Source organism: Kocuria tytonicola (assembly GCF_003687175.1).
Taxonomy (GTDB): domain Bacteria; phylum Actinomycetota; class Actinomycetes; order Actinomycetales; family Micrococcaceae; genus Kocuria; species Kocuria tytonicola.
Genome location: NZ_RDEX01000001.1, coordinates 1 through 455,267, shown reverse-complemented (window position 1 = coordinate 455,267; position 455,267 = coordinate 1). Strand labels below are relative to the sequence as shown.

Sequence of the window (455,267 nt, the reverse complement as noted above, 5' to 3'; positions counted from 1 at the left end):
GCGCGCGGCAGAACAACCTCAAGGACGTGGCGCTGGACCTGCCGCGGGACGCCATCGTGGTGTTCACGGGGGTCTCGGGGTCCGGGAAGTCGTCCCTGGCGTTCGGCACGCTGTTCGCGGAGTCGCAGCGGCGCTACCTGGAGTCCGTGGCACCGTACGCGCGGCGGCTGATCGACCAGGCGGGCGTCCCGGACGTGGACGCGGTGGAGGGGCTGCCGCCCGCCGTGGCCCTGCAGCAGCAGCGCGGCGGGGGTGGGGCGCGCTCGGACGTGGCCACCATGACCACGCTGTCCAGCCTGGTGCGCATGCTGTACTCCCGTGCGGGCTGGTACCCGCAGGGCCAGCCCATGCTCTACGCCGAGGACTTCTCCGCGAACACCGTGCAGGGTGCGTGCCCCGAGTGCCACGGCATCGGGCGGGTGTACGAGGTCACCGAGCGCAGCATGGTCCCGGACCCGTCCCTGACCATCCGTGAGCGCGCCGTCGCCTCCTGGCCCGTGGCCTGGGCGGGACAGAACCAGCGGGACATCCTGGTCTCCCTGGGCTACGACGTGGACACCCCCTGGAAGGACCTGCCGCGGCAGGACCGGGACTGGATCCTCTACACCGAGGACCGCCCCACGGTGGGCGTGTACCGGGGGCTGAGCCCGAACGAGACGCGCCGGGCGCAGAAGGACGGCGTGCCGGCCACGTACCAGGGAACGTTCGTCGGAGCCCGCCGCTACGTGCTGGACACGTTCGCCAACGCCAAGAGCCCGAGCACCAAGAAGCGCGTGTCCCAGTACCTCACGAGCGAGCCGTGCCCCGCGTGCCACGGCAGGAAGATCAAGGCGGAGGCGCTGTCGGTCACGTTCGAGGGCCTGGACATCGCCGAGTTCTCGCACCTGCCGCTGGCCCGGCTCGCGGAGATCGCGCGTTCCGTGACCGCCGAGGACTGGCGGCCCAGCGAGGCGGAGCACCTCCCGGACCACGTGCTGGACGCCGAGTCGCGCGCCGCCTCCACCGCGGCACGGGTCGCGGAGGGCGGTGCCTCGCACGACGCCGCCCCGGACGTCCGCCGCACCCCGAACCTCTCCATGGAGAAGCGTGCCGCCGCCCAGCGCCTCGCGGCGGACCTCGCGGCGCGACTGCAGCCCATGAGCGACCTGGGGCTCGGCTACCTCTCCCTGGACCGCACCACCCCCACGCTCTCCGGCGGGGAGCGGCAGCGGCTGCGCCTGGCCACGCAGCTGTCCTCGCAGCTCTTCGGGGTGGTCTACGTGCTGGACGAGCCCTCCGCCGGGCTGCACCCCCGTGACCTGGACGCCCTCATCCGCATCCTGCACGGGCTCAAGGAGCGCGGCAACAGCGTGTTCGTGGTGGAGCACTCCCTCGCGGTGATCCACGAGGCGGACTGGCTCGTGGACATCGGACCCGAGGCCGGCGAGCGCGGCGGGCGGGTGCTCTACAGCGGCTCGCCGGACGGGTTGGCGGAGGTCTCCGAGTCCGCCACACGCCGCTACCTCTTCGCGGAGCACGCCGTGGCCCGTGCGCCCCGGGAGCGCCGCACACCGCAGGGGTGGCTCACGCTGGAGGGGGTCACGCGCAACAACCTCCGGGGGCTGGACGTGAGCTTCCCCGCCGGATGCCTCACCGCCGTCACGGGCATCTCGGGGTCCGGCAAGTCCAGTCTGGTCAGTCAGGCCCTGCCGGTGCTCGTGCGCGACCGGCTGGGTCAGCGCACTGGTGAAAGCACCGAGCTCACGGGGGACCCGGAGTCGGACCTGCTGGCCGCCGACGACGCCGCGGACGACGTGCGCGGCGAGGTGACCTCCGTGCCGGACGGGGTGCGCCGCGTCGTCGTGATCGACCAGAAGCCGATCGGCCGCACGCCGCGCTCGAACGTGGCCACCTACACGGGGCTGTTCGACCACGTGCGCCGGCTCTACGCCGCCACGGACGAGGCGCAGCGGCGCGGGTACCGGGCCGGGCGGTTCTCGTTCAACGTGGTGGGCGGGCGCTGCCCCACGTGCGAGGGGGAGGGTAGCGTGATGGTGGAGCTGCTGTTCCTGCCCAGCGTGTACGCGCCGTGCCCGGACTGCCAGGGCACCCGGTACAAGGACAGCACCCTGGAGGTGCTGTGGCGGGACCGCTCCGTGGCGGACGTGCTGGCCATGAGCGTGGACGAGGCGCATGCGTTCTTCGAGGGCGAGGACTCCGTGCACCACAGCCTCGCCGTGCTGCGGGACGTGGGGCTGGGCTACCTCCGCCTGGGTCAGCCCGCCACGGAGCTCTCCGGCGGTGAGGCGCAGCGCGTCAAGCTCGCGTCCGAGCTGCAGCGCGCCTCCCGCGGGGACACCCTCTACGTGCTGGACGAGCCCACCGCCGGGCTGCACCCCGCGGACAGCGACCGGCTGCTGAGCCACCTGCAGGGCCTGGCGGACGCCGGGAACACGGTCATCATGGCGGAGCTGGACATGCGCGTGGTCGCCCAGGCGGACCACGTGGTGGACCTGGGCCCGGGCGCCGGGGTGGACGGCGGGCAGGTGGTGGCGGCGGGCACCCCGCACGACGTCGCCGCACACCCGGACAGCGCCACCGCACCGTACCTGCGGGGCGAGGTGGGCTGACACCGGCAGACTCGGCCCGCCACTGGGGTTGCCGGTCCTGGTCCGACCGCGTCGCTGCTGGGCCACGCTCCACCGTGTGAGGCGCCCCACACCGTAGGGTGGTTCCCACCAGGGACGTCGGGGCGTGGCAGCACCTCGGCACGGGGGTCCTGACACGGCTGCCGCGTGCGGGGGCGCGCCGGGAGTGACCGTTCGAGGTCGTCCACCCGGGTGGCTCGCGCGGGACGGGGGAACTCCGAGATGACCGAACCAGGCAAGCACCGCGCCACCCACCGAGCCGAGCGCGGGGGACGGAGCAGGGTGCCCCTGTGGATCGCCCTCGCCGCGGCAGCGCTGGTGCTGGCCCTGTCCACGGTCTTCACGCTCTCCCGCCTGAGCCCGGACGACGACGCCGCCGACAGCTCCGGGGCGAGCGGCGCCTCCGGTGCGGCGAGCGCGGGAGGGGACGAGCCCGTCGTCGTCGGAGCGGCCAAGACCGGGGCCGGAACGTGGGCCGCCGTGCTGCAGGACCCGGCGGTGGAACTGGGGCGGCCGGGCGAGGACACCGGGACCCGCGAGCTGATCTCCCGCGCACTGGGCGAGGCGCAGGCCGGGCGGGCGGACCGCGCGGCCACCGAGCAGGCCATGAAACGGCGCGCCCGCACGGAGGGGGATGCCGCACCCATCCGCAGTGCGTCGCAGCGCCTGGATCAGGTGGCCGCGGATCCCGCCCCGAGCACCGCACCCGCCGCGGACCCGAGCGCTCCCGCCTACGCCGCGGGCGCCGAGCACGCCACGGCCACCGTGGTCACGCGCGCCGAGTGGGAGGACTACCGCGGGAAGCACGCGAACACGGCGCTGGTGGCGAGCACCCCGGGCGACCGCCCGGCGTCGGAGGCCCCCACCGCGGACGACGCCGCCCTGACCCAGGCCCTGGGCGAGTGGCAGCACCTCGCGGAGCCGTTCCACGCGCTCGTGGCCATCGACACCTCCGGTTCCATGGGCGAGCAGGCCTCCCCGGACGGCGCCACGCGGATGGACCTCACGAAGGCCGCGGCCGCCACCGCCGTGGGGCTGTTCCCCGAGCACGACGCACTCGGGCTGTGGACGTTCGAGCGGCACCTGGACGGGGCCAAGGACTACCGGTCCCTGACCCCGGTGCGCGAGCTCTCCGCCCCGGTGGACGGCGGCACCCAGCGGGGCCGGCTCACGCAGGAGGCACAGTCTCTGACCTTCTCCCCGGACGGCTACACGGGCCTGTACGACACTACGCTGGCCGCCTACCGCCAGATGCTCCACGACGACGCCCCCGGTCACCTGCGCACGGTGATCGTCCTGACCGACGGCATGAACCACGACCCCGGCTCCGTGGGGCTGGAGGAGCTGCTCGCCACCCTCAAGGAGGAGCAGGACCCGGAGGACCCCGTGCGCATCATCACCGTGGGCATCTCCCAAGACGCGGACGCGAAGGTCCTGAAGCAGATCGCGGAGACCACGGGCGGCACCTCGCACATCGCCCGCGCCCCGGAGGACATCCAGAAGGTGTTCGTGGACGCGCTGACGGGGGCGTGAGGGGCAGGGGCGGAGCCCGCTGTGGATCACGGTGGTGCTGGCCAGGGTTCCTGCTGAAGTGACCGCACCCGTCACATCATTCCGTCAGAGGGCCTCGGCAAGGACATCACCTACATTAGGTGGATGAGAAAGACTGAGGAGCAGCTGGTTGCATCTTGGCGCGCTGAGGAGCGTCCGCAACCAGAGGGGTGGGATTTCTCCGATTTAGCCGATCGGATGACGGAGTCGCAGGTGCCCTGGAACCTTACGGCGATTTACCGGGCATCACTGGCCGACGCGACGAGCGTTCTCGACATGGGAACCGGCGGAGGCGAGTTCTTGAGGTCTTTTGGGGACGCCCTGCCACCCGACACGACGGCAACGGAGGGGTGGTCCCCCAACCTGGCAGCCGCCCGAGAAGCTCTTGGGCCTCTGGCCATAGAAGTCTTGGAGTACACAGCGCCAGACGAAGACGTCGACTCAGTCGACATGCCGTTTTCGAGCAATCGCTTTGACCTTGTTCTCAACCGACACGAGTCGTTCTCCCCTCGTGAACTCGCACGGGTGCTGGCCGAAAGAGGGCAATTCATCACACAGCAAGTCGGTGGCGACGAGGCGCATGAGCTGGAGGCGTGGCTCGGACACCACCGTGAATTGCCGCATGTCAACCTCGCGACCATGCGGCGGGAACTTGAGACTGCTGGATTCCAGGTGGTCGAGGGAGCTGAGCACGAAGGGGCCTACGAGTTCCGGGACGTTGCCGCGCTCGTGGCGTACCTGCAACTGGTGCCGTGGGAGACACCGGATGACTTCACCGTGGACCGCTACGCAGACCAACTTCTGGCGCTCCACCGAGAGACCGCTGGCGGACCGGTGCGGCTCACGCGCAAGAGGTTTTGGTTACGAGCGGTCCGTCAGTAACCTTTTTCCACCCCCTGGCCTCCTGAAACGCCCTCCCGTCTATCCGACGTGCAGAGTCGCGAGGGTCTCAGATGCCGAGTTCTCGCCGCAGGTCCTCGTGGGAGACCCGTAGCTCCTGCTCGGCACGCGCTTCTGCCGCCGCCAGAGCATCGGCCAGATCCTCAAGAGCCGCCACCGCGCGGTCGTAGAACTCGGGCGAGACCACCACGGCGCGCCGTCCCGCGCCCCTCGAGGTGATCTCAACAGGCTCGCGCTGAGCAGCCGCGATATAGGTGCGTTGCTGATCGCGGAACTGGGAGGGCGTTACCGAGGTCATACTCGAAACGTACAATTTGTACGTTCGCACGGCCACGACCTGGGGCAACAGTTTATGGAATCGCACCTGATGAGCACTTCGGTCCTGTCTCCACGGACTAGCATGCGGGCATGATAGAGACCCTTCGTCTCCTACTTCGCCGACCCCGTCCCGCTGATGTTGATGCCGTCCATGCATACCGGTCCCGAGCAGATGTCGCCCGTTACCTGAGCGCAGGAACATGGAGCCAGCAAAAAACTGACGAGGAACTCCGCGCCTATGCCACTGCACAGCTGAATGGACCCGGCGACGAGTTGGTGCTCCTGGCCGAGCTCCGTACCACACGGGAAATCGTGGGTGAGGTCGGACTGACATGGGCCGATTCGCACGACGCCGCCGAAATCGGGTACGTGTTCAACCCTGCATTCGGGGGGCGAGGCCTGGCCACCGAAGCTGTCTCCGGCGTCATCTCTACCGCCCTTGGCGCGTGGGGGTTTACTCAGGTGAGTGCGCGAACCGATGCTGACAACCGGACCTCCCGCCTGTTGTGCGAGCGGGTGGGAATGACGCTCACCGCCCACTCCCTGAGCACGGATGGGCGAAATGTGGAGGAAGTCACCTACACCACGTCCGACGTGCGGTGATCGGTGTGTGGGGGCAGGACCCAATTACGCCTGCACGGCCACAAGTTCGGCTTTGAATCCTGCGGAGTTCTCCAGCCATCCGGCATAGTGCCCAGAACCACCTGCGTGGGGATAGCGTTCCTGGTACAGCGGTCTCCAGCCGTTCTGGGGAGCAACCCTCATGATCTCATCCACGCGTTCGGGTTGGCCCGCCACGAACGCGAGATGGTTCACTCCCGGAGCGCGCCGGTCGTGAACAGTACCGGAGAGGTTTGGCGAGGTGGTCAGCGTGAGGTAAGCGCCTCCTGCTGACCAGGACTCACCCTCAACCCACTCACCCGACTTGCTGAACCCCAGTTCGTCGAGGAGCCAACCCCATTCAGACCGCGCCTGCACAAGATCCGCGACCCACACCTCGACATGATGAAATCCCGTCATGGATCCATAGTGCCAGTCGTCAAATTCTGGCCGTTCGACCATGGTGCCGCCCCTCCGGGCACTTCTACCGTGGTGGGATGGCTACCACCACTTCACCCCGGACTCCCTGGCTGTACTTCACCGGCTCCATCCTCATGGTGCTCGCGGCGTGCCTCATCACGTTCACGGACCTGGCGTGGCGCGGCCTCCTCGGGTGGGCCCTGCTGCTGGTGGCCCTGGGGCTGACTCTCACCGGCGGCGCCCAGTGGCGGCGACAGAGGGTGAGTTCCGAGAGCCAGTAGGCCGCAACGGGCTCCGGCACCCGTAACCGGTTCATCCTGGGGTGCAGTTCTGACAGCACAACCCGCGCTCCGGGTGTCGGAACTGCACCTCAGAGTGCTTTGGGCAGCCCGCTCCGCCGGGGCCGGACCTCTGGGGGATGACGTGCAACGGGCCGCGGCCCCGGTCTCCCGGGGGCGCGGCCCGCTGCACGTGCGCGGTCCGTGGATCAGCGCACCAGCTCGTCCACCACCCGCTGCATGGACTGGCTGTGGTTGCCGAAGCGGTGCATGGTGATGGACACGGCCTGCTCGGCCAGCATGTACATCATCTCCACGCGCCCGGTGCCCACCACGTCCTCGGTGATCAGGGCGATGTCCGGGTGCTCGGCGCGCACCGCGTAGAGGTCCTTGAGGTCCTCCTCGGAACCGTCCCAGGGGGTGATCACGCGGACGCGCGCTCCGTGGCGGACGTCCAGGGCGGCGTCGTCCAGGGAGCGCAGGTCCGAGAGCTGACCCAGCGGGCCCAGCGAGCCCGTGCCCAGGGCGTGCGCGAACTCCTCGTCCGTGGCCGGGTTCAGCACGGTGGCGAACAGGCCGTTCACGGCGGCCGGCACCTCCGAGGCGGCGCTGAGCACCACCTGCGAGCCCGAGCGCACGGCCGCGAGGCCCACGCGCAGGACGTCCGTGAGGGAGGCGCCCTCCTGGGCGCGGACCACCACGGTGCGGGGGCGGTAGCGGAACAGGTTGGCCTCGCTGCGCAGGGCCGTGGGGTCCTTGACCTGGCCGAACTCGCGCTGCCACTCGGACTGGTCCGACTGCGCGGCGCGGCGCAGCCACACGAGGTCCTCGTCCGAGACCAGCGGGGTCACGGCGTCCAGGGCGCGGTGCACGCGCGGGTCCAGGACCCACGCGCCGGACGCACCGCGGTCCGTGCTGGAGGACGAGAAGCCCGAGCGCTTCCAGCGACCCAGGGAAGCCAGGTAGTTGGGGCCACCGGCCTTGGCGCCGAGGCCCACGGAGGAGCGCTTCCAGCCGCCGAACGGCTGACGCTGCACGATCGCACCCGTGATGCCACGGTTCACGTAGAGGTTCCCGGCCTGGACGGAGTCCACCCAGCGCAGGATTTCGTCCGCGTCCAGCGAGTGGATGCCCGCGGTGAGCCCGTAGTCCGTGGCGTTCTGCAGCTCCACGGCCTGCTCCAGGCTGTCCGCGGCCATGAGGCCGAGCACGGGGCCGAAGCACTCCGTGAGGTGGAAGAACGAGCCGGGCTTCACGCCGGTGCGGATGCCGGGACGCCACAGCCGCCCGGAGTCGTCCAGCTGCTTCGGCTCGATCAGCCACTGCTCACCCGGCTCCAGCTGGGTGAGGGCGCGGCGGAGCTTGTCGGAGGGCTGCTCCACGGTGGGGCCCACGGTGGCCTGCAGGTTCACGGGCCAGTCCACCACCATGGAGGAGGCGGCGTCCACGAGCTGACGGCGGAACCGCTCGGACGTGGCCACGGAACCCACCAGGATGCCCAGCGACGCCGCGGAGCACTTCTGCCCTGCGTGCCCGAAGGCGCTGGAGACGAGGTCCCACACGGCCTGGTCGCGGTCCGCGCTGGGGGTGATCACCAGGGAGTTCTTGCCGGAGGTCTCCGCGGTGAGCGGGCGCTGCGGATCCCAGGACGCGAACAGCTGCGCGGTCTCGTACGCACCGGTGAGCACCACGCGCTCCACGTCCGGGTGGGAGATCAGCGTCCTGCCGGCCTCACCCTCCACGGCGTCCACGAGCTGCAGCACGTCGCGCGGCACACCGGCCTCCCACAGTGCCTCGCACACCGCGGTGGAGCAGCGGCGGGACTCGGGGGACGGCTTGTGGATCACGGCGGAACCGGTGGCCAGGGGCGCCACGGTGGTGCCCGTGGGGATGGCCAGCGGGAAGTTCCACGGCGGGGTCACCACGGTCACGGCGTGCGGCACGAACTCGCCGCCGTCCACGAACTCCAGCTCGAGGGCCCGGCGGGCGTAGTAGCGGCAGAAGTCCACGGCCTCGGAGACCTCGGGATCGCTCTGCTCCAGCACCTTGCCGGTCTCCGCACCCGCCACGGCCATGAGGTGGCCGCGGCGCGCGGCGAGGATGTCCGCGGCGCGGTTGAGGATCTCCGCGCGCTCACGGGCGGGGGTGTCCGCCCAGCGCTTCCCGGCGGTCTTGGCGGTGGCCACGACGTCGTTCACGGCCTGCACGGCCTCGTCCGAGTCCTGGTCCATGCCCTTGAGCAGCTCCGGGACGGCCACGGACTCGTACCACTCGGCGCTGGCGATCTTCTCCGCGAGCGTCTCCGCCCAGCGCTGGTTCGCGGGCACGGAGACGTCCGTGTCCGCCTCGTTGCGGAACGGCTCGTCCAGCGGGAGGGTGGGGTTCTCCCCCACGGTCTCCGCGCTGCGGTCCTGGTTGCGCCGCGGGGCGAGTGCCTCCGGCTCCGCCTCCAGCGCCGCGAGCGCGGCCCGGAAGCGGCCCTCCTCGCGCTGGAACACCCAGTTGTCCGGGCCCAGGTCGAAGATCCCGGCCATGAAGTTCTCACTCGCGGAGTTCTCCTCGAGCCGGCGCACCAGGTAGGACACGGCGACGTCGAACTCCGCGGGCTTCACGGCCGGCACGTAGAGCAGCAGCTGGCCCACGTCCGTGGACACGGCCTCGCTCTGGTTGGTGGCCATGCCCTGGAGCATTTCGAACTCGATGCGGTCCGTGACCCCGCGCTCCCCCGCGAGCAGGTGGGCGAAGGCGATGTCGAACAGGTTGTGCCCGGCCACACCCAGGCGCATGCCTGTCATGCGCTCGGGGTGGAACAGCCAGGACAGCACGCGCTTGTAGTTGGTGTCCGTGGCCTGCTTGGACTCCATGGTGGCCAGCGGCCAGCCGTGCATCTCCGCGTCCACGTTCTCCATGGCGAGGTTCGCGCCCTTGACCAGGCGGACCTTGATCTGGGCACCGCCGTCCGTCACGCGCTGCGCGGACCACTCGGAGAGCCGTTCGATGGCGCTCAGGGCGTCCGGGAGGTAGGCCTGCACCACGATGCCGGCCTCGAGGTTCTTCAGCTGCGGCTTGTCGAGTAGCCGCTTGAAGACCTCGATGGTCAGCTCCAGGTCCGAGTAGACCTCCATGTCCAGGTTGATGAACATGGTGCCCGTGCCCTTGGTGGCGGCGGTCTCGTACAGCGGCAGCAGCCGCTCCACCACGCGCTCGGCGGTGCGCTCGAAGCCCCAGTGGGACAGCTGCGGCACCACGGAGGAGACCTTCAGCGAGACGTAGTCCACGTCCTCGCGGCGCAGCAGGCCCTCGGCGTCCGCGAGGTGCTTCTTGGCCTCGTCCTCGCCCAGCACCTCCTCGCCCAGCAGGTTGATGTTCAGGCGGTGGCCGTGCAGCTTGAGGTTCTTCACGGACTTGCCGAACGGGCCGGGCCGGGCGTCCACCACCATGTGGCCCACCATCTGGCGCAGCCGCGTGCGGGCCGCGGGGACCACCACGGAGGGCAGCGCGCCGGAGAGCACGGTACCCGCCTGGATCTGCGCACGGTCCGCCACCGGCATGGACTGGGGGGCCAGTTTCGCGATGTCCTGCAGCGCCTTCGCCGCAGCTTTCGTGTCCTCGGTGCGGATCACGCGGTCCACGAAGCCCACCGTGAACTCCAGCCCGTTGGGGTCCTGGAGCACGGCGGCCAGACGGTCCTCCGCGGGGTTCTTCTGCTTGCCCTTCAGCTGGTTCTGCTGCGCCCGCTGCAGCCAGGTGCGCACGAGGTCCACGGCGGGATCGGCGAGGGCGTGGGGATCAGTTCCGGCATTGACGGTGCGTGCCATTGCAGCGCCTCCAAAAGTCTCGGCCCGGGGAAGGTGCCGAGGCACTCCCTCGGCCACCAGCCGAGTCTCACCGGGCCCGGCATGGCTGGTGGCATCACGCTACCGTGCGCCTGCGGGGTGCCCGTAATCGCGGTCACGTTCCGCGCCCAACATGACGCGCCGCGGTGCTCCCCGCTCCTGGGAGGGACCACGACGACGCCGCACGGCCACCTCCCGCGCGGCCCGCGCCCGGGTGGGGGGCCGCCACCGGAGCAGCCGCCCCTGCACTGTCCGGGGCCGCCGAACGGGCCCTGGCGGAGTGCTCCGGATCCGAACGCGGCACACGGGGGGTCCGGGCACAGCGGCGTCGTGCTCCGGTGGGTCAGGAGGCGTCCGGGGCGGTCTCCGCCTGCAGGATGTCCAGCACGCGGATGAGGTGCAGGTGCGCCTCCACCTGGGGGAAGTTGCCGGTGGCCCGCTGCTGGGCGGGCGAGTAGGTGGAGGGCAGCAGGCCCAGCTCGTTGGCGGTGCCGAGCGCCACGTCCGTGACCCGCACGGCGTCCTCCACCTGCCCGCACAGCGCGAGCTGCTCCGCGAGCTGGAGGGTCGCGGAGACCGAGGGCGCGGACTGGCCCGCGAACCCGTCCTGGCCGATCGAGGAGGCGAACGCCTCGACGTCGTCCAGGTCGGTGAGCTGCGGCAGGTTGCGGTAGCGGTGCAGCAGCCCGGAGCTGTCCGTGAGCTCCTGGCGGATGCGGGCCACGGTGCCGAGCATGCGCTCGTCGTCGTAGGCCACGAAGCCCACCGTGGGCAGCTGCAGCAGGGAGGCGTCCACGTCCGTGGAGCCGTAGTACTGCACGAACGAGCCCACCTGGGGGTCGTAGCCGCTGGTCCAGATCTCGTGCGCGAGCTGGTCCCGGTGCTCCTCCCAGGTCTCCACGTCCCCGGGCAGGCCGTGGATGCGCACCGCGTCCACACCCGCCTGCATGGCGGCCCACATCATCACGCGGGAGTGCGTGTAGTACTGGGGTTCGCCGCGCATCTCCCAGATGCCCTGGTCCTTCTCCTCGTAGTTGGCCACCACGGCGCGCAGCAGCGCCTGCTGCAGCGGCCACGAGAGGTGGTCCTCCTGCACGCCGCGCCGGCGCAGCATCTCGAAGACCCGCAGCACGTGACCGGCCACGTCCGACTGGTAGTGGCTGCCGGAGGAGTTCCCGTCACGCACCGGCCGCGAGCGCTCGTAGCCCGGCATGTCCACGAGGCGCTCACGGATCTGGGGGGAGCCGTCCAGCGTGTAGATGTTGGAGGGGTGGTCCACGTCCCCGGCCACCGCCCTCAGCAGCCAGTTGCGCAGCTGCGCGGCCTCACGGTCGTGGCCGTGGTCCAGCATGACCTCCAGGGCCGACGCCGCGTCCCGGGGCCACGCGAGGCGGTGGTCCCAGTTGCGCTCCGCCCCCACGACCTCCGGCAGGGACGTGGTGGGAGCACCCACCAGCCCACCCGTGGCCTGGTGCATGAGCCCACGCACCACCAGCAGACTGCGGCGCACGAGGTCCGCGGGGTCGTCGTCCGTGGCGGTGAGGGTGAAGCCGCCCGCAGCGGTGCCCTCCTGGTGGGGGCGGTCGCCGTGGCGTCCCACGTCCCGGGCCGACGGGCGCGCGGCCGTCTCCCCCGCGCCGTGCCCGTCCACGACGGGAAGGGTGCCCGTCTGCGCCGGGGGCTGCTCCGCGGGGTCCGTGTGGTTCAGGGCCGTGGGATCGGTGAGCGGGTCGTAGGGCTCGTAGCGCTCCGTCCACTCCTGCCACAGGTTCACCGTGGTGGTCAGGGTCTCGTTCACGTCCACGGCCTCCGGGGGCACGCCGTGGGACGGGAACCACGTGAGCGTGAAGTCACGGGTCTGGCCAGCGGCCACCGTGAAGGACCCGGCGTGGCGGCGCTTGGACCGGTCCGGGTCCGCCTCCGGCAGCGGGTCGCCGTGGAAGACCACGGAGTCCGGCCCGGCCATGCCCACCAGCACGTTCTCCGTGGCGGCCTCCTCCGACTCGTCCTCCAGCACCTCGAAGCGGCTCAGCCACGGCACCGAGGACCCGTAGTTGAAGCGCAGCCGGATGTCCTGGAACATTTCCACCTCGCCCGTGAGGCCCTCCACCCGGCGGATCAGCTCGGAGCGGGAGTTCAGCGGCATGAAGTCCGTGACGCGCACCGTGCCGGTGTCCGTGGACCACACCGTGTGCAGCACGAAGGTGTTCTCGGCGTAGAAGCGTTCCACCGCGATGACGCCGGGCAGGGACATGTCCACCGCGGCGTCGTCGTCCACCGCGCAGTACGGGGCGAGCAGCCAGCGGCCGTGGTCCGGGGTGCCCAACAGGGCCCCGAACAGCGCGGGCGAGTCGAAGCGCGGGACGCACCACCAGTCCACCGAACCGTGCCGGGAGACCAGCGGGCCGCTGCGCATGTTGGACAACAGGGCGTAGTCCTCGATTCTGGAAGCCATGCCCCCCAGAATCTCACGAACGCCCGAGCGGCTCACGCCGCACGGAACTCTGGCCGTTCGGCCGATGACCCGTGGGCGCCGCCTCGGTACGGTGGATGGTTCACCCGCTTCCGGCCGCGCGGTGCCCGGACCTCCGGGGCTGCACGCGGACGGGGCCACGACCGACCCAGGAGGACACCCCCTATGCCCACGCTCTACCACCCCGCCCTCGTGGCCACGCAGCCCGGTGAGCCCGTGGGACCGCTCAGGGCCATCGGCAACTTCGTCCGGAAGGGGACCACGTTCTCCGGGCGGGCCTCCCGGTCCGAGTACTGGTGGGTCGCGCTGGTCACGACCCTCATCGCGGGGCCTCTCTACTACGCGAGCGAGAACGATCTGCTGGAGTGGCCGAACGCCACCGGCGCCGCCGGGATCGTGGTGCTCGTGCTCGTGCTGCTCTCGCTGCTCCTGACCGCGCTGGTGGTGGTCTTCTCCATCGCCCTGTCCGTCCGGCGCCTGCACGACAGCAACCTCTCGGGCTGGTGGTACCTGCTGATCATGCTCCCCGTCTTCGGCCAGTTCGCGCTCCTGATCCTCGCCGCGCTCCCTCCGGACCCGCACGGGGTGCGCTTCGACCCGCAGCCGCGGCCCGTTCGCACCCCGGCCGCCCGCGCCTGACCGGGCTCGGCCCCGCCCACGACGCCGCCCTGACTTCCCCCGGCGCGCCCACTTCTGTCCCGTCTCTCGCCGCCTCGACCGCAGCGCCGGACGACGCGCCCCCACCCGGATGCTTGCCCCGCACTCCCCCTCGGCCTAAAGTTCGGTACACCGAACTATTGGATTCATCGAGGCGTAGGAGTGGTCGTGGCGGGACGTGCACGGGGATGGCGGGCAGCGGCTGTGGCGGCGGTGGGGGTGCTCGCCCTGACGGGGTGCGGGCCCAACCCCCTCCAGAACGCGGACTCGGGCAAGCCCACCGTCCTGACCACGTTCACGGTGCTGCAGGACATAGCCTCCGTGGTGGCCGGGGACCACGTGAACGTGGAGTCCATCACCAAACCGGGCGCGGAGATCCACGACTACGAGCCCACCCCGCAGGACGTCACCAAGGCCTCCCAGGCGCAGCTGGTCCTGGACAACGGCCTGCACCTGGAGCAGTGGCTCGAGCAGTTCACCTCCTCCGCGAACATCCCCCACAAGGTGGTCTCGGAGGGGGTGGAGGTCATGGACATCTCGGGCGCCCCCGGCAAGCCCAACCCGCACGCGTGGATGAGCCCCGCCAACGCCCAGCGCTACGTGGACAACATCGTCACGGCGCTGAGCGAGCTGGACCCTGAGCACACCCAGCAGTTCCGGGACAACGGGGAGAAGTACAAGGCGCAGCTGCGTGAGATCGGGGACGGGCTCAGGAAGGAGCTGGATGCACTGCCCCGCAACCACCGCTCGCTCGTCACGTGCGAGGGCGCCTTCTCCTACCTGGCCCGGGACGCCGGCCTGACGGAGAAGTACATCTGGCCCGTGAACGCCGAGCAGGAGGCGACCCCGCAGCAGGTCAGCTCGGCCATCGAGTTCGTGGACCAGCACCACGTGCCCGCCGTGTTCTGCGAGTCCACCGTCTCGGACAAGCCCATGCGCCAGGTCGCGGAGGCCACCGGCGCCCGCTACGGCGGCACGCTCTACGTGGACTCCCTCTCCGAGAAGGACGGCCCGGTGCCCACCTACCTGGACCTGCTGCGCCACGACGCGGACACCATCTCCCGGGGCCTGTCCGGGAAGGCGCGGTGACGGCGGCGATCCGGGCGCGCGGCGTCGTCGTCGACTACGGCAGCGTGTGCGCGCTGGACGGGGTGGACCTGGAGATCGAGCCCGGGCACGTGACCGGGCTGGTGGGGATGAACGGCTCCGGGAAGTCCACGCTGCTCAAAGCGCTCACGGGCACGGTGGCGCTCACCGCGGGCGAGGTGCGGCTGCAGGGCATGGAGCCGCGCGCGGCCCGGGCGCGCGGGCTGGTGGGGTACGTGCCGCAGAGCGAGGACGTGGACTGGACGTTCCCGCTGTCCGTGCGGGACGTGGTCACCACGGGACGCTACGGGCGCATGGGCCCCACCCGGCGGGCCCGCGCCGCGGACCGGGCCGCCGTGGCCGAGGCGCTCGAGCGCGTGGACCTCACGGGGCTCGCGGGGCGGCAGATCGGGCAGCTCTCCGGCGGGCAGCGCAAGCGCGTGTTCGTGGCGCGTGCCATTGCCCAGGGCGCGCGGATCATGCTCCTGGACGAGCCCTTCGCCGGGGTGGACAAGCGCAGCGAGGCGACGATCGTGCGGCTGCTGCACGAGCTCGCCGACCAGGGCTGCGCGGTGGTGGTCGCCACGCACGACCTCCAGGCCCTCCCGGACCTCGCCCGGCACGTGGTGCTGCTGCGGCGCGCGGTGCTGTTCCACGGACCCGTGGCCCAGGGGCTGGCGCCCGAGCACCTGGTGCGCACCTTCGGCCTGGACGTGATGGCACGGACCCGGGCGGACGACGTCGCTCCCCCGGGCGCCGGACCCGACCCCGGGGCGTCGTCGACCACCCCCGAGAACGGAGCTCCCGCATGAGCCTGCTGGACCTGCTCACCCAGCCGCTGCAGTACGACTTCATGGCGCGCGCGCTCGTGACCACCGTGGCGGCCGCGGCGGTGTGCTCGGTGCTCTCGTGCTGGCTGGTGCTCGTGGGGTGGTCGCTCATGGGGGACGCGGTGTCCCACGCGGTGCTGCCCGGCGTGGTGCTCGCCTACATCCTGGGGATCCCGTTCACCGTGGGGGCGCTGGTGGCGGGTGTGCTCGCGGTGGTGCTCATCGGCGGGCTGCGCGGGACCAGCAGGATCAAGGAGGACGCGTCCATCGGGATCGTGTTCACCGCGCTGTTCGCCCTGGGGCTCGTGCTGATCTCCGTGACGCCCAGCCAGACGAACCTCACGCACATCATCTTCGGCAACGTGCTGGGCATCTCCGGGGCGGAGCAGGTGCAGATCGTCGCGCTGTCCCTGGTGGCGCTGAGCATCATGGTGCTCAAGCGGCGGGACCTGACCCTCTACGCATTCGACCCCCTGCACGCCCACGCGATCGGACTCTCCCCCAAGCTGCTGGGCGCGCTGCTGCTGGGCCTGCTCGCGGTGACCTCGGTGGCCGCCCTGCAGGTGGTGGGGGTGGTGCTGGTGGTCGCCATGCTCATCATTCCGGGCGCCACCGCGCACCTGCTCACGGACCGCTTCGGGGCCATGCTCGTGATCGCGCCCGCCGCCTCCACCGCCTCCTCCGTGGTGGGCATCTACCTCAGCTACTGGCTCAACGCCTCCCCCGGCGGGCTGGTGGTGCTGGTGCACGCGGCGGTTTTCGCGCTGGCGTACCTGCTCAGCCCCACACACGGGGTACTGGGTGGCAGGCTCGCGGCACGACGACGCCGGCGGGCGCTGGTGGGGTAGGGCGCCTTGGCGGTCAGCGGCGTCAGGATCGCGGTGTAACCCTTTGCTGTGCTGTCGGTGCAACGAAACGGGCATCAAGTGTGTCCGGGGGAGGCCCTCACTCTTGGCGCCACTGCCGCGCAGAAGGGTCCCACGTGCCGCTCGTCTGTGCCCCTGACAGGATGGGGTTCAGACAGCGTCCTGCGCAGTGGAGGGAAGCCTCCAGGGGACGAAGCTGTTCCGGGAATCCGGAGAAGGCACGGGCGGCGCGAGGGTACTCCTTGACCCACAATTCATGGGGCGGGACGAGTTCCCGGGGGAGTTCAGCCATCCGACGGCGATGCGCTTCATGGCGCAGCATGGCGGCAAGCCGCTCCTCGTCAATGCTGAGATCACTCACCATCCGCACGAGATCTGCAAGATCTCGGTAGCGCGTAGAAAATGGGTGGGGCCCGGCATGTCGTTCGTACATGGCGCAGACCTTGTCCGCCATGTGGTTCTCGACCGGGACCACCGGAATGGGTGGCAGCTCATTCAAGACCTTGTGCTCGATCACGGGCTGAGGAGTGACGTACTGGACCGGCCACTGAACGTGACGACGCTGAGTGATGTCGATCGTGAAACGGTCGAACTCCAGCCCTCCCACGTGCACCGCGAGGTACGCCTTTGCAGTTTTCGTGCCGTATCCGTGGACGTCCCTGCGGTCGTGGTCCTGAACCCGGATCACGGTGATCCTGTAGGGATCTGTGACATTCCGAGTGACAGTCTCCGAGAGCTCAGCCTGCAACGCTTCCGGGCTTTCCCATTCCTGATCGCGAGCGAGATCGACGTCTTGAGTGAAACGCCCTCCTCCCGTCCGGAGGAGCAGGGCATTGCCTCCGAGCACCATCCACCGGCCCGTGTCCTCCTCGAACAAGTGACGGAAGAGCAGTGCGAAGGAGAACTGCTTCCGGAGATCAGCCGCGGAGACCCCTCGCCTCTGTGCCTCGGTACGCAGTTTGGATGACACCGAAGCGCGTTCAGCTTGAGGCGTCGCTGGGCGTCCTCGTGGTTTCATGCCCCGCTCCCCTGATCCTCGAGACGACAATCCCCGTCAGATTTGTCCGCCGACGAGCAGCCGTGCTCAGAACTTTTCTCGACGAGGTTCCGAGTCTGCGGGCTCGTTGACGGTACGAGTGCTCGGAAACCAGCGCCCTCCGCGATCAGTCGTCCCATCTCCCGGCCGAGGTCGGCCATGAACTCGGAAGTCTGGGCGCCCTGGGGCATGGAGTCCAGGACGCCGTGGTTGAACGCAGTCACCCACTGGCGGCTCAGCATCCTGAACGAGCTGGACGACTCCGCAAGGTTCGCGAACACCTCGGGCAGCCCCGCCTGCTCCACACTGCTGTCGACCAGTTCGGAACCCTGGTCGTATCCATAACGCCCAGCCACCTGGTCGAGCTGTGTCGCCAGATCACGCCATCGAACGCCAGGGGAGCTCAGCGCATCTCGGATGATGTCGGCCAGATGGTCGAAATCCACGCTGGCGGCCGCCAGGTCTCCCACCGTCCTGGGGATCGACGTCACCGGCAACCCCTCGACGATCTTGACGTCCCCGGCCAGCTCGCCGCGGTGGAAGAACACGTCGTCATGCGTCGTCTGACGGCGTTTTTCCACCGTGAACTCATGACGGGAGGGAATCAGGTCCCCGAGGGAGTGCGCCGCGGCGGCAGAAACGTGTGAAACCGCCACCTCCACATCCGCTCCACGCCGGTCTGCCGCAAGACGTTTCGAGTCGGTTGCCAACCATGCGGCACGCAGCTCCTGCAGTGGGCCGTGGTCAGCCGAGGGCAGGGCCCACACGCCGCGGCGCAGTGGGTGGATGACCCCGGCGTCCCGGAGGCGGCCAAGAGCAACCCGTGAGATCTCGTATGCACCAGCCTGAGCCGTGGTGATCAGGCCCCACTGGGAAGCGCCCAGTTCCTCCATGGTGGTGATCGCGTCCACTGTCCTCACGGGTCACCTCCAGATTGCTTGGTTTGTAACATCTAGATGTTACAAACCAAGCTTATAGGACCCACAGCCGGGGGAATTTGTTACATCCCCGTTCAGGACCCCGCACCCGCCAGCGACACCCACACGGCGTCGGTGGCGGTCTGTCCGAGGGCGACGCTGCGGGCGCCGTCGTCCAGCACGGCCTGGACCGAACCGGAGTAGGGCCCGCCAGAGTAGATCGCCAGGGGCACGCCCACCCCGATGCCGTGCTCGGCGAAGAAGCGCAGCAGCTCCGAGTCCCGGTCGGAGATGCGCTCCACACGCACGCGGGCGCCGTCGGCAACGGTGGAGAGCGAGACCGCGTCCGGGGAGGCGATGGAGCCGTCCCGGGCGGGGATCGGATCGCCGTGGGGGTCGCGGTCGGGGTGGCCCAGAAGGTCGTCCAGCCGGTCGACCATGAAGTCCGAGACAGCGTGCTCCAGGTGCTCGGCCTCTTCGTGCACCTGGTCCCAGCGGTACCCGAGCATCTCCACCAAGAAGGTCTCGATCAGCCGGTGCCGCCGCGCCATCTCCACGGCGAGCGCCCGGCCCTGCTCGGTGAGCTCGATGGCGCCGTACGGGCTGTGCGCCACCAGACCCTGCTCCGTGAGCTTCTTGAGCGCGTCCGAGACGGTGGACAGGCGCAGACCCACTTTCTGGGCCACGGCGGAGGTGGTGACGGGCTCCGCAGACCACTCCCCCAGGATCCAGATGGCCCTCAGGTAGTTCTGGTGGCTCACCGACAGTTTCGCGACGGACATGATGGGGAGACTAACAAAGCGGGCGGGAGTGCCGGTCCGCGCGTCAGGGCCCGGGAGTCGGCTCGGCGGGCTGGGTCACCCCGTCGATCATCCGCCGCAGGAAGGTGGCCACCACGTCCCTCTCCGAGGTGGACATGTCGTTGACCACCGCCACCATCCGCCCGTGCATGTCCCGCAGGGTGGTGCGCACCTCGTGCTTGCCGTGCTCGGCGGGGACCACGACCACGAAGCGCCGGTCCTCGGGATGGGTCACGCGTTAGGCGTAGCCGTCCCGCACGAGCCGACCCACCAGGATGCTCGTGGAGGCGTTGGTGATGCCCAGCAACGAGACGATGTCTTTCTGACGCATCACCGCACCCCTGCCCTCCGCGGAGATCAGGTGCCGCAGCGCCAGGATGTCCTTCTCCCCCATGTCCATGTCCGCCCGCACGCCGGTGCGCATGGTGGTCTCGGCGTCGCGGTACTGCCGCAGGAGCTTCAGCACGTCGACGCCGCTCGCGGACTCCTGGGAGTCGTCGTACCAGCAGTGCCGGGGGCGTTCGACATCCGTCGTCATAATCCCGATCCCTCGTCGCGCCGCGGGGTGGTGCCTCGAGGGGTTCTCACAGGTTCAGGTAGATTGACCAACTGTTAGTCGACCCATCAATCCGCGGCAGTTCACTATCCGAGCTCACGCAGAGCGGAGCCCCCCATGCTGCTCGCCCCTGATCCGGCACCGGAAACCACGGCGGTGCCCGTCAAGGACGTGGACCTCCCAGGGGCGACGTACGCCCCGGATGTCTCCCTGGCCTCCGTGGCCCGCGCGGCCACGCTGGGTGTTCAGGTGTACCCGTCGGTGGCGTCCGCTGACTTCGCCATCACGGGCGATCTGGACGACATGCATCTCACGGTCTCCCTCGCCTTCACCCCCAGCCCCGAGAACCAGCGCATCAAGGACGAGATCAGCACCGAGCTCATCCCCGGCCTGGAGATCATCCTGGGCACCTCCTTCGCCCGCACCACCCTGGACTACGCGGTCGCGGCGCCGACCCTCACCACCGCCCCGGTCGACGCAGCGTGAGCACCCCGGCGGACGACGCCGCCCGCGCCCTCGTCCGCTGACGCGCACCTCGATCACGTCACCGTTCACGTTCCCGTCTGGAGGACACTAGTGCGCAGAGGTGAGGGAAAGTCCATCCTGCTGGATCTTGTGAGCAAGGCGTGCTTCGTCGGCGCGGTTGCCCTGTTCGTCAACCACCACCTGCTGCTGGCAGGTGCTGCAGTCGTGGGATCCTTCGCGCTGAGCAGCTGGTCCGGGCGCGCCTCCGAGAACGGCCGGATCGATGAGGCCCTCACCGCGAAGGCGGAATGGGACCGGCTCCACCCGCCCGAGGAGGAATCCGAGAACCTCCCGAGTTGGAAGCGGCCCTGCGCCCCGGATACGGATACGGAGACGTCGCCGAGGCCGGAGGACGAGGACCGGCCGCCCAGCGCGCCGCGTAGAAACCGCTGAGAAGCTGCCCCTGCCGGATCGTGGGCCCTGCACACCGGACGTCCCCTCACCCGCCTCGCCCACCGGAACGCAGGCGCCCGCCCGCGGCTGACGTGCCACCGGGCCCGGGGGGAACTCACACCGACGCCGCCGCTGCCGCCGCCGCGGTGCTCGCCTCTTCCCGTTCGCTCAGGATGGCGAAGAGGTGGCGGCGCTTCTGCCGCAGGGTGCCCAGCACGGCCAGGGCGATGCCCCCGGCGATCCACGCACTCATGATCCACACCGGGGCCGCGAGGGAGACGTCCTGGAAGTAGATGGCGTCCCGGATGGCGGCCACGCCCTGGGGCGCGTAGAGCCACTCGTGGACCCAGCCGTAGAACCCGCCCACCATGTCCAGCGGCGCGGTCAGCCCGGAGGCGCTGAGCCCCAGCAGCGGCATGAGGAAGATGCACAACGGCATGGCCACCGGACCCAGCACCAGCATGAGTCCCGTGGTCACGGTGACGCAGGACAGGCACAGCAGGTAGAGCATGCACCACGGCACGAATGCGCTGCCGCTGAACATCCCGAACACGGCCCACCCGTAGACCACCATGCCGGTGGCCACCACGGCGGGCATGAGGAACCACAGCAGCACGCGCAGCTTGGTGCCGGTGGGCATGAGGCTGCTGACCACTCCGGTCATGAACCCGCCCAGGATGGCACCGAGGGCCAGGTAGGTGATCGTGGTCCCGTTGGGATCCCCGTCCACCACCGCCGCGACGTCCTCCGTGTGCAGCTGCTTCTGCCCCTTCTGCGCCACAGGTGTAAACAGCTGGGTCACCGCGGCGTTCACCTGACGGCCGTTGGCACCCGCCGTGTAGAGGGTCCCGGTGGCGGGGTCGAAGGCCGCGCGGGCGTCGTGGGTCCGCACCTCGTTCCTGCCGTCGTCCACGGTGTCCACCCGGTGGGCGTCGAAGTCCCCGGCGGAGCTGTCCGTGAGCTGCCGGGCCAGGTCCGAGGCCTGCGCCCCGGTGCCGATCACAGCCACCTTCATGTCCCGGGGCGTGACGTCCACGGTGGTGCCCACCATGAGCATGGGCATCACGAGCATCATGAACAGCGGCAGCAGCATGCCCACCGTGATCATGCGCTTCTGCGTGAGCTTGGCGTCCACGGTGCGCCGGGGCGGAGCCGCGGGGTTCTGCATCGCGCCGATGGCCGAGGCCGGGGGCATCTGGGCCATGCGGTTGATGAAACCGTCCTCCAGCGGGCGCTCGGAGTCCGGCACGGCCGTGGAGCCCTCGGCACCCGCGTCCCGCGCGGCTGAAACCGTGTCCGCCGGATCGACGGACCGGGTGGGGTTCTGGTCGCTCATGCGTGCTTCACTTCCTGGGCCCGGTGACGCCCGCGAGCAGGCCGTGCGGCGTCGTCGTCGTCCGAATCGTGGGAGTCGTAGGCGGTGAGGAGGGGCTCGTCCGGGTGCTTGCGGGCGTGGTCCACCTGGTCCGCGATCACACCGCGGTCCTCCCCGGGGTGCGGCGAGCGCAGCGACCCGAGCCACAGCAGGCCCGCACCGAGCATGAGCCAGGTGGCCAGCAGGAGGATCCAGGGCCCCACGCCGTGGCCGTCGAAGTAGATGACGCGCTGCAGCAGCTCGCCGATGGCCCCGGTGGGCATCATGCGGTGGGTGACCTGGAAGAACCCGGGCATCATGTCCGGGCTGGTGGCGATCCCCGAGGCGGGGATGCCCAGGATCACGAACACGGTGATGCCCACGATCGTGGCGGCCTGGCCCAGGAGCCCGCCCACCCCCAGCTGGAAGACGGCGGCCGTGAAGTAGGCGGCCATGGCCACGAGACCCGCGGTGACCAGGTGCGCGTCGTAGACACCGTAGAAGCCCCACGTGACGCCCACCGTGAGCACCGCGGCGACCACCGAGAGCATTCCGATCAGCCCCAGCCGGGAGCGCAGGCGCATCCCCTTGCCCAGGTTGCCGAGCATCGTGGAGGTCACGTACCCGGCGGTCACGCACGCCGTCATGACGTACATGTACGCGATCCCCAGGGTGTCCTTGGGAGCGGGCTTCTTCAGGTCCTGCACGGCCAGCGGCACACCGACCTGCTGCGCCACCTGCTGGAACACGGACTGCGCCGCGGCCTTGGCCTGGCGACCGCCGGCGGTGGCCACGTAGAGCTTGCCGTCCGAGGGGTCGAAGGCCGCGCGGGTCTCGCGGTCCATCACGTCCTCGCGGGCGGTGGGCGCGTCCGCCACGGTGCTGACGTCCAGTGCGTCACCGCCCTGGGCGGCCACCTGGCAGGCCAGCTGCTGCGTGGAGTCGGAGGTGCCGATGACCTCCACCTCCATGTGGTGCGGCACGGGCTGGTGCATGGCCGAGACGTAGGAGGCGGGATAGGCGAACGCCATGAACACGGGGAAGAGCATGGCCACGAGGATCATCCCGGTGGAGATCCTGGCGCCGGCTCCGGGTGGTTGAGGTGAAGACACGAGCGCTTACATTACACCTGTAAACATCCCTGTCAAATGTAAGATAACCGTTCGCAACTGCTATCCTGGGTTCATGGACGTCACGGCCGCCGACCCCCCGCAGCACTCCCCCCGGTGCGCCCCCCTGGACGTGCGCGTGGCCCACACCCTCTCCGCCGTTCGCACCGCCGCACTCGAGCTGCTGGAGGCCCAGGACGCCCGGAGCATCACCATCTCCCAGCTGTGCAAGAAGGCCTCGATCTCCCGCCCCACCTTCTACCAGCACTACTCGGGGCTCGACGACGTCTACGCGGACATCGTGCGCCAGGAGCTCTCCCGCACGGCGCGCGAGTTCGAGGGCTTCGAGGGCTCCGGGATCGAGAAGCCCCTGGAACGGCTGATCGCCTTCGTGCACACCCACGGCATGGGGAACCTGGCCACGGTGGGCAACCGTCAGCTCGCCTCGCGCGTGCGTCCCATCGTGGAGCTGTGGCTCGCCGAGCGCGTGGCGCGTGCCGCCTACGACGCCGAGCTGGACGCCCTCGACCCCGACCAGTGGATGCGCACCTACTTCGTGGCCGGCGGGCTCATGACAGTGCTGCGGCAGCAGGCCGCGGACTCCCCCGCCTCCGGGGTGGGCGCCGAGGAGATGGCCCACGCCCTGCAGCGCACCATGAGCACCGTGCTGCGCACCACCTCCTGACCTTCCCCACCTCCGCAGGCCGCTCGCACGACGCCGCCCGGCCGCACCACCCTCTCTGCGCACCTGGTGTCCGGCATCACGTTGAACAGATACCCCCTAGGGGTATAGAATGAATGCCATGAGCACCCAGGACACCCCCTCCCGCGGCTACGCGCAGGACAAGGCCGCCTACGCCCGGCGCCTCAAGCGCATCGAGGGCCAGGTGCGCGGCATCCAGCGCATGATCGACGAGGACACCTACTGCATCGACGTCCTCACGCAGATCTCCGCCATCCAGTCCGCCCTGAAGTCCGTGAGCCTGGGGCTCATGGAGGAGCACCTGGGCCACTGCGTCAAGCACGCCGTGGAGCACGCCCACGACACCGGGGACACCTCCGAGATGGACGCCAAGCTCGCGGAGGCCAACGCCACCATCGCCCGCCTGGTCAAGAGCTGACCCCGATCTGCAGCTCGTTCTGCCCCCTGCTTTCCCGCCCCGCGCCGAGAGGCCTGCGCCTCCGGGCCCTGCGGGCCACCCACGACCGAAGGAGAAATCCATGAACACCACCGTGAACGTTTCCGGCATGACCTGCGGCCACTGCGTGTCCTCCGTGCAGGAGGAGCTGTCCGAGATCCCCGGCGTGACCGCCGTGGACGTGGAGCTCAACGCGGGCGGCACGTCCCCCGTGACCATCACCAGCTCCCGCGAGCTGTCCCCCGAGGAGATCTCCGCGGCCGTGGCGGAAGCGGGGTACACCGTTGAGTGAGCCCTCCGCACCCACCACCACCCTCGACCCGGAGGTCCACGGCCCCCTGCGCGAGCTGGAGCTGGAGATCACCGGCATGACGTGCGCCTCGTGCGTGGGTCGGATCGAGCGCAAGCTCCGCAAGCTGGACGACGTGGAGCCCGCCGTGAACCTGGCCCTGGAGTCCGCCTCCGTGCAGGTTCCGGCGGACGTCTCCGACCAGGACATCGTGGACACCGTCCAGCGCGCCGGGTACGGGGCCCGCATCACGGGCGGCGCGCAGCAGGCGGCGTCCGAGCCCCAGGACGGGGCAGACTCCGACCCCGGGGCAGGAACAGCGGGTACGACGTCGTCGGGCGCCTCCCCTGCCGTGCCCTCAGCAGGTGCCGTGCCCGGCGATGCGCGGGACCGCGCCGCAACGCCCGCCACGGACGGTGCCCGCCACGAGGACGGCGCGGAGCAGAACGAGCACCGGGACCCGGCGCTCGAGACCACCCCGGCCCAGCGGCGCATGGCGGACCTGAAGAAGCGCTTCTGGGTGGCGGCCGCGTTCTCCGCACCCGTGTTCGTGGTGTCCATGGTGCCCGGGGCGCAGTTCCCGCACTGGGGCTGGGTGGCCGCCCTGCTGGCGCTGCCCGTGGTCACGTGGGCGGCGTGGCCGTTCCACCGCGCCACCGCGGTGAACGCCCGGCACCTGTCCACGACCATGGACACCCTGGTGTCCCTCGGCGTGGCCGCGGCGTACCTGTTCTCCCTGTGGCACCTGGTCGCGGACCCGAGCATGACCGCCCACGCCCATCCCGGCGCGGGCATGGACATGTCCGGGCACCAGCTCTACTTCGAGTCCGCGGCCCTCGTGACCACGTTCCTGCTGCTGGGCCGCTGGCTCGAGGCTCGCGCGAAGTCCCGCTCCGGCGAGGCGCTCAAGGCACTGCTGGACCTGGGCGCGCAGCAGGCCACCGTGGTGGCGGAGGACGGCACCGAGCACACCGTGCCGGTCTCGGAGCTCGCCGTGGGGGACACCTTCGTGGTGCGCCCGGGCGAGAAGGTCGCCACGGACGCCGTGGTCCTGGAGGGTGGCTCCGCCGTGGACGCCTCCATGCTCACCGGCGAGTCCGTGCCGGTGGAGGTGGGCCCGGGGGACGAGCTGACCGGCGCCACCGTGAACACCACGGGGCGGCTGCTCGCCCGCGCCACCCACGTGGGGGCGGACACCGTACTCGCCTCGATGGGCCGCACCGTGGCCCGCGCCCAGGCCACCAAGGCACCCGTGGCGCGGCTCGCGGACCGCATCTCCTCGGTGTTCGTGCCCGTGGTCATGGGCATCGCGCTGGTGACCCTCGCGGTGTGGCTGCTGGTGACCGGCGACCTCAACCGCGCCTTCGTGGCGGCCGTCTCCGTGCTGGTCATCGCGTGCCCGTGCGCCCTGGGGCTTGCCACCTCCACGGCCATGCTGACCGGCACCGGGCGCGGCGCCCAGCTGGGCATCCTCATCACCTCCGCGGAGGTCCTGGAGGACACCCGCTCCGTGGACACCGTGGTGCTGGACAAGACCGGCACCGTGACCCACGGGAACATGGCCGTGAGCACCGTGACCCCGCTCAACGCGTGGTCCCGGGACCAGGTGCTGGACCTGGCCGCGGCCGTGGAGCGCTACTCGGAGCACCCCATTGCCCAGGCCATTGCGGCGGCCACACCCCACCGGTACCAGGTGACCCGCTTCGAGTCCGCCCCGGGCGGCGGCGTGCGGGGCTATGTGCCGGACGGAATGAACGCCCGTTTCGTGGTGGTGGGCCGCTCTTCCTGGCTGCACGAGAACGGGGTTCGGCTGAACGCCGAGGAGACCGAGGCCCTGGAGCACGCCCGCGCCGGGGGTTCCACCACCATCCTCGTGGCCGTGGACGGCCGCCTGGCCGGGTTCATCGACCTGCGGGACACCGTGAAGGACGAGGCCCCTGCCGCCATCGCCGAGCTGAAGGAGCTGGGGCTGCGCCCCGTCCTGCTCACCGGCGACAACGCCGCCGTGGCCCGCTCCGTGGCCGCGCAGGTGGGGATCGCCCCCGAGGACGTGGTTGCGGACGTGACCCCGGACGGCAAGGTGCAGGCCGTCGAGTCGCTGCGCTCGGGGGGTCATGTGGTGGCCATGGCGGGGGACGGCGTCAACGACGCCCCCGCGCTGACCACGGCGGACCTCGGGATCGCCATGGGTTCCGGGACGGACGCGGCCATGCAGGCCGCGGACATCACGGTGGTCCGCAGCGAACTCACCGCCATCCCCTTGGCCATCCGGCTCTCCCGGGCGACGCTCTCGACCATCAAGTCCAACCTGTTCTGGGCGTTCGCGTACAACACGGTGGCCATTCCGGTGGCCGCCCTGGGACTGCTGAACCCGATGGTGGCCGGTGCGGCCATGGCGTTCAGCTCCGTGTTCGTGGTGCTGAACTCGTTGCGGCTGCGGCGCTTCGCGCGCTGAGCCCGCCTGCTGGGCGGGCGGCTGGGCGAGTCGGCGGCGGCCACCGTCACATGCCCCGCAGGCACCACACGCCCAGGACGACGTGCCGCGCAGGACGAGGCCCCGGGGACCACATGGTCCCCGGGGCCTCGTTGCACGCCGGGACCGCTGCCCCGCGCGAAGATCAGCGAGCGCTCGAGCCCGGCTTCTCGCCGGTGGTGTCCGGGTGGACGCGCTGGCCGAACTCGGGCTCGTCCGCGGCGCGGGAAGCGGTGCCGCCCTGCTCCGTGCTGCGTGCCCGCTCGGCCTCGCGGCGCGCCTTGTTCTCCGCGAAGATCTTGGCGGAGGAACGGTTCACGCCGGTGCCCTGGCCGAGCTCCTCGGCGTTGGGCTTCTCCAGCAGCATGAGGGTGGCGCACACCACCACGGAGGCGATGAACGTGATGCCGGCGGCAATCAGTCCCAGCCCCACACGGGCCGCGTTGTCGGAACCGCCGGCGGCCACCACGGAGACGATCACGAACGCCACGACGGCCAGGACGGCCGAGATGACCAGGGGCCCCTTGATGTCCGTTGTGCGCCGGCCGTTGTGCTCAGTGCGCTGGGCCACGTGATTCCTCCTGGCAGTGTTCGGGGTGCGAGGCGGCGGAGTCCCGTCCGCCGGTTCAACCTGTGAGTCTACGCCGTCAGCCCTCACGGGAAGGGTGGGCGGCAGTGCCGTCCGCGGCCCGGGCGTCGTGGCGCAGGCTCAGCGCGGCAATGAGCTGGGTGACGCCGATCAGGATGGCCGCACCACCCACCACGCCGAGCTCCGCCTTGGTCCCGAGCGTCTCCACGAGCACCATGCCCATGGCCGCGAACACGGTGATCGCGCCGCACAGCGTCCAGTCCCTCCCCAGAGGGAACTCCCCCCGGAACCGCATGCCGAGCACCAGCTCCGTGATCCCGCACAGTCCCAGGACCACGGCGGAGAGCAGCACGAACACCCAGTTGCTCGTGGCCACCACAGCCGTGAGCGCGCCGCCCAGGACGTAGAGCACCCCGTAGGACTGGGGGATGCCGCGGCTCGCCCCGAGGTCCACGGACTCGTTCCGGTTCAGGCGCACCTGCAGGAAGAGCGCGGAGAGGCCCGTGCCCACGAGGAACAGGGCCATGACCCAGCGCCCCGCGGCGGGGGACGGTTCCTGCCAGAACACGGTGATCGCGGCGAAGACCAGCGCCACCACGGCACGCACCAGCGTGGGCGCCCACAGGTCGTGGCGCACGTCGGCGCGGCGGGGGCCCGGGCGGCTCTCGTCGCCGTGCGGTGCGGGAATGGACTGGGGCACGCGGGAACTCCTGGGATCGCGGCGGGTGTTTCGCCCAGTCTATCGAGCCCCCCTGACGGGATCCCCGGCACCTGCCCCCTCCGGCCCGCCACCGCCCAAAGGGTCTGCGCCGGGGCCCGGCGTCGAGTCACCGCGCCGACGTTCTGCACCACCGCTGCACGGCACCCGCCCCGCAGCACCCCCACACCGCTCCGCTCCTCAGCCCCCAGCCTTGCGGCCCCGCAGCCCCTCAGCCTCCCAGCACGTCCCGCAGCACGCGGGTGCCGCGCACGAGGTCCTCGTCCCGCGCCGTGAGCCCCAGCACCAGTCCCTCCCCGGGTGACGACGCCGCACCCCGCCGCTCCGGGGCACCCGCAGCGGCCCCGCCGGCCCAGTAGTCCCGCAGCCCGCTCACGAGCACCCCGCGCTCCCGCGCTCCCGCCACCGCGGCGGCCTCGTCCGGCACCTCGACCACGGCGTGCGCGCCCCCGGCCATCGGGGCCACGACCACCCCGGGGAGGGGGTCCAGCGCGTCCGAGACGAGCGAGCGGCGTCGGCGGAAGGAGCGGCGCATGCGGGCGGTGTGGCGCTGGAACTCGCCCGCGTCCATGAACCGGGCGATGGCGTCCTGGGCCACGCGGGACACGGGCGATCCCAGGTCCGCCCGGGCCCGCAGGAGCTCCGGGAGCAGGGGCGCGGGGGCCACGAGGTGCCCCACTCCCACCGCGCTGCCCAGCACCTTGGCGAAGCTGCCGAGCGTCACCACGGTGTCGCGGGCGGTGTCCAGTGCCCCGAGGGCGGGCAGGGGCTGGCCGGTGTGGCGCAGCTCGGAGTCGTAGTCGTCCTCGATGACCACCGCACCGTGCTCGCGCGCCCAGGACAGCAGCTCCGCGCGGCGGCTCACCGGCATGGTGCCGCCCAGCGGGTACTGGTGGCCGGGGGTGAGCACCAGGACGTCCGGCGGCGCGGCCACGTCCCAGCGGCCCGCCCCGGACCAGCTCCCGGCGGGCAGCACCGCGGGGTCCAGCCCGTGCGCGTCCACGGGGATGGGCAGCGCGGTGTGCCCGGTGGCCGCCACCACCCGGCGCAGCGCGGGGTAGCCCGGGTTCTCCACCGCCACCCGCAGGGTCCGACGCCGCGCCAGGCCCAGGACCCGCAGCACCAGCTGCAGCCCGTCCCGGACCCCGGCGGTGACGAGGATCTCCTCCGGAGCGCGCACGATCCCGCGACTGAGCCGCAGGTAGGCGGAAAGATGCCCCTGGAGGGATGTATCCGCGGTCTCCCCGGTGGCCGCGGCGCCCGCGGCGTTCCGCCACGCCCCGCGCCACGCGGGGGTGTCCAGCGAGGTGACGGGACCCGCACCCGGGCGCAGGTCGAAGAGGCCCTCCTCGTGGGGGGTGGCCGCGCCTCGCGCGTCCGGCGGGGTCCGGTGCGGTACCACCGGGGCCGCGAGGGACGGCGCGGCACCCGGGCGACCGGGCGACGTCGTGCAGGGCGTGGTCGTGCGGGCAGGCCTTGGGCGGGCCGGGGGCGGGGCAAGCGGCGCAGCGGACGGTGGCGTGGGACGCGCGGGCTCCCGGTCCAGGTGCAGGGACGGTGTGATCCGTGTGGCACCGCGGTCCGCCACGAGGTATCCCTCCCCCGCGAGGACGTCCCACGCCGCGGTCACGGTGCCGCGGGAGATGCCCAGGCGGGCGGCGAGCGCCCGGGAGGACGGCAGCGGGTCACCGGGGCGCAGGACGCCGCGCGCCACGAGGTCGCGGACCCGGCGCACGAGCTGCTCACCCAGGGCCACCCCGGAGGTGCGGTCCACGGTGAGGGGCAGGTCGATGTCCCGGGGGTGGCGCACCAGATCCTCCTGACGTGGGGCCGCTCCTGCGTGGACCAGCCATTTCCCCCAATTATGGCTCTGTTCCTGGGCCACTCAGGGCGTCAGGATGAACCGCATGACTGACACCACGCAGACCTCCGTCCAGAACCCCGCTCCCGTGACCGGTTCGCGCCTCGTGAAGCGCGGGCTCGCGGACATGCTCAAGGGCGGCGTGATCATGGACGTGGTCACCGCCGAGCAGGCACGGATCGCCGAGGATGCCGGCGCGGTGGCCGTGATGGCCCTGGAGCGCGTGCCCGCAGACATCCGCTCGCAGGGCGGCGTGGCCCGCATGAGCGATCCGGACCTCATCGAGTCCATCATCGACACCGTCTCCATCCCGGTGATGGCCAAGGCGCGGATCGGGCACTTCGTGGAGGCGCAGGTGCTGCAGCACCTCAAGGTGGACTACATCGACGAGTCCGAGGTGCTCTCCCCCGCGGACTACGCCAACCACATCGACAAGCACCGCTTCGACGTCCCCTTCGTGTGCGGCGCCACCAACCTCGGTGAGGCGCTGCGCCGGATCACCGAGGGCGCGGCCATGATCCGCTCCAAGGGCGAGGCGGGCACGGGTGACGTCTCCGAGGCCACCAAGCACATCCGCACCATCCGCGCGCAGATCGCGGAGCTGCAGGCCCTCCACACCGCCGCCCCGGACGCCCTGTACGTCAAGGCCAAGGAGCTGCAGGCGCCCTACGAACTCGTGGCCGAGGTGGCGCGCACGGGCTCGCTGCCGGTCGTGATGTTCACCGCCGGTGGCGTGGCCACCCCCGCGGACGCCGCCATGATGATGCAGCTGGGCGCGGACGGCGTGTTCGTGGGCTCGGGCATCTTCAAGTCCGGCAACCCGGCCGAGCGTGCCCGCGCCATCGTGGCCGCCACCGCGTACTACGACGACCCCGCCCGCATCGCGGACGCCTCCCGCGGGCTGGGCGAGGCCATGGTGGGCATCAACGTGGCGGACCTCCCCGCCCCGCACCGCCTCGCGGAGCGCGGTTGGTGAGCGAGCCCCCCTCGCAGCACCGCACGCCCGACGAAGCCGCCCGCCCGGACACCGCCGCCCGCCCCACCGCGGGCGGGCAGGGCGGGGGTGCGGCGTCGCCGCCGTCCGCCCCCGGCCGGGACGCCGGTGAGCGGTCCGCGCAGGATGCCCCCCTGGACCGTGGCCCGTCCTCGCAGGCCCCGACATCGCACGAAGCGAGCGAGCCGACAACCCCGGTGGTCGGCGTGCTCGCGCTGCAGGGCGGCGTGGTGGAGCACGTGCGCGCCGTGGAGTCCCTGGGCGCCCGCGCCGTGAAGGTGCGCGCTCCGGAGGACCTGGCGGGCCTCGACGCCCTGATCCTGCCCGGCGGAGAGTCCTCCACGGTGGACCGGCTGTGCCGCACGTTCGGGCTGTTCGAGCCGCTGCGGGGCGCGATCCGCGGCGGTCTCCCCACGCTCGGGACCTGCGCGGGGCTCATCATGCTGGCCACGCAGATCGAGGACCCGGCACCCGGCCAGCAGTCACTGGGTGTGCTGGACGTGAGCGTGAACCGCAACGCGTTCGGCTCGCAGGTGGCGTCCGCGGAGGTGGACCTGGCGTGGCTGGGCCCGGCGAGCGGCGTCGTGGGCCCCGGCGACCACCTGAAGGCCGCGTTCATCCGCGCGCCCGAGGTCACCCGGGCGGGGGACGGCGTGGAGGTCCTGGCCCGCCACCGCGGGGCCGTGGTGGCCGTGCGGCAGGACAACGTGCTGGGCATCAGCTTCCACCCCGAGCTCATGGGGGACACCACACTGCACCGGCTGCTGCTGGACAGCGCGAGGTGACCGGGCGGCGGCGTCGAGAACGTCCCGAGGCGCCGCCTCCGCCCGCGGAGACTTCGACACACCGCCCCTGCGGAGACACGGCGCGCCCACCTCTCACCTGGCCCTCGCCCACGCTGGCTCGAATACCGCAGCGCCGGCGGTGCGGGCGGCACCCGAGCACGACGCCGCACCACGTCTTCTGACGCAACACATCTCGCCTTCCGGTGCTGAAACGGTGTAGACCTGACTCCCTTGACCACTTCGACGGAGGACCTCTTGGCCGGCTTCACCACTCGCACCATCCACGCACTGCACGACGTCGCCCTGGGCGCCGTGGTGCCCCCGATCCACACGGCCTCCACCTTCCTGCAGCCCACCGAGGGCGGGGAGGGTCCGTTCGAGTACCAGCGCGGGTCCAACCCCACCCGCACCGACGCCGAGACCACCCTCGCGGCCCTGGAGGGCGCCCGGCACTCGTTCGCGTTCTCCACCGGCATGGCCGCCACCGGTGCCGTGCTGGGCACCCTGCACTCCGGGGACTCCGTGATCATGGGCCTGCCCGTGTACGGCGGCAACTACCGCTGGGCCACCATCGAGCTGCCCAAGCGCGGTGTGACCACGCACTTCCACGACGACCTCAACCAGCTCACGGACGAGGACTTCGACGAGAGCACCCGCATCGTGTTCCTGGAGACCCCGAGCAACCCCACCCTGCGCGTGACCGACATCCGCCGCGTGGTGGAGCTGGCGCACCGCCACGGCGCCCTGGTGGTCGTGGACAACACGTTCCTCACCCCCTACCTGCAGCGGCCGCTGGAGCTGGGCGCGGACGTCACCGTCCAGTCCGCCACCAAGTACCTGGGCGGGCACGGGGACCTGCTGGGCGGCGTCGTGAGCACGAACGACGACGAGCTGGCCGAGCAGGTGCACCTGGCCCAGATGGTCTCCGGCGGGGTGCTCTCCCCCATCGACTCCTACCGCCTGATCCAGTCCGTGAAGACCCTCGGCATCCGGCTGGACCGGCAGCAGGAGAACGCCCGGAAGATCGTGGAGTTCCTGCGCGGGCGCGAGGAGGTCGCTCGCGTCCTGGTCCCCGGCTCGTACGACGAGACGGAGGCCCGGATCCAGGAGTCCCAGGCGGACGGCCCCGGGGGCCTGTTCTCCTTCGAGCTCGTGCCGGGCAAGGATGTCCGCGCGTTCCTGGGTGCCCTGAGGATCTTCGGCTTCGCCGTGAGCCTGGGCGGGATCGAGTCCCTGATCTGCCTCCCCACCTCCATGACCCACGGGGCGTACTCCCCCGAGGACCGGGAGACCGCCCACCTGACCGAGAACCTGCTGCGCGTGGCCGTGGGCATCGAGGACGTCGAGGACCTGCTCGCGGACCTCGCCCAGGCCCTCGACGCCGCGTGAGCCCCGGATTCCCCATGACACCGCAGCTGCCGAGCCGACGAGCTCTCCTGAGCGCCACAGGGCTGGTGGGGTTCAGCGCCGTCCTGGCGGCCTGCTCCCCGGACGACGGCGCACCGGAGGGTTCCGCAGCCATGCCCGCCGGGGACGCCCTGCAGCGGATCCAGGACGCGGGCGAGGTGCGCATCGGCATGGAGGGCACGTTCCGCCCCTACGGCTACCACGACGGCTCCGGCGCGCTGGTGGGCTTCGAGAAGGAGATCGGGGACCTCGTGGCCCGTGACCTCGGGGTGCGCGCCACCTTCGTGGAGACCCAGTGGGACTCGCTGATCGCGGGGGTGGACGCGGGCCGCTACGACCTGGTCATGAACAACATCGCCCCCACCGCCAAGCGCAAGGAGGCGTTCGACTTCTCCGTCCCCTACGCCGTCTCCCAGGGGCGGGTGGGGGTGGCGAAGGACTCGCCGTTGACCTCCGTGGACCAGGTCTCCGGTCACTCGGCGGCCCAGACCGAGACCTCGAACTTCGGCCAGAGCATGGCCAGGGCCGGCGCCCAGCTGGTTCCCGTCACGGGCTTCGACGAGGCGGTCATGCTCGTGGCCTTCGGGCGCGTGGACATGACCGGCAACGACTTCGTGACCTTCCAGTCCTTCTTCGAGCAGCGCCCCGACGCCGGCATCCGTCTCCTGGACGGGCCGCTCGGCGAGGCCTCGGAGTCCGCGGTCCTCATGGCCCGCAACCAGCCGCGGTTGCGCGCGGCCGTGGACCAGTCCCTGAACCACCGCATGGACACCGGAGATCTGAGGAAGATCTACGAGAAGTACGTGTCCACCGACCTCACCCCGGAGCCATGACCGATTTCCTGAGCCTGTGGGCCGACTCCCTTCCCCAGCTGCTGGCGGCCACCGTGAAGGTGACCGTTCCGCTGAGCATCATCGCCTTCGTCCTGGCCCTGGCGGTCGCGGTGCTCGCCACCGCCATGCGGCTCAGCCGCATCCGCCCCCTGCAGTGGCTGTCCCGGTTCTACGTGTGGCTGTTCCGTGGCACGCCCATCCTGGTGCAGCTGTTCATCATCTTCTACGGCCTGCCCGCCGCGGGCATCACGCTCTCCGCGTGGACCTCGGCCATCATCGCGTTCACACTGAACACCGGCGCGTACGCCGCGGAGACGCTGCGGGCCTCCGTGCAGTCCATTCCCCGGGGCCAGCTGGAGGCCGCCCGGACCCTGAACTACACCGGGTGGCAGACGGTCCGCCACGTGATCGCACCCCAGGCGCTGCGGATCGCGCTGCCCCCGCTGGGCAACGACCTGATCGACCTCGTCAAGGGCACCTCACTGGTCATGGTGATCACCCTGGCGGACGTGTTCCAGGTGGGCCGCCAGATCGCCGCGACCACCTTCCAGCCCCTGGCGCTCTACGCGGAGGTGGCCGTGGTCTACCTGGCGATCTTCACCGTCCTGTCCTTCCTGCAGTCCCGCCTGGAGCGGGTGTCGAACCGCTACATCAGGAGCTCCCGTGCTTGAGCTGAACGACGTCTCCAAGAGCTTCGGCGGGACCCCTGTCCTGAAGCAGGTCTCCCTGCAGCTGCGGGGCGGGGAGACCACCGTGGTGCTGGGGCCCTCCGGCTCCGGCAAGTCCACGCTGCTGCGCACCATGAACCTGCTGGAGGTCCCGGAGTCCGGGTGCTTGAGCATCAACGGGGACTCGGTGACCTTCGGCGCCACGCTCACCCGCAAGCAGGTGGCGGCCATCCGGCGGCGCTCGGCCATGGTGTTCCAGGGGTACAACCTGTTCCCCCACGAGACGGTGCTGGAGAACGTGGCCATGCCCCCGGTGCTCAACGGCAAGGCGGACCGCGCCACCGCCCGGGCCCGCGCCACGGAGCTGCTGGGCAAGGTGGGCATGGACCACCGGCTGCAGGAGTACCCGGACAACCTCTCGGGCGGTCAGCAGCAGCGCGTGGCGATCGCCCGGGCACTGGCGGTGGAACCCGACTACCTGCTCTTCGACGAACCCACCTCCGCCCTGGACCCCGAGCTGGAGGCCGAGGTCATCAAGGTCATGGTGGACCTGGCCCGGGAACGCCGCTCCCTGGTGGTGGTGACCCACAACATCGGGTTCGCCCGCCGGGTCGCGGACCGCATCGTCTTCCTCGCGGACGGCGGCATCGGCTTCGACGGCACGCCGGAGGGCTTCTTCGCGTCCGACAACGAGCGGATCCGCCGCTACCTCAACGTCTTCGACGCCGTGTGAGCGGACGCCGTCCCGGGGTCAGAAGCTCCCGGACGCCCCGCCGCCGCTGAACCCGCCGCCACCGCCGAACGAGCTGGACGCGCCACCGCCGTAGTTCGACCCGCCCGAGGTCGAGGAGTGGGACGCCCCGCTGTACACGGCCGGGTACATCACGTACAGCGGCAGCCAGCTCTGGAACGTGGGCGCGTACTGGATCTCGCGCTCCACGCCGTCCTTGTCCTTGGCCTTTCCGGGGGTCGCGTTGAGGCCCGGGGCCTTGGGGTTCTGCTGCCGGTAGCGGTAGTAGGCGCGGCGCATGCCCTCGGTGATGTTCTCCTCCGGGTGTTCGCGCTGGAACTGCTCGATCTCCCGGTCCGCCTGCTCCCGGATCTTCTTGGTGCGGCGGCTGCGGCGCCAGGCCAGGAGTCCGGCCACCACACCGCCCAGGCCCAGCAGTCCGAAGATCACACCCATGATGGTGTTGCTGCGGACCTCCCGCTCGTGCGCGGCCTGCGGGTTCGCCTGGTCGTAGACCTCGGTGAGGGTGTTCGTGAACGCCTCGGCATACTTCTCGTCCTTGAAGCCGGGCTGCAGCTCGTCCTTCATGATGGACTCGGCGTCCCCGTCCGAGAGCACCTCCCGGGCGCCGTCCGCCACCTCGATGCGCAGCTCCCGCTCGCCCATGTCCGCGACCACGAGCACGCCGTTGTTCCGGCCGTCGTCCCCCACGCCCCAGTCCGTGGCGACCTTCCGGGAGTAGTCCTCGATGCTCTCGCCCTGGGTGCCGTCCACGGTGAGCACCGCGGCGCGGATGTACTCGTTGTCCTTGTTCTTCTGCCCGATCAGGCGGTTGAGGTCCGCCTCCTCCTGCGTGCTCAGCAGGTCCGCCTGATCCTGCACCGCACCCTCGCTGGGCCGGGGTGGGATGTCCAGTGCCCGGGCGGGCAAGGCCGTGCCCGCCACCAGAGCCGATCCCAGCGCTGCCGTCAGCAGCACTCTGCGCGCAGCGGGCAGGGTTGCGTTCGAGGTGGTCACAGGGTCCTCCCGGGGCTCGACGACCGGCGCAGCGCGCCGTTTCCTGCGGTCCAGGCTACGTGGCGCACGTGGCGCGGCACACACCCCCGCCGCCCTCGGCGCGGCGTCCCCCGGTGCGGGCACGACGCCGCCCGGGTCGCCTCCGCAGCCCCACTCGCCGCCCCTGGGACGCGCTACTGCGCCTCCCGCGCCCCACGGCGACGCATGTATGTCCCCGGGGACGCAGCGCCCTCCCCCGCAGGCCCCGGACATGGCGCGGGCCGGCTCCCCCGGAGAGGGAACCGGCCCGCGGGGCGGCGCCGTGCGGCGTCGTCGAGTGGTGGACTCAGTGCTGGGCGGTGGGGACCACCATCACGGGGGACTCCGTGTCCGCGAGGACGGCCTGGGAGACCGAGCCCATGAGCAGACCGCGGAAGCCGCCGTAGCCGCGCGTGCCCATCACCAGGAGGTCCGCGGTGCGGGAGGCGTCCACCAGGGCGTCCGCGGGACGACCGTCGAGCACGCGAGTGATGATCTCGAGGTCCGGGAAGTCCCCGCGCAGCTCCTGGGCCACGGACTCGGTGAGCTCCTTTGCCGGGGCCTTCAGCTGCTCCTGGACCGCGCGCTCCAGCTCGTAGGAGTTCATGGGCAGGTAGCTGGTGGTGGGAACCACGCTCACCACGGCGAGGCGAAGACCGTGCTCGGTGGCGTAGCGGGCGGCCAGCGGGACGGCCCTGTTCTGGGCGCCGAGCTTGTCCACGCCCACCACCACGCACCCGGCGAAGCTCTCACCCTCGGCGCGGGACTCCCGCTCCTGCGGGTTCCAGCTCTCGGGGAGGATCACCACGGGGGCGCTCGAGTGCGAGGCGACGGCCGCGGAGACCGAGCCCACCCGACCGCGCACCCCGTGGTGGCCGCGCTTGCCCATGACCACCACGGCGGCGTCCTTGGCCTCGTACACGATCACACCGGCGGCGTCCCCGCGCTCGATGATGCCCTGCGCACTGACCCCGGCCGCCTTGGCCTTCTCCACGGCGGTCCTGGCGAGCCGTTCGGACTCCTCCTGGAGGGCCTCCGCGAACGCGCCGTAGAGGGACTGGTCCAGGCCGGTCTGCCGGCCCGTGGAGAGCACGATCTTCAGCGGCAGCTGACGCTGCTGCGCCTCGGCGACCGCCCAGTCCAGCGCTCGCTCGCTGTGGTCGGAGCCGTCGTACGCAACCACGATGTTCTGTGTCATCTTCTGCACCTGCCTGTCGGTAGTTGTGGGTGTTCTCGGGAGGGCGCTGGATCTCAGCGGGCGTTGGGGACCACCATCACGGGACCGGCCGCACCGGCCAGCACCGCCTGGGACACGGACCCCAGCAGCAGCCCCGTGAAGCCGCCGACGCCGCGCGAGCCCACCACCACGAGCTCCGCGGTGCGCGTGGCCTGCACCAGCACCCGCCCGGGGCGGCCCAGGAAGGCGTGGTCGCTCACCTGCACCTCCGGAGCCCGCTGGGCAATGCTGCGCGTGAGCCCGGAGAGCTTCTTGAGGGACTCCTCGAAGTAATAGGTCTGGTTGTACTGGTCCTGGAACCACTCGGGCGTTCCGGACAGGGCACCGTTCACGGACACCAGGCTCAGCCCCAGGCCGTGGGCGGCGGCGTACTCGATGGCCTGTGCCACGGCGGGGTTCTCGTCCCCGGAGGCGTCCACGCCCACCACCACGGTCCCGGAGAAGTCCGTCTCCGAGGCCGGGACGCGGTGCGGCTGCCCGATCCCGTCCTGGTTCCCGGCGAGCTGCACGTCCTGGGCCTCCCGGACAACGGTGCGGGCTTGGTCCTGGTCCGCGCCGTCCTGCTGCTCACCGGGCGGAACCACCACCACGGGAACCGGGCTGTGGGCCGCCACCGCGGCGGAGACCGAACCCAGGCGGCCGCGCAGTGCGCCGCCCCGGCCGCGCTTGCCCATGACCACCAGGCAGCAGTCCTTCGCGGCGCGCAGCACGGACCGGGCGGCGTCCCCCTCGGCGGTGACCGTGTCGATCTCCACCTCCGGGGCCTGCGCGCGGGCGTGCTCCACGGCGGCCATGAGGTTGGACTCGCACTCCTGGGTGACGGCCTCGCGGAAACGCATCTCCAGACCGGGATCACCCACCACGGCCACGGGGTACGCGCCGATCAGCCGCACGGGAACGTGGCGTGCGCGGGCCTCCGTGAGTGCGCGGTCCAGTGCCCGGAGGGCGATCTCGGAACCGTCGATGCCCACCAGCACGGGAGCGTTGGACGAGGTGTTCAGAACGTCTTTGTTCATGCCTTAAGAATAGTCCCGCAGGGCTCTTTCGGCGCGGTTCACCACACGCGCGGGAGGGCCTTCCACCCCGGGCCGCGGGACTCCGGGGCAGGTGCCGGTGCGGGTGGCGCCGGCGGGCCGTCACGCCATGGCGAGCATCCACCGCGACCCGCGGATGCGCCACCCCAGCGTCGCGGCGCGGGCACCCGTGTAGCCACCGGCGTACGCGAGCCACAGCCACACGGCCCCGGCCGCACCGGAGCCGCCCCACTGCCCCACCGCCCACAGCAGCGGGAGGTAGACCGCCAGGTTCACCACCCCGGCCAGGGCGAGGTAGCGCGCGTCCCCCGCGCCGATCAGCACGCCGTCGAGCACGAACACGAACGCCGCGAGCGGCTGGCCCACCGCCACCACCAGCAGGGAGACGCCGAACAGCGCCTGCACGTCCTGGGAGTCCGTGAACAGGAAGCCCAGCCGAGGCCCCAGGACACCCACCAGCAGGCCGGTCACCACGCCGAATCCGAGCCCCCAGCGCAGCAGCCGGCGCATGAGCAGCCGCACGGCCTCCCGGTCCTCGTCCCGCCGCAGGTCCCGCGCGCCCAGCTCCTTGCCGAGCAGCGCCTGCGCGGCGATCGCGAGCGCGTCCAGGGCGAAGGCGAGGAAGTTGAAGATGGTCATGGTCAGCTGGTACGCGGCGAGGTTCTCGGCCCCCTGCGCGGTGGCCACCACCACGGTCAGCAGGATGGCCACGCGCAGGGACAGGGTGCGCAGCATGAGCCAGGAGCCCACGGTGAGGTGCGCGCGGATCCCCGCCCAGGAGGTCCGCGCGGCCACGCCCTCGGCGCGGAGCCGGCGTCCCAGCATCACCAGGTAGGTCAGGGCCATGCCCCACTGGGTGAGGCTCGTGCCGATTGCCGCACCGGCCACCCCGAGGTCCGCGCCGTAGACCAGCGCGAGGTTCAGTCCGGCGTTCACGGCCGCGCCCACGCCCGCCACGACCAGCGGAGTGGTGGTGTCCTGCAGTCCGCGCAGCACCCCCACGGCGGCCAGCACCACGAGCATGGCCACCAGCCCGGGCAGGGACCACAGGGCGTACGACGTCGCGTGGTCCAGCACCTCGCCCTGCGCCCCCATCGCCCGCAGCAGGGGCCGCATCACCACCGCACCCACCGCGGCCAGGACCACGCCCAGACCCGCGGCAGTCCAGAGGCCGTCGCGGCCCACGCGCAGGGCCTCGCCCATCCGCCCCGCCCCCAGGTGGCGGGCCACGGCGGGGGTGGTGCTGTATGCCAGGAACACCATGAGCCCCACCACGGTCTGCACCACCGTGGAGGCAATCCCCACGCCCGCGAGCTGCGCGGTCCCCAGGTGCCCGATGATCGCCGAGTCCGCGAGCAGGAACAGCGGCTCCGCGATCAGCGCCCCGAACGCGGGCACGGCGAGCGCCAGGATCTGACGGTTCAGGCCCGGCCCGGAGGAGGGGGACGACGCCGCTGGGCCACCCGGGGTGCCTGGGTGGCCGTCGGGGACGGGCACGTCAGCGGCGTCGCCGTGTGAGGTGTTCGCAGATGAGGAGGGCACCGCACCAGACTAGGCGGGCGGGGGTCGGTGCTCACGGTTTCCCGGCGTCCCGGGCGCGGGGTGGGCCGGGGCAGCGTCGTCCGGCTCCGCTTCTCACGGCTGCGGGTCCCGCGCGTCGTAGCGCAGGAAGCCGGGGAACGCGCGCACCAGGACGAGCACGAGCACCAGGCAGACGGCCGCGCCGGCGAGGGCGGCCCAGCCGGGACCGAGCAACTGGCCGCCGGCACCCAGGACGGCGTCGCCCAGGCGGGGTCCTCCGGCCACCACCACGATGAAAATGCCCTGCAGGCGGCTGCGCAGCGAGTCCGGGGTGGCGGCCTGCAGGATGGTGGTGCGGAACAGCATGGACACCGAGTCCATGACCCCGGCGGCCACGAGGGTCGCGCAGGAGAGCACCAGTGGCCAGGCGGTGTCCGCTCCCAGGCCCCGGGACGCGAGCAGGACCACCGCGCCGAACACCATGATGCACACGGCCCAGCCCGCCACTGCGGCGGCGCAGGCCCTGCCGTGATGGTTGATGCGTATGAATGTGCCTGAGAACACCCCCGAGATCACCGAGCCCGCCGCGAGGGACGCGGTGAGCAGACCCACCGTGAGCTGGTCCCCGCCCAGGACGGAGGCCCCGAGCACGGGGAACAGCACGCGCGGCATGGCGAAGACCATGGCGGCGATGTCCAGCAGGAACGTCATGCGCAGGTTGGGGCGGGTGGCCAGGAAGCGGAAGCCCTCCACCACCGAGCGGAACCCGGCCCGGGTGGCACCGCCCTCGCCCGGTTCGGGAGGCAGGGGCGGGAGCTTGTACATGGCCCACAGGCTCACCGCGAAGCTCAGGGCGTCCAGCGTGTACGCCCACGCGAAGCCGAGCCCGGCCACCGTGAACGCCCCGAGCAGCGGCCCCACCATGAGGCACGAGCCCATGGTCAGCTGAAACAGGGCGTTGGCCGCGGGCAGCTGACGAGCGGGGACCAGCCGGGGGACGATCGCGCCGCGCACGGGCTGGCCCAGTCCCTGCGCGAACGAGTGCAGGGCCACGATCCCGTAGAGCACCCCCACGCTGCGCACGTCCAGCCACGCGTGCGCGGCGAGCGCCACGGTCATGGCGAACAGCCCCACCGTGGTCCACAGCCCGGCCAGCCGCCGGTCCGAGGCGTCCCCGATGGACCCGCCGTACAGTCCCGCCACGATCAGCGGCACGAGCGCGAACACCCCCACCATTCCCACGGCGAACGTGGAGCGGGTGAGCTCGAAGACCTCCAGACTGATGGCGATCACCGTGAACTGGCTGCCGAGCATGGACAGCGTGGAGCCCATCCAGAGCCGACGGAAGTCGGGGATCTCGCGCACGGGGGAGATGTCCAGGAGGAAGCGGGCCACGGGTTGATCCTAGGATGCGCCCGGGGCCTGGCCTGCTGTGCGTGTCCGCGGCAGCGCTTACCCTGAGACCACCCCCCGTCCCCGGGATCCCAGGAGCAGCCATGCGCACACGCGAACAGCGCTGGGCCGCGCGCTCTGCCCGCGGCTGGCCGCGGCTGCGCGTGCACGCGGTGCTCAACGGCCTCGGGGCGCTGCTCGCCGGGGCGGGTCTGCTGTGGTTCACGCGCGGCCCCCTGCACTTCCAGAACTTCCCCGCGGGGGACGTCGCCTGGTTCTGGCGGGCGGTCACCCTCGCCCTGGCGGTCCTGGTGCCGTACGTGCTGCTCTCCATGGGCCTCCACCTGCTCCTCGCGGGTGCCACCGCCACCCAGCGGGCCGCCCTGGCCGCGGGCCGCTCCCGCACGGTGGTGCTCAACCCCGATGACCCGGACGAGCCGCCCGTCACCGTCCAGAAGCTCACGGAGCACACTCCGCCGGGCGTGAAGATACGCGCCCACGCCCTGCACGGCCGGCGCCACGACAGCCGCTACACCCGGGACCTGCTGGGCCTGCTGCCCGTCCAGTCCCCCGCCGCGCTCGTGCCCCTGGGGGCGGGCATCCTGGCGCTGGTCGTGGCCACCGTGTACTACGCCACGGGATATGCCGAACCGGCCATGGTTCTGCTGCTGGGCACCCTCTACCTGGGGTGGAAGCTCTTCCGCGGCTGGCGCAGCCACCGCATCTTCGCGGACACCCGCTGGGAGACCCCCGCGGAGGTCGTGGTGGACACCGGGCCCGTCCCGCGCGTCACCCCCCTGCGGGACGAGGACACGGAGACCGGGCCCACCGCCCGGGTCACCCGCTCCCCGGACGACGCCGCCGCGCCGGTCCCGCGCGAACGGGCGCGGGCGACGTCGTCCCACCGCGCGGACGTGGAGTACGAGGACGAGCCGTACGAGATCACGGACGAGCTGCCCGTGATCGAGCAGATCCGCGACCGCTACGCCGCGCCCAGGAAGCAGAGCGCCTCCCAGCGGCGGCTGGCCGAACGCGCCGAGCGGGAGGCGATCCGCCGCCGCCTCCCGCGGGTCGTCTCCGCCGAGCGCACACAGGACCCGCCCACCGCTCCCATCACCCGCGTGACTCCGCAGGGACGCGGGGCGGCGTTCGCGGAGGACCCGCAGACGGAGGCCGCCGAGCAGCAGGAGCAGCGCCTCCAGCAGAAGCGCTACGAAGACCACATGCAGCGCCACCGCGAGAAGCGCGAGGACCGGTTGCGCAGCGCAGAGGCCCGGGAGCCGGAAGAGGCCCCCTCGCTGCTGGGGTACGCCGTGAACCGGCTGAAGCGCCGGGGCGACGGTTCCTGACGGGCCCTCCGCCGCGCCCGTTCCCTCTCGCGGGCACGAGGGCGGGATTCGTTCCACGGTGCCGGGACGTTCCCGTGCCGTCTCGCGCAGCACGGCGACGCCGCTCGCGCCCCTCGGTGCCGCGCGGCGTCATCACGTCGGTGGCAGACTGCCGGGAGGGCGCGCGTCCGGAACCTGCTCTCCGCCGCGCGCCCCAGTGGGCGTGCGCTCAGGAGGCGGGAACGGCGTCGTCGCCCTCGCACCCCGGAAGCTCCGCGAGCACCCGGGCCTCGTGATCGGCACCCGCGCTCAGCTCGAAGGCCGCCACCGTGATCCACGGGACGAGCGTGCACAGCGCGAGCACCACGGTCAGGGGCACGTTCAGCACCGCGAGGACCACCGCCACCGCGAGCACCACCAGGCTGCTCGTGAGGATCGCGGTGTGCAGCCCGGCCCAGAAGCGCGTGGTGAGGTAGTGCGCGGTGAACAGTCCGACGGTGAAGACCCCCACCGGGATGGCGAGCGCGCACGCCGCCACCACGTGGTCGACGTGCAGGTCCTCACTGTGCTCGAAGGACAGTGCCATGAGGTGCAGACCCCCGCCCACGGCGGCGAGCGCGGGCCAGATCAGGAAGTGGCTGTAGCCGAAACCGAACGAGCGGCGCCGGTGGTGGTGCAGCACCTCCGCGAACCGGGGGATGAAGTAGGCCCACCAGAACCCGAAGGCGATCGCCGTCCCGCACACCGCCACAAGGATCGTGTCGCCCCAGTCGATGTGCTGCTCGTCGGAGCCGAGGATGTTCTGCAGGGTGATGACGGTGCCGGTCACCACCTCGCCGATGGTGATGATGGTGAGCAGACCGTGACGCTCCGTGATGTGACCTGCGTGCCACGGTGTGCCGGTGCCCGAGCCCCGTTCGGCGAGGAACGGCCCGGTCAGCTCCACGAGGGCGATCAGGGCGGTGACCCCGAGGAGCACCGGCAGCGGCAGCCCGGTCGTCTGCAGGAAGATCGTGGCGACCCACAGGGCCTGGGCGATGACCAGCGTGCTCAGGTAGAAGCGGATGGCCGGCCGGTGCTCGCCGTCGGTGCGGTGGGCACGCCCCCACTGCACCAGCATGGCCACGCGCATGATCACGTACCCGGTGACGCTCACCGTGTTGTCCAGCTCGCCGTGCGCCGCGGCGTGGAAGATGTCCGGGATGCCCAGCGTCAGCACCACCACGCCGATCATCTGCAGCAGCGTGAGCAGCCGGTACAGCCAGTCGTCCGTGTCGTAGGCGCTCGCGAACCACGAGTAGTTGATCCAGGCCCAGATGATCCCGAAGCTCGTGAGGCAGAAGGCCGCGATCCCCGAGCCCACGTGACCCTCCGCCAGCGCCTCGGCGAGCTGCGAGGCGCTCTGTGCGACCGCCACCACGAAGGTCAGGTCGAACAGCAGCTCCAGCGTGCTCGCGGCCCGCTCGCGCTCGCGGGGATCCCGCCCGGTCATGGACCGCAATCGGGAACGCAGATCGTTCGGGTCGACATCCCCACGGGGTGAAGTACTCATGCCGCACATTTTCACCCATGAGGGCGTGAGGACCTACCAGGGCGGAAACCGTTCCGGGCCGGGCGCGGCCGCCGCGCCCCGGACGCCCCGGGGGGGGAAGGGCTGTCCGCTCCTCCCCGAGGCGGTCCCGGGACACGGAAGACGGAGGGGGACGAGCGTCTACACCAGGCGCGGCAGCGGACGCCCGAGGGCCACGGCCCCGGAGGGGATCGCGTCCACCATGAGCTTCGCGCCGAAGCCGATCAGCACCGTCCCGGTGATCCGGTCGATGATCCGCAGGGCCCGCGGGTCCGCGAGCCAGCGCCGGGCGTAGCCGCCGCCCAGGATGATGAGCGCGAACCACGCCATGGTGAGCGCGCCGTGCACCCCTGCGAGCAGCGCGCCCATGAGCAACGGGGAGACCCCCTCGGGGAGGAACTGCGGGATCGTGGCGATGTAGAACACCCCCACCTTGGGGTTGAGCAGGTTGGTGCCGGCACCGGTGGCCACGCCCCCGGCGGTCGCCCACGCGTAAGGGCGCGTGCGGGTCAGGGAGGAGCGCAGCACGAGGGCGGTGTCCAGACCGGGGACGAGGGTCAGCAGCCCGGCCACCACGGCGAAGGCCAGGACGGCGTCGAGTACGGTCATGCCTCCAGGGTAGGGCCCGGGGCACGACGCTGCCCGCTCGTGTGGGCGTCCACCGGGGCCCGGCTGCCGAGCTGCCAGATCCGCCGGGCCGTCCACAGCAGCAGGGCCACGAGCAGCACGTTGCGCACGGTGAGCACCGCGGCCATGACCGGGTTCGCGTGGATCAGCGGCGTGTAGAACAGCGGGTAGATCACGAACGTGGTGGCCGCGATCCCCAGCACCAGCAGCGCGGGGGTGCGCCAGCGCACGCGGTCGTGCAGCAGCCCCACCATGATCACCGGCGCGAGCCACACCATGAACTGGGGCGAGCCCACCTTGTTGAACACGATCAGCACGGTGGTCAGCAGCAGGGTGCCCGCGTAGACCAGCCGTCCGCGGTCCGCGCCGCGCCGCAGGGCGCGGAGGAGCAGGGCCGCGGCACCGGCCACGGCGAGCAGCAGCAGGGGCTGCATGAGGGAGGCCATCACGTCCACGCCGGGCCCGTAGACCTCGGTGGAGTTGATCGCGGTGTTGTCCGCGATCTTGGAGCCACCGATGCCCAGCACCGCCGCCCACACCCACGGCGTGGAGAACGTGGCCTCGAGCTGCATCCCGCGGGAGCCCTGGTTGAGGGCGAAGTCCGCAATGTGCTCGATCCCGCCGAGGGCCAGCACACCGGCGACCACCAGAGCGGTCACCACCACTCCGGTGAGCACAATCCGCACGCGCTGGCGCAGCGCGATCACCATTGCCAGGACGGTTGCGGCCGGCCACACCTTGATCCAGGTGGCCACGCTCAGCAGCGCCGCACCCACCACGGGCTGGCGCACTGCGTAGAGCAGGCCGAGGAACACGATGGGCGCGGCCACGCCCTCCACGCGCGCAAAGCTCAGGTAGCCCAGGAACACGGTGAACACCACCCACCACCACCCGGCCACCGCGGCCGAGCGCTGCCGGCTCAGCACCGCCGAGCTCCCGCGCGGAGCCTGCGGGGACGACGCCGCCGCGCGGCCCTGTCCCGCGGCTCCCGGCGCCTGCACGCCGTCGCCCGAGCCGGGCTGCTCGTGCCGCGCGACGGACGGGGCGTCTGCCGCCGCTGGGCGCCCGTTGCGCGCCCCGGCGCCGTCGGCCGCCGAAAGGTCCCCGACCGGCCCGGGCAGCTCCCCCACCGCCGGGCGGTGCGCCCGGTGCAGCAGGAACCACATGGCCGCCGCGTTGAGCACGGTGATCATCAGGGTCCAGGCGAGCAGGTAGAGGTCGTGCCCGGCGATCCGCGGGAGCATGATCGGGAGCTGTGCGAGCACGGGGTACACCCAGGGGCTCACGGCATCCGTCACGGGCGCGTTGTACCCGGCCATGGCCCACTCGCGGTACTGCTCGGTGTCGCTGAACGCCCAGCCGTGCAGGAAGAAGGAGGCCATCCACCCCAGGAAGTAGAGGTGCACCACGGCGAAGCCGCACCACACGGCGGTGGGGCGCAGCAACCGCTCGCGCAGGCCACGGTGCACCGCGCCGGGAGTCCCCGGCACCGGGGCCCCGGACGCAGAGGTCCCAGCAGCCCCGGTCCCAGCAGCCCCGGACCCGTGGGCCCCGAACCCGGACGCCGAAGCTCCGGGTGCGGACGCCGGGGAGGCAGCGGCAGCGGCGTCGTCGTCAGGCCCGGGGCGCTGCAACCGCGGCCTCCTTCGGGGCGGAGCCCAGGCGGTGGAGCCCGCGGGCGGACCACCACATGAGGACCACGAGCAGGGCGTTGCGCACCGTGAGCACGAGCGCCATGGCCGGGTTGTTGTGGCTGAGCGCGGTGTAGAAGAGCGGGTAGATGAAGAACGTGGCGATCCCGATCAGCACGGCGAGCAGCGCGGGCGTGCGCCAGGCGCGGCGGTCGTGCACGAGCCCCACGGCGATCACGGGGCCGAGCCACACCATGAACTGGGGCGAGCCCACCTTGTTGAACACGATGAACGCGGTGACCATGGTGAGCGACCCGGCGAGGAACAGTGCGGTGCGGTCCAGACCGCCGGCGCGCAGGCCGTGGCGCAGACCCCGCACGATGAGCACCACCACCACCACGGCGGCCACGGCGAACAGCGGCTGCATCAGCTTGGACATCACGTCCGAGCCGGGGCCGTCCACCTGCATGGAGTTGATGTCCGTGTTCATGTACATGTGCGAGTCGCCGATGTGCAGCACGGACAGCCACAGCCACGGCGTGGTGAACGTGGCCTCGAGCTGCATCCCGCGGTCTCCCTGCTGGGTCGCGAAGTCCGCGATCTTGTGCAGCGAGCCGGTGGACGCCGCCACGAGCACCGCGATCAGCGTGGCCAGGACGCCCGCGAGCAGGACGGCCCCGCGGCGTCGTGCGGCGCTCAGCAGGGCGAGGACCACGGCGGCGGGCCACACCTTGGTCCAGGTGGCGATGCTCAGCAGCAGGGATGCGACGAACGGGTGCGCCACCCCGTAGACCATGGCGATCAGCACCACCGGTGCCGTGACGCCGTCCATGCGGGCGAAGCCCAGCCATCCCATCAGGAGGATGAAGCCGAGCCACCACCAGCCGGCGGACAGCGCGGCGCGGTTGCGACCCCAGTCGGTGAGCTTGCCCATGGCCAGGGCGTTGAGCACGCAGATGATGAGGACCCAGAGGACGAAGAACGGGCCGGGACCGAACAGGCCCGCGATCGCCATGGGTACCTGCGCGAGCACGGGGTACACCCACGGACTCGGACCGGAGGAGAGGTTGGCCTCGTCGAAGCCCGCCTCCGCCCACGCGCGGTAGATGTTGGTGTCACTGAACGCGTTGCCCTGCAGGGACACGATCAGCGCGAAGACCAGGAACCCCAGGTGCACCACCAGGAATCCCGTGAGCAGCCCGCGCGGGGTCATCAGGCGCTCCTGCCAGCGCCGGGGGATCACGGCATCGCGCGCCCGGGTGAGGGTGGCGAAGTAACGGTCGGTGGGCACGGGGCGGTCCTTGTCCGAATGCGCGGGATTCTGGTCTGGCTCGGGTGCTCCGTGGCGGGGAGCACCGGCGCGTGGCTTGCAGTGGCACGGAAGACCGCTCGGCGGCCCGGGAACGTCGGCGTGACGCGCACCCCGGGTCCGCGGGCGCCGTTCCACTCGTCCGATTCTATGGGGCGGGGCCGGAGCAGGGGCCCAAGCACCGCACGAGCCCCGCGCCACCCGGGGCGTCGGCCCGCCCCCGGGTGGCAGACCACCCCGGTGCTGGACGACGCCGCCGGGGAGCCGGCCCTGCCGCGCGGAACCGCCACGCCGCGGCGTCGCGGTCCCCTGCAGGCCCGGCGGTGCGGGAGGGGCGGTCCTGTAAAGTCGGGGGGCGGAGCCGCGAACACCTCGGCTCGCCCACCACTGGTTGGCTGAGGGGGCTGGAGACCATGACCGCACCGGGTCCTGCCGTCCCCACCGCGGAGCTGCACACCGGGTCCACCGCCACCGTGGAGCTGAGGGCGCGTGTGGCCGTGGTCCAGGGCGTCATCGGCTCGCTGATGATGTTCCTGGGGTCCCTGGGAACCGGGTGGATCGCCAACGGCTCCCCCATGGTGCGCCACCCCCTCGTCATCGAGCTGCGGGTCAACGCGTGGGGCGTGTACACGTGCACCGTGCTGCTGACCCTGGGAGCCATGCTGCTCATCCGCTCGTGGCTCAGGCTCGGGCAGCGGCTACGCGGCTGGCCACCGGGATCGCTCAAGACGGTGACGATGGCCGTGATCGCATGGTCCGTGCCGATGCTCTTCTGCGTGCCCATCTACTCGCGGGACGTCTACGCGTACATCGGCCAGGGCCGGCTCATGCTGGCAGGCAAGGACCCGTACGTGGAGGGCATCTCCTCCCTGGACAACTGGTTCATGCTGGGCGCGGACCCCGAGTGGGCGCAGGCCCGCACACCCTACGGGCCGTACTTCCTGTGGATCGCGGCCGCCGTGGTCCGCCTGACGGATGCGCAGCCGGACCTGTCCGTGATGCTGTTCCGCGCGGCGGCGTACGTGGGCGTGGTGCTGTGCCTGGTCTACGTGCCCAAGCTCGCCGGACTGCACAACCTCAACGGGGCACGGGCCCTGTGGATCTCCGTGGCCAACCCCCTGTTCCTCATCAGCTTCGTGGCCAGCGCACACAACGACGCCCTCATGGTGGGGCTGGCCGTGGCGGGCGTGTACTTCGCGGCCACGAAACATCCACTGCTGGGAATACTCCTGGTCACGGGGTCCATCGGGATCAAACCCATCACCATCCTGCTGCTGCCGTTCATCGGCCTGCTGTGGGCGGGCAGGAACGCCTCCTGGCTGCGGCGCTTCGTGATCTGGGCGGCCACCGCCTCACTCAGCTTCGGCATCCTCGCCCTGAGCGGCATGGTGGACGGGCTGGGGCTCGGCTGGGCGTGGGCGCTGCTGGACCCCACCCCCGGTTACACCGGCTACTCGCCCTCCGGGTTCCTGGGTCAGCAGGTGGAGCGCATCGGCAACCACTTCGACCTGCACGGCGACCAGATGGCCGCCACCTTCAGGCGCGCGCTGCAGGGCGGGGCCATCCTGCTGGTCCTCGTGCTCATGTTCGTGGGAGGGGACCGGAAGATCGTGCGCCGCATGGCCGTGGCGTTCGCCGCCGTGGTGCTGCTCTCCCCCATCATCCAGCCCTGGTACATCCTGTGGTTCCTGCCGCTACTGGCCGCCACCGGCATCAAGGACAACTGGCAGATCCGCAGCATCTACATCGTGATCACGTTCTTCGTGGTCTTCGGCGCCCAGGACCAGCTGTCCGTGTGGCCGTTCATCAACCTCAGCGTGAGCGTGTCCCAGGTGGCCTTCGTGATCGCCGTGGCGTTCACGCTCTACCTCGCGCTCATCGACCCCCGTACCCGCACCCTGCTCACGCACGGCGGGTGGCGGGGCTGGTTCGGTCACGGGCCCGCGTGGCCGTCCACCGAGCTGCGCCCCTCGCGGTGACGCTGCAACTCCGACCGCTCAGCGAGCATGTACCGCCCGGGTTCCCGGGCGGTACATGCTCCCTCTCGGCACCCCTGTCAGAGCGGGGTGACGTACGCCCCCGAGATGCCGCCGTCCACCAGAAACGTGGAGGCCGTCATAAAGGAAGAGTCGTCACTTGCCAGGAATGCGACCGCCGCCGCCAGCTCCTCAGCCTCAGCGAATCGCCCCAGGGGAACGTGCACCAGGCGGCGGGCCGCCTTCTCCGGGTCCTTGGCGAACAGCTCCTTCAGGAGAGGGGTATTGACCGGACCGGGGCACAGTGCGTTTACCCGAATTCCTTGACGGGCGAACTCAACCCCCAGTTCACGGCTCATCGCCAGCACGCCCCCCTTCGACGCACTGTAGGAGATCTGTGAAGTGGCCGCGCCCATCACCGCCACGAACGATGCCGTATTGATGATCGAGCCCTTACCCTGTTCTTTCATGTAGGGAATCGCATACTTGCAGCAGTAGTACACGGAGGTGAGGTTCACCTCTTGAACCCTCCGCCAGGCGTCGATCTCGGTGTCGAGGATGGAGGCGTCATCCGCCGGAGAGATCCCCGCGTTGTTGAAAGCGATGTCGACGGAGCCGAACTCCTCGTGAGTCCGCGCATACAGGGCCTCCACCTCTTCCTTGTTCGTCACATCGACCCGGACGAACAGGCCGTCGACCTCGGCCGCAGCCTTTTCACCGGTGGCCGGATCGATGTCCGCGATCACCACGCGGGCCCCCTCGGCGGAGAGCCTGCGGGCCGTGGCGAGACCGATGCCGCTGGCACCTCCCGTGATGACGGCGCTTCGGTCGACCAGACGACGGGCATTGACATCCATGAAATCTCCTTGTTTCGACTTGTGAACTGGTACGGCGAAGGGGGTTCCCGCTCCGTTTATTGGTGAGAAATGAAGACGTTCTTCGTCTCCGTGAAAGCATCGGGCGCGTCGGGCCCGAGCTCCCGCCCGAACCCGGACTGCTTGAAGCCGCCGAAGGGGGTCCAGTAGCGCACCGAGGCATGGGTGTTGACGGACAGGTTCCCCGCGTCCACCCCGCGGGACACCCGCAGGGCCCGACCGACGTCGCGGGTCCAGATCGACCCCGACAGGCCGTACTCGGTGTCATTGGCCACCCTGACCGCGTCCACCTCGTCCTCGAACGGCACCACCGAGATGATCGGCCCGAAGATCTCCTCCTGGAACACCCGCGAGGTCGTCGACGGCAGCAGCACTGTGGGAGGGAACCAGAACCCGGCACCGGACGGGGCAGACCCCTGGAAGGCGACCGGGGCGTCGGAGTCCAGGAAGGATGCCACGGAATCCCTGTGGTGCGCCGAGACCAGCGGCCCCATCTCAGTGCCCTCATCCCAGGGGTCCCCGCACGTGAAGTCCTTGACGGCCGGTTCGAGCAGTTCCAGGAACCGGTCCAGTACCGAGCGCTGCACCAGGACCCTCGAGCGGGAACAGCAGTCCTGCCCTGCGTTGTCGAAGGCACCACCCGGCGTGGCGGCCGCGGCCGCTTCCAGATCCGCGTCCGCAAAGACGATGTTGGAGTTCTTGCCCCCGAGTTCCAGGGTCACGCGCTTCACCTGCTCGGAGCAGCCCGCCATGATCTTCTTCCCCACACCGGTGGAGCCGGTGAACACCACCTTCCGGACCGCCGGATGGGTGACGAACAGCTCCCCCACCACGGAACCCTTGCCGGGGAGCACGGTGAAAACGCCCTCGGGGACACCCGCTTCGAGTGCCAGTTCTCCCAATCGGATGGCCGTCAGAGGTGTGATCTCGGCCGGCTTGAGAACCACGGTGTTCCCGGCGGCGAGCGCCGGCGCGAACCCCCACCCGGCGATCGGCATCGGGAAGTTCCACGGCACGATGATCCCGACGACCCCCAGCGGTTCGTGGAAGGTGATGTTGACGCCCCCCGGCGCGGGGATCTGACGCCCAGAGAGGCGTTCCGGTGACCCCGCGTAGTAGGTAAGCACGTCCCGCACATTGCCAGCTTCCCACCGCGCATTGCCAATGGTGTGCCCGGCGTTGCGCACCTCCAGCGCCGCGAGGTTCTCGATGTCCGCGTCCACGGCATCCGCGAAACGGCGCAACAGACGAGCACGGTCCGCAGGATGCACAGCCCGCCAGGTGGCGAAGGCCCGTTGCGCGCGCTCGATGGCGGCGTCCGTCTCCTCCAGCGAGGCCATCTCGACGGACTCCACGACCTCTTCCGTGGCGGGGTTGATGATGTTCGTTGCGCTCATGAGATCGGAGCGTCCTTTCGGTCTGGGGAAATCCGGTTGCTGGTCTGGCGCTGGTGTGCGTACTCGCGGGCCGAGGCGAGGAACCCGTCAAAGAGCCGTACGTCCTGACGGTTCTCCTCGGGATGGAACTGCACGCCCAGGGTCCAGCCACCGGTTGCGGTCTCCACGGCTTCCACTGTTCCGTCCTCCGCGCGGGCTGTGACGACGAGGCTGTCGGCCACCCGGTCCAGCGCCTGGTGGTGGTAACAGGGTGAGTCGGCCGACTCCCCCAGAAGTTCCGCACACCGGCTGCCGGGAACCGTGGCGAAGTGCACGCGTCCGTACACACCGGGTTCGGGCTGGTACTGGGTGGCACGAGGATTGACGTCCGGCAGGTGCTGTTCGAGCGTGCCCCCCAGGGCGACGTTCAGGACCTGTGCGCCGCGGCAGATCGCGAACAGCGGCAACTCCATCTCGAGAGCCCTTCGGGTCAGGGCGATGTCGTGCTCGTCCCGAGAAGGTTGCGACTTCGTTGTCGGGTGAAGCTCCGCACCGTAGAACGAGGGGTCCACGTCAACGCCGCCGATCACCACCAGGCCGTCGACGAGATCCAGGACGTCAGGGTCCGTGCCCAGGGGCGGAAGCAGCAGTGGCACACCCCCGGCGCGGACGATCCCCTCCACGTAGGCCCCGGGGACGATCGCCGCCGTGGCATTCCACACCCCCCAGGAGCCCTCCTGGTAGTACGTGGTCACGGCGATCCGCGGGCGCCTGGCACCCTCCTGCTCCGCCACCTCAGAGCCTCTCGAAGCCACGGCGCAGCTCCCAGTCGGTGATCGCCGCCTCGAAGGCGGCCAGCTCCACGTCCGCGTAGTGGACGTAGTGCTCCACAACCTCCTCGCCGAACAGCTCCCGGGCAAGCTCCGAACCGGCCAGCAGGTCCCGGGCCTCTCGCATGGTGGAGGGCACCACGGGCGCGTCCGACTCGTACGCGTTGCCCTCCATCATGGGCTCCAGCTCGAGCTCGTGCTCGATGCCGTAGAGACCCGAGGCCAGCATGGCCGACAGAGCCAGGTACGGGTTGACGTCGCCCCCGGGCAGGCGGTTCTCCATGCGAGCCGACTGGCCGCTGCCCACCAGACGCACCGAGCAGGAGCGGTTGTCCATGCCCCAGGCAACCGCGGTGGGAGCGAAGCTGCCCTTGACGAAGCGCTTATAGGAGTTGATGTTCGGTGCGTAAAAGATAGTCAGCTCCCGCATGCCCTTGAGAACACCGGCGATGAAGTGGTCGTAGACCGCGGTCCGTTCATCCTTCTCCTTGTCCCAGAACACCAGTTCACCGTCGAGTCCCCGCAGTGACATGTGGATGTGGCACGAGCTGCCTTCGCGTTCATTCGGCTTGGCCATGAACGTCACCGATTTGCCCTGCTCGTGCGCTATCTGCTTGGAGGACAGCTTGTACACCACATGGTTGTCCGCCGTGACCATTCCGTCGTCGTACCTGAACGCGATCTCGTGCTGGCCGAAGTTGCACTCGCCCTTGGCGTTCTCCACGGTCAGCCCGGCCGTGTACATGGCGTTCCGCACCTCGCGCAGCAGCGGTTCGACGCGCTGCGATCCGAGCAGGTTGTAGTCCACGTTGTACTTGTTTGCCGGTTCCAGGTTCCGGTAGTCGGAGTCCCAGGCATCCTCGTAGCTGGTGTTGTAGATGCAGAACTCCAGCTCGGTACCGGTCAGCATTGTGAATCCCATGTCCTTGGCACGGTCGAGCTGACGGCGGAGCATGGCCCGGGGCGACATGGGGATCGGCTGCCCGTCGTGTCCCACGAGATCGCACTGGATCATCACCTGACCCGGGTTGTGGGGCATCAGACGGATGGTGTCCAGGTCCATGTCGAAGCTCATGTCTCCGTACCCCGCCTCCCAGCTGCTGATGGCGTACCCGGCCGGGGTGTTCATTTCTGTGTCCACCGCCAGGAGGTAGTTGCAGCCCTCCGCGCCCTCATCGAGGATCGCGTCCAGGAAGAACTGGGCGTGATTGAGCTTTCCCTGCAACCGGCCCTGCATGTCCGTGAAGGCCAGCACCACGGTGTCGATTTCCTTGTCCAGGATCTTCTCCCGCAGTTGGCCCACGGTGAGCATTCGATCGTTTCGGGGGTGCTTTGCTGCTGCGCTCATGTCATTCATTCCTCAGTGGATGTCAGTGATGCGTCGGTCGGTGCGAATTCATTGGAGAGACGTTTCGGCGCTCTGGACGAGGGCGAACTCCTCCTCCGGGGCGTTCGCCACCAGGTGGTGGCGGCTGTAGAACCAGAAGTAGGCCACGAACACCACAAACACGCCTGCTGTGATGGACGCAGCGGTGACGTCCACCAGGAACGTGGCGACCACCGCGACAAGAGCGAGAACCATGGCAACGCCCGTCGTCACCACCCCACCGGGCGTCCGGTAGCCGCGCGGGAGATCGGGCTCGCGGAGCCGCAGGACGATGTGGGAGAGGTTCAGCAGAACATAGGAGACCGTGGCACCGAAAACAGCGATGTTGATGAGGAGGCCGCCGTTCTTGGTGGCGGCCGCCAGGATGAAGCCAATCGTGCCCGGCACCAGCAGGGCGACCCAGGGGGTCCGCCGCTTCCCGGTCAGCGAGAGGAACCGCGGTAGGTAGCCCGCGCGTGACAGGGCGAACAGCTGCCGGGAGTAGGCGTACATAATGGAGAAGAAGCTCGCAACCAGGCCGGCCAATCCTGCGTAGTTGACCACGCTCGCCATGATGCTGCCCGGCCCGGCGACGGCGCGGATGGCTTCCGGCAGAGGGTTGTCAGAGGTGCTCATGGCCTGAGCGCCACCGGCCCCCGGCACCAGGACCAGCATGGCTGCCCCGCTCACTAGGAGGAAGAGCATAGCCACGATGATGCCCCTGGGCATGTCCCGCTTGGGGTCGGTCGTCTCCTCCGCCGCCAGCGGGACGCCCTCCACCGCAAGGAAGAACCAGATCCCGTACACCAGCGACGCCAGGACCCCCGTGTACCCCATGGGCAGAAAAGCGCTCGACCCCGCTGAACCGTTCGGGATGATGTCGAAGAGGTTGGACACTTCGAAGTGCGGGACAAGGGCAGCGACCGCGACGACGAGGGCGAGCACGGCGACTACCGTGATCCCGAACATCAGCTTGAGCGCCTCACCCACGCCACGCATGTGGATGCCCATGAAGACCAGGTACGTCACCAGGTAGACGGGCCACGAATTGGTCAGTCCGAACAGTCCGAGCGCTTCGATGTACCCGCCGATGAACGTGGCGATGGCAGCGGGTGCCACCGCGTATTCGATGAGCACCGCGGTGCCCGTCGCAAAACCACCGAGAGGCCCCAACGCCCGGCGGGCGAACCCGTAGCCTGCGCCGGCTGTGGGCAGCGTGGAGGACATCTCCGCGAGGCCGAAGACCATGCACGTGTACATCAGTCCCATCAGCACGAACGCGATTAGCAGCCCGCCCCAACCGCCCTGGCCCAGACCGATGTTCCATCCGGCGAAGTCACCGGAGATCACGTAGGAGACTCCGAGTCCGGCGAGCAGCACCCATCCGGCTGCCCCGGCCTTCAACGTCCGGTGCTCCAAGTAACTGGAGTCCGCGACATACCCTGTGGTCTGCTCTTGCGGCATAGGATTCCACCTCTGGATTTCGGAGCTCGCAAACTCGTAAGTAAAGGACTATTTTCAGTCCATACGATTCCTTGAAGTGTTGCAGGACACACAGGGAGCGTCAAGGGGCAGAACCAGTTCTCCACCTGGGCGTGTGATTATCCAGAGATCAGCAGGCGCTCGTAGGGTGGGACTGTTTGCCACAGTCGAGGAGAAGGAGTCCGGTGGTGGAGTTCGGGCACCCCTACGCGATTCTGCGCCCCGTTCGGTCGGGCAACACTTTTGAGGAGACCATCGAGCACCTTCTCCAGGCCATCAAGCTCGGTCTCTTCCCCCGAGGAGAGAAGCTCCCCCCGGAGCGAGATCTGGCGCTGCACTTGGGGGTTTCCCGAGCCACCCTGCGCGATGCGCTCGCGGAACTGCAGAGAGCCGGGTATCTCGAGATACGCCGCGGTCGATACGGGGGCACCTACATCCTGGGTAGTCCCCGCCTCGCCGAGGACGGAGAAACCCCCCTGGATCCGGAGGCATGCCAGGACGTACTGGTGTTCCGCTCCGTGGTTGAACCTGCAGCCGCAGCGCTGGCGGCCACGGCCGACCTGTCAGCCCCCGCCCGACAGCACCTGCAGTCATGTCTCACAGATGTGCAGCAAGCCGACGAAAGCACCTACCGCACTCGGGACGCCAGGTTTCATATCGCTGTAGCCGAACTTGCCGGGAGCCCGTCTCTGGTGGCAGCCGTCGCCGATGTGCGAGCACGAGCAAGCGCTTTGCTGGACCAGATCCCGTTGCTCTCCACCAATCTGGAGCACTCCAACGCTCAGCACGGCGCCCTCGCCGAGGCGATACTTCACGGGGACCCAGTCCGGGCCGAGTCCCTCATGAGAAACCATCTCGAAGGGACCGCGTCCCTGCTACGAGGCTTCCTGCCCTGACTGCGCACGTTGACACCGGCACAGGCCCGCTATCAGTGCTCCCCGCGCAGCTTTTCCAGCTCCCGCCGGTCCTTCTTGGTGGGGCGCCCCGCGCCGCGGTCCCGGCGTGCCACGGGGACGCTGAGCTCAGCGGGGCGCGGCGGGGAGTGGTCGATGTAGCACTCGGCGGCCACCGGTGCCCCCACGCGCTTGACGATTAGACGCCGGACCTCGAACTCCTGCTGCCACCCCGGACGCTTCACGCTCACCCGGTCACCCACCCGCACCGACTGCGCCGCCTTCACAGGAGCGCCGTTCAGCCGGACGTGCCCCGCCCGGCACCCCTGGGTGGCCGCGGAACGCGTCTTGAAGAGCCGGACGGACCAGAGCCACACATCCAGCCGGGCACTCGCGGGGGCGTTGGTGTCGGAAGGCATGGGGCCACGGTACCCGGGCAAGCAAGCACCCTTCCCACTGCTGGGACTGCCGAGCCTCCTCGGATACTCTGGGTGATGGGGATCACAGCGTCGTGGTCCTCCCGTCTGTCAGATCCGCAGACGTCGTTGAGACCGGAGGGTGAGCCACCATGCTCAAGAACTTCATCAACAACACCTACGTGGAATCCACGTCATCCGAGTCATTCGACCTCGTAAATCCAGCCACGGGTGAGGTGACCGGAAAGTCGCCTGTTTCGAGTGCCGAGGACGTGGAAGCCGCCTACCGCGCAGCAAAGGCTGCCACGAAGACTTGGGGGCGGATGACTCCCAGTGCCCGTCAACTGGCCATGTTGAAAATCGCCGACGCTGTGCAGGCCCGCGGTGACGAGCTCGTTGAGGCGCAGTCCCGCAACACGGGACAGCCCAAGTACCTGATCCAGAGTGAGGAAGTGGACGTCTCCGCAGACCAGATCCGCTTCTTCGCGGGCGCCGCGAGGCTCATGGAGGGCTTGGCCAGTGGCGAGTACATGGAGGGCCTGAACTCCGTGATCCGTCGGGAGCCCATTGGCGTGGTAGGCCAGGTGACCCCGTGGAACTATCCCCTCATGATGGCGGTGTGGAAGGTCGGGCCTGCCCTGGCTGCGGGCAACACGATCGTCCTCAAGCCCTCGGACACCACGCCCGAGTCCACTCTTCTGTTCGCAGAAATCGCCTCCGAGTACCTCCCGGAAGGAACGTTCAACGTTGTGCTCGGGGCTGCGAAGACGGGTGAGCTAGTGGTCTCGAACCCGGAGGCTGGCCTGGTGTCCATCACGGGATCCGTTCGTGCAGGACTGGCTGTGGCCGCTTCTGCCGCCAAGAACCTCACCCGCGCCCACCTTGAGCTCGGCGGCAAGGCGCCGTGTGTGGTCTTCGAGGATGCAGATCTCGACGCCGCTGCAAGCACCCTTGCCGAAGCAGGCCTGTTCAATGCCGGGCAGGACTGCACAGCCTCCACCCGCATTCTGGTGGCCGAATCCGTGAAGGAAGAGTTCCTCGCCAAGCTCACGGACGCCGCAAAGGAGACCGCCTTCGGCACACCTGAGAAGGAAGACATCCTCTACGGCCCGCTCAACAACGAGCGACAGCTGGCGCAGGTCAGCGGCTTCATCGAGCGTCTCCCCGAGCACGCCCGCGTGACCACCGGGGGCAAGAGAGCAGAGGGCCCCGGGTTCTTCTTCGAGCCCACGGTGATTACTGACCTGCATCAGGACGACGAAGCGATCCAGAGCGAGATCTTCGGTCCCGTTCTCACCGTCCAGACCTTTGCGGACGAAGATCAGGCTGTGGAGATGGCCAACGGTGTGGAGTACGGGCTCGCTTCCTCCGTGTGGACCAAGGACCACGGTCGCGCCCTGCGAATGTCCCGCGACCTGGACTACGGCTGCGTGTGGATCAACACCCACATCCCGCTCGTGGCGGAAATGCCGCATGGTGGCTTCAAGCACTCCGGCTACGGCAAGGACCTCTCCAAGTACGCGGTGGAGGAGTACACCCGCGTAAAGCACGTGATGAGCTCCATGGACTGAACGGCGCAGGGCACCTGGACATTACCGAACACGGACATGAACGGAGCACATCATGAGTGACATTCGAGAGCTGGTCCTCACCGCGGACCGAGCACTGTTCACCGATCACGACCTCAGCAGCCTGGACCGGTACTTCTCGGAGGACTACGTAGAGCACTCCCCACTGGTCGAGAATGGCAAGGACGGATTGCTTGAGATGGTCTCGGGAGCGGGAGACGGGCTGCGTCACGAGGTCGTACGCGTCTTGGTTGACGATGCCAGAGGCCTGGTGGCCCTGCACGGTTCCTATCCGGGTCTGGACCCTGAAAAGCTGTACGTGGGCTTCGACATCTACCGCGTAGCGGACGGAAAGATTGTGGAGCACTGGAACGGGCTGGTCACTGAGACTCAGCCCAACGAGTCCGGCCACACGCAGCTGGACGGCTGCACGGAGGTGGACCGCTCGGCGGACACGGAGCGGAATCGCGAGTTCGTGACCGGCGCGTGGAGGACGTTCCTCCAGGGGCAGGACTACGACGCCGCAGGCCGGTTCACGCGCGAGGACGATCAGTTCACCCAGCACTCCGCTGACATCCCGGACGGGGTGCAGAAGATGGTCGACTTCCTCAAGCAGCTGAAAGAAGATGGCTCTCCGCTGACGTACGACACCCTGCACCGCACTGTGGCTGATGGAAACTTCGTGCTGACGTTCTCAGAAGGCTCCATCAGCGGTGAGCGCCACTTCTTCTGCGAGCTGTGGCGGATCGAGGATGGGCGATGGGTGGAACTGTGGGATGCCATTGGCCCGGTGCCCCCGGATGACCAGCTGGCCCATCCGCACGGGGCGTTCAAGAGCGCCCAGAGCGACTAATCTCCCGCAGCAGAGACGACGACAGCGGCGATGACCTGGTTTCATCGCCGCTGTCGTTTTCTCACCCCGAGGTCTCGAATGGCATCCGGGGAAAATTGACCACTACTGGCGCACGGGACATCTGCACTTGCAAGCACATCAGATTTACTGACCGGAAACCATGAGGGGTGTTCATTTTGTGGTCGTGTGCCGCGTTCCGGCACATCTACTGTGGAGTCCGTGGGAGGCAGACGGCAGCGAGGAGGAGGTCCGGTGGAGCAGGAACGCCCCGTGCGCCGTCGTGGAAGGCCGCGCAGCCCGGTGCTGACGCAGCGCAAGATCGCGAACGCCGCCCTGTCCCTGATCCAGGACCGCGGCTACCGCGGCCTGACGATGTCCGCGCTGGCGCAGCGCCTGGGCGTCTCCGCCTCTGCTCTCTACAACCACGTGGGCTCCAAACGGGACATCATGATCCTGGTCCAGGACCGGGTGAACAGGGAGATCGACTGCTCCGCCTTCGGGACGGAGGACTGGGACGTGGCCCTGGCACGCTGGGCCCGCTCCTACCGGGACGTCTACGCCCGCAACATCCCCCTGATCCCCGTGATGGCGGTGCTGCCGGTGGCAAATTCCCCGCACACGCTGAGGATGTACGAGAGGGTCACCGCGGGTCTGGTGGAGGCCGGGTGGCCGGAGTCCAGGGTGGTCAGTGCGGTGACGGCCGTGGAGTCTCTGGTCTTCGGATCGGCCTACGATGCCACGGCTCCCGATGACATCTTCGACCCCGGGGACCTCGACGACGTCGCACCAGTGTTTTCGTCGGCCGTGGCACGGCGGAACCTGTCGCTCGCGGTCGACGACGACGCCGCGGAGGGAAGCCGCGCAGCGGACGCGGCCTTCGACCTCGGCCTGCGCTGCCTCCTCGCCGGGTTCCGTCAGGAGCTGGCGGTCCTGCGCCAGGCCTGACGCAGGACCCGCACCTCAGACCTCGAGGGAGTGCATCACGTGCTTCACCCGGGTGTACTCCTCCACGGAGTACAGGGAGAGGTCCTTGCCGTAGCCGGAGTGCTTGAAACCGCCGTGGGGCATCTCCGAGACGAGCAGCATGTGGGTGTTGACCCACACGCAGCCGAAGTCCAGGTCCCGGCTGACCCTCATGGCCGTGCCGTGGTCGGACGTCCACACGCTGGAGGCCAGCGCGTAGAGGACGTCGTTCGCGAGCTCCACCGCCTCCTCCTCCGAGCTGAACGTCTGGACCGTGAGCACGGGTCCGAAGGTCTCCTCCTGCACGAGGGCGTCGTCCTGGTGCATGCCCGTGATCACGGTGGGCTCCACGAAGAAGCCGTCCGTGCCCTCCACCGGCTTGCCCCCGGCCACCACGGTCGCGTGTGCCGGGATGTTCTCGAGCTTCGTGCGGACGTCCTCGAAGTGACGGACGTTGTTCAGCGGGCCGAAGTCGTTCTTGGACTCGTCCTCGTTGCCCGTGACCGTCTTCTCGGCCTGCTCCGCGAGCAGCTTCACGAACTTCTCCTCGACGCTCTTCTCCACGAGGATGCGCGTGACCGCGGTGCAGTCCTGGCCGGCGTTGAACGTGCCGTACTGGACGAGCTGCTCGGCGGCGCGTTCGAGGTCCGCGTCGGCGAAGACGATGGCGGGCGCCTTGCCACCGAGCTCCAGGTGGGTGCGCTTGAGTCCCTGGGCGGCGCTGCGGGCGACGGCCTGTCCCGCCCGCACCGAGCCGGTGATGGAGACCATCCCGGGCACGTGGTGCGTGGTGAGCAGCTCACCGGTCGCGGCGTTGCCGAGCACCACGTTGAGGACGCCCGGGGGCAGGATCTCACCGGCGATGCGGGCCAGCACGAGCGTGGACTCGGGCGTGGTGTCACTCGGCTTGAGCACGATGGTGTTGCCGGCCGCGAGTGCGGGGCCGATCTTCCAGATGCCCATCAGCAGGGGGTAGTTCCAGGGTGCGACCTGCGCGACGACACCTACCGGCTCGCGGCGGACGTACGAGGTGTGCTCGGACATGTACTCCGTGGCGGCGCGGCCCTCGAGCGTGCGGGCGGCACCGGCGAAGAAGCGGAGGTTGTCCACACCGGCGTCGACCTCTTCCGAGCCGATCTGCGCCTTGGGCTGGCCCGTGTTGCGGTGCTGCGCCTCGACGATCTCGCCCTTGTGCTCCTGCAGGGCGTCCGCAAGCTTAAGCAGGGCTTCCTGGCGCTCCCCCGGCGTGGCCCTGTTCCAGGTCTTGGCGGCCGCGGCGGCGGCCTCGAAGGCGGCGTCGACGTCCTGCTCGTCCGAGACGGGCGAGGTGGCGACGACCTTCCCGTCAGACGGGTTGACGATCTCGATGGTCTCCTGACCGTGGGCGGCCACGAACCGCCCGTTGATGTAGTTCTGCAGCGTCTCGGCCATGGGTGTCTCCTTACCCGAACGAGGGATCGACGGAACGCTCGGCCCGTGGTGATCCCGGGCCGCGCCAGTCGCCTGTAGTCTAGATCACCCTAAATGATCGTCATTCATTTATGAACCCCTCGGAGAACTGTTGCGCACGGGGTCACCGGTGCCGGTGGCTGCGCCGGTTCCGTGGTCATGGCGGACAAGACCCCCAAGGTCGTGGCCCACGACCACACGACCTCCGCCCACGCGAGCTGCGTGCACAAGAACATCGCCGCGTACCTGGGCGGCGCCCACGCCACTGGCACGCGCTCCGTGCTGGGCGGCCCCATCCTCGACGCCGCCCGCCGCCTCGTGGACGACGGCCCGGGCGAGCGCGACTCCGCCGTCTTCCCGCAGTGGGTGGCCGATCAGGACCAGCGCCCGAGGATCTGACATCATGCCGGGTATGAGCGCCGACACCCCCCAGGATCCACTGCACTTCTACCTGGACAAGTCCAACCCCGCGGCGTGGAAGGCCATCGGGGCGCTCTCCGACGCCGCCACGGAGCAGGCGCAGCAGGCTGGACTGGACCCGCAGCTCGTGGAGCTCGTGATGCTGCGCGTGTCCCAGATCAACGGCTGCTCGTACTGCCTGGACGTGCACACCAGGCGCGCCGTCAAGGCCGGTGTGAGCGACCAGCGCCGCGGGCTGCTCCCCACGTGGGAGGACGCCGCCGTGTACTCGGAGCAGGAGAAGGCAGCTCTCGCCCTGGCGGAGACCGTCACCCGGCTGCCCGACCCCGAGGACCGCGACGCGTGCCAGGTGGTGAGCCACGGGGTGCTGACGGACGAGCAGTACTCCGCGGTGCAGTGGCTCGCCATCACCATCAACACGACCAACCGCATCTCCATCATGTCGCACCACCCGGTCCGCCGTGAGAAGGACAGGTCATGACCAACCCCGAGAAGAACCCGCAGCCCACGGTGTGCACCAACCACCCGGACCGCTCCGCGTCCGGAACCGGACTGAGCAACGGGGTCACGGTGGTGGCCGGGGAGAACGGGCCCGTGGAGCTGCTGCACCCGCGCGCCGTCCCCCTGGGCGGCCCGCGCGGCATGACGGTCCAGCGCACCCTGCCCCAGAAGGCCCGTTCGCTGATCGGCGCGTGGTGCTTCCTGGACGCCTACGGCCCGGACGACGTCGCCGCGACCGGCGGCATGAAGGTCGCCCGCCACCCGCACACGGGCCTGGCCACGGTGTCGTGGCTGTTCGAGGGGCACATCGACCACATCGACTCCGCCGGCAACTGGGCCACGGTCCGCCCGGGCGAGGTGGACCTCATGAACGCCGGGCGCGGGATCACCCACTCCGAGTTCTCCACGCAGGACACCACCGTGCTGCACGGCGTGCAGCTCTGGTACGCGTTCCCTGAAGCGGACCGTTTCGGTGAGCCGAGCCTCGACAGCCACCGGCCGGAGCTCGTCACCGGGAAGGGTTTCTCCGCCCGGGTCTTCCTGGGATCGCTGCTCGGGGTGACCTCCCCGGTGGCCACCCGCCTGCCGCTGACCGGCGTGGAGCTGCACCTGGAGCCGGGAGCCTCCCTGGAGGTCGACGTCCCCGCGGACCACGAGCACGGGCTGCTGCGCGTCACCGGCCCCCTCGCGCTCGACGGCGTGGAGATCCCCCGGCACGCGATCGCCTACACCGCCCCCGGGCGCACCACTCTGCGGATCACCGCCGGTGACGAGCCCGCCCTGGCCGTGCTGATCGGAGGGCAGCCGCTCAACGAGCAGATCGTGATGTGGTGGAACTTCGTGGGCCGCTCGCACGAGGAGATCGAGACCTGGCGGCGCACCTACATGGAAGAGATGGGCTTCACGGAACCCTCGGCGGACTCACCGCTGCCCGCGGGACGCGCGGGCACGGCCACGGGCGGCTTCGAGGTCGACGAGCTGCTCGGCAGCTCCTACGGGGACGGCCGCCCCTTCCCACAGTTCGGCACGTTCCCGCCGGGTCAGCCGGCTCCCCTGCCAGCCCCCGAACTCCCGAACACCACCTTGCGCGCGCGGGGGTGAGCGGGCGGCGTCGTCGGGCGAACCGCGCGGACGACGACGCCGCACGCCCCCTCCTGCGCCGGCCGGGGCCGTGCGGCGTCGTCGCCCCACGTCCCTCCGGAATCCACGCACGGCGCGAGCACCCGGCCCAGTGCCCCTGGCCCCACCAGAACCAAGCACCACACCGACCGTCCGAGGAGGACGCCATGAGCGAGAACCCCACCCTCGAGAACCCCCAGGTCTCCCTGGGCACCGACGAGCAGGGCACCCAGCGCTTCGAGATCCGCGTGGGTGACCCCGCAGACCCCGTGGGCTTCACCGTGGCGATCGACCACCAGGTCGGGGAGAAGAAGCAGCGGATCTTCCCGCACACGGAGGTGGACGACGCCTTCGGCGGGCACGGGCTGGCCTCCACCCTGGTGCGCGAGGCGCTGGATGCCACCATCGCGGACGGCTACGAGCTCGTGGTCTTCTGCCCGTACATCAAGGCCTGGATCACCAAGCATCCCGAGTACGAGCAGCACACGGTCAAGCCGACCACGGACCACCTCGCGGCGCTGCGCGGCTGATTCGGGCCCGCTGCCACCTCAGCGGTCCGAGAGGCTCCCGCCCGTGCCGTGGACCGCACGGCTGCGTTCGAAGTGGTCGTTGATGACCGCGCGGAACTTGTCCGCGTCCTCACGCGCCCAGTTGCGCATGAGCTCGGAGCCCACGGCCACGGACGTGGTGGGCTGCGCCCCGGCCTGCACCATGCGCGTGATCGCGGACTCGTGGGAGACGGTGGAGACACCTCCCACGGCGTCGACCACGGGGTAGATCTCGTATCCCTCCCGCAGCATGTCCAGCGTGGGGAACGCCAGGCAGACCTCGGTCCACAGCCCGGCCATGATGATCTTGCGGCGCCCGGTGGCGCGGACCGCGGCGCGGAAGTCCGCGTCCTCCCACGAGTTCACGCCCGTGCGGTCGATCTCCTCGACGCCCTGCAGCTCGGCCATGAGCTCGGGAATGGTGCCCTCGTTGACACCCAGGTCCACGCCCACGGTGGAGACGATCGTGGGGACCTCGTACGCCCGGGCCAGCTTGGCCAGGGTGATCGCGCCCAGGTTGATCTCCTCCTTGGTGGTGGAGCCGATGGTCGCGTACTGGCCGGGCTGGAAGTCGATGAAGACGATCGCGCTGTTCTGCGGTGTGAGCAGGTGGTCGCCCTGCGGATCGCGGACGGGTTCGGGCTGGGTCTTCGACACGGGGTCCTCCTTGACGCCGCCGAGTGCTGGCACCTCCAACGTAGTCGCCGACCGTGCCCCCGGCCAGGGTGCACCAGCGGAGCAAAGGCATCCAAGAGACTCTCACGCGTGCACTGGCGGAGCAGCTGCACGCGCCTGCACGGGCCGCAGGGGCCGCAGGGGCCGCAGGGACCGCAGGGGCCGCAGGGACCGGTGTACTCCGGAAGCATGTACGTTGTGGTGAAACGGATCTACGACGAGCCCGCCCAGAGCGCCGGCACCCGTGTGCTGGTGGACCGCGTCCGGCCCCGGGGCATCCGCAAGGCGGCGGACATCAGCCAGGCGGCCGTGCTGCAGAAGATCCTCTCGGGCTGAGTCCACCCGCGCCTCTCCGCATCGCCACAACCGCCCGCCGTCCTCCTCCTGCGCCGACGACGCCCCGCCGCCGGCACGCGACATCACCCCCGCCCCTCGACACCGCGTCGGTTCCTGCAGCCCTCTCCCGCGGCACGCCGCTCCACCGCTCCACCGACCCGACCGCGTACCGTGGTTCCCGGTAGTGAATCCCTGTCACACCGGACCTTTCCCCCACCACGATCGAGGTCACGTTCCATGCGTTCCCGTTCCGCCACTCTCGCCTCCGCACTCTGCTCCCTCCTGCTGCTGACCGGCTGCGGCGCGGGCTCCACGGAGGGCGACGACGCCGCGGACGGCGGGGCGGCGGCGTCGTCCCAGAGCACCCAGCCGGAATCCGCTCCTTCTCCCACCCAGCCCGCGGAGCTGATCGGCGGGGGCACCACCCTGTTCCCGGACCGCCGGTTCGTGGCGCTCTACGGCCACCCGGGCACACCCGGCCTGGGGGCGCTGGGTGAGCAGGGGCCGCAGGAATCCGTGGGGCGGGTCAAGGAGCTGGCGAAGAGCTACGAGCCCCACAGCAAGGAGAAGGTGGTCCCGGCGTTCGAGATCATCGCCACCACCGCGTCCGCCGATCCCGGCCCGGACGGCAACTACTCCACCGAGTCCACCGTGGAGCAGCTCAAGCCGTACGTGGAGGCCGCGGAGAAGAACGACGTGTACGTGGTGCTGGACCTGCAGCCCGGCCAGGCGGACTTCCTCAGCCAGGCCAAGCAGTACGAGGAGCTGCTCAAGCGCCCGAACGTGGGCCTCGCCCTGGACCCGGAGTGGCGCCTGGCACCGGGCCAGCTGCCCCTGCAGCAGATCGGCTCCGTGGGGGCCGGGGAGATCAACGAGACCACGGAGTGGCTGGCGCAGCTCACCCGGGACAACCAGCTGCCCCAGAAGGCACTGATCCTGCACCAGTTCTCCATGCCCATGATCGAGAACCGGGAGGCGGTCAACACCCAGCACCCCGAACTGGCGCTCGTGCTGCACGCGGACGGCCACGGCACCCCGGACCTGAAGACCGGCACCTGGAAGACCCTGCAGGAAGGCCTGCCCCAGGGCATCCGCATGGCGTGGAAGAACTTCTACGACGAGGACACTCCCATGTACACCCCCCAGCAGACCTACGCGCTGGACCCGAAGCCGTGGTTCGTCTCCTACCAGTGACCGCGGTTCGCCCCCGGAGGAATTTCCCGTCCCGTGTCTTCCCATCGAATCGGTGCGGGACTACATTGTGAGCACCTGTTCGCTCCACGGAAGGAAATGCTTATGGGACTCGGTGACAAGATCAGCAATGCTGCGGAGAAGGCAACCGGTGCCGCCAAGGAGAAGGTCGGCGACGCCACGGACAACAAGGATCTGCAGGCTGAAGGCGCTGCGGACAAGATGTCCGGTGGCGCCAAGCAGTCCGTGGAGAACGTCAAGGACGCCGGCAAGAACCTGAAGGACGGGCTGGGCTGAGCTCCGCACCCGCAACCCTTTGACCGGAAGGCCCCCGTCGAGACACGACGGGGGCTTTCCGCATGCCCGGGGAGGGGCGGCTCGCGTGCTCAGCGCACCGCGTACCGCTTTCGCGCGACCACCAGGCTCACCAGCGACAGCAGGGCCACCGCGGCGTAGTAGATGCTCGGTGCGGTGAGGGAGCCCGTGGCGGAGACGAGCCACGCCAGCGCCAGGGGCGCGAAGCCCCCGAACACCGTGACGCCCAGGTTGTAGGCCACGGACATGCCCGTGGTGCGGATCTCGGTGGGGAACATCTCGGTGAGCAGAGCGGGCAGCGGCCCGAAGTACAGAGCCATGACCACGCCCAGCACGGCCTGCACCGCGGTCAGGGTGGCGACCGTGGGGACGGCCACGAGCCACAGGAACAGCGGGTACACGGCCACCACGCCCAGGACGGCGGCCGCCAGCATCACCTTCCCGGGGCCCACCCGGTCCGCGAGGTGCCCCACGAACGGGGAGCCCACCAGGGTCACCAGTCCGGCCACCACACCGCCCAGGTACGCGGCCCACGAGGGCAGGTCCAGGTTCTGGATGGAGAAGGTGGGCATGAACAGGATCGTGTAGACGGACATCGAGGCCAGCCCCACCACCCCGGAGGCCGTGAGCCACCGTCCGGCGGAGTGCACGATGGTCTGGGCCAGGGGGCCGCGCCAGGGGGAGGCGCGCGGCGTCGCCGTCCCCGGGGCCGCAGCCCGCTCCGAGGCGGTGGGAGACGACGCCGCCCGCTCGCGCTCGTCCTGCAGCGCCTCGAAGTCCGGGGTCTCGTCCATGCGAAGCCGGATGAACAGGCCCACCGGGCCGATGAGCAGACCGAAGACGTAGGGCACGCGCCAGCCCCACGAGTAGAGGGCGTCGTGGCTCAGCAGGGTGGTGAGCACGAAGCCGAATCCCGAGGCCAGGAGGATCGCGAGCCCCTGGGTGGCCACCTGCCACGAGCCGTAGAAAGCGCGCCGGTCCGGGGCGTTCTCGATCAGGAACGCGGTGGCAGTGCCGAACTCCCCGCCCGCGGAGAAGCCCTGGACGAGCCGTGCCAGCAGGATGAGCAGCGCGGCGGCGGGCCCGATCACCGCGGACGTGGGCGCCACGACCATGATGAGCGTGCCCAGCATCATGAGCGCAATGGTGATGGTCAGCGCAGGGCGGCGGCCGTGGCGGTCCGCGTAGGAGCCCAGGACCAGGGCGCCGAGCGGGCGGATCAGGTAGGAGACGGCGAACGTGCCGAAGGTCAGCAGGGTGCCGGTCACGCGGTCCACGCCGTCGTGCTCGAAGAACAGGGTGGAGATCACCACGGCCAGGGACGAGTAGACGATGATGTCGAACCACTCGAGCGCGTTGCCGATCGAGGACGCCACCACCGCGCGGCGTGCGGTGACGCGCTGCTCGTGGGAGACCTCGGGGGAGGCGGGGGTGCTGGCGGTCGCGGTGCTCATCCTTGCACCGTAAACCATCCCCTCCGGCAGCACCCGGGCCCGTGACGCCGCGTGACACGCAGGCCGCGGTCCTATGCTGGACCGCGGAAAACCGTTCCGACGAGGCAGCAGGAGGACCCTTCATGATCTTCATCGTGGTCAAGTTCGAGGCGAAGGACGAGTACGTGGAGCGCTGGCCGGAGCTCGTGGCCGAGTTCACCGAGGCCACCCGCCAGGAGCCCGGCAACAAGTGGTTCGAGTGGTCCCGCAGCCTGGAGAACCCCCGTGAGTTCGTGCTCGTGGAGGCCTTCGAGGAGGACGCCGCGGAGGCCCACGTGAACTCCCCGCACTTCCAGAAGATGACCGAGCAGTTCCCGCAGTACCTCGTGAAGACCCCGCGCATCATCTCCCGCCAGATCGAGGGCGACGGCTGGGAGGAGATGGGCGAGATCCAGGTCTCCGAGTAGTCCGTGACCACGGAGCTGGTGGGCCTGGACATCGGCGGGTCCCACACGCGCGGCGTCCTGTTCCGGGACGGCACCCCCGTGCTCAAGGCCCGGTCCGGGTCCGCGAACGTGCAGAACGTCCCCGCGGAGCAGGCTCGCGCGTGCCTGGTCTCCGTCCTGTCCGAGCTGAGGGCTTCCCCCGCCACACCGGTGGTCGCGGGCTCCGGGGGTGTGGACACCGCCCACGACGCCGCCCGGCTGGCCGGTCTCATCCGTTCCGCCGGTTCCCTGGACCCGGGCACTCCCGTGACGGCGGTGCACGACACCCGGCTGATCCTCGCCGCGGGTGGCCACACCACCGGGATCGCGCTGATCGCCGGCACCGGGTCGGTGGCCTGGGGTGTGGACGCCTCCGGGCGCGAAGTGCGCGCCGGCGGGTGGGGCTACCTGCTGGGCGACGAGGGCAGCGGGTACTGGATCGGACGGGAAGCCGTGCGCCGGGTGCTGCGGCTGTCCCAGCAGGCCGGTGCCGCTGAGCGCACCGCCCCGGAGGGGCCCGGGCGCTCCGCGCGATCCGGCGGATTCGTCGAGGCAGGTGGATCCTCCCGCGCAGAGGGGCCCACCACAGTGGCCGCGGCCGGAGGACCGGACCGTGCGGCGTCGTCCGCCGGGTGTGAGGGAGAGGCGCTCACCCGGGCCGTGCTGGAGCACGCCGGGGTGGCCGAGCCCACCGACCTGATCGGGGCCTTTCACGAGCACCCGGACCGGACCCACTGGGCCGGGCTGGCGCGGCCCGTGTGCGAGCTCGCCGCCTCCGGGGATGCCGCGGCGTCCGAACTGGTGGCGGTGGCCGCGGGGCACCTGGCGGAGCTCGTGCTCACGGTGGCGCACGCCATGGACGAGCCCCTGCCCGTGGTCGTGGGCGGTGGGCTCACCGGGTCCGAGGTGGGAGACCGGGTGGCGCAACTGCTGCGGCAGCACGGACTGTCGGTGACTCTCCTGGACCGTGAGCCGGTGCTGGGAGCGCCGCTGCTCGCGCGTTCGGACCCGACCTGATCCTTCCCGCGAGGTGCCCGCTCCCAGGAACGGGTGGCCCGGCGTCGTCGTCCCGAGATAATCATGCGTACGCATGAAAGAGCCGGGTGCCTCCCCGCGCGGGGAGGCACCCGGTTCAGGACGCGAGGACTCAGCGGAAGGCGCCCACGCCCGTGAGCTGCTGCCCCAGGATCAGGGAGTGCACCTCGTCCGTGCCCTCGTAGGTGCGTACCGACTCCAGGTTGTTGGCGTGACGCAGCGGCGAGTAGTCCAGGGTGACGCCGTTGCCGCCCAGGATGGTGCGGGCCTCGCGGGCGATCTTGATGGCCTCGCGGCAGTTGTTCAGCTTGCCCACCGAGATCTGGTGGTTCTGCAGCTTCCCGGCATCCTTGAGGCGGCCGAGCTGCAGGGCGAGCAGGAAGCCCTTGTCGATCTCCAGGGCCATGTTCACGAGCTTCTGCTGCGTGAGCTGGTACCCGGACAGGGGGCGGTCGAACTGCATGCGCTGCTGGGAGTAGGCGAGCGCCGCCTCGAAGGAGTCCCGGGCGGCGCCCATGGCACCCCAGATGATGCCGTAGCGGGCCTCGTTGAGGCACGAGAACGGGCCGCGCAGACCCTGGGCCGCGGGCAGCATGGCGGAGGCGGGCAGGCGAACGTCCGTGAGCTCGATGTCGCACTGGATGGACGCACGCATGGACAGCTTGCTCGTGATGGGCGTGGCCTGGAAGCCCGTGGTGTCCGTGGGGACCACGAAGCCGCGGATGCCGTCCTCGGTCTGCGCCCAGATCACGGCCACCCTGGCCACGCTGGCGAGGCCGATCCAGCGCTTGGCGCCGTTGAGCACCCAGTCGTCCCCGTCCCTGCGGGCGAAGGTCTGCATGGACGAGGGGTCGGAGCCCGCGGTGGGCTCGGTGAGGCCGAAGCAGCCAATGGCCTCACCCGCGGCCATCTGCGGCAGCCACTCCTGCTTCTGCTCCTCGGAGCCCCACTTGTAGATGGCGCTCATGGCCAGCGAGCCCTGCACGGACACGAACGTCCGCAGGCCCGAGTCACCGGCCTCGAGCTCCGCACCGGCCAGACCGTATTCCACGGCGGAGCGGCCCGCGCAGCCGTAGCCCTTGAGGTGCATGCCCAGCAGGCCCAGCTTGGCCATTTCCGGGACGATCTCCAGGGGGAACACGGCGTTGTCGTACCATTCGGCGATGTTCGGCTTGATGGCGGTGTCCACGAACTCGCGCACGGTGGCGCGCAGTGCGATTTCTTCTTCGGACAGCAGGGAGTCGAAGCTCACCAGGTCCATGACGTCCACGGGATTCAGTTCACTCATGGGACCACTGTATGACTGCGGACACACTGCGCGAAGCCAGGGGCGGAGCCTGATTTCTCACACCGCGCGGCCCCGCGGCTCCCGCAGCCACTGCACCACGGTGTCCGTGTCCTCCCCCAGCTGCGGCGGTGCCTGCGTAGGAGAGGCCAGGGGCGGGGTCCACTGCGCCGGGTGGCGGAACTGGCGGCCCACGGTCTCCCCGGTGCGGTCCTGCACGTCCACGGTGGGTTCCAGGCCGAGCTCCTCGGCCAGGGCCACCCCCTCGTCGATCCCGGCCACCTTGCCCGCGGGGACGCCCGCCTCGGTCAGCGCCTGCTGCCACTCGGACGCGGTCCTCGCGGCGAGCGCCTGTTCCAGCACGGCCGCGAGCTCCGTGCGGTGGGCCACGCGCGCGGAGTTCGTGGCGTAGTCCTCGTCCTCGGCCACCTCGGGGATCCCCAGCACCTCCGTGAAGCGGCGGAACTGGCCGTCGTTGCCCACCGTGACCGTGAGCGGCGCGTCCGCGCACTGCAGCATCTGGTACGGCACGATCGAGGGGTGGTCGTTGCCCATCCGCTGCGGCACCTTCCCGGCGCCCAGGTACGCCTGGCCCTGGTTGACCAGCGCGCCCTGCAGGCTGGACAGCAGGCTGACGTCGATGTGCGCGCCGCGGCCCGTGCGGCGTCGTTGCTCCAGCGCGGCGAGCGCACCGATGGTCGCGTCCTTGGCGGTGAGGACGTCCACGAGCGCGACCCCCGCCTTGGTGGGCTCACCGTCCGCGGGGCCTGTGATGCTCATGAGTCCGCCCACGGCCTGCACCAGGAAGTCGTAGCCGGGCATGTGCGCGCCGCCTGCGGTGCCGAAGCCGGACACGGACACGTAGACCACCCCGGGGTTCTCGGCGGAGATCTCGTCGTAGCCCAGACCCAGCTTGGCCATGCCGCCGGGCTTGAAGTTCTCCACCACCACGTCCGCGCGCAGGGCCAGCTCACGGGCCAGCTCGCGGCCCTCGTCCTCCCGCAGGTCCAGGCACACGGACTCCTTGTTTCGGTTCACGGACTCGTAGTACGTGGGCCCGGTCTCGGAGAACGGCGGGCCCCACTGCCGGGTGTCGTCCCCGGTGCCGGGGCGCTCCACCTTGACCACGCGCGCCCCCAGGTCCGCCAGGGTCATGGTGCACAGCGGACCCGCGAGCACGCGGGAGAAGTCGGCGACGAGCACGCCGTCCAGGGGCAGGGGGTCGGTCACGGGGTCCTCCTCGGGTCGGGGGTTTCTCCCCACTCTATGACCGGGGGCACACCCGTCGGGCGCGCGTCTGGAATGGCGGGAACGACGACGCCGTGTGGCACCTAATCTCCCAGGCTGTCCGGGAGCGTGGCGTCGAGCGGAAAGGAGAAGGCTTCGAGCCCCCGGGGTATGAAGTGCCGGATGTAGTCATCCGCGGCCACCGTCATGACGCCCCAGTCCGGATACAGGGGTGCACCCCACCCGAACTGGCAAGTCGAAGACCACATGAAGTCCGGCATCCCCAGCTCACCGATGCTGGTCATCGTGTCGTCGAGGTTCAGGACCTGCTGCACACAGTTCAGATCTCCGACGGTCACAAGGGCGGCGCCCACCAGTTCGTGCCGATAACCCCGCCACCGCGTCACGGTCCAGGTGGCATCAGCGGGCACGAACCCACCCAGCGCCTCTCGGAGGGTCCACACGAAATCTTCGGAAACCCTGCCCCGTGATGAATCCCAGCCGGTCATGTCCGCGCCCGCGTCCGCCGCACGGTGCCGCAGGTCATAGAGGTCGATGGTCCGCAGCTGCTCCCCTTCAGTCACGCCGCCGGGGAGGAACGCAGACCACGGGCTGTAAGCGCCGTCTTCCTCATGGCGCAGCGGCAGAAGGAGCCGGTAGTGAGCCATGCCCCTTCCTGCCAGCGCCGGAGGGACCAGATCGGCTGTGACCGGGTTGCCGTTCTGCATCGCGTACCGCCTATTTGAGCACTTTGCCAGGGTCATCGGGATTCGAGTGGAGGGGCTCCATCGTCGAGCAGAACAGCGGGCTCCACAGCCCCTAGCCGCGTGACCGCACGTCTTCCTGCATCTTGCGCTCCAGCCGACGATCGGAGGCCCTCATGACGAGCCGGAGCGGCCACGCCAGAACAAGGCTGATGACCACCATCGCCAACAGGCGCCACCAGAAGTTCTCCATGCCAGCGGTCAGCGTCTGGCCAATGGCGACGATGACCGCAATACCGATCAAGAAAATTGGGCTTGTTGCCGGGTTCAGAGGTCGTTCCATCACTTCACCGTACGACTCGCCCGGAACAGGTTCCAGTGTTCCAAGGTCATTTTCGGAAACTCTGGCCGGCTGGCCAGTCTGGGGCCGCACTCCAGCACATTCTTAACATTTCAATTGACGGGGACGCAGTACCCCCGGAATCCCGCGCCTGTAGTGTCGCCACATGAGACGAACCACCTGGCTCCGCGCCTTGGCCGCATTACTCCTGGCGGTGGCGCTCGTGTGGTTTTGGGGACGCTACGCCCTGTTTCCAGCGGAGATGACCACCGGGAACGCGCGCTTCATCGGCTGGGGCCTCGCGCTGCTGGCAGGGTTCGGCAGCTACCGGCTCTGGCTGAAGGCCGCGGAACTGAGCGAGGACGGCGAGGGCACTGCACCCACACACAAGCGATGACATGACAGGAACCTCGGACAGACCCGGGATCCTTGTTTCGCCCACGTCGCTGCGGACACGCACGAACACCCCTCTGTGCAAAGTTGTCATACCACCAGTCGCCAGAAGGCTGTCCCCTAATGGCCGCGCGCGCCCTGATACCGGCGCGCCTCTCGCCTCACCCCAGCTCCCCCTGCGCCACCCGCCGCAGGGTGGCGGTGAGCATCTCCAGCCCGGCGAGCATGTCCTCGTCCGAGGTGAACTCGTACTCGTTGTGGGTGATGCCCTGGTGGGAGGGGACGAACAGCATCACGGTGGGCAGCACGTCCTTCACGTTGGTGGAGTCGTGCCCGGCGAGCGTCATGATCCGGGTGTGGGGCAGGTCCAGCTCCGCCACGACCTCCTGGGCGAGCGCCAGTCCTTCAGGGGCGTACTCCAGCACGTCCCATGCGTGGCGGTTCACGGTCTGGATCTCCACGTTCGCGGCCCGCGCAGCCTCCTCCACCTCCTGGGCGAAGTGCTTGTCCGCGGCATTCAGCCGCTCGGTGTCCGGGCTGCGGAGATCGATCACCAGTCGGGCCTCGCGCGCCACCGCCACGGGCGAGTTGGGCTCGATCAGCAGCTCCCCGCACGAGGTGATGACGTCGTGCTCCAGTGCAACCTTCCGGGCCGACGCGATCAGCAGGGAGGCCCCGAGCAGCGCATCCTTGCGGTCCTCGATCAGCGTGGACCCGGTGTGCGCCTGCTCCCCGAGCACCAGGAACTCGTACTTGCGCACGCCCCATGTGGCCTCCACCAGTCCGATCGTGAAGCCGTCCTGCTCCATGGACTTGCCCTGCTGGATGTGCAGCTCCACGTACGCGGTGGCCTCCGGGATGCTGTCCTCGCCGCGCTGGCCCAGGGCATCGAGCGCCTCGCGGACGCTCACGCCGGCGGTGTCCCGGACCTCGAGCGTCTCCTCCAGGTCCCGCTTGCCGGTGTACACCGAGCTGCCCATCATGGAGGGCTTGAACCGGCAGCCCTCCTCGTTGAACCAGTTCACGACGCACAGGTTCCGGCTCAGCTCCACCTCCCCCGACGACGCCGCACGGAACAGTTCCGCGCACGCGTGCGCCCCGGCAAGGACGCCGTACGCGCCGTCGAACCGCCCCGCCCGCGGCTGCGAGTCCAGGTGCGATCCCACCAGCACGTACGGCGCGCCGGGGGTGTGCTCGAAGAGACCGAACTGGTTGCCGATCGCGTCGTAGTGCACGGTGGCCCCGCGTGCCGTGAGCCACCCGGCGAACCACTGCCGGTTCAGTCCGTCCGCCTCGGTGGCGGCCTGGCGCTCCACGCCGCCGGACTCGAGCCCGCCGTTGCGGGACATCTGCGCGAACGCGTCCAGGAAGTCGGAGCTGCTGTGCTGGGTCATGGGCGTGCCTCCCGGGGCGTGTGCGGAGCCGGGACCGACCCGGCGGATGCTCGTGGGGCCATGCTACGGCGCGGGTGTGACGCGCATCTCGCCAGCCGCGCGCCCCAGGGTCGGCACACGCGGTCGCACCACCCCGGCCGCCCTCTGGTGCTTCGACGCACCCCCTGCACGGACGGGCAGTTCCCCGCCCGCGCATTCCGGACGACGACGCCGCACTACGCCTTGCGCGGGCCCCGCACCGCCTTCTCCACACCGCTGGCGAGCAGCAGCGCGCACGTGAGCCAGATGGCTCCGCCCGGACCGAACGGCGCGGCCACCGCACCGGCGGCGACCGGGAGGATCACCTGGCCCAGCCGGTTGCCCATGAGCCGCACGGCGAGCGCGGAGCCGCGCCACGTGCCGGGCACGGACGTGGAGATCAGGGTCATGGTCAGTGGCTGGCCCAGGCCCAGGAAGAACCCACCCACGGCCAGGAAGAGGGAGGCCCACCAGAAGCTGTCCAGGAACAGCGGAGGAACGATCAGCGCCAGTCCGGAGGCCAGCAGGCTCGCGATCAGCAGCGCCCGGCGCGAGTACCTTCCGGACAGCCACGGCAGCAGCAGGCGGGAGGCGATGGATGCCAGCCCCCGAACCCCCAGGAGCACGCCCACCACGGACGGAGCCACTCCCGCGTCCTCCCCCACCAGCGGCAGGAACGCGGTGAGGATGTCGATCATGGCCAGCAGGGACAGCGAGGCCACCATGTTGGACATGATCCCGGGGGTGCGCAGGATGCGCAAGACGTCCGGGCGCTCGTCGGCTCGCGGTGCGTTATGGGCGGGGTCCGACGTCGCGGGTGGTGAGGTGTCCGGCGCGATGGTGCCCTGGGGCGCGGTGGGTGCCGCGGCGTCGTCGTCCGGGGTGCTGGCGGCATCTGCGCTCCGGGGGCTGCCCGCCGCGACCGGACCACAACGGAAGACCAGCAGCGGAGCGGCGAGGACCGTCACGAGCACGCCGATCCACAGGCTCTCGTTCACGGCCGCGAGGCGTTCGGGGGAGGCGATGTCCGAGCCGTGGCCCACGATCCACCCGCCGAGCGCCGGGCCGATCATCTGGCCCGCGGAGAAAGCTGCGGTGAACCACCCGAAGCCCTTGTCCAGGTCCCGGTCCGCGGCGTAGCGCGCGATCGCGGTCTGCCCGCCGATCGTGAAACAGAGGTGGCCCATGCCCAGGACGGCACTCGCGGCGAAGACCAGCCCCACGGAGTTCGCCAGCGCCAGGCCCACCCCGGCGAGGGCGAGCAGCCCCACCCCGGAGAGGATCAGCAGGCGCAGCTGGGGAATCCGGTCCGACATGCGGCCCAGCCACACCGCGCTGACCAGGGGCAGCAGGGCGTAGGCGGCGGTGGTGAGGCCGATGACCACGGGATCCGCGCCGAGCCCCAGCAGCTTGTACGAGGTGATGGGACGGAACAGGTTCAGCCCGGACTGGGTGAGCACCGCGCACGCCACCAGGATCCACAGCCACGTGCTGGACCGGGGCGCGCGGGTGGTCTGGGACATGGGGTCCACACTAGATGGACTGACCGGAGACGTTGATCGCCATCCCCGGGACGGGTCAGGAGAAAGACCTGGTAGACGCCCTCCGTCCACTCCCTGCTCCGCGAAGCCCGGATCACCGAGGCAATCCTTCGGTCCTCCCTGTCTCCTGCAGACAGCTCCACCGCGTGCTCCACGTGTACAGCTCGAGGGCGGCCCTCTCGTCACCTCCCGCCTCTCGCAGGTACGGCGCGAAGCGGGGATCGGAGATGGCCTGCCGGATGGCCGGAAGAGTGTAGCCACTGGTCACGAGGCAATGCCAGCCAGGACGAGAACGCCCCGGTGCCGCCTCTGTCCTGCATGCGCCCGGGGCTTTTTCTGTGTCCACGCTCCGCGAATCCTCCGAACAGGTGCGTGCCGACTCCGCACTGGACATGTCCGCTCGGCACAACTGGACGTTCGGCAGGTGCACCGGTCAGGCACCCGTGAGAACGTACCGGTCCATGTCGGTGTGCAGCGCCCCTCCCGAACGCCCCTCCCCCAGCACGGAGGACACCAGGCGGATCTCCCCCAGGGTCCACTCGGGGCCCTCATAGACGGACAGTGCGTGCACCACGTGGGCGAGCTCGGGGCCGCTGTGCGCGCGGACGCGTGAGCCGCGGCGTCGTTCCTTGGCCTGGCGGGTGCGCTCGGTGCGTGAGGTACGGGCGACGGTGAGGTGGGCGCGCTGGCGGGAGCGCTCCTCGGGGTTCAGGGAGCACCCGTGCATGAGGTCCGCGAGCGCCGCGGTGTCCCCGCCGAGTCCGATCCACAGCGTGGTGCCGGAGAACGATCCCGCCCCGTGCAGGCCCACCCGCAGCGGCGGGAACCCGCGGGCCACCTCCTGCAGGTGCTCCGCGAGATCGGGGACCGCGCCCTCCGGCTGCTCGCCGTAGAACCCCAGGGTCACGTGCCACTGCTCGGGATCGCCCCAGCGCAGGGTGGTGCCGGTCAGGGCGCGCACCTCGGCCAGCGCGTGCACCAGGTGCTCACGGGCGGCGCGGGGAGGGTATGCGGCGGCGAAAAGCCTCATGCGCCCACTCTAGGAGCGGGGGCACCGGAGGACTACCCTGAACCACACCCCACTGTGAGGAGCCGCCGTGCAACCCGCCATGAAGATCTCCCTGTCGCTCACCGCCGTGGGCCTGATCGGTTTCGCGGTGTTCCTCACGTGGCTCCAGGTGGAAGCCATCGACCCCTCCGGCGGTGTTCCCATCGGGCTGGCCATGCTGTGCATGGTCACCGCCCTGCTGGCGATCGGCGGGGTGCTGTGCGTGCTGGCCACCTGGTTGTCGCGCTTCATCGTGGGCAGGGACGACTGACTCCCCGGTGACGGACCCGCCGACGGCGCGCAACCCCGCGCCGTCGGCGTCTCACCGTAGCCGTGACCGCGACCGCAGCCTCACCCGACGAACAGCGTGTCCACCACCCGTTGCAGGTCCGTGCGGTGGGACATCTCCTCCTCGGTGTCCTTGACCTGCGTGACGTGGTCCGTGATCAGCCCGTCCGCCTCCGATCCCAGGAACTTCTCCATGGACTCCTTGGTGTTCACCGTCCACACGATGGCCTTCTTGCCGCCGGCGTGGATCCGGGCGATCCGGTCCGGGGTGGCGGCGTCCTCCTCCAGAATGAGGTAGTCGCCCACGAGCATGTCCGCCTCACCCACGCTGAAGTAGAACAGGTAGCCGGTCTGGATCTCCGGGTGCTTCTCCTCGATGTACGTGATGAGGTCGTAGTCCAGGGACAGCAGCACGGACTGGTCCTCCATGCCCTTCTCCCGGATGGTGCGGATCACGTCCTCCACCATCTGGTGGTCCGCCGTGGGGCCCTTGAGCTCCACGAACATCCCGATCTCGTCCTTCTTCCCGGCGTCCAGGATCTGGTCCAGGGTGGGCACCGGCGCCTCGGAGGGCTGGCTGCCGAACTGGTTGTGGATCTTCAGCCCGGCAATCTGCTCGGACGTCATCTCCTCCATGGTCCGGGAGTCCCCGGTCACGCGCTTGAGGTTGGGGTCGTGGTTGATCATGTACGCGCCGTCCGCGGTGCGCCGCACGTCGAACTCGGAGAACGCCGCCCCCGCCTTGGCTGCGGCGTCCACACCCGCCACGGAGTTCTCCGGGGCCAGGTCCCCGCCGGTGCGGTGGGCCACGACCGCCATGTCGCGGCGCTGCGCGAAGACGTCGTCGAAGTTCGCCGCGAGCAGCGCGGCCAGGCCCACGCACAGCGTCAGCACCAGCGCAACGACTCCCGTGACCAGCCGACGACGACGCCGCGGGGCCTGGTCCCCGGCGTGCCGCACGTCCTCGGCGGTGGGGGCCGGGGTGAACGGCGAGGAACCGCCGGCCTTCTGCACATCCCTCGCCGTCTGCTCCACGTGCGGCGCGGCCACCACGAAGAACGCCGTCTGCACGTAGATGGCGAAGGGCGCCAGGACGAAACCGGCCACCGCCAGCACCACGGCCGCCAGCAGCAGTCCGGTCAGCAGCGCGAAGCGCGCGCCGAAGCTCTGGGGCTCCAGCAGCTCTCCCGGCAGCGCGGCGAGGACCAGGAACACCGCGGCGACCGCACCGGCGATGAGGAACAGCACGAGCAGACGGGGCAGCAGCCCCACGAAGAACAGCCGCGCCTGCTGGCGCACGAGCCGCCACGAGAAGCGGAAGCCGCCCCACACGGTGCTTCCCCGCAGCAGCACCGAGTGGAAGACGAAGATGCTGAGCACCCCGACCACTGCTAGGAGAATGATCAGCACCGTGTACCCGGTCAGGTAGAGCGGGTTCGCGTAGATCACGCTCGTGATGAAGTTCGGGATGCGCAGACCGCTCAGCGCGGAGAGACCGAACCCCATGCCCGTCAGCGGCACCACCAGCCCCACGTACGCCAGGATGAGCAGGCCAGCCGGCTGCACGAAGCGGGGGAACGAGGCCAGAGCGGCCTTGAGGTCCCCCCACAGAGTGCCCTTCCGGTGGCCCTTGAGGCTGTCCGCTGCGATCAGCATGAGGCCGTTGATGTTGATGACGACCAGCAGGCTCAGGACCAGCAGTCCCACGAGCACCAGCACAATGCCCTGCACGGAGAGCAGGAAGGAGAGGTAGTCTCCGCTGGAGATCGCCCTGCGCCCGGACCAGCGGATCAGCCCGGTCAGTGCCAGCCGGAACAGCGGCAGGATCACCAGTCCCACCAGGAGCGCGGCCAGGACCTGGTACTGCAGGAATCGGCCGATCGTGGAGCGGAATCCACCTACCAGACCGCCCAGCGTGAGCTGCCGGGGGAGGTTGCTGCGCGGTCGGCGCGGTGCCGCGGTGGAGGGTGCGGTCGAGGAGGCGACGTCGGTGGACGCACCCGGGGTTTCGGCGGGCATGTGGTGCTCCTGGGGTGTGGGCTCAGTGGGCATCGGCAGGGACCGCCGTGAGGCGTGCGCCCAGCCTACCCACCCGAGGAATGATCTGCGTCACACCCGCGGGGTGGCACCGCTGTCGCCTCAGCGCCGGGGCAGCTCCACGAGCTGCACGTCCGTCAGCCGCCCGGCGTCCGCCGTGACCCGCATGTACGTGCAGTGCGGCTGCCGTCTGCGGTCCGTGGGTGAGCCGGGGTTGAGCAGCCGCATCCCGGAGGGGGCCACGGTGTCCCACGGGATGTGGCTGTGGCCGAACACCAGCACGTCCGTGTCCGGGAACGCGGCGTCCATGCGCTTCTCCCGGCCCTGCTTCGCGCCGGTCTCGTGGGTCATGGCCCAGCGCAGGCCCTCCAGCTCCCACCGGGCGGTCTCCGGCATCTGCGCGCGCAGCTCGGGGCCGTCGTTGTTGCCCCACACGCACACCAGGCGGCGGGAGCGCTCCCGCAGCGCCTCGAACGTGGCCAGGTCCACCCAGTCACCGGCGTGCACGACGACGTCCGCGGCCTCCACCTCGTCCCACACCTGCGTGGGCAGGTCCTTGGCGCGCTTGGGCAGGTGGGTGTCCGCGAGCAGCAGCAGAGAAGTGGTCATGGCTCCATTCTCGCGCGCTCGTGGACGGCCCCGGTTCCCGCAGCGCAGAGCCCCGCGGCCCAGGGGGACGAGCCGGAGGGTGGAACCCCGGGGGCGGCGGCGTCGTCGTGCTCGGCAAGGGCCGGGCGGCCCGAGGGCCCGGCTGCCGGCACCTCAGCGGGAGGGGACGGTGGGGTCGCCCGGGAAGAGACGGGGACCCAGCCAGACCGAGACGTAGACCAGTGCCACGAGCACCGGGACCTCGATCAGCGGACCCACCACTCCGGCCAGCGCCTGGCCGGAGGTGACCCCGAACGTCCCGATGGCCACCGCGATGGCGAGCTCGAAGTTGTTGCCCGCGGCGGTGAACGCCACGGTGGTGGACCTGGCGTAGCCCAGCCCGGCGGCGCGGGAGCCGAACATCCCCAGCGCGAACATGATGGCGAAGTAGCACAGCAGGGGAAGGGCGATCCGGGCCACGTCCCACGGCTGCGAGATGACGGCTTCCCCCTGGAGCGCGAAGAGCACCACGATGGTGAACAGCAGCCCGTACAGTGCCCAGGGTCCGATCCGAGGCAGGAAGCGCTCCTCGTACCACTGCCGTCCCTTGGCCCGCTCGCCCAGCACGCGGGTGAGGAACCCGGCGAGCAGCGGGATGCCCAGGAACACGAGCACGGAGACCACGATGGCCCCCACCGAGAACTCGGCGGACGTGGTGGGCAGGCCCAGCCAGGCGGGCAGCACCTGCAGGTAGAACCACCCCAGCAGGCCGAACGCGAGCACCTGGAACACGGAGTTGACGGCCACCAGCACCGCGGCGGCCTCCCGGTCACCGCACGCCAGGTCGTTCCAGATCAGCACCATGGCAATGCACCGGGCCAGACCCACGATCACCAGTCCCGTGCGGTACTCGGGCAGCTCCGGCAGCAGCAGCCACGCGAGCGCGAACATCACCGCCGGGCCCACCACCCAATTGAGCAGCAGGGAGAGGACCAGCAGGCGCCGGTCCCCGGTGACCCGGGAGGTCTCGTCGTAGCGGACCTTGGCCAGGACCGGGTACATCATCACCAGCAGACCCAGGGCGATGGGCAGGGAGACCTGACCCACCCTCACGGACTCCAGGGCCGTTCCCAGGGCGGGGACGAAGCGCCCGAGCAGCAGCCCTGCCGCCATGGCCACCAGGATCCACACGGGAAGCCAGCGGTCCAGGAAGGACATCTCCCGCAGCACCGAGGGGCTCTCGCCGGGCCGGGTGGACGGGGAGGCGGTCATGGGTGGGAGGTCCTTCGCGTGGCGGGTGTGCGGGAGCCGAGGGCGCTCAGCACTCGATGACGTTCACGGCCAGACCGCCGCGGGAGGTCTCCTTGTACTTGATCTTCATGTCCGCGCCGGTCTCGCGCATGGTCTTGACCACTTGGTCCAGGGAGACCTTGTGGATGCCGTCGCCCTGCATGGACAGCCGCGCGGAGTTGATGGCCTTGACGCTGGCGATCGCGTTGCGCTCGATGCACGGGATCTGCACGAGCCCACCCACGGGGTCGCACGTGAGGCCCAGGTTGTGCTCGATGCCCATCTCCGCGGCGCACTCCACCTGGCGGGCGCTGCCGCCGAGCACGGCACACAGTCCGGCCGCCGCCATGGAGCACGCGGAGCCCACCTCACCCTGGCAGCCCACCTCGGCGCCGGAGATGGACGCATTCTCCTTGATCACGATCCCGATCGCGGCGGCGGTGAGCAGGAAGTCCACGATCTTGTCGTCGCACGCGTCCTCCATGAACCGCGTGTAGAAGTGCAGCACCGCCGGGATGATCCCGGCCGCGCCATTGGTGGGGGCCGTGACGATCCGCCCGCCGGACGCGTTCTCCTCGTTCACCGCGAGCGCATACAGGTTCACCCAGTCCATGCCGTACAGGGGATCGTTGCCGGGCTCCTTGGTCAGCAGGCGCTTGCGCATCTCCGGCGCACGACGCCGCACCTTCAGTCCCCCGGGCAGGGTCTTCTCCTCGCGGGTGCAGCCGTTCTCCACGCACTCCTGCATGACGGACCAGATGTGCAGCAGCTGGTCCCGGGTCTCCTGGGCGGGCCGCCACGAGAGCTCGTTGGCGGCCATGACCTGTGCGATGGACAGGTTCTCGGTCTCGCAGATGGCCAGCAGCTCGTCACCCGTGCTGAACGGGTACTTCACCGGGGTGGTGTCCTCCACGATCTTGTCCGCGCTGCTCTTGGAGTCGTCCACCACGAAGCCGCCGCCCACCGAGTAGTAGACGCTGTCGCGGACGACGTCCCCGGCGTCGTCGTACGCCGTGAAGCTCATGCCATTGGGGTGGGTGGGCAGGGATTTGCGGCGGTGCATGACCACGTCCTGCGCGCGGTCGAACGCGATGGGGTGCTGGCCGTCCAGCAACAACTCCCCCTTCTCGCTCGCGAGCGCGACCATCTCGTCCGCGCGGTCGGTGTCCACGGTCTCAGGGTCCTCACCCATGAGTCCCAGGACCACGGCCTTGTCCGAGCCGTGGCCCCACCCGGTGGCACCCAGGGAGCCGAAGAGCTGGGAGTGCACACGGGTCACGGAGCCCAGCAGGGCGTCGTCGGCGAGGCCCGCCACGAAGAGCCGGGCGGCCCGCATGGGGCCCACCGTGTGGGAGGACGACGGTCCGATACCCACCGAGAACAAATCAAGAGCACTGAGCGCCATGGCCACATCTCCCCACTGTCGAACGTCACCGGCGGCACGGATGAGCGGCCGGGAGTCGTGCGATCCTGCGGGGCGCGTGAGCCCGCACGGAACGGACCCACGGTACGTGGGAGGCAGGGGGTGGGCAACCTCCGAAAGGAGGGGGGCCCACCCCCTCGGCGGGGCGAGCAGGCGTACGCTGCGGGGTCGGCGGACGACGCCGCAGAGCCAAGGCGCGCGACGTCGGGGCCCGGGCTTCCGGCGGTCCGGTCAGAACTCCCAGTCCGCGTCGGTGGTGTCCTCCCCCTTGCCCATCACGTAGCTGGAGCCCGAGCCGCTGAAGAAGTCGTGGTTCTCGTCGCTGCCCGGGGACAGGGCGGCCAGGATCTCGGGGTTCACGCGGGTCTCCTCCGCAGAGAAGCGTTCGGGGTAGCCCAGGTTCATGAGCGCCTTGTTGGCGTTGTACCGCACGAACACGGCCACGTCGTCCATCAGCCCCAGCGGTTCATAGAGCGCACCCGAGTAGCGCAGCTCCAGGTCGTAGAGCGTCTCCAGCAGCCCGAACGTGAACTCCTGCATCTCCGCCCGCTCGGCGGCGGTGTGCTCCTCGAGCCCCCGCTGGTACTTGTAGCCGGAGTAGTAGCCGTGCACGGCCTTGTCCCGCAGGATCAGCCGGATCATGTCCGCGGTGTTCGTGAGCGTGGCGTGCACGGAGAAGTGCAGCGGCAGGTAGAAGCCCGCGTACAGCAGCAGGGAGGACAGCAGGGTGGAGGAGACCTTGCGCTTGAGCGGGTCCTCCCCCGCGTAGTGCCGCAGCACCTGCTTGCAGCGCTGCTGCAGCAGGTCGTTGCCAACGGCCCACTCGTACGCGGCCTCGATCTCCGGGGTGGTGGCGAGCGTGGAGAACACGGAGGAGTAGGAGCGGGCGTGCACCGACTGCATGAACGCGATGTTCGTGTACACCGCCTCCTCGTGCTCGGTGCGGGCGTCCTGGATCTGGCAGATCTCCCCCACCGTGGCCTGCACGGTGTCCAGCATGGTCAGCCCGGTGAACACCTGCATGGTCAGGGTCCGCTCCTCCTCCCGCATCCGCTGCCACGCGGGGATGTCGTTGGACAGCGGAACCTTCTCCGGGAGCCAGAAGTTCGCGGTCAGCCGGTTCCACACCTCCAGGTCCTTGCCGTCCGGCACACGGTTCCAGTTCACCGGGCGCAGGCGCGCGGACGGGTTCTTCCGGTAGGCGGGCGGGGTGATCGAGTGCTGCGGGTACAGGGGTTCGGTGCTCATGCGGGGTCCGTTCTGTCGTGTGCGGGGGGTTCGACGGGTGCGGGGGACGACGTCGCCCGCGCACCCGGGGGGCCGCGTCACCCGCCCGGGGTGGGCGGCGCAGCCGGCCCAGGAGGGCGACGTCGCCCCATGAGCCGAGCGGGCGGCGTCGTCAGCGGGGCGGCGGCGCCACCGGCGAGGCGCGGGGTTTCAGAGGGCGCAGGACACGCAGCCCTCCACGGCGGTGCCCTCCAGGGCAAGCTGGCGCAGCCGGATGTAGTAGAGGGTCTTGATGCCCCGGCGCCACGCGTGGATCTGGGCGCGGTTGATGTCCCGGGTGGTCGCGGTGTCCTCGAAGAACAGGGTCAGGGAGAGCCCCTGGTCCACGTGCCGGGTGGCGGCGGCGTAGGTGTCGATGATCTTCTCGGGGCCGATCTCGTAGGCATCCCGGAAGTACTCCGCGTTCTCGTTGCTCAGGTGCGGCGCCGGGTAGTAGACCCGCCCGAGCCTGCCCTCCTTGCGGATCTCGATCTTCGCCGCCACCGGGTGGATGGAGGCGGTGGCGTGGTTGATGTAGCTGATGGACCCGGTGGGCGGCACCGCTTGCAGGTAGGCGTTGTAGATGCCGTGCTCCCGTACCGAGTCCCGCAGCTGCTCCCACTGGGCCACCGTGGGCAGGGAGATCCCGGCGTCCCGGAACAGCCCCCGCACCCGCTGCGTGGCGGGCTCCCACGGCTCGGCCACGTACGGCTCGAAGTAGCTGCCGTCCGCGTAGGAGCTGCGCTCGAAGCCCTCGAACCGCTCGCCCCGCTCGATGGCGAGCCGGTTGGAGGCGCTCAGGGCATGGAACGCGACGGTGCGGAAGTAGGCGTCCGTGAAGTCGACCCCCTCCTCGCTGCCGTAGTGGATCCGCTGCGAGGCCAGGTAGCCGTGCAGGTTCATCTGCCCCAGCCCGATCGCGTGCGACGCCGCGTTGCCGGCCGCGACCGAGGGCACCGCGGCCACGTCCGTCTGCTCGGACACGCTGGTCAGCGCCCGCACGGCCGTCTCCACCGATCCCCCGAAGTCCGGGGCGGCCATCATCCGGGCGATATTGAGCGAGCCCAGGTTGCAGGAGATGTCGTGGCCCACGGTCTCGTAGCCCAGCGCGGCGTCGTACTCGGAGGCCGTGTTCACCTGCAGGATCTCCGAGCACAGGTTGGACATGTTCACGTGGCCGTCCAGGGGGTTCGCGCGGTTCACGGTGTCCTCGAACAGCACGTAGGGGTATCCGGACTCGAACTGCAGCTCCGCCAGGGTCTTGAAGAACTCGCGGGCGCTGATGGTCGTGGAGCGGATGCGGGGGTTGGCCACGAACTCGTCGTAGTGCTCGGTCACGGACTGGTCGGACAGCGGCACGCCCGTCTCCCGCAGCACGTCGTAGGGGCTGAACAGGTGCATCTCCCGGTTCTGCTTCGCGAGCTCGAACGTGATGTCCGGGATGACCACGCCCAGGGACAGGGTCTTGATGCGGACCTTCTCGTCCGCGTTCTCCCGCTTGGTGTCCAGGAAGGCCATGATGTCCGGGTGGTGGGCGTGCAGGTACACCGCGCCCGCCCCCTGCCGCGCGCCCAGCTGGTTCGCGTAGCTGAACGAGTCCTCCAGGATCTTCATCACCGGCACCACCCCGGACGCCTGGTGCTGCACCTTCTTGATGGGCGCCCCGGCCTCGCGCAGGTTGCTCAGCAGCAGGGCCACTCCGCCCCCGCGCTTGGACAGCTGCAGCGCCGAGTTCACGCTGCACCCGATGGACTCCAGGTTGTCCTCCAGCCGCAGCAGGAAGCAGGAGACGAGCTCGCCCCGCTGGGCCTTGCCCGCGTTCAGGAACGTGGGCGTGGCTGGCTGGAACCTCCCGGACAGCATCTCGGCCACGAGCTGCTCCGCCATCTCCTCGTCCCCCCGCCCCAGGTACAGGGCGGTGGCGACGACGCGCTGGCCGAAGTCCTCCAGGTACGCCGCGCCGTCGAACGTGGTCAGGGCGTAGGACGTGAAGAACTTGAACGCCCCCAGGAACGTCTGGAACCGGTGGTCCGCGTCCCGCGCAGTGTGGTGCAGCCGCTCCACGAACTCGCGGGGGTAGGCGCGCAGGAACTGCTCCTCGTAGTACTCGTGGGCCACGAGCCACTCGAGCCGGTCCCACACGGAGTCGAAGTGGCGGGTGCGCGGGGCCACGTGCTGCGCGAGGTAGGCCGCCACGGCCTCCCGGTCCTTCTCGAACTGGATGGAGCCGTCCGGGGCGAAGAGGTTCAGCTGCGCGTTCAGGGCGTGGTAGTCCCGGCGGGTGCCGATCCCCTCCTGCGCCGGCAACCGGTCGGTGCCGTCCTGCCGGTGGGCGCCGTCCTGCGGGTCGGAGAGTTGCTCTGCGCTGGGGGTGCCGTGCGGGACGGGGGCCTCCTGCGTCGTGGTGGCGGGGCGGGTCATACGGGGTCCTTCCTGGGGGTGGGCACGGGGATGGTGTGGAGCGCGTCCACGGGGCTCTGCTGCCGGGACCAGAACTCGTCCAGCCCCTCGCCGACCCGGGCGACGTCCTGCGACGTCCCCAGCAGCTCGAAGCGGTACAGCTCCGGCACGCGGCACTTGGCGGAGACGATGGGCCCGGCGAGGCAGTAGTACGGCCCGAAGTTCGTGTTGCCGGAAGTGATCACGCCGCGGATCAGTGCGCGGTTGACGGGGTCGTTCAGGAACTGGACCACCTGCTTGGGCACTGCCCCGGAGCGCTCTCCGCCGCCGTAGGTGGGCAGCACCAGGACGTAGGGGCGGGCCACGCGGATCATGCCCTCCACCCCCGGGCGCAGGGGGATCCGCACGGCGGCCCGGTCCAGGCGCTCCACGAAGCGGCGCGTGTTCTCGGAGACGCTCGAGAAGTAGACCAGGTCCGGTGACTCGTCCTCGCCGAGGTCGCGGAACCGCAGCACTCTCCGCCCGGTCCGCACGATTCCTGCGCTCATGCGGTGCCACCCTTCCGTTCTCAGGTGCGCCTCGGGCAGTGAGCCCGAGACACAAGATGTAGTTACTGACGTGCCGACCAGCACTACATCTAGTGGTACCACGGGAAAGTCCTCAGCGCTACGTTATGGCGTAGTCAATTGTTCGTGTTGACGAACTGGGCCCCTCGCACCCCTGTCCCGGACCGCCACGAAGGTGTCGCCCCCTTCACGAGGACCGGGGGCGTACCCACCCACCGGAGAGGATGCGAACTTTCCCCACCCGCTTCTTAGTCCCCCTATCATTTTCCCCGCACAGAATGGTCAACCGGCCAGGAAAAGACTGGCCATTTGGCCATTGTCCTGCTGATAACGATCGGATTACGGTGAGAAGGCACTCGTTGACCCGCCTCTGACCTGCGGCGATGGGCCACCACGTGTCGACAGGTGCACGAGTGGTATCCGCTGGACCGGCGCTGCACGGCGCGGGAACCGGCGTGTCCTTGTCATTGGTGAAATCCCCCCGGATTTCCACAGGAGCAGATCGAAGGTTCCCCTCATGAAGAAGCAGAACGCGTTTTTCGCAACAGCAGCGGCAGCGGCGGTCGTCCTGGGCACCGTCTCCCCCGGCATGGCCACCCCGGCCCCCGCCCCCGCGCCGGCGAGCAGCACCATCAACCAGCAGGCCAAGGTTCTGGACGTCACCGGCGGCGAGTACGTGGTCATGCTGGAGCTGCCGGCCTCGGCCTCCGGTGCCACCACCAGCGCTGCCGCCAAGTCCGCCGTGGCCAGCACCACCCAGAAGCAGACCGCCAAGTGGCAGTCCAAGGGCGTGAAGGTCAAGCAGCAGTTCAAGAACATCGGCGGCTTCACCGCTGACCTCACCCCCGCCCAGGTCAAGGCCCTGGACGCCGATCCCGGCGTGGCCGTGGTGGAGAAGAACAAGACGGTCCGCGCGAGCGCCACGCAGTCCGGCGCCACCTGGGGCCTGGACCGTTCGGACCAGAAGGACCTGCCGCTCAACGGCTCCTACTCCTACAGCGCCACGGGCCAGGGAGTCACCGCGTTCATCATCGACACCGGCGTGCGGGCCTCCCACTCGGAGTTCCGGGGTCGCATTGATCCCGGTGTCACGGCCGTCGATGATGGCCGAGGCAGCAGCGACTGCAACGGCCACGGCACGCACGTGGCCGGCACCACGGCGGGCACCAAGTACGGCGTGGCCAAGTCCGCGAAAGTGGTCCCCGTGCGTGTGCTGGGCTGCGACGGCGTAGGCTCCACCGCGGGCATCGTGGCCGGCATGGACTGGGTCTCCTCCAACGCGAAGGGCCCCTCCGTGGCGAACATGAGCCTGGGCGGCGACACCTCCGCGGCCCTCGACAACGCCATCGGGCGGATGTCCCGCGCCGGCGTGGTGCCCCTGGTCGCGGCGGGCAACGACTACGAGAACGCGTGCAACTTCTCCCCGGCGCGCGCGAGCGCCGGCATCACCGTGGGCTCCACGGACCGCCGGGACCAGCTCTCCGAGTTCTCCAACTGGGGCTCGTGCGTGGACATCCTGGCCCCCGGCACGGACATCACCTCCGCGTGGCCGTCCAGCGACTCGGGGACCAACACGATCTCCGGCACCTCCATGGCCACTCCCCACGTGGCGGGCGCGGCAGCCCTGTACTTGCAGCAGCACCCCAACGCGAGTGTCGGTGAGGTGGAGCGCGCCCTCAAGAACAGCGCCACGCCCAACACCATCGACTACGTCAACGGGTCCCCGAACCTCATGCTGAACACCACGGTGCTCACCGGCGGCCGCTGACCGGTTCTCCCACGGCCCCCGGTCTCAGACCGCCGGGTGGTCCGTGAGAGCGTGCGGCGCGGCACGGCGGAGCTCACCGAACGCCGCACCGCCGCGCTGACGGGAGAGGCCCACCCCGCTCGGGGTGGGCCTCTCCTGCGTCTGGTGCCCAGCGCTCACGGCCGCCATCCCCGGTGCCCTCGGCCCGGTGCACCCGCGTTCGGGGACGACGACGCCGCTGCGCCCAGCTCCGGCCTCTCCGCACCGCACAGGGTCACCGGGCCACACCGCCCCAGGTCCCCTCGCAGCACCGTGCCACCGGGTCGCACCGGGTTCACCTGTCCCCGCGGCGTGCCTCCTCCAGGGCGTCCGCGGCGCGGATGAGCCCCAGGTGGCTGAACGCCTGGGGGAAGTTGCCCGCGAGCCGCCCCCGTGCGACGTCGTACTCCTCGGAGAGCAGACCGAGGTCCGAGGCGAAACCCACCGTGGTGCGCATGAGCTGCGCGGCGTCCTGGACCCGGCCGCAGCGCGCGTACTGCTCCACGAGCCAGAAGGTGCAGATCACGAACGGCGCCTCCTCGCCGGAGAGCCCGTCCGCGGACTGCCCGCCCGCGGCGGTGCGGTACCGGCGCAGCTGCCCGTGCTCCACCTGCAGATCGCGTTCGATCCGCTCCACGGTGCGCAGCATCGCCGGGTGGTCCGGGGCGATGAAGCCCGTGTGGGGCAGCTGCAGCAGGGACGCGTCCACCTCGGTGCCGCCGTAGGTCTGGGTGAAGATGCCCAACTCCTGGTTGTAGCCCTTCTCCCAGATCTCGGTGTGCAGCCGGTCCCGCAGCCGGGTCCAGCGCTCCACGTCCCCCGCGAGGCCGTGCTCGCGCACCGCCCGCAGGCCCTCGTTGAACGCGGTCCACATCATCACGCGCCCGTGGGTGAAGAACTGCGGCTCCCCGCGCATCTCCCAGATCCCGTTGTCCGGGGTGTCCATGTGGAGCTCGCAGAAGGACATGAGGTTGCACTGCAGCCCCCACGAGTAGTCGTTCTCCTCCTGGCCCGCGTCCCGCAGGGTGGCCAGGGCCATCATGACCTCACCGGCCACATCCGCCTGGTACTGGTCCTCCGCGCCGTTGCCGATCCGCACCGGACGGGAGCCCTCGTAGCCGCTCAGGTGGTCCAGCTCGGACTCGGTGATGTTGCGGCGCCCGTCCACGCCGTAGAGGATCTTCAGCTGGTCCGGGTTCCCGGCGACCGCCCGCAGCAGCCAGTCCCGCCACAGCAGCGCGCCGTGCTGGTGGCCGCGCTTCACGAGCGCCCCGATGGTCAGCGCGGCGTCCCGCAGCCACGTGTGGCGGTAGTCCCAGTTGCGCTCGCCCCCGAAGTCCTCCGGCAGAGCGGCCGTGGGCGCCGCCACGATCCCCCCGGTCTCGGAGTGGGTCAGGGCGCGCAGCACCAGCAGGGAGCGCTTGATGATCTCGTGGTACTCGCCGTCGCAGTCCACCGCGGAGGCCCAGTCGGTCCAGAAGGTGTGGGTGGCCTGCTGCGCGCGGTCGGGATCCGCGGGCACCAGCAGCTCGCGGTAGGACTCGCTCCACGTGAGCACCCAGTCCAGCTGCTCGCCGGCCTGCATGCGGAACGTGCCACGGTGGCCCCGGCGCAGGCCCTCCAGCACGCGGATGTCCGCGCCCGGTCCGTGGGCGGCGTCGTGGTCCACCGCCACGTCCTCACCGTCCCGGCCCAGCTGGTAGGGCTGCAGCTGCGGGCCCGTGAGCAGCAGCGCGTCCGGGCCGGCGACGGCGAGCAGGCCCTTCCCGTCCGTCTCCCCGGAGCGCGCCTCGCGCGCGGCGCGGTGCACGCGCTCCCGGAAGTGGCGGTACCAGTGCGCGGCGCGGGGCTCTCCCGCCGCGTCCTCGGCGGGCGTGTCCCCTGTGGCGTCCCCCGCATCCCGGGTGCCGGTCTCCGGGTCGTGCGCGGACGACGTCGCTCCCCGCGTGCCGTCCGCCGCGTGCGGGGCGTGGCTGGTGCCCACCGGGTGCGGCTCGGAGGGTGAGTCCTGCATGTGCGCGCAGTCGTCCCCGTTGGAGTGGCTGTCCAGGTCCACGCGGCGCACCCACGGGGTGATGCGCCCGTAGTCGAAGCGGATCCGCAGGTCGTGCTCCACCTCCACGGTGCCCTCCAGGCACTTCACCCGGCGCACGAGGTCCGCGTGGTCGTCACTGGGCGGCAGGAAGTCCGTGACGAGCACCCGGCCCGTGGGGGTCTGCCACTCGGTCTCCAGGATGAACGTCTCCGGGACGTACCGGCGAGAGACCACCTCTCCGTCCACCGCGCTGAGCTTCCAGCGGCCGTTGTCCTCGTCCCCCAGCAGCGCGCAGAACACGGCGGGAGAGTCGAAGCGCGGGAAGCACAGCCAGTCGATGCTGCCCTCCCGGGAGACCAGCGGTCCCGTGTGCAGATCGGCCAGCAGGGCGTAGTCCTCCAAGGGGGTGCTCATGCGGGCCATTCAAGCACCACGGCGGCTGGCTTCCGCACCCACTGCACGCGGTGGACCTCGCCCGTCCTCGCATCGCGCCACTGGTGAGACCGGGGGCAACCCATCCGAGGGTGCCGTGACCCGGACTCACGCTGGAGGAGAGCCCCTGCGGCCGTCGCGGGGTCCCGGAGGAGAGCTCCGTCCGTCCCGGACGGGACGCGGCTGGCCGGATGCGCGCCGAACGGTCCACATGACCAGGCGGGCCGTCTCGTCCGGCACGTCGATCATGGGGAAGTGCCCGCAGTTCTCGAGCTCGACCCATGCGATGCCCGGTGTCCTTGCCGCCGCTCGGCGCAGACCGCCCGAGTCGAGAATGAGGTCGCGATCACCCCATGCCACGGTGGCCGGGACCGTCAGCTCATCGTGGAAGCGCGCGACGAAGGCTTGAGGGAGGAATCCTGCGAAACCTGCCCAGCTGTGCAGCGAGCGCAGGCGCCGGACGAAACTGGTGCGGTCCCCGGGTGAACTGGTGGACAGGGGGCGGTCGGCGTCGTCGGCTGCCGAGGTGGCGAAAGGGCTGCGGGCGAAGTTGATCCGGTTTGCCAGCAGAGCCGCGCCTGCTTTGAGCAGGTGGAGCGGGGGAGAGAAGCCGGCCGGAGCGAGCGCGGTGACGCTGCGCCCGTACCCGCGCGCGGCAAGCTCCAGAACAATGAGGCCCCCCAGCGAGTTGCCCACCAGGTGGGGCCGCTCCACACCGAGAGAGTCCATCGTCTCCACGATCCGGGAGACGGTCGCGTCGATCGAGTACGACCACGGCAGCCACGACCTGCTGGACAGCCCGTGTCCTGGCAGGTCGATCGAGATGACCCGCATGCCCTCGGGAACAAGACGTTCTGTCAGCTCCCGCCACACCTGGTGCCGGTGGCCCAGCCCGTGAATCAGCACGACGGGCTCGCCCCGGCCAGCGGTCGTCGAATGCAGGACACTCATGCCCCAGTATGAGCACGCCTCCCCCGCTGCGGAAGCAGCCAGAGGCTTGGACCCGCAGCACACCGGAGGTGTTCTGCACCCGGGTCGATCACCGCGGAGAGTAGGGGAGTGCCAGTGTGCTCGGACTCCCCCTCTGCCGGGTGCCCCATCCCGCCCTCGGGTGCGCAGGCCGGGGCTCGTCATCACGGTTGCCCCCGCGGAGCACGCGGGGGCGTGATGGGGCGTTACCTGCGCAGCCCGCACCCCCTTTCCACCCCCTACCCTGATCCCATGGACAACATCAGGACCCTTGTGATTCTCGGCGCCTCCGGTGACCTCACCGCGCGCCTCCTGCTCCCGGGGCTGGGCTCCCTGCTCGCCATGCAGCCCGAGCGGGAGATCACGGTCATCGGCTCCGCCCGGGACGACTTCCCGGGTCCGCTCGGCCCGGACGACGACGTGCGCGCGGAGACCTGGGAGGAGACCGTCGCCAAGGCGTTCGCGTCCGTGGCCGCCACCGGTCCCGCCGTGGACCACACACGGGAAAACACTCACTGGGTCTCGTGCGACGTGACCGAGGCCGCGGACCTCGAGAAGCTGCTGGGCGACGTCGTGGGCCCGGTCTGTCTGTACTTCGCCCTGGCCCCGGCCATCACCAAGAAGGCGTGCGCGGCCCTGGCCGAGCTGGACTCCCTGCCCGAGGACCTCTACCTGGCCCTGGAGAAGCCCGTGGGCACGGACCTGGGCTCCGCGCGGGCACTCAACGCGCAGGTGTCGCAGCTGGTGGACGAGGAGCACACGTTCCGCGTGGACCACTTCCTGGGGATGCCCGGTGTGCTGGACATCGTGGGGCTGCGCTTCGCCAACCGGCTGTTCGAACCCGTGTGGGACCGGCGGCACATCGAGTCCATCGAGATCGTCTTCGACGAGACCCTCGCGCTGGAGGGCCGCGGCGAGTTCTACGACTCCACGGGTGCCGCTCGGGACATGCTGCAGTCCCACCTGCTGCAGGTCATGGCGCTGACCATGATGGACCCGCCTTCGCGCTTCGACGCCGTGGAGGTGCCCGCGAACACCGCGCACATCCTGCGGGCCACACGGCTGTGGGACGAGGAATCCGCGACGCACGCCGCCGAGCACCCGGGCATCACCCCGGTGGTCCGCGGCCGCTACACCGCCGGGACCGTGGGCGGGCACGAGGTGCCCGACTACGCGCGGGAGCAGGACGTGGACCCGAACCGGGAGACCGAGACGTTCGTGCAGGTCACCCTGGAGGTGGACACGTGGCGCTGGAACGGCGTGCCCGTGACACTGCGGTCGGGCAAGGCGATCGGCAATCCCGCCCAGCACATCCGCGTGACCTTCCGCCGCCCGCCGCACGAGTACGCCGGCTGGCCGCACCCCACCGCCCCCAACGCGCTCACCGTGGGTTTCGAGGAGGAGCACGTGCAGCTGGAGACCAACGTGGGCAGCCCCTTCGACTCGCGCGGGATGAACCGGCTCACCCTCTCCAGCGGCGTGCCGGAGCCCGGGCTCACCGCGTACGGCTCCGTGATGCGCTGGATCCTGGACGGGGACCCCACCTTCACGGTGCGCGCGGACGCCACCGAGGAGGGCTGGCGGATCATCAACCTCATCCAGCACGCCTACGACACGTGCGCCCCTCTGCAGGAGTACCCCGCCGGTTCGGAGGGACCGCGCCCGGCCTGAGCGGGTAACCTCGAACGTCCCTTCTCGACCGCCACACGGCGACGGCGCCGGAATGGCGGCTGGTCAGGACTCCGTCCCTCCGTTCGATCCCCAGGAGCACCGTGTCCACCACTGTCGCCACGCCGCCCGTCAGCCCTGTCCAACGCCAGTCCGTGCTGCGCACGCTCCGCACACCGGCGTGGCTCAGGGTGGAAGTGCTGGGTGCCCTCGTGGTGGGCCTGGCCCTGATTCCCGAGGCCATTGCGTTCTCCGTGATCGCCGGTGTGGATCCGCAGGTGGGACTGTTCGCGGCCGCGATCATGGCCATGTCGCTCGCGCTCACCGGCGGCCGCCCCGCCATGATCTCCGCGGCCACCGGCGCAACCGCGCTGGTCATGGCCCCGCTGGTCGCCTCCCACGGAGTGGACCACCTGGTGGCCGCCGTGCTGCTGGCCGGGGTTTTCCAGGTGGTGCTCGGCGCTCTGGGGTTCGCCCGCGTCATGCGCTTCGTTCCCCGGGCGGTCATGGTCGGATTCGTCAACGCCCTCGGCATCCTGCTCTTCGTGCCGCAGCTGCAGGAGCTGATCGGTGTGCCGTGGGCTGTCTACCCCGTGGCGGCCGTGGCCCTGCTGATCGTCTTCGGACTGCCCCGGTTCACCACCGCCGTGCCCGCTCCGCTCGTGGCCATCCTGGTACTCACTCCCGCGGTGCTGCTGCTGGGCTGGCACGTTCCCTCCGTGACGGACAAGGGGCAGCTCCCCAGTGCATGGCCTCACCTGGTCCTCCCCTCCGTTCCTCTCACCTGGGACACCCTGCGGATCCTGACCCCCTATGCCCTCACCATGGCGGTGGTGGGCATCATGGAGTCTCTGATGACGGCCAAGCTGGTGGACGACATCACGGACACCCCCTCCTCCAAGACCCGCGAGACATGGGGCCAGGGCGTGGGCAACATGGTGAGCGCCCTCTTCGGCACCATGGGCGGCTGCGGAATGATCGGGCAGACCATGATCAACGTGCGCTCCTCCGGGGCGCGCACACGGATCTCCACGTTCCTCTCCGGCGTCTTCCTGCTGGTGTTCGTGGTGCTCCTGGGGGACGTGGTGGGAACCATCCCCATGGCCGCGCTGGCGGCCATCATGATCTTCGTGGCATGGGCCACCTTCGACTGGCAGTCCGTCCGCCCCTCCACCCTGCGGCGGATGCCACTGTCCGAAACGACGGTCATGCTCGTGACCGTGGCCGTCACGGTCGGCACCCACAACCTGGCACTGGGGGTCGCCGCGGGCGTCCTCGCCGCGGTCATCGCCTTCGCGCGGCGCGTGGCCCACGTGGTCTCCGTGGAGCGCTCCCTGGACGACGACGCCGCAGTGGCCACCTACCGCGTGCACGGCGCACTGTTCTTCGCCTCCTCCAACGACCTCTACGCCCAGTTCCGGTACGCGGAGGATCCGCAGCGGGTGGTGATCGACTTCGCGGACTCGCACATCTGGGATGCCTCCACCGTGGCGGCACTGGACTCCGTGGTGCAGAAGTACCAGCGGCACGGCACGCGGGTGGAGGTGGTGAATCTCAACCCCGAGAGTCGCCGGCTGCGAGTCCGGCTCTCGGGGTCCCTGTCCTGAGGAGTTGCCTCAGCCAGCGTCGTAGTGCAGACATATTCAAAGAATTGTCCCCCTGGATGTGGTGTCCTCCCAGGTTCAGCGAGATGCCTCTGATATTCAGGGTTTACCCAGGTTCCACCCTGGGCATTGGCTGACCACCCCAGGGGAGAGACCACCATGCCTTCATCGGCGCACGATCCGGCGGGCGAGGCCCGAGAACCGGACCCGCACACCACCGGGGGTGTTCCCGCCGCAGACGGCGCGGCGCACCACCCCGAGCAGAGCACCCGCACCACCGGCGGCGCGGAGGAGACCTGCGCCATGCCGCCCGTCACGAACACCGACCCCTCCGGTGCTCCCACCCGGGCCACCGAGACACCGGGCGCCGCAGCCGCCGGGCAGGGCGGCGCTCCGGCCTACACACCGCCCGCCGCGCTGGCGAGCATGACCGGGCGCCACTGGTGGGTCCCCGTGGTCGCCGGGCTGGGCGGCTACGCGGGCATGCTGGTGGGCACGGCCATTGCCCTGCTGCTGAGCGTGCTGGGCCTGGCGATCGCGGACGACTCCTCCGGAAGTGTGACCGACCAGTTCAACGAACAGATCAAGGACACCACCGGGGTGGACGCGGACACCTCCGGAATCGGGATGATCCTCTCCATCCCGTTCCAGCTCGCCGCCATGGCCGCGCTCGTGCCGCTGCGCGTGGTCATGAGCTTCGGGGAGGACGGTGGCTCTGCGGGCATCACCGTGCCCCAGTACTTCGCCCTCGCGTGCGGCATCCTCACGGCCTGGTTCCTGGCCCGCAAGCTCTCCACCCGCATGCGCGTGGAGACCCGCGCGGTGCAGTGGGTCATGGCCGCGGTGGCGGGCCTCACCTGGGGTGCCGTGGCGCTGATCCTCACCGCTCTCACGGTGCTGCGCATGGACATCCCCGTGTTCTACTCGAACGTCCAGCTGCGCGTGACCGCGGTGGGTGGGCTGCTGTTCCCGGTGCTGTTCGTGGTGGGCCTGCTCACCACAGCCGCCGCGTTCAACGCCCGCTCCACCCAGACCTCCCCCGGCCGTGTGGTGACCGGTGCGGAGCGCACCGCTCCCGGCCTGCTGCAGGTGCTGCGCCCCGTGGCGGTGCAGGTCGCGGTGTTCGGCGCGGTGGCCGGGCTCGGGCTGCTGATCACCGCGTTCGTCCAGGGCGGCGCCGCGGCCGGCTTCTCCGCACTGCTGTGGCTGCCCCTGGCCGTGGGGTGGCTGCTCGTGCTGTCCCTGCTGTCGGCGATGTACACGGGCGGCGCGGCTGCCTCCTGGGCCGACCTCACGGGCCGCTCCCACGCGGCGTACCTGTGGACGGACGGCGCCGTGCCCCCGTGGGCCGTGGTCCTGTGCATCCTGCTCGCCGTCCTCTCCGTGGTGTGCGCGGCCCTCGCATGGGCCCACGTGCGTCCCCTGGACCAGCGGGTGGCCCGCAACCCGTTCGCGTGGGCGGTGCTGCCCGTGACCTACTTCCTGCTGGGCCTGCTGCTCATGTGGCTGCTGAACGTGGGCGGCTACATGGCGGAGGACGGCGGCCGCGCGAGCGCTGCGGCCTTCAGCGTCCGCCCGGCCGGCTGGACCTGCCTGGTGTTCCTGCTGTGGGGCGTGGTCATCGAGCTCCTGGCCCGTTTCGTGGCCCCCGCGTTCATGCACTCCCTGCCCGCTCCCCTGACCCGCGCACTGCGCGGATCGGACCGGGCCCGCAACCGCGCCGCCGTGGTGGCCTCCGCCGCCGCGATGGGCGGCGCCGGGGTGGCCGCGGCCACCGCGCACCGTGCCCCGGCCCAGGAACCGCAGCGGGCGACGTCGCCCGGGCAGTACCCGGCCGATGAGACCGTGAGCGCGCAGCAGGAGGTCCCCGCGGCACCTGCCGCGGGCGAGCAGACCCGGACGCTGCCGAGCTACGACGACCCCACGTCCACCGCGAGCCTGCCCGTGCAGCGCACGCCCATGGATCCGGCGAAGAAGAAGCGGATCCGGCTGATCGCGATCATCGTGGGCGCACTGGTCCTGCTGGGTGTGGTGGCCGCGGTGGTGTTCTCCATCCTGAGCCGCACCGTGTTCGGCCCGGACAACCAGGCCGAGGAGCTGCTGCAGTCCGTGCAGAACGGCAAGGCCTCCGCGGTGACGGACGCGGCGAACCCCAACGTGAACACCGGCCAGCGCGCGCTGCTCACGGACGGGGTCTACGGCGCGGCCCAGAACCGGATCTCTTCCTACGAGGTCAAGGACACGGAGATCAACGGAGACCACGCCACGGTCCACGCGAACGTCACCCAGGACGGTGTGACCACCCCCGTGGACGTGCCCATGGTCAGCGACTCCCGCAACGGGCTGTTCAAGTCCTGGCGCGTGGACGACGCCGCCGGGGTGCCGCTGTACCAGACGTTCAGCGTGGAGATCCCCGCGGGAGTGGGCGAGCTGACCGTGAACGACCAGAAGATCACGGTGGACACGCAGAACGGCACCCACACCCAGCAGTTCACCGTGCTCCCGGGCGACTACGCCGTGGGCGTGGCCTCCCCGGGCAAGTACGTGACCTACGGCGGCAAGCAGGTGGCGGAGATCCGCGCCGGGGCGCAGTCGATGGAGTCGAGCATGGCCTTCAGCCGGTCCTTCACCCCCGCGCTGGAGCAGGACCTGACCAAGCAGCTCAACGCCAAGCTGGACACGTGCGCCAAGAGCGCGGACTTCGAGCCGCAGGGCTGCCCGTTCGAGTACTCGATCTTCGGGGACAAGAAGGACTACCAGAACCCCTCGTGGACCATCGAGCGCTATCCCACGTACTCGGTGTCCTCCCCCTCGGAGACGAGCGACGAGATCTCCTACTCCACCTCCAAGTCCGGCAAGGTGCGGCTGGACTACCAGTACAACGAGCAGTGGGACGAGGAGAAGTCTCCCAAGTGGAAGGACAAGGACACCACCTCGAGCATCTACGGCTCGGGCACGGTGACCGTCTCCGGGGACAAGCTCACCGTGAAGTCTTCGGACTGAGCCCCCTGCCCCGGCCCGGTTCCCACCGGTGACCGACGGACGGCGCCCCTCCCCTGTGCGGGGAGGGGCGCCGTTCTGCGTGGTGCGAGGCGTCAGAGGTCCTGCGGCCCCAGCGGCAGGCCCAGCAGGTACCAGACCACGAAGAGCAGGAACCAGCCCACCAGCATGGCGATCGAGACCGGGAGCACCAGCGAGATGAGCGTCCCCACGCCGGCCTCCTTCTGGTAGCGGCGCAGGTAGCCGAGCACGAGCGCGAAGTACGGGCTCACGGGGCTGATCACGTTGGTGGGGGAGTCGCCGATGCGGAACAGCGCCTGGGTCATCTCCGGGGAGACGTTGAGCAGCATGAGCATGGGGACCATCACCGGCGCCAGCAGGGTCCACTGGGCGGAGCCGGAAGTGATGAGCAGGTTCATCACGGCCACGATCACCACGATGCCCGCGAACGTGAGCACGGGGCTCAGCCCCAGAGAGCCGATGAAGTCCGCGCCGTACACGGCGAGCACCGGGCCGATGCCGGACCACTGGAAGTAGGCGGTGAACTGCGCGGCCGCGAAGAACAGCACGAGCACGGGCGTGACCCCGGCGAGCCCCTTGGCCATGGCCTCGGGCACCTCGCGCGCGGTGGTCATGGTCCCGGCGGCGCGGCCGTAGACCCAGCCCACCACGGCGAACACGATGGCGATCACGATGCCCACGTTGAGCAGCAGCGGGGACATCAGGATGGAGCCGTCCTCCGCGCGCAGGGGCGAGCCGGGGATGAGCAGCAGGGCCAGGTAGATGGCCAGCATGATCAGGAACGCGATCCCGGAGTTGCGCAGGCCGCGCTTCTCGCGGGGCTTCAGGCGCATGTCGTTGAAGTCGCCCATGTCCTGCTGCTTGGTGTCCGTGTCCTCGGCGAGCGCCTCCCCGCGCTTGGAGAGCACGGCCTCGGTCACCAGGGTGATGATCGCGGCGAGCACCAGGGAGGAGACGAACGTGAAGAAGTAGTTGGACACCGGGGTGACCAGCACGCTCTTGTCGATCAGCCCGGCCGCCGCGGTGGTGATGCCACCCAGCAGGGCGTCGGACGCCGTGGGCAGCAGGGACGCGTTGAAGCCCGCCGCCACGGAGGTGAACGCGACGATCAGGCCCACCACCGGCGAGCGCCCGGCGGCCTTGAACGCGAGCGCGCCCAGGGGGATGAGCACCACGTACATGGCGTCCGAGGCGATGGATCCGGTGATCCCGGTCAGCGCGAGCACGAACGTGAGCCACTTGGGCCCCACCCGTGCCACGGAACCGCGCAGGGCGGCGGAGAGCATGCCGGACTGCTCGGCCACAGCCACGCCCAGCAGCACCACGATCACCAGGCCCAGCGGCGGGAACTCCACGAAGTTGGTGACGGACTCGGACACCATCTTGCGCAGACCGTCCGGGGCCAGCAGGTTGGTGACCGCCACGGTCTCGCCGGTGGCGGGGTTCACGGCGCTGAGCCCCACTGCGGAGAGGATCCAGCTCAGCAGCAGCACGATGGCCGCGAGCATCAGGAACAGCCAGAACGGGTCCGGGAGCTTGTTGCCCAGCCACTCGATCCAGTTCAGGACACGGAGCAGGACACCTGTTCCCCTGGTCCCGGAGCCTTTCGGGCGGGCGCTGGGCGCGGATGACGACATGGCGGTTTCCGTTCTGACGGCTGCGGCGGACGTGTGATCTGCCCAACGTACGCAACCGCGGGGCCGCGAAGGGTGAGGACACGGGGACGCCGGGAATGTGGCGCCGGGAACCCAGCCGCAACGGCGCCGCTCGATGGCCTCTGAGCGGCTCCCTCTCGCCCTGTGGGCCTCACCTCAGACGGGGTGGCCCTTGAATGCCCTCACCACAGCGGCCATGGCGGCCTCCACGGGCGCACGTCCCCGTTGACCTGCTGGGCAAAGACCTCTTCGGGGTTCATCGGCGGGCTGGGATCCGGGCGCCACACCAGGTACACCTGCCCGTACTGCGTGCTCAACCGCCCGTCCCACAGGGTTTCGCCGTTCTGAGGATCGTTCACCGGGTCCCGCGATCGTGTGTTCCCGAGATCATGATCGTGGAATCACGCCCTCCTGCAGCTAGGCACCCACCGGGTACGGCGGACGCTCCCCGCGGGCCATGGCGACGGCGTTCTCCGCGGCCATCCGGGCCATGCCCGCCCGGGTGCCGGCCTCCGCGGAGCCCACGTGCGGGAGCAGGAACGCGTTGGGCAGCTCCAGCAGACCGGGCTCCACGGCGGGCTCGTGCTCGAACACGTCCAGGCCCGCGGCGAAGATCTCGCCCTCGCGCAGGGCCTGCACCAGGGCCTTCTCGTCCACCACGGGCCCGCGCGCGGTGTTCACGAGCACCGCGGTGGGCTTCATGGCGCGCAGCACCTCGGCGTCCACCAGGTGCGTGGTGCTCTCCGTGAGCGGCACGTGCAGCGAGAGGTAGTCGCTCTCGCGCACCAGCTCGTCCCACGGCACCTGGGTCACGCGTCCGGCGAGGTCCCCGAGTTCGTCGTCGGAGACCGTGCGGTCCTGCGGGGGACGCTGGGTGAACACAACCTTCATGCCGAACCCGAGCGCGCGCCGGGCCACCGCCTTGCCGATCCGGCCCATCCCGGCGATCCCGAGGGTGGCACCCGTGATGTCCTGACCCACAAGGAGGTCTGGCCGCAGCCCCGTGAAGTGCCCGCCGCGCAGGTACCCGGACGCCTCGTGGGCCCGTCGGGCGGCGCCCAGGAGCAGCAGCACGGCGACGTTCGCCGTGGCGTCGTCGAGCACGTCCGGGGTGTTGCCCACCGCGATCCCGTGCTCCGCGGCGGCCGGGACGTCCACGTTGTTGTAACCCACCGCGTAGTTCGCGATCCCCCTGATCCTGGCCCGCGCCAGCAGGGAGGCGTCGAAACGGTCCGAGACCTGGGCGAGCACCACGTCGTAGTCCCCGCTCGTGACCGCCTCCTCCAGCTGCGCGGCACTCATACCGTGGCGCACGTCCACCTCTCCGGCCTCACGCAGGATGCTCGGTCCGGGCTCGGGAATCTCCTGGGTCACCAGGAAGCGCGGGGTGCTCATGGGTGGTTCTCCTCTGGGTCGTGAGGGGGACGGCAGTCCGGGGACGGCACGGGACGACGACGCCGGCCGCCTCCGGCACGAAGCTGCGGCCCCGGGCGGCGCGGCGACGCCGGGCACCCCAGCCGGCCGCGCAGCGTCGTCGTCCCCGCCGGGGAGCACGAGACCCCGCCCGGCAGGGGCCGGAGCGGGGTCTCTGGGAGCGTGGCACCGCGCCGAGCGGGGCGTCACGCGGTGATCACACGGGTGATCAGATGAGGGACTTGGCCCCGGCACGCGCCTTCTCGAAGCGCTCGGTGACGTCCGCCCAGTTGACGATGTTCCAGAAGGCCTTGACGTAGTCCGCCTTGACGTTCTGGTAGTCCAGGTAGAAGGCGTGCTCCCACATGTCCAGCTGCAGCAGCGGGATGGTGGCCACGGGCACACCGTTCTGCTGGTCGTACATCTGCTCGATCACCAGGTTGCCGGCAATGGGCTCGTACGCGAGGATCGCCCAGCCGGAACCCTGGATGGTGGTGGCCACGGCCGTGAACTGGTCACGGAACGCGTCGAAGGAGCCGAAGAACTCGTCGATCGCGGCGGCCAGCTCACCGGTGGGCTTGTCGCCGCCCTCGGGGGAGAGGTTCTTCCAGAAGATCGAGTGGTTGATGTGACCGCCCAGGTTGAACTGGAGGTCCTTGGAGAGCTTCGCGGCGCCGGCGGCGTCACCGTTGGCGCGGGCCTCCTCCATCTTCTCGAGCGCGGTGTTCGCACCGGTCACGTAGGTGTTGTGGTGCTTGTCGTGGTGCAGCTGCATGATCTGCGCCGAGATGTGGGGCTCGAGGGCGGCGTAGTCGTACGGGAGGTCGGGGAGAGTGAACTTCTCAGCCATGGTGGAGCATCCTTCCAGTTGCGGGCGTGATGGCTCCACTGTCCAACGCTCCCGTTCCGCGGGTCAAGGACGTTCAGCCACCGGCGTACGGTGCCGGGCGTCCCGTCACGTTCCGTCACACCGCGTCTCCCCGGGGACGCGTCTGCCCTAGTCTCGGGGCATGCCAGCCGACGACGCCGCCCGCCCCGTCCCGCACCTCGCCCCCGGCGTCACCGTGGACCCGAGCACGCTGGAGATCCTGCCCGCGGAGCCCCACCACGCACGGGGCGTCGTGGAGCTGCGAGACGCCCTGGCGCGCTGGATGCAGGCTCGCGGCATCGACCAGTGGCGCGAGGGGGAGTTCGCCCAGCAGCATGTGGAGCAGGAGATCGCCCGGGGCGAGTGGTGGGTCATGACGGACCCCCGGGAACCCGAGCGCGTCCTCGCGAGCGTCCGCGTGATCTGGGAGGACCTGCCCATCTGGGGCGAGCAGCCCGAGCCCGCCGGGTACATCCACGGCGTGGCCGTGGACCGTGCCCTGCGCGGCACCGGAACCGGAACGCGGCTGATCCGCGTGGCGGAACGCGCCATCGCGGCTTCGGGGCGCTCGATCTCCCGGCTGGACTGTGACGAGTCCAACCCCGTGCTCGAACCGTTCTACGCGGGCCTCGGCTACACACCCCGCGGGGCCGTGGACTTCGACGTGCCCGGCATGGACTACCGCGTACGGGTGCTGCGCATGGAGCGCACGCTGCGCCCGGGTGGCGGCCCCGTCACGAAGCACGGCGCCTCGGCGCCCAGGTGATGCGGGCGCCGAGGAGCCTCGCGCTGCCGACGGATCGAATGGTCCCCTCAGGCGCTCTGGGGGCGGCGCAACCGGGGCACCCCGGTGCACGAGGCGACCGGCTGCGTTCGGGGCGACCCTCCCGGCCGGTGCGTCACCTCGTGGCGCGCCCCGAGCCGAGTCTCCCGGGCGGCGGCCGTACCCGCGCGGCCGAGCACGTCCTCGCGCATGCATTCCAGCCCCCTGGTGACGGCACGTCGGACCAGTGCCCGGGTCAGGGGACACCGCCACCACAGCGCGCCCCGCATCCGCACCTCGTTGCGCAACCGCACCAGTACGCCACCGTCCACGCTGCGCCACGTGAACTCCGCCGTGACGTCCACGGTCCCCTTGGTGGTTCGCAGCAGGAGCGATTCACCGGGGACACGGTCCGCCACGATCATGATGAATTCGCACGGCAACACCCCTCCGGAGGGCGTGAACTCCAGTGCTGCCCCCACCTCCAGCGGCGTTTCCAGGCACGTGGGCCAGTGGAACGTGACCCCGAACCAGCGCCCCATGGCGTCTGGCCGGCTGACCAACTCGTCGAACTGCTCCCGGCTCACCGGAACCTCCTGCTCCGCGAGCAGGCTGAAACCGTGGCCGGTGTTCTTCATCTGGGCTATCCGAACTGACATTTTTCCCCCTAGGCGCGTGCTTCTCCCCATGCCGCTCGTCCCACCGAGCGGCCCTTGCACGCAAGTAACCAGTGCTTTCAGTCTTATGCAAAGGGGAAGAATCTTCACCCCGCTCGGGGGACGTGACTCGTGCACAGCCGGTGGACAAGAGTTATCCACAGGCGTGGAGAAACCTGTGCATGATTCGAACACGTCTTCGACGGTGACCGGCCATCATGGCGCTGCGAGCCTTGGAATGCTGCGTGACGTGCAGGAATACCGAACAATCGTCCGGTCGGCACCTGGGACGACAGCCGTGTAACTTATCCACGCCTGTGGACAAAAGCTGTGGAAAAGACCGAATGCCCACCCTTTCGGATGTACGCACCCCCACTTAGGGGGACAGTTATGTGACAGCGTTATTCCTGGCTCTCGGGGGCACCCGGCGCCCACCCTGTATCCGGGTGCCTCCCCCAGCGCGAAAGTGGCGTGCACATGACCGCGGGGGCACCTGCCGTTCACTGCACAGCTTGTGCACAGAGTTATCCACGGGTGTGGAAAGGGGGTGGGCGGCCGCGGCGCCACATGGGGCGATACCCCCGTTTCCGCAGGTCAGCGCCGTGCTGCGGATATCCCCACGGTCTGTGGAGAACCCTGTGCACACCGCTGCGCACGGGCCTCCGCACGCCGTCAGGTGAACGGGTCGTGAAGAACGCCCGGCGGTTCCCCGGTTCGGGGAGCCGCCGGGCGTTCCGGGCGCGGGCGGACTCAGGAGGCCTTGCCGTACCCGTGGTCCGTGAGCCACTGCTTCGCGGCGTCCGCGGGGTTCTGCTGTTCGTTCCCGCTGACCTTGCGGTTGAGGTCGATCAGGTCCTGCGTGGTGAGCTTGCCGGAGAGCTCGTCGAGCGCGTCCACGGCATTCCGGGGCAGCCGGTCCGGAGCCGTGAGCGGCAGCACCTGCTGGGCGATGAAGTTGTTCTTCGGGTCGTCCAGCACCACGAGCTTCTCGTCCTGGATGGCCGGGGTGGTGGTGAAGATGTCCGCCACCTGCGCGTCCCCCTTGGTGAGGGCCTGCACGGTGAGGGGGCCGCCGCCGTCGTTGATGGGCTGGAAGGACTTGAAGGAGCAGTCGTACTTCTGCTTCAGCCCGCTCGTGCCGTAGGCGCGCTCCTGGAACTCGGGCGGACCCGCCATGACCAGGTCCTTGCACACGGAGGAGAGGTCCGCCACGGACTTCAGCCCGTACTTGTCCGCGGTGGCCTGGGTGACCACCAGCGCGTCCTTGTCCTCGGCTTGGGAGGCCTTCAGCACCGAGAGGTCCTGGCTCTTGAGCTTCTCGGGCAGCGCCTTCATGATGTCCTGCGCAGAAGCGGCCGTGGCGTTCTTGTCCGCGAACAGCAGCAGGTTGCCGGAGTAGTCCGGAACCACGTCCACGGAACCGTCCTTGACCGCCCCCACGTACGCCTCGCGCGCTCCGATCCCCGGCTTGGTCTCCACCTGGACCCCGGCGTCCCGCAGCACCCCGGCGTAGAGCTCCGCCACCACCTGCGACTCGGGGAAGTCCGCCGAGCCCACGGTGACCGTGTCCGAGGAGCCGCCCGAGGCGGCGTCGTTCTTGTCCGCGAGGGGATCCGAGCCACCACCGCACGCGGTGAGGGCGAACACGGCCGTAGTGGCCGCGGCCACCCGGGCCGCGGGGCGCCAGGAGGCGCGCAGGGAGGAGTGCTGCGATGTCATGGTCGATCTCCTGTCAGTGTGAGACCCGGCGAGGTCACCAGGCGTTGGAAGAGCGCGAGAACGGCGTCCGCGGCGAGCGCGAGAACGGCCACGAGCACCACGGACGCGAGCATGCGCGAGTAGTCCCGCACCGCGAGCCCGTCGATCAGGTAGCGGCCCAGGCCGCCCAGGTTGATGTAGGCCACGATGGTCACGGTCGCGAGCACCTGCAGTGCGGCGTTGCGGATCCCGCCCAGGATCACGGGCAGCGCCACGGGGATCTCCACGCGCAAGAGGGTCTGGGACTCCGTCATGCCCATCGAGCGCGCGGAGTCCACCAGCGCCGGGGACACCGCCGCGATCCCGGAGTACGTCCCGGAGAGGATGGGAGGAATGGCCAGCAGCACGAGCGCCAGGATGGGTGGCATGAGGCCCAGCCCCATGAGCAGGGTGAACAGCGTGAGCAGACCCAGGGTGGGCAGGGAGCGCAGCGCCCCCGCCAGACCCACGACCACGCCCCCGCCGCGGCCGGTGTGGCCCACCCAGAGCCCCAGCGGGACGGCGACCACCAGGGCGATCGCCATGGTCAGCGCGCTGTAGCCCACGTGCTCGAGCAGGCGCACGGGAATCCCCGTGGGGCCGGCCCAGTTGGCCGGGTCGGTCAGGAACTGGGCGGCCTGTGCGAAGAGGTTCATGCGGGGGCACCTCTCGATTCCACGGTGGCCAGGGCACCGGCACCACCGCGCGCACCGCCGGTCCCGTTCTTGTCACGACGCCGCTCGGCCGGACGCCGGGCGCCGGCCCCCGTGCGCTGCCAGCGGGTCAGCGCGTGACCGAGCAGACGCAGCAGCTGGTCCAGCACCACGGCGATCACCACGGTGGCCACGATGCCCACCACGATCTCGGAGATGATCGAGCGGCGCAGCCCGTCCGTGAACAGAGTGCCCAGGGACTGGATGCCGATCACGGCACCCACCGAGACCATGGAGATGTTGGAGACCGTGGCCACGCGCAGCCCCGCGACCATCACGGGCACCGCGAGCGGCAGCTCCACGCCGAAGAAGCGGCGGACCGGCTTGTACCCCATGGCCGTGGCGGCCTGCAGGACGTCCCGGTCCAGCGACTCGAAGGCGTCCACGCACGAGCGCACCAGGATGGCGACCACGTACAGGGTCAGCGCCACGACCACGTTGCCCACGGACGTGATCTGCGTGCCCAGGATCAGGGGCAGCACCACGAACAGGGTGAGGGAGGGGATGGTGTAGAGCAGCGAGGAGCCGGTGACGAGCACGGGGCGCAGCCACCTGCTCCCGGCGGCCGCGCGGGCGAGCGGCACACTGACGAGCAGACCGATGACCACCGGGACCACCGACTGCACCAGGTGCGAGCCCGCGAGCTCCAGCACCGAGGACCAGTTGTTCGCCAGCCAGTTCACGCGCTCTCCACCCAGTCGTGGCGTGCCGCGCGCTGCGCCTCGATCGCGCGCATCACGTCCTCGCCGGGGACCACACCGGCCACTGCGCCGTCCTCCGAGACCGCCACGGCCTGCCCGGAGGGGGAGGACAGCGCGGCGTCGAGCGCGGTGCGCAACGAGTCCCCGCGGTGCCACAGGGTGCCGCCCACCCGCAGCTCCTCGCGTCCGGCGGCCTCGCCGCGCTCGTCCACGGGCAACCAGCCCACGGGGTGGTGGCGCGCGTCCACGGCAAGCACCCAGCCCGACGACGCCGCGGCGCCCGCTCCCTGCCACGGGGCCGGGTTCGCGCTGCCCGGGCCCACGACGGTGCGCTCACCGGTGTCCGCGTTCAGCACCGTGACGGGCTGCAGGTCCACGGGGGCATTCTCGAAGCTCAGGGAGCGGAAACCGCGGTCCCGGCCGATGAAGTCCGCCACGAAGTCGTCCGCGGGAGCACGCAGCAGCTCCTCGGGGGTCGCGTACTGGGCCAGGCGGCCACCGCGGGCGAAGACCGCCACGCGGTTACCCAGCAGGATGGCCTCGTCGATGTCGTGGGTCACGAACACGATGGTGCGGTGCAGCCGCTGCTGCAGATCCAGCAGCTCACGCTGCAGGTCCTGGCGCACCACCGGGTCCACCGCGGAGAACGGCTCGTCCATGAGGAGCACGGGCGGGTCCGCGGCAAGCGCGCGGGCAACTCCCACGCGCTGCTGCTGCCCGCCGGAGAGCTGGGCCGGATACCGGGTGGCCAGGGACTCGTCCAGGCCCACCGAGCCGAGCAGCTCGCGGGCGTTCGCGCGGGCCTCCCGCTTGGACACCCCGTTCAGCCGGGGCACGGTGGCGATGTTGTCCTCCACCGTCCTGTGGGGCATCAGACCGGACTGCTGCATCACGTAGCCCATGGAGCGGCGCAGCTGGGCGGCGGGGATGCTCGAGACGTCCCGGCCGTTGACCTCCACCACGCCCGAGGTGGGCTCCACCATGCGGTTCAGCATGCGCAGGGACGTGGTCTTGCCGCAGCCGGAGGGGCCCACGAACACCGTGAGGGATCCGGCGGGAACGTCCAGGTCCAGGTTGTCCACCGCTGCGGTGCCGTCCGGATAGACCTTGCTCACTCCGCGGTAGCGGATGGCCATGTCGGTCATGGGGTCCGTGTCCCTTCGTAGGCGTGGCACCATCCTAGTCACGCGCAACAATCAGTGAGCGAACTAATCAGTGCCCTCCGGAGCCAGGAACTCGTCCGGGATCCGCTCCGCGCCGGCCACGTCCGAGAGCAGGTGGCGGTCGATGGGTACGCCCCGGCGCAGCACGCTGATGCCGCCCCCGGGCTCGTGCAGCACGCACGCCACCTCCGCGTAGGAGCGCACACCTGCGCGGCGCAGCGCCCCGTGCAGCTCCGAGCGGGTGATGTGCGAACGCCGCAGGGCCTGCTCGTCCACCTCGTCCCCGGTCATCAGGATCCGCGCCGGGGCGTTGAAGAGCCGCTGCAGCCGCGGGCGCGTGCCCAGCTGTCCGAACACCACCTCCAGCAGGAACAGGGTGGCCAGGCCCAGCACACCGCTCGCGAGGGTGGGCGGGTGTCCCAGGATCACGCGCCCGGCCACGGCCCCGAGCATCACGGTGACCACCACGTCGAACGTGGACATGGCGGTGAGCACCCGCTGGCCGAGGAGGCGCACGAACACCAGGAACACCACGTAGATGCCCACTGCGGAGAGCACCACCCCCACCGCGTACGGCAGGGTGATGCCGAGCTCCGCCCACAGGCCGTTCCATCCGGTCACGCAGCACTCCTGGGGCTCGGGGAAAACGACTGGTCCGCCGGGAACGCTACCGGGCGGCGTCGTGGTCCTGGCCGCCGGCGGCGAACTGGGTGGCGTGCAGCTCGGCGTAGCGCCCGCCGCGCGCCAGCAGCTCCGCGTGGGAGCCGCGCTCCACGATCCGCCCCGCCTCCACCACCAGGATCTGGTCCGCCTTGCGGATGGTGGAGAGCCGGTGGGCGATCACCACGGCGGTGCGCCCGGACATCGCCTCGTCCAGGGCCGCCTGCACGTGCGCCTCGTTGGTGGAGTCCAGGGCGGAGGTGGCCTCGTCCAGGATGACCACGCGCGGCCGGGCCAGGAGCAGACGCGCAATGGTGAGGCGCTGGCGCTCGCCCCCGGAGAGGCGGTAGCCGCGCTCTCCCACCACGGTGTCCAGCCCGTCCGGCAGGGACTCGATCACGTGGCGCAGCCGCGAGCGCTCCAGGGCATCCCACAGCTCGGCGTCCGTGACACCCTCCCGCGCCACGCCCAGGTTGGCCCGGATGGTGTCGTGGAAGAGGTGGCCGTCCTGCATGACCATGCCCACGGTGTGGCGCAGGGACTCGAAAGTGGTCTCGCGGACGTCCTGGCCGCCGATGCGCACGGCACCGGAGTCCACGTCGTAGAGCCGCGCCACCAGCTGCGCGATCGTGGACTTGCCCGCACCGGAGGAGCCCACGAGCGCCACGGTGTGTCCTGCGGCGGCGCGGAAGCCGACGTCGTGCAGCACCTCCTCCCCGCCGCGCGAGTCCAGCACCGGGACATCCTCCAGGGAGGCCAGCGAGACCTTGTCCGCGGAGGGGTAGGAGAAGGTGACGTGGTCGAACTCCACGTCCACCGGGCCCTCGGGCAGCGCACGGGCCGTGGGGCTCTGCGTGATCAGGGGCTTGATGTCCAGGACCTCGAAGACCCGTTCGAAGCTCACCACCGCGCTCATGATGTCCATGTGCGCGTTCGCGAGCATGGTCAGCGGAGTGTAGAGCCGGGTCAGCAGCATGCCCAGGGCCACCACGGAGCCGGCGTCGAGGTGCCCCAGCAGGGCCTGCGTGCCGCCCACCCCGTAGACCAGGGCGAGCGCGAGGGCGGAGACCAGCGTGAGGGCCGTGACGAACGTGGTCTGCAGCATGGTGGCGCGGATGCCGATGCCCCGCACGTCGTCCGCGCGCGCCGCGAACTCACGGGACTCCTCCGCGGGGTCGCTGTAGAGCTTCACCAGGGTGGCCCCACCGGCGGAGAAGCGCTCGGTCATCCGTGTGGACATCTGCGCGTTGTACTGGGCGGACTGGCGCTGCAGGGCGGCCAGCTTGCCGCCCATGGCGCGCGCGGGAACCAGGAAGATGGGCAGCAGCAGCAGGGACAGCACGGTCACCTGCCACGAAATGGTGACCATGACGCCCACCGTGAGCAGCAGGGAGACCAGGTTGGAGACCACCCCGGACAGCGTGCCTGCAAAGGCACGCTGCGCGCCGATCACGTCCGTGTTCAGCCGGGACACCAGGGCGCCCGTGCGCGTGCGGGTGAAGAACGCGAGCGGCATGGTCTGCACGTGGTCGTAGACCGCGGTGCGCAGGTCGTAGATCAGGCCCTCGCCGATCCGCGAGGACTGCAGGCGGCTGAGCAGGGACAGTCCGGCGTCCGCCACGGCCACCACTGCGATGGCAACGGCCAGCCACACCACCACGGAGATGTCGTGGCCGCCCGTGATGGCGTTGACCACGCGCCCGGCGAGCACGGGGGTGACGACCCCCAGGACGGCGAGCACCACGGAGACCAGGACGAACGCGATGATCGCGCCGCGGTGGGGCCTGGCGAAAGTGGCGATCCGCCGCACCGTCTCCCCGCTGATCCGGCGGCCCTTGTTCTCCTGGCCCTTCATGGTCTGCCACATGGCCATGTGCGCGCTCTGCATACTCACGCGCCACACTGTAGACCCGTGCTCAGACTCCCACAGCGGGCACAGCGGGGCTGCGGACGCCGGGGCCGCGGTGCCCCGGTTCCGCGCGGTCAGTCGGTCATTCGCCCGGTCGGACGTTCAGGACTTCCAGCGTTCAGGCCGAGCAGTCCAGTCCCAGAACGCTGCGGGCGGAGGCGCCGCAGTTCAGCGCACGGCCGATCTCCCTCAGCTGGCCCACCTGCTCGTCGCTCAGCCGGTCGAAGACGATCTCCCGCACGTGGCGCACGTGCGCCGGGGCGGCCTCCTTGACCCGTTCCAGGCCGGCGGGCGTGATCTCGGCGATCACCACGCGACGGTCGTCCTGCCGACCCTCCCGCGTGACCAGCCCGTCCTTCTCCATGCGCGCGACGATGCGCGAGAGCCGGGACTGCGAAGTGTTCGTGGCGGTGGCCAGAGCTGACATCCGGTGCCGGTGGTCGGGCGCCTCGGACAGCATGGCGAGCACCAGGTACTCCGCCAGGGACATGCCCTCCTCGCTGCGCAGCTGACCCTCCACCGTTCCCGGCAGCCTGAACATGATCGACACGAGCGCAAGCCACGCCTCGCGCTCGTCCTCCGACAGCCACTTCGTCTCACTCATGGGAGAGATTCTAGTGAGCATATATTGACGCAGCAAATGTTTCCGGGCCGTCATGTCAGGCCGTACCTGGTACTCGGCCACGTGGAAGGCGCCCTTGGCTGATTCATAATGGACCCATGGACTCCCTCGCCACCTGGCCCTCGCCCCTGTCTCTCGACGACCGCGGTTTCGACGCCGCCGCGATGCGCCAGCTGGGGCGGGCGTCGTCGTCCTCCGAACGCAGCACGCGGGCCGAGGCCGCGGAGGGTGTCCAGGTCGAGACCGCGGAGGAGTCCGCAGCACAGGGCGCCGTCCCCTCGAAAGCGTCGCTCGGGGAGAAGCTGACCGCGTCCCTGCTGCTGGTGATCCCGCTGGTCTCCGCCACCGTGGTGGTGCTCAGCGCGCTGCGCTGGGCGGACAGCCACAACGGCTGGTGGCTCGGGGTCGTCGCGGCGGTGCTGGTGCTCGCCGCGGTCTCCTGGGTCGCGGTGCTGCGGCGCTCGTTCGCCAGGGCGCAGGGCCACCTGGCGGCGCGGCTACCGGGAGTGGTGGGGCACGGTGTGGGCATCATCCGCGAGCTGGACGTGGAGTCCCCGTTCGACGAGAACGGCGTCTCGGACACCGTGACCGCGCACCTCACCCTGCGGGTCAACCCCACTCAGGGCCCCGCGTTCACCGGTTCCGTGGACGCGGTGTACCGGGCGGCGGACGCGGAGAAGCTCGAGGTGGGGGCGCACGGACCCGTCCGCTACCTGCGCTCGGACCCGGAGGCCTCCGTCACCATCGACACCCGGCTGGACGCCGGGAAGGTGCAGCAGATCTACCGCGCGGCGGCCATGAACTGACACCCGCGCGGGGCGACGCCCCCGGGGGCTCAGGACGCGGAGTTCTCCCGCTCCTTGCGAGCCCCCTCCGCGGCGCCACGCGCGGGGGCACGCAGGGCGGCGGACCCGCCGCGCGCCACCGCAGCGGGCGGGACGACCTCGTGCTGGTCCGTCTCCGCCTCGGGCTCGGTGACCACTCGGGTCCCGGTGCCCCGGGCACGAGCGGGGGACCCGGTGATCTGGGTGATGCTCACGGCCATCACGTTGAGCACGATGCCCAGGATGGTGACGATCCATGCCAGAACGGACATGGACCCCACGGCGAAGAGCAGACCGATCACCACGAGTGCGAGCGAGGTGAGGTATGCGGGGGTCTTGGCGCGCCGGAAGTTGAACTGCATTCCCCTATTTCACCATGTTTCCGCACGGGGTCGCCCCCGCCCACGGGCGCCCTCCCGACACTTCACCCAGAACTTAACCGCTTGTCAGACCCACCCGCGGCGCAGTTGACTGTGAGGTAGTTGTCAACGAAAGGACTGACGGAACATGACTAGGAACCAGACCCTGCAGCTCAACGACGGCCACTCGATCCCCCAGCTGGGCTTCGGCGTGTGGCAGGTGGACGCGGACGTGGCCGAGGACGTGGTGAGCCAGGCACTGAAGATCGGCTACCGCCACATCGACACCGCCAAGATCTACGGCAACGAGGAAGGTGTGGGGCGCGCGATCGCCAGCAGCGGCATCCCGCGCGAGGAGCTGTTCGTCACCACCAAGCTGTGGAACGACGACCAGGGCTACGAGTCCGCCCTGGAGGCCGTGGACAAGTCCCTGGAACGCCTGGGCCTGGACTACGTGGACCTGTACCTCATCCACTGGTCCCAGCCGGAGAAGGGCAAGTACCTGGACACCTGGAAGGCGTTCCAGGAGATCAAGGCGTCCGGCAAGGCACGCTCCATCGGCGTCTCGAACTTCACCGAGAAGGCCCTGCAGGACGTCCTGGACACCGGCGTGGTCCCCGCCGCGCACCAGATCGAGCTGCACCCGTACTTCACCCAGCAGGCCATGCGGGAGCTGGACTCCCGGCACGGGATCGTCACCGAGGCGTGGTCCCCGCTGGGCCAGGGCAAGGCGGAACTGCAGGACGAGATGATCGGGAAGATCGCCGAGGCGCACGGCGCCACCCCGGCGCAGGTGATCATCGCGTGGCACCTGGCCATCGGCAACGTGGTGTTCCCCAAGTCCGTCACCCCGCAGCGCATCCAGGAGAACTGGGACGCCCAGGACGTCACCCTCAGCCAGGACGAGGTACAGCAGATCAGCGCGCTGACCCGCGTCGACGGGCGCATCGGCCCGGACCCCGCGGACTTCAACGACTGATCCCGGCCGCCGTGCACACCGCGCCGGGGTGACCCGCAGCGGATCCCCGGCCAACGCCCCCGAGCCCCTCTCCGCAGGGACTCGGGGGCGTTCCTGCGGTGCGTCGAAGATCAGTTCACTGGACGTCCGGGTGCATCATGGTGAGTTATGAGTCAGCACACCCCGGCAGACGGCCCCCTCAGCGGCACGCCTGACCGCACCGCAGCACCCGTGGACCCGCACAACCCCGCGGGCAGGAAAACCTTCTTCGGCCAGCCCGGCATGCTGGCCAACCTCTTCTCCGTGGAGATGTGGGAGCGCTTCTCCTTCTACGGAATGCAGGCCCTGGTCCTGTACTACATGTACTACCCCGCAGCTCAGGGTGGTCTGGGCATCGACGAGGGCGTGGCCGCCGGCATCGTGGGTGCCTACGGGGGCACGGTGTACCTGTGCTCCATCCTGGGCGGCTGGGTTGCGGACCGCCTGCTCGGCTCCGAGCGCACCATGCTCTCCTCGGCCGTGCTGATCATGCTCGGCCACATCGCCCTGGCCTTCATCCCGGGAGTGGCGGGGCTGACCATCGGCCTGCTGAGCATTGCGATCGGCTCCGGCGGCCTCAAGACCACGTGCGTGAACCTCGTGGGCACCCTCTACGAGCGTGACGACCCCCGCCGCGACGCAGGCTTCTCCCTCTACTACATGGGCGTGAACATCGGCGCCCTCTTCGGCCCGCTGCTCACGAGCTTCGCGTGGGGCACGTGGGGCTTCCACGCCGGGTTCGGCATCGCGGCGGTCTTCATGGCCCTCGGCCTCCTGCAGTACATCCTCACCCGCAAGGGCCTGCCCGAGACCGTCCACACCGTGGCCAACCGCCTGCCCCGCTCGCAGTACGGCAAGTGGGTCGGGATCGCCCTGGCGTTCGTCGCCGTGGTCCTGGTCCTGCTGTTCACGGGGATCCTCAACCCCGGCAACCTCTCGAACGCGGTGATCCTGGTGGTCGTGGTGGCCGCCATCCTGCTGTTCGCCACCATGCTCCGGGACAAGGGCCTCTCCTCGGACGAGCACTCCCGAGTCCTGGCGTTCATTCCCCTGTTCATTGCCACTGCGGCATTCTTCGCCCTCTTCCAGCAGCAGTTCACGGTGCTGGCCATCTACGCGGACACGCGCCTGAACCTGTCCCTCTTCGGCATGGACTTCAAGCCGTCGGCCGTGCAGTCCATCAACCCGGTGTTCATCATCGTGATGGGCATGGTCTTCGCCGCCGCGTGGACCAAGCTGGGCACCCGCCAGCCCAGCACCCCGGTCAAGTTCGGCATCGCGCTGCTGCTGATCGGTGTGGCGTTCCTGCTGTTCATCACCCAGGCCCAGACGGCCTCCGTGTTCGTCGGCTGGATCGTCCTCGTGCTGTTCTTCGCCACCCTCGGTGAGCTCTTCCTCTCCCCCGTGGGCCTGTCCCTGGCCACCAAGCTCGCGCCGCGGAAGTTCCCGGTGCAGATGGTGGCCCTGTACAACCTCTCGGTGGCGCTGGGCACCGCTCTCTCCGGCTCTCTCGCGGAGTTCTACTCCCGCGAGAACGAGGTGGGCTACTTCGGCACCATGGGCGCGATCACCATCGTGCTCGGCATCGTCATGCTGCTCGTGGCCAAGCCCGTCCTGAAGCTGATGCGCGGCATCCGCTGAGCGGACTGCCCACCTCCGGCACGCCGAGCGCCCCGTCATCCCCCGTGGATGCGGGGCGCTCGGCGCATCCGGGCCTGCGCGGCGTCGTCGTGGGTGCCGGCCGGCACCACTGGCCCCGGGACTCCCCGCCCGGTTCCCCAGCCCCGCGCTCCGAGCGGGCAGGACGACGACGCCGCGCGCGCCCCGGGTGCCGATGACCCCCACGGGCGCCCGGCATACCTTAGGGTTGCCTGTACGCATGAGCCGCGAGTCACAGTTCACGCCCTGGAGGGTCCGACGGTGCGCGGCACGAGAAGGGCCAACCCCGGAGGAACACATGAGCGATTCCACGACACCGCGCGGTGCCACCTCGGCATCCAGCACGCCGAGCCGCGGCGTGGCCACGGCCGACCCCGCGACCGGAGGCACCGACCCCTCGGGGGAGAACCACGAGCTGAAGCGGGTCATGGGCCCGGGACTGCTCCTGCTGTTCATCGTGGGGGACATCCTGGGCACGGGCGTGTACGCCCTCACGGGCAACATCGCCGGTGAGATCGGCGGCGCGGCCTGGGCCCCCATCCTGGTGGCGTTCGTGGTGGCCACCATCACCGCGTTCTCCTACCTGGAGCTCGTGACCAAGTACCCCGGCGCCTCGGGTGCCGCGCTCTACACGCACAAGGCCTTCGGGATCCACTTCCTCACGTTCCTGGTGACGTTCGCGGTGCTGTGCTCGGGGCTCACCTCCGCGGCCACCGCCTCCAGCACCGTGGCCGCGAACTTCGCCAAGGGCTTCCACCTGCAGATCAGCCCCCTCGGGATCACCCTCGTGGCGGTGGGCTTCATGGCGCTGCTCGCGATCATCAACCTGCGCGGTGTGTCCGAGTCCGTGAAGCTGAACGTGGTGCTCACCTGCATCGAGCTCACGGGCCTGCTCATCGTGATCCTCGTGGGCTTCTGGGCCGCCGCCCAGGGCAACGCGGACTTCAGCCGCACGGTCATCTTCGAGACCTCGGACGACAAGGGCATGTTCCTGGCCCTGACCTCCGTGACCTCCCTGGCGTTCTTCTCCTTCGTGGGCTTCGAGGACTCGGTCAACATGGTCGAGGAGACCAAGGACCCCACCCGGAACTTCCCCCGCGTGATGCTGTTCGGTCTGTGCATCACGGGCGTGATCTACGTGCTGGTCTCCCTGTTCACCGTGGCGATCGTGCCCATCGGCCAGCTCGGCGAGTCCACCACCCCGCTGCTGGACGTGGTCAAGATCGGTGCGCCGAACATCCCCATCGACACCATCTACCCGTTCCTCACCATCTTCGCGGTGGCCAACACCGCCCTGATCAACATGCTCATGGCGTCCCGTCTGCTCTACGGCATGGCCAAGCAGGGCGTGATCCCGGGCGTGCTCGCCAAGGTGCTGCCCGGTCGCCGCACCCCCTGGACGGCCATCCTCTTCACCACCGTCCTGGGCATGGTGCTGATCGTGATCGTGAACAATGCGATGGGCAAGAGCACCGCCTCCGCCCTGGGCGGCACCACCGCTCTGCTGCTGCTCGGCGTGTTCACCGTGGTCAACGTGGCCGCGATCATCCTGCGGCGGGACCGTTCCCAGGAGGGCCACAAGTACTTCCACGCCCCGAAGGTGCTCCCCTACCTCGGCGCCGTCACGTGCGCGTTCCTGCTGGGGCCGTGGGCCCAGGACACCATCGAGTACCAGATCGCCCTGGTGCTGATCGCGCTCGGCGTGGTGCTGTGGCTCGTGAACTTCCTGTACGCGCGCCTGTTCACCGGTCGCCGCACACGCTTCCAGCACCCCGAGGACATCGCCCACCTGGAGGACGTGGACCAGTGAGTCCGCTCCCCCAGATCCACCCCCACCCCGCCACGGACCCGGAGAAGCCATGAACATCGTCGTCGGTTACCTGCCCACACCCGCCGGACGCGCCGCCCTGCGCGCCGCCATGGACGAGGCCACGCTGCGTTCGGCGGACCTCGTGGTGGTGCAGGGCCACCACACCAGGCGCTGGGGCCGCCACACCGGTCCCGAGGAGACGGAGACCGCCGTCCGTGAGGACCGCGCCGCCCTGGAGGCCAGTGGTCTGTCCTTCGAGCTGGTGCCCATGGCGGACGACGCCGATCCCGCGGACGTCATCCTGGACGTCACCGACCGCACCCACACCCAGCTGCTGGTCATCGGCACCCGGCGTCGCACGCCGGTGGGCAAGCTCATCATGGCCCCCACCACGCAGCGTCTGCTACTCGAGGCCGGCTGCCCCGTGCTGTGCGTCAAGGCGGACTACGGCACGGACTGAGCGCGGCAGTCCCCGTGAACGACGGCGGGCCGGACCTTGCGAGGTCCGGCCCGCCGTCGTTCGTGGTGGGAGGGGTATCGGGTCAGGCGGCGCGGTCCGTCCGTTCCTCGTGGTGGGCGGTTGCCGCACGGGAGCCGGCCCGTGCGGCCGGTGCCGTCCTGGCGGGTGCCGTGGCCGCGGGGCGCGAGCGGGCGGCGTCGGCGTGGGCTGCCTGTGCGGGGGCGCGACGGGTGGCTGGGGCGTCAACGGTGACGCCCTCCTGCTGCCACGAGAAGCCGAAGGCCAGTGCCGGGACCACCTTGTTGGCGAGGGACGCTCCTGCCATGACCCCCACGAACGCCACCGGCACCGCAGCCACGACGTCCAGGGGGTAGTGGGCCCCGGAGTACATGCGGGCCAGGCCCACCAGCGCCACGCCCAGGGAACCCCAGAGCAGGATGGTGCGCCGGCTGCGGGCGCGCGAGGCCACGAGGCTCAGGGCCAGGACGATGGCCACCACGGCGCCCGTGTGCGAGGAGGGGAAGGACAGGGAGCCGGTGACCGCGCCCAGGGGGTCGCCGGAGAGCTCGGGACGCGGTCGCTCCACCGCGACCTTGACGAGCCCGACGGCCGCCCACCCTGCCAGGGCGGTGATGCCGAAGCCCACGGCATCCAGGGGCCGACGCCGGATCACGGCCAACCACCCGATGACGGCCGCGATGATCAGGACCACGGCCCCGTTGGACAGGGCCATCTGCACCACGGTGGCCACGGTGTCCAGAAGAACGTTGCGATGCTGGGAGATCCCCTCGAGCAACGCGGTCTCCCCGGCGGTGATCTGCGGTGACAGCACCAGCAGACGACCGATTGTCGCTGTCAGCAGCACCACGACCAGGGGAACGGCCACGCGGTGACGCAACTGCGGCAACTGCCACGGGGACCCGCCCGGCGAGGGGGAAGAATACTGCGCCGGATTGGTCATGCACCAATGGTGACACGAGACACCGAGTGATTCCTGAACCGGGCGTGTCGTGAGCTGTGTGGCGGACACGGCGGACAGTTTCACGTGAAACGTTTGTGGTAAAACAACCCATATTCTTTTGATACCTAGATATTCATATGTAATGGGATACAAGACAGGGGTTGCGGCCGCGTGAGCCCGGCCTTTCCTGGGAACTCCGTGTGTCGAATGCACCGCCCGAACGATGACTACACTCAGGCGTCACGAAGTGTTCGGGAACGGAAGGGACGCCGATGTCCTCCATGTCGTCTCACCCCACCACCGCGCCGGGGGGTCCCGCAGCCCCCGGCTCACAGGCGGCCCTGCGCGTGGCGAACCGTCGTCGCGTGGTGGACGCGGTGCGGTCCCTGGGGGACGTCACCCAGGCGGGCATCGCACGCGAGACGGCACTGGCGCCGTCGACGGTCTCCTCGATCGTCAAGGAGCTCACCGCGTGCGACCTCCTCGCCGTCGAGGGTGAGCACGGGGGCAGGCGGGGACAGCGCGTGCGGTTCAGCGCGAGCGCCGGCTTCCTGCTGGGGGTGGACGTGGGCCACCGTCACGTGGAGGTGGCGGTGGCGGACCTGAACCTCACCATCCGCGCCCGACGCCGCACGGACCTGCCCGCGGGGCACCGCGCCACCGAGGTGCTCGCCACCGCACGCGAGATCCTCTCCGAGCTGCGCACCGGGCTGGGGATCACCGCGGACAGGGTGCTGCGGGCGGGCCTCACCCTGCCCGCCCCCGTGGACGCGGACGGAAAGGGCCTCGACTCGCGGGCGATCCTGCCGCACTGGGCGGGGCTCGACGTGCAGGCCACCGCCTCACGTGTCCTGGACTGCCCGGTGGTCGTGGAGAACGACGCGAACGCCGGTGCCGTGGGCGAGCACACCCTGGGTGCGGGGCGAGGCGTGCAGGACATGGCCTACCTCAAGGTCTCGCACGGCGTGGGCGCCGGTCTCGTGCTGGGAGGGCGGCTCTACCGCGGAGCCAGCGGAGCCGCCGGGGAGATCGGGCACGTCACCCTGGACGAGCGGGCCGGGCTGTGCCGCTGCGGCAACCGGGGGTGCCTGGAGACCTTCGTCTCCAGCTCGGCGGTGCTGGAGCTCGTCCGCCCCTCGGGTCGGCAGCCCCGCAGCGTGCGGGACGTGGTGGACGCCGCCCTGGCGGGGGACCCCGGGTGCAGCCGGGTGGTCGCGGACACCGGGAGGCTGCTCGGCGGCGCAGTGGCGCAGCTGTGCAACCTTCTGAACCCGGAGCTCGTGGTGCTGGGAGGGGACCTCTCCCGGGCGGGCGAGCTCGTGCTGGCCCCCCTGGACGAGTCCGTCCGGCGCTACGCCCTGCACGGCGGCACGCAGCCGCGGACGATGGCGTCCGAACTGGGGCCGCAGGCGCACCTCCTGGGGGCCCTGGTCCTCGCCCGCAGCAAGACCCCGCTGCCCGTCTGATCCTCCCGGCCCACGGTCCGCGCTCTCTGCGGGGCAACCCCTTTCCCTCCCTGACCCTGACCCTGACCCTGACGAACGATGGCACGACATGGCTCCCATTTGTGTTCGACTCATGGACATTCTGTGATGCGAGTCCTACTCTTGGGGCACTGTCCTTCCCCGACAGCCGCCACCCCTCCCGGCAGGTCCCGCTCGCAGCTCTCTCGGAGCACCCCGCGGTCACAGTTCCCGGCAGCCACGGTGTCATCGGGCGGGGGACTCTCGAGCGTTGAAATTCAGGACAGCAAGGGAGCTGCGGGATGAGCCATCCAGCGCAAGCACACTCACCGGAGCATCATCAGACGAACACCGGTGCCGTCGTACGAATCACCACCGTGGCCGCGTTCGGCGGCCTCCTCTTCGGGTACGACTCCGCCGTGATCAACGGCGCGGTCTCCTCCATCCAGTCCTCGTTCGACGTGGGGCCCGGTCCGCTCGGCTTCGCCGTCGCGGCGGCCCTGCTGGGTGCCGCGGTGGGCGCGTTCTTCGGGTCGCGGATCGCGGACCGCACGGGGCGCATCCCCATCATGAAGATCGCGGCGGTGCTGTTCCTGCTCTCCGCCATCGGCTGCGCCCTCACGCAGAGCATCGAGTGGCTCATCTTCTGGCGCGTGGTGGGCGGCGTCGGCGTGGGCGTGGCCTCCGTGATCGCCCCCGCCTACATCGCCGAGGTCTCTCCGGCGCACCTACGCGGCCGTCTGGGCTCGCTGCAGCAGATGGGCATCGTGCTCGGCATCTTCCTGTCCCTGCTCGTGGACGCCCTGCTGGCCAACTGGGCCGGAGGCGCCTCCCAGGAGCTGTGGCTCGGGCTGGCGGCCTGGCGCTGGATGTTCCTCATCATGGCCGTGCCCGCAGTGCTCTACGGCATCGGCTCCTTCCTGATCCCCGAGTCCCCGCGCTTCCTGGTCTCCGCCGGCCGCGAGGACGAGGCCACGGCGGTGCTCTCCCGCATCCACGGCGACGACGCCGTCGCGAGCCGCGTGGAGAAGATCCGCACCACCGTCAACAACGAGCGCAAGCCCCGCTTCTCGGACCTGCGCGGCTCCATGGCCGGACTCAAGCCCGTGGTGTGGGTGGGCATCGGCCTGGCCGCGCTGCAGCAGTTCGTGGGCATCAACGTGATCTTCTACTACTCCAACGTGCTGTGGGAGTCGGTGGGCTTCAAGGAGTCCGACTCCTTCACGATCTCCGTGGCCACGTCCGTGGTCAACGTGCTGGTGACCATCGTGGCCATCTTCCTGGTGGACCGCATCGGCCGCCGCCCGCTGCTGCTCGTGGGCTCCGCCGGAATGGCGCTCTCCCTGGGTGTGATGGCCGTGGTGTTCGCCACCGCCAGCAAGGTCATGGTGGACGGCCAGCTCACCCCGGACCTCGGCCCCGTGGCCGGGCCGGTGGCACTGATCGCCGCCAACCTCTTCGTGGTGTTCTTCGGCGTCTCGTGGGGCCCGCTCATGTGGGTGCTGCTGGGGGAGATGTTCCCCAACCACATCCGCGGCGCCGCCCTGGCCGTGGCCGGTGCAGTGCAGTGGATCGCCAACTGGGCGGTGACCGTCACGTTCCCCTCCTTGTCCAACTACTCGCTGGGCCTCACCTACGGCATCTACGCGTTCTTCGCCCTGGTCTCGCTGATCTTCACCATCAAGATGGTGCGGGAGACCACCAACGTGGAGCTCGAGGACATGCACGAGTAGCCCTCACACGCTCCACCCACGACGACGCCCCGGCCCGCGGCCCGCACCGCACCGGGGCGTCGTCGTCCCCCGTGACGCGTGCATCCCGGATGCTGGACGCATTGCGGGACGGAGACCGACGGTCGGGTATTTTCGAGACACCTGTGCAGGCGCCCGGGTGTCGGGACCCGGTGCGCCCCCTGTTTTCGACGGCGAAAAGAGACTCCCATGATCCAGCAGACCGCCACCGCAGCTCCGGGACGCAAGTCCGCGGGCCACGTGATCGTCGACTCCCTTGCGGCCCACGGCGTGGAGCGTGCCTACGTGGTTCCCGGTGAGAGCTACCTGGACGTGCTGGACGGGCTCCACGACTCCCCCATCCAGACCGTGGTGTGCCGGCAGGAGGGCGGCGCCGCGTACATGGCGGAGGCGGAGGGGAAGATGAACGAGGTCCCCGGCGTGGCCATGGTGACCCGCGGCCCCGGCGCCGCCAACGCGCACGTGGGTCTGCACACCGCGTGGCAGGACTCCACCCCTATGGTGCTGTTCGTGGGGCTCATCCCCTTCGAGCACCGCGAGAAGGAGGCGTTCCAGGAGTTCGACCCGCACCAGTGGTTCGCGTCCGGCGCCAAGCGCGTGATGGTCCTGGACCACGCGGAGCGGGCTTCCGAGTACGTGGCGGAGGCCATGTTCGCGGCGCGTTCCGGGCGCCCGGGCCCCGTGGTGGTGGGGCTGCCCGAGGACGTCATCACCCGCGAGATCGAGCCCACCCTCCACCCGGTGATCCCTGTGGCGGGCGGCGGCATGACCGTGGACGACTGGAAGGCCCTGGAGGCCGCACTGAAGCAGTCCCTGAAACCGCTGTTCGTCTTCGGCGGCAACGACTGGACCGTGGAGGGCGCGGAACGCTTCACCCAGTGGCTGGAGGAGCACCACATCCCCGCGGCCGCGGAGTGGCGCTGCGAGGGCACCGTGCCGTTCGGCTCGCCGTCCTACGTGGGGCCCATCGGCTACGGCCGGCCCAAGCCCACCGTGGACCTGCTGGAGGAGACGGACCTGCTCGTCTTCGTGGGCACCGTCCCCGGGGACGTGATCACCAACGGGTTCCTGGTGCGCCAGGACTGGTCCAAGAAGAACTTCATCGTCACCATGGACCCCTCCATGCGGGGCCGCTCCGGCGCGGTGACGTACCAGATCGTGGCCAAGCCGGACGTGTTCGTGCGGGACCTGGTGCGGATGACCCTGCCCGTCAAGGACACGTGGCGGGACTGGTGCCGCCGCATGCGCCGGCAGCAGGAGGAGTTCTGCGCACCGCAGCCCGCTCCGGAGCAGGACGGTCCGGCCACGATGGACACCATGATGAGCGAGCTGGTGAAGACCCTGCCCGAGGACGCCATGGTCACGTTCGGCGCGGGCGAGCACACCAACTGGGCGCACCGGTACTTCCCCACGAACGGCTACGCTTCCATGATCTCGGCGCGCAACGGCTCCATGGGCTACTCGGTGCCCTCCGCCGTGGCCGCCTCGCTGAACTTCCCGGGCCGTCGCGTCATCTCGATCGCCGGGGACGGCGAGTTCCTCATGAACGGCCAGGAGCTGGCCACTGCCGCGCAGTACGGCGCCACGCCCCTGGTGATCGTGATGGACAACCAGGAGTACGGCACCATCCGCACCCACCAGGAGCGCCAGTACCCGGGCCACGTGTCCGGAACCCAGCTGAAGAACCCGGACTTCGCAGCCATGGCGGACGCCTTCCACGGGTTCGGGGCGCGCGTGGAGCGGGAGTCGGAGATCCCCGGCGCCCTGGAGCAGGCCTTCCGTGCCATCGACGAGGACCACACGTTCGCTCTCATCCACCTGGTGGTGGAGCAGCGCAACAAGGCATACTGATCCAGGCATAGGCACGGGTCAGAAGCCCGATCGTCAGCACTTCCCGTCCTGCCGCCCGGGGCGCCGCGAGGGCGCGGACGCGATCTCGTCGACCTCGGCGCTCCGGACCGGGACGACGCCGCGCGCGCTCAGTGCAGCGGGTGCGCCTGCTGGTCCGCGCGCATCCGGCCCGCCACCACCGCGAGCACACCCAGTGCGGGGGTCAGCACGGCCACACCCCAGAAGATGGTGACCGGGGGCAGGACCTCCGCGACAGGACCTGCCACCGCCATGGAGATGGGCATGAGCAGGAGTGAGACGAAGAAGTCCAGGGACGAGATCCGGCCCAGCATGTGCCCCGGGACGCGCCGCTGCAGCAGCGTTCCCCAGATGACCTGACCCGCTCCCCCGGTGGCGCCGAAGACGCACAGGGCCAGCGCCATGACCCACCATGAGCCGGTCATTCCCACGAGTCCGAACGGCAGCGTGCCGAAACCCCACAGCCACACCATGGTGGTCAGGTAGTTCCGGGGCAGCCGGAAGGACGCCATGAGGCTGGATCCCACGGCCGTGGCGATCCCGTACAGCCCCAGCATGGCGCCGTAGCCGGCCACCGTGCCGCCCAGCCGGTCCACCACGAGGAACGGCACCAGCACCTCCAGGGGACCGGTGAAGAGGAAGATCGCGCTCATGGCCCACAGCAGGGTCCACAGCAGCCACGGCGTGCGGAGGCAGTAGCGGAAGCCGTCCAGCATGTCCCGGAGGATGGTCGCCCGGGGTGCGGCCGCGGCGTCGTCGTGCCCCGGAGCGTCCTGCGGGTCGTCCCGCTCGGGCAGTCGCAGCCGCAGCATGAGGACCAGGGCGCCGGCGTGGCACACCGCGATGGCCAGGACGGAGGCGCCGGGCAGTGCGAGCGACGTGAGCGCGCCCCCCACGGCGGGGCCCGCGGCGAGCTGGAGCAGCGGCCGGGCAGTGCCCTCCACCCCGTTGGCCGCGAGCAGCTGGGCCGGTGGCAGGATGCGCGGCAGTGCCGCCGAGTACGCGGGGTAGAAGAATCCCACGGCGCCCGAGAACACGAAGGCCGCTGCACCCAGGTGCCACAGGGCAAGCGCGTCCGTCCAGGTGAGGACCACGACGGTCAGGGCCGTGGCCAGATTGGTCAGCTCCACGCAGCGCAGGATCACCGGTAGCCGGAACCGGTCCGCGGCCACGCCCCCGAGCAGCACGAAGATCACCATGCCCACAGCGCCCGCGGCGGTGACGAGCGAGAGGTCCACGGCGGAACCACCCAGGGCCATCACGCGGGCCACCATGGCCACGGCCCACAGTCCGGAGCCGAACACGCTCACGCCCATGGCCAGCGCGAGCACCCTGTAGGCGGGGGAGGAGAAGGGCCTGAGGGCGCGGGGAAGCTGCACCGCCCCAGGCTACCGGGCGCCGGCCCCGGTCCGGTGGCGGTGGTCCCGTGGTCGGCCCCCGGGAAGAGGGACCCCGTGGCAGGAGACCCGCGCCCGCGTTCCGCGCCCCGGCAGCCCTGGTTCGGGTCTTGTCGTGGCGTACCGTGGAACGTCAGGAACTCTCGACCTCCCGGGCCCGTTCGAAGGAGAACCGCATGCGAGCCACCCACGTCCCCGCCACCGGAACCGTCCTGGTGAAGGAGTGGCCGGATCCGCACCCCACACGGGACGGTGAGTTCGTGGTGCGGCTCGTCGCGGCCTCCGTGTGCGGCTCGGACCTGCACTCCGTCCTGCACGGCACCATGCACCCCACCGCCCCTGAGCGCGCGGGGTATCCCGGGCACGAAGGCGTGGGCGTGGTCACGGAGTCCCGCTCCGAGACGTTCCCGGTGGGAACCGCGGTGCTGTGCGTGCCGCCCGGGGAGCTCGGCGGGACGTTCGCCGAGTTCATGCTCCTGGACGACCTCCACGCGGTGGCCCTGCCCGAGCACGTGGATCCGGACGACCTCACCGAGATGCGCCGCTACATGATGGCCCAGCAGATGGGCACGTGCCTCTACGCGATGAACCTGTACTGGCCCACCGAGGTCCCGGCCCGCCGGGCGGGGACCTGCGTGATCATGGGGGCGGGCTCTGCGGGGCTGTTCTTCCTGCAGGATGCCCTGCTGCGGGGCTTCGAGCAGGTGATCGTCTCCGACAAGGAGGAGTCACGCCTGCAGATCGCACGGGAGCTGGGCGCCCACACGGTGAGGGTGCCGCAGGAGAACCTCCCGGACGTGGTCTCCGAGCTCACCCGCGGCGAGGGCGCGGACCTCGTGATCGAGGCCGTGGGCTCCGACGCCCTGCGGGCCGAGGCCGTGGAGATCGTGGCCAACCGCGGCATCGTGGGGTGGTTCGGGCTGTACGAGAGCTTCGACCCTGCCCCCGTGCCGGTCTACGAGGTCTTCCGGAAGTCCGTGCGGCTCCAGGGATCGGTGGCAGCCCAGTCCGAACCAGGGCTGGTGTCCTTCCACGAGGCCGTGCGTCGCATCCGCGACGGTGAGGTCTCCGTGGACTACTGCCTCGGCAGCGTGCACACACTCGAGGAGACCGAGGACGTGCTGCGGCTCGCCGAGCGCGGCGGTGAGGGGACCGTCAAGTTCACCATCGTCCCCTGAGACGCCGTTGCTCCAGAGTCACCACCGCTTTCGGGGATGCTGCGGTTCCAGGGACGCCGCGCCCCGACGGTGCCGCGTCCCGGCCGTGCTCCCGGCTGGCGCGACCGCCTCAGCGGCCTGCACCGTCCTCCGGCTCCCTGTTCCGCAGGCTCGTGATGATCTGGATGCCCACCGGGATCAGGGACAGGAGCACGATGAGGATGGCGATCAGGTCCACGTTGTCGCGGATGAACGGGATGCCGCCCAGGAGGGATCCCGCAACCACCATGATGGTGACCCACAGGAAGCCGCCCAGCACGTTCCAGCCCACGAACGCGCGGTAGGGGTGCTTCGCGGTGCCCGCCACGAGCGGCACGTAGGTGCGCACGATGGGGACGAAGCGCGCCAGCACGATCGAACGGCCTCCGTACTTGCGGAAGAAGTCCTCGGTCTGGGTGAGGTACTTGGTCTTCAGGAACCGTGCGTCGTCGGAGAAGAAGCGCCGCCCGAACCGGTGCCCCAGGTAGTACCCCACCTGGTCGCCCGCGACTGCCGCGATGAACGGCACCACGATCATGAGCCACAGCGGGATGTGCAGCGCCTGGTGCAGCAGACCTCCCGTGAACAGCAGCGAGTCGCCGGGCAGGAACGGGAACAGCAGACCCGATTCGATGAACACGATGAGCGTCATGCCCGCGAGCGCCCAGGGCCCCAGTTGCTCGAGCAGTTGGGCGGGGTCCCCCAGGGGGAGCAGCTGCGGGGCGAGGAGCCCGGCCGTGTGGATCACTTCTGGCGTCATGGTGTCCAAGTATGCCCTCCACCCGCGGCCCCCGCGGCATCGGTCCGGGTGACGACGGCGCCCGGCCCGGTTCCCCCGCCGGGCATGTTCCACAGGCGTCCGGGGCCGCCCTGTGTTCCCTCTCCCACCGCCCCGTTGACCTGTCCCGCGCCGAAGCGCGGCGCAGCTGCCCGCCGGCCGGATGCCGGCTGGGGACCTCCCCGCAACTCGCCGGGACACCGGGCAGTGGGTCCCTGCAGCCGCGCGCGGTCCCTATGCTGTCCCCGTGCGGACTCCGCGCGGCGGCCTCACGGCCCGGTCGCGGCGGGGGACGCGCGGTCGTCCGACACTCCATGGGAAACGAGCAGTCTGCAATGGCGTTCTTCGAACTCACAGGGTGGCCACTCCTCATCCTGGTCACCGTGCTGGCGGTCTTCCTCCTGGCCGTCACCGTGGTGGTGCTGCCCAGGAACCGCCGCCCGGGCCTGCGCAAGTACGTGGTCCAGCTCGTGTGCGTGCTGCTCGTGGTCACGCTCGCGCTGGCCGGGATCTTCCTGAAGATGAACATGGACAACCAGTGGTACTCGAGCTGGGGTGACCTCTTCTCCGACGGCGGGGGTCCCGTGGCCACAGCCACCGTGGGCACGGTTCCCGTGGCCGCGAAGGCCCTTCAGGACCTGCCCCATGAGAAGTTCACCACCGTGCAGTCGGACCCGGTGAAGAACCCCGCGTTCGGCGCCCAGCTGGATCCCGCCAACACCTCGGGGCAGTGGGTGAACGTCAAGATTCCGGGACCGCAGTCCGGTCTCACACAGGAGGCCACGGCGTGGCTTCCGCCCTCCTACATGTCGCAGCCGCAGCGGAGCTACCCCGTGATCACGGCCTTCACGGGCTTCCCCGGGGACGTCCGGACCTACACCAAGGCCATGAACATCGCGCAGCACATCCGCACGGCGGTGTCCGAGGGCGCCATGCGCGAGGCCGTCGTGGTGATCCCGGACGTCTACCCCGGCAACAACGACACCGAGTGCGTGGACAGCACGCACGGCCGCTGGGACACGTACGTGAGCCGGGATGTGGTCTCCTGGATCCGCACGAACCTGCGGGTCTCCACGGACCGGCGGGCGTGGTCCACACTCGGCTACAGCGCCGGGGGCTGGTGCTCCTCCATGCACACCGTGCGCCACCCGGAGATCTGGGCCACGAGCATCAACCTCGCCGGCTACTTCGTCCCCATGTACAGTCCTGGGCAGCAGTGGAAGACCGCTGACCCCGAGTCCTACGACCTTGCACGGGTGGTCCGGCGGGAGAAGCCGGACGTGGACATCTGGTTCTTCACGGGTGGGGAGGACACCATCTCCCTGCGGGCGGTCAAGGCCTTCGCGCCGGCCGTCACGGGGCCCACCGGTCTGGTGTCCAACATCTCCGAGAGCGGCGGGCACCGGGTGGCACTGTGGGAGGCCCAGCTGAACCCTGCCCTGACGTGGCTGGGCCGGACGTCGCCCGGTTTCGCCCCCCTGCCCGCCTGAGATTGGACACCTGCTGATGAATGTCGCGGAATATGCCGCCACTGTCCTGGCCACAGCCGCGGGCGGCTTCGATCCCGCCCCGATGGTCATCATGGCGGCCGCGCTGGGGGCGGGGTTGCGGCGTCGTCACGTCGTGGGGGCTTCGGCGCTGCTCCTGGGTGGCACCGTCCTCCTGGGGCTCGGGCTCACGCTCCTGGTGGGCCCGGTCCTGCAGAGCGTGGACTGGTGGGGGCTGGTCCGCCACGGTGCCGTGGCGGCATGGGTGGAGCTTGCCCTGGGCGTTGCCATCGGGGTGTTCGCGGCGATGCGCGCCGTCTCCCGGCGCAGGGGCACCGCCCCCGAGGAGGAGAAGCCGCCGGCCAGGAACGCGTGGGCCCTCTACGTCACGGCGCTGGTGTTCGTGGGCATCGTGGTGTTCGACCCGCCCTTCGACATCCACGTGGCGGTGGCCGCCGCCCAGCCCCTTCCGGTCATGGTGCTCGGCTGGGTGGCGTGGGCGCTCATCAGCCAGATCGCGCTCACGCTGCTGCTTCTGCTCACCGTGCTGGGCAGGCAGGAGCGGTTCTCCGCCGTCATGCAGCGCGCGTGGGCCAGGATCTCACCGTGGGTCGGCGTGGCGGTCACCGTGCTGCTGGGTCTCGCGGCGCTGTTCCTGGTCCTGGACGCCGGCCGGTTCCTGCTCCTGGGGCACTTCCTCGTCGGCTGACGCGCCGCACGGCGGCCTGTTCCCTCGCCCACGACGCCGCTCCCACCCGTCCGGAGGACGACGCCGCTCCCACGTCCTCCGGAGGATGCTGCCGCCGGACCCCGCCACCGTCCGCACCGCCCGCGTCCCCTCGACCTGCAACGCACACGTCCGTCACCGCCGCACCGGCGCGACCCCGGGACGGCCGCGAGGACTCAGACGGCCGTCTGCGATGCGGTGACCGGGTGGCCGGAGGCGAGGCGGCGCCGTCGGTCCAGCTTCTGCCGGTGGACCCCCGCGAGCGCGAGGAGAGCTCCCGCCACCGCCAGGACACAGGCCACGAGGGCCGGCGAGCGGTAGCCGAAGCCGGCCGAGATGACGGTCCCTCCCAGGAGCGCACCGATGGAGTTGGCCACGTTGAAGGCGGCGTGGTTCAGGGAGGCACCCATGAGCTCCGCCGGGCCCGCCGCCGTGATGAGCCAGCTCTGGATGCTGGGCATGATGTAGGAGTTGACGAGCGACATCACGAAACCGGCGACGAAGATCCCCACGGGGGAACCCGCCAGGGCACCCATGAGGAGCAGAGCCGCGGCGAGGGCGGGGAAACCCACGGCCATGGTGCGACGCGCACTGCGGTCCGCGCTGATCCCCCCGATCACGTTGCCGATGGTCATCCCCACGCCCACCACGGCGAGCAGCCACGGGATGGCACCAGCGGGAAGCCTGGCGAGCTCGCGGCCCATCTGGGAGAGGTACGTGTAGATCGCGAAGAACCCACCGAAGCCCACGGCGGCCACGCCCATGACGATCCACACCTGCGGCCGCGCGAAGGCGAGGAGCTCACCGCGGTGGCTGGCAGCGGGATGGGGCGGCTGGTGCGGGACCGTGAGCCACAGCCCGAGCACCGTGAGCGCGAAGACCACGGCCACCGCGGCGTACGCCATGCGCCACCCGTACGCCTGCCCGATGGCCGTCATGACCGGCACTCCCACCACGTTGGCCACCGTGAGACCGGACAGCGCGAGCGCCACGCCCTTGGCCTGGTTCCCCGGTCCCATCACCGTGGCGGCCACGAGGGACGCGAGGCCGAAGTACGCACCGTGGGGCAGACCGGCCAGGAAGCGCATCGCCAGGAGGGTCTCGAAGCTCGGCACGAGGGCCGAAGCAAGGTTGCCCAGCATCAGCGCGGCCGCCATCACCAGCAGCATCACGGTGCGGGAGGACCTCGCCGCCAGGAACGAGATCAGCGGGGCCCCCACCACCACGCCCACCGCATACGCACTCACGAGCCAGCCCGCGCGTGCGATGCCCGTCTCGGGGGACCCGCCGAAGAGCTCCGGCAGCAGGCCCTGGGCGATCTGGGGAAGCAGCCCCATGGACGCGAACTCGGTGCAGCCGATCCCGAAACCGCCCAGGGCCAGGGCGAAGAGGGCAAGTCGACGGCGGGCGGGCGTCAGGTGGGTCATGACGACGCGGCCTTTCCAGGAACGGGGGTGGACAGCCCCTGCCGTGGCGCGGCGGGACGGTGGACGGAACGCTCGTGCGGGCGGAAGCGGGGTGCAACCCTGGCGGCACCGACCGGCCCGGGAGCCGACTGACCAGGACGGCGGGGAGGGCGGTGCCCACCCGTCGCGGACGCGGTGGTCCTCGAGCACAAAAGATGGCAACGCCGTGCTGCACCGATTTATTCGCCGACCGGAACCCGTGTGGGTGACATCACCGGGGGTGGGTTCTCCCCACCCGGTGCAGGAAAGTTATCCACAGGTGTGGAGAAATGTGTGAATATCGTCCGGAACATGTGTCCTCCCGGGGCTGGGTGAGCCTGATCCGCCTGTCCACAGGGATGTTCACAGCTGTGGAATTACAACTCTGTAAGTTGTTAACAGGTGTGGAGAACTGCTGTGGACAACTCGTGGCCGGGGTGCCTCACCGGTGTCCGCGCAGACCCGGAAGCATGAGCAGGCCCGTGAGCGCCCCCATGACCAGACCTCCCACGTGGGCCTGCCAGGCAATGCCACCCACCAGGAAACCGAACACCAGGTTGATGCCGATCAGCACCAGGATGGACGTGACGCTGTTCCGGAAGTGGCGCATGAACACGAACATGGCACCGAACAGCCCGAAGATGCCGCCGGAGGCACCGATCACCAGGACCCACGGGTCACCGAGCAGCAGCACTCCCACCGAGCCGCCCAGGACGGAGAGCAGGAACAGCACCGCGAACCGCCACCCTCCGAGCAGGGGCTCGAGCATGCGGCCGAAGAGGTACAGCGTGTACATGTTCAGCAGCAGGTGCACGGGCGAGGGCATGGCGTGCACGAACCCGCTCGTGAGCATCCGCCACGGCTGGGTGTCCGTGAGGGCGGGAGCGTAGCCCAGGATCGTGGACAGGTCGTAGGGGGTGACCAGGCGGGTGACCCACTGGGCCGCCCACACCAGCACGCAGATGCCGATCACGGTCCACGTGACGGGCCATCCGGTGCGTCGGCGGACTCCCTGCATCCCGCGGCCCGGAAGCGGGGGCGCGGGGCTGTGCGCGGCGGCGTCGGACGCCCAGGAACCGGGGAACCCGGTACCGCCACCACGCGACGGGCCGTCGGCGGACGGGCCGCCGCCCGGCAGGAACTGGCCGTAGCGCGGGGCCGGGAGCGGTTCGCCACCTCCTGCCCCGCCGGGGCCGCGGTGGGGACCGCCCCTGGCTCGAGAATCCTGGGACGGGAACTCGCCGCTCGGGTCGTGGGGCTGGTTGCTCATGTCTGCTCCGGCATGTGGTCTGGTCAGCGGGGATTTCTCCACCGAATACGAGCGAAGCCCACCCGGACATCGGGTGGGCTTCGCCTCAGGACGGGAGGTGGTGGATCAGAGCGCTTCCACGTCGATGGAGGAGATCACGCAGTCCTCCACGGGGCGGTCCTGGCCCCCGGTGCGGACGTCGTTGAGCTCGTCCACCACCTTCTTGGAGGCGTCATCGGCAACCTCCCCGAAGATGGTGTGCTTGCCCTGCAGCCACGTGGTGGGCGCGGTGGTGATGAAGAACTGCGAGCCGTTGGTGCCGCGGCCGTTGCGGGTGCCGGCGTTGGCCATGGCCAGCATGTAGGGAGCGTTGAAGTTGAGCTCCGGGTGGATCTCGTCGTCGAAGTTGTAGCCGGGGCCGCCGATGCCCTGGCCCAGCGGGTCGCCGCCCTGGATCATGAAGTCCTTGATGATGCGGTGGAAGACGACGTCCTTGTACAGCGGGCCGTCCTGCTTCTCACCGGTGCGAGGATCCGCCCACTCCTGGGTCCCGTCCGAGAGGCCCACGAAGTTCTTGACGGTCTTGGGCGCGTGGTTGCCGAAGAGCTCCACCACGATGTCCCCGTGGTTGGTGTGGATGGTGGCCTTGTGCGTTGCATTGGCGGAAGTCATGGCTGTCATTCTGGCACGGGGCTCCGCAGCGCGTCAGGACGGTGGGAAGTTGTTCAGCGCACAGTGAAAAGGACCGTGACCGCTGCAACTCCCGGGGCCCGTCCAGGACGCAGAACGTATGCTGGGGGTGGAGATGTACATGATCACCACCGTAGGAGGGAGACATCATGAGCCTGTTCAAGAGCAAGGCCCAGAAGCAGGTCGAGGCCGCCAACAAGGCCGCCGAGTCCAAGGTCGTCAACGCCGGGGAGTGGCTCTCCACCGAGATCGGTGAGCTCGGGGAGAAGCTGCAGCACGGTGTGCAGGCGGGTGCCTCGGCGCTGGCCAGCGGCGTGGAGGCCACGGGCCCCTACGTCCAGGACGGCCTCGGCCGGGCGCAGGGCCTCGGCGAGGACGTCAAGAAGCGCAGCGAGAAGGCCAAGGCTGCCAGCGCCGCAGCTGCCGCACCCCTGGCCGCCAAGGCGGCGAAGAAGACGGCCGAGGGCCGTGCCGCCGCCCAGGAGAAGTACTCCGGCGCCGTCGCCGCGCTGGCCGGCAAGGTCGCGAACGCGGACACCTCGGACCAGTTCGACGCCCTCGTGGCCAAGCTGACCGGTGACAAGAAGACCGTGAAGCGCATCCAGAAGGCCGCGAAGAACTCCGCCAAGGAGTACGCCAAGCAGCAGAAGAAGGCCCAGGGCGGCCACAAGGGTCTGCTGGTCCTCGGTCTGCTCGTGGCCGGCGGTGTGGCAGGCGTTGCCGCGTGGCGCGCCTCCCGCCCCGTCCAGGACCCCTGGAAGACCCCCGCCACGGCGTCGCCGCGCGTCTCGGCCTCGCCCGTCAACAACAACTCCACCGTGGCCGCAGGCGCCGGTGTGAAGGTGGACGACGTCAAGGACCCCGCCTCCTCCGTGCACAAGGAGGGCACCGCCACTCAGGCCGCCCACCGCGCCACGGACAGCGTGAAGTCGGTGGCGGAGGACGCCAAGCAGACCGTCAACGAGGTCAAGGAGCAGATCAAGGGCTCCAAGACGGATGACACCAAGCTGGGCTCCGCGGACAACGGCTCCAAGCACAACCCGGGCAACGGCCCGAAGCACTGAGGTCACGCCGCTCACCCTCACGGGTGACGGACCCCGACCACGACGCCGCCGCGCCCCTCCGAGCGAGGGGCGCGGCGGCGTCGTCGTGCGGGGCGGCAGAACGGCGCGGACCGGCCGCACGGCTCCCGCGTCAGGCGAAGAGGCCCGCGATCGTGTCGTAGGTCTGGTAGATCCCGAGGATGACGAACAGCACCGCACACACCACGAGCACGGCGTTGGTGAACATGCCGTTGCGCCACTTCCTGGGCGTGCGGGACGTGTTCAGCAGACCCAGCAGCGTGACGGCGAGGAACGGCATGAACAGCGCCCCGAGCACCCCGTAGAGCAGGATCAGGAAGACGGGCTTGTCCAGCATCAGGAGCAGCATGGGCGGGAACGTGAGCCACAGCAGGTAGAACTTGAAGTACTTCCCGCCGTTCACCGTGTCCGGGTGGCCGCTGGGCTTGTGCCGCACGTTGCCCCAGTAGTCCGCGAACATGAGGGACACCCCGGACCACACACCCACGACCGACGAGAACGAGGCCGCCCAGAAGCCCACGAGGAACGTGGTGCCGATGACGTCCCCGAAGCGCTCGCGCAGCACCGTGTCCAGATCCAGCAGGCCCTTGTCCCCGGCGCTGATCGCGTACCCCGCGGAGTAGAGCACCTCTGCCCCCACCACGAGCATGGCGAGCACGAAGATGCCGGTCACCGCGTAGGCCACGGTGTTGTCCAGCTGCATCACCCGCATCCACCGGGGCTGGTGCCAGCCCTTCTCGCGCAGCCAGTAGCCGTAGGCCGCCAGGGTGATGGTGCCGCCCACGCCCCCCGCCAGCGCCAGCGTGTAGACCACTCCGCCCTGCGGGATCACGGGGATCAGCCCGGTGAGCATCCGCGGGATGTCCGGCAGGGTGATGATCGCAAGCCCCACCATCACCAGGAACATGAGACCCACCATGGCGGCGGTGATCTTCTCGATGACCGCGTACCGCCCGGCCCACACGATCCCGAAGCCCAGCAGACCCATGATGATGGCCCACGCCCACAGCGGCAGGAACGGGAAGAGCGCGGCCAGCGGCAGCGCGGAGGAGGACATGGCCGTGGCTCCGTACACGAAACCCCAGATCAGGATGTACGGGCCGAAGTACCAGGAGGTCCAGCGGCCCAGGGAGCGCCAGCCCTCGAAGATCGTGCGCCCGCTCGCGAGCGAGTACCGCCCGGCGCCCTCCACGAGCACGATCTTCATGATGGTGCCCGCAACCACGGCCCAGAGCAGCGTGTAGCCGTAGCGCGAGCCCGCGGTCAGGGTAGCCACCATGTCTGCGGCGCCCACACCGGTGGCGGCCACCACGAGCCCCGGCCCGATCAGCCTCCACCGCTCGATGCGCTCCAGGGGCTCGTGGGGATTGACCGAGGCCAGCGGCTGCAGGGGAGTCTTCTCGCGCATTCAGGTGCTCCGCACTTCCGGTATGGGGGACGTCACACCAAGTCTGACATGCTCCGGCGCCCTCGGATCCCGTGTCACGAAGTGTGCCGGACGCACCGGGGGCGCGGGCGCACCACCGGCACGGAAAAACCTCCGGGTCCCTGCTCTCGCAGAGACCCGGAGGTCGGGGTGTGGAGCCTAGGAGATTCGAACTCCTGACATCTGCCTTGCAAAGGCAGCGCTCTACCAACTGAGCTAAGGCCCCGTATTCAGTTGCGGCGTTCTCTCCCGGGGGAGGAACGCCGTACCCGTGGATCTCAGTCCACGGAGTCCACTGCCGAATTCCAGGCTTCTCGCTTGGCCTCGGCCTCGCGCCAGGACTTGAGGGCCGCGACGGACAGGCCGGCCACGGCGATCAGGGCTGCGATGCGGGACTTCACGGGGGCCTCCGGACGAGTGGTGACTCGCGGTGGTGGGAATTCGAGGGGTGGGCGTACCAGGAATTGAACCTGGGACCTCTTCGTTATCAGCGAAGCGCTCTAACCGTCTGAGCTATACGCCCTCAGCGTGCGCCAACGAGAGCATCCTCTGGCTGGCCACGCCAAGACTTTACCGGAGTTCCGGCTCCCGCACCAAATTCGGCACCGGTGGGAGCCGCCTCCTGGCTCAGTCGTCGGTGAGGGTCACCCCGATGCCGCCGATCAGCGACGCCGCGATGTTGTAGAGGATCGCTGCCAGCACCGACAGCACGGACAGCAGGATCACGTTCACCACGGAGATCAGCGTGGAGATCAGCGCCACGTTGCCGAGCGAGAGGATCTTGCGGATGTCCGCCCCCTGGGCGGTGCCACCGAGCATGGACAGCAGCTCGTTGATGCCCTCGAACATGCCGGTCAGGCTCAGGACGATCCACAGCACCATGGAGGCGACCACCGTGATGATGCCCAGGGCCACGGAGAGCAGGAACGCCAGTTTGAGCACGGACCAGGTGTCCACCTTGGAGACCACCAGGCGGGCGCGGCGCACCTTCGCCCGGGGCGCGGGACGCACGAGGCCCTTGGAGGACTTCGTGCTGGCCTGCGCCGGCGACTTCTTGGACGGCGACTTCCTGGGGGAAGAAGTCTTGGCGGGTTGACCCGCCTTCGAGGCCGAGCTCGCGCTCATGCGTTACCTCCGTTGTCGTTGTGGTCCAACGCTACTGCATCGCCGTCCTCGGAGGACGCAGCGTCGGGGCTCCCGGTGTCCTGCGCGCGGCCTTCCCCGGCCACTACTTCTGCGCCGTCGACGACGCCGCCCGCCGCCTCGTCCGCGGCGGCGTCCTCCTCCGCCACTTCCTTCTCGATCTCGCGCTCCGCGTTGCGGGCCACGCCCACGATGGTGTCGTTGGCACCGGGCTTGGCGAAGATCACTCCCATGGTGTCGCGCCCGCGGGCCGGGACCTCGCTCACGGTGGAGCGCACCACCTTGCCGCTCTCCATGACCACGAGCACCTCGTCGTTCTCACCCACGATCAGGCCGCCCACGAGGCCACCGCGCACCTCGGCGAGCTTGGCCACCTTGATGCCCAGGCCACCGCGGCCCTGCACGCGGTACTCCTGGACCGAGGTGCGCTTGGCGTAACCGCCCTCGGTCACCACGAACACGTGCGAGTCGTCGCTGACCACGTTCGCGGACAGCAGCTCGTCGCCGGAACGGAACTTCATGCCCGTGACACCCGAGGTCGCGCGGCCCATGGGGCGCAGGGCGTCGTCGTCCGCGGTGAAGCGCAGGGACTGGCCGTGGCGGGAGATCAGCATGACGTCATCGTCCGTGTCCACCAGCATGGCGGAGACGAGCTCGTCGTCCTCGCGCAGGTTGATGGCGATCACGCCGGCGGAGCGGTTGGTGTCGTAGTCCGTGAGCCGGGACTTCTTGACCAGGCCGTTGCGCGTGGCGAGCACCAGGTATGGCGCGTCCTGGTAGGAGTGCAGCTCCATGACCTTCGCAATGCGCTCCTCGGGCTGGAACTCCATGAGGTTCGCCACGTGCTGGCCCTTGGCGTCCCGCCCGGCCTCCGCGAACTCGTAGGCCTTGACCCGGTAGACCCGGCCCAGCGTGGTGAAGAACAGGATCCAGTTGTGGGTGTTCGTCACGAAGAAGTGCTCCACGACGTCGTCCCCGCGCAGCTGCGCGCCCTTGATGCCCCGGCCGCCGCGGTGCTGCGCACGGTACTCGTCCGCGCGCGTGCGCTTGACGTAGCCGTCGCGGGTGATGGTCACCACCACCTGCTGCTGCGGGATGAGGTCCTCCATGGAGACATCCCCGTCGAAGCCGTAGAGCACCTCAGTGCGGCGGTCGTCCCCGTAGCGCTCCACGATCTCCCCGAGCTCGTCGGAGATGATCTCGCGCTGGCGGTCCTCGGACGCGATGATCGCCTCGTACTCGGCGATCAGCCGCTGCAGCTCGGCGTGGCGGTCCTGGATCTTCTGGCGCTCCAGGGCGGCCAGCCGGCGCAGCTGCATGTTGAGGATCGCCTGGGCCTGGGCCTCGTCGATCTCCAGCAGCTCCATGAGACCGGAGCGCGCCTCCTCCACCGTGGGCGAGCGCCGGATCAGGGCGATGACCTCGTCCAGGGCGTCCAGCGCCTTGAGCAGGCCCAGCAGGATGTGCGCCTCCTCCTGCGCCTGCTTGAGGCGGAACCGGGTGCGCCGCACGATGACGTCCATCTGGTGCGCGACCCAGTGGTGCACGAACGCGTCCAGGGACAGCGTGCGGGGCACCCCGTCCACGAGCGCGAGCATGTTCGCGGAGAAATTCTCCTGCAGCTGCGTGTGCTTGTAGAGGTTGTTGAGCACCACCTTGGGCACGGCGTCCCGCTTGAGCACGATCACCAGGCGCTGGCCCGTGCGGCCCGAGGTCTCGTCCCGCATGTCGGCAATGCCCTGGACCTTGCCGTCCTTGACCAGGTCCGCGATCTTGATGGCCAGGTTGTCCGGGTTGACCTGGTACGGCAGCTCCGTGACCACCAGGCACGTGCGGTTGTGGATCTCCTCCACGCTGACCACCGCGCGCTGCGTGATGGAGCCGCGGCCCGTGCGGTACGCCTGCTCGATGCCCTTGTGGCCCAGGATCTGCGCACCGGACGGGAAGTCCGGGCCCTTGATCCGCTTGATGAGCTCTTCCAGCAGGGTCTCGCGGTCCGCGCCCGGGTGCTGCAGGTACCACTGCACGCCGTCCGCGACCTCGCGCAGGTTGTGCGGCGGGATGTTCGTGGCCATGCCCACGGCGATGCCGGCGGAGCCGTTGACCAGCAGGTTCGGGAACCGCGCCGGCAGCACGGTGGGCTCCTGCTGCTTGCCGTCGTAGTTGTCCTGGAAGTCCACCGTGTCCTCGTGGATGTCCCGGACCATCTCCATGGCCAGCGGCGCCATCTTGGTCTCGGTGTACCGGGGCGCGGCCGCGCCGTCGTTGCCCGGGGAGCCGAAGTTGCCCTGTCCCAGCGCCAGCGGGTAGCGCATGGTCCAGTTCTGGATCAGGCGCACCAGGGCGTCGTAGATCGCGGAGTCGCCGTGGGGATGGTAGTTGCCCATCACGTCGCCGACGACGCGCGCGCACTTGTTGAACGAGCGGTCCGGCCGGTAGCCGCCGTCGTACATCGTGTAGAGCACGCGGCGGTGCACGGGCTTGAGACCGTCCCGCACGTCCGGCAGGGCGCGGCCCACGATCACGGCCATGGCGTAGTCCAGGTAGGACCGCTGCATCTCCGTCTGCAGGTCGATCTGCTCCACGCGGTCCCCGACGGTCTCCACGTCCTGCACCACCACGCCCTCGACGGCCTCGGGGGTGTTCTCCGGGTCCACGGGAGCGTTGCCGTCCTGCGTCTCGTCACTCATGCGTTGCTGTCCGTTCCTTCTGAGCTCTCACGGTCCACTGTTCATGCCGGGGAGGGAATGTCCGGCGGGTGACATGCCTAGATGTCGAGGAACCGAATGTCCTTGGCGTTCTGCTGGATGAACTCGCGGCGGGATTCCACGTCCTCGCCCATGAGGACCGAGAAGACCTGGTCCGCCGCGGCGGCGTCGTCCATGGTGACCTGCAGCAGCGTGCGGTGTTCCGGGTCCATGGTGGTGTCCCACAGCTCGGTGTAGTCCATCTCGCCCAGGCCCTTGTAGCGCTGGATGCCGTTGTCCTTGGGCAGCCGCCGGTTCTCGGCGAGACCCTTGGCCAGGGCGGCGTCCCGCTCCGCGTCCGAGAACACGTAGTCGTGCGGGGCGTTGGACCACTTGATGCGGTACAGCGGCGGCTGCGCGAGGTACACGTAGCCGTGCTCGATGAGCGGACGCATGAACCGGAACAGCAGGGTGAGCAGCAGCGTGGTGATGTGCTGGCCGTCCACGTCCGCATCCGCCATGAGCACGATCTTGTGGTACCGGGCCTTCTCGATGTCGAAGTCGTCCCCGATCCCGGCGCCGAAGGCCGTGATCATCGACTGCACCTCGGCGTTGGACAGGGCCCGGTCCAGGCGGGCACGCTCCACGTTCAGGATCTTGCCGCGCAGCGGGAGGATCGCCTGGTGGGCGGGGTCCCGCCCCTGCACCGCCGAGCCGCCGGCGGAGTCACCCTCCACGATGTAGATCTCCGAGAGCGTGGGGTCCTTGGAGGAGCAGTCCTTGAGCTTGCCGGGCATCCCGCCGGACTCCAGCAGGCCCTTGCGCCGCGTGGTCTCCCGGGCCTTGCGCGCCGCGAGCCGCGCCTGGGACGCGTAGATCGCCTTGCGGATGATGTCCTTGGCCGGGTTCGGGTTGCGCTCGAGCCACGCGCCGAACAGCTCGAACATCTCGCGCTGCACGAAGGTCTTGGCCTCGGAGTTGCCCAGCTTGGTCTTGGTCTGGCCCTCGAACTGCGGCTCGGAGAGCTTGATGGAGATCACCGCGGTGAGCCCCTCGCGGACATCCTCGCCCGTGAGGTTGTCGTCCTTGTCCCGCAGCAGCTTGTTCTCCCGCGCGTAGCGGTTGATGAGGGTGGTCAGCGCGGTGCGGAAGCCCTCCTCGTGGGTGCCGCCCTCGTGCGTGTTGATGGTGTTGGCGTACGTGTGCACGGACTCGTTGAACGCCGTGGTCCACTGCATGGCCAGCTCCAGGGACATCTTCTTGTCCGGGTCGTCCACCTCCAGGGAGATCACGTCCTGGTGGATCAGGTCCGCCTTCTTGGAGGCGTTCAGGAACGTGACGTAGTCCAGCAAGCCGTCCTCGTAGCAGTAGACCACCTGCCGCGCCCCGGAGACCACTGCGGCGTCGTCGGCCCCGACCGTGCCGCCGTCCTGGCCCTCGAGCGGGCCCGAGGCGTCCGCGGGGGTGTCTCCGGCGATCTCCTCGCCCGTCTCGTCCGAGGCGCGCTCGTCCGTGAGGGTGATCCGCAACCCCTTGTTCAGGAAGGCCATCTGCTGGAAACGGGCCCGCAGGGTCTCGAAGTCGAAGTCCACGGTCTCGAAGATCTCGGCGTCCGGGTAGAAGACCTGCGTGGTCCCGGTCTCCTCCGTCTCCTCGCCGCGCACCAGCTCGCCCTGGGGGCGCCCGCCGTTCGCGAAGCTCATGCGCCACGCGTACCCCTGCCGGCGCACCTCGGTGTCCACGCGCGAGGACAGCGCGTTGACCACGGAGATGCCCACGCCGTGCAGACCGCCGGAGACCGCGTACCCGCCGCCGCCGAACTTGCCACCGGCGTGCAGGATGGTCATCACGACCTCCACGGTGGGCTTGCCCTCGGTGGGGTGCATGTCCACGGGGATGCCGCGCCCGTTGTCGGACACACGGACCCCGCCGTCCGCCTGCAGGGTCACCTCGATGTGGTCGCAGTAGCCGGCGAGCGCCTCGTCCACGGAGTTGTCGACAACCTCGTAGACCAGGTGGTGCAGGCCCCGGGGACCCGTGGAGCCGATGTACATTCCCGGGCGTTTCCTGACGGCCTCGAGGCCTTCCAGGACGGTGATGTCGCTCGCGCCGTACTCGTGCGGTAGGGGATCCTCTGTAGCCACGGGGTCTCCGGTCCTCCTGCGTCGTCTCTGGCGATCATCGCCCGGCCCACATGAGTACAGCCGATGAGACGGCTCGCGGCTCATCGGCTGGCGGGACGAAAAGATCTGTGAGTTTCCATTCTAGCGGATGTTCCGGCAGATCAAGCGCTCAACGGCCTCCAGACGCCCCGGGACCCCGTGGCGCTGGGTGGAGCCATTTTCGGGGTGCGGACCGGCTCGCGGGATTCTGGCGGGTTTTGGAGGATCTGGGAGGGTGGCTCACCCGTAGGTGTCGCGCGGGCCCCTGCCCTGCACCGCCCACCGGCCGCGCTTCCAGCTGGGCCCCACAGGACCGTGGATCTCGAGCTTCGTGACGATCCCCTCCCCCAGCTTCGCCGCGAAGTTCCGCAGGATCTCGGACTGGATGAGCCGCAGCTGGGTGGCGTACGCCGTGGAGTCGCAGCGCACCCGCACCACCGTGTCCTCGAAGTGCTCCGGCCAGGTGTGCTCCGCATTGCGCTCGCCCACCAGCGAAGCCCAGTCCGCGAGCACGCTGCTCACGTTCACGGGGGTCTTCCACCCCCGGTGGGTCATCAGCTTGTCCACCACGGCGGACAGCGGGCGGGGATCGCGGGCGGAGCGCCCCGGTCCCGAGAAGCCGCCCATCTGACGGGGATCCGTGCCGAGGCGATCGGGGCGGCGCAGCGCCGGAGAACCGGTGCCCTCCTCCATGGCGGTGCCGAAGGCCCGCATGTTCTTGGCTGCTGCCGCCGAGGACAGGGGTTTGTCCCCCCGGTCCTGCGCGGCCTTGCGCGCACGTTGCAGGGCCACGGCTGCGGCGTCCACCACGTCGCGGTGGACAGGGCGGCTCGTCACGGCCGGGTCCCCGGGGGCGGCTCGTCACGGCCGGAGTCCCCGTCACACCGGCGATCCTCGTCCGGTCCCGGCCCGGGCACCGCCGGGGCACGGCCACTCGTGACCCGGTGGTCGTCGTGCGGCGCTTCGGCGACCACGGCAGATTCCGTCGCCGCGGAATCTGCGGTGTCGGACTCTGCGGCCGCCCCCGCCGCGGATGACGACGCCGTCTCCCGAACGTGCGCGGCGCCGGGGACCACGTCGATCACGGTGTGGTTGCCCTCGAGCAGCACGGCGGGGAGGTCCTCGTCCACGGCGGCCGTGACGAGCACCTGTTCCGCCTGCCGCACGAGTTCCGCGAGCCGACGACGGCGCCGGGCGTCGAGCTCCGCGAAGACGTCGTCGAGGATCAGCACCGGTGCGGCGCCGCGTCCTGGATCGTCCGCGAGGTGGACGTACCAGGAGCCCAGGCGCAGGGCGAGGGCGGTGGACCAGGTCTCACCGTGGGACGCATACCCCTTGGCGGGGGTGTCCCCGAGACGGATCACGAGGTCGTCGCGGTGCGGGCCCACCAGTGTGAGCCCGCGCTCCCGCTCCTGGCGTTCCATGCGCTCGAAGGCCTGCATCATGAGGTCGTAGAGGTCCGCCACGCCGAAGTGCTCGAGGGCCTGCTGCTCCGCCCCCGGGGCCACCGAGGAGCTCTCGTAGCCGAGCGAGACGTGCTTCGGGCCGTTGGTGAGCTGCTGGTACGCGCGGTCCACCTCGGGCTCGAGGGCCTTGAGCAGCTGCAGCCGCGCTCCCATGACGGCGGCGCCGGCGCGGGCCAGCTGCTCGTTCCACACCGCGAGGGTGGCCCTGTCCGAGTCCGAGAAACCGCGTGAGCGGCGCGCGGACTTCAGCAGGGCGTTGCGCTGCTTGAGCGCACGTTCGTAGTCGGAACGCGCCGCCGAGAGGACCGGCCGCATGGCCGTGGCGAGCTCGTCCAGGAAACGGCGGCGGTGGGACGGATCTCCCTTGACCAGCGCGAGGTCCTCCGGGGAGAAGAGCACGGTGTGCAGGGTCCCCACCGCTTCACGGGCACGGACCGGCGCTGCACGGTTGATCTGCACGCGGTTCGCCCGCGCGGCATTGAGTTCGTACTCGAGCACCGTGGGCTGACCCCCGCGGTCCACGCGGACACGAATGATGGCGCGCTCGGATCCGGTGGCGATCAGCGGACCGTTGCCCGAGACGCGGTGCGAGCCGAGCGTCGCCGCCCAGTCCACGGCCTCGACGATGTTCGTCTTCCCCACGCCGTTGGGGCCCACGAAGATCGTGAGCCCCGGGGTGAGCGGGAGGTCCAGACCGTGGTAGGTCCGGAAGTCCAGCAGCGACAGGTGGTCTACGAACACACGATCACTGGTTGGGCAGGCGCACCGGCATCAGCAGGTACTTGTAGTTCACGTCGTCGTCGCCCTCGGGCTCGGCCTGGGCCGAGAGCACGGCGGGCTTCGGCGGCGCGGTGAAGGAGAACCGCACGTACGCGGAGTCGAAGGCGTGGAGCCCCTCGGAGAGGTACGTGGGGTTGAACGCCACGGTGATGTCCTCCCCGTTGAGCTGCGCATCCAGGACCTCGGAGGCCTGTGCGTCCTCTCCTGTCCCCGCGTCCAGGACTACCTGGCCCTCGCTGAAAGCGAGGCGGACCGGGGTGTTGCGCTCGGCCACCAGGGACACACGCCGCACGGCCTCCACCAGTTCGGAGGTGCGCACCACCGCGGTGATGGGGGTGTTCTCCGGGAACAGCGAGCGGATCTTGGGGTACTCACCGTCGATCAGCAGGCTCGTGGTGCGGCGGCCGCCGGACTCGAATCCCACGAGTTCGGTGTTCTCCGCGAGGGCCATGTTCACGTCCCCGGAGGATCCCAGGGTCTTGGCGATGTCGTTCAGCGTCTTGGCCTTGATGAGCGCGGCCGTGGAGATGGTGGGATCCGTGGGGCGCCACGTGAGTTCGCGCATGGCCAGGCGGTACCGGTCCGTGGCCAGCAGGGTCATCTTCTCGCCCTCGATCTCCATCCGGATGCCGGTGAGGATGGGCAGGGTGTCGTCCTTGGAGGCCGCGATGTTCACCTGGGCCACGGCGTGGGCGAACTCGTCCCCGGCCACCACTCCGGAGAGCTCGGGGAGGCCTGGCAACTGGGGGTAATCCTCCACCGGCATGGCGGCGAGGTTGAACTTGGAGGACCGGCACATGAGCGTGACCTTCCCGCCCTCGGCCTCCAGCTGCACCGGTGCGGAGGGCAGCGAACGGCAGATGTCAGCGAGAAGCCGGCCGGAGACGAGCGTGGTGCCCTCCTCCATGACGTCTGCGCTGATGGTGAGGCGTGCGGAGATCTCGTAGTCGAAGCTCGCGATGGAGAGGGACCCGCCCTCGGCCTTGATGAGCAGACCCGAGAGCACGGGAACGGGGGGCCGCGGGGACAGCGAACGGGCAGTCCAGGTGACTGCTTCAGCCAGTACGTCGCGCTCGACCGAGAACTTCACGAAGGTGCCCCTCTGTAGGAGTTGGACGGAGGTGTCTTCCTGCATCGTATCCGGCGGAACGGACGGGATCCGAACAGTGGGAGTGGTCTGTGCAGGGCGGGCAGCCCCGGCACTGCCCGGATTTGTGTAATTACAGAGATCCAGCGCGTGGGGCGAGGGCGAGCGGGGCAGGATTTTTGTTGTTCGGTGGATCTTCTCTTTAAGGGTGGAAGTGTTAACAACCCCTGTGGAACTTGTGGATAACCGCCCGCTTCCCAGCGGCTGCAGGCATCGTGGGTGTTGACCGGGTGTGGATGGCGGAACACTGTCCTGTGAGCGCGGAGTGCACATCTTCCGCGTGATTCCGGGGCTTCCACAGCCCTGCCCACCGTTTGTGGGGAGTTCTCCACCGGCGGCCGTCGGTTGTCCACAGATTTTTCCACATGACGTGTTTTCCACCCGTGCACAGTCCATCCACAAGCGCCCTCCCGCCTGGGGAGGAGTCGGGTCGAGTCCCGTGTTCCCGCGGTGGCAGCTGTGGACGGCCCGTTCGGGTGAATGACAAGAACGGGCCCCGGACGGCGTGTCCGGGGCCCCGCGGGGTGTTGACGCGTGCGGAGGGTCTGTCAGCCCTCGCGCGACTGCTGCTTGATCCGGTTGGTCAGCTCCGTGACCTGGTCGAAGATCTGACGTCGCTCGGCCATGAGGGTGCGGATCTTGCGGTCCGCGTGCATCACCGTGGTGTGGTCGCGGCCTCCCAGTTCCTGCCCGATCTTGGGAAGCGACATGTCCGTGAGCTCGCGCAGCAGGTACATGGCGATCTGCCGCGCGGTGACCAGCGTGCGGGTGCGGGACTTGGACTTCAGCTCGTCCAGGGTGATGTTGAAGAACGCCGCGGTCTGTCCCAGGATCGAGGCCGCCGTGATCTCCTGGCCGCCGTCGTCCGTGATCAGGTCCTTGAGCACGAGCTCCGCGAGCGGCAGGTCCACGGCCTGCTTGTTCAGGGAGGCGAACGCCGTGACGCGGATCAGCGCACCCTCCAGCTCGCGGATGTTGGTGGAGATGTGCGAGGCGATGTACTCCATGACGTCGTCCGGCGCGTCCATGCCCTCGCTGATCGCCTTCTTGCGGAGGATTGCGATGCGCGTCTCCAGCTCGGGCGGCTGCACGTCCGTGATCAGACCCCACTCGAAGCGGGACCGCATGCGCTCGGCGAACCCGGTGAGCTGCTTGGGCGGCATGTCGGAGGTGATCACGATCTGTTTCTCGTGGTTGTGCAGCGCGTTGAACGTGTGGAAGAACTCCTCCTGCGTGTGCTCCTTGCCGGCGAGGAACTGGATGTCGTCGATCAGCAGCAGGTCCACGTTGCGGTAGATGCCCTTGAAGGAAGACCCCTCGTCGTCCCGGATGGAGTTGATGAAGTCGTTGGTGAACTCCTCGGAGTTCACGTACCGCACCCGCAGCTTGGGGTAGAGCCGTTTGGCGTAGTGACCGATCGCGTGCAGCAGGTGGGTCTTGCCGAGCCCGGAGTCCCCGTAGATGAACAGCGGGTTATATGCCTTGGCGGGGGTCTCCGCCACGGCGAACGCTGCCGCGTGGGCAAAACGGTTGGACTGGCCGATCACGAAGGAGTCGAAGACGTACTTGGGGTTCAGCCGTGCGGAGCTGTCCCACTCCGAGTCGGCGGGGCTCGTGTCGGAGCCGCTTCCCGTGGTCAGCACTTCGCGAGGTTGCTGCACGGGGGACGCGGCGGGCGTGCGCCGCGGGGGGAGGCCACCGAGATCGGAGGCGGACCCGGAGCCGCCCGGGGCTCGGCCCTCCGAGTCGGTGTGCAGCACCTGCGCACGATCCGCTTCGTGAGCCTCCGCGGCAGGCGCGTGGGTCGGGGGGGTCGGGAACGAGCCGGGACCGCGCTCGGCCTCGATCTCGTCGATCGACGGGACGGCGGAGTCCGCACGGTGGGGGTCGGAGGCGGGTGCCACCGACCGCGGCTGCAGCTCGAGCTCGGGATCCACGACGAAGGCCACCAGGGTGTCCGGGCCGAAGACCGTGCTCACGGTCTGGTCCAGCACCTCGGACATGGGCTTCTGCTGGAGGAAGCCCCGGGTGGCTTCGCTGGGCACGGCCACCAGGAGTGTGGTTCCCATCAGGCCCCGGGGGTCGCACACGGCGATGTTGCCCCGTGACCGCCCGGAGACGCGGGGGTCGGCGCGCATGATGCGGAGGCACTCTGCCCACTGTTCGAGCAAAGCCTGGTTCTCCTGCTGCATGGGCAACTCCTGACGTGATGGACCGGGACGGCCCAGTTTTCCACAGAGTTGTGCACAGCGGTGGATAAACCTCGTGGGGGCGGCCGCGGGATCCAGCCTAGAACACGTGTCGCGGCCCTTCATAGCCCGGTTTCGCGCCCGATCAGAACTACACAAGTGTAGTTCCGGGCTGGGGATAACCCGCTCCTGCGGCGGTCTCGGCGGCCGTTTTCCACACCCCGGGGGCGGCGTGTGTGCACAGCTGTGGAGGGCGGCGGAAGGGCAGAGTGATTTGACCGGGGAGAGCGCATTGACTACTGTGAATCAGTCTTGTGCGTGTAGGATCGCGATTTTGCGTGCCCGCACGCCCCCAGAAACCTACCGCGTGCGCCCCCTGCGTCCCATCGCAGTTGGCACACCGTAGTCCAACCTCATGGAGTGACTAATGCCCAAGCGGACTTTCCAGCCGAACAACCGCCGCCGCGCCCGCAAGCACGGCTTCCGCGCTCGCATGCGCACCCGCGCCGGCCGCGCCATCATCGGTGCCCGCCGCAGCAAGGGTCGCGCCAGCCTGTCGGCCTGAGCGCTTCCCACCCCGCGAGGTTCGCATCGTGCTGCCCACCAGGCATCGGATGCGGACCTCTGCGCAATTCTCGACCACCGTACGTTCCGGGGCCCGCAGCGGCCGCCGGAACGTCGTCGTATCCGTGCGGGGCGGCACCGGGGAGCCGTCACGCGTGGGATTCGTGGTCTCCAAGGCCGTGGGGAACGCGGTGACCCGCAACAAGGTCAAGCGGAGGCTGCGCGAGCTCAGTGCGCAGACCGTCCGCGAGCGTCCCCACGGGGTCGACCTGGTGGTGCGCGCGCTGCCCCCGGCCGCGGCGGCGTCGTGGGAGGAGCTGGGCCGCGACTACCGCTCCGCCCTGGACACCGCGCTCCGCCGGGTTCGATGATGCTCCCAGGGACGCGCAGGGCGCATGCCGTAACGTTCCCCGCAGGAAGTCCGGAAGGAGGCGCTGGCGTGACAGCACGGGTGACTCCTGAACAGCTGCTGGCCCAGGCGCCGCACGAGTACTGCCTTCCGGGCGGGGTCCTGCGAACGCTCACCCGGGTCCCGCAGAACGTGTGCATTGCGCTGCTCAAGCTCTACCGGGCGATCGTCTCACCGCTCTACGGGGACGTGTGCCGCTACTTCCCCTCCTGCTCCGCCTACGCGCTGGAGGCGTTCACCGTCCACGGAGCCGTGCGGGGGCTGGGTCTGACCGTGAGTCGGCTGCTGCGCTGCCATCCCTGGGCCGCCGGCGGGATCGACAGGGTTCCGGCGGGGGGCCGGGAGTTTCCCTCGCCGGCCGCGACCCCCAAAATCGTTCTGCTCAACCACCCGAACCTCGCGCGTGAGTCCACGCACGACTGCCCGGCCCGCCACGGCGCGGCTCAAGGAGCCAACGCTCGATGAATTTCTTCGACCTCATCCTCTTGCCCTTCAAATGGATCGTCTCCGCGGTCCTGTGGGTGTTCCACGAGCTGTTCACCCTGATCGGTGCCGACCCCACGTCCGGTCTCACCTGGGTGCTGTGCATCGTGGGCCTCACCCTCGTGATGCGCACGCTGACCATCCCGCTGTTCCTCAAGCAGATCAAGTCCATGCGCGGCATGCAGGAGCTGCAGCCGGAGATGGCCAAGCTGCAGGCCAAGTACAAGGGCAAGAAGGACCAGCTCTCCCGCCAGGCCATGGCGGAGGAGCAGATGGCCCTGTACAAGGAGCACGGCTCCAACCCGTTCGCGGCGTGCCTGCCGATCATCGTGCAGATGCCCATCTTCTTCGCCCTGTTCCAGGTGCTGCGCTCCGTGCCCCAGGCCGCGCAGAACAACGAGGCCATCCACCTCCTCACCCCGGAGATGGTGCACCAGTTCAACGAGTCCACGATCTTCGGCGCTCCCCTGTTCTCCACCCTGATGCAGCCGGGCAACGGCAACCACGCGGCCACCATCATCCTGGCCCTCGTGATGATCGTGGCCATGAGCGCCACCCAGTTCATCACGCAGCGCCAGCTGACCGCGCGCAACATGAGCGACTCCGCCAAGGAGTCCCCCATGTACCGCCAGCAGCAGATGATGCTCTACCTGTTCCCTATCATCTTCGCGATCGGCGGCATCAACTTCCCGCTCGGTGTGCTCGTCTACTGGACGGTCTCCAACCTGTGGTCCATGGGCCAGCAGTGGTGGGTCATCCGCAACAACCCCACCAAGGGATCGCAGGCGGAGCGTGAGCTCAACGAGCGCCGTGCCGCCAAGGGCCTGCCCCCCGTGGGAATGACCAAGAAGGAGCACGAGGAGAAGCTCGTGGAGCAGCGCGAGCGTGCGGCTGCGGGTCAGCGCACGCAGCCGGTGTCCAAGAAGCGCCAGAAGCAGCAGTCCAAGAAGAACAACGGCTGAGAGGTCTCATCCCATGAACGAGACGGACAACGCCCAGGATCCCACGGCCCAGGACGCGGCGGAGCCCTCTGACGCGGCGCAGCTTTCCCCGCTCGAGGAAGAGGGCGAGATCGCGGCCGACTACATCGAGGAGCTCCTCGACACCGCGGACATCGACGGGGACATCGAGATCGAGGTTCGGGACGGGCGCACCTACGTCTCCGTGGTGGCCGAGGACGACGACGCTGATCTGGCGGCACTCGTGGGCGAGCACGGTGAGACCGTGGAAGCCCTGCAGGAACTCGCACGGCTGTCCGTTCTCGGCGCCACGCAGCGCCGCAGCAGGCTCATCCTGGACGTGGCCGGGCACCGCGATGAACGCGCGGCCCAGCTGCGCACCATGGCCGACGACGCCGTGGCCCGGGTGGCGCAGGACGGTGGCCGCGTGCACCTGCCGCCGCTGTCCCCCTACGAGCGCAAGCTCGTCCACGACGCCGTGGCAGAGGCCGGTCTGGTCTCCGTCTCGGAGGGCGACGGCGCGGAGCGCCACATCGTGGTCTCGGCCGGCGAATGAGCGGGAACCGTTCCACACCTCGTCACCGTGACGCCGCTCGGGAGGAGACGGGGCCCCGGTCCGAGGAACGTCGCGCTCCTCGAGCGGCCCCTGAACCGCAGCCTGCTCCCCCGCTGGGGGATCTCGAGGAGGCGGCCCAGCAGATCTTCGGTGAGCGGTTGGACGTCGCGCGCAGATACACCGAGCACCTGGCGTCCTCGGGCATCGTGCGTGGTCTCATCGGACCGCGGGAGGCACCTCGGCTGTGGGAGCGGCACGTCCTGAACTGCGCCGTGGTCGAGGCGCTGATTCCGCCGCAGGCCCGTGTGGTGGACGTCGGGTCCGGAGCGGGTCTGCCGGGGCTGTGCCTGGCAATTGCCCGCCCGGACCTCACGATCACCCTGGTGGAACCCCTGGAGCGCCGGGTGACGTGGCTCGAGGAGGTCATTGCGGACCTCTCGTTGGACGGCGTGCGAGTGGTGCGCGCCCGTGCGGAGCAGGCCAAGAAGGACGTGGGCCCCGTGGACGTGGTGACCGCCCGAGCGGTGTCCGCGCTGGTGGGACTCATGGACATCACGCTGCCGCTGCTCAAGGGTTCCGGCGAGCTCCTCGCTCTCAAGGGCCGTTCCGCCGAGGAGGAGCTCGAGAAGGCGTCGAAGAAGTTCTCGCGCTTCGGGGTCCGTTCCGCCGAGGTCCTCACCGTGGGTGGGGAGCTGCTGAGCGAGCCGACCACCGTGGCGCGGCTGGTGCTGTGAGCGCCGCCCCGCGTCGGCTGCGGGGTGCGGGGATGTCGATAGGCTATGGAGTGCACCGCATCAGACACGGAAGGGACCGTCGATGACCACCCCTGAGCAGACAGGCACGTCCGCACCCCGCGGACACGACTTTGGTCTCCCGCCGGATCCCGTTTCCCAAGCTCAAAAGGTTGTTCCTGATCGCGGAAAACATGTTTCACGTGAAACAGACGGCCATGCAGGTGCCGCAGCACAAGACGCGGTGGCGGATACCGCCCTGGGGAGGAAACTCGTGGAAGAGAACAAGCGCCGCGCCAAGCTCAAGAACGTGCAGCTGGACCACCCGGCGGACACCCGCTTCATCACCATCAGCAATCAGAAGGGTGGTGTGGGCAAGACCAGCACGTCGGTGAATCTGGCCGTGGCACTGGCCCAGCAGGGCCAGCACGTGCTCGTGGTGGACAACGACCCCCAGGGCAATGCCTCCACCGCTCTGGGCATACCCCACGGTGCGGAGGCCGACTCCGTGTACGACATCCTCATCGACGAGGTGCCGGTGGCGGACGTCGTCACCAAGTCCCCCGAGATGGAGAATCTGTGGGTGCTGCCGGCGACCATCGACCTCGCCGGGGCCGAGATCGAGCTCGTGTCCGTAGTGGCCCGCGAGCAGCGGCTTCAGCGAGCTCTGCGCGAATACGCCACAGCCCGCGAAGAGCAGAACCTGCCTCGACTCGACTACGTGTTCATCGACTGCCCTCCAAGCCTGGGCCTCCTGACCATCAACGCGTTCGTGGCGGCCACCGAGGTGCTCATCCCCATTCAGTGCGAGTACTACGCACTGGAGGGTCTCAGCCAGCTGCTGAACAACATCAAGATGATTCAGAAGCACCTCAATCCGGACCTCAAGGTCTCCTCCATCCTCCTGACCATGTACGACGGACGCACCAACCTCGCCTCCCAGGTGGCGGATGAGGTGCGCGCGCACTTCCCGGCCGAGGTCATGGAGACCATGATTCCGCGGTCTGTGCGCATTTCCGAGGCCCCCAGCTACCAGCAGAGCGTGATCACCTACGATCCCAGCTCCACGGGCGCCCTGTCCTACCTCGAAGCGGCCGCGGAGCTGGCAAGCCGGGATCCTCGAGCCTGAGCACAGCAGACATGTGACGCCCCGTCATCGCCCCGCGTCCCGAAGGCCCCGATGTTTCACGTGAAACATCGGGGCCTTTTCGCTGAGCCGGGGACGGAAGCCGCGGAGCACCGGGCCTCACTGTCTTGGAGACGGGCCCGCCCGCCCCGACGCCTTCTGTCCTTCGTTCATGGGCGCGCAGGTGGACGATCACAGGTAACACGTTCCAACAGGTCGAGGGCGCCATGGCCCGAGACAGCCGCGAGGTCAGGCGTGCAACACGCTCGATGATCCGCGCACGTCGTGGACTCAGTGGCAGGGGGAAATGACTTTACGCGGTGGCCGTGACTGCTGATCCATGGGACTCTGAGCGGTGTTCTCACGACTACGATGGGGTGAAACATCAGCGTGTGAAAGGACTGTCCAGTGGCTGAACGACGTCGGGGATTGGGTCGGGGGCTCGGGGCTCTCATCCCGAGCGAGGCACCGCAAGACGCTGCCCACTCAGAGGGCGCTGATCCTGCGGCCCAGAAGGAGCCGGGAGGGACGCCCACCGCACGGTCAGCTGGAGGGGCCGGCGGCACCGACTCGAAGGGCACATCATCGAGCACGCGCCGCGTGGCCTCGAGTGATGCGAAAGCCAACACAGGCGAGGGGGCGACTCACGACGTCGGCACGGGCCCCAAGGAGGCCCCGCCGTCTACCGGGTCGGACGGGCTCGAACAGCGGCGTGCGTCGAAGGCACAGAAGGCGCCCACGTCTCCCACTTCGTCATCTCAGCACGCTACGAATGCTGAGAAGAAGAGCGCTCGTCAGAACGCGGGGAGCGCAGACGCCGAGGCTCCACGCCGCCAAACACGCGCTTCCGCCGATGGCTCAGTGCGGTCTGCCACGTCGCGTGGTGCGAAGGATCAGGCGGTGCCCGTCGAGGAAGGGGCCGTTGCAGGAGCCGATACCTCGTCCGCAAGTCCCACTCGGCGCGATGTTTCACGTGAAACATCGAAGAAGGACGCCGCAGCCCCCGTCAGCGGTGGGCGATCTGGGCGTACGACCGGCCGTGGGCGACGTGACATGGTGCAGGCCTTGAGAAGCACCACGTCAGTGAGTCGCCCGGTGGATATGTTCTTCCTGCCCTCGGATTCGGCGGCTGCCACGGAGGTCGAGTCCGGTCGACCGGGTCCCAACGGGGGGAGAAACCACGCGCAGTCGCTCACAGGGGCAGCTCCTACGAAGTCCCCCACACGGTCCGAGGCCGTGCCGGGGGGTGCCCGGGAGATGGTAGCGGACTCCACGCCCTCCAACGGCGGAGACGAGGCGACAGCGGGGTCGTCGTCGGAGGAAAAGAGGTCCGGCAAGACCGCCCAGGATGCAGAGGTGCCCCGCTCGACGACTCGCCGCTCCATGGCCCCGCGCGAGCACTCGGGGGAGGCAGGCGCCCGCGATGTTTCACGTGAAACATCGCGAGCATCGCTGAAGGCCGAAGATAGCCCCGCCTCTTCTGCCACACATGATGGAGGCGCAGGGGGCAATGCTGACGGCAACAACGGGGAGTCGGGTCGGACACGCAGGTCATCTGCGGTCGAGCGTCAGGATCCTGCGGGCACTTTGACGCCGAAGGGAGGGAAAAACATTCCTGAACACGGCGCCGGAGACCCGGGGTCGTCCTCTGCAACGGAGCCGACAGAGCTTCAAGCCGTGCCGGGTGCCGTGTTCGCGGAACTCAGTGTCACGGACATCCACCCCAACCGCAAGCAGCCCCGCCAGGTTTTCGACGAGGACGAGCTCGCCGAGCTGGCCTTTTCGGTCAAGGAGCTGGGGGTCCTGCAGCCCATCGTCGTGCGCCCGAGCCAGGACGGGGGTGCGGAGTCGTACGAACTGGTCATGGGTGAACGCCGGTGGCGGGCGGTCCAGGAGGCGGGCCTGACCACGATCCCGGCCATCATCCGCGACACTGCGGACAACGACCTGCTGCGCGACGCGCTCCTGGAGAACCTGCACCGCGCCCAGCTGAACCCGTTGGAGGAGGCTGCGGCCTACCAGCAGCTGATGGAGGAGTTCGGCGCCACCCAGGAGCAGCTGTCGGAACGAATTGGTCGCTCACGGCCTCAGATCTCGAACACGCTGCGCCTGCTGCGGCTGCCCGCTCTCGTGCAGCGCCGAGTGGCTGCTGGTGTTCTCAGCTCCGGCCACGCTCGGGCCCTTCTCGCTCTGACGGATCCTGCGGAGATGGAAAGGCTGGCGCAGCGAATCGTGGCGGAGGGGCTCTCGGTGCGCGCCACGGAGGAGGCCGTGGCGCTGTCGGACGGGGCCAAGCGTCACGCGGGGAGCCGCAAGGCGCCTACCACGCGGCACGATGACAGGCTGGGGTACATTGCGGACGCCTTCTCGGACAAGCTGGACACGAGCGTCAAGATCCAGCTGGGTGCTCGCAAGGGCAAGATGACCATTGAGTTCGCCTCGGTGGAGGATCTCAATCGCATCATTGATGTCCTGGACCCCAAACTGGAGTCGGACAAGTGAAGCCCAGAGGCACGGTGCCGCCGATGGTTGAGTGACGGAGCCGATTTCCGAACGCAGAACGGCCGCGATGTTTCACGTGAAACATCGCGGCCGTTCACTGCGCGGTAAAGCTTTCTGCCCCGTGCACGAACGCCGGCGGCGGTTCCGACCCGCCCCCGACTCAGGGGTTCTGGTGGTAGTAGCTCTGGATGTCGGCAAGGCTCATGGTGCCCGTGGCCGTCGAGGCGGCGTCGGTGGAGGGCGCGAGGACACGCTGGAGGCCGCACAGCAGGGACTCCGCCAGGCGAGCTCGGTACGTGTCATCCTGCAGCTTTGCCCGCTCTCCACCGTTGGACAGGTAGCCCAGGGCCACCCAGGCGGCCGCGGTCCCTGCGGCACGGAGTTCGCTCCACTGACGAGCGTGTGCACCGAGATCCTGCGCCCCGGTCCTGGCCACGAGTTCCCGGAGGATCATGGTGGACGCCATCTGCCCAATGGGTGCATGGGGCTGACCGGTGCTGGGGTCACCCCAGAAGAACGTGGCCACACCCTCCGCGTGCGGCGAGGAGTTCCAGTCGCACTGCAGACAGAGCACAAGGGCCGAGGGATGCGACGTCAAGGCCTCACGGGGGTCGGTCACCACGGTGCGCTCGTTCTCCACCGTGCGTGCCTCCCCGTAGGGCGCAGGGCAAGGATCCACGAGCACCGGGGCGGCCCCCACGTTGCGGAGCAGATCGTGCACTTTCACGGCCACGTCCAGGGAGATCCGGTCCTGATCCTCGGCGAAATCCTCGGGGGCACCCTGGGGAGTTTCCTGCGCAATGGCGCCTGAGGGGATCAGGATGACGTCCCGCTCCCGCAGGGCCTCGTGGAGCATCCCCAGCCGACGGTGGTCGCGCAGGGAGAACGCCTTGGCGGAGGTGATCTTCTTGCTCACCCGTGCCAGACCCGCGAGTGTTTCCAACGCGACTTCCCCGTCCACACGAACACCCAGGCTGCTCTGCAGCTCTCGCACGGCGAACTCGGTCTGACGGTTGAAGGTGCCGTCCAGGTGACCGTAGTAGAAACCCAACAGAGAGAGGTTGTTCTGGAGCTCCTCGACGTCGTCACCGTGCAACGGCTGCGACTCGTCGAAGGCAAGGGGACGGTCACCCAGGGTGTATTGGGCGTCGTTGAGCGCGGCCTCGGTCTCGGGTCCCACGACGCCGTCCACGATGAGCCCCTTGTGCTGCTGGAACGCCCTGACGGCGTGGTCCACGCCGCGGTCGAACACGGAGGGGTCCGGCACGGCGTCGGGCGCGATGCCCGGGTCCGTGACACCTGCTCGGACCAGGCGATCCCTGAGCCCGGTGACCCGTCGATCGGTCGCGCCGTGTCGGAGAGCAGCTCCGGGAGGGGGTTGCAGCACGTGGTTCTCCCTTGGGTAGTGGCCCGTCCCTGGAGGACGGGACGTCAGGATGGCATCGTCTCAGAAAAAACCCGGGTCCAGCGCACTCCGTGTGCGCCGGACCCGGGCTGTGCACCTCAGGCGGAGGGGGTGAGGTACTCCGCGAATTCCTTCTCCAGGGCGGACTTGGGCTTGGCGCCGATGGAGGTCTTGGCCACCTCGCCGTCGGCGAAGAGGTAGACGGCCGGGATGGAGGTGATGCCGTACTGGGACGCGATCGCGGGGTTGTCGTCCACGTTGACCTTCACCACGTCCACCTGGTCCGCGTGCTCCGCGGCCAGTGCGTCGAGGACCGGGCCGAGCTGGCGGCACGGGCCGCACCACTCAGCCCAGAAGTCCACGATGGTGGGCTTAGAGTTCTCCAGGACCTCCGCCTGGAAGGTGGCGTCCGTGACGTCCTTGGCTGCGCTCATGGTGATTCCTTTCAACGGGGCCGTCCGGAGGGCTCCGAGCGGCCGTGGGGAGCGGGGATGAGGGTGATCAGCTGTCCAGCGCCGCGAGGTAGTGCTCCACGTCCACGGCGGCCACGCAGCCGGAGCCGGCGGCGGTGATGGCCTGGCGATAGGTGGGGTCCACCACGTCGCCGGCGGCGAACACCCCGGGCAGGGACGTGGTGGAGGAGCGTCCGTCCACGGCGATCGTGCTGTCCACCGTGAGCTCCAGCTGGTCCTTGACCAGATCCACGCGGGGATCGGAGCCGATGGCCACGAACACGCCGGTCACGGGCAGCTCGGAGGCCTCCCCCGTGACGGTGTCCTCCAGTTCGAGGGCCTCCACCTTGTTCTCCCCGCGGATGCCGGAGACCCGGGTGTTCCAGAGGATCTCGATCTTGGGGTCGTCGAGGGCGCGCTGCTTCATGATGTCCGAGGCCCGGAACTGGTCACGGCGGTGGATCAGGGTGACCTTGTCCGCGAACTTGGTGAGGAAGGTGGCCTCCTCGATCGCGGAGTCCCCGCCGCCCACCACGGCCACGTTCTGGCCCTTGAAGAAGAAGCCGTCGCACGTGGCGCACCAGGACACGCCGTGCCCGGACAGCCGCTCCTCGTCCGGGAGTCCCAGCTTGCGGTACGCGGAGCCGGTGGAGATCACCACGGCGCGTGCCCGCAGGACGGTTCCGTCCTCGGTGGTCACGGTCTTGACCTCACCGTCCAGCTCCACGGAGACCACGTCCTCGTAGCGGATGTCCGCCCCGAAGCGCTCGGCCTGCTGCTGCATGTTGTCCATGAGCTCGGGGCCCATGATGCCGTCGATGAAACCGGGGTAGTTCTCCACCTCGGTGGTGTTCATGAGCTCGCCGCCGGCGGTCACGGACCCGGCCAGGACCACGGGCTTGAGGTTCGCCCGAGCGGTGTAGATCGCGGCCGTGTAGCCCGCGGGACCGGAACCCACGATGACGACGTCGTGGACGGCGTCGTCGCCCGCGTCCGCCGCAGGGTGCGAGACGTCCGCCGGGGCGGACCGGGCCGCGCCGGTGACGCCGAGGTTCACAGCACTCGAGAAGATGCCGGACTGATTGCTCACTGGTGGAACGCCTTTCCCTGGATCGCCGCGTGCCGCGGAGGTGGACTACACCCCAGAACGTGGGGAGGTCGTGCAGATATTCCGTGCCCGTTCCGCGGGGCCGCGCGGCACGGGAGGCGGTGACGAGCTGTGCGCGGCAGGCACGTCCGACCTGACCGGGCCGACCGTCGGAGCGGTGGGTCACCGGAGGGAGATTTCCCCGATGCGCAGGCCGTAGGGGTAGCCGCCGATGGGGCTCGTGAGCTGCGGCAGCTCCGTCCACACCACGAGCACGAAGCGGTGCGGGGTGCTGCGCGCGGCGTCCGAGAGCGGGACGCGGATCTCGGGGCCCGTGAACGAGCCCTTGCCCACCTCCTGTGCGCCCTCCAGGCCGGGCTGGTCCGAGACGTACACGGTGAACCGGCCACCGGTGCCGTTCGCCTGCTGGACGGTGAGCTCCTGGGCCGTGGCGGGCTCCTTCAGCTGGGCCGCGAGTCCCACGGAGTCAGCGAGGCTGCCGAACGTGGCGTTCGAGAACCCGTAGCTGAGCCAGTACGTGGCGGGGTTGCCGTCCGTGGCCTGGTTCAGCGTGGCGTCCGTGTCCGCCATGAACTCCGGGTCCGAGGTCACGCGGGTCACGGACCCAATCGCCGGTGCGGCCGTGGCGCTCGGGGACACCGACGCCGCCGGGGTTCCCTCCTGAGGTCCGGTGGCCGCACTCTGCTGCGGCGGTCCCTGCTGGGCGAAGTGCGAGGTGAGCGAACCGAGACCGCGGAAACCGAGCACGATGGCCCCGATCAGCACCAGGGCCAGGAGCATCAGCAGCAGCCAGCGCAGCGGTCCCCTGCGGTTCTCCCCCTCCGCAGCCGCGGTGGCGCCGCCGGAACCGCCCTCCTCCGGCTCCGATTCCGGCGTGGGCCCGGTCGGCTCCTCCGCAGCTCCCGCTGCGGCACCCGTGCTCTGCTCGGCCACTGCGGCGTCCGGGCCGCCGCCTGTTGCAGGGGCCGACGCCGCGGGGTCCGCCGCCCCGTGCCCGGCACCTCCGGAGGGGGCCGGCTGCAGGTCCACGGGGGCGGTGTCCTCGTGGTCGAGGTCGGCCTCCGGGAGGTCGCCCCGGTGGAGGTCCTCCCGGGGTGCGGTCCGGGACGAGGAGGTGCGGTCGTCCAGGCGGTCGGGTTTGCCCTCGGTGCGCTCGAAGCTCTCGTAGCGGTTGTCGCCGTCGTAGGTGGGGTCGATGGCGCCCGCGGCCACGGTGGCCCCGGCCGAACCGCCCCGGGAGGCGGCGCGGTCGAAGAGGGTGGAGCGCACGGCGGCGGGACGGACCTTGCGGGCCATCCCCAGACGGTTGCGCACGGACGGGGCGGCGGGTGCGTCGTCGTAGCTGTCGTCGTCGGGGCCGTCCCAGCGCGTGACGGCCGGGACATCCGGCTCCGAGTCCTCGCCATGGCGGGAGACGCGCTGCTGGGACTGCGTGGGGTCCGGCTCCTGGTAGATGTAGGAGGAGGAGGACGCGGTGCGGGGGTTGCCGAAGATGTCGTCGGAGAGCGAGTAGTCGTCGGAGTCCTCGTCCGTGAACAGGAGGGCGTCCAGCAGGTCCGAGGCCGGGGTGTAGGAGGTGACCAGGTAGGTGGTGTCCTCCGTCTGGCCCATGTCCAGGACCTGGAAGCCGCTGTGCCCCGCGCCGGCGGCCAGCGCGCGGGCATTGTGCACCACCGTGGACTCGTGGGCGGCGGCCGGGACCAGGATGGAGATCCGGCGGCGCAGGATCTGGTCCTCGCCCTGCAGGACGTGGTCGTCCTCGGCTGTGCTGAGCAGGGACGCACTGACCTTGTAGCGGCCCCCCAGGATGGCTCCGAGCGCGATGGGCTGGGACACGGTGGCTCCCTCTGCTTCGGGCGCCGCGGCGGTCGCACGGACGCGAGAACGAATCTTTCGGGCAGTCTAACGGCCGAGTTTGGCCTTCAGCGGGGCCAGCAGGCCGGTGAACTCCGCCACGCGGAACAGCTTGAGCGCCACGGCGTACACGAGGGCCATCGCCGCACCGCCCACCGCGATGCTGAGCAGCGCGGAGAGCTGGTTGTGCCACGGGAAGCCACCGGGGGCATACCCGCCGAGCAACCACAGCACCACTGCTCCGGCGGCTCCGGCCACGAGCGAGGCGGCCAGGATCCGGGCGTGGGAGCCCACGATGCGGGCCAGCCCGTAGTCCCCGATCCGGCGCTTGAGCGCGTAGTGGTAGATCACCGTGGCCAGGATGTTCTGCACCGCGTAGCAGGCGGCGACCGCGAAGACCATCTGCTCCGGGGGGAGGACTCGGGCGATGACCACCGCGCCGAGCACCGTGAACAGGGAGACCGCGAGCTGGACGAAGAACGGGGTGCGGGCGTCCTCGTCCGCGTAGAACGCCCGGCCCAGCATGAACGCGGTGGACATGAACGGCGCTCCGACGGCGATCACCGTGATCACCTGGCCGATCACCGCACCCGCCGCGGGCACGCCGCCCGAGAACAGCATGCCCAGGGGCCCCGCGTACACGATCAGCGCGATCATGCAGAACACCGTGGCCACGCCGGTCACCCGCAGGCTCGAGGACAGGGAGGAGACCAGGGACTCACGGTCCTTCTCCGCCGCCGCCGCGGCCATGCGGTTGAACAGCACCGTGGCGATCGACAGCCCGATCACCCCGTGGGGCAGCGCATAGAGCATGGTGGCCTGGTCCAGGACGGCCGTGCCCGCGATGGGCGGCGGCCCGCCCGGGCCGGGAGCGACGTCGGGCCGGGCGCCGGTGGGGATGGCCGCGGTGCGGTACAGGGCCATGAAGGCGAGGTTCGCGATCACGCCGGTCGCGAGCGTCCAGCCCCCGAGGCGTCCCGCGGTCGAGAGACCGATGCCGCGCCAGCCGAAGCGGGGGCGGATGCGCAGACCCAGGCGGGCCAGCGGCCAGAAGAGGATGAAGGCCTGTGCGGCCACACCCACCGTGGACATCACCACCAGCCAGAACGTCTGCCCGGCGGTCCAGTTCTCCAGGGAGTGGGGGTGGGTGCGGAACGGGCCGAACTGGTGGATGAACACGAGCAGCGAGAGGATCGCGACCACGTTGTTGAGCACGGGAGCCCACATGTAGGCACCGAACGCGCCCTTGGCGTTGAGCACCTGGCCCACCACGGTGTAGAGGCCGTAGAAGAAGATCTGCGGGAAGGTGATGAGCGCGAACATGGTGCCCATGGTCAGCTGGGCATCCGACCAGCCCGGGCCCATCAGCTCCATGATGGGCCCCACGCACAGCAGCACCGCGCCCGTGATCACGAGCAGCGCGATGACCGCGAGGGTGAGCAGCCGGGAGATGTAGTCGGCACCCTCGTCCTCCGCCTTGGACGCCTTGATGATCTGCGGCACGAGCACCGCGTTGAACACGCCGCCGGCAATCAGCACGTAGATGAGGTTGGGCAGCGTGTTGGCCAGCTGGAACACGTCCGCCATGGTTGCCGCGGAGCCGATGGCCACCGTGATCAGGAACGTCTTGACGAATCCCAGGATGCGGGAGACCAGCGTCCCGGAGGCCATGACGGCGCTGGCGCGCGCCCCGGACTTCTGCATGGAACATGGCCTCCTGCACGAGGGATGGGACCGTGCGCGGCGCGCGACGGTTCGAACGGGACAGCCTACAACTGGTGGATGATGTATTCCCTGGCGATGTCGGCGATGCGCCGCTCGTTGGGGAAGGACAGCGTCCGGCCGAGGTCGTCGATCCCGGACCAGGCGACGTCGACGGCCTCGTGGTCCGGATCGTTCTCCGTGGTCAGGTGGCCGCCCGTGGCCTCCAGCAGGAAGTGGTGGACGGTCTTGTGCACGCGGTGCCCGGAGACGGTGAACCAGTAGTCGATGCTGCCCAGCGGGGAGAGCACGCGACCCATGATCCCGGTCTCCTCCTCGATCTCCCGCACGGCGGCTTCCTGGTTGGTCTCATCACCCTCGGGATGGCCCTTGGGCAGGCACCACTCGAGACGACCGCCGCGGTTGATGCGGGCGATGATGGCCACCGGGTGCGCGGGGTCCGCGAGGTTCACCACGATCCCGCCGGCCGACACCTCTTCCACCGTGGGCAGCGCGGCGACCGGTTGGTTCGGTCGCCTCTTGGGCGCGCTGGGTACGGGGAATGCCATGGCCCCTACCTTAGCCACATTCCCCGGTGCACCCTGAAGCAGGTGGCGGACCCCGCTGGTGCGATAATGGCTCGCATCATGACGCAGCTGCTGGACACCTCCTCACTCCATCCCGTCTCCCGCGAGCTCGGCCGCCTGTTCGAGCGCGCCGGCCACGAACTGTCCCTGGTGGGCGGACCGGTGCGGGACCTGCTGCTGGGCCGTGAGGCCCTGGACCTGGACTTCACCACGGACGCGGGCCCGGACCAGACCCTGGAGATCATCCGCAACTGGGCGGACGCGCACTGGGAGATCGGCCGGGACTTCGGGACCATCGGGATGCGCAAGGCCGGGATGCAGCTGGAGGTCACGACCTACCGTGCGGAGGCCTACGACCCCGACTCCCGCAAACCCACCGTGGCCTTCGGGGACGACCTCACCGAGGACCTGCGGCGCCGCGACTTCACGGTCAACGCCATGGCCCTGCGGCTGCCGGACATGGAGCTGGTGGACCCCTTCGGGGGCATCAAGGACCTGCACGCCGGGATGCTGCGGACCCCGGGGACCCCGGAGGACTCCTTCACGGACGATCCCCTGCGCATGATGCGCGCCGCGCGGTTCACGTCCCAGCTGGGACTCACCGTGGCCGAGCCCGTGCGGGAGGCCATGACGGCCATGGCCCAGCGCATCGAGATCGTCTCCGCGGAGCGCGTGCGCGAGGAGCTGGTCAAGCTCATCTGCGGCGCCCACCCCCGCCGCGGCGTGGAGCTTCTGGTGGACACGGGACTCGCGCAGATCGTTCTCCCTGAGGTCCCCGCGTTGCAGCTCGAGACGGACGAGGCGCACCACCACAAGGACGTCTACCAGCATTCCCTCACGGTCATGGAGCAGGCGGCGGAGAAGGAGACCGGTCCCGACGGCGCCGTCCCCGCCCCGGACTTCGTCCTCCGGTTCGCCGCCCTCATGCACGACGTCGGCAAGCCCGCCACGCGGAAGTTCGAGCCCACCGGGGCGGTGAGTTTCCGCCACCACGAGGTGGTGGGGGCCAAGCTCACGCGGAAGCGGATGAAGGCGCTGCGCTTCGACAACGACACCATCAAGCGGGTCACGCGGCTCGTGGAGCTTCATATGCGTTTCTACGGATATGGGGAGGCGGACTGGACCGACTCCGCCGTGCGCCGCTACGTGCGGGACGCGGGGGACGAGCTGGAGCGGCTGCACCGGCTCACCCGCTCCGACGTGACCACCCGCAACCGGCGCAAGGCGGCGCGGCTCGCGGGCCACTACGACGAGCTCGAACGGCGCATCGAGCAGCTCGCCGAGCAGGAGCAGCTCGAGGCCGTGCGCCCCGAGCTGGACGGCCAGCAGATCATGGCGATCCTGGGTGTCCCCCCGGGGCCGGTGGTGGGGCGGGCCTACAAGTTCCTCCTGGAGATGCGCCTGGACGAGGGTGCCGTGGGGGAGGACGTCGCACGGGAACGGCTGCTGGCGTGGGCCCGGGAGAAGGGCGTCACGGACTCCTGAGGCGCGCGCCCGCCGCTGCGGTCCTGGGTGCTGGTGGTCCCGGGCGCGGCGTCGTCGGGAACGGGGCTGTCCTCAGGGGCGGGACTACCGTGTGGGACGGCACCGACTTCATCCACGGCGCCATGACCGGGCAGGGTGCGCAGCCGTGGAACACTTGGGGCCAACAGCAACCGTGTCCGAGGGAGACCCCCATGAGCCTTGAAGGTGCGCGCAACAGATCCGGAGGAAGTGCCGGGCTGGTGCTGCTGGGCCTCGGCCTCTACACGGTGATGATGGCCTATGTTCTGCGCATCCCGTGCCGCGTCCCGGACTGGCACGTGGCCGAGCAGGTGCCGCAGCTGTGCTCCACGGTGGTCGGCGCGGGGGACCTGGCCGTGCGCTCCACGGACGTGGCCGGGGGCTTCTTCACGGGCGGGCCCACGGGGGACCAGCCCGTGCTCGTGGGGATGATCACCACCATCATCGGATGGTTCGCGTCCAACCTCTCCTCGCTCATGGGGCTGGACGTGGGCAAGGGCTTCTACCTGGACCTGTCGCTGGTGCTGCTGGCCCTGGTGTGGCTCGCGATCGTGGCCGTGGTCTCCTCCCTGAGCGGCAACCGCCGCACGGACGCCTTCGTGATGGCGCTGTCCCCGGTGATCGTGCTGGTGGGGTTCCAGTCCTGGGACCTGTGGGCCGTCCTCTTCATGATGCTGGCCCTGCTCGGCTACGTGCGCGGCAACCCGGCGGTGGCCGGGATCATGGTGGGTTTCGGGGCCTCCGTGGCGTTCTTCCCGGTGGTGGTGCTCCTGGCCATCCTGATCATGGCCGCGCGCCACCGCTTCCTGAAGGACATCCTGGGCGCCCTGCTGTGGGCGGTGTTCGCGTGGGCGGTCATCAACGGCACGTACATGCTCACCGCGTGGGACCGCTGGGTGGCCCAGTTCACCACGATGCTCCATGCCGGCACGGAGCAGCCCTCCCTGTGGAACGTCTGGTCCGACACGGTGGAGCCGCGCACCGGCATCTCCTTGGGCGCCGGGGACGGGGCCCAGTTCGTGCTGCTGAGCATGGTCCTGGCGCTCGTGTTCGTGCTGCTGGTGTCCCTGCTGAGCAAGCGCGAGCCCTCGGCGGTCCAGGTGACGTTCCTGCTGCTGGCCCTCTACATCCTGCTGGCCAAGGAGTACTCCCTGACCTACGTGGTGTGGCTCGTGCCGCTCGTCATCCTGTGCCGCCGCAACTGGGTGGAGTTCGCGCTGTGGCAGGTGGTGGAGATGTTCTACTGGGCCACCGTGGTGCTCCCGGCCTCCGCGTGGCCCACGCTCCCATGGGTGCAGGAGTTCGGGTGGAGCGCCCAGGACCTGCTGGCCGTGGTGCGCTACCTCTTCCTGGTCTACCTGGTGGTGGCCGTGGTGGTGGACATGTTCCGCGGACGCAAGGCGGCGGCCCTGGGCGCGTCCGCCGTCCAGTGACGACGGTGGGTGCCAGTGGCCGAGCGTGACTCCCGGTTCGAACGCCTGAGGCTGCCCTCGTGGCGGGTGCTGCGCGTTCCCATGGTGCTGATCGTGGTGTTCGTGGTGCTCACGGTCACCGCGTGGTCCACCGCGGCGAACTACCTGCTGGTGGCCCGTGAGCCGGAGTCCCCCGTGGACACCTACCTGGGCTACCTCGAGGGCGGCAGCGCCCGGCAGGTGCTCGCCCCTCTGATGGTCCAGAACGGTGTGGACCGTGCGCAGCTGCTGGGCAACGCGGTCTACCGGGCGGCCGCGAACCGCCCGCAGCACCACGAGTTCGTGGGCACGCGCGTGACGGGTGACGTGGCCCGGGTGGCCGTGGACGTCCGCACGGGGAGCGGCGCCACGGTCCGGCGCGAGTACACCGTCCACCGGGTCTCCGCGTGGGGGCCCTTCAACGACTCGTGGCAGCTGCGGGACCGGGACGACGCCCCGGTGGCCGTGCACCTGCCCGCAGCGGTGGACGCCCTCACGGTCAACGGGGCGACGGTCCGGCCCGATCCCTCCTTCCTGACGCCCACGGACCCGTCAGATCCCGCGGCCCCCGCGCGCACGTGGCGCCTGGAGGGCCTGCCCGGCGCGTACGACGTCGCTCTGCCGCGGGACTCGTACCTCCTGACCAGTGAGCATGCCCCGGCGGTGATATCCATGGCGGCACCTCGTGAGGCTCTTGCGGAGGTCGCCTACACGGCGTCGCCGCGCATGTGGGAGGCCGTGGAGCGGGACGTCCAGGACGCCCTCGCCCGGTGCCGCCGGGCCGTGCACCTGGACCCCGGGCGGTGCCCGGTGCCGCGCGAACTGGCACGAGCGGCGTCGTCCGCGGGGAGCAGGGGCGCGGACGGGCGCACTCCGGCTGAAAGGCTCCCGGAGGGGGTCTCGGACGTGCGGTGGGAGCTGGCCTCCCGGCCCTCGCTCCTGCTGGAGCAGGACGCGAAGGACCCGCTGACGTTCCACGCCGTGCGCTTCCGGGCCGCGAAGGCCTCCGTGGAGTGGGTGCAGGACGGACACCGGAAGAAGGGCACCGTGGAGTTCGGGATCGAGGCGACGGCGCGGACCACCGGGCAGCGTCTGGAGACCGACGTGCACCTGCGCTCGACGCTGGGCCCTCGGGAGAGGTCCAGCCGCCCCTCGTAGAATCGGGGGAAGACGGTTGCGACCCGGCAGCCGGTCAGAGACAGGAGCGCAGCATGGCCGAGGAACCGGAGTACTACCGCGCGCAGCCCCTGCCCCCTCGCGAGGGTGCACCGCAGGGGTACCGCCAGGGGCCGCCGTTCGGTCCCGCGGGTGGCGCCTCGCAGTGGGGCCAGCCCGGCGCGGGCGCGCCCACGGTGAACGTCAACGTGGTGGGCGGCAAGTCGGCGCTGCTGGCCTACGTGCTGTGGTTCTTCCTGGGGCAGTTCGGAGTGCACAAGTTCTACCTGGCGCAGCCTTTCCAGGGCATCCTGTACTTCCTCCTGGGCGCCACCGGCTGGCTCACGGTGGGGATCCTGATCGGCTGGTTCTTCCTGATCCCGCTGTGGCTCCTGATGCTCATCGACATCTTCGTGATCCCGCTGCGCGTGGGCACCCTCAACGCCCGGCTGGCCCGCCGGGTGAGTGGCTACTGAGGCCCCCCCTGTAGTAATGTAGGAAAGTCTGTGTGCCGTGCGTCGTTCGCTGCCGGCACCGACATACGCACAGAACCTCCTGCTGCGGAAGGACCGCAGCCGCTTAGCCCGAAGGAGGTGGGTTCTTTACATGCGTGAATACGAACTGATGGTCATCCTCAACCCCGAGGTGGAGGAGCGCGCCGTCGAGCCGACCCTCAAGAAGTTCCTCGAGGTCGTCACCAAGGAGAACGGCACCGTCGAGAAGCTCGACATCTGGGGCCGTCGTCGCCTGGCCTACGAGATCCAGAAGAAGTCCGAGGGCATCTACGCCGTGGTGAACTTCACCGCCGAGCCGCAGACCGCCAAGGAACTGGACCGCGTCCTGAGCCTCAACGAGGCCGTGATGCGCACCAAGATCATCCGCCCGGAAGAGCAGAAGATCCACGGCAAGTGAGGTGAGCGTGCGGTCCACCCGGACTGCACAGAGCACCTCGCGCCAGGAGCCCGCACGGCACCGGCGTGAGATGCTGGCACCCCACTGAGTCCTGCATCCAGCGTCCACACACCCGGAGGTTCACATGGCTGGCGACACCGTCATCACCGTGATCGGAAATCTGACCGCAGACCCCGAACTTCGCTTCACGCCGTCCGGGGCCGCGGTGGCCAACTTCACCGTTGCGTCCACCCCGCGCGCGTTCGACCGGCAGAGCAACGAGTGGAAGGACCAGGAAACCCTCTTCATGCGCTGCTCCGTGTGGCGTGAGGCTGCCGAGAACGTTGCGGAGTCCCTCACCAAGGGCACCCGCGTGATCGTCCAGGGCCGCCTCAAGGCACGCTCGTACGAGACCAAGGAGGGGGAGCGCCGCACCAGCACCGAGCTGGAAGTGGACGAGATCGGCCCCTCCATGAAGTACGCGACCGCCAAGATCAACCGGAACTCGCGCGGTGGGGGCAACAGCTCCTACGGCGGGAACCAGGGCTTCGGCGGCGGTCAGGGCGGCAGTGGTGTCAACCAGGGCGGCGGCCAGGGAGGCTTCAACGACTCCCAGGGCGGCGGCTTCGGCGGGAACCAGAGCAGCCAGGGCGGTTTCAACGGCAACCAGGGCAACAGCGGCGGCCAGCAGCGCCAGCAGAGCGGTGACCCGTGGGGCCAGTCCTCCGGCGGCAGCTACGACTGGGGTGCCGACTCCGAGGACGAGCCTCCCTTCTAGACCCAACCAATCCACCCCATCCCGCAGGCATGCCTGCGGGCTCCGCACCAGAAAAGGAGCACCACGATGGCCAAGGCTGAAATCCGCAAGCCGAAACCAAAGCAGAACCCGCTCAAGGCGGCCGACATCACCGAGATCGACTACAAGGATGTCGCTCTGCTGCGCAAGTTCATCTCCGATCGCGGAAAGATCCGCGCTCGCCGCGTGACCGGCGTGTCCGTCCAGGAGCAGCGCAAGATCGCCCAGGCGATCAAGAACGCTCGCGAAGTGGCACTGCTGCCCTACTCCGGCGCCGGCCGCTGATCAGAGAGGACTGAGAATTCATGGCAAAGATCATCCTGACCCAGGAAGTCTCCGGGCTCGGTTCCGCTGGCGACGTGGTGGACGTGAAGAACGGCTACGCCCGTAACTTCCTGTTCCCCCGCGGCTTCGCCACCCCGTGGAGCCGTGGCGCCGAGAAGCAGATCGAGTCGATCAAGCAGGCTCGTGCGGCCCGTGAGCTGTCCTCCCTCGAGGACGCCCAGGCTCTCGCCGCCAAGCTGACCTCCACCACCCTGACCGTTCCGGTCACGGCCGGTGCCGAGGGTCGCCTGTTCGGCACGGTCCGCGCCGGCGACATCGCGTCCGCAGTGGAGAGTGCCGGTCTGGGCTCCATCGACAAGCGTCGCGTGGACCTGACCCAGCGCATCAAGACCACCGGCGTGTACCAGGCCGTGGTCCACCTGCACGAGGACGTCAACGCGAACGTGGAGTTCGAGGTCGTCCCCGCCTGATTCGCGTGTCCACCCACGGTCCCACCGGGCCGTGGCATCCCTGCCGGGTCCCGCTCACGCGGAGGCTCGCAGGGGTACGGAACGCGGATCGGTGAAGGATCCGTGAGAACCCCGTGGAACACACGTTCCACGGGGTTCTTCCCTGTCCGGACCCGTCCAGTGTCTCGTCAGTGCCCCGTGGGAGGATGCTGGCCATGATCACGAGTGGGAGGCGGCCCAGCACGGGCCGGAAGCTGTTCTGGGCCGGCGGGGTGAGCCTGGTGCTGACCGTGGCGTTCTTCTTCGGGGGATTCGCACTGGGCAACTCGTTCGGCCCCCGGGCGGCCATGTCCGTGATGCTGACCGGTCTGGTACTCAGCGTCATCGCATCGCTCACCACGGGAGTGGTCGCCGTGGCCGGGACCCTGTCCTTCCCGGCCCTGCGCGGTCGCTTCGTGGCCCTGCTCGTGCTGGCGATCCTCTGCTCACCCCTGCTGTGGCTGCTGTGCATCGTGGCGCTGAGCTGACTCGTCCACAGCAGCGAGAGGTTGTCCACAACGCTTTCCACATGCTGTGCACACGCACGCCTGGCGTGTTCCACACGATCTCCACAACGTTGTCCACAGGCAGTGGACAGTGTGCTTCTCATGTGCTCCCGCCAGGCGCTTCCCGGGACGACGCCGCCCACCCGGGGCCGTGGGCACGTTCCGTCATCGCCCCTGGTCACCGCGGCTTCACGGGGTCGCCCGGGTGGTGACGCGCGGCAGGGCGGCGGCGCGGCGGCGTCGTCGTTCAGCGGGGAAAAGCGGGGTCCGCGACGGGCCGTCATGCGGGTCTGCGGGCGGTGCGACAATGAACGGGACCGTCGGAAACGGCGGCAGCACGGTGACGAAAGTGGGTAAGGGTGTCCGAATACACGTCCGGTTCGCGCGAGGACTACGGCCGCACCATGCCGCACGACAACCAGGCCGAACAGTCGGTGCTGGGCGGGATGATGCTGTCCAAGGACGCCATCGCGGACGTGGTGGAAGTGCTGCGCGGCGTTGACTTCTACAAGCCGGCGCACGAGAGCATCTACGATGCCGTGGTGTCCCTGTACGGGCGGGGTGAGCCGGCGGACGCCATCACGGTGGGGGACGAGCTCACCAAGAGCGGTGAGATCGAGCGGATCGGCGGGGTGGCGTACCTGCACTCGCTGATCGCCTCGGTGCCCACCGCGGCGAACGCGGGGTTCTACGCCGAGATCGTGCGGGAGCGCGCGGTGCTCCGGCGTCTCGTGGAGGCCGGCACCAAGATCGTGCAGCTGGGCTACGCGCACGACGGCGAAGTGGACGACATCGTCAATGAGGCCCAGGGCGAGATCTACCAGGTGGCCGAACGGCGCACGGCGGAGGACTACGTCCCGCTGAAGGACGTCATGGAAGCCACCGTGGACGAGATCGAGGCCGCGGGCAGCCGCTCCGGGATGCAGGGAGTGCCCACCGGTTTCCACGAGCTGGACGAGCTCACGCACGGCTTCCAGGGCGGGCAGATGATCGTGATCGCGGCGCGTCCCGCCATGGGCAAGTCCACGCTCGCGCTGGACGTGGCCCGCTCCGCGTCCATCAAGCACGGCATGACCTCGGTGATCTTCTCCCTGGAGATGAGCCGCAACGAGATCGCCATGCGCCTGCTCTCCGCGGAGGGCACCCTCAATATGCAGGACCTGCGTGCGGGCACCCTGCAGGACGACCAGTGGGCGAAGATCGCGCAGATCATGGGCAAGATGAACGAGGCGCCCCTGTTCATCGACGACTCGCCCAACATGTCCCTCATGGAGATCCGCGCCAAGTGCCGCCGGCTCAAGCAGAAGCACGACCTCAACCTCGTGATCCTCGACTACCTGCAGCTCATGAGCTCCGGCAAGAAGGTGGAGTCCCGCCAGCAGGAGGTCTCCGAGTTCTCCCGTGCGCTCAAGCTGCTCGCCAAGGAGCTGGACGTGCCCGTGGTGGCGCTGTCCCAGCTGAACCGCGGTTCGGAGCAGCGCCAGGACAAGAAACCGCAGGTGAGTGACCTGCGTGAATCGGGCTGCCTCACGGGCGACACCCGCATCCTGCGCGCGGACACCGGTGCGGAGACCACCATGCGGGCGCTTTACGAGTCCGGTGAGCAGGATGTACCGGTGTGGGCCCTCGCGGACGACCTCCGCTACGTGAAGCGGCCCTTGACCCACGTGTTCTCCACGGGGGTCAAGCCGGTGTTCACGCTCCGTCTTGCGTCTGGGCGGGAGGTCAGGGCCACGGCGAACCACAAGTTCTTCACCTACGACGGGTGGCGGGCACTGGGCGATCTCGGTGTGGGAGAGCGGCTGGGCATCCCGCGGCACGTGTGCGCGCCGGAGCAGGAGGCGACGTGGGACGACGACGCCGTGTCCCGGCTGGGCGGGTCGCTCGCCGCGGTCCCAACGCTGCCTCTTGAGGCCTTCAGCCTCCCCAAGGGACAGGTTCGCACTCTGCTGAGCGCGGCGTGGACTGCGACGGGCGTCGTGTCTGCGGGGCCGCGCGGAGAAGGCACCGGAGCGGGCGAGCTGGTACTGCACGGGTTGAACATGACAGTGGCAGGGCAGGTGGCTCAGCTGCTGATGCGCTTCGGCATCCTCGGATCCGTGGTGGGAACCACCGTCGGCGCCGAGGTGCGGATCGAGGAGTTCGAGGACCAGCTCGTGTTCCTGGAGCAGATCCCCGTGGACGGCCTTTACGCGGTGGGTGCGGCTCACCTGCTGGAATATTTGCGTGCCGAGAAGGCTCAGCGGTCCATGGCCCCTCACTCGGAGGTTGAGCCCGGTAACGTATGGGATGATGTCCGGCGTATCGTGGCGAACCGGAGTGCCACCCCTCTGGGTCCCCCAACCACTGGCACTGCCACGGCCGTACTGGATCGGCCCGTGCGCGTGGGGGAGGTCATTGACGTTCTCGACACCCACGAACTCGACATGATCGCCATGAACGACCTCTACTGGGATCGCATCGTGTCCATCACCGCAGATGGAGAAGAGGAAGTGTTCGATGCCACCGTGGTGGGGGCCCACAACTTCATCGCCAACGGGGTCACCGTTCACAACTCGATCGAACAAGACGCGGACATGGTCATCCTCCTGCACCGCGAGGACGTGTACGACAAGGAGTCCCCGCGCGCCGGTGAGGCGGACGTGATCGTGGCAAAGCACCGCAACGGGCCCACCAAGACGATCGTCGTGGCGTTCCAGGGCCACTACTCGCGGTTCGCGAACATGGCGCTGGAGGGGTTCTAGCACCGGGAGCGGAGGGGCTCGAGCGAAGTTGGGGGTCTCCTTCCCGGTGGGCGGTGTGTGCAACCTCCCACCACCGAGCCCCCGCCTCACCTCGCCGGTAGCCGATGCGCCCCACTACGCTTGCCCAGTGCTCACCACTGAACAGGCTGCTTACAGACTCGCGTTCCAGATCGCGGACGCCCTGATCCGCAGCGGGGCGGGATCCGCGAACACCACCAAGTCCCTGCTGTCGATCTTCCGCAAGACCGACCTGCGGGACGTGACGGTGAGCGTCTCCCTGGGACAGGTGACCATCAGCCACCAGGACGCGCCGGACAAGGCTCCCAGCACGCGGGTGTTCGAGACACAGCCCGGCACGCTGGACATCGAGCTGCGCACTGCCGCGGGCGAGGTGCTGGAGTCGTTCGTGATGGGTGAGCTCACGGCGGACGAGGCCAGCGACCGCATGGAGGAGGTCATGGCGGAGTCCCGGATCATCGGTCACAAGCTGATCATGACCGGGTTCACCATGTTCGGTGTGGGCTTCGCCCTGATCCTGGGCGGCAGCTGGGGCACGGCCATCAGTGCGGGCGTGGTCTCCGCGGTGGTCTACGGCGTGTACGCCCTCATCCAGCGGGTGAAGGCTCCGGAGATCTTCAGCCTGGCGGCCGGCGGTCTCACGGCGGTGCTGGGTGCCACGGTGTGCGGGGTGTTCTTCTCCGTCACGCAGACGGCGGTCTGCATCGTGGCCGCGCTCGCCGCATGGCTGGCGGGCATCGCCGCGTACGGTGCGGTGCACGACGTCATCACCGGCTGGTACGTCTCCGCGTCCGGTCGGATCCTGGAGGCCGTCACGAGCACCGCGGGCCTGGTGGCCGGTGTCAGCATCGGCATCCACGCGATGCAGCCGCTCGTGGGGGACTCGATGGACTTCATCGAGACCCTGGAGATGGACGACTCCCGCTGGGCGCTCACCGTCCTGGGCGCGGCGATCGTCTCGGCGGGCTTCGCGCTCGCGTCGGGCGGGCGCGGCTGGAAGCTCGCCTCGCTCGGGCTCTTCGGCGGCCTGGTCCAGCTGGGTGTCCTGGCCATCGGGGCCCTGGGGATCAACTCCTACGGGGCCATCCTCATCTCCTCGGTGGTCGCCGGTGCCCTGAGCGTCTCCCTGGTGCGTGCCCTCAATCTCGCGTCCAACGCGACGCTCATGATCGTGCTGCTGCCGCTGTTCCCCGGGATGCTCGTCTACCAGGGCGTGCTGGGTGTGCTCCTCGGCCTGGAGGACGCCGGGGACTCCGTGCTGAAGGCCGCGATCACCGCGTTCTGCCTGTGCATGGGCGGCATGCTGGGCCAGTACCTGGCGTCGGAGACCCTCTGGGCCGGGCGCCGCAGGCAGTTCGCCCTGAAGCACCCGGGCCAGAAGTTCCGCCGGGAGATGGCGGACGAGGAGAACTTCAGCGACATCATGGTCCCGATCTTCTCCAAGCCCTTCACGAGCTGACCCGGGCTACCTGCCCATCGCCTCGGCAACGCGCTGGATGAGTCCGCGCATGTTGGTCAGCGTGCGCTCGGCCCGTTCCTCCACGCCCATGGTCTCCTCCATCTGGCGCACGCCGTCCGGCTTCCGACGCCCCAGCGTGTAGTCGCTGCACGCGAGGTCCGAGCACACGTACGTGCCCACCGTGTTGTACCGGTCCTTCGCGGACTTCGAGCGCTGGATGGACACCAGGGACACACCGCTGGCCGGGTGCAGGGTCAGGCAGATCTGGCACATGCGCGCCCCGCCGGTGGCCTTCTGGGGGCTCTTCTCCAGGACCAGCCCGCGCAGCCCGTTCTCGGTCTCGGCCACCACGTAGCCCGCGCGCGGCGATTTGGGGTCGTACCAGCCCAGGAAGATCTGGGACTCCCAGTCCGTGTGCAGCACCTCCTGCGGGATGTTGATGCGCTGCGATGCGCCCTTGGAACAGTTGATGAAGCTCTTGCGGATCTCGGATTCTGTATGCGGATGCATGCTTCTGTGCTTTCGTTCTCGTGCTGGTGCGTCCCCTGCGCGCACGACGGCGCTCGCGGACTCGACGGGGTGCACTCACCCGCGTGCGGGGCTGAGAGGTGCGGCAGCGGCGTCGTGATCGGAGGGCGACGGCGCTGGGTGCCTGGCCGGTGAGCGGCCGCGGCAGGGACGCGGTGAGGTTTTCGGGCATGACGAATGGGCACGGCGTGGTCACCCGGGAGTGACGGCCGCGCGGGTCAGCGCTGTCTGGTGCCGGCGGGGGAGCCGGCTGCCTCCTTGCGCACGTGTGCCTCGTTCCTCCGCAGCTGCAGATCGTGGGGACGTACGGGCCGAGTCTAGCGCCGGGACCGGACGCTGTCCTGGTGGGCGAGCCCGCAGCGCAGGGTCTCCTCCACAGCGCACCCGGGTCACGCGGCAGTCTCGTGCCCACCGCCTACCCTGGAGGCATGACCTCCACGAGCACCGTCCCCGAGTCCCTCGCCGTTCTGCAGGAGGTCTTCGGGTACGACGCGTTCCGCGGCGAGCAGGCGGAGATCATCGACCACGTGGCGGGGGGCGGGGACGCCGTGGTGCTCATGCCCACGGGCGGTGGCAAGTCCCTGTGCTACCAGATCCCCGCGATCCTGCGGGAGGGCACGGGCGTGGTGGTCTCTCCCCTGATCGCGCTGATGGCCGACCAGGTGGCCGCGCTGGACGCCGTGGGCATCCGAGCGGCGTTCCTCAACTCCACCCTGGAGCCGTACGAGGCGCAGGAGGTGGAGCGGCAGCTGCTGGCCGGGGAGATCGACCTGCTCTACATGGCTCCCGAGCGCCTCATCCTGCCCCGCACCGTGGAGCTGCTCCAGCGCTCGCAGATCGCGCTGTTCGCCATCGACGAGGCGCACTGCGTGGCCCAGTGGGGTCACGACTTCCGGCCGGACTACCTGGGGCTCTCCGTCCTGGCCGACGCGTTCCCGGACGTCCCCCGCATTGCGCTCACCGCCACCGCCACGCGCGAGACCCACCGGGAGCTCACCGAACGGCTGCGGATGGCAGACGCGCGCCACTTCGTCTCCAACTTCGACCGCCCCAACATCCAGTACCGGATCGAGCCCAAGGACCGGGCCAAGGACCAGCTGCTGCGGCTGATCCAGTCGGAGCACCCGGGGGAGGCCGGGATCGTCTACTGCCTGTCCCGCAAGAGCGTGGAGTCCACCGCCGCGTGGCTCTCGGACCGCGGCGTCCCCGCCCTGCCGTACCACGCGGGGCTCGACGCCGCGGTGCGCCACGACACCCAGGTGCGGTTCCTGCGGGAGGAAGGGATCGTCGTCGTCGCCACGATTGCGTTCGGCATGGGGATCGACAAGCCGGACGTGCGGTTCGTCGCCCACCTGGACCTGCCCAAGAGCATTGAGGGCTACTACCAGGAGACCGGGCGCGCGGGCCGCGACGGCATGCCCGCCACGGCATGGATGGCCTACGGCCTGGGGGACGTGGTGAACCAGCGGCGGATGATCGACCAGGGGGAGGGGTCGGACCTCCACAAGCGCAGCGCCCGCTCCCACCTGGACGCCATGCTCGCCCTGTGCGAGACCACCTCGTGCCGCCGGGTGCAGCTGCTGCGGTACTTCGGGCAGGACTCGGAAGCATGCGGCAACTGCGATACATGCCTCAACCCGCCGAAGGTCTGGGACGCCACCGTTCCGGCCCAGAAGCTGCTGTCCACACTCATCCGGCTGCAGCGGGAGCGCGGGGAGCAGTTCGGCTCCGGCAAGGTCTTCGACGTGCTGCTGGGCCGGACCAACGAGCGCACCGAGGCCTCACGCCACCAGGAGCTGAGCGTGTGGGGGATCGGACAGGAGCTCTCCGAGCGGGAGTGGCGCTCGGTGCTGCGGCAGCTGCTGGCCCGCCGCATCGTGGAGGCGGTGGGGGACTTCGGGGTGCTCGTCCCCGGGCCGGAAGCCGCTCCCGTGCTGCGCGGCGAGGCAACCGTAGAGCTCGCGGTGGACCGGGCGCCGTCCTCCCGCGGTGCCGGCCGGGGCCGGTCCGGTGGAAGCGGGTCCCGCTCCCGTGCCGCGGACACGCTGGAGACCGCGGACCGGGAGGTCTTCGAGGCACTGCGTGAGTGGCGCACGTCGGTGGCCAAGGAAAAGCAGATCCCGCCCTACATGGTGTTCTCGGACGCCACGCTGGTGGGGATCGTGGAGGCCGCCCCGGAGTCGACCGCACAGCTCAGCGGGATCAGCGGGGTGGGCGCGAAGAAGCTTGCCGAGTACGGAGACACCGTGCTGGAGGTGCTCGGTTCCTCGGTCTCCTGAGTCCGGGGACCGAGGTGGTCGGACGGTGTCAGCTGGCCGTGGCGGAGGAGATCCGCTCCACGATGGCGTCCGCCACCGTGGCGGCCTCGCGCTCCGGGAGCCAGTGGCCGGCGTCGAGCTCGAGGAAGCGGTACGGCGCGTGCACGTACACCTCGGACTCCTCCGCGGCGGTGCGGCCCAGCGCGGGATCACGATTGCCCCAGACGAACGTGGTGGGAACGGTGATGATGCCGTTTCCGGAATGCTTCTCGGTGACGCCGTCGTGGCGGAACATGGCGCGGTACCAGTTGATGGGTCCGCGCAGATCCGCGGCGGTGGCGAAGCGCCGCCCGTAGCGTGAGGCCGCCTCCTCGTCGATTCCCTGGCGGCGGGCAAGCGCGCCGATTCTCCCGGCGAGCAGCCGCTCCGGCGCGGCGGGGATCTGGAACATACCGATGTACCAGGACTTCTTCAGCTGGTCCGCGGTCTTCAGGGCGTGGCCCAGGGCGGTGGGGTGCGGCGTCGACAGCACGGTCAGAGAGCTCACCCGCTCGGGAGCGCGCAGGGCGATGTCCCACGCGAGCACCCCGCCCCAGTCGTGGCCGACCAGGTGGAACGTCTCTGCGCCGGCCGCGTCCGCGAGGGCCAGTGCGTCGGCGGAGAGCTCCTCCCGACGGTAGTCCGAGACCTTCTCCGGGCGGGCACCCCGCGAGTAGCCGCGCTGGTCCACGGCCAGGGTGCGCAGACCGTGCGCGTTGAGGCGCGCGGCGACGTCGTCCCAGCAGTGCGCGTCCTGCGGGAAGCCGTGCAGCAGGAGGACCACGGGGCCGTTCTCGGGCCCCTGGTCGAGGACGTCGAACCGGAGTCCCTGGCGTGTGAAGTTCGTTAGGCGAGTCACGCTCCCACCCTAGTCCTGGGCGGCGGGGGTGCCGGGAGCGGGTTCCGCAGCGCCCGTTTCCGTGGGGTAGTGCCGGGGCCAGCTGTGCCCCAGGGTGCCCTCCACGCTCTCATTGAAGCGGCGGGCCAGACGGGCCAGGGCGGTGACGTCCTCCCGGGGCCAGTCCGCGGTGAACTGCTCGTAGGACGCGCGGCGGGAGCGGAACTCCTCCTCGAGCCGCCGCACACCCTCCTCGGTGGGCTGGTGCTTCCGCGCCACCCCGCCCTCGGGGTCCTTGATGCGCTCAATGAGCCCGCTCTTCATGGCGGCCGCGACCTGCCGGTGGACGGTGGAGATGTCCAGGCCGAAGGACTGGGCGAGCTCGGCAACACTCATGGGTCCGCCCGCCTGGAGGCGTGCGAGCAGCACGGTGGAGCTGCGGTCCAGCGCCTCGGTGCGGGACTGCGGTGGCGCGCCCTGCAGGGCGTACCGGGACAGCAGCATGTGCTCGTAGACCAGCTCGTTGACGGAATCCTCACTCTGCACGGATCCATCCTTTCATTCCCGCCCGGCCGCAGCCGGGGGCCGAGCTGGGGGCCCGCCCATTGTACTATGCAAATTGCATGTTACAATTTTGCACGATACAAGACTTTGCGACCAGGAGGAGCCCGTGTCGGTGGACACCGAGAACCATGTACCCACAGGACAGATACCGGTGACGGTGGAGCGGGTACACCCCGGGCCCGCGCATTCTGCGGGGCCCGCGCGGCTGGTCACGCCCACGTTCGTGCTGGCGTGGGTGGTCAACTTCCTGCAGTACCTCACCTTCTACATGCTGGTGACCACCATGGCGCTGTACGCGGTGAAGAGCTTCGCGGCGTCGGACGCCGTGGGCGGGTTCGCGTCCAGCGCGTTCGTCGTGGGTGCCACCGTGGCGCGGCTGTTCTCCGGGTACCTGGTGGACGCGCTCGGGCGGCGTCGCATGCTGCTGATCTCCCTGGTGGTCGTGGCGGTGGCCTGCGCCCTGTACCTGCCGGCCGGGAGCCTGCCCGTGCTGATCGTGGTGCGCCTGCTGCACGGCTTCGGCTACGCCTTCGCGAGCACCGCGCTCATGACGATCGCCCAGTCCGTGATCCCCGACTCCCGCCGCGGCGAGGGCACCGGGTACTTCGCGCTGGGCACCACGCTGTCCACGGCCATCGGCCCGGCCCTCGGGCTGTTCCTGGTGGGCTCCTTCGACTACACCTGGCTGTTCTGGACCACCCTGACCACGGCGGCACTCGGCCTGGTGCTGGGCGTCTTCCTGCGTGAGCCGCTGGCCAAGCGCGAGGAGCAGGCGCAGGCAGAGCGCTCGCGGTTCTCGTTCCGGGACATCGCCCACCCGGCCGTGGTTCCGATCGGCTGCTTCATGCTCCTGGTGGGCATCTGCTACGCCGGGGTCATCACGTATCTGAACGCCTACGCGGAGGACCGCGGGGTCACCACGGGCGCCGGCCTGTTCTTCGTGGCGTACGCCGTGGCCATGCTGGTCATGCGCCTGGTGCTGGGCAAGATGCAGGACCAGCGCGGGGACAACGTGGTGGTCTACCTGGGGCTGATCTGCTTCGCCGTGGCCCTGGGCATCCTGGCGGCGGCGAACCAGGACTGGCAGGTGGTGGTCGCCGGCGCCATGACCGGTCTGGGCTACGGCACGCTCATGCCCGCTGCGCAGGCCATTGCCGTGAGCGCGGTTCCGGCCCACAAGCTCGGGACGGGCATCTCCACGCTGCTGCTGCTCACGGACGTGGGCGTGGGTGTGGGCCCCGTGGTCCTGGGGCTGCTGCTCTCCGCCGCCGGCTTCGGGGCCATGTACACCGTGCTGGCGGTGGTGGTGGTCCTCGCGGCGATCTTCTACCACGCGGTCCACGGACGCCACCCGCACGCCAAGCGGGGACGGCTGGCGGTGGACTGACGTCCGGTTCTTCCCGAGTGTCCCCGCTGGGGTCGATTTCGGGTTTCCCTCCGGGGGATGACGACGGCGCGCGGCTTCGGCTGCGCGCCGTCGTTGCCTTCCGACGTAGCTGGCTTCCTACGCGACCGGGAGAGGGAAAAGAACCAGGGCGCGCTCGACCAGATGCTGTGTCCGTTCCTGGATATCGTGCGGGCCCCATGACTCCTTGTGCGCAAGATCTCGGTTCAGGGGGATGCCGTTGCGGTAACCGATGTAGTTGCCGTTGTTGTCCTGATGATCGCGTTTGTCGAGGAAGCCCTTGTTCCCCAAGTTGCTGTTGTACCCGCTGAACGTCAGATTCCCCAGTTTGTGGGCGTACTCCTGTTGTGCCTGAGTGGCCGCCTCTTCCCCGCCGAGCATCTCGACCCATGCCGGGGGCAGGTGCTCGCCCTGGGGCAAGATGTGTTCGATGGTCCAGACGTAGCGGCCAGATTGGCGCTCCCACAGGTCCCTGCGGTTCTCAGCGGTCATTCCCTGCTCCGAAAGGGACGTGAGGACGAAGCGAGCGGCATCTACATTCTCTGTGTAGAGGTCCTGCTCGAGCCGCCACCGGAAGGTCTCGTTATCCGAGGAGTTCCGTCGCAGGGCGTCCGCGATGATGCGCAGGATTTCCCGTCCCTCCGCGTCCATGGAATCCCTGATAATCCCCATGAACATACGCGAGAGCATATACGTGGCCGGGTAACCGGTGACATTGCGCCGCGCGAAGAAGCTTACGAGCATGTTCGTCACGGTGATGAGGTCCGTTTCGCTGAGGTGCTTGTCCTGCTGGTGGGTTTCCAACCACAGCAGCAACATGAAGGAGGGTGCCGCCTGGACCCTGTTGAGGGTGCCATACGCCGCGTCCAGCTGGGTGGGATCCTCACGCTCCGTGGTGCACGCAATGCGTCCGAAGATGGCGCTCGCCGACACCAGTCGATGAATTTGTTCGGTGAGATTGCCCTTGAAGAGCGTCTCGTAGATGCGGATCAGGTTTTTCTTGGTCGCTACGCTCGCGTTCTGGACCGAGGGGAGTTCGGCAAGGAACGCGTTGTAGTAGTGCCGGAGGAACCGTTCATGGGTGGTGTAGGAATCACCGAGGTTGCGAAGCATCCCATCCCACAGCGCGAAGGCATCCTCAACGCTCATGGCACCCCGGACATCCGAGAGAGCCAGGAACTGGTTCTTGATGAGATCCACCGGGGACAGTGGGAGTCCTCGGTTATTGAGGGACTCGAACAGCGTGAAGGCGTCCGACGCTGAGGAGACCTCGATCTTCACGATGATGGCCTCATTGGCCGCCTCCATGACGCGCAGCGCGGCCCCCACAGCTGTCATGGGAGGCACGCCCGGCTCACCGGAATTCTCGGTGAGTTCCATGATGGCGTCCCGGAAGTACGAGAAGCACTTGGCGATCAGGCGGCGTCGGTCCATCCGGGTGTCGGGAGCATCCACCTTTACTCCGGCTTCACGCAGCATGCCGAGGTAATCAACGCGGTTGTTGCCTTGGGTTTGCAGCAGTAGTCGCGGCGTCTTGGCGGAGGAGATCACCAACTGCCGACCAACATCGCGGAAGAGGTCTTCCTGATCCTCATCGAGGTCTTCCTGATGGTCCGCCAATACGCTGTAGCACGCGGTGAGCAGGATCGAGAGGGTGGTCAGTCGCTGCTGCCCGTCAATCAGCTCCAAACGGGGGTTCATGCTGTCCGTGGAGTTGTTGAGGGAGATGATGGTCCCCAGGAAGTGCTGACCTTCTGCCTCGATGAGGTCCTGGAAGAGGTTCTCCCACTGATCTCGCTTCCAGGAGTACTCCCGCTGGTAGGGCGGAATCACGTACGTGAGCTTGCTCGGTGCCTCCAACAGCGTCCGAACCGGGTACTGCGTCGCAGACTGAATCATGGGGCTCACGGTACAAGTGACGGCCGACACGCTCAGCGGTCTTCTGGTGGAGGATCGAGACCCGCCCGGGCCACCCCGCGGTCGGCGGGTGTGGCGGCGCACACCCATGATGCGTTTGCATTTGTAGACTGCCAGGTAACTGTCCGTCCACCCGGAGTCGTTGATGACTGAACACGCGCTAGACATTGCCCCCGGTGCCATCGTCGAAGTTCGGGACGAGCAGTGGCTGGTCTCCGCCGTGGAGCAGACCGCGGACGGTGAACTGCTGACCGTCCGCGGGGTGAGCGAGCTGGTGGAGGGCACCACGGCGCAGTTCTACCGCCGGATCGACGATGTCCGCACCCATGACCCCTCGCAGACCGCCGTGGTGGCGGACACCAGTTCCCACTACGCGCGCTCGCGGTTGTGGCTCGAGTCCACGTTGCGCAAGACCTCGCTCCCCATCTCGGATCCGGAGCCTGCTCTGACCTCCCATGCGCTTGCGGACACCCTGGCCTATCAGCGGCAGGCAGTGCAGAAGGCGCTGGAGCCGGAACGCCTGCGCACCCGCCTGCTGATTGCGGACGCCGTGGGTCTGGGCAAAACGCTGGAGATCGGGATGATCCTGGCGGAGCTCATCCGCCGGGGTCGCGGGCGGAGGATCCTGGTCGTGACGCCGCGTCATGTGCTGGAGCAGATGCAGCACGAGCTGTGGACCCGCTTTGCCATCCCGTTCGTCCGGTTGGATTCCGAGGGCGTGCAGAGGGTCAAGCAGAAGCTCCCGGCGACCCGGAACCCGTTCACGTTCTTCGAGAAGGTCATCATCTCGATCGACACGCTGAAGCAGGACCGGTTCATCCACGATCTGCGCAAACACCATTGGGATGCCGTGGTGATCGACGAGTCCCACAACGTGACCAACCAGGCAACACAGAACAATCAGCTGGCCCACATCCTGGCCCCGAACACGGACGCTTTGGTTCTGGCCTCGGCCACACCCCACAACGGTCGCAATGAGTCCTTCGCGCAGCTGCTGACCCTGCTGGAACCCACGAGTGTGAGCGCGCGCGGGGACATCAGCCCTGCCGCGGTGGGCAACCTCATGATCCGCAGGCACCGTTACTCGGACTCCGTGAAGAACGAGGTGGGGGACCGCTGGGCCGAGCGGAAGGAACCTCGCCACATTGCCGTGACTCCCAGTCCAGAGGAGCTCGCGGTGGGGGAGGAGATTGTCACCACGTGGACCCACCCGCGGGGCACGCCGCCCGTCACGGGCAAGGGCTCCCGGTTGTTCCCGTGGACGCTGGCCAAGGCGTTCCTGTCCTCCCCCGTGGCCCTGCAGCACACGATTGACGCCAGGCTCCGGACCCTGGAGGACAATGCCGCCGCGGGTCCGGAGCACGAGGCCTTGCTGCGGCTGCGAGACCTGAATGCAGCATGTCTCCCGGGGGATGGCGCCAGCCCGCGTTCCGGTAAGTATCGCGAGCTGGTCTCGCAGCTGCGGCAGAAGAACGTGGGTCCTCGGTCCCCGGAGCGCGCCGTGATCTTCGCCGAGCGGGTTCCCACTCTCGAGTGGCTCCGTGAGCACCTGATGCGGGACCTGGCGTTCAAACCGGGGCAGGTGCGCGTGCTGCACGGCGGTCTCACGGACGTGGAGCAGCAGGAACTCGTGGAGTCCTTCAAGCAGGCCTCCAGCCCCATCCGCGTGCTGGTCACCGGTGATGTGGCATCGGAGGGCGTGAACCTGCACCTGCAGTGCCACGAGCTCATCCACTACGACATCCCGTGGTCCCTGATCCGCATTGAGCAGCGCAACGGACGCATTGATCGCTATGGGCAGGTGGAATCTCCCCAGATCACCACGTTGCTCTTGGATCTGCAGGGCGTGGACGGCTTCACGGGGGACATTCGCGTGCTCACGCGTCTGGTGGAGCGTGAGCGGGAAGCTCACGAGAAGCTCGGCGACGCGGCGTCGCTCATGGGCAGTTACTCGGGGGATGCCGAGGAGAAGGCCATTACCGAGGTCTTGCGCGGCGCCAAGGATTTCGAGGACGTGGTCCCGTCCCCGGAGCAGGCGGTGTCCCAGAACGACGACGATTGGCTCACCTTCCTGACCCAGGCCGCCTCCCAGGACGCGCCCGCCCCCGGGGATGCAGGCCGCACAACGGAGAGGCAGCAGGCCGGCGCGGACCGAACCACCGGCCTCTTCGGATCGGACGTGGACTACCTGCGCGAAGGGCTCACCGAGCTCTACGGCGAGCCGGACCGGAAGCGGGATGATGGCGGCGTGGGGCTGGAGGTGGAGCGCAACAACGCGGGCAGCGTCCAGGCCATCACCTTCGAGCCCAGCCCGGATCTGCGGCAACGACTGATGGCCCTGCCCCAGTCCTACTTGGAGGACCGCGGGGTGTTGGATCGGATGCGACTGACCCCGGATCGGGCCACCGCGGAGGCCCGGTTGAAGGCCGCGCTGAACGACGCCAAGGGGACGTCCTGGCCGGACACCCATTACCTGTCCCCCTTGCACCCGGTGCTGGACTGGGTGGCGGATCGGTCCCTGGCCCACTTGGGCAGGAACGAGATCTTCGCGGTGCACGGCTCCGTGGAGCAGCCCACCGTGGTGTTGCAGGGCATCGTGACCAATCGCCGCGGCCAGAACATTGCGGTGGTGTACCTGCCAGTGCATTTCATGGGCGACTATCCACTGCCCCAGCCCAGTACGGGGCCGGCCCAGTTGTTCCAGGACCTCGGTCTGAACCCGGACATCGTGGGGGTTCCCGTGGCGGAACCGGGGCAGTACGAGCGGCTCGTGGCCCCCGCTGTGCAGGCCGCGCGTGACTACATGGAGCGTGGCGTGGCGGTTTCCGCCCGCCAGCAGGCCCAGGAGCGCGCGGACCACTGGGTGGAGCGCATGGATGACTGGGAGCGCGGGGCGGAGGGGATTTCCGCTCAGACTCAGCTGTTCCGGCAGTCTCGCTCAGCCGTTGAAGGAGAGCGCAGGCTTGCACAGGAGATGTTGCCGGATCGGACGTATGTGCGTCCGTTGCTGGTCGTGGTTCCGCAGGGAGGGAAGTGATCATGCCGTCCAGTGATGCCTTGATGGTGGTCAACGAGTGGATCAGCGAGTTCTACTTCACCGCGGACGAGAACTCCGGGACGTTCCTTGCCGAGACCAAGAAGCTCGTCAAGGAGTGGAAGCAGGAGTCGGAGGACTCGCCCGGGTACGAGAGTCCCCTGGATCGTGTGACGGCCGCTCGCCAGCGGATCCTCTCGGAGCTGATCGCGCTGCACGCCGCGGCCGCGGAGCTCCCGGAGGGCGCTACCAACACGCAGCGGCGCGAGGCGGTGGCGCGGGCGTCGTCGGCCGCCGCGGACACTCTGCGCGAGGTGCTGGGGTACACCAGCCAGCCCAGCCGGGGCGAGGGTGCCCTGCGCTGGTACTCGCCGCTGGACACCACCGAGCCGAGCATTGCGATGATCGATGCGCTCGCCTCCGAGACGGCCGAGGATCTGCTCTCCAAGCACCACGGGCTGCTCACCGCGGACGTCACGCTGCACGAGGAGGACGGGCAGCCGATCTCGTCCGTGAGCGAGCTGCTGTCCGCCCTGGTGTCCGAGGATCAACCGCCGCGGTACATGCTCGTGCTGGCAGGGCGCACCGTGGTGCTCACCAGCGAGGACGCGTGGCCGCAGGGCCGCTACCTGGCCGTGGACGTGCAGACCGTCGCGGAGCGCGGTGACACCAAGTCCGGCGGTGAGATCCAGCGCCTGCTCGCGTGTATCGCGGCGCCGTCCGTGGCCCCGGACGCCAACGGCACCATCTGGTGGGATGCCCGCCGCGAGGAATCCGTGCGCAATGCCGTAGGTGTGTCCAAGGACCTGCGGGAGGGCGTGCGCGAGTCCATTGAGATCATTGCCAATGAGGTGGTCTCTCGCCGCAAGGACCAGGGCCTGCTGCCCCTGCCGGACGAGCAGGCCCAGGTGCTCGCCGTCCAGTCCTTGCGCTACCTCTACCGCATCCTGTTCCTGCTCTACGCGGAGGCCAGCCCCGAGCTGGGCGTGGTGCCCACGGGGGACCCCGAGTACGAGACGGGCTATTCGATCGACCGGCTGCGCGAGCTCACGCTCAAGCAGCTGACGTCCCGTTCCGAGCGGGGAACGCACTTCTACTCGTCGCTGCGCGTCCTCTTCGATCTTGTGGAGGTGGGGCACCAACCGCAGTTGGCACAGGAGGACGACGCCGCGGACATCGCTCGCGAGGGTCTCACCTTCGAGGCACTGCGCTCGGACCTGTTCCGCAGGGACCGCACCGCCCTGATCGACGAGGTCCAGCTGGGGAACAAGGCGCTGCAACGAGTCCTGCAGAACCTGCTGCTGACCAAAGAGCGCAAGGGCCGGGACCGTGGGTTCATCAGCTACGTGGCCCTGGGCATCAACCAGCTGGGCGCGGTGTACGAGTCCCTGATGAGCTACACGGGCTCGTTTGCGAACGGGACCCTGGTGGAGCTGGCCAAGCACGGCAACCCGTCCGACGGTTCGTGGGTGGTCCCCGAGGATCGTGTGGACGAGGAACTGCGCAAGCACGTGGTCATGACGGAGGACGAGCTGGGCCGCGAAGTTCCGCGCACGTACCACTACGGTGAGTTCGTGTTCCGGCTCTCCGGGCGGCAGCGCCAGCAATCCGCGTCCTACTACTCCCCCGAGGTGCTCACCCAGTTCACGGTGCAGCAGGGCCTGGAAGAGCTGCTCACGGACGAGATGTCCGCGGAGGAGATTCTGGGGCTGTCCGTGTGCGAGCCCGCGCTGGGTTCGGGGGCGTTCGCCATCGAGGCCGTGCGCCAGCTCGCGGAGGCATATCTGGAGCGGCGGCAGGCGGAGCTGGACACCAGGATCGACCCGGAGGAGTACCCGACGGAGTTGCAGCGGGTCAAGGCGTACATCGCGCTACATAACGTCTACGGCGTGGACCTGAATCCCACCGCCGTGGAGCTCGCGGAGGTCTCCCTGTGGTTGGACACCATGTCCCGTGGGCTGAAGGCCCCGTGGTTCGGGCTGCGATTGCGCTCCGGTAATTCGCTGGTGGGCGCGCGGCACGCGGTCTATGACACCTCGGTGGTGGAGAAGGCCCTGCCCAAGGCCCGGATGACGACGGCGCCGCGTCACGTTCCCCTGGACCGCACCGTGGACGAGACCACGGGGATCTTCCACTTTCTGCTCCCCGCCGAGGGGTGGGGAGCCGCGGGGTCCAACAAGGAGATCAAGAAGCTGGCTCCCGAACAGGCAAAGACGCTGCGGGAATGGTCCAAGCGGGTGCATCGCAAACCCATCAAGAAGGAGATCGCGGAGCTCTCGTCCCTCACGGATCGCATTGACGATCTCTGGCAGCTCGCCCGGCGGCGCATGGTGGAGGCGGAGCGGCAGTCCCGCCGCTCCATCGAGGTGTGGGGCGCGGACGTGGAGCCGGGAGGTGCGGTCACGCGTGAGGAGATCGAGGCGTGGCTGGATGATCCCAACTCCGCCTACCGCCGGCTCCGGCTCATCATGGACGCGTGGTGTGCCCTGTGGTTCTGGCCCGTCACGCTGGACGAGGACACCCCGCAGCCACCCGAGTTCAATGAATGGCTCACCGTGATCCGCCAGATCACGGGCCAGAAGTTCGAGGGCCGAAAGGGCCGCCAGGGGGAGTACCTCGGCAGCAGCGACTCCGAGTGGGAGACCCTGGAGGACATTGAGCGGATGTTCCCCGCGGAGAACGCGCGGGACGTGGACTGGCTGCTTGCGGAGACCCCGTGGCTGCGGGAGGCCCAGCGGATCGCCAAGGAACAGCGGTTCTTCCACTGGGAGCTGGACTTCGCGGCCGTGTTCTCACGGGGCGGGTTCGACTTCCAGGTGGGGAACCCCCCGTGGGTGCGACCGCGCCCTGATGTGAGTGCGCTGTTGGGGGAGAGCGACCCGTGGTGGACATTGATGGACAAGCCGTCGGAGAAGGCGAAGAACGCCCGGCGTGAATGGACCATGCGGATTCCCGGTGCAGAGGGTGTGCTGCTGGCGGGTCTGACAGATACTGCGGGTCTGGCAGAATACGTGGGTGCCGTGAGCGAGTATCCAGAGTTGGAAGGGACACAGCCAGACCTTTACCGGGCATTCATGGTCCAGGCGTGGCGGCACGAAACAAATCGAGGCTGTATTGCTCTTATCCACCCCCCAAGCCATTTGACGGATGCTAATGGTCAGTCGCTACGAAGAGCAACGTATTCCCATTTGCGACGGCATTGGAACTTCCTGAACGAACTTCAGTTGTTTGGCGAGGTAGATCACCATGTTTCTTACAGTATTAACATTTATGGGTCGAGCCAACCTCCCAATTTCTTGAACGCCATCTCGATGTATCACCCGCATACCATCTATGGATCCATGCTTCATAATGGAGACGGATTAGAACCTGGCTTCAGGGATGAGTCTGGTAAGTGGGATCTGCGGCCTCATGCTTCACGCATTGAACACGTCGACCGCGATGTCCTAGCTACTTGGCACGCGCTCATGGAAGCGGGGTCCGAGGACGTTCCGATCCACGAGGCGCGCATGGTGTTTTCGGTCAATCACTCAGCCGCTGAGGCACTCCAGCGGCTGACTCGGGTGCCGACCCTGCGTGAATGGAACCCCGGCTTTAGTCGCGGCTGGGATGAGACGTTCGGCCGCCGAGACGGGTACTTCGAGTCCCGGTGGGGGGAGGCCCGCTCCTGGAATGACGTCATCCTGCAGGGGCCGTACTTCCACGTGGGGAACCCCTTCTACGCGTCGCGGAATGAGACCATGCGCGGGAACCAGGACTACTCACCGGTGGACTTGGAGGTGCTGCCCGGTGACGCCCTGCCCGTGACGGAGTACAAGCCCCTCTACGATCGGGATGTCGATGATTCCGTCTCCACGGCGCGCTATGACCGCAACTACGGGTCGTGGGTGGTCCAGGACCTCCACAACCCCCGCGAGCAGACCGCGGTGCCGGTGAGAGACTTCTACCGTGTCATGTGGCGAGCCATGGCTGCCGGGACAGGGGAGAGAACTCTTATTCCCGCGATTTTCCCGCCTGGCACTAGCACGGTTCACTCTGTCTTTTCAGATGGGTATTCCAGCGCCCCTCGTGTCCTCGTTGAAGCTATGGGGAGTATGAGCTCTCTCATCTCCGATTTTCTCGTCCGCGCCACGGTAGGAAGTGGAATTTTCCAATCGGCTATCGACCGATTGCCATTCGTTCCGCTAGACCACCCTTTGGCGGCGGCAATGGCGCTACGAGTCTTGCGGCTCAACTGCTTGACCGACGCCTACGCACACCTGTGGCGGGACTGCTGGGTTCCTGCCATGGCGGATGACTCGTGGACCGGGGGTCGGGAGCGCTCGGACCGTCCCGCGCTGGGTGAGGTCGGCTCGGAATGGACCACGGCCACGCCGCTGCGCAAGGACGAAGATCGGCGTCGTGCGCTCGTGGAGATCGACGCGATCATGGCTCACGTGACCGGTATCCCCATTGACGAGCTGTGCACCCTGTACCGCACCCAGTTCGGCGTGCTCTACACGTATGAACGCGGCGAGGACAAGCGGGGCAAGGTCTACGACTCCACCGGCCGCCTCATTCCGTCCACCGTGCGGACCGCGTGGAACAAGGCCGGGCGGCCCGAGTACGGCCTCAGCATCGAGGATCGCACGTACGTGACCGCGGAGGGCCGTCAGATCACCGCTCCCGAACCGTTCCGCATCCTGGACCGGGAGGCGGACATGCGTGAGGCATACGCCGCATTTGCCGAGCGGATGGAGCAGGGTGTGTACCGGCCGGGTGTCTACGAAGGAGTCCACGGCGCATGAGTGAACTGCTGCCCTCGCTGCAGGCCGAGGCCATGCAGTCGGCCCTGGTGGAATACGTCACCACGGCCATCGAGTTCTCGGACCAGTACGCGCGGGACGCGTTCAGCTCCTTCCTCAGCGACCGGGAGGAGGGGATCTTCCGGGGCCCGTTCCTTCGCACCCGGTTGCCCTTCCAGACCGATCCCACCGAGCCGCCGCTCCGTGTGCTCCCGGACTGGTTCCAGCCGTACGCGCACCAGGCGGAGGCCTTTCGCAGACTGACCACGGACCCATCGGTCCCGGGAGCGCAGGACCGGCAGGGGCTGCGGGTCCCGGAGCCCACCATCGTGACCACGGGTACGGGTTCCGGCAAGACCGAGGCGTTCCTCTACCCCCTGCTGGACTATGCCGTGCGCGCCCGGAAACAGGGCCTGCATGGCATCAAGGCGATCATCCTGTACCCCATGAATGCCCTGGCCAACGATCAGGCCGCTCGGCTGGCACGAATGATCCACGAGAACCCCGCGCTGCAGGGAGTCACCGCCGCGCTCTATATCGGTGAGCACTCGGGCGCCCCGCGCACCGCCATGTCCGCGGAGGGGCTGATCGAGGACCGCCACACGATTCGTTCGGTGGCCCCGGACATCATCCTCACCAACTACAAGATGCTGGATCAGCTGCTGTTGCGGTCGGCGGATCGTCCGCTGTGGGAGCAGTCCGCCGAGTCCCTGCGCTACCTGGTGCTGGACGAGTTCCACACCTACAACGGCGCTCAGGGCACGGACGTGGCCATGCTGATCCGCCGCTTGCGCCTGGTGCTGGACCGGCTGGCACCGCAGCGCACGGCCATGATCCCGGTGGCCACGTCCGCAACACTGGGGGACGAGAGCGATATCGCCCCCGTGGCCGAGTTCGCCAGCACCATTTTCGGGGTGGAGTTCACCCGGGCATCGGTGGTGACGGAGCGGCGCGTGACCCAGGAGCAGCTCCGGGACGAGGCCATGGCCCGCGTGGATCGCAGCGCGTGGCAGGCCCAAGAACACCCCACCCTGGGTCAGCTGGAAGCAATCCTCGACGTGCTGCCGGTGAGGCAGGGCGGGTTGCTGCCCGATCCTGCGGACCTCACCCGTCGAGTGCTCGGGGTGCTGTGGCGAGGCCCGGATGCCGCGGCCGAGAACGCCGAGCTGGATCCCGCCACCGAGCGCGATCTCTTCCTGGCCCATCCACTCGTGAGCGATCTGCTCTCGCGGGCCACTCGCGCCATTCCGGTACGGGACCTCAGCACGGCCCTGGTCCCGCACCTGGACCCGGACACCGTGGGTGCCCGCTTCATCGAGGCCCTGTGCGGCGCCCTGTCCCACGTGCGCTCGCGGGCCGGCCGCAACAGTTTCCCGAACGTGGAGGTCCACCTCTGGACCCGCGAAGTCTCCCGTGTGGACCGTGCGGTGTCCCCCGCGGTGGCGTTCTCGTGGAGCGATGACCGCACGGTGCATGACGGCAGTTTCCTGCCCGCCATCTACTGCCGCCACTGCGGGCGAACCGGCTGGGGCATCGCCCTCACGGGCACCAATGACCTGGTGATCAAGCCCCAGGCGATCCGCGAGGCCCACGTGCGCCACACGGGACGCTTCCGCGCGCTGATCTCGCTTCCCGGGGCGGAACCCGGTGACAACGAGCGCGTGCGGTTCCTGGACCCCGAGCGCCGCAGCATCGAGGACACTCTGCCCGCGGAGGACGCGGGCGACGTCGATAGCCTGCCCGTGCTCATGCACGTGGGCCTGGAAGCGGATGCCCTGTCCAACGCGGACACGTGCCCCTCGTGTCAGGTGGCCAATGGCATCCGCTTCGTGGGATCCCGCACCGCCACGCTGCTCTCCGTGGCCCTGTCCAGCCTGTTCGGCACGGCGGGGCTGGACCCCAGCGAGAAGAAGTCCCTCGTGTTCACGGACTCGGTGCAGGACGCCGCGCACCGAGCCGGATTCGTGGAAGCGCGGTCCTATTCGCTCGCCCTGCGCTCGGCCATTGAAACGGCCCTCACTGAGGAGCCCGCTCCCGTCGAGGACGTGGTGGAACGCATGATGGCGAACGCCCACACCCCCGAGGAGCGCTACCGGTTGCTGCATCCCACGATTGCCCAGAACCCGCCCGTGCGCGGATTCTGGGATGACGAGGAGACGGCGCGGCGGCGTCGTCGAGCGGCGGACCTGGTGGCCACGCGCCTGGAGTTCGACCTGGAACTCGAGGCCGGCCTGGTGGAGTCCTACGGCCGGACGTTGGCTGCGACCGGCACCGCGGCCGCCTCCGTGCAGGCGCCCGAGGGCCAGCTGCGCTCCGTGGGCGAGGACGTCCTGGAGCGCGCGGCGCGGCAAATGACGCTCGACGTCGCGGGGGAGACGCCCGCGGGCGCGCTCGCCGGCGTGTGGGTGCGCGGGGTCCTGGAACGGCTGCGCACCGACGGTGCGATCGCCCACGAGTGGTTGCGCCCGTACCGCGCCAAGGGCGGGATGCGCTACGAGATCTGGGGCGGGCGCAGACCCAAGGACGTGATGCCGGCGTTCCCACCCGGGCGCCGCTCGCCCACGTTTCCCGCCACGGGCCGCTTCAAGCCCAAGAGCGAGTTCACCGACCCCGGCAATTCCTCCAGCTGGTACGTGGATTGGACCTCACGATGCCTGGGCCTGGACAAGCGCAGCGCGGGGCACCTGCTGAAGCCGCTGTTCACGGCACTGAGCGAGGCGGGGTTCACCGACACGGTGGGCGTGACCGAGCGCGGCACTACCACCGCCGAAAGCTACGGGTTGCGGCCCGAGAAGCTCATGATGGCCCTGGCAACGCAGCCCGCCGAGATCCTGCGTTGTCCCGTGTGCGGAGAAATGGTGACGGGTCTACCCGAGACCTTGGCCGCCCTGGATGGAGCGCCGTGCACCACGTATCAGTGCAAGGGTCACCTGCGCCGGGACCGGCTGCGCAGCAGCTACTACCGCAGCCTGTACCGCGGGGACATGCGGCGTGTCATCGCCCGCGAGCACACCTCCTTGCTGCAGGCAGAGACGCGACTGGAGTACGAGAACGAGTTCAAGAACAGCGAGACCACCCCGGGCGCACCCAACGTGCTGGTGGCCACGCCCACGTTGGAGATGGGTATCGACATCGGTGATCTCTCCACCGTGATCCTGGCGTCCATTCCGGACACCGTGGCCTCCTACCTGCAGCGTGTGGGCCGCGCGGGGCGGCTGACCGGCAACTCGCTGGACCTCGCCTTCATGACCACGCGGGGAAAGGGCTCGGCGTTCATCGAACCCGAGTTCATGCTCAACGGTGCGGTGCGCCCGCCCGCGGCATATCTCTCCGCGGAGGAGATCCTGCACCGGCAGTACACGGCGTTCCTCATGGACCGGATGGCCGGGGACGACGGCGCCCCGGACCCCGCCCGCGCCGCCTCCGTGATGAAGTCCAGCGGCCCTCAGACCTTCCTGGGGGTCATGCTCGCGGACGCGAAGCAGCACTCACAGCAGCGACTGGATGAGTTTTTGTCCGCCTTCCAGGTGGGGGACAACCCCCGCCGCGGCATGACCCGTGAGGCCGCCGTGGCGTTGCGCGAGTGGGCCACGTGGCCCGGAGGCGATGAGCCCAGCGGCCTGGAGCGGGCCGTGAAGTCCTCCGTGCAGCGCTGGTGGCGCGAGAAGGACGAGCTCACGCACCGTCGCAAGGCCGTGGAGAAGCGGTTGCAGGACATTGCCGCGGGCACCGTGGTGATCACCGCGGAGGAGGACCAGAAGCTCACCACCGAGTTGGAGGGTCAACAGCAGCTGCTGGACGAGCAGGAGCAGAAGCTTGGCTCGGTGGAGGACGAAGAAGCCCGCAAGCGCGAAGAGCGGCGGCTCTCCGGCAGCCAGGCCCGGCTGCGTGCGGAGGCCTCCCAGCTCAGTCACGAGCACTGGATTGGTGTGCTGGAGCGTTTCGGGGTGCTCCCGAACTTCACGCTGTACGACGATGCCGTGAGTCTGGAAGCCACCCTCACCTACCGGGACGAGCACGACAACTGGAAGCACATCCCGGCCGAGTACGAGCGTTCCGGGTTCACCGCCCTGACCGAGCTGGCCCCCGGGAATCACTTCTATGCGGGCGGCCACGAACTGGAAATCGACTCGGTGGACGTGGGCAGTGACGGTGACGGCGTGCGGCGCGTGGCCTTCTGCCCGGACTGCGGGCACACGACCACGCTCGAGAGCACACAGCGTTTGGACGCATGCCCCGCGTGCCAGCGGCCGGGCATCGCGGACGAGGGTCAGCACCTGCACGTGGTGGAGCTGACCAAGGTGTCCTCCACCATGGAGCTGAACCGCGCCAAGATCACCGACGCCTCCGAGGATCGCGCCAGCACCAGCTATGACACGCTGACCATCCCGGACTTCACCGGGGCGGACACCCGCGCCCAGTGGTCCGTGGGCGGGACGGGAGTGGGCATCACCTTCCGGCGCGATTCCCGGCTGACCCGGCTGAACGTGGGCAAGCCGCGGGAGGGCGCACGGGAAGCCACACTGGCAGGACGCCGGCAGCGCATCGGGGGGTTCACCATCTGCGCGGTGTGCGGTCACCTGGACACCACCCTCGGGGAGAACAAGGCCCAGGAACACCAGGGATGGTGTACCCAGCGCCGGGTGGAGAACCCGGAGTCCGTGTCCGTGGTGCTCTCCCGCGAACTGACCACCGAGACGATCATGATGAGCCTCCCCCCGTCCATCACGGACGACAGCTCAGGGCGCTCGCTGTGGAGCTTCTACGCGGCCCTCATGCTGGGGTTGCGGGAACGCTTCGGTGGCGAGATCAGCCACCTGGGCATGGAGGTGGTCCCGGACGTCTCTCGAAACAATGCGGACTCGCTCATGCTCTACGACGCCGTGCCCGGCGGTACGGGCTACCTGGCGGAGCTCGCTTCACCGGACTCGCTGTGGCATCTGCTGCGTCAGGCCCAGGACTACCTGACGCAGTGCCCGTGTCAGGACGAGGGCAAGAGCGCGTGCTTCCGCTGCCTCATGCCGCACGTGCGCGCCTCCCACAGGGAGAGTCTGGACCGGCGGCGGGCCGTGGAGATTCTCGGTACGGTCCTCGGCTCGGACGCACCCGGTGAGGACATGACCTGGCGGATCGAGGAGGGAAGCGCACCCCTGGGGGACGACTTCGAATCCTCGCTCGAGCACCGCTTCCGCCGCCTCTTCCGTGCGGCCGTGGGGCAGCTGCCCGGCGCGGACGTCACCGACACCGTGGGGGACGGCGGCAAGGGCTTCTCCGCCATCATCGGGGAGGTCCGGTACTCCTTCGCATCCCAGGTGCAGCTGGGGGACACCCAGCCGGACTCCCTGATCACGTGGCCGGCCACTCAGGGCATCAAGGGGGCCGCTATCTACCTGGATGGCCGTGAGTACCACGCGTCCCTGGCCACCAACAGGGTGGGCGACGACGCCGCCAAGCGCCGCGGTCTGCGCGAGCAGGGCTACCTCGTGTACGCGCTGACGAACAACGACCTGAACGCCTATGAGGCCGCCCAGCGCGGGGAGACCACCGAATCGGTCCTTGCCAATCTCTGGGATACCCGGATTCTGGAAGCGGTGCGATCACGCGGAGCAGTCGATGGTGACGACCTCGCCTACCTGACCGCCAACCCGATGGATCAGCTGCTGAGTCTCCTCCGAGGAACACTGCGCGATCCGCTCAAGCGTCAGCGCACCGTCTCGCAGCAGCTGAACCTCCTGCTCTTCACGGGTAAGCCCACCCCGGTGAGCCCGGATGCGTTGGGGGAGCAGGCCGTCGGCATTCTGGACACGCCTCCCGGGGATCGGCTTCCGGGCCCTCCCCATCAACCCACGGCACCCGGTTTCGTGCGGCGGGACGGTCCCCTCGTGGTGCTCGGCGGGGTCACCTCGCCCGTGAACCGGCTGGCCGTGGTCCTGGATGACCGGGAAGCCGCGGTGGGCTCGCCGTACTTCAACGAATCATGGCGGCAGTGGCTTGCCCTGGCCAATTTGCGGCAGGACCTGCAGCCCGGTTCCGTCACCGTCGTGGAGACCAGGTCCTCTCTCCTGCGGATCGCTGAAGAAGAGCCCGAAGCCGCCCGGGACTCGTGGGTGGAGTTCTTGTCCCACACGTCCCAGGAGCCCGCGCCTCCCCGCGAGTCCGGCGTGGGCCCCCTGGATGTTCTGCACGTCCCGCAGTCCGTCACGCTCCCGCAGGAATGGCAGTCGCTCGTGGCGGAGGCCGTGACCCCGGAGGAGGGTGACATTCTGCGCCTCGCGGGACGGCTCGAGCTTCCCCTGCCGGATGTGGGGGAGGAGTTCCACGGGTACCCCGTGGATCTGGCATGGCCGGAATGGAAAATCGCGTGGCTGTCCGAAGCGGATCTCGTGACCGGCTTCCGTGACGTGGCCCCCGCGGACTGGACCGTGACAGGACCGGACGTGGCCACCATCCATCATCTCCTGCAAGCCCGAGGCAGCACCCCCGGCGGAAAGGCGTGACGCCATGACGGCACCCCATAAGCAGCTCATCCTGGACCGCGGCTTCGTCACCAGCTACGACAGGTCCATCTCCGGCAAGGTCAATGCCACGCTGGAGAAACTCATGCGGGACAGCACCACCAATGGCCTCCACGTGGAGCCCATCCAGAACAGTGCGGACCCGCGGGTGCGTACCGCTCGTGTGGACCAGTTCCACCGCTTGGTGCTGTTCGATCTCCATGACCTGTGGCTGCTCTACGGCGTGTACGCCCACGACGACGCCTACACCGTGGCAGCCAAGGCCTACGCCCGCGTGAACCCCATCAACGGCGCTGCCGAGATTCGCCGTGTGGAACCCACCACCGAGTCCGGGGAAGGTCACTACACCGATTCCGAGCTCAAGGCCATGGTGGACGCCCGCGCCGCGGAGCTGGTGGCGAGGCAGCAGGACGAGCGGGCGGCGTCGTCGTCCGAGGCGGAACCTGCCACGACCAACCTGGTGGCCGGTTATGCGGCGGCGGAGCTCGCAACCCAACTCGGTGTGGACGAGCCCGTGGCCGAATATGCCGTGGCTGCGGCCTCGGAAGAGGAACTCGTGCGCTTCCTGGAGCGTGTGGGCGGGTGGCAAGAGGACGCCCTGCTTGACCTTGCCACCGGTACGCCCCTGGACGAGGTGCGGGCCCGGTACTCCGCGGCCGACGACGAGCCGACGGGCGGCACCGAGGTGGGCGTTCCCTCCGAGACCGACGCCGTGGTGCGCGCCATGACCACGCCACGCGCGGCATCCCGTTTCCACCTCATCGAGGACGACGCCGCCCTGGAGAAGGCCCTGGCCAGCGGCGACTTCGAGGCGTGGCGGCTGTTCCTGCACCCCGACCAGCAGGAGTACGTGGACAAGAGGACCTCCGGGCCGTTCCGGCTCTCCGGTGGCGCGGGGACGGGCAAGACCGTGGTGCTCGTCCACCGAGCGGTGCGGCTCGCACGCGAGAACCCCGCAGCGCGCATCCTCGTGGTGTCCTACACCCGCAACCTCGTGGACATGATTGCCCAGCAGATCCGTGCGCTGGATCCCGGTGTGCGGATGGCCGCGCACCTGGGGCAACCCGGGATCAGTGTGATGACCCTGGACCAGGTGGCCCGCAGGGTGCTGACCGCCGCGAACGGCACGGACGCGCTGCCCGAGGCCATGGAGCACGTGCTGGGCTGGGGTGTTCGGCAGTCGCCGGAGCCCCGTAACGCCGGTGCCTACGGTACGAGTTCGTGGGATGAAGCCATTGAGGCCGCCGGCCAGGGGCTCCCCGAGGAACTGGCTGTGCCGGCGTTCTTCCAGTCCGAGTACCAGGACGTGATCCTGCCGGCCCAGATCACCGAGGAGAAGGACTACCTCCGGGCACCTCGCGTGGGACGGGGATCGCGCCTGGGCCGCAATCAGCGCCGTGCCGTGTGGGCGGCCGTGCAGCGTTACCGCGCAGACGGGCTCGCTGCGCAGCAGATCGACTGGGATGAGGCAGCAGCGGTCGCCGCCGCCGTGCTGGACCGTTCCAACGGTGCTTCCCCTGTGGACCATGTGCTGATCGACGAGGGGCAGGACTTCACGCCTACCCGGTGGGTGCTTGCCCGGGCCATCGTCCCGGAAGGACCGGATGATCTGTTCATCGCAGAGGACTCCAACCAGCGGATCTACGGTCAACGGATCGTGCTGGGCCATTACGGGATCAAGGTGGTGGGCCGCTCCCGCAGGCTCCGCCTGAACTACCGCACCACCGAGCAGAACTTGAACCTGGCGCTCAAGGTGCTCGAGGGTGGGGACTACAACCTGGACGAGGTTGAGGGCGAAGAAGCTGACCACGGCACAGAGCGCTATATCTCCAGCCGCTCCGGCCCCACTCCGGTGTTGTTGCCCGCCGATGACCTGGCCATGGAGTACGACCGCGTGGCGGCGCTGCTGAAGACCTGGTCCGCCGAGATCGCGGACGAAGGGCTCGCCGCGAGCACCCTGGGCATCCTCACGCGCACCAAGAAGCAGCGGGACGCCCTGGTGCGGGCCCTGGGGGAGAGGGGCGTCTCCGTGGCGCCCGTGGACACGCAGAACATCCCCGCGGGGACTCCCGCTGTCATGACCCTGCACCGCGCGAAGGGCACCGAGTTCTCCCGGGTGCTGCTGTTCGAGGTCAGCGATGCGTCCATCCCGCGTTTCTTCACGGGTAACCAGTACGACGAGAAGGCCCGCGAAGACAACGCCCTGCGGGAGCGCTCACTGCTGTATGTGGGGGCTACCCGTGCGCGGGACATGCTGGCGGTGTCGTGGAGCAAGAAGGCGAGCCCGTTCCTGCCTGGGATCAAGCGATAAAACTAGAAAAGTCGATCAATAATTGTTCTCTCCGCCAGCCTTGCAAACAAGATAGGCCACAATGGTCGCATTGACAATATTATTTATTGCCCCTCCCGTAGGGGTCGCGCTTTGGGTAGCATGTAATTATATATTCAAAAATGCTACTATTTCTGAGTCTTACTACGTAAAGCCCATACTTGGCGCGCTCGCATGGCTGACACTCTTCTTAGCATTAAGGTACGCCTCATTACTCGCCCTACTAGCCCTCGCGTTCTTTATTTCGATAGTTATCGTACGCCACGCAGAGAAGAGTTCAGAAATAAATAACGTAAAATTAGACGCTAGCTTCTGGCGCAAATACGTCAAAAATTGTTGTGTTTCTCTTAAGTCGCGCGCATTTATTTTATGTAAAAATTGGACTCCGAAGGGTGTCCTGTATGGCATAGATACCCCATTTACGCCTGGGTGGTTTATAGGGCTCCGCCTGTATGCGTGGATGCTATCGGGGGGGTATGGTTTTCGTTTCACTGGCGGGTTTGATGCTCATTGCAACCGGATCAGACGCCACTTTCGCAGCACTCAGAGTCATCGGAGTGTTCAATTTCACTGTAATAAGCGTTACTATTTTTCCGGCAATTTTTGGGTCGATTGTTATAATTAAATTCTTAGATTCTATTGGTGTCATTTCATCTAGTATCAAGTTGATAAAGACCGCACATATTATGGCGGAATGGAGCGGAACGGGCGCCGCCATAAGTTTTAGCGTTGGCCTTCTGTCCTTCGGGTTCAGTAGGCTCATCTCCGACGCTGGCACGTCTTTAATTAATGCAGCATTCCCATTCGATGCACTAATTATATTCCCAGTAATTGGTGCGAGTGCAGGATTTATCCTGGGGGATTTCATGCACTTATGATGAGCACCATAAATATCGAAAACCATCTCTTGGGGGCCTTGATTCCACCAGTCTTGCTTCTGCTGTTGGCGGCATTTTTTTCACAGGGTAGCTTCACACCCAAGCAGAATGCCGATTTTCTTCTAAGAGATGTAGTTGTCAGTGAGGAATCCTTTTCATCTTTCCGGGATCTTACTCCAGAAGAGGGGGCAAATTTAATAAACGAAAACCCATTGCAGTTCTTGAAAATTCTTGGGTCAGAGCCAGGGTCCCCATTCAGGGGTGCAGGCGCGCCCGCAAACTCCTCGTATATGATTGGTTTGGGCTCCACTGCGCTCATTTGGTCACTTCTGGTAAACATTTCATATGTTCGCCGGCATTGGAAAGATGCTGGGATTATTTGCGCTCCCGCGGGTATCATCGCGGCTACAAACCCTGGCTATTCCAAGGGAACCAGGGCCACTCTGACCACCGACCGCATGCCGGGCATGAAGGGCGCGCCGACCACCGTGGTGGGCGCCTACGACACCGTGGCCTATGCGGTGGACTACATCCCCACGGACGGCGGCGACAAGGTCACCGACCACAAGTGGGTGGTGCAGCAGGAGCTCAAGGATGCCGGATCGGAGCGCCTCATGGAGGGAACCGAGGTGACCATCGAGGCGGACCACGTGCCCGGCATGAAGGGCGCCAAGGGCACGGTGGTCTCCTCCACCACGCAGATCGTCTACATGGTCGACTACCAGGCGGACGGCATGACCATAAAAAACCACAAGTGGGTCGTGGAAGACGAGATAACGCCGCGGGCATAGCAACCGGTCGCGCGGTGCCGGGCGACGACGCCGTTGCTGCCGCCCCGCCGCGCACGGGTCGCCGAGGCGGGGGTGGGGTGGACGTTGCCGGAGCGAAGCTTGACGCCCGTGCTAACCTCCTACGCGAGAATCGTTCGCAACAAGGAGGCCCCATGAAGGTCCGCAACTCGCTCCGCTCCCTCAAGAAGGTCCCCGGCTCGCAGGTGGTGCGCCGCCGCGGCAAGACCTACGTGATCAACAAGAAGAACCCGCGCATGAAGGCCCGCCAGGGCTGAGCCGCCGGGCGCCCGGGGCCGCCCTCACCCCTCTACCCCCACCAGCCGGTACCCCATGCCCTGTTCGGTGAGGATGTGCCGGGGGTTGGCCGGGTCCGCCTCCAGCTTCTTGCGCAGCTGCGAGATGTAGAGCCGCAGGTACCCGCTGTCCTGCACGTGCTCGCTGCCCCACACGTGCGTGAGCAGCGTCTGGCGGGTCACCAGCTTCCCGGCGTTGCGCAGCAGCACCTCCATGACCTGCCACTCGGTGGGGGTGAGCCGGATCTGCTTCACCCCGCCCTCCACCGCGCGGGTCACGCTGTGGGTGGCCAGGTCCACGGTCACGTCCCCGAGCCGCGCACTGGCCACCGCCTCTTGCTGCGGGACGAGGCGGGTCAGCGCCCGGATTCGCGCGAGCAGCTCGTCGATGGCGAACGGCTTGGTGATGTAGTCGTCCGCCCCGGTGTCCAGCGCCTCCACCTTGTCCGCCGCGCCGGTGCGCCCGGACACCACCAGGATGGGCGCCTGGGACCAGCCCCGGATGCCCTGGATCACCTCGATGCCGTCCAGCTGCGGCATCCCCAGGTCCAGCAGGAACATGTCCGGGTGCTCGTCCACCGCCGCGCTCACGGCCTCCGCGCCGTTCGCCGCCGTGACCACCTGATACCCCTTGGCGCCCAGGACGATGCGCAGCGCCCGCAGGATCTGCGGGTCGTCATCCGCGATGAGAATCTTCACCCGGCACCCCTTCCCGTCCACTCGCCCGGGGTGACGACGACGCTGTCCCCGCCCCGTACGGCACCGTCACTTCGGCCGCGGAGCCGGCGTGCGGCGTCGTCGTCCCCGCGGTGCCTGACTCCAGCCGCTCCGCCTCCGTCTGGTCCGCCGCCGCGTGCCCGGTGAGCTCGGACTCCGTGAGCAGCGGCAGGGAGACCACCATGGTCAGCCCGCCGCCCGGGGTGTCCTCCGGGGTGAGCGTGCCCTGCATGGCCTCCACGAAACCACGCGAGAGCGCCAGACCGAGCCCCAGGCTCGTGGTGTTGTCCGTGTCCCCGAGGCGCTGGAAGGGCAGGAACATGTCCTCGTGGCGCCCGGGGGCGATCCCCGGGCCGTGGTCGATGACCCGGATCTCCAGGCGGTCCGCGAACGTGCTGGTGGTGACCGAGACCGGAACGCCCTCGGGTGTGTGCCGCCCGGCATTGGCCAGCAGGTTCACGAGCGCGCGCTGCAGCAGCACCGGGTCCGCGAGCACCGTGGCGCCGTGGTGGGCCAGGTCCAGGCGCACCTCGGAGGGCCCGAGCTGCAGCTCGTCCAGTGCGGCCGCCACGGAGTCCGCGGGATCCGTGGGCGTGGTCCCCAGGGACAGCACGCCCGCCTGCACGCGGCTCACGTCCAGCAGGTCGTTGACCAGGGCGGCGAGTGCGGCGAGGCTCTCGTCCGCGGTGGCCATGAGCTCCTGGCGGTCCTCGGGGCTCAGCGCGTCCCCGGCGGCGCGCAGTCCGCCCACCGCGGCCGTGGCGGAGGCCAGCGGCCGCCGCAGGTCGTGGCTCAGCGCGGACAGCAGCGCCCCGCGCACCCGGTCCGACGCCGCGATGGGGCCGATCTCGTCCGCCGCCGCCGCGAGCCGCTGCCGTTCCAGCGCCGCCGAGAGCTGGGCGGCCACCACCGCGAGCAGCCTCCGCTCCGAGGACGCCAGGTGCGCCCCGTGCAGCTCCAGGACCCCACCGGCGTCCAGGGGCATCACGGTGGGCTCCGCCCCGGGCACCACGTCCCCCGCGCGGGCGAGCACCGTGTCCCCGTCCAGGACCCGCACGCCCGCCACGCGGAACACCTCGTGCGCTCGGTCCACGAGCGCCTGTACGGCGTCCTCGCCCCGCAGCACGCTGCCCGCGATGCCCTGGATCAGCTCGGACTCCGCCGCCGCCCGCCGCGCGGCCCGGGTGAAGCGCGCGGCGCGGTCCACCACGAAGCTCACGAGCGCGGCGATCACCGTGTAGAGCAGCAGCGCGAGCAGGTGCAGGGGGTCCGCAATGGTGATGGTGTGGATGGGCTGGATGAAGAAGTAGTCCAGCGTGAGCCCGGAGAGCACCGCCGCGAACAGGGCCGGCCACAACCCGCCCACCAGCGCCACGACCACCACGAGCAGCTGGTACGCGAGCACGTCGCTCGTGATCGCGTCCGGGGAGCGGGACCCGGCCAGCGCCACGGTGAGCAGCGGACCGCCCAGCAGCGCCACCAGGAAGCCGAGCACGCGGCGTCGTGCGGAGAGCGCGCCACCCAGCGGCGGCAGCGTGAACCGGCCGCCGGCCGCCGCGTGGGCGACCATGTGCACGTCGATCTCCCCGGACTCCTTGGTGACCGTGGCGCCGATCCCGGGGCCCGTGAACGCCGCGGCCACCCGGCCCCGGCGGCTGATGCCGAGCACCAGCTGCGTGGCGTTCACGGAACGGGCGAACTCCACCAGCGCGGCCGGGACGTCGTCCCCCACCACCTGGTGGTAGCTGCCCCCGAGCTTCTCCACGAGCGCCCGCTGCTGCGCGAGCGCGGCCGGGTCCTCCGCGCGCACCCCGTCCTGCGCGATCACGTGCACCGCGAGCAGGTCCCCGCCCGCCGACCGCGCGGCCACCCGCGCACCGCGGCGCAGCAGGGTCTCGCCCTCGGGCCCGCCGGTCAGGGCGACGACGACGCGCTCGCGGGCCTCCCACGTGCCGTCGATCTCGTGCTCGCGCCGGTAGAGCATGAGCGCCTGGTCCACCTCGTCCGCGAGCCACAGCAGCGCGAGCTCGCGCAGCGCGGTGAGGTTGCCCAGCCGGAAGTAGTGGGACAGCGCCGCGTCCACCCGCTCGGCGGGGTACACGAGCCCCTCCGCGAGCCGGTCCCGCAGCACCTGCGGCGCGAGGTCCACCACCTCGATCTGGTGCGCGCCGCGCAGGAACCGGTCCGGGACGGTCTCGCGCTGGGGTGCGCCGGTGATCCGCTCCACCACGTCCTTGAGGGACTCGATGTGCTGCACGTTCACGGTGGAGATCACGTCGATCCCCGCGGCGAGCAGCTGCGCCACGTCCTCCCAGCGCTTCTCGTGCGCGGAGCCCGGCACGTTGGTGTGGGCGAGCTCGTCCACCAGGGCGATCTGCGGCGCGCGCTCCAGCACCGCGGCCACGTCCATCTCCTCCAGCTCCACGTCCCGGTAGCGGGTGCGCACCCGGGGGACCTGGGGCAGTCCCTCCGTCATGGCCGCGGTGGCCGCGCGGCCGTGGGTCTCCACGACGCCGATCACCACGTCCCTGCCCTCGGCCAGCAGCGCCTTGCCCTCCGCGAGCATCCGGTAGGTCTTGCCCACGCCGGGGGCGGCGCCGAGCAGCACCCTCAGCCGCCCCGGTGCGGTCATGTCAGCGCCTCGTCTCGTCCAGTGCCAGGTTGAGCTCGGCCACGTTCACCACGCGGTCACCCACGTAGCCCAGATCGGGTTTCTTGGTGTGCTGGCTCACGAGCTCTCGCACCTGTTCTACCGGAAGACCCCGCTCTCGGGCCACGCGTTCCACCTGGATGTCCGCGTAGCGGGAGCTGATGTGGGGGTCCAGCCCCGAGCTGGACGCGGTCAGGGCGTCCGCGGGGACCTCGGACTCGGGCACCCCGTTGAGCTCCGCGATCGCCTTCTTGCGCTGCGTGATGGACTCGATGAGGTTCTCGTTCTCCGGGCCCCAGTTGGTGCCGGCGGACGAGGCGGCGTCGTAGCCGTGGTCCCCCGCGGCGGAGGGGCGGGGCTGGAAGTACTGCGGCAGGGGGTTGCCGTCCGCGTCCGCGAAGGACTGCCCGATCAGCGCCGAGCCCCGGACCTCGCCCTGCTCGTTCTCGAACAGGGAGCCGTGGCTCTGCGCGGGGAACACCACGTACCCCAGGCCGGTGACCAGCGCGGTGTAGCCCACGCCCAGCAGGACGGTGAGCACCAGGAGGGTGCGGACGGCCACGGACATCGTGCGGCCGGAGGAGTGTGCGGCAATGCTCATGACGATCGCTTCTTTCTCGAAGACTCGACAACTCGGTGCTGCGGTGCGGGGTGCGCCGCCCGCCGGTGCCCGGCCGGGTGGCGGCGGGCGGCGCTCGGGGTACGGATCAGGAACCCGGGGTCAGAACCCGGGGTCAGAACCCGGGGTCAGAAACCCGGGATCAGCCGGACCAGCAGGTCGATCACCCAGATCCCCAGGAACGGTGTGACGATCCCGCCCAGCCCGTAGACCGCGAGGTTGCGCCCCAGGGTCCTGGAGGCGTTCATGGGCCGGTACTTCACCCCGCGCAGGGCCAGGGGCACCAGGAACACGATCATGATCGCGTTGAAGATCACGGCGGAGAGCACGGCGGACGCGGGGGAGTGCAGGCCCATCACGTTGAGCACCGCGAGCCCCGGGAACACGCCGATGAAGATCGCGGGGATGATCGCGAAGTACTTGGCGATGTCGTTGGCGATCGAGAACGTGGTGAGCGCCCCGCGCGTGATGAGCAGCTGCTTGCCGATCGCCACGATGTCGATGAGCTTGGTGGGGTCCGAGTCCAGGTCCACCATGTTCCCGGCCTCCTTGGCGGCGGAGGTTCCCGTGTTCATGGCCACCCCCACGTCCGCCTGCGCCAGGGCGGGGGCGTCGTTGGTGCCGTCCCCGGTCATGGCCACGAGGTTCCCGCCCTCCTGCTCCTTGCGGATGTACGCGAGCTTCTGCTCCGGGGTGGCCTCCGCGAGGTAGTCGTCCACGCCGGCCTCCTGTGCGATCGCCGCCGCGGTCAGGGGGTTGTCACCCGTGACCATCACGGTGCGGATGCCCATGGCCCGCAGCTGCGCGAAGCGCTCGGTGAGGCCGTCCTTGACCACGTCCTTGAGGTGCACCACGCCGAGGGCGCGGGATGCGCCGTCGGCCGCCTTCTGCGCGACCACCAGGGGCGTGCCGCCGGAGCGGGAGATCTCGCTGACGCGCTCCTGCAGCTCGGCGTGCGCGGCGTCCGGGAGCGCCACGCCGTCCTCCGCGAGCCACGCCACGATCGCCGAGCCCGCGCCCTTGCGGATCTGCCCGCCGTCCGGCAGGTCCAGCCCGGACATCCGCGTCTGCGCGGTGAAGGGGACGACGTCGCCCGGGGCCTCCTGCTCCAGGCGCGCCCCGCGCTCGCGGGCCAGGTCCACGATGGAGGAGCCCTCGGGGGTGGGGTCCGCCAGGGAGGAGAGGGCGGCGGCGTGGACCAGCTCGTCCTCGGCCACCCCGCTCAGCGGCAGGAACGCGGCGGCCCGCCGGTTGCCGTACGTGATGGTGCCGGTCTTGTCGAGCAGCAGCGTGGTCACGTCCCCGGCCGCCTCCACGGCGCGCCCGGACATGGCCAGCACGTTGCGCTGCACGAGCCGGTCCATGCCCGCGATGCCGATGGCGGACAGCAGCGCCCCGATGGTCGTGGGGATCAGGCACACGAGCAGCGCGATCAGCACGGCCACGCTCGCGGGCTGCGCGGGGTAGGACGCAATGGGGTTCAGGGTCAGGGTGACCACCACGAACACGATGGACAGGGACGCCAGCAGGATGTTCAGGGCGATCTCGTTGGGGGTGCGCTGGCGGGCGGCGCCCTCCACCAGGGAGATCATCCGGTCCACGAACGTCTCGCCGGGCTTGGAGGTGATCCGCACGACGATCCGGTCCGAGAGCACCCGGGTGCCGCCCGTCACGGCGGAGCGGTCACCGCCGGACTCGCGCACCACGGGGGCGGACTCGCCGGTGATCGCGGACTCGTCCACGCTCGCGATGCCCCACACGATGTCCCCGTCCCCGGGGATCAGCTCCCCGGCGGAGACCACCACCACGTCCCCCAGGGTCAGGTCCGCCGAGGACGCATCCTCGACGGGTGCGGTGCGCGCGGCGGGGTCCGCGGCGTCGTCGTAGTCCGTGACGCGGTGCGCGGTGGTGCTGGTGCGGGTCCTGCGCAGCGTCTCCGCCTGGGCCTTGCCGCGGCCCTCCGCAATGGACTCCGCGAGGTTGCCGAAGAGTACGGTGAGCCACAGCCACACCGCGATGGCCCACGTGAAGGCGGCCGGGACCGCGGTGCCGCCGGAGTCCGCGGGACCTCCCGTGAACAGCTCCGCCACGGCGAACAGCGTGGTGACCACGGCGCCCACCCACACGATGAACATCACGGGGTTGTGCCACTGGGTGCGCGGGTCCAGCTTGCGCACCGCGCCCGGCAGGGCCTCGCGCAGCTGCTGCACGGTGAGGGTCTTGCGCGGCGCAGCGGGGCGCTGCGCGGTGGACGCGGTGCGCGTCCCGGTGGTGGTGCTCATGACTGCATCAGCCCTTCCGCCAGGGGACCCAGCGTGAGAACGGGGAAGAAGACGAGGGCGGTGACCAGCACGGCGGTGCCGGCGGTGAGGCCCACGAACAGGGGACGGTGGGTGGGCAGGGTGCCCGCGGTCGCGGGGATCTTCTCCTGCGCCGCGAGGGAACCCGCCAGGGCGAGCACCAGGGCAATGGGGATGAACCGGCCGAACAGCATGGCCACGGCGATGGCCGCCGTGAGCCAGGGGGTGTCCGCGGTGAGACCGGCGAACGCGGAGCCGTTGTTGTTGGCGCCGGACGCGAACGCGTACAGCACCTCGGACAGTCCGTGCGGGCCGGTGTTGGTGAGGGACTCGTTCTCGATGCTGTCCCGCAGCGCGGGGATCCCGAAGCTCAGCCCCACCCCGGCGAGCACCAGCAGCGGCATGACCAGGATGTAGAGGCTCGCGAGCTTCATCTCCCGCGGGCCGATCTTCTTTCCCAGGTACTCGGGGGTGCGCCCCACGAGCAGACCGGCCACGAACACGGCGATCACCGCGATCACGAGCATCCCGTACAGCCCGGAGCCCACACCGCCCGGGGCCACCTCCCCCAGGAGCATGTTCAGCAGGGGAACCATGCCGCCCAGGGCGGTGTAGGAGTCGTGCATCGAGTTCACCGCACCCGTGGAGGTCAGCGTGGTGGTGGTCGCGAAGATCACGGACTGCGCGATCCCGAACCGGGCCTCCTTGCCCTCCATGGCACCGCCCGCGAGCTCCGGGGCGGTGCCGTGCCCGGCGGACTCGAGCACCGCGAGCGCGGTGAGCGAGGCCAGGTACAGCACACCCATGACGGCGAGGATCGCGTACCCCTGGCGGTTGTCCCCCACCATCCGCCCGAACGTGCGGGGCAGGGAGAAGGGGATGAGCAGGATCAGGAAGCACTCGAAGAGGCTGGTCCACCCGGTGGGGTTCTCGAACGGGTGGGAGGCGTTCGCGTTGTAGAAGCCGCCGCCGTTGGTGCCGAGCTCCTTGATGACCTCCTGGGAGGCCACGGGCCCGCCGGGGATGGACTGGGTGCCGCCGGACACGGTGGTGACGTCCGTGAAGCCGTCGAAGTTCTGCACCACGCCGCCCGCGATCAGGGCGAGCGCGCCCAGCACGGAGATGGGTAGCAGCACGCGCAGGGTGGCGCGGGTGAGGTCCACCCAGAAGTTGCCGATGGTCCCGCTGCGCCGGTACGCGAAGCCCCGCACCAGGGCGATGGCCACGGCGATGCCCGTGGCCGCGGAGACGAAGTTCTGCACCGCGAGGCCCATGAACTGCACGGTGTACGCGAGGTTCTCCCCGGAGTACGCCTGCCAGTTGGTGTTGGTCACGAAGGAGACGGCGGTGTTGAACGCGACCCCCGGGTCCGGGTTCTCCGCGCCGGTGGCGAACGGCAGCCATTGCTGCGTGCGCTGCAGCAGGTACAGCAGGAGCACCCCGGCCAGGGAGAAGAAGAGCACCGAGCGCAGGTACGCCTGCCAGGACTGCTCCCGGTCGGCGGCCACGCCCGTGAGCCTGTAGAGGGCCCGCTCAGGGGCCCAGTGCGTACGGGTCTGGAAGACCCACGCCATGTAGTCCCCCATGGGCCGGTACAGCAGCGCGAGTGCCAGCAGGAGCGTGCCCGCGGACGCGAGGAAGGGCAGCCACTGCATCAGAACCGCTCCGGATTCACCAGCGCGAACACCAGGTAGCCCACGGCTGCGATCCCCAGCACGAACGCCAGGACGCTGAGCGCGATCACAGCTTCTCCACCGCCTTGCCCACGATCCCCACGGCCAGGAACAGGGTGATCACACCCAGCACACACACGACATCCAGCACTGCAGGCTCCGTTCACAGATCGGCGACCGCGCGTTCGCGGCCGCTGCCCCCTCGGTGGGGGCAGAACCTCAGTAGACGCCCGCGGTGCCCGGCGGGGCAGTGCTCCTCACGGAACCCATACGGGTCCCCGGTGGATCCTCACGGTTTCCTCACACGGGGGCCGCGAACGGCAAGCTACTGATCAGTTATTCCCGATGTCCGCCCCGTCCGCTCGACGCGAATCCTTGCTGCGGCAAGCGTCTGCGCGTGCCACGATGGCGGCATGGCTACCAACGATTCCACCAGCACCCAGATCCAGCTCGTCTCCCGCCCCGAGGGGTGGCCCGAGCCGGAGAACTTCCGCACCGTGACCGTGGAGCTGCCCGAGCTCCGGGACGGCGAGGTGCGCGTGCGCAACGAGTTCATCTCCGTGGACCCCTACATGCGCGGGCGCATGCGGGACGAGAAGAGCTACATCCCGCCGTTCGGCCTGGGCGAGACCATGACCGGCGGCGCCGTGGGCCGCGTGGTCGAGTCCCGCTCCGAGAAGCTGCCCGAGGGCACCCCCGTGCTGCACCAGATGGGGTGGCGGGACGTCGCCCAGGGTGCCGCGGACGAGTTCACCGCCGTGCAGGACCTCGACGGCGCCTCGCTGTCCCTCTACCTGGGCGTCCTGGGACTCACGGGCATGACCGCCTACACCGGGCTCACCCGGATCGCCGAGGTCAAGGAGGGTGACCGCGTGTTCGTCTCCGGCGCCGCCGGGGCCGTGGGCTCCACCGTGGGTCAGCTCGCCAAGCTGCTGGGCGCGTCCTCCGTGATCGGCTCCGCGGGCTCCGACGAGAAGGGCAAGCTGCTCACCGAGAAGTACGGCTTCGACGCCGTGCTCAACTACAAGGCGGCCCCCATCCGCGAGCAGCTCGCCGAGGCCGCGGGCGAGGAGGGTGTGGACGTCTACTTCGACAACGTGGGCGGGGACCACCTCGAGGCCGCACTGGACGTGCTGAACCGCCATGGCCGCGTGGCCGTGTGCGGCGCCATCAGCCAGTACAACTCCACCGAGAAGCCGTGCGGCCCCGACAACATGGCCAACCTCATCAAGAACTCCCTCACCCTGGAGGGCTTCACCATGGGCGACCACATGGACGTCGCGGGCGAGTTCACCCAGAAGGTGGGCGGCTGGTTCCAGGAGGGCAAGATCGTCCACGACGAGACCGTGGTGGAGGGCATCGACCACGCCGTGGACGCGTTCCTGGACATGATGCAGGGCAAGAACACCGGCAAGATGGTCGTGAAGATCTGATCCTGCTGTCCCTCGCGCCCGCCTGATCGGGCGCGAGCCGCGGCGGCTGCCGCTGTCGAGGAACCGCCCTGCGCCGAGGCGCAGGGCGGTTCCTCCGTATCATGGCGGGGTCGCCCGCGCCCCGGTGCGGCCCGTCCCGCCGCAGCCCGTGCGCCGGGAGACCGCGCGCCGTGATCCACCACCGACGAGAGGAACCCGTGCCCCGACGAGCCCTGCCGCACCGTGCGAGTCCCGTGCAACTGCTGCGCGCGCTGCGGGAGCAGCCCGGCCTCGTGGCCCTGTTCGGGGACTGGCTGCACGGGGACGCGGTGATCGGCCTCCGGCCCACCCGCGTCCTGGAGCCCGGGGAGGACCCGTTCGCCGCACTCGGCGCCACTGAGGACGCCCCCGTCCCGCGCACCACGGGTGGCGCCGCCAGGTTCGGCGGCGGGTGGATCGGCTACCTGGGGTACCAGCTCGCGCGCCGCCTCGAAGCACTCCCACCCGCGCCTGCGCGTTCCGGCGGCCTGCCGGAGCACCACCTGGCGCACTACGACCACGTCCTGGTGCACGACGCCGCTGCGGACCGCTGGTACTGCGAGTCCCTTCCCGGCACGGATCCGGCACGCGTGGCGGAGACGGTCGCGCTCCTGGAACGGGTGCTCGCGGCCGGCGGGCCCTCGACGGTGACCGCGACCCTGGGGGAGCCGCTTGCGACACGCCCTCTGCACGGTGGCGCCCCACCGGTGCCGGGTGCCACCCCGCTCCGTGCGGGCGGTGCCCCACCGCAGCCGGACGGGGCGCAGGCGGCCGGCCAAGCGGCGGCGTCGTCCGACGGGTCCGGGCCGCGCGCGTACCGCTGCGGGCCCTTCGAGGCCGCCGTGACCGGCGCGGCCCACGCGCGGGCCGTGCGGCGGGCGCTGGCCCACATCCGGGACGGGGACGTCTTCCAGGCGAACGTCTGCCGCGAGCTCGCGGCGGGCTTCCGCGGGGACCCGCTGGACCTGTTCTGCGCGGGGTACGAGCGGCTGCGCCCGCGTCTCGCCGCGTTCGTGCGCGTGCCCGGGGGAGCCGTGGCGAGCCTCTCTCCGGAGCTGTACCTGCGGCGCACGGGGGACGCCGTGCTCACCTCGCCCATCAAGGGCACCGCCCCCGCGGACACCGATCCCCGCGAGCTGCACGCCTCCGCCAAGAACCGCGCGGAGAACGTGATGATCGTGGACCTCATGCGCAACGACCTCTCCCGCGCGTGCGTCCCCGGGTCCGTGCTGAGCCCCGCCGTGCCGCGCGTGGAGCCGCACACGGGCGTCCACCACCTGGTCGCGGACGTCCACGGCACGCTGCGCCCCGGGCTCGACGACGCCGCCCTGCTGCGTTCCACGTTCCCGCCCGGTTCCTGCACGGGCGCCCCCAAGATCCGGGCCACCGAGATCATCAACGAGCTGGAGACCACCGCCCGGGGCGCCTACACCGGGGCCGTGGGGTGCGTGAGCCCGGTGGCGGGGCTGGTGATGAACGTGGCCATCCGGACCTTCGAGTTCTCGGACGGGGCGGTGCGCCTGGGCGTGGGCGGCGGGATCGTCGCGGACTCGGACCCGGACGGTGAGGCGTTCGAGACCCTCGTGAAGGCCGCCCCGCTGCTGGATGCCGTGGGTGCGTGCTTCGGCCCGGAGCTCTCGCGGGAGTGGCGGGACCATGCGGGGCACCTGGACGTGGCGACCCCGGCGTGCGTTCTTGGCGGCGGGGCTGGGGGAGCTCGGGGCACGGTGGTGGGCTCCTCCACGAGTCCTCGGCCGACGCCCCGCTCCGGAGCCGCGGCCGCCCTGGCGCCCGATGCCGTGGCGGGCGCGTCCGTTCCCGTCGCCGGACGCACCGGGCGGGCGGGCGAGGTGCCCGTGCTCCGCGCCCGCCCCGAGCCGTCGCGGGGGGTTTTCACCACGATCCTCGTCCGTGAGGGGCGGCCCGAGCAGCTGGCGCAGCACCTGGCACGGCTCGGGGACAGCGTTCGCGCGTGCTTCTCCCGTGCGCTCCCGGGCGCGCTCGGGGAACGGGTCCGGGCTCGTGCCGCTGCGCTGGAAGGACCTCACCGGCTGCGGGTCACCGCGGTCCCGGAGGTGACCGGGCTGCGGATCGAGATCAGCCACGGACCGCTGAACCCACCCGGGGCGGAACTCCCTGTTGCGCCGTGGCGGCTCGTCCCGGTCGTGGTGCCCGGCGGGTGGGGGTGCCACAAGTGGGCGGACCGCAGGGCCCTGGACGGGGTTCCCGGTCCGTGGTCACCGGTGTGCGATCCGCTCCTGGTGGAGCAGGACGGCACCGTCCTGGAGACCGGACGGGCCAATGTCTTCGCGGTGCTCGACGGCGCCGTGGTGACCCCTCCCGCCGATGGCCGGATCCTGCCCGGAGTCATGCGTGCGCACGTGGTCGAGCTGCTGGTGGCCGCCGGGCACCGCGTCCGGGAACGCCCGCTCGGTCTCGACGACTGTGCGCGGGCCACGGAGGTGTTCGTGACCAACGCGCTGCGGGGGGCGCGTCCCGTGGGGGAGATCCAGGGCGTGAGCCACTGGCCGCCCGGGCCCGTGACACGGCACCTGCACCACCTCCTCGCCGGGCACCCGCACCGGCCGAGCGGCACCACCCCGCCCGCGTGACGAGTGACGGGCGAGGGAGAACCGGACCGGCCGGGCGGCACGGCGCCCCCTCCCAGCACCGCAGCCCCGTCTCGGGACGAGACGGGGCTGCGGTGGTCCTGGGAGCGGTCCGCCACCACACGGGCCGCACCGGCACGTGAACCGCTCCGGGCCTACTTCCCGGACGCGGTGTTCTTCACGTTCTGCGCGGACTCCTTGGCGGATTCCTTCAACCCGCCGGCTTCCGCCTGGCCCTGGGACTTGACGTCCTGGGCGCCGGACTGGGCGGTCTCCTTGACGGACTGCGCGGCCTGCTGCGCCGGTTCCTTCAGGTCCTGGGCCACGTCCTGAGCGGCGCTCTTGACGGATTCCGCGGCCTGCTGGGCGTGGGGCTGGAGGCGGTCGGCGGCGTCGGCCACCAGCTCCTGCTCCTTCTGGCTGGAGGGCAGGAGGGAACCCACGAGCCAGCCGGCGCCCAGGGCGATCAGGCCCGCGGCGAAGGGGTTGCCGCGGGTCTTGGCCTTGGCCATGGCGGGGGCGTTGCTCACGGCGTCGCGGGCCTGGTCCACACGCTCGGACGCGGTGTCCCGTAGCTCGTCCATGGTGTCGCCACCGCTGCGGCGGGCATCCTCGGCGGAGCCCATGACGCGCTCACGGGCATCCTGGAACTTGCCACGGACCTTGTCCTTCTGGCGTTCCACCACGTTCTCGGGGGTCACCTTCTCGGCCACGGCGTCCACGTCGGAGCCCAGCCGCATGCGGGTGGCCTCGATCTCAGCACGGATTTCTTCGGGGGTCTGCTGGCTCATGGGGTCTCCTTGGAGGGGTTCACGGTGTCGGGGATCTCGGTCACGGTCTCGCGCGTCTGCGCGAGGGGATCCTTGGTGGCTCGGGCGAGCTCGAGCTGGCCCTGCTTCAGCTTCTTCTTGCCGATCGCGGCCAGAACGGCAGCGCAGATGGCCCACAGCACAGCCACGATCAACGCCGCCCATGCCAGGTTCATCACGTTGCCCAGCGCCCACATCAGGGCCAGGGAGAGGAACAACAGGACGAAGTGCCCGGCCACGCCGGCTCCGCCCAGCATCCCGGCGCCCTTGCCCAGGACCTTGCCGGAGTCCTTGGCCTGATTGGCGCTCTGGGTGACCTCCGCCTTGGCGAGAGCGATCTCCTGCTGGATGAGAGTGGTGAGGTTGACGCTCAAGGACTTGAACATCTCACCCAGGGACTCGCGCTCGGCGCGCTGCTCGGCCGGCGTCGGGGGAATGGGATGGCTCATCGACGGTTGTCCTCCTGGTCCGGGTAGGTGGTTCCGGGAACGCGGTCGGTGTACGTGCGGGCGGGGTCGGACGGGGCGTTCATCGCGTACGTGTCACCCCCGGTGCTCGTGCGGGGCGCCGTGGCGGTGGGAGCGTGGTGCTCCGTCCGCTCGGCGGGATCGGCGGCACCGAAGTACTCCTTGACCCCCTGCTTGTCGGTCGCGACGTCGTCGCTGTCCTTCACGCCGCGCGTGGCGCGTCCGGCGAGCAGGCCGATGCCCGCGGCCAGGGCGAGGAACGTCCCGGGGCGGCGTGCCGCGAACCGGCGGACGTCCCCGAGCAGCGCCTGCGGGTCCTTGTTCTCCAGGGACGAGGCCAGGGAGTCCACCTGCCCAGACACGCTGCCCAGCAGCCCGGTCACGTACGAGGACTGGGGCTTCTCACCCTTGGACAGCGCAGTGATCTCGTCACTGATCGACCGCACGGTGGCGGCCACGCGCTCCTGCTGCGGGCCCACGTAGCCCTGGACGTCCTCCTTGAGCTGGCCGAAGAGGTTCTGGGCCTGCTGGGTGGCCTCGTCCTTGACCTCGGCGGCCTTGTCCTTGGCGGTGTCCAGCACGCGTTCGCCGGACCCGGCGGCCTGGTTCTTCAGGTCTGCGGCCTCGTTCTTGCCTTTCTCGGCCACGACGTCCTTCTTATCCGGGCCCTCGTTCACGGGGGTGGCCCCGGAGTTTCGGTGAGCCGGGCGAGCATGAGGGGAGTTGCTCATGGTGGATCCTTCCTGTTGCGCGAGGTGCTTGTAGTAAGCACCCATATTATTGACGACCCCGTACGGATTGCGGAGCATTTTCCCGACTGCGCGCAATGTTTCACGCAGCGGTGGTCGAGTGAGGAGTTCCTGCAGAACCGGCCCCGCACCGAGTGGTGCGGGGCCGGTTCGTGCGCGGAGTGGACGTCCGCTACTTCTTCTTGCTGTTCAGGCTCTCCTCGTACTGGGCGAGGGCCAGGCCCACGCTCATGAACGTGGGCGCCCAGTGGCCCACGAAGATGCCCCAGCGGTCCGACTGCGCCTTGGAGTCGTCGCTCTTGACCCGGGAGATCCCCCACGAGACGAAGGACAGGGCAATGGAGCCCATGCCCGCCGCGTAGGCGTACTCCGAGCGCAGGCCGATGTCGTGCAGTGACTTCACGATCATGATGATGTCCGTTCTGACGGGATGAATGTTCCTGCGGGGCTGGGGGACCCACCATAGGCACGTCGCCCGAAGAATGGTAAGTAGCCTTACGGGTGTGTTTTCCGCCGCCTCGCGCCGGGTGGCACGGCATGGCGGGGCCGGGGGGCCTTCCACCCGCGGCGTGGCAGGGTGGACCCATGACGGATTCCGGAATGCCGAAGGTGCTCGTGGCCGGGTGCGGGGACGTGGGCACGGCCCTGGGCCTGCGGCTCGCACGGCGTGGCGGGAGGGTGATCGGGGTGCGGCGCCACGCGGCCGCGCTGCCGGCGCCCATCGAGGCCGTGTCCCTGGACCTCACCGACCCGGGGGACGAGCGGCTGCCCGCGGTCGACGCCGTCGTCGTCACCCTGACCGCCGACGGCCGCGACGTCGCAGCCTACGAACGCACCCACCTGGGTGGGCTGCGGGGGCTGCGGCGCGCGCTGGGCGAGCAGAACCCGCGCGTGGTCCTCGTCTCCTCCACCGGGGTGCTGGGGGGTGGGGACGGCGAACGGGTCACCGAGTCCACCCCGCCCGACCCGCAGCGGCCCACCGCGCACGTGCTGCTCGCCGCGGAGGATCTGGCCGCGGAGCTGTTCCCGGACCTCGTGGTGGTGCGGCCCGCGGGCATCTACGGGCCGGGGCGCACGTCCCTGGTCCAGCGGGTGCGCAGCGGCAAGCCACTGAACCACCGGCGCGTGACCAACCGGATCCACCGGGACGACCTCGTGACGGTCCTTGCCACCGTCCTCTCGTCCTCCGAGCCGCCGCGGCTGCTGCATGCCGTGGACCACGACGCCGCCCGGCTGGGCGAGGTGGCCGCCCACCTCGCGCACCGGCTGGGTGTGCCCGTACCCCCGGACGACTCCGCGCCGGGGGAGGGGCCGCTGGGGAAGACGGTGGACGGTGCGCTCGTGCACGCGTTCGTGCCGGACGCGCAGTGGCGGTACCCCACGTTCCGGGAGGGGTACGACGCGCTGCTGGCAGAGGGGCCGGGGACTGCGGGGCGGCCGGTGCACTCCGGTGCTCCTCACCGGGGTGCCGCGGCCCCGTCCGCCGGGCACGCCGGTGAGGCGCCCGGACCGTCCGGGATCGACCCCTGGGGCCGGCCGAGCACCGGGGGCGGTGCCTGAATGGGCGCGGACACCCACTGGTTCCTGCCGATCAACCCCGCGGCCCACCCGGAGCACATGCCCACGGACTGGCGAACCCGCGAGGACGCCACGGCGGTGTGGGAGGCCATCGGGCGCTCGCAGCCCGTTGACCGCTGGTGCCTGCGCACGGGCTTCCGCACCATGAGGGCGGGGGACGTGATCTGGGCGTACCTGTCCAAGCGGCAGGAGCTGTGCGCGGTGGGAACGGTCCGGCGGACGGCCTTCGAGGGCACCGCGGACGGAGGCGGCTGGTACGTCTACGTGGACTGGGACGAGCACCGCACGGCGCAACTGTGCCGCCACCCGATCCCTCGGTCCGCGTTCGGGCAGGTGCCCATGTCGGTGGGGCGGGTGGGCCCGATCCCGGCGGCAATGCTCACGCAGCACCTGCTCGAAGACCAGCGCGGTCCGGTCAGGGGCATGCCCCGGTGAGCCCCGGCACAGTGTTGCGCCCCATGACACCCGCCTGGATCTGAGGTCTCCCGGGGAGTTGACTGGCACGCACTCCCCGGACCGTCACCTCTTCGACATCTGACACTCAACGCACTCGGGGGAGGGTGCAGGAAACAGGCAGATACTCATGATCCTTACCGGACTCGTCCTCGGTGCCGTGCTGGGCATCGTGATGCAGCGCGGCCGTTTCTGCGTGACGGGCATGCTGCGGGACATCTTCCTGCAGCGCTCGTGGCGCACGTTCACCGCTCTGCTCGTGGTGATCTCGGTGCACGCCGTGGGGCTCACCGCGCTCACCTCCCTGGGAGTGATCTCCCCGGACTACCCCTCCTTCATGCCGCTGGCCGTGGTGGTGGGCGGATTCATGTTCGGTGTGGGCATCATCCTGGCCGGCGGCTGCGCCTCCGGCACGTGGTACCGCTCCGGTGAGGGACTGGTGGGTTCGTGGATCGCGCTGGCCATGTACGCGCTGTCCGCGTCCGCCATGAAGACCGGCGTGCTGAAAGGCTTCACCTCCGGGATGAAGGAGTGGGACACCGGGCTCACCACCATCCCCGGCGCCCTGGGCGTCTCCCCCTGGCTGTTCGTGATCGCGCTGGCCGCGGTCACCGGCGTGATGGTGCGCCACTTCCGCAGCCGCGAGAAGTCCACGGTCAAGCCCGCCCGCCTGGGCAACCGCCCCGCGTGGAAGCGCCCCCTGCACGTCTACACCGCCGGCGCGCTCGTGGGCCTGATCGGCGTCGTCGCGTGGCCGCTGTCCGCGGCGACCGGGCGCAACGACGGCCTGGGCATCACCACCCCCACCGCCAACCTGCTCAACTTCCTGGTCACCGGCGCGGACAAGAAGCTGGACTGGGGTGTGATGCTCGTGCTCGGCATCCTGGTGGGCTCGTTCATCGCCGCGAAGTCCACGGGCGAGTTCCGCGTGCGCGTCCCGGACGCCACCACCACCGTGCGCTCCATCGCGGGCGGGCTGCTCATGGGCGTGGGCGCCGCGCTCGCCGGCGGCTGCACCGTGGGCAACGGCATGGTCCAGACCAGCCTGTTCACGTTCCAGGGCTGGATCGCGCTGCTGTTCATCGCGCTGGGCGTGGCCGCGGCCACGAAGATCTGGCTCAAGGCCACCGTCACCCAGCCCGAGCGCGGCTCGGACGGGGACACCTACTCCACCGCGCAGAGCCTCGACCACACCGTGGACGCCACCGCCCCGGACGACACCTCGATCGACGCCGCTCCCACCGCGGGCGCGCCCCGCACCCCCGGGACGAACGTGTTCTCGGGCTTCGCCGCGGCGCCCACCGCGCTCATGGTCAAGGACCCGGCGGGTGCGCCGTCGCAGAAGCTCACGGACCTGGGCAACGGCTACTACGCCCTGGACTCCCTCGGCGCGGTGTGCCCGTTCCCGCTGATCGAGGCCAAGGACGTGATGCAGACCCTGCACTCCGGAGACCACCTGGTCATCGACTTCGACTGCACCCAGGCCACCGAGGCCATCCCCCAGTGGGCGGCCACGGACGGTCACGAGGTCACCGACTTCGTGGAGAAGGGCGACGCCAGCTGGCAGATCACCCTCCAGAAGGGCTGACCCGCCCCGCTCTTGCGCTCACGACGCCGCCGCGCCACCTCTGCGCCCAGCGCCCCGCCTGCCGGGGGCCGGGGCGGGGAGGGCGCGGCGGCGTCGTCGTGCGCGCGGCGTGGCTCAGGTGCGGGCGTCCTGCCGCGCGCGGTGGCGCATGTCCCGCAGGGCCACGGCCAGGGCGAGGAGCACCACGAGCACCACCACGCCGAGACCCACCGCGATGCCCACGGACCAGCCCTGCCCGGCAATCACGCCGTAGGCCACCGCGGTGATCATGGCGATGCCCACGGCGGTGCCCACGCGCTGGCCGGTCTGCATCACGCCACCGGCGCTGCCCGCGTACTCCAGCGGCACCTCCGCGAGCGTGAGCGTCTGGTTGGGGCTCACCACCGCGCCCTGGCCGAAGCCCACGAAGCCCAGGGTGAGCACGAGCCACCACTCGCTGACGTTCCAGGAGTCGTGCAGCAGGATCACGGCCGTGCTCAGCAGCAGCCCCACCACCACGCTGAGCATGCCGAGGACCACGATCCTGCGGCCCATCCGGCTCACGCGGCTGCCGGCCAGGTTGGAGGCCACCGCGCTGGCGATCGCATTGAGCAGGCCCACGCAGCCGGCGGCCAGGGCGGTGTGGCCCAGACCCTGCTGCATGTAGAGGGTGATGAGCACCCACACGCTCGTGATGCCCAGGAAGTACAGCGAGATCAGCAGGGTGCCGTTGAGGAAGCTGCTGACCCGGAAGATGTCCAGGTCCACCATGGGCTGGTGCCCGGAGGCCTTGAAGCGCTTCTCCCACGCGATCCACAGCGCCAGGAACACGGCGGCGACCGCGAGCAGCGCCCACACCCACGGACTGGTGCCGGGGGAGCCGGTCTCGATGAACGGGAGCAGGGTGGCCAGCAGGGCGACACCCAGCAGCACCGCGCCCGTGGGATCCATCTCCCGCAGGGCATGTCCGATGGTGGTGCCCTCGGGCCTGCGCAGCAGCGGCCGGGGGAACCAGAGGAACGCGAGCACGAGTGCCACGATGCCCACGGGGACGTTCACCACGAACAGCCACCGCCAGCCCTCGGACGCGCCGCCCGTCTGGATCAGCAGACCGCCCAGAACCGGGCCGATGGCCACGGAGACACCCACGGCACTGCCCAGCACGCCGAACGCCTTGCCGCGCTCCGCTCCCTTGAAGTACTGCTGGATCATGGCCACGCCCTGCGGGTTGAGCAGCCCGGAGCCCACACCCTGCACGAAGCGCGCCACGATCAGCATGGTGGGGTCCGGGGCCAGGCCCGCGGCGATGGAGGACAGCGTGAAGAGGGCCACCCCGAGCATCCACAGGAACCCGCGCCCGAAAACGTCCCCGGCACGCCCACCCGCCACCAGGACCACCCCGAAGGTCAGGGCGTAGCCGGAGAGGATCCACTGCAGCTGGGACTCGGAGGCCCCCAGCCCCTCCTGGATGGAGGGCAGGCCCACGTTGATGATGCTCACGGCCACCAGGGACATGAAGATGGCCACGAGCAGCACCGCCAGAATCCGCCACCGCCGCGGATCCGTGCCGTGGGCGTACCTCCGGTGGGTGTCCGGGTCCGGACGCGGACTGAGGATGGGCAGCTCGCCCGTTCCCGTGGCGGGGGAGCGTTCGTGCCAGGTCTCGCCGGAGTCCGGACCGCGGTGGGAGTCAGAGGTCATGGGGGAAGTATGCGCCGGGGTTCCGACGCGCCCAGCGGACCTGTTCGTTCGCAGGAAGTGCTTGCCGGGCGCATGCTCCCCCGGGTCGTCCGGGGGCGGGTTTGGTCTGGGGCACTCGGGGCGGCCATCCTGGTTGAATGACAGTTGAACTGGTGATCCTGGGACTGGTGGTCGTGACCGCTCTGGCGTTCGACTTCACCAACGGATTCCACGACACCGGCAACGCGATGGCCACCTCCATCGCCACCGGGGCGCTCAAGCCCCGCACGGCAGTGGCTCTGTCCGCCGTGCTGAACCTGGTGGGTGCGTTCCTGTCCGTGGAGGTGGCCACCACGGTCACCAAGGACGTGCTGCTCATCCAGACCCCGGACGGCGGGCTCGTCTCCGGGCTGGACCCCACCATTGCGCTGACGCTGATCTTCTCCGGGCTCATCGGGGGCATCCTCTGGAACCTGGCCACGTGGCTGTTCGGGCTGCCCTCCAGCTCCTCGCACGCCCTGTTCGGCGGGCTGATCGGGGCCGGTCTGGCCTCTCTGGGCGTGGCCGGCGTGAACTGGGGCGGTGTGGTCCAGAAGATCCTCGTTCCCGCCGCGCTGGCCCCGTTCATCGCCGGGTGCGTGGCCGCCGTCGGGACCGCCCTGGTGTACCTCATCGGCCGGAGGGCGTCGCGGGCGCACCGGCACCGGGGGTTCCGCTGGGGGCAGGTGGGAACGGCGTCGCTCGTCTCCCTGGCCCACGGCACGGGTGACGCGCAGAAGACCATGGGCGTGATCGCCCTGGCCCTGATCGCCCACGGCAGCCTCAGCGTCCAGGGGATCGAGGAGAGCGGCCTGCCGGTGTGGATCATCGTCAGCTGCGCGGTGGCCATCGCGCTGGGCACCTACCTGGGCGGCTGGCGGGTGATCCGCACGCTCGGCAAGGGTCTCGTGGAGATCGAACCCCCGCAGGGCATGGCGGCGGAGGCGTCCTCGGCGGCCATCATCCTGACCTCCAGCCACTTCGGCATGGCGCTGTCCACCACCCACGTGGCCACCGGCTCCATCCTGGGTTCGGGCGTGGGCAAGCCCGGCGCGCACGTGCGGTGGGGCGTGGCCGGGCGCATGGTCGTGGGCTGGCTGCTCACTCTCCCGGCCGCCGCCGTGGTGGGAGCGGTGTGCTTCGTGCTCGCCCACGCCGTGGGGGGTCTGCCCGGCGCCGTGGTGATCTTCCTGCTCCTGGTGGTGGCCTCCGCCGGGATCTTCGCGCGGTCCCGGCACCAGAAGGTGGACCGCCACAATGTGAACGCGGACTGGGACGAGGAGACCCACTCCGTGGTTCCCGCCGACCCCGACCGTGCCGACATCCAGGAGGTGGCCCGCTCATGATCGCCGAGATGGCCCGATCCGCCCTCGCCGTGCTGCTGGCAGGGCTCTGCTTCGGCGCCGGGCTGCCTGCACTGTTCACCGTGGGCATCGCCCTCTGGAGCCGTGCCACCCCGCAGCCCGGACCGGACGGGACGGCCTGCCGCCGCGGCGTCGCCCTCGTGGGTGCCGTGCTGTGCTTTGCCATCGTGCTCGCCGCCGTGGTGATCGGAGTCCTGTGGATCACCCGCAAGAGCTTGGACCACTACCTAGGGATCTCGGTGTTCGGATGATGACCTTCGACGCGGCACTCGACCACATTCGCGCCGCCTACCCGCACGGCGTCCCGCGCGATCAGCACGCCCCGCTCGCGGAGCTGCTGGCCCGCACGGTGGGCCCCCACCGCACCGAGCGGCTGCTCGAGACGCTGGGGCTGCCTGCGGGGGACCTCCTGGGACCGGCGGCGGCATCCGAGACCCAGCTGGGCGACGTCGCCGCCGAGCTCGCGCGCGCCGGCTGGCCGCTCGTGGGGGCGAGCCAGGACGAGGTGCCCCGGCAGCCGGGGTACGTGGCCCGGGTGATGAACTGGCTGCGTGCCGACTACCCCAACGGGGTGCCCGCCCAGGACTACCTGCCCGTGCTCGCGGTGCTGCGCCCGCAGCTCGCGGAGGAGGACATGGCCGCGATCGCGGAGCAGCTTGCTCAGGACGCCCGCGCCCACGGTGTGGCCCCGTCCGAGGCCGATGCCCGAGAGGCGATCCACCGCGCCACGGAGGACGAGCCCAAGCCCGAGGAGCTGGAGCGCGTCCGCGCGATGCTCGCGGCGTACGGGTGGCCGTTCGAGGGGGAGTAGGGGTTCGTGCCCCGCGGGTGGACGGGCCGTTCCGAACGGTCGGGGTGGGTTCTGCCCTGCGGGCGGGGCCCCGCAACGGTGGCCCGACGCGTCAGGGGAAGGTCGGTCACCGATAACGCATTTTTCGTTGGTGGAAGCTCGCCTCAGACGCGGTGCTTGCGCGGCCTCGGTCGTCTCAGCTCTGCTCGCGCAGCAGCCGCGCGGCATCCCGGTAGTCCTCCAGGTACTCCAGCTCGGCAGCCGCCTCCCGGTCCAGAAGCACGGTGGTGTGTGGATGGAACTGCAGCACGGACGCGGGGCAGCGCGCACTGACCGGCCCCTCCACCATGTCCCGCACGGCGCGGGCCTTGCCGCTGCCCACGGCAAGGAGCACGATCTCGCGGGCTGCGGAGATGGTGCCCAGCCCCTGGGTGAGGCACAGGCGGGGAACCTCCTCCCCGTGGTTGAAGAAGCGGGAGTTGTCCGCGCGGGTCTGGCGTGTCAGCGCCCGCACGGTGGTGCGGGAGGACAGCGAGGATCCGGGCTCGTTGAACCCGATGTGCCCGTTGGTCCCGAGGCCCAGGATCTGCAGGTCGACGCCGCCCGCTGCTGTGATCGACTCCTCGTAGCGCTGGGCCTCGGCCGCAGGGTCCGGGGCGTCTCCGCGGGGAGTGCGCAGCCGCTCCACCGGCAGGTCCACGTGGCTCACGAAGTCCCGCAGGATGGTCGCTCGGTAGGACTGCGTGTGCTCGGACGCGAGTCCCACGTACTCGTCCAGGGTGAACGCGGTGGCACCCGCGAAGCTGAGACCCTCCTCCCGGTGCCTGCGGATCAGCTCCCGGTAGGCGGGCTGGGGTGTGCCGCCGGTTGCGAGACCGAGTACCGCGGGTCCCCGCCGCACCCGGCGCGTGACCAGGTCTGCGGCGGCCACGGCGACCTCAGCGGCGGAGTCGCACAGGATCACGTGCATGCTCGCTCCTCACTCGGTGACGGGTGCGCCGTTCTTGACCACGGTTCCGACCGTCAGGTCCTGTCCGGCGACCACCAGGTCCGCGCGGGCCCCGGCACCCAGGTGGCCGACGTCGTCGAGACCCAGGGCGCGGGCCGGGGTCCACGACGCCGCGGTCACGGCGCACGGCAGGGGGATGCCCCAGTCGACGCAGTTCCGCACGCCCTCGATCAGCCGGCTGGTTCCCCCTGCGATGGCACCGTCCGTGGAACCGGGCTGGTCCGGATCCAGGCGGGCGACGCCGCCGCTCACGCCCACCTTCAGCGTACCGAGCGTGTAGTGCCCGTCCGCCATGCCCGCAGCCGCCATGGCATCGGTGATCAGCGCGACGGCCTCGGAGCCCACCAGGGAGAAGACCATGCGCACGATCTCCGGGTCCAGGTGCACGCCGTCCGCGATCAGCTCCAGAACCATGGACTCCGGGTCCTCGCGAGCGTTCTCCAGGAGCACGGGCACGGGCCCCGGCGTGCGGTGGTCCAGGGCGGGCATCCGGTTGAAGAGATGAGTTGCGGTCCAGGTGCCGCCCGTGAGGTCCGCGGCGAGGGCGTCGTGGGTCTGGGCGGCCGTTGCGGCGGTGTGCCCGATGGAGGGCACGACACCGTACGCTCGGCACAGTGCCACGAGCTCGGAGAAGCGCGGGGTCTCCGGCGCCAGGGTCATGGACCGCACGGTTCCCTGGCCCTCCCGCAGCCACTGCTCCAGCAGTTGCGGATCCCCGGGGATGATCGCGTGCGGATCCTGGGCACCGCACATGGACTCCGTGATGAACGGCCCTTCCAGGTGCAGCCCCGTGAGGTCCCCGCGCTGCACGAGGGGGCGCAGCGCCCGGATCTGCTCCAGCAGCACGTCCGACGGCGCGGAGACCAGCGACGCCAGCACCGACGTGGTGCCGTGGGCCGCGTGGTGGCGGGCCGCGCGGAGGCTCCCGGGGACGTCCGCCGAGAACGTGGCACCCGCACCGCCGTGGCAGTGCACGTCCACCAGGCCGGGCAGCACCAGGGGAACCCGCCGGGCGGCGTCGCGCAGGGCGGCGGGGGCGTCGTCGGCGGGACCGCACCATGCGATGTGCTCGCCCTCGACCACCACCAGACCGTCCCGCACCGTGGGCTCACCGGGCAGACCCGTGCAGAGCTCGCCCCGCAGTGCCCAGGGTGCGCTCGCGGGAACGTCGCGGGGGGTGAGCACGGGATCAGGCGACATGCGTGTCCTCCGTGGCCGCGGCGTCGTCCTCACGACCCGGGGTCTTGAGGTTCCAGCGGCGGATCACGAAGCGGAAGAGCACGTAGTAGACCACCGCGTAGCCCAGCCCGATGGGGATCAGCAGCAGGGGTTTGGTGGCGATCCCGAGGTTCAGCACGTAGTCGATCGCTCCTGCGGAGAATCCGAAGCCGTCGTGGATGCCCAGGGCGTTGGTGAGCATCATGGACGAGCCCATGAGCACGGCGTGGATGATGTAGAGCGGCCAGGCCACGAACATGAAGGAGAACTCGAGCGGCTCGGTGATGCCGGTGAGGAACGCGGTGAGCCCGGTGGAGAGCATGATGCCGCCCACCACCTTCTTCTGCTCGGGGCGGGCTTCCTGCCAGATGGCCAGCGCTGCGGCAGGCAGGGCGAACATCATGATGGGGAAGAACCCGGTCATGAACACACCGGCGGAGGGGTCCCCGGCGAAGAACCGGTTGAGGTCGCCGTGCGCACCGTTGTAGTCGCCGAGGATGAACCACACGATGGAGTTCAGGATGTGGTGCAGACCCAGGGGGATCAGCATCCGGTTGAGGAATCCATAGAGACCGCTGCCCACCACGGCGTTCTCGGAGACCGCGTGGCCCACCGAGGTCAGGCCACGGTCAAAGAGGGGATAGATGAACGCCAGCACCACGCCGATCAGGATGGCCGCCACCGCGGTGAGGATGGGTACCAGGCGCCGCCCGGAGAAGAAGCCCAGCCAGTCGGGAAGCTTGGTGCGGTGGAAGCGCTGCCAGATCAGCGCCGTGGTGAGACCCATGATGATGCCCGCCAGCACGCCGTAGTCGATCTTCGGGGCCTTGCCCGCCACCTCTGCCGTGCCGAGCACCAGGGGGGTCATGGCCTCGAAGACGTTGGTCATCACCAGGTAGCCCACCACCGCGGCGAGGGCGGTGGAGCCGTCGCCCTTGCGGGCGAAGCCGAAGGAGATGCCGACGGCGAAGATCAGGGGGAGGTTGTCGAACAGGGCCCCACCGGCGGCGCTGATCACGTGCGCCGCGGTGGCGAACCACCCGATGCTCCCCAGCAGGTCGTCCTGCCCCAGGCGCAGGAGGAGTGCCGCCGCGGGCAGCGCCGCAATGGGCAGCATGAGGCTCCGCCCGAAGCGCTGCAGGTTCTGGAGGGACTTGCCGCTGCGCTTGGGTTTGGCTGCGCCGGTGGCCGGCGCGCTGCCGGCGGCGGGGGTGTTCTCCGCGGTCATGGGGGCCTCGTTTTCTCCCGGGAGCACGCTTGTCCCCGGTGCCGGGAATCAGTAGTGTCGTGAACACTGGTTATAACCAGTGATGACCATCACTGTGATGTGCGGGCGAGCGCTTGTCAACCGTGGGATGGACCGCTCCGTGCGGTCCCGCGGGTCCGTGCGTCCGGAGACACCGAGGAGACACGATGTCCAAGGCCGAACAGATCCTTGCCGCACTGGGTGGCGCGCAGAACGTGGAGGAGATCGAGGGGTGCATCACGCGCCTGCGCACCGAGGTGTCCGACCCCTCCCTGGTGGACCAGGCAACCCTGAAGGCCCTCGGCGCGCACGGTGTCATGGCGGCGGGCACGGTGGTCCAGGTGGTCGTGGGTCCGGAGGCCGAGAGCTTGGCCGAGGACATTCAGGACCTGCTGTGAACACCCCGGGCGCGCTGGTCGTCCGGGCGCCGCTGTCCGGGAAGCTGGTGCCGCTCTCCGAGGTGCCTGATCCCGTCTTCGCCCAGGGGATGGTGGGACACGGGGTCGCCCTGGAGCCTCCGACCTCTGAGCACTCCGTGACCGTGGTGGCCCCCGTGTCCGGGCGGATGCTCAAGGTCATGCCCCACGCGTTCGTGGTCCAGGCTCCCTCCGGAGCGGGAGTGCTGGTGCACCTGGGGATCGACACCGTGAAGCTCGAGGGCAACGGTTTCACCGTGCGCGTGGCCAAGGGTGATCAGGTGCACGCCGGGGATCCTCTGATGGACGTGGACCTGACCGTCGTCCGGGAGGCGGGTCTGAGCGCGTGCTGCCCCGTGGTGGTGCTGGATGCCGCGGAGGATGCCATCACCGCGCGGTCACAGGACGAGGACGTCATGGCGGGTCAGGACCTCTTCGCCGTGTCCCTGTGACGCCCCACGGCCCGGAGCTGAAGCACGAGCGCATCCGGCACCACCTCCGGGCCCTGGCCACCCGCGAGCTGCGCCCCGGGGACAAGCTGCCCGGGGAGCGCGTGCTCGAGGAGCAGCTGGGCGTCTCGCGCATCACCGTCCGCCGGGCCATCTCGGACCTGGTCGGAGAGGGCGTGCTGGTTCGGGTCAAGGGAAAGGGCACTTTCGTGTCCCACGGACGGGTGCGCTCCGATCTGCACCTCGCCTCCTTCAACGAGGACATGCTCTCGGCCGGGCACCGACCCACCACACGCATCATCACCGCCGGGCCCGAACACCCGGGCGGGGCGGCGGCTGCCCACCTGCAGGTTCCAGAGCCGGCGGAGGTCCACCTGCTGCGGCGGCTGCGCCTCGCCGACGGCCAGCCCGTGAGCGTGGACGAGTCGTGGCTCCCGGGGCACCTGCTGCCCGGTCTTTCCGCCGCGGACCTCTCGGGTTCCCTGTACGGGTTCCTGGCCGCCCAGGGCCACCCGGTGACCCACGTGGAGCAGACGGTGGAGGCGGCGTCGGCATCCGCAGAGATGGCGCAGTGGCTCGACATCGACGACGGGTCCCCCGTGCTGCTGTTCCGTCGGCGCTCCTTCTCGGACTCGACGCCCATCGAGTACTGCGTCTCCACCTACCGGGCAGACCGCTACCAGCTCTCGATGCGTCTGACCGTCTCCTCCCAAAGCTGACGGGGAAGGCGAGGGGCCCGACGTCGCCCACGAGCGTCGTCGGGCCCCTCTCACCGTGGAGGGTGGGCCGGGGTCAGGCCGGGTTCATCGAGCGCGGGGCACCCATGCCCGGGTCCACCTGCGCGGGTCCGCCCGCGGAGGGGCGGATGTCCACATCGAAGATCTCCGTGGGCAGGTACACCGTGGCGCACGAGTTGGGGATGTCCACCACGCCGGAGAAGCGGCCCTCGATGGGTGCCGCACCGAGCAGCAGGTACGCCTGCTCCTTGGACCACCCGAACTTGGCGAGGTAGTCGATGGCGTGCAGGATCGCGCGCTGGTAGGCCAGCTGCGAGTCGAGGTAGCGCTGCTCACCCTCCAGGGTCACGGAGGTCCCGGAGAACGCGAGCCACTCGGAGTACACGGGGCCGTTGCGACCGGGCATGAAGATGGCGTTCTCGGTGACCCCGTAGGCCTCCATGCCGCCCTTGATGACGTCCACGTGGATGTCGATGAAACCGCTCATCTCGATGCCGCCGCAGAACGTGATCTCGCCGTCCCCCTGGGAGAAGTGCAGGTCACCCACGGACAGGTGCCCGCCGGAGACGTACACGGGGTAGAACACGCGGGAGCCCTTGGTGAAGTTCTTGATGTCCTGGTTGCCGCCGTTCTCCCGCGGGGGAGCGGTGCGGGCGGCCTCCCCGGCCACACGGTCGAACTCCGCGCCGCTCAGCGAGCCCAGGATCGCGGAGTCCGGCTCGGGCGGCAGGGCCAGCGGGGGCACGCGCTGCGGATCGGTGGCGATCAGGTCCTCCTCACGCTTGTTCCACTTCCTCAGCAGCTCCGCGGACGGTGCGGTGCCCATCAGGCCCGGGTGCACCATGCCCGTGAACTTCACACCGGGGATGTGGCGGGAGGTGCACTCGCCGCCCCGGAAGTCCCACACGGCCTTGTACGCGTCCGGGAACTGGTCCACCAGGAAGCTGCCGCCGTTCTTCTGCGCGAAGATCCCGGTGTACCCCCAGCCCTGACCGGCCAGCGGCCCCTCCTCCTGCGGGATCGGTCCCACGTCCAGGATGTCCACGATCAGCAGGTCCCCGGGCTCCGCGCCCTCGATCCGGAACGGCCCGGACAGCGCGTGCACCTTGTTGAGGGGAGCGTCCCGGATGTCGTCCGCGGAGTCGTCGTTGACGATCGCGCCGTCGAACCACTCGCGGCAGTCGATCCGGTAGCTCTCCCCGCGCTTGAGCGTGGCCACGGGCGGGATGTCCGGGTGCCAGCGGTTGTGTCCGGTGAGCTTCTGCTCGGTGAAGGGCTTGGTGGAGTCCAGCGGGAAAATCACTTCTGGCATGGTCCGTGACCTTTCTGGAGAGCCCCGCGGGCGGTTCCCGCGCGGCAGTGCGGGGATGCTACGGCCGCGGCAGCTTCGCGTGCCGGGGGTCGCGGGAGACCCGGGGTGCTGCTCCCGGGGCGCCTGCCTGCCGGGGCACGGATCGGACGACGTCGGGCGCGTCAGCCGTGCGGGCGGCGTCGTCGATGGCGCGTGCGCGCGGGGAGTTCGCGCGGGACAGGCCCACGGCGGAGAACACGCGCCGGGCGGCCGCGCCGCACGCGGGGCAGGCCTGCGCGCGCGGGACCTGCGCCATGGCATGGTGCGCGTCGAAGGGCCCGCAGGCCTCGCACCGGAACTCGTAGACGGGCATGTGCCGCTCCCTTCGCATGTGAGCCACGATACAGCCGGGGGTTTGCGGGGAACAGAGGTCTTGTGCGCCGCGGCCCGCCACTCTGAGGTGTAGAACCACCACGCAAGCGAGCCGCGAAACGGGCGCTTCCACACCTGGGAATCAGGCGACGACGCCGCACGGTGCGCCGGGCGCGCGAGCCGTCGCGGCGGCGTCGTCCCCGGCTCCGCGCGGGCGGGAGGCGGGGCAGGGCGGCGCCCGGCCGGCGTCGTCGTGCCCCGCCGCCGCGCGTCAGTTCAGCGGGCCCACCGCGGACTCGACCGTGCGCACCAGGCGCCCCGAGGCCACGTAGTCCTCGGCGGCCTCGATCTCCGGTGCCATGAAGCGGTCCTCGCCGGGCGCGCCCACGCGGCCGTCCAGGTCCGCAATGACCGCCGATGCCGCCGCGCCCGGTTCCAGGGGCGCGCGCAGGGCGATCGCGCGGGTGGAGGTGAGCAGCTCGATGGCGAGCACCCGGCGCAGGTTCAGCACGGCCTGGCGCAGCTTGCGGGCCGCGTGCCAGCCCATGGACACGTGGTCCTCCTGCATGGCGGAGCTGGGGATGGAGTCCACGGAGGCCGGCGCCGCGAGGCGCTTCATGTCCGAGACGAGACCCGCCTGGGTGTACTGCGCGATCATCAGCCCGGAGTCCGTGCCGGGGTCCTCCGCGAGGAACGGGGGCAGGCCGTGGGAGCGGGCCGGGTCCAGCATGCGGTCGGTGCGGCGCTCGGACATGGACGCCAGGTCCGCAATGGGGATGGCCAGGAAGTCCAGCACGTACGCCACGGGGGCGCCGTGGAAGTTGCCGTTGGAGCTCACGGTGCCGTCGTCCAGGACCACGGGGTTGTCCACGGCCGCGGCGAGCTCCTGCTGCGCGACGGTCAGGGCGTACGCCGCGGTGTCCCGGCTGCCGCCCGCCACCTGGGGGGCGCAGCGCAGGGAGTAGGCGTCCTGCACGCGGTCGTCACCCACGCGGTGGGAGGCCACGATGCCGGAGCCCTCCAGCACCTTGAGCATGTTCGCGGCGGCATTCTTCTGGCCGGGGTGGGGGCGCAGCGGCTCGTGCAGCTCGGGGACGAACACGCGGTCCGTGCCCAGCAGGCCCTCCACGGAGAACGCGGCGGTGATGTCCGCGGCGGTGAGCAGGTTCTGCAGGTCCGCCAGCGCCATGATGAGCTGGCCCAGCATGCCGTCCGTGCCGTTGATGAGGGCCAGGCCCTCCTTCTCGGCCAGGGTCACGGGCTGGATGCCGGCCTCGGCGAGCAGCTCGGGGACGGGACGTTCCGCGCCGTCGGGCCCGGTGGCGCGGCCCTCGCCCATGAGCACCAGGGCGCAGTGCGCGAGCGGTGCCAGGTCACCCGAGCAGCCCAGGGAGCCGAACTCGTGGACCACCGGGGTGATGCCCGCGTTGAGCACGGCCAGCATGGTCTCCAGGGTCTCCACGCGGATGCCCGTGTGCCCCGAGGCCAGGGTCTTGGCGCGCAGGAACATCAGCGCCCGCACCACCTCCCGCTCCACCACCGGGCCGGTGCCCGCGGCGTGGGAGCGCACCAGGGACTTCTGCAGCCGCGTGCGCTTCTCCAGGGGGATGTGCTTGTTGGCCAGCGCGCCGAAGCCGGTGGAGATGCCGTACGCGGGCACGTCCGACGCCGCCAGCTCGTCGATGTGGCGGCGCACCGTCGCCACGTGCTCGCGGGCTTCGTGGGTGAGCTCCACCCGGGCGTCGTGGCGGGCGACGGCGACGACGTCCGCGACGGTCGCGCCGGACGAGCCCAGCTGCACGGTGGTGGGCAGGTCGGTGTCGAACGTGGTCATGGGGAGGGGTCCTTCCGGTCGGTGGTGGTTGGCGAGAAGTCTGTCAGGGCGGTGCACGCGCGGCGCAGGGGCCGTGAGCTAGGTGAGCAGTCGCACCAGGGGAGTGGCGATGAGGATGGTGAGGGCCACGCGCTCGAACCAGATGACCACCAGTGACCTGATCGAGACCGGGATCTCGGTGGCCAGGATGGAGGGGACGAGCGCGGAGAAGAAGATGATCGCGGAGACGCACACGATGGCAATCACCATGCGCAGCGTGAGGGACTCCTGCCCGGCCACGAGGGTGGCGGGGAGGAACATCTCCGCAATCCCGGTGGCCGACGCCTTGCCCGCCAGCAGCGGCTCCGGCAGTCCCACGACCCAGGTGAACGGTACGAACAGATACCCCAGCCAGTCGAAGATCGGGGTGTAGCGGGCCAGCACCAGCCCGATCAGACCGATCGAGAGGATCGAGGGGAGGATGGACATGGCCATCTTCAACCCGTCCCTGAGGTTGTCCCACACGTTCCGCCCGAGACTCGGGGCGGTGTGCAGCGCCTCGCGGGCCTCGGCCCAGGCATGGTGGAAGCGCCGACCGGTGACCAGTTTCTCCGGCTGGTGTTCGACGCCGGGGTAGGGATCGTCCGGAATGCGGCTCAGCGGGGGGATCCGCACCGTGATGGCGGTGACCAGGAACGTGACCACCAGGGCCAGCCAGAAGTAGAGCAGCCAGTGGTCCATGAGGTCCAGGGCCTTGGCCACGATCACCATGAAGCTCGCGGACACGGTGGAGAAGCCCGTGGCAATGATGACCGCCTCCCGTGCGGTGTAGCGGCCCTCGCGGTACACGCGGTCGGTGAGCAGCAGCGCCAGGGAGTAGCTGCCCACGAAGGACGCCACGGCGTCGATGGCCGAACGCCCCGGAGTGCGCCACACGGGACGCATGACCGGCTGCAGGAACACCCCGATGAACTCCATGAGTCCGTAGCCGATCAGCAGGGCCAGGAACACGGCGCCAATGGGCACGATGAGCCCCACAGGGATGACCAGGGAGTTGAAGAGGAACGGGCCCATGTCCTTGGCCATGAGCCAGTCCGGGCCCACGCCGAACACCAGGGCGCAGCCCACCACCAGGCCCAGGATGTTCAGGAAGGCGAACACCGTCTTCACCGGCGAAGCCCGCCAGGCGCCCGTGACGAACGGGTACACCGCGCCCGCGAGGATCACTGCCAGCGCGTAGTAGGGCACGGCGGCGCCCACGTTCTCCCGCAGCCACGTGACGATGTGGTCCAGCGGAATCGTGCTCTTGCCGCCGAGCGTGACGGGGACGAAGAACATGAAGATGCCGATGGCGCTGTACAGCACGAAGCGCAGCACATCGGCGCGGTTGGTGCGCGCGGGTTCCTGGAGCGTGCTCATCTCACATCCTCGTGACGAGTGGTTCAGGGGCGGGGCTCGTGCCCAGCAGGGCGTTCAGCAGGCAGGGGTGGCCTGCGGGCGGCCCGGGATCGGATGACCCCGGGCCACTCAGCGCGGTCAGACCTCCCGGCGGCCCGCCCGCCACACGCCCCACGTGAGGGGCATGCCGGGGCGGTAGGCCAGGTGCACCGCGGCGGGTGCGTCCAGGACGTGCAGGTCTGCGCGGGTGCCCACGGCCAGGTGGCCCACGGCGGGGCGGTCCGGGGCGGAGACGTCCCGGCGCAGCGCCTTCGCGCCACCGAGCGTCGCGGCCCGGACGGCCTCCTCCACCGTGAGCTCCATCTGCAGCACGGCGGTGGCCACGCAGAAGTTCATGGACGTGGTGTAGCTGGTCCCCGGGTTGCAGTTGGACGCGATGGCCACCGTGGCCCCGGCGTCCAGCAGCTTCCGGGCGGGGGCCAGCGGCGCCCTGGTGGAGAGGTCGCACGCGGGCAGGACCGTGGCCACGGTGGCCGAGCCGGCCAGCGCCGCCACGTCCTCGTCCGAGAGGAAGTTGCAGTGGTCCACGGACGCCGCACCCAGCTCCACGGCCAGGGCCACGCCCTCACCGGGGCCGATCTGGTTGCCGTGCACGCGCAGCCCGAGCCCCGCGTCCCGGCACGCCTCCAGCACGCGGCGGGACTGCTCCGGGGTGAACGCACCGCGCTCGCAGAACACGTCCGCCCACTGCACGTGCGGGCGCACGGCCTGGAGCATGGGTCCGCACACGGTCTCCACGTAGTCGTCCGGGTCCGCGCCCTCGGGCACCAGGTGGGCGCCCAGGAACGTGACCTCGTCCGCGGCGTCGGCGGCGATCCGCGCGGCGCGCAGCTCCTGCTCCACGTCCAGGCCGTAGCCCGTCTTGGTCTCCAGGTACGTGGTGCCACCGGCCACGGCGTCCCGCACCCGCCCGGCCACGAGGCCGCGCAGGGTCTCGTCGCCGGCCTCGCGGGTCGCGTTCGTGGTCACGCCGATGCCACCCGCCGCGTATGCCTCACCGGCCATACGTGCGGCGAATTCGGCGCCGCGGTCCCCGGCGAACACCAGGTGCGTGTGCGAGTCCACCCAGCCGGGCAGGACCGCGCGGCCCTCCACGTCCGTCGCGCGGTCTGCGGCGGGCGCCTCGGACGCGCGGCCCACCCACGCGATCAGCCCGTTCTCGACGACGACGGCCGCTTCCGTGAGCACGGAGTCCGCACCGCGGGCGGGGTCCACGGTGTGCAGCTCGCCAATGCCGGTGATGAGCTCGGAGCCACCAGCGGACGACGCCGCCGGGGGCGCCTGCGCGCCCGGGTGACCGTCGGCGCGGTGGCCGCGTGCGGCGTCGTCGTCCCGGCCTGCGGGGGCGTGGCCGGTCACTGGTCCGCCTGGCGGGTGGCCGCGAGGTCGTTGTGCATGGGGATGTTGACCCCGCGCTCGTCCGCGACCTCCACGGCGCGCTCGTAGCCGGCGTCCGCGTGGCGGATCACGCCCATGCCGGGGTCGTTGGTGAGCAGGCGCTCGAGCTTCTGAGCGGCGAGCTCGGTGCCGTCCGCCACGGAGACCTGCCCCGCGTGGATGGAACGGCCGATGCCCACGCCGCCGCCGTGGTGGATGGAGACCCAGGTGGCGCCCGAGGACGCGGCGGTGAGCGCGTTGAGCAGCGGCCAGTCCGCGATGGCGTCCGAGCCGTCCTTCATGGACTCGGTCTCGCGGTAGGGGGAGGCCACCGAACCGGAGTCCAGGTGGTCACGGCCGATCACGATGGGCGCGGAGACCTTGCCCTCGGCCACCAGCTGGTTGAAGAGCATCCCGGCCTTGTGGCGCTCGCCGTAGCCCAGCCAGCAGATGCGCGCGGGCAGGCCCTCGAACTCCACGTGCTCCTGGGCGGCGTCGATCCACTCGTGCAGGTGCTTGTTGTCCGGGAAGAGCTCCTTGATGGCGGCGTCCGTGACCTCGATGTCCTTGGGATCGCCGGAGAGCGCGACCCAGCGGAACGGGCCGAGACCCTCGCAGAACAGCGGGCGGATGTACGCCGGGACGAAGCCGGGGAACTCGAACGCGCGGGTGTAGCCGGCGTGGCGGGCCTCGTCGCGGATGGAGTTGCCGTAGTCGAAGACCTCGGCGCCCTCGTCCTGGAACTCCACCATGGCCTGCACCTGGGCGGCCATGGCCTCCTGGGCCTTCTTGGTGAAGCCCACGGGATCGGCCTTGGCCTCCGCGTCCCACTGCTCCACGGTGAACTCGGTGGGCAGGTAGGAGAGGGGGTCGTGCGCGGAGGTCTGGTCCGTGACGACGTCGACGGTGATCTCACCCGCGCGGTGGCGGCGCAGCAGCTCCGGGAACACGTCTGCGGCGTTGCCCACGTACCCGACCGACAGCGCGCGGCGCTCGGCCTTCGCGGCGTTGACCTTGGCGAGCGCGGTGTCCAGGTCCGTCTCCACCTCGTCAAGGTAGCGCTTGGACTGACGACGCTTCAGGCGCGTCTCGTCCACGTCGACGACGAGGCACGCGCCGCCGTTCAGCGTCACGGCCAGCGGCTGGGCGCCGCCCATGCCGCCGCAACCGCCCGTGATGGTGAGGGTGCCGGCGAGGGTGGGCTCCTGCAGGCGGCCCTCCTCGTAGAGCTTGCGGGCGACGGCGTAGAACGTCTCGTAGGTGCCCTGCAGGATGCCCTGCGTGGCGATGTAGATCCAGGAGCCAGCCGTCATCTGGCCGTACATCATGAGGCCCTCGTCCTCGAGCTTGCGGAACTCCGGCCACGTGGCCCAGTCGCCCACCAGGTTGGAGTTGGCGATCAGCACGCGAGGGGCCCACTGGTGGGTGCGGAACACGCCCACCGGCTTGCCGGACTGGACCAGCAGGGTCTCGTCGTCCTCGAGCTCCTTGAGGGTCTTCACGATGGCGTCGAACGCCTCCCAGCTGCGGGCCGCACGGCCGGTGCCGCCGTAGACCACGAGGTCATCGGGGCGCTCCGCGACCTCCGGGTCCAGGTTGTTCATCAGCATGCGCATGGGAGCTTCGGTCTGCCAGCTCTTGGCGCTGATCTCGGTGCCGCGCGGTGCGCGGACGGGGCGGGCGTTGGGCAGTGCCATGAGGGGTCCTCCTGGTGCGGGTCGGTCCGGGGCGCGTGCGGCCGCGGACGGGGAATGAGTACATGGGACCACGGGCGGTGACGGGGGTCACGGGCTCTGGAGGGGGTTGTGTCTGGGATGCCAGACAGGGGCGGACGGGGACTCTGTGGCTGAGGACCATTTGCAGTGAAGCAGCAGTAGGGGCGCAGAGGATCTCAGGAGCGGGACATTCGCCTTTCCGTGCCGGGCAGGGGAGCGTCCCCACCGGCGCACAGCGCCCGGCACCCGTGGCGGACCGGAGTTCAGCTCTTCGAGATGGTCATGAAAGTCGTTGTTCCGGGAAATGGATGTTTGTCCCCGTTTCGGAGGGCAGAGGTTTGGCCGCATGGCCATTGTGGGGCCCTGGGGACCATGTTGTGCTGGATGAACAGCACCACGAATCGTCCATGCGAAACGGAGCGAGCCAAGACATGCACACCGCCACGAAAAGAATCGCGCAGCCCATCCTTGCGGGTGTCACGATGGGGGCCCTCGCCATTTCCTTTCTCGGGTCCGCGCCGTCTCAAGCCGCTGAACCCGCAAACACCAGTCTGAGTGCGAGCGACGCACAGGGTGCTTCCCAGAAGAACTCCCCGGAGGTGCAGGCCCAGGCGGCCAAGATCAAGGCCTTGAAGGAGGGGCAAAAACTTACTTTCACGGGCGCGGACAAGGCGCAGATCACTGTCACGAAAGAAAAAGGCCAACTGAGGGTCGAAACGCCTTACGACGGCAACCGGTCCGTGTGCGGCATCACCATCGCCACTGCGATCACGGGCCTAGGGGCAGTGGGGCTTTTCGCCTTGGCCGCAACCTTGGGGCCGGGGGAGATCGCGGTCGTTGCGGGCGTTGAGATGACCGCAGAACAGCTGGGGTTCGCCGCCGGTTCGATCGGGTCGTTCTCCGCCCTCAGTGCGTGGGCTGACTCGAAGTTCTGCCAATAGGAGTATAATATGGGCATGTTGTCATCTTTGGCTGTCATCTCTCTGATTATTTCGGCGGGAGCGCTGGTAGTTGGATTGCTTTTTGGATATTCAACCCAAACTCGAAACCTCAAAAGGGCAGCACATGATAAACGCAATATGTGAGTGGGTTATCGTCGGTACGCCACTGTACTTTTTCGTGGGAATCTACATGGGTGGCAAGATCGCGAGATCCCGCTTCCGTAAAATTTCCTGACGTTCCGATGGGAGCCCCGCGTGGCTGAAGGTGGCGCCACGCGGGGCTTTCGCGGACAAGACTCACGCCCCGTTGGCTGCAACGAACGGAAGACCATGAATTACCTCGCGGGCACCCCATCCGAGATCGAGGCACGAAAATCCGGGCATCCGGTGCGAACGAAGGCGGCACAGGACAAGCTCTTTCCTCATGCCGGGACCGTGCAGGTGTCCGGTGAGTACCTGGACTTCTCTGGACTCACAAGACTTCGCCCTGACGAGGTGGTGCGCATCTCGCGGAGGGTCGTGGACAGCTACACCAGGATGACGGCTGCGGGGTCGCGGGGTCAGTTTGGCAGCTTCGGGGCGTTCGGCAAATGGAGAGCACCCGTGGTGGTTGAGCTGCGGACCGGAGAGCCGCTCATCGTGCTCATCGACTTCACCCGCTGGTCGGGAACGACTGCGAACAGGAAGTTCATCGAGGGCCTACGGCAATACTCCTCCTGGAGGAGCAGGGTCGCGTAGTCCTCCAGAGGGCGGACGCTTCAGGACGGTAAGTACCTCATGAAGGGCGCGACCGCTTCACAGGACGGCCGCGTTCATCTCGTCGTGGGCCGCCAGCTCGAGCAGGGGGTGCGCCGTCCCGGTGCGAGTGGGAACAAACTGAATTTGCCCGCATCTCCGCGAGTGGCAGACGGAATTTCGTCCGGGGCGCGGTGCACGGGAACACCGGGTCCACCACGAACTCAGACCAGACCGGCACGGAGCCCGCGGATGACAATTTCCACGCGATCGCGGGCGCCAAGCTTGCGCAGGATCCGGTTGATGTAAGTCTTGACGGTTCCCCCGGTGAGAAAGAACCTTTCAGCGATCTCGGCATTCGTAAGTCCCTCGGCAATTGCTCGAGCAATGTCACGCTCTCTGGGGGTGAGCGCGGCAAATCCACTGTCACTTGTTGTTCCCGCTGGAATGGGCCGGTGGCCTTCCTCCAGCATGCGCCGGGTGATACGCGGCGTGACGACGGCGTCACCCTCGTGGACGGCTCGAACTGCGGCAGCGAGTTGATCGGGGGTTGCGTCCTTGAGGAGAAAACCGCTTGCTCCGGCAGCGAGCCCATCGAAGGCATACCGGTCGAGATCGTAGGTGGTGAGGATCAGCACTCGTGGCGAAACGGCCGCGGCAGTGATTCTCCTGGTGGCTTCGATGCCGTCCATGCGAGGCATGCGTACGTCCATGAGAATCACGTCCGGCTCTGCACCGATCGCGACGCCGATGGCCTCCTGGCCATCGGCGGCTTCTGCGATGATGCTCAGGTCAGGCTCGGCCGAGAGCGTCATGGCGAAGCCGGAACGGGTGTCGGCGTTGTCGTCCACGAGCATCACTCTGATTGTCATGGGCTCTTTTCCCGGTTCATAGGAATGACCACGGTAACGTGCCAGCCCCCGGTTGGTGCTGGCCCGCAGTGCATCTCCCCGCCCATCTGGTTTGCGCGCTCATGGATGCCGCGAAGTCCATTGCCGGCCTTCGCCACGCTTTGGCCCTGGCCGTCATCGAGCACCTGAACGGTCACCGCATCCGGTGCGTAGCTCAGGGTGACTGTGAGGCGGGTTGCTTCGCGGGCGTGACGCATGGCGTTGGTGCAGGCCTCCTGCACCATTCGATGGATGGCGCACCGTGCCTCCTCCGTCAGGAGGTCCGGTCGAGGTTCGCCGTTCACGACGAGACTGGCGGCAAGGCCCGTGCTGCTGGCGGTGTCGACGAGTCCCCGGAGACCAAAATCTGTGGCTCCCGCCGTAGATGCGCCGCTCCCCGTCAGGCCGACGGTCGGATGGGTGAGCATCCCGGCCGACACACTAGGGGAGGCGGGAGTGCGAGGTCCTATTTCCCCCTCGGATCGGAGCTCATCCAGGATGACGCGGGTTTCACCCAGTGCTTCGCGGGCGATCATGTTGATGCGGCGCAAGCCCTCTTCATGCGCATCGGGGTTGACGACCCCGGCGCGGAGCGCGCCGTCGGAGAGATTGATGATGGCGGTCAGGGAGTGCCCAACGACATCGTGCATCTCTCGTGACAGAGCGGCGCGCTCACGCGCCACTGACAGCTCGCCAGCCTGCACCCGCTCGTTGACGCGCTGCACGAACCTTTCGTGCTCGGACCTGCGCAGAGTTGAGCGTGCGCGCACCAGGAACCCGACCAGCGCGGCTGGGATGAAGGCTGAGAGCAACAGGATCAGCGTCGTCGCGGACGTCATACGCTGCTCAGGTGCTGGTGGCGTTCCCAGGATCACGGTGACGACGGTCCCGGCCGCAACTGCCGGCAGTGCAGTCCAGGCTCGCCGAGCTGGCGCGAAAGCCCCCGCCGCATATGCGGCGAGTGCGACTCCGAGGGGATCAACAAAACCGCACACGACGGTCTTGACCATCACGACCGCGAATGCGGTCACCAGAACGGTGATGGGCATGCGACGACGGAAGAGCAATACTGCGCCGATGACGATCGTCGAGACCAGCCCCAGGACGCGCGCCCACTCCGGCCCGGCGTCGAAGAAGAGTGCGTGCACGGCCCCTGGAAGCATCAGGAGGATGTAGCCAATGGCGACGAAGACGTCGACCACCAGGGGATGCGACGTGAGCCAGGTTCGACGAGGTGGCGGGACCGTGACCGGTTCCACCGCGGTGATGTTCGCAGCGCTCGGGGCCATTGTCAGAACTCCTTTCGACGCAGCACCAGTGATCCGATGAGGGACGCGACAAAGATGAGCGCGAGGTTCCAGACAAGGAAGCCGACGGCTCCCGTGACCGACATCCAGTCCATCGTGCGCACCCGCAAGCCCACGCCCGGTTGGGCGTAGGGGTAGACCGCTTCCAGGGGCGGCGCCAGCAGTGTGACCATGAGGCCCCCGACCGTGCCGACGATCCCAATCGCGAGGGTGGTGGCAAAGCTCCGGACGATGATGCCAGCGGTGAGCTGGATCGCTGCGATCGTCATGCCGCCAAGCGCACCCATCAAACCCCAGACCAGCATCGCCGTGATATCCGCGCCTGTGAGCGAGAACCCCAGCAGGAGGCTCGCCACGAGATTGCCGATGACGAAAACCGTCTGACAGTAGAGCGTGAACCCGGCAAGAAGCCCGAGCTTTCCTCGGTAGGCACGCAGATGAGCCCCGTAAGAGGCGAGCCTGCGCCAGTTCGACCCTTCGTGCTCCATGCGCGTGAGGGAGGCTGCCCGCAGCGCAATCAGGCACGGCAGGAAGAGTATCGCCCAGAGCAGTCCGCCCTGACCCCAGATGGCCTGCCAGGAGACATTCTGGGCCGTGAAGATGTCGACGTTCTGGAGGTAGTTCACGATGCCGTTGACGGCATTGAGGATGACGAGCAAAGCCGCGATGCTCAGCAGAACCCAGTGGTACTTGGATTTGTGCCGTTCGATGGCAAGGGTTGACATGACTTCGCTCCTACTTCGTTGTCCGGCGCACGAATGCGAACTGGCAGGCCCCGACTAGCACGATGCCGATCACGGTGACTACCGCAACCAGCAGGCCGAGATGATCAACCAGCGGGAACCCGACTATCACCCCGCCGTCTGCGACGTCGAGCCGGATTGGTGTGACCAGGCCGGGGTACTGCCACGGGATGAACGCGCCCACTGCTGGTGGTACGAAGGTGGCGAACGAGCCGATCAGGCCCCCGATCATCCCCACTGTTAGCGTCACTACCTGACGGGCGAACAGCAGCGCCAGTACGAGTTGCACGGCGGTGACACCGACGCCGGCCAGTACGAGGCCCAGAAGCCAAGAACCCATCAGCGGCACATCCGCGGGGAAGTCGTGCATCGCCCCAATCGCGCTGACGGTCAGCACTACCGACACCGACGCGAACGTAGCAACCCCAAAGGCCAACACGTATTTTGCGGCGAACAGAGAATTGCGGGTCTGGTTCGCGGCGAACAGGACCGGCATCATGGCCCCGTCGTGCTCCATGGCAGCCAGTCGTGATACCAGCACAGTGATGAGGATGGGCAGGAACATCGCGTGCACCTGCGAGGTCTGTCCGATCAGGTACCCCATCTCGCGGGGCGCCCGGAACTCGCGGCCGAGCGAGATCGCGGTCATAGCGCATATCCACGAGAGCTCGAACCCCAGCACCAGAAGCACTGTCAGCCACAGCCGTTTGCGTTTGAGCTTCAGGAGCTCAGTCCGGACTGCTTTCATGCCGTCTTTCCCGTCGTCCCGATCTGGGCGCGTTGCGTCCGAGCCTGTTCGGTTATCCGTAAGAATGTTTCCTCCAGCGACCGGCGGCGCACCTCCACCCGGTGCACGCCGACTCCCGACTTCACGATCGTGCTCACCAGGTGCGCGACGTGGTTGTCCGCATACACCGGCAATGTGATCTCTGCCCCGTGGAGCTCCTCGACCTGCCATCCCTGGGAGCGGAGCAGCGCCGCCGTGCGCTGAGCGTCGTCGGTGGTGAGCACCAGACGGCCGGCGTCTTCAAGCCCCGACAGTGGCCCCTGGTAGAGCAGATGGCCGTGGTCGATGATTCCGATCGTGTCCGCCATCTGTTCGATCTCGCTCAGCAGGTGGCTCGATACGACTACCGTCAGCTCGCGAGCGAGAGGCAGGCTCTTGATGAGTTCGCGGATCTCGCGGATGCCCGCAGGGTCCAGGCCATTGGTTGGTTCGTCCAGAATCAACAGCTCCGGTCGGCCCAGCAGCGCCATCGCGATCCCGAGCCGCTGTTTCATCCCCAGCGAGTATTCACGGGCGAGCTTGTCCGCAGCATGGGTGAGCCGCACCGTCTCCAGAGCTTGACGGACTTCCGCTTTCGGCACCTCTTTGATGCGCCGTACGATGTCCAGGTTTTCCCTGCCCGAAAGGTGCCCGTAGAACGACGGCGATTCGATCAGCGATCCCACGCGGGGCAAGATCTTTCTGGCCGAGCTGGTCGTGAACTGTTCACCCAGCACCTCGACCGTTCCTGAGGTGGGGCGGGCGAGACCCAGCAGCATCTTCAACGTGGTTGATTTGCCCGCACCGTTCGGACCTAGGAACCCGAACACCTGCTGCGGCGTTACTGTCAGGTCAACCTTGTCGACCACTGGTACACCGCGATACTGCTTCGTCAACCCACTTGTGCGGATGGCCCATTGCACTCCCGAATGCACGTCTACTCCTGTCGCCGGCTGATCGGTCACCACCTACTTCAGCGTGTATGGGACGCCGGGTCGTCCAACCAGGGTTATCAATTGCGTAGACCGTGCTCGTCGCATGCGATTTGTGCAGGAGGGTATGACACCTGTCTTCCGATCCGGGCTGCGGGGTATCAAAAGCTGTGCAAGAGAGATCGAAGCGTTTTGCACGCTGGGGGTGCCATCAGCCGCCCACTTCCGGCACCGCCCCATGCAGCCGCCGCGTCAGCGCCTCCGCGGTCCGCCGCACGTGCCCCACCAGTTCCGCGCGCCGCTCGTCGTCGATCTTGTGCCCCAGGAACGTCAGCGCCACCCCCGCCATCGGCAGCCCCCGGTGGTCATGCGCCGCCACTGCCACGGAGGCGAAGTTCGGCGTCACGTCCCCCTCCTCGACTGCCCAGCCGCGCTCACGGGTCCGTTCCAGCTCCGCGCGCAGCTGACCCGGCGTCGTGATCGCCGTGCTCTCCCACCGCGATGCGAACGAGGCCCGGTCCGGGTACAGCGCCCGCACCTGCGCGGCAGGCAGGCCCGCGAGCATCGAGCGCCCGCTCGCCGTGAGGTGCGCCGGGATGCGCACCCCCACGTTCGTCACCAGCGACGGCTTGTACGGCGCCCGTTCCTCCACCACGTAGACCACGTCCCGGCCGTGCATCACCGCCAGGTGGGCGTTCTCGCCCACCGCGTCCACGAGCGCGCGCAGCAGCGGCTCACCCAGCCGCGCCATCGGGTCCTGCCGCGTGTACGCCGACGACAGCTCGAACGCCGCGATCCCCAGCCCGTACAGCCGCTCTTCGGGCAGGTGCACCACGAACCCCTGCTCCGTCATCACCGTCAGCAGGTGGTACACGCTGGACCGGGGCAGCTCCAGCGCCGTCGCAATCGACGACGCCGCCACCGGCCCCTTCCGCGACGCCAGGAACCGCAGGATCCGCAGCGTGTTCTGCGCCGCGGGGACTTTGGTCCCGGTCATCGCGTTCCCTTTCGTTGGTCGTTGCCGTGCCGGACGACGCCGCACGGTCACCCCGCGCGCACCCGGCACTTAGGCGGTGCCCGCAGCCCTCGGCGTGAGCGAGGTCTCGCCCAGTGCCGGTGATGCGGCGGCGCTGATGATGCCCGAGACGGCACCTCGCGCGTCTTGGCTCCGCCACAGCCGGCCCCGGCCGTCCTCGAGGTGCGGCGCCGTGCTTCGAGAAGGCAGCGAGCGGCGTCGTCGTCGCGGAGTGTCGTACGATCTGCGTGTCTGGAATACCAGACGATATCTGGTGTCGGCCCTCCCGGCGATCCCCGGTGATGGGCTTGTGTGGAGCTAAACGTAAGTCAGATCACACGCGAGCACCGCGAGGCGGCCCGGGGAGGCGGCATCGCAGGGAAGGACGCTGCATGACGACCACCCGGATCACACCGCCGAACCCCGATGTGTGGAGCGGCAGGACGGACGGGGACACCCCCGAGCACCTGCGCTGGCACCAGAGGGCACGGCAGGGCATCGCCCAGGACGGCACGCAGCAGACCACACAGGATGTCTCCCGGGGTGACGACCAGGGCGGTGCCGAGCAGGACACAGCCTCGCAGACCTCTCAGACCCCCGCCCCCGCCGTCGAACTCATCGGCTTCTCCTGCGACGAGGGCGTGCGCCGCAACAAGGGCCGCGTGGGCGCCTCCGAGGGCCCGGACGCCCTGCGCGCCGCGCTCGCGCCGCTGGCAATGCATGCCGATTTCGGCATCCATGACGCCGGGACTGTGGTCGTGCCAGACCGGGACCTGGAGGGCGGGCAGGACACCCTGGGGGACCAGGTCGCACGACTCCTGGACACCGGCCACCCCGTGGTGGTCCTGGGCGGCGGCCACGACACCGCGTGGGGCAGCTACCTGGGCCGCACCCGCAGCGAACGCCTGCGGGGCCGGCGCGTGGGCGTGCTGAACCTGGACGCCCACTTCGACCTGCGCCAGGCGGACGAGCCGTCCTCCGGCACCCCGTTCCTGCAGATGGCCCGGGCGGACCAGGAGGCCGGGCGCACGTTCGACTACACGGTGCTGGGGATCAGCGAGCCCAACAACACCGGCATCCTCTTCCGCACGGCGGAGGAGCTGGGCGTGGAGCACCTCGCGGACGAGCAGTGCGCCCCGCGCCACCTGGACCACGTGCTGGACACCGTGGACCGCATGCTGGACCGGGTGGACGCCGTGCACCTGAGCATCGACCTGGACGTCCTGCCCGCCGCCGTGGCGCCCGGCGTGAGCGCCCCCGCCGGATACGGTGTTCCCCTGGAGACCATCCAGGCCGTGTGCCACCGCGTGGCCCGCAGCGGCAAACTGGTCCTGGTGGACGTGGTGGAGCTGCTGCCCCGCATGGACGTGGACGGCCGCACCGCCCGCGCCGCCGCCCGCCTCATCACCACCCTGGCGCACGACGCGCTGAGCACGACGACGCCCCACTCGGCACCCGGGGGAACGTCCCCGCACGCGGAGGGCGCCGCCGCGGCGTCGTCCCAGCGCACCGGGGGCGCCGCCGCGGCGTCGTACCCCGAGGCGGCAACCGCGGCACCCGGCGCGGTGCCGTCTGCCGCCTCGACCGACGACGAGGCACCCGAACCAGCCACCGGCCACGCCGGGAACACCACAGGAGAGCGCCATGAGTAGTCCCGCATCCCCGCCGCCCGCACCGCAGCAGGGCGGCGCGGGCCACGCCACCCTGTCCCGTGGTCTGAGCATGCGCCACATCCAGTTCATCGCGCTGGGTTCGGCGATCGGCACGGGCCTGTTCTACGGCTCCGCCACCGCCATCCAGGCGGCCGGACCCGCCGTGATCCTGGCCTACCTGATCGCTGGTGCGGTGGTCTACATGGTCATGCGGGCCCTGGGGGAGATGGCCGTGCGCCACCCCGTGCCCGGCTCGTTCGGCCAGTACGCCGCGCGCTACCTGGGTCCCTTCGCGGGCTTCGTCACGGGCTGGACGTTCGTGTTCGAGATGATCGTGGTGGCCATCGCGGACGTCACCGCGTTCGGCGTGTACATGGGCTTCTGGTTCCCGGACACCCCCCGCTGGATCTGGGTGGCCGCGGTGATCCTCTTCATTGCCGCGATCAACACCCGCAAGGTGAAGATCTTCGGGGAGATGGAGTTCTGGCTGACCATCATCAAGGTGGGGGCCATCATCGCCATGATCGTGGGCGGCATCGTCCTCATGGTCATCGGCACCTCGTTCGCACCGGGCCAGCCCGTGGGGCTGCAGAACCTCGTGGACCACGGCGGGTTCATGCCCCACGGCGTGGGCGGTCTGCTGGCCGCGCTGTCCGTGGTGGTCTTCGCGTTCGGCGGCATCGAGACCATCGGCATCACCGCGGGTGAGGCCGGGGATCCCGCCCGTTCCATCCCCAAGGCCGTCAACGCCGTGCCCGCGCGCATCCTGCTGTTCTACGTGGGCACCATGGTGGTCATCATGTCCCTCGTCCCGTGGACCGAGATCACGGGCGAGGCCAGCCCCTTCGTGCAGATCTTCTCCGCCCTGGGTATTCCCGCGGCGGCATCCATCCTGAACGTGGTGGTCATCGTGGCCGCCATCTCCGCCATCAACGCGGACACCTTCGGCGCCGGGCGCATGCTCTTCGGCCTCGCGGAGCAGGGGCAGGCGCCCCACGCGTTCACCAAGGTCTCGAAGAACGGCGTCCCCTGGCTCACCGTGGTGGTCATGGGCGTGGCCCTGGGCATCGGCGTGGTCCTCAACGCGCTGATCCCCGAGGACGTGTTCCTGGTGATCGCCTCCATCGCCACGTTCGCCACCGTGTGGGTGTGGCTCATGATCCTGCTCTCGCACATCGCCATGCGCCGCGAAATCGAGCGCAAGAACCGCCCCGAGTCCGCGTTCAAGGTGCCGTTCTGGCCCGTGGCCTCGTGGGCCGCGACCGCCGGCATCGTGTTCGTGGTCGTGCTGCTCGGCTGGTTCCCGGACACCCGCGTGGCACTGGTCGTGGGCGTCGTGTGGCTCGTCCTGCTGGGCGTGGGCTACGCGCTGCTCGTCAAGGGCGGTGGCCGCCACCGCCCAGACCTGGACGACCACACCGCGCTGATCACCCTGCCCCGCACCTGATCAGCCACCGCCGGAGCCCCGGTGCGCACACCCCGCGCGCCGGGGCTTTCCCGCGCCCGGACGACGCCGCCGCCCGCGGCCTCCCCGGCGCCCCCCCGTTCGCGGGGCAGGCAGTTCCGGCGCGGGTGCGCGGGCTCGGAGGGTGGTGGCGGCAGCCGCCCGCGCGGCGCGTCAGAGCACGCGGTACAGCTTCTGCGCCAGATCGTGCAGGACCACCCGTTCCTGGACGCTCATGTCCAGGCTGTCCAGCAGGTCCTCCTGCATCCCGGCCGCGTCCTCCTCGAGGGCGCGGCCGGCGTCCGTGAGGGACACGACCACGGAGCGCTCGTCCTGCTCGGAGCGGCGGCGGGTCACGAAACCGGCGTTCTCCATGCGGCGCAGCAGGGGGGAGAGGGTGCCGCTGTCCAGCATCAGGGCCTCACCCAGCTGGTTCACGGTGCGGTGGTCCTGCTCCCACAGCACCAGCAGCACCAGGTACTGGGGGTAGGTGAGCCCCATCTTCGTCAGGGGTTCCCGGTACGCGCTGGTGACCTTGCGGGAGGCCGAATACAGCGCGAAGCACAGCTGCGTGTCCAGGCGGAGATCGGGATTCATGCACACATGCTACGGGGCACCCTGTGCACGGGGGACACGCGACGACACATCGTGTGGCGCGCCATGTGGTTGCGCACCACTCTTTGCCGGGGCGCGGCGGCGTCGTCGAAGGTGGTGTGACCTGGGACAACGTAAACTTGTTGAACAATCCGGGTGAGTCGCGTATAACTATGACCCGGCTCACAGGGTGTCCGCATCCTCTTGCTCTTCCCTTTCCCCGACAGCACGGAGACCCCGGTGGCGGAACACGACCACGACCCCACGACCGCCCATGCCGGGGGGTCCCCCGCGGCTACGGCCACGACTGCGGCGACCCCCGCGCAGACCCCTGCCGCGGGTCACGCGAACCGCCGGTTCGAGACCAACTGGGCCATCTCCCTGTTCGGCACTGCCGTGGGTGCCGGCGTGCTCTTCCTGCCCATCAACGCGGGTCTCGGCGGGCTGTGGCCGCTGCTGGTCGTCACCATCCTGATCGGGCCCATGACGTACCTGTCCCACCGGGCGCTCTCCCGCTTCGTGTGCGCCTCCCCGGTGCCCGGCGAGGACATCACCGGCGTGGCCCGCAAGGCCTTCGGCGAGGGTCTGGGCCGCGTGATCACCGTGGTGTACTTCCTGGCCATCTACCCGATCGTGCTGATCTACGGCGTGGGCATCACCAACACCGTGGACAGCCTCCTGGTCAACCAGTTCCACCTGGCGTCCCCGCCGCGCTGGCTGCTCTCCGGGCTGCTCGTGGCCGCCATGATGGCCGTGATGCTCGCGGGCCAGCGGATCATGCTGATCATCACGCAGTGGCTGGTCTACCCGCTGATCCTCATCCTGCTGGGCGTGACGCTCTACCTGATCCCCAGCTGGGACCTCAGCGTCTTCCAGGGCGCGCCCGCCCCCGGTGACTTCCTGATGTCCGTGTGGATGATCATCCCGGTGCTGGTGTTCGCGTTCAACCACTCGCCCGCCATCTCCCAGTTCTCCGTGGCCATGAAGCACGAGTACGGGGACCGCGCGAGCGAACGCGCCTCCGTGGTGCTCAAGCGCAGCACCGTGCTGCTGGTCATCTTCACCATGGGCTTCGTGTGGTCCTGCGTCCTGGCGCTGGGCCCCACCGGGCTGCAGGGCGCCAAGGCCCAGAACCTGCCCGTGCTGTCCTACCTGGCCAACGAGCACGGCAGCCCGTTCATCGCCTACCTGGGCCCCGCCGTGGCGCTCGCCGCGATCGCCTCCTCCTTCTTCGGGCACTACATGGGTGCCGCCGAGGGTGCCGTGGGCGTCGTCCGCTCCACCGTGGACCCCCGGGGCACGAAGATCAGCGACAAGGCCCTCAAGACCGCCGTGGCCGTGTTCATCTTCGTCACCACGTGGCTCGTGGCCATTGCGAACCCCAGCATCCTCTCGCTCATCGAGTCCCTCGCCGGGCCGGTGATCGCGGTGATCCTCTACCTGATGCCCATGTACGCCATCCGCAAGCTGCCCGCACTGGAGCCCTACCGCGGCAAGATTTCCAACGTGTTCGTCACGGTGGCCGGTCTGGTGGCCGTGAGCGGCATCATCTACGGCCTGGTCTCCTGACGCCGCACGACGACGCCGCACGGCCGGGTCCGCGCCCGGCCACCGGTGGCGCGGTGCACACCGCTGCGGGCCTTCCGCCCCGGGCCCGGTGCGGCCCCGCTGTGTAGATTGGCCGTGACCGAGGCCGCGACCCCCGCTGCTGAGCAGCGGGGGTCGTTGCACACCCACGACAGAACGGGTGAGGAGTCCAGATGACCACCGTGGTGCTGTTCCGCGACGACCTCCGGGTGGGGGACCACCCCGCCCTGCACGAGGCCGTCTCCCACGGCGAGCCCGTGGTGTGCCTCTACGTCCTGGACGAGGAGTCGGAGGGCGTCCGCCCGCTCGGTGGGGCCGCCAGGTGGTGGCTGCACCACTCCCTGACCTCCCTGGCCGAGGACCTCGCGGGGCTGGGGGTGCCCCTCACCCTGCGGCGCGGCCCGGCAGGGGAGGTGGTGCCCGGCGTCGTGCGGGAGACCGGCGCGGACCGGCTGCTGTGGAACCGGCGCTACGGCGGCCCCGAGCGCGCGGTGGACGCCGGGCTCAAGGAGTGGGCCGGGGTGAACGGGGCGGACGCCCACTCGTATGCCGGATCGCTCATGTTCGAGCCGTGGACCGTCTCCACCCAGAACGGGGACCCGTACCGGGTGTTCACGCCGTTCTGGCGCGCGTGCACGAGCGGCCCGCCGCCCCGGGAACCGTACCCGGCGCCGTCGGCCGTGGTGCCCGCCGATCCAGCGCCGGCGTCCGACGCCCTGGCGGACTGGGGGCTGCTGCCCACCCGTCCGGACTGGTCCGGGGGGCTCGCGCGCACGTGGACCGTGGGGGAGCGGGCCGCGCACGAGCGGCTGGACGAGTTCCTGGACGAGCGGCTGCCCCGCTATGCCGAGGACCGGGACATGCCCGCGAAGCCCGCCACCTCCGGGCTCTCACCCCACCTGCGCTGGGGCGAGATCAGTCCGCACACCGTGTGGCACACCGCCCTGCACCGTGCCGAGAACCCCGGGAAGTTCCTCACCGAGCTGGGGTGGCGCGAGTTCTCCTGGTACAACCTCTACGTCTACCCGGGGATGGCCACCCGGAACATCAATCCGAAGTTCGACGCCTTCCCCTGGCCACCGCTGGACGAGGACGCGCTCGCAGCGTGGCAGCAGGGGCGCACCGGGATCCCGCTCGTGGACGCCGGGATGCACGAGCTGTGGGAGACCGGGACCATGCAGAACCGGGTGCGCATGGTGGTGGCGTCCCTGCTGTCCAAGAACCTGCTGATCGACTGGCGCCTGGGTGAGCAGTGGTTCTGGGACACCCTGGTGGACGCGGACCCCGCGAGCAACCCCCACAACTGGCAGTGGGTGGCCGGGTGCGGCACGGACGCCGCGCCCTACTTCCGGATCTTCAACGCCGAGACGCAGCAGAAGAAGTTCGACCCGGACTTCGGCTACGTGGACCGCTGGAACGGACGGCAGGAGGGTGTGGAGCCCATCGTGGACCTCAAGGAGTCCCGGGCGCACGCGCTGGAGCTGTTCACGTCCCTATAGGGGGGACCGCACCGAGCGGCATCGAACATCACCCCGGCGGCACATGAGCAGGGCGTGGGGCGGATCGTGTACCTGTCCATCGCCGGTGCGGCGGACCCGCGCCTCAACGGCGGGTACGGCTACTACAAGGGCAAGGCCGTGCAGGAGAGCATTTACCAGCAGGCCCCCGTCCCGTCCGTCACGGTGCGCTCCACCCAGTGGTTCGACTTCATCCCCGCCACCATGGGCATGGTCAACAAGGGCCCGGTGGCGCTGGCACCCACCATGCTCATGGCACCCGCCCTGCGCGAGGAAGTCGCGGACGTCGTGGCCGACGCCGCCACCGCACCTCGGCAGGCCCGGCACGAGATCCGCGCGGTCCGCGGTCCCGAGGCGGACACCATCGCGAACTTCGCCCGCCGCATCCTCATGGTCGGCGGGGACCTGGGCGGGCAACGCCCGGCGGTGGTCAGGGAGGCGCCCTACCTGGGGCGCGGCATCGCGAACGGCGGGCTGATCCCGCAGGACGCGTTCATCACCGCCACGCGCTTCGAGGACTGGCTGCGCTGACACACGGGCACCGGGCGGGTCCGCGTGCCTGCCGGGGGAATTTCCTCCCCCCGGGGGTGGACGTTCCTGCCGCCTTCACCGGCGACCCTCAAGAGTCCCGCACAGTTTTCCCGGCTTGGTACGATACCATACGGTGGGCATAATTTTCTGCTCTAGGCAGGCGTGTGGTCCAGCCGACAGGACAGGATCACTCTGCACACTTGACGTACCCGCCCGCAAGGCGGATCAACCACCACGAACGGAATCTCACCTTGACGAAGAATAACCCCACGGGGGATCACTCTGGATCGCAGGCAGTGACTGTGAATCACGATCACGACGTTGCGCCCGTGAAGAACTCGAAGCCCTCCTGGAAGGACGATCTCCTGGGCGACCGCCGCAGCGGTGATGTCAAGAACATCTCCTGGGGAGCGGTCATCGCGGGCGTGGTCACTTTCCTCGCGCTACTGATCCTGCTGTCCTTCATCACTGCCGCACTTGGTCTGGGCAACCTCAACCTCACTTCGGCCAACCCGGGTGAAGGCGTGGGCATCGCCACCGGCATCTGGTCCGTGATCTCCCTCGCCCTGTCCCTCGCGGCTGGCGGGTTCGTCGCCGGGCTGCTCGCAGGCCGGGCGGGTCTGATCCACGGTTTCCTCACCTGGGCCACGTCCCTTTTGACGGCTCTCGTGCTTGCTTCCCTCCTGGCCGGCGGCATTTTGGGTGCTGCAGGAGGCGCGCTGGGTTCCCTCACCTCCACGGCGGCTAATGCTGCCGGACAGAACGCTGACATGGTTGCTTCGGCTGCCCCCAGCATTGACCCCTCGGAGGCCAGCCAGGCGGCTCAGGACGCCCAGCAGAAGGCCAGCCAGGCCGCCAAGGATGCCGCACCGAAGGCCGAACAGGCCGCAGACACCGCTGCTTCGGGTGCCATCTGGAGCTTCGTGGGCCTGCTGATCGGGGCCATCATCGCGTCCCTGGCGGGTCTCTTCGGTTCCCGCTCGGTGGCTCGCACCGGTGACACGGACGTTCAGCGCCGCAACCGCTGATCCTCCCCGGTAGGTGGGGGCCCGGCAGCAGAGGACAGGTTCTGTCCTTGGCTTGGACACCCGCCGCATCGTCTGAACCGACGAAACACCACCGCGTGAAGTTGTTGCACACTGTGGGCCCGGCGCACGCCGGGCCCACAGTCATGTCTGCCCCTCCCGGGACCGCAACCCGGGCCCGATCAGCCGGGCAGACCCAGGATCTTCAGGGCTCCCTGCGCGCCGTCTCGCGAGTGACACGCGGTTGGGGCGTGTCACCTTCACCGGCGTTGGACATCGAGGAAGCGGCGCAGCGCCCCGGTGCCCTCGCAGATCCCCGGCGCTTCGGGGCGGATGTACGTCTCCGGGGTGACGACGACGCGCTGCTCCACCATGCCCACCGGCCCCTCGTGCGTGTGCTGCACGTGGCGCGCCCGGCCGTTGGCCACGTACCCGGTCTTGCGGCTCACCGCGGCCGAGGCGTGGTTGCCCACCACGTACTCGGAGTGGCACGCCAGGGCGTCCAGCTCGTCGAACGCGAAACCCACCGCGAGCTGACGCATGAGCGTCCCGAGCCCCCGGCTCTGGTGCGCCCGCCCGAGCCACGATCCCGAGGACACCGAGCGGGTGAGTGGGAAGTCCTCGGCCATGAGGTCCTGCATGCCCACGAGCTCACCGCAGTGCCGGACCGCCAGGGCGAGGTTCCAGCGGTCCGGCGCGAACGTTGCCCGCTGCGTCCACCACCAGGACAGTGAGGTGGTCGGGAAGCCGTCGGGCGTCCCCGGAGCGAACGGTTCTTCGTGCCAGGCGCGCAGGAACGGCATGGGGAGTCCCGCCACGGAGATGCCGCCCTGGACGAGCTCCACGAGCTCCGGGAAGTCCTCGTCCCGTAGCACGCGCAGCTCTAAGTCCCCGCACGTGATGCGCAGGCCAAAGGGCGGGAAGATTTCTTCAAGTGTCAGCATGTCCACCTCTCTCACGGCATACGGGCGATCTGGGAGAGCGTCCGTCGCACTCCCTCCGCGTACTGGGGGCAACCGGCGATAGCAAGCGCCTCTGAAGAGTGATGGCAACACCCCTCGCACCATCATCCGCAGCAGGCCGTTAATCTGCGAAGAATTCGAACTTGTTCTCACCCCTTCAGACCCAGGATCTTCAGGGCCTCCTCCCGCATCTCCACCTTGCGCACCTTGCCGGTCACGGTCATGGGGAACTCGTCCACCACGTGCACGTAGCGGGGGATCTTGTGGCGGGAGATCCTCCCGTCCGCGAACTCCAGGACGGCCTCGGGCGTGAGGGCGGGAGCGCCATCGCGCAGCCGGATCCAGGCCATGAGCTCCTCGCCGTACTTCTCGCTGGGCACGCCGATCACCTGGGCGTCCACGATGTCCGGGTGGGTGTAGAGGAACTCCTCCACCTCGCGCGGGTAGATGTTCTCGCCGCCGCGGATCACCATGTCCTTGATCCGCCCGGTGATCTGCGCGTAGCCGTCCTCGTCCATCACGGCGATGTCCCCGGTGTGCAGCCAGCCCTCGGCGTCGATGGCCTCACGGGTCTTCTCCTCCTGACCCCAGTAGCCCTTCATCACGGAGTAGCCGCGGGTGCAGAACTCGCCGGCCTGCCCGCGCGGCACGGTCTCACCCGTGGCGGGGTCCACGATCTTGACCTCCACGTGCGGGTGCACCCGGCCCACGGTGCCCACGCGGCGCTCCAGGGAGTCGTCCGAGCGGGTCTGGAAGCTCACGGGGGAGGTCTCGGTCATGCCGTAGCAGATGGCCACCTCGCTCATGTGCATCTCGGAGATGACCCGGCGCATGATCTCCATGGGGCACGGGGACCCGGCCATCACACCGGTGCGCAGGGTGGAGAGGTCGTGGTCCGCGAAGTCCGGCAGCTCCAGCTCCGCGATGAACATGGTGGGCACCCCGTACAGACTGGTCGCCTTCTCCCGGGCGACGGCGCGCAGCGCGGCCCGCGGGTCGAAGCCCGGCCCGGACAGGATGATCGTGCAGCCGTGGCTGGTGGCCGCGAGGTTGCCGATCACCATGCCGAAGCAGTGGTACAGGGGTGGCACCACCACGATCCGGTCCTCGGCCGTGTAGTGCAGCAGCTCCCCGATGAAGTACCCGTTGTTGAGGATGTTCCGGTGGCTGAGCGTGGCTCCCTTGGGGCGCCCGGTGGTGCCGGACGTGTACTGGATGTTCACGGCGTCGTCGGCGTGCAGGCCCGCGGCGATCCGGGCGAGCCGGGCGGTGTCCGGTGCCACGAACAGGGCGTCCCACTCGGGGCTGCCCATGAGCACCACGTTCTCCAGCTCGGGGGCGTTGGGGCGAGCGGCCTGCAGCATCCCGGCGTAGTCGCTGGTCTTGAACGCGGGGCTGCTGATGACCGTGGAGATTCCGGCCTGCGCGAGCGCGAAGTCCACCTCGTGCTGGCGGTAGGAGGGGTTGATGTTCACCAGAATCGCGCCGATCTCCGCGGACGCGTACTGCGTGAGCACCCACTCCCACGAGTTGGGCCCCCACACGCCCACGCGGTCCCCGGCGCGCACGCCCAGCCGGTCCAGGCCCGTGGCCAGGGACTGCACGTCCCGCACGAACTCGCGGTAGGTCCACCGCCGCCCGGCGGCCACGTCCACGAGGGCCTCGTGGTCCGGGTACCGCTCGGCGGTCTCGTGCAGGTTCTCGCCAATGGTCTGCTCGAGCAGGGGCTGGTCGGTGGGCCCTTTGGCGTACGACGGCGTGGGATCGGTCATCGGGGTCTCCTTGCGCGGGTGCCGGGGGAGGACCGGCGTGGGGTGTGGCCTGGTGTGTGCTGCGGGGTGCGCGACGACGCGCGGCGGGTCACTGCCCGGACGCGATGTGGTGGCCCACGGTGGCCTTGAGGATCTCGTCCGTGCCGCCGAAGATCGTGAGCAGCCGCACGGCGGTGTACGCCTGGGCCACGGAGGACTCCAGGATGTAGCCGAAGCCGCCGTGCAGCTGCAGGCAGCGGTCCACCAGGTTCTTGGCAGTGTTGGTGGCCTGCAGCTTCACCTTCGACGCCGCGACCAGGTCCAGCTCCCCGCGCTCGAAAAGCCCCACGCAGTGCGCCACGTACGCCTGGGACGCCGCGAGCTGCGCGGTCAGCTCCGCGAGCTCGAACTGCGTGTTCTGGAAGTCCAGCACGCGCTCGCCGAACACGTTGCGGCTGGAGACGAACTCCACGGTCTCGGCCAGCACGCCCTCGGCCACGGCCACCGCGGCCACGGCCACACCCAGGCGGCCCTGCGGCAGCTGCGCGGTGATCTGGTCCAGCCCCCGGCCCTCCTCACCCACGAGGTTCTCGGCGGGCACGCGGACGTCGTCGAAGAACAGCTCGGCGGTGTCCGAGGCCTGCAGGCCCATCTTGTCCAGCTGCTTGCCGGTGGTGTACCCCTCGTGGTCCTTCTTCTCCACGAGGAACAGGCTGAAGCTGTCCCGGTTCCCGCGCGGTGAGCTGCCGCCGTCCGTGCGGGCCAGGACCAGGGCGGCGTCGCCCGAGATGCCGTTGCCGATGAACGTCTTCTGCCCGTTGAGCACCCAGTGCTCGCCGTCCCGCACCGCCTTCGTACGCACGCCGCGCAGGTCCGATCCCGCGCCCGGCTCGGTGAAGGCCACGCTCGTGACCATCTCCCCGCCCAGGATCGCGGGCAGCCAGCGCTGCTTCTGCCCGTCCGTGCCGTAGGCGAGCAGGTGGGGCAGCACCCAGTCGTCCTGCAGGTGGAACGCGAGGCCCAGGGCCAGGTGGCCCGCGCGCACGAACTCCTCGTCCATGACCGCGCGGAAGCGGTAGTCGGTGAGGCCCATGCCGTCGTACTCCTCGGGCACGGCCAGCCCCAGCAACCCGGCCTCCGCGGCCCGGTTCCAGATGCCGCGGTCCATCATGTGCTCGGCGTGCCACTGCGCGTAGTGCGGGGCCACCTCCCGCTCGTTGAACTCGCGGGCCACCGTGCGGAACTCGTCGTGCTCGTCGTCGTAGAAGCCGGAAATCATGGGGTCGCCTTTCGTTCGGGAGGGATGTCCAGGGCCAGCTGCGCCATCCCCTTGAGGACCGCGCCGACCTGGGCGTCGGAGCTCGCGGTGCGGGTGCGCGCGTACGCGGTGGAGTTGATCAGACCGATCACCGCGTACGCGCGGGTGGTGTGGTCCTCCAGGGGGCGCTGCGGCTGCAGGGTGCGCAGCACCTCGCGCCACTCGGCCAGGTACTGCCGTTGGATCTCGCGCACCGAGCGGCGGGTCTGCTGCTCCAGGGACCCGAAGTCCCGCTCGTGCACGCGGATCAGGGCGGAGTCCGCCAGCGCGAAGTCCACGTGGAACGAGATCAGCTCCGCGAGGGCCTCAGGGGTGTCCCCGCGGCGCTCGCGGATGGCCCGGCCGCCCCGGAGCAGCCGTTCGGAGATCCCCTGGAGCAGCTCCGCGAGGATGTCCTGCTTGCTCTCGAAGTGCCGGTACACGCCCGGTCCGGAGATCCCCGCCTGCTCCCCGACGCTCTGGAGGGACACGGCCTGGTAGCCGTGGCGCGCGAAGAGCTCCGCGGCGGCGTCGAGAATCCGACGACGTCGCTCGCTCTTGGCCTGCTCGCGGGGCGTCCCTGCCACGGACCCTCCTTGGTGTCTCGCCCGCGCCCGGGCCCCGGTGGAACCGTGGGGTGGGGCGTGGACAACGGTGATGCGCATCACTATAGTCCATCCTAGTTATCGAGCATTAACTGAAATCGGCCGAAGGGGCGACATGGCTTTCCTCAGCAGCGAGCTGGATCGCAGTTCCGCCGCGTTCCGCACGAACAGCGAGACCAACCACCGGCTGCTGGACGAGCTGCGCGAGCGCACGGGGAAGGCCGCGCTGGGCGGCTCCGAGAGCAGCCGTGAGCGCCACCGCTCCCGCGGCAAGCTGCTGCCCCGTGAGCGCGTGGCCCGGCTGCTGGACGAGGGCTCACCGTTCCTGGAGATCGGCGCCCTGGCCGCGGAGGGCATGTACGACGGCGCGTGCCCGGGCGCCGGGGTGATCGCCGGGATCGGGATGGTGCGGGGCCGCCTGGTGGTGGTGGTGTGCAACGACGCCACCGTGAAGGGCGGCGCGTACTACCCCATGACCGTCAAGAAGCACCTGCGGGCGCAGGAGATCGCGGCGGAGAACCACCTGCCGTGCGTGTACCTGGTGGACTCGGGCGGGGCGTTCCTGCCGCTGCAGGACGAGGTCTTCCCGGACCGCGAGCACTTCGGGCGGATCTTCTACAACCAGGCGAACCTCTCCGCCCGGGGCATCCCGCAGATCTCCGCGGTGCTGGGCTCGTGCACCGCCGGGGGCGCCTACGTCCCGGCCATGAGCGACGAGACCGTGATCGTGCGCAACCAGGGCAGCATCTTTCTGGGCGGCCCGCCGCTCGTGAAGGCGGCCATCGGCGAGGAGGTCACCCCGGAGGAGCTGGGCGGCGGCGAGCTGCACACCCTCACCTCGGGCGTCACGGACCACCTCGCGGAGAACGACGAGCACGCCCTGGAGATCGTGCGGGACATCGTGGGCACCCTGCCGCGGCAGCGGAGCGTGGCGTGGGACGTGCTGGCGGCGCGTGAGCCGGACCTGGACCCCGCGGATCTGCCCGGGATCGTCCCCGCGGACGTGAACGCCTCCTACGACGTGCGGGAGGTGATCGGGCGGATCGTGGACGGCAGCGAGTTCCACGAGTTCAAGCGGGACTACGGCACCACCCTGGTCACCGGCTTCGCCCACATCGACGGCCACCCCGTGGGGGTCGTGGCGAACAACGGCATCCTGTTCTCGGAGGCCGCGCTGAAGGGCGCGCACTTCATCGAGCTGTGCGACCAGCGCGGCGTGCCCCTGGTGTTCCTGCAGAACATCACCGGGTTCATGGTGGGCCGGGATGCCGAGGCCGGGGGCATCGCCAAGAACGGCGCCAAGATGGTCACTGCGGTGGCCTCCACCCGGGTGCCCAAGTTCACGGTGGTGGTGGGCGGGTCCTTCGGCGCCGGCAACTACTCGATGTGCGGGCGCGCCTACTCCCCGCGGTTCCTGTTCATGTGGCCCAACGCCCGGATCTCCGTGATGGGCGGTCCGCAGGCGGCGTCCGTGCTGTCCACGGTCAAGAAAGACCAGCTGGCCGCCCGCGGTGAGCAGATGGCGTCCGAGGATCAGGAGCGCTTCGAGGCGCCCATCCGCGAGCAGTTCGAGGCGCAGGGCAACCCGTACTACTCCACGGCCCGGCTGTGGGACGACGGCGTGATCGCCCCCCAGGACACCCGCCGCGTGCTGGGCCTGGCACTGTCCGCGGCGTCCCTGCAGCCCCTTCCCGACCCCGGCTTCGGCCTCTTCCGGATGTAGGAGTCCCCCATGTTCTCAACCGTCCTGGTGGCCAACCGCGGCGAGATCGCCGTGCGCGTGATGCGCACCCTGCGCGCCATGGGGATCCGCTCCGTGGCCGTGTACTCGGATGCCGACGCCGGTGCCCGCCACGTCGCGGAGGCGGACGTGGCCGTGCGCATCGGCCCCGCCCCCGCAGCGCAGAGCTACCTCAACATCGACGCCGTCCTGGCCGCCGCCCGCGAGACCGGCGCCGAGGCGATCCACCCCGGCTACGGGTTCCTGGCCGAGAACGTGGCCTTCGCCCGGGCGTGCACCGCCGCGGGGATCGCGTTCATCGGACCCCGCGAGCGCGCACTGGAGGTGATGGGGGACAAGATCGCCTCCAAGCTGCAGGTGGCCGAGTACGGCGTCCCGCTCGTGCAGGGCGTCTCCGAACCGGGGCTCGGCGACGAGCAGCTCGTCGCCGCGGCCCGTGACATGCCGTTCCCCGTGCTCATCAAGCCCTCCGCGGGCGGTGGTGGCAAGGGCATGCACGTGGTGGAGCGATTCGAGGACCTCGCGGACGCGCTGCCCGCCGCGCGTCGCGTGGCGAAGCAGAGCTTCGGGGACGACACCCTGCTGATCGAGCAGCTGGTCCCCACCCCGCGGCACATCGAGGTGCAGGTCCTCGCGGACAGCCACGGCCACGTGATCCATCTGGGGGAGCGTGAGTGCTCGCTGCAGCGCCGCCACCAGAAGGTGATCGAGGAGGCGCCGTCGGCCCTGCTGGACGCGGCCACACGCGAGCGGATCGGTGTGGCCGCCGTGGCCGCGGCCCGGGCCGTGGACTACGTGGGCGCGGGCACGGTGGAGTTCCTGGTCTCGGACCGGGACCCGGACACCTTCTACTTCATGGAGATGAACACCCGCCTGCAGGTGGAGCACCCCGTCACCGAGATGGTCACGGGCGTGGACCTCGTGGAGTGGCAGGTGCGGATCGCGGACGGTGAGCATCTCACCCTCGCCCAGGAGGACCTCCAGCTGGACGGTCATGCCGTGGAGGCTCGCGTCTACGCGGAGAACCCCGAGCGCGGCTTCCTGCCCACCGAGGGCACCGTGGTGGCCCTGTGGGACGCCACCGGGCCGGGGGTACGCGTGGACTCCGGCATCATGGCCGGTCAGCGGGTGGGCCTGGACTACGACCCCATGCTCGCCAAGGTCATCGCCCACGGCCCCGACCGGCGCGCCGCGCTCGAGCGCCTCGGCACCGCGCTGGAGGACACCGTGGTCCTGGGGGTGGGCACCAACGTGGAGTACCTCCACATGCTGCTCACGGACGAGGACGTGGTGGCCGGGCGCCTGGACACCGGGCTGATCGAGCGCAAGCTCCCGGACCTGGTCTTCGCGCAGCCGGACGACTACCTCACGGCCCTCGCCGCCCACGCGGGCCTGGGGGCTCCGTCCCCCGACGACGCCGCCCCGGCACCTGACGCACTGGCCGCCCAGGGCATCGGTGGGACCGCGTGGCGCGCGGACGGCTTCTCCGCGACCACCGCGCTGCCCGGTGCGGTGCCGTTCGAGGAGGACCCGGAGCGCGACGTCGTGACCGCCGTGGGCTCCGGGAACCCGGACCGCGCGGAAGGCCGCACGGTGTACGTGAGCGAGGGGGCGGCGTCGTTCGAGATCCCCGTGTGGACCCGTTCCGGGGCGCTGCAGGCGCAGCTCGCCCGGATCGAGCGCGAGGTGCACGCCGGGGGGCCCGAGCTGCGCTCGCCCATGCCGGGCACCGTGGTGGCCGTGCTGGCCGAGACCGGGGAGCACGTGGCCGAGGGCCGCACCGTGGTCTCCGTGGAGGCCATGAAGATGGAGCACCCCATCACCGCCACCCTGCCCGGAACCGTGACGGTCCTCGTGGCCGTGGGGGACCGCGTGAAGGTGGACCAGGTGGTCGCGACGATCGAGCAGGACAGCAGCGAGCAGGACACCGACGAACAAACGGAGGAACAGGCATGAGCGAGAACACCGAGCTGAACACGTTCGAACTGTCCGAGGAGTACCAGGCGCTCTCGGACGCCGTGCGCGAGTTCGCGGACGAGGAGATCGCCCCGGTCTCCGCGAAGCACGACGAGGAGCACTCGTTCCCGTACGAGATCCAGGCGCAGATGGCGGAGATGGGCCTGTTCGGCCTGCCCTTCCCGGAGGAGTACGGCGGGCAGGGCGGGGACTACTTCGCGCTGTGCCTCGCACTCGAGCAGATCGCCCGCGTGGACCAGTCCGCGGCCATCACCCTCGAGGCCGGCGTCTCGCTGGGCGCGATGCCCGTGTACCTCTTCGGCACCGAGGAGCAGAAGCAGCAGTGGCTGCCGCAGCTCGCGAGCGGTCAGGCGCTCGCGGGCTTCGGGCTCACCGAGCCGGAGGCCGGCTCCGACGCCGGCGGCACCCGCACCCGCGCGGAGCTCAGGGACGGGAACTGGGTGGTCAACGGCAGCAAGGAGTTCATCACCAACTCCGGGACGGACATCACGAAGCTCGTCACGGTCACCGCGGTCACGGGCACCACCACCACGGCGGACGGGCGGGAGAAGAAGGAGATCTCCACCATCCTGGTCCCCGCGGACACCCCGGGCTTCACGGCGCAGAAGGCGTACAACAAGGTGGGCTGGAACGCCTCCGACACCCACCCCCTCACGTTCGAGGACGTCACCGTCCCCGAGGCCAACCTGCTGGGTGAGCAGGGCCGCGGCTACGCGAACTTCCTGCGCATCCTGGACGAGGGCCGGATCGCGATCGCCGCCCTGGCCACGGGAGCCGCGCAGGGCTGCCTGGAGGAGGCCATCCGCTACGCCACGGAGCGCGAGCAGTTCGGCCGCTCGATCGGCAAGAACCAGGCGGTCGCGTTCAAGATCGCCCGGATGCGCGCCCGCGTGCACCAGGCCCGCCTGGCGTACTACGACGCCGCGTCCCGCATGCTCAAGGGCAGGCCGTTCAAGACGGAGGCCGCGATCGCCAAGCTCGTGGCCGGTGAGGCCGCCATGGACAACGCCCGGGACGCCACACAGGTGTTCGGCGGCTACGGCTTCATCAACGAGTTCCGCGTGGCCCGCCACTACCGCGACTCCAAGATCCTGGAGGTGGGCGAGGGCACCACGGAGGTCCAGCTCATGCTCATCGCCCGCGAGCTGGGTCTGTAAGGGGGGTCCATGGGCAAGGTCATCGAGCAGCGCGGACTGTACTTCGACGAGTTCGAGGTGGGGGCGCTCTACAAGCACGCCCCGGGGCGCACCGTCACCGAGGCGGACAACGTCCTGTTCACCACGCTCACCATGAACACCCAGTCCCTGCACCTGGACGCCGCGTGGAGCGGGCGCCAGGAGTTCGGGGAGCGTCTGGTGAACTCCATGATGACGCTGTCGATCGTCGTGGGCGCATCCGTCGCGCAGCTCACACAGGGCACCATCGTGGCGAACCTGGGCTTCGAGGAGGTCGCGTTCCCGCACCCCATGCACCACGGGGACACCCTCTACAGCGAGTCAGAGATTCTGGACGCGCGTCCCTCGAAGTCCCGGCCCGGCCAGGGAATCATCCGGGTCCGCCACGTGGGCCGTAACCAGGACGGCACCGTGGTGGCCACGTGCGTGCGCTCGGTGCTCATGCAGGGCGCCCCCGGAAAGGACCAGTCATGAGCGACCCCACCTTCACGATGGGCCCCGCCCTCCTCTTCTGCCCGGCGGACCGCCCCGAGCGCTTCGCCAAGGCGGCGGAGCGCGCGGACGCGGTGATCCTGGACCTCGAGGACGCCGTGGCCCCGGACGCCAAGCCCGCCGCGCGGGAGAACGTCCGCGCCGCCGAGCTGAACCCCGCCACCACAGTGGTGCGCGTGAACGACGCCGCCTCGGAGTTCTTCGAGGACGACCTCGCGGCCCTGCGTGACACCCCGTTCCGGACCGTGATGCTCGCCAAGGCGGAGTCCGCCGAGCAGGTCCGCCGGGTCACGGAGGCCCTGCCGGACGTGCGGGTCATTGCCCTGTGCGAGACGGCCGCCGGGATCGTGGCGGCGCCCGAGATCGCGGCGGCGAGCGGCGTCGTCGCCCTGATGTGGGGCGCGGAGGACCTGGTGGCGTCCCTGGGCGGGCGCTCCAGCCGGCGCCCGGACGGCTCCTACCGGGACGTGGCCGTGGCCGCGCGCGCCGCGGTGCTGCTGGCCGCGGGGGCGCACGGGAGGGCCGCGATCGACGCCGTGCACGTGGACATCGCGGACACCGAGGGCCTCGCGGCGGAGGCCGAGGACGCCGCGGGCAGCGGGTTCGCGGCGACCGCGTGCATCCACCCCGGCCAGGTGGCCGTGATCCGCGAGGCGTACCTGCCCACCGCCGCGGACGTGGACCACGCGCGGCGGCTGCTGGAGGCCGCCGAGGGGGCCCCAGGCGTGTTCCGCTTCGAGGGCCACATGATCGACGGGCCGCTGCTGCGCCACGCGGAGCGCACGCTGGCCCGCGCCACCCGGACCGATTCGAGGGAGAACTCATGAGCGTGAACATCGTGGTGCCGGTCAAGTACGTGCCGGACGCGCAGAAGCAGCGCACCTTCCGGGAGGACCTCACCGTGGACCGCTCGGACGCGATCCTCTCCGAGCTGGACGAGTACCCCCTGGAGGCCGCGCTCGCGCTGCGGGAGGCGGCCCCGGAGGCGGAGGTCACCATCGTGGCCGTCACGGTGGGGCCCGCGACCGCCTCGGGGGCGGTGAAGAAGGCCCTGCAGATGGGCGCGGACGCCGCCTTCCACGTGGACGACGCCGCCCTGGCCGGCTCCGACGCGCTCGGCACCTCCGCGGCGCTCGCCGCCGCGATCCAGCACGTGGGCGAGGAGCACGGCGGGGTGGACCTGGTGCTCACGGGCATGGCGTCCACGGACGGCGAGATGTCCGTGGTCCCGCCCATGCTCGCGGAGCGCCTGGACTTCGCGCTCGTGACGCGCGCGGGGACCGTGGAGTGGGGCCAGGACCACAACGGCCTGGCCCTGACCCGGGCGACCGCGGACGCCACGCAGACCGTTGCGGTGGCCTTCCCCGCGGTCGTGTCCGTGACGGACCAGGCCAACGAGCCCCGATACCCCAACTTCAAGGCCATCATGGCCGCCAAGAAGAAGCCCTCCGCGGTGCTCGCGCTCGCGGACCTCGGGGTGGACGCCTCCACCGTGGGCCGTGATGCCGCGGCCGCGTCCGTGCAGTCCGCGACCTCCCGGCCCCCACGCGAGGCCGGGGTCAAGATCCAGGACGAGGGCGAGGCCGGGATTCAGCTCGCGGCCTACCTGGCGGAGCAGCGCCTGCTCTGACGCCGGCGGGGCCCGGGGGTGACGACCGCCCCACGGCCCCGGTTCCTGGACCGGCCCGCTCCGCTCAGCCGTCGTCCTGCTCCCTTCTCGGCGCGTGGGGGCCCCGCGTCCCCGCTGCGCCCCCACGAACTGTCTCCTTCTTCCACTCCGTTCGAGAGGAAACACCATGAACGTCCTCGTTGACCTCGGCCAGACCGGTCGGCTCCGCTCCCCGGACCGCGAGGTCCTCACGCTCGCGCGAACGCTCGCCGCGGGTGGCGCGATCACCGCCCTCACGCACGCACCCCGCGCAGAGGACGTCGCCGCGGAGCTCGGTGGCTACGGCGTGAGCGTCCTGTACGCCCCGGAGGGTGAGGCGACCGACCTGTCCCTCACGGACACTGCCCTGCTCGACGCCGCGCTGGGGGAGTCCGGCGCCACGCTGGTGCTCGGTCCCAACGACGCCGAGACCACCGACGCGTTCGCGCGGCTGGCCGTGCGCCACTCGGCGGCCGTCATCACGGACGCCGTGGGCATGGATGCCGACCGCACCGTGACCAAGTCCGTGCTCGCGGGCGGGTACACCACCACCGCGGCGCCCACCACGGACCTGGCGTTCGTCACGCTCGCCCCCAACTCGGTGCAGGCGGAGGAGCCGGAGGAAGGCCCGGCGCCCGAGGTGAAGCCGCTGTCTGTCTCGGTCTCCGGCGCGGCGGCCACGGTGACGGGCACGCGGGAGGCGCCGGCGTCGTCGCGCCCCAAGCTCACGGAGGCCCGGGTGGTCGTGGTGGGCGGACGCGGCGTGGGCGAGAACTTCTCCCTGGTGGAGGAGCTGGCGGACGAGCTCGGGGCCGCGGTGGGCGCGTCCCGTGCGGCCGTGGACGCCGGCTGGGCGGAGCACTCCGCGCAGGTGGGTCAGACGGGTGTGACGGTGTCCCCGCAGCTGTACCTGTGCGCGGGCGTGTCAGGCGCCATCCAGCACCGGGCGGGCATGCAAACCTCGCAGACCATCGTGGCGATCAACAAGGACGAGAACGCCCAGATCTTCGACATCGCCGACTACGGCGTGGTGGGGGACCTCAACAAGGTGATCCCGCAGCTGATCGAGGCGCTGCGGGCGCGGAAGGGGTAGGTGGGCAGGTATGCGGCCCAGTCGTCCTGTCCACTGGTGAAGGAGGTAGGTATGGATACCGAAGCGACGGTCTGGTCGATCGGATGGGCGGCGTGCGGTGGCGCGCGGTAACCCGGTCGCAGCGGATCTGGTACCCCCGGCCCTCGCCTAGGTGGACCTGGCGCACTACAGGCTACTGCTGCCGTTGCGCCACGAGGAGCGCGACGTCTACAGGCCGTGGTCTGCCTTCCTTCCCGGCGGGATGGATGCACGCGACCAGCTGCGGAACAGTGATTTGGAAGACCTCCGGCACCGCGCACTGGAGGCCGGGCAGGACATGACCGGCTGGGACACCTGCCGTGGTGCTGTGTCCGAAGACTTCGTGCACACCTTCCGGGAGGCCCTGGAAGGGTTCGCGCCCCCTCAGGCCACGTGGACACTGGCCCGTTGGCGGGGCTATCGGCACGACCAGGCGGATGCGACACGAGTGACCCTGAGGGGCCTGGACTGCTCTCAGCAGGTCCGGGACCTCGACGGCGCGATGACCAGCATTGCTGAGCTGGGAATGCCGGAGTTCATGTGGTCCTCCACTCGGCAATTTGGCTGGGGCGCGCCGCTGTATCCCGACTGGGGCGTTCTCTCCGTGGCGGCGGAGGACTACATCCGGCACATCGCGCCGCGGGGCTTCGAGACCTTTTCCGTCCCCCGGGACGCTGTCCTTCCCGACAACCTGGGCGACTAGCTGGTGCGGGGCATGACGAGGTACCCAACTGTTGCAGAGCCGCTCTTGGCCCATGAATAGCTCTACGGGGGTGCTCGGGGCAGAGGTCGCCCTATTTTGGCCTCATGCCGGTACACGAGGATGGTACAGATGAGTCCTTTGCCCCCAGAACAAGCCCTGCAGATCCGCGGCGCCTCTCCCCAGGATGCCGCCGCTCTGGCCACGGTGATGGCCACACGCGGTGGCACCCCGTCGGATTCCGCACCGGCTGCGCAGCGGTTGCTGGAGCATGCGCCGGTGCTGCTCGTCGCCGAACTCACCTGTTCGGACGGATCTCGGGTCGTGGGGTGGTCCGGTGCAACGGTGACGTCCTTGCGCCCCCAGGAAGCGGGCCAGTGGCTCACAGCTGGCCTGACGGTGGTCCCCGAGCTCCGGCGGTCCGGCGTCGGTCGGTGTCTGTTGCAGGCGGTGGTCGATGCGGTCGAGAAACTCGTAGACGGGCCGTTGCATAGCGTGGTGAACGCCCGCAATGCGCCCTCGCTTGCTCTGCACCGGTCCCTCGGTTTCGAGGTTGTCGATACCGGTCCGTGTTTCGCCGGTATCGAATTCGATGGTGGCGCAGGCGTCCTCCTGTCGTACCGCCGACCGGGCGCACCGAGGCCCCGTCTACAGGGAGGACCGCTTCTGTGAGGCCCGGATCGAAGGACAGCAGTACGGCAGAAGGGGTGCCAACCTATCCCTGGCACTGGGCCACGCCCACCACAGGCAGCCCAGCCTGGGTACGACTGGCCGCGTGGACCGCGGGAGGGCGTTACCTGCTCCATGGGTCAGGGACCCCAGGTCTGCATCGCCTCGAACCGCGCGCACCGGTGGACCACAGCCCCGACGAGTACTCCAAACGCACCGCCGTGTTCGCTACCGAGGATCCCACCTGGGCCATTGCTTACGCCGTCAAGGCCCCGGATTGCCCTCAGTTTCTCAACGCCTGCTTCTATCTGGGTAAGTGGGCAGGCTCCGCGGCCGACCGCCGCCTGTTTTACTCCTACGGACGACGCCCGGACGGCACCGCCCCTGTGCAAGCCGGCATGGTCTATGTTGTTGGCGCTGGCGCTTTCACACGTCAGCCGCCTTACCCGGCCCCAGAGATCGGTGGCGTCATCACCGAATGTCAGTGGACCAGTACCACCCCGGTGGACGTCGTGGACGTAATACCGGTTACCACGGCCGACCTGCCCAACCCGATTCCCACCCACGACCCCGTCCTCGTTCGAGCCCGCATGTCTCAGGACCCTGCTGGTTTCCCGTGGGGCGCGCCAGACATCTCGGCTGACCCGGGGTCGGGCTGAAACGCGAACGGCCGTTCGTGCGAGATAAGAGGGGCGGTCACGGCAGTCGCTTCTCACAAATCCAGCCGTCGACGCAGCTGTGCCCTGGAAAACAGTCTCGAACTGGCTGGGGCATGGCATGCAGGCGGGTCAGATCGGTGGGACGGTGTTTCCGCAGCTGCTTGAGGCTCTGCGGGCCCGGAAGGGGTGACCCTATGCGGCGGGAGGTTCTTCTAGTGTGGCCACATGGATGAGAACGTCGTGACCCACGCCGAACTGCCTCCACGGGGTGCCGCATGGCTGCTTATGGCCCTTGTCGGCGCGGCACTCGGCCTGCTGCGGACCACGGTCGGGACAACGCGACATGATGACGGCACTGCCGAGGCGGCGTTGAGCGATTTCGTCATCGTGGGTCCGGTTGCCGTCCTGCTCTACTTCTTTCTCGTGCTCATCAAGCGACCCGTGCACCTGGGGTTCTTCCTCGCCAGTCCCGCGAGGGCAGGCGCGGCCACGGGGCTCGCGGTCTCGGCGTATGCCGCACCTGGCTACCTGCTCCTGGACCGGTCACTTGTCGGTGCGGCGGTCACACTGCTCATTGCTGCGGCTCTGGGGGCCGCGGTCTACTGGGTCATGGCGAGCTTCTTCCGCCGAGAGACGCCGGACAGCCCTGAGGGGCTGTGAGGAGAGGACACATCCCGGGACCTGAGATCAGGTCGTCCCGGTGGGCAGAGCTTCCAGATGCGCTGTAATCCACGCTGAGACGAACTCATGGTGGACGAAACCCTGGGCTGTGATCTCCACGAAATTCGCCACTTCTTCGTCATTGTCGAACACAAGCCGATATCCATTCGCGAGCAGAAAGACACTGACTGCACCGATTGCGGTTCGCTTGTTCCCGTCCACAAAAGGATGATTTCTGGAGAGCCCTACCAGGAGTGCTGCTGCCTTGTCGGCCAATCTTGGATACAGCTCAACTCCCATATAACTCGTCCACGGCTTGTCCACGGCGCTGGCAAGGAGACCGTCATCCCGGACCGGGGCCGGGAGCACCGCATTGTGGATCCTGACAACGTCGTCACGGGTCAGCCGAACCCAGGGCGTCAACGGTCCGCAAGCAGCTCGTTCACGCCAGCGAGTCGCTTCTGCGAAAGGGCGATGAGCGCATCCAGATCATCAAGACTCAGGTGGGCGAGGGCGGACCCTTCGGGGGCCTGTTCGGCCATGTCGCTCTCCTTCCGTCGGGATCGATTCTACGGCGCTCGTCGCTCATCAGACAGGGCGCGCCGACAGCGTGCCGGGCAGGTCCCGGAACTGAGAGGACGACGCCGCCCTCACACCTTCTCCGGCACCCGCGCCTCCGTGCGCACGGGCGAGGCGCGGCGATCCGCCACCTCCCGGCGGATCACCCACACGAGCGCACCGGCCCACAGGACGGCGAGAGCCGCGAGGACCAGGGCGGGAGCGGCGTCGGGCAGGGCGTTGCGGACGGCGTCCACCCGGAGCAGCGTGCGCGCGTTGGTGACGATGATGAGCCCGCCCGCGCCGATGGCCAGGATGCGCGGGGCGAGCAGGCGCACGAGCCACGCGGCCAGGGGAGCGGCCGCCACACCGCCGATGAGCAGGGCCACCACCATGCCGTAGTCGATGTGCTGGCCGCCGAGTGCCAGCAGGAACCCCGCAGAGGCACCCAGGCTGACCACGAACTCGGACGTGTCGATCGAGCCGATGACCTTGCGCGGGGCGATCTTCCCGGAAGCCAGCAGCGTGGGGGTGCCCACGGGACCCCACCCGCCTCCGCCGATTGCATCCATGAACCCGGCCACCGCCGCCAGGGGCACGAGGAACGCGGCGGGCACCCGACCGTGGAAGGAGGGGCGCCGCCCGCCGATGCTGAGGAAGCGCCACACCACGTAGACCCCGAGCAGCAGGAGGATGGTGGACATGACCGGCGCGGCGGCGTCGCCGGACACGGTCAGCAGGTTCGCGCCGAAGAACGCCGCGATGCCGCCGGGACTGGCCATGAGGCCCACCACGCGCCAGTCGATGTTGCCGAAGCGCCAGTGCGAGAACCCGGACGCGAGCGTGGTGCCCACCTCAGCGAGGTGCACGGTCGCGGACACGGACGCCGGGGTGAGCCCCACGGCCAGCAACAGGGTGGACGACGTCACGCCGTACGCCATCCCCAGGGAACCGTCCACGAGCTGCGCGCCGAAGCCCACGAGGGCCAGCAGAACCAGTGTGCGCACGATGTCCCTCCCGGGGTGGTCGACGGGCGGCGGAGCCGGTGGTGTGCCGGCGGGTGCCGCGTGAATCGCCCCAGCCTAGAAACGGGCGCAACCCGGGCCCAAGCAATGTTGCGCCGTGCGTCCTCCCGCGTCCTCCCATGTCGCACGCTTGACACCCACCCCCGCACCGTGGCCCACACCTCCCCTTGTCATCCGACAGCACACTGACGAAAATGGGCATGTCGGCGATCCCGCCGATCAGCAGTCCACAGAGAGGGCAGGACCGTGGCACAGAAGAATCCCGCCAGTGCTGGCGAAGAGTCCATCAAGATGAACCCGCAGGACGAGGCCGCCGCCATGGCCCGCGACACCCAGGTGGACGCCGAGCCCGCCGACGAGGGCGTGGGCGCCATGACCGACAACAAGGGTGAGGCCCCGGCCACCGAGAACTGAGTCTCCGCCATCGACGACGGCGCCCCGCAGGCCTGCGGGGCGCCGTTCTGTGCGTGGTGCGAGCGCGTGGTGGTTCCCGGCTGGTCCCGTAGCGACACGACGCCGCGGCCGGAGCGGTGCCGCGCGGGCGCCCGGTGCGCGACACGGGGCCGCTCGGCCGGGGAGCGCAGACGCCATGCAGGACGCCCCGCACCGCCCGTCGGAGAGCCCCTCAGTCCTCCTCGCCCGCGTCCTCCCGCGGGCTGCCGATGTTGTAGCGCGGCGGGCGCGTGCGGAAGTTCGCGAGCTTGTGGGAGCCGTCGCAGAACGGCGCGATCGAGGACATGTTGCACCGGCACAGCGCGACGACGCGGCGCGGCGGCTTCTGCGGCTCGGCCCCCGGTTCCGGGGCGATCAGCACGTCCCCGCGCACCAGCAGCGGCCCGTTGGGGCACGGGGTGATCACCACGGGGTCCTCGCTGGGATCTTCGGAGCGTTCGTTCCTCACAGGGCGGCCTCTGCGGAGCGCAGGGAGGAGCGCTCCTCGCGCCAGCACTCCAGCATGTGCTCGCCCATGAGCCCGTCCACGTACAGGCACGCGGCGGCACCGAAGAGAATGTCCGGCAGCAGGGCGGGCTCGTCCTGGGCGAGCGCTCCGGCGAGGTCACGGGCGGCGATCTGCTCGTGGACGGCGTCGGCCTCCACGTGCTCGTCGTAGTACCAGGTGACGTCCTCGCCGTAGCCGAGCTTGCGGAACGCGCGGCCGTAGTACTTGTTGGGGATCGAGGAGGTCATCTCGAACGCCGCGAGGTGCCCGGCGATCGCGCCGCGCAGCCTGCGGTGCAGGCCGAACAGGCTCATCACGTTCATGGACGCGAGCGTGGGAGCGGGCACGAGGTCCAGGTAGTGGTCCAGGGTGTCGTCCAGGCCGACGCCGCGCATGCTCTGCGCGAAGATCGTGGCGTGCACGCGCTCTGGGCGTCCGCCACCGTACTCGTCCGACTGGATCTCCACCAGGGCGGCCTTCGCCCGCCCGCGCAACCGCGCGATGCCCCACGAGTGCGGGTCCGCCTCGCGCAGCGTGTAGATGGAGCGGTGGATCAGGAACTCCCGCAGGATCTCCTCGCTGGGGTGCCGGGCGAGCCACGTGGCCAGGGTGGGCTTCTCCTCGCCACCGGTCATGGTGAACATCGCGTCCACCAGCTCGGCACCGTCCTGCGGCAGGGGATCCGGCACGGGCACCCGGTCCCGCAGCTCCCGCTCGAAGCGTTCCTCCAGCACCGCGCGGATCCGCAGCAGCTCGGGATCCCACTCGCGCTCCCCGGTCACGAACTCCGCCGGGCCGTAGTGCAGCAGGTACAGCAGGAACAGGGACAGTTGGACATCCTCGTCCGCGAGCACGTCCTCGGTGCTCTCCACGGCGCGGGCGACGGCGCTCGCGAGCGTCTCGTACGCGGCCGCCGGGGTGTCCTCCGGACCGGTGAGGACATCCAGGAGGGCGGAACTCACGGGGCCGCGGGCGGTCGGAACGGGGGTGCGGACGGCGGTGGTGGTCATGATCGTGATCTCCCGTGAAGACGTCGTGGATGGCCCGCCTGCGGACGGGATGGCCCGCTGGCGGACGTGCCGCCGACCGCGCACACCGGGTGGGGCGGCGCCGTCGGCACGAGGCGCGCGACGGTCTGCCACGCGCGGGATGGGTGGGGGAGCAAGCGGGTGCCCGCACCCCGTGACCCGGTCACGGGGTGCGGGCACCCGGATGAGGTGCTGCGGGTGCTTCTCAGCCCAACATACCGGTGGTCGGGAAGCGTTCCCAGACCCGGTGGCTGCCCAGCAGCTCCACCACGGCGCTCAGCGCGTCCTCGGGGGATTCCGCCGAGACCACACCGGGCGTCTGCGCGATCTGCAGCGAGTCCAGTGCGGTGGTGCCTGGCCCGACCGCGGCGATCGCCTTGGCGTGGCGCCACATCTCGTTGAGCAGCAGGCTCACCCGCGGATCGACGTCGCCCGGGCTGGGGGCGCCCGCCTTCGCGTCCATGCCCGCGGCCACCTGGTGGGCCGGCGCGCCCGCGGTGGCGACCACCACGGCGTCGAACTCGATGGAACGCGCCGTGAGCAGCGTGCGGTGCGCGACGACGCCCGGGGCCACCTCGCCGCCCTGCGGGGCGATCACCAGCGGGACCATGTCCGCGGCGTCGATCCGGGAGATCAGCGTGGTGAGCTGCCCGGCGTCCGTGTCCGGACCCACGAGGATGCCCACCTGACGACCGTCCACGGGCCACGTGCCACCCACCTGGGACAGCGCCGGGGAGGGCTGCACGTCCTGGGCCGGGGCCTCCGTGGGTTCCTGGTCCGGCAGACCCAGCCCCTGCGCCACCGCGTGACCCAGGGCGGGGTCGATGGCGAACAGGTGCCGTAGCTGGCGCGTGCGGATGGTCTCGTCCCAGCACTTGCCGAGCTCGAACGCGTAGGCCTGCGCGGTGTGCTCGCGCTCCACCTCGCTCAGGCTGAGCCAGAACATGCGCGCCTGGGAGAAGTGGTCCTCGAAGGACTGTGGCCGGGCGCGTTCCTTCACCGAGGCCGCCACGGGGGCGGGGAAGTCGATGAACGGGTGCTCGTTCTCGGGGGTTTCGAACGGGTTGCCGCCGTCCAGCGAGTTGGGGCGGTACGGGGCCACACCGGAGTGCACGGCGCTCTGGTGGTAGCCGTCCCGCAGCATGTCGTTGACCGCCGCGTGCGGGCGGTTGATGGGCAGCTGGTTCCAGTTCGGCCCGCCCAGGCGGGTGATCTGGGTGTCCAGGTAGGAGAAGAGCCGGCCCTGCAGCAGGGGGTCGTTGGTGACGTCGATGCCCGGCACCAGGTTGTTGGGGTTGAACGCCACCTGCTCCGTCTCCGCGAAGTAGTTGGAGGGGTTCCTGTCCAGGGTCATGAGACCCACCGGCTGCACCGGGACCAGCTCCTCCGGCACGAGCTTGGTGGGGTCGAGCAGGTCGATGCCCTGGTAGCTCTGGTCCTCGTTGTCGTCGAAGACCTGCACGCCCAGCTCCCACTGCGGGTAGGCGCCCGCCTCGATGGCGTCCGCCAGGTCGCGGCGGTGGAAGTCCGGATCCGCGCCGTTGATCAGCTGCGCCTCCTCCCAGGCCACGGAGTGCACACCCAGGCGCGGCTTCCAGTGGAACTTGACCAGCACGCTGGAACCGTCCTCGGCCACCAGCCGGAAGGTGTGGATGCCGAAGCCCTCCATGGTGCGGAAGGAGCGCGGGATGCCGCGGTCGGACATGTTCCAGATGGTGTGGTGCTGCGCCTCGGTGTGCAGGGAGACGAAGTCCCAGAACGTGTCGTGCGCGGACTGCGCCTGGGGGATCTCCCGGTCCGGGTGGGGCTTGCCCGCGTGGATGACGTCCGGGAACTTGATGGCGTCCTGGATGAAGAACACGGGGATGTTGTTGCCCACCAGGTCCCACGTGCCCTCGTCCGTGTAGAACTTCGTGGCGAAGCCGCGGGTGTCACGGGCCAGGTCCCCGGAGCCGCGGGAGCCCAGGACGGTGGAGAAGCGCACGAACACCGGCGTCTCCTTGCCCTCCGCGAAGACACCCGCGCGGCTGATGCGGGACGCGGTGCCGTAGGAGCGGAACGTGCCGTGGGCGCCGGCGCCGCGGGCGTGGACCACGCGCTCGGGGATGCGCTCGTGGTCGAAGTGCGAGATCTTCTCGCGGAAGTGGTGGTCCTGCAGCAGCACCGGGCCGCGAGGTCCGGCCTTCAGGGACTGGTCCGAGTTCGTCAGCCGGGCACCGTGGGCGGTGGTGAGGTACTCGCCCTGCTGCGCCATGCTGGACATCGGCGCACCGGTCGGTGCACCGGTGGGGGACACCCGTTCGGGCGCGCCCTGGTCCGGCTTGGGCGGCAGGGGCTCGCGCGGCGTCGTGGGCTCCTCGAGGGACGGCTCCCCCGTGCCGGGAACGCCCGGGACCTGAGGTGTCTGGTTCTCGTGTGCGGACATGGTGATCCTCCTGCGGAGAGACGGCTCACGCCCATCGGATAAAACATTGGACGCAATACATCTAGACTGCCAGGGTGCTGACGGTTCTGGCTACACCTGTAGGTGTGGTCCCGTCCGTGAGACAGTGACCCCATGACGTGGACACCCGTGACACTCGAGGGCCGGCTGGTGCGGCTGGAGCCGCTGCGCCGCGACCACCTGCAGGGGCTCGTGGAGGCCACCGAGGACGGGCGCATGTGGGACCGCTGGTACACGAGCATCCCCGCGCCGGACGGCATGGCGGCCGCGATCGAGCAGCGCCTCACGTGGCAGGGCGAGGGCTTCATGCTCCCCTTCACCACCGTGCGCCAGTCAGACGGCACCGTGCTGGGGATGACCACCTTCTACGACCCCCAGTGGACCGTGCCCCGCGTGAGCGTGGGCCACACCTGGAACCGTGCTTCCACCCACGGCACGGGCACCAATGCGGAGTCCAAGCTGCTGCTCATGACCCACGCGTTCGAGGAGCTCGGCTGCCAGTGCGTGCGCTACGAGACCAGCTGGGCCAACCAGCAGTCCCGCACCGCCATCGAGCATCTCGGCGCCCGGCTGGACGGCGTCCTGCGCGGCGACCGCCTGGAGTCCAACGGTGTGCTCCGGGACACCGTGGTCTACTCGGTGCTCGCCCACGAGTGGCCCTCCGTGAAGGCGGGGCTGGAAGCGCGGGTGGCGCGGCGCTGAGGCGAGCGGGCGGCGTCGTCGTCCGCCGTGGGCGGGTGGCCGCTGATCCGCAGGGTGCAGTCCGCGGTGGCCTCCAGCAGGTCCTGGACGGCGGGTGCGTCCTGGGCCGTCGGACGACGCGGCTCGGGAGCCGCGACCACGTCACGCACCTACGCCCCTGGCGGGGTGACGGGCACGGGGGAGACGATCGGGGCGGCGTCGGGAATCCGGACCGTGCTGGTCAGGGCGGTGAGGCTCGGCCGGCGCGGAGTGGAGCTGAAACCGAAGTCCGGGGGCGGGACCATGTCCGTGAGGGAGCCCAGATCGTGGCCGTCCCATGCGGCACGGGAGAACGCGATGGCGTGCAGGTCGTAGGCGGAGTACCACTCGGTGCGGTCGTTGCCCGCGGTGCCCAGTGTGCGCACGCCGGGCATCACCCGGCGGGCCACCGGGTCCGTGAGGTGCGCGAACGGCAGGGAGGTGCCCAGGGGGCGCGGCACGGACTGCAGCACGTAGCCCAGCGGTGAGCGCGGACCCACGCTGAACTGCCACGTGAGGGGTCCTGCGGTGACGGTCCAGCGTGAGGCGCGGCAGAAGCCGGTGCGGCGCACGTTCACGGGAACGCGGGTGACGGTGTCGAAGGTGTAGGTGTCCGAGACGAACCCGGCCACCCAGTCGTTGGGGGCCAGCAGCTCGCGGCGGCCGTCCGGGTGGGCGACCATGACGTCCGCGAACGGACCCTGCGGGGTGCGGTCCCAGCAGCCGAGCACCAGGCGGGTGCCCCCGGAGGTGCCGACGCCGGCGATGTGGCCGGTGAAGCGGTGGGTGGTTGTCATGAGGTCAAGGGTAGGCCGCGGGGCCGACGCGTGCGGTCACGAAGGATGGCCGTGGGCTCTTCCGGTGGTCACGAACCGTGACCACCGGAAGGGATGACGCCGCCCGCCCGTCGTTCTTCCCCGAGCGTGGGGATGTGAAACTCCGGGACGGGCGGCGGGCGCAACCGGTCAACGGGTGCGGATCAGTCGCCGTAGTTCATCCACACGCCCTTGATCTCCGTGTAGGCGTCCAGCGCGTAGGGCCCCATCTCGTTGCCCCAGCCGCTGGCCTTGAAACCGCCCCACGGCGCCGCCATGTCGGGGATGGGCGGGGAGTTCACGAAGACCGCACCGGCCCGGATCCCGTTGGCGAGACGGTGTGCCACCCGCAGGTCCTTGGTCCAGACCGTGGAGGAGAGACCATACTCCGTGTTGTTGGCCCGCCGGATCAGCTCGTCCAGCTCGTCCGAGTCCTGGTAGGAGAGCACGGAGAGCACCGGCCCGAAGATTTCCTCGGTGGCCAGGGTCATGTCGTCGGTGACCCCGGAGAACAGGGTGGGGCGGTAGAAGTTGCCGGTGTCCGCGGCGCGTTCACCACCAGTGACCAGCTCGGCTCCCTCGGCCCGGCCCTTGGCCACCAGCTCTTCCACATGCTGCAGGTGTTCGGCGGAGACCAGCGGACCCAGCTGGGTGGACTCGTTCTTGCCGGCACCGATCGTCATGGCTTCCATACCGGCCGCGAACTTGGTGAGGAACTCGTCCTCCCGCCTGGTATCGATGTAGAAGCGCGTGTAAGCGGCGCACACCTGCCCCGAATTGAGCAGTCCGCCCATGAGGTTGCCGGCCACGGCGGCATCGATGTCCGCGTCACGGGCGATGATCGACGGGGCCTTGCCGCCCAGCTCCAGCGTCACGCGCTTGAGAGTGCCCGCGGAGGCCCGCACGATGGACTGGCCCACCTCGGTGGAACCTGTGAAGGAGATCTTGTCGATCCCGCGGTGTTCCGCCATGGCCGCGCCGATGGAGCCGGGACCGGTGACAAGGTTGACGACTCCGGCCGGGAAACCCGCCTCATCGGCGAGTTCGACCAGTCGGATGGCGGTCATCGGGGTCACCGATGCGGGCTTGATGACGACCGTGTTGCCCGTGGCCAGTGCGGGCGCGAGCTTCCACGAGAGGATGGACAGCGGGAAGTTCCACGGTGTGATGAGACCGCAGACACCCACGGGCTCCCGGCGCGTGTAGTGGAAGGTGTTCGGGGTGGAGATGGGAGAGGTGCGACCCTCGATCTTGGTGACCCATCCCGCGTAGTACCGGATGTGCTCGGCGGCCATCTTGGAGGAGACCACACGGGAGATGCTGATGGGCTGGCCCTGATCGGCCGTCTCCAGCTGCGCGAGCTCCTCCTGGTGCTGATCCACCAGGTCCGCGAAGCGGAACATCAACCGTGCCCGGTCGGCGGGGAGCATGTCCCGCCACTCGGGGTTCTCGAAGGCGGCGCGCGCGGCGTCGACAGCGGCGTCGAGATCGGCGGTGGACGCCTTGCCCACCTCGGCGATGAGTTCCTCAGTGGCCGGGTCGTGGGTGGTGAAGGTGCCGCCGGTGGCGGCAACCCACTGCCCGTTGATGAACAGTTTCGTGGTCATGGACGTTCCTCTCATGGGGTGGAGTACCCGCACCGCCGTGGGCGGTGGGGATGGTTCTTGGTCAGGCGGTCGTGTGTGCGTGCCGGTGGACGGGTGCGTGGCGGGGACGTGGGAGCCCAGGACCCACCGTGCGCGGCCGGTGCCCGGGAGACAGCGCGACCCGGCGGCGTCGGGCTCCCCGCAGCCAGGCGGAGGCGAGGCCGGCCACGGCGAGTTCCAGGACGGCCACGAGCACCATGGCTGCGAGCCCACCGCCCGCCGGGGCGAAAGGACGCGCCGGCGAACCGTGGTGGGCGTGCGTCCCCCCGCTCATCAGCGGGAGAATGAGCACATGGACGAGCGCCATGAGCGCGGCCATCACCATGGTCGTGGTGGCGGTGCTTTGAGCGGACACGGAGCGCAGGAGTCCCGTCAGGCAGGAGAGGCAGGTGAGGGCCATGACCAGCATCAGGACCGACATGACCGTTCCGTGCGTGCCGTCGGCGGCCATCCCCAGGTGGACAACGACCGAGGCGCCCAGACCGGCGACCAGAAGCAGCCGCAGCGGCAACCGCCGTCCACAGAACAGGCCGGGGAGCGCACTCTGCCACGAGCTCACGGCGGTCATGCCTGCTCCTCCAAGGGCTTGCCGGCGCCCACTCGGGCGTAGACCTCGGGGCGGCGGTGCCGGATGGCCTCTCCCCACACCAGCCCGGCAACACCCGTGGCCAGGATGATCCCCGGCATCACGATGGCCAGGGGACTGGGACCGTCGGAGCCGATCAGCACATCGAAGTTGACCAGGATCACGAGGCACACCGTGCCCAGGCCGATCACCGACAGGACGGGTGCGACCAGACGGACCCAGACCGAGTGGGCGCCTGGGGCCCGACGGAAGTGCCCGATCACGGCCACCGAGGTGACTGTCAGGAGGAAGACCAGACCGAAGGCGCCGGCATTGCCCAGCCACGTGAACAGCGTGAGCACGGGGTAGAGCGGGCCGAACTCCGAGTTGCGCCCGGCGATTGCGAAGACGGCAACGAGCACGACCGCCAACCCGCTCTGGGTGAGGGACCCCGCCACGGGAGCGTGGTTGCGACGCCCCACGGCTCCGAGCCACGCGGGGAGAACGGTCTCGCGGCCCAGCGCGAAGAAGTACCGGGCCACGGCGTTGTGAAACGCGATCAGTGCTGCTAGCAGGCTCGTGATGAACAATGTCTGGGCGATGTCCGTGAACAGCATCCCCGCGTGCTGCTCGAGGAACATGAAGACCAGGTCGGGACCGAACTCACGGGACGCGTTGACGATGTGGCCGGGGCCGATGCCCACGGACAGGGCCCACGCCGTCACCGCGTAGAACAGCGAGATGATGGTCACCGCGATGAACGTCGCCCGGGGAACGGAGCGCGTGGGGTTCTTGGCCTCCTCGCTGTAGATGGCCCCGGACTCGAAGCCCATGAACGACGCCACACCGAAGGAGAGCACGGCCCCGATCCCGTACTGGAAGAACTCTCCGGGCATCAGGGCCCGGGCGCTGACGCCCTCCGGCGCCACGGACAGGGACATGACGTCCACGACGATCACGACCATGAACTCCAGGGCCACCAGGACGGCGATGACCTTGGCCGAGAGGTCCACGCGGCTGATGCCCAGCAGCCCCACCACCACCAGTCCGGCGAGAGCGGACGCCCACCACGGGACGGCCACGCCTAGCCGGGCCTCCAGGAACGAGGACAGTGCGAACCCGAAGATCCCGTACAGCCCGATCTGCATCGCGTTGTAGCTGATGAGGGCGAGCCAGGACGCGGCAATGCCCTGGCGCGGTCCGAGTCCGTCCGCAATGTAGGCGTAGAAGGCCCCGGCATTGGTGATCCGGGCCGACATCGCGCCGTAGCCGACGGCGAAAAGCAGCAGCACCGCACCGAGCACCAGGAACCCCAGAGGCACCCCCACCAGACCGGAGACCCCGAACTGGGAGGGCAGTCCGCCGGCCAGGGTGGTCAGGGGTGCGGATGCTGCGATGACGAGGAAGACGAGGGAGGGGACGCCGAGGGTGCGTCCCTCCAGACCACCCTGCTCGCTGAGGTGCGAGTGTGCGATGCCGTGCTGGGTGGACGTGGGTCTTTCCTCGGTGCGGGATGTCGCTGAATTAGTGCTCATGATTCCCCCTTCGTCATGCAGGCAATGGTCTTCTGCGGAGCGGTGCGAGAGACGCCCTGTGCAGGAACGTGCGAGAGGATCCCGCGCGGTGCGGGCGCTGCGAGGATCGAGTGCAGGCCCGTGAGATAAGTCACCAGTGTGGAGTGCCTGCCAGGTCTTGTACAGGGGTACAAGTACGGTTTCTGGCTGCGTGCTCGGGTGGAAAAGCGCGGTATTCCGCGGAATTCTGATGCTCCCGTGGCTTCCACTAAGGGAACCTGTAGCGGTGGCCGGCGCGGTGGACCGGCTCGGCACCCGTGGTCGGCCCACGGCGCGGCCTCAGCCCCTACGGGGAAGAGTCCTTCCCGTCCTCTAAGGAATTTACCTATTGCCCGTTCGAGCGTGCCGCGAATTAATGAAGTGCAGAAGATCGCATCATTTCGCCCCGGAATTATCCGGGTCCCATGAATTTCGCTGAACGCACGGACCACGCGGTCCCTGCAGTCCGCACGAGGAGGAACAATGACGGAAGAGAACCGAGACAGCACCATCGAGCGTCTGGCAGAGCGCGTGGCGGTCCTGGAGGCCGAGGCCGAGATCCGCAGGATCCAGGCCCGCTACATGTTCCTGTGCGACACCCCGTGCCCCGAATTCGGTGTGACGGATGACCAGGAGCGCATCGACCTCATCATGGACCTCTACGCGCAGGATGCCGTGTGGGAGGGCGTGGGCGAGTACTACGACAACCAGTTCGGCCGCGCGGAGGGACACGACGAGATCCGGGCACACTTCAACCGGTTCTGGGACAAGGACGCGGACCCCGCGCTGCTGCTCAACGCCCACTACCTCACGTCAGAGCAGATCCGTGTGGACGGCGACACCGCGACGGGCCTGTGGATCCACATGCAGCCCTGGCTCTACGCGGACGGCACGTCCCTACTGCGCTCGAGCCGGCTGAACAACGCGTTTCGGAAGATCGACGGTAAGTGGAAGATCACCCGCACCCGGACGGAGAACGTCTTCATCGCCCCGCTGCCGAAGCAGTTCGCCTCGGACTACCCCTCGGCATCGGTGCTGCTGCAGCCCTGAAGCCGTCCCCGGGTGCGCTGATGGCCGCTAGCTGCGGCCCCGGGATTACCCGCACCCTGCCTGATCCACCCACGATTGTCCCTGGAGAGAGTTGCGCCATGTCTATGGAATTCACCCACGTCACCCTGGGTCAGCGCGTCCTGTTCGGCACCGGTGGGGCCGCGGCCCACGTGGCCGAAGAGATTGCTCGGCTCGGAGCAACGGCCCCGATGGTCATAGCCGGTGATGCGGAGCGGGAGCTGGCGCGCACCGCGACGGCCGGTACCACGCCCGCCCTGTGGTGGGACGAGGTCATCCAGCACGTGCCGGTGGAACTTGCCGAGTCGGCCCGGGCGGCAGCCGCCGAGTACGGGATCGACGTGATCGTCTCCGTGGGAGGCGGCTCGACCACCGGGCTGGCGAAGGCGGTTGCACTGACCACGGGAATCCCGGTGATCGCCGTGCCCACCACTTACGCGGGGTCCGAGGCCACCGATGTGTGGGGTCTCACCGAGCAGCGCACTAAGACCACGGGTGTGGACCACAAGGTGCTCCCGGTGGCGGTGGTCTATGACGCCGACCTGTCCAGGACGCTTCCCGTCGGCCTCGCCGTGGCGTCCGGGCTCAACGGAATGGCCCACTGCGTCGATTCTTTATGGGCTCCCCGGGCGGACCCCATCAATCAGGCCCTGGCCCTGGAAGGGGCGAGGGCCCTGGCCCTGGCCCTGCGCGGTATCGTGGCGGACCCGGATGACATGGCGGCCCGGGAACAGGCGCTGTACGGCTGCTACCTGGCGGCCGTCTCCTTCGCGAGCGCGGGTTCGGGGCTCCACCACAAAATCTGCCACGTCCTGGGCGGCACGTTCGACCTGCCCCACGCGCAGACCCATGCGACGGTCCTGCCCTACGTGCTGGCCTTCAACGCACCGGCTGTCCCCGACCTCGCGGAGCGTCTCGCGACGTCGCTGCGGGATCCCGACTCGCCGCGGCGCCCCGGTGAGCAGGATAGCGCGGCGCAGGCCGTCGATGCACTGAACGACCTGTACCGGGCCGTGGACGCGCCGTCCCGGCTGAGCGACTACGAATTCACCGACTCCAGCGTCCCCGAGGCGGTGGAGCGGGTGCTGAAGGCCGCGCCGGCGTCCAACCCAGTGACCGTGACCGAGGACAATGCGACGGCTCTGCTCACCGCGGCGCTCACGGGCTCCACCCCAAACGTTGAGTCCCTGGCACCGGCCGGTCGTTGAGCCGTCGAACGTCATTCGAGGAGAGATGCCATGTCACAGCACAGTGAGATGACCGCGCAGCAGGAGCAGGCCCGCCGGGAGCAGGAGCTCACGGAACAGGTGACCGCCTCCTTCGTGGACACCGAGAACCCCCGCCTCCGTCAGGTGATGCAGTCGCTCGTGACCCACCTGCACGCCTTCGTGCGGGACGTCCGGCTCACGGAGGACGAGTGGAACAGTGCCATCGAATTTCTCACCGAGGTGGGACACATCACCGACGATCGCCGACAGGAGTTCATCCTGCTGTCTGACGTTCTGGGTGTGTCCATGCAGACAATCGCCGTCAACAACCCCGTGGCCGGTGAGGCCACGGAGGCCACGGTGTTTGGGCCGTTCTTCGTGGAGACCGCGCCGGAGATCCCAATTGGTGGTGACATCGCGGGCGGCGCAGCCGGAGAGCCCTGCTGGGTCGAGGGAACCGTCACGGACACGGAGGGCAACACGGTTCCGGGCGCGCGGATCGAGGTATGGGAGGCGGACGAGGACGGTTTCTACGACGTCCAGTACGACGATGCCCGGGTGTCCGGGCGCGCCCATCTCTACTCGGACGACCAGGGCCGTTACGCGTTCTGGGGACTCACGCCCACTCCGTACCCCATCCCCCACGACGGCCCCGTGGGTGCCATGCTCGCGGCCACCGGACGCTCTCCAGTGCGGGTGGCCCACCTGCACTTCATGGTGACCGCCGAGCGCTACCGCACGCTCGTGACCCACATTTTCGTAGAAGGGGACCCCCAGCTGGAGATCGGGGACTCCGTCTTCGGGGTCAAGGACTCGCTCATTAAGACGTTCGCCCCGCAGCCGCCCGAAGCTCCCACCCCGGACGGTCGGGACCTGGCCGGCCGGGGGTGGACCCGGGCCCGGTTCGACATCGTGCTCGCCTCCGAGCAGTAGAGGCCGCCGTGACGACGGCCCGCGGCCGCACCCGGGGTTGCGACGGGCACGGTCCGGAACGCTCGGGCCTGCGACGGCCGCGTCGCCACCGGTCTGCGGCGTGGTAATCCGTGATCATCGCGATCCCGTGAGGAACACCCGGCGGAATCAGGTCACGCACTCCTGGAGGGAACATGAAAACATCGCGCAGATCAGCGTTGAGCATGGCCATGTGCGGCGGTCTGCTGCTGGCCGGCTGCACCGCGCCCCAGGCCACGGGCACGGACGGAGCCCAACCGCCCGAGGTGGTGCTGCGGATCGCGACGGCATTCGACGCCAAGCACTCCAACAACGCCGGCCTGTGGCTGTTCCGGGACAGACTGGCGAAGAACGCCCCCTGGATAGAACTCGACTATCGCGGTGGTCCGGAGGTGATGGCGCCCAATCTCCTGATCGAGGGCGTGGCCTCGGGTGCGTTCGACGGCGCCAGCATGCCGGGGGACTACTACACGGATCAGGTGCCTGCGATGCAGATCGCCCGGTTCACGCCGTTCACCCCAATGCAGGAGCGGGCGAACGGTGTTGCCGCACTCTACGAGACGATCCACCAGGAGCAGCTTGGCGTCCACTACGTGGGTCGCACGGTGTCGGGGATGCCCCAGGTGCTCCTTCTCAAGGAACCGCTGACCACCACGGACCTTTCGGGGCGGGCCATCCGCACGTCGTCGGCGACGTCCGGGGTGGTGCGGGCCATGGGTGGCATCCCCGTGGACCTTCCCGGTGGGGAGGTCTACACCGCACTCGAACGCAGCGTGGTCAGCGGTGCGGCGTGGGCGTCCGTGGGGCCGAGCAGCCTCGGCCTGCAGAACGTTGCATCCTACTACCTTGCTCCGCGGTTCTTCGAGTCCCTGGCGAACCTCGTGATCAACGGGGACATCTGGAGAGCCCTCGACGACCGCTCGCGCAAGGCCATCACCGACACCATGACGGAGGTCGAACCGGAGATTTTCGAACACTTTGTCACTACGGCCGAGAAGGAGACCGCGGAGTGGCGCGCTGCCGGGATGAAGGAAAACGCCCTGCCGGAGCGAGAATCTCGGAAGCTCCTGGAGATCGCCTACCGCGACGTCTGGAAGAACGATCTCGACTGGGAGCGCATCGAACGGACGTCTCCCGCCTCCGTCGAGTTGCGCAGGGCTCTCGATGCCGCCATCACCGGGGACCTTGAGGACGCGGTCCCGGGGGTTGCGAAGGACCGTGCACGAAAGATCCAGCAGGGAGACATCTGATGGGCACACCCGAAGACAGCCGTGCGGTCCCCAGGTCACAGCCCGCCGTGGTCGCGGAATCACTCATGTCACCCGTCGGCGAGGAAACGGCCACCACGGACGATTTGACGGGCGCGCTCTGGACCCCCGTGCGTGTGGTGCAGGGGGCCGGGGGCTGCTCCTGGTGGGACTTGCGATTCTCGTCACGGTGAGTGTGTTTATGCGGACCGTGGGGGCGGGATTCGTTGGAACCGTGGAGTTCGGCGCCATGGCCATGGTGCTGCTGGTGGCACTGGGCGCTCCGGCGGTGGCTGCCGCGGACGAGAACTTCCGTCTGGAGATCGTGGACATGTTCGCCCCGCCGCGCGTCGTGCGCGCACTGGACAAGGTGGCCCTGGCGTTTCAGCTCCTGGTGAGCGCCCTGGTGACCTGGTTCGTTCTCTCCTTGTTCCTCGACGACCTCCGCACGGGGACCACGATGGCCGGTGAGCTGGGGATCCAGCGCGCGTGGCTCACCGGGGTCCTCACTCTGGGGCTGGCCCTGACCGCGTACGCGGTCGCCGTCCGGTTCGTCCGGGCGCTTCGCGCACCGAGCCCCGAGGAGGGGTGAACGATGGAATGGTATGTCTTCCTCATTCTCTTCATGCTGGGTCTGGCCGTCGTCATGCTCATCCGTGTGCCCGTGGGATTCGCCATGCTCGGGCTCGGCGCCCTGGCGGCCGTCTTCGCCTTCGGCTCCGTGGAGGCGGCCTCCCGGCTGGTGGGTCTCAGCCTGATCAGCAGTGTCAACTCCTTCACGTTCTCCGCCATCCCGCTCTTCATCCTCATGGGGGAGGTGCTTTTCCGTTCCCGGATAGCCCATGACGCCCTGGACGAGATCTCCCTCCTGCTGCGACGCGTGCCCGGGCGACTCCCAATGGTTGCGGTGGCCGGGGGCGGGGCCTTCGGCCTGCTATCCGGCTCGACCCTGGCGAACACCGCCCTCTTCGGCCGCACGCTGTGGCCGCAGATGCGCGACGAGGGGTACAACGAGAAGCTGGCCGTGGGATCGATTCTCGGCTCGGGCGGGCTGGCGATGATCCTCCCGCCGAGCGCCCTGGCCATCCTGTGGGGCGGGATCGCCCAGATCCCCATCGGTCCCCTGCTGATCGCGGGCATCGTCCCCGGGTTGCTCATGGCCGTGGGCTACGCCGTGGTGGTGCTGGCGTGGAGTGCTCGCACCGGGCGGGTGGGGGAGATGCCCTCGGCCCGAACCCTCGGGGCCGCCCTGCGCTCGGGTCTGCGCCACCTCTGGGCACCCGGAGTCATTGCCCTGTTCGTCCTGGGACTGATCTTCACCGGCGTGGCCACCCCCACCGAGACGGCGGCACTGGGAACGGCGCTCGCCGTGGTGCTCACGGTGGTACTCGGACGGTTCCGCTGGCGGGACCTGCGCGCCAGCGCGGTGGGAACCGTCCGGACGAGCGCCGCCATCTTCTTTCTGGTCCTCGGCTCCACTCTCTATAGCCAGCTGATGGCGTACATGGGAGCCACCCAGGGCCTCGTGAAGTGGAGCACGGGCCTGGTGTCCAACGGGCTCATGATGCTCGCGCTCATCATGGTTCTGCTCATCGTCCTGGGAGCATTCATCGATCAGGCGTCCATCATGCTGGTGACCGCGCCGCTGCTCATGCCCATCGTCTCGGCGTTCGGGTGGGATCCCCTGTGGTTCAGCATCCTGGTGCTGATCATCCTGCAGATCGGCAACACGTCCCCGCCGTTCGGCATGAGCCTGTTCGTGATGAAGGGCGTGGCGCCCGAGCTGAGCATGGGCACCATATACAAGGCGGCGCTGCCCTGGATCGGTTCCGACATCGCGGTCGTCCTGGTGCTGGTCGGCTTCCCCGCGCTCGTCACCTTCCTGCCTGCGCTGATGCAGTGACGACGTCGGTGGGTGGCCTGGGCGCCCGGGGCCCGGGCGCTCTCATGCCCGGGGATGTGGGGCCTGCCGCAGCGGTAGCCTTACCACTGCCTCCGTGCCGCGCGGGTGCCGAGGGAGGAACCGCAGGTCTCCGCTGTGGCGCTCAATGATCTGCTCCGAGAGGATCAGACCGAGACCGGACCCGTCCTCCTTGTTCGAGAACGCGCCGTTGGCCAGGCGCTTGCCGGGTACCTCGGGAACACCCCGGCCCTCGTCGATCACGGTGATGCATGCCCACTCCTCCTCACTCCACGTCCGGACCGTGAGGTCCTTGGAGGGGGTGGAGGGCAGCACGATCTCGTCGATGGCGTTGAAACACAGGTTGATGACCACCTGCCCGATGAGAACGCTCTCCCCTTCCACTGGCAGCTCCTGGTCCGCGAACTCGACGCGCAGCTGCACGCCCCGTTCGGCGGCCCGCAGGCCCACGAAGTAGAGACTCTCCCGAACGGTGTCATTGACGTCCATGGGCGCCTTCGTGCTCTCGATCCGCTGCACGTAGCGCTTCACGGAGGAGACGATCTCCGCCGCCCGGTGGATCTGCTTCTCGACCTGCTCGAGGCCGTACGTGAGGCTGTCCCCGTCCACGGCCCCGCCGGAGGCCCGTGACTTGAGGCCGACCAAGAAATTGGCGGACGCGGACAGCGGTTGCCCCAGCTCGTGGGCCAGGATCATGGCCATGTCCCCCATGGCGTTGTAGCGGCTGAGGTACTGGATGTTCGCCGACTGGTAGGCCAGTTCCCGTTCCCACTCCAGCCGCGCCGTGGCTTCACGCATCACGAGGACGCGGGAGAACATGCCGTCGTACTCCACCACCTCGAGATCACCGAGCAGCCACGCACTCGATCCGTCCTCGCGGACGACCTCCTGGCGGATCTGGATCGAGTCCCCGTTGTTCCGCAGGGCATCGTGTACACGTGCGCTGTCCAGGGCCGGGTCGCACCGGCCCAGATCGGTCAGTCGTTGCCCCACCAACGCGTTCTTCGGCTGCCGGTAGAAGGCCGCGGCCTGAGGGGAGATGACCTCGATCCGGTCGTCCTCGTCCAGTACCACGATCCCGGTGGACGTGTGGGTCAGGACTCTCTGGAGGGACTCGGAGACCCACCCCAGCTCCTCCTGCAGCTCCACCTCTGTACCGATGTTCCGCAGCTGCACCATGACCACGGGGCCGTCGTCGAAGTTCACGAGTGCCGCGGCGACCTCTGCGAGGAAGTCCTCACCATCACGGTTACGGTATTTCCAGTGGCGCCGGCTCGTTCCGTGGACCACCGCCTCCTGGAGCCACGCGATCCCGATTTCCCTGCGGTATTCACGTTCCTGGCTGCTCATGTGGTGGGCCTTGAGGGGGCGCAGCTCCTCCAGGCTGAACCCGAACATGCGGCAGGCGGCGGGATTCGCCCACAGGATGTTCTTGGAGACCGCCTCGTGGATCAGGATGCCGGTCTCGGTCTGGAGGGTCATCGCCTCGTAGTCCCTGCCGCTGGGGAACATCGGTCAACACCTTCCTGACGACATGAGCCCCAAGTGTGACGCCCGTCTCCCGCGTCTGTCCATAGGGAAATGCCTTAGGTGTGACAGGGGAAAATCCCGATACCGCCGGAGCCCCTTGCCTCCGTACCGTTTTCACAACTGGAGATTCTCGAGTGAACGGAGACACTGATGACGGTCCACAAGGCGGACGAGTCAGTATGCGCGGAAGAAACGATTTCCGCCCGCAGAAAGGCTTTCGGCAAGGCACTGGAGGTTCTCCAGGACCGTCGTGACGAATTCGGCACCCAGGGCTTCGTGCCGAAGGATTTCATCGACCTGCTCAAGCGCACGGGAATGTACCGGGCCTCCGTGCCGGCCGAGTTCGGCGGGGAGCCCATGCCCCCGGCCCAGTTCATGGACATGGTCGAGGAGATCTCGAGAGTCGATCCCGCCACCGGGTGGGTGGCCAGCTTCGGGTCCTCCCTCGTGTACTTCGCCGCCCTGCCGGTTGCAACCCAGGAGAAGCTCTACTCGCGGTCCGTGGACATCGCCTACGCGGGCGGGTTGTTCCCCATGCAGGAGGCCGAGAAGGTCGACGGGGGATACCTCTGCACCGGGGTGTGGCAGTTCGCGAGCGGTTGCAAGGGAGCGGACATCCTCGGCATCGGTCTGCAGGGTGGTCCCGACACGAACGGCAAACCAATTACCGCGCTCGTGGACCCGGCGGATGTTGAGATCGTAGACAACTGGGACGTGGCCGGTATGCGCGCCACGGGCTCGCATGCGGTGCGTGCCGACAGGGTATTCGTGCCCGAGGACATGACGTTCGTACGCGGCGGGGATCCGCGGGTGGATGAGCCGATCACCCGCTACCCCGCGCTCGCCTACGCCGCCCAGGTGCTCGCCTCGGTGGCACTCGGGGCAGCCCGCGGTGCCCTGGACTACGTCTACGAGACCGGCGCCGTCCGAACGAGCATCACGGGTGGCACGAGCAAGGGCAATCGGCCCACCTACAAGGACGGTGTGGCCCGGGCCGAGGCGGACCTGCGCTCCGCGCGAGCCTTCTTCTACGAGATCACCAACGAGGTCTGGGACCACGCGGTGCGGGACGTGGAGATCACTGAGCGGCACAGGGCACTGCTGCGCCTGGCCGCTACGCAGGCGGCCCAGGTGTCACGGAAGGTCGTGCTGAGTGCGTTCGACCTCGCCGGCACGGGCGCTATTTACCAGAGCCACCCGCTCCAGCGCTTCCTGCAGGACTGCCTGGTCCCCGCGCAGCACGCCATGCTCCAGAACAACACGTACGAGGCCGCGGGGGCGGTCCTGCTCGGCGCAGAGGCGGGCATCCCGAGCTTCCCCTAGGTCAGCCGCTCGCCACAGCCCACCGCACGCATCATGCCGAGAGGACCACATCTCATGACCGACGCCCCGCTCCGCACCCTTTTCTGTTTCGGGAACAACCAGAACTTCTTCGACCTCCCCAAGTCTGAGATCGGGCCCATCTGGACCGCCACGCAGTCCCTGCTGGTGCAGATGCGAGATCTGGAGGGGCTCGAGATCCTGGGAACCTTCGACGACGACGCCCACATGGTCGGTCCGTCCGACGGCTGGCCCTGGACCTTCTACGTCCTGGCGGACGTCCGCGACCAAGAGACGGTCAAGGCCGCCTGCAACCTTCTGCGCACCACCATGGTGGGCGACTACGCCCTCTGGCGGTACTTCAAGGTCGAAGCCCGCATGGGCCGTGAGCTGAGCATTCGCGACGACGTCGAGGCTTGACACGACCCACTCCAGCACAGCATTTCCAGCACACACTTTCTCTTCGCCGACCGAAGGAGCACACCATGACGACAGCCGAAGAACTTTTCGAGCCCACCTACGCAGATCTGGTCGAGGAGGACCGGGTCGCGGGGCAGCTCTACACCGACCCCGAGATCTTCAAGGAGGAAATGGAGAAGATCTTCTACCGCACCTGGGTGTGGGTCGCGCATGAGAGCGAGATCCCCGAGCCCGGTTCCTTCAAGACCACCCAGGTGGGTGACCAGCCGGTGATCGTCACCCGCGACCGCAAGGGCAACTTCAACACGCTGCTCAACCGGTGCCGACACCGCGGCGCCACCGTGTGCGACCAGCGCAGCGGCAAGGCCAACGGATTCACGTGCCCCTACCACAACTGGTCCTACACCCTGGACGGTCGGCTGCGCGGCATCCCCTATCCCGACGGGTACGAGGGTGTGGTGGAGAAGAAGGACTACCCCCTGCAGACCCTGCGGACCGAGAGTTACATGGGAATGATCTGGGCCACCTTCAACCAGGACATCGAGCCCCTCGAGGACTTCCTGGGCGACGCCAAGCTCTGGATGGAGCGCTTCTTCAAGCAGTCCAACGGCTTCCCGACCAAGGTCATCGGCATCCACAAGTTCCGGTTCAACGGCAACTGGAAGATCCAGCTGGAGAACACCACGGACGGCTACCACTTCCCCATGGTCCACAAGTCCTGGATGGCCTCGGTCGATGCCGAGACGGCGGACATGATGTCGTTCATGGACGATCCCGAGGCCGAGACCCACGCGCTGGGCAACGGGCACAGCGTGAGCATCATGGCCACGGATCACATGGACCTCGACGTGGACAACGGCGAGGAGGAGATCCAGTCCCGCTTCCAGCACCTCGTGGACGAGCTCACCGAAGCCGGGGAGAGCCCCGAGCGGGTCCGCCGCTTCATGCGCTCCATGCACGGCTGCGGGTTCAACCTGAACACCTTCCCGAACGTGGCCATGTCCTCCTCGTTCTTCCGCGTCCTGATTCCCATCTCGGTGAACGAGACCGAGATCTGGCACATGGCCATCGGTATGGACGGCGGTCCCGAGAGCATCAACCAGGAGCGGTTGCGCATCCACGAGCACTTCCAGGGGCCGTTCGGCTTCGGGAGTCCCGATGACGCCGAGGGCTGGGATCGCGTGCAGATCGGCGCGGGCGGCAATCCCAAGATGCCGATCCTGGTGAACCGCGGAGAAGGGCGCGAGTACACGACCGAAGAAGGCTGGCCCACGTCCCACGTGACCGATGAGACCGGCATGCGTGAGGCCTACGCGATGTGGAAGAAGATGATGAGTGATGACTGAGACCGGCACCACGAACCAGCCCCTCCTGGCGGATCCCCGCATTCAGCGAGCCATCGAGCTCGTCTGGCGGGAGGCCGCGCTGCTGGATGCGAAGGACTATCCCACGTGGGAGCAGCTGTACACGGACGAGGCGATCTACGTGATCCCGATCGACCCGGAGACCGACGACTTCCGGGGCTCCCTGAACATGGTCTACGACGACCAGCGCCTGCGGCACCTGCGCGTGGAGCGTCTCGTGCAGGGTTACTCGCCCTCTGCCGTGGCGGCCGCGCGAACCGTTCGGATCGTGTCCCGGTTCACGGTGGAGGCGCTCTCGGACACCGAGGTCACCCTGCGCTCGGCTCAGATCGTCAATGCGTACAAGCGCCACGAGTTTCTCACCCTGGGAGCCGAACTCACCCACAGGATCGTGCTCGGTGACGACGGGGACAAGATCGCGTTGAAGGTCATCCGGCTCAACGACAGCGAGGATGCGGTCAGCGCGTCGGGGTACCTGCTGTGAGCGCGGATGCTGACGGGCCCGGGGCCGGGGGAGGCATCGCCGTCATCACCGGCGCCGCTGGTGGAATGGGCTCGCACATCGCCCGGCGGCTGCACGGGGAGGGGCGCAAGGTCCTCCTCACGGACATCGACGCCGGCGCTGTCGAGGAGCTCGCACGGGAGCTGTCCCCGGACGGGTCCACGGCACGGGGAACGGCGCTGGACGTCAGCTCGAAGTCCGAGTTCGAGTCGGCCCTCCAGGCCTGTCTCGAGCTGTGGGGAACGCCCACCATCGTGGTCAACAACGCGGCCGTCACCGAGGCCGCGGACCTGATGACCCTCCCCGAGGAGTCCTTCACCCGCGTGCTCACGACGAACGTCAACAGCATCTTTTTCGGGTGTCAGGTGTTCGGGGCGGCCATGGCCGAGCAGGGGTTCGGGCGCATCGTGAACATGGCCTCCCTGGCCGGCCAGAACGGCGGCACGGGCACGGGCGCGCACTATGCGGCGTCGAAGGGTGCGATCCTGACGACCACCAAGGTGTTCGCGCGTGAGCTGGCAGGCCAGGGGGTGACGGTCAACGCCATTGCGCCTGGACCCCATGATCTGCCGGTCATCAAACGGACGATGACCCCGGAGAAGCTGGAGACGGTGGTGGCCGGGATTCCCGTGGGGCACCTCGGCGAGCCTGCCTTCATTGCCGACATGGTCGCGCTTCTCGCGTCCGACAACGCATCCTTCGTGACGGGCGCCTGTTGGGATGTCAACGGCGGGCTCTACGTCCGCTGATTCGTGTGGGGCCCTGCCAGGGGCCCCACACCTGTCTGACGACACACTCTCGAGAGGAGAAACGACATGGCTCTCATCGACGTCACCGTGGCTGAGATCATCCAGGAGACCGCCACCGTCAAGTCCTTCAAGCTGGTCAAAGCCGACGGCACACCCCTCGGGAGGTACTTGCCGGGAGCCCACATCGACGTGGTGGCCCCGAATGCGGTGACCCGTCAGTACTCGCTGTGCAGCACACCGGACGCGGAGGACTCTTTCGTCTTCGCCGTGAAACGGGAGGATCAGTCCCGGGGTGGATCAGCTGCCCTGCACGAACTTGAGGTGGGCGACCGCCTCCAAATCAGCGCACCGCGCAACCTGCTGTCTATCGACGGCACCGCGTCCCACCACGTGCTGATCGCTGCGGGCATCGGGATCACGCCCATGCTCAGCATGGCCCGCTATATGGACGTGCACGACATCGCCTTCGAACTGCACTACTACGCGCGCAACGCGGACGAGGCGGCGTTCCTCCCCGAGCTGCAGGAACGCTGCCCCGAGAAGCTGCATGCGCATCTCGGCGTGACCCGCGACGAACAGGACGAGAAGCTCGAAGCAACCTTCGCCGGAATGCCGGAGGGCTCACACGTCTACGTGTGCGGCCCCGACGGGTTCATGACCAAGGTGGTCGCCATCGCGGGGCGCCACGTGGAGCCGTCCGCGATCCACATGGAGAATTTCCACGCGGCCGAACAGCCCGGTACCGGAGAGAACACAGCCTTCGACGTGGAGCTGGAGGGGGAGACCTACCACGTTCCGGCGGACAAGAGCATCGCGGATGTCTTGGTGGAGAACGGGGCGGACATCGACACCTCCTGTGAGGAGGGGATCTGCGGCACCTGCATCATGCAGGTCCTCAAGGGCACTCCTGAGCACCGGGACAACGTCCTGAGCCCCAGCGAGAAGGAGTCCAACGAGGTCATGACGGTGTGCGTGTCCCGAACCGCGGATGAGCTGCTGGAGCTGGACTACTACTGATCCGCGGGCGGGACGTCGATGCCGTAGCGCAGAACGTCCCGGACCAGGGTGTTGATGCTGTCGGCGTCCGTCTTGCTCTTGATTCGAGCGCGGTGGACGTCGACGGTCTTGACACTCATGCCAAGTTTGCGCGCAATGTTCTGGCTGGGCAGCCCCTCCACCACGAGGGTGAGGATCTCCCGCTCCCGAGAGGTGAGGGAGGAGATCTTGCGCTGTACACCCACTCGGGCGCGGTGCTCCGCGAACCGCGTCTGAGCCCGCTCCACCCCCTTCTGCACGGTCTCGAGCAGCTGCTGGGGGTCATACGGCTTCTCCAGGAAGTCCAGCGCTCCCGCCTGGATGGTGGCGACCGACATCCTGATGTCTCCGTGGGCGGAGACGAAGATGATCGCGGCGTGGGGCGCGAACTCGTTGAGCTTCTCCTGGAGGCGGGCACCGCTCATCCGGGGCATGCGCACGTCGAGCACGATGCACGCGGGCCGGGAGCCGTCGTAGGCCGCGAGCAGCTCGTCGGCGCTGTGGCAGATGACGGGCTTGATGTCGATGCTGGCGAGGAGCCAGTCCACCGACTCGCACAGGTCGGGGTCGTCGTCCACCACGTAGACCACGGCCGGGGGCAAGGACGGGGTGTCGTCACTCATCGTCATTCCTGGTCCTCGACCGTGCTCGGCCGACGTTCTGGCTCATGGATGGTGTGGCCCCGGGGCCGGAGCTGGCCCCGGGGGAACCTGCGGCGGGCTACGCGGCCTCGGACTGCTCGTCCGGCCACTCGGCGTCGGCGGTCCAGTAGCGCATGCCCACGGCGCTGAACTTCTCCTCCCACGGGGAGGTGCGCCGCAGCAGGGGCTCCTCCCGGCGCACGGACTCGTCGGCCGCCTCCGGGCCGTCCGCTTCCACGGTCCAGTGCACCCAGTTCACCTCGCGCCCGTGTTCGTCGTGGACGAATAGGTCCACGTGGTGCCACCCGTAGTTGAAGGTGTCCTCGTAGCAGGTGAGGAACATCGTGTGGTGGTTGACGGGGCGGGGAGTAAGCATGTCCGTGGTCCTTTCCAGAGTTGAATTCTACAGCCGGGGGTGTGTGCTCAATCAGGTATCGAGGGTTGCTGCCGCAACAAGTGCTCCAGCCCGTGGGCGATGTCGAGGAGCTGACCCTCGCGTCCTGGCCGACCGACGACCTGGACACCCAGGGGCAGTCCCGAGGAGGTGCGCGCGCCGGGCACCACGACCACGGGAAGTCCGAGCAGCTGCCATGGGCGGCTCAGGACGGGTGAGCCCGTGGCTGCCAGTCCCGCGGGAGCGGGTCCCAGGGCTGCGGGCCCCACGATGTAGGACGGGGGAGTCAGGATCTCCTCCAGGAGCTGGCGTGAGCGATCCCGACGGATGAGGGCGGCGGTGCACTCAGCCTCCGGTATCTCGCGTCCCTGTTCCAGCAGCTTCCGCAGGGACGCGCCGAGGTCCTGCCTGCACCGCTCCCATTCCTGCTCGAGGCTCCGGGCGGCCTCGTGTGCCATGACCGTGGCGTGGTCCTGCGCCAGGCTCTGGACGTGGTCGTCCCACTGCAGGACTGCGACGTCCTGGTCGAGGCGACCCAGGAGTGCCGGAAGTCGCCGCAGCAGAGCCGTCATCGCGGGGTCCAGCGTGTCCAGGTGGCTGCCGTCCCAGAGCAGGGCCCTCCCCGGCGGTGCGGCTTCTGCGGCACCACGGGCCGTGGGACCGCAGAACGCCGCATGGGCCCAGCGAAGATCCTCGACGGTCCGAGTGAGCATGCCCAGGGAGTCCAGGGACGGGCTGAGTCCAGTGACTCCCTTGAGGTCCACGGCCCCGTGGGCGAGAACCATCCCGGCTGCGCCGCAGTAGGACGCCGGACGCGTGAGCGATCCCGCCGTCTGTGTTCCCAGGGCCAGGCCGATGGTGCCCGCGCCCACGGCGGCGGCCGAGCCGCTCGACGAGCCGCCGGGCGTGTGGTCCGCGGCATGGGGGTTCGTGGTGGGCCCGGGGGTGAAGTACCCGAATTCCGTGGTGATGGTCTTTCCCTGCACGACCGCCCCCAGCTTGCGCAGTCGGGACACGCACGGCGCGTCCTCGGGCGCGGGGTCCGGTGAGGTGGTGGGTGAGCCGGCGCGGGTGGGCAGGCCGGCGACGTCGATCAGATCCTTCACGCCCACGGAGACGCCGGCCATCGGGTGTGTCCCCGGGTCCGTGCCCACCGATGCGGCCTCGGCCTCAAGATCCGGGGAGAGGGCGACCCACGCGTGCAGCGCCGACTCGTGGTCGCGGATGGCCGCCCGAGTGGCACGGACGAGGTCGGAGACGGTCACCGCGCGTTCATGCACCGCGCGCACCTGGGTCTCCAGCGGGGCAGCCTGCAGTTCCCGCGCAATCGAGTCCGACGTGTTGGCGCTCATCAGTCCCCCTCGGAATGTGACGTCCACCCCATCTTGCCCGCGTTCCCGGCCAGAGGACAGTAAAGGTTTCCCTCCTAGGAACGTAGGGAAGACGCGGAATAGCTTCTGAACCACCGTGAGGACACCCACGTGCCGGAGAGTCCGGCACCGGATCCGGACCGGGGAGGAGACCAGCCGTGGTTCAGCAGAGGACCGGGAGCATCTCCGTGGTGGACGACCGTCCGGCGGTCCACCGAGACCCCCTGCGCGCGCACCGCGCCGCCAGGGTGGTCGCCGACTCGTTCGGGGGGGCTCCGACCGTCCTCTGCTTCCCGCTCCGGACGTACGGCACGACAGGCCGCGAGAAGACCAGCCCGCGCACGGACGACGGCCAGCACACCAATTTCTGCACTGGTAACCGTAGGAGGACCAGCATGAGCGACTATACGACCAAAGACATCGATGCAGGCTTGTTCCGTGAGGTCATGGGGAACTATCCCACCGGGGTGGCAGTCGTGACCGGCCGCGCCGAGGACGGGGAGCTGCTGGCCATGGTGGTCGGCACCTTCAGCTCCGTGTCCCTCGACCCGCCCCTCGTCTCCTTCATGCCGATGAAGTCCTCCAAGTCCTTTTCCCGACTGCGGGAGTGTGAGTCCCTGTGCATCAACATCCTGGGCGGCGAGCAGGAGGAGCTCGTCTCGACCATTGCCCGGCGGTGGGAGGACAAGTTCGCGGGCGTCGACTGGTTCCCTTCGCCCTCGGGGGACCCTGTGCTGGCGGAATCCGTCGCGTGGGTGGACGCCCGGCTCGTTCAGACCGTGGACGCTGGTGACCACTGGATTGCGCTTTGCTCGGTCGTGGACCTGGCCGTTCCCAACCCCGTGGCGCCGTTGATCTTCTTCCAGGGCGGCTACGGGAGCTTCGTGGGCACCTCGCTCATGGCTCGGATGGACCACGAGATGCTGCCGGCCATCGAAGAGGCGGAGCGTGCGCGCCCCGCGGTCGAGGCGCTCGCGGAGAGCATCGGGTGCGAGGCCCGGATCACCGTGGCCATCAGCAAGGACGAGATGGCCACGGTGCTTTCCGCGGTGGCGCCCGGGGTGAACCGGGAGGCCGGTCTCGCCCGGCGGGTGCCGATCGTTCCCCCCATCGGTGACACGTTCGTCTTCGATCTGCCCGAGGCAGATCAGGAGAAGTGGATCTCCAAGGCTCGCGGGGTCGAAGAGGATGCCAAGCAGGTCTACCGCAATCGCCTCGCGTTCGTCCGGGAGAAGGGGTACCTGCTGTCGTTCCTGCCAGCGGAGGGCAGTGCCGCCTACGAAGAGATGCATGCGGCGTCCCGCGCCTACGAGAAGGGCCGTCTGACGCCCGCGGAGGAGCGGAAGATCCGGCAGGCGATCGTGGAGTCCACCGTGGACTACAGCCTGCGTGACCTCGAGGCGGACGCTGTCTACGACGTCGGTTCCCTCGTTCTGCCCGCCCGTGACCGGGACGGGGCTTACACCTTGACTCTGCGGCTGGCCCAGCTGCCGCCCCAGGTGACCGGGTCGCAGATCCACAACTGGATCGAGCAGGCCAAATCGGTGGTGGCCCACATGGAGGAGGCCGTGCTGGAGACTTCCGGCGGTGGCCGACGGGACGGAGCAGCCGTGGTCGATGCGTGAGTAGACCCGAGGTTTACGGGGAGGGAGCGCCGAGCTGGCGGTCCCGCCCCCTCGGCGTGAGACGCCGTTACCGGACGCGCCGCAGGTCCCACTAACCACGAGGAGGTGCGCATTCCTACCAGTTAGTTGTGGACAACCAAAACGCGTACAACTATAATCGATCCCGGTCGCCCAGTGCCACATCCAATCCCCCGTAGTGTTGCAGCACGTCGCGGGCGGCCACGTGTCATGAGCGGGCGCCACGGACCGTCGGTCCGGGAGGCGCCCACCCACGCGCGGCACCACCATGGCGGGTCTCGGTTCTTGGGGGGTCGAGACCTGCCAGTTCCGCCAGCGAAGGAGAAATCATCATGAACGCTCTCTACACCGCAGAAGCACTCGCACAGGGCGCGGGCCGCGACGGCAGCGTGGCCCTCAAGGACGGCTCCCTGCAGTTCGACCTCGCCATTCCGACGGAGATGGGTGGTTCCGGCAACGGCGCCAATCCCGAGCAGCTCTTCGCCGCGGGGTACGCCGCGTGCTTCCACTCGGCCCTGCAGATGGTGGCCCGCCAGCAGAAGGTCTCCCTGGGGGACTCCGCCGTGGGCGCCCGGGTCCAGATCGGGGACAACGGCGAGGGCGGCTTCGGCCTGGCCGTCGAGCTCGAGGTGGTCATCCCCGAGCTTGAGCACGACAAGGCCCAGGAGCTCGCCGACGCCGCCCACCAGGTGTGCCCCTACTCCAATGCCACGCGCGGGAACATCCCCGTGACCGTCACCGTGGTGGACGAGTGACGAGCCGCTCAGCACCGCTGCGCCGCAGGGCCCCGAAGCTCTCCCCCGCGCGCCACGTGGTCCGCACCGTCCTGGGCGGCTTCCTCGCGTTCGCCGGAGTCAGCCACCTGACGTTCGCCCGGGACGAGTTCCAGGCCCAGGTCCCGGACTTCGTCCCCCTGGACATCGACACCACCGTGGTGGCCTCCGGCGTGGTGGAGATCGCGCTGGGTGCCTCCCTCGTCGCCGCCCGGTCGAGGCGTGGCACCGTGGGTCTCGTGGCGGCGGCCTTCTTCGCCGCCGTGTTCCCCGGCAACCTGGCCCAGTGGATCCACCACCGGGACGGTTTCGGCCTGGACACGGACACCAAGCGCCTGGTCCGCCTGTTCTTCCAGCCCGTGCTGATCGCGGCGGCCCTGTGGTCCACCGGCGCACTGAAGGGTCTCCGCCGGACGTAGCGCGCACGACGTCGGAACTGCCGGCAGGGGCGCCGCGAGACGCCCGCCGGCAGTGCCGACGCCGCTCTCTCACCGCCGGGCGGGCACCACCAGGAGCACCCGCGGGTCACGGCGTCCGGGCCAGCACCACCCGGTCCCTCGTGTGGCCGTGACCCGCGCCGCCGCTCACGTGGCGCTCGCGGATCTCGTCCCGTTCGATCTCCCACCCCGCGGCCCGAAGGTGGTCCACCATGTGCTGCGGCATCACGTAGTCCTGAGCGGCCGCGGCGGGCGGCACCTCGTCCATCTCGTGGTGGACGAACAGGAGCCTGCCGCCCGGGGCCACGGCCGCGGCGAAATCCTCTTCCACGCGCGTCCCGTGGTGCCGGGGGATGGCCGGGTACTGCGCGGAGACCAGGTCGAACTGTCCCAGCGCGCGCTCCCCGAAACCCGCCACGGCCCACGTGACCGCCACTCCGGCGGCCTCCGCGCGGGCCCGTCCGCGCTCTACCGCCACGCGGGAGACGTCCAGTGCGGTCACCGTCCACCCGTGCCCGGCCAGCCACACGGCGTCGGCACCCTCACCGCACCCCACGTCCAGCACCGTGCCGGGCGTCAGCTCGGGCACCACGGCCAGCAGGGACCCGTTGGGGTCACCGCTCCAGAGGACGGTCGTTCCGTAGCGCTCGTCCCAGTCCGCTGCGGTCCGGGGGGTTTCTTCCGAAGGCTTCTCGTGCGTCATGGCACAAGAATCGCACCGCAGGTCTGCGCGAACCACTCGGTTCGCCCCGGGCCGCACGGCGCTGCCCCGACGACGCCGCCCGATCACCCGCGCGGCACCCGCACCGGGCGGGCGCAGGGCGGCCCGTCCCGGGCGGCGGGACATCCAGGACCAGCAACCGGTGCTGGGCTGCGGGGGCGCCCAGGGGCGACGTCGTCAGCTGCCGGGCGGGCGCGCGGTGACTTGGCGGCGTCGTCCTGAGCGCGCGGCCGGAGCCGCGAGAGCACCTACCCCTGCCCCGTGGCGGTGAGCCACACGAGCGCCAGGTTCAGGGCGACGATCAGCCCCACCACCACCCACGCGAGCACCGTGAGCGGGCGGGAGGCGGCGTGCTCGCCCATGACGGAGCGGCTGCTGCTGAGGGTGACCAGCGGGACCACCGCGAACGGGATGCCCACGCTCAGCGCCACCTGGGACAGCACCAGCGCCTGCGTGGGGTCCACCCCCGCGGCCAGCAGCGCGAGCGCGGGCAGCAGGGTGATCACGCGCCGCACCGGCTGCGGGATGCTGCGGTGCAGCAGTCCGCCCATGATCGTGGACCCGGCGTAGCAGCCCACGGAGGTGGAGGCCAGGCCCGAGGCGAGCAGCCCGATGCCGAATGCGATGCCCACCACCGGCCCCAGGGCGTGGGTGATCGCGGCGTGGGCTCCCTCGATGCTGTCGGTGCCGGGCACACCGGTCAGGTTCCCCGCGGCCAGCAGGAGCATGGCGATGTTCACGGACCCCGCCACCAGCAGGGACAGCACCACGTCCCAGCGGGTGGCGGTGAGCAGGCGGGGCAGCTCGTGCCGTGGCACGGAGTCGCCGTGCCGGTCCCTGGCCAGCGCCGAGTGCGCGTACACGGCGTGCGGCATGACGGTGGCGCCCAGCATGCTCGCGGCCAGCAGGACGGTCTGGGTCCCCTCGAAGCGCGGCACGAGTCCCGCCGCGGCATCCGTCCAGGACACGGACCCGAAGAACAGCCCCGAGACGAATCCCAGGGTGATCACGGCCAGCAGCGCCACCACCACCGCCTCGAACGTCCCCTGCCCGCGCCGCGACTGGACCGCCAGAAGCCCCATGGACACCACACCCACGATGACCCCGCCCAGCAGCAGCGGGAGGCCGAAGAGGATGTGGAGGGCGATCGCCCCGCCCAGCACCTCGGCCAGGTCCGTGGCCGCGGCCACCAGCTCCGCCTGCGCCCAGTAGGCCAGCCGGCGACGCCGCGGCAGCCGCGCTCCCATCAGCTCCGGGAGCGACGAGCCCGTCACCAGGCCCAGCTTGGCGGAGAGGTACTGCACGAGCACGGCCATGAGGTTGGCCGCCACGAGCACCCACACCAGCAGGTACCCGTACTGCGCGCCCGCCGTGATGTTGGCCGCCACGTTGCCCGGGTCCACGTACGCCACGGCCGCCACGAACGCCGGTCCCAGCAGCCGGCCGGAGCGCCCGGTCCGCTCGTTCTCCGCCACCCCGGTGGTCACCCCTCGCTCCCTCCGCGCCCCCGTGCGGGGCGCGCGGCCTCCCGGTCCAGCAGGCGCTGCTTCACGTCCTCACCCCATGCGAAGCCGCCCAGTGAGCCGTCCGCGCGCAGCACCCGGTGGCACGGCACGAACAGGGCCACGGGGTTGCGTGCGCACACCGCCGCCGCGGCGCGCACCGCGCGCGGGTTTCCCAGCTCCCGCGCGAACTCGGCGTAGCTCAGCGGGTCGCCCGCCGGGATCCGCCGCAGCGCGGCCCATCCGGCGAGCTGGCCGTCGGTGCCGTGCAGGTCCACGGGCACGTCCATCGCGGGGGCGGGGTCACCCGCGTAGAAGGCTCGCACCGCGTCCACTGCTGCCAGGGCACCCTCCCGGACGTCCCCGGGGCGCGACGCCGCCCGCACCCGCGCGAGCGCCTCCGCCACCGAGGCGGTCCACCCGGACGCGAGCACCGCGCCGTCCTCCCGGGCGACGGCGGTGAAGGGGCCGTCCGGGGTGTCGATCGTCTGGAAGAGATGCGTCATGGCTGCTCACTCTCGGTGAAGGTGCTCGGCGGGGTCAGGGGACCCCACAGGTGGGTGGTGGCGCAGCTGCGCCACGGCGCGGCGTCCTGCGCCCAGGCCGTGAGCGCCCTCTTCTCGGAGGGCAGACCGATCCGCGCGGCCCCGGCGCGCAGGGCGCCGTCGTCCACGAGGAACACGTCCGGGTCCTTGAGGACGCGCATGCGCACTGTGTCCGCGGTCCACGGCCCCACCCCGGGAAGGGCGAGGAGCGCGGCACGCTGCTGGGCGGCGTCGTCGTCCGGGGAGAGGCTCAGCTCGCCGGAGATGAGGGCGCGGGCGGCGCCCAGGACCGCGCGGATCCGGGCCTGTGGGCCGCGCAGGAACTGTTCGCCGTGCTCCGCGAGGGCCCGCGCGGTGGGGAACATCTGCGTGAGCCCGGTGGCGAACGCGGGGGCGGGCGCTCCCATCTCACGGGTGCGGGCGCCCAGCACGGTGCGGGCCGCGGCCAGGGAGATCTGCTGGCCGACCAGGGTGCGGATCAGCGTCTCCTCGGGATCCATGGACCCGACCACGCGCAGTCCGGGCCGCGCGGCCACCAGCGGACGCAGCTCCGGGACGCGGGACAGCGCTCGGTCCACGATCACGGGATCCGCGTCCAGGGCCAGGAGCCGCCGGACGCGCGCCGTGAGCACCGGCAAATCCGTCGGGTCGGTGACCCGGGAGTGCAGCCGCAGACCGTGGCCGCGGTCGTGGACGCGGAACCATGCGGGGCCTCCGGGCAGCATGACCGTGCGGGAGTAGGAGGTGGGGATGGCGTGCTCCACGCCCTCCACCGCGTGCACGGCGAACCACACGAACAGCTCGCGGGTGTCCAGCGGCTCCCGATGCTCCAGGGCCACGTCCTCCTCGTGGAAGGCGGTGCCGGAACGGCGGAAGGACGACATGGTCACCACAGTCCCACGGGGAGCACGGGCGCGCCAGCCGCTCGGACCGTGGACGCCGGGCGGGCGGGAACAGGCCCGGGTGCGGTGCGGTTGCGGCAACGGGGTGGTGAGGCCGACCCGGCGGTGGGCGGGTCAGCCCTGGACCTTCTCCCAGTCCGCCACGGGTCCGGGGACCGGGGCGAACAGGGGGTGTGTGGGCACGCGCTCGGGGTTCGTGCCGTCCAGGGCGGTCCGGGCCCACTCGGGGTCGCGGGAGAGCACCTTCTGCAGCAGGAACTCGAACTCGTAGCGCAGCTGCCCCGTGCTCACGGTGATGGACAGCGGCTCGGAGCTCGCCTCCCGCACCAGCCGGGTGCGGTCGAAGCTGTAGCCGCGGCGGTCGGCCTCGTCCGCGACGCCGTGCAGGTACGTGGCCACGAACAGCACCGGGTCGCTCGTGGCCCGGAAGCGCTGCAGCTGCGGGTGGCGGGTGTAGCCCTTCGTCTCTCCCCGCAGCACCTTCTGGGCCAGCAGCCCCTCCCGCCAGCACGCCACCAGGGCGCGGCGGTCCAGCAGGGACGGGTGAACTGACCACAGACGCATGCCCCCATTCAACCGTGGAACACCCCGGAACCTCCAAGCCGGTCCCCAGCCCGCTCCCGTAGCGTGGGGACCTCCCCTGACGACCACGCGCGGAGAACTCCCTCATGCCCCTGCCCCTCACCCTGGCCGCCACAGCATCCGAGCAGAGCACGCAGCTCTCCGGCATCGCCGGTTGGGTGGTGGACGTCATGGAGACCATCGGGGCACCCGGCGCGGGACTGCTCGTGGCGCTGGAGAACCTCTTCCCGCCGTTGCCCTCCGAGGTGATCCTCCCGCTGGCAGGCTTCACCGCGAGCCAGGGCGGCTTCACGGTGGCGGGCGCGATCTTCTGGACCACCCTCGGCTCGGTCGTGGGGGCCGCCGCCCTCTACTGGATCGGTGCGGTCCTCGGACGACGCCGCCTGCGCACCGTGGTGGACCGCATGCCGCTCGTGGACCTCGCGGACCTGGACCGCACCGAGGCGTGGTTCGACCGCCACGGCCGCAAGGCCGTGTTCTTCGGGCGGATGATCCCCATCTTCCGTTCCCTGATCTCCGTGCCCGCCGGGATCGAGCGCATGCCGCTGGGCATCTTCCTGCTCCTCAGCGCCACCGGGTCCCTGATCTGGAACACCGTCTTCGTGCTCGCGGGGTACTACCTGGGGGAGAACTGGCACGTCGCGGAGCAGTACGCCGGGGTGTTCTCGCGCGTCGTGGTGGTCGCGGTGGTTTTCTTCGTGGCCTGGTGGGTCCTCCGGCGCGTCCGCCGCAACCGGGCGGCGCACGGATCCGTCTGAGGGGCGAGCCGCCGGCGGGGCGGGGTCCGCGTGGGAGCCGGCCGGGCGGCGTCGTGGCGGGAGCGTGGTGTGTCCAACGTAACAGGTGTGAATTTTCGGCCGTCAGCCACCTCGTATTCACCGTTTGACCAGTAGCATTGTCCGTGTGGCGCGCCCCCGGAAGTTCGATGAGACCACCCGTTCGGCACTGATCCGCGACGCCGCTGAGCAGATCCTGGCCGGCGGCGTCGAGTCCGTCTCCCTCCGGCCGCTCGCCGCGAAGCACGGCTGCTCCACCACTGCCATCTACACGATGTTCGGCAGCCGGGACGCGCTGATCGCGGCGGTGCGCGAGGAGGCCGTCCAGAGCTACCGCCTCGCCCAGGGGTCCGCCATCGCCGACCGCGCCCCCCTGGCCAACCTCCTCGAGATGGGGAGGGCCAGCAGGACGTGGGCACTGGCCTACCCGGAGCTGTACCACGTGATGCTGGGCCGGGGTGAGGCCTGGGCGAGGACCGTTGCCGAGGAGAGCAGCGCGAGGCAGCGGGAGTACATCGTCGAGGCCATGCGGCCCATGAACGAGCTGATCCGCCTGGGCATCCGGGAGGGGTCGTTCCACGACGTCCCGGTGTCGCGGATCGGGGCCACCCTGTGGACGGGTGTGCACGGGTGGATCGCCATCGAGATGACCCGGCCCGTGATCCCGGATCCGGAGGTCGACGCCGATGCCGCCTACGACCAGCATGTCACCGCGCTGCTGCGGGCCTGGCACGTGGACACCCCGTTGGAGCACCGTCCCTGAGGAGTCAGCCGGGATGGAAGTGCCCGCACCGGTCCGCGCGCCCGCGTGGCACGGTCCCCGCAGCCGCAGCCGCAGCCGCAGCCGCAGCCGCAGCCGCAGCCCCGGACTCCGGGTGCCGCCCTCGGACCGCGGCGCGGCACAGCCGCCCACGGTGGCGGACGGCGGCGGGGCCGGTGGGAGAATGGCGGCATGAGCACTTCGGAGACCTTCTCGTTCCGCATTGCCGACCGTCTGCGCGGGGTGGACTCCTCACCCGTGCGCGACCTCCTGGACGTGGTGTCCAGGGAGGGGGTGATCTCCTTCGCGGGCGGTGTCCCGGACCCCGAGTACTTCGAGGTGGCGGACATCAAGGCGGCCTACGACTGGGTGTTCGAGCACCAGCCCCAGCGCGCCCTGCAGTACGCGTCCAGTGAGGGGGAGCGGGAGTTGCGCGAGCAGGCCGCCCGCCGCATCAGCCGCCACCTGCCCACCACGGCGGAGCAGATCCAGGTGACCACGGGATCCCAGGAGGGGCTGTTCGTGGTGGCCCAGGCGCTCGTGAACCCGGGGGACACCATCCTGGTGGAGCGCCCCACGTACCTGGCCGCGGTGCAGGCCTTCGACCTCAACGGCGCGCACATGGTGGGCGTCCCCACGGACGAGCACGGTGTGCTCCCGGACGAGCTGGAGCGGCTCATCGGGGAGCACGCCCCGAAGTTCGTGTACCTCATCCCCTCCTTCCAGAACCCCTCCGGCATCTGCATGTCCGTGGAGCGGCGCCAGGCCGTGGCGGACGTGCTGCGGCGCACGGGCACCGCCCTGGTGGAGGACGACCCGTACGGCGAGCTCTGCTACACGGGCGAGCCGCTGGCGCCCATCGCGTCCCTGCCGGGGATGTCCGCGCAGACCATCCTGCTGAACTCGGTCTCCAAGATCATCGCACCGGGTGTGCGCGTGGGGTGGATGCGCTCCGAGGGCCCCATCCAGTTCACGCTCACGGTGGCCAAGCAGGCCATCGGGCTGCAGTCCCCGGTCCCGGACCAGCTGGCGGTGGCCCGCTACCTGGAGACCGCCGACGTCGAGGCGCACCTCGAGCGCGTCCGTCCCGTCTACGCCGAGCGGGCCCGCGCGATGTACGCCGAGCTCGAGACGGTGCTGCCCGCCGGTGCGCAGATCACCCGCCCGGACGGCGGCATGTTCCTGTGGGTGCGCCTGGGGCACGGGATCGACACCACCCGCCTGCTGCAGCTGGCCGTGGCGGAGGGGGTGGCCTTCGTGCCGGGGGAGTCCTTCTACGCCCACGACCCCGACACCTCCACCATGCGGCTGTCCTTCGTGACCCACGGACCCGAGAAGATCCGGGAGGGCGTGGACCGGTTGCGCCGCGCCCTGGAACGCTACGAGGCCGAACGGGGCTGACCGGTCAGCCGACCGCCGTCCCGCCCGCCGAAAGGACACCCGATGAGCGTCAAGCCGCTGCCCGTCCCGCCCCTGGAGGACACGCTGTCCCGGTTCCTCACCGCGGTGGAGCCCCTCGTGGACGGGGAGACCCTGGAGCGCACCCAGCGTGAGGCGCGGCGCTTCGGCTCCGAGGAGGGCCCCCGGCTTCAGCAGGCCCTGGAGGAGTTCGCCCGCGCGGAGGACACCGAGGGACGCAGCTGGCTCTCCCGGCAGTGGCTGGACGGCTACCTCACGGTCCGCACGCCCCTGCCGCTGAGCACGAGCGTGGGCTTCCAGATCACCGGGGACTTCGGCGCGCCGGGTCCCGGCCGTGCCGCCGAGCTCGTCCACCGCGCCGCGCAGGTGCACCTGCGGCAGCTGCGCGGGGAGACCCCGCAGGAGGTCGACCCTCGGGGCAACCCCGTGAGCATGGACCAGTGGGAGTGCCTGGCCGGCGGGATCAGGCACCCCCGTCCGGAGCGGGACGAGATCCGCGGACCGGGCCGTGCGGCGTCGTCCCCCGGGGCGGGTGCCGGTGGCGCGGAAACGCGCGCGGACATCGTCTCCACGGCCGACGACGCCGCGACGCGCGGCACGCACGGCACCGGCACGTCCGCGGGGGAGACCGTGGAGATCGGGGTGATCCACCGCGGGCGGTTGTACGCGGTGCCGGTGAGCACCGCACGGCTCGAGCCCCTGCCGCTGCGCTCGCTCGCGGCGGGGCTGCGCGCGGTGCTCGGGCGGGACGAACCGCGCGAGCACGAGCTGCCGTTCGGGGCGCTGTCCTACCTGGGCAGCGGCACCGCCGCGCCGCTGCTGGAGCGGCTCACCGAGCACCCCCACAACGCCGGGGTGTACGAGCGCATCACGCGCATGCTGTTCATGGTGAACGTGGTGGAGGCCGCCGCGGAGACGGACGAGCACCTGGAGCGCGCGGCGTTCGAGGTGGGGCACGCGTGGGCCTACAAGCCCATCACGTACGAGGTGTGCCTGGAGGACGACTGGCTGGCCATGCTCGTGGAGCACAGCACCGTGGACGGCGCCACCATCCTGGCCGTGGCGGGCGCGCTGCAGGACGCCGTGGTCCCGGACGAGCCGCCCGCCGCGGGGGTCCCGGCTCCGGAAGCGCTCGCGTGGCAGCTGGACGCGCCGCTGCGCGACGAGCTGGTGAGCGCGGTGGCGGAGTACCGTTCCCGGTCCGCCCTGCTGGGCGTGCACCGCGTGTTCACGCCCCGCCCGCACCGTGCGGAGCTGCCCTTCCGGATCAGCGACGACGCCGCGCAGCAGTTCATCATGCTCCTCGCCCAGCTGGCCACGTACGGCAGGGTGCGCGGCGTGTACGAGGCCGTGGACATGCGCGAGTTCCGGGCGGGGCGCACCGAGTGCCTGCGCCCCGTGACCCCGCAGGCGGTGGAGTTCGTGCGCGCCCTGCACGAGGGCACGGCCACCGAGGAGCTCTTCCGCGCGGCGCTGAACGCCCCCCGCGACTGGGTCAAGGCCTGCAAGCGTGCCCACGGCGTGGACCGCCACCTGCTCGGCCTCGCCATGACGGCGGAACGGCTGGGGGAGCCCTCCCCGTTCTTCGACTCCCCGGCGCTCGCCGCGCTGCGCCACGACTTCCTGTCCACCACGTCGATCGGTGGGCCGGACCGGATCGTGCGGTTCGCCTTTGCGCCCACCACGCCCGAAGGGTTCGGTGTCACCTACACCACGTGGCCCGAGGGCTACGAGTTCTGCGTGAACCACCGCCGGGACACCAGCGAGGACCTGGAGGGCTTCGCGCACCACCTCACGACGGCCGCGCGGACGCTGTGGGAGTTCGTGGGGACGTTGCAGGGCTAGTTGCCGGTGTCCGGCTCCCGGCCCTGCACGTCCGTCAGGGCGCCGATCCCGCCGTCCGCGGGCTGCGGCTGGGTGCGCTGGTCCGCGAGGCACGCCTGCTCCTGCCCGCGGGCCATGCCCACGGTGCGCTCGCGCGCGGTCTGGTCCTTGACCGGTGCCGGCGTGCCCCGTCCGGTGAACCCGTGTGCTCGCCGCAGTTGACGGTGTGCGGTCCGGGTCACATAGTGGCAGGCAGGAGTCACAGCGCGGTGGCCCAGTGAGCGCCGCGCGGTCCCGTTCCCTCCTCCCCGATCCAGAGGTTGCCATGTCCCACATCGTCAGCGGCCCCGAGGGCCCCGCCGGCCACGGCACCGCGGACCACACGCCGGGTGCTCCGGCGGTCCGCGCGCACGATCCCCGCAAGGCCCGCCGGGCGCTCATCGGCGCCTACGTGGGAACGTCCCTGGAGTGGTACGACTTCTTCCTGTTCGGCACCACCGCCTCCATCGTCTTCGCGCCGCTGTTCTTCGGCGGTGACGATCCCGTGCTCAGGACCATCCAGTCCTTCCTGCTCTTCGGCATCGGGTTCATCGCGCGTCCCATCGGCGCGCTGCTCGCCGGGCACTTCGGGGACCGGCTGGGCCGGCGCACCATCCTGATGGTCACCATCGTGGTCATGGGGGTGGCCTCCGCGCTGATCGGCGTGCTGCCCACGTACGAGACGGCGGGCATCGTGGCGCCCGTCCTGCTGGCCGCGATGCGCTTCGTCCAGGGCATGGCTGCCGGGGGTGAGTGGGGCGGAGCCACCCTCCTGGCCGTGGAGAACGCCCCCGAGGGCAAGCGCGGCTTCTACGGCGCGGTGGTGCAGCTGGGCTCTCCCACGGGCACCATCCTCTCCTCGATGATCGTCGCCGCGGTGGTGGCGCTGTCCGGGGAGAAGTTCCTGGAGGGCGCGTGGCGCATCCCATACCTGCTCTCGATCCTGCTGGTGGTCGTGGGCATCTGGATCCGGTTGCGCGTGGACGAGACGGACGACTACAAGGACGCCCAGGCCGCCCGCGCCGCCTCCTCCGAGAAGGAGGGCCTCCCGGTCCTGGAGATCCTCCGCACGGTCCCCGGGCGGCTCGCCATCGGCGTGGGCACGTACCTCTTCGGCAACGCCGGGTTCTTCGTGCTGACCACGTTCATGATCAGCTACGCCACCCAGCAGCTGGGTGTGCCCTCCACCGTGATCCTCACCGCGATCACGTGGGGCGCCGTGGCGGAGATCGTGACCATGACGATCGCGGGCAAGGTGGCGGACCGGACCTCCCCGTCCATCGTGGTGGTGGTGGGCTACGCAATTGCCGCGGTCCTGGCGTTCCCCATCTTCTGGCTCGTGGACACGCGCAGCACCGTGCTCATCACCGCAGCCATGGTGCTGGGCATCGGCTTCGCCTCCATCCCCTACGCCCCCGTGGGCACCGTGCTGACCCAGCTCTTCCCCGTGAAGGTGCGCTACTCGGCCATTGCGCTGTGCGCCAACATCGCGGGCGTCGTGGCAGGGTTCATGCCCGCGCTCGCCGCATGGATCCTGGGGGTCACCGGTGGGACGTCCACCGGGCCCACCCTCCTGCTGCTGGCGCTCGCTCTGATCTCCCTGGCGTCGTCGATCGGCGCGCGTCGCGTGATCCGCCGGGACGAGGAGCAGAACGTGGACCAGATCTCGGGAGACCTGCTGAACCGGTGACCCCGGTGGAGACGAGGAGCAACGCATGAACGAGCAGCCCGCACGCAGCATCACCGTCCTGGACGCCGTGGTGCACCGCCCCGGCGGCCGGTACCGTTCCGCACCGGAGTCCGTGGTGGTCCGGGACGGCGTCATCGCCTTCGTGGGGGACGCCGCAGAGGCACGACGCCGCACGGCACCGGGTGCGCCGGTCGTGGACGCGGGCGGGCGGTACCTCATGCCCGGTCTCATCGAGACCCACGGCCACCCGGGGCTCTACGCCCGCCTGGCCCTGAACGCGGACTGCCGCCCGTCCGTGACACCGCGAGCGGGCGACGTCGTCGCGGCGATCCGGGAGGCCGCCGAGCAGACGGAACCGGGGCAGTGGGTGATCGGCTGGGGCTACGACGAGCACCGCATGGACGGGGGTGGCCCCACCCGCGCGGACCTGGACGAGGCCGCCCCCGAGCACCCGGTGTACCTCAAGCGCACGTGCGCCCACATGGCCCTGGTGAACACCGCGGCCCTGGAGCGCATGGGCATCACCGCGGACACCCCCGACCCCGCGGGCGGGTGCATCGTGCGGGACGCGGCCGGGGAGGCCACGGGTCTGCTGCAGGAGACGGCCATGTCCCTGGCGGACCTGCCCGTGAGCGGCGCGGACGAGCTGCTCGCGGGGATGCGCGTGGCCCAGGAGGACTTCGCCGCGTGGGGGCTCACCACGGTGCACGACATGAGCACCGGGCCCCTGGAGATGGGGACCTACCTGCGGCTGCAGGAGGCCGGAGAGCTCACCACCCGGTTCCGACCGTGGTACTTCGCCCTGAAGCTCGGGGACTTCCACGGCAGCTACGACGAGGTGATCGGCACCGGGATCCGCAGCGGGCTCGGGGACGACATGGTGCGGATCCAGGGGATGAAGTTCATCCTGGACGGCTCTGTGGGCGGGAGGACCGCGGCGGTGGCGGAGCCCTTCGAGGGCACCGACTCCCGCGGGATCCTCTACTACGAGACCCCCCAGATCCTGCCCATGGCGGCCCAGGCGCTGCGCAACGGGCTGCGGCTGGCCATCCACGGGATCGGGGAGCGCGCCGTGGAGCAGGCGCTGGACCTCATCGAGGGGGCGGGCCGGGAGGTCGCCCGGGAGGCCGAGGACCCGGAGGTGGCCTACGAGCAGGCGGTCACGCGGCGTCGTCACCGGGTGGAGCACTGTGCGCTGCCCACGGAGCAGGACCTGCGGCGGCTGGCGGAGGGGAAGATCATCGCGGCGGCCTCCACGGCGTTCGTGCACGAGCTCGGGGACTCCTACGTGAAGAACCTGGGACCGGAACGCATGGCGCGCACGTACCCCATGCGTACCCTGCTGGACCGGGGGATCGTGGCGCCGTGCAACTCGGACTTCCCCGTGACCACCGCGAACCCGTGGCTCGGGATCTCCGCGTGCGTGACCCGCAGGACGGTGTCCGGGCAGGTCACGGACACCGCGCAGAACATCACCGTGGCCGAGGCCCTGGACGCGTACACCGTGGAGGCCGCGAAGGCGTCCTTCGAGGAGCGCAGGACGGGCTGTATTGCGGAGGGGTTCCTGGGAGACTTGGTGCTGCTGGACCGTCACCCCTTCGAGGTGGACGTTCGAGAGCTGCAGGACGTCACCGCGGAGCTGACCGTGTGCGACGGGCGGATCGTGCACCGCACGGACTCCGTCTGAGCCGCGACACCCGTGGCCCGGCACACTGCCCGCCAAGGATCCACAACCTGAGATCGAAGGAGATCATCATGTCCGAGAATCCTGCTGTGCCCCCGATGCTGAACGCCGAGTGGGTGGAGAAGGCCACGCCCGAGCGCTTCGCCGGGCAGACCGTGGTGGTGACCGGAGCGGCGTCGGGCATCGGCCGTGCCGCGGCCACGCGTGTGGTGGCGGAGGGCGGCCGCGTGGTCGCGGTGGACCTCGCCGAGGACGGGCTGAAGAGCCTCGCGGAGGAGCTCGGTGAGAACCTCGTGCCGGTCACCGCGAACCTCACAGAGGAGGACGCCGCGCAGAAGGTCGTGGCCGCGGCGGACGGGCGGGTCGACGCGCTCGTGAACAACGCCGGCATCATGGACAACTTCGCCCCGGTGCACGAGGTCACGGACGCCACGTGGCAGCGCGTGTTCGCCGTGAACGTGGAGGCCATGATGCGCCTGACCCGCGCGGTGGTCCCGCTCATGCTCGAGGCCGGGCGCGGCAGCGTGGTGAACCTGGCCTCCGAGGCGGGGCTGCGCGGTTCCGCCGCGGGCATCGCCTACACGGCGTCCAAGCACGCGGTGATCGGCATGACCCGCAACTGCGCGTTCATGTACGCCACCTCCGGGCTGCGCTTCAACGTGGTGGCTCCGGACGGCGTGGCCACGGGCATCCAGATCCCGAAGGACGCCTCGCAGTTCGGCGGCGCGCGCCTGGCCACCGTCCAGGCGAACATGCCGGGCGTGGCCAGCGCGGCCCACCTGGCGTCCTCCATCTGCTTCCTGGCCAGCGACGACGGCGTGAACATCAACGGCGCCGTCCTGCCCTCCGACGGCGGGTGGTCCGCGGTCTGAGTCCGCTCCGCGCGGGTCCCGGTCCGCCGCCCGGTACGACGATCCCCGCGTCACCCTCTCCGGGTGGTGCGGGGATCGTCGTCGTCCGGGGATGTGCCGTCAGGCCTGCACCTGGGACTTCGGGGCCGGCGGGGTGGTGCCCTGGGCCGTGAAGTAGGCGACCACGCGACCGTCGGCCTCCAGCACGACGTCGCAGATCTGGTTCCTGCCGAAGTTCACCCGGCGTGTGGCGGTGGCCGTGATGGTCTGCCCGGTGTGCGCGGGGGCCGTGAACGTGATCTCGGCGTTGCGCGTGACGATCGGCGCGCCCGCCGTGGCGCAGCAGTAGGCGAGCGTGGTGTCCGCGAGCGTGAACAGGTACCCGCCGTGGCAGATGCCGTGGCCGTTGGCCATGAAGTCCGAGACGGCCATGGACATGCTCACCTTCCCCTGCTCGATCTCCCCCAGCTCGATCCCCAGGTGCAGCGGGGCGGGGTCGTTGCGGAGGATCTCGTGCAGCAGCTCGCGGATGGCGTTCATGTCGGTGGGATCGGCGTACATGGTGGTCCTTCGGTCGAGGCTCGGCCCGCAGCGGCGCGGACCCGGGGGCCGTGCCCGAGGGCGGGCGGGCGGCGCGGTCTGAGAACACTGTAGGGGCAGGCAATGCCCCGGCCGCCCCGGTGACAGCACCGTGGGAGGACGACGCCGCGCGGCGCCTTCCCAGCCCCGCTCGCCTGTGCGGTGCCGTCGCGAGCGGCGGGCGTAGCATGCGAGCACGGGCCTGCCGGGCTGCAGGGTGGATCGGAGAGGGGGGCGCATGGCCGGTCAGGGAGTCACGGGTCGCCACGCGGGTCTCACCATGACCCAGTGGCGGACCATCATCAATGCCTCCTTTGCGGCCGTGCGAATCACCGCGCCCGCGGAGAACGAGTTCCGTGCGGACCTCACCACGGTGGAACTGGACGACGTCCACCTCTTCGACATGACCACCGGCCCCCACCGCGTGCAGCGCACCCCGGAGCTCGTGGCCCGGGATTCGGGGGAGTACCTCAAGCTGAGCCTGCAGCTGGAGGGGGCAGCCCGGCTGCGCCAGGACGGGCGGGAGTGCGTGCTGCGCCCGGGAAGCCTGGGGCTCTATGCGGCGTACCGGCCGTACGAGCTGGTGTTCGACGGCCCCCAGCACAGCATGGTCATGACATTCCCCCGCTCGGTGGTGCAGCTGGTTCCCGCGCAGCTGGACACTGTCACGGCCCAGCGCATCAGCCAGGACGAGGGCCTGGGCCGCGTGGCCGTCCCTCTGTTCCGCAACCTCGCGCACAACATGGACGTGCTCCACGGGCCGCACGCCCGCAAACTCGTGCGCTCGGCCCTGGACATGCTGGTCAGCGTGCTCTCCGCGGAGGTCCTGGACCCCGCACAGGAAGGCGCCGGGGACCTGCTCGTGCAGCAGGCCACCGCGTACATCGCGGACCACCTGGCGGACCCGGAGCTCTCCCCGGGCTCGATCGCCCGCGCGCTCTACGTCTCGGTCCGGCAGCTGCACAGCCGTTTCGCCGCCCAGCACCTCACCGTGGTCGCCCACATCCGCGCCGTGCGCCTGGCCGCCATCCGCGCGGACCTCGCGGATCCGGCGCACCGCGCGGAGACCGTGCACACCATCAGCGCCCGCCACGGCCTCGTGGACCCCGCCCACGTGAGCAAGAGCTTCAAGGCCGAGTTCGGGGAGACGCCCTCCGCCTACCGGCGCCGCCTCTTGGCGCAGTCCTGAGCTCTCATCACACCACCCAGGTGGCGGGGTTGTCGCTCCGTGCATCGGGGTTGTCGTGGACTGCCGGTCACGTGTGAGATCGGCGCGCACCCGTGTGATTCCCGGCACAATGGGAGCAGTCGCCCGAGCGCGCCCGCGCCGGCCCCATCTACCCCACGAGGAGCCCCCGTGAACACCTGTCAGGACCTGCTCTCGGCCATCACCGACCCGTCCGGCCGCGAGATCCTGGACCCCGCCACCGGCGAGGTGGTCGGCCGCGCCCACGAGTCCACCACCGCGGAGCTCGACGCCGCCGTGGCCGCCGCCCGTGCGGCCCAGCCGGACTGGGCGGGACTGGGTCACGCCAGGCGCTCCGAGTGCCTCCACAAGGCCGCGGACGCCGTGGAGGCCCACGCCGAGGCGCTCGCCGAGCTGCTGTCCCGCGAGCAGGGCAAGCCCATCAAGAACGGTCCCAACGCCGCGTTCGAGGTGGGCGGCTGCGTGGCGTGGCTGCGGGCCAGCGCGGACTTCCCGCTGGAGCCCGAGGTGCTCGTGGACGACGAGTTCGGCCACGCCGAGATGCACTACGTCCCGCTCGGCGTCGTGGGGGCCATCGGGCCGTGGAACTGGCCCATGATGATCACCGTGTGGCAGGTGGCCTCGTCCCTGCGCATGGGCAACACCGTGGTGGTCAAGCCCTCCGAGTACACCCCGCTGTCCGTGCTGGGCCTGGTGCACGTGCTCAACCAGGCGCTGCCCGCGGACGTCCTGCACGTGGTCCCCGGCGGCGGTGAGGTGGGCAAGGCCCTGTCCTCCCACGAGGGCGTGGACAAGATCATGTTCACGGGCTCCACCAGGACCGGTCAGGCCATCATGCGATCCGCAGCGGACGGTCTGGCGCGCCTCACCCTGGAGCTCGGCGGCAACGACGCCGGCGTGGTCCTCCCGGACGTGGACCCCCGGGCGATCGCCGGTGACCTCTTCTGGGGCGCCTTCATCAACACCGGCCAGACGTGCGCCGCCCTCAAGCGGCTGTACGTCCACGAGGACGTGTACGACGCCGTGTGCGAGGCGCTCGTGGACGTGGCGCGCCAGATGCCCATGGGCAACGGGCGCGAGGAGCAGAACGTGCTCGGCCCGCTGCAGAACAGGCAGCAGTACGACATCGTGGCGGGTCTGGTGGAGGACGCCAGGAACGGCGGCGGCCGGGTGCTGATCGGCGGGGACCCGCAGGAGGACCAGCCCGGGTACTTCTACCCCACCACGCTCGTGGCGGACCTGCCCAACGACAACCCCCTGGTCACGCAGGAGCAGTTCGGCCCGGCCCTGCCCATCGTGAAGTACTCGGACGTGGAGGACGCCATCGCCATGGCCAACGGCCTGGACGTGGGGCTCGGCGCCTCGGTGTGGAGCTCTGACACCGAGAACGCGATGGCCGTGGCCCAGCGGCTGGAGGCCGGCACCGTGTGGATCAACAAGCACGGCGGCGTGGACCCCCGCATCCCGTTCGGCGGCATCAAGAAGTCCGGCTTCGGCCTGGAGTTCGGTGTCGAGGGGCTCAAGTCCGTGGCGGCCAGCAAGGTCATCTCCCGCTGAGCCCGCTCCACCGTGCACGACGGCGTGCGCGCCCCGGACAGCTCCGGCGGTCCGGGGCGCGCACGTGATGGTGCCCGGACGGCGTCGTCGTCGTTTCCGGGTGCGGCCGAGGAAGGGGGCGGGCGCGGCGTCGCCGGGGCCCCCAGGAACTTTCCGCGGGAATGGTGTGGCAGGGATAGGTGTTGCACAACCGACATGGCAACCGATCTCGCCGGAGGGAACCGCATGCCCACCCTGTACGACCCCATCACCGTAGGAGCCTTCGAGCTCAGGAACCGCGTGGCCATGGCGCCGCTCACCCGGATGCGCTCCGACGAGGACGGCGTGCCCAAGGACATGAACGTGGAGTACTACGCGCAGCGTGCGTCCGTGGGCCTGCTCGTCACCGAGGGCACGTTCCCCGCCGTGACGAGCCGCGGGTTCTGGGGCCAGGCCGGGATCGAGACCGCCGAGCAGGCCCTGGGCTGGTCCCGCGTGGCGGAGGCCGTGCACGAGAAGGGCGGCGTGGTGTTCATGCAGGTCATGAACGCCGGTCGCGTGTCCCATCCCGAGCTCACGGGCGGGTCCACTCCGGAGGCCCCGAGTGCCGTGGGCATCGACCAGAGCACCCACGTGCCCAGCGGCAAGCAGCCCATCCCCGTGCCCCGCGCGCTCGAGGCCGACGAGCTCCCCCGGATCCGGCAGGAGTTCGTCTCCGCCGCCCGCCGCGCCGTGGACGCCGGGATCGACGGCGTGGAGATCCACGGCGCGAACGGCTACCTGCTCCACGAGTTCCTGGCCCCCTCCGCCAACCACCGCACGGACGAGTACGGCGGCTCCCCGGAGAACCGGGCGCGCTTCGTCGTGGAGGTGGTGCGCGCCGTCGCCCAGGAGATCGGGGCGGAGCGTGTGGGCCTGCGGATCTCGCCGGAGCACAACGTGCAGGGCGCCGTCGAGGACGACCACGACGACGTCCGCGCCACCTACGCCGCGCTGCTCTCCGGCCTGCGGGACCTGGGACTGGCGTACCTGTCCGTGCTGCACAAGGACATCGACGGGGAGTTCGTGCAGGAGCTGCGCGGCCAGTTCGAAGGCGCGTTCTACCTCAACAGCGGCTTCAGCGAGTACACCGAGCTGGCCGAGTCCGAGCACATCATGGCGTCTGACCTGGCGGACGGTGTGATGGTCGGGCGTGAGCTGATCGCCAACCCGGACCTGGTGCAGCGCTGGCGGGAGGGCCTGGAACTGAACACGCCGGACCCCAAGACCTTCTACCTGGGTGGCACGAAGGGGTACGTGGACTACCCGTTCGCCACGGAGCGGATCTGAGCCCAAGCCGCGTGCCTCGTGCGAGCTGATGAGGACGCGGCACGCGGGGTCTCTGGCCGGCTGGGTTGACTCCGGGAAGTGGAGGCAGTAGGTTGAATATCAGTTGTTGAAGTTTCGTTTTGTATTTTAAGCAGTACCCACCAACCATGGTGCGGCGGTTTTTCTGAAGAAACGTTCATGGCAAGCATCGCAACGCCGAGCCCCCGAAATTCGGGATGTGCTCACTTTCTTGCAGAAAAGGCAGGTCTGACATGACTACTGGCACCGTCAAATGGTTCAACGCTGACAAGGGCTTCGGCTTCATCGCCCCCGAGGACGGCTCCGACGACGTCTTCGCCCACTTCTCCGGCATCAACTCCGGCGGCTTCCGTTCGCTCAACGAGGGCGACAAGGTGGAGTTCGAGGTGCAGCAGGGCGATCGCGGCCTGCAGGCCACGAACATCTCGGTGATCTCCTGATCATCATTTCCTGAACGGCGAGCAGCCGTCGGAAAACCACAAAGACGCCCTGCCGATAACGGCAGGGCGTCTTTGTGGTTTTCCGGCTCACCTGCCCAGCAGCATCCGTGCCCCCTTCTCCCCGATCATGGCGGAGGGGGCATTGGTGTTGCCGTTGGTGATGAACGGCATCACGGAGGCGTCCACCACCCGCACGCCCGCCATGCCGTGCACCTGCAGGGTGGCGGGGTGCACCACGGCCAGCTCGTCCGTTCCCATGCGGCACGTGCCCACCTGGTGGTGGTAGGTGGTCACGGCGCGGTCCATGTAGGCGTCCTCGGCCGCCTCGTCCATCTCGCCCTCGCCGGGGTAGATCTCCCGGGCACCCCACTCATCCGCCAGGGGCGGGGCCGCGACCATGGCACGCCCCTGCCGCAGGGAGACCCGCAGCGCCTCCCGGTCCCGGGGGTCCGAGAAGATGTTGGGGTCGTAGTTCGCCGGGTCCGTGCTGCTCGGCCCGGTCAGGGTGATCCGGCCCCGCGAGTACGGGCGGGTGAGGCCCGTGTGCAGCGTGAACGCGTTGGCCGGGCCCTGCATCCAGTCGTCGTACATGGGAACGCAGAAGTGGAGGGGCTGGGTGTCCGGACGGTCCTGGTCCTCGGAGGAGCGCCAGAACAGGTGGGTCTGGGTCACGGCGATCTCGTCCTCCGGGTGCTCGATGCGCCGGGCCGTGGCCTCCGCGATCACCGGCACCAGGAGGTGGTCGTGCAGGTTCTCCCCCACGCCGGGCAGGTCCAGCACTGGTTCGATCCCCACCTCCCGCAGGTGCTCCGCCGGGCCGATCCCCGAGCGCATGAGGATCTTGGGGGTGTCGAGTGCCCCGGCGCACAGCACCACCTCGTCCGCGGAGATCACCTCGCCCCCGTTGTCCTGACCCGCCGTGGGCTCGGAGGCGTCCACGCCCTCCACCTCGGCGATCGCCCCGGCGTGCAGCTGCACCCCGGTCACTCGGCCGTCCGCCACCATGAGGCGCTCCACCACGGCACCCGTGCGCACCTCGATGGCGCCGCGCGCCACCCACGGCTTCGCGTGGGACGTGTACGTGGTCACCCTCCTGGTGCCCCGCACCGTGAGCTGCTCCTGGGAGATGCCCTCCTGCGGCCCCGCGTTGTAGTCCTCGTTGAAAGGCACTCCCACAGCTTCGGCCGCCGCGATGATCGCGTCGAAGATCGGGTTGCGCTGGTAGCTGCCCACCACGGGAACGAGACCGTCGGTGCCGCGGGGTGCTGCGGCGTCGTCGTCCTTGGTGGGGCCCTCGTAGGCCTCCAGTGCCTCGAACACCGGGGCGACGTCGCTCCACGCCCAGCCGTCGCAGCCCGCCGCCGCCCAGTCGTCGTAGTCGAGCGGGTTGCCGCGCACCCAGATGGCGGCGTTGAGGGCGTGGGAGCCGCCCAGCACCCGCCCCCGCGGCCAGTGGATGACCCGGCCGGACGCGTGCTCCTGGGCCACGGTGAAGTAGTCCCAGTCCTCCCGTCCGTGCCACAGCTCGCCCATGCGGGAGAGGGAGGCGATGGCCGGATTGGTGTCCTCCCCACCGGCTTCCAGGAGGGTGACGCGGTGCCCGGCCTCCGCCAGACGCCCGGCAACGATGGGTCCTGCGGTTCCTGCGCCCACCACCACGATGTGGCGGGGGTCCTGTGCTGTGCTGGTCATGCTCCCAATGTGTGGGGTGTGCCACAGCGTGTGTGGGTGTGGAGTGCAGAGGTGTTGGGGATGCGTGCGGGCCCGGCGCGGGACGCCTCCGAGCCGCCAGAACACACACCCCCCTGACGCGCGCACTCCCCGTCCCCAGCCCTCGCTGCAAAAACTGAGCAACTGTGGATTCTCGCCGACGCCGCTGCGTTTGCTCCACTTCGCAGCTCGCCGTGGGGCCCGTGTCGGCATCCTGCATCGCCCCCTCTGCCCGGAACCGACCGTGCGGAGACGACCTGGCCGCGTGGCACTCCCGGTAGGATCAGCGGTGTTGCCAGGGGATTCTCCGCGCGTGTGGTCGGGTGCGCGGCCGTTCGCCCTACCCCGGAGCCTGTTCATGACATCATCGCGATCCGCCCTGTCCCTGCCCGCCGTGGGTGGCTGGCCCTTCCTCGTCACCGCACTGATCGGCCGTCTCCCCGCCGCCACGGTGCAGCTGGGGCTCCTGCTCTACGTGAGCGGAGCCGGTCTGGGTCTGGGGCTCGCCGGAATGACCGTGGCCGCGGCGGGCCTGGGCTCTGCGATCGGTGCGCCCGCGGTGGGCGGACTCGTGGACCGGTTCGGCCCCCTGCCCGTGGTGCTGGGTGCCACGGTCGTCCAGCTGATCGGCATGGGTTCCTTGCTCGCCGTGGTGCTCCACGACGCCCCGCACGCACTCATCCTGGTGTGCGCCGCCGTGATCGGCTCGGCGAACCCGCAGGTGGGCGCGATTGCGAGGGCGCGCTGGTCGGCGCTGGCGCGGCGGCGTCGTCTGCCGGGGCTCGTGAGCAGGGCGCTGGGGTACGAGACCGCGTGCGACGAGGTGGGCTTCATCCTGGGGCCCGTGATCGCGGGTGTGCTGCTGGGGCTGTTCGGGCCGAACCCCGCACTGCTGCTGCTCATGGGGTGGGTGGTGCTGGGGCAGGGGTGCTTCATCGTGTACCTGCTGCGACGGCGCGGGCTCACCGTGGACACCCACACCATGGACGTGACGGACGGGATCGCACCGCGGATCCGGTGGACCCTGGTGCTGCCGCCCATGCTCGCGTGCCTGTGCGTGGGCACGGTGTTCGGCTCCACCCAGACCGCGCTCACCGCCATCAACACGGCGCGCGGCACCGAGGGCTACACGGGGGTCATCTACGGCTGCATGGGCGTGGGCAGCGCCCTGGCCAGCGTCCTGGTGTCCCGGCTCCCGCAACGGCTTCCGCTCTCCCTGCGCGTGGCCGTGGGCGCGCTGCTGGTGTCCACGACGTCGCTGCTGCTGCTCAGCATCCCGGGTCCCCTGGTGCTCGGCGTCCTGTTCGCCCTGGCCGGGCTGGGGGTGGGGTCCATGCTCGTGAGCGCATACACGCGGGGCGAGCATGCAGCACCGTCACACCGGATCGCGAGCGTGATGACCACACTGACCACATGCCTGGTGCTGGGGGTGTCCTTCGGCTCGGCGCTCGGTGGAGTGCTGTCCGAGGTGCCGCAGCGGGGGTTCCTGCTGACCCTGGGCGCCGGGCTCACGGGACTGGTGGCCGCGGTGGCGATGCACGTGACGCGGCCGCGGGAGGTCGCGCGCCGGGTGGTGTGAGCGCCGCCGCGGTGGCTCCCCAGGCACGTCCGGGCCATGATGAACCCATGACTGCGGATTCCGGACCCACCGCCACCACACATCAGGGGAGCACCGGAGCGGCTGTCCCCCCTGAACAGCCTGCGAACCCGCCGCTCGGGGGCGAACTCGTGGACCGCCTCGCCCGTGAGGAGCCCCTCACCTGGTGGAACCCCGCGGTGACGGACACCGCGAGCGGACTGGTGGCCTCCGGGATCGACCCCGCGATGGTGGCCGACGCGGCCGCCCGCCTGGAACGGTTCCGCCCCTGGATCGCGCAGACCTTCCCGGAGACCGCTGCGGCGAAGGGGCTCATCGAGTCCCCGCTGCAGGAAGCGACCGCGTGGGCGCGTGGTGCGGGGATCCGTGAGGGCCGGGTGCTGCTCAAGCGTGACGACATCCTGCCGGTGAGCGGTTCTGTCAAGGCTCGCGGGGGTGTGCACGAGGTGCTGCAGCACGCCGAATCCCTCGCCGTGGCGCACGGTCTGCTTCCGGGCCCGCCCCACCCCCCGGAGGAGGTGCCGGACTACGCCGTCTTCGCCACCGAGCCCTTCCGCCGGCTCATGGGCGCGCACCGCGTGGTGGTGGGCTCCACGGGGAACCTGGGGCTGTCTATCGGGATCATCTCCGCGGCACTCGGCCTGCAGGCCACGGTCCACATGTCCACGCACGCGCAGCAGTGGAAGAAGGACCTGCTGCGCTCCCGGGGTGTGGAGGTCGTGGAGCACAGCACGGACTACACGCAGGCGGTGGCGGCGGGTCGTGAGGCGGCCGAGGGGGACGAGTCCGTGCACTTCGTGGACGACGAGCACTCCCTGAGCCTCTTCGCGGGCTACGCCGTGGCCGGGTCCCGCGTCGTCGTGCAGCTGCGTGAGCGGGGCATCCCGGTGGACGCCGAGCACCCGCTGGTGGTGCACCTCCCGTGCGGCATCGGCGGCGCCCCGGGCGGAGTGGCCTACGGGCTGAAGCGGGAGTTCGGGGACGCCGTGCACTGCGTGTTCGTGGAGCCCACGCAGGCGCCGTGCATGCTGCTGGGTGTCCACACGGGGCGCCACGACGACATCTCGGTGGCCGAGCTGGGGCTGAGCACCCGCACCGTGGCGGACGGACTGGCCGTGGGCAGGCCCTCCGGGTTCGTGGGCCGCGCGGTGCAGGGCCTGATCGCGGGCTATGTCACGGCCTCGGACGAGCAGATGCTCGCCCGGGTCAAGAGCCTGTCCTCCTCTGAGGGCGTGATCGTGGAGCCGTCCGCGGCGGCCGCGCTCGAGGCCGTCCACCGGGTCGCCACGGCCTCGGCGGCAGGCGCGGCGGGCGACTGTCGGGCACGGGGGGTGCCGGCGGGCCATGACGACGCCGCCGCGCCAGAGATCCCCGTCGGCGCCACCCATCTCGCGTGGCTCACGGGCGGCGGCATGCTCCCGGATGAGGTCCGCGCGCGCTACACGGGGTGAGCGGGCGGCGTCGTCCTCCGGGAAGGCGTGGCCCGGAGCCCGGCTGAGATGGCCTCCCCGTTCCGCGGGCCGTGGCCGCCGAGGGAACGGCTGAGACCTCCCGCACAGGAAGGTGCACACAGTGCAAGTACTGCCGTACGATGAGCACCGTGACCGCCCAGCTGATTCCCTCGTGCCGCACCAGGGCCACGGGTGAACCCGCGGACAAGCGTGAGGTCATCCGGCTGCGCAACAGGCGGTCCATCATCACGGCGGCGGGTGAGCTCGCCACGGAGCGGGGCATCGCGGGAGTGGGCGTCAACGATCTCGCCGCGCGGGCGGGCGTCTCCCGCCGCACCATCTTCAACCACTTCCCATCCGCGCAGGACGCCGTCTTCGAGTACCTCTCGGGCCAGGTCACGGGCTTGATCGACCGCATGCTGCGGGAGCTTCCGGCGCCGGACCCGGGTGCGGGCACCGAGCTGGGGGACGTGTACCGGCAGCTGATGGAGGCCCTGCGCACCCCCACGCTGCTGGACGAGCTGCAGCCCGTGTTCTCCGTGGACCGCCAGGACACCCCGGCGGCATTCCTGTGGGAGTTCCGGGTGACCCGCACAGCGGTGGACCGCCTGGCGGACGTGCTGCGGGAGCGGCTGCCGCAGTACACGCCGTTCCAGATCCACCTGGTGGCCACCACGCTCATCAACTCCCTGGTCGAGTGCCTCGACGAGTGGCTCGCCCGGACGGACGGTGCCCTGGACGAGGCCGCCCGGCGCACCTGGAGCGGGCTGCTGGCCACTGCGCTGGCCGTGCTGGGGCGGGGCTTCGATGCGTGACGCCGCGGCGTCGTCGAGCAGCACGGGGTGACCGTCCCAGACCACCCACCACGGGGTGTGGGACCCCACCACTGACTTCACCGGCCGCCGTGCGCGGCCCACACAGCACGATTTTCCCGATTCGCTAGGAGAACTTCCGTGGCACGACTTCTGTACCGGCTGGGCAAGGGCGCAGCCGCTCACGCGTGGGCGGTGATTCTGGTGTGGGCCGCCGTCCTGGCGCTGGCCGTGGGCGGGGTGGCCCTGTCCGGGGTGCACCTGAGCAACGCCATCACCATTCCCGGCACCGAGACCCAGAACCTCGCGGACCGGCTCAAGGCGGAGATGCCCGAGGCGAACCAGGGAACCGGCCGCGTGGTGTTCTCCACGCAGGACGGCTCCGAGTTCACGCAGGCCCAGAAGGACGGCATCGCCGAGGCCCTGAAGCGGGTGGACGGGGTGGACGGTGTGGACTCCACCGTGAACCCGTTCGAGCGCCAGCAGCAGCTGGACGACGGCCGCCAGAAGCTCAAGGACGGCCGCGCGCAGCTGGACCAGGGCGAGCAGCGGATCGCCCAGCTCAAGAAGAGCCTCCCGCCGGGGGTCAGTGCCGAGCAGGTGCTCAAGCAGCGCGGCATGGACCCGGCCCAGATCGAGAAGCAGAAGGCGCAGCTCGAGGAGGGGGAGAAGACCTACGACCGCATGGGCGACTACCGTGTGGTCTCCAAGGGCGACAACTCCGCGATCAGCGTGGTCACGTTCACGGTGGAGCAGAACGCCGTGGAGGCGGACACCAAGACCGAGGTCATGGACGCCGTGCGCAACCACCCCGTGAAGGGCGTGGACGCCGAGTTCTCCCAGGAGATCGCCCAGGACATCTCCTCACTGGTGGGCCCGGCGGAGATCATCGGCGTGGTGATCGCGGCCATCGTCCTGCTGCTCATGCTGCGCGCCGTGGTCCCGGCCGTCCTGCCCGTGCTGACCGCCCTGCTGGGGGTGGCCGTGGCGGCGTCCGCCACGCTGGCGTTCTCCGGCGTGATCGACATGATGTCCGTGACCCCCATGCTCGGTGTGATGCTGGGGCTGGCCGTGGGCATCGACTACTCGTTGTTCGTGCTCAACCGGCACCGCCAGCAGCTGCGCACGGGCATGTCCGTGCGGGAGTCCATCGGGATGGCCGTGGGCACCTCCGGCACCGCGGTCTTCTTCGCGGCGCTCACGGTGATCGTGGCGCTGGTGGCACTCAACGTCGCGGGCATCCCGTTCCTGGGGCTGATGGGCACGGCCGGTGGTCTGGCCGTGGCCGTGGCACTGCTCATGACCCTCACGCTCACTCCCGCCCTGCTCTCCCTCGCGGGCAAGCGGGTGCTCCCGAAGAAGGTGCGCACCGCGGCACCGCGTGAGGACCAGATCGACCCGCACGACGTGCCGCTGCACCTGCGGCACCCCTGGATCACCACGCTCGCGTGCGTGGCCGTGCTGGTCGTCCTGGCGCTGCCCGCCCAGAGCATGCGTCTGGGGCTGCCGGACGCCTCCACCGAGGCGCAGGACAGTACCCAGTACAAGGCCTACCAGCGCATCGCGGAGGACTTCGGTGCGGGGGAGAACGGCCCCATCGCCGTGGTCGTGGATCTCCCGGAGGGCCTCTCGGAGGCGCAGGCCAAGGACAAGATGGACGCGGTGGCGGACCGGCTCGCGGACCAGGAGGACGTGGCGAACGTCCTGCAGGGCAGCACCACGGACGACCGCACCACCGGAGTGATCCAGGTGATCCCCGGGTCCGGCCCGGCGGAGGCTGCCACCGAGGAGCTCGTGGGCAGCATCCGCGGTCTCAACGACGGTCTGGAGAAGGACGAGGACGTTCACGTGGGCGTGGCCGGGACCACGGCCGCGAACATCGACGTGTCCCAGCTGCTCGGTGAGAAGCTGCCCCTCTACCTGGGGGTCGTGCTCGTCATCTCGCTGGTGCTGCTGCTCATGGTGTTCCGCTCCATCCTGGTCCCGGTGATCGCCACGGTGGGCTTCCTGCTCTCCGTCCTGGCGTCCTTCGGCGCCGTGGTGGCGGTCTACCAGTGGGGCTGGGGCGGCGCGCTGTTCGGCGTGCACGATCCCGGGCCCATCCTGAGCTTCCTGCCCACCCTGATGGTCGGCATCCTCTTCGGCCTGGCCATGGACTACCAGCTCTTCCTGGTCTCCGGCATGCGCGAAGCATACGTTCACGGGCATGCGCCGCGTCAGGCCGTGGTGTACGGCTTCAAGGCGGGCCGTTCGGTGGTCACCGCCGCGGCGATCATCATGATCTCCGTGTTCGCGGGCTTCATCTTCGCGGACCTCGCCATGATCCGGCCCATCGGCTTCGCCCTCTCGGGCGGCGTGCTCCTGGACGCCTTCGTGGTGCGCATGCTGCTGATCCCCGCGGTTATGCGGCTGCTCGGGGACAAGGCCTGGTGGATCCCGCGCTGGCTGGACCGCATCCTGCCGCGCGTTGACGTGGAGGGTGAGTCCCTCGCCCGCGAGGGCGCCGCCGCCGGTGCCGTCTCCGGTGCCACCGAGCAGGACGACGACGCCGCACGCCGCGCCCGCGCGCGGGGTCGCCACCGCGCGGAGACCGCCCACCGCCACCGGGCTGCCGCCCAGCGTGCTTCTGATCGCTCTGCCACCGAGCAGGGTGTTCCCCACCGGGGCGCCCAGGGTTCGGCCACCGAGGGAGTCGAGGACTCGACCGGCGCGCTGGATGAGGCCGCGGGACCGGGACGTGAGGGGACACCTCGCGCGGCAGAGCGCGCAACCGGTCCGGCGGGCGCCGCGGGAGCCGGGGCCGCGGCAGCAGCGGCGCTCGGCACGGCGGCTCAGGGTGCAGCGCACCCCGCGCCGGAGAACGAGACGGGCGCCCCCCGTTCCGGGACCACCGGCACGCCGGCTGCGGCCCACGCGGCCCGCCACGCGGCGTCGTCCCCGGAGCACGAGGAGGGCGCGGCGCCCACCGAGAGCGATCGGGTCCGTGCCCTGCGCTACGGCCGTCACGCGGCGGCGTCGGCGGACCACGCCGTGGCCGCCGTGGACGTGGCCCTCGTGCCCGCGGATGCCGCCCTGCGGCTGACCAACCAGGGGCTGCGGGTGCTGCCCAACGTGTGGGAGTCCGAGGAGAAGCTGCTCGCCTCCCTGGCCGCCGAGGACCGTGAGGAGGCCGCGCCGCACCGGGGCATGCACAAGCGTGCGGAGTTCGGGAAGGTCATGGTGGCGGGGTACCCGGTGGTCGTCGCGCGTCCGAAGGCGGCGCTCGCCCGTACGGACGCACCCGTGGTGATCCACTGGCACGGCGGCGCGTACGTGCACCCCGTGACCACCACGCACTGGCGGTGGATCGACGCCCTGATCCAGCGCACGGGTGCCACGGTGCTCGTGCCGGGCTACGGTCTCGCCCCGGACCACACGGTGGACGAGGCACTCGTGCTGGCCGACGGCGTGTGGGACCTGGCGCGCACGCTGGGCACCCGGGTGTTCGTCTCCGGCGACTCCGCGGGTGGCGGTCTGGCGGTGGCCCAGGCCATGCGGCTGCGCGACGCCGCGGCATCGCCCGCCCGGGAGACGCACCCGGGGGCGGCACCGTCCATCCCGGCGACGCCCGAGGGCCTGATCCTGATCTCCCCGTGGGTGGATGCGACCGTGAGCAACCCCGAGATCGAGGAGTACCGGGACGTGGACCACATGCTGGACACCGAGGGCCCCCGGGCCGCGGGCCGCTGGTGGGCGGGCACCCGTGAGGTGACCGACCCCGTGGTCAGCCCCGCGTTCGGGGACGTGCACGGGCTGCCGCGCACGTTCGTGCTGCAGGGGGACCGGGACATGCTCTACCCGGACACCATGGAGTTCGTCACGGACCTCGTGCGTGCCGGTGTGGACACCACCACGGTGGTGTGCGAGGGTGGCCCGCACGTGTACGCGCTGATGGTCTGGTCCGTCCGCGCCACCGAGGACCTGGACCGGGTGGTGCGCTGGATGGGTCACTGACCCGCACGGCGCCGAACAGAGCAGTGGGCCCGCAGGAGATCTCCTGCGGGCCCACTGCTGTCTCAGGTGGAGCTCAGTTCTCGGAGTCCTCCGAGGACTCGGGCGACTCGTCCTTGTGCCCGTGCTCCAGCACCACGCCGTCCTGGTTCTGACCGGTGGCCACCTGGATCTTGCGGGGCTGGGACTTGGGGGAGACCGGGATGGTCACGGTCAGCACGCCGTTGTCGTAGGCGGCCGTGATGTTCTCGGTGTCGATGCCCTGGCCCAGGTTCAGCTGGCGCACGAAGGAGTGGTTGCGGCGCTCCCGCACGATCCACTTGGTGTCCTTCTCCGCGGAGGGCAGACGGCGCTGTGCGCGGATGGTCAGCAGCTGGCCGTCCACGTCCACGTCCACGCTGGTGGGGTCGATGCCCGGCAGGTCCGCGGCGAGGTAGTAGTTGGAGCCCCGGCGGAAGAGGTCCATGGGCATCTGCTCCAGCCCGTTGCGGGTGGAGAGCACCTGGTTGGCGAAGTTCTGGACCTCGGAGAACGGATCGAAAGTAGCCATGACGGTCATTCCTTCCCTGTGCAGCACATCCGTGGTGTGCCCCGCTGCCCTGCTCGTCCCGCGGACGTGGAGCCATCACGTTTCTTGAGTCCCTCTGACTCAACTACGGAAAATATAGCACTCACCTCGACGGAGTGCCAGAGCTTGGGGCACAAATCTTGAGTGGCCACCGCTCAAGGCAAAGTCCTGCCCCCCCGGCGGCGGGGGCTTGCCGCTCCGGCGGCTCCCCGGCTGCCTGCTGCGCCGTGGTGGCCCGCGGAAGCCGGGCCACGGCGCCCCGAAAGGGTGGGCCACGGCGTCGTCGGCATCCGTAGGATGGTGGCCCCAGAGATCCGAACCGCGTCAGGAGGACCCCGTGCCCAAGGCGAAGAAGAACGGCCGCGCGCGGCAGGACGAGATCCCGTCCACGCTGCAGCGCTCCGACGAGAAGGCGCAGGACACGTTCGCACAGACCTGGGACTCCGCCCAGGACGAGTACCACGACGACGCCCGTGCCGCACGCACCGCGTGGGCGGCGATCAAGCACACCCACGAGAAGGTGGGGGACCACTGGGAGCCCAAGGAGGAGAACGGGCCGTCCGACGACAGTGCCGAGAAGGGCGGCCTGAACTCGGAGGACACCGCCGGGGGAGTGGACGCCAACGCCTCCAAGGAGCATCTCTACGAGATCGCGCAGGAGCTGGACGTGCAGGGCCGCTCGGGGATGACGAAGGACAAGCTGGTGGACGCCATCGAGAAGGCGAACGACAAGAAGACGCGGGACGCCCGGCAGTAGCCACTCCCCGAGCGTCCACGGTGACCGGGGTGCAGTTCCACCCACGAGAGCGCCGACACCGCGGGCAGAACTGCACCCCAGAACCTTTCGAGGGCGCGCAGGGAACGCGCTACAGCTGACGCGCCAGGAACACCGATGCGGTGGTGGACTCGTGGAAGGACTCCACGGGCTGGTAGCCCCGGTTGCGGAACATCGCGATGCCCTCGGTCATCTCGGGGTTGAGGGACACCACCGCCGTGAGCGCGCCGAACGCCCGGACCTTGTTCTCCAGGGCGCGCACGAGGGTGCGGGCGTGGCCCTTGCCGCGGTGCGCCGGGGCGACCCAGATCCGGCGCAGCTCCACACGCTCCTCGTCCAGCTTCCGGACCGCGCCGCACGCGATCACCTCGCCCGTGACGAGGTCCGTCATGAGGAAGAAGTCCCCGTGGGGCGGGGTGACGTCCTGGGGCCCGGTGACCTCCGTGAGCTCGGGGTCGAAGCCGCCGTCGATCCGGTGGTCGAGCTCGCTGAAATAGGCGCTCAGGGCCTGCCGCGTGTGCTCACTGGCGGCCTGACCCTCCACGATGCGGACCGGTTCGGTGGCGTTCATCCCACCATCGTGACAGCTGCGTGTCCTGTTCACCAGCACCCGCGTGGGGTAGTTTTCGTGCGTGACCGACACCCGTTCCAGCGCGAAACCGCGCCTCTCCGTCCTGGTTCCCACGCCGCTGCTGATCACGGAGATCACCGAGCCGGCCGCGTACCGCAACCGCAGCCCGCACGAGTCGGACGTGCACATGCACCCCGGTGGCCAGGGACTGTGGGTGGCCCGCATGGCGGGATCCCTCGGAGCGGACGTCTCGGTGAACGGCCCGTTCGGCGGGGAGCTGGGTGCGTTGATCCGCTCGATGCTGGACGGGCTGGGCATGCAGGTCAACGCCGTGCGCTACGGGTACGGCAACGGCGGCTACGTGTACGACCTGCGGGGCGACGACCGCGAGACCGTGGCCCACATGCCGCCGCCGGAGCTGTCCCGGCACGAGCTCGACGATCTCTACGGCACGGCGTTCGTGGACGCCCTCGCCTCGGACGTTCTCACGGTCACGGGGTCCGAGCCCGGGGACGTGGTGCCGGCGTCGTTCTTCGGCCGTCTCATCCGGGACACCCGGGACGCCGGGACCACCGTGGTGGCGGACCTCAGCGGCGCACCCGCGCTCGCGGCCGTGGACGCCCACGTGGACGTGCTGAAGATCAGCCACGAGGAGGTGCGGGACCTGGACCTCGCCCCGGACGACACCCCCGAGTCCCTCGTGGCAGCCGGGCGGGCGCTCGTGGAGCGGGGCGCGGGCGCCGTCGTCGTCTCCCGGGCCAAGGACCCGGCGCTGCTCGTGGAGCACGACGCGGTGCGCGAGGTCTCGGCGCCCTCGATCACCCCGCTGGACCACCGCGGCGCGGGGGACTCCATGACGGCCGGCATCTCCGTGGGGCTGGCGCGCGGCCTCGACCTCGTGGACGCCGTGGCACTCGGGGCCTCCGCCGGCGCGCTCAACGTGGCCCGGCGCGGCCTGGGGACAGGGAACCGGACCACCATCGAGAAGTTCGCGCGGCAGATCACGGTGCGCACCGTCTCCTGAGAGCCGGGGGCCCGCAACGCAGACCTCCCACCCTGGCCCGGGTGCCGGGCGCGTGCCACCATGGACCCCATGCACATCCTGGTCACCAATGACGACGGCATCTCGTCCCCGGGGCTGGCGGTTCTGGTGCGGGCCGCGCTGGACCGCGGGCACACCGTCACGGTGGCCGCGCCGGCCGAGGAGTACTCGGGTGCGAGCTCGTCCCTGTCCGGCGAGGAGATCGACGGGCGGATCGCCCTGGTGCCCGCGGACCCCCCGCACATGCCCGAGGGTGTGGAGTGCGTGGGGGTGCGGGCCGCCCCCGCCCTGATCGCGTTCCTCGCGTCCTACGGGGCGTTCGGCCCGCGCCCGGACATGGTGCTCTCGGGCGTGAACCTGGGTGCGAACACGGGCAAGGCCACGCTGCACTCGGGCACCGTGGGCGCCGTGCTCACGGCCGCGTCCCATGGCATCCCGGGCATTGCGGTCTCCATCACCTCGGGTGCCCCGCAGCACTGGGAGACGGCGCTGCTGGTCACGCGCTTCGCCCTGGAGCGCTGGGAGGGCCGGGCCTGCCACGAGTGGATCCTCAACCTCAACGTCCCGGACGTCGCCCCCGAGCGGCTGCGCGGTCTGAGGCCCGCGCGGCTCGCGAGCTTCGGCGCGGTGCAGGCGCAGATCGGGCGCGGGGACGAGAAGCACATCGCCGTGACCTACAGCGCGGAGACGGGTCCCGAGGAGCCGGACAGCGACCACCACCTCCTCACCCACGGCTGGGCCACCGCCACCCTGCTGCGCGCGCCGGTGGACGATCCCCACCAGGACCTGCGCACCGTCACCCCCGCGGAGCTCGGCATCGCGGACCCCGCTGCGGACGACGCCGCCGCCGCAGCCTCCCCGGGGAGCGTCACCGTGGACGCCGCCACGGTCATGCGCTGGACCTGAGGCTCACCGGTCCCCTGCCGGCGACCACGGCGGCCACCGGGGCCGCCCCGCCCGTCCCGCCCCCGCGGAGCCCGGTTCCCCACGCTCCATGCACGCGTACGCGACGAGGGGATAATCTTCCCGCCAGGAGAACTCGCCCGAGCGCCGTCGGCCACCGACCCAGGACGTGAGCGGGCACGAACCAGCTGCGGAGGCTTGACGATGGCATCGACACGAGCGGCGGACACGCAACCGAGCGACGTCGGGGGCGCACCCGCGCCCCAGCGGCGGGACTGGGTGGCGCTCGGGGCGCTCGCCGCGGGGCTCGGGATGATCGTGCTGGACGGCACGATCGTGGGCGTGGCCCTGCCCGCGATCATCTCCGACCTGCACCTGGACCTCACGGACGCCCAGTGGGTCAACAGCCTCTACGCGGTGCTGCTCGCGGCACTGCTGCTGTCCACGGGCAAGCTCGCGGACCGGTGGGGCCGCAAGACCATGTTCATGGCGGGGCTGCTGGTGTTCGCCGGGGGCAGCCTGCTGGCGGCGCTGTCCGGGACGGCGGGGGCGCTGATCGCGTCCCGCGCGGTGCAGGCGCTGGGCGCGGCGTTCATCATGCCGTCCACGCTGTCCACGGTGAACGCGCTGTTCCGCGGCAAGTACCGGGGGCCCGCGTTCGGCGTGTGGGGCGCGGTGATGTCCGGTGCGGCGGCCATCGGCCCGCTCGTGGGCGGCGCCCTGACCCACTGGGCGTCCTGGCACTGGATCTTCCTGGTGAACCTGCCCCTCGCCGCGATCATTGCGTTGGTGGGCTGGCGCAGCATCACCAACACCCGCAGCGACGTGCGCGAGCGCGGCGCGGACGTGGACGGCGCCATGCTCAGCGCCCTGGCGTTCGGTGCGCTGGTGTTCGCGATCATCGAGGGCCCGGCCATCGGCTGGCTCACCCCCACGGCGGACTTCTCGATCTTCGGCTGGGTGTGGCCGGCCACCGCGTCCGTGTCCGTCGTGGCAGTGGCGCTCGCGGTGGGACTCGTGGCGCTGGCGCTGTTCGTCGTGTGGGAGCGCCACCGGGCCCGCGTGCGCCGTTCCGCCCTGCTGGACCTGAACCTCTTCCAGGTGCGCACGTTCTCGTGGGGCAACCTCACGGCCGCCATGGTGGCCGTGGGTGAGTTCGCGATCATCTTCGTGCTGCCGCTCTACCTCACCAACGTGCTGGGGTTGAACATCATGCAGTCCGGCCTGGTGCTCGCGGCCATGGCGATCGGCGCGTTCATCTCCGGGGCGTCCGCGCGGCACCTCGCGGCGCGGTTCGGCGCTCCCGGGACGGTGCTGATCGGCCTGGGACTCGAGGTGGTGGGGGTCGCCGTGCTCGCGCTGCTCATGGGGCCCAGCACCTCGGCGTGGCTGATCGCCCTGCCGCTCGTGGGCTACGGCGTGGGCCTGGGGCTCGCCTCCGCGCAGCTCACCGGCACCGTGCTGCGGGACGTTCCCGTGGCGTCGTCGGGCCAGGCGTCCGCCACGCAGAGCACCGTGCGCCAGATCGGCTCGGCGCTGGGCACCGCCTTCGCGGGCGCGGCGCTGTCCGTGTCCATGGGGCTCACCCTGCCCGCCGCGCTCGGTGAGACCGGCCTGCAGCCCGGGCAGGCGGACCAGCTCGCGGAGGCCACCCGCCAGTCCGCGGGCGGCATGATCCCGCAGCTGCGGGAGCAAGCCGCCCAGCAGCCCTTGGGCCCGGAAACGCAGCACGTCGTGGACGCCCTTGCCACCGGGTTCACCCACGCCACGCAGTGGGCGCTCGCGATCGCCACGGGATTCATCGTGCTGGGCTTCGTCGGCGCACTCCAGGTCCGCCGGGCCGCGCGCCGGGAGGAGAAGGACGCCGCCTGAGCGGACGTGTCGGGGCTGCCGCTCTGACTGGCTGCTGGCTCTCCGCGGACGGCCCGGTGGACGACGCCGCTGGGTCGGCTTCGTATCTCTCGTCGCCCTGGGTGCGCTGCGGGCACAGTGGCCGAACGGCCATTGTCCGCGCCCGCCCGGTCTGAGACGGTGGAAGACCGGGAGATTCCCGGTGGAACAACCGGAGCAGGTGAGACGGCCATGTCCACGAGCGAACCGAGAACCGTCAGCGGACAGCAGGCCAGCAGGGCAGAAGCAGCCGGTGCCTCACGGTCGCAGCCCTGGGAACCACAGGGCAGGCGCAAGCAGATCCTGATGGCCGATCCGTACTACCCCCATACAGTGTTGCGCGCAGTGTTTCTGGCTGCAGTGATTTTTCTCGCCATGATGGGGCTGTCTCTGGTGTTGGCGCTGACGATCTGGCCGCATGAGATCGACCGGAGTTCGCTGGTGGCGCCTTCCATCTATGCGGTCATCTTTGCCGGTGGACAGCTTGCCCTGCACCGGTTCCGGGTGGGTCGACTCGAAGCGTGGGGGCGGATTCCGCCCAGGGGTGAAGCCAGGAGAATGCGGGGCGGGTGACTCCGGCCCTAACGGTGAGACCAGCTCCCCATCCCTCGCACCGCCGGCAGCGCGTACCAGCGGGCCAGCGGTGCGAGGTCCTCGACATCCTCCACCCCGTCCAGGGGCTGCCACCGCAGCTCGTCGATCTCGGCGGCCGGAGCAGGGGTCTCGGTGAGCGGTACGGAGCTGACGAACACGTGGCTGTGCAGCCCGTGGCCGGGCTCGTTCGCGGCGTCCGAGTGCCACTCGCCCACGGGGGTCATCTCCTCCGGTGACAGCTCGATCCCCAGTTCCTCCCGGACCTCGCGGACCCCGGTCTCCACGGCGCTCTCGCCCGCTTCGGGCTTGCCGCCCGGGAACATGAACATGCTGGTTCCTCGCTTGCGCACCATGAGTACATGGCCGTCCGAGGCGCGGCGCAGCACCACGCCGGTGACCTTGATGACGGGCCGTGCGGCGTCGTCGTCGGGGGCGGAAGCGGGGCCGGAGGCGGGGAGAGCATCATGGGAGGCGGACACCCGCCCAGTCTAAGGAGACACCGTGACCGACCCGCTGACCGACCTGCAGGTACCGATCGTCCAGGCGCCCATGGCGGGCGGCCCGTCCATCCCGGCGCTCGCGGTGGCCGTGGCGCGCGCCGGTGGGCTGGGGATGCTCGCCGCGGGGTACAAGACCGCGCAGGCCATGGCGGAGGAGATCCGGGTGGTCGCCGCGCACACGGACCGCTTCGGGGTGAACCTTTTCGTCCCGGAGCAGGACCCGTCCGATCCCGCGAACCTCGCCGCGTACGCCCAGGCCCTCGCCCCGCTCGCCGCGGAGCTGGGCATCCCGGCTCCCGCGGTGGGCGAGTACACGGACGACGACTACCCCGCCAAGCTCGACCATCTCGTGGCCCATCCCGTGCCGCTGGTCTCCTTCACGTTCGGTCTGCCGAGTGCGGCGGACGTGGCCCGGCTGCGGAAGGCGGGCAGCGCCGTCGTCCTCAATGCCACCACCGCCCGGGAGGTGACGGCCGCCGCCGAACTCGCGCCGGACGCCATCGTCGTCCAGGGCACCGAGGCCGGCGGGCACCGCGCCACCCACGGCCAGGCCGCGGAGCCGGAGGACATCACCACGACGGCGCTGCTCACCGCTGCGTGCGAGCTCACCGGGATCCCTCTGGTTGCCGCGGGCGGTGTGGCAAGCCGCGACGCCGCCGCGGACCTGCTGCGCCGCGGGGCCCGGGCCGTGCAGGTGGGCACGCTGTTCCTCACCGCGCAGGAGACGGGGACCAAACCCGCGCACCGTGAGGCCCTGCTGAGCGCAGACGGCGGGGAGACCGTGGTGACCCGGGCGTTCTCCGGACGGGCCGCACGCGCGCTGCGCAACCGCTTCACCGACCGCATGGCGGGGGCCCAGGTGAAGGGCTACCCCCAGGTGCACTACATGACGGCCCCCCTGCGGGCGGCCTCGAAGGACGACGCCCAGGGCCTGAACCTGTGGGCCGGCACGGGCTTCGCGGCGTGCCGGGCCACGACCGCGGAGGACGTCGTGGCCCAGTTCCGCGGGTTCTCGGCGAAGTAAAAGATCCCCGCTTGCTACCTACCATACGTATGGTAGGTTTACGGCATGACCACGAAACCTGACATCCTCGACGGCGCGCTGGAGGTCCTGCGCGCCGGCGACACCCTGACGCTGGATGCCGTCGCGAAGCGCGTGGGCATCACCAAGCCCGGCGTGGTGCACCACTTTCGCACCAAGGAGGCGCTGGCCGTCGCCGTGGTGGAGCACCTCCTGGACGCGTGGGAGGCGGAGCTGGTCCGGCGTGCGGGCCCGGACGCCACGGCCACGGACCTACTCCGCGCCTACGTGGAGCACACCCTGCTGGGCTCCATGGACCCCGCGGACCTCGCCCTGATGGCCGAGCCCAAGCTGCAGGAGAAGCTCTCGGCCCGCTGGGCCCGGCGCATGAACGCGTGGTTCGGGACGATCACGGACCCCCGCCTGCTGGCGGTGCGGCTGATCGCGGACGGCGCCTGGGTGGACCGGTGCCTGGGGGTCCTGGATGCGGACGAGACCCGGCGCGGCGCCGTCGTGCGGGTGGCCGTGCAGCTCATGGAGGAGGCGAGAACCCAGTGAAGAAGTGGATGTTCCTGGTGGCGGCGATCGCCATGGAGGTGACCGGATCCATCTCGCTCAAGGCGGCCATGGAGCACCCCGTGCTGTACGCGGTGGTCACCGTGGGGTACGCGGGGTCGTTCATCTCGCTGTTCATGGCCCTGCGCAACGGCATGAACCTGGGAGTGGGGTACGGCATCTGGGGCGCCACGGGTGTGGCGGCAACTGCCGTGCTCTCCCTGCTCATCTTCCACGAGCCCATCACCCTGCTCATGGGGATCGGGATCGTGGTGGTGATGGCCGGTGTGCTGCTGATCGAACTCGGGTCCCAGGCGGCCCAGAAGAAGGCTGAGGTGTCCTCATGACCGGTGCTGCTCTGCTCGCCCTTGCCGGGGCGATCGTCAGCGAGGTGACCGGAACCGTCTCGCTGCGCCTGGCCACCGGCGGCGGCAAACGGTGGTGGGTGGGCGCGATCGTCGGGTACGTCCTGGCGTTCGTGCTGCTCAGCGTGGTGCTCTCCCACGGCGTGCCCCTCGGGGTGGCGTACGGTGTCTGGTCCGCCACGGGTGTGGGGCTCACGGCGATCATCAGCCGCGTGTTCTTCAAGGAGCCATTCACCTGGGTCATGGGCCTGGGACTCGCGCTCATCATGGGCGGTGTGCTGCTCATCGAGTTCGGCGGGGGCCACTGAGCACTCGTACCGGCCGGGCCCCGGGGATAGTGTGAGGACAGGGCCGCAGCCCGGTGGAACACCGTGCCGGGCTGCGGCGTGCCGAGTGACCAACCCCGACCGACCACCGCAGGGAGACCCCATGACCACCCAGAAGATCGTGGCCGCCCCGGCCAAGGCCGCCATGTTCCTGGTCCTGACCGTCAACGAGGGCGCGGAGTCCCAGGTGGCGGACGTGCTCACCGAGGTGTCGGACCTCACCAAGGCCGTCTCGTTCCGGGTCCCCACGAGCGAGCTCATGTGCGTGGTGGGCGTGGGCTCGGACGCGTGGGACCGGCTCTTCGACGCGCCCCGACCTCAGGACCTGCACCCCTTCCGGGAGATCGCCGGGCCCGTCCACACCGCGGTGGCCACGCCGGGTGACCTGCTGATCCACCTCCGGGCCGGCACCCAGGACGTGTGCTTCGAGCTCGCGAAGCACCTCATGAAGCGTCTGGGCCCGCACGTGCACGTGGTGGACGAGGTCCACGGCTTCAAGTTCTTCGAGGAGCGGGATCTGCTGGGCTTCGTGGACGGCACCGCCAATCCGGAGGGCGACGCCGCCGTCGCGGCCGCCCTCGTGGGGGACGGTGACCCCGCCTACCGCGGTGGCAGCTACGTGCACGTGCAGAAGTACCTGCACGACATGGCCGCGTGGGAGGCCCTCTCGGTGGAGGAGCAGCAGCGGGTGATCGGCCGCTCCAAGCTGGAGGACATCGAGATGCCGGACGAGGAGAAGCCCGCCAACTCGCACGTGGCCCTCAACGACCTCGACGACGTGGCCGGCCGCCCGCGCGAGATCGTGCGGGACAACATGCCCTTCGGGTGGGTGGGCTCCGAGGAGTTCGGCACGTACTTCATCGGCTACGTCGCGGACCCCTCGGTGACCGAGACCATGCTCCAGAACATGTTCCTGGGCAACCCGCGCGGCACCTACGACCGCATCCTGGACTTCTCCACCGCGCAGACCGGCGGCCTGTTCTTCGCACCGCCGCAGTCCTTCCTGGACGACCCCTCCAGCGTCAGCGCCTGAGAGAAGAACCCGCCGCGCCCTCCCCACGAGGTGCACGGCGGGCCCAGTCCGGGGCGGGCCGTCAGCCCTTGCGGAGGAACCTCCCGAAGAACTCCGCGAGCTCGGCGGTGGCGTCCAGGGGCAGCACGGCGGCCACGTAGTGGTCCGGGCGGACCACCACCACGGCGCCGTCGCGGCTGATCTTCCGGAGGTCGAAGATGTCCTCACCGGGGATCGCGGCGTAGACGCGCTCCCAGTAGTTCAGTTCGAGCGGGCCCACCCGGGGCTTGAACGCGCGTGGGACGGTATTGATGTCCACCTGGTCGTAGGGCTGCTGGTAGGTGACGTCCACGTCGAAGAGCGTGGCCTCACCCTCGCCCTCGCGGCGGTAGGCCACCAGCGGGGACGCGGGGTCGTTCTGCAGCCACTCGGCGAACGCCGCGGTGGGGGAGTTCGCCCCGGCCACGGCGGAGTCCGCGTACACGTGGATGCGCCAGCGCCCGTCCGCGGTGGCCTCGTGGCCCTGGTGGACCACCATGGCGTCGCACACGCGCTGGACCCGGGCGGACTTGAAGCGCTTGCCCACGGGCCAGCCCTGCGCGAGGTCCTGGTGCTCGGTGCCGGCGACGATCAGCGAGGGCTGGTACTCGGTCATGAATCCCGCGGGGAACTCGGCCGTCTTGACGTAGAACTCCTCCAGGTACTTGGGGTCCGGGAGCTTGTCCTGCGGGGTGGCCATGAGCGTGGACCACTCGCGGTCGAAGTCGATCAGGTTCTTGGCGATCACCTGGCGCTCCTCCGAGTAGGTGTCCAGGAGGGACGCGTCCGCCCGCCCGGAGAGCACCGCGCCGAGCTTCCAGCCCAGGTTCCAGCCGTCCTGCATGGACACGTTCATGCCCTGCCCGGCCTTCGCGGAGTGGGTGTGGCACGCGTCCCCGGCAATGAACACCCGGGGGCAGCGGGTGCCGCGGTCCTCAGTGTCCACGTCGTCGAAGTGGTCCGTGAGGCGGTGTCCCACCTCGTACACGGAGGACCACGCCACGGACTTCACGTCCACGGAGTACGGGTGGATGATCTGGTTGGCCCGCCGGATCACCTCCTCGATGGGGGTCTTGCGGATCTCGTGGTTGTCGTCCTCCGGCACCTCGCCCAGGTCCACGTACATGCGGAACAGCAGCCCGCCCTCGCGGGGGATGTGCAGGATGGAGCCGTGCACGGAGTTGATCGCGCACTTGGTGCGGATGTCCGGGAAGTCGGTGTTGGCCAGCACGTCCATGACGCCCCACGCGTGGTTCGCACCCTGGCCCTCGAGCCTGCGCCCGATCGACTTGCGCACGCGGGACGCGGCGCCGTCGCACCCGAAGACGTACTTGGCGCGCACGGTGCGCTCCTCGCCCTCGCGGGGGCCGGCCACGTGGCGGACGGTCACGGCCACGGGGTGCTCGTGCTCCTGGTCGATCTCCAGGCCCACGAACTCGATGCCGTAGTCCGGCTCGATCCTCCCCGGGCCCCGCTTGGCGGAGCGCAGGAAGTAGTCCATCACGCGGGCCTGGTTCACGATCATGTGCGGGAACTCGGAGACCCCGTGGGGGTCGTCCGCGGGGCGCCCGGTGCGCACGATGTTCTGCGGGTTCGTGGGGTCCGGGTTCCAGAAGCACATCTCGCGCAGCATGAAGGCTTCCTGGATGATCTCCTGCGCGAAGCCGAAGGACTGGAAGGTCTCCACGCTGCGTGCCTGGATACCGTCCGCCTGACCGATCTCCAGGCGCCCGGGGCGCCGCTCGATCAGCCGCGTGCTCACCTCCGGGTACTGGGAGAGCTGCGCGGCGGCGATCACACCGGCCGGGCCGGACCCCACGATGAGCACGTCCATGGTGTCCGGGAGCTCCTGGGCGCGGTCCACGCCGTACCCGCGGGCCTCCTCGATCCGGGGGTCCTCGGAGACGTATCCGTTCTGATGAAAGAGCATGCCTTCTCCTGCGTTCTGCGGTGGTGTGGGCCGAGGGCCCGTCCCGGGCGGAGCCACGGTGCCCGCTGCCCGGTGGATCGGTGGAGTCCACGTCTGTTGCCTGGATCATATACGATGTGTGGCCCACGCAACAGGGGGCGTTCCCCGCCTGACGACGCCGCCCGGCCCGGTCCCGCTCGGACCATTCCCGCCCCGAATTTCCGGACCTCGGGAGACAGCTCACGGCTTTCCGGGGAGAATGGTGTGACGTGAACCACTTGCCCGTCCCGGCAGGATAATATACGATTTCGAATAACATTCTGCCGACCACGAGGAGGCGGTCCCGGTGACCGAGAACCCCCAGAACGCCCAGAGCACCCTCGGCGGGACCCACGGTGCGCGGCCGGTCCCCGTGCGGCCCGGCAAGATCATCGCGGTGCACGTGGCCTACGAGTCCCGCGCCGCGCAGCGCGGCCGCAAGCCCGCCGTGCCCTCCTACTTCCTCAAGCCCGGGAGCTCCCTGGCGGGTTCCGGTGCCGCCGTGGAACGCCCCGCCGGCACCGAGCTGCTGGCCTTCGAGGGGGAGATCGCCCTGGTGGTCGGCACGCCCGCCCGCAACGTGTCCCTCGAGGACGCCTGGGACCACGTGGCGGCCGTGACGGCCTCCAACGACTGGGGCCTCTACGACCTGCGCGCCGCGGACAAGGGCTCCAACCTGCGCAACAAGGGCCGGGACGGCTACACCTCCCTGGGTCCCTCGCTCCTCGACGCCCGCGAGGTCTCCCCGGAGCAGCTCCGGGTGCGCACGTGGCTCAACGGGGAGCTGGTGCAGGAGGACACCACCGCACCCGAGAACATGATCTTCCCCCTGCCCCAGTTCGTGGCGGACCTCTCCCAGCACGTGACGCTGGAGGAGGGGGACGTGATCCTCACCGGAACCCCCGCGGGCTCCTCCGTGGCCCGGCCCGGGGACGTCGTGGAGGTGGAGGTCGATGCGCCGTCGGCCCCCGGAGCGCCGTCGTCCGGTCGCCTGGTGAGCCGCGTGACCGAGGGGACCGAGCCGTTCGACGAGGGCCTGGGAGCCATGCCCGCCGTGGACGACACCCAGCGCGAAGAGGCGTGGGGGTCCCGCGCCGCCGCCGGTCTGCCCGAGCAGGGCGCCGCGCACGCGCTGAGCCCGCAGCTGCGCGCGAAGCTCGAGAAGGCCCCCACCGCGGGACTCTCCGCCCAGCTGCGCAAGCGCGGGCTGAACAACGTGGTGGTGGCGGACGTCTTCCCGCAGACTCCCGGCAGCAAGCTCGTGGGCACCGCCAAGACGCTGCGCTTCGTGCCCAACCGCGAGGACCTCTTCACGACCCACGGCGGGGGCTACAACGCCCAGAAGCGCGCGTTCGACGCCGTGGGCGAGGGTGAGGTGATCGTGATCGAGGCCCGCGGGGAGACCGGTTCCGCGACCCTCGGTGACGTCCTCGCGCTGCGCGCCCGCCACAACGGTGCGGCCGGCGTGGTCACGGACGGCGGCGTGCGCGACTACGCCGCGGTGCAGGAGATCGGGCTGCCCGTGTTCTGCAAGGGCCCCAACCCCGCAGTGCTCGGCCGGCGCCACGTGCCGTGGGAGTCGGACGTGGCCGTGGCCTGCGGCAACGTCACCGTGCTCCCGGGTGACGTGGTCGTGGGGGACGACGACGGCGTCGTCGTGATCCCGCGCGCGCTCGCCGAGGAGGTGGCCCAGGACGCCCTGGCCAAGGAGCACGAGGACGGCTGGGTGGCCGAGCGCGTGGCCGAGGGCCACCCGGTGGACGGGTTGTTCCCGCCCACCGGGCAGTGGAAGGAGAAGTTCCAGCAGTGGCTGTCCGAGAACCCCCTGCCCTCCGAGTGACCCGCCGCCGCGCCCCCCGCCCCTGACCCGAACCGAGGAACCCATGCCCCTGACCGCGGACACCGCGACCGCCGCCCCGTCCAAGGCGCAGCGGGCGTACGACTGGATCAAGTCCCAGATCATGACCCAGGCGTTCTCGCCGGGCTACCGCCTGGTGCTCGCGACCATCGCGGAGACCCTGAGCATGTCCGTGGTGCCGGTGCGCGAGGCCATCCGCCGGCTGGAGGCGGAAGGGTTCGTGACGTTCGAGCGCAACGTGGGGGCGCGTGTGTCCATGGTGGACGGGGAGCAGTACCGCTTCAGCATGGAGACGCTGGCGGTGCTGGAGGGAGCGGCCACCGCGCAGGCGGCGGCGCTGATCACCGCCGCGGACCTGGCCCACGCCCGGGAGCTCAATGCCTCCATGGAGGCATCCCTGCAGAACTTCGACCCGCAGACCTTCACCGAGACCAACCACGAGTTCCACCGTGTGCTCGCGTGCCGGTGCCCCAACGAGCGTCTCAACGACCTGGTCACGGTGGAGTGGGAGCGCCTGAACCACCTGCGGACCTCCACGTTCTCGTTCGTGCCGGAGCGCGCCCGCGCCTCGGTGACCGAGCACCACCACATCCTCCACCTCCTCGAGACCCACGCCCCGGCGGACGCCGTGGAGCGCGCAGTGCGCCAGCACCGCACGGCAACGCTGACGAGCTACCTCAGCAGCCGCGAGGACCGCGGCGAGGCGCAGCACCGCACCGCGTGACCCGCCGACAGCAGTCCCACTGATTCGCACCGATTCTTCGCACTGATTCAAGGAGTCATCACATGGCAGCCCTGCAGGACACCAAGCCCGAGAACCTTCCCGATTCCATCCGCCACTACATCGGCGGCGAGTGGGTGGAATCGATCGACGGGGACACGTTCGACGTGCTCAACCCCGTGACCAACGAGCCCTACATCACGGCCGCCTCCGGGAAGAAGGCGGACATCGAGGCCGCCGTGGCCGCCGCGAAGAAGGCGTTCGAGGAAGGCCCCTGGCCCAGGATGCTCCCGCGTGAGCGCTCCCGGATCCTGCACAGGATTGCGGACATCGTGGAGTCCCGCGGGGACCAGCTGGCCGCCATGGAGTCCTACGACTCCGGCCTGCCCATCACCCAGGCGCTCGGCCAGGCCCGCCGGGCGGCCGAGAACTTCCGGTTCTTCGCGGACCTGATCGTCGCCCAGATCGACGACGCCTACAAGGTCCCCGGGCGCCAGGTGAACTACGTGAACCGCAAGCCCATTGGCGTGGCCGGTCTGATCACCCCGTGGAACACCCCGTTCATGCTGGAGTCCTGGAAGCTGGGCCCCGCACTCGCCACGGGCAACTGCGTGGTGCTCAAGCCCGCTGAGTTCACGCCGCTGTCCGCATCCCTGTGGCCCGGCATCTTCGAGGAGGCCGGCGTGCCCGCCGGTGTCTTCAACCTGGTCAACGGCTTCGGCGAGGAGGGCTACGCGGGTGACTCCCTCGTGAAGCACCCGGACGTGCCCCTGATCTCCTTCACGGGCGAGTCCCGCACCGGGCAGATCATCTTCGGCAACGCCGCCCCCTACCTCAAGGGCCTGTCCATGGAACTGGGCGGCAAGTCCCCGGCCGTGGTCTTCGAGGACGCGGACCTGGAGGCCGCGATCAACGCGACCATCTTCGGTGTCTTCTCCCTCAACGGCGAGCGCTGCACCGCGGGCTCGCGCATCCTGGTCCAGCGCGGGATCTACGACGAGTTCGTGGAGCGCTACGCCGCGCAGGCCAAGCGCGTGAAGGTGGGATTGCCCTCCGATCCCAGCACCGAGGTGGGCGCGCTGGTGCACCCGGAGCACTGGGAGAAGGTCATGTCCTACGTGGAGATCGGCAAGCAGGAGGCCCGCCTGGTGGCCGGTGGCGGGCGTCCCGAGGGCTTCGAGACCGGCAACTACGTGGCGCCCACCGTGTTCGTGGACGTGAAGCCGGACGCCCGGATCTTCCAGGAGGAGATCTTCGGCCCCGTGGTGGCCATCACCCCGTTCGACACGGACGAGGAGGCCCTGGAGCTCGCCAACAACACCAAGTACGGCCTGGCCGCCTACATCTGGACGAGCGACCTCAAGCGCGCCCACAACTTCGCGCAGAACGTGGAGGCGGGCATGGTGTGGCTGAACTCCAACAACGTGCGGGACCTGCGCACCCCGTTCGGCGGCGTGAAGGCCTCCGGGCTGGGCCACGAGGGCGGCTACCGCTCGATCGACTTCTACACGGACCAGCAGGCCGTGCACATCAACCTGGGTGAGGTCCACAACCCGGTGTTCGGCAAGCAGGAGGACGCCGCCGCGAAGGCGGACGGCTGAGCCCCTCCCGTCTCCGCCGGGGCGGCCCGTCCGCCCCGGCCCCACTGACCACGTCACCCTCACCACGAAGGACACACCATGACGAATCCCGCTGACCGGACAATGACGTCCTCGGGCTTCTACGTTTCGCAGGAAGCCCCGATCACCACCGACAACCCCGTCACGACCCCCTCCGTCCCGGCCCCGGACATCCTGCGCTGCGCGTACATGGAGCTCGTGGTCACGGACCTCGCGAAGTCCCGCGAGTTCTACGTGGACGTGCTGGGTCTCACGGTCACGGAGGAGGACGAGAACACCGTCTACCTGCGCTCGATCGAGGAGTTCATCCACCACAACCTGGTGCTGCGCAAGGGCCCGCAGGCCGCCGTGGCCGCGTTCTCCTACCGGGTGCGCAGCCCCGAGGACCTGGACAAGGCCGTGGCGTTCTACGAGGAGCTCGGCTGCCGTGTGGAGCGCCGCAGCGAGGGTTTCACCAAGGGCATCGGGGACTCCGTGCGCGTGGAGGACCCGCTGGGCTTCCCGTACGAGTTCTTCCACGACGTGCAGCACGTGGAGCGTCTCGCGTGGCGCTACGACTTGTACACCCCGGGGGCCCTGGTGCGCCTGGACCACTTCAACCAGGTCACCCCGGACGTCCCCCGCGCCACCAAGTTCATGCAGGACCTGGGCTTCCGGGTGACCGAGGACATCCAGGACGAGGAGGGCACGGTCTACGCCGCGTGGATGCGCCGCAAGCCCACCGTGCACGACACCGCCATGACCGGCGGGGACGGGCCCCGGATGCACCACGTGGCCTTCGCGACCCACGAGAAGCACAACATCCTGGCCATCTGCGACAAGCTCGGTGCGCTGCGCCAGTCGGACCGGATCGAGCGCGGCCCCGGCCGCCACGGCGTCTCCAACGCGTTCTACCTCTACCTGCGGGACCCGGACGGGCACCGCGTGGAGATCTACACGCAGGACTACTACACCGGTGACCCGGACAACCCCGTGGTCACGTGGGACGTCCACGACAACCAGCGCCGCGACTGGTGGGGCACCCCCGTGGTCCCGTCCTGGTACACGGACGCCTCCCTGGTGCTGGACCTGGACGGCAACCCCCAGGAGGTCGTCTCCCGCACGGACGACTCCGAGCTCGAGGTGACCATCGGGGCGGACGGCTTCTCCTACACGCGCGCCTCCGAGGGCGAGGACTCCATGCCGGAGTGGAAGCAGGGCGAGTACAAGATGGGTCACCAGCTCTGACCCGCGACGACGACGCCGCTCGCCCCCTCGCGTGGGCGGGCGGCGTCGTCGTCCCCCGAGCACGCACGAACCGAAAGGCAAGGACATGCTGGAGCACGAACGCGTGGTGGCCATCGCGGACGAACTGGCCGCCGCGGAGGCGAACCGCACGATGGTGGAGCGCCTCACCAAGCGCTACCCGGAGATGACCGTGGAGGACTCCTACGCGGTGCAGAACGAGTGGCGCCGGCGGGCGCAGGAGTCCGGGCGGCGGCTCGTGGGGCGCAAGATCGGGCTGACGTCCAAGGTCATGCAGGAGGCCACGGGGATCACGGAGCCGGACTACGGCGCGATCTTCGCGGACCAGGTGCACGAGAACGGCTCGGTGATCGAGCACGGGCAGTACTCGAACGTGCGGATCGAGGTGGAGCTCGCGTTCGTGCTCAAGGACGAGCTGCGCGGGCCGCACACCAGCATCTTCGACGTGCTGCGGGCCACGGAGTACGTGGTGCCGGCGCTGGAGATCCTGAGCTCGCGGATCCAGATGGAGGGCCGCACCATCGTGGACACCATCTCGGACAACGCCGCCCTGGGCGGGATGGTCCACGGCGGCAACCCCGTGGCCCCGGACGCCGTGGACCTGCGGTGGGTGTCCGCGCTGCTGTACCGCAACGAGACCCTGGAGGACACGGGCGTGGCCGCCGCGGTGCTGAACCACCCCGCGAACGGGGTGGCGTGGCTCGCGAACAAGCTCGCGGCGCACGGGGATGCGCTGGAGGCGGGGAGCATCGTGCTGGCCGGGTCCTTCACCAAGCCCATGTGGGTGCACCCGGGGGACACCGTCCACGCGGACTACGGACAGTTGGGAGCCATCACGTGTCGTTTCGAGTGAACGAGCTGATCCACGCCTTCCGCGCGCCGGACGCACCGAACCTGCCCGGTGTGCTGCCGAGCCTCAAGGACCTCTTCGCGCTGCCGCGCACACCCGAGGACCCGGTCACGGGCATCTTCCTGTCCTCCGGTGATCCGACGGCGGCGGAGATCTGCGCGAGCGCGGGCTTCGACTACCTCCTGGTGGACGGCGAGCACTCGCCGCTGTCCCTGGAGTCCATCCAGGCGCAGCTGCGGGCAATCGCCGGTTATCCCACTCTCTCCGTGGTGCGGGTGCCCGCCAACGACGAGGTCGTCGTCAAGCAGTACCTGGACCTCGGGGTGCAGTCCCTGATCGTGCCCATGGTGGACTCCGTGGCTGAGGCGGAGGCCGCCGCGCGGTCCGTGGCGTACCCGTCCGCGGGCGTGCGCGGCGTGGGTGCCGCACTCGCGCGCTCCGGGCGCTGGGGCGGGATCCCCGGCTACCTGCCGCGTGCCCGGGAGACCATCACCCTGGTGGTGCAGGCGGAGTCCGCGGCGGCCGTGGCGAGCATCGAGGAGATCGCGGCGGTGGACGGTGTGGACGGCGTGTTCGTGGGCCCCTCGGACCTCGCCGCCTCCATGGGGCTCATCGGTCAGCAGACCCACCCGGACGTCGTTGCCGCCGTGAAGCACGTGATCACCGCAGTGCAGGCGGCGGGCAAGTTCGTGGGCGTCAACGCGTTCGCCCAGGACCAGGCGCGGGACTACCTCGCGGCGGGCGCGGACTTCGTGAACGTGGGCGCCGACGTCGCCCTGCTGGCTTCCGGGGCACGGAACCTGGCGGGGGCGTTCCGGGGGTAGGGGCGGGGCTGACCTGCAATCATCAGGCCCTCGATAGGATTACTCGCATGTTCGAGGATGCCGCCCAGCGGCCGAGTGAGGGGCGGCGCCTCTACGCATTCGTCGATGAGAGCTACCAGCAGGACCACTACTACATCGGTTGCATGGTGCTGGACCTGGACCAGTACATGGACCTCTGCGAACGGTTTGAAGATCTAGGTAGACACGTCGCGGAGAAATACGGGGTGGATCCGGATATCGAGTTCCACGGTCATCCGATGATGCAGGGACGCAAGGAGTGGCAGTGTCTCCGAGGACAGGTGCACGAGTCCGTTTCCCTCTACAGACAGGCCATGCGGCACATCCAAGCGGTCGGGGCCCGCGTGATCATCGAGGGCGTGGACGTGGCACGGTTGAACGCCCGGTACCGGTACCCGGACCCGCCGTATGAGATCACCCTTCGGCACGCGCTGGAGAAGACGAACGACCTGACGGAGCGTATGGGGTACGACTCTTGCCTGGTGCGTGCGGACATGATCAGCAAGCACCAGGATTTCAGGGAAGCCATCGAGGGGTACACCCGAGTAGGCACCCCCGGATACAAGTCTCAAAGGCTGGAGCGGATCGAACAGCCCATCGAGTGGTTCGATTCTGCCCAGGAACGAGGGATCCAGGCCGTTGACCTGGTTGTGTACATGTATCGGCGTACCACCGAGGTCGATCCTGGGGAAAACAAACGTGCGCAACGTGCAGCGCGAACGATCATGCGAGAACTGGGACCGCTGTATTCAGCACGCAAATGGGTGCCTTAAATAAGCTCGGAGGTCCCCAGGGGGACCTCCGGCAGACAACGCCCCGGTGACCGGTTCGTCGTGATACTCATGGTAGTGGCGTGTTCTAGGGGTGTCCAGAAAGGCGCTGGCATGGGGTGGGGACGCTTCGGGAGCGGACCTAGAATTCGGGTATGACTGGTGACCAGCTGGATGAGACCGTCAGCGCGTGCCTGAACCTGATCGACACGCGATTCCCGGACGGTGAGGAGCGCGGCGGCGCCGCGATGCTGCTGGCTGACGGGACCATCCTCACCGGCACCGCCCCGGATGCGGTGAACCCGGCGGTGGAGGTGTGCCACGAGATCGAGCCGTACGCGGGGGCGTTCCGTCTGAACCAGGCCGTCGTCGCGTCCGTGTGCCTGCTCCGTGATGACCACGGGCGATTTCTGGTGCTCAGCCCGTGCGGAGTGTGCCGGGAGCGGCTGGCCTTGCACGGGCCCGAGGTGCTGGTGGGTGTCGCCGCGCCGGAGGACCCCACACAGGTGGTGTGGAAAGCATTGCGGGATGTGCTTCCGGACTACTGGATGACCGTGTTTCCAGGCGAACTAACTGGCGGCTGGTGAGAAGTACCGCCCCCGGGGCACAGGCATCGAGAACTTCGCTGAGAAGACCGTAGGCCGACAGATGGGTTGCCGGGGATGAAGACTTCCAGTGTCCTTGCCGCGGTGGTGACCGTACTTGTCCTGGCGTGTGGCTTCGTTGTCATCGTGCCGCGATCCCCTGGCGGGTACGTGGGGCTGGTGACGGCTGGAACCTTTGGAGCGGGCGTGTTCTACGGGTGTCCAACCCAGCGGCTGCTCACCCACCAGTGGCGGCGCACAGCCCTGCTGTCCTCGATGATTCGCTGGGCCAGGCCACGTTCGCTGGCCCGAATGCTGGACCGGGTGGGGTGGAACCGGCAGGTACGTCGCCCCATCAGGTCCTTCGCCGACCTTGATCCCTTCAGGTCTGACGCCGCCGGGTCACTGGTCAGCCATGCTGCGTCGCTTGCGATCCATCTGTTGGCCGCTGCAGCTCTCGCGGTCTTCGCCCATCCCTGGTGGGCACTGGGGTGCTTGGGCTTGGGGCTGGTGGTCCACGGGTGGCCGTGCCTGCTTCAGATTGAGGTGCTGGTACGACTGGATGAACTCCGCGCCAAAGCGCGAACACCCGGCCGGGGGGATTCCTCTGCTAGCTGTTGCGGGTCATGACGTTGTGGTCTCTGGGAGTGGAACTTCACGCCGTGTACGTGGCGAGAGCCTGGCGGATCGCCTTGGATCGTGAGGTGTGCTCTCGTTCTACGATGCGATCAAGTGCGGCCAGCTCCTCGGCCGTCAATCGGACGGAGACAACCTTCATCGGTTCAGCACCTCGCCCCGGCCGCCCGCGACCGCGTCGCTTGAGCACGCCCGCGTCGTAACCCGCTTCGGCCTCGGCAACCCACGCCTTGATCTTCTCTGTAGTGACTTGGTCCTCACTCATACGTCAATTCCTCACTCCCGCGAGGGATCATTGAACGGGAGTTTGCGTCCGTGGGTATTTCCCGCTTCCTAGGCGGTACTCCGGGGTTCCAAGGGGGTCCATCCGAGAGGCCGTGCGCCCTGAGACTTGGCCCGTTCCCGATCTTCTCGATCCGACCAGCCTTGACCGCCATCGATGTTCTTTCCCGCAGGGAGAGCCCCACGGACAACTCGGACCCCGACATCCTCCAGCTGTGCGTCTGGAGCGTCACCCCGCCTGACTCCCACTCGCACGGACCATTCAGGATCGGCCCATCCGCCACCCTTGAAGAGGCGGTAGTCGCCGTAGCGCGCAGGATCCAAACGGTCCCAGCACCATTCCCACACGTTACCGAGAGTGTCGTAGACCCCGTAGGCATTGGCTGCCTTGAGACCCATGCGCTGAGGCTCGTGCAATTCATCCAGCGCGCTCCAGGCGATCTCTTCGAGATCCCCGTAACGTGGGGCGGAAACGTCGCCTCGGCTGGCGTGGACCCACTCAGCTTCCGTTGGCAGTCGATATCCGTTTGCAGTCGGAATCCAACGCACTTCCTGGCCATCGACAGCGTAGGCCTGCTGCAGGCCATCATGTGCCGAAGCTTCGTTGCACCACCGCACGGCATCTCGCCATCGAACACCTGTCGCTGGAAGATCGCCGGGTGCCTCGACGCTCATGTGGCCAGCCGCGAACTGGGCAGCGCTGACCGGGGTGTCCCCTATCTCAAAGGGCACCAGATCCACCGAGCGCTGAGTACCCCGACGCGCGTCCTTCAACGTGGTGCTGCCCCCGGGAATCGAGACCATCGTCTTCATGGCGAGCTCCTACGCAGTTGAGAGGAGGATGAGAGAGTGGAAGTCATTCCCCTGAACCGATCAGTGCCGGGGTCAGAGGGGGTTCGGGTTAAACCTCAGAAGGGATGCCGCTCAGGACGTGCGGAGGCCGTTGCGAGCGCACGACCGAATGATCGTAATCTTATCCGAGTCCTCAGGTGTCAGACAGAAGTGCATGTCACTAGTATGTGCGCCAAGCGAAGAGTCAACATCCGCGAGACAGGATTGGGGTGGTGAAGCTTGGGCAACTCAGCTCCCATGCACTTCACATCCCGTGGTAACCGGCTGGCATCGGCAGGGCTGTCAGTGGGCGTGTCGGTTGATCCGGAAGCGGGGACAGTGACACTCCTGGCACCCCTCTATCGCCGCTCCCTGCTGCTGTCCGACATCGTCTCTGTCGGTACTCACGAGGACGACGGTCTCAATCACGGCTTTCTGAATTGGTGGGTGACCGGTCGAGCAAAGTCCCCACGTGGCGTCCGACTCAGCGCCGGTGGGAAGGGCCGAGTCGACATCGCAACCCGTGTGGGAAATCGATACGCGGTTGTTGTGGACTCGGTCGCGCATGCCCGGAAGATCGCGCAAGCCATAGAGCGTGCGCGGGCATTCCACTGCGAGTGACTGCTTTCCCTGTGCCTCGGCTGTCTCGTTACCCATCCGCTACGTCGTTACTCACTGCCGTCTTGGGAACCAAGGTCTTTGAGTAGATGCCCGTGATTCGTCTAGCAGTCCCGGCTGACGTGCTCGGACTGCCTGCCATTGAAGCGGCCGCGGGAGAGGCTTTCCGCTCGATCGGGATGCCGGAGGTCGCTGATGATCCGCTGCCCGACGTCGAGGAACTCATCCGTCATGCGTCTGACGGCAGGGTGTGGGTTGCCACGGTATCCAGCGAGGTCGTCGGCTATGCCCTCGCCGTGGTGCGCGACGGGAGTGCCCATCTGGAACAGGTCAGCGTTCACCCGGATCATGCCGGTCAGCGCATCGGGGCAGACCTGATCGACGCGGTCACTTCGTGGGCGCGTGACCGGGGCGACGACCGGCTGACGCTGACCACCTTTGCGGATGTCCCGTGGAATGCGCCCTACTACCGGAGGCTGGGCTTTCACCCTCTGCCGCATGACACTCTCGGCCCGCAACTCGCCGCCGAACTCTCCGAGGAGCGCATGCGGTTCACGGCCCCTCGGATCGCGATGGCCCGTGAGGTGTGACGGGGCAGTGACCACCAGGGGTGCTCGACCGCTCGGGAATGCCCCATGCCAACCCCACCCGTCCCGCGACACGCGGGTGCACAGGCAGCGTGACTCGGAGGCCGCCCCGCAAATGCGCAGCGCCGAAAGAGGGCTTCAGGCGTCCGTTTCGACGGTGAGCTGCTCCGGGCGGTGCAGCGCCTCCACCACGTCCGCGTACCGCCGTCGTTTGTTCGTGGCCAGGACGGAGCCGCGAAGCGGGCTCAGCTCAGCGGCCCGGCGCACGGCGTGGGCCAGCAGATCCGCGCCGGGAACGGCGTCGTCGACAATTCCTGCCGCCACGGCTGCGGGGGCGTCGTAGCGCTCGGACAGGACCATGGCGCGGTGGGCCGCGCGCGGGGCGAGGCGGGCCGGGACCAGAGCAGACAGTCCGGAGGTGAACGGGACCTGGATCGAGGTCTCGGGCAGGCAGAGGAAACCGCGCTCTGACCGGGCACAGCGCTCGTCGCACGCGAGGGCCAGCAGGAGCCCGCCTGCGTAGCAGTGGCCGTTGATCGCGCACACCGTGGGGACCTCGGAGACGAGCAGGCGGGCGACGAGACGCTGGAACGCCGCGCTGTACTCCGGTTCCACGAAGAGCTCGGGAACGAGCCCGTTCGAGAAGAACTTGCCCTGAGCCGTGATCACCAGCGCGAGGTCCCCGGGCGTGGACTCCACCTGCGTGAGGGCGGCGTCGATGGCCCGCATCCGCTCGTACGTGAAGCGGTGGTCGCCCTCGGGCGAGTCGCTGATGTCGAGGACGATGACGTTCTCCTGGCGGGTCAGCTGAGTCATCTCGTCAGCATCGCACACCCCCCCCCACGCAGACGGTGGAGCGCAGGGGCCGAACCCGGCGCCGAACCCCTGCGCTCGCGTGGGGACGGGCCTCCGGGGCCGGTCTGGAGCTGGCTGCGCCCTCCGTCGCTGGCGGCTCAGAACCAGGCGGGCTTGTCGCCCTCGGTGCCGGGCTTGTTGACGCCCACGTTGGCGCGCGAGTGCGTGCTCGGGTCCGCGACCACCGAGGCGATGAACGCCGCGACGGCCTTGCGGGATACCTCGGTGCCCCTGAACTGCTCGTCGCGCTGGGTGAGCTCGTAGTCGGTCTCGTCGTTGTTGGTCAGCCACGCCGGGCGGATGATCGTGTAGTCGAGGTCGGAGGCCTCGATGACTTCGGCGGCCTTGCGGTAGTCCACGAGCGCGTCGCCGATCATCTGCTGGTTCCAGGCCTCGAACGCCTCCGGCAGCTCGTGGTAGATGCCGAGCGAGACGATGAAGAGCAGACGCTTCACGCCGGCGGCGTCCAGGGCGGAGACGAGGGCCTCGGCCTGCGCCGCGATCTCACCGCCGAGGTTGGCGTAGACGACGTCCTGGCCGTCGAGGGCAGCCCCGAGCGCGGCGGCGTCGAGCACGTCACCCTCGATCACCCGGGCGCCCTCGGGGGTGTCGACCTTCGAGGCGTTCCGCGCGAAGAGGGTGAGCGTGTCACCCTGCTCGGCGAGCATGGGCATGGCGTAGCGGGCGATCTGGCCGCTCGCACCGAGAACGAGAACGTTGGTCATGGGAGCATTCTTCTCACGGGTGGTTGCGCCTGGGGGCGCGGTCTTCCGGTTCACCTTCCACGGTAGAGGCACCCACCCCACGGTGGCAGTGGCCGTTGTCGGGGGTACTGGCAACCCCTGGTTGGGCTCAGGACCCGCCGGTAGCGTGGCGCGCATGACCACTCCCGCTGAGATCCGCGATTTTCTGATGTCGCGGCGTGAACGCCTGCAGCCCGAGGACGTCGGACTGCCGCGGGGCACACGCCGCCGCGGCCATGCTGCGCGTCGAGGTGGCCCGGGCACCGGGCGGCGCCGCCCAGCAGCTCGTCGACGAGCTCACGGACGGCAGTGACGCGTTCGAGCGTCGGTGGCGGGCGCACGACGTCGCCGACCACCGGCGGGGCGTGAAGCTCGTGCACGACGCCGAGGTGGGACCGCTGCGCCTGCGCTACGAGGCCCTGGAGGTCACGGGAATGCCCGGAACCCGGCTGTTCGGGTACACGCCGGACCCGGACCACCCGCCACGCGCGACGGGCTGCGGCTGCTCTCCAGCCTCCACGCCGCGCCGTAGACGAACCACGAACCAGACCGCACCCGAGGAAAGGCAGCACGATGACCGACCTGAACCAGATCACCGAGACCAGCACCGACCGCGGGCAGAACGACGCCAAGCCCACCGCGATGGCGACGAACGTGGCCAAGACGGTGAAGGAGGCCGTCACCAACAAGCTCGACCCGCTCGTGGAGATCTACGCGCAGATGTTCGCCCACGGTGTGCGCACGCCGGTGCTGCGCCGCCCGGACGAGTGCGGCATGGCCTACGAGGACGTGTTCTTCCCCGCCATGGACGGCACCACCCTGGAGGGCTGGTTCATCCCCGCCGAGGGGTCCCAGAAGCTGCTGGTCGTGAACCACCCGATGACCTGCAACCGCTACGGCTTCCCGGGCCACCTCGCGCCGTGGAACACGATGTTCGGCGGATTCGAGGTCAACTCCCTGCCCGAGCTCAAGGCCCTGCACGAGGCGGGCTACAACATCCTCACCTACGATCTGCGCAACCACGGCCGCAGCGCCTCCGACCCCGCCGGGACCTCGGGGCTGGGCCTGGTGGAGGCCCGCGACGTCGTAGGCTCAGTGCGGTACGCGACGCAGCGCTGGCCCGAGATGACGGTGGGGCTGTGGAGCCGCTGCATGGGCGGCAACTCCACGATCATCGCGATGGACCTGTACCCCGAGGAGTTCAAGGAGGTCCAGGCGCTCGCCGTGGTCAACGTGGTCAGCGGCAGGACCTTCATCGAGAAGGGCGCCGAGCTCGCGAAGATGAACCCGGAGAAGGCCGCCGAACGCCTGGACGTGCGCATCCGCGAGCTGACCGGTTTCCGGCTGGACGAGGAGACGCCGCGGCCCCACGCCCATGCGGTGAAGGTCCCCACGTTCATGGCGCAGCTCAAGCGCGACTTCCTCATCCACGCGGAGCAGGACGGCCAGGAGATCTTTGACGCGCTCGGCGCCGAAGACAAGGAGCTGTTCTGGATTGAGGACTCCAACCAGCGCTTCTATGCGTACAACTACTTCGGTGACCACCCGGAGAATCTCGTCGCGTGGTTCGACGCGCACATGGGGTGAGCCCGGCGCGGGTCTCGTCACGACGCCCACACGGGTGCGGCCCCTCACCGGGTGCGGTCGCGGTCCGGGGCTAACGGTGGCGCGTGCCGCGTTGGAAGGCGGGCACACCGTCGTCGCCCCGGCTGTCGCCCGGCGCGCCCCGCAGAGGAGCTGTCCGCCCGCGGCAGCCGGCACCGTCGCGCGCACGGGGCGTGCCGCCCGGGATCCCGGCCACTAGCCTGGGCCCATGACGACCACCGAACGGCGGCCCCTGTCCGCCCACCTGAGACTCGCGATCGCCGTGCTGGTGGGTGTGCTCGCGGGCGGGGTGGCCTCCCTGGCCCTGGACGGGCTGCTGGCCGTGCTGGTGGGGGCGTGCGGGGTGTCCCTGGTGTACGTGGTGCTCGCCGTGTCCGTGCTGTGGCCCCTGGACGCGGCGCACACGCGCAGGAACTCGGTGCGCGAGGACTTCCAGCCCCTGGTGCAGGAGGCCACCGTGGTGGCGCTGTCCCTGGTGAACCTTTTGACCATCATGGTCATCCTGGTCCGCGGCGCCGCGGACACACGCACCACCGGGGCGGTGCTGGGGCTGCTGGGCATCCTGCTCACGTGGGCCATGCTCCACCTGATGTACGGGGCGCGCTACGCCCACGAGTACTACCGGCACCCGCGGGGCGGGATCGACTTCAACGACCGCGAGCCCCCGCGGTACGTGGACTTCCTCTACTTCTCCTTCAACCTGGGCATGACGTTCCAGGTCTCGGACACCAACGTGAGCACCACACGGCTGCGCGCCGTGATCCTGCGCCACTGCCTGCTGTCCTACATCTTCAGCACGGTCATCCTGGCGGCCACGGTGAACGTGGTGCTCGGTGTGCTGCCAGGATGACCGCGCCTGCTTCTCTCCCCGCGCTCTGCGCCCCGCAGTGACGGCCGATGGGTCGTGGGGCCCTATGCGCCGGCGCGGACGGATTTCAGGATCGCGTCCACGGTTCCGGCGTCGTCCGTCTGGTTGATCTCGTTGACCAGCTCCACGCCCTTGCTCTGGGAGAGGGGCCGGTTGCCCTCGTTCACGGGCGAGTAGTGGAACTCGGCCCACAGGTCCCCCTTGTCGCCGCCCTTGAGGTGCACGATGCCCTTGTTGTCCGCGGGGGTGAGCCCCCACAGCACGGAGTCGCTGCGCTCGCCGCGCGGCGGTGCGGGCACGTAGCTGGCGTACGTGAACACCTTGGTGCCCAGCTGCTCGCCCAGCGGGGTCTCGTGCCCGATCAGCGGGTGCTTGGGCCGGGTGAACCAGTCGCCCTTGGGCGGGCGGGCCTTCGTGGACGCCACCGTCCCCTTGACCTTGCCGTCCGGACTGGTGAGTTCCAGGTACCCCTGGTCCACCGCCGCCGCCCAGTCCTTCGGGTACTGCACGGTGAACAACTTGTCCGGGTCCGTGTACGTCTGCGTGAGCTCGTAGACATCCGCGCTGTTCGCCTCCGCGGGCGTCACCCCGTTCTGTGCTCCCGGGGCCGACGACGCCGTGCCCCCCGCGCCGGTCGGCGGGGCACCCGCCTCGGCGCTCGCCGTGGCACCACCCGCGGCGGGCGCGTCAGGAGAGTCGCCGGAGCAGCCGGTGACCGCGAGGAGGCCGAACAGGGCGGCCGCGGCGGGCAGTGCCCTGGGGAGAGTTCGCTTCGCCATAGCAAACAGACTCGCAACCGGCGGCGGTGCGTGCAAGGTCACATCGGGGCCGTCACCAATTCGTGATCTTGCACCCGCACCGAGATGTCACCGGTGCGGGTTGTTTCCCCATCTGACCTGCGCAGATGCACATGCATCAGGCCCTCCGCACTTCGGGGGACGGGTTGGCGGTGACCCCTCCCGGACGTGCAGGAGCCCGGTCGGAGGCGTCTCCGACCGGGCACCCTGGTTCCGGAAAAGGGGCGCAACGCCCCGGGCGGGTCAGGTCCTCACGCCTCCGGGAGGTCCCTGGGGGTGAGGTAGCGCTCGCCCTCCTCGGTGGTCCCGAGGTCGTAGTCGCGCTCCTGCTCCTGCACACGCTCCTCCACCAGGCGGGAGTGGCGCACCGGTTCCGTGGCGGGCATGCTCTCCGGCGTCTCGTACTGCGCGGTGTTTTTCCCGCCACGTTCGGCCTCGGACCTCCCACGGTCGTCCTGGGCGCTGACACCGTCGGGGCCCCGGTGGTCCGGGAAGTTCGCCGGGTTGTCGGAGACGTTCGGGTTCTCGTCCCCGGGGCGCGGCTGGAACTTGCGCGTTCCCGCCAGGGCCTCGGAGTCCACGTCCCGCACGTCGCGCTCCCGGGCGGCCTCCCGGTCCGCCACGGGAACGCCGGTCTCCTGGATGGCCTTGGGAGGCTTCCCGCCGTGACGGGTGTGGTCCTCCCGGGTGGCGTCCGCGGAGGCGGTCGGCGCGGTGGCGCCGGGGGCCGTGGATGCCGCGCGGGCGGCGTCGTCGTGCCCGGAGGGGCGAGCGGTATGTTGGGCGGCGCCCGGTTGGTCGGGGTCCCCGTCCGCCGAGCTCTCGTCCGGCTGGGTGTCGCGCCCGGCGCGGGAGTCGTCCTGACCCTTGACCGTGGTGGGCTGGTCGGGGTCGTCGATCTGGCCTGCCGACGCGATGGGGTCCGTGCTCTCGGGCTGCTGGGTCATGTCGTGCCTCCTGGTGTCGGGGTGGCCTGAGCCACTGTCGTGTGCTCCATCTTGGCACTGCCGCAGGTCCTGCGTAAGCACCCTGAGCACTGGTTCAGCTGCTGGAGGAGGTCTCCACCGGGCGGTCCGTGTGGGAGTACTGGGACCAGCTGCCGGGGAACAGCCGCCCCGTGCCCAGGCCCGCCTGCTCGGCCACGAGCAGGTTGTGGCACGCCGTGACCCCGGAGCCGCAGTAGGAGATCATCCAGGTGGCGTCCGTGACCCCGGCGGCCAGGAAGCGCGCCCGCAGCTCCTGGACCGGCTGCAGCGTCCTGTCCTCCCGCAGGTGCTCACGGCACGGCACGTTCACGGCACCAGGAATGTGGCCCGAGCGGGGGTCCACGGGGTCCGGGGCCTGGCCGGCGTAGCGGGTGCGGTCCCGGGCGTCCACCACCAGGGGGCCGTGGGTGGCCTCGTCGATGTCCGCGAGCGCCTCGCGCGGCCACGGGACGGGCGTGAACTCGGCGGCGGGCAGCACGGCGCGGTGCCGCTCCAGATCCTCCGTGGGGAAAGCATCCAGGCCGCCGTCCAGCAGGGCCGCGCGGTGGCCCGTGGCGCGCAGCATCCACACGAGACGCGCGGCCATCACGCCGCCGGCGTCGTCGTAGGCCACCACCGTGGTGGAGTCCCCGATGCCCGCTGCGGACATGGCCGCCGCGAAGTCCTCGGGCGAGGGCAGCGGGTGACGGCCCGCCTCCGGTGCCGCGGGTGCCGCCAGCGCCGTCTCCGTGTCCACGAACACCGCGCCGGGCAGGTGCCCCCGGAGGTACTCGGCGTCGGCGCTGCGCCCGTCCAGGTACATGCGCGCGTCCGCCAGCACCACCTCGTCCCGGTGCTCGGCCAGCCACTGCGCGGTGACAAAGGGGTCCATGCCCGCCTCCTCGTTCGACGACGTCGCTGCTCGCCTCCCAGCGTAGGGCGCGCCCGGGGCGGTGGGAACGGCGGGGTCACAGGCAGGTCCGGGAGGTGGGTGTGCGGGGACCGGGCGGGCGGCGTCGTCGTCGACCGGTGGGGAATGTCCGTGATGGGTACGGTGAGGTCATGCGAAAGAAACTGACGACCGTCCACCGCAAGGCCAACCGCACCGCCGTGCTCTCCGGGCTGGCGCTCACCGGAATGGGGGTGCTGCACCTGGTGAAGCCGGAGCCCTTCGACGCGCTGATCCCCGAGCAGCTGCCGGGAACGGCGCGGCAGTGGTCCATCGGCTCCGGCTACGCGGAGCTGGCTACGGCGGCGCTGCTGCTCGTGCCGCGCACCCGCAGGGCCGGAGGGGCCGTGTCCGCAGCGCTGTTCGTGGGCGTGTGGCCGGGGAACATGAAGATGGCGTGGGACTCGCGCCACGCATCGCCCGCCAAGCAGGCGATTGCGTACGGGCGGCTGCCATTGCAGATCCCGCTGATCGTCAGTGCGGTGAAGATCGCGCGCAACGCCTGAGCAGGACCCCCCCTACTGCCGGTCCCGGTGGAGGCGCACGGCCCAGAACCCCGTGACGGCCGGGGCGGCGATCACCACGAACACCGCGAAGGGCACCAGTGGCCCGCCCAGTGCGAGGCTCAGAACCACCGCGAGCAGCACGGCAATCCATGCTGCCGAAACGGCGCAGAGAGCAGTCCTGTTGCGGGTCATGCGGTCCTCGTCCCGGTGGCGACGGCGCCGAGTGCCCGACGCGTGGTGCCGATGGTAACCACGGATGGTCTACGAACGGCACCGTCGCGGAGCGCAAGGGGGCAAGGCGGTGCGGTCCGCATCGCCTCACGAGCTCCAGCGAGCTGGGCGTCAACCCCAGAGGGCATCTGGTGTCTGCATCCAGGTGCAGGAGCACTGCCCAGGGTGGGCCGGTTCCCCGAGCGCCAGCGCCGGAGTTGTGCGACCACCCGGGTCAGTGCGGCATACTGCGGGGCATGCAACTTGAATGCCGCCATGCTCCGTCCTTCACCGTCTCCCGTCTGCTCCTCGAACCCGAGGAGACCGCCAACGTGGAAAGTGGCGCCATGATGGCTCACTCGGACGGCATCCAGATGTCCAGCAAGGCCGCCGGGGGCGGCATCATGAAGGGCCTCAAGCGCTCCGTCCTGTCGGGCGAGTCGTTCTTCTCGACGACCTTCACCGCTCCGGCCGGTGGGGGATGGGTCGACATTGCTGGCGTGCTGCCCGGAGACATGGTCGCGCTGGACATCGAACCTGAGCGCCCGTATTTCGTGGCCCGTGGCAACTGGATGGCCAACTCCGAGGGTGTGGAGGTCACCTCGAAGTTCGGTGGCATGAAGAACCTCTTCGGTGGCGAAGGCGGCTTCGGGCTCCAAGCCAGCGGGCAGGGCCTCGTCGTGCTCAGCGTCTACGGAGCCATTGACGTTATGGACCTGCAGCCCGGGGAACGCGTCGTCATCGACACCGGCCACGTGGTGGCCTACGACCTCGCAATGCAGTTCACCACGCGTCGTGCTGTGTCGGGCCGCTCGTTCCAGTCGATGAAGTCCGGTGAGGGTCTCGTGTTCGAGTTCACCGGACCGGGCCGGGTGTACCTCCAGTCACGCAACCCGCAGTCCTTCGCCGACTGGGCGGCGAAGCTCATGCCGTCATCCAACGCTCAGGGCGGCCTCGGCGGGCTGTTCGACTGAGCGCCACCTTCGAAGGGCGCGCCCTTCGAGTCCGCGCGAGCACGCCATGCTGCAGGTGACGTGACCCCGAACATCTAGGGTGACCACCATGCGCATTGCACTCGGACAGCTGCTCAGCACCTACGACCCCGGAGAGAACCTGCGAGCCGTCGCGGACCTCGCGCGCCGCGCGGGCGGGGACGGTGCGGATCTCCTCGTGCTGCCGGAGGCCACCATGTTCGCGTTCGGGCGCAGCCTCAAGGGTGTGGCCGAGCCGCTCGACGGTTCGTGGGCCAGCGCCGTCACGGACCTCGCCCGGGAGCACTCGGTGGGAATCGTGGCGGGCATGTTCACCCCGGGGGACGGTGACCGCGTGCGGAACACCATGCTGATCGCCCTGCCGGACGGCACCGTGCGCGGCTACTCCAAGATCCACCTCTTCGACGCGTTCGGCTTCACCGAGTCCGACACCGTGGACCCCGGCGACGAGCCCGTCACCTTCTCGGTGGCCGGCACCACCGTGGGCGTGGCCACGTGCTACGACATCCGCTTCCCGCGCCTGTTCACCCGGCTCGCCCACGACGGCGCCCGGGTCACCGTGGTGGGCGCGTCCTGGGGCGACGGCCCGGGCAAGGTGGAGCAGTGGGAGCTGCTGGCCCGTGCCCGCGCGCTGGACACCACCTGCTACGTGGTGGCGGTGGGCCAGGCGAACCCCGCGGCCGTGGGCGTGGAGAACCCGGACAGGGCGCCGCGAGGGGTGGGGCACAGCGTCGTCGTCGCCCCGGACGGCACCGTGGTGACCTCCCTGGGAGAGGCGCCGGACTACGCGGTGGTGGACCTGGACCTGGACCTCGTGGAGCGCACCCGCAAGGCCATCCCGGTGCTGGTGAACGCCCGGGAGCTCTGAACCCGGCGCGCGGCAGATCACCCCGGGCCGGCCCGTCGCTGTGCCGGGGGAGCGCTCGAAGAGTGGCCGATGGGCCATGGGCACAGGCCGGAAATGCTCCTACGGTGAGGGGACCCGGCGCGGCACCGCGCAGGGCCCGCCACCGACCAACGGGGTGAACACACCGTGCGGATGATCGAGATCCTCTCCTCCGAGAGCCCGCTCCAGCCGACCGTGACCGAGGCCATCCTGTCCTACGGTCCCTGGCTCCTCGTGGCCGCGGTGTTCCTCGCCATCGTCGTGTGCTGCATCCGCGCGCTCTGGCGCAGGGTGGCCGCCCGCAGGGAGGCGGGGCGGAACGACGGGCACCGGGCGACGCACCACGGAGTGGGCCCCGTCCGCTGACCGGGCACGGGGCGTCCGGGCCGGACGCGGCGGCGTCGTCGGGGCCGGGCGGTCAGCAGGACGGTCGGGCAGCCGGGGTGGGGTCCGTGGACCGGCAGCTGTGCGCGGTGGGTGAACGGGCCCTGACACGCTCCGGAGGGCGTGCCTACAGTGGAGGAAGAACACGTCATCAGCCCACTGACGGGTGGGCGTGACCCGCACCCTCGACCCCTCGGAGGTTCACCATGGTTGCCACCATTCCCGACGATCGCCCGGTCCGCTTCGCGGTGGTGGGCGTGGGACAGATCTCGCAGCAGGCGTTCATCCCCGGACTGGACCGGATCGAGGACGCCGAGCTCGCCGCGCTGGTGACCTCCAGTGCGGAGAAGGCGGAGGAGCTGGGCCAGGAGTACGGCGTGGCCGTGCACTCCTACGAGGAGTACCCCGCGCTGCTGGAGTCCGGGGACATCGACGCCGTGTACGTGGCCACCCCGGTGTTCCGCCACCGCGAGTTCGCCGAGCCCGCACTGAAGGCGGGCCTGCACGTGCTGCTCGAGAAGCCCATGGAGACCTCGGAGGAGGACTGCCAGGCCATCATCGACGCCGCCGAGCAGAGCGGTGCCACCCTCATGGTGGCCTACCGGCTACACCAGGAGCCGGGCACCGTGGAGATGGTCGAGAAGGTCCGGGACCAGAAGGTCATCGGGGACCCCCGCTACTTCACCGCGGCGTTCTCCCAGGACATCACCGAGGAGAACCACCGCGGCCACTCGGGCTACTGGGGCGGGCCCATCCCGGACCTCGGCACGTACCCGCAGAACATGGTGCGCAACCTCTTCCACGACGAGCCCGTGGAGGTCTACGCCAAGGGCGTGCGCACCCCGGGCCGTGAGTTCAACTTCGACGACACCGTGGCCGTGACCCTCACGTTCCCGGGGGACCGGGTTGCCCAGTTCACCATCTCCTACGCCTCCGAGTCCGTGGAGCGCTTCACCGTGGCGGGCACCGAGGGTGAGATCTCCGCGGAGCCGTGCTTCGGCTTCGGCCCGGACACCGGCATCGTGTACACGCTCACGAAGAACGGTTCCTCCGAGAGCTTCGCGCACGATCCCGTGGAGCAGTTCGGCGGGCAGACCCAGTACTTCGTGGACTGCCTGCGCAACGGCGAAGCTCCCGAGCCCAGTGGCGAGGAAGGCCTGCTGGACGTCCGCGTGAACGCGGCCGTACTGAAGTCCCTGGAGACGGGAGCGCCGGTGACGCTGGAGCCGCGGCGTCGTGAGCGCGTCCTCGACTCGCGGCAGGTGCGGCGCGTGACCCCCGCGGACGAGCCCGGCGACGACGAGCTGGTGGACCAGGTCCCCCAGAACGGCTGACCCCGCACCACTCCCACCCCGGCACCACGAGCGAACGGACACCGCAGCGTCATGACCCACGAGTACGTGCACGAGACCCGTCTGGCTCAGCCGCGTGAGCAGGTGTTCGCATGGCACGAGCGCCCCGGCGCCCTGCCCCGCCTCACCCCGCCGTTCGGCGGTGGCCCGGACCAGGTGCGCCAGGCGCCCTCGGACGGGATCGAACCCGGTTCGGAGGCCGAGCTGGGGGTGTCCGTGCCGGGCACGTTCGGCATGGTGCACCTGCCCTGGACGGCCGAGCACGGCGAGTGGGACCCGCCCCACTACTTCACGGACCGCATGGCCAAGGGACCGCTGGGGGAGTGGGAGCACCGGCACGTCTTCGAGGAGACCGAGTCCGGCGGGACGCTCATCCAGGACCGCGTGACCGTGCGCCCGCTGCCGCAGTGGGCGGGCCGGCTCAACGACCTGGGTGAGCGCATGATGACCCCGCAGCTGAACCGGATCTTCGCGTACCGCGAGCGGCAGCTGAAGGCGGATCTCGCGTTCCACGACCAGCACGACGGTCCCCGGCTCACCATCGCGGTGGCCGGATCGTCCGGCCTGGTGGGCACGCAGGTGTGCGCGCTGCTGGAGACCGGTGGGCACACGGTGCTGCGCATGAAGCGCGGCGCCACCACCGGGGACGGGGTGATCGGCTGGGACCCGGACAAGGGTCTGCTGAACCCGCGGGACCTGGAGGGCGTGGACGCCGTCATCCACCTGGGCGGTGCGAGCATCGCCACGCGGTTCAACCCGGAGAGCAAGAAGAAGATCATGGCCTCGCGCGTGGACAGCACCGAGCTGCTGGTGCGCGCGCTGGGTCAGGTGCCCGCCGAGAAGCGCCCGAAGGCCCTGGTGGTCTCCTCCGCCGTGGGCTACTACGGCACGGGCCGCGGGGACGAGGTCCTCACCGAGGACTCGCCCTCCGGGGCCGGCTTCCTGGCCGAGGTGTGCCGCGAGTGGGAGCGCGCGGCGCACGGCGCCACCGCGTACGGCATGCGGGTGGTCAACGTGCGCACCGGACTCGTGCTTTCGCCCACGGGCGGTCTGCTCAAGCCCCAGCTGCCGCTGCTGGAGGCGGGACTCTCCGGTCCCCTGGGCGGCGGGCAGCAGTGGCAGAGCTGGATCGGGCTGGACGACATGGCCGGGGTGGTGGCCCACCTGACGCTCACCGAGGATGCCGAGGGCCCCTTCAACGTGGCCGCGCCCCAGCCCGTGCGGCAGAGGGACTTCGCCAGGATAGTGGCCGGTGTGCTGCACCGCCACGCCGTGGTGCCCACGCCCCTGGCCGGCCCCAAGGCCCTGCTGGGCGTCCAGGCCACCGAGGAGCTCGTGGCCGCGAGCCAGCGGGTGGACGTGAGCCGACTGCTGGCCACCGGCTACCGCTTCCGCAACGAGGACCTGCGCGGCTGCGCCCAGCACATCCTGGGCCGCACGAGCTGACACGCACCGGGGGCCGGGGGAGCGGATTCGGTAGTCTTGGTCCGTGACATTTCAACACAACCGGCCCCCGGCGTACCTCGGTGCGCTCGCCTCGGCCGATGACAAGGAGGCGGACAGTCCGGCGCAGCACCGCTGCACCCCTGATCCCCGCTCCACCGCGTCCCTGTTCCCCCCGCGCGCGTCCGCGCCCTCCCACGAGGTGAGCTGGTGCTGACAGCCTGGCTCCTGCTCCTCGCGTTCCTCTTCCTGGTCCTCGCCAACGCCCTGTTCGTGGCCGTGGAGTTCGCGTTCCTCACGGTGGACCGGCAGGCCGTCCAGCGGGCCGAACAAGCCGGTGACAAGCGCGCCGCGACCATCGAGGAGAGTCTGCGCAAGACCTCCACGAACCTCTCCGGTGCCCAGCTGGGCATCACCGTCACGAGCCTGATGACCGGTTTCCTCACCGGGCCCAGCCTGGGCACCCTCTTCACGGAGGGCCTCGGCTGGACGGGCGTTCCCGACGCCGCCGCGGTGGGCATCGCCACGACCGTCGCCTTCGTCGTGGCAACCTTCACCCAGATGGTCTTCGGCGAACTGGTGCCCAAGAACTGGGCCATTGCGGACCCGATGCGGGTGACCCACGTGGTCGTGCTGCCCCAGAAGATCTTCATGGTGGTCTTCGGGTGGCTCGTGGCCATGCTCAACAGCTCCGCCAATGCCGTGCTGCGGGTGCTGGGCTTCACCCCCACCGAGGACGTGGCCAACGCCCGCACCGCCGAGGAACTGGCGTCCGTGGTGAGCCGCTCCGGGCGGGAGGGAACACTGGACGCGAGCACCGCGGAGCTCGTGGCCCGCTCCATCGAGTTCGGGGACCGAACGGCCGCGGACGTCATGCGGCCTCGCCCCCGGGTCACCTTCCTGGACGCGGACGACACCGTGGAGCACATGCTGCTCACGGCCTCCGAGACCGGGCACTCCCGTTTCCCCGTGACCGGGGAGTCCGTGGACGACATCGTGGGCGTGGTGCACTACACCCACGCCCTGGCGGTGCCCTTCGACGAGCGTGCCGTGGTGCGCGTGAGCGACGTGTGCGTGCCGGCCGACGTGGTCTCCGAGTCCATGACCCTGGACCCCCTCATGCGCCAGCTGCGCGTGAAAGGCCTGCAGCTGGCCGTGGTGGTGGACGAGTACGGCGGCACCGCCGGCATCGTCACCCTGGAGGACCTGATCGAGGAGATCGTGGGCGAGATCGACGACGAGCAGGACACCCGCGTGCAGCGCTTCCGCCGCACCCGGGACGGCGGTCTCGTGGTCTCGGGCCTGCTGCGCCCGGACGAACTGGGTGACGTGCTGCGCGTGGACATGCCCGAGGGCGAGGAGTCCGACACCCTCGGCGGTCTCATGGCCGAGGAGCTGGACCGGCTGCCGCAGGTGGGGGACACCCTCACCGTGGAGGCCGTGGACCACTACCACCGGGACGAGGACGACCTCCCCACCAAGGCGGAGATCCGCCTGGACGTGATGCGCATGGACCAGCACCGGGTGGACCGCATCCTGGTGCACCGCGTGGGTGGCAACCCGGACGAGCGGGGCGGGTCCACGACGTCGACCTCCTGGCAGCCGCCGGGACGCCCCGACCCGCTGGGCGGGGACGGCCGGGAGCCCGAGACCGCGGAGGAGTTCCGCGTGTCCCAGGGGGACCGCACGGGAGCTCCGGGCTTCCACCGCGACGAGGACGTGTCCGAGGAAGACCCGAGTGAGGAGCAGCGATGACCACGAGCACCGCCATCATCGTGCTGGTCCTGCTGCTGGCCGGCAACGCGTTCTTCGTGGCGAGCGAGTTCGCCGTGGTCTCGGCCCGCCGGGACCAGCTGGAGCCGCTGGCCGCTGAGGGCTCGAGCTCCGCGAAGTACGCCCTGAAGGGCATCGAGAACGTCTCCACGTCCCTGGCCGCCACGCAGCTGGGGATCACGGCGTGCTCCCTGCTGATCGGCGCCGTGGGTGAGCCCGCGATCGCGCACCTGATCGAGGTGCCCATGCACTGGCTGGGCGTTCCCGAGGCGCTCATGCACCCCATTGCCCTGGTGATCGCCCTGCTGGTCGTCACGTTCCTGCACATGATCCTGGGCGAGATGGTGCCCAAGAACATCGCGATCGCCGTGCCCAGCCGGGTGGCCCAGGTGCTGGGCCCCGTGCTGCACGGGTTCGTGGTGGTGTTCCGCCCGTTCATCTGGATCATGAACGAGAGCGCCAACCACCTGGTGCGCTGGCTGTTCCGGGTGGAGCCCAAGGACGAGGTGGCCTCCGCGTTCACCTCGGACGACGTCCGCGGGTTCGTGGCCGAGTCCGGCCGCGAGGGCCTGCTGGACAAGGACGAGATCCGGTTGCTCACCGGCGCCCTGAACTTCGAGAACAAGACCGCCGCGGACGTGGCCCTGCCGCTGACCGGGATGCGCACCGTGCCCTCGGACATCACGGTCTCCGGGGTGGAGCTGCTGTGCGCGGAGACCGGCTACTCGCGGTTCCCCGTGCGGGACAAGGACGAGCGGCTCATGGGCTACCTCCACGCCAAGGACGTGCTGGGCCTGCCGGAGACCGCCCGCGAGCGCCCCGTCCCCCCGGCCATCGTGCGCCGCTTCGCGCGTGTGGCCCCGGGGGACAAGCTGCGCAAGGTCACCCGCACCATGCAGGCCAGGGGTGCGCACTTCGCCCTCCTGGGCGAGGTGGCCCGTGATTCCCGCACCTCGGACCAGTCCGTGTTCATTGTGGCCCTCGAGGACGTCCTGGAGGAGCTCGTGGGCGAGGTCCGCGACGCCACCAGCAAACCCGATCAGGAGAGTGCCGCATGAGCCCCCGGAAGCTGTACCGCACCGCCGCCACCGCAGAGGCCGTCACCTGGACGCTGCTGATCCTGGGGATGCTGGCCAAGTACGTCCTCCACGCCGGTGACCTGCCGGTGCGGGTGGGCGGCGGGATCCACGGCTTCGTGTTCCTGAGCTACTGCGTGGCCACCGTGGTGGTCTGGACGGACCGCCGCTGGCCCGCCGGCACCGGTGTGCTGGGACTCGTGCTCTCGGTGGTCCCGTTCGCCACGGTCCCCTTCGAGCGGCACGTGGAGCGCCGGGGCCTGCTCTCGGACGCGTGGCGCGTGGCTCCCGCGGGCACCCTCCCCACGCACGACGACGCCGCACGGCCGGCTTCCGCAGCCACCTCGCCGCAGCGCGGGGCCGGGGCCGCGGCGGTGCCCGGCGAGGAGGCGACGGGGACCGGGGGCACGGCGGCGCCGGCCTCCGTGGCGGGAGGGGTGACCGGGCGCGAACCCGCATGCACGCCCGCCGAGAAGCTGCTGGCCGTGATCCTGCGCTGGCCGCTGCTCTCGGGGCTGGCGCTGCTGGTGCTCGTGGTGGCGCTGTTCGCCGTGCTGCTCACCGCGGGCCCGCCCACGCAGTGGTTCGACTGAACGGCCGAGGCACTGCCGCGTCCCTGCGGCGCTGCTCCGTGCACCCAGGCGGGTGACGCGCGGCCGACCCCGCCGTGGACGCCCCGCGCTCCTCCCCGTACGGGACGGGGGCGCGGGGCGTTTCCCCTTCTGCGGGATGACGCACCGGGGCGGAGGTGGCGGATAGGCTTCCAAACGTCATGGCTGCACACATCCGACTCGCCCGCTGGGTGGAGAACCACCCCCACCAGAGCAACGCCGTGCTCGTGGTCCTGGGCGGGCTGGTCACGGTGTTCTTCTCCGCGCTCTCCCTGGGGGACACCCGCACGTGGTGGTGCACGCTCGCGTGCTGGATCCCACTGTTCTTCCGGCGCGTGAACCCCGTGGCCACGGCCTACTGCGTGGGCACGCTGAGCCTGGTGAGCCTGCTGGTGCTCAACGTGGCACCCATCGGGCTGTGCCTGTGGGCCGTGCCGTGCGTGGTCTACACCGCGGTCAAGCTCGCACCCACCCCCGCCGGGCGGCGCGTGTATGCGGCGGCCCTGCTCGGCAGCGTGGTTCTGGGGGTGCGCAGCAACCACTGGTTCCTGTTCATGTTCGACCACCACTCCACGCTGGAGTGGGTGCTCGTGGGAACCATGTTCACGGTGGTCACGGCGGCCATCGTCACGGTCGCGTTCCTCGCGGGGGACCTGGCGCGGGGGCGTCGTCGTCGCCGGGAGCAGCTCGAGGACCGCGCGCGGCGCCTGGAGGTGGAGCGCGAGCAGGAGGTGCGCCTGGCCGCGCAGGACGAGCGGGCGCGGATCGCGCGGGAAATGCACGACGTGGTGGCGCACTCGCTGTCCGTGGTGATCGCGCAGGCGGACGGGGCGCGCTACGCGGCGTCGTCGACCCCCGAGGTGGCCGTGGAGACCCTGGGGACCATCGCGGAGACCGCGCGCGGTTCCCTCGCGGAGATGCGCAAGCTGCTGGGCGTGCTGCGCACCGAGGACGGGACGGGCACGGCACCCGTGCCGCAGCTCGAGCAGATTGAACACCTGGTGGCCTCCGTGCGCACGGCCGGGCTGCCCGTGGAGTACCTGGTCAGCGGTGAGGCGCACCTGTCCCCGGGCGCGCAGCTGACCCTGTACCGCGTGGTCCAGGAGGCCCTGACCAACGCCCTCAAGCACGCGTGGCAGGCCACGAGGGTGCGGATCGTTCTGGAGCACGGGGACGCCGGGTCCGCGGTGGAGATCACCAACGACGGCGCCGGGGCCGTCACCCGCGCGCCCGGCGGCGGCTTCGGGCTGCAGGGGCTGCGTGAACGCGTGGGCCTCTACGGAGGCACCCTGAGCGCGGGCCCGCACCCCGGGCGCGCGGACGTGTTCGTGGTCCGCGCTACCCTGCCGGGGGAGGAAACATGATGGCAGAGACCCTGGGCGCAGCACCCGTGCGCGTGCTCATCGTGGACGACCAGCCGCTCGTGCGTGGAGGCTTCCGCATGCTCGTGGACTCGCAACCGGACCTCACCGTGGTGGGGGACCTGGACGACGGCGCGGCCGCCGTGGAGGCTGTGCGCACCGCGGCGCCGGAGCAGTGCCCGGACGTGATCCTCATGGACGTGCGCATGCCCCGGATGGACGGGATCGCCGCAACCCGGGAGATCCTGCGGCTGCGCCCGGAGGTCAGGATCATCGTGCTCACCACGTTCGACCTGGACGAGTACGCCCTGGAGGGCATCCAGGCCGGCGCCAGCGGGTTCCTGCTCAAGGACGCCCGCCCCGAGGAGCTGCTGGACGCGATCCGCACCGTGGCCCGCGGGGACGCGGTGATCGCGCCATCCACCACGCGGCGGCTGCTCTCCCACCTGGTGTCCGGGGGCTTCGAGTCCCCGGGGCGGCACTCCCCGGACCGACTGTCCGCGGACGTGGCGGCGGAGACCTCCCGCACGGGGCCCGGGGGCACGACGCCGCCGGAGGAGTCCCGCGGGCTCGGCGCGGCGCACGCACCCGGCCCCGGTGCCCCGCAGACCCGCGCGGGCTGCGTCGACGGGGGCGCCCCGGCGCAAGACCCGTGGCAGGACCCCCGGCTCGGCACGCTCACGGCCCGTGAGCGCGAGGTGTTCGAGCTGATCGGCGAGGGGTGCTCCAACGGGGAGATCATGCAGCGGCTGTTCCTGTCCGAGCCCACGGTCAAGACGCACGTGTCCCACATCCTGTCCAAGCTCCAGGCGCGGGACCGGGTGCAGGCCGTGGTGATCGCGTACGAGACCGGTGTGGTGCTGCCCGGCTGAGCCCCGGTTCCGGGCCCGGTCTCATACCCCGGTATGAGCGGACGGCTCCGGTGAGACCCGCGCCACGGTGGGGCGGGCACGCGGTGGGCCACAGATCGTACCCCCGTCCGATGTGTGCCGCCCCGGGGCCTCGGAGAATGGAGGCATGACTTCTCCGGACCCCACCCGCACCTCGCACGACCCCGCCCCCTGGGGGGCCTCCCGCCGGGAGACCTCCCCGCACGGGTCTTCGACCGACGCCACCGCCACGGCTCCCGCGCAGTCCAGCACCCCTCGGCGCCTGGCCGTGGACGCGGCCCACGTCTCCCGCACGTACGGCTCCGGGGGCACGGCCGTGGCCGCGCTGCGCGACGTGAGCCTGGAGATCCCGGAGGGGACGTTCGTGGCGGTCGTGGGCCCCTCGGGCTCCGGCAAGTCCACCCTGGTGCACTGCCTGGCCGGGCTGGACACCCCGGACCGCAACCCCGAGACCCGCATTGCCGTGGGCGGCCAGGACATCGCCGGGCTTTCCGACGACCAGCTGACCCGCTTCCGCCGCGACCACGTGGGCTTCGTGTTCCAGGCGTTCAACCTGGTCCCCACCCTCACCGCGCGCCAGAACATCGAGCTGCCGCTCTCGCTCGCGGGCAGGAAGGTGGACACCGCCCGCCTGGACGTCCTGGCCACCACGCTGCAGATCACCGAGCGCCTGGACCACCGCCCGGACGAGATGTCCGGCGGGCAGCAGCAGCGGGTGGCAATCGCGCGCGCTCTGCTTTCCCAGCCGGACGTCGTGATCGCGGACGAGCCCACGGGCGCGCTGGACTCGGCGACGTCGGACGAGGTGCTGGCCCTGCTGCGCCGCTGCGTGGACGAACTGGGCCAGACCGTCGTGGTGGTCACCCACGACACCACCGTGGCCGAGGCCGCGGACCGTGTGGTGCGTGTGCGCGACGGCCAGATCGTGGCCGACGACACCCGGGGAGGTGTGCGCTGATGCTGAAGGTCGTCACCTCCCGCCTGACCCGGCAGCGGAGCCGCTACGCGCTGGTGGTGGTGTGCGTGGCCGTGTGCGCCGCGTTCATGACTGCGGCGCTCGGTCTGGCCAGCACCCTGAGCACCAGCCTGGCCTCCAACCTGGCTGCGCCCTACAAGAACGCCGACGCCGTGGTGACAAGCCCCGACGCGGAGAAGGCCCCCGCCACCGCGGACGCCCAGCAGATCTCGAAGATCGAGCAGCTCACGCAGGTGGACAGTGCCTGGGCCCCGCAGTCTACGCTGGCGCGCGTGGAGGGAAGCAGCTCGGCCTCCGGCCCCGCCATGACGCTCGTGAGCGATCTCCCCTCGGAGACCTCGTTGCTGCCCACCTCCGTGTCGGAGGGGAAGCTGCCCGAGACGCCCCAGCAGATCGTGACCACCGAGAAGATGGCGGACGAGCTGCACGCAGGCGTGGGTGACACCGTGGTGCTCGGGCAGGCGGGGGACGACAACGGCGGCACCGCGCAGTACACCCTGAGCGGCGTCACGCAGAACGCGTCCTCCTCGAGCCTGCCCGACTGGTACGCCACGAGCGCCGGTCTGGAGCGCATTCCGGGGCAGACCCCGGGAGTCGCGAGCGACCAGCAGGCCATTCTGCTGCGCACCCACGGAACCCTGGACCAGGAACAGCTCGGTTCTTTGGCCGCCGAGGTCAACCGCATCCTGGGGACGGGGCAAGCCGGCCAGCCGGCACTGGACGTGAAGACCCCAGAGCAGATGGCGGACGACTCCCTGCAGCAGATGTCCCAGGGGACCGACGTCATGGCCATTTTCCTGGGCCTGTTCGCCGGGATCTCCGTGCTGGTCGCGCTGCTGGTCGTCACCAACACGCTGTCCGTGCTCACCGCCCAGCGGGCCCGTGAGCTCGCTCTGCTGCGCTGTGTGGGGGCCACCGGTTCCCAGCTGCGCCGCGCGGTGCTGCTGGAGGGGCTGTTCATCGGCGTGCTCGCGTCCGCCCTGGGCGTGGCCGCCGTGGCCGGTCTCGTGGCGCTGCTCAACGTCTCAGGTCTCGCCGGGGCCCTCACGTTGACCCTCGCGCCGCGGGACATGCTGGTCGGCTTCGTCACCGGTGTGCTGCTGACCGTGATCGCGTCCCTGGGCCCGGCTCGTCGTGCCCGTGGCGCCTCCGCGCTGGACGGGCTGCGCGGCTCCCGGGCCGCGGACGGGATGCCCGTGGTGCGCGTGGTCCTCGGTGCCCTCGTGCTCGTGGCCGGTGCCACTGCCCTGGTGCTCGGAGCCACCCAGCACAGCGCCGGTTTCGGCATCGCGGGAGGCCTCGCCTCCTTCCTGGGCGTGGTGCTGACCTCACGGGCCTACATTCCGGGTCTCGTGAGGGGTGCGGGAAAGCTGCTGCCCGGCGGCATCCCCTCCCGGTTGGCCGCCGCGAACGCCGCGCGCTACCCCACCCGCACGAGCACCACGGCCACCGCGCTGCTGATCGGCGTGCTACTGGTCTCCACGGTGCTCACGGGCCAGCACGTGGCCCGAACCACGCTGCTGGACCAGCTCGACCACGACCGCCCCGTGGACATCTCCGTCCCGGCAAATGCGGGCCAGCTCAGCCACCAACAGGTGACGGACCTCCAGAACCTGCCGGACGTGGCGGGCGTGCAGACCGACGGCAGCCTGCCGGCCGGCTCCAGTGCCGCCGTCGACGCCGTCCAGTACCTCGATGTCCAGAAGGCGGGAGACCTGCAGAAGTCCGTGGCGGACATCCTGCACGTGGATTCGAGCCAGCTGGGTGGTGCCTTGATGGAAAAGGCCGGCTACGTCTCCATCTTGGACATCCTGCTCACTGTGGTCCTCGGTCTGCTCGCGGTGGCCGTGGTGGTCTCCGTGCTGGGCATCGCCTCCACCACCTCCCTATCCGTGCTGGAGCGTTCCCAGGAGAACTCGTTGCTGCGGGCTCTGGGGCTGTCCAAGCGGCAGCTGGGTGCACTGATCCGCCGTGAGGCACTCGTAATTTCCCTCGTGGCCACCGTGGTGGGTCTCGTGGTGGGGTGGCTGTTCGGCGTGCTGGGGGTGATGGCAGTGCTCCCGGACAGCTTCGCGGTGCAGCCCGTGGTGCCCTGGGCAGGGTTCCTCCTGATCCTGGCCGGTGCCGTGGTGGTGGCCGTCCTCGCCTCGGCCCTGCCGGTGCGGCGGGCCACGAAGCTCAGCCCGGTGCAGGGCATGGCGCGGGCGGACTGACTCCGTCCGCTCCAGAACCGGGGGCGTGGCCGTGTACGGGCGGCCGCGCCCCCCTTTCCCTGTCCTCGCGCGCTGTGAACCGCACGACGCACGCTGTGGCCCTGCGGCGCGGAGGAGGCTGTACGGCATCGTCGCCGGAGGGGCGGGCGGCTACCGCGGGGCGTCCCCCTCCATGAGGCGATCCAGCGCCGCCAGGAGGTGCTCGAGGACGGCGTGCTTCTCGGTGTCGTCCTCCGGGAGCAGGCCCATGACCGCCTGTTGGTAGAGGCCGTCGCCCATGGCCTGGACCGCGGCGGCCACCACCGGGTCCCCCACGTCCGCGAGCACCACGCGGTACCACGCGCTCGAAACGCGCTCGCAGGTCTGCCGGGCGCCCGGCTCGCGGGCATGCACGAGCCGGAAGGCGACGCCCAGGCTGCGGTCCAGGGGGCTGTCCTCGTAGAGGGAGGTCGTCAGGAACTCGCGCGCCGCACCCCGGGACGACGCCGTCAGCCGCGCCAGGTCCTCCTCCGCCAGCTCCTCGCAGCGGGCCAGAGCGGCGTCCACGAGGGCCTGCCGGTGGGGGAAGTGGTAGAGCAGACCCCCCTTGGAGACCCCCGCCTGCGTGGCGACGGCGTCCAGGGTCGCCGCGCGCTCGCCCTCCGTGAGGACCAGGTGCTCGAAGGCGCAGAGGAGCTTCTCGCGGGCTGCTGGTTTGCGGGGCATGGGACGCGGGAACCTCACATGGTGACGGGAATCATTGCGGACCGGACGCCGTTAACTGTACCGTCTGGACGGTAAAGACTCACGAGGCGCTCCACGAGGTGGGGCTCGGTACGACGGTGTACGGCTCGTGCCACCGCTCATCCGCTGCTCTCAACCCAGGAGGTCCCCGTGTCCGTGGCGCTCGACCACCAGCCCAGGGCAGGCACCCGCGAGTGGGTCGCCCTCGGCGTGCTCATGCTGCCCGTGCTGCTGGTCACCGTGAACAACACCGCCCTGAGCTTTGCCCTGCCCGCCATCTCGCAGGGGCTGCAACCCACCGCGGCGCAGCTGCTCTGGATCGTGGACGTGTATCCCCTCATGCTTGCGGCGCTGCTGATCCCCATGGGCAGCTTGGGGGACCGGATCGGGCGCCGGAAGATGCTGGTGATCGGCTCCTCCGGGTTCGGGCTGATCTCCCTGTTCGCGGCGTTCGCGCCCACGGCCGAGTGGCTGCTCGCGGCCCGCGTGGGGATCGCCGTGTTCGGGTCCATGCTGCTGCCCACCACGCTCTCGCTGCTGCGCACCGTGTTCCGCCACGACGCCCAGCGCAGCCTGGCCATCGCCATCTGGACCGCCGGGTTCAGCGCCGGTGCCGCACTGGGGCCCATTGCGGGCGGGTTCCTGCTCAACCACTTCTGGTGGGGGTCCGTGTTCCTGCTGGCCGTCCCCGTGCTGCTCGCGTTCCTGGTGGCCGCGCCCCTGGTGCTGCCCGAGTCCAAGGACCCGAACCCCGGGCCCGTGGACCCGCTGTCCATCGTGCTGGCGGTGCTGACCATGGCACCGGTGGTCTACGGGATCAAGACGTTGGCCACGAGCGGGTCGCCCCTGGAGAGCATCGTGTTCATCGCCCTGGGCATGGTGTGCGGGATGCTCTTCGCGCGCCGCCAGGTGGCCAAGGACTACCCCATGCTGGACCTGCGCTTCTTCCGCAGCGCCCGCTTCTCCGGCGGGCTGGCCGTGAACACGGTGTCCAACGTGGCGCTGTTCGGCTTCCTGTTCTTCTTCACGCAGTACCTGCAGCTGCTCAATGGCCGGGACCCCATGAGCTCCGGTCTGCTGATGGTCCCCGGGCTGGTGCTGTCCATCCTGGCGGGGCTCGGTGCGGAGCGGATCGCGCGTGCCACGGGCCTGCGCACCGCCGTGGTGCTGGGCCTGCTGCTGGTGGCCGGTGGCTTCCTGGTGGTCGCGTTCACGGACCAGCAGGCGTCCGCGGTGCCCGTGATCGTGGGCTTCACCCTGATGAGCGCGGGCACCGGGCTGGCCACCACGCTGTCCACGGACCTCGTGGTCTCCTCGGTGCCCGAGGCGAAGGCGGGCGCGGCGTCGGCGGTATCCGAGACCGGGTACGAGGTGGGCGCCGTGCTCGGCACCGCCGTGCTGGGCGGGCTGACCACCGCGTTCTACCAGGGCCACCTGGAGCTGCCCGCGGGCGTTCCTGCGGACGGCGCCCAGGCCGCCCGGGAGACCCTGGGCGGCGCCTTCGACGTGGCCGCCAACTCCTCCCTGGGCCCCGCGATCGCCGACGCCGCCACGGCCGCCTTCTCCGCCGGCATGCAGTGGACGTCGCTGATCGGCGGAGTGCTGGTCGCCGTCGTGGCCCTGGTCCTCGCCCGCGTGCTGCGGGCGGACCGCAGGGTGCGCCGCGGCGAGGGGTGAGACGCTCCGGGCGACGCCGCGGCGTCGCCCGGGATGCCCGGCCCCTGCCATGCTGTCCGGTTCGACCATCCCGTTCTCACAGAGCACTCGCGGGTGTACCCTGACATTGCGAGGCCCTATGTGGCATCTCTAGCCGCTCCGGGGGTCTCGCACCTCGCAAACCCCTGACCTCTGGTCGGGGGTTTTTGCGTCAGGGGCACCAGATGATGCCGTGCTCGGACGTCGGCAACCACCGGGGTGCCATCTTCCTGTAAGCACGAATGGCGTCCGTGACCGGGCGGTGTGTGGCACCCCAGATCTCTGGATGGGTCTGCGCGTGCAGCTGGTAGGCGCCGTAGGCGATGAGATCCGTAGCCTGGATCAGCTGGTTGTACCTGCTGTCCTGCATGATCACGTCCTCGATCACGCGTCGAGTGTGCAGATCGAGCGCGCGGTGCGCCTTACGTTACGGGGTAGAAGCACGCAGTGCGGTGTCCCACTCTGCACGGGCCTGCGCTGGAGACAGTGGCGCGCAAGGTTCGCCGTACCCCTGCTGGCCGTCGTAGAAGACCATGACCGTGGTGTCGTTCTCCTCCGCCCAGCCGTCGAGCCACCGGAGCAAGGTGTTGTATGACTCCGTGGACGACCTGCACGGGGTGGCGATCGTGACCACGAGAGCACCCTCCGCCGCAGCCAGTGCTGAGAGCATGATTCGGCCTGTCGCGGCTCGACGAGGTGTGGAGAACAGCCTCTCCTGACCTTCGGTCTCGCAGTACTTCCCGCGCCCCTTGTACAACTCGTTGGCATGCAGCTCCCGGGTGGTGGGAATGCCGAACTCGTGGTGGATGGCCCGGCGGCCTCCCAGCCATGCGGCTATCACCTCGTTCCACCGGTCGTCGGGCACGATGAGTGCGGTCAGGGTGGTGCCGTGCCTGGAGTCCCCGGAGTCATCGACGTAGACGAGGTGCATGCTGTCCGAGCCTAGCCACAGGCGTCAGCCGCCCATTGGTTTCCCACAGGGGATCGGAGCCCGTGCAGCGGGGCGAGCTCGGGCGTCGTCCAGGCATGCTGGTTCCCCGATTCTGCGTGAGGACGTGGCGACGGCCGGTCGTTGGACGCTGTGGCATCGGGTGTGGGCCTGTGCACGCGGGCATCATGTCCTCATGTCCCTGCAAGGCATCGCAGCCAACCGGCCCTTTCACATCGACTTCCCCGCCAGTTTGGTGGACGGTGCAACTTTGGCGCTGCTTGTCCAGGAACGTCACGAGCTCGAGGCCGTTCTCGGCGTGCCCGTGGTGTTCTCGGAGCCGCCCGGAGGATGTTTCCGGTGGGTGGCAGAACGGGTTGAACCCGGAGAAGTGCCCTCGCTGGCCTGGGACGCCGGGAGTGGCCGCCTTGTCAGTCGGGCGGCTGACAGCAACGGGCTCATGGCTACGTTCAGTCTGCTGCAAACCCTCGCGCACTCACCGGGCCCGCAGGTTTCTGCAACTCCTGCGGGCACGATCGACGAGGCAATCGAGCGCATCCGCACGGAGTGTGAGACCAGCTACCCGTACTTCACCCTGCGCGGACTGGACTGGGGCGCCCTGTGCGCCGATGTGATGGAGGACCGGCCCCGCACCTGGGAGGAGTTCATCCCCTGGGCTTCGCGCTGGGTGGCCCGGCTCGGCGATGCGCACACTGCCGTCCTTGATCACGACGCCGGAGTCTCCCACCCCCTCTACACCGCAGAGCTGCACGCGAACGGGGCCACGATGATCGAGGTGCCCCAGACATCGGCGGCCTTCGCTGCCGGTGTCCGCGTCGGATGGGTGGTGCAGATCGACGATCCTGCTCACTGGTTGAGAACAGTGGGTGCGTCTCCGCAGCAGCACCGGAGGATGGCGGCTCGCCGCGCCATGGCTTTCAACGGGCCCGAGCGCAGCTTCGGCGCAACGGATCCACGCACGTGCCGGTCGGTGACCTGGGTGGAGCGGGCGGTGCCGCACGCGCTCGAGCAGCTCATGACGGTGCGGAAGAACCGGGCTGGGGACGCCGTGGTCGTCCTGAGGGCCTTTGACCCGTCCGCGGGCATTGAATGCGTCCTCGACGAAGTGTGCGCTGCGGCCACACAGCGCCAGCACATGGTGCTCGACCTGCGTGGAAACGTGGGCGGTGACATCATGCTCGCCGGTCGAGTGCGGGACCGCTTCCTCAGGACCAGGACCATGGTGGGCAGCGCCGCATTCACGGATGGCCGCGGAGGGCTGTCGGAGCCGCAGCCACGCTGGGCCGAGCCCCCCGTCCACGGCGCGTGGCCCGGCACCCTCACCGTCAGGGTCGATGCCTCCACCTACAGCGCTGCGGAGGACTTCCTGGTGGGTGTGAAGGGCCTCGACCACGTCACGGTCGTGGGGGAGCGCACCGGCGGGGGCAGCGGCCGCCCGCGCACCGTCCCCCTGGGGCCCGGTTGCAGTCTCCGGATCAGCACGGCCATCACCTACGACCGACTGGGCAATCCTGTGGAGTTCCACGGAATTGCCCCCGACCGCTGTTCCGGTACGGACTGAGAAACGCGCGACTCCGCGAAGGACGACGGATCCCGATGGACCTGAATGCTCTCGAGGTCACAGCAGCTCACCCCGGTTGTGGAGGTAGGCTAACCAAGCTCGCGTACCGAGGGGGTAGCCCGCCTCTGACGAGCAATGGAACGAGCGGATCAACCGGAGGGGACCAGGCATGCATCTGCAGCCCAAGGATCAGGAGAAGCTTCTGGTGGTGGTCGCCGCCGACCTCGCGCGCAGGCGCCAGGCGCGGGGGCTGAAGCTGAACTATCCCGAGGCCATCGCGATCATCACCTACGAGCTCCTGGAGGGCGCGCGTGACGGTCGGACGGTGGCTGAGCTGATGAGCTGGGGAAGCACCATCCTCACCCGCGAGGACGTCATGGAGGGCGTCCCGGAGATGATCCCGGACGTCCAGGTGGAAGCCACGTTCCCGGACGGCACCAAGCTCGTGACCGTCCACGACCCCATTCGCTGACCCCCGCGAGGAGCACCCATGACACCCGGAGAGTACGTGCTGGCGGACGCGCCCGTCGTCTGCAACGAGGGCCGTGAGGCCATCACCATGGAGGTTCTCAACCGCGGGGACCGCCCCGTGCAGGTGGGCTCCCACTTCCACTTCGCGGAGGCCAACCGGGCCCTGCAGTTCGACCGCGACCGGGCCGTGGGACACCGCCTGGACATCCCCGCGGGCACCGCGGTCCGCCTGGAACCGGGCGACTCCACCACGGTGCGTCTGATCCCCCTGGACGGGGACCGCATCGTCCACGGTTTCCGGGATCTCATGGACGGGCCCCTGGACGCCCACGAGCCCGCCTCCCTGGACGACGACGCCGCAGCCGTCACCCCCGCGCGCCACCGCTCCGCGGCGGGGGACGCCCCGAAGCCGCTGCGCCAGCGGGGCGGCTTCTCCAACGAGACCCGCTGACCCCGTCCGGCCCACACCCGTCCGGCCCACCGGACGGCACGACGTCGAACAGCACGATGAACACGCAGAACAAGAAGGTCAACCATGAGCTTTGAGATGAGCAGGGACCAGTACGCGAGCCTGTACGGGCCCACCACGGGGGATGCGATCCGTCTGGCGGACACCGAGCTGTTCGCGCGCGTCGAGAAGGACCTCACGACCCCCGGTGAGGAGGCCGTGTTCGGCGGCGGCAAGGTGGTCCGCGACGGCATGGGCCAGAACGGCCAGCTCGTGCGGGACGTGGGGATCCCGGACCTGGTGATCACGAACGTGGTGGTGATCGACTGGACGGGGATCTACAAGGCGGACGTGGCGGTGCGGGACGGCCACATCCAGAAGATCGGCAAGGCCGGCAACCCCCACATCATGGACGGCGTGGACATCGTGATCGGTGTGGCCACGGACGTGGTCGCCGGCGAGGGCAAGATCCTCACCGCGGGTGGGATCGACTCGCACATCCACTTCATCAGCCCGGACCAGATCGAGACGGCGCTGGTCTCCGGGATCACCACCATGATCGGCGGTGGCACGGGCCCGAGCGAGTCCTCCAAGGCCACCACCATCACCCCCGGCGAGTGGAACATCCACAACATGCTGCGCTCCTTCGAGGAGTTCCCCATGAACTTCGGGCTGCTCGGCAAGGGCCACGGCTCGTCCATCTCACCCATGGCGGAGCAGATCAGGGCGGGTGCGATCGGACTGAAGGTGCACGAGGACTGGGGAGCCACGCCGTCGTCCATCAACACGTCCCTGCAGGTCGCGGACGAGTACGACGTCCAGGTGGCGATCCACACGGACACCCTCAACGAGGCCGGGTTCGTGGAGGACACCCGCGCGGCCATCGCCGGACGGGTGATCCACACGTTCCACACGGAGGGCGCGGGCGGCGGTCACGCCCCGGACATCATCGAGCTGGCGCAGGACCCGAACATCCTCCCGGCGTCCACCAACCCCACGCTGCCGTACACGCGCAACACCATCGAGGAGCACCTGGACATGCTCATGGTGTGCCACCACCTCAACCCGGACATCCCGGAGGACGTGGCGTTCGCGGACTCGCGCATCCGCAAGGAGACCATTGCCGCGGAGGACGTGCTGCAGGACATGGGCATCTTCTCCATGACGTCCTCGGACTCGCAGGCCATGGGCCGCGTGGGTGAGGTGGTGCTGCGCACGTGGCAGGTGGCGGACTCCATGAAGCGCCAGCGCGGGCAGCTGCCCGAGGACGAGGGCTCGGTGGGGGACAACCACCGCATCAAGCGCTACATCTCCAAGTACACGATCAACCCGGCCATCGCCCACGGCGTCTCCCACGCGGTGGGCTCCGTGGAGGAGGGCAAGTTCGCGGACCTCGTGCTGTGGGAGCCCAAGTTCTTCGGGGTCAAGCCGGACCTGATCATCAAGGGCGGCCAGATGGTCCACGGGGTGATGGGCGATCCGAACGCGTCCATCCCCACCCCGCAGCCCCGCTGGTACCGCAAGGCGTTCGGCGCGTACGGCAAGGCGGCCGCGCGCTCGTCCATCACGTTCATGTCCCAGGCCTCCATCCAGGCGGGCGTGCCGCGCTCGCTCGGTCTGGAGAAGGTGGTGCGTGAGTGCCGGGACATCCGCTCCCTCACCAAGGCGGACATGAAGTTCAACGGCGAGACGCCGCAGCTGCGCGTGGACCCGGAGACGTACGAGGTGCGCGTGGACGGCACGCCCGTCACGTGCGAGCCCCGCACGGAGCTGCCGCTCGCCCAGCGCTACTTCCTGTTCTGAGGCCCCGGCGGCGCGGCGGCGTCGTCGTACCGGCACCCCCGGAGGACGACGACGCCGCACGGCCCCTCGGCGGGCCGCGGCACCCTCCCACCTGGCCGGCAGGCAACCAGGCACCTTCAGAACCACTGCAATCGACGGAAGGAGACCCATGATCGTCACCGAGATCCTGGGCAACATCCACGACGCCTCCGGCCAGGAGCTCGTGGCCGGGCGGCACGTGGAGAAGGTGGTGCTGCCCAGTGCGGAACTGGTCAAGCGCATCCAGCGCCTCACCACGGACCACGGCCACGAGCTGGGACTGCGGCTGCCCGCGAAGGCGCCGGACCTGAAGGACGGGGACGTGCTGTCCGTGGCGGGCGGCCCGCAGGACGGCAACGCCGTGGTGGTCCAGGTGCTCCCCACGGACGTGCTGGTGATCGGGGCCCGGTCCATCGTGGAGATGGCGTTCGTGGCGCACAGCCTGGGCAACCGACACCTGCAGGCGCAGTTCTTCGGGCCGGAGAGCGAGTACGAGGCCGAGGTGATGGTGGTGCAGTACGACCACACGGTGCAGGACTTCCTGGACCACCACGAGGTGCCGTACTCGCGCCAGGAACGGGTCATGCCCGTGCCGTTCCGCCACGCCGAGCACACGCACTGATCCGGTGGTGGAACCCTCCCTGTCCGGGGTCCTGGGGCTGATGCAGCTCACGGACTCCGCGCTGCCCACCGGGGCGTTCAGCCACTCCCTGGGCTTCGAGACGTACATGGCCGCGGAGCAGCTGGAGGACGAGGCATCGTTCTCCGCGTGGCTCGAGATGTTCGTGGACCAGCAGCTCACGTTCACGGACGCGCTGGCCATCCGCCTGGTCTACGCGGCGCAGGACTTCGAGCGGATCGAGGACCTGGACGACCTCGTCACGGCGCAGGCCCTTCCCCGCCAGATCCGGGAGGGCGGCATGACCATGGGCCGCCGGTTGCTGAGCATCGGCGCGCGCAGCTACCCGGGGGACTGGGTCCGGCGCTACCAGCAGGGCGTGGCCGAGGAGCGCATGCACGGCCACCAGGCCACGGTGTGGGGTGTGCTCGCCCGGGGCCTGGACGTTCCCGAGGACACCGCGGTGGCCTCGCACGTCTACGCCACCGTGATCTCCCTGACCCAGAACGCGGTGCGCGGCATCCCGCTGGGCCAGAACACCGGCCAGGCCGTGATCCGGGCGGCGCAGGACTGGGTGGGGCGCGCCGTCGTCACCTCCCGGGAGCTCGTGGTGGCGGGGATCGCGGAGGAGGTCCTGGGTGCCGTGGCCCCGGGGCTGGAGATCGCGCAGATGAACCACGAACGCCAGCGGGCACGGCTCTTCATGAGCTGAGCGGCCGCCGCGCGGCCCGCGGGGGCGGCACGCCGGCCCGACGACGCCGCGCGGCCCCGCTGCGGGGAACGGTACCGGCTGCGGCGCGCAGCAACGAGCAGCACAGCAACGAACAGCAGAGAACGAGAACGCAGGAGGACAGCATGGATCCCGTCATCATCGGTGTGGGAGGCCCCGTGGGAGCGGGCAAGACGCAGCTCGTGGAGCGCATCACGCGGGCCATGAGCCAGGAGATCTCCATGGCCGCGATCACCAACGACATCTACACGATCGAGGACGCCAAGATCCTCGCGCGCAACTCGGTGCTGCCCGAGGAGCGGATCGTCGGTCTGGAGACCGGCGGCTGCCCGCACACCGCCATCCGCGAGGACACCTCCATGAACGAGGCCGCGATCGAGCAGCTGAAGAGGCGCTTCCCGGACCTGCAGGTGATCTTCGTGGAGTCCGGCGGGGACAACCTCTCCGCCACGTTCAGCCCCGAGCTCGTGGACTTCTCGATCTACGTGATCGACGTGGCCCAGGGCGAGAAGATCCCCCGCAAGGCCGGGCAGGGGATGATCAAGTCGGACCTGTTCATCATCAACAAGACGGACCTGGCACCCCACGTGGGTGCGGACCTGGACGTGATGGCCGCGGACTCCAAGGTCTTCCGCAAGGACAAGCCCTTCGCCTTCACCAACCTCAAGACGGACGAGGGCCTGGAGAAGGTCCAGGAGTGGATCCGCAACGACGTCCTCATGCTCGACCTTGCCTGAGACGCCCGCCACTGCCAACACCACGACGCCGCCCGCCTCGGGGTGGGCCGGACAGCTGCGCTTGACCGTGGCCGCGCGGGGCGGGCGCTCGTACGCCGCCCGCCAGTTCCACGAGGGTGCCCTGCGGGTGCTGCGGCCGCACTACCTGGACCGCTCCGGGCAGGTCACCTACACGGTGGTCAACCCGGGTGGTGCGTACTTCGGTGCGGACTCCTACCTGCTGGACGTGGCCGTGGAGCGGGACGCCTCCCTGGCGCTGACCACCCAGTCCGCGACCAAGGTGTACCGCACCCCGCAGGGCCCGGCATCCCAGGAGATGATCGTGCGGCTCGGGCCGGGGGCCGTGCTCGAGTACGTCCCGGACCAGCTGATCGTGTACCGGGGCGGGTCCTACATCCAGCGCACCCGGGTGGACATGGACCCCACGGCGTCCCTGCTGCTCGCGGAGGTCGTGACGCCCGGCTGGTCCCCGTCCGGGGAGTCGTTCGCGTACGACGAGCTGCGGATGCGCACCGAGGTGCGGGTGCTGCCACCGGGGGCCCCGGCGTCGTCGGCCGCGCCGGAGGGAGCGCCGCCTTCACCGGGAGCGCAGGTCGCGCAGGGGGTGGACCCCGCCGTGCCCGCGGCCGGTGCGCGCCCGCGGCGGCTCGTGGTGGACCAGCTGCGGATCCAGCCGGACGCCCACGGGGACATCACCGGCACGGGCTTCATGGAGGGCCACAGCCACACGGGACAGCTGCTGATCGCGGACGCCCGCCTGACCGACGAGGTGTACGAGCTGCTCACCGCCGCCGTGGACGCCTCCGAGACCCGCTCCGGCATCACCCGCGCCGGGGTGGGGGAGCCGTACGGGGTGCGCTGCGTGTGCGTGCGCTCCCTGGCCCACTCCACGCAGGCCATTGCGGCACTGCACCGTGCCGTGGTGGACCTGCTGCGCGAGCACTGGCGAGGGCAGCCGCCCCTGAACCTGCGCAAGTACTGAGGCGCACCGCCACTCGAAGGAGAACCGTGTCCACCACGCATCCCACGCTCTACCACCGCTACGTGACCGAGCGGCACCGCCTGCCGCTGCGCGTGCGGGTGGGCCTCACCCTCTCGGCAGTGGCGGCCCTGCACCTGCTGGCCGCCGGACTGCTGGCGACGGCGCTGGCACCCGGCGCCGAGCCCCTCGCCCTGGGCGTGGTGCTCACCGCGTACGCCGCGGGCATGAAGCACAGCTACGACTGGGACCACATCTCCGCGATCGACAACTCCACCCGCAAGTTCGTCTCCGAGGGCATGAACCCCGCGAGCGTGGGCTTCGCGTTCAGCCTGGGCCACTCCCTGGTGGTGACGCTCGCCGGGGTCATGGTGGTGGCGGGGGCGCAGTTCGTGAGCGGGGCCTTCGAGGAGGGCAGCTCCGCGAACCACGTGCTCGGGCTGATCGGCGCCGGGGTCTCCGGGGTGTACCTGCTGGTGCTCGGGCTCTACAACGCGAGCATCTCCGTGGGGCTGCTCCGCACGGCGTCCCGGGGCGGGAGCACGGCGCGGGGCCACCGGCACGACCTGGACGGCAACTGGGGTCTGGTGTCCCGGCTGCTGCGCAAGCCCCTGCAGCGCGTGCGCCGCCCGCGGGACATCTTCGTGCTGGGGTTCCTCTTCGGCCTGGGGTTCGACACCGCCACGACCATCGGCCTGCTGCTGCTCACCGTCACTGCGTCCCTGGCCGGCGTGCCGGCCGCCGCGCTGATCGGGTTGCCCGTGGCGTTCACCGCGGCCATGACCCTGTGCGACACCCTCAACGGTCTCGGCATGATGAAGCTCTACTCCACCGCACTCACCGAGACCGGCACCCGGATGCGCTTCAACGCGACCGTCACGGTGATCTCCGCGGTCTCCGCCCTGCTCATCGCCGTCATCACGCTCGGCGGGTTCCTCAACGACCTCCTGGGACTCACCGATCCGGTCACGACGGCGCTCGCGGAGGTCGACCTCGGGGACGCCGGGCTCGTGCTGATCGCCGTCTTCGCCCTGGTGTGGCTGTGGTTCTGGCGCGCGACGCGCGGGAGCACCGGGACGACGACGCCGGGTGAGCCGCCGGCGCGGCGCGGCGCCGGGCAGGCTTGCGGGCCGGTGCGAGCGGGCGGGGAGGCCTGAGATGGCGTCTGTTCGCCGCCTGGGCGAGCTGGTGGGCGTCCTCCTGCGGGGCGTCTCGCAGATCTTCTTCATCGACAACCCCTGGGCCGGGGGGCTTCTGCTGGTGGGCATGGGGTGGGTCCATCCGTGGGTCGCGCTGGTCGTGGCGACGGGTGCGCTTGGTCAGACCGTGGGTGCGTGGGCCCTGCTGGGAAAGGACGCGGTGCGCACCGGGATGATGGGCTACAACGGTGCGCTCGTGGGGGCGGCCGCGGCGGCGGCACTGGGCGCGCCCCTGCCCGCACTGCTCATGACGGTGGTGGGCGCGCTCGCGTGCGTTCCCGTGCACGCGATCCTGCAGCGGGTCCTCGGCTGCCGTGCCCTGGAATGGGTGCGGCTGCCGGTGGCCACAGCGCCGTTCTGCCTGGTGGCCGGAGTGCTCTTCGACCTGGTGCTGCCCCTGGTGCACCCGGGAACGACGAGCACCGGGGAGGGTGCCGCCGGTGCCGTGCTGGGGGCGTTCAACAACTTCTCGGAGGTCGTGCTCGCGGACGGGCTGGTGCCGGGTCTGCTGATCCTGGCGGCGCTGTTCGTGGGCGGGGTGCGCACCGGCCTGTTCGGGGTGCTCGGCAGTCTCGTCGCGCTCGCGGGCGCGCTGCTGGTCGGCGACGGCGTCGCGCACGTCTCGTCCGGGCTGCTCGGCTACTCCGCGGTGCTGGTGGCCATCGCGCTGGGTGCAGTGCTCTGGAACGACAAACCGCTCTGGGCCCGGCTCACTGGTGCGGTGGTGGGAGCGGCACTGACCCTGGCCATGCAGCCGCTGCTCGCCCTGCTTCCCCTGCCGGTGTACACGTGGCCGTTCCTGCTGAGCCTGTGGCTGGTCATGCTGGGGGTTGCCGCGGTCACACGGAGACGGCGTGCAGGCGGAGATACGCCCATGCGGACGGCACCCGCGCCCACGCAATGACAGAGATGGCGATGAGACCACCGAGCGGGGACACCCAGTTCAGGTCCGGTCGCACCAGCGCTCCGCACGCAATGCCCGCCCAGAGGAACAAGAACGTCATCCCCGCCGCGATTCTGTCGTAGGACACGCGCGCGGCCGTCACCTGGACGGCGGGCTCCGAGGGCAGTGACCCGTGGTGGCGAGCGGAGGCCAGGGCACGCTGCCACCGTGTCTGATCCACGTGGGGGTCCGCCCTGGGCAGACCACGAGACCCAAGCGTGGCAGCCCCGAACATCACGGCCAGGGCGGTCACGATGATCCCCAGGGCCCACCAGTCGCGTCCGGCTTCCCGGGGCACGAACCACGCGAGGAACGGTGTTCCCCCGAACTCGAGGACGCAGGCTGGGAGGGCCCGCAGCACGGTTCCGCGCGGACCGGGAAACACGGCGTCGTGGTCGGCCGCGTCGTCGTGGACTGTCCCCGATGTGGTCATGCGCTCAATCTAGAACAACGCGTGTTCAGGGGGCGGGACACGGGTCAAGGCCCGAGAGGCGGGAATCTTCCCCGGTGAGCCCTCGTTAACACGGGTGACCACATGCACGATCGTCCGAGACAGAAGGAAACCTCATGGCCTACCGCACAGAGAATCCAGCCACCGGAGTCGTGGAGCAGGAGTTCACCTCCGCCACGGACGCGGAGATCGCCCGCGCCGTCGAGCGCGCGGACGCAGCCTTCACGTCCTGGCGCGCCACCCCGGTGGAGCAGCGCGCGAAGGCGCTGAGCGCCGTCGCGGACGCGTACGAGACCCGCGGGGACGAGCTCGCCCGCGTGATCAGCACCGAGATGGGCAAGCCGTTCAAGCAGGCGCAGGGCGAGGTGGCCCTGTCCTCCGCGATCTACCGCTGGTACGCGGAGCACGGCCCGGCCCTCATGGAGGAGGAGACCCTGGACGTGGGCGACAGCGCCAAGTCCGTGGTGGTCACCGAGCCCGTGGGTGTGCTCGTGGGCGTCATGCCGTGGAACTTCCCGCAGTACCAGGTGGCCCGTTTCGCGGCGCCGAACCTGATGCTGGGCAACACGGTGCTGCTCAAGCACGCCTCCATCTGCGCCCGCACGGGTGAGCTGATCGAGGAGATCCTGCACGCCGCAGGCATCCCCGAGGACGCCTACATCAACCTGTTCGCGAGCACGGACCAGATCACGGACATCATCGCGGACCCCCGCGTGCGCGGTGTCTCCCTGACCGGCAGCGAGGGCGCGGGCAAGGCCGTCGCCGTCACCGCCGCCCAGAACCTCAAGAAGAGCGTGCTGGAGCTCGGTGGCTCCGACCCGCTGATCGTGCTCGACGACGTGGACGTGGCCAAGACCGCCAAGACCGTGGCGACCACCCGCATGCGCAACGCGGGCCAGGCCTGCAACTCGCCCAAGCGCATCCTGGTGCCCTCGTCCATGGTCGACGAGTTCGTGGCCAAGGTCGTGGAGACCGTCGAGGGCATGAAGGTGGGCGACCCCCTGGCCGAGGACACCAGGATCGGCCCGCTGTCCTCCACCGAGGGCCGCGACGACGCCGTGGCCCAGGTGCAGCGCGCCGTGGAGCAGGGCGCCACCCTGCACACCGGCGGCAAGGCCCTGGAGCAGGACGGCGCGTGGATGTCCCCGGCCGTCCTGACCGGTGTCACCCGGGAGATGGACGCCTACAAGGAGGAGATCTTCGGCCCCGTGGCCGTGGTCTACTCCTACGACTCGGTGGACGAGGCCGTGGAGATCGCCAACGACTCCGACTTCGGCCTGTCCGGTTCCGTGTGGAGCGCGGACGCCGCGAAGGCCGAGGAGGTCGCGCGCCGGCTCGAGGTGGGCATGACCTACGTCAACGAGCACGGCACCACCATGCCGGGCCTGCCGTTCGGCGGCGTGCGCCGCTCCGGCTACGGCCGCGAGCTGGGCCGCTGGGGCTTCGACGAGTTCTCCAACACCAAGCTGGTGCGCGTGGCGGGCTGACCCCGCACGCACCACCACACGGGTGCCCGGGGTCGCGTGCTCGCACGCGGTCCCGGGCACCTGCCCTGTCGGACGACGACGCCGCGGCGCCACCGACCGCACGACACCAGCAGCCGCGGGGCCCCGCCCCGCCGCACGAAGAGAAGGAGCATCCCATGGCGGATCTGAAGAACCTCACCGAGCAGGAGCAGGCCAACCTGGAGCTGGCCAAGGAGTACATGCGCATCGCCTACACCCCGGGTGAGGCCAGCGCCGACGCCGTGGCGCACCTGTGCGCTCCCGGCAACACGTTCGTGGGACCCACCACGTTCCCGGGCACCGAGACGCTGGAGCAGTACGCGGACGTCCACGGCGAGCTCATGACCAAGCTGGACGACCTGCACTTCGTGAGCTTCGACGTGGAGTTCGTGAAGGACGACCGCGTGGCCCTGCGCTACACCGCCCAGGGCACCCACAAGGGCGCCCCGCACGGCGACATCCAGCCCACCGGCCGCCAGGCCACCTGGACCGCGTGCGCGCTGTTCCGCGCGAAGGACGGCAAGCTCACGGAGTTCGTCAAGGAGTGGAACAAGCTGCCCATGTGGGAGCAGCTGGGCTGGCCCATCGAGGAGTGCCTCACCTACAACGACTGAGACGGTCGCGACGCCCGGTGCGTCGCGGACCCTGCGGCGGGGTCGCGGTCGGTGCGTGGCGCGCCGGTCGCGGCCCCGCGGCGTCGTCGGCCCCGTTCGAAGACGAAGAGCGCGCAGATCACCACGGCCATGCCCGCCAGGGTGGCGCCGTGGAGGGACTGTCCGCGCACCATCCAGTCCAGCACGGCGGTCACGGCCGGGACCAGGAACTGCACGCTGGTCACCGTCACCACGTCCACGCGGCGCACGAGCCAGTAGAGCAGGCCGGTGGCGGCAACACCCACCACGGCGCCCATCCACAGCACCGGGCCGATCGTGGCCGGGTCCAGCGGTGGCAGGGCGGGGCGCAGCACCAGGGCCGCCAGCAGGAACACGGGAACGGCGGTGGTGCTCTGCAGGGCCAGGTTCGCGAGGACGCCCACGCGGGTGCTGCGCGCCTGCACCAGGGTGGCCGCGGTCAGGGCCAGCAGGGCGCCTGCGGCGGCGACCACGCCCCACAGGGTGGAGTCCGCGGCCGAGAACTCGGGGGAGCACGCCAGGACCAAGCCGCCGAGTCCCAGCAGGATGCCAGCCCAGGCCAGCAGGCCGCGCTGCCCCGTGACCACGGCGGTCAGCAGCGGCTGGCACGCCACCACCAGGGACAGCAGCCCCGGGGCGATCCCCGCGGCGAGCGAGCCGAAGAACAGCCCCTGGTACAGCACGTGCATGAGCAGCCCGGTGACGAGCACGGCACCCCACTGTCTACCCGTGCGGGGCAGGGGAGAGCGCACGAACGCCCACAGCAGCCACGCGATCCCCGCGGTGACCACGGCGCGCAGCAGCAGGAACACCGCGGGGTCCAGCCGGGTGAGCCCGAGGGCCGTGGCCACCGCTCCGCTGGACCACAGCAGCAGGAACAGCCCCAGGGCCACGGTGTTGCGGGTTCCGGTCACGGCAGGTCCTCCGGGTGTGGGTGGCGGTGGTCGGTCCAGCGTCCCGCGGCGGGAACGTCCCGGGAAGACCTCCCCGTGCGCACCGCTATACGCTGGGCGCATGACTCTGGAGCTGCGGCACGTGCGGATGTTCGCGGCGCTGGCCGCGGCGCCGTCGTTGTCGGGCGCGGCGCGCGCACTGGGGACCACCCAGCCCACGGCGTCGCGCATGCTGCGGGAGATCGAGGCGGCCGTGGGGGTGCGGCTGGTGGAGCGCGGGCCGCACGGCGCGGTGCTCACGGCGGATGGCGAGGAGTTCGCGCGGCGCTGCGTGCAGGTCCAGGAGTCCTTCGACGCGCTCGTGGACCCCGCGCGCTGGCGCTCGCGGCCCGTGACGGTCGCCTACGCGTGGGCCGGACTGGAAGCGGCGTTCTCGGGTGCTGTGCGCTCGTGGAACGCCGCGCACCCCGACGCCCCGTGCCGCCTGGAACAGGTCCCCGCGCCCGACGCCGCCGTGGCCGGGGGCGCGGCCGACGTCGCCGTGGTCCGCGGTCCCGTCACGGCCCTCGAGGTGCGGAGCAGAGTGCTGTACCGGGAGGACCGGGTGGTCGTGCACTCGCGGGACAGTGCCCTGCACGAGAAGCCCCGCGTGACGGCGGAGGATCTGCGGGACGGCCACGCAGTGGTGAACGTGGACGGTGGCACCACCACCGCGCAGTGGGTGCAGGCCCTGCATCCCGCCCAGGTGGTGCCCGTGCACGGCGTGGACGAGTGGGTCGTCGCGATCGCCGCGGATCCGCGCCGTTACGGGATCACCCCGGAGTCGACCATGCGCTACTACAACCACCCGTCCCTGGAGGTCCGTCCAGCTGCCGGGCTGGACCCCGTTCCGGTGCACGTGGTGTGGCGGGCGCAGGAGCGCTCTGCGGACGTGACGGAGTTCGTGCGGCTGGTGCTGGAGGGTGCGTGAAGCAGCTCCAGCCCCTAGGGTGCACTGAAAGAGGTTGTCGAGTCCGGAGGAAACCGTGCACCCAAAGGCAAAGACATTTTCTGCGGCTCTCGGGATCGCGGTGGTGCTGTGTGGAACCGCCGGCTGCGCGTCATCCCCCGATCCACAGCCGTCGAGCACCGCTCAGCAGATGTTCCCCGACGAAACCACCGAGAACTATTCCATGGGATTCACCGGCGGCTTCCCCACGGGCGCGCCGGAAGCGTCGGCGATCGCGTCTGACGCGTCGGGAAAGGGGCCGTTCACGGCCACGGTGGGCTGCGACGGCGGTGGCTCCATGAAGCTGCGGGTGGACGATCAGAAGCCACGCGACATCGAGTGCACTGCGCAGCCGCAACGCATCGAGGGAATTCAAAAGATCGCCCGCACCGGCGGTGTGAAGTTCTGGATCGCCTCGGACAAGAACGACGGCCACTGGAAGATCCAGCTCGTGGGCGCCAGGCCGTGAAAATGACGATCCGCTGACAGCGCACGCATCCGCGGCTTATCGCTTCACCGCTCCGCCACGGTGCAGATGCACGCCCGGTTGCCCTCCGGGTCCGCGAGCACGGTGAACGACGGCGCGCCGGACTCGTCCACCACGGTCCCGCCCGCGGCCACGGCGGCCCGGATGCGGGCTGGGGCGTCCCGCGGGTTCAGCCACACGTCCACGTGCATCCGCTGACGCGGCGTGGGGTGCGGTTCGGTCTCCTGGAACCACAGGAGGGGGTGCTGCCCGGTGGGGTCCACGACGTCCGGGGCCACGATGTTCTCCGGGTTCATGGAGAGCTGCGTGCTCGTGCCGGGGGTGCGCTCGTCCGGAACGGGTGCCAGCAGGGCCGCCCAGAACGGCCGGATGCTGTCCGCGTCCGCTGTGTCCAGCGCAAGTTCGAGCGAACTCGCCACGGTGCCGGACCGCTCCAGGCCGGCCGCGGCGGCGTCGTCCACGAGCTGCTGCGCGAGGTCCAGGTCCGCGGGTCGGACGGAGCCCTGCGGAACCCCCGGGAGGTGGAGGGTCACCAGACCCGCGCCCAGGGTGACCAGCAGGGGTGCCCCGCGGTCCTCTGAGGCGCCCAGTGCCGTGGCGGCGAAGGAGAGTGCGGCGCCAGGATCGGGCGCGGACCACCGCGCGTGCATCCCGTCCGGCAGGGGCGTCCACGTGGCGCGCACCAGCTCTCCACGGTCCGAGAGGGCGTTGAGCAGGTCTTGTCCCACGAGGTGATCCATGGTCCCGAGGGTAGTGCGACGCCTGCCGCCGTGGCACCCCTCCCGGGCTGCGCGCGGCGGTCGTACAGTGGGAGGCAGATCACACGGAACCGGTGCGGAATCAGGTGGACCATGAGTGCTCAGGAACTGCTGGCGGACGCGGCACGGCGTCCCGTGGAGGCGGCCGAGGCCGCGGTGGAGAACGTCTCCGCGGAGGTCTTGAACCGCATGCCGGAGGGCGCCCACAACTCCATGTCCTGGCTGCTGTGGCACGCGGCTCGGCAGCAGGACGTGCAGATCGCCCAGCTGTGCGACGCGGAGCAGGTCTGGACCGCCGAGGGGTGGAGCGGCTCCTTCGGCCTGGACCGCGCGGCCGAGGACTTCGGCTTCGGGGACCGGCCCGAGGACGTCGCCCGGGTGCGCGTCTCGGACCCCGGGCTGCTCGTGGGCTACCTCCGCGCGGTCTGCTGCGCCACCGCCCAGTACCTCCGGAGCCTCTCGGACGAGGAACTGGACGAGGTCGTGGACGACTCCTGGGACCCGCCCGTCACACGCGGCGCGCGGATCGTCTCCACGATCGACGACACCGCCCAGCACGTGGGTCAGGCGGCCTACGTCCGCGGGCTCGTGGACGAGGACTGGACCGGGCGCTACTGACATGTTCCGGATTCCTGTCCATGAAACGACATGGAAACCCGCAGTTCACCTAGACTGGGTCTACTGACTATCGGCCCCAGGGCTCACGGTGCCGACGTCCATTCCGGGAGACACGATCAACCTATGGCTCGCTCACGCACACGTTCCACCCCTGCCAGGAAGCCGTCCATGGCTCTCATGGCGTTCACCTCCTTCTCCCTGCTTGTCGCGGGGGGCGTGGCGCTGAGCAACGGCACCGAGGTGGCTCCCTGGCAGCCCGCCATGGCGCAGGACCCCCAGGGCCCCCAGCGTTCCGCGCCCTCCGGCCAGGCCGACGACGCCGCACAGCCGGCTGCCCCCTCGCTCTTCGCCGCCACGCCGGACCATGCCGCCATCTCCGCCGCCCAGGACACCTCGCTGGTGTCCCTCAGCAACAAGACGGCTGCCGCGAACGGCAGCAGCGGTGCAGGGGGAGCGGCCTTTCCTCCCGTGAGCTCGGCCGAGCACGCACCGCCCATCTTCGACGGCGAGCTCCCCGTCAACACGCTGATCGCACCCGCCCAGCCCGTGATCGTGCTCAAGGGCGGGGAGTTCGGGTGGCGCACCGCCCCGGACGACGGCCGGCACGAGCTGCACAACGGCACGGACATCTCCGCGCCGGAGGGCTCACCCGTGGTGGCCGCCATGGACGGCACCGTGACCGCCGTGTTCTGGGACGTGTGGGGCGGCAACCGTGTGGAGGTCTCCCACGCCAACGGCATGAAGACCACCTACAACCACATGAGCAAGGTCATGGTCCGGGTGGGGGACCACCTCAAGGCCTCAGAGCAGCTGGGCGCCGTCGGCCACACCGGCCTGCGCGTGACCGGGCCGCACCTGCACTTCGAGACGTGGGTCAACGGCAAGGTGGTGGATCCGCAGTCCTTCGACTGGAAGGTCGGGGAGAAGATCATCCCGGCGTCCCGCCCCGCCTACTCCAACGCGGACCAGGCCGGCGCGGCGCAGCCCCCGGCAGCGACCAGGCCCGGTACCGACGGCGGCCACGCCCCCAAGAAGGCGCCCGCCAAGTCCCAGGACGAGATCAGGGCCCTGGGGCAGAAGACCACCCCCGCGAAGGACGCCTCCAAGGGGCAGAGGAAGGCGCCTGCCAAGAAGCCCGCGACCACACCGTCGCAGGGTTCGGGTAGCGGGCGAACCGTGGCTGACGGGAGCGGGAAGCAGCCCCCGAAGACCGGCGCTCCGACCAGGCCCCACCCCCCGGTGGTTCACCCTCCCAAGAACCCGACCGTTCCCAGGCCCCCCGCCGGAAAGCCGGGCGACCACACGAAACCTGACCCGGGTGCCAATCCCAAACCGCCGGTCAAAGACAAGCCACCGGTGACCCCTCAGGAGCCCAAGCCCGTGGACCCGAGGGTGGCTCCCATCGACACCCTGGCCACCAAGGTGCAGCTGCAACAGCGGACCCAGGCCACGGTGGGTGCGCATCTGGCGCTGTCCCCGGAGCAGCAGGCCAAGGCCTACGTGGTCGGGTCCCCTCTGGACGTGGAGCTCAAGGCGCTCCTGGCCCGGGGCAAGACGCTCGGGGTGCCCGCCACTGACCCGTACATGGTGAAGCTGCTCGAGGCGAGCAACGCGGTGACGGCGGCGTCGCCTCCGCCCGGGAGCATGAAGCCCGTGAACTCCGCGCTCACCAAGGCCGCGACGGATGCCCTGGCGGCACTGCAGGCCGAGGCGCTCAGGGCACCTGTCTACCGCCCTGCCGCTGCGACGGGTCCGGGCGCCGCGACGAACCCCGGGGCTGCTGCACCCGGGGCGGCCGCGCCCGCAGCCCCTGCCGCCCCCGGAGCCGGCGCCCCTGCGGCTCCCGTGAAGTAGCCACAGGAGTCACCCACAGAAGCCCCTCAGACACCGCGGGCCCCGCACAGCGCATCGTCGCCGTGCGGGGCCCGCGGTCGTGCGGGGGCGTCAGGCGCGGCGCACCCGCACCCCGGTGCTCGGGCGGGTCAGCATGTGGGTCCAGGAGAAGGTGAGGTCGTCCTGGTCGCTCGGCAGCTGCACCTCCGGGCGGCACAGCGCCACCACGGCGGCGGAGAGGGACGTGACCGCGATCTTCTCGCCGGGGCAGCGGTGACCCGTGCGCACGCCCGCACCGCCCTGGGGGATGAACGTGGGGATCGCCTCGGCGTCCTCCACCCCCAGGAACCGCTCGGGGTCGAACGTGGCCGCCCGGTCCCAGGAGGCCGGGTCCGTGTTGGTCCCCAGGATGTCCAGGACCACGCGCTCGCCCTTGTGCACGGGGCAGCCCTGGATCTCGGTGTCCGCGGTGACCTCGGCGGGGAGCATGGGCACGAACGGGTACACGCGGCGCACCTCCTGCGCGAAGGCCACGGCCTCGGGCACGTCCAGGAGGGTGCCACCCCACTGCTCGGAGGCCGCGCGGATGCGCTCGATCCACTCGGGATGCTCCACCAGGGCGGTGGCCGCGAACGCCGCGAAGCGCGCCACGGCCACGTTCGGGCGGGTGAGGTTCTGCAGCTCGACGCCCGCGGTCTTGGCGTCCACCAGCTCACCGTTCTCGTCCACGAGCCCGGCCATGTGCGCGAGCACCGAGTCCTCGGGCGCGGCGACCTTGCCCGAGCGCACGTCCCTGATGAGCGCGGCGAAACGGCGGTCCAGGGCGATCCGGTCCAGCCGGGAGACCAGGTGGGTGGCGGGACGCCCGAAGGTGTCCAGCAGGCGGCTCATGCGGTGGGCCCAGCGGTCCATCTCCGGCACGCCCCACTGGATTCCGGCCCAGCGGAAGGACGCGCGGCCGAAGGCGATGGCGGTGCTGTCGTAGACGGTGTCGCCGTCCTTCCACCGCTTCACGAGGTCCTCGAGCTCCTGCGCCACGAACGGCTTGTACGCGGCCACGCGCTCGTCCTCGTACGCCATGTCCGCGAGCTGGTTCTTGCGCACCCGGTGGGCCTCACCGTCCAGGCCGTGCACGGCGCCCGCGCCGAAGAGGGGGCCCTGCACGACGCCGGGCATGGCGCCGTCGCGCTGCACGCGGGACGTGTCGTAGAAGAGCTTGACGCCCTCCTCGCCGCGGACCAGGACGGTCTGCTTGCCCAGCAGCGGCATGCGCACGGGGCAGCCCGAGTCCGCGGACAGGCCCGCGCGGCGTCGTGCGCGGGAGGCGAAGAGATAACCGGAGCGCAGCAGGGAGAGGCCCTGCTCGGAACGTGTCTGTCCGAACTGTGAAGTCATGCCCCCAGTATGGGGCCGGGCGCTGACGGGCTGTGCTCAGGAACGACCGCGCACCCGCAGTGCGCCCGCGAAGAGGAACGCCAGCACGCCCATGAAGGGGAAGACGAACAGTGCGGTGCGCAGCCCCACGGCGTCGGCGAAGAGGCCCACCAGGGGCGGGGAGATCACGAAGACGATGCGCATGCACCAGCTCACGAGCGTGAGGCCGGTGCCCGGTTTCAGCCCCGGTGCGCGGTCCGCGGCGGCGTACGCGTTCGGGACCATGGTGGCGCAGCCGAAGCCCGCGAGCGCGAAACCCGCCAGAGCCACCCAGGGGGCGGGGGCCAGGGCCACGGCGCCGAGGCCCACGAGGATCAGTACACCGCCGACGCGGGTGACCAGCACCGCGCCCAGGGCGTCGATGAGCCGGTCGCCCAGGATGCGGCCCACGAACTGCGCCCCCACGAGGCTCACGTACCCCAGGCCCACCATGCCCACGGGGGCGGAGAGGACGTCCCGGAGGTAGACGGCGGACCAGTTGGACCCCACGTCCTCCACGAGCACCCCGGACATGGCGATCACGGCAATGGGCAGCAGGGCGAGCAGTGCGGCACCGGTGCCGCGCGGGAGGCGGGGGAGCCCGGCGGTGTCCAGGGGAACGCTCTCGGCCTGGGCGGCGGCGTGGGAGTCGGGGTCGTCCGGCACGGCCCAGCGCATGGCCAGCACGGCGACCGCGGAGAACAGCACCGCGCTGGTGAGGAAGTGCCACACGAACGGCACGTGCAGCGCCGCGGCGCCCGTACCCATGAGCCCGCCGATCACGGCACCCACGCTCCACAGGGCGTGCATGGAGTTGATCATGGAGGTCCCGGCCAGCCGCTGCACCCGCAGCCCCTGGGCGTTCTGGGCGGTGTCCACCACGGCGTCCAGCACCCCGGCGAGGAAGAGCCCCGCCCCGAACACGGCGAGCACCGGCACGGACCCGGCCGCGAACACCGCGGTGGCCAGCAGCACGGATCCCACGGCCGCGGTCCGGGCGGTCCCGAAGCGCCGCAGGATGGGCGCGGGCAACGGCCCGGCCACCACGCCGCCGATCGGAAACGCGATCAGTGCCAGCCCGTACATCGCGTTGGAGAGCTCGAACATGTCCTTGATCTCCGGCAGCCGCGGCAGCAGGTTGGAGAAGATCGCGCCGTTCGTGAGGAAGAGCAGGGAGGCGGCGATCCGCGCGCGGGTGATGCGCGCGGGGTCCATGGAGGGGGAGGCGGCGGGGACAGACACGTCCCCAGGCTACGGGCCGGACCGTGAACGCCCGAAAAGGTGTATGCAGACGTATTTACTTTGGGTAGGTAAGGCGCTACGCTTCAGATGTTACTAATGCAAAATCATGAGAGAAGCCCGGAACATGACCGCTGAGTCCACCCCCCAACGTAAGAAGTCCATCGCGTGGCTCGTGCCGGCAACCCTGGGCGCCGGTGCGCTGGCCCTCAGCCTGGTCACGGGCTCGCTGGGCGCGTACACCGCGTCGATCAAGAACGACAACAACACCGCCGGCGCCGGCGGGTTGACCATGCAGGAGACCGGGCCCGGTGCGGACGGCACGAACGTGACGTGCGACAGCTCCGAGGGGACCAACAACGTTGCCACGTGCGCCACCATCAACAAGTACGGCGGCAAGACCACGATGGCCCCCGGGGACGTCTCCACGGTCAACATCACCCTGAAGAACACCGGCAGCATCGCGGCCAAGGCCGCCACGCTGACCCCGGGGGCCTGCACGCAGACTCCCGCCGTGGCTGCCGGCAAGGGCGACCTGTGCGGCCTCATGAACGTGGTCATCACTCAGGACGGCACCGAGATCTTCAGGGGCACGGCCAAGGAGCTCGCGGCCAAGTCGAACTCCCCGATCACGCTCACTGCACCCGCGGCCGGAGCGTCGAACGCGTACAAGATCACCACCACGCTGCCCGCCTCCGCGGACAACACCTACGCGGGAGTTACCATCTCCCAGCCCCTGACCTGGACGTACACCGCCTGATCCCCTGAGCACCTCTGCAGACGCCGGCGCCGGTCGCCGGCGTTTGCCGTTGCCACCGATCAGCGACGTCGCCGTCACCCCGCCCACCGGCCGGGTGACGGCGTGACCACGGAAAGGCCCCCATGTCGTCACCTCTTCCCCGGGACGAGCCGGACGCGGATGCCCCGCGCACGGAACCGCTGGCCGTCGTCGACCCCGAGGAACGGTCCCCCGGGGTCGGCGACGACGTTGCGGCACATTCCGAGGCGGGGGCCGAGGGCGTCCCCGGGCCCGAGGACGACACGGCGGAGGACGGTGACGACGCCGCGCAGCCCCGCGGCGGACGCACGGCACGGATCATCGGGTGGGTGGGCGCCGTCGTGCTGAGCCTGTTCGTGGTCCTGTGCGTGGTGCTGGGGCTGGGCGGGTACCGCGCGTACATCATGGAGACCGCGTCCATGGGCACCTCCGCGCCGGTGGGATCCCTGGTGGTGACCCAGCCCGCCGAGGTGGCGGAGCTGCACGCCGGGGACATCGTGACCGTGGCGCCGTCCACGGGCGGAACCACCCACACGCACCGGGTGGTCTCGGTGGACGGGGCCTCCGCCCAGACCCAGGGCGACCTCAATGGCACGCCGGACCCCGAACGGGTGGTGCAGGGCAACCTGGAGGGCCGCGCTGTCGTCGTCGCACCGGTCATGGGGTGGGTCACCAAGATGCTGCCCATCGTGCTGGTGGTGCTGCTGGTGAGCATGCTGCTGACCGTGCGCGTGCGCGATCCACGGGCGAAGTTCCGGTACCGCGCGCTGGGGCTGTTCTGCGGGGTGGCACTGTCCGTGGTGATCGTCCAGCCGCTGCTGGGGGTCCAGCTGCTGAGCATGAAGACGGACCAGGACGCGGACGGCCCGTTCGCCGAGGCCCACGTGGTCAGCACCGGCATCTTCCCGGTGAGCGTTGCACCGGCGGAGGACCGCGGCACGGCCACGGACGTCCTCGCGCCCACGGGTGCGGACGGGATGGCCCGGGCGGACGAACCCTCCGACGGCGGCAAGTTCACGTTCTACCCGCGGGTGGAGCTGACCCCGGGGTGGTGGCTGGGCGCGGTGCTGTACTGCGCAAGCCCGTTCGTGCTCTTCGGGATCCACCAGCGCGTCACGCGCCAGAAGGAGGAGGTCCCCGCATGAGCGAGTCCTCATCGCAGAGCATGCGGAAGCAGAGCCCCGAGCAGCGTGCTCGGCTGCTGCGGGTGGCCCTCGGGCTGCTGGTGACGGTGGCCCTGGTGGTCATCCCCCTGGTCACCCCCGGCACCCTGGGGCGGTTCACCGCGGCGGTCAACAACACGGCCAACTCGGGCACCGTCATGCCGTTCTTCTCGTGCCGCGAGGCGCTGACCAAGGAGACGGGGCGGGTCTTCGCCTACCAGTTCAACGAGACCAGGCCCACGAACCTGGTGGATGGCAGCAACAGCAGCACCGCCTCCTCCTACGTGACGCCCAGGAACACGGCCACGGCGTGCAAGCACGACACCGTGGGCTACCTGGAGTTCGCCGGGAACACGAAAAGCCCCTCAATCGTGCGCAACACCACGTCCGTGACCCCGCCGCAGACGTACACGCAGGAGCTGTGGTTCCAGTCCACGGGTACACAGGGCAACCTCATGGCCCTGACGAACAACGACACGTATCCCCAGGAACTGAAGTTCGACCGCGAGCTCTACGTGGGTGCCTCCGGCAAGCTGAACATGAGCAACTACGTCTCGGCCACCGGCGGATTCGAGCGTGTCCAGAGCCCAGCGACCGTGGCGGACGGCAAGTGGCACCACGTGGTTGCCACGCGGGATCCCGCCGCCGGTTTCGCCTCGGTCTACCTGGACGGTGTGCTCGTGGGCAGCACCCCTGCCACCGGAACGCTGGAGACGTATTCCCCTGCCCGCTGGCGGATCGGGTGCGCCCGCGTGGACTCCTGGCCGGACGCCCCCGCCAAGTCGGCGGAGTGCTTCAAGGGCAACATCGGCTTCGCGGCGGTCTACAACCGCGGCTTCACCCAGCAGGACGTCACCAACCACTACAAGGCGGGGGTCTGGGGCCCGTAGCAGGCGGGGGCCGGTCCACGTTCCCGGCTGCGCCCGTACCCGGCGGGTCTCTCAACGGACAAAAGCCCCGCGGCCGCCTGGTCTGCGGTGCCGCGGGGCACCCGCCCGGAGCCCGTACGCCCCGGACGGGAGTTCTAGTTCTCGCGAGCCGGTGAACCGGACTCGGACAGGTCTTGCTCCGGCTGGTCGTCGCGGTCCTGCCTGGTGCCGGGGGAGCGCCAGCCGTCGTGCCACGCGTTCATCCACCCGGAGTCCTTCACGCTCATGGGCGTGCCCTGGAGGTAGAGGCAGGGCCTGTCGCGCGGCGCGGCCTTGCACACGGTGTCCGCGTCGTGGCCGCGCCCTGTCTCTTCCACGGCCCCGTGCGTCGTCGACGACGTCGCCCGCGGCCTCTCCGACGCAACAGAGCTCGACGACGCGCTGGGGCTCGCGGGCGTACCCCCGCCCGACGTCGCCCGCGGCGTGGCCGAGGCGGACGGCTCCGCCGTCGCGAACAGGGACGGGGTGCTGACCTCGGTAGGCAGGGGGCTGTGGTCGTATGTCCCGTAATACTCCAGGGACGAGTCGTCCGTGGGATCCGACGGGTCCGAGCCGACCGGGTCCGTGGTCACCGGGTGCCGCGGATTGGCGAAGTCCTTCTGGCTGCTCTGCGGGTACCAGTAGTCCGCGGTGGGCATGGCCACGCCGTAGTAGCCGGAGCCCGCCGTGACCGAGGCGCGCTTCGGGGAGGCGCCCTGGGTGCCCACAAGCACCATGCCGTTGTCCGTGTGGGCGTCCAGCCGGTTGCTCACGTGCACACCGTCCAGCAGCACCCGCCCGTTCGTCGAGCGGGCGTCCACCGTGGCGGCCTCCAGATCGCTCGCCTCCACCGCGCCGGTGTCGGTGCTGGCGACGACGTCCTGGAACGTGCCCTCCACGGAGAGCGAGTTCGTGGTGCCCTCCAGGTCCAGGGAGACCGGCGCGGAGTCCTCGGGGACCGTCACCGAGACGCTCCGGTTCGAGGAGGCTCCCAGGCCCCAGGCGTTGGCGGCGGCGCCCAGGTCGAGGGACAGCTCGCCGTCGTCCAGGACGGGGGAGGGCGCGCGGTCCGGGATGTTGATTCCAGCCTCGGACCACAGCACCTCCACGCGGTCCGCGGTGGCGCTGGTGTGGATGTAGACGGCGGCGTCGGCCGCCGTCACGTGGATGCTCTTGACCGCGGAGGGGGCCGTCCAGGAGCCGTTGTGCTCCTGCGTCAGGGCGAGTGCGCCGGTGACGCCCGCGCCGCCGACCAGCAGGCCGATCGCGGCCACGCCGCCCACCACGGCGGTGGCGGTGTTCCACGCGCGGCGCTCGCCGCGGGGGAGGGGACGGTCCTGACGGGGGTCCTGCGCGGGCAGGGAACCGGAATCCGGGGTGGCCGGGGAGGGAGTGTGAGTGCTCATGTCGTGTCCTAGAGGGAGTGGTCCGAGTAGCCGAGGTACTTGAGAACGGCCAGAACCCTGCGGTTGCCGGTCTCCGAGGTGACGCCGAGCTTGGCGAAGATCGAGCCGATGTGCTTCTCCACGGCCGACTCGGTGAGGTACAGGTTCGCGGCGATGGACGCGTTGGACAGTCCCTGCGCCATGAGCCCCAGCACCTCGCGCTCGCGCGGGGTCAGCAGCTCCAGGTCCTCACGACGCCGCGAGCGCACCAGGATCTGCGTGAGCACCTCCGGGTCCAGCACGGTGCCGCCGGAGCCGACGGTCTGCACGGACTCGAGAAACTGCTCCACGTCCGCCACGCGGTCCTTGAGAAGGTAGCCCAGGCCCTCGCGGCGCGAGGCGATCAGTTCGGACGCGTAGCGCTCCTCCACGTACTGCGAGAGCACGAGGACAGCCACGTCCGGGTGGGCGGAGCGGATCAGCACGGCGGCGCGGATCCCCTCGTCGCTGAACGAGGGCGGCAGCCGCACGTCCACCAGGGCGAAGTCCGGGCGGTGCTCCTCCACGGCCTTCACGAGCCCCTCGGCGGTATCCGTCTCCGCGACGACGTCGTGCCCCGCGTCTGTGAGCAGGCGCACCAGTCCGGCGCGCAGCAGGACGGCGTCCTCGGCGATCACGATGCGCATCTCAGTTCTCCTCTCCGGTGCTGCCGAGCGGCAGCTCCACGATCACCTCGGTGGGCCCGCCCGCGGGGGAGTTCACGAAGAACCTGCCCCCGGCGGAGCGGATCCGGTCCCGGATGCCGGAGAGGCCACCGCCCGGAACCACCTGGGCACCGCCGCGGCCGGAGTCGCGGACCCCCGCCACCACCACGCGGGTTCCAGGAGCCGGGCCGTCCTGCACGGACACGGCCACGTCCGCGGAGCGCGCACCGGAGTGCTTGACCGCATTGGTGAGGCTCTCCGAGACCGCGAAGTAGACGGCGGCCTCCGTGCGCGGGTCCAGGCGCGGCACGGTCACGGCAACGTCCACGGGGAACGGGGCCTGCGCCGCGACGGCGGAGAGGGCGGCGTCGAGCCCCCGGTCCTCCAGCACCGCGGGGTGGAAGCCGCGGGCGAGCCGACGCAGCTCGGTGATCGCGGCCTTGGTGGTGCCGTGGGCCTCCGCCACGAGCTCCTTCGCGGCCGCGGGGTCCGTGTCGATCTTGGACTTCGCCATCGAGAGGTTCATGGCCACCGAGACCAGCTGGGGCTGGACGCCGTCGTGCAGGTCCCGCTCGATGCGGGAGCGCTCAGTCTCCGCGCCGCGCACCGCAGACTCCTTCGCGGCGGACTCGTACTCCGCGCGGCGCTCGGACTCCATGGCCTCGCGGCGCAGCCGGGCGGCCTCGCTCTGGCGCAGCAGCCCCGCGGAGAGACCGCGGTGGGCCAGCGTCAGCAGCACGCCCAGCAGGATGCCGAGCACCACCGCGAGCACCGAGCCCGCGACCAGGGCCCACGGGGGAACGTCGCCGGCCTGATCCATGAGTGTGCGCACCACGGAGTCCGCCGGCATGTACAGCGGCGTGGTGGCGGCGGCGATCCCGGCCCCGGCCACTACGAACGGCACCAGCATGAGCCAGCCCAGCAGGCACGTGATCGTCAGGTGCAGCATTCCCAGCCACAGGGAGCCGTCGCTGGCGTCCAACCAGATCTGGTGGGGGATCCGCACCCAGTCCGTGCGCGGTGTGCGGCGCCGCTGGGGGTCGCGGATGTCCAGACCGAACGACGACGCCGAGCGCCGCCGTTCCAGCCACACCGCCGCCACCATCACGTAGACCGTGGCGGCCAGCACCAGCACGCCCAGACCGAGCGCCGGGACGGTGGTCACACCGGCCACGAGCAGTGCACCGATCAGGCACAGCAGCGCCGTGTTGAGCACCGCGTCCACCACGAGGTCCAGACCTCCGAAGAACAGGGTCTTGGGGGAGAGCATGCGCCACTCGCGGATCGCGGGCACTGGCGGGCCGGGCGGCACGCTCTCTCCGGTCGGCAGGTGACCGAGGCCGTCGACGTCGTCGCCCCCGGTCACGGGGCGGCTCGCGCGGTCCGCGGGGCGGGTGCCGTCCCGGTCCGCCAGGCCTTCCGGGCGGCCCACGGGAGGCAGGGCGCGGTGCCCTGCGGCGTCCTCGCGGGGGAGCACGCGGGTGGAGCCGGCCGGCGGGAGTTCCGTGGTGGCCTGACCCTGCGCGGGGACAGCGGAGTGCGCGGCCTGAGCGGTCTGCGCAACCTGATCGGCTTGCGCGGTGGCCCGGGGCGTGGTCTCGGCAGTGGAGCGCGCACCCCGTGCGCCGGAAACGTCCCGAGAGTCGGCGTATGGCTCGGCGGTGGCGGTCACCGACTCGGACGCCGCGGCCGACGGCGGCAGCGGCCGGGTGCGGTCCGAGGCCGGGGGAAGGGGTTCGGTGGCGTCCCACGGCGGGGTGGGTCGCGAGGCTGGTGTGCTCATGGCCTCCACGCTACGGACACCCCACCCGCGTGCGCGCCAGAGCCAGCCACCGAGTCGCAGTGGGGTTTTCCCCACCCCTCGCCCACTCCACGCCCATCCCCGCTCCAGAGCCGCGAGTCCTGCCCCGGCGCCCGCGCGTTCCCGCCCTAGAGTGAGCCTCATGCAGCACGATCTCATCGCTGCCGGGACTCCCCGGCAGCCGGGAGCGCTCGCCGGCGAGCGCGACCCCGCCGTGGACGCCGCCCGCGTGGGCTGCGTGATCGCCGTGGTGTGCATCCACATCCTCATGGTCACCCTCACCGCAGACCCCGCCACCGGGCAGATCACCTCCGTTCTCGTGCCCACGAAGCAGCCCTGGTACTGGTGGGCCACCTGGATCTTCCAGATCATGCCCCTGTTCTTCGTGGTGGGCGGAACGGCGGCGGCAGGCGCGTGGCGGCGTCGTCGGGCCCAGGGCATGGACCCCGCGGAGTACGTGCGCGAGCGCGCCCTGCGGCTCGTGCAGCCGGCCGCCGTGCTGTGGTGTGCCCTGGCCCTGGTGGCCGGGGCGGCGCTCGCGGCGGGAGCGCCGTACGAGCTGGTGACCTTCGCGCTGTCCGGGGTGGGCATGGCGCTGTGGTTCCTCGCCGCGTACCTGATCTGCCAGGCGCTCACCCCCGCGTTCCTCGGCCTGCACGAGCGCATGGGGTGGGTGTGGTGCTGGTTCCTGCTGTGCTGCACCGTGCTCGTGGACCTGCTCAGCGCTGCCAGCGGGGAGCAGTGGTGGGGGCTGCTGAACATGGTGTTCGTGTGGCCGCTCGTGCAGCAGTTCGGCTTCTTCCGCGCGGACGGCTGGTTCGCCGCCCGTTCCCGGACGCTGCTGGTGGCGCTCGCGGCGGCGTCGTACGCGCTGCTCGGTGTGTGCGTGGCGGTGGGCCCCTACGCCCCGGACATGCTCACGGACCTCAACCCGCCCACCGTGTGCATGGTGCTGCTCGGCTTCGCGCAGGCGTGCCTGCTGGAGGTGTTCTCCCCGGTGCTGCGGCGGCTGATGACCACGCGCCCGGCGCGGGCGGTCGCGTACGTGATCGGCACGCGCGCCATGACCGTCTACCTGTGGCACCTCCCGGTGGTCGTGGCCGTCATGGCCGTGTGGTTCTTCGCCGGAGGCTGGGACCCCGTCCCCGGTTCCGCCGGGTGGTGGCTGCTGCGCCTCCCGCTGGCCGCGGTGTGCTGGACGGCCGTGCTGCTTGCCGCGGCGGTGCTGCGGCGCGCGGAGACGGCGTCGGTGGAGCCGTGGGGCAGGCGGGAGCGCAGCCTGCCGGGCGCGCTGGTGTTCGCGGCGCTGGTCTGCGCGGCGGTCCCGCCGCTGATCGAGATCATCACCCTGCTCACCGTTCCGCTGGTGGTCATGGGCGCGGCAGGCTCGGTGCTCGCCGTCGTCGTGCTGCGCAGCGGGCGGGTGCGGCAGGGACCGGGCCCCACGGACGGGGCCGTGGGCGGTGACAGGGTTACCGGGGGCCGCGGGGTTCCGGCGTATGCTCGGTGCCGTCCTCGTCACACGGTGCCCCGCGACCCCTCGCGGACGCGCTGGCAGTGACGCCGTTGCCGGGGCTGGGCCCCCGCGACCGAGAGGTGATCGCATGGCTTCCAAGAAACCGGTGCGCGACAGCGCCGAGCACAACGCCTACTTCCCGTCCGAGTACTCGCTGGGCCAGTACGTGGCACCCACCACGGACTTCGACGGCGCCCACGGCGTCCCCTCCGTCTCGTCCGGACCGCGCAAGATCCTGACCGTCCTCACGGACGAGCGCTACCTGCCGCTGGAGGACGACGTCTACTTCTCCACCGGCAACCACCCGGTGGAGACGCTCCTGCCGCTCATGCATCTGAAGGCCGCGGGGTACGACGTGGACGTCGCGACCCTCTCCGGCAACCTCGCCAAGTTCGAGCTGTGGGCCATGCCCGAGAAGGACGACGCCGTGCAGCAGGCGTGGGAGGAGCTGCGGCCGCAGTTCGAGCGCCCCCGGCCCCTGCCGGAGATCGCCGACGGGCTGGACGGGGACAGCGACTACGCCGCCGTGTTCATCCCCGGCGGCCACGGTGCCACGATCAACCTGGCGGACAGCCCCGAGGTGGGCCGTGTGCTCGCCTGGGCGCTGGAGAACGACCGTCCCGTGATCACCCTGTGCCACGGCCCCGCCGCGCTGCTCTCGGCCGTGGGCGATGACGGCAAGAACCTCTTCGAGGGCTACTCCGTGACCGTCTTCCCGGACGCGCTGGACTCCGGGCCGAACATCGAGATCGGCTACCTCCCCGGACGCATGACGTGGCTGGTGGCGGACGGTCTCACCCGTGCCGGGCTCACCGTGGTCAACGACGACATGACCGGGCAGGTCCACCGCGACCGCGGCCTGCTCACCGGCGACAGCCCGCTCGCCTCCAACGCGCTGGGCCGCCTGGCCGTGGAGACTCTCACGGGCCAGGCGTACGCCGCGGACTGAGCTCCGGCGCTCTCCGACAACGACGACGCCGCCCGGCTCCCTCTTAGGGGTGCCGGGCGGCGTCGGGTCTGTGGCTACCCGCCGTGCACACCGTGAGAGGTGCGCACGGCCAGGGGACCGCTCAGTCTCGGGCTGGAACCGCTGGCTGGCCCCGAGGCCCGTACGAGCGTCCCCCGTGCCAAATTCATCGTCGCGCGGTCGGCTACGAACCCTCTGACCACTCGACGGATCGGATGGTGAGAGATAAGATGGCTCTTGCGGACCCGCCCCACACTCGTGGATTGGCGGGTCTAGCTGTTTCCGGCTCAGATCCCCTGTGGGCCGTCGAAAGGGCCGCGCGGGGTGAGGTACTGCTCGTACCATTCCCACGCGAATTCATTGCCCTGGTGACGATTGAGGTGGCAGAACGCCGAGTAGGCCACAAGGTCAGCCATCTGCATGAGCTGGGACTGCTTGGAATCGTGGAACATGGGGTCCTCGATGACGTGCCGGGTGGCCAGGGGCAGGGCTCGGTGGGCGTTGAAGTAGGCCCTGTCCGAGCCGTTGCCGTCCATGCCGATGAGCACGTAACTGTCCTCCGCGCGGTGCTGCTCGTTGACCGACTCCAGGAGTTCTCGGTAGACCTCAGCCCGTTGCTCTCTGTAGCCGCTTCCGATGGCGGCAGTCTGGCGGTAGACGGCCCCGATGCGCAGGTCCTCGCACCGGGCCAAGGTCTCGAGGCAGTCGACGGCGACTTGTCGGCCCAGCGTCTTCCACTCCGTCCTGCCGTGCTGGTCATCGCGGGTGGAGATCCGGGACCGACCGTTGACGAATTTGGTGGCATGCAGCTCTTGAGAAGGGGGCACCAGATATTCCCGGTACAGGAATTTGCGAAGTTCCAGAATGGTGCGCAGAGCATGACGCCACCGCTCAGGGCGGCATTCCACCCAGCCGTAGACAACCAGACCGCTCTCCACCGACCCGGAATCGTCGATGTAGAGCATGCGGGAAATTGTCACCGGACCCCCTCGTCCGCCACGCTCAGCCCTGCTCGTTCGGGCGGGTGAACGGGAACGCCAGGGTGGCGCGGATGTTCGTGCCGGTGAGCATCATGATGAGCCGGTCCACGCCGATGCCCAGACCACCCGTGGGCGGCATGGCGTACTCGAGGGCGGTGAGGAAGTTCTCGTCCACCTCCATGGCCTCCGGGTCACCCGCGGCGGCCTTGAAGGACTGCTCGGTCAGGCGGTTGCGCTGGTCCACGGGGTCCACGAGCTCGCTGTACGCGGTGCCGATCTCCGCGCCGAACGCCACGAGGTCCCAGCGCTCCGAGAGCCGCGGGTCCGTGCGGTGGGTGCGGGTCAGGGGTGAGGTCTCCAGCGGGAAGTCCGTGTAGAACACCGGCAGGGTGGTCTGACCCTCCACGAGCTCGTCGTAGAGCTCCAGGACGACCTCGCCGGCGGTCATCGTCTCGTGCCAGTGCACGTTGTGGGCGTCGGCGACGGCGCGGACCTCCTCGAGCGGCGTCGTCGAGGTCAGCAGCGTGCCCGTGGCCTCCGAGACCGCCTGGTGCACGGGAATGACGGGCCACTCGTGGTCCAGGCGGATGCGGGTCTCCCCGCCCTCGCCGTCCGGGCGCACGGCCACGGGCTCGCCGTGGATCGCGGTGGCGACCTCCAGGATCAGCTCGCGCGTGAGCACCCGCATGGTGTTGTAGTCACCGTGCGCCGCGTACGCCTCCACGGACGTGAACTCCGGGTTGTGGGTGGCGTCCGCGCCCTCGTTGCGGAAGTTGCGGTTGAGCTCGAAGATCTTGTCCATGCCACCCACGCACAGGTGCTTGAGGTACAGCTCCGGTGCGATGCGCAGGTAGAGGTCCGCGTTGTACGCGTTGATGTGCGTGCGGAACGGGCGGGCGCTCGCGCCGCCGTGCACGGCCTGCAGCATGGGGGTCTCCACCTCCATGAAGCCGCGCTCCATGAAGGACTGCCGCATGGCCGCGATGCCGCGCGAACGGGCCCGCAGCAGCTGCGCGGACTCCTTGTTCACGATCAGGTCCAGGTAGCGCTGGCGCACGCGGGCCTCGGGGTTCGTGAACCCCGTGTGCTCGCTCGGCACGGGCCGCAGGGACTTGGAGGCCATGCACCAGGACGTGGCCAGCACGGACGGCTCGCCCCGGCGGCTGCGCCCGAGCGTGCCCGTCACGGAGACGTGGTCGCCCACGTCCACCGCGCGCCGCCACAACCGCATGAGCTCGGGTGCCACGGCCCGCTCCTCCAGCACCACCTGGATGCGCACGTCCCGCTCCTCGACCACGGCGAAGACGACGCCGCCCAGGTCGCGCAGCGCACGCACGCGCCCGCCGATCGAGACGACCTCCCCGGTGGTCTCCGCGGTGCCGTCCGCGATCAGCTCCAGGGCCTGCTCCACAGTGGTGGTGTGGGGCACGTCCACCGGGTAGGGCTCCATGCCGGCTTCGCGCAGGACGTCCAGCTTGGCGTGGCGCACCCGCTGCTGCTCGCTGAGCTGGCGCACCGGGCGCGGCGGGGTGAGCAGCTCCCGGTCCTGGGCGATGACGAGGTCCGCGAGCGGCGTCGTGGTGCCGTCCGGGGCGGTGACGAGCGTCTCGCCGTCGTGACCGGGACGGGGTGAGCGGCCCGGGAGGAAGCCCTCCGCGCGGCCCGCGGCAATGCCCACGAGGGGGAGGTCCGCGGTGGAGTCGTAGCACAGGAACCGGCTGTCCCAGCGGGGCAGGTACTTGGCGTTGGCCTCGTAGAGGGACTCGAGCTGCCAGAACCGGTTGCCCCAGGAGAGCACCCGGTCCGCGATCCGCACGCCCAGCCCGGCACCCACCTTGTCCGCGCCCGTGAACACGGAACGGAACATGGCGAAGTTCAGGGAGACCTCACGGATGCCCAGCTCTCCGCCGTCCTCCGCGAGGGCGGCCACCATGGCCTCGTTGACGCCGTTGGGGGCGTCCGGGGAGCGGCGCATGAGATCCAGGGAGATGCCGCGCGTGCCCCACGGCACGTAGGACTGCAGGGCCACGATCTCCCCCTGCGCGTTGCGCACGAGCACCGCCACGCAGCGGCCGTCCGTGCGGTCCGCGAGCCGGTTCAGGGCCATGGAGAATCCGCGGTCCGCCTCGTCCCCGCGCCACTTCTCGGACAGCTCGATGATCTGCTGCAGGGTGGCGGCGTCCAGCTGGCTGTGGCGCTCCAGGGTCACGGTGCACCCGGCGTCCCGCACGCGGGCCACGGCGCGCTTGACCGGGCGCATGGTGCGGCCCTCGAGGGAGAAGGAGTCGGTCTCCAGCACGGCCTCGTCACCGAGCGGGCGGGCCCGCAGCCCGGCATCCACGTAGGCCTGCGCGCCGGTCTCGGACGCGGAGAGCACGGCCAGGCGCCACGCGTGCTCGCGGCCCTCCTGCTTCCAGGCGGCAATGGCGTCCTGCCAGGCGTCGTGGGGGCCCAGGGGATCCCCGGAGGCGAGGCACACGGAGCCGATGACGCGGTAGGAGACCGCTGCGCGCCCGTCCGGGGAGAAGATCACGGACTTGTCCCGGCGGGTGGCGAAGTAGCCCAGGGAGTCCTGGGCGCCGTACTGCGCCAGGAGCCTGCGGATGTGCAGCTCCTGGCGGGGGTCGATGACCTCCGAGCGCTGCGCGGACTGGGTGAACTGCCACACCGCGTAGAACAGCACCGCGGCCCCCAGCACCCCGGCCAGGACGGCCAGCCAGTGCGGCCCCGCGGAGCCGTCGGAGATGCTGCGGGGCAGGGAGAGGCCGGTGACGCTGCGCACCGAGAACCACAGGTGCTCCACGCCGTGCAGGTGGCCCGGGACGAACCACGAGACCGCGAAGACGAGCGCCATGACCAGCAGCAGGCCACCGAGCAGGGTGAGCAGGGCGTTGCGCAGCGCGCCGGAGCGCATGCGCGCGGGGAAGTCCTTGCGGCGCACGATGAACGCCACCGTCCACGCGGTGGTGACCACCGCGCCCACGACCAGCAGGATGCTCTCCAGGGGCTCCAGCTCCCCCTCCACCGAGTCCGTGAGCAGGGCGACGCCCAGCAGCACGAACACCAGCAGCTCCAGGAACAGCACGCCCAGGGAGACCACCCACGCGACGCGCAGCCTGCGGCGCAGGGACGCCCCCACGATGAGCAGGCTCAGCGCCAGGAACAGGTTCGGCCCCGAGGGCACGCCCAGGGTGGTGAACACCTCGTCCACCCAGTAGAGGGACTCCTTCTGGGCGAACGGGATGGAGATGAAGGACCACAGGGCCGCCAGGAACACGAGGGTGCTGGCAAGCCGCGGCAGTCGGTCGTGGGATGTCTTCACGTGCGTCACTTTCTGGCCCCCGGGGTCAGGTCCCGGCACCGGGTGTGCTCGGATGCGTTCATGGTGTCTTTGGTATCACGGGTGTGCGGGGATGGCGGTGTCGTGGCGCTCACGCCACCATCACGATTCACCCGTCCGGTGCCTCGCGAGGCCGCACGTGCTCGAGGACCAGATCGCTCAGCCGGGGGGCCACCCGCGGAGGCACCTGGTGGCCCATCCCGGGCAGGGCCACGAACCGGGCCCCGGGGATCGCCGCCGCGGTGGCGGGCCCGCCGTCCGGGCGCACGATCCTGTCCCGGTCCCCGTGGAGCACGAGCGTGGGGGCTGTGATCTCCCGCAGCGTGGCCGTGCGGTCCCCGGAGGCCCGGATGGCGCCGATCTGACGGCGCATCGCCGCGGCCTCGTTCGCCGGGTCCAGGCTGCGGCGCCAGTGCTCCTCCGCGAGCCGGCGCTCGTGCGCCCGGTCCACGGGGAAGCCCGTGCCGGCCAGGTGGCGCGCCATCACCAGCCGGGAGCGCACGTACAGGCGCCGGGGGCGTGCGCCGGGCAGGGCGAGCATCGCCGCCGTGGATGCCGCCACCGTTCCCGCCGAGGGTGCGCCCGTAGTGGAGCACAGGGAGACCAGCCGCCGCACCCGCCGCGGGTGGTGCGCCGCGAGCGCCTGCGCGATCATCCCGCCCAGGGAGAACCCCAGGACATCCGCACGCTCCACGCCGAGCACCTGCAGGGTGTCCGCGACGTCCTGGGCCATGTCCTCCACCGTGTACTGCCCGGCGGGCAGAGCCCCGCGCAGCAGCTGTCGTGCGGTCGGGGGCGGGGAGGACGCGCGGAACGAACGCCCCACGTCCCGGTTGTCCAGGCGGAGCACCCGGTGCCCGCTCCCGGTCAGCGCCTGCACGAAGGTCTCCGGCCACGTGGTGAGGTCGAACCCGAGCCCGGTGAGCAGCACGAACGGCGGCCCGTCCTCCGGACCGTCCTGGCGCACGCAGAGGAACCGTTCGCGGTCCAGGTGGACGATGCGCTCGCCGCCCGTCCGGGGACGGCTCGGGGCCGGGGTCTCGTCCCGTGCCCCGTCCGCCCCGGGGGCCGCCGCGTCCCGGCCCGACGGCGCACGGTCCCCTGGGGTGGTCATGCACCCCATTCTAGGTCCGCGCCCCTGCGGGCCTCCGGGCCTCGGGCTCCCGCGCCCCGGGGCGCCGGCGACCGCACGCCACCGGAGCGAACGGCGACCTTCCGCAGTCCCGGTGTTGCCGTGCGCGGTGTGACGTGGCTAACGTTGGCCACCAGCCTACGGCGGGTCCGCAGCGGACTGTCTACCGGGCGAGCAATCAGAAATGCACTGGTTCGGCGCCAACGAGCTCCCGGTACGGCTGAGGATCCACCCGCTCCGCGTCCCCGCCAGTGGCTTGTCACGAGGAGCCAGGGCCATGAACGACATGCGGTTGACGATCAACGGGCAGGACCGTTCCCTGGCGGGGGTCGCCCCGCACACCCGCCTGCTCGACGCCCTGCGGGACGCCGGTCTGACCGGCGCCAAGGAGGGCTGCGCCGAGGGCGAGTGCGGGGCGTGCGCCGTGCTGGTGGCACGCCCCGACGGAGCGGAGCGGACCCGGTGGACAGCCGTGAACGCCTGCCTGCCCGCGGCTGCCGCCTTCGAGGGCCAGGAGATCGTCACCGCCGAGGGGCTGGGCACTGCGCCCGGCCCGCGGGGTCCGGGGCAGCTGCACCCGGTGCAGCAGGAGATGGCCACCCGCGGCGGTTCGCAGTGCGGCTACTGCACCCCCGGATTCGTGTGCGCGATGGCCGCGGAGTACTACCGCCCGGACCGTGCGGGCGCGCAGGAGGATTCGGACACCCCGAGCGCACAGCGGGCGGAGCAGACCGGTACGGGCGCCGTCGGCGAGGAGCACGCCCCGGACCACGAGTGCGGGCCCAACGGCTTCGACCTCCACGCCCTGAGCGGCAACCTGTGCCGTTGCACCGGCTACCGGCCCATTCGCGACGCCGCCTACGCACTGGGAACCCCCGAGGAGACCGATCTGCTGCGGCGTCGTCAAGAGCAGCCGGCGCCCGCCCCGCGTTCCACCCGGCTGAGCTCGGACGGGGCGCACTTCATCCGCCCGGAATCCCTGACCGAGCTGTTCGAGCACATGGCGCGCCACCCCGGGGCGCGGATCGTGGCGGGAGCCACGGACGTCGGTGTGGAGGTCAACATCCGTCACGTCCGCCCGGGCACGGTGCTCGCCGTGGACCGGCTCGCCGAGCTGCGGGGCCTCATGGTCTCCCGGGACAGCGTGGAGATCGGCGCGGGGCTGAGCCTGTCCGAGGTGGAGCGGGCGCTGGGGCACCGGGTGCCGCTGCTGGACCAGCTGTTCCCACAGTTCGCCTCGCGGCTGATCCGCAACGCCGCCACGTTCGGGGGCAACCTGGGCACGGGATCTCCCATTGGGGACTCCGCGCCGGTGCTGCTCGCCCTGGGCGCATCCCTGGTGCTGGCGTCCGCAGCTGGTGAGCGCGAGGTGTCGCTGGACGAGTACTACACCGGGTACCGCGAGAGCGTGCGCCGCCCGGAGGAGATCATCCGCGCCGTGCGCATCCCCCTGCCCGTGGCGAACACGGCGGCCTTCCACAAGATCGCCAAGCGCCGCTTCGACGACATCTCCAGCGTCTCGGCGGCCATCGCCCTGCAGGTCGACGACGCCACCGTGACCGGAGCGCGGATCGGCCTGGGCGGCGTCGCCGCCACTCCGCTGCGCGCCCGGGAGGTGGAGGACGTCCTCGTCGGTCAGCCGTGGACCCATGACGCAGCCCGGGCCGCGGCGCTTCTGATGGCTCGGCAGGGGACCCCGATCGACGACATGCGGGCGAGCTCCCGCTACCGCTCGGCCATGCTCGAACAGGTGATGCTCAAGTTCTGGGCGCAGTCGCAGCCCACCGGGATCCAGGAGGTGCAGTCATGACGTCACTCGCGGAGCGTCCCGAGAACCCCGTGGTGGGCCGTGCAGTGGCCCACGACCACGCGGCGGAGCACGCCACGGGCACGGCGCTGTACACGGACGACCTCATCCACCGCGCCCAGAACGTGCTCCACGCCTGGCCCGTGCAGGCCCCGCACGCCCATGCGCGGATCACCTCCCTGGACACCGCGCCCGCACTGGAGGTCCCTGGGGTGGCCCGGGTGCTCACCGCGCAGGACGTGCCCGGGGTGAACGACTCCGGCAGCAAGGAGGACGAGCCCCTGTTCCCCAGCGAGGTCATGTTCCACGGCCACGCCGTGTGCTGGGTGCTCGCCGAGAGCCTCGAAGCCGCCCGGCTCGGTGCCGAGGCCGTGGCGGTGGAGTACGAGCCCCTCCCGTCCCTGATCTCCCTTCGCGACGCCATCGCCGCCGGGAGCTTCCAGGGTGGGCAGCCCACGATCAGCCGCGGGGACGTGGGTGCCGGTCTGGCCGCCGCGCCCCACCGTTTCAGCGGGGAGCTCGAGTTCGGCGGGCAGGAGCACTTCTACCTGGAGACCCACGCGTCCTTCGCGTACGTGGACGAGGGCGGGCAGGTTTTCGTGCAGAGCAGCACCCAGCACCCCACGGAGACCCAGGAGGTCGTGGCCCACGTGCTGGGGCTGGACGACCACGACGTCACCGTCCAGTGCCTCCGCATGGGCGGCGGCTTCGGCGGCAAGGAGATGCAGCCCCACGGGTTCGCGGCAGTTGCCGCCCTGGGTGCGACCCTCACGGGGCGCCCCGTGCGCGTCCGGCTGAACCGGAACCAGGACATCACCCTGTCCGGCAAACGCCACCCCTACCACGCGCAGTGGGAGGTGGGGTTCGACGACGACGGGCGTCTGCTGGCCCTGCGCGCAACGGTCACGAGCGACGGTGGCTGGAGCCTGGACCTCTCCGAGCCGGTCCTGCAGCGCACGCTGTGCCACATCGAGAACGCCTACTGGATCCCGGACGTGGAGGTGCACGGCCGGGTGGCACGCACGCACAAGACCTCCCAGACCGCGTTCCGGGGCTTCGGCGGACCGCAGGGAATGCTCGTGATCGAGGACGTCCTGGGGCGGTGCGCACCCCTGCTGGGGCTGGACCCCACCGAGCTGCGCGGCCGGAACCTCTACACACCCGGCCAGCTCACGCCCTACGGGCAGCCGGTGCGGCACGCAGAGCGGCTGAGCGCCATCTGGAACGAGCTGCACCACCGCGCGGACGTCACCCGGCGGCGTCGTCGGATCGCGGAGTTCAACGCCGCTCACCCGGACACCCACCGCGCGCTCGCGGTGACGCCCGTGAAGTTCGGGATCTCCTTCAACCTCACGGCGTTCAACCAGGCCGGGGCGCTGGTGCACGTGTACCGGGACGGTTCCGTGCTCATCAACCACGGCGGCACCGAGATGGGCCAGGGGCTGCACACCAAGATGCGCCAGGTGGCCGCCACAGCCCTGGGGGTGCCGCTCGGCGCGGTGCGGCTCGCACCCACCCGCACCGACAAGGTCCCCAACACCTCGGCCACCGCCGCGAGCTCGGGCTCCGACCTCAATGGCGGTGCGGTCAAGAACGCGTGCGACCAGATCCGGGAGCGCCTCGCGGAAGTCGCCGCCCGGGAATTCGGCATCCACCCGGACGACGTCCGCCTCGTGGCGGGCAAGGTCACGGGGATCGGGTTCCACGACCGGGCGATGACCTTTGCGGAACTCGCGCACACCGCGTACTTCCAGCGGGTCTCCCTGTGGGCCGCGGGCTACTACCGCACCGACGGCCTGCACTGGGACGCCCAGCGGATGCAGGGGGAGCCGTTCAAGTACTTCTCGTACGGCGCCTCCGTGTCCGAGGTCGAGGTGGATGCCTTCACGGGTGCGTACCGACTGCTACGAACGGACATCGTGCACGACGTGGGTGACAGCCTCTCCCCGCTGATCGACGTGGGTCAGATCGAGGGCGGATTCGTTCAGGGCACGGGCTGGCTCACCCTGGAGGACCTGCGCTGGGACGAGTCCGACGGCCCCAACCGGGGGCGGCTGAGCACCCAGGCCGCGAGCACGTACAAGCTGCCCAGCTTCTCGGAGATGCCCGAGCAGTTCAACGTCCACCTCTTCGAGAGGGCCACCGAGAGCGGGGTGGTCTACGGGTCCAAAGCCGTGGGGGAACCGCCTCTCATGCTCGCCTTCAGCGTGCGCGAGGCCCTGCGCGAAGCGGCGGCGTCGTTCGGCCCCCAGGGGCACAGCGTGGAGCTCGCGAGCCCAGCGACGCCCGAGGCGGTGTTCTGGGCGGTGCAGGAGGCCCGGGCGTCGTTGTCCTCCGGGCGTGACACCACCGAACCGGCGTCCGTCTGACGTGGACTGGCTGGACGCACTGCAGCTGCTGCGCGGCGAGAACCGCGGGGGCGTGCTCGCCACGGTGAGCGACGTGCGCGGTCACGCGCCGCGGGCGGCCGGGGCCAAGATGGTGGTGGCGGAGAAGCGCACGTGGGACACCCTGGGCGGCGGAAACCTGGAAGCCACGGTGGTCGAGCGGGCCAGGGCCATGCTGGCCAATGGTGTGCAGGTTCCCGAGATCCTGAACTTCTCGCTCAACGAGCGCGCCACCGTGACCCACGGCCGTCAGTGCTGCGGCGGGGTGGTCCAGGTGCTGCTCGACCCTCTGCCCGTGCGGCCTGTGGTCGCGGTGTTCGGCATGGGCCACGTGGGGCACGAGCTGGCCCGGATACTCTCCCGGTTCCCACTCCGGCTGCACCTGGTGGACAGCCGCGAGGGACAGGTCACAGGATCACCGGTGCTCGTCGCCCTCGACGGGCCCGCCCACGTCTGTCTGCGGCACGCACCGGCGCCGGAGACCGTTCTCGGCGAGCTGCCCGCCGGTTCTCACGTCCTCGTCATGAGTCACGACCACGCGGAGGACTTCATCCTGTGCGACGCCGCGCTACGGCGTGGGGACCTCGCGAACGTGGGACTCATCGGCTCCGCAGCCAAGTGGACGCGGTTCCGGGCGAGGCTGCTCGCCGAGGGCCACAGCGAGGCCGCGGTCAGCGCGATCCGGTGCCCCGTGGGAGTGCCGGGGATCCCGGGCAAGACGCCAGCCGCGATCGCCGTGAGCGCGGTGGCCGAACTGCTGGGGGACCTCGAACTCCCCGCGCCGGGCGGCGCAGGCGCATCTGACGGCTGAGACGGGGACCGGCGTTGCCCGCCCACGGGCTCTGGGTTCGCCCGGGTCAGTACTGCGTGCGCTGCCCGTTCTCGGCCCACGCCTCGAAGGGCTCGTTCCGCTCGGCCAGCGCCACGTGCCGCACGGGCAGCAACTCGTCCCGCTGGGCGGGGGTGGCGGTGAAGAAGTCGTAGAACGCGGCGTCGTCGAAACCGCCGTCGGCGGCGTCGTGCCGGTCCGCCGCGAAGTGCACCGCATCCAGCCGCGCCCACAGGGACGCGGAGAGGCACATGGGGCACGGCTCGCAGCTGGAGTACAGCACTGCGCCTGAGAGGTCGAAGGTTCCGAGAGCCGCGCACGCTGAGCGGATGGCGGAGACCTCGGCGTGGGCCGTGGGGTCGTGGTCCGCCGTGACGCGGTTGACGGCAGTGAACTCCCGGCCGTCCGCGGTCACGAGCACCGCCCCGAAAGGCCCGCCGTCCCGTGAGGCGTTGCGCGAGGCCGCTTGAACAGCGGTGCGGAGGTGGCGGCGGACCGCGTCCGGAGCGGGTGGGTGTGTCACGGGGCGGTCTCCTGCCAAGTCGTGGTCCGCGCGGGGACGGGATCTCGGGGGGTCGTTCCCGCCGTCCTCCCCGTCCCATGGAGCCGGCCGAGCGCCGGCGCTCGTGGGGTAGAGCGTATGTGCCCGTGGAAGTGACGCGCAATGCCTTCACTCGCCGCCCGTTCCAGCCGGGCCGCGCGCAACGTGCCGCGGGGCCGGGGCCCGGCCCCGCCTCGCCCGGAATAGGCTCGCCCCATGGACACCGCACCGCCCGCACCCCGCCGGATCCTGGTGGCCGGGGTCAGCGGCGTCGGCAAGACCACCCTGTGCCGGGAGATCGCCCAGCGCTCCGGCATCCCCCACACGGAGATCGACGCGCTGTTCCACGGTCCGGGCTGGACCCCGCGCCCCGAGTTCATGGCGGACGTCGAGCGTCTGGCCGCCCTGGACACGTGGGTCACGGAGTGGCAGTACGACGCCGCCCGCCCCCTCCTCGCCGACCGCGCCGACATCCTGGTATGGCTCGACCTCCCCTTCTGGACCGTGACGTTTCCCCGCGTGGTGCGCCGGACCGTGCAACGCCGTCTGAGACGGGAGGAGCTGTGGAACGGCAACCGTGAAGCGCCGCTGCGGAGCATCCTCACGGACCCCGAGCACATCATCCGCTGGGCGGTGACCACCCGGAACGGCTACCGGGAACGGATTGCGGCCCTCGCCGCGACGGCCCCGCACGTGCGGGTGGTGCGGCTGCGCCGTCGTCGTGAGGCGAGCTGGTGGGTTGCGGCAACCTGGCCGGGACACCAGGAAACGGGCGGGGCACATTCCGTCATCCATGGCGTCTGAGGAGAGGAAATACCAGCGGATCGCCATGTCCAGCGGGTATTTCTTCTCCTCAGCCGTTGCAACGCCCCCGACGACGCTGCGGCGTCGTCTCAGATCTTCAGGTGCACCAGGCTCGGGCCCTTCGTGGCGAGGGCCTGCCGCACGGTCTCCGCGAGGGTGTCCATGGTGGCGGGGAACCCGGTGGCGCCGAAGCCCTCCGCGAGCTTCACCCAGTCCGGCTGGACGAGGTCAACGGCCAGGGGGTCGATGTCCCGGTCCACCATGTTCTGGCGGATCTCGCCGTAGCCCCCGTTGTCCACGCAGATGATCGGCAGGTCCAGCTCCAGCTCCACGGCGGTCATGAGCTCCTGGATGGAGAACATCAGGGCGCCGTCACCCACCAGGCACACCACCGGACGCTCCGGGGCGGCCAGCTTGGCGCCCACCGCGGCGGGCAGCCCGTAGCCCAGGGTGGCGTACGTGCCCATGTAGAGCAGCGAGTGCGGCTGGGGTGCACGGAAGAACGTGGTGGAACCCATGTAGGTGACCTGGGAGGAGTCCCCGGCCAGGATGGTGTCGTCCGGGACCACCTCCATGATGGTCTCGTTGAGCGCCGCGAGGTCCGGGGCCCACTGGCGGCCCTCCTCGTCCATGGCGTCGAAGACCTCGCCGAGGTCGCGCTCGGGGCGCGGCTGCGCGCCGGTCTCCTCGAACGTGGCGCGCAGCCCGTCCAGCAGCTGGCGGACCACGGCGGCTGAGTTGCCCGGCACCTCCACGTCCGGGGCCAGGTTGCACAGCATCTGGTCCCGCATGATGTCCACGCGCACGATCGGGCCCTGCGGGGTGATGTCCCCGCCCCACAGCTCGGCCTCGCCCACCTTGGAGCCGATCACCAGTAGCGCGTCCGCGGAGCGCATGAACTCGTGGGCGGTGCTCAGCCGCAGGTCCGCGCCCAGGGAGAGCCGGTGCTTCTCGGGGATGGCCCCCTTGCCGTTGGTCGTGGTGATCACGGGCGCCTCGAGCAGCTCCGCGAGCTCCAGCAGCAGCGGGCCGGCCGCCAGGGAGCCGCCGCCCGCCAGGATGACCGGGCGCTCACTGGCCGCGAGCGCCGCAACGGCCGCGGCGACGTCGTGCTCCGGGGCGGGCGTCGGCTCACCCAGGGGACGGGGCGCCGTCGCGGACTCGGGGACGTCCGCGGCGGTCTCTAGGATGTCCAGCGGGATCTCGATGTGGATGGGCCGGGGCCGTGAGTGCGCGAAGTCCCGCATGGCGTCGTGGATCATGGTCACGGCCTCCGCGCCGGAGGTCACGCGGCGGGAGACGCCCACGATCGCGTTGACCGCGGCGGAGGGGTTCTTGGTCTCGTGCAGCGAGCCGATGTCCCGGAAGTCGTGGCCCACGGGGCGCCCTGGGGAGAGCAGGATCATGGGCCGGGACTCGGCGTACGCGGTGGCGGCGCCGGACAGCGAGTTGAGCAGGCCGGGCCCGGAGGTGGTGATCACCACGCCGGGCAGCCCGCGCACCTGGGACCAGCCGTCCGCGCCGTAGGACGCGCCCTGCTCGTGGCGCGTGGTGACCGCGCGGATGCCGAGGCCCCGCAGCGGCCGGTAGAACTCGAGCGAGTGGGTGCCCGGGATCCCGAAGACGGTGTCGATGCCGTACCCGCGCAGAGTCTCCAGCACGGCCGTGGCCACGGTGCGTTCGGGGCGCGACGCCGCCTGGGGCGCCTCGGTCGCGGAGGTGCTGTTCTCGGTGCTCATGCCTTGGACTCCTGGATGCGTTGGTTCCACTCGTGACTGATCTGGGGCGCCGTGGGCCTGGTCACCAGCGACACCACCACGAATACTACGGCCGAGCTCACGAGCCCTCCGGCGCAGCGCACGGCTGCGGTGGCGGACGGGGGATCTGGCGATAGTGTTATGCGTCAGGTCACAGAAAGTACCACCGCGGCGGCGTCGCACGCCCCGCCAGCCACCACCGCATCCTCCGGGCGATCCCCGGGAGGGAAGGAGACCCCGTGGAACCGGAACGCATCGTCGAGACCAACAGTGCTGGTGAGCAGCGGGTGGGGCCCGTGAACGCGGCGCTCACCCCGCGCTGGGCCGGTCCCGCCACCTTCGCGCGGCTGCCCCGCACGGACCAGGTGGAGCACACGGACGTCGCCGTGGTGGGCGTGCCCTTCGACTCCGGGGTCTCCTACCGTTCCGGTGCGCGCTTCGGGCCGAACCATGTGCGCGAGTCCTCCCGTCTGCTGCGGCCCTACAACCCCGCGCAGAACCACTCCCCGTTCGCCAACCTGCAGGTGGCGGACGCCGGGGACATCGTGGGCAACCCGTTCGACATCCCCGAGGCCATCGACTCCATCGAGTCCGCGGCCAAGGAGCTCATGGGCGAGAGCACCAAGGTGGTGGCCATCGGCGGTGACCACACGATCGCCCTGCCCCTGCTGCGCGCCGCGCACTCCCGCCACGGCAAGGTGGCGCTGCTGCACTTCGACGCCCACCTGGACACGTGGGACACCTACTTCGGCGCGGAGTACACGCACGGCACCCCGTTCCGCCGCGCGTTCGAGGAGGGGATCATCGACACCGACGCCGTGATGCACGTGGGCACCCGTGGGCCCCTCTACGGCACGCAGGACCTCGAGGACGACGCCCGCTTCGGCTTCGAGATCGTCTCCTCCGCGGACGTCATGCGCTCCGGCGTGGACGCCGTGGTGGCCGCCCTGCGCGAGCGCGTGGGGGACCGCCCGCTCTACATCTCCCTGGACATCGACGTCCTGGACCCCGCCCACGCCCCCGGCACCGGAACCCCCGAGGCCGGCGGCATCACGAGCCGCGAGGTCCTGGAGATCCTGCGCGGACTGCGCGGCCTGGACGTGGTCGCGTGCGACGTCGTGGAGGTCTCGCCCGCGTACGACCACGCGGAGCTCACCGGCATCGCCGCCGCGCACGTGGTCTACGAGCTCATCTCCCTCATCAGCCTGGGGGCCGACGCCGCCGCGGACGGCCCCGCGTACGGCATCTCGGGCACGCGCTACGGAGCCGAGAAGTGAGCGGCTTCGCGTCCCGCGCGGACGAGTTCCGCCCCTCCCCGGTCCGCGCCGTGTTCGAGGTGGCCCGCGACCCCTCCGTGGTGTCCCTGGCCGGTGGCAACCCGGACCTCTCGGTGCTGCCCGCGGATGCGGTGGGGGACGTGGCGTCCCTGCTGCTGCGCGGCCGCGCCGGTGAGATCCTGCAGTACGGCTCGGGGGCCGGCATGGACGGGCTGCGCGAGCTGGTGGTGAAGCTCATGGCGCGCGGCGGCTCCTCCGTGACCGGTGCGGACATCCTGCCCACCACGGGATCGCAGGCCGGACTGGACCTGGTGACCAAGCTGTTCTGCAACCCCGGGGACGTGATCCTCGCGGAGGGCCCCACGTACGTGGGGGCGCTCGGCGTGTTCGGCGCCTACGAGGTGGAGGTCCAGCACGTGGCGATGGACCACGACGGGATGCAGCCCGAGGCCGTGGCCCGGGCGCTCGACGACCTCGCGGCCCAGGGCAGGCGCGTCCCGTTCGTGTACGCGATCCCCAGCTTCCAGAACCCGACCGGCGTGACCATGCCGGAGGAGCGGCGTCGGGAGCTCGTGGCGGTGTGCGCGGAGCGGGACGTGATGATCGTGGAGGACGATCCCTACGCGCTGCTCGCCTTCGACCGCAGCGAGCCGCTGGCCTCCATGCACGGCATGGACCCGGAGCACGTGATCCACCTGGGCAGCTTCTCCAAGATCTTCGCCCCCGGGCTGCGGGTGGGCTGGATGGCCGCACCCCCGGAGGTGCGCGGGCGGCTGCAGATCGCCGCGGAGTCCGTGGTGATCCACCCCTCCAACCTGGCGCAGTCGCTCGTGACCTCCTGGGTGGGCTCCGAGCACTGGGAGCCGGCGCTGGACCGGGCGGTGGAGCTGTACCGGGAGCGCTGGGAGGCCATGAAGGAGGCCCTCATCGAGTTCATGCCCGAGACGGCATCCTGGACCACGCCCACCGGTGGCTTCTTCACGTGGGTCACCGCGGAGGAGATCCGCGGCAAGGACATCCTGGCCGCGGCCATCGCCCACGGGGTGGTCCTTGTGCCGGGCTCGGCCTCATATATGGACGGCCGGGACTCCAACGCGGTGCGTCTGGCGTTCTCGGGCGTGGCCCCCGCGCGCATCCGCGAGGGCGTCAAGCGCTTCGCGGAGGCCCTGCGGGCTCTGTGACAGCCGGACACCACGCCGCGTGACGCGGTGGTCTCGGGCGGGACGGGGGGTAACCCCCTCCCGCCCGAGCTCTGTCCGGTGTTGACAGCGGGGCGACTGACGACGCGCAGCAGACTACGTGGCCGGACCGGGAGAACGCCGTGTCCGAGCGTCTGCGTGTGCGCCCGTAAAATGGGACCCCATGGACATCTTCCGCGCCCCCACCCCCGACGACCACCGCGCGCACGTGCTCGCGAACGCGGCCCGGCTGCGCGAGGTGCTGCGGCACGGTGTGTATTTCCTGCGCCGCATGGAGGGGACGCGCGAGATCACGAGTCAGCAGATCAGCCTGCTGGCCATGCTGCGCGGCGGTGGCGTGCGGATGACGTCGATCGCCGCGAACCTCGGCGTGCGCACACCCACCGCGACCCAGAGCGTGGACCGGCTCAGCAAGGCGGGTCTGGTGCAGCGGGACCCGGATCCCACGGACGCGCGCGCCGTCCTGGTCTCTCTCACCCCGCACGGTGAGGAGGTCCTCGCGCGGGAGGACCAGCACCGCAACGAGCGCGTGGCGGACGTCCTGGGCGAACTCACCCTCCCCGAGCTGGAGAGGCTCGACGCCGCTCTGCCCGTCCTCGCCAAGCTCGCCCGGGTGCGTGAGGAGGACGCCCCGGCCGCGGACCGTTCCTGAAGCACCATCCCTGCCGGGCGCGCACCGTCGGGGAGGGAGCCCGCGGCACGGGGCTCAGGGCGCAGGAGCTCAGGGTCCGGGCGCCGCACGGCAGACGGGGCGACGACGCCGGGTCGGGTGCGGCGTCGCCGCTGCCGGCCGGGCGGTCACGCCGCTCAGATGGTCTCGGTGACGTCCTCCACCGCGAAGCGCGGGCTGCGGTCGTAGGTGGGCGCCTGCGGACGGCCCAGGTTGACCACCACGATGGAGCGCCTGCCGGTGCCCTCGAAGAACTCGTGGTCCACGGCGGGGGCGTCGAAGCCGGTCATGGGCCCCACGGCCAGACCCGCGGCGCGGGCCGCAATGATGAAGTACCCCACCTGGATGTGGGAGTTGGCCTTGCCGCTGCTCATGCGCAGCTCCGCGTTCTCGTCGTACATGCCCTGCATGTGCGGCGCGGCGGGAAGGAACTCGGGGAAGCGGGTGTGCCAGTTCTCGTCGTAGGACAGGATGGCGGTCAGCGGGGCCTTGCGGGTCTTCTCCTGGTTGCCGCCGCTCATGTGCTGCACCAGGCGCTCGCGGGCCTCCGGGGACTCCACCCAGGTGATGCGCAGGGGCTGGGAGTTGAACGCGGTGGGGCCCATCTTGGTGAGCTCGTAGATGGTGTGCTTCTGCTCCGGGGTCACGGGCTCGTCCGTGAAGTGGCTCGCGGTGCGGGCCGTGGTGAACAGCCGGTCCGCGTCCTCCGCGGTGATGTCGAGGGCGAGCTGGGTCATGGCGGGGGTGCTCATGGGGGTGTCCTTCCGGAACGGGGGCGCCCGGGCGACGGTGTGCCACCGAGCGAAATCATTTCTGAGGAAACCATACCGCCGATGACTCCCGGTGATGCCCGAATGTCGGGGATCTCACGCCAGGCTGTAGCTTGTCCGGGTGACTTCTGCGTTTCTCCCCGGACTGGTGACCGGGCTGGCCCTGATCGTGGCCATCGGCGCCCAGAACGCCTTCGTGCTGCGCCAGGGCATCCGCCGCGAGCACGTGGGGGTGGTGGTGGCCATCTGCATCGTCTCGGACATCTTCCTGATCGGCCTGGGGACCGCAGGGATCGGCGTGCTCGTCGAGCGGGTCCCGTGGCTGATCAACGCCTTCCGCTGGGCCGGGGTGGTGTACCTGCTGGCCTTCGCGGTGCTGTCCTTCAAGTCCGCGCTCAAGCCCCAGACCATGGAGGCCGCGTCCCAGGGGGCCGGGTCCCTGCGCGGGGTGGTCCTGGCGACCCTTGCCTTCACATGGCTCAACCCCCACGCCTACCTCGACGCCGTGCTCATCCTGGGCAACCTGGCCAACCAGCACGGGGGCCAGCGCTGGGTCTTCGCGGGCGGCGCGTTCACCGGGTCGGTCATCTGGTTCACGGCCCTGGGCGCTGGTGCCCGTGCCCTGTCCCACGTGCTCAACACCCCGCTGACGTGGCGGATCGTGGACGTGGGGGTGGGCCTGGTGATGCTCTTCATCGCGGTGCAGCTGGCGCTGATGCCCGCCGTCTAACCTGAGTATCTAAGTGAACGAAGTGCCAGGAAAGAAGTATGGTGGCAAAATTCTCAAAATGGTTTTCTAACCAAATCTCATTATTCATTTCAGCGCAAGCAAACAAAAAAATCACGGAAATCTCCCGGCGGGTTACGGAGTCGCCTCCCCCTCGAGAGGCGAGAAGTGCTCTACAGCGCATCTGTTGGGATGCCGCATTGGCTACCTCGATATTTGGTATTATTTTCTTGGCAAAACCAGTGCTGGCAGAGGTCGCGTTCCACCAGAACCAGGCGGGAAGGGACCCAGAAAAATTTTCGTGGCTGGAAATATTTCAGACCATAAAAACTGTTTTAGTGCAACAGTTTAGCCAAACTGGCAATCCGTCGTTAGGGACATTGCTGAGCCTAACAGGGCTTTTTGTGACTGTTTCCATCGGGGTAATTGTTTCTGGCAGGGCACTGCAGGGGAATGAGTTGCGTGTGGTGGATGCACTTAGGATCACCCAGTGGGTAGTAGCAACGTATAGCGTTTATTTTATTTTACTCGGCGGGGGCAGCGAGCGCAAAGAAATTATTGATCGAGACATAGAGTGGTTGCTGGGCGTTTCAATGCTTGCCGTTACTTCTACGATCATGCTTGCCGTAGAAGGGGGCGTGTTAGGTGCAAAGTCTCGAATTGAGGCCACGCGCGTAAAAGAAGATCGCTTGATGGCTGAAATTCGTTCCCTGAAGTCATATGCGCAAAAAAGCCAAGATGATTTTTCCCGGTTGCCTAGGGCTCGACGGGCCAGTGGTGTATCGAGAGATTCGCAAGTATATAAATTCACTTGCCTGCTTCCGAAAAGAATGAATACTTTCTGCGCCCTGATGTTGGGTGCTACGGTTGTATACAATGTCACGGCCGTAGTCTTGACCCTCAGGGAGAAATCCCTATTTTTGTTGGCCGGTATAGTTTTTGTGTATTTATTGTGGGCCGCCATGCTAGTTACCATTTACTGGACGGCTCCCCCGTGGAGCGAAGCCCAAAGGCTGGTCCGAAAAGCATGGGTATTGTTTTGGGGAATATATCTCATGGCCGCAGAGTATTTACTTCTTGGCCCCAGTGCTTACGGGTTGACAGTTTATTTTTGGCCGGAAATAACAACAAATAATTTCGGACAGCTCACTTTCGTAGCTTTGTCCATGACTTTATATTTCGGAAGCTTGCGAATCATCCAACAAGCAATAAAAAATGCATTTATTAGTTCGCCGAGGTTTTATCTCATGCATGCCGTGAAAATCAGACGTAATTTGAAATCAACGCAACTTAGGTCTCGTCAGCTCTCGGAAAACAATTTTTCCTCTACTGAACCGTCCCGCACGTGTGCTGAAATGGACTCATGACGCCCACCTCCTCCTACACCAGCAGCGGAACCGGGCGCAGGTCCCAGGAGTTCACGCCCAGCACGGCGGTGCGCGGGTTCCTGGAGCACTCCCGGCGCCGGGCCGCGGACCTGAGCCCCGGCTACGAGCGCGTGTGGGCCCGCGTGGCGGAGGTGGCCTACGCCGCGAACGGGCTGCAGCAAGACCTGGTGATGGCCGCGGTGGAGGCGTACCCCGCACGGCCCACCCGCCCCGTGCTCAACGCCGTGGCGGCAGGCTTCGAGCTGCTGAACACCGCCCTCCTGCTGCGCGGGGAGGGGGTGAGCCCCGGGACCGCGATCAGCGCGCCGTCGTCCGCTGAGCCTGACAGGACAGAGCCCCGTGCCGCGGCGCCGACCACCGGGAGTGTGCCACCCCAGGGCACCGACGACCCCGTCCACTACACGTCCCTCGCGAGTGAGCTGGCCCTGGCCGCCGCCTACCGGATGGTCGCCACCTCCCACGCGCCCGAGACCCGGCTCATCAAGCTCCTGGAGATCCTGGACCACGCGGTCTTCCACGCCGCGGCGGGGGAGCGGATCCTGGGTGAACTCACCCAGCGCGCGGCCACGGTGTCCCACGGCGAGGTGCTGGAGGCCCTGCGGATCGGCAGCGCCGTGCCCTGCTACGAGGCGCCCCTGCGCGCGGGTGCCGTGCTGGGCGGTGCCCCCACCGCGCACGTGAACGCCCTGGCGGACACCGGGCGCGCCCTCGGCATGGCCCACGGCCTCGCCCGGGAGCTGCGGCTCGCGGCCCACACGAGCGGCGGCCGCGGCGCCCGGGAGCTGCTGCGCGCGGACCGCCCCACGGTCCTGGGCACGTTCGTGGCCTCCGGCCCCTACGGCCCCGCGTGGCGCGGCCTGTGCGAGCGTGCGGCTGAGCACCGCCTCACGGACGACGACGCCGCTCACGCCCACGAGCTGCTCGAGCGCTCCGGCTCGGTGCGCGCCGTCGAACGCATGATGGGCACCGCGCGCACGCGTTCCGAGCACGCGATGGCCGGCGCGGACCTGCCTCCGGCCCTGGTGGAGCGGCTGAATGGCTGGGCCGACCGGGAGCTGGACTCTCCTGCAGCCTGACTTGGGGTTTCTCGCGAAGATCCGGCGCGGTGCACCCTGGATCCCCAGCTGCGGCGGTCCCGACGGACACACTGCGCGAGCGGGCCGGGCATTCCGCCGTGCCCGTACACCCTGAACGCGCTTCCCCTGAACCACGACGGCGCCCGGGCCGAAGCCCGGGCGCCGTCGTGGTGGTGACCGGAGCGGGGAGCCCCGGTGCGCGTCAGATCTGCGTGAGAGCCCCCACGGGGTTCTCGATGCAGTCGGCCACGAAGCGGATGAAGCCGCCGGCCGCGCCGCCGTCGCACACGCGGTGGTCGAACGCGATGGTCACCGTGGTGACCTTGCGGACGGCCAGCTCGCCGTTGACCACCCACGGCTTGTCGATGATCCGGCCGATGCCCAGGATCGCCGCCTCGGGGTGGTTGATGATGGGCGTGGCGCCGTCCGTGCCGAACACGCCGTAGTTGTTCAGCGTGAAGGTGGAGCCGCTGAGCTGGGCCGGGCTGGCCTTGCCGGAGCGGGCCACCTCGATCACCTCGCGCATGGCACCCGTGAGCTCCACCGCGCTGAGCCGGTCCGCGTTGCGCAGGTTCGGGACCATGAGCCCGCGCTCGGACTCCACGGCGATCCCCAGGTTCACACCGTCGAAGAGGGTGATGCTGCGGGTGCCGTCCTCGGCGGTGTCGATCCGGGCGTTGAGCTGCGGGAACTTCCGCAGCCCGGCCAGGGTGAACCGCGCGATCAGCGCGAGCAGGCTCGGCGTGCTCTGCGGGTCCTTGGCCTTGAGCTCGGCGCGCAGGTTCAGCAGCTCGGTGGCGTCCACGTCCACCCACACGGTGGCCTCGGGGATCTCCGTGCGCGAGCGGGTCATGGCGTCCGCAATGTGCTTGCGCACACCCTTCACCGGCTCGCGGGTGGCGATCGCCAGGCCCGTGCGGGAGTCCGTCTCGCCCGCACCGGACGACGACGCCGCCGGACCACCCACGCCCGGCCCGCCATGGGCGGGACCACCGTGAGCGTGTGCCCCCGGCGGGGGCGGCGGCACGGGCGCACCCGTGGCGGCAGGACCGGGAGCCGCGGGGCCCGGCACGGCCAGACCCGTGGGAGCCGGTCCGGCGGCGTCGGCGCGCATCCGCTGGTCCGCCACCTGCTCGAGGGCCGCGAGAACGTCCTTGCGCATGATCAAACCGCCGGGGCCGCTGCCCTGCACCGCAGTGATGTCCACGCCGTGCTCGCGCGCGAGCTTGCGCACGAGCGGCGAGATCACGGTGGGCGCCAGACGCGGGGACTCGGTGAGGGCGTCGTGCGTGTGCGCGGCGGAGCCCGTGGGGGCCGCACCCGCGGTCTCGGCGCCCGCGCCGCGCTTGCGGCGGCGGCGTCGGGACGAGGACGCGGCGGAGGTGCCGTAGCCGATCAGCACATTGCCGGAGGACTCCTCGTCCTCACCGGCGGCGGGATCGGCCTCGTCCACGGCCAGCTCGGCCGAGGGTGTGGTGCCCGCGAGCTCCTCCTCGCGGTAGCTCGCGGCGTGCTCGGCGCCGGGAGCCCCGGCCTCCGCACCGGTGCCGGCGGGGGCCTCGGGGGACTCCACGCCGTCGGAGATCGAGATCAGCGGCTGGTCCACCAGCATGGTGTCGCCCTCGGCGCCGTGCAGCGTGTGGACCACGCCCTCGAACGGGGTGGGCACCTCCACGGCGGACTTGGCGGTCTCCACCTCCACGATGGGCTGGTCCATGGTGACGGTGTCACCCTCGGCCACGAGCCAGCGCAGGATGTCCGCCTCGGTGAGGCCTTCGCCCAGGTCGGGCAGGTTGAACACATTGATGCTCACGGGTCAGTCCTCCCACTGCAGGTCGTCCAGGGCGTCCAGGATGCGCTCGGAACTCGGGATGTGGTGGTGCTCGAAGGACGGCGAGGGGTAGGGGATGTCGAACCCCGTGACCCGCAGCACCGGCGCGGCGAGCGAGTGGAAGCAGCGCTCCTGGGTGCGTGCGGCGATCTCCGAGGCCACGGACGCGAAGCCCTGGGACTCGGCGACCACCACGGCGCGCCCGGTCCTGCGCACGGAGGCGGCCACGGTCTCGTCGTCGTAGGGCACCACGGAGCCCAGGTCCACGACCTCCACGGACATCCCGTCCCGCGCGGCCTCCTCGGCCGCGGCCAGGCACACGGGCACGGACGGACCGTAGGAGATGAGGGTGGCGTCGGAGCCCTCGCGGGCGACGACGGCGTGCCCCTCGCGGGTGGGCAGGCCCCCGTTCTCGTACTGCTCGCGCAGCTCGTCCAGGTCCACCTGCGCGGTGGACCAGTACAGCCGCTTGGGCTCGAAGAACACCACGGGGTCCGGGGAGTCGATGGCCTCGCGCAGCATCACGTACGCGTCCCGCACGGAGGCCGGGGTGAAGACCTTCAGCCCGGGGGTGTGCGCGTAGTAGGACTCGGAGGAGTCGCAGTGGTGCTCCACGCCGCCCACGCCGCCGCCGTAGGGGATGCGGATGACCAGGGGCATGGTGAGCTTGCCCCGGGTGCGGTTGTGCATCTTGGCCACGTGGGAGGCCACCTGCTCGAACGCGGGGTACGCGAACGCGTCGAACTGCATCTCGGCCACGGGCCGCATGCCGTTCATGGCCATGCCCACCGCGGTGCCGATGATCCCGGACTCCGCGAGGGGGGTGTCGAAGCACCGCTCGCGGCCGAAGCGGGCGGTCAGGCCGTCGGTGATGCGGAACACGCCACCGAGGGTGCCCACGTCCTCACCGAAGACCACGACCTCCCGGGAGGCCTCCATGGCGTCCGCGAGTGCGGTGTTCAGCGCCTTGGCGAAGCTGACTTTCGAAGCGCTCATCACGCCTCCTCTCGGGAGAGCTCGTCCGCGAGCTGGGCGCCCTGTTCGCGCAGCTGCGGGGTGGGTTCGTGGTAGACGAAGCGGAACAGGTCCTGCGGGTCCAGCTCCGGCTTGGAGGACATCGCCTCGCGCAGCCGCTTGGCCATGGCCTCGGCGTGCTCGGAGATCCTGCCCGTGACGTCCTCGTCCAGCGCGCCCTGGTCCTCCAGGTAGCGCTGCATGCGCGTGATGGGGTCCTTGGCCACCCACTCGCTGACCTCGTCGCGCTCGCGGTAGCGGGTGTCGTCGTCCGCGTTGGTGTGGGCCTGCATGCGGTAGGTCATGGCCTCCACGAGCAGCGGTCCGCCGCCCTGGCGGCACAGCTCGATGCCGCGCCCCAGCACGGAGAGCAGCGCCGCGAGGTCGTTGCCGTCCACGCGCTCGCTGGCCATGCCGTAGCCCACGCCCTTGTGCGCGAGCGAGGGCGCACGGGTCTGCGAGGACAGCGGAACGGAGATCGCGTAGCCGTTGTTCTGCACCAGGAACAGCACGGGCAGCTGGAACACCGCGGCGAAGTTCAGGGCCTCGTGGAAGTCCCCCTCCGACGTCGCCCCGTCACCGCACATGGCCAGCGTCACCGTGTTCTCGCCGCGCAGCTTGGCGGCGTGCGCCACGCCCACGGCGTGCAGCAACTGGGTGGTGAGCGGGGTGGCCTGGATGGAGACCTTGTACTTCTTGGGGTCGTAGCCGCCGTGCCAGTCGCCGCGGTAGGTGCTCATGACCTCCAGCGGGTCCACGCCGCGGGACATCACGGCCACGGAGTCGCGGTACGTGGGGAACAGCCAGTCCTCGTCCTCCAGGCACAGGGCGGCGGCCACCTGGCACGCCTCCTGGCCGTGGCTGGAGGGGTAGACCGCCATGCGGCCCTGGCGCACGAGCGCCATGTTCTGGTCGTTGATGCGCCGGCCCACCACGAGCTTCTCGTAGGCGGCCAGCAGCCGGTCCGTGTCCGGCATGGGGTACTCGTGACCGGGCTCCTGGCCCTGCTCGGTCTTCGGCACGGCGGTGCCGTCCGGGTTCAGCAGCCGGATCTCGGAGCTCGCGGGCAGCATGTACTGCTCGGGGGTGATCCCGAAGTTCTTCGAGGCCTCCACCGCCGGGTTGACGGGCGGAGTGGGCTCCCGGGTGGCGGACTCGCCACCTGCGGGGGTGGGCTCGCTCATGGTGCGTCCCTTTCTTCTCAGGGTGGAACTCGGTGGTGTCCTCGGGCCCGGCGCGCACGCGCGCGGGACGCCGCGTGGGACACGTCGTCCGCTCAGTATGGGGAATGGGGGCGCTCCGTCTCCACACCGGGGGGAATCCGTGGACGGTAGACTCTCAAAACAGATTTTCGGTGGACGAACTGCCCACAGATGATGTGCGCCACGCGGAAATGTCTTGCACATCACATCCGTGCGGCCGTCGTGGCGGGGTCGAACCCGCGCTCGGGGGTCGGGCCGGCGTGGCGGCTGCGGCCCGCGGCGGGCGGGCGGCCGGTCCCCGGGAACCGGCGGTGCGGCGTCGTCGGCGGGCGGAGCGGCGAGCAACGGAGAGGGTGGGTCGGATGGTGGAGAGCAAGCGCGTGGACCTGGACGAGACGGACCGGCGCATCCTGGACGAGCTCACGCGGGACGCGCGGCAGTCCGTCACGGCACTCGCGGCCAAGGTTCACATCTCGCGCGCCCACGCGTACGAGCGCATCCGCAGGCTGCACGAGAAGGGCGTGGTGCTGCGCTACACGGCTGTGATCGACCCGGCCAGGGCGGGTCTGGAGGCCTCCGCGTACGTGACCCTGCGACTGAAGCAGAACACGTGGGACACCCTGGGCCCCAAGCTGCGCCGCATCCCGCAGGTGCAGCACGTGGCGCTCGTGGGCGGCACCTTCGACGTGATGCTGCTGGTGCGTGCGCGGGGGACCGGCGAGCTGCGGGACGTGATCTTCGAGCGCATCCAGCCCATGCCCGAGGTGGTGGACACCCAGACGTTCCTGATCTTCGAGGACGTGGACGTGGGGGGCTGAGAGCGGCCTGCGCCCTCGGCGTACCCGTGACGGAACCCCTCAGCAGGCTGACATACTGGCACCGACACGGGCGGTTGCCCACCGCTGCCGGGTGAGGCGCCCGGTTTCCACGCACACGACACGGGGACGACACATGAGTGACAACGCACGGCTGGCTCTCGTCACGGGAGCCACGGGCTACATCGGCGGCCAGGTGGCCCAGGAGCTGCTGCGCCGCGGCTGGCGGGTGCGCCTGCTGAGCCGCAGCGCGGAGAAGGTGCGCAGCCTGCCGTGGGGTGACGCCGTGGTGGCCGAGGGCCGCTCCGCCGGACCCGGTGAGGCGGAAGTGGTGGAGGGCAATGCCTCCGAGGCCGCCGACGTCTCCCGCGCCCTGCAGGACGTGGACGTGGCCTGGTACCTGCTGCACTCCATGGGCGACTCCGAGAACTTCGTGGCCGAGGAGGTGGAGATGGCCGAGACCTTCGCCTCCGCGGCCCGCGACGCCCACGTGAAGCGCATCGTCTACCTGGGCGGTCTGCACCCGGACGACGAGCCGGTCTCGGAGCTCTCCGACCACCTGCGCTCGCGCGTGGAGGTGGGCCGGGCACTCCTGGACTCCGGGGTGCCCACCGCCGCACTGCAGACGGGTGTAGTGATCGGGGACGAGTCCTCCTCGTTCGTCATGATCCGCCACCTCGCGGAGCGGCTGCCCGGCGCCGTTGCGCCCCACTGGGTGCGCAACCGCATCCAGCCCATTGCCGTGGCGGACGTGGTCCACTACCTGGTGGGCGCGGCGGACCTGCCCGCGGACGTGAACCGCACGTTCGACGTGGGCGGTCCGGAGGCCATCGAGTACGCGGACATGCTGGACCAGTACGCTCGCGCCGTGGGCAAGGGCCGCCGCTTCATGCTCACCGCGCCCGTGACCACCGCGGGGCTGGCGGCCTACTGGATCGGCCTGGGAACCCCCATCAGCTCCAAACTCGCACGGCCGCTGATCGGCAGCCTGCAGCACGACACCGTGATGCACGAGCGGGACCTGGACGACTACATCGGAGCGCCCGAGGGTGGCCACACCTCCTTCGCGGACGCCGTGCGTGCCGCCGTGAAGGACATCGACGTCAACCGCTGGCGGCGCGTGTTCCTCTCCACCTCGGCGGCCGTGGCACTCACCGCAGTGGTGGGCACCGTGGCCAGTGCACCGGACTCGCGGTGGTACGAGAAGCTGCGCAAGCCCGCGTTCCAGCCGCCGGCCTGGGTGTTCCCCGTGGCCTGGACCGCTCTCTACGCGGACATTGCCGCCATCGGCTCGCTGTCCATCGCGGACCTCGGTGAGCAGAAGCGCACTCGCGAGCAGAAGGCCTACATCGCGGCGCTCGGGGTCAACCTGGCTCTCAACGCCGGGTGGAGCGTCCTGTTCTTCCACCGCAAGCAGCTCACGGCCGCCTCCGTGGAGTCCGTGCTGCTGGCGGCGAGCAGCACGGACCTCGTGCGGCGCAGCGCCAAGGTCTCCCCGGAGAAGGGCGTGGTCCTCAGCCCGTACGCCGGGTGGACCGCCTTCGCGTCCGTGCTCTCCACGACCATCCGGGCGATGAACCCCCGCCGCTGATCCCCGCGGGGCGGCCTGCACGGGTTACGGGGCCACCGCCCTGGGGCGCTCCGCGCGTCGCACCCCGACGTGCGGGCTCTCGGCCCACGAACGTTCCCGACGGGCACTGCCGCCGGGCGGAAAGGACTCACTGGTGAGCGAACATCGGGTCAGCCCCTACGGGGACACCACGGCGGCCACGCGCAAGCGGACCGTGTGGGTGGTCATCGGCACCGGTCTGGTGGCGGCGGCCTGCCTCGCGTGGTCCCTGCGCATCCCCGCCGGGGACCCGTGGTTCTACCCCGCCACGTTCGTCCTGGCCGGCGTCTACATGGTGGGCAGCTCGGTCGCCGTGCGGATGACCGGTGAGCGCCTGCCCTGGCGGGTCACCCCCCGGGGCATGCGGGATGCCCTGATCGGGGGAGCGGTGCTCGCGGTGGTGTTCATCGCGGGCGGGTTCATGGTCCGCTTCATCCCCTCCCTGGGGGACCCGGTGCACCAGCTGCTCAACCACGCCCGCGTGGGGAGCCTCGCCATGGTGGCGCTGACCACGGCGGTCAACGGCGTGGCGGAGGAGACCTACTACCGCGGCGCACTGTGGCGGATTCTGCCCCGCGGCCGCCGCATCCTGGTCACGACCATTGCCTACACCGCGGTGACCTCCCTGGCCGGGATCCCGCTGCTCGCCTTCGCCGCGGCCGCGCTCGGTGCCTTCGTGGGCTACCTGCGCGAGCGCACCCGCTCGCTCGTGCCGTGCATCGTGACGCACCTCGTGTGGTCCCTGACCATGCTCTTCGTCCTGCCGTACGTGGTCTGAGGCACGACGCCGCCGCACCGCCCGGGCCGCGCCCCACGGCACCCGCGCCGCCCCGCGCCGTCGTCGCCCCCGGCGACAGGTGCGCGCCCCGGTCTCACGCGGGGCGCGTGAAGGCGAGCCACATGGTGGGGATGATCCGCTGGGCACCGCGCCCCGAGTTGCCCATGGCCATGTGGTCCGTGAGCTGGCCCGAGTAGCTGGTGAGCAGCATGCGGGCCACGTCCCCCGGTGGCACCGTGAACGCGAGGTGCTGGGAGGCGGCCACCCGCACCAGGGCGTGCTCGATGGACTGGTAGAGCCGCTCGCGGATGGGGGCCATGCGCTCCCGCAGCTGCGGTGAGCGGAACGCCGCGATGGACAGCTCCACCCGCAGGGCCTGCTGGTTCAGGTTGGCCACCTGGCCCGTGACGCCCTCGATGACGCGCGTGACCACCTGCTCCACGTCCAGGCCCGAGCCCAGCCAGTGGTCCAGCTCCGAGCCCAGGGTCTCCTCGAGCTGGGTGGTGAGGTCGTCGAACGCGTGGATCGCGAGTTCCTGCTTGGACTCGAAGTTCGAGTAGAAGGCCCCCCGGGTGTAGCCGGCCGCCGCGCACAGGTCACTCACGGAGGCGCCGTCGATGCCCTGCTGGGCGAAGACCGCGGGGGCGCTGCGGATCAGCTTGAGCCGCGTCGCGGAGCGGGAACGTCTGTCCCTGCAACCGTCCTGTGTGGCAGTCTCGGCAGGGACGGGCCTGGGATCCCCCGCGGAGCCCGCGGCGGATGTGCGTGGTGTGTCTGTCTGATTGCTCACGTATCCATCGCCTCGTCGTGATCACTGGATGCATCAGTGTATCGTGTTTTCCGAACCCAATGCATTCGTGTATCCAATGCACCGTCCACTGCACCAGGAGAAACCGGTGACGCCCAAACACGCTCCCGCCCCTTCCTTCCGGGCCCGACTCGGCCGGCCGTTCGGCCAGTTCGGGTTCTGGCTGCTGCCCATGCTCGCCGTCCTCGCGGTGGGAGTCATCGGCACCGCCCTCTACCTGGGAGGCCTGTCCAGCCCGGACAAGCACTTCAAGGAGTTCCCCATTGCCGTGATCAACCAGGACAAGGGCGCGGACGTGCCCCAGGCGGACGGCAGGACCAGCCGGGAGAACCTGGGCAAGGACCTCGTCCAGAAGTTCGCGGACAAGGCGGCGGAGGACGACAAGATCGACCTGCGCCAGCTCAGCATGGACGAGGCCAGGGAGCAGCTGGACCGCGGTGAGCTCTACGCCGCGGTGGAGGTCCCGGAGTCGTTCTCCGAGGACACCGTGAGCCTCATCGAGGGCTCGCTCACGCGCGGCAACGCCGCCCGCCCGGAGGTCACGGTCTACACGGACCCGCAGGCCGGCTCCCTGGGCACCCGACTGGCCACGGGCGCCGTCGAGCCCGGCGTGCAGGAGGCCAGCAAGGCGCTCGGCGAGCAGCTCACGCAGTCCGTGGCGCCCGCCGAGGAGCAGGCCTACAACCGGGTCCTCCAGCAGCTGCAGCAGTCCCAGCAGCAGCAGTCGCAGCAGCTGCAGCGCCAGGCCGCGCAGGGCGGCCCCGAGGTCCAGCAGTTCGCCCAGCAGGTGCAGAAGTCCCAGCAGGGCTCGGCTGAGCAGATCGCCAAGGAGCTCTCGCCCACCGTCAGCTCGGTGGCCAAGGACACCCTCAAGGACCCCGTGTCCATGGTCTCCAAGGCGTACAACGACCTCCCCGAGGGCACCGCACTGGGCATGAGCGCGTTCTACTACTCCATCCTGCTGCTCGTGGTGGGCTTCTCCGGCTCCGTGGCCCTGAACCTGCTCATGGACGGACGCATGGGCATGGCGCCGTTCGAGATGGGCCCCGTGTTCCGGGACCACACCCGCGCCGTCCTGCCCCGCCCGGTGGGCTACCTCATGAAGTGGCTGACCTTCGTGGTGGCCGCCGCCCCCACCTCCGCGCTCATGATGTGGGTGGCCTCCAGTGTGGGGATGCCGGTGCCGCACGGGTTCCTGGTGTTCCTGCTCGGCTGGTTCGCGATGTCCACCGTCTCCGCGATCGTCCTGGCGTTGCTCTCGGTGGGCGGCAGCGTGGGCATGCTCGTGAGCATGGTCTACCTGGTGTTCATGGGCCTGCCCTCCGCCGGCGCCGTGGTGCCGCTCGAGGCCGTCCCGGGCTTCTTCCGGGCGATCGCACCCATCGAGCCCCTGCACCACATCTTCACCTCCGTGCGCTCGGCCCTGTTCTTCGACGCCATCCCGGAGGCCGGACTGACCACCGGTGTCATCGGGCTGGCCATCATGCTCGTGGTGGCACTCGCCGTGGGGCTGCTCGGCGGCTGGGGCTACGACAAGTGGGTGGGTCTGCGCGGCGCCGAGGGCGTCGGCAGGCACACGGCCGAGTCCGCTGCGATCACCGGACGGAAGCCGCAGCCCAGCAGGACTGCGGAGAACCCCACTGTGCCCAGCGGCGCTTCCGCCTAGGCTGGAGCCAGGAAACGACCAGTGAGCCGCCGGGCGGCTCGGACCCCACGGAGATGACATGAGCAACGAACCGCAGCAGCCGCGTCCCGACTACCGCGCACCCGAGAGCCGCCCCGATCTCCAGGGGCAGCCCGGCGGCCCCCAGGGTGGCTACCCCGGTGGGCCGCAGTTCGGCGCGCCCCACGGCGGCTACCCGGGAGGCCCCGGCTACGGTCCGGGTCCCGGCACCCCCGGCGGGAATCGCCGGGGATCCTCCGGGCCGCGGGACGACGAGAAGACCGTGGCCGTGCTGACGCACCTGGCCGGGCCCATTGCGGCTCTCGTCTCCGTGGGCTCACTCGGCTTCCTGGGTCCACTCATCGTCTGGTTCGTCTACAAGGACAAGAGCCCTTTCCTGCGCTCGGCCGCCGCGGGGGCGTTCAACTTCAACGTGACCCTGTGGCTCATCAACGTGGTGGGGTGGATCTGCGTCTTCACGGTGATCCTGCTGCCCGTCGGCTTCATCCTGATGGCCGCGTACTGGGTCCTGCTGTTCGTGTTCCACATCATCGCCGCCGTCAAGGCCGGCCACGGTGAGGCGTACCGCTACCCGTTCCAGCTGCCCATCCTGCGCTGAACGGTCCACGACGACGCCGCACGGCCCGGTTCCCCACGTGGGGGCCGGGCCGTGCGGCGTTTCAGGGCCCCGGCAGGCGGGGAGAATTGTTCAACAATCCCCTGGGCGAATTGTTGAACAACCGGTAGAGTTCACGCATCACCCGCCGTGTGACTCCGCTCACGTGAACCCCTGGATGGATCCATGTCCGCAGTCTCTCCCCGCCCGCAGTCCCACGAACCGTCGGGGCCGCCCGAACACCCGGGTTCGCAGGCGCCGTCGTCCGGGCCGCAGCAGGTGCCCGGCGCGAAGCCGAGCGGTCACCGCAGCGCGCTGCTGGGCGCCATGTTCCTCATGGCCACGAGTGCGATCGGCCCGGGGTTCATCACCCAGACCACCGTGTTCACGGTGCAGCTGGGGGCGGCTTTCGCGTTCGCCATCCTGCTGTCCATCCTGGTGGACATCGCCGTGCAGCTGAACGTGTGGCGGGTCATCGGCGTCTCCGGGATGCGCGCGCAGGAGCTGGCCAACCGCGTGCTGCCCGGTGCCGGGTACGTGCTGGCCGCGCTCGTGTTCCTGGGCGGTGCGGTGTTCAACATCGGCAACATCGCGGGCACCGGGCTGGGCCTGAACGCCATGCTGGGCCTGGATCCCCGGATCGGCGGGGCCATCTCCGCGGGCATCGCGGTCCTCGTGTTCCTGTCCAAGCGCGCGGGGCTGGCCCTGGACCGGATCGTGGTGGGCCTGGGTGCCGTGATGATCCTGCTCATGATGTACGTGGCCGTGGTGGCCGCGCCTCCCGTGGGCGAGGCGCTCAAGAACACCGTGCTGCCGGAGCAGGTGGACTTCCTGGTGATCACCACGCTCATCGGCGGCACCGTGGGCGGCTACATCACCTACTCCGGTGCCCACCGCATGATCGACTCCGGGGTCACCGGGGTGGACAGCGTTCGCCACATCACGCGCACGTCCGTGCTGGGGATCGTGGTCACCGGGATCATGCGCGTGCTGCTGTTCCTCGCGATCTTCGGCGTGGTGGCCGGAGGTGTGGCGCTGTCCGGCGACCATATGGCCGCTGACGCGTTCGGGGCGGCCGCCGGGGAGGTCGGCGTGCGGATCTTCGGTGTGGTGCTGTGGGCCGCGGCGCTGACCTCCGTGATCGGTGCGGCGTTCACGTCCATCTCGTTCGTGACCGCCTCCACGGGCAGCCCCCGCACCCGGAACCTCCTCACGGTGGGGTTCATCCTGGTCTGCGCGGTGCTCTACCTGGTGCTGGGCAAGGCGCCCCAGACCCTGCTGATCTTCGCCGGGGCCTTCAACGGGCTGATCCTGCCGTTCGGCTTCGCCATCCTGCTGTGGGTGGGCTGGCGCCGTCGTGACCTGCTGGACGGGTACCGCTACCCGGCGTGGCTGCTGGTCGTGGGCGTGCTCGCGTGGCTGCTCACCGTGTTCCTCGCCTGGAACTCGCTCGCGGGACTGGCAAAACTGTGGTCCTGACGCCCGCGCAGGCCCGTGCGCGCTTCCGGGCGGGGCTGGTGCGCCCCACCGCGGGCATGGCCCCCGGCCACGCGCAGGCCAACCTGGTCGTCGTGCCGCGGGAGCTGGCCTGAGTTCCCGCCGCGCGAGCGCTGTGGCACCTCAGCCCACGTGGGCGAGGAGCTCTTCCCGTGCCGCCACGAGCGACTCCCGGAGAAGGCTCGCCGCCCGTTCCCGGTCCCCGGTCTGCAGCACATCCAGGACCTCGGCGTTGCGCACCGCGTAGCGTGCGTGGAACCGCGGGTCCTCGGTCATCAGGTGGAACACCAGGCGCATGCGCGCGAGGATGCGGTCCATCTCGGTGAGCAGGGAGGTCGAGCCGCACCCCGTGACGAGTTCGCGGTGGAAGCGCTGGTTCGCGTTCCCCATGCCCGCCACGTTCCCGGAGTCCCTGGCCGCCAGCGCCTCGGACACGGTGTCCTGCAGCCGGGCGAGCAGTGCCTCGTCCAGCTCGCCCCACAGCACCGCGCCGGTCTCGAGGATGCCGCGTGCGGCATACAGGTCCCGGACGTCCTCGGTGCCTGGGTCCATCACGAAGACGCCCCGGTGGGGGATGCGGTCCACGAGGCCCTCGGCGGCGAGGGTGGTGAACGACTCCCGCAGCGTGTTGCGGGAGACCCCCAGCTCACCCGCCACGGTCTGCTCGGAGAGCTTGGCCCCCGGGCGCAGGGCGCCGTCGGAGATCATGGTGCGCAGCCGGGCGGCCGCGTGCGCGCTGGCCTGGGTGTCCTCGACCGCCCGCGGCGCGCTCACGCGATCTCCCCCAGCGACTGGCCCGCGCGCACGGCGTCGCCCTTCACGATCTCGCCGTGGCGCAGCGTCCCCGACCGGTGGGCGCGCACGGGCGTCTCCATCTTCATGGCCTCCACCACCAGCACGGACTGGCCCTCCTGCACGCTCTCCCCGTCCTCGACGAGCCACGCGACCACGGTGCCGTTCACGGGGGCGGTGAGCGCGGCGTCGTCGGACGCGGAGGACGACGACGCCGCGGTGCCGCCGCGGTCTCCCGTGGCACCTCCCGCGCCGCCACGGAGCAGCGCGTCCGCGAGGTCGCCGGGCAGGCCCACCCGCACCGCACGGCCGTCCACGTCGAGGGTGACTGTGGTGCGCCCGACAGCGTCCGGGGCGAGGTGGGGGGATGCTTCGAGCTCGGCCGCGAACTCGTCCTCGATCCACGTGGTCCACACGCCGAGGCCGTCCCCGGACGTGAACGCGGACTCCTCCAGCACGGCGCGGTGGAACGGCACCACGGTGGGCAGGCCGCGGACCGTCAGTTCCTTCAGGGCGGCGCGGGAGCGCACGAGGGCCTGCTGGCGGTCCTCTCCCCACACGATCAGTTTGGCCAGCAGGGAGTCGTACTCGGCCGGGACCGTGGAGCCGGAGCGGACACCGGTGTCCACGCGCACACCCGCGCCGGTGGGGGCCTCGAAGGTCTCCACCGTGCCGGGGGAGGGCAGGAACCCGAGGGCGGGGTCTTCCGCGTTGAGCCGGAACTCGAACGCATGCCCGTGCGGCTCCGGGTCCTCGGTGAGGCTCAGCGGCAGCCCCTGTGCCACCCGGAACTGTTCGCGCACCAGGTCCACGCCCGCGGTCTGCTCCGTGACGGGGTGCTCCACCTGCAGCCGCGTGTTGACCTCCAGGAAGGAGATGAGGCCGTCAGGGGCCACGAGGTACTCCACCGTGCCCGCGCCGGTGTAACCGGCCTCGCGGCAGATCGCGCGCGCGGACTCGTGCAGGGCGCTGCGCTGCTCGTCCGTGAGGAACGGGGCAGGGGCCTCCTCCACGAGCTTCTGGTGCCGACGCTGCAGGGAGCAGTCGCGCGTTCCCACCACGACGACGTTGCCGTGCGTGTCCGCGAGCACCTGCGCCTCCACGTGGCGGGGCCGGTCCAGGAAACGCTCCACGAAGCACTCGCCGCGCCCGAACGCACCGGTGGCCTCGCGCACCGCGGCGTCGAACGCGGACTCCACCTCCGCCATCTCCCGGGCGATGCGCATCCCGCGACCGCCACCGCCGAACGCGGCCTTGATGGCGATGGGCAGGCCGTGCTCCTCGGCGAACGCGCGGGCCCCGGCGGCGTCGTCCACCGGGCCGTCCGTGCCCGGGACCAGCGGGGCCCCGGCACGCACCGCGATCTCCCGGGCGGTGACCTTGTTCCCCAGCGCCTCGATGACAGCAGCGGGCGGGCCGATCCAGGTGAGACCTGCGGCCTCGACGGCGCGTGCGAAGTCCGCGTTCTCGGACAGGAACCCGTAGCCGGGGTGCACCGCGTCCGCGCCGGAGCGTTCGGCCACCGCGAGCACCGCCGGGATGTTCAGGTACGTTTCGGTGGAGGCAGAGCCCTCCAGGGCATATGCCTCATCAGCCATGTGGACGTGCATCGCCTCCGCATCCGGAGTGGAGTACACGGCCACGGAGGTCAGCCCCGCGTCCGCGCACGCGCGGACGAGGCGCACGGCAATCTCCCCGCGGTTGGCGATCAAGACCTTCTTCATGCGGTGTCTCCTGACGGGGTGTCGTGCGAGGGAATGTAGTCGTCGGACGGAACGAAGCGGACTGTGGCGCCGGGCGCGAGCTGCGCCGCGAGGGGGAGGTCCTCCGGGGTCACCACGGCAATCACCGGATAGCCCCCGGTCACGGGATGATCGGCCAGGAACAGGACGGGCACCCCCGAGTGCGGCACCTGCAGCGATCCGGTGGCCACGCCCTCGCTCGCGAGCTCCTCCGGACGTGAGCGTTCCAGGCGCTGCCCGTCCGAGGGATCCTCGAAGCGCACGCCCACGCGGTTGGTGTCGGTGCTCACGCGCCACGTGCGTCCGGTCAGGGCCGTGAGGGAGTCGTCGGTGAACCAGTCGTCGCGGGGACCGGCGCTGATCCGTAGCGGGACGACTTCGTCCGCCTCCGGGATGCGCGTGACGGGCAGTTCGGGCAGGCCCACGGCGCGGCGCGGCGCGGGGCCCACGGGCAGGTCGTCGCCTGCGGCGAGCGGCCCGGGGCCGATCCCGGACATCACGTCGGTCGAGCGGCTGCCGAGCACCTCGGGGACGTCGACGCCGCCGCGCACGGCGAGATAGCTGCGCAGCCCGGAGGAGGGCGCGGCCACGGTGAGGCGTTGACCGTCGTAGAGGGCGAACGGTGCACAGAACGGTGCCGACCGCGCGTTCTCGCCGGAGGGATCGGTGATGGTGGCAGCCGCGGGCGCCCCGGTGAGAGCCAGTGCGTGGTGCCCGCGGGCGGTGATGCTCAGCCCGCCCAGGACGACCTCGAGGACGGCTCCGTGCTCCGGGTTGCCCACGAGTCGATTCGCCTGCGCGGCGGAGGGGCGGTCTGCGGCCCCGGAGGCGACAACTCCCAGGTCACTCAGCCCTGGACGGCCCAGGTCCTGGACGAGCGTCTGCATCCCGGGGTGCTCGACCGCGAGGGCGTGGCAGCCGGCGGGCATCGGCGCAGCGACGGATCCGGTGGCGTCGTCGGCCACCGTCACGAGCTCCCGCACCGCGCGGTAGCGGACCGTGTCCCCGGGGCGGATCAGTGCGGGGGGCTCGCGGTCCTCGTCCCACAGGACGGCGTCGGTGTGCCCGATCAGCTGCCAGCCACCCGGTGAGCGGCGGGGGTAGACCGCGGAGAACGTGCCGGCGAGCGCCACCGACCCCGCAGGAACGGCGGTGCGCGGGGCGTCTCGGCGGGGGATGTCCAGGGGGTTTCCATGCGCGACCAGGTACGCAAAGCCCGGGGCGAAGCCGCCAAAGGCGGCAGTCCAGGCGGTGCCGGTGTGGGTGTGGACCACGCCCTGTTCGCTCATGCCGGTGAGCCGGGCGACCTCCGCGAGGTCCTCGCCGTCGTAGACCACCGGGATCTCCACGGTTCTGCCCTGGCTCTGGGTGGACGACGCCGGGTGCACGTCCCCGACGGCGTCCGCAGCCGCCCGCGCGGCTCGCGCCGAGGCGAACGAGACGAGCACGGTGGCGGCCGCCGCGAGGACGTCCGTCTGGCCGGGGAAGGGGTGTGCCGAGAGGTGGGCGTGCCACCGGGCCACGTCCTCCAGACCCCCGCAGTCCAGGAGGAACGCCTCCGTGCCCGCCCACCGCACCGCGGGAGAGGCCCGGGCGCTGCCGGATGGGCGGTGGCCCTGCGCGAAGACGGAACCGTGGTTCATGCGAAGGACCGGATGGTGACACCGGCGTCCTCGAGACCGCGGCGCACTTCAGCGGCCATCGCGGCGGAACCGGGGGTGTCCCCGTGCACGCAGATGCTCTGCGCCGCGATCCGCACGGTGGAGCCGTCCACCGCGGTGAGCGTGCCGTCCTCGGCCAGACGGATCATGCGTCGTGTGACCTCGGCGGCGTCGTGCAGCACGGCACCCGGCTCGCGGCGGGAGACCAGGCGGCCGTCCGGGGTGTATCCGCGGTCCGCAAAGGCTTCTGCGACCCCGCGGAGCCCGGCGCGCTCGGCCTTCTCCAGGGCCACGGATCCGGGCAGCAGCAGCAGAGGGAGGTCCCCGCCGAACGCGGCGACGGCGTCCACGACGGCCTGGGCGTGGGCCTCGTGGTGGGCGATCGTGTTGTAGAGGGCGCCGTGGGGCTTGACATAGCGCACGGCGGTCCCGGCGCTGCGGGCCACGGCGTCGAGCGCCCCCATCTGGTAGAGGACGTCGTCCGCGAGCTCGGTGGGGGAGCAGTCCAGGAAGCGGCGCCCGAAGCCCGCGAGGTCCCGGTACGCCACGTGGGCACCCACCGTGACGCCCGCGGCGGCCGCGTCCCGGCAGGTCTGAGCCATCACCGAGGGGTCCCCGGCGTGGAAGCCGCAGGCCACGTTGGCGCTGGAGACGGAACGGAAGATGGCGGCGTCGTCCCCCATGCTCCAGTTGCCGAACGACTCGCCGACGTCGCTGTTCAGATCCATGACCGTCATGCGTGACCCCCGTCTCATTCCTGTGATCCCTCAGCATGCCTGATGGGGTGCAAATTGTTCAACAATCCACCCGGGAATATTTCCCCGTCCCCGCTCCTTACACGGGTACTTCAAATTTGAAGTAGATGATCGCGACGGACACCGGCTTCGTCAGAGGAGGAACACACGATGCAACTCGGAATCTTCACCATCGGCGACGTGACCACGGACCCCACCACGGGAAAGACCCCCACGGAGCACGAGCGCATCAAGGCCACGGTGGCCATGGCCAAGAAGGCCGAGGAACTGGGCATGGACGTGTTCGCCACGGGCCAGCACCACAACCCGCCGTTCGCGGCCCCGGCCAACCCGCCGGTGCTCATGGGTGCGGTGGCGGCTCAGACGGAGAACATCCAGCTGAGCACCGCGACCACCCTGATCACCACCACGGACCCCGTGCGCATCGCGGAGGACTACGCGTACGCGCAGCACCTCGCGGACGGCCGCGTGGACCTCACGCTCGGCCGCGGCAACACCGGGCCGGTGTACCCGTGGTTCGGCAAGGACATCCGCCAGGGCATCCCGCTGGCCGTGGAGAACTACCAGCTGCTGCACAAGCTGTGGCGCGAGGAGAACGTGAACTTCTCCGGGCGCTTCCGCACCCCGCTGCAGGGCTTCACCGCCACGCCGCGGCCCATGGACGACGTCCCGCCGTTCGTGTGGCACGGTTCCATCCGCTCCCCGGAGATCCCGGAGCAGGCCGCGTTCTACGGTGACGGCTTCTTCCACAACAACATCTTCTGGAACAAGGAGCACACCGAGCGGATGGTGGCGTTCTACCGCCAGCGCTACGAGTACTACGGTCACGGCTCCGCAGACCAGGCGATCGTGGGTCTGGGCGGTCAGGTGTTCATGGCCAAGAACTCGCAGGACGCCGTGCGGCAGTTCCGTCCGTACTTCGACAACGCGCCGGTGTACGGGCACGGGCCGTCGCTCGAGAGCTTCATGGAGCAGACGCCGCTGACGGTGGGCTCGCCCCAGCAGGTCATCGAGCGCACGCTGTCCTTCCGGGACTACGCCGGTGACTACCAGCGGCAGCTGTTCCTGGTCGACCACGCCGGTCTGCCCCTGAAGACGGTTCTGGAGCAGATGGACATGCTCGGGGAAGAGGTCTTCCCCGTGCTGCGCAAGGAGTTCGACGCGCTGCGTCCGGCCCACGTGCCGCAGGCCCCGACCCACGAGTCCCTCGTGGCTCGCCACCTGGCGGGCAAGGACCCGATCCCCGGTGGTGGCCCGGACTCGCAGGCCGCCAAGGACCGCGCGGCGAAGGCCGAGGCCGCTGAGGCGGCGCAGCAGGACTCGAAGAAGTAGCGTCCGTCCCCGCTCGGGACAGACAGTGGAAGCAGGACGTGAGGAGAGTGCACCATGACCGATCGACGGAGCATCGCGGTGGTGACCGCGGGACTGTCCGAGGACGCGTCCACCACGCGGCTGGCCCGCGCGGTCGGACAGGCCGCGAGCGACGCCGTGGTCCGCGGCGGTGGGCAGGAGCCAGAGGTCCGCCTCGTGACCCTGCGGGACATCGCCCACGGGATCACGGACGCCATGCTGACCGGCATGGTGCCCGAGCCCGTGCAGGCCGCGATGGACGCCGTGCTCACCGCAGACGCCCTGGTCGCGGCCACCCCCACGTACAAGGCGAGCTACTCGGGGCTGTTCAAGGAGTTCTTCGACCTGTTCGACGAGGGCGCCCTGGAGAACCTGCCCACGGTGGTTGCGGCCACAGGCGGATCTCCGCGGCACTCCCTGGTCCTGGACACCGCCCTGCGCCCGCTGATGAGCTACCTCAAGGCGCTCACGCTGCCCATCGGCGTGTATGCCGCCACGGAGGACTGGGCGGACGCGTCCCTGCAGTCCCGGATCGAGCGGGCCGGCGCGGCGCTCGCGGGCATGCTCGACGCCGGGAACCGGGGCCTGGCGGCGTCGTCGGCCCCGGCACGACCCGCGCGGGAGGTGCGCGACGAGTTCGCCACCGTCCCGGACTTCGCGGACCTCCTGGCCTCGGTGCAACGATGAGCACCATGCCCGAGCCGCCGCACGATCCCGCGGCGCACCAGGACGCGCCCGCTGCCCCCGGCCGCTGGGACACGTGGCAGCTCTACTTCGAGACCACCGCGCGCCTGACGTCGCGGATCGAGGAGCGGCTCAAGGCCCACGGCTGCTCGCTCATGGAGTACCAGCTGCTCCTGCTGCTCCACGGCGCCCCCGAGCACTGTCTGCGCATGGGCGAGCTGGCCCGCCGCCTCGTGTTCTCGCCGTCCCGGTTGAACTACCAGGTCAAGGTGCTGGGGGAGCGGGGCTGGGTGCAGCGGCGTCGTGCCCGCGGGGACGGGCGCGGCTGGGAGGCCGTGCTCACCGCGGAGGGCGCCCAGGCGTTCCGGCGCCTGCGCCCCGCCCACGCGCGGGACGTGGAGGAGCTGTTCTTCGCGTCGCTCTCGGGGGACGACGTCGCCCGGCTGGGCGATCTCATGGCCCACCTGGCGCGCGGGCTGGGGGAGGAGTAGGGCTCGTGCCAGGTTTGGATGCCGTTCCAGGTATGTCTCGGCGAGCACTTCTCTCCCGGCGAGACGGGGGCCGCGGCCCTCAGTCGATCCAGTAGCGGCGCGTGGGGCGGCCGGCGTCGTCCACCACCACGTTCTCCAGGACCCCGCCGCATGCCACGATGGCACCGGTGGACCCGGCGTTGTCGTCAGCGCAGGTGACGAGCACGCGGTGGACCCCGTTCTCCCGCAGGCGCTCCACGGACTGCCGCAGGATCTCCGTGGCGTGGCCGCGGCGACGGAACTCGGGGCCCACGCCGTAGCCCACGTGACCGCCCACCCGGAGGAGGTGGTCGTTGAGGGCGTACCGGATGGAGGTCCTGCCCACCACCTGCCCGTCCACCTCGGCCAGGAGGTAGTCCGCACGGACCCGTCCGGGCGGCAGGTTGGTGTCCCGGGACTGTCGTGCCGTGGCTTCCAGGACCTCCTCCCAGGTCCCCTTCTCGAGGAGGAAGTCGAAGTCGTCCCGGAGCAGCTGCTCGTGCAGCGCACGGACCACGGGTTCGTCCTCGGGGGTGAGATGCCGCAGTGTCAGTGCCATGACGCCATGCTGGCACGGATGCCGTGTGGTGCAACCCCCGTACCGGCTGGGCGGTCACGGTCCAGGCTGCCGGGGTGTTCACGCACTGGAACCGTAGGTGCGGCGGCCCGCGCGCTCGGCGAACTCGTCCAGAGCGGTGAGGACCGCCGGGACCACCCAGACTTTCTGCCCCTTCACCTTGATCGACTGCTCGTGTCGGATCAGTCCCGCCGTGGTGAGCTCGTCCACGGTGCGGTAGGCGGTGGCCTTGGGCACCCCGCCGATGCTCTCCAGCATCCCCGCGGTGAAAGCGGGTTCGGAGCAGCAGAACCGCGCGACCGCACGCAAGGACGCCGTGATTCGTCGGCGGGAATCGAGGACCCTGTCGTGGAACGCTTCGACATCAGCCATGAGGATGGATGCGTTTGCCAGTGAGGCCAGTGCGGCGTCGGCGAAGCACTCGACAATGGCCGTGGGCCGGCCGGCCCGGTAGTCGGTGAGAGCTGCGATGTACCCGTCGACGTCGTGCAGCAGTCCCGAGGAGATGGGGACGGTCACGTTGCCGACCACCCCGCGGGCCCGGAGAAGGGACGAGACGATGGCGCGACCGGTGCGCCCGTTCCCGTCGGTGAACGGGTGGATGGTCTCGAACTGGGCGTGCGCGATGGCCGCCTGCACCGTGGGGTCCAGATCCCGCCGCTGCAGGAACAGCACCAGGTCCTCCACGGCCGCCGGCACGGCGTCGTGACGTGGCGCAACATAGCTGGCTGTGACTGGGGAGCGGCCCCCGATCCACACCCACTGGTCCCGGAACTCGCCGGCGTCGTCCTGCACCCCGTCGGTGAGTTCGCGGTGCATGCGGCGCACCGCGTCGGCATTGAGGTCGGAAGCGGCATCGATGGCCGCCCGCATGGCGAAGACGTTTCGAGCGACCAGTTCGGCATTGCCGCCCACGTGTGCCCCCACCGCCGCGAGGGAGAGCTTCCTGGCGTGCACCGTGAGGTTCTCGATCTGCGAGCTGGTGGCGGATTCGCCACGAAGGAGCACTGCGGAGAAGGGCAGGGCAGCCATGCGGTCGGACGTCACCCCGAAAGCCGTCATGGCACGTGTCGCTTCCTGTGCTCTCATGGCCGCAGCCCCGGCGAGAGCGGGGGTGAGGTGGGCGATCTCCGGCACCACTGCGGCGGTGAAATCCCCTCGGTTCTCCAGGAGCGTGCGGCGCGATGCCATGGGGTCGCGGTGGACCCAGTGGTGGGTTTCCCGTCCGACGGCGGGCCAGCTCGAGGACGTCATGACGGTCCTTTCTCAGAAAAAATCCTCAGCTCGTCCCATTAATCGGCTTAGTGAGACGATCCGCGCCCATCGTCCCACTAAGGGCCACTCTTGGGGAACCAACCGCTGCGGTCCATGGGCCGGGAAGTCACTGCCCCCCCGGGTCAGATGGGCAGTGCTGAACCTCGCGGGACTACCGGGGGAGTGTCTGGCCCCCCGGCCCCGTGGCACACTCACCGGTGGTGAGGACGAGCCTCACCCATGAACACGGCAGGGAGCGCACCGTGACGGAGACCCCCAGGACCACCACCCCGACCGCGGACACGGTGGAGACCGCCCTCCCCGGCGGCGTGGTCCACGAGCTGCCCGCGGACCTCGCCGCGTCGCTGCTCGCGGACCCCGCGACCGCGCAGCTGTGGCGCGGGCTCACCCCCCTGGGGCGCAACGAGTTCGTGTGCTGGGTGGAGGACGCCAAGAAGCCGGAGACCCGTGCCCGCCGCATCCGTCGCACGGGTGAGGAGATGCACGAGGGTAAGCGCCGGCCCTGCTGCTGGCCCGGGTGCAAGCACCGGGAGCGCACGGGCCGCTGAACGGGACCCCGGGAGACAGCGCGCCTCGCGTGGCGGGAGCCTGGCGACGCCGCGCCGCCTCGCTGCCCTGCCCTGCGCCGCACCGGCACCCGCCGTCCCGGGGTGTTCGCTCTACCCGGCGCCCGTCCGCGCACCGAGCCGAGCGGCGTCGTCCCCGGAGACCTCCGGGTGGACACGACGTGTGCCGCAGGTTACGAACGTCCACCCTGAGCGCTTAGGCTTCCCTTGTGCCCATTGCCGGTCCGCGGCGGGGCGCGTGATCCCCGTACCGAGCGAAGGTGTACCCACATGTCCTCGACCCCTGCCGGCGCCACTCCCCCGCCCGGGCCCGAGTCGACCACCCAGTATGCCGCCGAGCAGGAGGGGTACAGCAAGGGGCTCACTGCGCGCCAGATCAACATGATCGCGATCGGCAGCTCGATCGGCACCGGGCTGTTCCTGGGGGCGGGCGGCGGCCTGGCGGACGCCGGGCCGGCACTGTTCCTGCTGTACGCGGTGGCCGGGTTCTTCGGCTACCTGATCCTGCGCCAGCTCGGGGAGCTGGTCATGCACCGGCCGTCCTCCGGCTCCTTCGTGTCCTACACGCGCGAGTTCTACGGGGAGAAGAGCGCGTACTTCGTGGGGTGGATGTACTGGCTCTCGTGGGCCTCCACCACGGTGGTGGACGCCACAGCCATGGCCATCTACGTGAAGTGGTTCGGGCAGTACAACCAGTTCGTGGCGGACCTGCCGCAGTGGCTGCTGGCCGCGGTGGTGCTGGTGGTCGTGATGATCACCAACCTCATCTCCGTGAAGGTCTTCGGGGAGATGGAGTTCTGGTTCGCGGTCATCAAGGTCTCCGCGCTCGTGATCTTCCTGGTCGTGGGCGTTGCCTTCGTGATCTTCGGGACCCCCACGGGCGCCCCCACCGGCTTCTCGCTGATCACCGGGAACGGCGGGATCCTGCCCAACGGCCTGCTGCCCGCCCTCGTGGTCTCCCAGGGCGTGGTCTTCGCGTACTCCGGCATCGAGCTCGTGGGCATCACCGCGGGCGAGACCGAGAACCCCCGCAGGACCATCCCCAAGGCCATCAACACCGTGATCCTGCGCATCGCCCTGTTCTACGTGGGCTCCGTCCTGCTGCTCACGCTGCTGCTGCCCTACACGGCGTACTCCGCGGACGAGTCCCCGTTCGTCACGTTCTTCAGCTCCATCGGGATCGACGGCATCGGACCCATCATGCAGCTCGTGGTCATCACCGCCGCACTGTCCTCCCTGAACGCGGGCCTGTACTCCACGGGGCGCATCGTGCACTCCATGGCCATGGCGGGCTCCGCCCCCAAGTTCACGGGGAAGATGACGCGCTCGGGCGTTCCCGCGGGCGGGATCATGCTCACCGTGGGCGTGGGTGCGCTGGGCGTCATCCTGAACTACTACGTGCCGGAGGAGGCGTTCAGCATCGTGCTGAACATCTCCGCGATCGGCATCCTGGTGGGCTGGGCGGCCATCACGCTGCCGCACCAGAAATTCGTGCGCCTCGCCAAGCAGGGCCTCTACCAGCGCCCCGCGTACCGCGCGCCCTTCGCGCCGTACACCAACTGGCTCACCATGGCGTTCCTCGTGGGCGTGATGGTCCTCGTGGCCCTCGACTACCCGCTGGGCACCCTCACCGTCGCCTCGATGGCCGTGGTCGCGCCCATCCTCGTCATCGGCTGGTTCCTCGTGCGGGACCGCGTCCGCGCGATTGCCGCCGAGCGCGAGGGCTACACGGGCGCGTTCCCCGTGGTCGTGGGGCCCCCGGTGGCCGAGGGGGAACGACGCCGCGCGGCCCGTCGCGCCGGGCGTCCCGGTGATGCCGGGCGTCCTGGTCATTCCGAGCGCCCGGGTGACGCGGACCGGCAGTAGCCCCCCCTCCGTTCGACGACGCCGCCCCGGTCACCGTGCCGGGGCGGCGTCGTCCGCGGCGTCGGCCGGTGTGCACGCGCCTCCCCCTTCTCCCCGTCGGGGGCGTTCGGCTCCGGCCGGCCACGCGCGGTCCGGCCCGGGGCGGCCCCGGCGCACTCAGCGGGCGCGCAGCGTCGTCGTGGTGCTCACGAGGACCAGCAGCAGCGCCGCGACGCCCAGGCCCGAGAACCCCACGAGCGCGAGGACCGGTCCGGCGAGCGCTCCGCCGGCCGCCCCGCACAGGTTCATCACGAGGTCCGAGGTGCCCTGCAGGCCCGGGCGGTCGTGGGCGGCCACCGACTCGGTGACCATGGTGGACCCGGCCACGGTGGAGGCGGACCAGCCCAGGCCCAGCAGGATCAGCGCGACGAGAACCATGTGCTGGTGCTCCGCGCCCAGCCACGTGAGCGCGAGAGCTGCGGCGAACAGGGCCTGGCCGAGCAGCACGGTGCCGGTGCGGCCGATCGCGTCCGCGAGCCAGCCGAACACGGGGGAGAGGGCGTACATCCCGGCCACGTGCAGGGAGATGGTCAGACCCACCGCGGACAGCGTGGCGCCGTGGGTCGTGAGGTGCACGGGCGTCATGGACATCACGGCCACCATCACGGCGTGGGACAGTCCCACCGTGAGCACGGCGCGGCGCGCGGCGGGCACGGTCCGCAGCAGCGAGAGACCGTCCGTGGGACGGGGCCTGCCCGCCGCGGTGCCGTTGCGGGCCAGGGCGACCGCCAGAGGGTCCGGGCGCAGCCCCACCGAGTACACCACCGCGCCGAGGGCCTGAGCGCACAGCGCGATGACGAACCCGCCCGTGAACCGCGGCAGCCCCAGCGCGGTGCCGATCGCCTCACCGGGGCCGAAGAGGTTGGGTCCCACCACGGCGCCCACTGTGGTGGACCACACCACCAGGGAGAGGTCCCGGGCCCGGGTGCGCGGGGCGGCCACGTCCGTGGCCGCGAAGCGCGACTGCAGGTTCAGTGCTGTACCCGCCCCCAGCAGTCCCATGCCCACGAGCAGCAGGGGGAACGCCCCGAGCGCGGCCGCCACGACGATCACCGCCGCACCCGCAATCGCCACGAACGCACCGGTCGTCAGCGAGACCCGCCGTCCGCGCCGCTGCGCGAGACGTGCCAGCGGGATCGCCACCACGGCGGCACCCAGGGTGTTCATGGTCGAGGCCAGCCCGGACAGCGCACTGTTCCCGGAGACCTCCGTGAGCAGCAGCGCCCCCAGCGCCAGGGTGGCTCCCGTCCCGAGCCCGCCCAGCACCTGCCCCAGGGCCAGCACGGTCAGCACCCTGCGCTGGAAACCGGCACCGGGATCCCGGGGCGCGGCGCTCGCCGCTCGCGTGGTTGCCTGCATGACCGCATCATGGCCGACGACGCCGCCCGCGCGCCACACCCGCTCTGCGGTGCGTTCTGCCCGCGTTCCCGCGCGAGGTGGGCCGCGCCCGGGACCCGGCCGTGCGGCGTCGTCGTCCGCGTTGCGCAGGGACTGCCGTGCCCGCATAGGCTGTGAGGCATGCAGCAGCACGGTGACATCGCGTTCCGCACGCGCAAGTGGGTGAAGCCCGAGGACCTCAACGCGAACGGCACGCTGTTCGGGGGATCGTTGCTGCGCTGGATCGACGAGGAAGCCGCGATCTACGCGATCGTGCAGCTGGGCAACCGGCGCGCGGTCACCAAGTACATGTCCGAGATCGAGTTCGTGTCCTCCGCCGTGGAGGGCGACATCATCGAGATGGGCCTGAGCGCCACGGCGTTCGGGCGCACGTCCCTGACCATGCGCGCGCAGGTGCGCAACATGATCACGCGGGAGCTGATCCTGAGCATCGACAAGATCGTGTTCGTGAACCTGGGCGAGGACGGCACGCCCGTGCCGCACGGTTACACCGAGATCACGTACGACCGTGATCGCATCCCCACCCCCACGAGCCCGAGGAGGCAGCAACCGTGAACCAGCTCACCGCGCAGCGGATCACCCCGTCCTGGATGCACCACGCCGAGGGCCCGTGCTGGAGCAGGCAGTGGTCCGGGCTCGCGTGGGTGGACATGCTCGCCGGGGACGTCATGACCTTCACCCCGCAGGACCAGCCGCGCCGTCAGCACGTGGGCGCGGTGGCCGCGTGCGTGCGCCCCCGCAGGGACGGCGGGCAGATCGTCGCCGTGGAGCGCGGCGTGGTGCTCACGGACGAGACCGGCACGGTGGAGCGGGAGGTCACCCTGTGGGAGACCCCGGACATCCGCATGAACGAGGGCGGTGTGGCACCGGACGGCTCCTTCTACGTGGGGTCCATGGCGTACGACCAGGCCGAGGGCGCCGCGACCCTGTACCGCGTGGCCACGGACCTCACCTGGGAGCCGGTGCTGGAGGGCGTGAGCATCTCCAACGGCATCGCGTGGTCCCCGGACGGGACCCTGGCCTACTACAACGACACCCCCACCCACGAGGTCTCCGTGTTCGACTGGAGCCCGGAGAAGGGGTTGCAGAACCGCCGCACATTCGTGGCGCCCGTCCTGGACGAGCACGCCGCGGCCGAGGCCACCGACCCCCAGGAGGGCTACGAGCCGGGCAGCGTCTCCGTGAGCCCGGACGGGCTCACCGTGGACTCCGAGGGCGCCGTGTGGGTGGCCCTCAACGGCGCCGGCCAGATCCACCGCTACCTCCCGGACGGCACCCTGGACACGGTGGTCACCGTGGGCGTCAAGCAGACCACGGCGTGCACCCTGGGCGGTGAGGACCTGCGCACGCTCTACATCACGACGTCGCGCGAGAACCTCCCCTCGGACGTCCAGCCCACGGCGGGGTCCCTCTACTCCGTACGCGTGGCGGTGCCGGGACAGGTCACGGCCGCGTTCGGGGGCTGAGCACGGCGGTACACATGCGGAAAGCCCTGTCATGGAATGCAGACGGCTCAGACCGAACCCGAACCGGGGTTGTCTTCTGGGTGGTTCGGTCCTTGACCGGTGGGCGGATCGTGCGACGCCGTCTCACTCCGGCTACGCTCGTCCCCAGACAGTCCGCCCGTCTGAGGAGGAGGCCCGATGAAGCAGGCAGACGGAGCCCAGGAGGACGTGGTCACCCGGTCCATCCGCATGCTCGCGGACCACGGCTACCTGGAAACCACCGTGGAGCAGCTCGCCCAGGCCGCGGGCATCAGCCGGGCCACGTTCTTCCGGAAGTACGGCAGCAAGGAGGACATCGTCTTCGCCGACCACGCCGCCACGCTGGAGCGGTTGGAACTGCTGCTGGAGCGACCGGGCCTGGGGGCGCAGGCCGGCCTGGCGGAGGGTGCGCAGCTGGTGTTCCGCCACCACCTGGACCATCCGGGGCGGGCGGTGGCCCGGCACGACCTGCTGCAGGGCGTCGAGTCGCTGCGGGACCGCGAGATCGCCATGTCCTCGCGCTACGAGCGGGTCTTCCACGCCTTCCTGCGCCGCGTGCTGCCCGCCTCCGCGGATCAGGGGGTCACGGCGGTGGCCCTGGCATCCTCCACCGTGGCGGTGCACAACGCCTTCCTGCGCACGTGGCTGCGGGACCCGGGCGCGGACCACGGCGAACGGCTCGTGCGCTCACTGCACCGGCGCGTCGCGTGGCTGTGCTCCGCGTTCGGGGTGGTCGCGCACGAGCCTGCGCGCCCGTTCGCCGCGGACATCTCCTTCGTTCCCGCAGGGGTGCGCTTCGGACAGGAGGACGACGCCGCGGCGTCGTCCTCGGGTGCCGCGCCCATCGTCGTGGTCGTCCCGGAGGGCGGTGACCCCGCCGAGGCGGCCGAGCAGGCTGCGCGGTCGGTGTACGAGGCGCTGCGCGGCTGAGGGGTGCGGTCGGTCCGCCCGAGAGGTCTGGCCCATCGACGCGGGGCGCCCTCTTTGGCGGGTGCGGCGCGGCGGGGTCTGCCGTCTGCAGGTTCGGTGGGATCCGGCTTCCGCTCGGTCCGGTGGCGCCGGTGGCCGACCTGTTCGACGGCCCCTGATGTCTTGACGTGAGACTGCGTCTCAGGGCAGACTGGACGCAGAGAATGTGGTCCACACCACCCGCATCCGGACTCAAGGAGTCAAGAGTGAGCGAGCAGTCCTTCCCGTCCACCGTCACCATCACCGTGACCACCCCCGTGCTGCCCGGCAGGGACAAGCCCATCGCACTGGTCACGCTGGATTCCACGGCACCCAACGGCCTCGTGATCTGGGGGTCGGAGGCCATGCGCCAGCTCCAGCGCGAGCTCGCGGCCATCGACACCTCCCAGGTGGAGGCCGTGGTGGTGACCGGCAACGAGAAGTCCTTCGGTGCCGGCGCGAACCTCAAGGAAATCCGCGCGGCACAGCTCAGCGGCACGTCGGACGAGTACGTGGGCTCTGGGCACGACGCTTTCGGAATCCTCGCCGAGATGGACGTCCCCACCTTCTCCCTCATCACCGGTGTGACCCTCGGCGGTGGCCTGGAACTCGCGCTGCACACCGACTACCGGCTGGCCACCTCCGGCAAGGCGCCCATGGGCCTGCCCGAGTGCCACCTGGGCTTCTTCCCGGGGTGGGGCGGTGTCTACCTCCTGCCGCACCTGGTCGGCGCGGAGGCCGCCCTCAACGTGATCGTCACCGATTCCATGCGCGGCAAGAACCTCAACCCGGCCAAGGCCGCGGAGATCGGCCTGGTGGACGCACTGCTGGACGGTGCCCCCGGTTCGCAGGAGTGGGAGGCGGGCTGGCAGAACTGGGTCGTCGAGGCCCTCGAGGGCAAGCGCGAGCCCCGTCGCACCAGCGATGACGCGCAGACCTGGGATGCCGCCGTGGCGAAGGCCGCGGCGAAGGCCCAGAAGGCATGGCACGGCGCCGCGCCCGGGCCTGTTGCCGCCATCGAGCTCGTGGGCCGCGCGCGCACCGAGTCCCGCGTGGAGAACGGCGAGGCCGCAGTGGAGGCCTTCAAGGAGATCGTCCAGTCGGAGCCCGCGCGTGCGTCGCTCTACGCGTTCGAGCTCGTGAGCGCTCGCAGCAAGCAGGCCGCGAACGTGCCGGATGCCCCCGTGCGGAAGATCAGGAAGGCGGCCGTGATCGGTGCGGGTCTCATGGCGGGACAGCTGGCGTCGCTCATTGCCCAGGGCGCCCGCATCCCGGTGGTCATGACGGACCTGGACGACGAGCGCCTCGCCACCGGCGTGCAGCGCACGCGGGACCGCTTCACCGCCCAGGCCGAGAAAGGCCGCATGACCCCGGAGCAGGCCGAGCAGCTGGGCTCCCTCATCACCGGCGCCACGAGCCCCGAGGACCTCGCGGACGCGGAATTCGTGATCGAGGCCGTGTTCGAGGAACTGGACGTCAAGCGCCAGGTCTTCGCCCAGTGGGAGCCGGTGGTCAGCGAGGACGCCATCCTGGCCACCAACACCTCCTCTCTCTCCATCACCGCCATGGGGCGGGATCTCCAGCACCCCGAGCGGCTCGTGGGCTTCCACGTGTTCAACCCGGTGGAGGTCACCCCGCTGCTCGAGATCGTGGCCGGTGAGAAGACCGACGACTCCACCCTGGCCACCGCCTTCGACCTCGCGGCCAAGCTGCGCCGCATCGCTGTGCGCGTGGAGGACGCCCCGAGCTTCGTGGTCAACCGCGTGCTCACCCGCATGTTCGACGAGATCGGCCGCGCCATGGACGCCGGGGGAGATCCGGAGACCGTGGACCACGCGCTGGACGCCATGGGCCTGCCCATGACTCCGCTGCAGCTGCTGGACTTCGTGGGCCCTGCCGTCCTGGTGCACATCACGCACACCATGCACGACGCCTACCCGGACCGCTTCACGCTCTCGCCGTGGCTCGACGCCGTGGCGGACGCCGGTCTCAGGAACACCCTCCCGGCCCGTGGAGAGACCTCCGAGACCTATCTGTCCGCCGGGGCCCACGAGGCGCTGGAGCGCACCCGCCAGGAGAACGGTGTCACCGGCCAGGCCGGTGACGGCGCGGACGGCGAGCTGCTCACCCGCGTCCAGGACGCGCTCGCGGACGAGATCGGCCACATGCTGGACGAGGGCGTGGTGGCCACCGCGCGGGACGTGGACCTGTGCATGATCCTGGGCGCGAACTACCCGTTCCACCTGGGCGGCATCACCCCCTACCTGGACCGCTGCGGTGCTGCCGAGCGCGTCCGTGGACAGCGTTTCGACGCCGCCCAGCAGTAGCATCTTTCGCAGAATCGAGGACACCCCATGAGCAAGGACAGCACCGAGACCACCGGCATCACCATCGAGCACCCCGAGGAGTTCCCCGCGGGCACTCTCGAGCCGCACTACTCGCTGAACGAACCCCTCGCCACGGACGAGGCCGGGATCTTCGACCACGTCACGGACGAGGACCGCGCCCACCAGCTGCGTGCCCGGAAGTTCGTCCAGGAGGACGTTCTGCCCGTCATCGCCGAGTACTGGGACCGGGGGGAGTACAACCTCGACCTCGTGCGACGCATGGGTGAGCTCGACCTGCTGCGCGACGGTGTGGAGGTTCCCGGCATGCCCCCCATGTCCAAGATGGCGGCGGGGCTGGTGGCCATGGAGCTCTCCCGCGGGGACGGATCCATCTCCACCGTCTCCGGCGTCCAGGGCGGGTTGGCCATGCGCTCCATTGCCCTGTGCGGCAGTGAGGAGCAGAAGAAGCGCTGGCTGCCGGACATGGCCACGGGCAGGCTGCTGGGCGCATTCGCCCTGACCGAGCCCGCCCACGGCTCGGACTCCATCGGTCTGGAGAGCAAGGCCACGCCGGTGGAGGGCGGCTACATCCTCAACGGTGCCAAGAAGTGGATTGGCAACGGCTCCATGGGCGGCATCACCGTGGTGTGGGCCCGCAGCGACGAGGACGGCGCCGTCCACGGTTTCGTGGTCCCCCAGGAGTCCGAGGGCTACACGGGCACCACCATGAAGGCCAAGCTCGCCCTGCGGGCCATCCATCAGGCCGAGATCACGCTCGAGAACGTCTTCGTGCCCACCGAGAACGTCCTGCCCCACGCCAAGAACTTCCGCGACACCTCCGCCGTGCTCTTCGCCACGCGCATCGGGGTGGCCTGGGCGGCCGTCGGACACGCGCAGGCGTGCTACGAGACGGCGGTGCACTACGCCCTGCAGCGGCACCAGTTCGGGCGTCCGCTGGCGGCATCGCAGATCGTGCAGGAGCGCCTCACCCGCATGCTCAGCGAGCTGACCTCCATCCAGACCCTGGTGATGGCCATGGCACGCAAGGAAGAGGCAGGCACGCTGAGCGGCCCCCAGGCATCCTTGGCCAAGTACACCGCCACCCGCACCGCCCGTCAGGTGGCCATGAACGCCCGCGATCTCCTGGGCGGCAACGGCATCCTCATGGAGAACCGGGTCGCGCGGCACTTCGCGGACATCGAGGCCATCCACACCTACGAGGGCACGGAGACGGTTCAGGCTCTCATCATCGGCAAGTCCATCACCGGGATCTCCGCCTACAAGTGAGCCCCGGGGGCACCACGCTCCCCGGACCGGATGCACCAGGAGCACCATGTTCGCGAACACTGAGCCGCTCACGCCGTTGCGCTTCCTGAAGCGCAGCGCGGAGGTCTTCCCGGAGCGTCCAGCAGTGATGTACGGCGAGCGCCAGTGGTCCTACCGGGAGTTCGAGCGCGATGTGCGCCGGTTCGCCACGGCGCTGCTGCCGTACGTCGCGGCTGCGGGGGAGCGCGTTCCTGGACGCCCGAGCGATGACGCTCGCCCCGCACCCGCGGGCCGCGGCACCGCGGTTCGGGGTGCGGGCGACGCCGCCGCGAGTGCTGCCGAGGAGTTCCAGGGCGTCGAGTTCCTGGACCGCTCCTGGCCCACGGTGGCGGTGGTCGCGCCCAACGTTCCCGAGGCCCTCATGGCGCACTATGCCGTGCCGGCCGCGGGGGCCGTTCTGGTGCCCCTGAACCCGCGGCTGAGTGCGCGGGAGCTGGCCTACATCCTGGAGCACTGCGAGGCCCGGGTGGTCCTGGCGGACACCTCCGTCCTGGAGACCGTGGCCGAGGCGCTGGGCACGGGCACGGACGTTGCGCTCGTGCAGGTTCCCGATCCGCAGGCGGACGTGCACGCCGTACGTGACGGGGTGGGAGAGGGGATTCCCACGTTCGAAGAGTTTCTCGACACCCACCCGGAGGAGGGGACGGGTGCAGGCGGAGGTCTCGGCGCGGGTGTGAGCTGGACGGTTGCGGACGAGAACGCCCCCATCACCCTGAACTACACCTCGGGCACCACGGGACGGCCCAAGGGCGTGCTCTACGCGCACCGCGGTGCCTATCTCAACAGCCTGGGGGAGGTGTTCCACAACGGTTTCACGGGAGAGACCCGGTACCTCTGGACCCTGCCCATGTTCCACTGCAACGGGTGGTGCACCACCTGGGCGGTCACCGCGGCCGGCGGAACGCACGTCTGTCTGCGTGCCGTGCGCGCGGATCAGATCTGGGACGCGTTCGACACCCGGGGCATCACCCACCTGTGCGGAGCGCCGGCCGTGTGCTCCACCATCGTGGACGCCCGGCAGGCGCACGCCTTGGAGCACCCCATTCGCATCACCACCGCAGGAGCTCCACCGGCGCCGAGCATCATCGAACGGCTGGAGGCCGGCGGCTTCGACCTCGTGCACGTGTACGGGCTCACCGAGGTGTTCGGCCCCTTCACCATCTGCGAGCCGCAGGAGGGGTGGCGAACCCTGTCCCCGGCCGAGCGCGCTCAGCAGATGTCCCGGCAGGGTGTCGCCATGATCCAGGCGGAGTCCGCGCGGGTCGTGGACCAGGACATGGCGGACGTCCCCGCGGACGGCGTCTCCATGGGAGAGGTGGTGCTGCGGGGCAACGGTGTGATGATCGGGTACTTCAAGGACACACCGGCCACGCGCAAGGCTTTTGCCGGGGGCTGGTTCCACACCGGGGACCTCGGAGTCATGCACCCGGACGGGTACATCCAGCTGACGGACCGCGCCAAGGACGTCATCATCTCCGGGGGAGAAAACATCTCATCCATCGAGGTGGAACAGGCTCTCTACTCGCACCCGGACGTCATCGACGTCGCGGTGGTGGGACAACCACACGAGAAGTGGGGCGAGCGGCCGGTGGCCCACGTGGTCCGAGTCTCCGGCGCCACCGTCACCGAGGACGAGCTGCGCCACCACGTGCGTGCGCAGCTCAGCGGGTTCAAGGCCCCGGACAGCATCGTGTTCAGTGACGAGCTGCCGCGCACCGCCACCGGCAAGGTGCGCAAGAACCTGCTGCGGGACTGACCCACCCAGCCTGGGGCTGGGGCCGGGATAGGAGCTCTGGGGTAGAGGTCGGACGAGGGGAGGTGCTCATGGCCCTGGCGCGCTCGTGGGGCAGGGCCACATGGCGACCAGGCAACTGCGCGCGGAAGCCAGCTGGCGGGCCTGGAACCACCCCGGGTTGTTCGGCACCTGGCGGCGAAGCGCCCGTTTTGCGCAGGTCAGCGGGCGTGTGTAATGTATTCCGAGTCGCCGCAGGGACAGGCAGCCACAGGCTCGTCCGGCAGGTCGGCAAGCCCCACACCTACCCGGTAGGCAACAACGCAGAAACGCGAAGTTGCGGGCCCGGAACGGAACGGATAAGCTAGCCGAGTTGCCACAAGGACAGCCAAGAGCTTCCAGACCGCGGCAACGCAAACTTCCAATCCAAAGCCCTGGAACCGGGTTTAGATGTGGTGTGTTGTTTGTCAACTCAATAGTGTGTCTAGTTTGTTGATACCAAAGATTTTGATTGTTTTTGGTTGAT

Annotated in this window: 408 protein-coding genes, 2 tRNA genes and 3 pseudogenes (1 of these 413 running past the window's edge); 230 read left to right on the top strand and 183 right to left on the bottom strand. The window is 69.9% G+C overall.

Annotated features, from left to right (window positions below; all coding sequences use genetic code 11):
• From EAE32_RS02025 to EAE32_RS02015, 3 genes are all read left to right on the top strand, one after another.
• A protein-coding gene (locus tag EAE32_RS02025) for an excinuclease ABC subunit UvrA (RefSeq protein ID WP_121864025.1) crosses the window boundary here: on the top strand, positions 1-2,609 show its 3' portion. It extends 55 nt beyond the left edge of the window; only the last 2,609 of its 2,664 coding nucleotides appear in the window; its start codon lies beyond the left edge, outside the window; its stop codon occupies positions 2,607-2,609.
• A 240-nt stretch (positions 2,610-2,849) separates the two neighbouring features.
• On the top strand, positions 2,850-4,160 hold the full coding sequence (locus EAE32_RS02020; RefSeq protein ID WP_121864024.1) for a VWA domain-containing protein: 1,311 nt from the start codon (positions 2,850-2,852) through the stop codon (positions 4,158-4,160).
• Between the two features lie 123 nt (positions 4,161-4,283).
• Positions 4,284-5,060: a class I SAM-dependent methyltransferase gene (locus EAE32_RS02015; protein WP_121864023.1), complete on the top strand. Its 777-nt coding sequence runs from the start codon at positions 4,284-4,286 to the stop codon at positions 5,058-5,060.
• A gap of 67 nt (positions 5,061-5,127) precedes the next feature.
• Here the strand turns inward: EAE32_RS02015 and EAE32_RS02010 are convergent, their stop codons facing one another.
• On the bottom strand, positions 5,128-5,376 hold the full coding sequence (locus EAE32_RS02010; RefSeq protein WP_121845942.1) for a type II toxin-antitoxin system prevent-host-death family antitoxin: 249 nt from the start codon (positions 5,374-5,376) through the stop codon (positions 5,128-5,130).
• A 110-nt stretch (positions 5,377-5,486) separates the two neighbouring features.
• Between EAE32_RS02010 and EAE32_RS02005 the strand changes: the two genes are divergently transcribed.
• Positions 5,487-5,999, top strand: a complete 513-nt coding sequence (locus EAE32_RS02005) for a GNAT family N-acetyltransferase (RefSeq protein ID WP_121864022.1) — start codon at positions 5,487-5,489, stop codon at positions 5,997-5,999.
• Between the two features lie 24 nt (positions 6,000-6,023).
• Here the strand turns inward: EAE32_RS02005 and EAE32_RS02000 are convergent, their stop codons facing one another.
• Positions 6,024-6,416, bottom strand: coding sequence for a VOC family protein (locus tag EAE32_RS02000; RefSeq protein WP_121864021.1), 393 nt, complete (start codon positions 6,414-6,416; stop codon positions 6,024-6,026).
• A gap of 77 nt (positions 6,417-6,493) precedes the next feature.
• Here EAE32_RS02000 and EAE32_RS01995 point away from each other — a divergent pair, with 77 nt between their 5' ends.
• Positions 6,494-6,697, top strand: coding sequence for a hypothetical protein (locus tag EAE32_RS01995; protein WP_121864020.1), 204 nt, complete (start codon positions 6,494-6,496; stop codon positions 6,695-6,697).
• 206 nt (positions 6,698-6,903) lie between these two features.
• Here EAE32_RS01995 and EAE32_RS01990 read toward each other — a convergent pair whose 3' ends face one another.
• Both EAE32_RS01990 and EAE32_RS01985 read right to left on the bottom strand, forming a co-directional pair.
• Positions 6,904-10,512 carry a bifunctional proline dehydrogenase/L-glutamate gamma-semialdehyde dehydrogenase gene (locus EAE32_RS01990; RefSeq protein ID WP_121864019.1) on the bottom strand — a complete coding sequence of 1,203 codons (3,609 nt, stop codon included), beginning with the start codon at positions 10,510-10,512 and terminating at the stop codon, positions 6,904-6,906.
• A gap of 361 nt (positions 10,513-10,873) precedes the next feature.
• Positions 10,874-12,985 (bottom strand): glycoside hydrolase family 15 protein, encoded by a 2,112-nt coding sequence (locus EAE32_RS01985; RefSeq protein ID WP_121864018.1) that lies wholly within the window; start codon positions 12,983-12,985, stop codon positions 10,874-10,876.
• A gap of 183 nt (positions 12,986-13,168) precedes the next feature.
• Here EAE32_RS01985 and EAE32_RS01980 point away from each other — a divergent pair, with 183 nt between their 5' ends.
• From EAE32_RS01980 to EAE32_RS01965, 4 genes are all read left to right on the top strand, one after another.
• A complete protein-coding gene (locus EAE32_RS01980) occupies positions 13,169-13,642 on the top strand; it encodes a DUF805 domain-containing protein (protein WP_121864017.1) in 474 nt (157 codons plus the stop codon).
• Positions 13,643-13,828: 186 nt separating this feature from the next.
• Positions 13,829-14,749, top strand: a complete 921-nt coding sequence (locus EAE32_RS01975) for a metal ABC transporter substrate-binding protein (protein ID WP_121864016.1) — start codon at positions 13,829-13,831, stop codon at positions 14,747-14,749.
• Positions 14,746-15,558 (top strand): metal ABC transporter ATP-binding protein, encoded by an 813-nt coding sequence (locus EAE32_RS01970; RefSeq protein WP_121864015.1) that lies wholly within the window; start codon positions 14,746-14,748, stop codon positions 15,556-15,558. Before EAE32_RS01975 ends, EAE32_RS01970 begins: the two co-directional genes overlap by 4 nt.
• Positions 15,555-16,424, top strand: coding sequence for a metal ABC transporter permease (locus EAE32_RS01965; RefSeq protein WP_121864014.1), 870 nt, complete (start codon positions 15,555-15,557; stop codon positions 16,422-16,424). The genes EAE32_RS01970 and EAE32_RS01965 overlap by 4 nt, the downstream gene beginning before the upstream one ends.
• 97 nt (positions 16,425-16,521) lie before the next feature.
• Here the strand turns inward: EAE32_RS01965 and EAE32_RS01960 are convergent, their stop codons facing one another.
• The 5 genes from EAE32_RS01960 to EAE32_RS11925 form a co-directional block, all read right to left on the bottom strand.
• Positions 16,522-17,412 (bottom strand): nucleotidyl transferase AbiEii/AbiGii toxin family protein, encoded by an 891-nt coding sequence (locus tag EAE32_RS01960; protein WP_165860435.1) that lies wholly within the window; start codon positions 17,410-17,412, stop codon positions 16,522-16,524.
• A gap of 44 nt (positions 17,413-17,456) precedes the next feature.
• Positions 17,457-18,389, bottom strand: coding sequence for a type IV toxin-antitoxin system AbiEi family antitoxin domain-containing protein (locus EAE32_RS01955; RefSeq protein WP_207803844.1), 933 nt, complete (start codon positions 18,387-18,389; stop codon positions 17,457-17,459).
• A 101-nt stretch (positions 18,390-18,490) separates the two neighbouring features.
• Positions 18,491-19,177, bottom strand: a complete 687-nt coding sequence (locus EAE32_RS01950) for a metal-dependent transcriptional regulator (RefSeq protein WP_121864011.1) — start codon at positions 19,175-19,177, stop codon at positions 18,491-18,493.
• Positions 19,178-19,220: 43 nt separating this feature from the next.
• Positions 19,221-19,430, bottom strand: a complete 210-nt coding sequence (locus EAE32_RS11930) for a hypothetical protein (RefSeq protein ID WP_243635537.1) — start codon at positions 19,428-19,430, stop codon at positions 19,221-19,223.
• Between the two features lie 3 nt (positions 19,431-19,433).
• Positions 19,434-19,733 (bottom strand): hypothetical protein, encoded by a 300-nt coding sequence (locus EAE32_RS11925; protein ID WP_243635536.1) that lies wholly within the window; start codon positions 19,731-19,733, stop codon positions 19,434-19,436.
• Positions 19,734-19,868: 135 nt separating this feature from the next.
• Here EAE32_RS11925 and EAE32_RS01940 point away from each other — a divergent pair, with 135 nt between their 5' ends.
• Positions 19,869-20,237 (top strand): hypothetical protein, encoded by a 369-nt coding sequence (locus EAE32_RS01940; RefSeq protein ID WP_121864010.1) that lies wholly within the window; start codon positions 19,869-19,871, stop codon positions 20,235-20,237.
• A 129-nt stretch (positions 20,238-20,366) separates the two neighbouring features.
• Positions 20,367-20,669, top strand: coding sequence for a hypothetical protein (locus EAE32_RS01935; protein WP_124035151.1), 303 nt, complete (start codon positions 20,367-20,369; stop codon positions 20,667-20,669).
• 115 nt (positions 20,670-20,784) lie between these two features.
• Here the strand turns inward: EAE32_RS01935 and EAE32_RS01930 are convergent, their stop codons facing one another.
• Positions 20,785-22,005: an ABC transporter permease gene (locus tag EAE32_RS01930; RefSeq protein ID WP_121864009.1), complete on the bottom strand. Its 1,221-nt coding sequence runs from the start codon at positions 22,003-22,005 to the stop codon at positions 20,785-20,787.
• Positions 22,002-23,135 carry an ABC transporter permease gene (locus EAE32_RS01925; RefSeq protein WP_124035150.1) on the bottom strand — a complete coding sequence of 378 codons (1,134 nt, stop codon included), beginning with the start codon at positions 23,133-23,135 and terminating at the stop codon, positions 22,002-22,004. The genes EAE32_RS01930 and EAE32_RS01925 overlap by 4 nt, the downstream gene beginning before the upstream one ends.
• Before the next feature lie 73 nt (positions 23,136-23,208).
• Between EAE32_RS01925 and EAE32_RS01920 the strand changes: the two genes are divergently transcribed.
• The 4 genes from EAE32_RS01920 to EAE32_RS01905 all read left to right on the top strand — a co-directional run bounded on the left by EAE32_RS01920 (position 23,209) and on the right by EAE32_RS01905 (position 27,015).
• A complete protein-coding gene (locus tag EAE32_RS01920) occupies positions 23,209-23,817 on the top strand; it encodes a TetR/AcrR family transcriptional regulator (protein WP_121864007.1) in 609 nt (202 codons plus the stop codon).
• Between the two features lie 109 nt (positions 23,818-23,926).
• A complete protein-coding gene (locus EAE32_RS01915) occupies positions 23,927-24,253 on the top strand; it encodes a metal-sensitive transcriptional regulator (RefSeq protein WP_121864006.1) in 327 nt (108 codons plus the stop codon).
• Between the two features lie 100 nt (positions 24,254-24,353).
• Positions 24,354-24,563 carry a heavy-metal-associated domain-containing protein gene (locus EAE32_RS01910; protein ID WP_121846733.1) on the top strand — a complete coding sequence of 70 codons (210 nt, stop codon included), beginning with the start codon at positions 24,354-24,356 and terminating at the stop codon, positions 24,561-24,563.
• Entirely contained in the window at positions 24,556-27,015 is a 2,460-nt protein-coding gene (locus EAE32_RS01905) for a heavy metal translocating P-type ATPase (RefSeq protein ID WP_121864005.1), read from the top strand. Before EAE32_RS01910 ends, EAE32_RS01905 begins: the two co-directional genes overlap by 8 nt.
• Before the next feature lie 163 nt (positions 27,016-27,178).
• Here EAE32_RS01905 and EAE32_RS01900 read toward each other — a convergent pair whose 3' ends face one another.
• The 3 genes from EAE32_RS01900 to pdxR all read right to left on the bottom strand — a co-directional run bounded on the left by EAE32_RS01900 (position 27,179) and on the right by pdxR (position 30,225).
• Positions 27,179-27,604, bottom strand: coding sequence for a hypothetical protein (locus EAE32_RS01900; RefSeq protein ID WP_121846731.1), 426 nt, complete (start codon positions 27,602-27,604; stop codon positions 27,179-27,181).
• A gap of 76 nt (positions 27,605-27,680) precedes the next feature.
• Entirely contained in the window at positions 27,681-28,322 is a 642-nt protein-coding gene (locus EAE32_RS01895; protein ID WP_243635535.1) for a hypothetical protein, read from the bottom strand.
• Positions 28,323-28,551: 229 nt separating this feature from the next.
• A complete protein-coding gene (pdxR, locus tag EAE32_RS01890; protein ID WP_243635534.1) occupies positions 28,552-30,225 on the bottom strand; it encodes a MocR-like pyridoxine biosynthesis transcription factor PdxR in 1,674 nt (557 codons plus the stop codon).
• Between the two features lie 22 nt (positions 30,226-30,247).
• Here pdxR and pdxS point away from each other — a divergent pair, with 22 nt between their 5' ends.
• The 6 genes from pdxS (at position 30,248) to EAE32_RS01860 (ending at position 35,621) form a co-directional block, all read left to right on the top strand.
• A complete protein-coding gene (gene pdxS, locus EAE32_RS01885; RefSeq protein ID WP_121846853.1) occupies positions 30,248-31,177 on the top strand; it encodes a pyridoxal 5'-phosphate synthase lyase subunit PdxS in 930 nt (309 codons plus the stop codon).
• A gap of 215 nt (positions 31,178-31,392) precedes the next feature.
• Positions 31,393-31,980, top strand: coding sequence for a pyridoxal 5'-phosphate synthase glutaminase subunit PdxT (pdxT, locus tag EAE32_RS01880; RefSeq protein ID WP_165860416.1), 588 nt, complete (start codon positions 31,393-31,395; stop codon positions 31,978-31,980).
• Positions 31,981-32,235: 255 nt separating this feature from the next.
• Complete coding sequence (locus EAE32_RS01875) at positions 32,236-33,369, top strand: trans-sulfuration enzyme family protein (RefSeq protein WP_121864003.1); 1,134 nt, start codon at positions 32,236-32,238, stop codon at positions 33,367-33,369.
• 14 nt (positions 33,370-33,383) lie between these two features.
• Positions 33,384-34,220 carry an amino acid ABC transporter substrate-binding protein gene (locus tag EAE32_RS01870; RefSeq protein ID WP_121864002.1) on the top strand — a complete coding sequence of 279 codons (837 nt, stop codon included), beginning with the start codon at positions 33,384-33,386 and terminating at the stop codon, positions 34,218-34,220.
• Positions 34,217-34,891 (top strand): amino acid ABC transporter permease, encoded by a 675-nt coding sequence (locus tag EAE32_RS01865; protein ID WP_121864001.1) that lies wholly within the window; start codon positions 34,217-34,219, stop codon positions 34,889-34,891. The genes EAE32_RS01870 and EAE32_RS01865 overlap by 4 nt, the downstream gene beginning before the upstream one ends.
• Complete coding sequence (locus EAE32_RS01860) at positions 34,884-35,621, top strand: amino acid ABC transporter ATP-binding protein (RefSeq protein WP_121845133.1); 738 nt, start codon at positions 34,884-34,886, stop codon at positions 35,619-35,621. The genes EAE32_RS01865 and EAE32_RS01860 overlap by 8 nt, the downstream gene beginning before the upstream one ends.
• A gap of 18 nt (positions 35,622-35,639) precedes the next feature.
• On the opposite strand, the gene EAE32_RS01855 is transcribed toward EAE32_RS01860, so the two are convergent.
• The 5 genes from EAE32_RS01855 to EAE32_RS01835 form a co-directional block, all read right to left on the bottom strand.
• Positions 35,640-36,635 (bottom strand): TPM domain-containing protein, encoded by a 996-nt coding sequence (locus tag EAE32_RS01855; RefSeq protein WP_121864000.1) that lies wholly within the window; start codon positions 36,633-36,635, stop codon positions 35,640-35,642.
• Positions 36,636-36,960: 325 nt separating this feature from the next.
• Complete coding sequence (locus EAE32_RS01850; protein WP_121845135.1) at positions 36,961-37,851, bottom strand: universal stress protein; 891 nt, start codon at positions 37,849-37,851, stop codon at positions 36,961-36,963.
• A gap of 53 nt (positions 37,852-37,904) precedes the next feature.
• On the bottom strand, positions 37,905-38,906 hold the full coding sequence (locus EAE32_RS01845) for a universal stress protein (protein WP_121845136.1): 1,002 nt from the start codon (positions 38,904-38,906) through the stop codon (positions 37,905-37,907).
• Between the two features lie 120 nt (positions 38,907-39,026).
• A complete protein-coding gene (locus tag EAE32_RS01840) occupies positions 39,027-40,466 on the bottom strand; it encodes an MATE family efflux transporter (protein ID WP_424321726.1) in 1,440 nt (479 codons plus the stop codon).
• Between the two features lie 93 nt (positions 40,467-40,559).
• A complete protein-coding gene (locus EAE32_RS01835) occupies positions 40,560-41,840 on the bottom strand; it encodes an MFS transporter (protein ID WP_121863999.1) in 1,281 nt (426 codons plus the stop codon).
• Between the two features lie 101 nt (positions 41,841-41,941).
• On the opposite strand from EAE32_RS01835, the gene EAE32_RS01830 reads away from it, so the two are divergent.
• Positions 41,942-43,186, top strand: coding sequence for a hypothetical protein (locus EAE32_RS01830; protein WP_121863998.1), 1,245 nt, complete (start codon positions 41,942-41,944; stop codon positions 43,184-43,186).
• A gap of 208 nt (positions 43,187-43,394) precedes the next feature.
• Here EAE32_RS01830 and EAE32_RS01825 read toward each other — a convergent pair whose 3' ends face one another.
• The 4 genes from EAE32_RS01825 to EAE32_RS01810 all read right to left on the bottom strand — a co-directional run bounded on the left by EAE32_RS01825 (position 43,395) and on the right by EAE32_RS01810 (position 48,284).
• Complete coding sequence (locus EAE32_RS01825; RefSeq protein WP_207803842.1) at positions 43,395-44,717, bottom strand: low temperature requirement protein A; 1,323 nt, start codon at positions 44,715-44,717, stop codon at positions 43,395-43,397.
• A gap of 159 nt (positions 44,718-44,876) precedes the next feature.
• Complete coding sequence (locus tag EAE32_RS01820; RefSeq protein WP_121863996.1) at positions 44,877-45,344, bottom strand: LysE family translocator; 468 nt, start codon at positions 45,342-45,344, stop codon at positions 44,877-44,879.
• Complete coding sequence (locus EAE32_RS01815) at positions 45,341-46,744, bottom strand: hypothetical protein (protein ID WP_424321734.1); 1,404 nt, start codon at positions 46,742-46,744, stop codon at positions 45,341-45,343. Before EAE32_RS01815 ends, EAE32_RS01820 begins: the two co-directional genes overlap by 4 nt.
• 232 nt (positions 46,745-46,976) lie before the next feature.
• Positions 46,977-48,284, bottom strand: coding sequence for a glycosyltransferase family 87 protein (locus EAE32_RS01810; RefSeq protein WP_121863994.1), 1,308 nt, complete (start codon positions 48,282-48,284; stop codon positions 46,977-46,979).
• Between the two features lie 431 nt (positions 48,285-48,715).
• Between EAE32_RS01810 and mptB the strand changes: the two genes are divergently transcribed.
• Positions 48,716-50,281, top strand: coding sequence for a polyprenol phosphomannose-dependent alpha 1,6 mannosyltransferase MptB (gene mptB, locus EAE32_RS01805; RefSeq protein WP_121863993.1), 1,566 nt, complete (start codon positions 48,716-48,718; stop codon positions 50,279-50,281).
• A gap of 77 nt (positions 50,282-50,358) precedes the next feature.
• Here the strand turns inward: mptB and EAE32_RS01800 are convergent, their stop codons facing one another.
• From EAE32_RS01800 to eat, 5 genes are read right to left on the bottom strand one after another with little or no spacing between them, the layout of a single operon-like run.
• Complete coding sequence (locus EAE32_RS01800; protein ID WP_121863992.1) at positions 50,359-51,135, bottom strand: 3-oxoacyl-ACP reductase; 777 nt, start codon at positions 51,133-51,135, stop codon at positions 50,359-50,361.
• A gap of 56 nt (positions 51,136-51,191) precedes the next feature.
• Entirely contained in the window at positions 51,192-52,550 is a 1,359-nt protein-coding gene (locus tag EAE32_RS01795) for an aldehyde dehydrogenase family protein (protein ID WP_121863991.1), read from the bottom strand.
• Positions 52,547-53,323 (bottom strand): gamma-glutamyl-gamma-aminobutyrate hydrolase family protein, encoded by a 777-nt coding sequence (locus EAE32_RS01790; protein ID WP_121863990.1) that lies wholly within the window; start codon positions 53,321-53,323, stop codon positions 52,547-52,549. The genes EAE32_RS01795 and EAE32_RS01790 overlap by 4 nt, the downstream gene beginning before the upstream one ends.
• A 1-nt stretch (position 53,324) precedes the next feature.
• Positions 53,325-54,707 carry a glutamine synthetase family protein gene (locus tag EAE32_RS01785; protein ID WP_121863989.1) on the bottom strand — a complete coding sequence of 461 codons (1,383 nt, stop codon included), beginning with the start codon at positions 54,705-54,707 and terminating at the stop codon, positions 53,325-53,327.
• 48 nt (positions 54,708-54,755) lie between these two features.
• Positions 54,756-56,189, bottom strand: coding sequence for an ethanolamine permease (gene eat / locus EAE32_RS01780; RefSeq protein WP_121863988.1), 1,434 nt, complete (start codon positions 56,187-56,189; stop codon positions 54,756-54,758).
• A gap of 203 nt (positions 56,190-56,392) precedes the next feature.
• On the opposite strand from eat, the gene EAE32_RS01775 reads away from it, so the two are divergent.
• Positions 56,393-57,103 (top strand): FadR/GntR family transcriptional regulator, encoded by a 711-nt coding sequence (locus tag EAE32_RS01775; RefSeq protein ID WP_243635533.1) that lies wholly within the window; start codon positions 56,393-56,395, stop codon positions 57,101-57,103.
• A 32-nt stretch (positions 57,104-57,135) separates the two neighbouring features.
• Here EAE32_RS01775 and EAE32_RS01770 read toward each other — a convergent pair whose 3' ends face one another.
• Positions 57,136-57,519, bottom strand: a complete 384-nt coding sequence (locus tag EAE32_RS01770) for an RNA-binding S4 domain-containing protein (protein ID WP_121845143.1) — start codon at positions 57,517-57,519, stop codon at positions 57,136-57,138.
• A 149-nt stretch (positions 57,520-57,668) separates the two neighbouring features.
• On the opposite strand from EAE32_RS01770, the gene EAE32_RS01765 reads away from it, so the two are divergent.
• From EAE32_RS01765 to EAE32_RS01755, 3 genes are all read left to right on the top strand, one after another.
• Positions 57,669-59,087: a gamma-aminobutyraldehyde dehydrogenase gene (locus tag EAE32_RS01765; protein ID WP_121863987.1), complete on the top strand. Its 1,419-nt coding sequence runs from the start codon at positions 57,669-57,671 to the stop codon at positions 59,085-59,087.
• Between the two features lie 52 nt (positions 59,088-59,139).
• Positions 59,140-59,937, top strand: a complete 798-nt coding sequence (locus tag EAE32_RS01760) for a nuclear transport factor 2 family protein (RefSeq protein WP_121863986.1) — start codon at positions 59,140-59,142, stop codon at positions 59,935-59,937.
• A gap of 252 nt (positions 59,938-60,189) precedes the next feature.
• A complete protein-coding gene (locus tag EAE32_RS01755; protein WP_243635532.1) occupies positions 60,190-60,882 on the top strand; it encodes a TetR/AcrR family transcriptional regulator in 693 nt (230 codons plus the stop codon).
• 15 nt (positions 60,883-60,897) lie between these two features.
• On the opposite strand, the gene EAE32_RS01750 is transcribed toward EAE32_RS01755, so the two are convergent.
• Positions 60,898-62,331 (bottom strand): gamma-aminobutyraldehyde dehydrogenase, encoded by a 1,434-nt coding sequence (locus EAE32_RS01750; protein ID WP_121863984.1) that lies wholly within the window; start codon positions 62,329-62,331, stop codon positions 60,898-60,900.
• 177 nt (positions 62,332-62,508) lie between these two features.
• Here EAE32_RS01750 and EAE32_RS01745 point away from each other — a divergent pair, with 177 nt between their 5' ends.
• The 4 genes from EAE32_RS01745 (at position 62,509) to EAE32_RS01730 (ending at position 64,919) form a co-directional block, all read left to right on the top strand.
• On the top strand, positions 62,509-62,748 hold the full coding sequence (locus EAE32_RS01745; protein WP_124035149.1) for a hypothetical protein: 240 nt from the start codon (positions 62,509-62,511) through the stop codon (positions 62,746-62,748).
• Positions 62,749-62,761: 13 nt separating this feature from the next.
• Entirely contained in the window at positions 62,762-63,250 is a 489-nt protein-coding gene (locus EAE32_RS01740; protein WP_121845148.1) for a carboxymuconolactone decarboxylase family protein, read from the top strand.
• On the top strand, positions 63,247-64,371 hold the full coding sequence (locus tag EAE32_RS01735; protein ID WP_121845149.1) for a pirin family protein: 1,125 nt from the start codon (positions 63,247-63,249) through the stop codon (positions 64,369-64,371). Before EAE32_RS01740 ends, EAE32_RS01735 begins: the two co-directional genes overlap by 4 nt.
• Before the next feature lie 185 nt (positions 64,372-64,556).
• Positions 64,557-64,919 carry a GNAT family N-acetyltransferase gene (locus tag EAE32_RS01730; protein WP_121845150.1) on the top strand — a complete coding sequence of 121 codons (363 nt, stop codon included), beginning with the start codon at positions 64,557-64,559 and terminating at the stop codon, positions 64,917-64,919.
• Positions 64,920-64,937: 18 nt separating this feature from the next.
• Here EAE32_RS01730 and EAE32_RS01725 read toward each other — a convergent pair whose 3' ends face one another.
• Positions 64,938-65,594, bottom strand: coding sequence for an isochorismatase family protein (locus EAE32_RS01725; protein WP_121845151.1), 657 nt, complete (start codon positions 65,592-65,594; stop codon positions 64,938-64,940).
• Positions 65,595-65,801: 207 nt separating this feature from the next.
• On the opposite strand from EAE32_RS01725, the gene EAE32_RS01720 reads away from it, so the two are divergent.
• From EAE32_RS01720 to EAE32_RS01710, 3 genes are all read left to right on the top strand, one after another.
• Positions 65,802-65,948 (top strand): DUF488 family protein, N3 subclade, encoded by a 147-nt coding sequence (locus tag EAE32_RS01720; RefSeq protein ID WP_207803841.1) that lies wholly within the window; start codon positions 65,802-65,804, stop codon positions 65,946-65,948.
• Positions 65,949-66,185: 237 nt separating this feature from the next.
• On the top strand, positions 66,186-67,142 hold the full coding sequence (locus EAE32_RS01715; protein ID WP_121845152.1) for a hypothetical protein: 957 nt from the start codon (positions 66,186-66,188) through the stop codon (positions 67,140-67,142).
• Between the two features lie 102 nt (positions 67,143-67,244).
• Entirely contained in the window at positions 67,245-67,436 is a 192-nt protein-coding gene (locus EAE32_RS01710) for a CsbD family protein (protein WP_121845153.1), read from the top strand.
• Between the two features lie 89 nt (positions 67,437-67,525).
• Here EAE32_RS01710 and EAE32_RS01705 read toward each other — a convergent pair whose 3' ends face one another.
• Positions 67,526-68,908 (bottom strand): MFS transporter, encoded by a 1,383-nt coding sequence (locus tag EAE32_RS01705; RefSeq protein ID WP_121863982.1) that lies wholly within the window; start codon positions 68,906-68,908, stop codon positions 67,526-67,528.
• A gap of 122 nt (positions 68,909-69,030) precedes the next feature.
• Between EAE32_RS01705 and EAE32_RS01700 the strand changes: the two genes are divergently transcribed.
• A complete protein-coding gene (locus EAE32_RS01700) occupies positions 69,031-69,354 on the top strand; it encodes a putative quinol monooxygenase (protein WP_121863981.1) in 324 nt (107 codons plus the stop codon).
• Positions 69,355-69,357: 3 nt separating this feature from the next.
• On the top strand, positions 69,358-70,389 hold the full coding sequence (locus EAE32_RS01695) for an N-acetylglucosamine kinase (RefSeq protein ID WP_243635531.1): 1,032 nt from the start codon (positions 69,358-69,360) through the stop codon (positions 70,387-70,389).
• A 130-nt stretch (positions 70,390-70,519) separates the two neighbouring features.
• Here the strand turns inward: EAE32_RS01695 and EAE32_RS01690 are convergent, their stop codons facing one another.
• From EAE32_RS01690 to EAE32_RS01675, 4 genes are all read right to left on the bottom strand, one after another.
• Entirely contained in the window at positions 70,520-71,695 is a 1,176-nt protein-coding gene (locus EAE32_RS01690; RefSeq protein ID WP_206059839.1) for an acyl-CoA dehydrogenase family protein, read from the bottom strand.
• Positions 71,696-71,752: 57 nt separating this feature from the next.
• Positions 71,753-72,922, bottom strand: a complete 1,170-nt coding sequence (locus EAE32_RS01685) for a CaiB/BaiF CoA transferase family protein (protein WP_121863980.1) — start codon at positions 72,920-72,922, stop codon at positions 71,753-71,755.
• A 101-nt stretch (positions 72,923-73,023) separates the two neighbouring features.
• Positions 73,024-73,587: a hypothetical protein gene (locus EAE32_RS01680; RefSeq protein ID WP_121845158.1), complete on the bottom strand. Its 564-nt coding sequence runs from the start codon at positions 73,585-73,587 to the stop codon at positions 73,024-73,026.
• A gap of 151 nt (positions 73,588-73,738) precedes the next feature.
• Entirely contained in the window at positions 73,739-73,966 is a 228-nt protein-coding gene (locus EAE32_RS01675) for a hypothetical protein (RefSeq protein ID WP_124035148.1), read from the bottom strand.
• Positions 73,967-74,129: 163 nt separating this feature from the next.
• Here EAE32_RS01675 and EAE32_RS01670 point away from each other — a divergent pair, with 163 nt between their 5' ends.
• Positions 74,130-74,360, top strand: a complete 231-nt coding sequence (locus EAE32_RS01670; protein WP_121845160.1) for a hypothetical protein — start codon at positions 74,130-74,132, stop codon at positions 74,358-74,360.
• A 157-nt stretch (positions 74,361-74,517) separates the two neighbouring features.
• Here EAE32_RS01670 and EAE32_RS01665 read toward each other — a convergent pair whose 3' ends face one another.
• The 3 genes from EAE32_RS01665 to thpR all read right to left on the bottom strand — a co-directional run bounded on the left by EAE32_RS01665 (position 74,518) and on the right by thpR (position 78,339).
• Positions 74,518-75,750, bottom strand: coding sequence for a M20 family metallo-hydrolase (locus EAE32_RS01665; RefSeq protein WP_121863978.1), 1,233 nt, complete (start codon positions 75,748-75,750; stop codon positions 74,518-74,520).
• A gap of 215 nt (positions 75,751-75,965) precedes the next feature.
• The gene (locus EAE32_RS01660; protein WP_121863977.1) at positions 75,966-77,291 is read right to left on the bottom strand and encodes an MFS transporter; all 1,326 of its coding nucleotides are present in this window, start codon (positions 77,289-77,291) and stop codon (positions 75,966-75,968) included.
• Between the two features lie 451 nt (positions 77,292-77,742).
• On the bottom strand, positions 77,743-78,339 hold the full coding sequence (thpR, locus tag EAE32_RS01650) for an RNA 2',3'-cyclic phosphodiesterase (RefSeq protein WP_121863975.1): 597 nt from the start codon (positions 78,337-78,339) through the stop codon (positions 77,743-77,745).
• A gap of 67 nt (positions 78,340-78,406) precedes the next feature.
• Here thpR and EAE32_RS01645 point away from each other — a divergent pair, with 67 nt between their 5' ends.
• Entirely contained in the window at positions 78,407-78,628 is a 222-nt protein-coding gene (locus EAE32_RS01645) for a hypothetical protein (RefSeq protein WP_121863974.1), read from the top strand.
• 80 nt (positions 78,629-78,708) lie between these two features.
• On the opposite strand, the gene EAE32_RS01640 is transcribed toward EAE32_RS01645, so the two are convergent.
• From EAE32_RS01640 to nrdI, 7 genes are all read right to left on the bottom strand, one after another.
• The gene (locus EAE32_RS01640; RefSeq protein WP_165860434.1) at positions 78,709-80,664 is read right to left on the bottom strand and encodes a glycerophosphodiester phosphodiesterase family protein; all 1,956 of its coding nucleotides are present in this window, start codon (positions 80,662-80,664) and stop codon (positions 78,709-78,711) included.
• Positions 80,665-80,784: 120 nt separating this feature from the next.
• Positions 80,785-81,291: a metallophosphoesterase family protein gene (locus EAE32_RS01635; RefSeq protein WP_121863972.1), complete on the bottom strand. Its 507-nt coding sequence runs from the start codon at positions 81,289-81,291 to the stop codon at positions 80,785-80,787.
• Between the two features lie 153 nt (positions 81,292-81,444).
• The gene (arsB, locus tag EAE32_RS01630) at positions 81,445-82,542 is read right to left on the bottom strand and encodes an ACR3 family arsenite efflux transporter (protein WP_121863971.1); all 1,098 of its coding nucleotides are present in this window, start codon (positions 82,540-82,542) and stop codon (positions 81,445-81,447) included.
• Between the two features lie 46 nt (positions 82,543-82,588).
• Positions 82,589-83,965, bottom strand: a complete 1,377-nt coding sequence (locus EAE32_RS01625; RefSeq protein ID WP_121863970.1) for an L-serine ammonia-lyase — start codon at positions 83,963-83,965, stop codon at positions 82,589-82,591.
• 249 nt (positions 83,966-84,214) lie between these two features.
• Positions 84,215-85,231: a class 1b ribonucleoside-diphosphate reductase subunit beta gene (gene nrdF / locus EAE32_RS01620; protein ID WP_121846857.1), complete on the bottom strand. Its 1,017-nt coding sequence runs from the start codon at positions 85,229-85,231 to the stop codon at positions 84,215-84,217.
• A 189-nt stretch (positions 85,232-85,420) separates the two neighbouring features.
• A complete protein-coding gene (nrdE, locus tag EAE32_RS01615) occupies positions 85,421-87,670 on the bottom strand; it encodes a class 1b ribonucleoside-diphosphate reductase subunit alpha (RefSeq protein ID WP_121863969.1) in 2,250 nt (749 codons plus the stop codon).
• Positions 87,667-88,197, bottom strand: a complete 531-nt coding sequence (nrdI, locus tag EAE32_RS01610) for a class Ib ribonucleoside-diphosphate reductase assembly flavoprotein NrdI (RefSeq protein WP_121863968.1) — start codon at positions 88,195-88,197, stop codon at positions 87,667-87,669. Before nrdI ends, nrdE begins: the two co-directional genes overlap by 4 nt.
• Positions 88,198-88,732: 535 nt before the next feature.
• Between nrdI and EAE32_RS01605 the strand changes: the two genes are divergently transcribed.
• Positions 88,733-89,983: a S8 family peptidase gene (locus EAE32_RS01605; RefSeq protein WP_121863967.1), complete on the top strand. Its 1,251-nt coding sequence runs from the start codon at positions 88,733-88,735 to the stop codon at positions 89,981-89,983.
• Positions 89,984-90,296: 313 nt separating this feature from the next.
• On the opposite strand, the gene EAE32_RS01600 is transcribed toward EAE32_RS01605, so the two are convergent.
• Positions 90,297-92,450 (bottom strand): glycoside hydrolase family 15 protein, encoded by a 2,154-nt coding sequence (locus tag EAE32_RS01600; RefSeq protein WP_243635530.1) that lies wholly within the window; start codon positions 92,448-92,450, stop codon positions 90,297-90,299.
• A 126-nt stretch (positions 92,451-92,576) separates the two neighbouring features.
• Positions 92,577-93,419: an alpha/beta fold hydrolase gene (locus tag EAE32_RS01595; RefSeq protein WP_165860433.1), complete on the bottom strand. Its 843-nt coding sequence runs from the start codon at positions 93,417-93,419 to the stop codon at positions 92,577-92,579.
• Between the two features lie 270 nt (positions 93,420-93,689).
• On the opposite strand from EAE32_RS01595, the gene EAE32_RS01590 reads away from it, so the two are divergent.
• The 3 genes from EAE32_RS01590 to EAE32_RS01580 all read left to right on the top strand — a co-directional run bounded on the left by EAE32_RS01590 (position 93,690) and on the right by EAE32_RS01580 (position 99,712).
• A complete protein-coding gene (locus tag EAE32_RS01590; protein ID WP_121863965.1) occupies positions 93,690-95,108 on the top strand; it encodes a glucose-6-phosphate dehydrogenase in 1,419 nt (472 codons plus the stop codon).
• 101 nt (positions 95,109-95,209) lie between these two features.
• Positions 95,210-96,712 carry a SulP family inorganic anion transporter gene (locus EAE32_RS01585; protein WP_121863964.1) on the top strand — a complete coding sequence of 501 codons (1,503 nt, stop codon included), beginning with the start codon at positions 95,210-95,212 and terminating at the stop codon, positions 96,710-96,712.
• A gap of 156 nt (positions 96,713-96,868) precedes the next feature.
• Positions 96,869-99,712 carry a DMT family transporter gene (locus EAE32_RS01580; RefSeq protein ID WP_121863963.1) on the top strand — a complete coding sequence of 948 codons (2,844 nt, stop codon included), beginning with the start codon at positions 96,869-96,871 and terminating at the stop codon, positions 99,710-99,712.
• Positions 99,713-99,804: 92 nt separating this feature from the next.
• On the opposite strand, the gene EAE32_RS01575 is transcribed toward EAE32_RS01580, so the two are convergent.
• The 4 genes from EAE32_RS01575 to EAE32_RS01565 form a co-directional block, all read right to left on the bottom strand.
• Positions 99,805-101,367 (bottom strand): AbgT family transporter, encoded by a 1,563-nt coding sequence (locus EAE32_RS01575; protein ID WP_121863962.1) that lies wholly within the window; start codon positions 101,365-101,367, stop codon positions 99,805-99,807.
• Between the two features lie 200 nt (positions 101,368-101,567).
• Positions 101,568-101,744: a hypothetical protein gene (locus EAE32_RS11750; protein WP_165860432.1), complete on the bottom strand. Its 177-nt coding sequence runs from the start codon at positions 101,742-101,744 to the stop codon at positions 101,568-101,570.
• A gap of 58 nt (positions 101,745-101,802) precedes the next feature.
• Positions 101,803-102,780 (bottom strand): 2-hydroxyacid dehydrogenase, encoded by a 978-nt coding sequence (locus EAE32_RS01570; protein WP_121863961.1) that lies wholly within the window; start codon positions 102,778-102,780, stop codon positions 101,803-101,805.
• Between the two features lie 247 nt (positions 102,781-103,027).
• Entirely contained in the window at positions 103,028-103,648 is a 621-nt protein-coding gene (locus EAE32_RS01565) for a superoxide dismutase (protein ID WP_019310464.1), read from the bottom strand.
• Between the two features lie 160 nt (positions 103,649-103,808).
• Between EAE32_RS01565 and EAE32_RS01560 the strand changes: the two genes are divergently transcribed.
• Complete coding sequence (locus tag EAE32_RS01560) at positions 103,809-104,432, top strand: GNAT family N-acetyltransferase (protein ID WP_121863960.1); 624 nt, start codon at positions 103,809-103,811, stop codon at positions 104,430-104,432.
• Between the two features lie 47 nt (positions 104,433-104,479).
• Here EAE32_RS01560 and EAE32_RS01555 read toward each other — a convergent pair whose 3' ends face one another.
• The 8 genes from EAE32_RS01555 to EAE32_RS01520 all read right to left on the bottom strand — a co-directional run bounded on the left by EAE32_RS01555 (position 104,480) and on the right by EAE32_RS01520 (position 112,572).
• Complete coding sequence (locus EAE32_RS01555) at positions 104,480-105,088, bottom strand: SRPBCC family protein (protein ID WP_124035146.1); 609 nt, start codon at positions 105,086-105,088, stop codon at positions 104,480-104,482.
• A gap of 747 nt (positions 105,089-105,835) precedes the next feature.
• On the bottom strand, positions 105,836-106,804 hold the full coding sequence (locus tag EAE32_RS01550) for an ABC transporter substrate-binding protein (protein ID WP_121863958.1): 969 nt from the start codon (positions 106,802-106,804) through the stop codon (positions 105,836-105,838).
• On the bottom strand, positions 106,801-107,478 hold the full coding sequence (locus EAE32_RS01545) for an ABC transporter permease (RefSeq protein WP_121845600.1): 678 nt from the start codon (positions 107,476-107,478) through the stop codon (positions 106,801-106,803). Before EAE32_RS01545 ends, EAE32_RS01550 begins: the two co-directional genes overlap by 4 nt.
• Positions 107,475-108,218: an ABC transporter permease gene (locus EAE32_RS01540; protein WP_121863957.1), complete on the bottom strand. Its 744-nt coding sequence runs from the start codon at positions 108,216-108,218 to the stop codon at positions 107,475-107,477. The genes EAE32_RS01545 and EAE32_RS01540 overlap by 4 nt, the downstream gene beginning before the upstream one ends.
• The gene (locus tag EAE32_RS01535) at positions 108,215-109,381 is read right to left on the bottom strand and encodes an ABC transporter ATP-binding protein (RefSeq protein WP_121863956.1); all 1,167 of its coding nucleotides are present in this window, start codon (positions 109,379-109,381) and stop codon (positions 108,215-108,217) included. The genes EAE32_RS01540 and EAE32_RS01535 overlap by 4 nt, the downstream gene beginning before the upstream one ends.
• 63 nt (positions 109,382-109,444) lie before the next feature.
• The gene (locus EAE32_RS01530; RefSeq protein WP_121863955.1) at positions 109,445-110,020 is read right to left on the bottom strand and encodes a DUF421 domain-containing protein; all 576 of its coding nucleotides are present in this window, start codon (positions 110,018-110,020) and stop codon (positions 109,445-109,447) included.
• 46 nt (positions 110,021-110,066) lie between these two features.
• A complete protein-coding gene (locus EAE32_RS01525) occupies positions 110,067-111,953 on the bottom strand; it encodes an ABC transporter ATP-binding protein (protein ID WP_207803840.1) in 1,887 nt (628 codons plus the stop codon).
• Positions 111,954-112,086: 133 nt separating this feature from the next.
• Positions 112,087-112,572 (bottom strand): MarR family winged helix-turn-helix transcriptional regulator, encoded by a 486-nt coding sequence (locus EAE32_RS01520; RefSeq protein WP_121863953.1) that lies wholly within the window; start codon positions 112,570-112,572, stop codon positions 112,087-112,089.
• Between the two features lie 116 nt (positions 112,573-112,688).
• Between EAE32_RS01520 and EAE32_RS01515 the strand changes: the two genes are divergently transcribed.
• Positions 112,689-113,396 carry a hypothetical protein gene (locus EAE32_RS01515; protein WP_121863952.1) on the top strand — a complete coding sequence of 236 codons (708 nt, stop codon included), beginning with the start codon at positions 112,689-112,691 and terminating at the stop codon, positions 113,394-113,396.
• A gap of 29 nt (positions 113,397-113,425) precedes the next feature.
• Here EAE32_RS01515 and EAE32_RS01510 read toward each other — a convergent pair whose 3' ends face one another.
• Complete coding sequence (locus EAE32_RS01510) at positions 113,426-113,776, bottom strand: hypothetical protein (protein ID WP_121863951.1); 351 nt, start codon at positions 113,774-113,776, stop codon at positions 113,426-113,428.
• A 145-nt stretch (positions 113,777-113,921) separates the two neighbouring features.
• On the opposite strand from EAE32_RS01510, the gene EAE32_RS01505 reads away from it, so the two are divergent.
• The 4 genes from EAE32_RS01505 to EAE32_RS01490 all read left to right on the top strand — a co-directional run bounded on the left by EAE32_RS01505 (position 113,922) and on the right by EAE32_RS01490 (position 118,699).
• Entirely contained in the window at positions 113,922-114,752 is an 831-nt protein-coding gene (locus EAE32_RS01505) for an aldo/keto reductase (protein ID WP_121863950.1), read from the top strand.
• Positions 114,753-114,899: 147 nt separating this feature from the next.
• Positions 114,900-116,411 carry a peptide MFS transporter gene (locus EAE32_RS01500; protein ID WP_279386923.1) on the top strand — a complete coding sequence of 504 codons (1,512 nt, stop codon included), beginning with the start codon at positions 114,900-114,902 and terminating at the stop codon, positions 116,409-116,411.
• Between the two features lie 316 nt (positions 116,412-116,727).
• A complete protein-coding gene (locus EAE32_RS01495; protein ID WP_121863949.1) occupies positions 116,728-118,239 on the top strand; it encodes an APC family permease in 1,512 nt (503 codons plus the stop codon).
• 49 nt (positions 118,240-118,288) lie between these two features.
• Positions 118,289-118,699 carry a universal stress protein gene (locus EAE32_RS01490; RefSeq protein ID WP_121863948.1) on the top strand — a complete coding sequence of 137 codons (411 nt, stop codon included), beginning with the start codon at positions 118,289-118,291 and terminating at the stop codon, positions 118,697-118,699.
• Between the two features lie 82 nt (positions 118,700-118,781).
• On the opposite strand, the gene EAE32_RS01485 is transcribed toward EAE32_RS01490, so the two are convergent.
• Complete coding sequence (locus EAE32_RS01485) at positions 118,782-119,660, bottom strand: phosphatase PAP2 family protein (protein WP_121846864.1); 879 nt, start codon at positions 119,658-119,660, stop codon at positions 118,782-118,784.
• Between the two features lie 281 nt (positions 119,661-119,941).
• On the opposite strand from EAE32_RS01485, the gene EAE32_RS01480 reads away from it, so the two are divergent.
• The 3 genes from EAE32_RS01480 (at position 119,942) to EAE32_RS01470 (ending at position 124,725) form a co-directional block, all read left to right on the top strand.
• Positions 119,942-121,126 carry an ROK family transcriptional regulator gene (locus tag EAE32_RS01480; RefSeq protein ID WP_121864745.1) on the top strand — a complete coding sequence of 395 codons (1,185 nt, stop codon included), beginning with the start codon at positions 119,942-119,944 and terminating at the stop codon, positions 121,124-121,126.
• A 299-nt stretch (positions 121,127-121,425) separates the two neighbouring features.
• Positions 121,426-122,856: a sugar porter family MFS transporter gene (locus tag EAE32_RS01475; protein ID WP_121846545.1), complete on the top strand. Its 1,431-nt coding sequence runs from the start codon at positions 121,426-121,428 to the stop codon at positions 122,854-122,856.
• A 207-nt stretch (positions 122,857-123,063) separates the two neighbouring features.
• On the top strand, positions 123,064-124,725 hold the full coding sequence (locus EAE32_RS01470; RefSeq protein ID WP_121863947.1) for a thiamine pyrophosphate-dependent enzyme: 1,662 nt from the start codon (positions 123,064-123,066) through the stop codon (positions 124,723-124,725).
• A gap of 128 nt (positions 124,726-124,853) precedes the next feature.
• On the opposite strand, the gene EAE32_RS01465 is transcribed toward EAE32_RS01470, so the two are convergent.
• Positions 124,854-126,122: an MFS transporter gene (locus EAE32_RS01465; RefSeq protein ID WP_121846547.1), complete on the bottom strand. Its 1,269-nt coding sequence runs from the start codon at positions 126,120-126,122 to the stop codon at positions 124,854-124,856.
• Between the two features lie 194 nt (positions 126,123-126,316).
• On the opposite strand from EAE32_RS01465, the gene EAE32_RS01460 reads away from it, so the two are divergent.
• Positions 126,317-127,318 (top strand): zinc-binding dehydrogenase, encoded by a 1,002-nt coding sequence (locus EAE32_RS01460; protein ID WP_121863946.1) that lies wholly within the window; start codon positions 126,317-126,319, stop codon positions 127,316-127,318.
• A 109-nt stretch (positions 127,319-127,427) separates the two neighbouring features.
• Here the strand turns inward: EAE32_RS01460 and EAE32_RS01455 are convergent, their stop codons facing one another.
• Positions 127,428-128,096, bottom strand: a complete 669-nt coding sequence (locus tag EAE32_RS01455; protein ID WP_121846551.1) for a DedA family protein — start codon at positions 128,094-128,096, stop codon at positions 127,428-127,430.
• Between the two features lie 353 nt (positions 128,097-128,449).
• Between EAE32_RS01455 and EAE32_RS01450 the strand changes: the two genes are divergently transcribed.
• Together EAE32_RS01450 and EAE32_RS01445 are read left to right on the top strand one after the other, a co-directional pair.
• Positions 128,450-129,604, top strand: a complete 1,155-nt coding sequence (locus EAE32_RS01450; protein WP_121846549.1) for an alpha/beta hydrolase — start codon at positions 128,450-128,452, stop codon at positions 129,602-129,604.
• 16 nt (positions 129,605-129,620) lie between these two features.
• Entirely contained in the window at positions 129,621-130,310 is a 690-nt protein-coding gene (locus EAE32_RS01445; RefSeq protein ID WP_121863945.1) for a hypothetical protein, read from the top strand.
• A 194-nt stretch (positions 130,311-130,504) separates the two neighbouring features.
• Here the strand turns inward: EAE32_RS01445 and EAE32_RS01440 are convergent, their stop codons facing one another.
• The 3 genes from EAE32_RS01440 to EAE32_RS01430 form a co-directional block, all read right to left on the bottom strand.
• The gene (locus tag EAE32_RS01440; protein WP_121863944.1) at positions 130,505-131,755 is read right to left on the bottom strand and encodes an MFS transporter; all 1,251 of its coding nucleotides are present in this window, start codon (positions 131,753-131,755) and stop codon (positions 130,505-130,507) included.
• A 460-nt stretch (positions 131,756-132,215) separates the two neighbouring features.
• Entirely contained in the window at positions 132,216-133,043 is an 828-nt protein-coding gene (locus tag EAE32_RS01435; protein WP_243635529.1) for a rhomboid family intramembrane serine protease, read from the bottom strand.
• Positions 133,044-133,148: 105 nt separating this feature from the next.
• Positions 133,149-133,703, bottom strand: coding sequence for a peptidylprolyl isomerase (locus EAE32_RS01430; protein ID WP_121863943.1), 555 nt, complete (start codon positions 133,701-133,703; stop codon positions 133,149-133,151).
• A 158-nt stretch (positions 133,704-133,861) separates the two neighbouring features.
• Here EAE32_RS01430 and EAE32_RS01425 point away from each other — a divergent pair, with 158 nt between their 5' ends.
• Positions 133,862-134,776 (top strand): hypothetical protein, encoded by a 915-nt coding sequence (locus tag EAE32_RS01425; protein WP_121846090.1) that lies wholly within the window; start codon positions 133,862-133,864, stop codon positions 134,774-134,776.
• A gap of 130 nt (positions 134,777-134,906) precedes the next feature.
• Here EAE32_RS01425 and EAE32_RS01420 read toward each other — a convergent pair whose 3' ends face one another.
• From EAE32_RS01420 to dnaA, 11 genes are all read right to left on the bottom strand, one after another.
• Positions 134,907-136,202, bottom strand: a complete 1,296-nt coding sequence (locus EAE32_RS01420) for an Nramp family divalent metal transporter (RefSeq protein ID WP_121863942.1) — start codon at positions 136,200-136,202, stop codon at positions 134,907-134,909.
• 171 nt (positions 136,203-136,373) lie between these two features.
• Positions 136,374-136,446 (bottom strand) — tRNA-Ala (locus EAE32_RS01415).
• 52 nt (positions 136,447-136,498) lie between these two features.
• Positions 136,499-136,621, bottom strand: coding sequence for a hypothetical protein (locus EAE32_RS12090; RefSeq protein WP_276309567.1), 123 nt, complete (start codon positions 136,619-136,621; stop codon positions 136,499-136,501).
• A gap of 48 nt (positions 136,622-136,669) precedes the next feature.
• Positions 136,670-136,743 (bottom strand) — tRNA-Ile (locus EAE32_RS01410).
• Positions 136,744-136,847: 104 nt separating this feature from the next.
• Positions 136,848-137,345 (bottom strand): DUF3566 domain-containing protein, encoded by a 498-nt coding sequence (locus EAE32_RS01405; protein ID WP_121846088.1) that lies wholly within the window; start codon positions 137,343-137,345, stop codon positions 136,848-136,850.
• Positions 137,342-140,053 carry a DNA gyrase subunit A gene (gene gyrA / locus EAE32_RS01400; RefSeq protein WP_121863941.1) on the bottom strand — a complete coding sequence of 904 codons (2,712 nt, stop codon included), beginning with the start codon at positions 140,051-140,053 and terminating at the stop codon, positions 137,342-137,344. The genes EAE32_RS01405 and gyrA overlap by 4 nt, the downstream gene beginning before the upstream one ends.
• A gap of 77 nt (positions 140,054-140,130) precedes the next feature.
• On the bottom strand, positions 140,131-142,194 hold the full coding sequence (gene gyrB / locus EAE32_RS01395) for a DNA topoisomerase (ATP-hydrolyzing) subunit B (RefSeq protein WP_121863940.1): 2,064 nt from the start codon (positions 142,192-142,194) through the stop codon (positions 140,131-140,133).
• Between the two features lie 258 nt (positions 142,195-142,452).
• Positions 142,453-143,049 carry a DciA family protein gene (locus EAE32_RS01390; RefSeq protein WP_121846085.1) on the bottom strand — a complete coding sequence of 199 codons (597 nt, stop codon included), beginning with the start codon at positions 143,047-143,049 and terminating at the stop codon, positions 142,453-142,455.
• The gene (gene recF / locus EAE32_RS01385) at positions 143,046-144,419 is read right to left on the bottom strand and encodes a DNA replication/repair protein RecF (RefSeq protein WP_243635528.1); all 1,374 of its coding nucleotides are present in this window, start codon (positions 144,417-144,419) and stop codon (positions 143,046-143,048) included. The genes EAE32_RS01390 and recF overlap by 4 nt, the downstream gene beginning before the upstream one ends.
• Before the next feature lie 4 nt (positions 144,420-144,423).
• A complete protein-coding gene (gene dnaN, locus EAE32_RS01380) occupies positions 144,424-145,548 on the bottom strand; it encodes a DNA polymerase III subunit beta (RefSeq protein WP_121864743.1) in 1,125 nt (374 codons plus the stop codon).
• A 605-nt stretch (positions 145,549-146,153) separates the two neighbouring features.
• Positions 146,154-147,797 carry a chromosomal replication initiator protein DnaA gene (dnaA, locus tag EAE32_RS01375; RefSeq protein ID WP_121863939.1) on the bottom strand — a complete coding sequence of 548 codons (1,644 nt, stop codon included), beginning with the start codon at positions 147,795-147,797 and terminating at the stop codon, positions 146,154-146,156.
• 424 nt (positions 147,798-148,221) lie between these two features.
• Here dnaA and rpmH point away from each other — a divergent pair, with 424 nt between their 5' ends.
• The 8 genes from rpmH (at position 148,222) to EAE32_RS01335 (ending at position 155,124) form a co-directional block, all read left to right on the top strand.
• Entirely contained in the window at positions 148,222-148,359 is a 138-nt protein-coding gene (rpmH, locus tag EAE32_RS01370) for a 50S ribosomal protein L34 (RefSeq protein ID WP_012399425.1), read from the top strand.
• Entirely contained in the window at positions 148,319-148,729 is a 411-nt protein-coding gene (gene rnpA, locus EAE32_RS01365) for a ribonuclease P protein component (protein ID WP_424321724.1), read from the top strand. The genes rpmH and rnpA overlap by 41 nt, the downstream gene beginning before the upstream one ends.
• 68 nt (positions 148,730-148,797) lie before the next feature.
• On the top strand, positions 148,798-149,232 hold the full coding sequence (yidD, locus tag EAE32_RS01360) for a membrane protein insertion efficiency factor YidD (RefSeq protein ID WP_240625035.1): 435 nt from the start codon (positions 148,798-148,800) through the stop codon (positions 149,230-149,232).
• On the top strand, positions 149,229-150,212 hold the full coding sequence (gene yidC / locus EAE32_RS01355; protein WP_121845514.1) for a membrane protein insertase YidC: 984 nt from the start codon (positions 149,229-149,231) through the stop codon (positions 150,210-150,212). Before yidD ends, yidC begins: the two co-directional genes overlap by 4 nt.
• Before the next feature lie 13 nt (positions 150,213-150,225).
• On the top strand, positions 150,226-150,765 hold the full coding sequence (locus EAE32_RS01350; protein ID WP_121845513.1) for a Jag family protein: 540 nt from the start codon (positions 150,226-150,228) through the stop codon (positions 150,763-150,765).
• A complete protein-coding gene (rsmG, locus tag EAE32_RS01345; protein ID WP_121845512.1) occupies positions 150,762-151,499 on the top strand; it encodes a 16S rRNA (guanine(527)-N(7))-methyltransferase RsmG in 738 nt (245 codons plus the stop codon). Before EAE32_RS01350 ends, rsmG begins: the two co-directional genes overlap by 4 nt.
• Before the next feature lie 271 nt (positions 151,500-151,770).
• Positions 151,771-152,625 carry a ParA family protein gene (locus EAE32_RS01340; RefSeq protein ID WP_121845511.1) on the top strand — a complete coding sequence of 285 codons (855 nt, stop codon included), beginning with the start codon at positions 151,771-151,773 and terminating at the stop codon, positions 152,623-152,625.
• A 1,254-nt stretch (positions 152,626-153,879) separates the two neighbouring features.
• On the top strand, positions 153,880-155,124 hold the full coding sequence (locus EAE32_RS01335) for a ParB/RepB/Spo0J family partition protein (RefSeq protein ID WP_424321723.1): 1,245 nt from the start codon (positions 153,880-153,882) through the stop codon (positions 155,122-155,124).
• 160 nt (positions 155,125-155,284) lie between these two features.
• Here EAE32_RS01335 and EAE32_RS01330 read toward each other — a convergent pair whose 3' ends face one another.
• The 6 genes from EAE32_RS01330 to EAE32_RS01305 all read right to left on the bottom strand — a co-directional run bounded on the left by EAE32_RS01330 (position 155,285) and on the right by EAE32_RS01305 (position 162,213).
• Positions 155,285-156,511 carry an N-acetylmuramoyl-L-alanine amidase gene (locus EAE32_RS01330; RefSeq protein WP_121863937.1) on the bottom strand — a complete coding sequence of 409 codons (1,227 nt, stop codon included), beginning with the start codon at positions 156,509-156,511 and terminating at the stop codon, positions 155,285-155,287.
• A 116-nt stretch (positions 156,512-156,627) separates the two neighbouring features.
• Positions 156,628-156,963 carry a thioredoxin gene (gene trxA, locus EAE32_RS01325; protein WP_121845508.1) on the bottom strand — a complete coding sequence of 112 codons (336 nt, stop codon included), beginning with the start codon at positions 156,961-156,963 and terminating at the stop codon, positions 156,628-156,630.
• Between the two features lie 67 nt (positions 156,964-157,030).
• Positions 157,031-158,071, bottom strand: coding sequence for a thioredoxin-disulfide reductase (gene trxB / locus EAE32_RS01320; protein ID WP_121863936.1), 1,041 nt, complete (start codon positions 158,069-158,071; stop codon positions 157,031-157,033).
• Between the two features lie 180 nt (positions 158,072-158,251).
• Positions 158,252-159,925, bottom strand: a complete 1,674-nt coding sequence (locus tag EAE32_RS01315) for a hypothetical protein (RefSeq protein ID WP_121863935.1) — start codon at positions 159,923-159,925, stop codon at positions 158,252-158,254.
• Between the two features lie 66 nt (positions 159,926-159,991).
• Positions 159,992-161,647: a murein biosynthesis integral membrane protein MurJ gene (gene murJ / locus EAE32_RS01310; RefSeq protein ID WP_121863934.1), complete on the bottom strand. Its 1,656-nt coding sequence runs from the start codon at positions 161,645-161,647 to the stop codon at positions 159,992-159,994.
• 65 nt (positions 161,648-161,712) lie between these two features.
• Positions 161,713-162,213, bottom strand: coding sequence for an NUDIX hydrolase (locus EAE32_RS01305; RefSeq protein ID WP_121863933.1), 501 nt, complete (start codon positions 162,211-162,213; stop codon positions 161,713-161,715).
• A 78-nt stretch (positions 162,214-162,291) separates the two neighbouring features.
• Between EAE32_RS01305 and EAE32_RS01300 the strand changes: the two genes are divergently transcribed.
• The 11 genes from EAE32_RS01300 (at position 162,292) to EAE32_RS01250 (ending at position 173,527) form a co-directional block, all read left to right on the top strand.
• Entirely contained in the window at positions 162,292-163,716 is a 1,425-nt protein-coding gene (locus EAE32_RS01300) for a CCA tRNA nucleotidyltransferase (protein WP_121864742.1), read from the top strand.
• Between the two features lie 191 nt (positions 163,717-163,907).
• Positions 163,908-165,167, top strand: a complete 1,260-nt coding sequence (locus EAE32_RS01295) for a glycosyltransferase 87 family protein (RefSeq protein ID WP_121863932.1) — start codon at positions 163,908-163,910, stop codon at positions 165,165-165,167.
• Positions 165,168-165,182: 15 nt separating this feature from the next.
• On the top strand, positions 165,183-166,343 hold the full coding sequence (locus EAE32_RS01290) for a hypothetical protein (protein WP_121863931.1): 1,161 nt from the start codon (positions 165,183-165,185) through the stop codon (positions 166,341-166,343).
• Positions 166,344-166,396: 53 nt separating this feature from the next.
• A complete protein-coding gene (locus tag EAE32_RS01285) occupies positions 166,397-166,816 on the top strand; it encodes a TM2 domain-containing protein (protein ID WP_121863930.1) in 420 nt (139 codons plus the stop codon).
• Between the two features lie 130 nt (positions 166,817-166,946).
• A complete protein-coding gene (gene rpsF / locus EAE32_RS01280) occupies positions 166,947-167,252 on the top strand; it encodes a 30S ribosomal protein S6 (RefSeq protein ID WP_121845501.1) in 306 nt (101 codons plus the stop codon).
• A 124-nt stretch (positions 167,253-167,376) separates the two neighbouring features.
• Positions 167,377-168,009 carry a single-stranded DNA-binding protein gene (locus tag EAE32_RS01275; protein ID WP_121863929.1) on the top strand — a complete coding sequence of 211 codons (633 nt, stop codon included), beginning with the start codon at positions 167,377-167,379 and terminating at the stop codon, positions 168,007-168,009.
• Between the two features lie 66 nt (positions 168,010-168,075).
• Positions 168,076-168,312: a 30S ribosomal protein S18 gene (rpsR, locus tag EAE32_RS01270; protein ID WP_055084974.1), complete on the top strand. Its 237-nt coding sequence runs from the start codon at positions 168,076-168,078 to the stop codon at positions 168,310-168,312.
• A 20-nt stretch (positions 168,313-168,332) separates the two neighbouring features.
• The gene (gene rplI / locus EAE32_RS01265) at positions 168,333-168,782 is read left to right on the top strand and encodes a 50S ribosomal protein L9 (RefSeq protein ID WP_121845499.1); all 450 of its coding nucleotides are present in this window, start codon (positions 168,333-168,335) and stop codon (positions 168,780-168,782) included.
• Positions 168,783-168,976: 194 nt separating this feature from the next.
• Positions 168,977-169,288, top strand: a complete 312-nt coding sequence (locus EAE32_RS01260; protein ID WP_121863928.1) for a hypothetical protein — start codon at positions 168,977-168,979, stop codon at positions 169,286-169,288.
• A 377-nt stretch (positions 169,289-169,665) separates the two neighbouring features.
• The gene (dnaB, locus tag EAE32_RS01255; protein WP_121863927.1) at positions 169,666-172,050 is read left to right on the top strand and encodes a replicative DNA helicase; all 2,385 of its coding nucleotides are present in this window, start codon (positions 169,666-169,668) and stop codon (positions 172,048-172,050) included.
• A gap of 127 nt (positions 172,051-172,177) precedes the next feature.
• A complete protein-coding gene (locus EAE32_RS01250; RefSeq protein ID WP_121845496.1) occupies positions 172,178-173,527 on the top strand; it encodes a threonine/serine exporter family protein in 1,350 nt (449 codons plus the stop codon).
• 6 nt (positions 173,528-173,533) lie between these two features.
• On the opposite strand, the gene EAE32_RS01245 is transcribed toward EAE32_RS01250, so the two are convergent.
• The gene (locus EAE32_RS01245) at positions 173,534-174,037 is read right to left on the bottom strand and encodes an FBP domain-containing protein (protein ID WP_121863926.1); all 504 of its coding nucleotides are present in this window, start codon (positions 174,035-174,037) and stop codon (positions 173,534-173,536) included.
• Between the two features lie 446 nt (positions 174,038-174,483).
• On the opposite strand from EAE32_RS01245, the gene recQ reads away from it, so the two are divergent.
• Positions 174,484-176,334 carry a DNA helicase RecQ gene (gene recQ, locus EAE32_RS01240; protein ID WP_121863925.1) on the top strand — a complete coding sequence of 617 codons (1,851 nt, stop codon included), beginning with the start codon at positions 174,484-174,486 and terminating at the stop codon, positions 176,332-176,334.
• Between the two features lie 28 nt (positions 176,335-176,362).
• Here the strand turns inward: recQ and EAE32_RS01235 are convergent, their stop codons facing one another.
• Complete coding sequence (locus EAE32_RS01235) at positions 176,363-177,211, bottom strand: alpha/beta fold hydrolase (protein ID WP_121863924.1); 849 nt, start codon at positions 177,209-177,211, stop codon at positions 176,363-176,365.
• Between the two features lie 9 nt (positions 177,212-177,220).
• Entirely contained in the window at positions 177,221-177,736 is a 516-nt protein-coding gene (locus EAE32_RS01230; RefSeq protein WP_121845492.1) for a MarR family winged helix-turn-helix transcriptional regulator, read from the bottom strand.
• A gap of 124 nt (positions 177,737-177,860) precedes the next feature.
• Between EAE32_RS01230 and EAE32_RS01225 the strand changes: the two genes are divergently transcribed.
• The gene (locus EAE32_RS01225) at positions 177,861-179,141 is read left to right on the top strand and encodes an MFS transporter (protein WP_121863923.1); all 1,281 of its coding nucleotides are present in this window, start codon (positions 177,861-177,863) and stop codon (positions 179,139-179,141) included.
• A gap of 117 nt (positions 179,142-179,258) precedes the next feature.
• Here EAE32_RS01225 and EAE32_RS01220 read toward each other — a convergent pair whose 3' ends face one another.
• A complete protein-coding gene (locus EAE32_RS01220) occupies positions 179,259-181,058 on the bottom strand; it encodes a DUF262 domain-containing protein (protein ID WP_121863922.1) in 1,800 nt (599 codons plus the stop codon).
• 163 nt (positions 181,059-181,221) lie between these two features.
• Here EAE32_RS01220 and EAE32_RS01215 point away from each other — a divergent pair, with 163 nt between their 5' ends.
• Genes EAE32_RS01215 through EAE32_RS01200 form a run of 4 tightly spaced genes read left to right on the top strand, consistent with a single transcriptional unit; the run spans position 181,222 to position 197,720 of the window.
• Positions 181,222-184,113 carry a helicase-related protein gene (locus EAE32_RS01215; RefSeq protein ID WP_121863921.1) on the top strand — a complete coding sequence of 964 codons (2,892 nt, stop codon included), beginning with the start codon at positions 181,222-181,224 and terminating at the stop codon, positions 184,111-184,113.
• 2 nt (positions 184,114-184,115) lie between these two features.
• Positions 184,116-188,897, top strand: coding sequence for an Eco57I restriction-modification methylase domain-containing protein (locus EAE32_RS01210; RefSeq protein WP_121864741.1), 4,782 nt, complete (start codon positions 184,116-184,118; stop codon positions 188,895-188,897).
• Positions 188,894-195,391 carry a DEAD/DEAH box helicase gene (locus EAE32_RS01205; protein ID WP_121863920.1) on the top strand — a complete coding sequence of 2,166 codons (6,498 nt, stop codon included), beginning with the start codon at positions 188,894-188,896 and terminating at the stop codon, positions 195,389-195,391. Before EAE32_RS01210 ends, EAE32_RS01205 begins: the two co-directional genes overlap by 4 nt.
• Before the next feature lie 4 nt (positions 195,392-195,395).
• Complete coding sequence (locus tag EAE32_RS01200) at positions 195,396-197,720, top strand: 3'-5' exonuclease (RefSeq protein WP_121863919.1); 2,325 nt, start codon at positions 195,396-195,398, stop codon at positions 197,718-197,720.
• A 481-nt stretch (positions 197,721-198,201) separates the two neighbouring features.
• Here the strand turns inward: EAE32_RS01200 and EAE32_RS11660 are convergent, their stop codons facing one another.
• Both EAE32_RS11660 and EAE32_RS11745 read right to left on the bottom strand, forming a co-directional pair.
• The gene (locus tag EAE32_RS11660; RefSeq protein WP_124035145.1) at positions 198,202-198,606 is read right to left on the bottom strand and encodes a hypothetical protein; all 405 of its coding nucleotides are present in this window, start codon (positions 198,604-198,606) and stop codon (positions 198,202-198,204) included.
• Positions 198,603-198,935, bottom strand: a complete 333-nt coding sequence (locus EAE32_RS11745) for a hypothetical protein (protein WP_165860423.1) — start codon at positions 198,933-198,935, stop codon at positions 198,603-198,605. The genes EAE32_RS11660 and EAE32_RS11745 overlap by 4 nt, the downstream gene beginning before the upstream one ends.
• On the opposite strand from EAE32_RS11745, the gene EAE32_RS01195 reads away from it, so the two are divergent.
• Together EAE32_RS01195 and ykgO are read left to right on the top strand one after the other, a co-directional pair.
• Complete coding sequence (locus tag EAE32_RS01195; protein WP_121863918.1) at positions 198,907-199,407, top strand: YdhK family protein; 501 nt, start codon at positions 198,907-198,909, stop codon at positions 199,405-199,407. The two genes, EAE32_RS11745 and EAE32_RS01195, sit on opposite strands and share 29 nt — an antisense overlap.
• 152 nt (positions 199,408-199,559) lie before the next feature.
• Complete coding sequence (gene ykgO / locus EAE32_RS01190) at positions 199,560-199,682, top strand: type B 50S ribosomal protein L36 (RefSeq protein WP_055085155.1); 123 nt, start codon at positions 199,560-199,562, stop codon at positions 199,680-199,682.
• A 24-nt stretch (positions 199,683-199,706) separates the two neighbouring features.
• Here the strand turns inward: ykgO and EAE32_RS01185 are convergent, their stop codons facing one another.
• The 6 genes from EAE32_RS01185 to EAE32_RS01160 all read right to left on the bottom strand — a co-directional run bounded on the left by EAE32_RS01185 (position 199,707) and on the right by EAE32_RS01160 (position 207,730).
• Positions 199,707-200,399: a response regulator gene (locus EAE32_RS01185; RefSeq protein WP_121863917.1), complete on the bottom strand. Its 693-nt coding sequence runs from the start codon at positions 200,397-200,399 to the stop codon at positions 199,707-199,709.
• Complete coding sequence (locus tag EAE32_RS01180; protein WP_121863916.1) at positions 200,377-203,049, bottom strand: DUF4118 domain-containing protein; 2,673 nt, start codon at positions 203,047-203,049, stop codon at positions 200,377-200,379. Before EAE32_RS01180 ends, EAE32_RS01185 begins: the two co-directional genes overlap by 23 nt.
• Position 203,050: 1 nt before the next feature.
• Positions 203,051-203,668, bottom strand: a complete 618-nt coding sequence (kdpC, locus tag EAE32_RS01175) for a potassium-transporting ATPase subunit KdpC (protein WP_121863915.1) — start codon at positions 203,666-203,668, stop codon at positions 203,051-203,053.
• A 146-nt stretch (positions 203,669-203,814) separates the two neighbouring features.
• Complete coding sequence (kdpB, locus tag EAE32_RS01170; RefSeq protein WP_121863914.1) at positions 203,815-205,968, bottom strand: potassium-transporting ATPase subunit KdpB; 2,154 nt, start codon at positions 205,966-205,968, stop codon at positions 203,815-203,817.
• Positions 205,965-207,641, bottom strand: coding sequence for a potassium-transporting ATPase subunit KdpA (gene kdpA / locus EAE32_RS01165; RefSeq protein WP_121863913.1), 1,677 nt, complete (start codon positions 207,639-207,641; stop codon positions 205,965-205,967). Before kdpA ends, kdpB begins: the two co-directional genes overlap by 4 nt.
• Positions 207,641-207,730, bottom strand: coding sequence for a potassium-transporting ATPase subunit F (locus EAE32_RS01160; protein ID WP_121863912.1), 90 nt, complete (start codon positions 207,728-207,730; stop codon positions 207,641-207,643). The genes kdpA and EAE32_RS01160 overlap by 1 nt, the downstream gene beginning before the upstream one ends.
• Before the next feature lie 342 nt (positions 207,731-208,072).
• On the opposite strand from EAE32_RS01160, the gene EAE32_RS01155 reads away from it, so the two are divergent.
• Together EAE32_RS01155 and EAE32_RS01150 are read left to right on the top strand one after the other, a co-directional pair.
• A complete protein-coding gene (locus tag EAE32_RS01155; protein ID WP_121863911.1) occupies positions 208,073-209,092 on the top strand; it encodes an NADP-dependent oxidoreductase in 1,020 nt (339 codons plus the stop codon).
• A gap of 197 nt (positions 209,093-209,289) precedes the next feature.
• Positions 209,290-211,722, top strand: coding sequence for a chorismate-binding protein (locus tag EAE32_RS01150; RefSeq protein ID WP_243635527.1), 2,433 nt, complete (start codon positions 209,290-209,292; stop codon positions 211,720-211,722).
• Between the two features lie 152 nt (positions 211,723-211,874).
• Here EAE32_RS01150 and EAE32_RS01145 read toward each other — a convergent pair whose 3' ends face one another.
• The 4 genes from EAE32_RS01145 to EAE32_RS01130 form a co-directional block, all read right to left on the bottom strand.
• A complete protein-coding gene (locus EAE32_RS01145) occupies positions 211,875-212,510 on the bottom strand; it encodes a DUF3618 domain-containing protein (protein WP_121846784.1) in 636 nt (211 codons plus the stop codon).
• Positions 212,507-212,977, bottom strand: a complete 471-nt coding sequence (locus tag EAE32_RS01140; protein ID WP_121846785.1) for a phage holin family protein — start codon at positions 212,975-212,977, stop codon at positions 212,507-212,509. Before EAE32_RS01140 ends, EAE32_RS01145 begins: the two co-directional genes overlap by 4 nt.
• Positions 212,974-213,726, bottom strand: a complete 753-nt coding sequence (locus EAE32_RS01135) for an ATP synthase subunit B family protein (protein WP_124035144.1) — start codon at positions 213,724-213,726, stop codon at positions 212,974-212,976. Before EAE32_RS01135 ends, EAE32_RS01140 begins: the two co-directional genes overlap by 4 nt.
• 190 nt (positions 213,727-213,916) lie before the next feature.
• Positions 213,917-214,153 (bottom strand): hypothetical protein, encoded by a 237-nt coding sequence (locus tag EAE32_RS01130; RefSeq protein ID WP_121846787.1) that lies wholly within the window; start codon positions 214,151-214,153, stop codon positions 213,917-213,919.
• Positions 214,154-214,329: 176 nt separating this feature from the next.
• Here EAE32_RS01130 and EAE32_RS01125 point away from each other — a divergent pair, with 176 nt between their 5' ends.
• The 4 genes and pseudogenes from EAE32_RS01125 to EAE32_RS11915 all read left to right on the top strand — a co-directional run bounded on the left by EAE32_RS01125 (position 214,330) and on the right by EAE32_RS11915 (position 217,363).
• Entirely contained in the window at positions 214,330-215,304 is a 975-nt protein-coding gene (locus tag EAE32_RS01125) for an NAD-dependent epimerase/dehydratase family protein (RefSeq protein ID WP_243635526.1), read from the top strand.
• Positions 215,305-215,757, top strand: a complete 453-nt coding sequence (locus EAE32_RS01120) for a hypothetical protein (protein ID WP_121863908.1) — start codon at positions 215,305-215,307, stop codon at positions 215,755-215,757. It begins immediately after the preceding gene.
• A 148-nt stretch (positions 215,758-215,905) separates the two neighbouring features.
• Positions 215,906-216,814, top strand: a pseudogene (locus tag EAE32_RS11920) (YeeE/YedE family protein); the annotation flags it as partial.
• 315 nt (positions 216,815-217,129) lie between these two features.
• Entirely contained in the window at positions 217,130-217,363 is a 234-nt protein-coding gene (locus EAE32_RS11915) for a sulfurtransferase TusA family protein (protein ID WP_243635633.1), read from the top strand.
• Positions 217,364-217,477: 114 nt separating this feature from the next.
• On the opposite strand, the gene EAE32_RS01110 is transcribed toward EAE32_RS11915, so the two are convergent.
• Complete coding sequence (locus tag EAE32_RS01110) at positions 217,478-219,043, bottom strand: MFS transporter (RefSeq protein WP_121863906.1); 1,566 nt, start codon at positions 219,041-219,043, stop codon at positions 217,478-217,480.
• A 137-nt stretch (positions 219,044-219,180) separates the two neighbouring features.
• On the opposite strand from EAE32_RS01110, the gene EAE32_RS01105 reads away from it, so the two are divergent.
• From EAE32_RS01105 to EAE32_RS01095, 3 genes are read left to right on the top strand one after another with little or no spacing between them, the layout of a single operon-like run.
• Positions 219,181-220,407: an inorganic phosphate transporter gene (locus tag EAE32_RS01105; protein ID WP_121863905.1), complete on the top strand. Its 1,227-nt coding sequence runs from the start codon at positions 219,181-219,183 to the stop codon at positions 220,405-220,407.
• Entirely contained in the window at positions 220,404-220,676 is a 273-nt protein-coding gene (locus tag EAE32_RS01100) for a hypothetical protein (RefSeq protein ID WP_121863904.1), read from the top strand. The genes EAE32_RS01105 and EAE32_RS01100 overlap by 4 nt, the downstream gene beginning before the upstream one ends.
• Positions 220,673-221,236 (top strand): DUF3349 domain-containing protein, encoded by a 564-nt coding sequence (locus tag EAE32_RS01095; RefSeq protein ID WP_121863903.1) that lies wholly within the window; start codon positions 220,673-220,675, stop codon positions 221,234-221,236. The genes EAE32_RS01100 and EAE32_RS01095 overlap by 4 nt, the downstream gene beginning before the upstream one ends.
• A gap of 175 nt (positions 221,237-221,411) precedes the next feature.
• Here the strand turns inward: EAE32_RS01095 and nagB are convergent, their stop codons facing one another.
• Genes nagB through EAE32_RS01080 form a run of 3 tightly spaced genes read right to left on the bottom strand, consistent with a single transcriptional unit; the run spans position 221,412 to position 224,670 of the window.
• Entirely contained in the window at positions 221,412-222,185 is a 774-nt protein-coding gene (gene nagB, locus EAE32_RS01090; protein ID WP_121845210.1) for a glucosamine-6-phosphate deaminase, read from the bottom strand.
• 9 nt (positions 222,186-222,194) lie between these two features.
• Positions 222,195-223,424, bottom strand: a complete 1,230-nt coding sequence (locus tag EAE32_RS01085; protein ID WP_121845209.1) for an N-acetylglucosamine-6-phosphate deacetylase — start codon at positions 223,422-223,424, stop codon at positions 222,195-222,197.
• A complete protein-coding gene (locus EAE32_RS01080) occupies positions 223,414-224,670 on the bottom strand; it encodes a PTS transporter subunit EIIC (RefSeq protein WP_121863902.1) in 1,257 nt (418 codons plus the stop codon). Before EAE32_RS01080 ends, EAE32_RS01085 begins: the two co-directional genes overlap by 11 nt.
• A gap of 185 nt (positions 224,671-224,855) precedes the next feature.
• Between EAE32_RS01080 and EAE32_RS01075 the strand changes: the two genes are divergently transcribed.
• Genes EAE32_RS01075 through EAE32_RS01065 form a run of 3 tightly spaced genes read left to right on the top strand, consistent with a single transcriptional unit; the run spans position 224,856 to position 226,272 of the window.
• Positions 224,856-225,086, top strand: a complete 231-nt coding sequence (locus EAE32_RS01075) for a PTS sugar transporter subunit IIB (RefSeq protein ID WP_121845207.1) — start codon at positions 224,856-224,858, stop codon at positions 225,084-225,086.
• Positions 225,083-225,556 carry a PTS sugar transporter subunit IIA gene (locus tag EAE32_RS01070; protein WP_165860320.1) on the top strand — a complete coding sequence of 158 codons (474 nt, stop codon included), beginning with the start codon at positions 225,083-225,085 and terminating at the stop codon, positions 225,554-225,556. The genes EAE32_RS01075 and EAE32_RS01070 overlap by 4 nt, the downstream gene beginning before the upstream one ends.
• Complete coding sequence (locus EAE32_RS01065) at positions 225,553-226,272, top strand: GntR family transcriptional regulator (protein ID WP_121845206.1); 720 nt, start codon at positions 225,553-225,555, stop codon at positions 226,270-226,272. Before EAE32_RS01070 ends, EAE32_RS01065 begins: the two co-directional genes overlap by 4 nt.
• A 73-nt stretch (positions 226,273-226,345) precedes the next feature.
• Here EAE32_RS01065 and fmdA read toward each other — a convergent pair whose 3' ends face one another.
• The 6 genes from fmdA to EAE32_RS01035 all read right to left on the bottom strand — a co-directional run bounded on the left by fmdA (position 226,346) and on the right by EAE32_RS01035 (position 234,298).
• Positions 226,346-227,602, bottom strand: coding sequence for a formamidase (gene fmdA, locus EAE32_RS01060; RefSeq protein ID WP_121863901.1), 1,257 nt, complete (start codon positions 227,600-227,602; stop codon positions 226,346-226,348).
• 58 nt (positions 227,603-227,660) lie between these two features.
• The gene (locus EAE32_RS01055; protein WP_121863900.1) at positions 227,661-227,954 is read right to left on the bottom strand and encodes an FmdB family zinc ribbon protein; all 294 of its coding nucleotides are present in this window, start codon (positions 227,952-227,954) and stop codon (positions 227,661-227,663) included.
• A 270-nt stretch (positions 227,955-228,224) separates the two neighbouring features.
• Positions 228,225-229,787: a histidine ammonia-lyase gene (gene hutH, locus EAE32_RS01050; RefSeq protein ID WP_121863899.1), complete on the bottom strand. Its 1,563-nt coding sequence runs from the start codon at positions 229,785-229,787 to the stop codon at positions 228,225-228,227.
• A gap of 78 nt (positions 229,788-229,865) precedes the next feature.
• The gene (locus tag EAE32_RS01045; RefSeq protein ID WP_121863898.1) at positions 229,866-231,185 is read right to left on the bottom strand and encodes a YjiH family protein; all 1,320 of its coding nucleotides are present in this window, start codon (positions 231,183-231,185) and stop codon (positions 229,866-229,868) included.
• Between the two features lie 117 nt (positions 231,186-231,302).
• Positions 231,303-232,466 (bottom strand): imidazolonepropionase, encoded by a 1,164-nt coding sequence (gene hutI / locus EAE32_RS01040; RefSeq protein ID WP_121864740.1) that lies wholly within the window; start codon positions 232,464-232,466, stop codon positions 231,303-231,305.
• A 113-nt stretch (positions 232,467-232,579) separates the two neighbouring features.
• Complete coding sequence (locus EAE32_RS01035; RefSeq protein WP_121863897.1) at positions 232,580-234,298, bottom strand: urocanate hydratase; 1,719 nt, start codon at positions 234,296-234,298, stop codon at positions 232,580-232,582.
• 395 nt (positions 234,299-234,693) lie between these two features.
• Between EAE32_RS01035 and EAE32_RS01030 the strand changes: the two genes are divergently transcribed.
• Together EAE32_RS01030 and EAE32_RS01025 are read left to right on the top strand one after the other, a co-directional pair.
• Complete coding sequence (locus EAE32_RS01030; RefSeq protein ID WP_124035143.1) at positions 234,694-235,257, top strand: hypothetical protein; 564 nt, start codon at positions 234,694-234,696, stop codon at positions 235,255-235,257.
• A 330-nt stretch (positions 235,258-235,587) separates the two neighbouring features.
• Positions 235,588-235,995, top strand: a complete 408-nt coding sequence (locus EAE32_RS01025) for a hypothetical protein (protein ID WP_124035142.1) — start codon at positions 235,588-235,590, stop codon at positions 235,993-235,995.
• 221 nt (positions 235,996-236,216) lie between these two features.
• On the opposite strand, the gene EAE32_RS01020 is transcribed toward EAE32_RS01025, so the two are convergent.
• From EAE32_RS01020 to EAE32_RS00995, 6 genes are all read right to left on the bottom strand, one after another.
• Positions 236,217-236,849: a response regulator gene (locus EAE32_RS01020; protein WP_341537791.1), complete on the bottom strand. Its 633-nt coding sequence runs from the start codon at positions 236,847-236,849 to the stop codon at positions 236,217-236,219.
• An 11-nt stretch (positions 236,850-236,860) separates the two neighbouring features.
• Positions 236,861-238,171, bottom strand: coding sequence for a sensor histidine kinase (locus EAE32_RS01015; RefSeq protein WP_121863893.1), 1,311 nt, complete (start codon positions 238,169-238,171; stop codon positions 236,861-236,863).
• Positions 238,172-238,173: 2 nt separating this feature from the next.
• A complete protein-coding gene (locus tag EAE32_RS01010) occupies positions 238,174-238,914 on the bottom strand; it encodes an ABC transporter permease (protein ID WP_121863892.1) in 741 nt (246 codons plus the stop codon).
• Between the two features lie 10 nt (positions 238,915-238,924).
• Positions 238,925-239,680, bottom strand: coding sequence for an ABC transporter permease (locus tag EAE32_RS01005; protein WP_121863891.1), 756 nt, complete (start codon positions 239,678-239,680; stop codon positions 238,925-238,927).
• On the bottom strand, positions 239,677-240,666 hold the full coding sequence (locus EAE32_RS01000; protein ID WP_243635525.1) for an ABC transporter ATP-binding protein: 990 nt from the start codon (positions 240,664-240,666) through the stop codon (positions 239,677-239,679). Before EAE32_RS01000 ends, EAE32_RS01005 begins: the two co-directional genes overlap by 4 nt.
• Positions 240,667-240,841: 175 nt before the next feature.
• On the bottom strand, positions 240,842-241,627 hold the full coding sequence (locus EAE32_RS00995; protein WP_121863889.1) for an IclR family transcriptional regulator: 786 nt from the start codon (positions 241,625-241,627) through the stop codon (positions 240,842-240,844).
• 410 nt (positions 241,628-242,037) lie between these two features.
• On the opposite strand from EAE32_RS00995, the gene hutG reads away from it, so the two are divergent.
• Together hutG and EAE32_RS00985 are read left to right on the top strand one after the other, a co-directional pair.
• On the top strand, positions 242,038-243,297 hold the full coding sequence (gene hutG, locus EAE32_RS00990) for a formimidoylglutamase (RefSeq protein ID WP_121863888.1): 1,260 nt from the start codon (positions 242,038-242,040) through the stop codon (positions 243,295-243,297).
• Positions 243,290-244,744, top strand: coding sequence for an amino acid permease (locus EAE32_RS00985; RefSeq protein ID WP_121863887.1), 1,455 nt, complete (start codon positions 243,290-243,292; stop codon positions 244,742-244,744). Before hutG ends, EAE32_RS00985 begins: the two co-directional genes overlap by 8 nt.
• Positions 244,745-244,915: 171 nt before the next feature.
• Here the strand turns inward: EAE32_RS00985 and EAE32_RS00980 are convergent, their stop codons facing one another.
• Entirely contained in the window at positions 244,916-245,338 is a 423-nt protein-coding gene (locus EAE32_RS00980) for a MarR family winged helix-turn-helix transcriptional regulator (protein WP_121863886.1), read from the bottom strand.
• Positions 245,339-245,575: 237 nt separating this feature from the next.
• Here EAE32_RS00980 and EAE32_RS00975 point away from each other — a divergent pair, with 237 nt between their 5' ends.
• The 4 genes from EAE32_RS00975 (at position 245,576) to EAE32_RS00960 (ending at position 249,998) form a co-directional block, all read left to right on the top strand.
• Positions 245,576-246,904, top strand: coding sequence for an SLC5/6 family protein (locus EAE32_RS00975; protein WP_121863885.1), 1,329 nt, complete (start codon positions 245,576-245,578; stop codon positions 246,902-246,904).
• A gap of 191 nt (positions 246,905-247,095) precedes the next feature.
• Entirely contained in the window at positions 247,096-248,421 is a 1,326-nt protein-coding gene (locus EAE32_RS00970; protein WP_121863884.1) for a cryptochrome/photolyase family protein, read from the top strand.
• 54 nt (positions 248,422-248,475) lie between these two features.
• Positions 248,476-248,970, top strand: coding sequence for an SDR family oxidoreductase (locus EAE32_RS00965; RefSeq protein ID WP_121863883.1), 495 nt, complete (start codon positions 248,476-248,478; stop codon positions 248,968-248,970).
• A gap of 329 nt (positions 248,971-249,299) precedes the next feature.
• Positions 249,300-249,998: a hypothetical protein gene (locus tag EAE32_RS00960; protein WP_121845191.1), complete on the top strand. Its 699-nt coding sequence runs from the start codon at positions 249,300-249,302 to the stop codon at positions 249,996-249,998.
• Between the two features lie 257 nt (positions 249,999-250,255).
• On the opposite strand, the gene EAE32_RS00955 is transcribed toward EAE32_RS00960, so the two are convergent.
• From EAE32_RS00955 to EAE32_RS00940, 4 genes are all read right to left on the bottom strand, one after another.
• Entirely contained in the window at positions 250,256-250,939 is a 684-nt protein-coding gene (locus EAE32_RS00955) for a GNAT family N-acetyltransferase (protein WP_121864739.1), read from the bottom strand.
• Positions 250,940-251,106: 167 nt separating this feature from the next.
• A complete protein-coding gene (locus EAE32_RS00950; RefSeq protein ID WP_121863882.1) occupies positions 251,107-252,729 on the bottom strand; it encodes an AMP-binding protein in 1,623 nt (540 codons plus the stop codon).
• A gap of 88 nt (positions 252,730-252,817) precedes the next feature.
• Positions 252,818-253,987, bottom strand: a complete 1,170-nt coding sequence (locus EAE32_RS00945) for an acyl-CoA dehydrogenase family protein (RefSeq protein ID WP_121863881.1) — start codon at positions 253,985-253,987, stop codon at positions 252,818-252,820.
• Positions 253,984-254,592 carry a TetR/AcrR family transcriptional regulator gene (locus EAE32_RS00940; protein WP_121845187.1) on the bottom strand — a complete coding sequence of 203 codons (609 nt, stop codon included), beginning with the start codon at positions 254,590-254,592 and terminating at the stop codon, positions 253,984-253,986. The genes EAE32_RS00945 and EAE32_RS00940 overlap by 4 nt, the downstream gene beginning before the upstream one ends.
• A 133-nt stretch (positions 254,593-254,725) precedes the next feature.
• On the opposite strand from EAE32_RS00940, the gene EAE32_RS00935 reads away from it, so the two are divergent.
• The 10 genes from EAE32_RS00935 to EAE32_RS00885 all read left to right on the top strand — a co-directional run bounded on the left by EAE32_RS00935 (position 254,726) and on the right by EAE32_RS00885 (position 265,442).
• A complete protein-coding gene (locus EAE32_RS00935; RefSeq protein WP_121863880.1) occupies positions 254,726-256,333 on the top strand; it encodes a carboxyl transferase domain-containing protein in 1,608 nt (535 codons plus the stop codon).
• Between the two features lie 9 nt (positions 256,334-256,342).
• Positions 256,343-258,307 carry an acetyl/propionyl/methylcrotonyl-CoA carboxylase subunit alpha gene (locus tag EAE32_RS00930; protein ID WP_121863879.1) on the top strand — a complete coding sequence of 655 codons (1,965 nt, stop codon included), beginning with the start codon at positions 256,343-256,345 and terminating at the stop codon, positions 258,305-258,307.
• A 14-nt stretch (positions 258,308-258,321) separates the two neighbouring features.
• Complete coding sequence (locus EAE32_RS00925; protein WP_121864738.1) at positions 258,322-259,485, top strand: acyl-CoA dehydrogenase family protein; 1,164 nt, start codon at positions 258,322-258,324, stop codon at positions 259,483-259,485.
• Between the two features lie 9 nt (positions 259,486-259,494).
• Positions 259,495-259,977, top strand: a complete 483-nt coding sequence (locus EAE32_RS00920) for a MaoC family dehydratase (protein WP_121845184.1) — start codon at positions 259,495-259,497, stop codon at positions 259,975-259,977.
• Positions 259,974-260,822 carry an HpcH/HpaI aldolase/citrate lyase family protein gene (locus tag EAE32_RS00915; protein ID WP_121845183.1) on the top strand — a complete coding sequence of 283 codons (849 nt, stop codon included), beginning with the start codon at positions 259,974-259,976 and terminating at the stop codon, positions 260,820-260,822. Before EAE32_RS00920 ends, EAE32_RS00915 begins: the two co-directional genes overlap by 4 nt.
• Complete coding sequence (locus tag EAE32_RS00910; protein WP_121863878.1) at positions 260,819-261,625, top strand: electron transfer flavoprotein subunit beta/FixA family protein; 807 nt, start codon at positions 260,819-260,821, stop codon at positions 261,623-261,625. The genes EAE32_RS00915 and EAE32_RS00910 overlap by 4 nt, the downstream gene beginning before the upstream one ends.
• Before the next feature lie 166 nt (positions 261,626-261,791).
• Complete coding sequence (locus EAE32_RS00905) at positions 261,792-262,736, top strand: electron transfer flavoprotein subunit alpha/FixB family protein (RefSeq protein WP_121863877.1); 945 nt, start codon at positions 261,792-261,794, stop codon at positions 262,734-262,736.
• A gap of 151 nt (positions 262,737-262,887) precedes the next feature.
• Positions 262,888-263,457: a hypothetical protein gene (locus tag EAE32_RS00900; protein ID WP_121863876.1), complete on the top strand. Its 570-nt coding sequence runs from the start codon at positions 262,888-262,890 to the stop codon at positions 263,455-263,457.
• Positions 263,458-263,586: 129 nt separating this feature from the next.
• On the top strand, positions 263,587-264,126 hold the full coding sequence (locus EAE32_RS00895; protein WP_165860431.1) for a GNAT family N-acetyltransferase: 540 nt from the start codon (positions 263,587-263,589) through the stop codon (positions 264,124-264,126).
• Positions 264,127-265,007: 881 nt separating this feature from the next.
• Positions 265,008-265,442: a hypothetical protein gene (locus EAE32_RS00885; RefSeq protein WP_121863873.1), complete on the top strand. Its 435-nt coding sequence runs from the start codon at positions 265,008-265,010 to the stop codon at positions 265,440-265,442.
• Between the two features lie 27 nt (positions 265,443-265,469).
• On the opposite strand, the gene EAE32_RS00880 is transcribed toward EAE32_RS00885, so the two are convergent.
• The 3 genes from EAE32_RS00880 to EAE32_RS00875 form a co-directional block, all read right to left on the bottom strand.
• Complete coding sequence (locus EAE32_RS00880; protein WP_121863872.1) at positions 265,470-265,865, bottom strand: type II toxin-antitoxin system death-on-curing family toxin; 396 nt, start codon at positions 265,863-265,865, stop codon at positions 265,470-265,472.
• Complete coding sequence (locus EAE32_RS12085; RefSeq protein WP_279386922.1) at positions 265,862-265,984, bottom strand: hypothetical protein; 123 nt, start codon at positions 265,982-265,984, stop codon at positions 265,862-265,864. Before EAE32_RS12085 ends, EAE32_RS00880 begins: the two co-directional genes overlap by 4 nt.
• 108 nt (positions 265,985-266,092) lie before the next feature.
• Entirely contained in the window at positions 266,093-267,007 is a 915-nt protein-coding gene (locus EAE32_RS00875) for a sulfite exporter TauE/SafE family protein (RefSeq protein WP_121863871.1), read from the bottom strand.
• A 264-nt stretch (positions 267,008-267,271) separates the two neighbouring features.
• On the opposite strand from EAE32_RS00875, the gene EAE32_RS11740 reads away from it, so the two are divergent.
• Positions 267,272-267,439 carry a hypothetical protein gene (locus EAE32_RS11740; RefSeq protein ID WP_165860319.1) on the top strand — a complete coding sequence of 56 codons (168 nt, stop codon included), beginning with the start codon at positions 267,272-267,274 and terminating at the stop codon, positions 267,437-267,439.
• A 211-nt stretch (positions 267,440-267,650) separates the two neighbouring features.
• On the opposite strand, the gene EAE32_RS00870 is transcribed toward EAE32_RS11740, so the two are convergent.
• The 3 genes from EAE32_RS00870 to EAE32_RS00860 all read right to left on the bottom strand — a co-directional run bounded on the left by EAE32_RS00870 (position 267,651) and on the right by EAE32_RS00860 (position 271,418).
• Entirely contained in the window at positions 267,651-267,926 is a 276-nt protein-coding gene (locus EAE32_RS00870) for a CDGSH iron-sulfur domain-containing protein (protein ID WP_121863870.1), read from the bottom strand.
• Positions 267,923-268,975 (bottom strand): iron-containing redox enzyme family protein, encoded by a 1,053-nt coding sequence (locus EAE32_RS00865; protein ID WP_121863869.1) that lies wholly within the window; start codon positions 268,973-268,975, stop codon positions 267,923-267,925. Before EAE32_RS00865 ends, EAE32_RS00870 begins: the two co-directional genes overlap by 4 nt.
• Positions 268,976-269,198: 223 nt before the next feature.
• Positions 269,199-271,418 (bottom strand): catalase, encoded by a 2,220-nt coding sequence (locus tag EAE32_RS00860; RefSeq protein WP_121863868.1) that lies wholly within the window; start codon positions 271,416-271,418, stop codon positions 269,199-269,201.
• Positions 271,419-271,550: 132 nt separating this feature from the next.
• Between EAE32_RS00860 and EAE32_RS00855 the strand changes: the two genes are divergently transcribed.
• Complete coding sequence (locus tag EAE32_RS00855) at positions 271,551-272,138, top strand: GNAT family N-acetyltransferase (protein ID WP_121863867.1); 588 nt, start codon at positions 271,551-271,553, stop codon at positions 272,136-272,138.
• A 149-nt stretch (positions 272,139-272,287) separates the two neighbouring features.
• Here EAE32_RS00855 and EAE32_RS00845 read toward each other — a convergent pair whose 3' ends face one another.
• The 4 genes from EAE32_RS00845 to EAE32_RS00830 form a co-directional block, all read right to left on the bottom strand.
• On the bottom strand, positions 272,288-272,953 hold the full coding sequence (locus EAE32_RS00845) for a hypothetical protein (RefSeq protein ID WP_121863865.1): 666 nt from the start codon (positions 272,951-272,953) through the stop codon (positions 272,288-272,290).
• 182 nt (positions 272,954-273,135) lie between these two features.
• Complete coding sequence (locus EAE32_RS00840) at positions 273,136-274,578, bottom strand: aldehyde dehydrogenase family protein (RefSeq protein ID WP_121863864.1); 1,443 nt, start codon at positions 274,576-274,578, stop codon at positions 273,136-273,138.
• A gap of 61 nt (positions 274,579-274,639) precedes the next feature.
• Positions 274,640-275,185 carry a hypothetical protein gene (locus EAE32_RS00835; RefSeq protein WP_121863863.1) on the bottom strand — a complete coding sequence of 182 codons (546 nt, stop codon included), beginning with the start codon at positions 275,183-275,185 and terminating at the stop codon, positions 274,640-274,642.
• Positions 275,182-276,717 carry an APC family permease gene (locus EAE32_RS00830; RefSeq protein WP_121863862.1) on the bottom strand — a complete coding sequence of 512 codons (1,536 nt, stop codon included), beginning with the start codon at positions 276,715-276,717 and terminating at the stop codon, positions 275,182-275,184. The genes EAE32_RS00835 and EAE32_RS00830 overlap by 4 nt, the downstream gene beginning before the upstream one ends.
• A 501-nt stretch (positions 276,718-277,218) precedes the next feature.
• Here EAE32_RS00830 and EAE32_RS00825 point away from each other — a divergent pair.
• From EAE32_RS00825 to EAE32_RS00800, 6 genes are all read left to right on the top strand, one after another.
• Entirely contained in the window at positions 277,219-277,785 is a 567-nt protein-coding gene (locus tag EAE32_RS00825) for a nuclear transport factor 2 family protein (protein ID WP_121863861.1), read from the top strand.
• Positions 277,786-277,883: 98 nt separating this feature from the next.
• The gene (locus tag EAE32_RS00820; RefSeq protein ID WP_121863860.1) at positions 277,884-279,011 is read left to right on the top strand and encodes a maleylacetate reductase; all 1,128 of its coding nucleotides are present in this window, start codon (positions 277,884-277,886) and stop codon (positions 279,009-279,011) included.
• 30 nt (positions 279,012-279,041) lie between these two features.
• On the top strand, positions 279,042-279,944 hold the full coding sequence (locus EAE32_RS00815; protein ID WP_121863859.1) for a dioxygenase: 903 nt from the start codon (positions 279,042-279,044) through the stop codon (positions 279,942-279,944).
• 173 nt (positions 279,945-280,117) lie between these two features.
• Entirely contained in the window at positions 280,118-281,212 is a 1,095-nt protein-coding gene (gene dctP, locus EAE32_RS00810) for a TRAP transporter substrate-binding protein DctP (protein WP_207803839.1), read from the top strand.
• The gene (locus EAE32_RS12080) at positions 281,127-281,801 is read left to right on the top strand and encodes a TRAP transporter small permease (RefSeq protein WP_121863858.1); all 675 of its coding nucleotides are present in this window, start codon (positions 281,127-281,129) and stop codon (positions 281,799-281,801) included. Before dctP ends, EAE32_RS12080 begins: the two co-directional genes overlap by 86 nt.
• 3 nt (positions 281,802-281,804) lie before the next feature.
• On the top strand, positions 281,805-283,112 hold the full coding sequence (locus EAE32_RS00800) for a TRAP transporter large permease (RefSeq protein WP_121863857.1): 1,308 nt from the start codon (positions 281,805-281,807) through the stop codon (positions 283,110-283,112).
• A gap of 42 nt (positions 283,113-283,154) precedes the next feature.
• Here EAE32_RS00800 and EAE32_RS00795 read toward each other — a convergent pair whose 3' ends face one another.
• Positions 283,155-284,642: an ATP-binding protein gene (locus EAE32_RS00795; RefSeq protein WP_207803838.1), complete on the bottom strand. Its 1,488-nt coding sequence runs from the start codon at positions 284,640-284,642 to the stop codon at positions 283,155-283,157.
• Positions 284,643-284,810: 168 nt separating this feature from the next.
• Between EAE32_RS00795 and EAE32_RS00790 the strand changes: the two genes are divergently transcribed.
• The 6 genes from EAE32_RS00790 (at position 284,811) to EAE32_RS00765 (ending at position 290,032) form a co-directional block, all read left to right on the top strand.
• Positions 284,811-285,983, top strand: a complete 1,173-nt coding sequence (locus EAE32_RS00790) for an acyl-CoA dehydrogenase family protein (RefSeq protein ID WP_121863856.1) — start codon at positions 284,811-284,813, stop codon at positions 285,981-285,983.
• A 54-nt stretch (positions 285,984-286,037) separates the two neighbouring features.
• The gene (locus EAE32_RS00785; RefSeq protein ID WP_121863855.1) at positions 286,038-286,400 is read left to right on the top strand and encodes a hypothetical protein; all 363 of its coding nucleotides are present in this window, start codon (positions 286,038-286,040) and stop codon (positions 286,398-286,400) included.
• A 65-nt stretch (positions 286,401-286,465) separates the two neighbouring features.
• Complete coding sequence (locus tag EAE32_RS00780; RefSeq protein WP_121863854.1) at positions 286,466-287,746, top strand: aromatic ring-hydroxylating oxygenase subunit alpha; 1,281 nt, start codon at positions 286,466-286,468, stop codon at positions 287,744-287,746.
• The gene (locus EAE32_RS00775) at positions 287,739-288,248 is read left to right on the top strand and encodes an aromatic-ring-hydroxylating dioxygenase subunit beta (RefSeq protein ID WP_121863853.1); all 510 of its coding nucleotides are present in this window, start codon (positions 287,739-287,741) and stop codon (positions 288,246-288,248) included. Before EAE32_RS00780 ends, EAE32_RS00775 begins: the two co-directional genes overlap by 8 nt.
• Complete coding sequence (locus EAE32_RS00770) at positions 288,245-289,015, top strand: SDR family NAD(P)-dependent oxidoreductase (RefSeq protein ID WP_243635524.1); 771 nt, start codon at positions 288,245-288,247, stop codon at positions 289,013-289,015. Before EAE32_RS00775 ends, EAE32_RS00770 begins: the two co-directional genes overlap by 4 nt.
• 66 nt (positions 289,016-289,081) lie before the next feature.
• Positions 289,082-290,032, top strand: coding sequence for a PDR/VanB family oxidoreductase (locus EAE32_RS00765; RefSeq protein WP_121863851.1), 951 nt, complete (start codon positions 289,082-289,084; stop codon positions 290,030-290,032).
• Here the strand turns inward: EAE32_RS00765 and EAE32_RS00760 are convergent.
• The 3 genes from EAE32_RS00760 to EAE32_RS00750 all read right to left on the bottom strand — a co-directional run bounded on the left by EAE32_RS00760 (position 290,026) and on the right by EAE32_RS00750 (position 292,437).
• Positions 290,026-290,673, bottom strand: coding sequence for a response regulator transcription factor (locus EAE32_RS00760; RefSeq protein ID WP_121864735.1), 648 nt, complete (start codon positions 290,671-290,673; stop codon positions 290,026-290,028). The two genes, EAE32_RS00765 and EAE32_RS00760, sit on opposite strands and share 7 nt — an antisense overlap.
• 97 nt (positions 290,674-290,770) lie before the next feature.
• Positions 290,771-291,067, bottom strand: a complete 297-nt coding sequence (locus EAE32_RS00755; protein ID WP_121863850.1) for a hypothetical protein — start codon at positions 291,065-291,067, stop codon at positions 290,771-290,773.
• A gap of 47 nt (positions 291,068-291,114) precedes the next feature.
• Positions 291,115-292,437 carry an amidase gene (locus tag EAE32_RS00750; RefSeq protein ID WP_121863849.1) on the bottom strand — a complete coding sequence of 441 codons (1,323 nt, stop codon included), beginning with the start codon at positions 292,435-292,437 and terminating at the stop codon, positions 291,115-291,117.
• A gap of 413 nt (positions 292,438-292,850) precedes the next feature.
• Between EAE32_RS00750 and EAE32_RS00745 the strand changes: the two genes are divergently transcribed.
• The 3 genes from EAE32_RS00745 to EAE32_RS00735 all read left to right on the top strand — a co-directional run bounded on the left by EAE32_RS00745 (position 292,851) and on the right by EAE32_RS00735 (position 295,290).
• The gene (locus tag EAE32_RS00745) at positions 292,851-294,080 is read left to right on the top strand and encodes a flavin reductase family protein (RefSeq protein ID WP_121864734.1); all 1,230 of its coding nucleotides are present in this window, start codon (positions 292,851-292,853) and stop codon (positions 294,078-294,080) included.
• A 350-nt stretch (positions 294,081-294,430) separates the two neighbouring features.
• Complete coding sequence (locus EAE32_RS00740) at positions 294,431-294,853, top strand: organic hydroperoxide resistance protein (protein ID WP_121846652.1); 423 nt, start codon at positions 294,431-294,433, stop codon at positions 294,851-294,853.
• Positions 294,850-295,290: a DoxX family protein gene (locus EAE32_RS00735; protein ID WP_424321722.1), complete on the top strand. Its 441-nt coding sequence runs from the start codon at positions 294,850-294,852 to the stop codon at positions 295,288-295,290. The genes EAE32_RS00740 and EAE32_RS00735 overlap by 4 nt, the downstream gene beginning before the upstream one ends.
• A gap of 106 nt (positions 295,291-295,396) precedes the next feature.
• On the opposite strand, the gene EAE32_RS00730 is transcribed toward EAE32_RS00735, so the two are convergent.
• The 5 genes from EAE32_RS00730 to EAE32_RS00710 form a co-directional block, all read right to left on the bottom strand.
• Entirely contained in the window at positions 295,397-296,011 is a 615-nt protein-coding gene (locus EAE32_RS00730; protein ID WP_121846653.1) for a class I SAM-dependent methyltransferase, read from the bottom strand.
• Positions 296,012-296,277: 266 nt separating this feature from the next.
• Entirely contained in the window at positions 296,278-297,516 is a 1,239-nt protein-coding gene (locus tag EAE32_RS00725) for an Nramp family divalent metal transporter (protein ID WP_121846654.1), read from the bottom strand.
• On the bottom strand, positions 297,513-298,037 hold the full coding sequence (locus EAE32_RS00720; protein WP_121863848.1) for a methylated-DNA--[protein]-cysteine S-methyltransferase: 525 nt from the start codon (positions 298,035-298,037) through the stop codon (positions 297,513-297,515). Before EAE32_RS00720 ends, EAE32_RS00725 begins: the two co-directional genes overlap by 4 nt.
• Complete coding sequence (locus EAE32_RS00715) at positions 298,034-298,960, bottom strand: DNA-3-methyladenine glycosylase family protein (RefSeq protein WP_121864733.1); 927 nt, start codon at positions 298,958-298,960, stop codon at positions 298,034-298,036. The genes EAE32_RS00720 and EAE32_RS00715 overlap by 4 nt, the downstream gene beginning before the upstream one ends.
• A gap of 132 nt (positions 298,961-299,092) precedes the next feature.
• Complete coding sequence (locus EAE32_RS00710; protein WP_121863847.1) at positions 299,093-299,542, bottom strand: pyrimidine dimer DNA glycosylase/endonuclease V; 450 nt, start codon at positions 299,540-299,542, stop codon at positions 299,093-299,095.
• A 104-nt stretch (positions 299,543-299,646) separates the two neighbouring features.
• Between EAE32_RS00710 and EAE32_RS00705 the strand changes: the two genes are divergently transcribed.
• The 4 genes from EAE32_RS00705 to EAE32_RS00690 all read left to right on the top strand — a co-directional run bounded on the left by EAE32_RS00705 (position 299,647) and on the right by EAE32_RS00690 (position 304,360).
• Positions 299,647-300,318 (top strand): DedA family protein, encoded by a 672-nt coding sequence (locus tag EAE32_RS00705; protein WP_121845362.1) that lies wholly within the window; start codon positions 299,647-299,649, stop codon positions 300,316-300,318.
• Positions 300,319-300,463: 145 nt separating this feature from the next.
• Positions 300,464-301,099 (top strand): TetR/AcrR family transcriptional regulator, encoded by a 636-nt coding sequence (locus EAE32_RS00700; protein ID WP_124035141.1) that lies wholly within the window; start codon positions 300,464-300,466, stop codon positions 301,097-301,099.
• Positions 301,100-301,288: 189 nt separating this feature from the next.
• Positions 301,289-302,497 (top strand): aminotransferase-like domain-containing protein, encoded by a 1,209-nt coding sequence (locus tag EAE32_RS00695; RefSeq protein ID WP_121863846.1) that lies wholly within the window; start codon positions 301,289-301,291, stop codon positions 302,495-302,497.
• Between the two features lie 42 nt (positions 302,498-302,539).
• Positions 302,540-304,360, top strand: coding sequence for a choline/carnitine O-acyltransferase (locus EAE32_RS00690; protein WP_121863845.1), 1,821 nt, complete (start codon positions 302,540-302,542; stop codon positions 304,358-304,360).
• Here EAE32_RS00690 and EAE32_RS11655 read toward each other — a convergent pair.
• Positions 304,357-304,581: a hypothetical protein gene (locus EAE32_RS11655; protein ID WP_124035140.1), complete on the bottom strand. Its 225-nt coding sequence runs from the start codon at positions 304,579-304,581 to the stop codon at positions 304,357-304,359. The two genes, EAE32_RS00690 and EAE32_RS11655, sit on opposite strands and share 4 nt — an antisense overlap.
• Positions 304,582-304,664: 83 nt before the next feature.
• Here EAE32_RS11655 and EAE32_RS00685 point away from each other — a divergent pair, with 83 nt between their 5' ends.
• The 3 genes from EAE32_RS00685 to EAE32_RS00675 all read left to right on the top strand — a co-directional run bounded on the left by EAE32_RS00685 (position 304,665) and on the right by EAE32_RS00675 (position 308,624).
• The gene (locus tag EAE32_RS00685; RefSeq protein WP_121863844.1) at positions 304,665-306,068 is read left to right on the top strand and encodes an MFS transporter; all 1,404 of its coding nucleotides are present in this window, start codon (positions 304,665-304,667) and stop codon (positions 306,066-306,068) included.
• A gap of 25 nt (positions 306,069-306,093) precedes the next feature.
• Complete coding sequence (locus tag EAE32_RS00680) at positions 306,094-307,755, top strand: amidohydrolase (RefSeq protein ID WP_121863843.1); 1,662 nt, start codon at positions 306,094-306,096, stop codon at positions 307,753-307,755.
• 68 nt (positions 307,756-307,823) lie between these two features.
• A complete protein-coding gene (locus tag EAE32_RS00675; RefSeq protein WP_121863842.1) occupies positions 307,824-308,624 on the top strand; it encodes an SDR family NAD(P)-dependent oxidoreductase in 801 nt (266 codons plus the stop codon).
• Between the two features lie 99 nt (positions 308,625-308,723).
• Here EAE32_RS00675 and EAE32_RS00670 read toward each other — a convergent pair whose 3' ends face one another.
• Positions 308,724-309,164, bottom strand: coding sequence for a PaaI family thioesterase (locus EAE32_RS00670; RefSeq protein ID WP_121863841.1), 441 nt, complete (start codon positions 309,162-309,164; stop codon positions 308,724-308,726).
• 256 nt (positions 309,165-309,420) lie between these two features.
• Between EAE32_RS00670 and EAE32_RS00665 the strand changes: the two genes are divergently transcribed.
• The 4 genes from EAE32_RS00665 (at position 309,421) to EAE32_RS00650 (ending at position 313,712) form a co-directional block, all read left to right on the top strand.
• Positions 309,421-310,371 carry an AraC-like ligand-binding domain-containing protein gene (locus tag EAE32_RS00665; RefSeq protein WP_121863840.1) on the top strand — a complete coding sequence of 317 codons (951 nt, stop codon included), beginning with the start codon at positions 309,421-309,423 and terminating at the stop codon, positions 310,369-310,371.
• A gap of 168 nt (positions 310,372-310,539) precedes the next feature.
• Positions 310,540-311,946 carry an aldehyde dehydrogenase family protein gene (locus EAE32_RS00660; RefSeq protein WP_121863839.1) on the top strand — a complete coding sequence of 469 codons (1,407 nt, stop codon included), beginning with the start codon at positions 310,540-310,542 and terminating at the stop codon, positions 311,944-311,946.
• A 225-nt stretch (positions 311,947-312,171) separates the two neighbouring features.
• Positions 312,172-313,254, top strand: a complete 1,083-nt coding sequence (locus tag EAE32_RS00655; RefSeq protein WP_121863838.1) for an alkene reductase — start codon at positions 312,172-312,174, stop codon at positions 313,252-313,254.
• Positions 313,255-313,505: 251 nt separating this feature from the next.
• Complete coding sequence (locus EAE32_RS00650; protein WP_012399300.1) at positions 313,506-313,712, top strand: cold-shock protein; 207 nt, start codon at positions 313,506-313,508, stop codon at positions 313,710-313,712.
• Positions 313,713-313,799: 87 nt separating this feature from the next.
• Here the strand turns inward: EAE32_RS00650 and EAE32_RS00645 are convergent, their stop codons facing one another.
• On the bottom strand, positions 313,800-315,404 hold the full coding sequence (locus tag EAE32_RS00645) for a GMC family oxidoreductase (protein ID WP_121863837.1): 1,605 nt from the start codon (positions 315,402-315,404) through the stop codon (positions 313,800-313,802).
• A 376-nt stretch (positions 315,405-315,780) separates the two neighbouring features.
• On the opposite strand from EAE32_RS00645, the gene EAE32_RS00640 reads away from it, so the two are divergent.
• The 4 genes from EAE32_RS00640 to EAE32_RS00625 all read left to right on the top strand — a co-directional run bounded on the left by EAE32_RS00640 (position 315,781) and on the right by EAE32_RS00625 (position 323,275).
• A complete protein-coding gene (locus EAE32_RS00640; protein WP_121863836.1) occupies positions 315,781-317,001 on the top strand; it encodes an MFS transporter in 1,221 nt (406 codons plus the stop codon).
• A 149-nt stretch (positions 317,002-317,150) separates the two neighbouring features.
• The gene (locus EAE32_RS00635; protein WP_243635523.1) at positions 317,151-318,470 is read left to right on the top strand and encodes a D-serine ammonia-lyase; all 1,320 of its coding nucleotides are present in this window, start codon (positions 317,151-317,153) and stop codon (positions 318,468-318,470) included.
• Between the two features lie 140 nt (positions 318,471-318,610).
• Positions 318,611-319,285 (top strand): TetR/AcrR family transcriptional regulator, encoded by a 675-nt coding sequence (locus EAE32_RS00630; protein WP_243635522.1) that lies wholly within the window; start codon positions 318,611-318,613, stop codon positions 319,283-319,285.
• 138 nt (positions 319,286-319,423) lie between these two features.
• On the top strand, positions 319,424-323,275 hold the full coding sequence (locus tag EAE32_RS00625; RefSeq protein WP_121863834.1) for an MMPL family transporter: 3,852 nt from the start codon (positions 319,424-319,426) through the stop codon (positions 323,273-323,275).
• A 73-nt stretch (positions 323,276-323,348) separates the two neighbouring features.
• Here EAE32_RS00625 and EAE32_RS00620 read toward each other — a convergent pair whose 3' ends face one another.
• Entirely contained in the window at positions 323,349-323,822 is a 474-nt protein-coding gene (locus EAE32_RS00620; RefSeq protein ID WP_121845377.1) for an Hsp20/alpha crystallin family protein, read from the bottom strand.
• Between the two features lie 355 nt (positions 323,823-324,177).
• Here EAE32_RS00620 and EAE32_RS00615 point away from each other — a divergent pair, with 355 nt between their 5' ends.
• Positions 324,178-324,597 carry a ChaB family protein gene (locus EAE32_RS00615; RefSeq protein ID WP_121863833.1) on the top strand — a complete coding sequence of 140 codons (420 nt, stop codon included), beginning with the start codon at positions 324,178-324,180 and terminating at the stop codon, positions 324,595-324,597.
• Between the two features lie 109 nt (positions 324,598-324,706).
• Here EAE32_RS00615 and EAE32_RS00610 read toward each other — a convergent pair whose 3' ends face one another.
• Positions 324,707-325,186, bottom strand: a complete 480-nt coding sequence (locus tag EAE32_RS00610; protein ID WP_121863832.1) for a GNAT family N-acetyltransferase — start codon at positions 325,184-325,186, stop codon at positions 324,707-324,709.
• Positions 325,187-325,247: 61 nt separating this feature from the next.
• Between EAE32_RS00610 and EAE32_RS00605 the strand changes: the two genes are divergently transcribed.
• The 4 genes from EAE32_RS00605 to EAE32_RS00590 all read left to right on the top strand — a co-directional run bounded on the left by EAE32_RS00605 (position 325,248) and on the right by EAE32_RS00590 (position 329,594).
• On the top strand, positions 325,248-326,210 hold the full coding sequence (locus EAE32_RS00605; protein WP_121863831.1) for a 1-phosphofructokinase family hexose kinase: 963 nt from the start codon (positions 325,248-325,250) through the stop codon (positions 326,208-326,210).
• Between the two features lie 69 nt (positions 326,211-326,279).
• Positions 326,280-327,134, top strand: coding sequence for a 5'/3'-nucleotidase SurE (surE, locus tag EAE32_RS00600; protein ID WP_121863830.1), 855 nt, complete (start codon positions 326,280-326,282; stop codon positions 327,132-327,134).
• A 201-nt stretch (positions 327,135-327,335) separates the two neighbouring features.
• Positions 327,336-329,003 (top strand): MFS transporter, encoded by a 1,668-nt coding sequence (locus EAE32_RS00595; protein WP_121845382.1) that lies wholly within the window; start codon positions 327,336-327,338, stop codon positions 329,001-329,003.
• 210 nt (positions 329,004-329,213) lie between these two features.
• Entirely contained in the window at positions 329,214-329,594 is a 381-nt protein-coding gene (locus EAE32_RS00590; protein ID WP_121863829.1) for a hypothetical protein, read from the top strand.
• A gap of 8 nt (positions 329,595-329,602) precedes the next feature.
• Here the strand turns inward: EAE32_RS00590 and EAE32_RS00585 are convergent, their stop codons facing one another.
• A complete protein-coding gene (locus tag EAE32_RS00585) occupies positions 329,603-330,094 on the bottom strand; it encodes an NUDIX hydrolase (protein ID WP_121863828.1) in 492 nt (163 codons plus the stop codon).
• 22 nt (positions 330,095-330,116) lie between these two features.
• Here EAE32_RS00585 and EAE32_RS00580 point away from each other — a divergent pair, with 22 nt between their 5' ends.
• The 5 genes from EAE32_RS00580 to EAE32_RS00560 all read left to right on the top strand — a co-directional run bounded on the left by EAE32_RS00580 (position 330,117) and on the right by EAE32_RS00560 (position 333,415).
• Positions 330,117-331,139, top strand: a complete 1,023-nt coding sequence (locus EAE32_RS00580; protein ID WP_121863827.1) for an NAD(P)H-dependent flavin oxidoreductase — start codon at positions 330,117-330,119, stop codon at positions 331,137-331,139.
• A gap of 45 nt (positions 331,140-331,184) precedes the next feature.
• A complete protein-coding gene (locus EAE32_RS00575; protein WP_121863826.1) occupies positions 331,185-331,694 on the top strand; it encodes a TetR/AcrR family transcriptional regulator in 510 nt (169 codons plus the stop codon).
• On the top strand, positions 331,691-332,038 hold the full coding sequence (locus EAE32_RS00570; protein WP_121845387.1) for a DMT family transporter: 348 nt from the start codon (positions 331,691-331,693) through the stop codon (positions 332,036-332,038). Before EAE32_RS00575 ends, EAE32_RS00570 begins: the two co-directional genes overlap by 4 nt.
• Positions 332,035-332,364 (top strand): DMT family transporter, encoded by a 330-nt coding sequence (locus tag EAE32_RS00565; RefSeq protein ID WP_121845388.1) that lies wholly within the window; start codon positions 332,035-332,037, stop codon positions 332,362-332,364. The genes EAE32_RS00570 and EAE32_RS00565 overlap by 4 nt, the downstream gene beginning before the upstream one ends.
• Before the next feature lie 121 nt (positions 332,365-332,485).
• On the top strand, positions 332,486-333,415 hold the full coding sequence (locus tag EAE32_RS00560) for a Dyp-type peroxidase (protein ID WP_121863825.1): 930 nt from the start codon (positions 332,486-332,488) through the stop codon (positions 333,413-333,415).
• Between the two features lie 61 nt (positions 333,416-333,476).
• Here the strand turns inward: EAE32_RS00560 and EAE32_RS00555 are convergent, their stop codons facing one another.
• On the bottom strand, positions 333,477-335,363 hold the full coding sequence (locus tag EAE32_RS00555) for an FAD-binding monooxygenase (RefSeq protein WP_121863824.1): 1,887 nt from the start codon (positions 335,361-335,363) through the stop codon (positions 333,477-333,479).
• Positions 335,364-335,688: 325 nt separating this feature from the next.
• On the opposite strand from EAE32_RS00555, the gene EAE32_RS00550 reads away from it, so the two are divergent.
• The 8 genes from EAE32_RS00550 to EAE32_RS00515 all read left to right on the top strand — a co-directional run bounded on the left by EAE32_RS00550 (position 335,689) and on the right by EAE32_RS00515 (position 343,873).
• Entirely contained in the window at positions 335,689-337,221 is a 1,533-nt protein-coding gene (locus EAE32_RS00550) for a fumarylacetoacetate hydrolase family protein (RefSeq protein ID WP_121863823.1), read from the top strand.
• A gap of 43 nt (positions 337,222-337,264) precedes the next feature.
• Positions 337,265-337,963 carry a GntR family transcriptional regulator gene (locus tag EAE32_RS00545; RefSeq protein WP_121863822.1) on the top strand — a complete coding sequence of 233 codons (699 nt, stop codon included), beginning with the start codon at positions 337,265-337,267 and terminating at the stop codon, positions 337,961-337,963.
• Positions 337,964-338,025: 62 nt separating this feature from the next.
• On the top strand, positions 338,026-339,561 hold the full coding sequence (gene hpaE, locus EAE32_RS00540; RefSeq protein ID WP_121863821.1) for a 5-carboxymethyl-2-hydroxymuconate semialdehyde dehydrogenase: 1,536 nt from the start codon (positions 338,026-338,028) through the stop codon (positions 339,559-339,561).
• Between the two features lie 78 nt (positions 339,562-339,639).
• Entirely contained in the window at positions 339,640-340,806 is a 1,167-nt protein-coding gene (gene hpaD / locus EAE32_RS00535) for a 3,4-dihydroxyphenylacetate 2,3-dioxygenase (RefSeq protein ID WP_121863820.1), read from the top strand.
• A gap of 85 nt (positions 340,807-340,891) precedes the next feature.
• A complete protein-coding gene (gene hpaH / locus EAE32_RS00530; protein WP_121863819.1) occupies positions 340,892-341,677 on the top strand; it encodes a 2-oxo-hept-4-ene-1,7-dioate hydratase in 786 nt (261 codons plus the stop codon).
• A gap of 50 nt (positions 341,678-341,727) precedes the next feature.
• Positions 341,728-342,498, top strand: a complete 771-nt coding sequence (locus EAE32_RS00525) for an HpcH/HpaI aldolase family protein (RefSeq protein ID WP_121864731.1) — start codon at positions 341,728-341,730, stop codon at positions 342,496-342,498.
• Positions 342,499-342,545: 47 nt separating this feature from the next.
• On the top strand, positions 342,546-343,289 hold the full coding sequence (locus tag EAE32_RS00520; RefSeq protein ID WP_121863818.1) for a DUF3800 domain-containing protein: 744 nt from the start codon (positions 342,546-342,548) through the stop codon (positions 343,287-343,289).
• A gap of 152 nt (positions 343,290-343,441) precedes the next feature.
• Positions 343,442-343,873, top strand: a complete 432-nt coding sequence (locus tag EAE32_RS00515) for a cytidine deaminase (protein ID WP_121863817.1) — start codon at positions 343,442-343,444, stop codon at positions 343,871-343,873.
• Positions 343,874-344,525: 652 nt separating this feature from the next.
• Here EAE32_RS00515 and EAE32_RS00505 read toward each other — a convergent pair.
• Together EAE32_RS00505 and EAE32_RS00500 are read right to left on the bottom strand one after the other, a co-directional pair.
• Complete coding sequence (locus tag EAE32_RS00505) at positions 344,526-344,771, bottom strand: CopG family ribbon-helix-helix protein (protein WP_121863815.1); 246 nt, start codon at positions 344,769-344,771, stop codon at positions 344,526-344,528.
• A 68-nt stretch (positions 344,772-344,839) separates the two neighbouring features.
• Positions 344,840-345,463, bottom strand: a complete 624-nt coding sequence (locus tag EAE32_RS00500; RefSeq protein WP_341537801.1) for a formylglycine-generating enzyme family protein — start codon at positions 345,461-345,463, stop codon at positions 344,840-344,842.
• A gap of 863 nt (positions 345,464-346,326) precedes the next feature.
• Here EAE32_RS00500 and EAE32_RS00495 point away from each other — a divergent pair.
• Positions 346,327-346,827 carry a GNAT family N-acetyltransferase gene (locus EAE32_RS00495; RefSeq protein WP_121863814.1) on the top strand — a complete coding sequence of 167 codons (501 nt, stop codon included), beginning with the start codon at positions 346,327-346,329 and terminating at the stop codon, positions 346,825-346,827.
• 135 nt (positions 346,828-346,962) lie between these two features.
• Here the strand turns inward: EAE32_RS00495 and EAE32_RS00490 are convergent, their stop codons facing one another.
• Together EAE32_RS00490 and EAE32_RS00485 are read right to left on the bottom strand one after the other, a co-directional pair.
• Positions 346,963-347,640, bottom strand: coding sequence for an enoyl-CoA hydratase/isomerase family protein (locus EAE32_RS00490; protein ID WP_121863813.1), 678 nt, complete (start codon positions 347,638-347,640; stop codon positions 346,963-346,965).
• Positions 347,641-347,777: 137 nt separating this feature from the next.
• Complete coding sequence (locus EAE32_RS00485; RefSeq protein ID WP_121863812.1) at positions 347,778-348,404, bottom strand: NAD(P)H-binding protein; 627 nt, start codon at positions 348,402-348,404, stop codon at positions 347,778-347,780.
• A gap of 254 nt (positions 348,405-348,658) precedes the next feature.
• Here EAE32_RS00485 and EAE32_RS12160 point away from each other — a divergent pair.
• The 3 genes and pseudogenes from EAE32_RS12160 to EAE32_RS00465 form a co-directional block, all read left to right on the top strand.
• Positions 348,659-348,847, top strand: a pseudogene (locus EAE32_RS12160) (MmyB family transcriptional regulator); the annotation flags it as partial.
• 148 nt (positions 348,848-348,995) lie between these two features.
• Positions 348,996-350,009 carry an alpha/beta hydrolase family protein gene (locus EAE32_RS11850; RefSeq protein WP_243635521.1) on the top strand — a complete coding sequence of 338 codons (1,014 nt, stop codon included), beginning with the start codon at positions 348,996-348,998 and terminating at the stop codon, positions 350,007-350,009.
• Positions 350,010-350,235: 226 nt separating this feature from the next.
• Positions 350,236-350,877: a DUF1345 domain-containing protein gene (locus EAE32_RS00465; protein ID WP_121863811.1), complete on the top strand. Its 642-nt coding sequence runs from the start codon at positions 350,236-350,238 to the stop codon at positions 350,875-350,877.
• Positions 350,878-350,939: 62 nt separating this feature from the next.
• On the opposite strand, the gene EAE32_RS00460 is transcribed toward EAE32_RS00465, so the two are convergent.
• From EAE32_RS00460 to EAE32_RS00450, 3 genes are all read right to left on the bottom strand, one after another.
• Positions 350,940-351,674, bottom strand: a complete 735-nt coding sequence (locus EAE32_RS00460; RefSeq protein WP_243635520.1) for a hypothetical protein — start codon at positions 351,672-351,674, stop codon at positions 350,940-350,942.
• Positions 351,675-351,943: 269 nt separating this feature from the next.
• A complete protein-coding gene (locus EAE32_RS00455; protein WP_121863810.1) occupies positions 351,944-352,639 on the bottom strand; it encodes a hypothetical protein in 696 nt (231 codons plus the stop codon).
• A gap of 94 nt (positions 352,640-352,733) precedes the next feature.
• Positions 352,734-353,549, bottom strand: a complete 816-nt coding sequence (locus tag EAE32_RS00450) for a sulfurtransferase (protein ID WP_121863809.1) — start codon at positions 353,547-353,549, stop codon at positions 352,734-352,736.
• Between the two features lie 170 nt (positions 353,550-353,719).
• Between EAE32_RS00450 and EAE32_RS00445 the strand changes: the two genes are divergently transcribed.
• Positions 353,720-354,112: a DoxX family protein gene (locus EAE32_RS00445; protein ID WP_121846052.1), complete on the top strand. Its 393-nt coding sequence runs from the start codon at positions 353,720-353,722 to the stop codon at positions 354,110-354,112.
• 12 nt (positions 354,113-354,124) lie between these two features.
• On the opposite strand, the gene EAE32_RS00440 is transcribed toward EAE32_RS00445, so the two are convergent.
• Positions 354,125-354,304 carry a hypothetical protein gene (locus EAE32_RS00440; RefSeq protein ID WP_121846053.1) on the bottom strand — a complete coding sequence of 60 codons (180 nt, stop codon included), beginning with the start codon at positions 354,302-354,304 and terminating at the stop codon, positions 354,125-354,127.
• 275 nt (positions 354,305-354,579) lie between these two features.
• Here EAE32_RS00440 and EAE32_RS00435 point away from each other — a divergent pair, with 275 nt between their 5' ends.
• From EAE32_RS00435 to EAE32_RS00380, 13 genes are all read left to right on the top strand, one after another.
• Positions 354,580-355,296, top strand: a complete 717-nt coding sequence (locus EAE32_RS00435; RefSeq protein ID WP_121846054.1) for a TIGR00266 family protein — start codon at positions 354,580-354,582, stop codon at positions 355,294-355,296.
• A gap of 88 nt (positions 355,297-355,384) precedes the next feature.
• The gene (locus tag EAE32_RS00430) at positions 355,385-356,182 is read left to right on the top strand and encodes a carbon-nitrogen hydrolase family protein (RefSeq protein ID WP_121864727.1); all 798 of its coding nucleotides are present in this window, start codon (positions 355,385-355,387) and stop codon (positions 356,180-356,182) included.
• Between the two features lie 171 nt (positions 356,183-356,353).
• Positions 356,354-356,566 carry a hypothetical protein gene (locus EAE32_RS00425; RefSeq protein ID WP_124035139.1) on the top strand — a complete coding sequence of 71 codons (213 nt, stop codon included), beginning with the start codon at positions 356,354-356,356 and terminating at the stop codon, positions 356,564-356,566.
• Between the two features lie 224 nt (positions 356,567-356,790).
• On the top strand, positions 356,791-357,918 hold the full coding sequence (locus tag EAE32_RS00420) for a Gfo/Idh/MocA family protein (protein WP_121863807.1): 1,128 nt from the start codon (positions 356,791-356,793) through the stop codon (positions 357,916-357,918).
• A gap of 51 nt (positions 357,919-357,969) precedes the next feature.
• Complete coding sequence (locus EAE32_RS00415) at positions 357,970-359,382, top strand: TIGR01777 family oxidoreductase (RefSeq protein WP_121863806.1); 1,413 nt, start codon at positions 357,970-357,972, stop codon at positions 359,380-359,382.
• A gap of 43 nt (positions 359,383-359,425) precedes the next feature.
• Entirely contained in the window at positions 359,426-359,596 is a 171-nt protein-coding gene (locus EAE32_RS11730) for a hypothetical protein (protein ID WP_165860429.1), read from the top strand.
• Positions 359,590-361,134, top strand: a complete 1,545-nt coding sequence (locus tag EAE32_RS00410) for a hemolysin family protein (RefSeq protein WP_121846832.1) — start codon at positions 359,590-359,592, stop codon at positions 361,132-361,134. Before EAE32_RS11730 ends, EAE32_RS00410 begins: the two co-directional genes overlap by 7 nt.
• Positions 361,131-362,210 (top strand): hemolysin family protein, encoded by a 1,080-nt coding sequence (locus tag EAE32_RS00405; RefSeq protein ID WP_121863805.1) that lies wholly within the window; start codon positions 361,131-361,133, stop codon positions 362,208-362,210. Before EAE32_RS00410 ends, EAE32_RS00405 begins: the two co-directional genes overlap by 4 nt.
• On the top strand, positions 362,207-362,821 hold the full coding sequence (locus EAE32_RS00400; protein WP_121863804.1) for a DUF3817 domain-containing protein: 615 nt from the start codon (positions 362,207-362,209) through the stop codon (positions 362,819-362,821). Before EAE32_RS00405 ends, EAE32_RS00400 begins: the two co-directional genes overlap by 4 nt.
• A gap of 179 nt (positions 362,822-363,000) precedes the next feature.
• Positions 363,001-364,203 (top strand): sensor histidine kinase, encoded by a 1,203-nt coding sequence (locus tag EAE32_RS00395; protein WP_121863803.1) that lies wholly within the window; start codon positions 363,001-363,003, stop codon positions 364,201-364,203.
• Positions 364,203-365,072: a response regulator transcription factor gene (locus tag EAE32_RS00390; RefSeq protein ID WP_121863802.1), complete on the top strand. Its 870-nt coding sequence runs from the start codon at positions 364,203-364,205 to the stop codon at positions 365,070-365,072. The genes EAE32_RS00395 and EAE32_RS00390 overlap by 1 nt, the downstream gene beginning before the upstream one ends.
• A 145-nt stretch (positions 365,073-365,217) precedes the next feature.
• Positions 365,218-366,048, top strand: a complete 831-nt coding sequence (locus EAE32_RS00385; RefSeq protein WP_424321721.1) for an ABC transporter ATP-binding protein — start codon at positions 365,218-365,220, stop codon at positions 366,046-366,048.
• Positions 366,048-368,279: an FtsX-like permease family protein gene (locus EAE32_RS00380; RefSeq protein ID WP_121846694.1), complete on the top strand. Its 2,232-nt coding sequence runs from the start codon at positions 366,048-366,050 to the stop codon at positions 368,277-368,279. The genes EAE32_RS00385 and EAE32_RS00380 overlap by 1 nt, the downstream gene beginning before the upstream one ends.
• Positions 368,280-368,429: 150 nt before the next feature.
• On the opposite strand, the gene EAE32_RS00375 is transcribed toward EAE32_RS00380, so the two are convergent.
• A complete protein-coding gene (locus tag EAE32_RS00375; RefSeq protein ID WP_121863801.1) occupies positions 368,430-368,984 on the bottom strand; it encodes a TetR/AcrR family transcriptional regulator in 555 nt (184 codons plus the stop codon).
• 168 nt (positions 368,985-369,152) lie between these two features.
• Here EAE32_RS00375 and EAE32_RS00370 point away from each other — a divergent pair, with 168 nt between their 5' ends.
• On the top strand, positions 369,153-370,679 hold the full coding sequence (locus EAE32_RS00370) for an MFS transporter (RefSeq protein WP_207803837.1): 1,527 nt from the start codon (positions 369,153-369,155) through the stop codon (positions 370,677-370,679).
• Positions 370,680-370,869: 190 nt separating this feature from the next.
• On the opposite strand, the gene EAE32_RS11845 is transcribed toward EAE32_RS00370, so the two are convergent.
• Together EAE32_RS11845 and EAE32_RS00365 are read right to left on the bottom strand one after the other, a co-directional pair.
• On the bottom strand, positions 370,870-371,085 hold the full coding sequence (locus tag EAE32_RS11845; protein WP_207803836.1) for a DUF3800 domain-containing protein: 216 nt from the start codon (positions 371,083-371,085) through the stop codon (positions 370,870-370,872).
• Positions 371,086-371,124: 39 nt separating this feature from the next.
• Complete coding sequence (locus EAE32_RS00365; RefSeq protein WP_207803835.1) at positions 371,125-371,628, bottom strand: hypothetical protein; 504 nt, start codon at positions 371,626-371,628, stop codon at positions 371,125-371,127.
• Between the two features lie 193 nt (positions 371,629-371,821).
• Between EAE32_RS00365 and EAE32_RS00360 the strand changes: the two genes are divergently transcribed.
• From EAE32_RS00360 to EAE32_RS00315, 10 genes are all read left to right on the top strand, one after another.
• Entirely contained in the window at positions 371,822-373,207 is a 1,386-nt protein-coding gene (locus tag EAE32_RS00360) for a S41 family peptidase (protein ID WP_165860428.1), read from the top strand.
• A gap of 169 nt (positions 373,208-373,376) precedes the next feature.
• Complete coding sequence (locus tag EAE32_RS00355) at positions 373,377-373,679, top strand: urease subunit gamma (RefSeq protein WP_121844833.1); 303 nt, start codon at positions 373,377-373,379, stop codon at positions 373,677-373,679.
• A gap of 18 nt (positions 373,680-373,697) precedes the next feature.
• The gene (locus EAE32_RS00350; RefSeq protein WP_121844832.1) at positions 373,698-374,129 is read left to right on the top strand and encodes an urease subunit beta; all 432 of its coding nucleotides are present in this window, start codon (positions 373,698-373,700) and stop codon (positions 374,127-374,129) included.
• An 84-nt stretch (positions 374,130-374,213) separates the two neighbouring features.
• Positions 374,214-375,929, top strand: a complete 1,716-nt coding sequence (gene ureC / locus EAE32_RS00345) for an urease subunit alpha (RefSeq protein WP_121863798.1) — start codon at positions 374,214-374,216, stop codon at positions 375,927-375,929.
• A gap of 148 nt (positions 375,930-376,077) precedes the next feature.
• The gene (gene ureE, locus EAE32_RS00340; RefSeq protein ID WP_121844830.1) at positions 376,078-376,569 is read left to right on the top strand and encodes an urease accessory protein UreE; all 492 of its coding nucleotides are present in this window, start codon (positions 376,078-376,080) and stop codon (positions 376,567-376,569) included.
• A 4-nt stretch (positions 376,570-376,573) separates the two neighbouring features.
• On the top strand, positions 376,574-377,278 hold the full coding sequence (locus tag EAE32_RS00335; protein WP_121844829.1) for an urease accessory protein UreF: 705 nt from the start codon (positions 376,574-376,576) through the stop codon (positions 377,276-377,278).
• 143 nt (positions 377,279-377,421) lie between these two features.
• Entirely contained in the window at positions 377,422-378,033 is a 612-nt protein-coding gene (gene ureG, locus EAE32_RS00330) for an urease accessory protein UreG (RefSeq protein ID WP_121844828.1), read from the top strand.
• Entirely contained in the window at positions 378,026-379,015 is a 990-nt protein-coding gene (locus EAE32_RS00325) for an urease accessory protein UreD (RefSeq protein ID WP_121863797.1), read from the top strand. Before ureG ends, EAE32_RS00325 begins: the two co-directional genes overlap by 8 nt.
• 26 nt (positions 379,016-379,041) lie before the next feature.
• Positions 379,042-380,169, top strand: a complete 1,128-nt coding sequence (locus tag EAE32_RS00320) for a HoxN/HupN/NixA family nickel/cobalt transporter (RefSeq protein ID WP_121863796.1) — start codon at positions 379,042-379,044, stop codon at positions 380,167-380,169.
• A gap of 1 nt (position 380,170) precedes the next feature.
• Positions 380,171-381,115, top strand: a complete 945-nt coding sequence (locus EAE32_RS00315; protein ID WP_121863795.1) for an urea transporter — start codon at positions 380,171-380,173, stop codon at positions 381,113-381,115.
• On the opposite strand, the gene EAE32_RS00310 is transcribed toward EAE32_RS00315, so the two are convergent.
• Positions 381,051-381,587: a hypothetical protein gene (locus EAE32_RS00310; RefSeq protein ID WP_121863794.1), complete on the bottom strand. Its 537-nt coding sequence runs from the start codon at positions 381,585-381,587 to the stop codon at positions 381,051-381,053. The two genes, EAE32_RS00315 and EAE32_RS00310, sit on opposite strands and share 65 nt — an antisense overlap.
• Positions 381,588-381,721: 134 nt before the next feature.
• On the opposite strand from EAE32_RS00310, the gene EAE32_RS00305 reads away from it, so the two are divergent.
• The gene (locus tag EAE32_RS00305) at positions 381,722-383,092 is read left to right on the top strand and encodes an NAD-dependent succinate-semialdehyde dehydrogenase (protein ID WP_121863793.1); all 1,371 of its coding nucleotides are present in this window, start codon (positions 381,722-381,724) and stop codon (positions 383,090-383,092) included.
• Between the two features lie 155 nt (positions 383,093-383,247).
• Positions 383,248-383,724: an ester cyclase gene (locus tag EAE32_RS00300; RefSeq protein ID WP_121863792.1), complete on the top strand. Its 477-nt coding sequence runs from the start codon at positions 383,248-383,250 to the stop codon at positions 383,722-383,724.
• Here the strand turns inward: EAE32_RS00300 and EAE32_RS00295 are convergent.
• A complete protein-coding gene (locus tag EAE32_RS00295) occupies positions 383,712-384,656 on the bottom strand; it encodes a DMT family transporter (protein ID WP_165860427.1) in 945 nt (314 codons plus the stop codon). The two genes, EAE32_RS00300 and EAE32_RS00295, sit on opposite strands and share 13 nt — an antisense overlap.
• 100 nt (positions 384,657-384,756) lie before the next feature.
• On the opposite strand from EAE32_RS00295, the gene EAE32_RS00290 reads away from it, so the two are divergent.
• Together EAE32_RS00290 and EAE32_RS00285 are read left to right on the top strand one after the other, a co-directional pair.
• Complete coding sequence (locus EAE32_RS00290; protein WP_165860426.1) at positions 384,757-385,605, top strand: LysR family transcriptional regulator; 849 nt, start codon at positions 384,757-384,759, stop codon at positions 385,603-385,605.
• A gap of 55 nt (positions 385,606-385,660) precedes the next feature.
• Complete coding sequence (locus EAE32_RS00285; protein ID WP_165860425.1) at positions 385,661-386,092, top strand: hypothetical protein; 432 nt, start codon at positions 385,661-385,663, stop codon at positions 386,090-386,092.
• 44 nt (positions 386,093-386,136) lie between these two features.
• Here the strand turns inward: EAE32_RS00285 and EAE32_RS00280 are convergent, their stop codons facing one another.
• Positions 386,137-386,850, bottom strand: coding sequence for a VOC family protein (locus EAE32_RS00280; protein ID WP_124035138.1), 714 nt, complete (start codon positions 386,848-386,850; stop codon positions 386,137-386,139).
• Between the two features lie 111 nt (positions 386,851-386,961).
• On the opposite strand from EAE32_RS00280, the gene EAE32_RS00275 reads away from it, so the two are divergent.
• Positions 386,962-387,486 carry a mycothiol transferase gene (locus EAE32_RS00275; RefSeq protein WP_121863788.1) on the top strand — a complete coding sequence of 175 codons (525 nt, stop codon included), beginning with the start codon at positions 386,962-386,964 and terminating at the stop codon, positions 387,484-387,486.
• A 168-nt stretch (positions 387,487-387,654) separates the two neighbouring features.
• Complete coding sequence (locus tag EAE32_RS00270) at positions 387,655-389,340, top strand: M23 family metallopeptidase (RefSeq protein ID WP_243635519.1); 1,686 nt, start codon at positions 387,655-387,657, stop codon at positions 389,338-389,340.
• Between the two features lie 90 nt (positions 389,341-389,430).
• Here the strand turns inward: EAE32_RS00270 and EAE32_RS00265 are convergent, their stop codons facing one another.
• On the bottom strand, positions 389,431-390,714 hold the full coding sequence (locus EAE32_RS00265) for a cytochrome P450 (protein ID WP_121863786.1): 1,284 nt from the start codon (positions 390,712-390,714) through the stop codon (positions 389,431-389,433).
• A 36-nt stretch (positions 390,715-390,750) separates the two neighbouring features.
• Positions 390,751-391,974, bottom strand: coding sequence for an MFS transporter (locus tag EAE32_RS00260; protein WP_243635518.1), 1,224 nt, complete (start codon positions 391,972-391,974; stop codon positions 390,751-390,753).
• Between the two features lie 124 nt (positions 391,975-392,098).
• Here EAE32_RS00260 and EAE32_RS00255 point away from each other — a divergent pair, with 124 nt between their 5' ends.
• From EAE32_RS00255 to EAE32_RS00245, 3 genes are all read left to right on the top strand, one after another.
• The gene (locus tag EAE32_RS00255) at positions 392,099-392,731 is read left to right on the top strand and encodes a hypothetical protein (protein ID WP_121863784.1); all 633 of its coding nucleotides are present in this window, start codon (positions 392,099-392,101) and stop codon (positions 392,729-392,731) included.
• A gap of 122 nt (positions 392,732-392,853) precedes the next feature.
• Positions 392,854-393,894, top strand: coding sequence for a S24/S26 family peptidase (locus EAE32_RS00250; protein WP_121844815.1), 1,041 nt, complete (start codon positions 392,854-392,856; stop codon positions 393,892-393,894).
• Entirely contained in the window at positions 393,891-394,802 is a 912-nt protein-coding gene (locus EAE32_RS00245) for a LamG domain-containing protein (protein WP_121844814.1), read from the top strand. Before EAE32_RS00250 ends, EAE32_RS00245 begins: the two co-directional genes overlap by 4 nt.
• Before the next feature lie 134 nt (positions 394,803-394,936).
• On the opposite strand, the gene EAE32_RS00240 is transcribed toward EAE32_RS00245, so the two are convergent.
• From EAE32_RS00240 to EAE32_RS00230, 3 genes are read right to left on the bottom strand one after another with little or no spacing between them, the layout of a single operon-like run.
• Positions 394,937-396,226: a DUF4097 family beta strand repeat-containing protein gene (locus EAE32_RS00240; RefSeq protein WP_121863783.1), complete on the bottom strand. Its 1,290-nt coding sequence runs from the start codon at positions 396,224-396,226 to the stop codon at positions 394,937-394,939.
• An 8-nt stretch (positions 396,227-396,234) separates the two neighbouring features.
• Positions 396,235-396,891, bottom strand: coding sequence for a LuxR C-terminal-related transcriptional regulator (locus tag EAE32_RS00235; RefSeq protein WP_121844812.1), 657 nt, complete (start codon positions 396,889-396,891; stop codon positions 396,235-396,237).
• Position 396,892: 1 nt separating this feature from the next.
• Positions 396,893-398,692, bottom strand: coding sequence for a sensor histidine kinase (locus EAE32_RS00230; protein ID WP_243635517.1), 1,800 nt, complete (start codon positions 398,690-398,692; stop codon positions 396,893-396,895).
• Between the two features lie 160 nt (positions 398,693-398,852).
• Here EAE32_RS00230 and EAE32_RS00225 point away from each other — a divergent pair, with 160 nt between their 5' ends.
• Both EAE32_RS00225 and hchA read left to right on the top strand, forming a co-directional pair.
• Positions 398,853-400,271 (top strand): acyltransferase family protein, encoded by a 1,419-nt coding sequence (locus tag EAE32_RS00225; RefSeq protein ID WP_121863782.1) that lies wholly within the window; start codon positions 398,853-398,855, stop codon positions 400,269-400,271.
• Between the two features lie 43 nt (positions 400,272-400,314).
• Positions 400,315-401,175, top strand: coding sequence for a glyoxalase III HchA (gene hchA / locus EAE32_RS00220; RefSeq protein ID WP_121846177.1), 861 nt, complete (start codon positions 400,315-400,317; stop codon positions 401,173-401,175).
• A 305-nt stretch (positions 401,176-401,480) separates the two neighbouring features.
• Here the strand turns inward: hchA and EAE32_RS00215 are convergent, their stop codons facing one another.
• From EAE32_RS00215 to EAE32_RS00205, 3 genes are all read right to left on the bottom strand, one after another.
• Positions 401,481-402,158: a DUF3800 domain-containing protein gene (locus EAE32_RS00215; RefSeq protein ID WP_121846176.1), complete on the bottom strand. Its 678-nt coding sequence runs from the start codon at positions 402,156-402,158 to the stop codon at positions 401,481-401,483.
• A 37-nt stretch (positions 402,159-402,195) separates the two neighbouring features.
• Positions 402,196-405,495, bottom strand: a complete 3,300-nt coding sequence (gene lysX, locus EAE32_RS00210) for a bifunctional lysylphosphatidylglycerol synthetase/lysine--tRNA ligase LysX (RefSeq protein WP_121863781.1) — start codon at positions 405,493-405,495, stop codon at positions 402,196-402,198.
• A gap of 127 nt (positions 405,496-405,622) precedes the next feature.
• A complete protein-coding gene (locus tag EAE32_RS00205) occupies positions 405,623-406,627 on the bottom strand; it encodes an alpha/beta fold hydrolase (protein ID WP_121863780.1) in 1,005 nt (334 codons plus the stop codon).
• A gap of 295 nt (positions 406,628-406,922) precedes the next feature.
• Between EAE32_RS00205 and EAE32_RS00200 the strand changes: the two genes are divergently transcribed.
• From EAE32_RS00200 to xdhC, 3 genes are read left to right on the top strand one after another with little or no spacing between them, the layout of a single operon-like run.
• Entirely contained in the window at positions 406,923-408,455 is a 1,533-nt protein-coding gene (locus EAE32_RS00200; protein WP_121863779.1) for a xanthine dehydrogenase small subunit, read from the top strand.
• Positions 408,452-410,821, top strand: coding sequence for a xanthine dehydrogenase molybdopterin binding subunit (xdhB, locus tag EAE32_RS00195; RefSeq protein WP_121863778.1), 2,370 nt, complete (start codon positions 408,452-408,454; stop codon positions 410,819-410,821). The genes EAE32_RS00200 and xdhB overlap by 4 nt, the downstream gene beginning before the upstream one ends.
• Complete coding sequence (gene xdhC, locus EAE32_RS00190) at positions 410,793-411,650, top strand: xanthine dehydrogenase accessory protein XdhC (protein ID WP_240625144.1); 858 nt, start codon at positions 410,793-410,795, stop codon at positions 411,648-411,650. Before xdhB ends, xdhC begins: the two co-directional genes overlap by 29 nt.
• A gap of 46 nt (positions 411,651-411,696) precedes the next feature.
• Here the strand turns inward: xdhC and EAE32_RS00185 are convergent, their stop codons facing one another.
• Positions 411,697-412,191, bottom strand: a complete 495-nt coding sequence (locus EAE32_RS00185; protein ID WP_121846170.1) for a nucleoside deaminase — start codon at positions 412,189-412,191, stop codon at positions 411,697-411,699.
• Positions 412,192-412,425: 234 nt separating this feature from the next.
• Between EAE32_RS00185 and EAE32_RS00180 the strand changes: the two genes are divergently transcribed.
• Positions 412,426-413,013, top strand: a complete 588-nt coding sequence (locus EAE32_RS00180) for a P-loop NTPase family protein (RefSeq protein ID WP_121846169.1) — start codon at positions 412,426-412,428, stop codon at positions 413,011-413,013.
• An 89-nt stretch (positions 413,014-413,102) separates the two neighbouring features.
• Here the strand turns inward: EAE32_RS00180 and EAE32_RS00175 are convergent, their stop codons facing one another.
• On the bottom strand, positions 413,103-414,752 hold the full coding sequence (locus EAE32_RS00175; RefSeq protein ID WP_121863777.1) for a thiamine pyrophosphate-binding protein: 1,650 nt from the start codon (positions 414,750-414,752) through the stop codon (positions 413,103-413,105).
• Between the two features lie 257 nt (positions 414,753-415,009).
• Between EAE32_RS00175 and speB the strand changes: the two genes are divergently transcribed.
• The 3 genes from speB (at position 415,010) to EAE32_RS00160 (ending at position 417,898) form a co-directional block, all read left to right on the top strand.
• Positions 415,010-416,047, top strand: coding sequence for an agmatinase (gene speB, locus EAE32_RS00170; RefSeq protein WP_121863776.1), 1,038 nt, complete (start codon positions 415,010-415,012; stop codon positions 416,045-416,047).
• On the top strand, positions 416,044-417,228 hold the full coding sequence (locus EAE32_RS00165; protein WP_121863775.1) for an aminotransferase-like domain-containing protein: 1,185 nt from the start codon (positions 416,044-416,046) through the stop codon (positions 417,226-417,228). Before speB ends, EAE32_RS00165 begins: the two co-directional genes overlap by 4 nt.
• A 181-nt stretch (positions 417,229-417,409) precedes the next feature.
• Complete coding sequence (locus EAE32_RS00160; RefSeq protein ID WP_121863774.1) at positions 417,410-417,898, top strand: MarR family winged helix-turn-helix transcriptional regulator; 489 nt, start codon at positions 417,410-417,412, stop codon at positions 417,896-417,898.
• 155 nt (positions 417,899-418,053) lie between these two features.
• Here EAE32_RS00160 and EAE32_RS00155 read toward each other — a convergent pair whose 3' ends face one another.
• Positions 418,054-418,668, bottom strand: a complete 615-nt coding sequence (locus EAE32_RS00155; RefSeq protein WP_206059865.1) for a malonic semialdehyde reductase — start codon at positions 418,666-418,668, stop codon at positions 418,054-418,056.
• Positions 418,669-418,807: 139 nt separating this feature from the next.
• Between EAE32_RS00155 and EAE32_RS00150 the strand changes: the two genes are divergently transcribed.
• The 3 genes from EAE32_RS00150 to EAE32_RS00145 are packed head-to-tail and all read left to right on the top strand — an operon-like array spanning position 418,808 to position 421,877.
• Positions 418,808-419,416: a LysE/ArgO family amino acid transporter gene (locus tag EAE32_RS00150; RefSeq protein WP_207803834.1), complete on the top strand. Its 609-nt coding sequence runs from the start codon at positions 418,808-418,810 to the stop codon at positions 419,414-419,416.
• A gap of 38 nt (positions 419,417-419,454) precedes the next feature.
• Positions 419,455-420,780, top strand: a complete 1,326-nt coding sequence (locus EAE32_RS11650; RefSeq protein WP_124035137.1) for a hypothetical protein — start codon at positions 419,455-419,457, stop codon at positions 420,778-420,780.
• A complete protein-coding gene (locus EAE32_RS00145; protein ID WP_121863773.1) occupies positions 420,777-421,877 on the top strand; it encodes a polyprenyl synthetase family protein in 1,101 nt (366 codons plus the stop codon). Before EAE32_RS11650 ends, EAE32_RS00145 begins: the two co-directional genes overlap by 4 nt.
• Positions 421,878-422,079: 202 nt before the next feature.
• On the opposite strand, the gene EAE32_RS00140 is transcribed toward EAE32_RS00145, so the two are convergent.
• The 3 genes from EAE32_RS00140 to EAE32_RS00130 are packed head-to-tail and all read right to left on the bottom strand — an operon-like array spanning position 422,080 to position 425,906.
• Positions 422,080-423,690, bottom strand: a complete 1,611-nt coding sequence (locus tag EAE32_RS00140; protein WP_121863772.1) for a dihydrolipoamide acetyltransferase family protein — start codon at positions 423,688-423,690, stop codon at positions 422,080-422,082.
• Between the two features lie 3 nt (positions 423,691-423,693).
• On the bottom strand, positions 423,694-424,704 hold the full coding sequence (locus EAE32_RS00135) for an alpha-ketoacid dehydrogenase subunit beta (protein ID WP_121845949.1): 1,011 nt from the start codon (positions 424,702-424,704) through the stop codon (positions 423,694-423,696).
• Positions 424,704-425,906 (bottom strand): thiamine pyrophosphate-dependent dehydrogenase E1 component subunit alpha, encoded by a 1,203-nt coding sequence (locus EAE32_RS00130; RefSeq protein ID WP_121863771.1) that lies wholly within the window; start codon positions 425,904-425,906, stop codon positions 424,704-424,706. Before EAE32_RS00130 ends, EAE32_RS00135 begins: the two co-directional genes overlap by 1 nt.
• 380 nt (positions 425,907-426,286) lie before the next feature.
• Between EAE32_RS00130 and EAE32_RS00125 the strand changes: the two genes are divergently transcribed.
• The 3 genes from EAE32_RS00125 to EAE32_RS00115 all read left to right on the top strand — a co-directional run bounded on the left by EAE32_RS00125 (position 426,287) and on the right by EAE32_RS00115 (position 429,126).
• Entirely contained in the window at positions 426,287-426,742 is a 456-nt protein-coding gene (locus EAE32_RS00125; RefSeq protein WP_121845951.1) for an Lrp/AsnC family transcriptional regulator, read from the top strand.
• 133 nt (positions 426,743-426,875) lie between these two features.
• The gene (locus EAE32_RS00120) at positions 426,876-428,330 is read left to right on the top strand and encodes a tryptophan-rich sensory protein (protein ID WP_121863770.1); all 1,455 of its coding nucleotides are present in this window, start codon (positions 426,876-426,878) and stop codon (positions 428,328-428,330) included.
• Between the two features lie 133 nt (positions 428,331-428,463).
• On the top strand, positions 428,464-429,126 hold the full coding sequence (locus EAE32_RS00115; RefSeq protein WP_121845953.1) for a CPBP family intramembrane glutamic endopeptidase: 663 nt from the start codon (positions 428,464-428,466) through the stop codon (positions 429,124-429,126).
• A gap of 94 nt (positions 429,127-429,220) precedes the next feature.
• Here EAE32_RS00115 and EAE32_RS00110 read toward each other — a convergent pair whose 3' ends face one another.
• The gene (locus tag EAE32_RS00110; RefSeq protein ID WP_121845954.1) at positions 429,221-429,916 is read right to left on the bottom strand and encodes a TetR/AcrR family transcriptional regulator; all 696 of its coding nucleotides are present in this window, start codon (positions 429,914-429,916) and stop codon (positions 429,221-429,223) included.
• Between the two features lie 106 nt (positions 429,917-430,022).
• On the opposite strand from EAE32_RS00110, the gene EAE32_RS00105 reads away from it, so the two are divergent.
• The 4 genes and pseudogenes from EAE32_RS00105 to EAE32_RS11840 form a co-directional block, all read left to right on the top strand.
• Positions 430,023-431,600: a YhgE/Pip domain-containing protein gene (locus EAE32_RS00105; RefSeq protein WP_121845955.1), complete on the top strand. Its 1,578-nt coding sequence runs from the start codon at positions 430,023-430,025 to the stop codon at positions 431,598-431,600.
• Between the two features lie 58 nt (positions 431,601-431,658).
• A complete protein-coding gene (locus EAE32_RS00100) occupies positions 431,659-432,216 on the top strand; it encodes a DUF4870 domain-containing protein (protein ID WP_121845956.1) in 558 nt (185 codons plus the stop codon).
• Positions 432,217-432,540: 324 nt separating this feature from the next.
• Positions 432,541-433,692 carry an NRAMP family divalent metal transporter gene (locus tag EAE32_RS00095; protein ID WP_121864722.1) on the top strand — a complete coding sequence of 384 codons (1,152 nt, stop codon included), beginning with the start codon at positions 432,541-432,543 and terminating at the stop codon, positions 433,690-433,692.
• Positions 433,653-433,802: pseudogene (locus tag EAE32_RS11840) on the top strand (DUF1445 domain-containing protein); the annotation flags it as partial. The gene EAE32_RS00095 and the pseudogene EAE32_RS11840, both read left to right, overlap by 40 nt.
• 31 nt (positions 433,803-433,833) lie before the next feature.
• Here the strand turns inward: EAE32_RS11840 and EAE32_RS00090 are convergent.
• The 4 genes from EAE32_RS00090 to EAE32_RS00075 are packed head-to-tail and all read right to left on the bottom strand — an operon-like array spanning position 433,834 to position 438,642.
• On the bottom strand, positions 433,834-434,484 hold the full coding sequence (locus EAE32_RS00090) for a GntR family transcriptional regulator (protein WP_243635515.1): 651 nt from the start codon (positions 434,482-434,484) through the stop codon (positions 433,834-433,836).
• The gene (locus tag EAE32_RS00085) at positions 434,481-436,226 is read right to left on the bottom strand and encodes an acetyl/propionyl/methylcrotonyl-CoA carboxylase subunit alpha (protein ID WP_121863769.1); all 1,746 of its coding nucleotides are present in this window, start codon (positions 436,224-436,226) and stop codon (positions 434,481-434,483) included. Before EAE32_RS00085 ends, EAE32_RS00090 begins: the two co-directional genes overlap by 4 nt.
• Positions 436,223-437,887 (bottom strand): 5-oxoprolinase subunit B/C family protein, encoded by a 1,665-nt coding sequence (locus EAE32_RS00080; RefSeq protein ID WP_121863768.1) that lies wholly within the window; start codon positions 437,885-437,887, stop codon positions 436,223-436,225. The genes EAE32_RS00085 and EAE32_RS00080 overlap by 4 nt, the downstream gene beginning before the upstream one ends.
• Positions 437,884-438,642: a LamB/YcsF family protein gene (locus EAE32_RS00075; RefSeq protein WP_121863767.1), complete on the bottom strand. Its 759-nt coding sequence runs from the start codon at positions 438,640-438,642 to the stop codon at positions 437,884-437,886. The genes EAE32_RS00080 and EAE32_RS00075 overlap by 4 nt, the downstream gene beginning before the upstream one ends.
• Positions 438,643-438,810: 168 nt before the next feature.
• Here EAE32_RS00075 and EAE32_RS00070 point away from each other — a divergent pair, with 168 nt between their 5' ends.
• The 3 genes from EAE32_RS00070 to EAE32_RS00060 are packed head-to-tail and all read left to right on the top strand — an operon-like array spanning position 438,811 to position 441,185.
• Positions 438,811-439,992: an LLM class flavin-dependent oxidoreductase gene (locus tag EAE32_RS00070; protein ID WP_121845688.1), complete on the top strand. Its 1,182-nt coding sequence runs from the start codon at positions 438,811-438,813 to the stop codon at positions 439,990-439,992.
• Positions 439,993-440,046: 54 nt separating this feature from the next.
• Complete coding sequence (locus EAE32_RS00065) at positions 440,047-440,697, top strand: CE1759 family FMN reductase (RefSeq protein ID WP_121845689.1); 651 nt, start codon at positions 440,047-440,049, stop codon at positions 440,695-440,697.
• Positions 440,698-440,702: 5 nt separating this feature from the next.
• Positions 440,703-441,185 carry a MarR family winged helix-turn-helix transcriptional regulator gene (locus EAE32_RS00060; RefSeq protein WP_121845690.1) on the top strand — a complete coding sequence of 161 codons (483 nt, stop codon included), beginning with the start codon at positions 440,703-440,705 and terminating at the stop codon, positions 441,183-441,185.
• Between the two features lie 79 nt (positions 441,186-441,264).
• Here EAE32_RS00060 and EAE32_RS00055 read toward each other — a convergent pair whose 3' ends face one another.
• Together EAE32_RS00055 and EAE32_RS00050 are read right to left on the bottom strand one after the other, a co-directional pair.
• A complete protein-coding gene (locus EAE32_RS00055; protein ID WP_121845691.1) occupies positions 441,265-441,762 on the bottom strand; it encodes a GNAT family N-acetyltransferase in 498 nt (165 codons plus the stop codon).
• Between the two features lie 78 nt (positions 441,763-441,840).
• Positions 441,841-443,034: a Fic family protein gene (locus EAE32_RS00050; RefSeq protein ID WP_121863766.1), complete on the bottom strand. Its 1,194-nt coding sequence runs from the start codon at positions 443,032-443,034 to the stop codon at positions 441,841-441,843.
• 263 nt (positions 443,035-443,297) lie between these two features.
• Here EAE32_RS00050 and EAE32_RS00045 point away from each other — a divergent pair, with 263 nt between their 5' ends.
• Both EAE32_RS00045 and EAE32_RS00040 read left to right on the top strand, forming a co-directional pair.
• Complete coding sequence (locus EAE32_RS00045) at positions 443,298-443,603, top strand: YdeI/OmpD-associated family protein (RefSeq protein ID WP_243635514.1); 306 nt, start codon at positions 443,298-443,300, stop codon at positions 443,601-443,603.
• A gap of 288 nt (positions 443,604-443,891) precedes the next feature.
• A complete protein-coding gene (locus EAE32_RS00040) occupies positions 443,892-445,487 on the top strand; it encodes an amino acid permease (protein ID WP_121863765.1) in 1,596 nt (531 codons plus the stop codon).
• A 156-nt stretch (positions 445,488-445,643) separates the two neighbouring features.
• On the opposite strand, the gene EAE32_RS00035 is transcribed toward EAE32_RS00040, so the two are convergent.
• Entirely contained in the window at positions 445,644-446,885 is a 1,242-nt protein-coding gene (locus EAE32_RS00035) for an MFS transporter (protein WP_121863764.1), read from the bottom strand.
• 159 nt (positions 446,886-447,044) lie between these two features.
• Between EAE32_RS00035 and EAE32_RS00030 the strand changes: the two genes are divergently transcribed.
• The 6 genes from EAE32_RS00030 (at position 447,045) to EAE32_RS00005 (ending at position 454,765) form a co-directional block, all read left to right on the top strand.
• Positions 447,045-447,479, top strand: coding sequence for an acyl-CoA thioesterase (locus tag EAE32_RS00030; protein WP_121845696.1), 435 nt, complete (start codon positions 447,045-447,047; stop codon positions 447,477-447,479).
• Positions 447,476-448,390 (top strand): SMP-30/gluconolactonase/LRE family protein, encoded by a 915-nt coding sequence (locus tag EAE32_RS00025; RefSeq protein WP_121863763.1) that lies wholly within the window; start codon positions 447,476-447,478, stop codon positions 448,388-448,390. Before EAE32_RS00030 ends, EAE32_RS00025 begins: the two co-directional genes overlap by 4 nt.
• Positions 448,391-448,567: 177 nt before the next feature.
• Positions 448,568-449,338, top strand: a complete 771-nt coding sequence (locus EAE32_RS00020; protein ID WP_121863762.1) for a TetR/AcrR family transcriptional regulator — start codon at positions 448,568-448,570, stop codon at positions 449,336-449,338.
• Positions 449,339-449,583: 245 nt separating this feature from the next.
• On the top strand, positions 449,584-451,683 hold the full coding sequence (locus EAE32_RS00015) for a 3-hydroxyacyl-CoA dehydrogenase NAD-binding domain-containing protein (protein ID WP_121863761.1): 2,100 nt from the start codon (positions 449,584-449,586) through the stop codon (positions 451,681-451,683).
• A 27-nt stretch (positions 451,684-451,710) separates the two neighbouring features.
• A complete protein-coding gene (locus tag EAE32_RS00010; protein ID WP_121863760.1) occupies positions 451,711-452,970 on the top strand; it encodes an acyl-CoA dehydrogenase family protein in 1,260 nt (419 codons plus the stop codon).
• 46 nt (positions 452,971-453,016) lie between these two features.
• The gene (locus tag EAE32_RS00005; protein WP_121863759.1) at positions 453,017-454,765 is read left to right on the top strand and encodes an AMP-binding protein; all 1,749 of its coding nucleotides are present in this window, start codon (positions 453,017-453,019) and stop codon (positions 454,763-454,765) included.
• Positions 454,766-455,267: the final 502 nt, after the last annotated feature.

What these genes read in the sequence shown, in the direction of transcription:
- EAE32_RS02020 (WP_121864024.1), top strand. Translation starts at nt 2,850, where the DNA reads ATGACCGAACCAGGCAAGCACCGCGCCACCCACCGAGCCGAGCGCGGG.
- EAE32_RS02015 (WP_121864023.1), top strand. Translation starts at nt 4,284, where the DNA reads ATGAGAAAGACTGAGGAGCAGCTGGTTGCATCTTGGCGCGCTGAGGAG.
- EAE32_RS02010 (WP_121845942.1), bottom strand. Translation starts at nt 5,376, where the DNA reads ATGACCTCGGTAACGCCCTCCCAGTTCCGCGATCAGCAACGCACCTAT.
- EAE32_RS02005 (WP_121864022.1), top strand. Translation starts at nt 5,487, where the DNA reads ATGATAGAGACCCTTCGTCTCCTACTTCGCCGACCCCGTCCCGCTGAT.
- EAE32_RS02000 (WP_121864021.1), bottom strand. Translation starts at nt 6,416, where the DNA reads ATGACGGGATTTCATCATGTCGAGGTGTGGGTCGCGGATCTTGTGCAG.
- EAE32_RS01995 (WP_121864020.1), top strand. Translation starts at nt 6,494, where the DNA reads ATGGCTACCACCACTTCACCCCGGACTCCCTGGCTGTACTTCACCGGC.
- EAE32_RS01990 (WP_121864019.1), bottom strand. Translation starts at nt 10,512, where the DNA reads ATGGCACGCACCGTCAATGCCGGAACTGATCCCCACGCCCTCGCCGAT.
- EAE32_RS01985 (WP_121864018.1), bottom strand. Translation starts at nt 12,985, where the DNA reads ATGGCTTCCAGAATCGAGGACTACGCCCTGTTGTCCAACATGCGCAGC.
- EAE32_RS01980 (WP_121864017.1), top strand. Translation starts at nt 13,169, where the DNA reads ATGCCCACGCTCTACCACCCCGCCCTCGTGGCCACGCAGCCCGGTGAG.
- EAE32_RS01965 (WP_121864014.1), top strand. Translation starts at nt 15,555, where the DNA reads ATGAGCCTGCTGGACCTGCTCACCCAGCCGCTGCAGTACGACTTCATG.
- EAE32_RS01950 (WP_121864011.1), bottom strand. Translation starts at nt 19,177, where the DNA reads ATGTCCGTCGCGAAACTGTCGGTGAGCCACCAGAACTACCTGAGGGCC.
- EAE32_RS11925 (WP_243635536.1), bottom strand. Translation starts at nt 19,733, where the DNA reads ATGACGACGGATGTCGAACGCCCCCGGCACTGCTGGTACGACGACTCC.
- EAE32_RS01940 (WP_121864010.1), top strand. Translation starts at nt 19,869, where the DNA reads ATGCTGCTCGCCCCTGATCCGGCACCGGAAACCACGGCGGTGCCCGTC.
- EAE32_RS01930 (WP_121864009.1), bottom strand. Translation starts at nt 22,005, where the DNA reads ATGAGCGACCAGAACCCCACCCGGTCCGTCGATCCGGCGGACACGGTT.
- EAE32_RS01920 (WP_121864007.1), top strand. Translation starts at nt 23,209, where the DNA reads ATGGACGTCACGGCCGCCGACCCCCCGCAGCACTCCCCCCGGTGCGCC.
- EAE32_RS01915 (WP_121864006.1), top strand. Translation starts at nt 23,927, where the DNA reads ATGAATGCCATGAGCACCCAGGACACCCCCTCCCGCGGCTACGCGCAG.
- EAE32_RS01910 (WP_121846733.1), top strand. Translation starts at nt 24,354, where the DNA reads ATGAACACCACCGTGAACGTTTCCGGCATGACCTGCGGCCACTGCGTG.
- pdxS (WP_121846853.1), top strand. Translation starts at nt 30,248, where the DNA reads ATGACTGACACCACGCAGACCTCCGTCCAGAACCCCGCTCCCGTGACC.
- EAE32_RS01870 (WP_121864002.1), top strand. Translation starts at nt 33,384, where the DNA reads ATGACACCGCAGCTGCCGAGCCGACGAGCTCTCCTGAGCGCCACAGGG.
- EAE32_RS01865 (WP_121864001.1), top strand. Translation starts at nt 34,217, where the DNA reads ATGACCGATTTCCTGAGCCTGTGGGCCGACTCCCTTCCCCAGCTGCTG.
- EAE32_RS01850 (WP_121845135.1), bottom strand. Translation starts at nt 37,851, where the DNA reads ATGACACAGAACATCGTGGTTGCGTACGACGGCTCCGACCACAGCGAG.
- EAE32_RS01845 (WP_121845136.1), bottom strand. Translation starts at nt 38,906, where the DNA reads ATGAACAAAGACGTTCTGAACACCTCGTCCAACGCTCCCGTGCTGGTG.
- EAE32_RS01830 (WP_121863998.1), top strand. Translation starts at nt 41,942, where the DNA reads ATGCGCACACGCGAACAGCGCTGGGCCGCGCGCTCTGCCCGCGGCTGG.
- EAE32_RS01825 (WP_207803842.1), bottom strand. Translation starts at nt 44,717, where the DNA reads ATGAGTACTTCACCCCGTGGGGATGTCGACCCGAACGATCTGCGTTCC.
- EAE32_RS01820 (WP_121863996.1), bottom strand. Translation starts at nt 45,344, where the DNA reads ATGACCGTACTCGACGCCGTCCTGGCCTTCGCCGTGGTGGCCGGGCTG.
- EAE32_RS01815 (WP_424321734.1), bottom strand. Translation starts at nt 46,744, where the DNA reads ATGGCCTCCTTCTTCCTGCACGGCTGGGCGTTCAGCGACACCGAGCAG.
- mptB (WP_121863993.1), top strand. Translation starts at nt 48,716, where the DNA reads ATGACCGCACCGGGTCCTGCCGTCCCCACCGCGGAGCTGCACACCGGG.
- EAE32_RS01800 (WP_121863992.1), bottom strand. Translation starts at nt 51,135, where the DNA reads ATGGATGTCAATGCCCGTCGTCTGGTCGACCGAAGCGCCGTCATCACG.
- EAE32_RS01795 (WP_121863991.1), bottom strand. Translation starts at nt 52,550, where the DNA reads ATGAGCGCAACGAACATCATCAACCCCGCCACGGAAGAGGTCGTGGAG.
- EAE32_RS01785 (WP_121863989.1), bottom strand. Translation starts at nt 54,707, where the DNA reads ATGAGCGCAGCAGCAAAGCACCCCCGAAACGATCGAATGCTCACCGTG.
- eat (WP_121863988.1), bottom strand. Translation starts at nt 56,189, where the DNA reads ATGCCGCAAGAGCAGACCACAGGGTATGTCGCGGACTCCAGTTACTTG.
- EAE32_RS01770 (WP_121845143.1), bottom strand. Translation starts at nt 57,519, where the DNA reads ATGCCTTCCGACACCAACGCCCCCGCGAGTGCCCGGCTGGATGTGTGG.
- EAE32_RS01765 (WP_121863987.1), top strand. Translation starts at nt 57,669, where the DNA reads ATGCTCAAGAACTTCATCAACAACACCTACGTGGAATCCACGTCATCC.
- EAE32_RS01760 (WP_121863986.1), top strand. Translation starts at nt 59,140, where the DNA reads ATGAGTGACATTCGAGAGCTGGTCCTCACCGCGGACCGAGCACTGTTC.
- EAE32_RS01750 (WP_121863984.1), bottom strand. Translation starts at nt 62,331, where the DNA reads ATGGCCGAGACGCTGCAGAACTACATCAACGGGCGGTTCGTGGCCGCC.
- EAE32_RS01745 (WP_124035149.1), top strand. Translation starts at nt 62,509, where the DNA reads ATGGCGGACAAGACCCCCAAGGTCGTGGCCCACGACCACACGACCTCC.
- EAE32_RS01740 (WP_121845148.1), top strand. Translation starts at nt 62,762, where the DNA reads ATGAGCGCCGACACCCCCCAGGATCCACTGCACTTCTACCTGGACAAG.
- EAE32_RS01735 (WP_121845149.1), top strand. Translation starts at nt 63,247, where the DNA reads ATGACCAACCCCGAGAAGAACCCGCAGCCCACGGTGTGCACCAACCAC.
- EAE32_RS01730 (WP_121845150.1), top strand. Translation starts at nt 64,557, where the DNA reads ATGAGCGAGAACCCCACCCTCGAGAACCCCCAGGTCTCCCTGGGCACC.
- EAE32_RS01720 (WP_207803841.1), top strand. Translation starts at nt 65,802, where the DNA reads ATGTACGTTGTGGTGAAACGGATCTACGACGAGCCCGCCCAGAGCGCC.
- EAE32_RS01715 (WP_121845152.1), top strand. Translation starts at nt 66,186, where the DNA reads ATGCGTTCCCGTTCCGCCACTCTCGCCTCCGCACTCTGCTCCCTCCTG.
- EAE32_RS01710 (WP_121845153.1), top strand. Translation starts at nt 67,245, where the DNA reads ATGGGACTCGGTGACAAGATCAGCAATGCTGCGGAGAAGGCAACCGGT.
- EAE32_RS01705 (WP_121863982.1), bottom strand. Translation starts at nt 68,908, where the DNA reads ATGAGCACCGCGACCGCCAGCACCCCCGCCTCCCCCGAGGTCTCCCAC.
- EAE32_RS01700 (WP_121863981.1), top strand. Translation starts at nt 69,031, where the DNA reads ATGATCTTCATCGTGGTCAAGTTCGAGGCGAAGGACGAGTACGTGGAG.
- EAE32_RS01690 (WP_206059839.1), bottom strand. Translation starts at nt 71,695, where the DNA reads ATGAGTGAACTGAATCCCGTGGACGTCATGGACCTGGTGAGCTTCGAC.
- EAE32_RS01680 (WP_121845158.1), bottom strand. Translation starts at nt 73,587, where the DNA reads ATGGCTCACTACCGGCTCCTTCTGCCGCTGCGCCATGAGGAAGACGGC.
- EAE32_RS01675 (WP_124035148.1), bottom strand. Translation starts at nt 73,966, where the DNA reads ATGGAACGACCTCTGAACCCGGCAACAAGCCCAATTTTCTTGATCGGT.
- EAE32_RS01670 (WP_121845160.1), top strand. Translation starts at nt 74,130, where the DNA reads ATGAGACGAACCACCTGGCTCCGCGCCTTGGCCGCATTACTCCTGGCG.
- EAE32_RS01665 (WP_121863978.1), bottom strand. Translation starts at nt 75,750, where the DNA reads ATGACCCAGCACAGCAGCTCCGACTTCCTGGACGCGTTCGCGCAGATG.
- EAE32_RS01660 (WP_121863977.1), bottom strand. Translation starts at nt 77,291, where the DNA reads ATGTCCCAGACCACCCGCGCGCCCCGGTCCAGCACGTGGCTGTGGATC.
- thpR (WP_121863975.1), bottom strand. Translation starts at nt 78,339, where the DNA reads ATGAGGCTTTTCGCCGCCGCATACCCTCCCCGCGCCGCCCGTGAGCAC.
- EAE32_RS01640 (WP_165860434.1), bottom strand. Translation starts at nt 80,664, where the DNA reads ATGCCCGCCGAAACCCCGGGTGCGTCCACCGACGTCGCCTCCTCGACC.
- EAE32_RS01635 (WP_121863972.1), bottom strand. Translation starts at nt 81,291, where the DNA reads ATGACCACTTCTCTGCTGCTGCTCGCGGACACCCACCTGCCCAAGCGC.
- arsB (WP_121863971.1), bottom strand. Translation starts at nt 82,542, where the DNA reads ATGACCGCCTCCCCGTCCACCCGGCCCGGCGAGAGCCCCTCGGTGCTG.
- EAE32_RS01625 (WP_121863970.1), bottom strand. Translation starts at nt 83,965, where the DNA reads ATGGCGCTCAGTGCTCTTGATTTGTTCTCGGTGGGTATCGGACCGTCG.
- nrdF (WP_121846857.1), bottom strand. Translation starts at nt 85,231, where the DNA reads ATGAGCACCGAACCCCTGTACCCGCAGCACTCGATCACCCCGCCCGCC.
- nrdE (WP_121863969.1), bottom strand. Translation starts at nt 87,670, where the DNA reads ATGACCCGCCCCGCCACCACGACGCAGGAGGCCCCCGTCCCGCACGGC.
- nrdI (WP_121863968.1), bottom strand. Translation starts at nt 88,197, where the DNA reads ATGAGCGCAGGAATCGTGCGGACCGGGCGGAGAGTGCTGCGGTTCCGC.
- EAE32_RS01605 (WP_121863967.1), top strand. Translation starts at nt 88,733, where the DNA reads ATGAAGAAGCAGAACGCGTTTTTCGCAACAGCAGCGGCAGCGGCGGTC.
- EAE32_RS01600 (WP_243635530.1), bottom strand. Translation starts at nt 92,450, where the DNA reads ATGAGCACCCCCTTGGAGGACTACGCCCTGCTGGCCGATCTGCACACG.
- EAE32_RS01595 (WP_165860433.1), bottom strand. Translation starts at nt 93,419, where the DNA reads ATGAGTGTCCTGCATTCGACGACCGCTGGCCGGGGCGAGCCCGTCGTG.
- EAE32_RS01590 (WP_121863965.1), top strand. Translation starts at nt 93,690, where the DNA reads ATGGACAACATCAGGACCCTTGTGATTCTCGGCGCCTCCGGTGACCTC.
- EAE32_RS01580 (WP_121863963.1), top strand. Translation starts at nt 96,869, where the DNA reads ATGCCTTCATCGGCGCACGATCCGGCGGGCGAGGCCCGAGAACCGGAC.
- EAE32_RS01575 (WP_121863962.1), bottom strand. Translation starts at nt 101,367, where the DNA reads ATGTCGTCATCCGCGCCCAGCGCCCGCCCGAAAGGCTCCGGGACCAGG.
- EAE32_RS01570 (WP_121863961.1), bottom strand. Translation starts at nt 102,780, where the DNA reads ATGAGCACCCCGCGCTTCCTGGTGACCCAGGAGATTCCCGAGCCCGGA.
- EAE32_RS01565 (WP_019310464.1), bottom strand. Translation starts at nt 103,648, where the DNA reads ATGGCTGAGAAGTTCACTCTCCCCGACCTCCCGTACGACTACGCCGCC.
- EAE32_RS01560 (WP_121863960.1), top strand. Translation starts at nt 103,809, where the DNA reads ATGCCAGCCGACGACGCCGCCCGCCCCGTCCCGCACCTCGCCCCCGGC.
- EAE32_RS01555 (WP_124035146.1), bottom strand. Translation starts at nt 105,088, where the DNA reads ATGTCAGTTCGGATAGCCCAGATGAAGAACACCGGCCACGGTTTCAGC.
- EAE32_RS01550 (WP_121863958.1), bottom strand. Translation starts at nt 106,804, where the DNA reads ATGACATCGCAGCACTCCTCCCTGCGCGCCTCCTGGCGCCCCGCGGCC.
- EAE32_RS01545 (WP_121845600.1), bottom strand. Translation starts at nt 107,478, where the DNA reads ATGAACCTCTTCGCACAGGCCGCCCAGTTCCTGACCGACCCGGCCAAC.
- EAE32_RS01535 (WP_121863956.1), bottom strand. Translation starts at nt 109,381, where the DNA reads ATGACCGACATGGCCATCCGCTACCGCGGAGTGAGCAAGGTCTATCCG.
- EAE32_RS01520 (WP_121863953.1), bottom strand. Translation starts at nt 112,572, where the DNA reads ATGAGTGAGACGAAGTGGCTGTCGGAGGACGAGCGCGAGGCGTGGCTT.
- EAE32_RS01515 (WP_121863952.1), top strand. Translation starts at nt 112,689, where the DNA reads ATGGACTCCCTCGCCACCTGGCCCTCGCCCCTGTCTCTCGACGACCGC.
- EAE32_RS01510 (WP_121863951.1), bottom strand. Translation starts at nt 113,776, where the DNA reads ATGCAGTTCAACTTCCGGCGCGCCAAGACCCCCGCATACCTCACCTCG.
- EAE32_RS01505 (WP_121863950.1), top strand. Translation starts at nt 113,922, where the DNA reads ATGACTAGGAACCAGACCCTGCAGCTCAACGACGGCCACTCGATCCCC.
- EAE32_RS01500 (WP_279386923.1), top strand. Translation starts at nt 114,900, where the DNA reads ATGAGTCAGCACACCCCGGCAGACGGCCCCCTCAGCGGCACGCCTGAC.
- EAE32_RS01495 (WP_121863949.1), top strand. Translation starts at nt 116,728, where the DNA reads ATGAGCGATTCCACGACACCGCGCGGTGCCACCTCGGCATCCAGCACG.
- EAE32_RS01490 (WP_121863948.1), top strand. Translation starts at nt 118,289, where the DNA reads ATGAACATCGTCGTCGGTTACCTGCCCACACCCGCCGGACGCGCCGCC.
- EAE32_RS01485 (WP_121846864.1), bottom strand. Translation starts at nt 119,660, where the DNA reads ATGACCAATCCGGCGCAGTATTCTTCCCCCTCGCCGGGCGGGTCCCCG.
- EAE32_RS01480 (WP_121864745.1), top strand. Translation starts at nt 119,942, where the DNA reads ATGTCGTCTCACCCCACCACCGCGCCGGGGGGTCCCGCAGCCCCCGGC.
- EAE32_RS01475 (WP_121846545.1), top strand. Translation starts at nt 121,426, where the DNA reads ATGAGCCATCCAGCGCAAGCACACTCACCGGAGCATCATCAGACGAAC.
- EAE32_RS01470 (WP_121863947.1), top strand. Translation starts at nt 123,064, where the DNA reads ATGATCCAGCAGACCGCCACCGCAGCTCCGGGACGCAAGTCCGCGGGC.
- EAE32_RS01460 (WP_121863946.1), top strand. Translation starts at nt 126,317, where the DNA reads ATGCGAGCCACCCACGTCCCCGCCACCGGAACCGTCCTGGTGAAGGAG.
- EAE32_RS01455 (WP_121846551.1), bottom strand. Translation starts at nt 128,096, where the DNA reads ATGACGCCAGAAGTGATCCACACGGCCGGGCTCCTCGCCCCGCAGCTG.
- EAE32_RS01450 (WP_121846549.1), top strand. Translation starts at nt 128,450, where the DNA reads ATGGCGTTCTTCGAACTCACAGGGTGGCCACTCCTCATCCTGGTCACC.
- EAE32_RS01445 (WP_121863945.1), top strand. Translation starts at nt 129,621, where the DNA reads ATGAATGTCGCGGAATATGCCGCCACTGTCCTGGCCACAGCCGCGGGC.
- EAE32_RS01440 (WP_121863944.1), bottom strand. Translation starts at nt 131,755, where the DNA reads ATGACCCACCTGACGCCCGCCCGCCGTCGACTTGCCCTCTTCGCCCTG.
- EAE32_RS01435 (WP_243635529.1), bottom strand. Translation starts at nt 133,043, where the DNA reads ATGAGCAACCAGCCCCACGACCCGAGCGGCGAGTTCCCGTCCCAGGAT.
- EAE32_RS01430 (WP_121863943.1), bottom strand. Translation starts at nt 133,703, where the DNA reads ATGACAGCCATGACTTCCGCCAATGCAACGCACAAGGCCACCATCCAC.
- EAE32_RS01425 (WP_121846090.1), top strand. Translation starts at nt 133,862, where the DNA reads ATGAGCCTGTTCAAGAGCAAGGCCCAGAAGCAGGTCGAGGCCGCCAAC.
- EAE32_RS01420 (WP_121863942.1), bottom strand. Translation starts at nt 136,202, where the DNA reads ATGCGCGAGAAGACTCCCCTGCAGCCGCTGGCCTCGGTCAATCCCCAC.
- EAE32_RS01405 (WP_121846088.1), bottom strand. Translation starts at nt 137,345, where the DNA reads ATGAGCGCGAGCTCGGCCTCGAAGGCGGGTCAACCCGCCAAGACTTCT.
- gyrA (WP_121863941.1), bottom strand. Translation starts at nt 140,053, where the DNA reads ATGAGTGACGAGACGCAGGACGGCAACGCTCCCGTGGACCCGGAGAAC.
- dnaA (WP_121863939.1), bottom strand. Translation starts at nt 147,797, where the DNA reads ATGCAGCAGGAGAACCAGGCTTTGCTCGAACAGTGGGCAGAGTGCCTC.
- rpmH (WP_012399425.1), top strand. Translation starts at nt 148,222, where the DNA reads ATGCCCAAGCGGACTTTCCAGCCGAACAACCGCCGCCGCGCCCGCAAG.
- yidC (WP_121845514.1), top strand. Translation starts at nt 149,229, where the DNA reads ATGAATTTCTTCGACCTCATCCTCTTGCCCTTCAAATGGATCGTCTCC.
- EAE32_RS01350 (WP_121845513.1), top strand. Translation starts at nt 150,226, where the DNA reads ATGAACGAGACGGACAACGCCCAGGATCCCACGGCCCAGGACGCGGCG.
- rsmG (WP_121845512.1), top strand. Translation starts at nt 150,762, where the DNA reads ATGAGCGGGAACCGTTCCACACCTCGTCACCGTGACGCCGCTCGGGAG.
- EAE32_RS01335 (WP_424321723.1), top strand. Translation starts at nt 153,880, where the DNA reads ATGGTAGCGGACTCCACGCCCTCCAACGGCGGAGACGAGGCGACAGCG.
- trxA (WP_121845508.1), bottom strand. Translation starts at nt 156,963, where the DNA reads ATGAGCGCAGCCAAGGACGTCACGGACGCCACCTTCCAGGCGGAGGTC.
- murJ (WP_121863934.1), bottom strand. Translation starts at nt 161,647, where the DNA reads ATGCAGAAGTCCGGGGCGCGCGCCAGCGCCGTCATGGCCTCCGGGACG.
- EAE32_RS01305 (WP_121863933.1), bottom strand. Translation starts at nt 162,213, where the DNA reads ATGGCATTCCCCGTACCCAGCGCGCCCAAGAGGCGACCGAACCAACCG.
- EAE32_RS01300 (WP_121864742.1), top strand. Translation starts at nt 162,292, where the DNA reads ATGACGCAGCTGCTGGACACCTCCTCACTCCATCCCGTCTCCCGCGAG.
- EAE32_RS01295 (WP_121863932.1), top strand. Translation starts at nt 163,908, where the DNA reads ATGAGCCTTGAAGGTGCGCGCAACAGATCCGGAGGAAGTGCCGGGCTG.
- EAE32_RS01285 (WP_121863930.1), top strand. Translation starts at nt 166,397, where the DNA reads ATGGCCGAGGAACCGGAGTACTACCGCGCGCAGCCCCTGCCCCCTCGC.
- rpsF (WP_121845501.1), top strand. Translation starts at nt 166,947, where the DNA reads ATGCGTGAATACGAACTGATGGTCATCCTCAACCCCGAGGTGGAGGAG.
- EAE32_RS01275 (WP_121863929.1), top strand. Translation starts at nt 167,377, where the DNA reads ATGGCTGGCGACACCGTCATCACCGTGATCGGAAATCTGACCGCAGAC.
- rpsR (WP_055084974.1), top strand. Translation starts at nt 168,076, where the DNA reads ATGGCCAAGGCTGAAATCCGCAAGCCGAAACCAAAGCAGAACCCGCTC.
- rplI (WP_121845499.1), top strand. Translation starts at nt 168,333, where the DNA reads ATGGCAAAGATCATCCTGACCCAGGAAGTCTCCGGGCTCGGTTCCGCT.
- EAE32_RS01260 (WP_121863928.1), top strand. Translation starts at nt 168,977, where the DNA reads ATGATCACGAGTGGGAGGCGGCCCAGCACGGGCCGGAAGCTGTTCTGG.
- EAE32_RS01245 (WP_121863926.1), bottom strand. Translation starts at nt 174,037, where the DNA reads ATGCATCCGCATACAGAATCCGAGATCCGCAAGAGCTTCATCAACTGT.
- recQ (WP_121863925.1), top strand. Translation starts at nt 174,484, where the DNA reads ATGACCTCCACGAGCACCGTCCCCGAGTCCCTCGCCGTTCTGCAGGAG.
- EAE32_RS01220 (WP_121863922.1), bottom strand. Translation starts at nt 181,058, where the DNA reads ATGATTCAGTCTGCGACGCAGTACCCGGTTCGGACGCTGTTGGAGGCA.
- EAE32_RS01215 (WP_121863921.1), top strand. Translation starts at nt 181,222, where the DNA reads ATGACTGAACACGCGCTAGACATTGCCCCCGGTGCCATCGTCGAAGTT.
- EAE32_RS01210 (WP_121864741.1), top strand. Translation starts at nt 184,116, where the DNA reads ATGCCGTCCAGTGATGCCTTGATGGTGGTCAACGAGTGGATCAGCGAG.
- EAE32_RS01205 (WP_121863920.1), top strand. Translation starts at nt 188,894, where the DNA reads ATGAGTGAACTGCTGCCCTCGCTGCAGGCCGAGGCCATGCAGTCGGCC.
- EAE32_RS01200 (WP_121863919.1), top strand. Translation starts at nt 195,396, where the DNA reads ATGACGGCACCCCATAAGCAGCTCATCCTGGACCGCGGCTTCGTCACC.
- EAE32_RS11660 (WP_124035145.1), bottom strand. Translation starts at nt 198,606, where the DNA reads ATGAAATCCCCCAGGATAAATCCTGCACTCGCACCAATTACTGGGAAT.
- EAE32_RS01195 (WP_121863918.1), top strand. Translation starts at nt 198,907, where the DNA reads ATGATTGGTTTGGGCTCCACTGCGCTCATTTGGTCACTTCTGGTAAAC.
- EAE32_RS11745 (WP_165860423.1), bottom strand. Translation starts at nt 198,935, where the DNA reads ATGAGCGCAGTGGAGCCCAAACCAATCATATACGAGGAGTTTGCGGGC.
- ykgO (WP_055085155.1), top strand. Translation starts at nt 199,560, where the DNA reads ATGAAGGTCCGCAACTCGCTCCGCTCCCTCAAGAAGGTCCCCGGCTCG.
- EAE32_RS01180 (WP_121863916.1), bottom strand. Translation starts at nt 203,049, where the DNA reads ATGACCGCACCGGGGCGGCTGAGGGTGCTGCTCGGCGCCGCCCCCGGC.
- kdpC (WP_121863915.1), bottom strand. Translation starts at nt 203,668, where the DNA reads ATGAGCATTGCCGCACACTCCTCCGGCCGCACGATGTCCGTGGCCGTC.
- kdpB (WP_121863914.1), bottom strand. Translation starts at nt 205,968, where the DNA reads ATGAGCACCACCACCGGGACGCGCACCGCGTCCACCGCGCAGCGCCCC.
- kdpA (WP_121863913.1), bottom strand. Translation starts at nt 207,641, where the DNA reads ATGCAGTGGCTGCCCTTCCTCGCGTCCGCGGGCACGCTCCTGCTGGCA.
- EAE32_RS01155 (WP_121863911.1), top strand. Translation starts at nt 208,073, where the DNA reads ATGGCTACCAACGATTCCACCAGCACCCAGATCCAGCTCGTCTCCCGC.
- EAE32_RS01145 (WP_121846784.1), bottom strand. Translation starts at nt 212,510, where the DNA reads ATGAGCCAGCAGACCCCCGAAGAAATCCGTGCTGAGATCGAGGCCACC.
- EAE32_RS01140 (WP_121846785.1), bottom strand. Translation starts at nt 212,977, where the DNA reads ATGAGCCATCCCATTCCCCCGACGCCGGCCGAGCAGCGCGCCGAGCGC.
- EAE32_RS01135 (WP_124035144.1), bottom strand. Translation starts at nt 213,726, where the DNA reads ATGAGCAACTCCCCTCATGCTCGCCCGGCTCACCGAAACTCCGGGGCC.
- EAE32_RS01130 (WP_121846787.1), bottom strand. Translation starts at nt 214,153, where the DNA reads ATGATCGTGAAGTCACTGCACGACATCGGCCTGCGCTCGGAGTACGCC.
- EAE32_RS01125 (WP_243635526.1), top strand. Translation starts at nt 214,330, where the DNA reads ATGACGGATTCCGGAATGCCGAAGGTGCTCGTGGCCGGGTGCGGGGAC.
- EAE32_RS01120 (WP_121863908.1), top strand. Translation starts at nt 215,305, where the DNA reads ATGGGCGCGGACACCCACTGGTTCCTGCCGATCAACCCCGCGGCCCAC.
- EAE32_RS01110 (WP_121863906.1), bottom strand. Translation starts at nt 219,043, where the DNA reads ATGACCTCTGACTCCCACCGCGGTCCGGACTCCGGCGAGACCTGGCAC.
- EAE32_RS01105 (WP_121863905.1), top strand. Translation starts at nt 219,181, where the DNA reads ATGACAGTTGAACTGGTGATCCTGGGACTGGTGGTCGTGACCGCTCTG.
- EAE32_RS01100 (WP_121863904.1), top strand. Translation starts at nt 220,404, where the DNA reads ATGATCGCCGAGATGGCCCGATCCGCCCTCGCCGTGCTGCTGGCAGGG.
- EAE32_RS01095 (WP_121863903.1), top strand. Translation starts at nt 220,673, where the DNA reads ATGATGACCTTCGACGCGGCACTCGACCACATTCGCGCCGCCTACCCG.
- nagB (WP_121845210.1), bottom strand. Translation starts at nt 222,185, where the DNA reads ATGCACGTGATCCTGTGCGACTCCGCCGCTGAGGTCGCCGTGGCCGCC.
- EAE32_RS01085 (WP_121845209.1), bottom strand. Translation starts at nt 223,424, where the DNA reads ATGTCGCCTGATCCCGTGCTCACCCCCCGCGACGTTCCCGCGAGCGCA.
- EAE32_RS01080 (WP_121863902.1), bottom strand. Translation starts at nt 224,670, where the DNA reads ATGACCGCGGAGAACACCCCCGCCGCCGGCAGCGCGCCGGCCACCGGC.
- EAE32_RS01075 (WP_121845207.1), top strand. Translation starts at nt 224,856, where the DNA reads ATGTCCAAGGCCGAACAGATCCTTGCCGCACTGGGTGGCGCGCAGAAC.
- fmdA (WP_121863901.1), bottom strand. Translation starts at nt 227,602, where the DNA reads ATGCCAGAAGTGATTTTCCCGCTGGACTCCACCAAGCCCTTCACCGAG.
- EAE32_RS01055 (WP_121863900.1), bottom strand. Translation starts at nt 227,954, where the DNA reads ATGCCCGTCTACGAGTTCCGGTGCGAGGCCTGCGGGCCCTTCGACGCG.
- hutH (WP_121863899.1), bottom strand. Translation starts at nt 229,787, where the DNA reads ATGACCACGTTCGACACCGACCTGCCCACCACCGTGCAGCTGGGCTCG.
- EAE32_RS01045 (WP_121863898.1), bottom strand. Translation starts at nt 231,185, where the DNA reads ATGAGCACGCTCCAGGAACCCGCGCGCACCAACCGCGCCGATGTGCTG.
- EAE32_RS01035 (WP_121863897.1), bottom strand. Translation starts at nt 234,298, where the DNA reads ATGGCACTGCCCAACGCCCGCCCCGTCCGCGCACCGCGCGGCACCGAG.
- EAE32_RS01025 (WP_124035142.1), top strand. Translation starts at nt 235,588, where the DNA reads ATGAATTACCTCGCGGGCACCCCATCCGAGATCGAGGCACGAAAATCC.
- EAE32_RS01020 (WP_341537791.1), bottom strand. Translation starts at nt 236,849, where the DNA reads ATGCTCGTGGACGACAACGCCGACACCCGTTCCGGCTTCGCCATGACG.
- EAE32_RS01015 (WP_121863893.1), bottom strand. Translation starts at nt 238,171, where the DNA reads ATGGCCCCGAGCGCTGCGAACATCACCGCGGTGGAACCGGTCACGGTC.
- EAE32_RS01010 (WP_121863892.1), bottom strand. Translation starts at nt 238,914, where the DNA reads ATGTCAACCCTTGCCATCGAACGGCACAAATCCAAGTACCACTGGGTT.
- EAE32_RS01005 (WP_121863891.1), bottom strand. Translation starts at nt 239,680, where the DNA reads ATGAAAGCAGTCCGGACTGAGCTCCTGAAGCTCAAACGCAAACGGCTG.
- EAE32_RS00995 (WP_121863889.1), bottom strand. Translation starts at nt 241,627, where the DNA reads ATGACCGGGACCAAAGTCCCCGCGGCGCAGAACACGCTGCGGATCCTG.
- hutG (WP_121863888.1), top strand. Translation starts at nt 242,038, where the DNA reads ATGACGACCACCCGGATCACACCGCCGAACCCCGATGTGTGGAGCGGC.
- EAE32_RS00985 (WP_121863887.1), top strand. Translation starts at nt 243,290, where the DNA reads ATGAGTAGTCCCGCATCCCCGCCGCCCGCACCGCAGCAGGGCGGCGCG.
- EAE32_RS00980 (WP_121863886.1), bottom strand. Translation starts at nt 245,338, where the DNA reads ATGAATCCCGATCTCCGCCTGGACACGCAGCTGTGCTTCGCGCTGTAT.
- EAE32_RS00970 (WP_121863884.1), top strand. Translation starts at nt 247,096, where the DNA reads ATGACCACCGTGGTGCTGTTCCGCGACGACCTCCGGGTGGGGGACCAC.
- EAE32_RS00955 (WP_121864739.1), bottom strand. Translation starts at nt 250,939, where the DNA reads ATGCTGACACTTGAAGAAATCTTCCCGCCCTTTGGCCTGCGCATCACG.
- EAE32_RS00950 (WP_121863882.1), bottom strand. Translation starts at nt 252,729, where the DNA reads ATGACCGATCCCACGCCGTCGTACGCCAAAGGGCCCACCGACCAGCCC.
- EAE32_RS00945 (WP_121863881.1), bottom strand. Translation starts at nt 253,987, where the DNA reads ATGATTTCCGGCTTCTACGACGACGAGCACGACGAGTTCCGCACGGTG.
- EAE32_RS00935 (WP_121863880.1), top strand. Translation starts at nt 254,726, where the DNA reads ATGGCTTTCCTCAGCAGCGAGCTGGATCGCAGTTCCGCCGCGTTCCGC.
- EAE32_RS00930 (WP_121863879.1), top strand. Translation starts at nt 256,343, where the DNA reads ATGTTCTCAACCGTCCTGGTGGCCAACCGCGGCGAGATCGCCGTGCGC.
- EAE32_RS00920 (WP_121845184.1), top strand. Translation starts at nt 259,495, where the DNA reads ATGGGCAAGGTCATCGAGCAGCGCGGACTGTACTTCGACGAGTTCGAG.
- EAE32_RS00915 (WP_121845183.1), top strand. Translation starts at nt 259,974, where the DNA reads ATGAGCGACCCCACCTTCACGATGGGCCCCGCCCTCCTCTTCTGCCCG.
- EAE32_RS00910 (WP_121863878.1), top strand. Translation starts at nt 260,819, where the DNA reads ATGAGCGTGAACATCGTGGTGCCGGTCAAGTACGTGCCGGACGCGCAG.
- EAE32_RS00905 (WP_121863877.1), top strand. Translation starts at nt 261,792, where the DNA reads ATGAACGTCCTCGTTGACCTCGGCCAGACCGGTCGGCTCCGCTCCCCG.
- EAE32_RS00895 (WP_165860431.1), top strand. Translation starts at nt 263,587, where the DNA reads ATGAGTCCTTTGCCCCCAGAACAAGCCCTGCAGATCCGCGGCGCCTCT.
- EAE32_RS00885 (WP_121863873.1), top strand. Translation starts at nt 265,008, where the DNA reads ATGGATGAGAACGTCGTGACCCACGCCGAACTGCCTCCACGGGGTGCC.
- EAE32_RS12085 (WP_279386922.1), bottom strand. Translation starts at nt 265,984, where the DNA reads ATGGCCGAACAGGCCCCCGAAGGGTCCGCCCTCGCCCACCTGAGTCTT.
- EAE32_RS00865 (WP_121863869.1), bottom strand. Translation starts at nt 268,975, where the DNA reads ATGACCACCACCGCCGTCCGCACCCCCGTTCCGACCGCCCGCGGCCCC.
- EAE32_RS00860 (WP_121863868.1), bottom strand. Translation starts at nt 271,418, where the DNA reads ATGTCCGCACACGAGAACCAGACACCTCAGGTCCCGGGCGTTCCCGGC.
- EAE32_RS00855 (WP_121863867.1), top strand. Translation starts at nt 271,551, where the DNA reads ATGACGTGGACACCCGTGACACTCGAGGGCCGGCTGGTGCGGCTGGAG.
- EAE32_RS00845 (WP_121863865.1), bottom strand. Translation starts at nt 272,953, where the DNA reads ATGACAACCACCCACCGCTTCACCGGCCACATCGCCGGCGTCGGCACC.
- EAE32_RS00840 (WP_121863864.1), bottom strand. Translation starts at nt 274,578, where the DNA reads ATGACCACGAAACTGTTCATCAACGGGCAGTGGGTTGCCGCCACCGGC.
- EAE32_RS00835 (WP_121863863.1), bottom strand. Translation starts at nt 275,185, where the DNA reads ATGACCGCCGTGAGCTCGTGGCAGAGTGCGCTCCCCGGCCTGTTCTGT.
- EAE32_RS00830 (WP_121863862.1), bottom strand. Translation starts at nt 276,717, where the DNA reads ATGAGCACTAATTCAGCGACATCCCGCACCGAGGAAAGACCCACGTCC.
- EAE32_RS00825 (WP_121863861.1), top strand. Translation starts at nt 277,219, where the DNA reads ATGACGGAAGAGAACCGAGACAGCACCATCGAGCGTCTGGCAGAGCGC.
- EAE32_RS00820 (WP_121863860.1), top strand. Translation starts at nt 277,884, where the DNA reads ATGTCTATGGAATTCACCCACGTCACCCTGGGTCAGCGCGTCCTGTTC.
- EAE32_RS00815 (WP_121863859.1), top strand. Translation starts at nt 279,042, where the DNA reads ATGTCACAGCACAGTGAGATGACCGCGCAGCAGGAGCAGGCCCGCCGG.
- dctP (WP_207803839.1), top strand. Translation starts at nt 280,118, where the DNA reads ATGAAAACATCGCGCAGATCAGCGTTGAGCATGGCCATGTGCGGCGGT.
- EAE32_RS12080 (WP_121863858.1), top strand. Translation starts at nt 281,127, where the DNA reads ATGCCGCCATCACCGGGGACCTTGAGGACGCGGTCCCGGGGGTTGCGA.
- EAE32_RS00800 (WP_121863857.1), top strand. Translation starts at nt 281,805, where the DNA reads ATGGAATGGTATGTCTTCCTCATTCTCTTCATGCTGGGTCTGGCCGTC.
- EAE32_RS00795 (WP_207803838.1), bottom strand. Translation starts at nt 284,642, where the DNA reads ATGTTCCCCAGCGGCAGGGACTACGAGGCGATGACCCTCCAGACCGAG.
- EAE32_RS00790 (WP_121863856.1), top strand. Translation starts at nt 284,811, where the DNA reads ATGACGGTCCACAAGGCGGACGAGTCAGTATGCGCGGAAGAAACGATT.
- EAE32_RS00785 (WP_121863855.1), top strand. Translation starts at nt 286,038, where the DNA reads ATGACCGACGCCCCGCTCCGCACCCTTTTCTGTTTCGGGAACAACCAG.
- EAE32_RS00780 (WP_121863854.1), top strand. Translation starts at nt 286,466, where the DNA reads ATGACGACAGCCGAAGAACTTTTCGAGCCCACCTACGCAGATCTGGTC.
- EAE32_RS00775 (WP_121863853.1), top strand. Translation starts at nt 287,739, where the DNA reads ATGACTGAGACCGGCACCACGAACCAGCCCCTCCTGGCGGATCCCCGC.
- EAE32_RS00765 (WP_121863851.1), top strand. Translation starts at nt 289,082, where the DNA reads ATGGCTCTCATCGACGTCACCGTGGCTGAGATCATCCAGGAGACCGCC.
- EAE32_RS00760 (WP_121864735.1), bottom strand. Translation starts at nt 290,673, where the DNA reads ATGAGTGACGACACCCCGTCCTTGCCCCCGGCCGTGGTCTACGTGGTG.
- EAE32_RS00755 (WP_121863850.1), bottom strand. Translation starts at nt 291,067, where the DNA reads ATGCTTACTCCCCGCCCCGTCAACCACCACACGATGTTCCTCACCTGC.
- EAE32_RS00750 (WP_121863849.1), bottom strand. Translation starts at nt 292,437, where the DNA reads ATGAGCGCCAACACGTCGGACTCGATTGCGCGGGAACTGCAGGCTGCC.
- EAE32_RS00745 (WP_121864734.1), top strand. Translation starts at nt 292,851, where the DNA reads ATGAGCGACTATACGACCAAAGACATCGATGCAGGCTTGTTCCGTGAG.
- EAE32_RS00740 (WP_121846652.1), top strand. Translation starts at nt 294,431, where the DNA reads ATGAACGCTCTCTACACCGCAGAAGCACTCGCACAGGGCGCGGGCCGC.
- EAE32_RS00730 (WP_121846653.1), bottom strand. Translation starts at nt 296,011, where the DNA reads ATGACGCACGAGAAGCCTTCGGAAGAAACCCCCCGGACCGCAGCGGAC.
- EAE32_RS00720 (WP_121863848.1), bottom strand. Translation starts at nt 298,037, where the DNA reads ATGACGCATCTCTTCCAGACGATCGACACCCCGGACGGCCCCTTCACC.
- EAE32_RS00715 (WP_121864733.1), bottom strand. Translation starts at nt 298,960, where the DNA reads ATGTCGTCCTTCCGCCGTTCCGGCACCGCCTTCCACGAGGAGGACGTG.
- EAE32_RS00710 (WP_121863847.1), bottom strand. Translation starts at nt 299,542, where the DNA reads ATGCGTCTGTGGTCAGTTCACCCGTCCCTGCTGGACCGCCGCGCCCTG.
- EAE32_RS00705 (WP_121845362.1), top strand. Translation starts at nt 299,647, where the DNA reads ATGCCCCTGCCCCTCACCCTGGCCGCCACAGCATCCGAGCAGAGCACG.
- EAE32_RS00695 (WP_121863846.1), top strand. Translation starts at nt 301,289, where the DNA reads ATGAGCACTTCGGAGACCTTCTCGTTCCGCATTGCCGACCGTCTGCGC.
- EAE32_RS00690 (WP_121863845.1), top strand. Translation starts at nt 302,540, where the DNA reads ATGAGCGTCAAGCCGCTGCCCGTCCCGCCCCTGGAGGACACGCTGTCC.
- EAE32_RS00685 (WP_121863844.1), top strand. Translation starts at nt 304,665, where the DNA reads ATGTCCCACATCGTCAGCGGCCCCGAGGGCCCCGCCGGCCACGGCACC.
- EAE32_RS00680 (WP_121863843.1), top strand. Translation starts at nt 306,094, where the DNA reads ATGAACGAGCAGCCCGCACGCAGCATCACCGTCCTGGACGCCGTGGTG.
- EAE32_RS00675 (WP_121863842.1), top strand. Translation starts at nt 307,824, where the DNA reads ATGTCCGAGAATCCTGCTGTGCCCCCGATGCTGAACGCCGAGTGGGTG.
- EAE32_RS00670 (WP_121863841.1), bottom strand. Translation starts at nt 309,164, where the DNA reads ATGTACGCCGATCCCACCGACATGAACGCCATCCGCGAGCTGCTGCAC.
- EAE32_RS00665 (WP_121863840.1), top strand. Translation starts at nt 309,421, where the DNA reads ATGGCCGGTCAGGGAGTCACGGGTCGCCACGCGGGTCTCACCATGACC.
- EAE32_RS00655 (WP_121863838.1), top strand. Translation starts at nt 312,172, where the DNA reads ATGCCCACCCTGTACGACCCCATCACCGTAGGAGCCTTCGAGCTCAGG.
- EAE32_RS00650 (WP_012399300.1), top strand. Translation starts at nt 313,506, where the DNA reads ATGACTACTGGCACCGTCAAATGGTTCAACGCTGACAAGGGCTTCGGC.
- EAE32_RS00645 (WP_121863837.1), bottom strand. Translation starts at nt 315,404, where the DNA reads ATGACCAGCACAGCACAGGACCCCCGCCACATCGTGGTGGTGGGCGCA.
- EAE32_RS00640 (WP_121863836.1), top strand. Translation starts at nt 315,781, where the DNA reads ATGACATCATCGCGATCCGCCCTGTCCCTGCCCGCCGTGGGTGGCTGG.
- EAE32_RS00630 (WP_243635522.1), top strand. Translation starts at nt 318,611, where the DNA reads ATGAGCACCGTGACCGCCCAGCTGATTCCCTCGTGCCGCACCAGGGCC.
- EAE32_RS00620 (WP_121845377.1), bottom strand. Translation starts at nt 323,822, where the DNA reads ATGGCTACTTTCGATCCGTTCTCCGAGGTCCAGAACTTCGCCAACCAG.
- EAE32_RS00610 (WP_121863832.1), bottom strand. Translation starts at nt 325,186, where the DNA reads ATGAACGCCACCGAACCGGTCCGCATCGTGGAGGGTCAGGCCGCCAGT.
- surE (WP_121863830.1), top strand. Translation starts at nt 326,280, where the DNA reads ATGCACATCCTGGTCACCAATGACGACGGCATCTCGTCCCCGGGGCTG.
- EAE32_RS00595 (WP_121845382.1), top strand. Translation starts at nt 327,336, where the DNA reads ATGGCATCGACACGAGCGGCGGACACGCAACCGAGCGACGTCGGGGGC.
- EAE32_RS00590 (WP_121863829.1), top strand. Translation starts at nt 329,214, where the DNA reads ATGTCCACGAGCGAACCGAGAACCGTCAGCGGACAGCAGGCCAGCAGG.
- EAE32_RS00575 (WP_121863826.1), top strand. Translation starts at nt 331,185, where the DNA reads ATGACCACGAAACCTGACATCCTCGACGGCGCGCTGGAGGTCCTGCGC.
- EAE32_RS00565 (WP_121845388.1), top strand. Translation starts at nt 332,035, where the DNA reads ATGACCGGTGCTGCTCTGCTCGCCCTTGCCGGGGCGATCGTCAGCGAG.
- EAE32_RS00560 (WP_121863825.1), top strand. Translation starts at nt 332,486, where the DNA reads ATGACCACCCAGAAGATCGTGGCCGCCCCGGCCAAGGCCGCCATGTTC.
- EAE32_RS00555 (WP_121863824.1), bottom strand. Translation starts at nt 335,363, where the DNA reads ATGCTCTTTCATCAGAACGGATACGTCTCCGAGGACCCCCGGATCGAG.
- EAE32_RS00545 (WP_121863822.1), top strand. Translation starts at nt 337,265, where the DNA reads ATGCCCCTGACCGCGGACACCGCGACCGCCGCCCCGTCCAAGGCGCAG.
- hpaE (WP_121863821.1), top strand. Translation starts at nt 338,026, where the DNA reads ATGGCAGCCCTGCAGGACACCAAGCCCGAGAACCTTCCCGATTCCATC.
- hpaD (WP_121863820.1), top strand. Translation starts at nt 339,640, where the DNA reads ATGACGAATCCCGCTGACCGGACAATGACGTCCTCGGGCTTCTACGTT.
- hpaH (WP_121863819.1), top strand. Translation starts at nt 340,892, where the DNA reads ATGCTGGAGCACGAACGCGTGGTGGCCATCGCGGACGAACTGGCCGCC.
- EAE32_RS00520 (WP_121863818.1), top strand. Translation starts at nt 342,546, where the DNA reads ATGTTCGAGGATGCCGCCCAGCGGCCGAGTGAGGGGCGGCGCCTCTAC.
- EAE32_RS00515 (WP_121863817.1), top strand. Translation starts at nt 343,442, where the DNA reads ATGACTGGTGACCAGCTGGATGAGACCGTCAGCGCGTGCCTGAACCTG.
- EAE32_RS00505 (WP_121863815.1), bottom strand. Translation starts at nt 344,771, where the DNA reads ATGAGTGAGGACCAAGTCACTACAGAGAAGATCAAGGCGTGGGTTGCC.
- EAE32_RS00500 (WP_341537801.1), bottom strand. Translation starts at nt 345,463, where the DNA reads ATGAGCGTCGAGGCACCCGGCGATCTTCCAGCGACAGGTGTTCGATGG.
- EAE32_RS00495 (WP_121863814.1), top strand. Translation starts at nt 346,327, where the DNA reads ATGCCCGTGATTCGTCTAGCAGTCCCGGCTGACGTGCTCGGACTGCCT.
- EAE32_RS00490 (WP_121863813.1), bottom strand. Translation starts at nt 347,640, where the DNA reads ATGACTCAGCTGACCCGCCAGGAGAACGTCATCGTCCTCGACATCAGC.
- EAE32_RS00485 (WP_121863812.1), bottom strand. Translation starts at nt 348,404, where the DNA reads ATGACCAACGTTCTCGTTCTCGGTGCGAGCGGCCAGATCGCCCGCTAC.
- EAE32_RS11850 (WP_243635521.1), top strand. Translation starts at nt 348,996, where the DNA reads ATGACCGACCTGAACCAGATCACCGAGACCAGCACCGACCGCGGGCAG.
- EAE32_RS00465 (WP_121863811.1), top strand. Translation starts at nt 350,236, where the DNA reads ATGACGACCACCGAACGGCGGCCCCTGTCCGCCCACCTGAGACTCGCG.
- EAE32_RS00460 (WP_243635520.1), bottom strand. Translation starts at nt 351,674, where the DNA reads ATGGCGAAGCGAACTCTCCCCAGGGCACTGCCCGCCGCGGCCGCCCTG.
- EAE32_RS00455 (WP_121863810.1), bottom strand. Translation starts at nt 352,639, where the DNA reads ATGACCCAGCAGCCCGAGAGCACGGACCCCATCGCGTCGGCAGGCCAG.
- EAE32_RS00450 (WP_121863809.1), bottom strand. Translation starts at nt 353,549, where the DNA reads ATGGACCCCTTTGTCACCGCGCAGTGGCTGGCCGAGCACCGGGACGAG.
- EAE32_RS00445 (WP_121846052.1), top strand. Translation starts at nt 353,720, where the DNA reads ATGCGAAAGAAACTGACGACCGTCCACCGCAAGGCCAACCGCACCGCC.
- EAE32_RS00440 (WP_121846053.1), bottom strand. Translation starts at nt 354,304, where the DNA reads ATGACCCGCAACAGGACTGCTCTCTGCGCCGTTTCGGCAGCATGGATT.
- EAE32_RS00435 (WP_121846054.1), top strand. Translation starts at nt 354,580, where the DNA reads ATGCAACTTGAATGCCGCCATGCTCCGTCCTTCACCGTCTCCCGTCTG.
- EAE32_RS00430 (WP_121864727.1), top strand. Translation starts at nt 355,385, where the DNA reads ATGCGCATTGCACTCGGACAGCTGCTCAGCACCTACGACCCCGGAGAG.
- EAE32_RS00425 (WP_124035139.1), top strand. Translation starts at nt 356,354, where the DNA reads ATGATCGAGATCCTCTCCTCCGAGAGCCCGCTCCAGCCGACCGTGACC.
- EAE32_RS00420 (WP_121863807.1), top strand. Translation starts at nt 356,791, where the DNA reads ATGGTTGCCACCATTCCCGACGATCGCCCGGTCCGCTTCGCGGTGGTG.
- EAE32_RS00415 (WP_121863806.1), top strand. Translation starts at nt 357,970, where the DNA reads ATGACCCACGAGTACGTGCACGAGACCCGTCTGGCTCAGCCGCGTGAG.
- EAE32_RS00405 (WP_121863805.1), top strand. Translation starts at nt 361,131, where the DNA reads ATGACCACGAGCACCGCCATCATCGTGCTGGTCCTGCTGCTGGCCGGC.
- EAE32_RS00400 (WP_121863804.1), top strand. Translation starts at nt 362,207, where the DNA reads ATGAGCCCCCGGAAGCTGTACCGCACCGCCGCCACCGCAGAGGCCGTC.
- EAE32_RS00395 (WP_121863803.1), top strand. Translation starts at nt 363,001, where the DNA reads ATGGCTGCACACATCCGACTCGCCCGCTGGGTGGAGAACCACCCCCAC.
- EAE32_RS00390 (WP_121863802.1), top strand. Translation starts at nt 364,203, where the DNA reads ATGGCAGAGACCCTGGGCGCAGCACCCGTGCGCGTGCTCATCGTGGAC.
- EAE32_RS00385 (WP_424321721.1), top strand. Translation starts at nt 365,218, where the DNA reads ATGACTTCTCCGGACCCCACCCGCACCTCGCACGACCCCGCCCCCTGG.
- EAE32_RS00380 (WP_121846694.1), top strand. Translation starts at nt 366,048, where the DNA reads ATGCTGAAGGTCGTCACCTCCCGCCTGACCCGGCAGCGGAGCCGCTAC.
- EAE32_RS00375 (WP_121863801.1), bottom strand. Translation starts at nt 368,984, where the DNA reads ATGCCCCGCAAACCAGCAGCCCGCGAGAAGCTCCTCTGCGCCTTCGAG.
- EAE32_RS00365 (WP_207803835.1), bottom strand. Translation starts at nt 371,628, where the DNA reads ATGCACCTCGTCTACGTCGATGACTCCGGGGACTCCAGGCACGGCACC.
- EAE32_RS00360 (WP_165860428.1), top strand. Translation starts at nt 371,822, where the DNA reads ATGTCCCTGCAAGGCATCGCAGCCAACCGGCCCTTTCACATCGACTTC.
- EAE32_RS00355 (WP_121844833.1), top strand. Translation starts at nt 373,377, where the DNA reads ATGCATCTGCAGCCCAAGGATCAGGAGAAGCTTCTGGTGGTGGTCGCC.
- EAE32_RS00350 (WP_121844832.1), top strand. Translation starts at nt 373,698, where the DNA reads ATGACACCCGGAGAGTACGTGCTGGCGGACGCGCCCGTCGTCTGCAAC.
- ureC (WP_121863798.1), top strand. Translation starts at nt 374,214, where the DNA reads ATGAGCTTTGAGATGAGCAGGGACCAGTACGCGAGCCTGTACGGGCCC.
- ureE (WP_121844830.1), top strand. Translation starts at nt 376,078, where the DNA reads ATGATCGTCACCGAGATCCTGGGCAACATCCACGACGCCTCCGGCCAG.
- ureG (WP_121844828.1), top strand. Translation starts at nt 377,422, where the DNA reads ATGGATCCCGTCATCATCGGTGTGGGAGGCCCCGTGGGAGCGGGCAAG.
- EAE32_RS00315 (WP_121863795.1), top strand. Translation starts at nt 380,171, where the DNA reads ATGGCGTCTGTTCGCCGCCTGGGCGAGCTGGTGGGCGTCCTCCTGCGG.
- EAE32_RS00310 (WP_121863794.1), bottom strand. Translation starts at nt 381,587, where the DNA reads ATGACCACATCGGGGACAGTCCACGACGACGCGGCCGACCACGACGCC.
- EAE32_RS00305 (WP_121863793.1), top strand. Translation starts at nt 381,722, where the DNA reads ATGGCCTACCGCACAGAGAATCCAGCCACCGGAGTCGTGGAGCAGGAG.
- EAE32_RS00300 (WP_121863792.1), top strand. Translation starts at nt 383,248, where the DNA reads ATGGCGGATCTGAAGAACCTCACCGAGCAGGAGCAGGCCAACCTGGAG.
- EAE32_RS00290 (WP_165860426.1), top strand. Translation starts at nt 384,757, where the DNA reads ATGACTCTGGAGCTGCGGCACGTGCGGATGTTCGCGGCGCTGGCCGCG.
- EAE32_RS00280 (WP_124035138.1), bottom strand. Translation starts at nt 386,850, where the DNA reads ATGGATCACCTCGTGGGACAAGACCTGCTCAACGCCCTCTCGGACCGT.
- EAE32_RS00275 (WP_121863788.1), top strand. Translation starts at nt 386,962, where the DNA reads ATGAGTGCTCAGGAACTGCTGGCGGACGCGGCACGGCGTCCCGTGGAG.
- EAE32_RS00270 (WP_243635519.1), top strand. Translation starts at nt 387,655, where the DNA reads ATGGCTCTCATGGCGTTCACCTCCTTCTCCCTGCTTGTCGCGGGGGGC.
- EAE32_RS00265 (WP_121863786.1), bottom strand. Translation starts at nt 390,714, where the DNA reads ATGACTTCACAGTTCGGACAGACACGTTCCGAGCAGGGCCTCTCCCTG.
- EAE32_RS00255 (WP_121863784.1), top strand. Translation starts at nt 392,099, where the DNA reads ATGACCGCTGAGTCCACCCCCCAACGTAAGAAGTCCATCGCGTGGCTC.
- EAE32_RS00250 (WP_121844815.1), top strand. Translation starts at nt 392,854, where the DNA reads ATGTCGTCACCTCTTCCCCGGGACGAGCCGGACGCGGATGCCCCGCGC.
- EAE32_RS00245 (WP_121844814.1), top strand. Translation starts at nt 393,891, where the DNA reads ATGAGCGAGTCCTCATCGCAGAGCATGCGGAAGCAGAGCCCCGAGCAG.
- EAE32_RS00240 (WP_121863783.1), bottom strand. Translation starts at nt 396,226, where the DNA reads ATGAGCACTCACACTCCCTCCCCGGCCACCCCGGATTCCGGTTCCCTG.
- EAE32_RS00235 (WP_121844812.1), bottom strand. Translation starts at nt 396,891, where the DNA reads ATGCGCATCGTGATCGCCGAGGACGCCGTCCTGCTGCGCGCCGGACTG.
- EAE32_RS00230 (WP_243635517.1), bottom strand. Translation starts at nt 398,692, where the DNA reads ATGAGCACACCAGCCTCGCGACCCACCCCGCCGTGGGACGCCACCGAA.
- EAE32_RS00225 (WP_121863782.1), top strand. Translation starts at nt 398,853, where the DNA reads ATGCAGCACGATCTCATCGCTGCCGGGACTCCCCGGCAGCCGGGAGCG.
- hchA (WP_121846177.1), top strand. Translation starts at nt 400,315, where the DNA reads ATGGCTTCCAAGAAACCGGTGCGCGACAGCGCCGAGCACAACGCCTAC.
- EAE32_RS00215 (WP_121846176.1), bottom strand. Translation starts at nt 402,158, where the DNA reads ATGCTCTACATCGACGATTCCGGGTCGGTGGAGAGCGGTCTGGTTGTC.
- EAE32_RS00205 (WP_121863780.1), bottom strand. Translation starts at nt 406,627, where the DNA reads ATGACCACCCCAGGGGACCGTGCGCCGTCGGGCCGGGACGCGGCGGCC.
- EAE32_RS00200 (WP_121863779.1), top strand. Translation starts at nt 406,923, where the DNA reads ATGAACGACATGCGGTTGACGATCAACGGGCAGGACCGTTCCCTGGCG.
- xdhB (WP_121863778.1), top strand. Translation starts at nt 408,452, where the DNA reads ATGACGTCACTCGCGGAGCGTCCCGAGAACCCCGTGGTGGGCCGTGCA.
- EAE32_RS00180 (WP_121846169.1), top strand. Translation starts at nt 412,426, where the DNA reads ATGGACACCGCACCGCCCGCACCCCGCCGGATCCTGGTGGCCGGGGTC.
- EAE32_RS00175 (WP_121863777.1), bottom strand. Translation starts at nt 414,752, where the DNA reads ATGAGCACCGAGAACAGCACCTCCGCGACCGAGGCGCCCCAGGCGGCG.
- EAE32_RS00160 (WP_121863774.1), top strand. Translation starts at nt 417,410, where the DNA reads ATGGACATCTTCCGCGCCCCCACCCCCGACGACCACCGCGCGCACGTG.
- EAE32_RS00155 (WP_206059865.1), bottom strand. Translation starts at nt 418,668, where the DNA reads ATGAGCACCCCCGCCATGACCCAGCTCGCCCTCGACATCACCGCGGAG.
- EAE32_RS11650 (WP_124035137.1), top strand. Translation starts at nt 419,455, where the DNA reads ATGGTGGCAAAATTCTCAAAATGGTTTTCTAACCAAATCTCATTATTC.
- EAE32_RS00145 (WP_121863773.1), top strand. Translation starts at nt 420,777, where the DNA reads ATGACGCCCACCTCCTCCTACACCAGCAGCGGAACCGGGCGCAGGTCC.
- EAE32_RS00135 (WP_121845949.1), bottom strand. Translation starts at nt 424,704, where the DNA reads ATGAGCGCTTCGAAAGTCAGCTTCGCCAAGGCGCTGAACACCGCACTC.
- EAE32_RS00130 (WP_121863771.1), bottom strand. Translation starts at nt 425,906, where the DNA reads ATGAGCGAGCCCACCCCCGCAGGTGGCGAGTCCGCCACCCGGGAGCCC.
- EAE32_RS00125 (WP_121845951.1), top strand. Translation starts at nt 426,287, where the DNA reads ATGGTGGAGAGCAAGCGCGTGGACCTGGACGAGACGGACCGGCGCATC.
- EAE32_RS00120 (WP_121863770.1), top strand. Translation starts at nt 426,876, where the DNA reads ATGAGTGACAACGCACGGCTGGCTCTCGTCACGGGAGCCACGGGCTAC.
- EAE32_RS00100 (WP_121845956.1), top strand. Translation starts at nt 431,659, where the DNA reads ATGAGCAACGAACCGCAGCAGCCGCGTCCCGACTACCGCGCACCCGAG.
- EAE32_RS00095 (WP_121864722.1), top strand. Translation starts at nt 432,541, where the DNA reads ATGTTCCTCATGGCCACGAGTGCGATCGGCCCGGGGTTCATCACCCAG.
- EAE32_RS00085 (WP_121863769.1), bottom strand. Translation starts at nt 436,226, where the DNA reads ATGAAGAAGGTCTTGATCGCCAACCGCGGGGAGATTGCCGTGCGCCTC.
- EAE32_RS00080 (WP_121863768.1), bottom strand. Translation starts at nt 437,887, where the DNA reads ATGAACCACGGTTCCGTCTTCGCGCAGGGCCACCGCCCATCCGGCAGC.
- EAE32_RS00075 (WP_121863767.1), bottom strand. Translation starts at nt 438,642, where the DNA reads ATGACGGTCATGGATCTGAACAGCGACGTCGGCGAGTCGTTCGGCAAC.
- EAE32_RS00070 (WP_121845688.1), top strand. Translation starts at nt 438,811, where the DNA reads ATGCAACTCGGAATCTTCACCATCGGCGACGTGACCACGGACCCCACC.
- EAE32_RS00065 (WP_121845689.1), top strand. Translation starts at nt 440,047, where the DNA reads ATGACCGATCGACGGAGCATCGCGGTGGTGACCGCGGGACTGTCCGAG.
- EAE32_RS00060 (WP_121845690.1), top strand. Translation starts at nt 440,703, where the DNA reads ATGCCCGAGCCGCCGCACGATCCCGCGGCGCACCAGGACGCGCCCGCT.
- EAE32_RS00055 (WP_121845691.1), bottom strand. Translation starts at nt 441,762, where the DNA reads ATGGCACTGACACTGCGGCATCTCACCCCCGAGGACGAACCCGTGGTC.
- EAE32_RS00050 (WP_121863766.1), bottom strand. Translation starts at nt 443,034, where the DNA reads ATGACGTCCTCGAGCTGGCCCGCCGTCGGACGGGAAACCCACCACTGG.
- EAE32_RS00040 (WP_121863765.1), top strand. Translation starts at nt 443,892, where the DNA reads ATGTCCTCGACCCCTGCCGGCGCCACTCCCCCGCCCGGGCCCGAGTCG.
- EAE32_RS00035 (WP_121863764.1), bottom strand. Translation starts at nt 446,885, where the DNA reads ATGCAGGCAACCACGCGAGCGGCGAGCGCCGCGCCCCGGGATCCCGGT.
- EAE32_RS00030 (WP_121845696.1), top strand. Translation starts at nt 447,045, where the DNA reads ATGCAGCAGCACGGTGACATCGCGTTCCGCACGCGCAAGTGGGTGAAG.
- EAE32_RS00020 (WP_121863762.1), top strand. Translation starts at nt 448,568, where the DNA reads ATGAAGCAGGCAGACGGAGCCCAGGAGGACGTGGTCACCCGGTCCATC.
- EAE32_RS00010 (WP_121863760.1), top strand. Translation starts at nt 451,711, where the DNA reads ATGAGCAAGGACAGCACCGAGACCACCGGCATCACCATCGAGCACCCC.
- EAE32_RS00005 (WP_121863759.1), top strand. Translation starts at nt 453,017, where the DNA reads ATGTTCGCGAACACTGAGCCGCTCACGCCGTTGCGCTTCCTGAAGCGC.